This window comes from Agathobacter sp., from assembly GCF_977054825.1.
In genome coordinates this window covers 115,343-443,623 of the sequence record NZ_CDRTEH010000001.1, presented here as the reverse complement: position 1 = coordinate 443,623, position 328,281 = coordinate 115,343, and the positions used below count along the sequence as shown (strand labels likewise).

At 40.3% G+C, this 328,281-nt stretch carries 316 protein-coding genes, 1 tRNA gene, 1 pseudogene, 2 riboswitches and 1 other annotated feature (1 of these 321 running past the window's edge); of the genes and pseudogenes, 37 read left to right on the top strand and 281 right to left on the bottom strand.

Translation table 11 applies throughout. The features are described from left to right. The 33 genes from ACW6PM_RS02105 to pdxR form a co-directional block, all read right to left on the bottom strand. Window positions 1-2,186: InlB B-repeat-containing protein (locus ACW6PM_RS02105; RefSeq protein WP_456056071.1), on the bottom strand; the 2,186-nt coding region annotated here is incomplete at its 3' end. Between the two features lie 24 nt (window positions 2,187-2,210). Continuing rightward, window positions 2,211-3,122 (bottom strand): aldo/keto reductase, encoded by a 912-nt coding sequence (locus ACW6PM_RS02100; protein WP_177254242.1) that lies wholly within the window; start codon window positions 3,120-3,122, stop codon window positions 2,211-2,213. Window positions 3,123-3,135: 13 nt separating this feature from the next. Continuing rightward, entirely contained in the window at window positions 3,136-4,659 is a 1,524-nt protein-coding gene (locus ACW6PM_RS02095) for an oligosaccharide flippase family protein (protein WP_456056070.1), read from the bottom strand. 30 nt (window positions 4,660-4,689) lie between these two features. Beyond that, the gene (locus ACW6PM_RS02090) at window positions 4,690-7,269 is read right to left on the bottom strand and encodes an NACHT domain-containing protein (protein WP_456056069.1); all 2,580 of its coding nucleotides are present in this window, start codon (window positions 7,267-7,269) and stop codon (window positions 4,690-4,692) included. Window positions 7,270-7,316: 47 nt separating this feature from the next. Beyond that, complete coding sequence (locus ACW6PM_RS02085; protein ID WP_456056068.1) at window positions 7,317-8,333, bottom strand: hypothetical protein; 1,017 nt, start codon at window positions 8,331-8,333, stop codon at window positions 7,317-7,319. A gap of 4 nt (window positions 8,334-8,337) precedes the next feature. After that, window positions 8,338-9,288, bottom strand: coding sequence for a transketolase family protein (locus tag ACW6PM_RS02080; RefSeq protein ID WP_456056067.1), 951 nt, complete (start codon window positions 9,286-9,288; stop codon window positions 8,338-8,340). Continuing rightward, the gene (locus ACW6PM_RS02075) at window positions 9,276-10,112 is read right to left on the bottom strand and encodes a transketolase (RefSeq protein ID WP_117719613.1); all 837 of its coding nucleotides are present in this window, start codon (window positions 10,110-10,112) and stop codon (window positions 9,276-9,278) included. Before ACW6PM_RS02075 ends, ACW6PM_RS02080 begins: the two co-directional genes overlap by 13 nt. Window positions 10,113-10,136: 24 nt before the next feature. Next, on the bottom strand, window positions 10,137-11,318 hold the full coding sequence (locus ACW6PM_RS02070) for a ribose-phosphate pyrophosphokinase (RefSeq protein WP_456056066.1): 1,182 nt from the start codon (window positions 11,316-11,318) through the stop codon (window positions 10,137-10,139). Window positions 11,319-11,345: 27 nt separating this feature from the next. Then, window positions 11,346-12,533: a polysaccharide pyruvyl transferase family protein gene (locus ACW6PM_RS02065; protein WP_456056065.1), complete on the bottom strand. Its 1,188-nt coding sequence runs from the start codon at window positions 12,531-12,533 to the stop codon at window positions 11,346-11,348. Window positions 12,534-12,553: 20 nt separating this feature from the next. Further along, window positions 12,554-13,495: a glycosyltransferase family 2 protein gene (locus ACW6PM_RS02060; protein WP_456056064.1), complete on the bottom strand. Its 942-nt coding sequence runs from the start codon at window positions 13,493-13,495 to the stop codon at window positions 12,554-12,556. 13 nt (window positions 13,496-13,508) lie between these two features. Further along, window positions 13,509-14,837, bottom strand: coding sequence for an O-antigen polymerase (locus ACW6PM_RS02055; protein ID WP_456056063.1), 1,329 nt, complete (start codon window positions 14,835-14,837; stop codon window positions 13,509-13,511). Between the two features lie 14 nt (window positions 14,838-14,851). Continuing rightward, window positions 14,852-16,804, bottom strand: a complete 1,953-nt coding sequence (locus ACW6PM_RS02050) for a hypothetical protein (RefSeq protein ID WP_456056062.1) — start codon at window positions 16,802-16,804, stop codon at window positions 14,852-14,854. Between the two features lie 21 nt (window positions 16,805-16,825). Beyond that, on the bottom strand, window positions 16,826-17,893 hold the full coding sequence (locus ACW6PM_RS02045; protein WP_456056061.1) for a glycosyltransferase family 2 protein: 1,068 nt from the start codon (window positions 17,891-17,893) through the stop codon (window positions 16,826-16,828). A gap of 27 nt (window positions 17,894-17,920) precedes the next feature. Next, on the bottom strand, window positions 17,921-19,036 hold the full coding sequence (gene glf / locus ACW6PM_RS02040) for a UDP-galactopyranose mutase (protein WP_456056060.1): 1,116 nt from the start codon (window positions 19,034-19,036) through the stop codon (window positions 17,921-17,923). Next, a complete protein-coding gene (locus ACW6PM_RS02035; RefSeq protein WP_456056059.1) occupies window positions 19,036-20,484 on the bottom strand; it encodes a sugar transferase in 1,449 nt (482 codons plus the stop codon). The genes glf and ACW6PM_RS02035 overlap by 1 nt, the downstream gene beginning before the upstream one ends. 292 nt (window positions 20,485-20,776) lie before the next feature. Further along, the gene (hemZ, locus tag ACW6PM_RS02030) at window positions 20,777-22,372 is read right to left on the bottom strand and encodes a coproporphyrinogen dehydrogenase HemZ (protein WP_456056058.1); all 1,596 of its coding nucleotides are present in this window, start codon (window positions 22,370-22,372) and stop codon (window positions 20,777-20,779) included. Further along, window positions 22,369-22,998 carry an MBL fold metallo-hydrolase gene (locus ACW6PM_RS02025; RefSeq protein WP_308500161.1) on the bottom strand — a complete coding sequence of 210 codons (630 nt, stop codon included), beginning with the start codon at window positions 22,996-22,998 and terminating at the stop codon, window positions 22,369-22,371. Before ACW6PM_RS02025 ends, hemZ begins: the two co-directional genes overlap by 4 nt. A 50-nt stretch (window positions 22,999-23,048) precedes the next feature. Beyond that, complete coding sequence (locus ACW6PM_RS02020; protein ID WP_456056057.1) at window positions 23,049-25,400, bottom strand: RelA/SpoT family protein; 2,352 nt, start codon at window positions 25,398-25,400, stop codon at window positions 23,049-23,051. Between the two features lie 75 nt (window positions 25,401-25,475). Further along, window positions 25,476-26,420 (bottom strand): ROK family glucokinase, encoded by a 945-nt coding sequence (locus ACW6PM_RS02015; protein WP_456056056.1) that lies wholly within the window; start codon window positions 26,418-26,420, stop codon window positions 25,476-25,478. Between the two features lie 59 nt (window positions 26,421-26,479). Then, complete coding sequence (locus ACW6PM_RS02010) at window positions 26,480-27,814, bottom strand: glycosyltransferase family 2 protein (protein ID WP_456056055.1); 1,335 nt, start codon at window positions 27,812-27,814, stop codon at window positions 26,480-26,482. Between the two features lie 102 nt (window positions 27,815-27,916). After that, window positions 27,917-28,957 (bottom strand): GNAT family N-acetyltransferase, encoded by a 1,041-nt coding sequence (locus tag ACW6PM_RS02005; RefSeq protein WP_456056054.1) that lies wholly within the window; start codon window positions 28,955-28,957, stop codon window positions 27,917-27,919. Continuing rightward, window positions 28,957-29,478 (bottom strand): peptidylprolyl isomerase, encoded by a 522-nt coding sequence (locus ACW6PM_RS02000; protein ID WP_012743691.1) that lies wholly within the window; start codon window positions 29,476-29,478, stop codon window positions 28,957-28,959. The genes ACW6PM_RS02005 and ACW6PM_RS02000 overlap by 1 nt, the downstream gene beginning before the upstream one ends. A gap of 107 nt (window positions 29,479-29,585) precedes the next feature. Beyond that, complete coding sequence (locus tag ACW6PM_RS01995) at window positions 29,586-30,980, bottom strand: UDP-N-acetylmuramoyl-tripeptide--D-alanyl-D-alanine ligase (RefSeq protein ID WP_456056053.1); 1,395 nt, start codon at window positions 30,978-30,980, stop codon at window positions 29,586-29,588. A gap of 1 nt (window position 30,981) precedes the next feature. Continuing rightward, a complete protein-coding gene (locus tag ACW6PM_RS01990) occupies window positions 30,982-32,037 on the bottom strand; it encodes a D-alanine--D-alanine ligase family protein (RefSeq protein ID WP_117715060.1) in 1,056 nt (351 codons plus the stop codon). Window positions 32,038-32,209: 172 nt separating this feature from the next. Next, a complete protein-coding gene (locus tag ACW6PM_RS01985; RefSeq protein WP_331478497.1) occupies window positions 32,210-32,467 on the bottom strand; it encodes a hypothetical protein in 258 nt (85 codons plus the stop codon). A 634-nt stretch (window positions 32,468-33,101) separates the two neighbouring features. Next, window positions 33,102-33,629: a ribosome hibernation-promoting factor, HPF/YfiA family gene (gene hpf / locus ACW6PM_RS01980; protein ID WP_308650393.1), complete on the bottom strand. Its 528-nt coding sequence runs from the start codon at window positions 33,627-33,629 to the stop codon at window positions 33,102-33,104. Between the two features lie 207 nt (window positions 33,630-33,836). Further along, window positions 33,837-35,894 carry an ABC-F family ATP-binding cassette domain-containing protein gene (locus ACW6PM_RS01975; RefSeq protein ID WP_456056052.1) on the bottom strand — a complete coding sequence of 686 codons (2,058 nt, stop codon included), beginning with the start codon at window positions 35,892-35,894 and terminating at the stop codon, window positions 33,837-33,839. A gap of 30 nt (window positions 35,895-35,924) precedes the next feature. After that, window positions 35,925-37,229: an ATP-binding protein gene (locus ACW6PM_RS01970; RefSeq protein WP_118084505.1), complete on the bottom strand. Its 1,305-nt coding sequence runs from the start codon at window positions 37,227-37,229 to the stop codon at window positions 35,925-35,927. A gap of 118 nt (window positions 37,230-37,347) precedes the next feature. Next, window positions 37,348-38,670, bottom strand: a complete 1,323-nt coding sequence (locus ACW6PM_RS01965) for an ATP-binding protein (protein WP_456056051.1) — start codon at window positions 38,668-38,670, stop codon at window positions 37,348-37,350. Between the two features lie 46 nt (window positions 38,671-38,716). Continuing rightward, window positions 38,717-39,385 (bottom strand): response regulator transcription factor, encoded by a 669-nt coding sequence (locus ACW6PM_RS01960; RefSeq protein WP_456056050.1) that lies wholly within the window; start codon window positions 39,383-39,385, stop codon window positions 38,717-38,719. A gap of 174 nt (window positions 39,386-39,559) precedes the next feature. Continuing rightward, a complete protein-coding gene (gene phoU, locus ACW6PM_RS01955) occupies window positions 39,560-40,210 on the bottom strand; it encodes a phosphate signaling complex protein PhoU (RefSeq protein ID WP_456056049.1) in 651 nt (216 codons plus the stop codon). Further along, the gene (gene pstB / locus ACW6PM_RS01950; RefSeq protein ID WP_306780502.1) at window positions 40,210-40,971 is read right to left on the bottom strand and encodes a phosphate ABC transporter ATP-binding protein PstB; all 762 of its coding nucleotides are present in this window, start codon (window positions 40,969-40,971) and stop codon (window positions 40,210-40,212) included. Before pstB ends, phoU begins: the two co-directional genes overlap by 1 nt. 137 nt (window positions 40,972-41,108) lie before the next feature. After that, window positions 41,109-42,506 (bottom strand): MocR-like pyridoxine biosynthesis transcription factor PdxR, encoded by a 1,398-nt coding sequence (pdxR, locus tag ACW6PM_RS01945; protein ID WP_456056048.1) that lies wholly within the window; start codon window positions 42,504-42,506, stop codon window positions 41,109-41,111. Window positions 42,507-42,949: 443 nt separating this feature from the next. Between pdxR and pdxS the strand changes: the two genes are divergently transcribed. From pdxS to ACW6PM_RS01925, 4 genes are all read left to right on the top strand, one after another. Further along, on the top strand, window positions 42,950-43,834 hold the full coding sequence (gene pdxS / locus ACW6PM_RS01940; protein WP_456056047.1) for a pyridoxal 5'-phosphate synthase lyase subunit PdxS: 885 nt from the start codon (window positions 42,950-42,952) through the stop codon (window positions 43,832-43,834). A 1-nt stretch (window position 43,835) separates the two neighbouring features. Beyond that, window positions 43,836-44,426: a pyridoxal 5'-phosphate synthase glutaminase subunit PdxT gene (gene pdxT / locus ACW6PM_RS01935; RefSeq protein WP_456056046.1), complete on the top strand. Its 591-nt coding sequence runs from the start codon at window positions 43,836-43,838 to the stop codon at window positions 44,424-44,426. A gap of 159 nt (window positions 44,427-44,585) precedes the next feature. Beyond that, on the top strand, window positions 44,586-44,927 hold the full coding sequence (locus ACW6PM_RS01930; RefSeq protein ID WP_015568438.1) for a nucleotidyltransferase domain-containing protein: 342 nt from the start codon (window positions 44,586-44,588) through the stop codon (window positions 44,925-44,927). Beyond that, window positions 44,914-45,330 carry a HEPN domain-containing protein gene (locus ACW6PM_RS01925; RefSeq protein ID WP_456056045.1) on the top strand — a complete coding sequence of 139 codons (417 nt, stop codon included), beginning with the start codon at window positions 44,914-44,916 and terminating at the stop codon, window positions 45,328-45,330. The genes ACW6PM_RS01930 and ACW6PM_RS01925 overlap by 14 nt, the downstream gene beginning before the upstream one ends. A 105-nt stretch (window positions 45,331-45,435) precedes the next feature. On the opposite strand, the gene ACW6PM_RS01920 is transcribed toward ACW6PM_RS01925, so the two are convergent. The 7 genes from ACW6PM_RS01920 to ACW6PM_RS01890 form a co-directional block, all read right to left on the bottom strand. Then, window positions 45,436-47,859: a sensor histidine kinase gene (locus ACW6PM_RS01920; protein WP_456056044.1), complete on the bottom strand. Its 2,424-nt coding sequence runs from the start codon at window positions 47,857-47,859 to the stop codon at window positions 45,436-45,438. A 57-nt stretch (window positions 47,860-47,916) separates the two neighbouring features. Next, complete coding sequence (locus tag ACW6PM_RS01915; protein WP_456056043.1) at window positions 47,917-48,606, bottom strand: response regulator transcription factor; 690 nt, start codon at window positions 48,604-48,606, stop codon at window positions 47,917-47,919. Between the two features lie 177 nt (window positions 48,607-48,783). Beyond that, a complete protein-coding gene (pstA, locus tag ACW6PM_RS01910) occupies window positions 48,784-49,647 on the bottom strand; it encodes a phosphate ABC transporter permease PstA (RefSeq protein WP_308650405.1) in 864 nt (287 codons plus the stop codon). Beyond that, window positions 49,640-50,542: a phosphate ABC transporter permease subunit PstC gene (gene pstC, locus ACW6PM_RS01905; RefSeq protein WP_456056042.1), complete on the bottom strand. Its 903-nt coding sequence runs from the start codon at window positions 50,540-50,542 to the stop codon at window positions 49,640-49,642. The genes pstA and pstC overlap by 8 nt, the downstream gene beginning before the upstream one ends. Window positions 50,543-50,636: 94 nt before the next feature. Then, window positions 50,637-51,530, bottom strand: a complete 894-nt coding sequence (locus ACW6PM_RS01900; protein WP_456056041.1) for a phosphate ABC transporter substrate-binding protein — start codon at window positions 51,528-51,530, stop codon at window positions 50,637-50,639. Window positions 51,531-51,667: 137 nt separating this feature from the next. Then, window positions 51,668-53,557 carry an EAL domain-containing protein gene (locus ACW6PM_RS01895; RefSeq protein WP_456056040.1) on the bottom strand — a complete coding sequence of 630 codons (1,890 nt, stop codon included), beginning with the start codon at window positions 53,555-53,557 and terminating at the stop codon, window positions 51,668-51,670. Between the two features lie 190 nt (window positions 53,558-53,747). Continuing rightward, window positions 53,748-53,821 (bottom strand) — tRNA-Pro (locus ACW6PM_RS01890). A gap of 112 nt (window positions 53,822-53,933) precedes the next feature. Here ACW6PM_RS01890 and ymfI point away from each other — a divergent pair. After that, on the top strand, window positions 53,934-54,686 hold the full coding sequence (gene ymfI, locus ACW6PM_RS01885) for an elongation factor P 5-aminopentanone reductase (RefSeq protein WP_456056039.1): 753 nt from the start codon (window positions 53,934-53,936) through the stop codon (window positions 54,684-54,686). A 556-nt stretch (window positions 54,687-55,242) separates the two neighbouring features. Here ymfI and glgX read toward each other — a convergent pair. The 24 genes from glgX to ACW6PM_RS01765 all read right to left on the bottom strand — a co-directional run bounded on the left by glgX (window position 55,243) and on the right by ACW6PM_RS01765 (window position 80,543). Continuing rightward, window positions 55,243-57,375: a glycogen debranching protein GlgX gene (gene glgX / locus ACW6PM_RS01880; RefSeq protein ID WP_456056038.1), complete on the bottom strand. Its 2,133-nt coding sequence runs from the start codon at window positions 57,373-57,375 to the stop codon at window positions 55,243-55,245. 91 nt (window positions 57,376-57,466) lie between these two features. Then, on the bottom strand, window positions 57,467-58,666 hold the full coding sequence (locus tag ACW6PM_RS01875) for a CapA family protein (RefSeq protein WP_456056037.1): 1,200 nt from the start codon (window positions 58,664-58,666) through the stop codon (window positions 57,467-57,469). A 79-nt stretch (window positions 58,667-58,745) separates the two neighbouring features. After that, window positions 58,746-59,642, bottom strand: a complete 897-nt coding sequence (locus tag ACW6PM_RS01870; protein WP_456056036.1) for a class I SAM-dependent methyltransferase — start codon at window positions 59,640-59,642, stop codon at window positions 58,746-58,748. A gap of 17 nt (window positions 59,643-59,659) precedes the next feature. Next, window positions 59,660-60,028 (bottom strand): ArsR/SmtB family transcription factor, encoded by a 369-nt coding sequence (locus ACW6PM_RS01865; RefSeq protein WP_012743722.1) that lies wholly within the window; start codon window positions 60,026-60,028, stop codon window positions 59,660-59,662. A 366-nt stretch (window positions 60,029-60,394) separates the two neighbouring features. Further along, window positions 60,395-62,278, bottom strand: a complete 1,884-nt coding sequence (locus tag ACW6PM_RS01860) for a heavy metal translocating P-type ATPase (protein ID WP_456056035.1) — start codon at window positions 62,276-62,278, stop codon at window positions 60,395-60,397. Window positions 62,279-62,388: 110 nt separating this feature from the next. Further along, on the bottom strand, window positions 62,389-62,607 hold the full coding sequence (locus ACW6PM_RS01855; protein WP_012743724.1) for a cation transporter: 219 nt from the start codon (window positions 62,605-62,607) through the stop codon (window positions 62,389-62,391). 200 nt (window positions 62,608-62,807) lie between these two features. After that, a complete protein-coding gene (locus ACW6PM_RS01850) occupies window positions 62,808-62,993 on the bottom strand; it encodes a hypothetical protein (protein ID WP_456056034.1) in 186 nt (61 codons plus the stop codon). A gap of 346 nt (window positions 62,994-63,339) precedes the next feature. After that, on the bottom strand, window positions 63,340-63,939 hold the full coding sequence (gene thrH / locus ACW6PM_RS01845) for a bifunctional phosphoserine phosphatase/homoserine phosphotransferase ThrH (protein WP_012743726.1): 600 nt from the start codon (window positions 63,937-63,939) through the stop codon (window positions 63,340-63,342). 199 nt (window positions 63,940-64,138) lie between these two features. After that, the gene (locus ACW6PM_RS01840) at window positions 64,139-64,807 is read right to left on the bottom strand and encodes an HD domain-containing protein (RefSeq protein WP_456056033.1); all 669 of its coding nucleotides are present in this window, start codon (window positions 64,805-64,807) and stop codon (window positions 64,139-64,141) included. Window positions 64,808-64,905: 98 nt separating this feature from the next. Then, window positions 64,906-65,673, bottom strand: coding sequence for a tryptophan synthase subunit alpha (gene trpA, locus ACW6PM_RS01835; RefSeq protein WP_330022225.1), 768 nt, complete (start codon window positions 65,671-65,673; stop codon window positions 64,906-64,908). Further along, complete coding sequence (gene trpB, locus ACW6PM_RS01830) at window positions 65,666-66,856, bottom strand: tryptophan synthase subunit beta (protein ID WP_118004059.1); 1,191 nt, start codon at window positions 66,854-66,856, stop codon at window positions 65,666-65,668. The genes trpA and trpB overlap by 8 nt, the downstream gene beginning before the upstream one ends. Window positions 66,857-66,925: 69 nt before the next feature. Next, a complete protein-coding gene (gene trpC / locus ACW6PM_RS01825; protein ID WP_456056032.1) occupies window positions 66,926-67,714 on the bottom strand; it encodes an indole-3-glycerol phosphate synthase TrpC in 789 nt (262 codons plus the stop codon). Then, entirely contained in the window at window positions 67,711-68,724 is a 1,014-nt protein-coding gene (gene trpD, locus ACW6PM_RS01820) for an anthranilate phosphoribosyltransferase (protein WP_456056031.1), read from the bottom strand. The genes trpC and trpD overlap by 4 nt, the downstream gene beginning before the upstream one ends. Window positions 68,725-68,796: 72 nt before the next feature. Further along, a complete protein-coding gene (locus ACW6PM_RS01815; protein ID WP_456056030.1) occupies window positions 68,797-69,363 on the bottom strand; it encodes an anthranilate synthase component II in 567 nt (188 codons plus the stop codon). Next, window positions 69,360-70,826 (bottom strand): anthranilate synthase component I, encoded by a 1,467-nt coding sequence (gene trpE / locus ACW6PM_RS01810; RefSeq protein WP_456056029.1) that lies wholly within the window; start codon window positions 70,824-70,826, stop codon window positions 69,360-69,362. Before trpE ends, ACW6PM_RS01815 begins: the two co-directional genes overlap by 4 nt. Before the next feature lie 686 nt (window positions 70,827-71,512). Further along, window positions 71,513-72,274 (bottom strand): ABC transporter ATP-binding protein, encoded by a 762-nt coding sequence (locus ACW6PM_RS01805; RefSeq protein ID WP_456056028.1) that lies wholly within the window; start codon window positions 72,272-72,274, stop codon window positions 71,513-71,515. Between the two features lie 13 nt (window positions 72,275-72,287). Next, entirely contained in the window at window positions 72,288-74,663 is a 2,376-nt protein-coding gene (locus ACW6PM_RS01800) for an ABC transporter permease (protein ID WP_456056027.1), read from the bottom strand. Window positions 74,664-74,743: 80 nt separating this feature from the next. After that, window positions 74,744-75,832: an ATP-binding protein gene (locus ACW6PM_RS01795; RefSeq protein WP_456056026.1), complete on the bottom strand. Its 1,089-nt coding sequence runs from the start codon at window positions 75,830-75,832 to the stop codon at window positions 74,744-74,746. Continuing rightward, window positions 75,825-76,487: a response regulator transcription factor gene (locus ACW6PM_RS01790; RefSeq protein ID WP_456056025.1), complete on the bottom strand. Its 663-nt coding sequence runs from the start codon at window positions 76,485-76,487 to the stop codon at window positions 75,825-75,827. Before ACW6PM_RS01790 ends, ACW6PM_RS01795 begins: the two co-directional genes overlap by 8 nt. A 15-nt stretch (window positions 76,488-76,502) precedes the next feature. Continuing rightward, window positions 76,503-76,973, bottom strand: coding sequence for an N-acetyltransferase family protein (locus ACW6PM_RS01785; protein WP_456056024.1), 471 nt, complete (start codon window positions 76,971-76,973; stop codon window positions 76,503-76,505). Window positions 76,974-77,020: 47 nt separating this feature from the next. Next, complete coding sequence (locus ACW6PM_RS01780) at window positions 77,021-77,986, bottom strand: hypothetical protein (RefSeq protein WP_456056023.1); 966 nt, start codon at window positions 77,984-77,986, stop codon at window positions 77,021-77,023. 143 nt (window positions 77,987-78,129) lie between these two features. Further along, window positions 78,130-79,056, bottom strand: a complete 927-nt coding sequence (locus tag ACW6PM_RS01775; protein ID WP_012743742.1) for a SufB/SufD family protein — start codon at window positions 79,054-79,056, stop codon at window positions 78,130-78,132. 1 nt (window position 79,057) lies between these two features. Then, a complete protein-coding gene (locus ACW6PM_RS01770; protein ID WP_041254674.1) occupies window positions 79,058-79,792 on the bottom strand; it encodes an ABC transporter ATP-binding protein in 735 nt (244 codons plus the stop codon). A 193-nt stretch (window positions 79,793-79,985) separates the two neighbouring features. Beyond that, window positions 79,986-80,543, bottom strand: a complete 558-nt coding sequence (locus ACW6PM_RS01765) for a GNAT family N-acetyltransferase (RefSeq protein WP_456056022.1) — start codon at window positions 80,541-80,543, stop codon at window positions 79,986-79,988. 242 nt (window positions 80,544-80,785) lie between these two features. On the opposite strand from ACW6PM_RS01765, the gene ACW6PM_RS01760 reads away from it, so the two are divergent. After that, on the top strand, window positions 80,786-81,250 hold the full coding sequence (locus ACW6PM_RS01760; protein ID WP_117715039.1) for a DUF2798 domain-containing protein: 465 nt from the start codon (window positions 80,786-80,788) through the stop codon (window positions 81,248-81,250). A gap of 59 nt (window positions 81,251-81,309) precedes the next feature. On the opposite strand, the gene trxA is transcribed toward ACW6PM_RS01760, so the two are convergent. The 4 genes from trxA to ACW6PM_RS01740 all read right to left on the bottom strand — a co-directional run bounded on the left by trxA (window position 81,310) and on the right by ACW6PM_RS01740 (window position 84,834). Further along, a complete protein-coding gene (gene trxA, locus ACW6PM_RS01755; RefSeq protein WP_456056021.1) occupies window positions 81,310-81,618 on the bottom strand; it encodes a thioredoxin in 309 nt (102 codons plus the stop codon). Window positions 81,619-81,769: 151 nt separating this feature from the next. Then, window positions 81,770-83,023, bottom strand: coding sequence for an aminopeptidase P N-terminal domain-containing protein (locus ACW6PM_RS01750; RefSeq protein ID WP_456056020.1), 1,254 nt, complete (start codon window positions 83,021-83,023; stop codon window positions 81,770-81,772). A 101-nt stretch (window positions 83,024-83,124) separates the two neighbouring features. After that, complete coding sequence (locus tag ACW6PM_RS01745) at window positions 83,125-84,498, bottom strand: TrpB-like pyridoxal phosphate-dependent enzyme (RefSeq protein ID WP_448754185.1); 1,374 nt, start codon at window positions 84,496-84,498, stop codon at window positions 83,125-83,127. A gap of 183 nt (window positions 84,499-84,681) precedes the next feature. After that, window positions 84,682-84,834, bottom strand: a complete 153-nt coding sequence (locus ACW6PM_RS01740; protein ID WP_456056081.1) for a M15 family metallopeptidase — start codon at window positions 84,832-84,834, stop codon at window positions 84,682-84,684. 147 nt (window positions 84,835-84,981) lie between these two features. On the opposite strand from ACW6PM_RS01740, the gene ACW6PM_RS01735 reads away from it, so the two are divergent. After that, on the top strand, window positions 84,982-86,319 hold the full coding sequence (locus tag ACW6PM_RS01735) for an SseB family protein (protein WP_456056019.1): 1,338 nt from the start codon (window positions 84,982-84,984) through the stop codon (window positions 86,317-86,319). 107 nt (window positions 86,320-86,426) lie between these two features. Here the strand turns inward: ACW6PM_RS01735 and ACW6PM_RS01730 are convergent, their stop codons facing one another. The 16 genes from ACW6PM_RS01730 to ACW6PM_RS01655 form a co-directional block, all read right to left on the bottom strand. After that, on the bottom strand, window positions 86,427-87,965 hold the full coding sequence (locus ACW6PM_RS01730) for a VanZ family protein (RefSeq protein WP_456056018.1): 1,539 nt from the start codon (window positions 87,963-87,965) through the stop codon (window positions 86,427-86,429). A gap of 122 nt (window positions 87,966-88,087) precedes the next feature. Continuing rightward, window positions 88,088-88,315: a hypothetical protein gene (locus tag ACW6PM_RS01725; protein ID WP_456056017.1), complete on the bottom strand. Its 228-nt coding sequence runs from the start codon at window positions 88,313-88,315 to the stop codon at window positions 88,088-88,090. Continuing rightward, window positions 88,305-88,535, bottom strand: a complete 231-nt coding sequence (locus tag ACW6PM_RS01720) for a hypothetical protein (RefSeq protein ID WP_022292871.1) — start codon at window positions 88,533-88,535, stop codon at window positions 88,305-88,307. Before ACW6PM_RS01720 ends, ACW6PM_RS01725 begins: the two co-directional genes overlap by 11 nt. Before the next feature lie 161 nt (window positions 88,536-88,696). Continuing rightward, window positions 88,697-89,089, bottom strand: coding sequence for a 30S ribosomal protein S9 (gene rpsI, locus ACW6PM_RS01715; RefSeq protein ID WP_012743748.1), 393 nt, complete (start codon window positions 89,087-89,089; stop codon window positions 88,697-88,699). A 16-nt stretch (window positions 89,090-89,105) separates the two neighbouring features. Continuing rightward, window positions 89,106-89,534 (bottom strand): 50S ribosomal protein L13, encoded by a 429-nt coding sequence (gene rplM / locus ACW6PM_RS01710; protein WP_012743749.1) that lies wholly within the window; start codon window positions 89,532-89,534, stop codon window positions 89,106-89,108. A gap of 310 nt (window positions 89,535-89,844) precedes the next feature. Further along, entirely contained in the window at window positions 89,845-91,419 is a 1,575-nt protein-coding gene (locus ACW6PM_RS01705) for an MBOAT family O-acyltransferase (protein WP_456056016.1), read from the bottom strand. A 16-nt stretch (window positions 91,420-91,435) separates the two neighbouring features. Then, on the bottom strand, window positions 91,436-92,671 hold the full coding sequence (locus tag ACW6PM_RS01700) for a hypothetical protein (protein WP_456056015.1): 1,236 nt from the start codon (window positions 92,669-92,671) through the stop codon (window positions 91,436-91,438). Between the two features lie 118 nt (window positions 92,672-92,789). Next, entirely contained in the window at window positions 92,790-93,533 is a 744-nt protein-coding gene (gene truA, locus ACW6PM_RS01695) for a tRNA pseudouridine(38-40) synthase TruA (RefSeq protein WP_456056014.1), read from the bottom strand. A 35-nt stretch (window positions 93,534-93,568) separates the two neighbouring features. Continuing rightward, on the bottom strand, window positions 93,569-94,402 hold the full coding sequence (locus ACW6PM_RS01690) for an energy-coupling factor transporter transmembrane component T family protein (protein ID WP_118083558.1): 834 nt from the start codon (window positions 94,400-94,402) through the stop codon (window positions 93,569-93,571). Between the two features lie 49 nt (window positions 94,403-94,451). Next, window positions 94,452-95,297, bottom strand: coding sequence for an energy-coupling factor transporter ATPase (locus ACW6PM_RS01685; protein WP_308669534.1), 846 nt, complete (start codon window positions 95,295-95,297; stop codon window positions 94,452-94,454). A gap of 12 nt (window positions 95,298-95,309) precedes the next feature. Next, window positions 95,310-96,167 carry an energy-coupling factor transporter ATPase gene (locus ACW6PM_RS01680; RefSeq protein ID WP_308651169.1) on the bottom strand — a complete coding sequence of 286 codons (858 nt, stop codon included), beginning with the start codon at window positions 96,165-96,167 and terminating at the stop codon, window positions 95,310-95,312. An 89-nt stretch (window positions 96,168-96,256) separates the two neighbouring features. Further along, window positions 96,257-96,760 carry a tRNA (cytidine(34)-2'-O)-methyltransferase gene (locus tag ACW6PM_RS01675; protein ID WP_456056013.1) on the bottom strand — a complete coding sequence of 168 codons (504 nt, stop codon included), beginning with the start codon at window positions 96,758-96,760 and terminating at the stop codon, window positions 96,257-96,259. Between the two features lie 21 nt (window positions 96,761-96,781). Next, a complete protein-coding gene (locus ACW6PM_RS01670) occupies window positions 96,782-97,960 on the bottom strand; it encodes an aminotransferase class I/II-fold pyridoxal phosphate-dependent enzyme (protein ID WP_456056012.1) in 1,179 nt (392 codons plus the stop codon). Further along, the gene (locus ACW6PM_RS01665; protein ID WP_012743759.1) at window positions 97,960-98,442 is read right to left on the bottom strand and encodes an Lrp/AsnC family transcriptional regulator; all 483 of its coding nucleotides are present in this window, start codon (window positions 98,440-98,442) and stop codon (window positions 97,960-97,962) included. The genes ACW6PM_RS01670 and ACW6PM_RS01665 overlap by 1 nt, the downstream gene beginning before the upstream one ends. 27 nt (window positions 98,443-98,469) lie before the next feature. Then, a complete protein-coding gene (locus tag ACW6PM_RS01660) occupies window positions 98,470-99,471 on the bottom strand; it encodes an AIR synthase related protein (RefSeq protein WP_456056011.1) in 1,002 nt (333 codons plus the stop codon). A 91-nt stretch (window positions 99,472-99,562) separates the two neighbouring features. Beyond that, the gene (locus ACW6PM_RS01655) at window positions 99,563-101,200 is read right to left on the bottom strand and encodes a VanW family protein (protein WP_456056010.1); all 1,638 of its coding nucleotides are present in this window, start codon (window positions 101,198-101,200) and stop codon (window positions 99,563-99,565) included. A 288-nt stretch (window positions 101,201-101,488) separates the two neighbouring features. On the opposite strand from ACW6PM_RS01655, the gene ACW6PM_RS01650 reads away from it, so the two are divergent. After that, window positions 101,489-102,082, top strand: a complete 594-nt coding sequence (locus ACW6PM_RS01650) for a hypothetical protein (protein ID WP_456056009.1) — start codon at window positions 101,489-101,491, stop codon at window positions 102,080-102,082. Here the strand turns inward: ACW6PM_RS01650 and ACW6PM_RS01645 are convergent, their stop codons facing one another. From ACW6PM_RS01645 to ACW6PM_RS01625, 5 genes are all read right to left on the bottom strand, one after another. Next, window positions 102,083-102,796, bottom strand: a complete 714-nt coding sequence (locus ACW6PM_RS01645; protein WP_456056008.1) for a 3'-5' exonuclease — start codon at window positions 102,794-102,796, stop codon at window positions 102,083-102,085. A gap of 5 nt (window positions 102,797-102,801) precedes the next feature. Beyond that, window positions 102,802-104,622, bottom strand: coding sequence for a B12-binding domain-containing radical SAM protein (locus ACW6PM_RS01640; protein WP_456056007.1), 1,821 nt, complete (start codon window positions 104,620-104,622; stop codon window positions 102,802-102,804). A gap of 87 nt (window positions 104,623-104,709) precedes the next feature. After that, window positions 104,710-105,012: a helix-turn-helix domain-containing protein gene (locus ACW6PM_RS01635; protein WP_012743765.1), complete on the bottom strand. Its 303-nt coding sequence runs from the start codon at window positions 105,010-105,012 to the stop codon at window positions 104,710-104,712. Then, window positions 105,002-105,352 carry a type II toxin-antitoxin system RelE/ParE family toxin gene (locus tag ACW6PM_RS01630; protein WP_456056006.1) on the bottom strand — a complete coding sequence of 117 codons (351 nt, stop codon included), beginning with the start codon at window positions 105,350-105,352 and terminating at the stop codon, window positions 105,002-105,004. The genes ACW6PM_RS01635 and ACW6PM_RS01630 overlap by 11 nt, the downstream gene beginning before the upstream one ends. Window positions 105,353-105,423: 71 nt before the next feature. Beyond that, a complete protein-coding gene (locus tag ACW6PM_RS01625) occupies window positions 105,424-106,539 on the bottom strand; it encodes a CPBP family glutamic-type intramembrane protease (RefSeq protein WP_456056005.1) in 1,116 nt (371 codons plus the stop codon). 160 nt (window positions 106,540-106,699) lie between these two features. Between ACW6PM_RS01625 and ACW6PM_RS01620 the strand changes: the two genes are divergently transcribed. Continuing rightward, window positions 106,700-107,161, top strand: a complete 462-nt coding sequence (locus tag ACW6PM_RS01620) for an NUDIX hydrolase (RefSeq protein WP_456056004.1) — start codon at window positions 106,700-106,702, stop codon at window positions 107,159-107,161. A 106-nt stretch (window positions 107,162-107,267) separates the two neighbouring features. Here ACW6PM_RS01620 and ACW6PM_RS01615 read toward each other — a convergent pair whose 3' ends face one another. From ACW6PM_RS01615 to ACW6PM_RS01545, 15 genes are all read right to left on the bottom strand, one after another. Beyond that, complete coding sequence (locus tag ACW6PM_RS01615) at window positions 107,268-107,849, bottom strand: manganese efflux pump (protein WP_456056003.1); 582 nt, start codon at window positions 107,847-107,849, stop codon at window positions 107,268-107,270. Between the two features lie 37 nt (window positions 107,850-107,886). Further along, a complete protein-coding gene (locus ACW6PM_RS01610) occupies window positions 107,887-110,592 on the bottom strand; it encodes a hypothetical protein (RefSeq protein WP_456056002.1) in 2,706 nt (901 codons plus the stop codon). A 64-nt stretch (window positions 110,593-110,656) separates the two neighbouring features. After that, on the bottom strand, window positions 110,657-112,741 hold the full coding sequence (locus ACW6PM_RS01605) for an efflux RND transporter permease subunit (protein ID WP_456056001.1): 2,085 nt from the start codon (window positions 112,739-112,741) through the stop codon (window positions 110,657-110,659). Between the two features lie 152 nt (window positions 112,742-112,893). Continuing rightward, window positions 112,894-113,463, bottom strand: coding sequence for a TetR/AcrR family transcriptional regulator C-terminal domain-containing protein (locus ACW6PM_RS01600; protein ID WP_456056000.1), 570 nt, complete (start codon window positions 113,461-113,463; stop codon window positions 112,894-112,896). Continuing rightward, window positions 113,463-113,693, bottom strand: coding sequence for a hypothetical protein (locus ACW6PM_RS01595; RefSeq protein WP_022292855.1), 231 nt, complete (start codon window positions 113,691-113,693; stop codon window positions 113,463-113,465). Before ACW6PM_RS01595 ends, ACW6PM_RS01600 begins: the two co-directional genes overlap by 1 nt. 22 nt (window positions 113,694-113,715) lie before the next feature. Beyond that, window positions 113,716-114,306 (bottom strand): HdeD family acid-resistance protein, encoded by a 591-nt coding sequence (locus ACW6PM_RS01590; protein WP_456055999.1) that lies wholly within the window; start codon window positions 114,304-114,306, stop codon window positions 113,716-113,718. A gap of 39 nt (window positions 114,307-114,345) precedes the next feature. Then, window positions 114,346-115,299 carry an SseB family protein gene (locus tag ACW6PM_RS01585; RefSeq protein WP_456055998.1) on the bottom strand — a complete coding sequence of 318 codons (954 nt, stop codon included), beginning with the start codon at window positions 115,297-115,299 and terminating at the stop codon, window positions 114,346-114,348. A 52-nt stretch (window positions 115,300-115,351) separates the two neighbouring features. Further along, on the bottom strand, window positions 115,352-115,846 hold the full coding sequence (locus ACW6PM_RS01580) for an NUDIX hydrolase (RefSeq protein WP_456055997.1): 495 nt from the start codon (window positions 115,844-115,846) through the stop codon (window positions 115,352-115,354). Between the two features lie 609 nt (window positions 115,847-116,455). After that, window positions 116,456-116,830, bottom strand: coding sequence for a hypothetical protein (locus ACW6PM_RS01575; RefSeq protein WP_456055996.1), 375 nt, complete (start codon window positions 116,828-116,830; stop codon window positions 116,456-116,458). A 131-nt stretch (window positions 116,831-116,961) separates the two neighbouring features. Next, the gene (locus ACW6PM_RS01570) at window positions 116,962-117,252 is read right to left on the bottom strand and encodes a hypothetical protein (protein ID WP_456055995.1); all 291 of its coding nucleotides are present in this window, start codon (window positions 117,250-117,252) and stop codon (window positions 116,962-116,964) included. A 5-nt stretch (window positions 117,253-117,257) separates the two neighbouring features. Next, complete coding sequence (locus ACW6PM_RS01565) at window positions 117,258-118,292, bottom strand: (deoxy)nucleoside triphosphate pyrophosphohydrolase (RefSeq protein ID WP_456055994.1); 1,035 nt, start codon at window positions 118,290-118,292, stop codon at window positions 117,258-117,260. Window positions 118,293-118,342: 50 nt separating this feature from the next. Further along, on the bottom strand, window positions 118,343-119,050 hold the full coding sequence (locus ACW6PM_RS01560) for a hypothetical protein (protein WP_456055993.1): 708 nt from the start codon (window positions 119,048-119,050) through the stop codon (window positions 118,343-118,345). A 68-nt stretch (window positions 119,051-119,118) separates the two neighbouring features. After that, window positions 119,119-119,250 carry a DUF4314 domain-containing protein gene (locus ACW6PM_RS01555; RefSeq protein WP_456055992.1) on the bottom strand — a complete coding sequence of 44 codons (132 nt, stop codon included), beginning with the start codon at window positions 119,248-119,250 and terminating at the stop codon, window positions 119,119-119,121. After that, window positions 119,250-119,813 (bottom strand): virulence protein, encoded by a 564-nt coding sequence (locus ACW6PM_RS01550; protein WP_456055991.1) that lies wholly within the window; start codon window positions 119,811-119,813, stop codon window positions 119,250-119,252. Before ACW6PM_RS01550 ends, ACW6PM_RS01555 begins: the two co-directional genes overlap by 1 nt. Window positions 119,814-120,450: 637 nt before the next feature. Further along, the gene (locus tag ACW6PM_RS01545; protein ID WP_456055990.1) at window positions 120,451-121,833 is read right to left on the bottom strand and encodes an IS1380 family transposase; all 1,383 of its coding nucleotides are present in this window, start codon (window positions 121,831-121,833) and stop codon (window positions 120,451-120,453) included. Window positions 121,834-122,072: 239 nt separating this feature from the next. Between ACW6PM_RS01545 and ACW6PM_RS01540 the strand changes: the two genes are divergently transcribed. Continuing rightward, entirely contained in the window at window positions 122,073-123,311 is a 1,239-nt protein-coding gene (locus ACW6PM_RS01540; RefSeq protein WP_456055989.1) for a hypothetical protein, read from the top strand. A gap of 22 nt (window positions 123,312-123,333) precedes the next feature. On the opposite strand, the gene ACW6PM_RS01535 is transcribed toward ACW6PM_RS01540, so the two are convergent. The 7 genes from ACW6PM_RS01535 to ACW6PM_RS01505 form a co-directional block, all read right to left on the bottom strand. Continuing rightward, window positions 123,334-125,565 carry a hypothetical protein gene (locus ACW6PM_RS01535; protein WP_456055988.1) on the bottom strand — a complete coding sequence of 744 codons (2,232 nt, stop codon included), beginning with the start codon at window positions 125,563-125,565 and terminating at the stop codon, window positions 123,334-123,336. After that, window positions 125,546-128,239 carry an Eco57I restriction-modification methylase domain-containing protein gene (locus tag ACW6PM_RS01530; RefSeq protein WP_456055987.1) on the bottom strand — a complete coding sequence of 898 codons (2,694 nt, stop codon included), beginning with the start codon at window positions 128,237-128,239 and terminating at the stop codon, window positions 125,546-125,548. The genes ACW6PM_RS01535 and ACW6PM_RS01530 overlap by 20 nt, the downstream gene beginning before the upstream one ends. A gap of 256 nt (window positions 128,240-128,495) precedes the next feature. Beyond that, window positions 128,496-129,758, bottom strand: a complete 1,263-nt coding sequence (gene rlmD / locus ACW6PM_RS01525) for a 23S rRNA (uracil(1939)-C(5))-methyltransferase RlmD (RefSeq protein WP_456055986.1) — start codon at window positions 129,756-129,758, stop codon at window positions 128,496-128,498. Between the two features lie 29 nt (window positions 129,759-129,787). Beyond that, the gene (locus ACW6PM_RS01520; RefSeq protein ID WP_456055985.1) at window positions 129,788-130,891 is read right to left on the bottom strand and encodes a D-alanyl-D-alanine carboxypeptidase family protein; all 1,104 of its coding nucleotides are present in this window, start codon (window positions 130,889-130,891) and stop codon (window positions 129,788-129,790) included. Between the two features lie 76 nt (window positions 130,892-130,967). Next, entirely contained in the window at window positions 130,968-131,912 is a 945-nt protein-coding gene (locus ACW6PM_RS01515) for a DMT family transporter (protein WP_456055984.1), read from the bottom strand. 259 nt (window positions 131,913-132,171) lie between these two features. Then, entirely contained in the window at window positions 132,172-134,097 is a 1,926-nt protein-coding gene (locus tag ACW6PM_RS01510; protein WP_456055983.1) for a beta-propeller domain-containing protein, read from the bottom strand. Beyond that, a complete protein-coding gene (locus tag ACW6PM_RS01505; protein ID WP_456055982.1) occupies window positions 134,094-134,648 on the bottom strand; it encodes an RNA polymerase sigma factor in 555 nt (184 codons plus the stop codon). The genes ACW6PM_RS01510 and ACW6PM_RS01505 overlap by 4 nt, the downstream gene beginning before the upstream one ends. Before the next feature lie 222 nt (window positions 134,649-134,870). Between ACW6PM_RS01505 and ACW6PM_RS01500 the strand changes: the two genes are divergently transcribed. Both ACW6PM_RS01500 and ACW6PM_RS01495 read left to right on the top strand, forming a co-directional pair. Continuing rightward, window positions 134,871-135,074, top strand: coding sequence for a helix-turn-helix transcriptional regulator (locus tag ACW6PM_RS01500; protein WP_456055981.1), 204 nt, complete (start codon window positions 134,871-134,873; stop codon window positions 135,072-135,074). Between the two features lie 27 nt (window positions 135,075-135,101). Further along, the gene (locus tag ACW6PM_RS01495) at window positions 135,102-135,587 is read left to right on the top strand and encodes a hypothetical protein (RefSeq protein WP_456055980.1); all 486 of its coding nucleotides are present in this window, start codon (window positions 135,102-135,104) and stop codon (window positions 135,585-135,587) included. A gap of 316 nt (window positions 135,588-135,903) precedes the next feature. On the opposite strand, the gene ACW6PM_RS01490 is transcribed toward ACW6PM_RS01495, so the two are convergent. The 11 genes from ACW6PM_RS01490 to ACW6PM_RS01440 form a co-directional block, all read right to left on the bottom strand. Continuing rightward, window positions 135,904-137,256: a GH1 family beta-glucosidase gene (locus ACW6PM_RS01490; protein WP_456055979.1), complete on the bottom strand. Its 1,353-nt coding sequence runs from the start codon at window positions 137,254-137,256 to the stop codon at window positions 135,904-135,906. Between the two features lie 37 nt (window positions 137,257-137,293). Continuing rightward, window positions 137,294-138,451 carry an iron-containing alcohol dehydrogenase gene (locus tag ACW6PM_RS01485; protein ID WP_456055978.1) on the bottom strand — a complete coding sequence of 386 codons (1,158 nt, stop codon included), beginning with the start codon at window positions 138,449-138,451 and terminating at the stop codon, window positions 137,294-137,296. 15 nt (window positions 138,452-138,466) lie between these two features. After that, window positions 138,467-138,967: a flavodoxin family protein BilS gene (bilS, locus tag ACW6PM_RS01480; protein WP_456055977.1), complete on the bottom strand. Its 501-nt coding sequence runs from the start codon at window positions 138,965-138,967 to the stop codon at window positions 138,467-138,469. 120 nt (window positions 138,968-139,087) lie between these two features. Then, the gene (locus tag ACW6PM_RS01475; RefSeq protein ID WP_456055976.1) at window positions 139,088-140,776 is read right to left on the bottom strand and encodes an AAA family ATPase; all 1,689 of its coding nucleotides are present in this window, start codon (window positions 140,774-140,776) and stop codon (window positions 139,088-139,090) included. Between the two features lie 169 nt (window positions 140,777-140,945). Beyond that, window positions 140,946-141,554 (bottom strand): hypothetical protein, encoded by a 609-nt coding sequence (locus ACW6PM_RS01470; RefSeq protein ID WP_456055975.1) that lies wholly within the window; start codon window positions 141,552-141,554, stop codon window positions 140,946-140,948. A 191-nt stretch (window positions 141,555-141,745) separates the two neighbouring features. Continuing rightward, the gene (locus tag ACW6PM_RS01465; RefSeq protein WP_117481958.1) at window positions 141,746-143,077 is read right to left on the bottom strand and encodes an SLC13 family permease; all 1,332 of its coding nucleotides are present in this window, start codon (window positions 143,075-143,077) and stop codon (window positions 141,746-141,748) included. A 26-nt stretch (window positions 143,078-143,103) separates the two neighbouring features. Then, a complete protein-coding gene (locus ACW6PM_RS01460; protein ID WP_456055974.1) occupies window positions 143,104-144,093 on the bottom strand; it encodes a hydroxyacid dehydrogenase in 990 nt (329 codons plus the stop codon). A gap of 21 nt (window positions 144,094-144,114) precedes the next feature. Then, window positions 144,115-145,023, bottom strand: a complete 909-nt coding sequence (dapA, locus tag ACW6PM_RS01455) for a 4-hydroxy-tetrahydrodipicolinate synthase (RefSeq protein WP_012742066.1) — start codon at window positions 145,021-145,023, stop codon at window positions 144,115-144,117. Between the two features lie 33 nt (window positions 145,024-145,056). After that, window positions 145,057-146,310, bottom strand: a complete 1,254-nt coding sequence (locus ACW6PM_RS01450; protein WP_456055973.1) for a four-carbon acid sugar kinase family protein — start codon at window positions 146,308-146,310, stop codon at window positions 145,057-145,059. Between the two features lie 14 nt (window positions 146,311-146,324). Next, complete coding sequence (pdxA, locus tag ACW6PM_RS01445; protein WP_119224464.1) at window positions 146,325-147,365, bottom strand: 4-hydroxythreonine-4-phosphate dehydrogenase PdxA; 1,041 nt, start codon at window positions 147,363-147,365, stop codon at window positions 146,325-146,327. Between the two features lie 11 nt (window positions 147,366-147,376). Further along, on the bottom strand, window positions 147,377-148,531 hold the full coding sequence (locus ACW6PM_RS01440; RefSeq protein WP_456055972.1) for an iron-containing alcohol dehydrogenase: 1,155 nt from the start codon (window positions 148,529-148,531) through the stop codon (window positions 147,377-147,379). 282 nt (window positions 148,532-148,813) lie between these two features. Between ACW6PM_RS01440 and ACW6PM_RS01435 the strand changes: the two genes are divergently transcribed. Further along, window positions 148,814-150,595 carry a PrpR N-terminal domain-containing protein gene (locus ACW6PM_RS01435; RefSeq protein ID WP_456055971.1) on the top strand — a complete coding sequence of 594 codons (1,782 nt, stop codon included), beginning with the start codon at window positions 148,814-148,816 and terminating at the stop codon, window positions 150,593-150,595. A 3-nt stretch (window positions 150,596-150,598) separates the two neighbouring features. Here the strand turns inward: ACW6PM_RS01435 and ACW6PM_RS01430 are convergent, their stop codons facing one another. Continuing rightward, on the bottom strand, window positions 150,599-151,000 hold the full coding sequence (locus ACW6PM_RS01430) for a DUF5300 domain-containing protein (RefSeq protein WP_456055970.1): 402 nt from the start codon (window positions 150,998-151,000) through the stop codon (window positions 150,599-150,601). Window positions 151,001-151,266: 266 nt separating this feature from the next. Between ACW6PM_RS01430 and ACW6PM_RS01425 the strand changes: the two genes are divergently transcribed. Further along, complete coding sequence (locus tag ACW6PM_RS01425) at window positions 151,267-151,845, top strand: hypothetical protein (RefSeq protein ID WP_456055969.1); 579 nt, start codon at window positions 151,267-151,269, stop codon at window positions 151,843-151,845. Between the two features lie 118 nt (window positions 151,846-151,963). On the opposite strand, the gene ACW6PM_RS01420 is transcribed toward ACW6PM_RS01425, so the two are convergent. The 9 genes from ACW6PM_RS01420 to ACW6PM_RS01380 form a co-directional block, all read right to left on the bottom strand. Then, entirely contained in the window at window positions 151,964-152,425 is a 462-nt protein-coding gene (locus tag ACW6PM_RS01420; RefSeq protein ID WP_119224460.1) for a CRISPR-associated endonuclease Cas1, read from the bottom strand. A gap of 144 nt (window positions 152,426-152,569) precedes the next feature. Then, on the bottom strand, window positions 152,570-153,220 hold the full coding sequence (locus ACW6PM_RS01415; RefSeq protein ID WP_456055968.1) for a CPBP family intramembrane glutamic endopeptidase: 651 nt from the start codon (window positions 153,218-153,220) through the stop codon (window positions 152,570-152,572). 89 nt (window positions 153,221-153,309) lie between these two features. Beyond that, window positions 153,310-153,642 carry a hypothetical protein gene (locus ACW6PM_RS01410; RefSeq protein ID WP_012743816.1) on the bottom strand — a complete coding sequence of 111 codons (333 nt, stop codon included), beginning with the start codon at window positions 153,640-153,642 and terminating at the stop codon, window positions 153,310-153,312. 103 nt (window positions 153,643-153,745) lie between these two features. Next, window positions 153,746-155,977, bottom strand: a complete 2,232-nt coding sequence (locus ACW6PM_RS01405; RefSeq protein ID WP_456055967.1) for a peptidase domain-containing ABC transporter — start codon at window positions 155,975-155,977, stop codon at window positions 153,746-153,748. Between the two features lie 39 nt (window positions 155,978-156,016). Next, window positions 156,017-156,619, bottom strand: coding sequence for a hypothetical protein (locus ACW6PM_RS01400; RefSeq protein ID WP_456055966.1), 603 nt, complete (start codon window positions 156,617-156,619; stop codon window positions 156,017-156,019). A gap of 63 nt (window positions 156,620-156,682) precedes the next feature. After that, a complete protein-coding gene (locus tag ACW6PM_RS01395; RefSeq protein WP_456056080.1) occupies window positions 156,683-157,078 on the bottom strand; it encodes a hypothetical protein in 396 nt (131 codons plus the stop codon). A gap of 95 nt (window positions 157,079-157,173) precedes the next feature. Then, a complete protein-coding gene (locus ACW6PM_RS01390; RefSeq protein WP_456055965.1) occupies window positions 157,174-158,436 on the bottom strand; it encodes an Ig-like domain-containing protein in 1,263 nt (420 codons plus the stop codon). Between the two features lie 14 nt (window positions 158,437-158,450). Beyond that, window positions 158,451-159,581 (bottom strand): HlyD family secretion protein, encoded by a 1,131-nt coding sequence (locus ACW6PM_RS01385; protein ID WP_456055964.1) that lies wholly within the window; start codon window positions 159,579-159,581, stop codon window positions 158,451-158,453. Between the two features lie 7 nt (window positions 159,582-159,588). After that, complete coding sequence (locus tag ACW6PM_RS01380; protein ID WP_456055963.1) at window positions 159,589-160,065, bottom strand: hypothetical protein; 477 nt, start codon at window positions 160,063-160,065, stop codon at window positions 159,589-159,591. 518 nt (window positions 160,066-160,583) lie between these two features. On the opposite strand from ACW6PM_RS01380, the gene ACW6PM_RS01375 reads away from it, so the two are divergent. Together ACW6PM_RS01375 and ACW6PM_RS01370 are read left to right on the top strand one after the other, a co-directional pair. Further along, window positions 160,584-161,321 carry a LytR/AlgR family response regulator transcription factor gene (locus tag ACW6PM_RS01375; RefSeq protein ID WP_117686721.1) on the top strand — a complete coding sequence of 246 codons (738 nt, stop codon included), beginning with the start codon at window positions 160,584-160,586 and terminating at the stop codon, window positions 161,319-161,321. After that, the gene (locus tag ACW6PM_RS01370; protein WP_456055962.1) at window positions 161,309-162,565 is read left to right on the top strand and encodes a sensor histidine kinase; all 1,257 of its coding nucleotides are present in this window, start codon (window positions 161,309-161,311) and stop codon (window positions 162,563-162,565) included. Before ACW6PM_RS01375 ends, ACW6PM_RS01370 begins: the two co-directional genes overlap by 13 nt. Window positions 162,566-162,887: 322 nt before the next feature. Here the strand turns inward: ACW6PM_RS01370 and ACW6PM_RS01365 are convergent, their stop codons facing one another. The 4 genes from ACW6PM_RS01365 to ACW6PM_RS01350 all read right to left on the bottom strand — a co-directional run bounded on the left by ACW6PM_RS01365 (window position 162,888) and on the right by ACW6PM_RS01350 (window position 166,049). Continuing rightward, on the bottom strand, window positions 162,888-163,076 hold the full coding sequence (locus ACW6PM_RS01365; RefSeq protein ID WP_055062346.1) for a hypothetical protein: 189 nt from the start codon (window positions 163,074-163,076) through the stop codon (window positions 162,888-162,890). A gap of 426 nt (window positions 163,077-163,502) precedes the next feature. Next, window positions 163,503-163,742 (bottom strand): ribonuclease HII, encoded by a 240-nt coding sequence (locus tag ACW6PM_RS01360; RefSeq protein WP_456055961.1) that lies wholly within the window; start codon window positions 163,740-163,742, stop codon window positions 163,503-163,505. Window positions 163,743-163,830: 88 nt separating this feature from the next. Further along, window positions 163,831-164,742 (bottom strand): helix-turn-helix domain-containing protein, encoded by a 912-nt coding sequence (locus ACW6PM_RS01355; protein WP_456055960.1) that lies wholly within the window; start codon window positions 164,740-164,742, stop codon window positions 163,831-163,833. Between the two features lie 17 nt (window positions 164,743-164,759). Beyond that, window positions 164,760-166,049, bottom strand: coding sequence for a class I SAM-dependent rRNA methyltransferase (locus ACW6PM_RS01350; protein ID WP_456055959.1), 1,290 nt, complete (start codon window positions 166,047-166,049; stop codon window positions 164,760-164,762). Between the two features lie 392 nt (window positions 166,050-166,441). Here ACW6PM_RS01350 and ACW6PM_RS01345 point away from each other — a divergent pair, with 392 nt between their 5' ends. Both ACW6PM_RS01345 and ACW6PM_RS01340 read left to right on the top strand, forming a co-directional pair. Further along, window positions 166,442-167,533: a glycosyltransferase gene (locus ACW6PM_RS01345; protein ID WP_456055958.1), complete on the top strand. Its 1,092-nt coding sequence runs from the start codon at window positions 166,442-166,444 to the stop codon at window positions 167,531-167,533. 179 nt (window positions 167,534-167,712) lie between these two features. Then, window positions 167,713-169,053, top strand: a complete 1,341-nt coding sequence (locus tag ACW6PM_RS01340) for a butyryl-CoA:acetate CoA-transferase (RefSeq protein WP_456055957.1) — start codon at window positions 167,713-167,715, stop codon at window positions 169,051-169,053. A 134-nt stretch (window positions 169,054-169,187) separates the two neighbouring features. On the opposite strand, the gene ACW6PM_RS01335 is transcribed toward ACW6PM_RS01340, so the two are convergent. The 4 genes from ACW6PM_RS01335 to garR all read right to left on the bottom strand — a co-directional run bounded on the left by ACW6PM_RS01335 (window position 169,188) and on the right by garR (window position 173,218). After that, entirely contained in the window at window positions 169,188-169,430 is a 243-nt protein-coding gene (locus ACW6PM_RS01335) for an HPr family phosphocarrier protein (protein WP_456055956.1), read from the bottom strand. A 27-nt stretch (window positions 169,431-169,457) separates the two neighbouring features. Continuing rightward, window positions 169,458-170,891, bottom strand: a complete 1,434-nt coding sequence (locus ACW6PM_RS01330; protein ID WP_456055955.1) for a four-carbon acid sugar kinase family protein — start codon at window positions 170,889-170,891, stop codon at window positions 169,458-169,460. A 73-nt stretch (window positions 170,892-170,964) separates the two neighbouring features. Then, the gene (locus tag ACW6PM_RS01325; protein ID WP_456055954.1) at window positions 170,965-172,311 is read right to left on the bottom strand and encodes a GntP family permease; all 1,347 of its coding nucleotides are present in this window, start codon (window positions 172,309-172,311) and stop codon (window positions 170,965-170,967) included. A 13-nt stretch (window positions 172,312-172,324) separates the two neighbouring features. Next, window positions 172,325-173,218 (bottom strand): 2-hydroxy-3-oxopropionate reductase, encoded by an 894-nt coding sequence (garR, locus tag ACW6PM_RS01320; RefSeq protein WP_456055953.1) that lies wholly within the window; start codon window positions 173,216-173,218, stop codon window positions 172,325-172,327. A 332-nt stretch (window positions 173,219-173,550) separates the two neighbouring features. Here garR and ACW6PM_RS01315 point away from each other — a divergent pair, with 332 nt between their 5' ends. Continuing rightward, window positions 173,551-174,210 carry a GntR family transcriptional regulator gene (locus ACW6PM_RS01315; RefSeq protein ID WP_456055952.1) on the top strand — a complete coding sequence of 220 codons (660 nt, stop codon included), beginning with the start codon at window positions 173,551-173,553 and terminating at the stop codon, window positions 174,208-174,210. A 70-nt stretch (window positions 174,211-174,280) separates the two neighbouring features. Here ACW6PM_RS01315 and ACW6PM_RS01310 read toward each other — a convergent pair whose 3' ends face one another. The 3 genes from ACW6PM_RS01310 to ACW6PM_RS01300 form a co-directional block, all read right to left on the bottom strand. Beyond that, on the bottom strand, window positions 174,281-175,492 hold the full coding sequence (locus ACW6PM_RS01310; RefSeq protein WP_456055951.1) for an alanyl-tRNA editing protein: 1,212 nt from the start codon (window positions 175,490-175,492) through the stop codon (window positions 174,281-174,283). An 81-nt stretch (window positions 175,493-175,573) separates the two neighbouring features. Next, window positions 175,574-177,613 carry an FtsX-like permease family protein gene (locus ACW6PM_RS01305; RefSeq protein WP_456055950.1) on the bottom strand — a complete coding sequence of 680 codons (2,040 nt, stop codon included), beginning with the start codon at window positions 177,611-177,613 and terminating at the stop codon, window positions 175,574-175,576. Further along, a complete protein-coding gene (locus ACW6PM_RS01300) occupies window positions 177,606-178,373 on the bottom strand; it encodes an ABC transporter ATP-binding protein (protein WP_456055949.1) in 768 nt (255 codons plus the stop codon). Before ACW6PM_RS01300 ends, ACW6PM_RS01305 begins: the two co-directional genes overlap by 8 nt. Window positions 178,374-178,647: 274 nt before the next feature. Here ACW6PM_RS01300 and ACW6PM_RS01295 point away from each other — a divergent pair, with 274 nt between their 5' ends. Genes ACW6PM_RS01295 through ACW6PM_RS01285 form a run of 3 tightly spaced genes read left to right on the top strand, consistent with a single transcriptional unit; the run spans window position 178,648 to window position 180,514 of the window. Continuing rightward, complete coding sequence (locus tag ACW6PM_RS01295; RefSeq protein ID WP_456055948.1) at window positions 178,648-179,025, top strand: GntR family transcriptional regulator; 378 nt, start codon at window positions 178,648-178,650, stop codon at window positions 179,023-179,025. A 5-nt stretch (window positions 179,026-179,030) separates the two neighbouring features. Continuing rightward, window positions 179,031-179,732, top strand: coding sequence for an ABC transporter ATP-binding protein (locus ACW6PM_RS01290; protein ID WP_456055947.1), 702 nt, complete (start codon window positions 179,031-179,033; stop codon window positions 179,730-179,732). Beyond that, complete coding sequence (locus tag ACW6PM_RS01285) at window positions 179,723-180,514, top strand: hypothetical protein (protein WP_456055946.1); 792 nt, start codon at window positions 179,723-179,725, stop codon at window positions 180,512-180,514. The genes ACW6PM_RS01290 and ACW6PM_RS01285 overlap by 10 nt, the downstream gene beginning before the upstream one ends. A 78-nt stretch (window positions 180,515-180,592) precedes the next feature. Here the strand turns inward: ACW6PM_RS01285 and ACW6PM_RS01280 are convergent, their stop codons facing one another. The 15 genes from ACW6PM_RS01280 to ACW6PM_RS01210 all read right to left on the bottom strand — a co-directional run bounded on the left by ACW6PM_RS01280 (window position 180,593) and on the right by ACW6PM_RS01210 (window position 193,620). After that, on the bottom strand, window positions 180,593-181,741 hold the full coding sequence (locus tag ACW6PM_RS01280; RefSeq protein WP_456055945.1) for a sensor histidine kinase: 1,149 nt from the start codon (window positions 181,739-181,741) through the stop codon (window positions 180,593-180,595). Window positions 181,742-181,747: 6 nt separating this feature from the next. Further along, window positions 181,748-182,419: a response regulator transcription factor gene (locus tag ACW6PM_RS01275; protein ID WP_307769662.1), complete on the bottom strand. Its 672-nt coding sequence runs from the start codon at window positions 182,417-182,419 to the stop codon at window positions 181,748-181,750. Then, window positions 182,419-183,378, bottom strand: a complete 960-nt coding sequence (gene tig, locus ACW6PM_RS01270; protein WP_456055944.1) for a trigger factor — start codon at window positions 183,376-183,378, stop codon at window positions 182,419-182,421. Before tig ends, ACW6PM_RS01275 begins: the two co-directional genes overlap by 1 nt. 112 nt (window positions 183,379-183,490) lie before the next feature. Further along, window positions 183,491-183,670 (bottom strand): hypothetical protein, encoded by a 180-nt coding sequence (locus tag ACW6PM_RS01265; protein ID WP_456055943.1) that lies wholly within the window; start codon window positions 183,668-183,670, stop codon window positions 183,491-183,493. Window positions 183,671-183,694: 24 nt separating this feature from the next. After that, on the bottom strand, window positions 183,695-184,345 hold the full coding sequence (locus ACW6PM_RS01260) for an ATP-binding cassette domain-containing protein (protein ID WP_456055942.1): 651 nt from the start codon (window positions 184,343-184,345) through the stop codon (window positions 183,695-183,697). Then, entirely contained in the window at window positions 184,345-184,716 is a 372-nt protein-coding gene (locus ACW6PM_RS01255) for a GntR family transcriptional regulator (RefSeq protein WP_012743847.1), read from the bottom strand. Before ACW6PM_RS01255 ends, ACW6PM_RS01260 begins: the two co-directional genes overlap by 1 nt. Before the next feature lie 8 nt (window positions 184,717-184,724). After that, entirely contained in the window at window positions 184,725-185,402 is a 678-nt protein-coding gene (locus ACW6PM_RS01250; RefSeq protein ID WP_308669472.1) for a hypothetical protein, read from the bottom strand. After that, window positions 185,368-186,255, bottom strand: coding sequence for an ABC transporter ATP-binding protein (locus ACW6PM_RS01245; RefSeq protein ID WP_456055941.1), 888 nt, complete (start codon window positions 186,253-186,255; stop codon window positions 185,368-185,370). Before ACW6PM_RS01245 ends, ACW6PM_RS01250 begins: the two co-directional genes overlap by 35 nt. 122 nt (window positions 186,256-186,377) lie before the next feature. Then, complete coding sequence (gene mgtE, locus ACW6PM_RS01240) at window positions 186,378-187,742, bottom strand: magnesium transporter (RefSeq protein WP_456055940.1); 1,365 nt, start codon at window positions 187,740-187,742, stop codon at window positions 186,378-186,380. 247 nt (window positions 187,743-187,989) lie between these two features. Next, window positions 187,990-188,127 carry a hypothetical protein gene (locus ACW6PM_RS01235; protein ID WP_456055939.1) on the bottom strand — a complete coding sequence of 46 codons (138 nt, stop codon included), beginning with the start codon at window positions 188,125-188,127 and terminating at the stop codon, window positions 187,990-187,992. A gap of 533 nt (window positions 188,128-188,660) precedes the next feature. After that, the gene (locus ACW6PM_RS01230; protein ID WP_456055938.1) at window positions 188,661-190,793 is read right to left on the bottom strand and encodes an LTA synthase family protein; all 2,133 of its coding nucleotides are present in this window, start codon (window positions 190,791-190,793) and stop codon (window positions 188,661-188,663) included. Window positions 190,794-191,133: 340 nt separating this feature from the next. After that, window positions 191,134-191,982 carry a P-loop NTPase gene (locus ACW6PM_RS01225; protein ID WP_456055937.1) on the bottom strand — a complete coding sequence of 283 codons (849 nt, stop codon included), beginning with the start codon at window positions 191,980-191,982 and terminating at the stop codon, window positions 191,134-191,136. Between the two features lie 270 nt (window positions 191,983-192,252). Continuing rightward, window positions 192,253-192,609 carry a DUF6897 domain-containing protein gene (locus tag ACW6PM_RS01220; RefSeq protein ID WP_456055936.1) on the bottom strand — a complete coding sequence of 119 codons (357 nt, stop codon included), beginning with the start codon at window positions 192,607-192,609 and terminating at the stop codon, window positions 192,253-192,255. 29 nt (window positions 192,610-192,638) lie between these two features. Beyond that, complete coding sequence (locus tag ACW6PM_RS01215; RefSeq protein ID WP_456055935.1) at window positions 192,639-193,418, bottom strand: DUF3169 family protein; 780 nt, start codon at window positions 193,416-193,418, stop codon at window positions 192,639-192,641. Continuing rightward, on the bottom strand, window positions 193,399-193,620 hold the full coding sequence (locus ACW6PM_RS01210) for a helix-turn-helix transcriptional regulator (RefSeq protein WP_055062359.1): 222 nt from the start codon (window positions 193,618-193,620) through the stop codon (window positions 193,399-193,401). Before ACW6PM_RS01210 ends, ACW6PM_RS01215 begins: the two co-directional genes overlap by 20 nt. 187 nt (window positions 193,621-193,807) lie before the next feature. Between ACW6PM_RS01210 and ACW6PM_RS01205 the strand changes: the two genes are divergently transcribed. Together ACW6PM_RS01205 and ACW6PM_RS01200 are read left to right on the top strand one after the other, a co-directional pair. Then, a complete protein-coding gene (locus ACW6PM_RS01205) occupies window positions 193,808-194,125 on the top strand; it encodes a DUF4258 domain-containing protein (protein ID WP_456055934.1) in 318 nt (105 codons plus the stop codon). A 4-nt stretch (window positions 194,126-194,129) separates the two neighbouring features. Further along, a complete protein-coding gene (locus tag ACW6PM_RS01200; protein ID WP_012743857.1) occupies window positions 194,130-194,357 on the top strand; it encodes a type II toxin-antitoxin system MqsA family antitoxin in 228 nt (75 codons plus the stop codon). 91 nt (window positions 194,358-194,448) lie between these two features. On the opposite strand, the gene ACW6PM_RS01195 is transcribed toward ACW6PM_RS01200, so the two are convergent. The 17 genes from ACW6PM_RS01195 to ACW6PM_RS01115 all read right to left on the bottom strand — a co-directional run bounded on the left by ACW6PM_RS01195 (window position 194,449) and on the right by ACW6PM_RS01115 (window position 208,262). After that, window positions 194,449-195,765 (bottom strand): Na+/H+ antiporter NhaC family protein, encoded by a 1,317-nt coding sequence (locus tag ACW6PM_RS01195; protein ID WP_456055933.1) that lies wholly within the window; start codon window positions 195,763-195,765, stop codon window positions 194,449-194,451. Window positions 195,766-195,813: 48 nt separating this feature from the next. Next, a complete protein-coding gene (locus tag ACW6PM_RS01190; protein ID WP_456055932.1) occupies window positions 195,814-196,635 on the bottom strand; it encodes a hypothetical protein in 822 nt (273 codons plus the stop codon). Beyond that, entirely contained in the window at window positions 196,604-197,410 is an 807-nt protein-coding gene (locus ACW6PM_RS01185) for a hypothetical protein (protein ID WP_456055931.1), read from the bottom strand. Before ACW6PM_RS01185 ends, ACW6PM_RS01190 begins: the two co-directional genes overlap by 32 nt. Window positions 197,411-197,738: 328 nt before the next feature. Next, window positions 197,739-198,089, bottom strand: coding sequence for a hypothetical protein (locus ACW6PM_RS01180; RefSeq protein WP_456055930.1), 351 nt, complete (start codon window positions 198,087-198,089; stop codon window positions 197,739-197,741). 49 nt (window positions 198,090-198,138) lie between these two features. Next, window positions 198,139-199,071 carry a hypothetical protein gene (locus ACW6PM_RS01175; protein WP_456055929.1) on the bottom strand — a complete coding sequence of 311 codons (933 nt, stop codon included), beginning with the start codon at window positions 199,069-199,071 and terminating at the stop codon, window positions 198,139-198,141. A 129-nt stretch (window positions 199,072-199,200) separates the two neighbouring features. Next, entirely contained in the window at window positions 199,201-200,220 is a 1,020-nt protein-coding gene (locus ACW6PM_RS01170; protein WP_456055928.1) for a transglutaminase-like domain-containing protein, read from the bottom strand. A gap of 537 nt (window positions 200,221-200,757) precedes the next feature. Beyond that, on the bottom strand, window positions 200,758-201,162 hold the full coding sequence (locus ACW6PM_RS01165; RefSeq protein WP_448754173.1) for a hypothetical protein: 405 nt from the start codon (window positions 201,160-201,162) through the stop codon (window positions 200,758-200,760). Between the two features lie 72 nt (window positions 201,163-201,234). Further along, a complete protein-coding gene (locus ACW6PM_RS01160) occupies window positions 201,235-201,702 on the bottom strand; it encodes a COG2426 family protein (RefSeq protein ID WP_308657782.1) in 468 nt (155 codons plus the stop codon). A gap of 338 nt (window positions 201,703-202,040) precedes the next feature. Beyond that, window positions 202,041-202,772 (bottom strand): CPBP family intramembrane glutamic endopeptidase, encoded by a 732-nt coding sequence (locus tag ACW6PM_RS01155; RefSeq protein ID WP_456055927.1) that lies wholly within the window; start codon window positions 202,770-202,772, stop codon window positions 202,041-202,043. A gap of 50 nt (window positions 202,773-202,822) precedes the next feature. Then, the gene (locus ACW6PM_RS01150; RefSeq protein ID WP_177254926.1) at window positions 202,823-203,254 is read right to left on the bottom strand and encodes a hypothetical protein; all 432 of its coding nucleotides are present in this window, start codon (window positions 203,252-203,254) and stop codon (window positions 202,823-202,825) included. A 203-nt stretch (window positions 203,255-203,457) separates the two neighbouring features. Then, window positions 203,458-204,138: a CPBP family intramembrane glutamic endopeptidase gene (locus ACW6PM_RS01145; RefSeq protein WP_456055926.1), complete on the bottom strand. Its 681-nt coding sequence runs from the start codon at window positions 204,136-204,138 to the stop codon at window positions 203,458-203,460. A 9-nt stretch (window positions 204,139-204,147) separates the two neighbouring features. Then, entirely contained in the window at window positions 204,148-204,921 is a 774-nt protein-coding gene (locus tag ACW6PM_RS01140; RefSeq protein ID WP_456055925.1) for a CPBP family intramembrane glutamic endopeptidase, read from the bottom strand. Window positions 204,922-205,363: 442 nt separating this feature from the next. After that, on the bottom strand, window positions 205,364-206,242 hold the full coding sequence (locus ACW6PM_RS01135) for a CPBP family intramembrane glutamic endopeptidase (RefSeq protein ID WP_456055924.1): 879 nt from the start codon (window positions 206,240-206,242) through the stop codon (window positions 205,364-205,366). Between the two features lie 155 nt (window positions 206,243-206,397). Next, complete coding sequence (locus ACW6PM_RS01130) at window positions 206,398-207,102, bottom strand: CPBP family intramembrane glutamic endopeptidase (RefSeq protein ID WP_456055923.1); 705 nt, start codon at window positions 207,100-207,102, stop codon at window positions 206,398-206,400. 24 nt (window positions 207,103-207,126) lie between these two features. Further along, a complete protein-coding gene (locus ACW6PM_RS01125; protein WP_456055922.1) occupies window positions 207,127-207,333 on the bottom strand; it encodes a hypothetical protein in 207 nt (68 codons plus the stop codon). Window positions 207,334-207,344: 11 nt separating this feature from the next. Then, the gene (locus tag ACW6PM_RS01120) at window positions 207,345-207,515 is read right to left on the bottom strand and encodes a hypothetical protein (RefSeq protein ID WP_456055921.1); all 171 of its coding nucleotides are present in this window, start codon (window positions 207,513-207,515) and stop codon (window positions 207,345-207,347) included. A 615-nt stretch (window positions 207,516-208,130) separates the two neighbouring features. Continuing rightward, complete coding sequence (locus tag ACW6PM_RS01115; RefSeq protein WP_456055920.1) at window positions 208,131-208,262, bottom strand: hypothetical protein; 132 nt, start codon at window positions 208,260-208,262, stop codon at window positions 208,131-208,133. 607 nt (window positions 208,263-208,869) lie between these two features. On the opposite strand from ACW6PM_RS01115, the gene ACW6PM_RS01110 reads away from it, so the two are divergent. Further along, window positions 208,870-210,144: a sensor histidine kinase gene (locus ACW6PM_RS01110; protein ID WP_456055919.1), complete on the top strand. Its 1,275-nt coding sequence runs from the start codon at window positions 208,870-208,872 to the stop codon at window positions 210,142-210,144. Window positions 210,145-210,213: 69 nt separating this feature from the next. Further along, window positions 210,214-211,473 carry a sensor histidine kinase gene (locus ACW6PM_RS01105; protein ID WP_456055918.1) on the top strand — a complete coding sequence of 420 codons (1,260 nt, stop codon included), beginning with the start codon at window positions 210,214-210,216 and terminating at the stop codon, window positions 211,471-211,473. Here the strand turns inward: ACW6PM_RS01105 and ACW6PM_RS01100 are convergent. The 10 genes from ACW6PM_RS01100 to ACW6PM_RS01055 form a co-directional block, all read right to left on the bottom strand. Further along, window positions 211,460-212,233, bottom strand: coding sequence for a LytR/AlgR family response regulator transcription factor (locus ACW6PM_RS01100; protein ID WP_456055917.1), 774 nt, complete (start codon window positions 212,231-212,233; stop codon window positions 211,460-211,462). The genes ACW6PM_RS01105 and ACW6PM_RS01100 overlap by 14 nt on opposite strands. A gap of 131 nt (window positions 212,234-212,364) precedes the next feature. Next, window positions 212,365-212,622 carry a hypothetical protein gene (locus tag ACW6PM_RS01095; protein WP_456055916.1) on the bottom strand — a complete coding sequence of 86 codons (258 nt, stop codon included), beginning with the start codon at window positions 212,620-212,622 and terminating at the stop codon, window positions 212,365-212,367. 138 nt (window positions 212,623-212,760) lie between these two features. After that, complete coding sequence (locus tag ACW6PM_RS01090) at window positions 212,761-214,056, bottom strand: sensor histidine kinase (protein WP_456055915.1); 1,296 nt, start codon at window positions 214,054-214,056, stop codon at window positions 212,761-212,763. Continuing rightward, window positions 214,053-214,781 carry a LytR/AlgR family response regulator transcription factor gene (locus tag ACW6PM_RS01085; RefSeq protein WP_456055914.1) on the bottom strand — a complete coding sequence of 243 codons (729 nt, stop codon included), beginning with the start codon at window positions 214,779-214,781 and terminating at the stop codon, window positions 214,053-214,055. Before ACW6PM_RS01085 ends, ACW6PM_RS01090 begins: the two co-directional genes overlap by 4 nt. A gap of 84 nt (window positions 214,782-214,865) precedes the next feature. After that, window positions 214,866-216,014, bottom strand: a complete 1,149-nt coding sequence (locus ACW6PM_RS01080) for a cation diffusion facilitator family transporter (RefSeq protein WP_308651642.1) — start codon at window positions 216,012-216,014, stop codon at window positions 214,866-214,868. A gap of 18 nt (window positions 216,015-216,032) precedes the next feature. Next, window positions 216,033-216,653 (bottom strand): signal peptidase I, encoded by a 621-nt coding sequence (lepB, locus tag ACW6PM_RS01075; RefSeq protein WP_306771637.1) that lies wholly within the window; start codon window positions 216,651-216,653, stop codon window positions 216,033-216,035. A 63-nt stretch (window positions 216,654-216,716) separates the two neighbouring features. After that, window positions 216,717-218,615, bottom strand: a complete 1,899-nt coding sequence (locus ACW6PM_RS01070; protein ID WP_456055913.1) for an ATP-binding protein — start codon at window positions 218,613-218,615, stop codon at window positions 216,717-216,719. Next, entirely contained in the window at window positions 218,612-219,325 is a 714-nt protein-coding gene (locus tag ACW6PM_RS01065; RefSeq protein ID WP_308651640.1) for a CpsD/CapB family tyrosine-protein kinase, read from the bottom strand. The genes ACW6PM_RS01070 and ACW6PM_RS01065 overlap by 4 nt, the downstream gene beginning before the upstream one ends. A 26-nt stretch (window positions 219,326-219,351) precedes the next feature. Continuing rightward, on the bottom strand, window positions 219,352-220,125 hold the full coding sequence (locus ACW6PM_RS01060) for a YveK family protein (RefSeq protein WP_456055912.1): 774 nt from the start codon (window positions 220,123-220,125) through the stop codon (window positions 219,352-219,354). Between the two features lie 24 nt (window positions 220,126-220,149). Further along, entirely contained in the window at window positions 220,150-220,851 is a 702-nt protein-coding gene (locus tag ACW6PM_RS01055) for a CpsB/CapC family capsule biosynthesis tyrosine phosphatase (protein WP_306782092.1), read from the bottom strand. 247 nt (window positions 220,852-221,098) lie between these two features. Between ACW6PM_RS01055 and ACW6PM_RS01050 the strand changes: the two are divergent. Continuing rightward, a pseudogene (locus tag ACW6PM_RS01050) lies at window positions 221,099-221,287 on the top strand (tyrosine-type recombinase/integrase); the annotation flags it as partial. 163 nt (window positions 221,288-221,450) lie between these two features. Here the strand turns inward: ACW6PM_RS01050 and ACW6PM_RS01045 are convergent. The 7 genes from ACW6PM_RS01045 to ACW6PM_RS01015 form a co-directional block, all read right to left on the bottom strand. Further along, window positions 221,451-222,155 carry a M15 family metallopeptidase gene (locus tag ACW6PM_RS01045; protein ID WP_456055911.1) on the bottom strand — a complete coding sequence of 235 codons (705 nt, stop codon included), beginning with the start codon at window positions 222,153-222,155 and terminating at the stop codon, window positions 221,451-221,453. Next, entirely contained in the window at window positions 222,156-223,379 is a 1,224-nt protein-coding gene (locus ACW6PM_RS01040) for an ABC transporter permease (RefSeq protein ID WP_456055910.1), read from the bottom strand. Continuing rightward, entirely contained in the window at window positions 223,376-224,254 is an 879-nt protein-coding gene (locus tag ACW6PM_RS01035) for an ABC transporter ATP-binding protein (protein WP_456055909.1), read from the bottom strand. Before ACW6PM_RS01035 ends, ACW6PM_RS01040 begins: the two co-directional genes overlap by 4 nt. After that, the gene (locus tag ACW6PM_RS01030) at window positions 224,235-224,999 is read right to left on the bottom strand and encodes a hypothetical protein (RefSeq protein WP_456055908.1); all 765 of its coding nucleotides are present in this window, start codon (window positions 224,997-224,999) and stop codon (window positions 224,235-224,237) included. Before ACW6PM_RS01030 ends, ACW6PM_RS01035 begins: the two co-directional genes overlap by 20 nt. Beyond that, complete coding sequence (locus tag ACW6PM_RS01025) at window positions 224,974-225,528, bottom strand: RNA polymerase sigma factor (RefSeq protein WP_456055907.1); 555 nt, start codon at window positions 225,526-225,528, stop codon at window positions 224,974-224,976. Before ACW6PM_RS01025 ends, ACW6PM_RS01030 begins: the two co-directional genes overlap by 26 nt. Window positions 225,529-225,845: 317 nt before the next feature. After that, window positions 225,846-226,052 carry a CA_C0660 family putative sactipeptide bacteriocin gene (locus tag ACW6PM_RS01020; protein ID WP_456055906.1) on the bottom strand — a complete coding sequence of 69 codons (207 nt, stop codon included), beginning with the start codon at window positions 226,050-226,052 and terminating at the stop codon, window positions 225,846-225,848. After that, window positions 226,049-226,507, bottom strand: a complete 459-nt coding sequence (locus ACW6PM_RS01015; RefSeq protein ID WP_456055905.1) for a hypothetical protein — start codon at window positions 226,505-226,507, stop codon at window positions 226,049-226,051. The genes ACW6PM_RS01020 and ACW6PM_RS01015 overlap by 4 nt, the downstream gene beginning before the upstream one ends. A gap of 72 nt (window positions 226,508-226,579) precedes the next feature. Here ACW6PM_RS01015 and ACW6PM_RS01010 point away from each other — a divergent pair, with 72 nt between their 5' ends. Further along, window positions 226,580-227,182, top strand: a complete 603-nt coding sequence (locus ACW6PM_RS01010) for an accessory gene regulator ArgB-like protein (protein ID WP_456055904.1) — start codon at window positions 226,580-226,582, stop codon at window positions 227,180-227,182. 452 nt (window positions 227,183-227,634) lie between these two features. On the opposite strand, the gene ACW6PM_RS01005 is transcribed toward ACW6PM_RS01010, so the two are convergent. The 7 genes from ACW6PM_RS01005 to ACW6PM_RS00975 all read right to left on the bottom strand — a co-directional run bounded on the left by ACW6PM_RS01005 (window position 227,635) and on the right by ACW6PM_RS00975 (window position 234,075). Further along, window positions 227,635-228,627, bottom strand: coding sequence for a Fic family protein (locus ACW6PM_RS01005; protein WP_306773936.1), 993 nt, complete (start codon window positions 228,625-228,627; stop codon window positions 227,635-227,637). A gap of 377 nt (window positions 228,628-229,004) precedes the next feature. Next, entirely contained in the window at window positions 229,005-229,469 is a 465-nt protein-coding gene (gene ribH / locus ACW6PM_RS01000) for a 6,7-dimethyl-8-ribityllumazine synthase (protein WP_015515919.1), read from the bottom strand. A gap of 30 nt (window positions 229,470-229,499) precedes the next feature. After that, window positions 229,500-230,696, bottom strand: coding sequence for a bifunctional 3,4-dihydroxy-2-butanone-4-phosphate synthase/GTP cyclohydrolase II (locus ACW6PM_RS00995; RefSeq protein ID WP_138305592.1), 1,197 nt, complete (start codon window positions 230,694-230,696; stop codon window positions 229,500-229,502). A gap of 107 nt (window positions 230,697-230,803) precedes the next feature. Next, the gene (gene ribE / locus ACW6PM_RS00990; RefSeq protein WP_456055903.1) at window positions 230,804-231,517 is read right to left on the bottom strand and encodes a riboflavin synthase; all 714 of its coding nucleotides are present in this window, start codon (window positions 231,515-231,517) and stop codon (window positions 230,804-230,806) included. A 106-nt stretch (window positions 231,518-231,623) separates the two neighbouring features. After that, window positions 231,624-232,784, bottom strand: coding sequence for a bifunctional diaminohydroxyphosphoribosylaminopyrimidine deaminase/5-amino-6-(5-phosphoribosylamino)uracil reductase RibD (gene ribD / locus ACW6PM_RS00985; RefSeq protein ID WP_456055902.1), 1,161 nt, complete (start codon window positions 232,782-232,784; stop codon window positions 231,624-231,626). A 167-nt stretch (window positions 232,785-232,951) separates the two neighbouring features. After that, window positions 232,952-233,066: riboswitch (FMN riboswitch) on the bottom strand. A gap of 294 nt (window positions 233,067-233,360) precedes the next feature. Continuing rightward, window positions 233,361-233,525, bottom strand: a complete 165-nt coding sequence (locus ACW6PM_RS00980) for a hypothetical protein (protein WP_412620756.1) — start codon at window positions 233,523-233,525, stop codon at window positions 233,361-233,363. Between the two features lie 199 nt (window positions 233,526-233,724). Continuing rightward, complete coding sequence (locus ACW6PM_RS00975; protein ID WP_456055901.1) at window positions 233,725-234,075, bottom strand: hypothetical protein; 351 nt, start codon at window positions 234,073-234,075, stop codon at window positions 233,725-233,727. A gap of 345 nt (window positions 234,076-234,420) precedes the next feature. On the opposite strand from ACW6PM_RS00975, the gene ACW6PM_RS00970 reads away from it, so the two are divergent. The 3 genes from ACW6PM_RS00970 to ACW6PM_RS00960 all read left to right on the top strand — a co-directional run bounded on the left by ACW6PM_RS00970 (window position 234,421) and on the right by ACW6PM_RS00960 (window position 236,279). Further along, window positions 234,421-234,846: an RNA polymerase sigma factor gene (locus tag ACW6PM_RS00970; RefSeq protein ID WP_456055900.1), complete on the top strand. Its 426-nt coding sequence runs from the start codon at window positions 234,421-234,423 to the stop codon at window positions 234,844-234,846. Further along, a complete protein-coding gene (locus tag ACW6PM_RS00965; protein ID WP_456055899.1) occupies window positions 234,839-235,846 on the top strand; it encodes a zf-HC2 domain-containing protein in 1,008 nt (335 codons plus the stop codon). The genes ACW6PM_RS00970 and ACW6PM_RS00965 overlap by 8 nt, the downstream gene beginning before the upstream one ends. A gap of 244 nt (window positions 235,847-236,090) precedes the next feature. Next, window positions 236,091-236,279 carry a hypothetical protein gene (locus ACW6PM_RS00960; RefSeq protein WP_456055898.1) on the top strand — a complete coding sequence of 63 codons (189 nt, stop codon included), beginning with the start codon at window positions 236,091-236,093 and terminating at the stop codon, window positions 236,277-236,279. Between the two features lie 242 nt (window positions 236,280-236,521). Here the strand turns inward: ACW6PM_RS00960 and ACW6PM_RS00955 are convergent, their stop codons facing one another. The 60 genes from ACW6PM_RS00955 to ACW6PM_RS00660 form a co-directional block, all read right to left on the bottom strand. Continuing rightward, window positions 236,522-239,305 (bottom strand): NB-ARC domain-containing protein, encoded by a 2,784-nt coding sequence (locus ACW6PM_RS00955; RefSeq protein WP_456055897.1) that lies wholly within the window; start codon window positions 239,303-239,305, stop codon window positions 236,522-236,524. Between the two features lie 28 nt (window positions 239,306-239,333). Beyond that, the gene (locus ACW6PM_RS00950; RefSeq protein WP_456055896.1) at window positions 239,334-239,636 is read right to left on the bottom strand and encodes a type II toxin-antitoxin system RelE/ParE family toxin; all 303 of its coding nucleotides are present in this window, start codon (window positions 239,634-239,636) and stop codon (window positions 239,334-239,336) included. A gap of 3 nt (window positions 239,637-239,639) precedes the next feature. Then, window positions 239,640-239,888 carry a type II toxin-antitoxin system prevent-host-death family antitoxin gene (locus ACW6PM_RS00945; RefSeq protein WP_456056079.1) on the bottom strand — a complete coding sequence of 83 codons (249 nt, stop codon included), beginning with the start codon at window positions 239,886-239,888 and terminating at the stop codon, window positions 239,640-239,642. A 196-nt stretch (window positions 239,889-240,084) separates the two neighbouring features. Next, entirely contained in the window at window positions 240,085-240,411 is a 327-nt protein-coding gene (locus ACW6PM_RS00940; protein ID WP_138345387.1) for a winged helix-turn-helix domain-containing protein, read from the bottom strand. Window positions 240,412-240,584: 173 nt separating this feature from the next. Then, window positions 240,585-241,403 carry a helix-turn-helix domain-containing protein gene (locus tag ACW6PM_RS00935; protein WP_456055895.1) on the bottom strand — a complete coding sequence of 273 codons (819 nt, stop codon included), beginning with the start codon at window positions 241,401-241,403 and terminating at the stop codon, window positions 240,585-240,587. Between the two features lie 447 nt (window positions 241,404-241,850). Further along, a complete protein-coding gene (gene gdhA / locus ACW6PM_RS00930) occupies window positions 241,851-243,209 on the bottom strand; it encodes an NADP-specific glutamate dehydrogenase (RefSeq protein WP_308651020.1) in 1,359 nt (452 codons plus the stop codon). A gap of 109 nt (window positions 243,210-243,318) precedes the next feature. Further along, window positions 243,319-243,813 (bottom strand): MarR family winged helix-turn-helix transcriptional regulator, encoded by a 495-nt coding sequence (locus tag ACW6PM_RS00925; protein WP_117714753.1) that lies wholly within the window; start codon window positions 243,811-243,813, stop codon window positions 243,319-243,321. A 12-nt stretch (window positions 243,814-243,825) separates the two neighbouring features. After that, complete coding sequence (locus ACW6PM_RS00920) at window positions 243,826-244,794, bottom strand: beta-ketoacyl-ACP synthase III (protein ID WP_055161833.1); 969 nt, start codon at window positions 244,792-244,794, stop codon at window positions 243,826-243,828. 18 nt (window positions 244,795-244,812) lie between these two features. Then, window positions 244,813-246,582, bottom strand: coding sequence for an acetyl-CoA carboxylase carboxyltransferase subunit alpha (locus ACW6PM_RS00915; protein WP_456055894.1), 1,770 nt, complete (start codon window positions 246,580-246,582; stop codon window positions 244,813-244,815). Between the two features lie 14 nt (window positions 246,583-246,596). Beyond that, window positions 246,597-247,025, bottom strand: a complete 429-nt coding sequence (gene fabZ / locus ACW6PM_RS00910) for a 3-hydroxyacyl-ACP dehydratase FabZ (protein WP_015515908.1) — start codon at window positions 247,023-247,025, stop codon at window positions 246,597-246,599. Between the two features lie 37 nt (window positions 247,026-247,062). Further along, window positions 247,063-248,295 carry a beta-ketoacyl-ACP synthase II gene (fabF, locus tag ACW6PM_RS00905; RefSeq protein ID WP_118390172.1) on the bottom strand — a complete coding sequence of 411 codons (1,233 nt, stop codon included), beginning with the start codon at window positions 248,293-248,295 and terminating at the stop codon, window positions 247,063-247,065. Continuing rightward, a complete protein-coding gene (gene fabG, locus ACW6PM_RS00900; RefSeq protein ID WP_456055893.1) occupies window positions 248,292-249,032 on the bottom strand; it encodes a 3-oxoacyl-[acyl-carrier-protein] reductase in 741 nt (246 codons plus the stop codon). Before fabG ends, fabF begins: the two co-directional genes overlap by 4 nt. Next, a complete protein-coding gene (gene fabD / locus ACW6PM_RS00895) occupies window positions 249,019-249,945 on the bottom strand; it encodes an ACP S-malonyltransferase (protein ID WP_055062382.1) in 927 nt (308 codons plus the stop codon). The genes fabG and fabD overlap by 14 nt, the downstream gene beginning before the upstream one ends. 93 nt (window positions 249,946-250,038) lie before the next feature. Beyond that, window positions 250,039-250,947 carry an enoyl-[acyl-carrier-protein] reductase FabK gene (fabK, locus tag ACW6PM_RS00890; protein WP_456055892.1) on the bottom strand — a complete coding sequence of 303 codons (909 nt, stop codon included), beginning with the start codon at window positions 250,945-250,947 and terminating at the stop codon, window positions 250,039-250,041. Window positions 250,948-250,952: 5 nt separating this feature from the next. Further along, the gene (gene acpP / locus ACW6PM_RS00885; protein WP_012743902.1) at window positions 250,953-251,186 is read right to left on the bottom strand and encodes an acyl carrier protein; all 234 of its coding nucleotides are present in this window, start codon (window positions 251,184-251,186) and stop codon (window positions 250,953-250,955) included. A gap of 553 nt (window positions 251,187-251,739) precedes the next feature. Continuing rightward, window positions 251,740-252,615: a PD-(D/E)XK nuclease family transposase gene (locus ACW6PM_RS00880; protein ID WP_456055891.1), complete on the bottom strand. Its 876-nt coding sequence runs from the start codon at window positions 252,613-252,615 to the stop codon at window positions 251,740-251,742. 454 nt (window positions 252,616-253,069) lie between these two features. Further along, a complete protein-coding gene (gene thiT / locus ACW6PM_RS00875) occupies window positions 253,070-253,747 on the bottom strand; it encodes an energy-coupled thiamine transporter ThiT (RefSeq protein WP_456055890.1) in 678 nt (225 codons plus the stop codon). A 115-nt stretch (window positions 253,748-253,862) separates the two neighbouring features. Next, a complete protein-coding gene (locus tag ACW6PM_RS00870) occupies window positions 253,863-256,253 on the bottom strand; it encodes a transglycosylase domain-containing protein (RefSeq protein ID WP_456055889.1) in 2,391 nt (796 codons plus the stop codon). Between the two features lie 254 nt (window positions 256,254-256,507). Then, on the bottom strand, window positions 256,508-257,053 hold the full coding sequence (locus ACW6PM_RS00865) for a stage V sporulation T C-terminal domain-containing protein (RefSeq protein ID WP_456055888.1): 546 nt from the start codon (window positions 257,051-257,053) through the stop codon (window positions 256,508-256,510). A 130-nt stretch (window positions 257,054-257,183) separates the two neighbouring features. Further along, window positions 257,184-257,993 (bottom strand): nucleotidyltransferase family protein, encoded by an 810-nt coding sequence (locus ACW6PM_RS00860; RefSeq protein WP_456055887.1) that lies wholly within the window; start codon window positions 257,991-257,993, stop codon window positions 257,184-257,186. Continuing rightward, window positions 257,990-260,365, bottom strand: coding sequence for a xanthine dehydrogenase family protein molybdopterin-binding subunit (locus tag ACW6PM_RS00855; RefSeq protein ID WP_456055886.1), 2,376 nt, complete (start codon window positions 260,363-260,365; stop codon window positions 257,990-257,992). Before ACW6PM_RS00855 ends, ACW6PM_RS00860 begins: the two co-directional genes overlap by 4 nt. Beyond that, window positions 260,346-260,879, bottom strand: a complete 534-nt coding sequence (locus tag ACW6PM_RS00850; RefSeq protein WP_448755112.1) for a (2Fe-2S)-binding protein — start codon at window positions 260,877-260,879, stop codon at window positions 260,346-260,348. Before ACW6PM_RS00850 ends, ACW6PM_RS00855 begins: the two co-directional genes overlap by 20 nt. A 125-nt stretch (window positions 260,880-261,004) precedes the next feature. Then, window positions 261,005-261,856, bottom strand: a complete 852-nt coding sequence (locus ACW6PM_RS00845) for an FAD binding domain-containing protein (protein ID WP_456055885.1) — start codon at window positions 261,854-261,856, stop codon at window positions 261,005-261,007. Window positions 261,857-261,870: 14 nt separating this feature from the next. Then, entirely contained in the window at window positions 261,871-262,146 is a 276-nt protein-coding gene (locus ACW6PM_RS00840; RefSeq protein WP_456055884.1) for a DUF3343 domain-containing protein, read from the bottom strand. 21 nt (window positions 262,147-262,167) lie between these two features. Further along, window positions 262,168-262,785, bottom strand: a complete 618-nt coding sequence (yedF, locus tag ACW6PM_RS00835) for a sulfurtransferase-like selenium metabolism protein YedF (RefSeq protein WP_330022887.1) — start codon at window positions 262,783-262,785, stop codon at window positions 262,168-262,170. Window positions 262,786-262,906: 121 nt separating this feature from the next. Further along, window positions 262,907-263,935: a selenide, water dikinase SelD gene (selD, locus tag ACW6PM_RS00830; protein ID WP_456055883.1), complete on the bottom strand. Its 1,029-nt coding sequence runs from the start codon at window positions 263,933-263,935 to the stop codon at window positions 262,907-262,909. A 31-nt stretch (window positions 263,936-263,966) separates the two neighbouring features. Further along, window positions 263,967-265,127 (bottom strand): aminotransferase class V-fold PLP-dependent enzyme, encoded by a 1,161-nt coding sequence (locus ACW6PM_RS00825; RefSeq protein ID WP_456055882.1) that lies wholly within the window; start codon window positions 265,125-265,127, stop codon window positions 263,967-263,969. A gap of 20 nt (window positions 265,128-265,147) precedes the next feature. Further along, on the bottom strand, window positions 265,148-266,218 hold the full coding sequence (locus tag ACW6PM_RS00820) for a sulfate/molybdate ABC transporter ATP-binding protein (protein ID WP_456055881.1): 1,071 nt from the start codon (window positions 266,216-266,218) through the stop codon (window positions 265,148-265,150). Next, window positions 266,181-266,906, bottom strand: coding sequence for a molybdate ABC transporter permease subunit (modB, locus tag ACW6PM_RS00815; protein WP_448755119.1), 726 nt, complete (start codon window positions 266,904-266,906; stop codon window positions 266,181-266,183). The genes ACW6PM_RS00820 and modB overlap by 38 nt, the downstream gene beginning before the upstream one ends. After that, window positions 266,906-267,823, bottom strand: a complete 918-nt coding sequence (gene modA / locus ACW6PM_RS00810) for a molybdate ABC transporter substrate-binding protein (RefSeq protein ID WP_448755120.1) — start codon at window positions 267,821-267,823, stop codon at window positions 266,906-266,908. Before modA ends, modB begins: the two co-directional genes overlap by 1 nt. Window positions 267,824-267,908: 85 nt before the next feature. Further along, window positions 267,909-269,336: an XdhC family protein gene (locus tag ACW6PM_RS00805; protein ID WP_456055880.1), complete on the bottom strand. Its 1,428-nt coding sequence runs from the start codon at window positions 269,334-269,336 to the stop codon at window positions 267,909-267,911. A gap of 9 nt (window positions 269,337-269,345) precedes the next feature. After that, the gene (locus ACW6PM_RS00800; RefSeq protein WP_456055879.1) at window positions 269,346-270,476 is read right to left on the bottom strand and encodes a GTP 3',8-cyclase MoaA; all 1,131 of its coding nucleotides are present in this window, start codon (window positions 270,474-270,476) and stop codon (window positions 269,346-269,348) included. Window position 270,477: 1 nt separating this feature from the next. After that, window positions 270,478-271,521, bottom strand: coding sequence for a molybdopterin-binding protein (locus ACW6PM_RS00795; RefSeq protein WP_456055878.1), 1,044 nt, complete (start codon window positions 271,519-271,521; stop codon window positions 270,478-270,480). Window positions 271,522-271,587: 66 nt separating this feature from the next. After that, window positions 271,588-272,076 carry a MogA/MoaB family molybdenum cofactor biosynthesis protein gene (locus ACW6PM_RS00790; RefSeq protein ID WP_456055877.1) on the bottom strand — a complete coding sequence of 163 codons (489 nt, stop codon included), beginning with the start codon at window positions 272,074-272,076 and terminating at the stop codon, window positions 271,588-271,590. Between the two features lie 83 nt (window positions 272,077-272,159). Then, window positions 272,160-272,600, bottom strand: a complete 441-nt coding sequence (moaC, locus tag ACW6PM_RS00785; protein WP_456056078.1) for a cyclic pyranopterin monophosphate synthase MoaC — start codon at window positions 272,598-272,600, stop codon at window positions 272,160-272,162. Window positions 272,601-272,746: 146 nt separating this feature from the next. Beyond that, window positions 272,747-273,745 (bottom strand): selenium-dependent molybdenum cofactor biosynthesis protein YqeB, encoded by a 999-nt coding sequence (gene yqeB / locus ACW6PM_RS00780; protein WP_456055876.1) that lies wholly within the window; start codon window positions 273,743-273,745, stop codon window positions 272,747-272,749. 42 nt (window positions 273,746-273,787) lie between these two features. Beyond that, window positions 273,788-274,408: a selenium cofactor biosynthesis protein YqeC gene (yqeC, locus tag ACW6PM_RS00775; protein ID WP_456055875.1), complete on the bottom strand. Its 621-nt coding sequence runs from the start codon at window positions 274,406-274,408 to the stop codon at window positions 273,788-273,790. A gap of 76 nt (window positions 274,409-274,484) precedes the next feature. Further along, window positions 274,485-275,957: a uracil-xanthine permease family protein gene (locus ACW6PM_RS00770; protein WP_330023218.1), complete on the bottom strand. Its 1,473-nt coding sequence runs from the start codon at window positions 275,955-275,957 to the stop codon at window positions 274,485-274,487. 196 nt (window positions 275,958-276,153) lie between these two features. Next, on the bottom strand, window positions 276,154-276,708 hold the full coding sequence (locus ACW6PM_RS00765; protein ID WP_456055874.1) for a histidine phosphatase family protein: 555 nt from the start codon (window positions 276,706-276,708) through the stop codon (window positions 276,154-276,156). Between the two features lie 2 nt (window positions 276,709-276,710). Continuing rightward, a complete protein-coding gene (locus tag ACW6PM_RS00760) occupies window positions 276,711-278,138 on the bottom strand; it encodes an alanine/glycine:cation symporter family protein (RefSeq protein ID WP_456055873.1) in 1,428 nt (475 codons plus the stop codon). A gap of 206 nt (window positions 278,139-278,344) precedes the next feature. Next, window positions 278,345-278,470: riboswitch (glycine riboswitch) on the bottom strand. Window positions 278,471-278,657: 187 nt separating this feature from the next. Further along, complete coding sequence (pyk, locus tag ACW6PM_RS00755) at window positions 278,658-280,070, bottom strand: pyruvate kinase (protein WP_308651049.1); 1,413 nt, start codon at window positions 280,068-280,070, stop codon at window positions 278,658-278,660. A gap of 122 nt (window positions 280,071-280,192) precedes the next feature. After that, on the bottom strand, window positions 280,193-281,101 hold the full coding sequence (sdaAA, locus tag ACW6PM_RS00750; protein WP_456055872.1) for an L-serine ammonia-lyase, iron-sulfur-dependent, subunit alpha: 909 nt from the start codon (window positions 281,099-281,101) through the stop codon (window positions 280,193-280,195). Window positions 281,102-281,113: 12 nt separating this feature from the next. Then, window positions 281,114-281,776: an L-serine ammonia-lyase, iron-sulfur-dependent subunit beta gene (gene sdaAB, locus ACW6PM_RS00745; RefSeq protein ID WP_456055871.1), complete on the bottom strand. Its 663-nt coding sequence runs from the start codon at window positions 281,774-281,776 to the stop codon at window positions 281,114-281,116. A gap of 37 nt (window positions 281,777-281,813) precedes the next feature. Next, a complete protein-coding gene (locus ACW6PM_RS00740; RefSeq protein WP_456055870.1) occupies window positions 281,814-283,442 on the bottom strand; it encodes an ASKHA domain-containing protein in 1,629 nt (542 codons plus the stop codon). Window positions 283,443-283,655: 213 nt separating this feature from the next. Further along, on the bottom strand, window positions 283,656-284,813 hold the full coding sequence (locus ACW6PM_RS00735) for an FprA family A-type flavoprotein (protein WP_456055869.1): 1,158 nt from the start codon (window positions 284,811-284,813) through the stop codon (window positions 283,656-283,658). A 220-nt stretch (window positions 284,814-285,033) separates the two neighbouring features. Next, the gene (locus ACW6PM_RS00730) at window positions 285,034-285,588 is read right to left on the bottom strand and encodes a GNAT family N-acetyltransferase (RefSeq protein ID WP_456055868.1); all 555 of its coding nucleotides are present in this window, start codon (window positions 285,586-285,588) and stop codon (window positions 285,034-285,036) included. Window positions 285,589-285,754: 166 nt separating this feature from the next. Beyond that, a complete protein-coding gene (locus ACW6PM_RS00725; RefSeq protein WP_456055867.1) occupies window positions 285,755-286,711 on the bottom strand; it encodes a transposase in 957 nt (318 codons plus the stop codon). 500 nt (window positions 286,712-287,211) lie between these two features. Then, window positions 287,212-287,997 (bottom strand): HD domain-containing protein, encoded by a 786-nt coding sequence (locus ACW6PM_RS00720; protein ID WP_456055866.1) that lies wholly within the window; start codon window positions 287,995-287,997, stop codon window positions 287,212-287,214. Next, the gene (locus ACW6PM_RS00715; RefSeq protein WP_456055865.1) at window positions 287,984-288,862 is read right to left on the bottom strand and encodes a hypothetical protein; all 879 of its coding nucleotides are present in this window, start codon (window positions 288,860-288,862) and stop codon (window positions 287,984-287,986) included. Before ACW6PM_RS00715 ends, ACW6PM_RS00720 begins: the two co-directional genes overlap by 14 nt. Before the next feature lie 52 nt (window positions 288,863-288,914). Then, a complete protein-coding gene (locus ACW6PM_RS00710; protein WP_456055864.1) occupies window positions 288,915-290,330 on the bottom strand; it encodes an alanine/glycine:cation symporter family protein in 1,416 nt (471 codons plus the stop codon). Between the two features lie 171 nt (window positions 290,331-290,501). Beyond that, window positions 290,502-290,708, bottom strand: coding sequence for a hypothetical protein (locus ACW6PM_RS00705; protein WP_015515874.1), 207 nt, complete (start codon window positions 290,706-290,708; stop codon window positions 290,502-290,504). Between the two features lie 92 nt (window positions 290,709-290,800). Next, the gene (locus ACW6PM_RS00700) at window positions 290,801-291,355 is read right to left on the bottom strand and encodes an NUDIX hydrolase (RefSeq protein ID WP_456055863.1); all 555 of its coding nucleotides are present in this window, start codon (window positions 291,353-291,355) and stop codon (window positions 290,801-290,803) included. 28 nt (window positions 291,356-291,383) lie between these two features. Beyond that, window positions 291,384-293,396 (bottom strand): methionine--tRNA ligase, encoded by a 2,013-nt coding sequence (gene metG, locus ACW6PM_RS00695; protein WP_456056077.1) that lies wholly within the window; start codon window positions 293,394-293,396, stop codon window positions 291,384-291,386. 244 nt (window positions 293,397-293,640) lie between these two features. Further along, window positions 293,641-293,885, bottom strand: a binding site (T-box leader). A gap of 105 nt (window positions 293,886-293,990) precedes the next feature. Beyond that, a complete protein-coding gene (locus ACW6PM_RS00690) occupies window positions 293,991-294,584 on the bottom strand; it encodes a DUF5028 domain-containing protein (RefSeq protein WP_456055862.1) in 594 nt (197 codons plus the stop codon). Beyond that, window positions 294,575-295,219 carry an ABC transporter ATP-binding protein gene (locus ACW6PM_RS00685; protein WP_448754868.1) on the bottom strand — a complete coding sequence of 215 codons (645 nt, stop codon included), beginning with the start codon at window positions 295,217-295,219 and terminating at the stop codon, window positions 294,575-294,577. Before ACW6PM_RS00685 ends, ACW6PM_RS00690 begins: the two co-directional genes overlap by 10 nt. A 1-nt stretch (window position 295,220) precedes the next feature. Then, window positions 295,221-295,589 carry a hypothetical protein gene (locus ACW6PM_RS00680; protein WP_456055861.1) on the bottom strand — a complete coding sequence of 123 codons (369 nt, stop codon included), beginning with the start codon at window positions 295,587-295,589 and terminating at the stop codon, window positions 295,221-295,223. Between the two features lie 487 nt (window positions 295,590-296,076). After that, window positions 296,077-296,925 carry a hypothetical protein gene (locus tag ACW6PM_RS00675; RefSeq protein WP_456055860.1) on the bottom strand — a complete coding sequence of 283 codons (849 nt, stop codon included), beginning with the start codon at window positions 296,923-296,925 and terminating at the stop codon, window positions 296,077-296,079. 3 nt (window positions 296,926-296,928) lie between these two features. Next, the gene (locus ACW6PM_RS00670; RefSeq protein ID WP_456055859.1) at window positions 296,929-297,630 is read right to left on the bottom strand and encodes a DUF5027 family lipoprotein; all 702 of its coding nucleotides are present in this window, start codon (window positions 297,628-297,630) and stop codon (window positions 296,929-296,931) included. A 163-nt stretch (window positions 297,631-297,793) separates the two neighbouring features. Continuing rightward, window positions 297,794-298,210 carry a DUF2712 domain-containing protein gene (locus ACW6PM_RS00665; RefSeq protein ID WP_012743961.1) on the bottom strand — a complete coding sequence of 139 codons (417 nt, stop codon included), beginning with the start codon at window positions 298,208-298,210 and terminating at the stop codon, window positions 297,794-297,796. 18 nt (window positions 298,211-298,228) lie between these two features. Further along, window positions 298,229-298,396, bottom strand: a complete 168-nt coding sequence (locus ACW6PM_RS00660; protein ID WP_012743962.1) for a cyclic lactone autoinducer peptide — start codon at window positions 298,394-298,396, stop codon at window positions 298,229-298,231. Between the two features lie 223 nt (window positions 298,397-298,619). On the opposite strand from ACW6PM_RS00660, the gene ACW6PM_RS00655 reads away from it, so the two are divergent. The 3 genes from ACW6PM_RS00655 to ACW6PM_RS00645 all read left to right on the top strand — a co-directional run bounded on the left by ACW6PM_RS00655 (window position 298,620) and on the right by ACW6PM_RS00645 (window position 301,245). Continuing rightward, complete coding sequence (locus ACW6PM_RS00655) at window positions 298,620-299,204, top strand: accessory gene regulator B family protein (protein ID WP_448754864.1); 585 nt, start codon at window positions 298,620-298,622, stop codon at window positions 299,202-299,204. Continuing rightward, a complete protein-coding gene (locus ACW6PM_RS00650; protein WP_012743964.1) occupies window positions 299,194-299,919 on the top strand; it encodes a LytR/AlgR family response regulator transcription factor in 726 nt (241 codons plus the stop codon). Before ACW6PM_RS00655 ends, ACW6PM_RS00650 begins: the two co-directional genes overlap by 11 nt. Window positions 299,920-300,540: 621 nt before the next feature. Continuing rightward, the gene (locus tag ACW6PM_RS00645; protein ID WP_306748384.1) at window positions 300,541-301,245 is read left to right on the top strand and encodes a sensor histidine kinase; all 705 of its coding nucleotides are present in this window, start codon (window positions 300,541-300,543) and stop codon (window positions 301,243-301,245) included. Between the two features lie 61 nt (window positions 301,246-301,306). Here ACW6PM_RS00645 and ACW6PM_RS00640 read toward each other — a convergent pair whose 3' ends face one another. From ACW6PM_RS00640 to ACW6PM_RS00630, 3 genes are all read right to left on the bottom strand, one after another. Then, window positions 301,307-301,963, bottom strand: coding sequence for an HD domain-containing protein (locus tag ACW6PM_RS00640; protein WP_456055858.1), 657 nt, complete (start codon window positions 301,961-301,963; stop codon window positions 301,307-301,309). A gap of 135 nt (window positions 301,964-302,098) precedes the next feature. Then, window positions 302,099-303,067, bottom strand: coding sequence for a calcium/sodium antiporter (locus ACW6PM_RS00635; protein ID WP_456055857.1), 969 nt, complete (start codon window positions 303,065-303,067; stop codon window positions 302,099-302,101). 25 nt (window positions 303,068-303,092) lie between these two features. Continuing rightward, window positions 303,093-303,680, bottom strand: coding sequence for a manganese efflux pump MntP (locus ACW6PM_RS00630; protein WP_456055856.1), 588 nt, complete (start codon window positions 303,678-303,680; stop codon window positions 303,093-303,095). Between the two features lie 699 nt (window positions 303,681-304,379). Here ACW6PM_RS00630 and ACW6PM_RS00625 point away from each other — a divergent pair. The 3 genes from ACW6PM_RS00625 (at window position 304,380) to ACW6PM_RS00615 (ending at window position 306,584) form a co-directional block, all read left to right on the top strand. Next, window positions 304,380-304,712, top strand: coding sequence for a PadR family transcriptional regulator (locus ACW6PM_RS00625; RefSeq protein ID WP_456055855.1), 333 nt, complete (start codon window positions 304,380-304,382; stop codon window positions 304,710-304,712). A 12-nt stretch (window positions 304,713-304,724) separates the two neighbouring features. Beyond that, on the top strand, window positions 304,725-305,732 hold the full coding sequence (locus tag ACW6PM_RS00620; protein WP_456055854.1) for a permease prefix domain 1-containing protein: 1,008 nt from the start codon (window positions 304,725-304,727) through the stop codon (window positions 305,730-305,732). Window positions 305,733-305,825: 93 nt separating this feature from the next. Beyond that, window positions 305,826-306,584, top strand: a complete 759-nt coding sequence (locus ACW6PM_RS00615) for a DUF4097 family beta strand repeat-containing protein (RefSeq protein ID WP_456055853.1) — start codon at window positions 305,826-305,828, stop codon at window positions 306,582-306,584. A 359-nt stretch (window positions 306,585-306,943) separates the two neighbouring features. Here ACW6PM_RS00615 and ACW6PM_RS00610 read toward each other — a convergent pair whose 3' ends face one another. The 19 genes from ACW6PM_RS00610 to fliD all read right to left on the bottom strand — a co-directional run. After that, window positions 306,944-308,608, bottom strand: a complete 1,665-nt coding sequence (locus ACW6PM_RS00610) for a motility associated factor glycosyltransferase family protein (RefSeq protein WP_456055852.1) — start codon at window positions 308,606-308,608, stop codon at window positions 306,944-306,946. Between the two features lies 1 nt (window position 308,609). Beyond that, entirely contained in the window at window positions 308,610-309,734 is a 1,125-nt protein-coding gene (gene pseC, locus ACW6PM_RS00605; protein ID WP_456055851.1) for a UDP-4-amino-4,6-dideoxy-N-acetyl-beta-L-altrosamine transaminase, read from the bottom strand. Window positions 309,735-309,922: 188 nt separating this feature from the next. Beyond that, window positions 309,923-310,798 carry an NPCBM/NEW2 domain-containing protein gene (locus tag ACW6PM_RS00600; protein ID WP_456055850.1) on the bottom strand — a complete coding sequence of 292 codons (876 nt, stop codon included), beginning with the start codon at window positions 310,796-310,798 and terminating at the stop codon, window positions 309,923-309,925. 32 nt (window positions 310,799-310,830) lie between these two features. Continuing rightward, a complete protein-coding gene (locus ACW6PM_RS00595; protein ID WP_456055849.1) occupies window positions 310,831-311,991 on the bottom strand; it encodes an adenylyl-sulfate kinase in 1,161 nt (386 codons plus the stop codon). 26 nt (window positions 311,992-312,017) lie between these two features. Continuing rightward, on the bottom strand, window positions 312,018-314,036 hold the full coding sequence (locus ACW6PM_RS00590; RefSeq protein WP_456055848.1) for a sulfatase-like hydrolase/transferase: 2,019 nt from the start codon (window positions 314,034-314,036) through the stop codon (window positions 312,018-312,020). 16 nt (window positions 314,037-314,052) lie between these two features. Next, on the bottom strand, window positions 314,053-315,060 hold the full coding sequence (gene pseG / locus ACW6PM_RS00585) for a UDP-2,4-diacetamido-2,4,6-trideoxy-beta-L-altropyranose hydrolase (protein ID WP_456055847.1): 1,008 nt from the start codon (window positions 315,058-315,060) through the stop codon (window positions 314,053-314,055). A gap of 1 nt (window position 315,061) precedes the next feature. After that, window positions 315,062-315,664, bottom strand: a complete 603-nt coding sequence (locus tag ACW6PM_RS00580) for a formyltransferase family protein (protein WP_456055846.1) — start codon at window positions 315,662-315,664, stop codon at window positions 315,062-315,064. Continuing rightward, window positions 315,661-316,710 carry a pseudaminic acid synthase gene (pseI, locus tag ACW6PM_RS00575; protein WP_456055845.1) on the bottom strand — a complete coding sequence of 350 codons (1,050 nt, stop codon included), beginning with the start codon at window positions 316,708-316,710 and terminating at the stop codon, window positions 315,661-315,663. The genes ACW6PM_RS00580 and pseI overlap by 4 nt, the downstream gene beginning before the upstream one ends. 3 nt (window positions 316,711-316,713) lie before the next feature. Continuing rightward, window positions 316,714-317,409, bottom strand: a complete 696-nt coding sequence (gene pseF / locus ACW6PM_RS00570; protein ID WP_456055844.1) for a pseudaminic acid cytidylyltransferase — start codon at window positions 317,407-317,409, stop codon at window positions 316,714-316,716. Between the two features lie 6 nt (window positions 317,410-317,415). Then, window positions 317,416-318,414, bottom strand: a complete 999-nt coding sequence (gene pseB, locus ACW6PM_RS00565) for a UDP-N-acetylglucosamine 4,6-dehydratase (inverting) (protein WP_456055843.1) — start codon at window positions 318,412-318,414, stop codon at window positions 317,416-317,418. Window positions 318,415-318,605: 191 nt separating this feature from the next. Continuing rightward, on the bottom strand, window positions 318,606-320,468 hold the full coding sequence (locus ACW6PM_RS00560) for a motility associated factor glycosyltransferase family protein (RefSeq protein WP_456055842.1): 1,863 nt from the start codon (window positions 320,466-320,468) through the stop codon (window positions 318,606-318,608). Beyond that, window positions 320,458-320,778, bottom strand: coding sequence for a hypothetical protein (locus ACW6PM_RS00555; RefSeq protein WP_456055841.1), 321 nt, complete (start codon window positions 320,776-320,778; stop codon window positions 320,458-320,460). Before ACW6PM_RS00555 ends, ACW6PM_RS00560 begins: the two co-directional genes overlap by 11 nt. Before the next feature lie 78 nt (window positions 320,779-320,856). Further along, entirely contained in the window at window positions 320,857-321,669 is an 813-nt protein-coding gene (locus ACW6PM_RS00550; protein ID WP_456055840.1) for a flagellin N-terminal helical domain-containing protein, read from the bottom strand. A gap of 174 nt (window positions 321,670-321,843) precedes the next feature. Further along, the gene (locus tag ACW6PM_RS00545; RefSeq protein WP_456055839.1) at window positions 321,844-323,679 is read right to left on the bottom strand and encodes an aminotransferase class I/II-fold pyridoxal phosphate-dependent enzyme; all 1,836 of its coding nucleotides are present in this window, start codon (window positions 323,677-323,679) and stop codon (window positions 321,844-321,846) included. Between the two features lie 17 nt (window positions 323,680-323,696). Continuing rightward, on the bottom strand, window positions 323,697-325,736 hold the full coding sequence (locus ACW6PM_RS00540; protein WP_456055838.1) for a sulfatase-like hydrolase/transferase: 2,040 nt from the start codon (window positions 325,734-325,736) through the stop codon (window positions 323,697-323,699). 206 nt (window positions 325,737-325,942) lie between these two features. After that, window positions 325,943-326,077 carry a hypothetical protein gene (locus ACW6PM_RS00535; protein WP_456055837.1) on the bottom strand — a complete coding sequence of 45 codons (135 nt, stop codon included), beginning with the start codon at window positions 326,075-326,077 and terminating at the stop codon, window positions 325,943-325,945. Window positions 326,078-326,087: 10 nt separating this feature from the next. Further along, window positions 326,088-326,564 (bottom strand): flagellar protein FliT, encoded by a 477-nt coding sequence (locus ACW6PM_RS00530; protein WP_456055836.1) that lies wholly within the window; start codon window positions 326,562-326,564, stop codon window positions 326,088-326,090. 83 nt (window positions 326,565-326,647) lie between these two features. Then, window positions 326,648-327,043, bottom strand: coding sequence for a flagellar export chaperone FliS (gene fliS, locus ACW6PM_RS00525; RefSeq protein WP_456055835.1), 396 nt, complete (start codon window positions 327,041-327,043; stop codon window positions 326,648-326,650). A gap of 89 nt (window positions 327,044-327,132) precedes the next feature. Continuing rightward, a protein-coding gene (gene fliD / locus ACW6PM_RS00520) for a flagellar filament capping protein FliD (RefSeq protein ID WP_456055834.1) crosses the window boundary here: on the bottom strand, window positions 327,133-328,281 show its final stretch. Its footprint extends 1,554 nt past the window's final position; only the last 1,149 of its 2,703 coding nucleotides appear in the window; its start codon lies beyond the right edge, outside the window; its stop codon occupies window positions 327,133-327,135.

The following is a 328,281-nucleotide window of genomic DNA, read 5'->3' as shown; positions in this document are numbered from 1 at the left end:
ACAGCTACTGCACTGCTTCGCACTACTTTGCCGGTACTGTCTTTTACTTCCACAAAGAATTCTCTGTTTCCGGTGCTTCCTGCTGTCCATGTGTAGCTTGATTCCTTAACAAACTGTGGTGTAAGTCGTGACCAGCTGTCTGTATCCTTATTATGCAGGAGATAACTATATGTATATGGCGCTGTTCCCCCTGTTGCAGTTCCGCTTACTGTTACTTTCTGTCCTACATTTACCTTGTTTTTATCTGCACTTACACTGATACTTAAATTTTGCTTCCAATGAGCCCAAAGAGCCTGACTTCCTGTTAACACATCTCCTTCTTTAACTTTAGTACCACCATCCTTTTCTGTATACCACCCCTCAAATGTATAACCATCTCTATATATTGTCGGACTTCCCTGAAATTTAGGGTTTTCATATTGTGCATACAATACTACACTATCATTTTTGCTGTATGTATCTCCCGCAAAATAAGTGATACCACTACCATATTTATCGGTGTTCCAACTCAAAAATGAGCAACTGAAGTACTGACCTCTCCGAGAAATAGTACCACCATTAGGATTGTAATATACAATATATGACTTATCTGGCTTATTAGAGCTAATTAATATATCTTTTCCATAATGTTTTTGTTCTGATTCGGGTGCATTCTGGCCACCATTTGCATCATATTCAATTGTATAAATATCATATACATCTAATGTTTTCTCTATGGCTATATCCTTCCCATTTATAGTTATAGTAGTTTTACATTTATATTTTCCAATGCTAGAAGCAGTAAATTCCAGACTTCCAGAATCTTCCTTATTGTAACTTTTTTCTTTAATTTTTTCACCACTCGGTGAATACACTTCCTGTTTTACTGTATATTCTCTATTTCTATATTGATTAAATGCTAGATTGCTATTAGCATCAAACATTTTGTACCAGTAAATAACTTTTTGATTTTTTTCTACACTATCAACTTGACTGGAGAATGCATCATTAAGTGACACACCATCTTCTATCTGATCTTTCCTTTCAATAAAATTTACCGTTCTCTCACTATTTCCATTCCAATCACCTGTAACCTCTACTTTTCCTTTGTATGTTCCTCCTGTCCTTGCATTTCCAATTTTAATCCAATTATTATCATTATTATAGGTATACGAGAATGCTTCTGTTCCATCTGGATTATATATGGTTTCTTTAACAGAATAATTACTACTCATAAGTTGATCTAAATACTTACCTGAATTTTTGTCAAAAATTTTATAACATAAATAAACATCATCTTGTGTATTACATTCCTTAATCTCATTTCCCATAGGCGTATCAGAAAACCACGTTTCCATTTGTATATGATAACTAGGAGGAATTGTTCCACACATATATTCGGCATTTCCAGAAAGTGCAACCCAGCCTTGTCCACTACTCAATTTAGCCCATGTATACCCACCATTATCTATTTTTTCGCAAATATAGATTTCAGTACCATTAGATAGTGTTCCAACAATAGAATTTGATGTTGAAGGTCCAGATCTAATATTCAAAACAGATGAAACAGATACCTTCCATCGTTCTGTTCCTTTGTGATCATCACAATTATGTACCGGAATATCTGGATAATAATCATAATATCTGTACACAGAAACTCCTGCATTTTTAGATTTAAATGTACTAAAACTTTGTGTGTAATGCTTTACAGTTCCACGTCCATCCGAATTTGCGTCAAATATCTCAATTGTATTAGCACTTCCATCTACATTAACACAAATCATTGAATGTGGATTTCCTGAAGAATTTCTTCTTACCTGGATATAATCTCCGGGTGCAGCTTTTTCTAATAAGTTTTCCAACTGTCCTGCTGAATATCCAGGTCCTAAAGTTCCAATTGTCTTTATGTCACTTGCTACATTATTTAATTTGTAATTTGTTGGATTACTTGAAAGCGCACCGTTACCAACTTGTTTTGATCCTCTATTAAATACATTATCAAATATCATATGTGCGAATCCATAACATTGGCTACCGCCTGCATAACTCCACGTTCCTGTTCGTCCAACATACTGTTTCATTAAACTTTCAAGCTTTTGTGATACATCATTTCTTGTAATAGCGTATGCCTTAATAGACGGAGTCAACGTAACCATTAAACACATTACAATACAACAAACTACAAGTTTCTTAAACTTTTTTTTCATATGAATACCTCCCTGTGTTATATATTATAATTGCTTAAAATCGCAATTGTCCGGATCGTATCTTAATCTACTATTAATATTAATCCCCATAATCTGTTCAATCTCACTTTCTGTCAATGAAAAATCATTAATATCTAAATTAGCTATCATATGCTCTATATTTGACGAATTAACAATAGGGATGTTGCCAATCTGTTGATGCCATCTTAATATAATTTGCGCTAGTGTTTTATTATACTTTTGTGCTATGGGCAGCAAACATGTCTTTCTTAACCTCTCATCCATTCTAGCTGTTGATGTATATGCCATTATCTGGATCCCACAATTATTACAATATTCTCTCAATTCATTTTGTGTAAACAACGGATGACATTCTACCTCATTTACCATAGGCATAATCGTAGCATATGATTTTAACTCTTCTAAATGATGTATATTAAAATTACAAACACCTATCGCCTTACATTTACCTTCACTATATAATTTTTCCATTTCTTTCCAACTATCTATAAAATGTCCTTCAACAGGCCAATGCATTAAATACAAATCAACATAATCTGTTTTCAATGCTTTGAGACTGTTTTCAAGCCCTTCTCTTACACTTCCATTATATTGATCTGTATTACATAATTTAGTAACTAAAAAATAAGACTCTCGTGGATATTTATTTAAAGTATTTCCTAATACCAATTCGCTTGCACCGTAAGCTCTAGATGTATCGAAGCACTTGCAGCCATGCTGCATCGAAATATCAACAATCTTCGATAAATTAATATTCATTAATGCATTCTTTTTATCCTTATTCAAAATTACTTTGATTTTATTTTTAGCTATTTTTGCTTTTCTCTTAATGCCTGTTGAATATATATTTGTAATTCCCGTTCCAAAACATAAATCCGGCATTATAACATCATTACATAAAACAATATCTTTCATTTATCCTAACCTCTTATCTTTTCTTTAACATTCTAAATAATATACCTTTTGCTTGTATATACTCATCCTTTTTCCGAAAAACTAAATTTTGCACAAAAAACGGAACCAAAAGGCAAACTACCAACTTTAATATTAATTCTAATATCCCTCCAATATTAATATTTAAACAAACAAAATAAACTATTAAAGATGTTATCAACGTAATCAATACATATTTTGAAATATCTAATATATAGGAATACAATGGCTTTTTATACACTAATGAGAACAGGTTATGTATCAACCATGGCATTGAAATAAAAATATAGCTTAAAACCGTTGATAATATAATTCCATATAATCCACAATACTGCACTAAAACTATATTCAATATCAAATTAACACTGGCACCAACTAATGGACGAAATCTATCAGAATGCCATAATCCTGCCGCATCTTTAATTGAAGCCCATAACATAGCAAGTTCCAAGCAGTAAAATAATACACAAAATAGAATCACAAATCTATAATCAAGAATATATTTGTTTCCAACCCACAATCTTATAAAAGGCTGATATAATCCAATAAAACAACAACAACAGATACACAAAATATAACATATTATAAATGAAAACACTTTAAAATCCTTATAATTTTTTTCAATTGTCTCTGTTACTAAGCTATTACCAATTCCAGCCGTTATAGAACTAAATAAAACAGTAATGAATCCGCAAACCGCATTCATAATAAAATAATAATTTTGATAAACCGCTAATGTTGTCAACCCCAGAAAAGCTGATATAACGATTGTATCAGCTGAGTTTGTAATAGTACCTCCCAACTTTGCTGTGAACAAATCTCTTATTCTACGATTTATAGTTTTTATTTCTGAACTTTCTAACTTGCCATTCGGTCTATAATCCGGAAACATCTTAGTAACAACCATTGCAATAACAATATTTGTCATTGCCTGTGTAAATAGCGCCACTATCACATATGCATAATAGTTTTTGAACAAAACTAATACTAAAATCTGCAATGCGTATTGAACCGTATTTGTAACTAATGTTACCTTACTTGTAACATCTGTCCTTTGATGTGCATCCAGCAAACAATTTTTATATGCAAATAGCCAATATGATAATACCGTAACCGCTAAATTTAAAATATATAATATATAAATATTAATATCAGGTGGTACATCGCTCTTTATAAGTTTAGGTATAAACGGCGTCAAAAATGCACCAATGATTGCAATTACTAATCCTATCACTCTATAATACGTACGATATAGCTTCATCAATGCACAGATTCTTGTTTCGTCATCTATTGCAATAGGCTTGTACATACTATACACCATTGCACTTCCAACACCAAGTTCTGCTAAGTTAAGCACCTGTAATATTGAGGTAAACAAACTATTCAATCCCAGATACTGTACTCCCATTAAGTAAATCATTACTGTACGCATAACAAATGGAATTACTATCTGATAAGCTTTTAGCATAACTCCAAAAACAATATTTCTGCCTGCGTTTTTTGTTCTCTCTATTTTCATCTGTAACGTCCTTTAGTGTTTAATAATGTATTATATAATCTTCACTATACGCGGATTTGTTAACATAATTTTTTGTAGATTACTTTGTCTTTCTTTATCTAGCAATAGATACTCAGACAATAACCTTTGATATTTTTCTCTTCTTCTTTTTGTAAGCTTACATTGAATCATCAAGTTTTCAAATTTTTCTTCTGAAATCTTATCCAAAATACTGCTATAATCTGTATTTTCCAAAAAGAGTTGAACATAAAAGTTCTCGAGAGTACGTACATAAAATCTACCGGAGAAAAATTCTATACCTGGTTCCTCTTTTATCTCCTGATACTTTCTTTGACCTAAATATGTATCAAACTCTTGATACATATTTAAAAATGAAATAATAACATGCGTTGTCGAATACGGATTATAGATTTTATTCACCTTATAGACATATTCTTTATTTTCATTAATTAAACTGTATATAATGTAATCACTGGAAATATACTTAATGTTCCTTACAATTTGCTCACTGTTTTTCAATATATAATCAATATAACGTTGTATGTAGATATTATCATCGATTACTTGCATTCCTAATGTTAATATATTAAACGCAACAAACTTTGTTCGCGATATAGATGCTTCTTTATCTGCTTCATCAAAAAGATATTCAACCAATTCTTGATATCTCATCTCGTCTTTTTGCTTCATCATAGCAAGAGTTAATTCAAATACCTCTGAATCAACATCAAATTTCTTCAAAAGTTCATATACCTTTTCAACATTTGATACTCTGACAAAAATATATTGAGCATAAAAGAATTCAAAAAAGGATCTATGGAAAAATTTAAATCTATCTTCTCCGGCAGCCGGAACAAATAACTCCGTTCTATCAGAACAAAAAAACAAAAAATTTTCTGCTGCTCTTTCAGTCTCTACCATTGATGTATACTTCCCCTTATAAGTATCACACAACATTTCAACTATTTCTTTTTTCCCTATATCACAATTATTTGGAAAACACATTCTCGCCAATTCCATAAATGTATTTTCTTTCATCATATATGATATCAAGTTCCAATCAAATTTAGCCTTTGTTTTTTCTTTCTCTCTTTTATAGGCAATATATTCAAAACACTTCTGGTATAATTCCATTTTGTTTTCCGGAAGTTCTCTTTCAGCCTTATATATATTTATCAATAAAGATAAAATCAAGAAACTATTCAAAAATCCTTTATTTACCAATACTTCAGCTTGTTCCAAGAATATTTTCTTGTCTTTTTCATCAAATTTTCCAAGCTTTATGATGTTATCCACATAAGACTCAATCTGCTCTCTATCCAAAGGCAATATATCAAAAACCTCCACATCTTTTTCTGGTATAAAACCTCTACTTCTTGATGTAATACATATTTTATTGTTCGGATTTTGATTTTTAAAATACGCAATAATTCTCTTATGTAAATCTTCTCTTTTTTGCTTTTCCACCTCATCCAGCGCATCAAAAAGTATCAAGCATCGCCCTAATTTCAAGTAATACTCTATCATTTCAATTTGGAAAAATTTTCTATCCATTAATGTCTCTTTGACCATGCTATCCTGCAAAAATGTCACCATTGATAATGGCTTATCTCCTTCAGAATAAAAGGCTTTTAAGTCTCCATAAATAACTAGATACTCAGTACTATTAAAAATATTTATTTTTTCAAAATCGTTTATTATCTTTTTTAAAAACAGCGACTTACCATAACCCGGTCCACCTGTAACATAAACGATGCCTGAATTATCAAAAATGTATCTCCAATCATCATAGCTTTCTTCACCAACTTTACGCTCTTTATCATGATAATAAGATACTCTATATCTATAATAATCTCTTCTCACAAAGTGTACATGATTTGAAATTTCTTGTTCTGTAGATGTACATCTTAAAATAGGAGGAACATAAAATTTCTCGAATTCAAATTGATCTAATAGATATATATGAGCTTTTGAGTGATTTGTTTTTAAAATTTTGTGATATTGTTTAACATATTCAGAATATCTATCTTCAATCGGAACGATATCGCATTTCATAACACGATTTATATTATCTATAATATCATTAAGTCTTAACATAATGCTCTCATATATAACATCCATTCTGCTATTAAGCATATAAACAGCAATTCCATCTTTGTCCTTAATATTTGAGGCGAAATAATTTGCTGCTACCTTAAAAAAATCTTCAAAGAAATGGCGAATCATCGTCTTTGAGGGCACATTTACTGTTACATAATAATAATCATCAAGTAAATGAGATGTAAGAAATTCTATCACATCTTTCTCTACTATCATTTTATTATTTTTCTTTAATTTACGTAAATTTCCTGAATAATTTCCTGAAATCTTATATATTATATAGTTCTCAATAGTATCTTTAAAAAATGGAGCTTGTATAAAGTCATTAAACTGTCCTGACATATATAACATTTCATATTTAGTGCTAAAATTTTCCTGAACACACTTTTCAATTTCCTTCAGAGAATCTTTATCCAGCTTAACATAAAATTTATCAAAACACACTTTTCCAATATCATAAATTATAGATGCTAAAATACTGCAACCAACATTTGATACAACAAGATCCATCTACTTTTCCTCCATGTGATTTAGCCTAAAAATTCACCACATTTTTTCTATTGTTTATTTTTCTTTTTCCAACCACTTATCATATTACCAATCATATTAATAACGCTAAACAATATAATTAATATGGCATAATATACCAAAGATAGAGATAAAGAAAAAATGCTACCTACTATCTGTTCCGACATATTAGATATTGTATCCGATACATCCAATGGTGTTCGATCAGTTAATTTTAATAATATAATAGAAAATATAACCGTAAGTGTTGGTGCTAATAAAAGCTTACAACTTTCATAAGCAGGTTTTCTAAACTTTTCACAAATACTATATCGCTTACTTTCATGTATATTAATCAAGTTATATTTACCATATCTACAATACTCTAAAAATGCTAATGTCAATGCAACTGCACCGCACCACGGAATAAAATCCGCACTAGTGTTGAAAATTGCCAATCCCACAAATAATACGGCACCATATACAATTGATCCTATCCATAAAATAAAATCCAGTATATCATTCCTATTTATATTTCTAAATTTTTTAACTATAAAGTTTTGTATTTTGCTTATGCTTATCTTACAGTAATCGTCTATACCAGAAAAATTTTCAATATAAATACCACTCAATATTTTATACTGCTCATATGATATATCTTTGAGAACTCTTATTTCGAATGGCTCTAATTCGTTGTATGAGTTTTTTAATAATATGTTTAAAATACATCTTATTATTATCAAAATAACAATAAGACCAACCACACATGGCTTTATTGCAACATCTAACTTACTAGATAAGAAATTTGATAGCAATCCTAACATAAAAACAACCAGTAAATCCGTTCCTCTAGTCATTTCGCTCATTAGTACATTTAACAAAAATTTACTCAAAGATTTTTTAGAAGATTTTTCATTCCTTATCAGATACTTCTTTGCTAGCTCAAAACCACCTTCATTATCTGTAAGGTTCATCTCTTCTATTGTTTTTCGTATTCTATTAGCTGCATAAACATCTTGCTTTATGTACAACAGTCTATTTTCTTGCTTAAAATATATAAACTTCATAATATTAATCTCTATTATAGACGAACTTCTTTACTTTGTTGTAGATGCCCTCTGCATCCAGTCCATACTTGTGGATAAGCTCCACTGCCGGTCCTGACTCGCCGAAACGGTCCTCTACACCGATACGCAGAAGCTTTGCAGGCTGCTCCTCACAGAGCACCTCTGCCACAGCACTGCCGAGACCTCCATTGATAGAGTGCTCTTCTACTGTGACTGCCTTGCCTGTCTTTGATACAGATTTAACAATCAGCTCTCTGTCGATTGGCTTGATTGTATGGATATTGATAACCTCAGCATCTATGCCGTCTGCTGCGAGCATTTTTGCTGCCTCAAGTGTCTCAGATACCTCAAGTCCTGTTGCAAATATAGATACATCCTTGCCTTCTTTGAGTACGATACCCTTTCCGATTTCGAACTTGTAGTCCGGTGTATCGTTGATCACAGGTACTGCAAGTCTGCCGAATCTAAGGTATACAGGGCCTACATGGTCATAGGCTGCCTTTACTGCGGCTCTTGCCTCCACATCGTCTGATGGGTTTATTACAACCATGCCCGGGATTTCTCTCATGAGTGAAAGATCCTCGAGACACTGGTGTGTGGCTCCGTCCTCACCTACAGAGATTCCTGCGTGTGTGGCTCCTATCTTGACATTGAGATGAGGATATCCGATTGAGTTTCTTACCTGGTCATAGTTTCTGCCTGCTGCGAACATGGCAAATGAGCTGATAAAAGGTACCTTGCCGCATGTGGCAAGTCCTGCTGCGATTCCTGTCATATTGCACTCTGCGATTCCGCAGTCCCAGTGGCGCTCAGGAAACTCCTTCTGGAAGATACAGGTCTTTGTGGCACCTGCCAGGTCAGCATCGAGTACAATAAGGTCATCGTGTGCTTTTCCAAGCTCCACGAGTGCGTTTCCGTAGCTATCTCTTGTAGCGATTTTCTTTACTTCTGACATAATGCTTCACCTGCCTTTTCTAAGTCTGCCATTGCGATCTCATACTCCTCATCGTTTGGAGCCTTTCCATGCCATCCTGCGGCATTTTCCATGAAGGATACGCCCTTGCCCTTTACAGTCTTTGCGATAATGGCTGTAGGCATGCCCTTTGTCTCGCGGGCTTCCTTGAAGGCTGCCCTGATCTGGTCAAAATCATTGCCGTCGATATTGATTACGTGGAAATTGAATGCCTCAAACTTCTTGTCGATCGGGTATGGTGAGCATACGTCCTCAACAGAGCCGTCTATCTGGAGGTTGTTGTTGTCAACGATAACTACAAGGTTGTCGAGCTTGCGGTGGCCTGCCCACATGGCAGCCTCCCAGATCTGTCCCTCCTGAATCTCGCCGTCTCCTGTGAGTGTGTATACACGGTAATCCTTCTTGTCATATTTTCCTGCTGCAGCCATTCCTACTGCGACAGATACACCCTGTCCGAGAGAGCCGCTTGACATATCAACGCCAGGGATGTGCTTCATATCAGGATGTCCCTGCAGATATGAGCCTGTATGACGGAGTGTCTTTAAATCCTCCTTTGGAAAATATCCTTTCTCTGCGAGTGTAGAGTAAAGTCCCGGTGCTACGTGTCCCTTTGAGAGCACGAAACGGTCCCTGTCCTCCCATTTAGGATTGGCAGGGTCTACATTCATCTCCTCAAAATACAGATATGTAAAAATATCTGCTGATGAAAGTGATCCACCCGGATGTCCGGATTTGGCACTGTGAACTGCTGTCACAATGTCCTTGCGAATTTCATTCGCCATCTTCTCAAGTTCAAGATTGTTCATGATTGCTTCCTCCATATTATTAATTCAAAAATCTTCATTTTCATTATATAGCTGTACAACATTCTTGATTCTGTCATATGGTGAGAGAAGATCACTGATAGAACAGTCATGGTTTAATGTATCAATGAGGTATGCGATGTATTTACTCATGTCACAGCTGATATAATACTCCTTAGAGAGAAGCTCAGGTGACTGGTAAATGAGGTTTGTTGTAACTACTCTGTAGATGAGACCTTCCTCGTAAGCCTTGTCAAATGAATCAAAGCCGTTTGTGAAGAGACCGAATGTAGAAACAACAAAGATTCTGTTAGCTTTACGCTTCTTGAGCTCTCTTGCTGTATCAATCATACTCTCGCCTGAAGAAATCATATCATCGATGATAAGAACATCCTTACCCTCTACATTTGTTCCGAGGAACTCATGAGCTACGATAGGGTTACGTCCGTCAACGATACGGCTGTAATCACGACGCTTGTAGAACATACCCATGTCCACTCCGAGTACGTTTGCAAGGTAGATAGCACGGTTTGTAGCACCCTCATCAGGAGAGATAATCATGAGATGATCAGCGTCAATAGTGATATCCTTTACGTTCTTTAAGATGCCCTTGATGAACTGGTAAGAAGGCATTACATTCTCAAAGCCGTTAAGAGGAATAGCATTTACCACACGAGGGTCATGAGCATCGAAGGTGATGATATTGTCTACACCCATGTTGATAAGCTCCTGAAGAGCCAATGGACAGTCAAGAGACTCACGGCCTGTACGTCTGTGCTGACGGCTCTCATAAAGGAAAGGCATGATAACTGTGATTCTTCTTGCTTTTCCACCGGCTGCAGCGATAACACGCTTTAAGTCTGCATAGTGGTCATCAGGTGACATGTGGTTTGTCTGACCGCATACTGTATAGGTAAGACTGTAGTTTGTTACATCTACCATGATGTACAGATCATAACCACGAACTGACTGGTTGATAACACATTTAGCCTCGCCAGAACCGAATCTAGGCGTAGAAGGCTTGATAATATAGCTGTTTTTGTAGTAGTCCTTGAAAGCACTCTCGTTAGCATGCTGGTGCTCTCTGTGCTCTCTCCAGCCCTGTAAGTATGCATCTACCTTCTGGGCAAGACCTATACAACTGTCAGTTGCAACAAGTCCAAGTGTACCGGTTGGCATAGTCTCCAAAATTCTCTCATCGTTTGGCATTGTTATTTTTCCTCTCCCTAATATAAACTAATTCGTTTGTTTGTGAATACTATTTACTATAAACTCTATAGAATCTTTTCTTTGTTCATTTAAATGTTTATTAACATCATCATAATTTATTTTTTTATACATATTTTTATTCTCTACATCTTCTCGAGTTTTAATATATCTTTCTTGCATACCATAAATCTCTAATAAATCACTCAACCTAGAGTTCATAGATGATATACCACTATCATCCAATCTTGGAACAACCCAAAATTCTTTGTTAAAGATTATAGAAAAAACCGCCGCATGAAACGAATCAGTTATTATGATCTTTGCATTAGCAATATAATTTATAAAATCATCCGGAGAATATTCTACAATTTTATAATCTCCATAATCTTTATCCTCATCTCTGAAATAATTTATTGCATGAGCAAAATTAACAATAGACAAATTATTTCTTTTGGCTGTCTTCTCTGCAATAATTCTGTTTTCCTTATCTTTTCCCAGAAAATAAGTAAACACATATGGGCTTTTACATTCCAATTTTTCTTTATTTACAAATTTATTCCACTCATCTTTTTCTAACAAAAGTGTTGGGTCTAAAGTAACTGTAGATTCAATTTTTCTGTTTTTCAAAAATGCATTTGCAGTTTTTTCCCTAACAGATATTGCGTCAAATTTTTTTAAATAATCTAAATCATTTATAAACCACTCTTTAAAATTATTATGTTTTCCAATACTGGCTGCGTATGACATTTTAAGAATTGCATTTGGCACAAATGAAAGCATATTAATCTTCATATAATCTTGTGATATATAATCATCATTCCAAATTTGATCGCTACCAACTATGTATCCATTATATAATCGCAAGCTCTCACTAATGTTATATATATCGTACACCTCATTACTATGAGGAATCTTATCCATGAACTGCTCCATTAATTTTTCACGTACTAATAATTCATCCTGTATAAGTTTTCTTCTCTTTTTTAAGTTACTATTATTTATAGTAACTTTTGCCTCTTTAATTGGGTTTTTTATAATGTGACATATTTTTCTACTTACTTTATTCTTGAAAGTTATATACTCTCTCTTATAATGCCAAACTCTAACTTGTTCTGACTCAATGTTTAAATTAGAAAGTACTTTTTGTAATGCATATGCTTGCAATAACCCTCCAATATTGTAATTCTTATAATATAAAGTAATTATACCTATCATAGTTTCATTTTCCTTACACATCAAACAGTTATTAATTTTCTCATCGCAATTAAAATTTCCGGGTTTAAAACGTATATTCTCAAATATATATTATACTTTTTTCTAAGCATATTTTTATTTTTACATAAATAGTTAAGTATGTCTTCTTCTACATGCACTTTCAATTTTACACCAGATATAAGCTTTTTCATATATAAATCAGCCATTAGTACATCATATCCAGTGTTTTTTACCAAACTTTCTCCCAATAACAATTCGATACTTCGTGCTGCCTCAATCCATAATTTCATTGTTTTATTACTTATTTTGTGACTAATACTCTCATTATTCGTACAATTATAATGATACAGCACATTATTTACATATCCTATATTACATATGTTTATAACATACTGGCAGCAAAAATGCATATCCTCCCACATAATGTATTTGCTTTGAAATTTTATATTATATTTTTCAATTATGTCTTTGCGAAAAAGTTTATTCCATAAATATCCATAACATAATTTTTTTTCTCCGTCTGAAGCAAACATTCTCCGAAAAGTGGTAATCTGGTCTATATTTTCTATTATTAAATTATCACTATTATTCAGTCGCACCAACTTTTTATCATAGCTACAAATAGATAAATCATTATCTATAATTCCATTGACAAGTCCCTCTATATAGTTAGACTCAACCATATCATCAGCATCAACAAAACATATATAATCACCATTTGCATGACTTAGCCCAATGTTTCTAGCCTCACCTGCTCCATTATTTCTTGTATGAAATACTTTAATATTATTATTCTTCTTTGCAAAACAATCACAAATTTTCGAAGTTTCGTCCGTTGAACCATCATCAATTACTATAATTTCATAATTGCTATAAGATTGTTTTATTAAACATTTTAAACATAAATCAATATATTCACTTGCATTATATGCTGGAACTATTATACTTACACTTTTATTCATTCTTAAAACCTACTTACCTTATTCTAATCACAAACCCACGCTCTTTAACTTGCAATCTAAAGAACAATATATCAAAGAATAATATTCCAACAATATTATAAATCATTGCCCTTGCAAAAATTAACTCAAAAAATTTATTTGAGAAAAAACAAAATACTATTGCAAAAGCAATATACGAATATAGTATCAAATGATAATCAATTCTATTATTATCAGCTTGCATTTTTACTTTGTTATAAATTTTCTGGCAAAAAAAGCCTAAAATAAACATAACAAAAAAAACACCTCCAATGCCATAATCATAATATAATGGCATAAACTGTGTATATACATTACCAAGAATTTTTCCATTATTCCATCTATATTTGTACAAATTAGGAAGGTCAAATATTTGTTTTCCTGTTAATTCATTCAGCCATGTGTACGTATTCATAAAAGTTGCACTTCCAGCTGGTTTTCCATTATTTGTAATATTATCCTTAATAAATAACTCAAGATTTTTTATTGGAGCTCCTAAATAATTAGCAATCAAATCAACCATGGTAAGATCGCTAATTGTTCTTCCTTGTAGTGAAAAAAGCGAGGAGAAAACAACTATTGCCAAATAAAATACTATGAAAAACTTAATAATATTTTTTAAATTGATATTTATTTTTTTCTTTGTCACTCGCTGCTTCTGTATAATAAACATAACAGAAAAAGAGATAGCATACATAAACAGTGTTGTACGTGTACCACCAAGTAGCGAACTGACAATCGAAACTCCAACGTTAAGTATTAACAAAACAGCTACTTTTCTTCTATGAGCAATTTTTCTAGCCAAAACATATAAAAGTATATAATTAGCAGGCATTATCAAAATTCCTGCTATATTTAATATTTGTGATTTATATTCCAATGTGCCCGAACTATTCATACTATAATAATATCCTATTGCATAAGCTAATGAACCGCCTCTGGAATTTCTATATAAATCATAAATTTGAAATAAAACAAATACTAATTGTATTCCAAGATAAATTGTTAATTTTATATTAGAAATATCTACTTCATCAACAGTCGATATTTTCACGTTTGTAATTTCACATGATTTCGTTTTTCTTTTCTTAACAAAAACATACGCTAACCAACAAGCTAAAATAAAGCCTGATAATCCGGAAATAATAACCCAAAACAAACGATATTCACTAAAATTCCATTCATCTGCATATATACAACAGCACAAAAGAGAAATAACAAAGCCTAACGTAATTAAAACCGCAGGTGCAGTGAAATCCCTCTTAAATACAATTGCAGAAAGCACAAATAATCCAAAAACACATATACATAATAAATATATCATTTTTATTCACCCAACTAATCTTCAGTCCCATTTGCAATTCTATGCAATAGTGTATATATTTTCAAATATGGTAATCTAACTTTTAAAGTTCTTTTAAGATAGCCTATCTTCCACTGAGCGGCTGACAAATCTTTCAAGAACTGCTTAGGATGTATAATATAATACCCCATTCCTTTTGTTTTTGACAAATATGCCTCCGATCCATTATTAAAAAACAAGAAATCACCATACATTTCTAAATCTTTTTTACTCGGATTAGTCCCAGTAGAATAAATATAATCAAAATACAGTTCTCTATTATCTCCAATATAATCAGACAATTTACTCAAGCTATACTTTCTCGCAAACTGTAAGGCTCCTTCTTGTATATCTCTTACTCTTAATGCTTCCGGTAGAAGACTTCTATCAATCTCATATTCATAAGGATAGCGTTTTGCAACTACTGCATTATCCTTATGTTCATATTTCATTATTGAGCCACTCTGTTCAAGAAACAGCGTCTCGAATAGTGGTCTAAAGGAAATTTCAATATCATGATCACTATCACTATTTAAACAATCAAATAAATAGCCTTTAGCTTTATATCCTTTTTTACCTAGCTTATTTTTTGACTCCTTTGCTAATCCAAAATAATATCCTATAATATCATTTTCCATATGATTCTCATCTAACGTTTGTACTAAATTACTTTGAATTGAGCCTCCCCATCCTATATCAACTATTGCTATTTTTTTCGAAAAATCAAATTGTTTCAAATACTCCAACAACAAATCATTTTCTGCGATTGCATTTTCGAAGATATCATCTTTTATTTCATTAAATATAGCAACAAACTTTTTTTCATTTACTAAGTTATCTCTTTTCAATACACTATCAAGATTAAATCCATATTTATTGATTATTTTCTTATATTTTAATGGATTCAAACCAAAACTATCTAAAATCTGCTCCATATTAGTAACAGACAGTAACGGTGTTTCACCCATAATTTCTTCCAATGAATTAAATTTAGCATACCTTGGAACTCGTAAGCTTCTTCTTGATACTTCAAAGTATCTGTCTGGAATATTTTTATTATACCCTAATTGGTCGTATACTTTTTTTATAATATATCCATCACGTGCCATAAAGAATACTTCATCTATTTTTTCCTTTTCCATATCCTCATACAACCATTTAGTAAATCCATATAATACAGGACCAAATCTTTCAAATCCAAAATTATAGTAATCACCATTCTCCAAGCTGTGGTAATTGCTTAAAAAAGCGTTAAGATATTCAGAATTATTCACTTTTAAATATTTTCTATCTAATCTATATGTATTTGTTCTTATTTTTAATGCATCGAATTTCTGTTTTTTAGCCATTAAATAGTCAGATACAAAATCATTCCCAATATGTAACGGATTTTTAAATTCATATTTTTCTCTGATGTAATTATATAAATCACCACTATGCTTATTAATATTTAACTCATTAGATATAATCAATTGTTCATAGCCGACTATTCCTGCATTATTAAGTATTTCTTCTATAACATCCCTAGATAAATACATATCAGATACTAAAAAAACCCTTTTATTTTCACACGCATATTTAAAAATAGGTAATATATCCATATTAGCCACACACATAGACAATTCATACTCTATTTCTGCCGTTTTTATTGTTTCTCTATTTAAATTTGTAAACTCGTACTCATCATAAATTTCATCCAGCGTAACCTCTTTTTTTTTCTCTCTAGCTTTTATTTCAGCTTCGACTCTTTTTTTTCTAAAATCATTTTCGCCTAATGTACTCTCAATAACGGAAAAAACATCTTTGGGGTTAGGAACATTTCTTTTTATTAATGTATCAAATATATCAAATGTAATTTCTTGGTGCTTGTCTATTTGCTCAATAACTTTTTCATCTTCTTTGCATATCTGCATGTTATCTAAAAAATACTTTATTTTTGACTTAATCATAATATCTGTCCATTTAAAATTCTATACTTTATTTGCCTTATTTACTGATTTTGATTTCATTCTATAAAATACAGACGACATATTTGTTTTTACAAAGCCAATTAATTTTCCCATTGTAATACATCCAAGTGTCCATCTCATTTTCATTGGGAGCGAAGCAATACTCAATAATTTAGAATTTATTCTTCCATATTTTAAAGCTTCACTACTTAAATCATCATCTAATATTTCCTTAACTAATTTTTTCTTTGTATTGTCATCTTTATTACAGCAAGAAATCTCTTGAACACATTGAACTAATCGTGCTGAATAATATCCATATATTTCGTTCATGATATTTTCATCAGTAACATTCCAATGTTTATATACTCTCAATATATGTTCAAACTGTTCTTTTCTCTTTTGATAAAGCATTCCATCAAAAACAGTTGTCGTTTCCGATCCCTCTCTGGACCTAAAAAAATGATATCCCGAGCTTTTACTTATCGCTACACTCTCTATGTCCATTATAACATCCATGTTAAAATGTAAATCATCCCATTTAAGATTTGGAAATAAAAGTTCTCTATCTCTTATATAATCTGCCTTATATAATTTGTTCCATGGAACAGCCATCATCATATTATCAAAATACTTATGTAGGTTTTTTCTTAATTCATCTTTTGACAGATAATATTTTTCATTTGGTGCAACCGAATATGCCTGACTTTTATTATTCTCATAATATTCCATAGTATAACCAGATACAACTAACTGTGCATTTGTTTTCTTTGCAACATTATAGAGCTCTTGCAAATATGTTTGTTCTATCCAATCATCAGAATCGGGAAAATAAAAATATTCACCACTTGCCTGTGCAATTCCAGCGTTTCTTGCACTAGGTGCTCCTCCATTTTCTTTATGAATAACTTTTACTCTTTTATCCTTTTTTGCGTATTCATCAGCTATTTTACCACACGAATCTGGTGAGCCATCATCTACTATAAACAATTCAAAGTCTTTAAATGTTTGATTTAATATACTATCTATACATTTTTCTAAATAATTCTCCACCTTATAAACAGGTGTAATCACAGATATTTTACACATATTATCATTCCTTCTTTATATTAACTTTTATAACTCAATACTACATAATTCAAGTACTGATGCAATCGTAGTATCCATATCGTAGTACTTGTACTCACCAAGTCTACCACCGAAAATGACATTTGACTGCTTGTCAGCAAGTTCCTTATACTTCGCATATAAAGCACCGTTTTTCTCATCATTTACAGGGTAATACGGTTCGTCACCCGCTTTCCATTCTGATGAATACTCACGGCTAATGATTGTCTTTGGTATATCATTACCATTCTCATCTTTGCCAAATTCAAACCATTTATGCTCAATAATACGTGTCCACGGAGTCTCACGATCTGTGTAATTTACAGCCGCATTTCCTTGAAAGTTTGGAATATCAAGTGTTTCATTCTCGAAACGCACCGAACGATATTCAAGTGTTCCAAGCTTGTATCCAAAATATGCATCAATCGGTCCGGTATATACTATCTTTTCAGCCAAAGAATCAAGTTCTTCTTTATTTTCAAGATAATCTGTATTAAGCTTAACCTCAATGCCATCAAGGATTTTATCAACCATCTTTGTGTATCCTCCAATCGGGATTCCTTGATATAATGCATTGAAGTAATTGTTATCAAATGTTAATCTTACCGGGAGACGTTTAATAATAAATGCCGGAAGTTCTTTGCAGTCTCGTCCCCACTGTTTTTCTGTATATCCTTTAACAAGCTTTTCGTATATATCTCGTCCCACAAGCGAGATGGCTTGTTCTTCAAGATTTTTAGGTTCTCCAGTGATTTCTCTTTTCTGTTCCTCTATCTTTGCCGCAGCTTCTTCTGGCGTTACAACACCCCACATTTTATTAAACGTATACATATTAAAAGGCATTGAATATAACTCACCTTTATAATTTGCCACAGGACTATTTGTAAATCTGTTAAATTCAGCAAACTGTGTGATGTAGCTCCACACTTTTTTATTGTTTGTATGGAAAATATGTGCTCCATATTTATGCACATTTATCCCTTCTTGTTTTTCTGTATAAACATTTCCCGCAATAGTTGATCTCTTATCTATTACAAGAACTTTCCTTCCTTTTTCTTTTGCTTCATGTGCAAAAATTGCCCCATATAATCCTGAGCCAACTATTAAATAATCATATTTCTTCATCACACTGCTCCATCATTTTTTAATACACCTACTGCAGTCTTAAAAATAATTTTAATATCATTCTTAACACTCCATTCCGCAATATACTGAGTATCCAACTTCACCACTTCCTCAAAGTCCGTGATATTACTCCTGCCACTCACCTGCCAAAGCCCTGTCAGCCCCGGTCTGAATGACATTCTGGCTCTGTGATGTGGTTCATACTTTTCCCACTCATCGAGTGTTGGTGGTCTGGTACCTACCAGGCTCATATCCCCTACTAGTATATTGAAGAATTGTGGGAACTCATCCAGGCTTGTTTTCCTGATAAACTGCCCAATTCCGGTTTTCTTCTTTCCGTTTGGCAGCACCTTATTGCCTATGATTCTCGGGTCAAAGTCCATCTTAAACATCATTCCGTCACCCACTTTATTCTGTGCCATAAGCTCCTTCTTTCGCTCCTCGGCATCCATATACATGCTGCGGAATTTATACATCTTGAACTTTCTGCCGTTTCTGCCGACTCTCTCCTGTGAGAAGAATATCGGTCCCGGCGATGCTATGTATATCGCCGGTCCCACAAATATCATGATGATAAGTGTAAACAGGCATCCTACCAATCCTCCGACTATATCCATGCCCCTCTTTACCAGAAGTGCACTGGTGTTGGCATAGTTCACGCTTGATGTGACTACTGTATAGTCGCCTATCTTTTCTATCTGCTTGTAGCCACCCTGGGCTGTGCCGTTTTTGGCTATTCCTGTATGTACTGCAATTCCCATCTCAAGGAATATATCCGCCATCCTCTCCGGATATTCATCCTCGCTACACGGCGGGATAAGCACCTCATCCACCCACTCATCGCACGCATAGTCCACTATGCCATCGTGGTTTGCAACTATCGGTATGCCGCATATAGTCTTACCCTTCAGATCTGTATCCAGCGATGCCGCTACTATCTTTGTATAGCCTATACAGCTTTTTTCCACTGTGCGCAGTGTATCACGAAGCATAGCATCAGGTGCTATGACAAACAGCGATTTTTTTGATGCTCCAAAGCCCTTTTTCTTAAGGATGCTCTTGAGTGCCACCCTTGCTATATATGTCATTGTCACATAGATTGGAAACATGATATAAAATGATAATCTCGAGTATATATCAGCCATCTGCGTGGTGAACAAAAATAATGCTGTCACCAGAAATACAAGCACTGCATGCTTGCAGGTCGATATAAATTCATCCAGATATCCGCGTTTTAGGACATTCTTGAATGAGTCTGCCATTATCTCCACAAAGAAATCTATCAGAAGAAATGCTACCCCCAGTATACGGTAGTCCTTGTCCATGTATGGGTTATTAAAGCCGAAGCGTATCACATATGAAATAAAAAATGCTATAACAATGCATGCGATATCTATAAGCATAAAGTCTATATGCTTTGTCCATCCTCTGCCTTTCTTTCTGTACATTCTTTCTAAATTCTCCTTGTGGTATCTATTATTTCCCTCTATACCTACTCGAGGGAGGTACCTTGGTACCCCCCCCGAATTATTTTTGTCTGTTATATTTTCTGTTTGTTTTATTCGGTTATTTGTATCTTTTTCTGTATCTAATCAGGGTTTTTCAATAATATATTTTCACCCATTTTTAATTCTTTGTCAATGAATATTAGGTTTTCTTTATAATTTTTGACACATTCGCTAATCGCAATGGTATTACAACACCAATAATTATACATTATTTTAAAGCATATAGCTCTTTTTACTCCTCAAACAGCCTCTGCTTCCTCTCTATCATCTCATCAATCCTTGCAATATACTGCCCTACATCCTTGACATTCTCGCATCTATCGATGCGGTGTGTACCGTCCGAATTTGGTACGGGCCAGACACGCTTGGTGCTTGCTCCTGCGCCGCACGCCACGATAGTCTGTTTTTCCTCCATTATCAATATGTTGTATACACCAGCCTTGCCCCTTGCTGCATAGCCCACGTTCTCCATATTGCCTGCCATGCCCTTCTGCCTGTAGAGGTAGTATGGCTCAAGCCCCATCTGCTTACAGTAGGCTGCGCAGAGGTCCATATGCTCCTGGGTGTTGACCATCTGCATATCGCTGTAGCGGTCCTTGAAGATGGTGAGTCTTGCAGCTCGCTTTACTGCGAGCGAGTGGATGGTGACGTTGTCAGGTGCCAGCTCCTTCACGAGCTCCATTGTGTGCCTTACATCATCGAGTGTCTCCTCGGGAAGTCCCATGATGAGGTCCATGTTTATGTTGTCGAAGCCAAGTTCACGCGCAAGCTTGAAGCTGTTTATCGTATCATCTACAGTGTGGTGTCTTCCTATTATATCAAGTGTCTGCTGCTTCATGGTCTGCGGATTGACTGATATACGGCTGATGCCGTTTTTCTTTAGTGCCAGGAGTTTTTCTCTCGTGATAGAGTCCGGTCTGCCCGCCTCCACAGTAAATTCCAGACAATCCTTTAAATCAAAGCTGCATTTAATTTTTCTGATAAGCCTGTCAAGCTGTGCAGGGCTTAGGGTGGTCGGTGTACCGCCTCCTATATAGATGGAGTTTAGCTTTTTGTGGTAGAACTTCTGCGCTGTGTAATCTATCTCCTTCTCGAGTGCGTCGAGATAATCATCTACGCGGTTTTTCCACACGCCGAGCGGATATGATGTAAACGAGCAGTATGCACAGGTGCTCGGGCAGAATGGTATGCCTATGTACAGGCTGTAGCCGTTGTCATAATCCACCCTATCGAGCAGTGCCTTCTCGCGCTTTGCTATGCCTATTGAGAGGTCGATTTTCCCATCGCTTGCGAGATAGGTTTCCTTCAGATAGTCGTAGGTTTCTTTATCGCTCATGCCGTCCTCTATGCATTTCATGGCTATCTTGGTTGGTCTGATGCCTGAGAGTGTGCCCCACGGAAGGCTCTTTCCTGTGCCCTTTTCTATCATTGAATAGAGGACAAGCTTGAGGCGGTTTTTGGTCTCCTTGCGGTCTGTGCCATTCACAGATATTTTTGTGCAGATACTTTCTCCGGCTGTATTAATGCCACTTTCGTCGGCTTGCTGCATATCATCTGTCATGAAATTACTTCCGCTAACCTTATTTACAGTCCACTCCACCGCAATCTCTTCACCCACATAGTCTATCTTAAATACCTGTGAGGCATCCGCAAATTCCTTTACACCATCATCTGTCATCTCGTGGTGTGTGCAGGCCAGGTTCTTCCCTTCCACCTCATCAGGTGAGCAGCTATAGTACATCTGCACATCCTCCTGTGGGAAGAACTCCTTGAGCAATGAGTGCACATCGTATTCAAAATCCGGTTTATTAAATACTACTACTATCATAAGTAAGGGTTATACATCCTCTCGTTTTCTATGGTTGTTGTGTCGTTGTGGCCCGGGTATACCTCTGTATGCTCAGGCAGTGTCATGATCTTTTCCTTCACTGTGCGCACGAGGTCTGACATGCTGCCGCCCTTGAAATCCGTACGTCCGATTGAGCCGCAAAACAGCGAATCTCCTGTAAAGATCACGTCCTCATACGGGAAATAATAGCAACAGCCGCCCGGTGTATGACCCGGTGTGTGAAGCACTACTATGTGAAAGCCTGCGATGTCAAGCTCCTGCTTGTCCTTCAAAAATACATCTGCATAGAAGGTCTTTGACTGGCCCATCATGTAGCTGACATTAAGCTGCGGGTCGTCGAGTGTGGCTCTGTCTGCCTCATGGATATATATTTTGATGCCGTAGCGGTCTGCAAGCGGCTTTGCATCCGTGGCATGGTCAAAGTGTCCGTGTGTGAGCAGTATTGCTACAGGCTTTGCGCCTGATTCATCCACTTTTTTTGCGAGCTGTTCTGCACACGCGCCCGGGTCTATTATTATCATTTCCTTTGTCTTTATGTTGGTGACAAAGTAGCAGTTGGTCTGCACCGGTCCCACTACGAAGTGGTCTATCTTCATATTTACCATATGGGTATACTCCTTATATTTTATATGCTTCACGCAAGAACCACCGGGATTTAGCCGGTGGTCCTCTCTACGTCTATTACACTTTCTATCTGTCTGAGCTTCTCCACGAGAACCTTTATCTGGTCCCTGCCTCTGATATTGAAAAATACCTCGATTGTAGCGATGCCCTGCTTGCTGGTCTTGGACTGGATTCCACTGATATTGATTTCCTTCTCGGTAAATATCTTGGTGATATCTACGAGCAGTCCCGGCCTGTCATGACAGAATATCTTCAGGTCTGCCTGATACTCGGCACCGTTGTCCATGAGGGCTGTATCCTGCCACTCTGCTTCTATAAGCCTGTCCTTTTCTATCTTGGACAGGTTGATGATATTCACGCAGTCTGTCCTGTGGATGGAGATACCGCGGCCTCTTGTGACAAAGCCCACGATCTCGTCTCCCGGAACAGGATTGCAACACTTCGAGAAATGCACTGCCACGTCATAGAGCCCGTGTACCACAATACCGCTCTTTGACTTGTGCTCCGGCTGTGTGCCTGCTGCCGCCTGCTGCTTTTCCGCAATGCTGCCAAGCACATCTGCATCTGTCACAGGCACCACATGGTCCTTCTTGTACTCGTCGTACATCCTGTTGACTATCTGGCTCTCCTTGAGTCCGCCGTGGCCGACGGTTGCAAGGCATGAGTTCCAGTCGTGGAAGCCGTATTTGCGGCGTATTTTCTCCTGATACTCAGGCTTGTTTACCTCTGCAAAGTTGATGCCCTTTGCCTTGGCATAGGCTGCTATCAGATCCTTGCCGTGCTGTATATTCTCCTCCTTGAGCTCACTTCTGAACCACTGGTTGATCTTGTTCTTGGCCTGTGTGCTCTTTACGACCTTGAGCCAGTCACGGCTTGGTCCCTTGGAGTTCTGTGAGGTGATTATCTCTATCTGGTCACCGTTTTTGATGACATAGTCTATCGGCACCAGCTTGCCGTTTACCTTGGCACCGACCATCTTGTTGCCGACCGCAGAGTGTATGCTGTAGGCAAAGTCTATAGGTGTGGAGCCCTTTGGCAGGTTCTTTACATCGCCGGACGGTGTGAATGCAAATACATTGTCGGAGAATAAATTTAAATCACTCTTTAATAAAGTCATAAACTCCTTATTATCCGACATGTCCTGCTGCCACTCGAGTATCTGGCGCAGCCAGCTGAGCTTCTCCTCCTCTGTGACAGTGGTGGTAGTGGCATTGCCGTTGTTTGTTTCCTTGTACTTCCAATGTGCCGCGATACCGTACTCAGCAGTACGATGCATCTCGTAGGTACGAATCTGTATCTCAAACGGCTGTCCACTCGGGCCTATGAGCGTCGTGTGAAGCGACTGGTACATGTTCTGCTTCGGCATGGCGATATAGTCCTTGAAACGGCCCGGTATAGGCTTATACTTCTCATGTATGATGCCAAGCACTGCGTAGCAGTCCGGTATGGTATCCACCAGAATCCTGATGGCAAAGAGATCATATATTTGGTCTATCGTCTTGTCCTGATTGACCATCTTCTTATATATACTGAAGAAATGCTTTGCCCTGCCGTATATCTCAGCCTTGATGCCGGCATCTGAAACATACTTCTTGACATCGTTTACCAGGCCCTGGATGTAGGTGTCGCGCTCTGTCTTTCTGAGGGCTACCTTCTCTACCAGATCGTAGTAGGCATCCGGATAGAGGTACTTCATACAAAGGTCCTCGAGCTCTATCTTTATCTTGCTGATACCAAGTCGCTGTGCGATAGGGCAGTAGATATCCTGTGTCTCTCTGGCGATACGCTGCTGTGCCTCCTTTGACTGGTACTTGAGCGTACGCATATTGTGCAGTCTGTCTGCCAGCTTTATGAGGATGACTCTGATATCCTTTGCCATGGCGAGAAACATCTTGCGCAGATTCTCAGCCTGCATCTCAAGCCTGTCCGCATTCTTGTCCTTCGGATCCTTGGTGCTGTCTGTCAGATGCAGGTGTTTTAACTTCGTGACGCCATCCACCAGATGTGCGACATCGTCTCCAAACTCCGCGCGCATCTCATCCATGGTCATGATGGTATCCTCCAGCACATCATGGAGCAGTCCTGCTGCAATGGTTTCCTTATCCAGCTCGAGCTCGGCGAGTATTATGGCAACACACAGCGGATGTATGATATAAGGCTCTCCTGACTTACGCGCCTGCCCCTTATGGGCATCATAAGCTACCCTGTAGGCTTTGTCCACAAGGCTCGTGTCATCCGACGGATGGTACTTTTTGATTTCCTTTTTAAGCTCATCGTAAAGCTCCTCTGGGCTCGTAAAATCCTTTGTTCCCCTTATACCGCTGGTATCTGAGCGAAATTTGTCCGCTATTTTTTCTAATTCTTCTGTTGAGTAATCTGCCAATAGTCTCACCTCGATTGTAGTGTATCTTTAGTAGCCATTATATTTTATTTCTTTAAAAATTGCAATCTTATGTTGTTAGCCGATAACCATCTTTACTCCGCCATACATGCCTGCTGAGTTGCCGAGTGTGGCAAGCTTGATCTCTGTCTCACGGCTTGCATGGAAGGCATACTCTTTATAGTACTTTGCTGCTGTGTCGATGATGATACTGCCTGCCTTTGAGAGGCCTCCGCCTACAACAAATACCTCAGGGTCCATGACGCATGCTACTGCTGCCATTGCCTTGCCGAGAAGCTTCATAGACTGCTCTACAGCCGCAATGCCCGCTGCATCTCCTGCCTTTGCCGCATCGCATACATCCTTGGCTGTGAAGCCTGCATTTAAATCAAGCTTTGTTTCCACATCCCTGTGTGCTGCAATGTATCTCTCTGCTACTCTTACAAGTCCGTTTGCTGATGCATACTGCTCTAAGCAGCCCTTCTTGCCGCAGCCACAGCACTCTGACTCATCATCTACCATAGGCATATGTCCTATCTCTCCGCCTGCTCCGTTTACTCCGGCTATGATTTTGCCCTCGCGGATGATTCCTCCGCCTACTCCTGTGCCGAGTGTGATCATGACTACGTCCTGATGGCCCTTTCCGCCACCCTGCCACATCTCACCAAGTGCAGCTACGTTGGCATCGTTTCCGGCCTTTACCTTGATGCCGCCGCACAGCACTGAGAGTGACTGTGCCACGTTGAACACGCCCCAGCCGAGGTTGACACACTTCAATACTGTTCCGTCATCCTTTATCGGTCCCGGCACCCCCATGCCTATACCCTCGATGTCACCCATCTCGATGCCGTGCTTCTCGTTATTCTCCTTGATGGATGCTGCGATATCAGGCAGAATGAGCTCGCCGGAATTCTCTGTGCGTGTAGGAATCTCCCATGTATCGACAAGCTTTCCTGTGGTCTCGAAAAAGCCTATCTTTACAGTTGTTCCACCTATATCTACTCCGTATGCATATTGTTTCATTTTTTCGTCCTCCAAATCGTTAAACTATGTTTATATTTTATTGCCTAATTGCATATTTTTCAATGTTTTTCATTGTTTTTTTTAAATCCGTAATTTTGCCTCGAAAGCCTCATAAAAAGTGGCTTCATAGAAAAGATAAAACTTCTGCGGCTGAAATTATAGTTTATGACCATGAGCACGTCATCCTCATCGACCAGTACATTTCCATCCAGGTCCATCACATATGTGGAAAGGCTGAGGTCTTCCTGCCTGAAAATACTCTCACAGATGGTGATTGTGGCATCCAGTTGAAAATGTGCTGTACCATATGCTTCGTCAGTATCCTGCAAACCAACAATGTAAACCCTTTTATCAGGCCACATGACTTTTATTTTTTCCTTGAGTGCATCTGCATATAACGGAAATTCACCTGCTATTATAGCTATATCCGACTTATCGCCTATCGCCCTCTCAAGCCCATCATAAGTCAATTCCAGATTAAATATCCTGTCCTCCTTCGCTTTTCCCATAACTTTGTGAAGTGCATCATCTAATGCCGCCATAACTGTTTTTGAGCGGTTTTCTTCCCCGCGATATAGACCTGTGTAGTTTATCTCAAATATCGAGCCAAGAAATGTCTCTGCCATATCTGAAAGTCTTTCCTCATCAATATGGTCTAAAAAGAACTTGATCCAGTTCCGCCATGCATAGTAGGTTGGAAATGTATTAATATCCTCCTTTTTTGCCCCCATCGCATGACTTGCCGCTGCTGCACCTACAGATGCAACCTCGTAACCTGCCTCCCTGCACCTGACACACCACTCGGTGTCATCCCAATAGAGGAAATTCTCCTCAGGCATGACGCCAATATTTTCTGCAACCATACGTCTTATCATGAGCGCGCACGCCGGGACTGCATCAGAATATACCACATCAGGCATTGAACCATCCTCTATATGATTTAGATACGTCGAGTCCACGCTGTAATTATCATAATCTATGAACGAGCCATACTGCTGCACATAGTTTTCCTGCCCGGTATGATAAATCTTTGCCGCCGCTATGCCTACCTTCTCATGTGAATCAAGGAAATCCGAAAGTGTTCCTATACAGTTTTCGTCAAGCAGTGCGTCATTGTCTACGCACATCAGATACATGTGTCCCTCTGCCATCGCCACGCGAAGCCCTGTATTGAAGCCACCAGAGCCTCCGAGATTTTCACTGTTTTCGATAAGTGTGAGCCTGTCGCAGCTTCCGTAACACTCTCTTATCAACCTCACCGACTCGTCTGTTGATGCGTTATCCACAACATAGATGTGATAATCCTCATATTTTGATTCAAGAACTGACTGTATACAGTCAATAACATCATTTTGTTTATTATAGTTACATATAACAATTCCTATTTTCGCCATATTTATGCACATTCCTTTCTATCAGGCAACTATTCATTTCTTCTATCTGAATGAATCCTGCCGAGCTACTCCTGCTGCACATATAAAATATATAATGAACTGTCAGATTGAAAGGACATACCTATCTAATCCACCGGTATTTCTCTCATTCCCGATTTGTCCGTTTCTGACAAATCCAAGCCTTTTTGCAAGGCGCACCGATGCCGTATTTTTCTCGTCTATCCGGCAGTAAAGCTCTTCAAAGTCTGTGTTTTCGCGCGCGTAGTCTATGATGAAGCGGCACACCTCCGTGGCATAGCCTTGGTTCCATAATTCCGGCGCTATCATATAGCCCATTTCATCGTGCTCAAGCCCTGCCCTGCCTATCAGCTTACCTGTTTCCTTGGAAAATACAAGCCACATGCCATACTCGTAAAAGCCATACATATTCTCTATATATGCCTTCTGGTATTCAAGCTCTGTCTCGTAGTCGTAAAGCGGTTCCACAAAGTCTGTCATGCCGGGCTTGTCATAGAGCTCATAGAGCGCAGGAAGGTCTGACAGGGACAGCTCACGTATCAGACACCTGTCTGTCTCGCCGATGTCCCATGGGATATGATTATACCGCCTGCGCACCCGCTCCAGATACTCAATATCAAGCTCTGCAAGGCTCTCGACTGCATAGCGCGTGCCGCACTGCGGTTCTCCTACTGATGCTATGCCGAGTGAATCGGCTATTTGCTTCTGCTGCCTGCTTGATACTATCCAGATGCAGTCGGTTAATGTTTCCGGGATTTCTATGTTTTCGATATTTGTTTTCTCTGCGTTATCTGCATATTCTGTGACATTTGTTGTTTCTATAACGTTGATTGATTCAGCAACTGATGTCTTGTTGTCGTACATTTTATGCGTGAAGCTATATCCTGAATTATTTTTTATTTCATACACACACAAATTATTCTGCTGCTCATCTGACAGTTTCTTCTGCAACTCATCCAGTAATTTTTCCAGTAATACACCATACAGTTTTTCCTGCAATTCATCTTGCATTTCACCGGACACCGATGCCATGTCTGATGCATTTCTCCACTCCGGATTGAATATCTCGCCATGATAGTAAAAAGAGGCAAGTTTTGCGCTTGCCTCATCGATAATTATTATCATTAAACTGTCTCCGGCTCCGGATAGTCCACCCCGAAGGTCTCAACTGTAACTGTCTTCATGACCTGAGCCTCAAGTGGTTTGTCCATGTAGTCTGTGCGCACCTCTGCGATTTTGTTTACCACATCCATGCCCTCGATTACCTTGCCGAATGCCGCATACTCGCCGTCGAGATGTGGAGCATCCTGATGCATGATGAAGAACTGGCTTCCTGCTGAGTCAGGTATCATGGTACGTGCCATTGAAAGTACACCGGCTGTGTGCTTTAAATCATTTTTGAAGCCGTTGTGTGTGAACTCACCCTTGATTTCATAACCCGGACCGCCTGTGCCGTTTCCGTCCGGATCTCCGCCCTGGAGCATGAAGCCCTTGATTACACGGTGGAAGCATACTCCGTCATAGAAATTGTGATTGATTAAGCTGATAAAGTTGTTTACTGTGTTTGGTGCGATTTCCGGATAAAGCTCCGCCTTGATTACATCGCCGTTTTCCATTGTGATTGTTACGATTGGATTCTGTGCCATTGTTTTTCTCTCTTTCTTATATAGTATTATGAGGCTTGGAAAATATCCATTCCTCGCAATAATTAAATACCGAATTAATTTTTATCCTGTTAATTTTCAACTGATTTTTACTCACTCAGAGCCTCGACTACCTTTGGAAACTCCATGAAGTGTGAAGCCTTCACCAGTATGGTATCGCCCTCCTTCACATATGAAAGAAGCTCCTGTGTCATGGTCTCTCTATCCTTAAAGTAGTGGATGTCTACATCGGATGATTTCTCCGCTGCTCCGGCTGCATATTCCTTTGCCAGCTCTCCTGCGGCAAAAAGTGTATGGATATGGTTCTCTCCAACTGCCTCGCCTACCTCATGGTGCAGCTTTTTCTCATCGCTTCCCAGCTCGCCCATGTCTCCAAGCACTGCTATTGTCCTGCCCTTTGCATGTGAAAGCACCTCGATAGAGGATTTCATGGATACAGGGTTTGCATTGTAGCAGTCATCTATCACTGTCATGCCATGGGTTTTGATAAAATTGGTACGACCTGCGATTGTCTCTGCTTTCTCTATTCCTGCCTTTATCTCAGCTATTGTGAGACCAAGCTGCAATCCGACAGCCGTTGCTGCCATGGCATTGTATACATTGTGCTCTCCCGGGATGTGGATGTGTGCATCAAACTCTCCCTCCGGTGTAACAAAATGAGCCTTCATGCCGTCGAAGCCCAGGTTTTCAATATTTGTGGTATATACTGATTTGTGAACGTCCGAAGCTGCTTCCTTACCATAGTATATGGCAGGCTTTCCATTTACATTCTGCACTGTGGCCAGCTTGTCGTCATCTGCATTGAGCACTGCGACTGCGTCAGGCATCATATGCTCAAAACACTCTGTCTTGGCTTTAAGTACGCCATCCCTGTCGCCCAAAAACTCCAGATGGCAGTAGCCGATATTGGTGATGACCATGACATCCGGGCAAGACATGGTAGAAAGCCTGTGCATCTCGCCAAAATCAGATATGCCCATCTCAAGTACTGCTACCTGATGGCTTTCCCTGATTCCGAAAATGGTGAGCGGCAGGCCTATCTCGTTGTTGAAATTGCCTGCGGTCTTGTGAACGCTGTATTTCTGCTCAAGAACTGATGATATCATCTCCTTGGTGCTGGTCTTTCCAACACTTCCGGTGATACCCACTACCTTGATATCAAGACTTTTTCTGTAAAATGCCGCGAGCTTTTTCATGGCTTCTGTGGTTGATTCAACAAGCACATATGGCCCCGCCGGATCCGTAAGCTCATGCTCAGAGAGCACGATTGCCGCTCCCTGCTCAAACACAGCATTGATGAATTTGTGTCCGTCCACCCTTTCTCCCTTTATCGGAATAAAAAGATAGCCCTCCTTCACCTGTCTGCTGTCTATGACTGCGCCGGTGATTGTCGTATCAAGCAGTGTCTCATCGCCTATGTATCTGCCCTCGCAGGCCTTTGCGATATTTGCAAACGTAAGATTTTTCATGTACTTATCAGACATGCTACACCTCATATTTTTTCAAAGATATGTCAATCAGATGCTCACAGAGCTGATTAAAGCTCATACCGATAACTGCTGCCTCCTGTGGCAGAAGACTGGTCGGAGTCATGCCCGGCAGTGTGTTTGCCTCAAGGCAGAACATCTCATTTTTGTCGTTGAGCAAAAAGTCTGAGCGTGAATATGTGTCAAGCCCGATAACACGCGCAACCTCCTCTGCGTAGTGCTGCATATCCTTTGTCACCTGCTCAGGAAGCTCGGCCGGACATGTCTCAACTGTGCTGCCCGCCTTGTATTTATTCTTGTAATCGTAGAAGCCCTCCTTCGGTGCAATCTCTATAATAGGAAGAGCCTTGCCCTCGATAACGCCGACAGAGAACTCCCTGCCCTGTACAAATTCCTCGATAACCAGCTCATTTTCCCACTTGAAGGCATCGTCAAGTGCCGCCTTGAACTCTGCCGCATCCCTGACGATAGTGACACCGATGCTTGAACCGCCGCAGCATGGCTTTACTACACATGGAAGTGTCAGATCAAGCTTTGTGATGTCATCCTGTCTGGTCTCCCTGGTCATGGAAATGCCCTTTGGAGTAGGGATACCGTTTGCAAGGAAGAACTGCTTTGAGGTTTCCTTGTTCATGGCGATGGCTGAGCTTAAATAATCGCTGCCTGTATATTTGACACCGAAGAGGTCAAATGCTGCCTGAATCTTTCCGTTCTCTCCGTTTTCTCCGTGGAGTGCCATGAAAACAATGTCCGCCATCTGACACATTTTGATGACATTCGGTCCGAAGAAGCAAGGTGACTGATCCTTTCTGGAAGCCTTTACCTTTGCAAGGTCAGGTGCCTCTGTCGGAATATCACTGACCTGCACGCTTATCTCGTCCGCGCGGTCAAATATGCCTGTCAGATCCTCCTCCCTGTCACTATATCCCATAAATACATCCAATAATATAACTTTGTGGCCGTTTTCTTTGAGTGCCTTAGCTACCATGCTTCCTGTCTTGAAGGAAACATCTCTCTCTGTGCTGAGCCCTCCGGCAAGTACTACGATGTTCATTTTTGTCCTCTTTTCTTTGATTGAATTATCATGCTTTGGCTTAATTAAGCCCAATGCAATGCTTCTTTTTTAAAGCTATGAGTAATCAACATAATTTCTTCAAAATTATAACACTATTTATGCAAAAAAGAAAGACCGGTTGCCCGGTCAAAAAAGAAATTCCCATTTTATTTTAAACTGTGTTAGCTTCCAGCAGCTGTATCATTCTTATAAATACCATCCGCCCGTGCAAATCATCCTGTGAAAGTGATTCTCCGTACTTCAATACTAATAATCGGCACTGATAAAAATTCAGCTCCGGATTGCCAAAAAGCAAAATCCGCAAGGCTGCATTTTCCAAGTAATTGTGTATATTTCCCACCTCGATAAATATATCTACTATATCATCGAGGTTAATAAGTCCTTTCTGTTCATAATAGATTCTTCCCAAATATTTTATCCCTCCATTGACTAGATTTTTCGTAGAACTTCTTTTTTTGTCTTTCTTTTGAAATTTTGTCGCTTTTGCGAAATTTCCCTCTTTGTTTTTGTTGGTGGATTCATTTTTCCATATAATATATCAATATTCTAGGCGCGTTACGCGCTTGTATTTTGAAGATTTCCATTAAAAGCTTTAATATTGATGGGTGATTAGCAGTTTTCGACAAAATACGACATAGGTTTGTGTTTAATTCAGTCGGTTTTTGGTTTATAGTGCGCTTTTTGAGTGTAAAAATTTGGAATGATAAATTTGTACTATATTTTGGTATTTTTACTCTATTTATTTCATTTTTTTTAATATTTGAAATTTATTTAAAAATAATTTTGACATGATTAGAAATGAATGTTAGAATATAGATAACAAAAAGGTGCTACCTATAACAACGGTTCGCCTGATCATTTACTTAGTTAAAATAACCGTTCAGTTTCCAGGCTAGGGCGGTTATTTTTTTGTGGTCTTACTGCCATTGGAACCAATCGCATATCCAAGACCAAATGAGGTTAAACAGACAAAAAAAACCGGCAGCCATTGGCTGCCGGTTTTCGATGAAAGAAAGGTTAAATTATGATGAAAAACAAGAGTTCTAACATTCCGGTTCGATAAGTCCGTATGTATGTCCTTTTCTCTTGTAGACTACATTTACTTCGTCATTCTCTGCATTTCTGAATACGAAGAAGTCGTGGCCTGAGAGCTCCATCTGGATGCATGCATCCTCAGGATACATAGGCTTCATACCAAATCTCTTGGTACGGACAATCTTGATTTCCTCGTCCTCTGCATCGTCTGCCTCCACGAACTCATCCTGGAATATTGCCGGTGCATATTTCTTTGCGGAAATCTTGGTTCTGTATTTGCGAAGCTGTCTCTCGATTACTTCCTCTACGAGGTCAATTGATACATACATATCGTTGCTGACCTGCTCTGAACGGATAACATGTCCCTTTGCCGGGATAGTAACCTCGATTTTCTGTCTATCCTTTTCTACGCTGAGTGTAACATATACGTCTGTGTCCGGTTTAAAAAACTTCTCCAGCTTTGACAGCTTCTCCTCTACTGCCTGCTTAAGCCCCTCTGTTAATTCGATGTTTCTTCCTGAAATTGTTATTCTCATGATGTCCAACCCCTTTGTCGTTTATTTGATACGTTGTCTGTATCATGTAAATATTATACCATAAATTTCGTTTTCATCAATCATTTTTATGCAATTTATATAAAAAATCAAGAGTTTATTTATGATTTGTCGCGAAATCGCTTGATTTCGCTATGATTAGGGATTTAAATGTAACAAAAAACATCAAGTCGGATGATTTTTTATACACTACCCCAGTGCCTCAAGCTGAGAGGAAAGCTCCTCCCATGCCTCCATATCAATAAGGATTTCTTCTTCGAGAGCGTCTATCTCGTTTTGGATTTCCGTGAGCTTTGAGTAGCTTGACTGATACTCAGGCTTCATGAGCTCGGCCTTGAGCTCATCGAGCTTTGCTTCCTTGACCGCCAGGTCCTCCTCGGCCTTTTTGACCTTTTTCTGTATCTTTGAACGCTCCTTGCCCGGGTTGTAGTATGCCTTGCCGGTTGATGAGACAGCCATGCCGCCTGCTGCGCTGTTTGCATTGGTGCCTTCGTCAGGATTTCCTGCTGCGGTGGTTTGTGACGTACCTTGGTTTGCCGCATTGCCTGTCTGGCTGCCGCTGGTCTGACTGCTGCCGTTCTGGCTTATCGCACCTCCAAATATCGCGTTGCCTCTGTATACGTTTTTGCTCTCCGAAGCCTCACGGTCGAGCTTTTCCTGATACTGCTCATAGCCAAACTGATAGAGATTGGTCGTGCCATCCTCGAACACCAGAAGCTGTGTAGCTACCTTTTTCACAAAATATCTGTCGTGTGATACAAAAATCAGCGTACCCTTGTAGTCCTTGAGCATGCTCTCAAGCGTTTCCTTGCCTACAATATCCATATGGTTGGTAGGCTCATCGAGCACGAGCACGTTCGGTCTGGTCTTTAAAATCTTGCAAAGCGCCAGTCTGACCTTTTCTCCTCCGGAGAGCATATTTACGTTCTTGAACACGTCCTCACCTGAAAAAAGGAAGGCTCCGAGTGCATTTCTGGCCTCGGTTTCCGTGAGATTCGGATACTCATCCCAGAAATCATCGAGCACGGTCTTGTTGCTTGTATACATGGCCATCTGCTGGTCGAAATACCCTATCTGCACGTTGGTTCCGAAGCGATAGTCGCCCGAAAGTGCCGGGATTTTACCAACGATAGTCTTTAAAAATGTAGATTTTCCAAGTCCGTTTCCGCCGAGTATGCCAAGCTTTTCGCCTCTTTTCAAATCGAGCGACACTACAGAAAGCGGATGGTCATAGCCGATTGCAAGCTCTGATGTATAAAGTACATCGTTTCCGGTCTCCTTTTCGGGCTGGAAATTGGCATGGAAGGTCTTGTTGTCGTACTTGTCCGGTGCCTCGATAATCACCATGCGCTCAATTGCCTTCTGCTTTGACTGCGCCATGGCTGTCTTGGTCGGCTTGCCCTTGAAGCGCGTAACCATACGCTGCAAGCGCTCTATCTCCTTCTGCTGGGCGATGTGATCCTTCATCTGCTTGTCGTAGTTTTCCTTTTTGCGGGCGATAAAATTGGTATAATTGCCCGGATAGCGCCTTGCTGTGCCATACTCTATCTCGTAGACCACATCGACCACATTGTCGAGAAACATACGGTCATGGGATACGACAACCACTGCCTTCGGGTACGACTTCAGATAGCCCTCAAGCCACTCGATAGTCGTGACATCGAGGTGGTTGGTCGGCTCGTCAAGTAGCAGTATGTCAGGCTTTGACAAAAGCAGCTTTATGAATGCTATCTTGGTCTGCTGTCCTCCGGAAAAGTCACGGATTGGCTTTTTGCGCTCGTCATCAGAGAAGCCGAACTTGCAGATCATGACCTCATATTCCTTCTCATAATAGTAGCCGCCATCGTCCTTGAAGGCCTCCTCCATCGCGGTATATCTGGCTACCTTTTCATCGGAATAATCATGCTCGAGCTCTGCCGCCGCGCGCGCAAGCTCTGCCTTTCGCTCGTCCATTTTCACGAAGCATTTGCGCACCTCCTGCTCGAGTGTCACATCAGGATCATCAAACGCGATCTGCTTCAAATAGCCTATCTCCGGGTTTCCTGCCTTTGCGATAAAGGCACTCTCATCGCTGTCGAGCTTTTCCATATCGACCTCGCCTGAAATGAGCTTTAAAAGTGTTGTCTTGCCACAGCCGTTTCTGCCGACTATCGCTATTTTTTCTGTGTTTCTGATTTCAAAATCTATACTATGCAAAATGACGTCGTCGCCAAATGCGACAGCGCCATTACTTATCTGGTAGAGCATATACTATCCTTTCATGCTTATGCCTGCTGCTTAATTGTTAGCCATAATGTAGTTGACAAACTGTGTTGCAGTACGTCCCGAAATGCCACCGTGGCTGAGCTCCCACTTGTTTGCCTCCCTGCACAGCTCCTCGTCTGAAAGTGTGCAGCCGCTCTTTCTCGCAAGCTCTGTTACGATGTTGAAGAACTCCTTCTGCGACGGCTTTGAGTAGCTGATCGTCACACCAAAACGGTTTACAAGTGACAGCTTCTCCTCAACTGTATCTGAGTGGTGCTTGTCATTGCTGTTGTCCTGGTCATTGCGGTCATTCCAGGTCTCCTTGATCAGGTGACGGCGGTTAGAGGTTGCATAAATCAGTATGTTGTCAGGCTTTGTCTCCACGCCACCCTCGATGACTGCCTTTAGGAACTTGTACTCAATCTCATGCTCTTCGAAGGAGAGATCATCCATATATATGATAAATCTGTAGTTTCTGTTTTTGATTGCTGCGATAATTTTTGACAGATATTTGAACTGATGCTTGTATATCTCAATCATGCGCAGTCCGTCATCATAGTACTGATTGACGATTGCCTTGATGCTTGTTGATTTTCCGGTTCCGCTGTCTCCGAAAAGCAGCACATTGTTGGCCTTTTTACCCTGTACAAATGCCTCTGTATTGTCTGTGAGCTTTTTCTTCTGGATTTCATAGCCGATCAGGTCATCGAGCATGACTGCATCCATATTGTTGATTGGCATGAACGAAAAGCCTCCGTCCAGATGCTCCTCAATCCTGAAGGCCTTGTTGAGACCAAACATGCCGACTCCGTATGCCTTGTAAAAGCCTGTTACCACATCAAAGAACTCCTGCTCGTCCTTAGCTGCCTCAAGCTTTTTGCTAAGTGCCCTTACCTTCTCGCTGACATTGTGATTGTACATAAGGTCTTTTTTCACAATGGCCCTGTAATTGCTGATCTGTGTGAAGCAGTCGATTCCGAGCGCTGACTCGATTGGCTTGAAATCATAATCGAAAAGCTTCTTAAAAATCCTGAAATCGTTTGCCACAAGCCCGTTTACACTGCCATCGCTGGCTCCGACCTTCTCACAGGTGATGGAAAACGGATTCTCACTCATCATAAGGAAGAAAGTGAGATAGTTGTGCCACAGATTGTCGTCAAAGCCATAGTCTGTTGCTACCTTTAGGATTCTCTTGACCTGTGTATTGATGTCGCGCACAAGCTCTGTCTTGTTGTACTCGCCCACCTCAAACTGCTCAAAGAGCTGGCCCAATTTATAAAGTATCTCGTCCTGAGATAAATCTCCGTACATAAGTAATTTTGATATTTCCTGATACATGGCTGTTCCTCCTGGTTTTGCCTTGTTTTCGCTGCTAACAAATTATTATAAACACTGCGCCACGATTTTGCAAGAGCTTGTGTGCCCGGCATGGCGCAGGAGACGCAAAAAGGCGGAGCTAAAACTCCACCTTTATCGTTGTGCCACGCCCTACCTCACTGTCGAGCGTAAGCCCTGCATCATGCAGCTCCACTATATGCTTTACTATCGCAAGCCCAAGGCCTGTGCCGCCGGTCTCCTTCGAGCGGCTCTTATCCACTCTGTAGAAGCGCTCAAAGACGCGCTCCTGCTGGTCCTTTGGTATGCCGATGCCGTTGTCCTCGACCGTGAGGACTGTCTTGCCGCCGAGCTTGTGTACCGTCACATTTACAGTGCCACCCTCGTTGTTGTAGCGGATAGCATTCTGGCATAGATTCTCGACAAGCTCGGTGAGAAGCTGCCTGTTGCCGCGCACCATACAGTCAGTACCGTCAAAATTGAGTGCTACGTTTCTCTGCTCGGCATTCACCTGTAGATTTTCCATGCAGTCCTTGACCAGACCGTATAGATTAAGCTGCTCAAAGCCCTGCTGAGCCTCGCTTGAATCAAGCTCTGAGAGCTTTATAATATCATTTATCAAGGAAAGCAGACGCTGTGCATTTCTTCTTATTTCAGCCGCAAAATGAATCTGCTGCTCCTTTTCGACCATGCCGTTTTCTATGAGCTCCGCGTAGCCGGAGATGGCTGTGAGCGGAGTCTTTAGCTCATGTGACACATTTGCTGTAAAGTCCTGTCTGCTCTTTGCCGCAGCAAGCACGCCCTCATGCTGTATCCTGATCGCGTTCATGAAAGGAACCAGTTCCTTGTACTCGGTCTTTTTCTGGATGACAGAGGCCTGCTCCAGATTGCCTGCCAGTGTCTCGATTGGCTTCATGAGCTTTCGGGTCAGGCTCTTTGCAAGTACCACACATATTCCGACTATGATAACCGTCACTATAAGCATGGCAGGTATACTGCTTGCAAACATGTTCCAGATACTTCTCGCCGCAATAGAGACACGCAGTACTGTTCCATCGTCGAGCCTTATGGCATGATAGAAGGTATTGCTGTTCATGGTGGCTGAGGTTCTCACGCAGTCTCCCGTACCTTTATCAAATGCTGATTCAACTTCCGGTCTATCGCCATGATTTTCCAGTTTTTTCACATCATTTTGATTGTCATACAGCACTGTGCCGTCCTTGTCAATCCAGGTGACGCGAATCCCCTCCACGTCAATCTGCGGGATTTCATCTATATCCTGTTTTAGTATTCCGGTGCTTTCTATTGTCTCTGCCATGACCTGCAGATCTTCCTTTACCTGCTTCTGGAACAGATAATAGTTGATTACTGTCATGGAAATCATGGTGGCAATTGCAACAAAAAGTGCTGTAGCTGCCAGATAGTAATTAATCTTCTTTTTCATGCTGTACGCTCCGCTTATGTATATCAGAAATCATAATAAACATCTGCTATTCTATAACATAGCCCACATTTCTGACTGTCTTTATCCTGCTGCCATAGTCACCCAGCTTGTGGCGGAGTGTCTTTATGTGCATATCCACTGTACGTGTCTCGCCCTCAAAGTCTGTATCCCAGACGCTTCTCATGATGACCTCTCTGGTCATGACTATGCCCTGACTGCCCATCAGAAGCCTCAAAAGCTCATACTCCTTGTAGGTCAAATCAACCGGCTCATTGTTCACTGTAACCGCATGGCGCTCATGGTCAATCACCAGATCATCAAGCTTTAAGAGCTTCGGCTCATCCTTCGCTGTTCTTCTGAGCAGTGCCTTCACTCTGGTGATAAGCTCCATGATCGAGAAAGGCTTTTTGATGTAATCATCTGCGCCTCCGTCGAGCCCTTTTATCATATCCATCTCTGTGGTCTTGGCTGTGACCATTATAATAGGAATATCCTGTGTGGCCGGACGTTTTCTGAGCTTTCTCACGATATCGTAGCCGCTCTCATCCGGAAGCATCACATCAAGCAGTATGAGGTCCGGTACGAGCTCATCCAGCTTCTTGTAAAATTCCTTTGCGTTTTCAAATGCACTGGCGATGTAATTACTGTTTTTCAGAGCAATTGTCTCTATCTCACGTATGCTCTCGTCGTCCTCTACAATATAAATAAGTGCCATAGCTTTCTCCATTTCAAAATCTTATGTAAAATTTTTACCTGTTCTTTACTTTCGATTATACATTACTAATGTAAAACAGACGATGGTTTTATGTAAAATTTATGTAAAATCCATCGTCTGTATTAATTTCATCTTTGTATTATTACGATTTAATTTTCCGATATAATAATTAAATCATGACTTACGAACCTTGTCATCAAGTGCAAATTCAACCCACTCAGCAATATTTGTTGCATGGTCTCCGATACGCTCGAAGTATTTTGCAACCATGAGAAGGTCCTCTGCCTGCTCACCATCCTCAGGATGCTCCCTGATGAAATCAATAAGCTCTGCCTTTACCTTATCAAAAAGCTCATCCACCACATCGTCCTGCTTCATTACTACGTGAGCCTTGTCATTGTTCTTCTCAACATATGCCTCGATTGCCCTGATAAGCATAAGCATCGTCTCTGAAGCCATGCTCTTGACATGCTCTATATTGACCCTGTATGGCTTGTCACTGCTCATCAAAATGGTCATCTCGCTGATATCGGCTGCGTGGTCTCCTATACGCTCCATATCAGTAACCATCTTCATCGCTGCAGAAATTGTTCTAAGGTCTCTTGCTACAGGCTGCTGCTGCATGAGCAGATTAAAGCACAGGCTTTCTATCTTTTTCTGCTCTCTGTCTATCTCTGAATCGCCCTCCATGATTGCCCTGGCGCTATCGGCATCCTGATGTATAAATGCTTCGATTGCCTTCTGGATTGACTCCTCAATCATGCTTCCCATGTGCATCATTTCTTCATTCAAATTCTTAAGCTGCTCGTCGAATTTCGATCTCATTAACCAAACCTCCCTGTGATGTAATCCTCTGTTCTCTTGTCCTGTGGATATGAGAAAATCGTCTTTGTGTCGCCAAACTCAACCATATCTCCTACAAGGAAGAAGGCTGTATCGTCCGATACACGCACTGCCTGCTGCATGTTATGTGTTACAACTACAACTGTGTACTTTTTCTTTAAATCCTCCATGAGCTCCTCTATCTTTGAAGTAGAGATAGGGTCGAGCGCTGAGGTTGGCTCATCCATCAAAAGCACCTCCGGCTGTACGGCAAGCGCTCTCGCAATACAAAGTCTCTGCTGCTGTCCGCCTGAAAGTCCCATGGCAGATTTCTTTAATCTATCTTTAACTTCATCAAAAATTGCTGCACCCTGAAGGCTTTCCTCAACTATCTGGTCAAGCGTCTTTTTATCCTTGATGCCATGCACTCTCGGGCCATATGCGATATTGTCATATATGCTCATCGGGAAAGGATTCGGCTGCTGGAAAACCATTCCGACCTTTTTGCGAAGGACTGTTGTATCGACTGATGGTGCATATATATTCTCACCATCTATCTCGATGCTTCCCTCGATTCTGACGTTGTCAACCAGATCATTCATTCTGTTGATACACTTTAAAAATGTAGACTTACCACATCCTGACGGTCCGATCAGCGCTGTCACGCTGTTTTCTTTTATGTCCATATTGACACCATGCAGTGCATGATTCTGGCCATAATACAGATTCAGGTCGCGAACCTGAATTTTGATTTTTTTCTCCATTTGTATCTCCTGCAACATGTAATAAATTTCTTGTCTTCGAGAATACATTATATGGATGCTTTGTAAAATGCTCTATCAGATGTATGTAAAATCTGTGTCAAATTTTTTATAGTCGGCTTTATTAAAGTACTGTCTGGTTAAAGTATTGTATCTTTAATAATTAGAAGCTTGTCCATTATCCTGTCTGCATCAATATTGGAGTAATTGATAATAAACTGATGCCTGTCCTCCTTTGGCTTACTCAGATTGAAATGGGTAATCGCCTGAAGCTTTATGCCTTTTTTCAAAAGCAGTTCTTCAACTGTTTTGTCAGGAAGGTTCGTGTCAAACTGTATGATAAAATGCAGTCCGGAGTCATTTTCTATTACACTGCATTCCTTTTCGGGGAAACAGCTTTTTATGGATGAAAGCACGCTCTGGCGCTTTCTGCCGTAGTGCAGTCTCATCCTGTTTATGTGTTTTTCAAAATAGCCCTCGCTGATAAAACGTGCCAGCGTGTACTGCTCGAAGGTGGATACCGTACATGAGTAAAATGAAAGCCTCCTGTAAAATTCATTTGCCAGATGCTCCGGCAGCACCATGTAACTGATTCGGATGGTGGACGTGAGTGATTTTGAAAATGTATTTATATAGATGACCTTTTCGCACGCATCTATCGAGAGGATTGGCGGTATCGGGTGTCCGTTCATGCGAAACTCACTGTCGTAATCATCCTCTATGATGTATCTGTCGTTGCTCTCATTGGCCCATGCCAAAAGCTCATAGCGGCGGTTCACAGGCATCGTGATTCCAGTCGGGAAATGATGTGTCGGGCTGATATGTGCTATCTGTGCATTCGCTTTCTTTATGAGCTCCACGCTAATGCCCTGCTCATCCATCTGCACCGGCAGGCATTTTGCATTGTTGCACTCATATATCTGGCTGATTTTTTTATAGCCCGGATCCTCCACGCAGTATACCTTGTCCGTGCCAAGAAGCTTCACAAGCAGTCCGTACAGATACTCTGTTCCCGCTCCGACTATTATCTGGTCCGGATCCACATTCATGCCGCGAAACGATGACAAATGGCTCGCTATAGCTTCCCGAAGCTCCCTCACTCCACCACACGGTGACACCGACAAAAGCTCCTTTTCCCTAAGGGATATCGTCTCTCGCATGAGCTTTGCCCATATGGAAAACGGAAAATTGTCTGAATCTGTCCGGTTTGACGAAAAATCAAATATGCTTTCGTCCTGCTCCGGCGGCAGCTTTATGCTAAGCTCCTTCTGTACCGGTGCCTTGATTACCCTGATATCTGACACATCGGCTATGAAATAGCCCCGCTTTGGTCTTGCAAACATATAGCCCTCGCCTATCAACTGGTCATACGCATTTTCAACCGTAATGGTACTAACTCCCAGATTCTTGGCGAGAGTACGCTTTGATGGCATTTTCTCTCCGGAGCTTAATTTTCCCTGTGATATATCGTTTTTGATGCACTCATACAGGCATTTGTAGAGTGGGCCGTCTGTTTTTGTGAGGTCGTAGGTCAGCATTTGATTCACCGCTTTCTGGCATTTTTATTTTCCTTATTTTGAATATTTTAATATTACCAGATGTAGCGTAATATTGCAACCATGATATACGGCTGGTGTGAGCAAATGAAGCTCGGTGGCGCAGGTGGCGGGTACACTCTCGTGTTCGCTACGCTTTGCAGCCAAGATACTGTAAGAATTATGCCTTGACGGTTTTCTATGGCAGACGAAACCGTCGCTACTCGCCTTCCATGGCTCGATAGCTCCTTGCCCCGGCTTCCATGCCGGTGCATTTCTGGTTTTCTTGGGCATAATTCAACAGTATCTAAGCAGCTCCGCTATGCGCTCCCACGAGAGTGTACTCGCCGCCTGCGTCGCCTAAATATATTTGCTCACACCTTGCTACTCCCGTCACACCAATGACGCAAAAATCGAACATTAAAAACCAAAAGGAGATTTAACAAATGGAAAACAATAAGAATACTCAATACGAACTCAATAAAGGACTTGCACAAATGCTCAAGGGCGGTGTCATCATGGATGTCACTACTCCGGAGCAGGCTAAGATTGCCGAGGCCGCAGGTGCATGTGCAGTTATGGCTCTTGAGAGAATCCCTGCTGATATCAGAGCCGCAGGCGGTGTTTCAAGAATGAGCGACCCTAAGATGATTAAGGGCATTCAGGAGGCTGTCAGCATCCCTGTCATGGCAAAGTGCCGTATCGGTCACTTCGTGGAGGCACAGATACTTGAGGCTATCGAGATTGACTACATTGACGAGTCTGAGGTGCTTTCACCTGCTGATGATGTGTATCATATCAACAAGAGAGATTTCAAGGTTCCTTTCGTATGCGGAGCAAGAGATCTCGGTGAGGCTCTCCGCCGTATCAACGAGGGAGCTTCCATGATCCGTACAAAGGGTGAGCCGGGTACCGGTGATATCGTGCAGGCTGTCAGACATATGAGAAAGATGAATTCTGAGATTGCAAAGCTTACTTCCATGCGTGAGGATGAACTTTTCGAGGCCGCTAAAAATCTTCAGGTGCCTTTCGAGCTGGTTAAATTCGTTCATGACAACGGCAAGCTTCCTGTTGTAAACTTTGCAGCCGGTGGTGTGGCTACGCCTGCCGATGCAGCTCTTATGATGCAGCTCGGTTCTGAGGGTGTATTCGTCGGCTCAGGTATCTTCAAGTCAGGCGATCCTGCCAAGAGAGCTGCCGCTATCGTAAAGGCTGTGACAAACTTTACAGATGCAAAGCTCATCGCAGAGCTTTCTGAGGATCTCGGTGAGGCTATGGTCGGAATCAACGAGAGCGAGATTAAAATCATCATGGAGGAAAGAGGCAAATAAAATGAAATCAGGACTTAAGATTGGTGTTTTAGCTGTTCAGGGAGCGTTTATTGAGCACAAGCGGATGCTTGAATCTTTAGGCTGTGAGTGTGTTGAGCTGCGCCAAAAATCAGATATCTGTGACATAGACGGACTCGTGCTGCCGGGCGGTGAGAGCACTGTCCAGGGCAAGCTGCTACGCGAGCTTGATATGTTTGACGAGCTTAAGGAAAGAATCGCAAACGGGCTTCCGGTGCTTGCAACCTGCGCCGGTCTTATACTTTTAGCTTCACATATCAGTAACGATGACAACGTATATTTCGGCACTTTGCCCGTCACTGTAAAGAGAAATGCCTACGGCAGGCAGCTCGGAAGCTTTGAGGCAACAGCAAGGTTTGGCAATAGCTTTGATTTTACCATGACATTTATCAGGGCGCCTTACGTGGAAGCTATTGATGACTCAGCCAAGAATGATGTGCATGTGCTTGCAGAGTATGACGGCAAAATCGTCGGTGTGCAGTACAAGAACCAGATTGGGCTGGCTTTCCATCCGGAGCTTGATGATGATACACGGATTCATGAGAGGTTTTTGGAGATGATATCAGGAAATTAAATCACGTCTATATTATTGAAATGTTTGCGTGTAAAGGCCGGGGCAGATGCCCCGGCTTTTTATAACGACTTTTTGTGGTAAAATATAAAATGCATTTTTTTTAATATATGGTATAATAAAATAGTAGAGTGAAAATTATTTTTTAAGGAGGGGTAGCATATGCCAAAAGCTATGTATAATCTTATTGGACAATACATTGAAGAAATCAAAAAAATTTATGGTTCACATGTCAGACAGATTATTTTATATGGTTCGTATGCCAGAGGCGATTTCAGACCCGACTCAGATATAGATATTATGATTTTGGTTGATATGTCAGATATTGAACTTAAATCTTATGGTGAGAAGCTTTCCTATATGACATATGATTTTAATCTGGATCATGACATTGACATAAAACCAATTGCCAAAAGTGAAGAGATTTTTAATAAATGGGTAGTAAATTATCCATTTTATTCAAATATTCATAAAGAGGGGGTTATACTATATGGAGCAGCATGATGTAGAAATTGGTACAAGAAGAGATCTTGTTCTATATAGAATTGAAACCTCAAAGAATGACTTAAAATCCGCAAAGGTGCTATTGTCTATTGATGATTATAAAGGGGCTAATAACAGAGCCTATTATGCAATTTTTCATGCTATAAATGCAGTGCATGCTATCAGTGGAAAAGCATATAAGAGGCACAAGGATGCAATAGCTAATTTTAATAAAGACTATGTTAAAACAGAAATTTTTCCCAGAGAGATAGGAAGAAAAATTGGAATGGCAGAGGAAATTCGTCATGCAAGCGATTATGATGATTTTTATATTGCAAGCAGAGAAGAAGCAGAGCGGCAAATTACAGTTGCAGAAGAATTTATAAATCTTGTCGAAAAATATTGTGAGAAACAGCTCGATTAAAGGCCGGGGCAGATGCCCCGGCTTTTGTTGTTTCTTATGTCTTATAAGTTCAATATATAATATGATTAGACGGTCAATAGGTATCATAATATTGTTTTAAAAAGCCTAAAACTCCAAAGTCACCTTAAAAAGATCACCATCCACAGTCAGCTCCATAGTACCATTCATGAGCTTCATAAGGCTTTCTGCAATGGAAAGCCCCAGTCCGCTGCCCTCTGTATTTCGTGAGCTGTCTCCTCTGACAAAACGCTCCTTGAGCTCATCGCTTGAAATATTAAGCGGTGTAGCTGATACATTCTTGAAGGTTATGATAGCTCCGCTGTCCTTCGGAATGATGTCAATGTACACTCTCGTGCCCGGCTGGGCGTATTTGTTGATGTTGTTCATCAGGTTATCAAACACTCTCCACAGATGTCGTCCGTCTGCCTGAATCATGACAGGCGTAACGTCATTTTTAATAATTAAATCAAGATTATTTTTCTCGAATTTTTCTTCATATTCTCCGGCTACCTGTGATAGCATGACAGCCGCATCCAGTTCCTCCAGCTCTACATTTATGCTCCCCGTCGACGCCTTTGAGGCTTCGAGTAAATCCTGAATTAATTTTTTCAGACGTGATGACTGTCTGTCGAGAACATCAAGATATTCGCGTACTTTCTCGTTATCTATGTCCTCCTTCTGCAACAGGTCCACATAATTGATAATCGAGGTGAGCGGTGTCTTGATATCATGCGACACATTTGTGATGAGCTCCGTCCTGAAGCGCTCGCTCTTCATTTTTTCAGAGACCGCAGCCTCTATTCCATTGCTCACATTGTTCAAATTCTCACCATGCTTTCTGAAAAACAGCATGAGCCTTGATGTATCAACGGGCTGTGAAAAGTCACCATTTGCTATAGCCTTTGCGGCGCATCTTATCCTGTCATACTGCATGATGAATGTGATAAGCAGCGCAAGCTCTATAAGCTTTATAATAAATACAAATCCAATAAGCTCCATGCCAAAGCCTATAAGCTCAAGCAGGCATAAAAAGCCGAATGCCAGCATACTTATCAGAAACAGCGGTACATTTCTTTCTATCCATGAAAAGCCGTATCTGATTGGAGCAAATACCATCCTGTACAGCTTTTTAACAGGCTTCAAGAAAAATCTCACAACATAGTAGCACAGCGTGTGCTTCCAGAACTCATGCGCCCTGATTCTTACATATGTTGTAAGGATTGCTTCAAGCGAAACCATGGTTGCAGCCAGACAAATCAGTGCTACCACCGGAAGCTGCTTTATAAGTAAAAAGCCTGCCGGAAACACCATAAAATCTGCGAGCATTGTCACACCAAGCATTACCTCATATGGTAGCCTGTCATATAATCGTAATTTAATTTCTTCAGACTCTGCGCGTTTTCCGGCAACTACCAGCAGATATCCCGCTGTAATCACAAAACCAAGTATAAATACGACAAACAATACACTCAAATGAGCCTCTGTAAATTCCATGACGTCAAGTAAGCTGTCTGCCTGATTGAAGTAATCACCCTTTGCCTGAAGCTGCTGCGGCAGCTTTGCATACACATAATAGTACCCAGGCTTATCTTCCGTTTGGGTGTATGGATAGTACACAATTCCGGTATCCGATATATTAAAGGTATCCGGTAAAAGCTCATAGCTCTCATTCACCTGCTCCACCACTTTGATAATTTCGTAGCGGTCATAATAAATATCCTCTTTATAATCGTAGTAAGAGCCGTCACTATCAAAGCCTGAATCGCCGTCATCACTCAGATTCATGCCACACTTTATATGATTTCCTTTTTCATCGTAGCACTTTACATTTTTCCACTCGGCAAAGCCTGTAATATCGAGTGACTGGCCTGAAAACAGTTCCTCGTAGGCAAAGTATTTATTTCCATTCTCATCGGTTTTCTCAACTGCCTTATATAAGCCAAGCGAGCTGTTATCGTTAGAGCCTGTCATCACCTTCACCTTTGGAACAACATAAGCTGTGCCATCATTCAGGCACAGATAAAAGAGCCCATTTGTCTTGGAATACATGATTGAGTTGATTCTCTGACTGTCCATATCGCTTGAAGCAGTATCTGACTTCTCATAGCTGCCGCTCATTGCATCCCACACATTTGACAATCTGTTCCACTTTAAGTTCTTTGCCTTGTAGCTAAAAATATAATCCGGATTTGATATTTCATCCACACTTGAATATACCTTTGCTGCATCAGATTTTACATCTACTTTGTCCTCTGATGTTTCATTGCTCTTTACCACTGCGGCCTGCAGGTTGGTATCGTCCATCATCTGCGAAAACGCATTGTCATCACCGGATTCATAGTTGTATACCATCTGTCTGCTATAGGCGGCTGCAATATTCGCATGAATTTCCTCCCTTAGCTGTGCTGTGCTTTGATAATTGTTTGTGTACACTGCAACTATCGTTGTCACAACAAGCCCTGCCGCCATGACCGAGCAGACTATAAATGCCGCAAGCTTAAGCCACGGATTCCTTGATATTTTTTTCATATCATTCACCTTTCATTTTATAGTGCTTCACCTGACAAAGCTGTATCAAGCCTGCACCTATTCAGCGTCAATTTTGTATCCGCGGCCCCAGATGACCTTTAGGTATCTTGGCTCAGCCGGATTTATCTCAACCTTTTCTCTGAGATGACGGATATGTACCGCCACCGTGTTTTCTGTCCCGTATGGCTCATCCTTCCAGACCTTTGAATATATCTGATTCGGCGAATATACCTCGCCCGGATGCTCCATGAGAAGCTTCAAAATATCGTACTCTGTACGTGTGAGATTTGCTGCCTCGCCATCAACTGTCACCGTCTTTGATTTGTCATCCAGCTCGATGCCGCCGATTACCAGCTTTCCTACGCTTGTATTGCCTGCGCCGAGAAGCATGTATCTCCTGATCTGCGACTTTACCCTCGCCTGCAGCTCTACCGGGTTAAACGGCTTCGTCACATAGTCATCTGCTCCGACCGTGAGCCCGAGTACCTTGTCAGTGTCCTCACTTTTGGCAGTGAGCAGTATGACCGGCACATTGGAGATTTTTCTGATTTCCACCATCGCCTCTATGCCGTCCATGACAGGCATCATGATATCCATCAGGACTAGCTGCACATCATTGTGCTTTACTATGTCGAGCGCCTCAAGTCCGTTTCGCGCCGGGATTACCTCGTAGCCATCGCTGGTTAGATAAATGCTGATTGCCGATACAATGTCTTTTTCATCATCACATACTAATACTTTATACATAATTGCCTCCGGAAGTTTTATGTTGATCTTATTGTAACTATTTTAACATTAAAAACCAATTATGTAACGCATTAAGATTTGTTTAAGAAAAAATCTTAATGAAACTAAAAAAGAAGCTCCGATTTACTGATATCAAATCGAAGCTTCTTAATTAGTTAGTTTATTATATTAGTTGGTTTACTTTGCCTGGAATTTCTTTGCCAGCACCTTTGTCAGGATATTGATAAGGAATACGATTACGAGAAGCACAACCGCAATTCCAAATGCCTGGTCGAATTTTCCTTCACTTGTCGCTGCAAGGTAGAGCTTGATGGTAAGTGTTCCACCTGACTGCATTATCTTTGAGAAATATCCGCTGGCAACCTTTGGAAGCATTCCTGCACTTCCTGCTGTAAAGAGGAGTGCTGCTGACTCACCGACTATTCGGCCGATTGCAAGGATAACACCTGTGATGATTCCCGGCATGGCAGATGGCAGCAGGATAGTGCGGATGGTGTGCCATTTTCCGGCTCCGAGTCCGACCGCTCCGTGTCTGTAGCTGTCCGGTACAGTTTTCAGCGCCTCCTGTGTATTTCTGGTGATGAGAGGCAGCACCATGAGTGTCAGTGTCAGTGAACCTGTCAGGATACTGTAGCCAAAGCCAATTGTCTGTCCGAAAAACATCATTCCGAAGAGACCGAAGATGATTGACGGTATTCCCGCAAGTGTTTCTGTGGCAAACTCGATTGTGGATACGAGCTTACCGGGCTTTGCATACTCATTCAGGTACACGGCTGCTCCCACTCCGACAGGAGTTGCTATGAGCATGGTGATTATTATGATGTAAAGTGTATTGAGCAGGTTGCCCGCTATTCCTACGGTGCCTCTTAAGACAGATGTCTCGCTGGTCAGAAACTCCCAGTTTACCTGGCCGATTCCCCTGACAAATACATATACGATGATTCCCGCAAGCAGCACTACCGATAATGCTGCACACAGATATATGAAAAAGTATACTACATCATCGCCTATTCTTCGGCGTTTTCCATTTATACTAGTCATTTTCCACAGCTCCTTTCTTTTTGAGTTTCATAAGGGTGAGGTTGATTATCATGATAAACACAAAAAGCACAAGGCCTACTGAGAAAAGCACCTGTCTGTGAAGTCCGCTGGCGTATCCCATCTCGCTGACGAGCTGTGTGGTAAGGAAACGCACTGAGTTGAACGGAAGTGGAAAGCTTACCGTTCCACCGGCTACCATGTTGATTGCCATGGCTTCTCCGAGTGCACGACCTATTCCGAGCACAATTCCTGTCATGATTCCTGACTTTGCTGCCGGAACCGTCACTTTAAATATTGTCTGTATCTTTGTTGCTCCAAGAGCGAGGGATGCCGCTCTCATCTGCTGCGGTACCGCCTGTATTGATGATACACTCATGTTGATTACCGTAGGAAGAATCATGATTGCAAGCACTATGATTGCTGCAAGCAGGTTTGATCCGCCGGTAAACTGATGTGTTGCTGAGTTTGCAAAAATATGCTTCTCGAGCTTATATAATACCGGATTAAGTATCATAAGTCCTAAAAGTCCATAGATTACTGATGGAATGGCTGCAAGCAGCTCTACTGCCGGCTGCACTACTGCTGAGAGCTTTTTGTTTGACACCTCAGTGAGAAATACTGCCGTAAGAAGAGCAATCGGTACTCCTATGAGGATAGATACCGCTGTTCCTATGATGGATGTGAGGATTATGTACAATATTCCGTAGCTTGGGTCTGCCGCTGTCGGTGCCCATTTTGTTCCAAATAAGAGGTTTAGCACTCCGACCTTGAAAAATGCCGGTGCACCCTTAAGGAACATATAAATTGTTATTGATAATACCGCGAATATTGCCACAACCGCACATACCGTAAATATTATTTTGGCAACATTCTCTACTATGGATTTCTGTTTCATTTGATACTCCTTGTTTCAAAAAGTTCCCCAGGAAACCTGCCATTTCCTGAGGAAACCCTTGTATCTTATCAATATGTATTAATACCAACAATTTCTACTGTGGGAGGATAAGGCCTACCTTCTTGATTACTGCCTGTCCTTCATCTGAATTTACATAGTCGAACCAAGCCTTAACAATGTCGTTCTGCTCGTCAATCTTGCCCTTTGTAGCCATTACAAATGGACGAGAAAGGAGATATTTGCCTGCTACGATGTTTTCCTCTGTTGCCTCTACTCCGTCAATCTTCATTGCTGTTACTGTGTCATCAAGTACGTCAAGTGAAACATATCCGATTGCTCCGGGTGTTGAGCCTACCTTTGCAAGTACTGCTCCTGTTGAGTCAAGCTCCTGTGCATATTTGCACTGATCCTTTACATCAAGAAGCTCCTCGAAGGCTCCTCTTGTTCCTGAAGCTGCCTCACGGCCGATTGCTACGATTGCCTCGTCTTTTCCGCCAAGGTCTTTCCAGTTTGAAATCTCGCCTGTGTAGATTTTCTTTAAATCGTCTGATGTAAGCTCTGTTACTGAGTTGTCCTTGTCTGTGATAACTGCGATTCCGTCGATTGCTACGATGTTTTCCTCAACGCCGTTTGCTTTCTCATCATCTGTAAGTGCTCTTGATGAATCTCCGATATCTACGCTTCCTGCTGTCACTGACTCGATTCCTGAACCTGAGCCTGTATACTCAACTGTTACTGTTACACCAGGGTTCTGCTCCATGAATGACTCCTTGAGCGCCTCACAAAGCTTCTCCATTGAAGTACTTCCTGCAAGTGAAAGTGAACCGCTTAAGTTCTCATTTGATGTGCCTTCATCTGCGCTCTTATTTGCGCTTGTATCTGCATTGTTGTCTGCTCCGTCTGAGCTTGAGCCACATCCTGTAAATGCTGCTGTCATCATTGTTGCAGCAGCTGCTAAAACTAAAAGTTTTTTCATACGATTTTTCATTTTAATTTCCTCTTTCATTTCTTTCTTGAATTTGTTTCTTTGTTTGTTACAACTGATATAGTAACGGGGAAATGTAAAATGCAAAATCATTAGTGTGTAAAATGCATGTAAAAAAATATTTTTATTTTTTTATTTGCCTATGCATTATTGCTTTGTATGAATGAAATAAACTCAGCAGCATTTCTCGGTTTTGAGAAATAATAGCCCTGGATGTAATCTATTCCAAGCTCATCAAGCTTCGCAAACTGCTCCTTCTCCTCGATTCCCTCAGAAACAATCTCAAGCTCTAGCTTTTGTATCATGCCCATTGCGGCATCCATAACAGGCTTGCCCTTTCCGTTGTCGAAATACGCATTTGTCATGCCTCTGTCAAACTTGACAATGTCAATCGGCATATCAACAATATAGCTTAAATTTGACTGGCCTGTGCCGAAATCATCCAGTGCAAACCTCACTCCCACCTTGCGAAGGGCATTCATATTATCAAGCAGTATCTCTTTTTCAATGATAGATGCAGACTCTGTAATCTCGAGCACAATATCATTTGCATCCACATGATATTTCTCCATAATTGCAATAAAATCCTGTGCTAAATGGTCATAGGCACACTGCACCACCGACAGATTGCATTCAATATATTCAAGTCCCATCGCATGTATATCATGCTGTACAATAAATCTGCACACCATCTCAAACACACGCTCTCCAAGCCGTAAAATGAGTCCACGCTTCTCGGCCACAGCGATAAATCTGCCGGGAGGTATTATATTTCCCTCGCGCGACCTTATCCTGACAAGCGCCTCCGCAGAGGTGAATTTATGCGTTTTAGTGTTATAAATAGGCTGGTAAAATACCTCAACACGGTTATCGCGCAACGCCCCTATTATCTCATTCTCAACTGAATTTTCATCATATATGTGCTCAATGACCTCATTATTTATGAGCATCACGCCGCGCCCCGTAAACTCAGCTCTGTTACGCTTGGCATATTGAAAAAGCCCCAGTATATCCGATGGTCTCCGCACAAGCTCAGTGGAGCTTAGATAATATATCTCCCCAAAAAGCATCGTCATATTGTCCTTACCCCAAGGCTTGTCAAACCTGCGTTCCAATATTCCGATTGTTTTTTCTGCACAACCAGTATTCTCAAAAACCAGCAGATACTCATTTGCCGAGCTTCTAAAAACATAATTATCAGGCAGACTTTCTATAAAAGAAACCACCTCAAAAAAAATACTTTTTTCCATCTCGCTGGAGAAAAAATCATTTCCACTGCCTCCATAGCGAATACACACTATCGATACGTCTTTATCCTGTCCGTATGCCTCCTTCATATATTCAAAAAAGGCATTGAGGTTGAAAAATCCTGTATCCCTGTCAATATTTGCCATCGGATTTTCAAGCATAATAAAAATGATAAGCACACCTATCACACTCGCAAAGCTGACAATCAATATTTTTTTATCTATAAACTGAATAACCGCCGATAAAAACATAAGAGCCACCCAGACCTGCATGCTCTTTCTTCTTCTCGGATTTATAACCTGACTGTATTTTTTGGTCAGCAGAAGAATAAACACCAACAGAATTACAGTTACCGCATATGTTATAATAACTGCCGGACCATATGTATAGACTATATTATCCGAATCATAAATTTTAATCGGCACAGCCATTATCAGAATATCAGTTACGATTCCAAATATCCACAGCCTCCTTCTCCACTTGCGCTCAAGCTCTTTTTCCCTGAAAATATCCACACAAATATACCAGAAGGCCACCATGGCAACCCATGTAACCGTCCAGAGATTTAATTTGCAGATAATATTAATAGCCGTAAGAGAATATCCGCTTCTTTTTTCAATTGCAACAAGCGAAAAAATATCAAAGAAAAGTGACAGCATGCCTGCGAACCATACCTCAACAAAAGCCTGAGATGTATGTAATATAATCTTTTTCTGCGAAATATAAAAATACATTATTACGAACATCACCGCTACGGCACACATTTGTGAAACAATATTCATATCCCCTATTTCCTGTCCCTTTCTTAAAGCAAGCCAATACACTAGTACTATTTTACCGCTATTCTATCCATAAAGCAATATATTACTTTGATTTCCAAAGAACTAAATAAACAGTAACAAAAAAACACGCTATGCGCGTGTTCCAAAATAAAATAGATAGTGACTGTCCAATCAAGTATCAATAAATAAATCGGCGTGACAAGATTCGAACTTGCGACCTCTACGTCCCGAACGTAGCGCTCTACCAAACTGAGCCACACGCCGTCTGCAATTCGTTTTGCAACTATTAAATAATATCACAATGTATAAATTTTGTCTACCCCATAATATATATTTATGATATGATTTATGCTGTAAAAATCATAAGGAGAATGTCATGACAAATCAGATAAATCACATAAATAAAACTGCTATAATAACCGGAGCTTCACGCGGTATCGGTGCCGCAATTGCCAAAAGGCTGGCTTCCTGTGGCTATAACCTATCACTTTGCTGCCGCAATTCATCCGACAGGCTTAAGGCGTTTGCTGAGGAGCTTCACTGTGCATACGGAATCGAGGTGCTCTGCCACACCGGAAATGTAGGGGACTTTTACTTTGCCAAGGATATGGTTACAAAAACCATTTCGCATTTCGGTCATATAGATGTGCTTGTCAACAATGCAGGCATATCACATATCGGGCTGCTGAGTGACATGACACCGGAGGAATGGAACAATATTGTGTCGATAAATCTGACCGGTGTTTTCAACTTTACAAAGCTCGTAATCCCTTATATGGTTGCCGATAAATGCGGCCGTATACTGCAGATTTCCTCTGTCTGGGGCAATGTCGGAGCATCCTGCGAGGTGGCATACTCAGCCTGCAAGGGCGGTATAAATGCATTTACCAAGGCACTCGGCAAGGAGCTTGCGCCATCGCATATTCCGGTAAATGCCATAGCCTGCGGTGTCATAGATACTGATATGAACCGCTGCTTTGACGAGGCAGAACGCGCTGAGCTTGCCGATGAAATCCCTGCCGGACGCTTTGCCACAGCTGATGAAGTCGCAGATATGGCTTATTCCATCATCTCTGCACCTGATTACCTGACAGGACAAATAATCACCTTTGATGGTGGCTGGATTTAAAACTTTAATTTTAATTTTTCCTTTTTTTTCGTATTTTTCAGATATTTGTTGCCTTTTACGATTATTGTGTTACAATTTGTTTATGAGTAGAACAAATAACTTTCTATTAGAAAAGCAACTTGCAACCATTAGTACAACTGTGCCTGACAGGCTTGATTACCTGATGAAGCTCAATAGTTTGACCAACGTGGCTCTTTCTGAAATCATGTGCTGTGCAGAATCAACGATTTCAGGCTACAGAACAGGCCGTAGAGTGCCTGACATTTTTGTCATTTGCCATTTAAGTACAATTTTTGGTGTCACACCCAATTATTTTCTTGGATTCACAGACGAAATTTGTCCAACTCACAACTGATTATGTGATATATACAAGGCCTTCCGGTATCACTTCGCAAAATCACCGGCTGCCGCAACTGTCACATAAAATATATTGAAAAATGAAAGGGGGAAATGTTACTGTCTAAGCCAAAACAGTAACGAAAAACAGCCCGGCACACTTATCGCTATGTGATATGTGTACCGGGCTATTTTTAATTAAAACGATATCAATTTATTGCTACTCTGCCACAAGTATTATCGTGGTTCTCGCAGGAACTCTTATGGTGTTGACACCCAAAAGCTCTGTCTTTGCCATGAAGTCCTCTCCGTCAAAATACTCTGCATTGGTGTTGGTGTCCACATGCCAGTGTTTTCCGTTCGGAAGCACCGGAAGCTGCATCACAAGCGGCTCCCAATATGCATTCATACAATAGAATACAATATCATCCTCCGTGTCCTCCTCATTTCTTCCGGCATACATGATGCCGATGAGCTTTGTCTTGTAATCCGTTGAGGCATTGAACGGTGTACCATTGTGCACACTGATTTCCGGGAACTGACAGGATGAAGGCTTTGTCATCCTTCTGAGTATAGGATGCTCCTTCCTGAACTGAATCATATGACGCACGAAATCATGGATTTCCTTGAATTCCTCAAGCCTGCTCCAGTCGAGCCATGAGATGATATTGTCCTGACAATACGCGTTGTTGTTTCCAAACTGGGTGTTACAGAACTCATCTCCCGCAAAAAACATCGCCGGACCACGGCTGCACAAAAGCGCTGCAAATGCATTCTTTATAAGGCGTCTTCTCAGTCCGTTTACATTTGGGTCGTCTGTCTCGCCCTCTGCGCCACAGTTCCAGCTATGGCCGTTGTTGTCACCGTCTGTATTGTTCCAGCCATTTTTCTCATTGTGCTTTTCATTGTATGAGTAAAGGTCATACAGTGTAAAGCCATCATGACAGGTCAGGAAATTGACCGATGCCTTATGTCCTCTGCTCTCCGGGCTGTAAAGGTCGCGTGAGCCTGTGATACGTGTGATGGCATTTCCCGCCATACCGTCATCGCCCTTTAAAAAGCTTCTCATGTCATCTCTGTATCTGCCGTTCCACTCTGCCCATCTGTTCCATGATGGGAAGCTTCCCACCTGGTAAAGTCCGCCTGCATCCCATGCCTCTGCGATGAGCTTCATCTTGCCAAGCACCGGGTCGAATGCCAGCGACTCAAGAATCGGCGGATTAGCCATAGGTGCACCGTTTTGGTCTCTTCCGAGAATGGAAGCCAGGTCAAATCTGAAGCCATCCACTCTGTACTCAATGGCCCAGTGTCTCAGACAGTCTATGATAAAGCTGCGCACAACAGGATGATTACAGTTCATAACGTTTCCACAGCCACTGAAATTGTAGTAGTGTGCATCCGGTGTAAGCATATAGTACACGTTATTGTCTATTCCCTTGAAGGAAAAGCACGGTCCCATCTCATTTCCCTCAGCGGTATGATTGAACACCACATCGAGAATGACCTCTATGCCGTTTTCCTTTAAAGCCTTTATCAGCGATTTCAGCTCGTCTCCCTCGTGGTTGTGCTCCTCGTTGAAGGCATAGCTGGTATTCGGTGCAAAAAACGATACTGTGTTGTAGCCCCAGTAATTGTAGAGCTGCACATCATCGACCACCCTTGCGCTCTCCATCTCATCGAACTCAAAAATCGGCATGAGCTCCACTGCATTTATTCCAAGGTTCTTAAGATACGGAATCTTATCTTTCAATCCGGCAAATGTGCCCGGTGCGCTGACACCTGAGGACTTATCCTTTGTATAGCCCCTCACATGTGTCTCATAAATCACAAGGTCCTCAAAGGGCTGCTCAAGCTGCTTTATATTGCCCCAGTCAAAGTTGCTTTTTACAACTCTGGCCCTGTACTCAAAATCCTTGCCGCCCTCCGGCTTTTCTCCCCATTTTCGCTGTCCTGTGACCGCTCTGGAATATGGGTCTAAAAGGACATTTTCCTCGTTAAACAAAAGTCCCTTTGCCGGCTCATAAGGTCCGTCAAACGAAAATGCATACTCAAATTCATCCGGCTTTATATCAAAAACAAGCATGGAGTAGGTATCTCCTATCCTGTAGGAATCAGGAAACGGAATCCTCGCATACGGCTTTGGTGCCTGTGGCTTGAACAATAAAAGAGTACACCTTGTTGCCCCATGGGAATTGATGGTAAAGCTCACTCCGTTCGATGCCACGCACGCTCCGTACATTCTGAAAAAGCCCGGACGTATCTTAAATCCCTCTACCACATCAAGCGGCTGCAGGCCTGTATTTACCACATCCTCATGCTTTTCTTCTTTATTGCGCTCTCTCCACATATACATATTGCTCTTTGCTCCCTTACTATATTTGTATGATGGTACATGCCTTTTGTTGCATGACTGCCTTTTTATCTTAATTCGTAAAAAACTGATATTAATTTACATGCAGTTTTCCAAGCTCATCAATTTCTATTTTACTATAATTTTGTGAATATGTGTTCATTAAATTGCATATCTCCTGAGCTTTTTCGCCGGAAGCCACTGTCGGTCTGAAATCATTGTATGAGCTTGCGCTGCTTAAGGTGCATGGAATAATCTGTGCATCTATGCCCGGCTGCAATTCTCCGTTTATCAGAGTAAAGGTCTGCTGATAAATCGCCGTGTTCTTGTCTGACGGATTTTTATTGCCTCCGAAGCAGAAATTTCCAAGACTGTAGCATATCATTTTGCCGTTATAGACCTCCATTCCCTGCAGCACATGAGGGTGGTTTCCGACTACCAGGTCTGCTCCCCAGTCAATGATGCGGTGTGCTGCTGCCCGCTGATAATCATTAGGGTAATGGTCGCCCTCTATGCCCCAGTGACAGCAGGCTATGACGATTGCCGCGCCCTGCTCACGAAGTTTAGCTATACCGTTTTGGATATATGCCTCGCGGTCGCCGTTTTGTGATAAAAGGCTGGCTGACACTATTCCAATCCTTGTCCCATCAGCAGTCTCGTAAATGCCTGTCTGATCATTAAAGCCATACACTATCCCGGCATTTTCAAGCACGCTTCTCGTATCGTCAAGTCCCTGCTGTCCATAGTCGTATGTGTGATTGTTTCCAAGACTGCAGGCCTCGATGGAGCTGCCCGTCATAATGCCAATGTAGCCCGGCTTTCCCTTAAGGTTCCAGCGCTTTTCGACGCGCTCCGTCGCATCCGATAGCACACACTCCAGATTGATGAGTGTCATATCGTCGGCCTCAAAAATATCTCTCACTCCTCCGAAAAAGTAGTCCTGTCCCTTTGAATCATAATAAGAATTAAAACTGCCGTCATAGCTTTGCTCCTGATTGTTGCCAAGTGTACAGTCTCCTGTAGCCGTAATCACTATGGTTGACATCTGTGGCTGCTGTGTATCCGCTTCGGCTGCATCAGACTGTGTACTCTCTGTGCCTTGTGCTGTACTGTCAACTGCGTTATCGTCTTCTTTTCCGGTATCCGATGTGTCTTTAACTACATCCACACCATTCTGATTATCGGCTTCCTTTATATTATCTGCAATATATTCTTTTCCTATGAGTGCTCCCGCCATAATAATGCATAAAACCAAAAGCACAGATAATAGAATTTTTAATCCCTTGTTTTTCATATTTCTCCTCATATGTTATATTATACTTTTATGTTGTTATTCAGGCATAAGCCATCATAATAACAGACTTTATTCAAAACTACCACACTCTTAGAATATCAACCGTGTGCGCACTTGCTCCCATCAGGTCTGCTCTCTCACATGTGGAAAGATGATACTGTACAAACATATCAAACTCCTCCTCGTCAAGAGCATTCAGAAACGGTCTGATATAATTTGCCGCGCCATCGGCTGCTATTATCTTTTCGCGAGTAAGCTCTGCCTGTGCATTTAATGCCTCTATATCTTCTAATCGGACAAAACTGTACAAATCATTAGCTTTTTCTGTACAATGGAAGCTCTCATCGAGCATTCCGCCCTCTATTCCCTCTTTTATATGCTTCTCCTTTATGGCATAGGTTATCACGCTGTACTCATTCATAATGTATGCCACAAGTATGTAACCACCCGGTTTTGTCACCCTTTTTGCCTCATTCAATGCGGCAAGCTTTTCCTCCGCCGACTTCAGATGATACATCGGTCCGAATACGAGTGTGAGGTCAAATTCATCGTTTCCAAACTTTTTAAGCTTTGTGGCATTGCCCTGGTATGCCTTTACTTTATCACTCTTTTGCTTCAGTCTGCCTAAGTTATGCTTAACTAACTCGAGTGCTGTCACATCATAGCCTTCCTCGGCAAGCGGCACTGAATATCTGCCTGTACCCGCACCGACATCCAGGATTTTAATCTGTGAGCGAAGTGCATTTATATCCCTTAGCATTTTTTCATCAGAAGCCAGATTTACTACTTTATTATCTGCTTCCGCTACTTCTGCATCAGACGGATAATCCTCATCATCAAGCTGCTTCTCATTCATCAAGCTGCCAAGACAATCGTGTATATACTTCATGGAGGTGATAAACTCTACCCTGCCGTGGCGGCTGTTTAGGCGCTTTTCCTCGTTGAATTTGTTATAGTATTCTTCTAATTCTGTCACGTATATTCCTCCCTGTATTATTCCTCGATATGCTCGCGTCCCTGCGCAATGATTGTGCGCACATGTCCGTCGGCAAGCGAATAAAACACTGATTTGCCCTCACGTCTGCTGTTTACGAGCTTGTTTGCCTTTAGTATCCTAAGCTGGTGTGATATGGCGGACTGTGTCATGTTGAGCACCTTTGCAAGGTCGCAGACGCATACCTCCGCTTCAAACAACACAAAGAGGATTCTGATTCTGGTGGAGTCGCCAAATACCTTAAAAAGCTCTGCAAGGTCGTAGAGTTCGGTTTCCTCAGGCATTGTATCATTTACTATTTTCAGAAGGTCTTCGTGGATTTCGTTGCAGTCGCAGCATTCTATCTGTTCATTTATGTTTTCGCTCATGGTGGTGTCCTTTCTGCATTATTTTACTTTATTGGCTATGGTGCGGGTGCTTGCAGAAGTTGCATGTGCCCTCGCTCAGTATTTCGATATTAAGACTCTGTAGGAATTATGATTTATGTTTTGTTTATAGGACGCAACCGGCTTTTAGCGCCGTCCATGGCGCTAACGCCTTGTCCGTGCGTCCATGCACGGACATTGCTGTGTTGTGACATAATTCCAACAGACTCTAAATATCTCCATATTCGCGATGTCACATGCAATTTATGCAAGCACCCTTTGGTTTTGGCTCATTTAAGGGTGTGAACAGTAACTTCTTTTATACGCGAAAGACAGAGTGCACCTCTTGGGTGCATTCTGTCTGGTATTTTAAAGCTTATGAACGAATAATGCGCGGATTGCATTTAGTACTGCTATCACCATTACTCCTACGTCTGCAAATATTGCGAGCCACATATTGGCTATTCCGACCGCTCCGAGCACGAGGCAGATCAGCTTGATGCCTATTGCGAAGTAGGTGTTTTCATATACTATTCGCAGGCATTTGCGCGATATTTTTATTGCTTTTGCTATCTTTAGCGGGTCATCATCCATGAGGACGATGTCGGCGGCTTCGATTGCGGCATCTGAGCCCATGGCGCCCATGGCGATTCCGATATCTGCTCTTGAGAGCACCGGTGCATCGTTGATTCCGTCTCCGACGAAGGCGAGCTTTTCTTTACTGCCCTTTTTCGCAAGCAGTTCCTCTACCTTTGCTACCTTATCGCCCGGTAAAAGCTCACTGTATACTTCATCGATTCCAAGCTCTGCCGCTACTGAGTCGGCTACTGTCCTTGAATCGCCTGTAAGCATTATTGTACCTTTTATTCCGGCTTTTTTCAATGCCTTTATTGCTACCGCTGAGGTTGGTTTTATCTTATCTGAAATAAGGATATAGCCCTCATAGCTGCCGTCTATTGCGATATGGACTATGGTTCCGACCTTGTCTGTTTCACTGTAGCTTAAGCCCAGCTTTTTCATGAGCTTGTAGTTTCCTGCCGCTACAGATACACCATCTACCTTTGCTGTGATTCCGTGGCCGCTGATTTCCTCAACATCTGTCACGCGGGTTCTGTCGATTTCCTTTCCATATGCCTTCTGTAAGCTCCTGCTGATTGGGTGCGATGAGCTGCTCTCTGCAAGTGCTGCATACTCGAGCACCTTTTCTCTATCGAGCGTATTGTCGTAGACTCCTGCTACCTCGAAAACGCCCTCTGTCATGGTGCCGGTCTTGTCAAATACAACGTATCTGGTCTGTGATAGGGTCTCAAGATAGTTGGAGCCCTTCACAAGAACACCCTCGCGGCTGGCGCCTCCGATCCCTGCAAAAAAGCTGAGCGGAATACTGATGACCAGTGCGCACGGACAGCTTATTACGAGGAAGGTAAGTGCCCTGTATATCCAGCTGCCCCACTGTGGTGCGGCTGACATGAAAAGTATTCTGACAAGCGGTGGCAGTATCGCAAGTGCAAGTGCACTGTAGCAGACTGCCGGAGTGTAATACTTGGCAAATTTTGATATGAAGTTTTCTGATTTTGATTTCTTTGAGCTTGAATTTTCAACGAGATCAAGTATCTTTGAAACCGTTGATTCTCCAAACTCTTTGGTGGTTTTAATCTTTAAAACACCGGACATATTGATGCATCCGCTGATTATCTCATCACCGCATTTTGCATCCCTCGGCACACTCTCACCTGTAAGCGCGCTGGTGTTTAATGTAGATGAGCCCTCAACTATCACGCCATCAATAGGAACCTTTTCTCCCGGCTGTACCACTATTACTGAGCCGATAGCAACCTCATCAGGGTCAACCCGTGTGAGCTTTCCGTCCACCTCAATATTGGCATAGTCGGGTCTGATGTCCATGAGCTCGCTGATATTCTTACGGCTCTTTCCGACTGCATAGCTCTGAAACAGCTCTCCTATCTGGTAGAAAAGCATAACGGCTATGGCCTCTGTGTAGTCACCATTCTCATAAAGCGCAACCGCTATCGCACCTACAGTGGCAACCGCCATCAGGAAGTTTTCATCAAATACCTGCTTGTTTTTGATTCCCTTAAATGCCTTTTTCAGGATATCGTATCCTATAACCAGATAAGGCACCATGTAAAGCAGGAACCTGATAATTCCCTTAACCGGTATGAAATGTAATATAATCATGAGTACTGCTGCGATTATGATACGCGTAAGTACTTTTTTCTGCTTTTTATTCATACGCCAAAGCTCCATTCGTTATAATCTCTTGATAATCACTCTCGATAATCACCATCACTATAGCGCAGGCATTGAAATAATATCATTTGTCATTCCTGCGCCCCTGCAATTTATAAGAAAATCTCGCAGTCGTCCTCTACCTTTTTACAGTTCTTAAGAACCTCCTGCATAACCGCCTTTGCATCCTGTCCTTCCTCAAACTCAACGCTCATCTTGAGTGTCATGAAATTGACTGTAGCATCCTTTACACCTGCTGTATTTTTTGCGGCATCCTCCATCTTGTTGGCGCAGTTAGCGCAATCTACATCGATTTTGTAAGTCTTCTTCATAGTAGTGTTCTCCTTATTTTCATGAATTATTTGTTTTATTGTACGTTTTGCATTGAACATATGAATGATTGTTCATATGTTAATTTTATTATAGCACCTTTTACACTGTTGTCAATACACAATATGCATCTAAACACAAAATCTATTCACATACTCTAATCACATAATTTAATCACATAGTTTATGATTCAAACTTCATTTTAAATATTTTCATTCCAAATGCTTCCCTCTTCTATCCCGTTTGCCGTAAGCCATTCGTCCTCAACCTCTACATGACGCTGTCTGCCGTCTTCGCCCTCGAGATAAACAATGCATTTTTCTTTTGCGCCGTCCGCTCTTTCCTCACAGCCGAAATCAGCCTCATATATGTGTGTTACTTTATACACCACTACTCTCCACCTTCTTTCATATATTTTGCATGACATAAATATATAGAAACTTCCCACATGTACAGGTGGATGATTCCACTCTTAAATATCATGTGGGAAGCTGTTTATCAACTATATTTATGATTAAAGGGTCAAAAGGTATCATCGATGCATGCTTGCATGCAATTCGATGTATACCTTAGTGACCCGCACTACACCGAGAAAGTAGCAATTTGCTGCGGGGACGCAGGAAATTAGCGTATTTCGAGGTGTAGTCAGATTACGGGAATGCGTAGCATGTAGTAATCTGATTAATCATAAATGAGGGGCAAAATACCTTTTGCCCCTCATATCATATTTACAATTATAATGCCGCTTTAATCGCTGCAAGCAGCTCATCATATGTCTCATATGCAGGAAGCTCAGGGTAGTCCTTCTTGATGGCATCTGTGCTTCTGAAAAGGAAGCCTGCCTTGCTGGCCTGTATCATGCCTAAATCGTTGTGGCTGTCACCGCTTGCGATGGTATCGTATCCGATAGACTGCAGTGCCTTTACAGTTGTAAGCTTTGACTGCTCACATCTCATTCTAAAGCCTGTAATCTCGCCATCTTCCGCAACCTCAAGCTCGTTACAAAAGATTGTTGGCCAGCCGAGCTTCTTCATGAGCGGGCCTGCAAACTGTGAAAATGTATCACTGATGATGATTACCTGTGTGATTGAACGAAGCTCATCTAAGAACTCCTTTGCGCCCGGCATTGGATCTATTTTTGCGATTGTCTCCTGGATTTCTTTTAATCCAAGTCCGTGCTCCTTTAAAATATTTATTCTATAGTTCATGAGCTTATCATAATCCGGCTCATCTCTTGTTGTCTTTTCAAGCTCAGGAATGCCTGTCTCCTTTGCAAATGCAATCCAGATTTCAGGTACCAATACTCCCTCAAGGTCTAAGCATACAATATTCATTTTGATTCCTCCGTGTGTTTTATTTTATGGATTTCGATGAAGCTCAATATACTTGTCATGTAACTATTTAAGCAGCCTTGAACAGTTACATTTTAACAGTTACATTTTATTTATAGTTCACCGATTTAATCCAGTAAAGTATATCATACAAGACGACTGTCTACAATAGAATTATATGGGATTTTTCAGTAAATCATTATTACCGTCCATTACTCTCGTCGGCTTTTGCACACGCACCGGCTTCCGTAGAGAAGACACCCTCATCATCTATGATATTTCCGCTATCAACATGCTTTTTCAGTATATTATTAAACGCATAATCCCAGATTTTCTCTGAGCCAAGTGCTGTGCACTTATTTCTGCCTAGTATCTGCGACAGCTTCACGCTGTGCTCACGCCATGAGAGCCCGCCCGACGCATCGTTTAGCAGCATCGGCTGGATATTGTCCATGGTGTGTGCAAATTTGGCTTCCGGTGTCTGCTGCGCCTCAAATTCCTCCCACAGTTCTAAAAGCGGCTCGCCCTGTTCCTTTGGTAAAAGTCCGTATATGCGCTCCGCCGCCTTCTGCTCACGCTCATGCTGTGTGGCCTTGCCTGCCTCATCATAGGCATATGTGTCTCCTGCGTCAATCTCTACTATGTCGTGTATCAAAAGCATTCCTACTGTCTTTAGCACGTCTATCTTCTCATTGGCATACTCGCTCAAGAGCATGGTCATGATAGCCATATGCCAGGCATGCTCCGCATCATTTTCCTTGCGGCTTGCATCAGCCAAATACGTCTGGCGGAATATCTCCTTTTCCTTGTCGATTTCTCTGATGAAATCAAGCTGTTTTTCTAATCTGTCGTTTTTCTCATTTTCCTGCATTATTGTATCTCCATGTTAATTCTTACCATATTTGCAAATCTGCATCCTTTTACTTTATTATGAATTAACCAATAGCTTTGTCAAGCTTTCAATACAAATTACAGCGCATCCTTCATAGATTTAACATACTCACCGACATGCTTTGGTGAAGCCTCACCATATTCATCGATTATCTTGATGATAGCCGAGCCCACAATGGCACCATCCGAGATGTCTGCCATCTTCTTTGCCTGCTCAGGTGTGGAAATGCCAAAGCCGATAGCACATGGCACATCAGTGTTTTCTCTGATTACCTTGACGATGGAAGCCAGATCTGTCTTAATCTCGCTTCTTGTACCTGTGACTCCGAGGCTTGAAATCACATAGATAAAGCCGGTTGCCTCCTTTGCAATCATTGCGATGCGATCCTTTGATGTAGGTGCGATAAATGAAATGAGGTCCACAGCATATTTCTCGCAGAGTGGTAAAAACTCTTCCTTTTCCTCATATGGGATATCAGGCAGGATAAGTCCGTCAATGCCTATTTCCTTACATGTACTGATAAACTTTTCTGCGCCGTAGGAATAAACCACATTTGCATATGTCATGAAAACCATTGGGATTGTGACATCTTTTCTCAAATCTCTCACAAGGTCAAAAACCTTGTCTGTTGTGACTCCGGCTGCAAGCGCCTTTATGTTGGCGCCCTGGATTACCGGTCCCTCTGCCGTAGGATCAGAGAACGGAATACCAAGCTCTATAAGGTCTGCTCCGTTTGCAACAGCTTCTCTTACGATTTTCGCAGTTGTCTCTAAATTTGGATCACCGCAGGTGATAAATGGTATAAATGCCTTGCCGTTTTCAAACGCACTTCTTATCTTACTCATAAATATTCTCCCCTCTGTATCTTGCTATTGCCGCGCAGTCCTTGTCGCCTCTGCCTGAAACAGTAACAACGATTATCTTGTCCTTGTCCATTGTAGGAGCCAGCTTCATGGCATATGCCACTGCATGTGAGGACTCGATTGCAGGGATGATTCCCTCTGTCTTTGCGAGGTATTCAAAAGCATTTACTGCCTCATCATCTGTTACCGGTACATATTTTGCTCTTCCGATATCGTGCAGATATGCGTGCTCCGGTCCAACTCCCGGATAATCAAGTCCTGCAGAAATAGAATAAACCGGAGCAATCTGTCCGTATTTGTCCTGACAGAAGTATGACTTCATGCCGTGGAAAATACCAAGACGGCCTGTATTTACTGTGGCTGCAGTCTCAAAGGTATCGATTCCTCTTCCTGCTGCCTCGCAGCCGATGAGTTCAACTCCCTCATCCTCTATGAAGTTGTAAAAGCTTCCGATGGCATTTGAGCCACCGCCCACACATGCGATGACCGCATCCGGCAGTCTGTGCTCCTTTTCAAGCATCTGCTCCTTGATTTCCTTTGAGATGACCGCCTGGAAATCTCTTACGATGGTAGGGAACGGATGTGGTCCCATAACTGAGCCAAGGCAGTAATGTGTGTCTGAAATTCTCTTGGTCCACTCTCTCATTGCCTCCGATACGGCATCCTTTAATGTGGCTGTGCCTGATGTGACAGGGATAACCTCTGCTCCGAGCAGACGCATGCGGTATACATTGAGTGCCTGACGCTTTGTGTCCTCCTCGCCCATAAATACGACACATTCCATGCCCATGAGAGCTGCTGCCGTTGCTGTTGCCACGCCGTGCTGACCGGCTCCGGTCTCAGCTATCAGGCGGGTTTTGCCCATTTTCTTTGCCAGAAGCGCCTGCCCTAACACGTTGTTGATCTTGTGCGCTCCTGTATGGTTTAAATCCTCTCTCTTAAGGTATATTTTTGCTCCACCGAGATCCTTTGTCATCTTTTCAGCGTAGTACAGTCTCGATGGTCTTCCTGCATAATCGTTGAGAAGCTCTGTGAGCTCTCTGTTAAATTCAGGATCGTTTTTGTAATGATTGTATGCTTCTTCTAATTCTTTAACGGCATTCATGAGGGTTTCAGGAATGTACTGGCCTCCGTGAATACCGAATCTTCCGTTTGGATTTGTCATGTTGTTTTCCCTTCTGATGTGTATTTGTAAATGTTCTTAAATCTATGAAGATGCTTATATATAGCTCTATCAGCTTAATCGCAATTCATCGAGTTTTTTCTTTTTGTCCTCCGCTCTCATCAGCGTCTCTCCGATAAGCACTGCGTCAGCTCCGATTTCACGTATTGCCCTGATATCGTCAGTGCTCTTTACACCGCTTTCCGATACAAATATGATATCCTCCGGAATCAGGTCGCGCAGCTTTCTGCTGTTAGCTGTATCAACTGTAAAGTCCTTCAGATTACGGTTGTTGACACCTATTATTCTGGCACCGGCTCTTACCGCCATCCCTGCCTCTTTTTCATTGTGTATCTCCACAAGGGCGCTTATGCCGAGGCTGTCACAGATTTTTATATATTCACCAAGCTGCTCCTCTGACAGTATGGAGCAGATTAAAAGCACAGCAGCTGCACCGAGTGTCTTTGCCTGATATATCTGATATTCATCAACCGTAAAATCCTTTCGTATGCACGGAATCGAAACTGTTTTTGAAATCTCCTTAAGATACTCATCCGAGCCTAAAAACCACTTTGGCTCTGTCAGTACCGAGATGCAATCTGCACCTGCCTTCTCGTATTCCCTTGCGATTTCAAGATATCTGAAATCCGGCTCTATAAGCCCCTTTGACGGCGAAGCCTTCTTGCACTCGCATATGAAGCTCAAGCCATCCTTTTTGAGTGCTTTTTCAAATGCAAAATCACAAAGCTTTTCGTTTTTCGTCTGAATCGCGATATTTTTCATTTCCTCAAGGCTTATTTTTTTCTTGTCCTCTGCCACTCGAAGCCTTGAATATTCGGCAAGCTGATCTAAAATATTCATCGGCTTACCTCGATAAGCTTATCGAGTGTCTCAAGTGCTTTTCCTGAATCAATGATTTCTGCGGCAAGCTCGATACCTGCTTTCATGCTGTCGGCCTTTCCACCGATATAAAGTGATGCGCCTGCGTTCATGAGTACTGCATTTCTCTTATGCCCCTTCTGTCCTCCTAAGATATCACGCACGATTTTTGCATTTTCCTCAGGTGTACCGCCTTTTAAATCCTCCTTTGTACAGCGCTCAAAGCCGAAATCCTCCGGTGTGATTACTGTGGTTCTGAACCATCCGTCCTTTATCTCGCATACCTCGGTCGGTGCGCTCATGGAAATCTCATCGAGCTTATCCATGCCGTAGACTACCATTCCGCGCTTTACTCCGAGGCTTACAAGCACCTGTGCAAGCGGCTCTACGAGGTACTCATCGTACACTCCGAGAAGCTGCATGGCCGGTGAACCAGGGTTTGTGAGTGGTCCTAAAATATTGAATACGGTTCTAAAGCCAAGCTCTTTTCTGATAGGTCCGACATATTTCATTGATGTGTGATATTTCTGTGCAAAGAAGAAGCACATGCCGACTTTATTTAAAAGCTCTACACATTTCTCAGGGCTTTGGTCTATGTTGACACCGAGTGCCTCAAGGCAGTCTGCTGTACCGCATAATGAAGAGGCTGCCCTGTTTCCGTGCTTTGCCACCTTCATGCCGCCTGCTGCCGCTACAAGTGCTGAGGTTGTTGAAATGTTGAAGCTCTGTGCATTGTCTCCGCCTGTTCCCACGATTTCGAACACATCCATACCTGTTTTCACCTGTACCGCATGCTCTCTCATGGCTGCCGCACAGCCTGCGATTTCGTCTGTTGTCTCAGCCTTTGCACTCTTTGTGGAAAGAGCTGCAAGAAAAGCTGCATTCTGGGTTGGTGTTGTCTCACCGCCCATGATTTCATTCATCACTGCATATGCCTCGTCATATGTGAGGTCTTCTTTGTTTACGATTTTTACTATGGCTTCTTTTATCATGATTATGTCCTCCTGTATTCCGATGATTTTGTTCTGCTATTTGTTTTCAATTCAACAACCAATATATAAATTTTATGCTTTGATAAAATTACTAAGCATCTGCTTTCCGTCCGGTGTCATGATTGACTCCGGGTGAAACTGCACTCCGTAAATCGGATACTCCTTATGCTGCACTGCCATAATCTCACCATCATCTGTAGTGGCTGTAATCTTTAGGCAATCCGGCATCGTATCTGCATCTGCCGCAAGCGAATGATATCTGGCAACCTTTGCATGCTCCGGGCAACCCTTGAATAAAAGGCTTTTTGTGTCAAACGATACATCCGACTGCTTTCCGTGCATGAGCTGCTTTGCATATGTGACTGTTGCACCGTATGCTGCGCATATCGCCTGATGACCGAGACACACGCCAAGGATTGGGATTTTCTTTCCAAGCTCCTTTGCCACAGCTATTATCACGCCCGCATCCTCAGGTCTTCCCGGTCCCGGTGATAAAATGATGCGGTCAGGCTTTAAAGCCTTAATCTCTTCAACTGTCATCTCATCATTTCTGATTACTCTGATATCAGGCTCTATCTCGCCGATTAGCTGATACAGATTGTAAGAAAAGCTGTCGTAGTTATCAATCAGTAAAATCATTCTTCCACCTCCTGTGAGACTTCCAGTGCCTTAAGAGAAGCCTTTGCCTTGTTTATGCACTCCTGAAATTCCTTCTCAGGGTCTGAATCCGCAACGATTCCCGCTCCGCTTCTCACGAAAACCTTGCCGTTTTTCTTGTAGGCAATACGGATTGCAATACATGTATCCATATTTCCGGTAAAATCTATATATCCAATCGCGCCACCGTATATGCCTCGCTTGTTGTCCTCAAGCTCTCCAATGAGCTGGCACGCTCTGATCTTTGGTGCTCCTGAAAGTGTTCCTGCCGGAAGCACTGCCTCAATGGCATCGAGTGCGTCATATTCATCCCTGATTTCGCCTCTTACTGTTGAACCGATATGCATTACATGTGAATATCTCTCGATGGAATGAAGCTTTTCTACCTTTACACTTCCGAATTTACTTACTTTTCCGAGGTCATTTCTTCCAAGGTCCACAAGCATGTTGTGCTCTGCGAGCTCCTTTTCGTCTGCAAGAAGTCCTGCCTCAAGCTCTTTATCCTCTTCCTCTGTCGCGCCTCTCGGTCTCGTGCCTGCCAGTGGGAATGTGTGAAGCACTCCGTTTTCAAGCTTTACAAGAGTCTCCGGAGATGCTCCCGCAACCTCCACATCCGTTCCCGAAAAATAAAACATGTACGGCGAAGGATTTATCGTACGAAGCACGCGGTAGGTATCAAAAAGGCTTCCCTCAAACGGTGCACTCAATCTGTTGGATAAAACTATCTGGAAAATATCGCCCTCCTTGATATGATGCTTTGCCTTCTCGACCATCTCACAATACTGCTCCTTGTCAAAAAGCGGTGTGACCTCCCCCAGCAGCTTTCCACCCATATTCTGTTTTTTCTCTCCGTGCATCAGAAGCTCCCTAAGCTGCTTTAGCTCAACAATCGCCTTGTTGTAGCCTGTTTCCGGAGCATCAAGTAACATATTTGCGATTAGTATTATCTTCTGGCACAGATTGTCAAAGGCGATGACCTTGTCAAAAAGCATCAGATCAACATCCTTAAAATCCTCTGTGTCCCTTGCCTTTCCTCTGATGCTTTTCTCCTTGTAGCCCAGATAATCATACGAAAAATAACCTACAAGTCCACCTGTAAAAGATGGCAGATAATCGAATTTCGGACTCTTGTACTCTGAAAGAATCTGTCTGATGTACTCTGAAGGATTGTCCGTCTCCACCGAAAGCTTTCCAAGCTTCATATGACCATCTATGCAGTTAATCTCAAGCTTTGGATCATATCCCAAAAATGTATATCTTCCCCAGGCTTCATTGGCCTGTGCTGATTCAAGCAGATAACAATGTGTTGAAACATTCTGCAGAATCCTCATAGCCTCTATAGGTGTGATAAAGTCTGATAATATCTCACAGCTTACAGGGAGAATGTCATACTTCCCGGTTTTTGCTATTTCTTTAACTTCGGTCAGTGTAGGGAAAAATTTCATATGCTTACCTCCAAATTTTATGTTTGTGTGAACAAATGCCCAACATGCAGCTTTGATTTTCTGCTGTGAACAAACGTCCAACATACAGCTCGAATTCGCCTCTTCGAGGCTTCTGTGCAGCTTGCGCTGCTACAATTCTCGCTTTATGTTGTACAACCCAATGTTCACTTGAAATCTCGCATGCGAGCATGCAGACTTGCAAACTCCATTGTACCTCTTTGTTCACTAAAAAAAAGTCCCTGACAGAATATTACTTCTGTCAAGGACGAATAATCTTAACTATCCGCGGTGCCACCTTGAATTCACGATAAAGTTCGTGCGCTTGGCAGGATACCAACATATCCCGGGCAAATGACGTATGCCCACACGTCGCAGAATACTCTGGATGAATGATAAATCCATTTGACTGCGCCCTCAGCGGTCCATTTGACAACTTGTTTCACACCTGATTCTCAGCACCACAGGCTCTCTGTAAAGGCATCATTGCCGTTATCTCCGCTTCAACGGTTTACAATTTATTTAATTGTGCAAACTTTTTATACTGTTTGAATTTCTTTAACGATTTAATACTTTATCTCGCTAAATTTATTTAAAGTTTATCACTCCTTTTTGTGTTTGTCAACATATTTTTGCATTGACAGATTTCGGCTTTTGAGAAATGTATCTCATCCTATTTATCATGCTTTCTACCATCCCTGATCCATCAGCCAGTTATTCAATCCTCTCTCCCGTCGGTTTTGATCTGCCTCATTTGAAAGCTCTGTGTACTCGCCTTTTATATTTCCATCCACGATAAAAAGTACCCTGCTGCACCGCGAAGCCACCTTTGCGTCATGTGTCACCATAACGATCGTTGTTCCCTCTTTATTAAGTTTTACAAGTTCATCCATAACTTCATTTGAGGAAGTGCGGTTTAATGCTCCGGTAGGTTCATCCGCAAAGAGAAGCTTCGGAGAGTTCATCATACTGCGGCAGATGCAGGCTCGCTGAAGCTGTCCGCCGGAAACCTCGTTTATATCGTTGTCCGCCACCTCTATGATGCCAAGTTTTCGCATAAGTGCCTCTCCACGCATCTGCTTTTCCTTGTTGCTCTCCTTTGTCTTTTTGCTCTCTGCCGCAGGAAGTATGATGTTGTCAAGTATCGTGAGATTTTTCATCATATACATCTGCTGAAAAATAAATCCCATCTCATCAAGACGCAGTTTGGCAAGCTCTTTTTCTCTAAGTTCGGTTATATCTTTTCCATCAAAAATGACCTGTCCGCTCGTCACACGATCCATACCGGATATCGCATACAAAAGTGTTGATTTGCCTGATCCTGACGGTCCCATAATGGCGATCATCTCGCCCTCGTTTACCTCTAAATTTACATTTTTAAGTACGTTATTCTGTCTTTTATCTATCACATAAGTTTTGCAAAGATCCTTTGCGCTAAGTAATGCTGCCATGCTTTCTTTCCTCCTACTCGATATTCGATATATCGCTGCTCTTTATTCCTCTGATATTAAGTGCCGTAAGTCCCGATGCCGCAAGCGTCATCAAAAAGACGATGCCCGGATAGATCAGAAATATTTTCCATGGATCTATTACATATGATATTTTCGAGACTCCAAGCATACTATAGATTGGGTCATCAACCAGATGTGTTACCGGAACTGAGCATATCGCTGCAAGCAGCACCGCTATAAGCGTTACAAACCCGAATCGTGCGGTGTGCCACCTGATTATCCGATTGTCTGAAAAGCCTGTCGCTTTTAGTGTTGCGATCTGACTCTTTTCATCGCTGATAAACGATCTTTCCATCAGAACACAGATGAGAACTACCACGATCAGAGTTATCCCGAGGAACAAATACTGCACTGCCTCCATTGCAGATGCGCAATTCATGCTATCGTCACAGTATTCTGCGGCATTCATCACATCCTCATTGTCAAATAACTTCTTTATCTTTTCTTTTCGATTTTCAATTTCAGACGCAGACGGATCATCACTAAAATTGATCTGATATGCCGCCATGTTTGAAATATGCGCAAAGTCCGTAGGTGCGTCCTCATGTAGCCTTATTACTGCGCCAAGCTGGTTCATGCTCTGGAAATATGCCACAACAATACATTCCCTCTTCTCGGTTCCGTAATCGATAGTTACCGTATCTCCTATCTTTGCTCCGGTCATTTTAGCGATCGTCGGCGTTATCGCGATCTCATTTGCATTTTGCGGAACAAGCCCTTCGGTGTACTCATAATCCGAGGCTTTTGTATGAATGCCCTGTAAGCATACGATTGAGTAATCTTTTCCACCGGCACTCACACGATATTTATACTGCACCTCTGAGATTACCTTTGCAGGCATATCATTTTCTGCCAGAAGTTTTTCCGTGTCACTTAAATAGTTTTCCACACACTGCCGTCCATCCGCTGTCATGCTGCCCATCATCTCAGTCAGATCCGTATAATAAAGGTCGCTGCGCGAGGCTAATGTCGTGACAAGTGTGTCGCTTCTCATCGTAGATGTTGTGTTCACAAGCAAAAGCACCAGTACTGTGCATATAAAAAACGTAATGATTATCGTTGCATAGCGTCTTGGTGCGCTAAGTACATCATTTATGGCTAAAAATCTGCTTGTGCTACCACGGCTTTTTTCCAGACGAAGCGGTGATTTTCTGTTATATCGCTCTCCTGTCTGTCCGGAGCGTATAGCATCGATAGGTGATAATTTTTTTACAAGCTTTGTACATCTGAATGCAAAAAGCAGTATCGCTGCCACAACGATAAATGCGCCTGCCAGTTCCAAAGCATAATAGCTGTTTCCGCCTCCGAGCACCATATTACGGCTTACCGACTCTAGCATCATATTTGAAAACGGTATACTGCATATAAATCCCCCTATCGCCCCTGCTATCGCAAGAAGCAGATATTTTGCCATATAAAGTCCTCGTATATTTGTGCTTTTTATTCCTATCGCTTTTAGCACTCCGATTTCACGGAACTCCCCTGATATCGTAAATGTGATGGAAAATTTAAGCACGACAAACGAAACAAGCATCATGCATACGCTTAAGACCAGCATCAGAAATGCGACTATCATATCGATCAGATAGCACATTTTTATCATGGAATGAGTACCGGAAAATGTCACACCCTCTTCTCCCGATACCGCCGATGCAAGTTTTGATTCATCCGCACCACTTTTCAGATCTATATAATATATTTTTCCCTGCTGTACACCTTCTGCCGTATCCTCTGCCAGCTTTCCTTCGTCCTGCTTACTGAGTAAAAACCGGTTATTTCCCATCATACTTGAACCAAGCAGTGCATCCTTTGCCTCCCCATCAAGTATTACGGAAAGCTTTACATTGCCATATGTGATTGTAATCTTGTCCCCAGGATGTAGACCATTTTTTTGCATGAAATCTCCTGTCGCATATGCGTGTCCCGGCTCGATTGATGTTATCTTTTCATTTTTGCTGTCGAAGAATTTGAGCTTACTGTCCTCTATAGCCTGATACACAGTCGCATTTCTTGCTTCCAGTGCTTTTCCCTTCGTGTCAGTCAGATCCGATTTATTTCCGAACACTACGTTTTCTTTCCGATACTCTTTTACGTCCTCCTGCTCCTTTAACACATCCTTTATCGGATCATCCGTGTCCGTTCCCATCATGATAACGACATAATCCCCGACTCCTGCTTTTTTTAGAAAATAATCTGTGCCGTTCATGACTGCTGCCACATTGCTAAGACCGCTCGACACAAACATCGTTGCCAGAAGTATAAAGGCAAACAGGATTATGTTCATTGTCTTTTTTCTTTTCAGATCTTTTTTCAATATTCGAAAAAACATATTTTCTCCTCTCTGTAATATGTATTGTTACGTTGTATTCATATTACATGGGAAATTATTAAATAATCCTTAAATGCATTTTATACTTTATGGATTACTACTGTAGCAAAAAATTCATTCTCCTTTATTTCTGCAAATACCTCTCCGTCCATCATGTGCATAAGCTGTCTGCATATGTAAAGTCCAAGCCCTGAGCCTTTCGCATTTCCCACGTTGCTTCCGCGGTAAAATGAGTCAAAAAGATGAGGAAGTTCATCTTCCTTTAATGTGCAGCCGGTGTTTTTTACTGTGATAAGACAGCAGTCCTCCTCCGTGGAAAATGAAATCGTGATATATTTTCCGTCACCGTATTTTAAGGCATTTTCCATAATATTCTGCAACACCTCGATTAGCCTGTTGCTGTCTCCACACAGCAGACAGTCCAAGTAGCTTTCCACCTCAAATGCAGTATGCAGATTGGAAAGTTTGTCCGTATAATACGCATTTATATATTCCATCACAGATGACAGATAGACCTCGCCCATTTCTACCGTAAGGTTTAAAAATTTCTCCCTCGATGCAGCCATGATCTCGGTTACATATCCCTCCATCTCTGTTACGTTTTTGTCAATCCCTGCATATACCTGTGCTCTTTTTTCCGGTGTATCATAGAGATTTTCAGATAATGCTTTGTTGTACAGCCTTATAGCTGAAAGCGGAGTTTTAAGGTCATGTGCCAGTGAAAGTATAATCGTCTTTTTCTCTTTTTGAAGCTCCAGCTCCTTTTCCCTGCTGCTCTCTAAATTATCGCGCAGCATATCCATTCCCCATAGAAATCTGCCAAAGAATTTGCTCTTTTCTGCCTTGATAGGGACAGATAGATTTCCCTTTGCCAGTTCCTCCGTAAGCGACATCATCCTATGGAAAGGTTTTAATATCTTTTTTCCTATGTACATCACTAAAAAAACAGACAGCAAAAACATGATTCCCATGCCAACATTCATAAGGATCAATGTTTTGTGGTCTGTCTGTGTATAGATTACCTTGTATATTGTGCCTGTTGCTTCCTGAGTTCTACTTATTTCCGGCTCATTGATATGTGCCATGATAAAAAAGAGCACATTTGATATTGCGATCAGTATCAGCTCTATACCAAGGAATATCCCGGCAAATTTTCTGTATTTATTCATATCTGTATCCTGTTCCCCACACTGTTATGATGTGCTCCGGTTTCTTTGGTTCTTTTTCCGTTTTCTCGCGCAGCCACTTTATATGTACTGTCAGAGTCTGCGGCTCGGATTCGCTGTCGCTTCCCCATACACTGTTAAACAGATAATCTTTTTTGAGGGTAATGCCCTTATTCTCCACCAGAAGCCTCAGTAACTGAAATTCCTTTTCCGTGACGCTTACCGCTTTTCCGTCAACGGTCAGTGTCTGCGTTACCGTATTTAATTTGAGGTTATTGCATATGATCTCCTCGCGGGCATATTTGCGCTTGAATATACCGTTTATCTTTGCAATCAGTATATCCACATCAAACGGTTTGCTGATGTAATCATCCGCTCCTATCTGCAAGCCTTTAAGCGTGCTTTCCTTATCGGTTTTGGCACTTGCGATAAGGATATGTGTGTTAGAGGTCTCTCGTATCCTCGAGCAGACCGAAAAACCATCAAGTCCGGGCAAACCGATATCAAGCACCAAAAGCTTTGCTCCGTACTGCTCAAATATCGATAACGCCTTTTCCCCTGTATCTGCAAGGCTTACTGTGTAGTTTTCTCTTCTTAAGAAATCACACAGCAACGTTCCTATTTCTTTGTTATCCTCTACTATGATAATGTCTGGCATTGTTCCGCCTTTCTCCTATAAAATATACTCCATCTGGCGTTCCTTTGTCTTAAGCCCCATCTTCTCATAAAATTTCTCAGCAGATGTGTTTCCACTCCATACATTGAGGGTGACCTCGTAGCAGCCGAGACGCTTTGCCTCAATCTTTACATGTTCAAAAAGCTGCTCTCCGATATGCGCTCCTCTGGTCTTTGCATCTACACACAGATCATCTATGAAAAGTGATGTAAACGGCACCATGTTGTTGGAAAACGGCTGCTGTCTTATCTGACAGAATGCGTATCCCATGCAGATATCATCATCACCTGCCGCAACATATATCGGCTTTGTATCGTCCTTTATCATCTCTGCAAGCTCTTCATTTGTATATTTTGTCGTTCCCGGGATAAAAATATCCGGTCTGATATCGGCATGGATCTGAAGCACCTGCTCTAATAATTCAATAAGTCTTGGTATGTCTTTTTCCTGTGCCCTTCTAATATTCATTTTGAGAATCATCCTTCCTGTTGTGGTTAATGTATAGTTTTTATATTTCAAAATAAATCCAGCATATTATCGAGATAAATGTGCTCTCTGACATGTATCTGATACTGTGGCTTCGTCATATAATAAAGCAGAAATTCAAGTATCATGGCACTTCCTAGGCCTCTGCCCTCTATTTTAAAATTGCTAAAGCCCATCGGCAGATAAGTATTTTTTATATCGTCTACTCCTATAAATCCCGGATTTTCCATTGCCTTCGAAAATAGATATCCCTCGCCCGCATCAGGTGCCACGCAGTAATGCTCCGGGCAATCCTCGCCCAGATTTTTGCGGCTAACCGTCTCGTAGCATTTCTTCCTGTCCGTGCAGCCAAACCAACAGCACTCATTGCACAAAAATTCTACTTTATCCTTTTGATGTTGTGATAATGCTTTCAGTTTATCAAATGATTTGTTCAGCCTGAAATCCGGTACTACATAGCGGAAATCCTCTCTGTTTAGCTCATTTTCAAATTCACCAAAATCCGTCAGAACCTTTGTGGTTGAGGATATAAAATAAAAGCCGGGATAGTTTTCTTTTATATAATCAAGCAGAATATCTGAATAGATGATTATGCCGTTTCTACATTCCTTTACTTTTATGCGCTTGTTTATCCCGCTTATATCATTATCGTTTCCAAAGCCCCTGCTTCGCTCATTATCTCTGCCTATATCAAATATCCTGCACAGCTCGTTACATTTTTTGTCAGAAAGATGCTCCCTAGTAAGCAATGAATTGCTAAAGGTAAGTCTCGCGGATATCCCATATTCCTGCATCAGCTTAAGCACTTCCTCCGGATCATGCTCACCAAAACCGACACGGCCTCCGCCCCATACGCAGTCTGCCGGTGCTCCGTATATTGAACCTATTTCGCACCAGTCATAAAAATATTCACGGTGCTTGCGGTACAGTGGGAAAAATTCTTTGTATAATTCATAAAATTCAAACAATCCCGGTAGATGATAATACGCTTTCATTTTGACTCCTTATTTTAATCCGTACCAGACTATCAACAGACTCTAGTTTGCTTCTCCTAAATGTAAGTGTAAAATCCCGGAGCGTATTGTAGGCTTTGATAGCATATCAATATCACGCTCCGGGGGTTCTATTTACACCTGATTTAGTTTAAGAAATTCTGTATGATAACTTCCTCTGCCTCTTCCTCTGTAAGTCCGAGTGTGCGGAGCTTGAGAAGCTGCTCGTCGTTTATCCTGCCGATTGCAGCCTCATGGATGATAGCTGCATCAATATTTTTTGCCCTGATTTCAGGGATTGAACCGACCTCTGCATGATCCATGATGATAGAATCACACTGGATATGAGCCTGGCATTTGCTGTTGCCGATGGCGTTTGGATGGAAGGTCTGGACTGAGTTTCCTTTTCCTACTGATCTGGAAACAATCTGCGCAGAGCTGTCCTCTCCGTTTAACTGCACCTCGATGTTCGACTCCGCCTTCTGCTCTCCATCTGTCATGAGACGCTCTGTGACATAGAGCTTTGCGTCCTTTCCAAGCTCCACATTGGTCTCACGGACTGTCGAATCAACACCCTTTATCTGTGCTGTATCGAGTGTGAAAACAGAATTCTCTCCCACAAATATATTTGTTACAGGGTTGAGTACTCTCGCACCTGTTCCGTTTCCCTCGCCATAGTGCTTTTCCTCATAACGGACATTCGCATTTTTACCCACATGGAAGGTGTGGATACCATCGTGTCTGCTCTCGTTGCAGCCACTGTTGTGGATTCCGCAGCCTGCCACAATCCTTACATCTGCACCATCCTCCACATAGAAATCATTGTATACAAGGTCTGTCATGCCTGATTTGCTGAGCACTACCGGGATATAGACAGCCTCTCCGTCCGTTTTTCCATCAATATAAATATCAATGCCCGGCTTGTCTGTCTTTTTCTTAATCTTGATGTGCTCGCTGTCTCCGTGGCAGATTGATGTTCCGTTTTCACGCAGGTTAAAGGCACCGGTCTGACTGAATTTATTATCATTTATGACGTCCAATACGCCCTCTGTTACGTTGTCAAGCTTTACCATATTATGCTCTTCCCTCCAGTCTCTCTACACATTTGTGACATTTCTGTACACCATTGAGATAAGGCAGCACCTCGTCCTTTGTGCCGATTTTCTTGATTTCTCCGCCATCAATTATCATGATGCGGTCTGCCATATTGATGATTTTCTCCTGATGTGAAATCACTATGAGGCTCTGCTTTTTCTCAGTATGGATTTCCTCGAATTTCTGTATGAGCATTGAAAAGCTCCACAGATCGATTCCTGCCTCCGGCTCATCAAATATGCAAAGCGAATGCTCCTTGGCAAGCACTGATGCAATCTCAATACGCTTCATCTCTCCACCTGAGAGTGTGCCGTCAATCTGGCGGTAAATGTAATCCTTTGCGCAAAGTCCTACCGCGGTAAGAAGGTCGCAGCACTCCTTGTCTGAAAGCTCATCCTTTGCGGCGAGCTTGAGCAGCTTCATGACTGTCATTCCCTTAAATCTCGGTGGCTGCTGGAATGCAAAGCCTATTCCCGCATTTGCCCTGTGATTGATGTCGAGCTCTGTGATATCCTGTCCGTCAAGTATGATCTTTCCGCTGTCCGGTGTCTGGATACCTATCAAGGTCTTTGCCAGAGTAGATTTTCCACCTCCGTTTGGTCCGGTGATGACAAGCATTTCTCCGTCCTCTACCTGAAATGATATATTGTTCAGAAGGCATTTCTTTCCGCCCTCATCATCTACGTTTAAAGTTAAATTTTCTGCTTTAAGCACGATTTTCACCTCATTTTTATTTATGATACAGCATAAAATCCTTCTCCTGCTGTTCTAATTACTTTTTCCGTTTACCGTTCATACATCAGTATGCCCGGCAACGATTACAGTATAACATAATAGTAAAGGTTTACAAGGGATAAACTCTCTGGTACTCGCTAAAATACATATTGGGCACGCATAAACGGTTTGCTTATCTATTAATTTCCCTTATCATTGAATACTCATTGCACAAGGTGCCATCCTTTTGTCTGATAGAATTGAATTTTATGCCAGTTATCCTAAATCCCATTTTCTCATAAAGTGCTCTCGCCCTGCTATTGCCCTCGATAAAATCCAGTTCCATCTGCATTATCTTTGGATTGTTTTCTACTATTTTTATCATTTCCCGGAACATTTTCGTTCCGATTCCCTGATTCCAGAATTCGCTCAGCAAGCCGATTGCCACACTTGCCCTATGCCCGGTTTTCACGCGGTTATTCCACCAGACCATGCAATTTCCGGCAATTTTTCCACCTGCTTCACAAACCAGCAGTGCCTGTGTACCTGACGAATTGCAGCTATTTATGAATTCAATCTCCTGCTCGATGGTCTGTGTCTCACATTCTTCCGGTGTCCTCAGTAAGAAATCCGTTTCGCTTGTTGATTTTTTCATGTACTCTATAAGAGCTTTGGCATCCTTTTCATTTGCACTTCGCAAAATGGCAGTTCTGCCATCTTTCAATTTAAATTCGATATCTTTTATTGTCATATTATTTAGTACCAACTTCCTATTGATTTTTATATTCTATCTGTGATAAACTATCGACAATTAATGGTAGTTGCAGCTTAGACAGAGCGAGACGAAAGTTTCCCTCTGTCTATTTTTTTGTGCTTTTACACGCATGAAGGCTTGTATACACTTCATGCCTTTTTCTATCGCAGCTATCAAGAGCCTATTGTAACGACTCGTTACAGCTATATTTATTTACATAACAGGAGGATTTAAGAAAAATGCCAAAAAACAGATTACAGGAAACAATTTTTACCATCATGATGGTGCTTGTCATGGTTTATGCCATGATATGCTACAATATTGCCCTTGAAACAGGCGGTATGAAGAACTTTGTTTTTAAGGCCGCATTAGGCGAATTTCCTATCATGATTGTTGCCGGTTTTATCCTTGATACGTTCATTGCCGGACCACTTGCCAAAAAATGCGCTTTCAAAATCGTCACACCAGGAAAGGACAGACCTATTGCTATAATCCTTGCAATTTCTGTCTTCTCAATCTGGTTCATGTGCCCTATGATGAGCTTTATCGCTACCATCCTTTTCAATGGTGGTTTTAATTCACAGATATTTGCGACATTCTGTGAGCTCGTCGTAAGAAACTTTCCAATGGCCTTCTTCTGGCAGCTCTTTGTTGCCGGACCACTTGTTAGATTCATCTTTGGAAAAATTTTCCGAGAGAACTAATCTAAAATGTAAAACCGGGCACAATAGCCTGCCCGGTTTACACTATAGAATACTCCCTCTTAGAATACTCCCTCTATAAAGCCTTTCATATCGTCCTTAGACACAAGGCCTATCTGCTGACCTGCAACCTGACCTTCCCTGATTGCAATAACAGCCGGAATATTCATTATACGATACTCTCTTGCCAAATCAGGATTCTCGTCCACATCAATATTGTAAAACTCCACATCTGTGATTTCATCAGAAAGCTGCTCCATCACCGGCGCAAGCATCTTGCATGGGCCGCACCACTCTGCCGAAAAATCAACAATGATAGCCTTATTATTTTTAACCTGTTCAAATTCACTGCCATTAATCTTCTTTACCATAGTTGTTCTCCTTTCATCTGTCGAACGAATTATTTTCGTTGCACCTATACAGCAATTAATAATAACTGCTGTACTAGCACTACTATAATACATAAATCAGATTATGTCACATAAAAATATTATAAACCGCAAAATTTATCATTTACCACGATTAATTCTTTTTGTACTCTGCCATGTAGGCCTCTATATCCTCAGTGGTTCTGATGATATCCTCCGACAGACACACTGCACCGTCCTCGGTGATAAGCACATCATCCTCAATCCTGATACCAATTTCCCATTCATCTATATACAGCCCCGGCTCGTCACTGATGATTGCTCCCGGACGAAGCCTGCTGTTTGAGTCAACTGTCACGTCATGCACATCAATTCCCAGATGGTGTGACACGCCATGCATGTAATACTGTGAAATCTCTACAGAGTTCTTTATAAGTCCAAGCTTCATAAGCCCGTCTGCAAGCACATCCTTACATACTTCGTTTAATTCCTTAGTAGTCATTCCCGGCTTTGCAACCTCGACAATCTTTCGGTTTGCAGCAAGCACAATATCATATACCTGTTTCTGGCGCTCGGTGAACCTGCCATTTACCGGATATGTTCTCGTAATATCCGAATTGTAGCCATCTATTCTGGCTCCAAGGTCAAGAAGCACCAGTGTTCCATCCTCCATCGTCTCACGATTTGTGTCATAGTGAAGCATTGTTCCATTCATTCCGCTTCCGGCGATTGTAGGAAAAGCTGTCCACTCTGCCCCACCGCGTCTTATGATATATTCAAAGTCTGCCTGTGCCTGATATTCCTTCATGCCCGGCTTTAAATTGGCCATCACATTGCAGAGTCCGTCCTTTGTGAGAGCGATTGCCTTTTTGGTCAGCTCAATCTCATCCTTATCCTTCTGCATACGCTCCTCTGCCACAAGTGGGAAAAGATTCTTCACAGCAACTCCCGGATAGTCTGTCCGAAATTCATTGGCTTTTACCACATTGTAATCCGGCAAATCCGCTTTCTGGTGACGATACGTGTCAAAATATGCAGTATATACATCCTCACGCGTCATTATCCTGTCCAGCGTGCTCTCAAGCTCATAAATGTATTCTATCTCATCAATTCCTGATATTTCCTCGGCTTCCTCCACAGTCACTTTCCTGCCGTACCAGCGCTCCATCGTAGGGTCTGCCTCCTCTATGAAGAGCATCGTCTTAGCAGGCTCTACACATTTATCCAGGACAAGGACCATGTTGTCACGTCTAAGTCCGGTCAGATAGAAGAAATTGCGGTTAGCCTGTGCTGTAAATAAATCATACTCATCTGCGCTCACATGGTGCTCGATGCCTGAGTACAGTATTGCTATAGAATTGTCCTCCATCTTGTCTAAAATTCTTTGTCTTCTGCTTTCAAAATCCATTATTATCGCCTCTTATTTCTTTTATATAGATACCATTATATATAGATATCAATCACTCATTCCCTTATTCTTGCTTCAAACTCCATCCTATGATCCGTCAATCAATCTACAACTGGAAGCTTCGCTAAACTCTTTGCGATTTCCTCATCTGTCGGAATATAATCTGACATCTCCCCATCATTGTACTTCTGATAAGCATACATGTCAAAGTATCCCGTTCCGGTAAGACCAAATACGATATTTTTCTCTTCTCCTGTCTCTTTACATTTAAGTGCCTCATCGATAGCAACTTTTATCGCATGGCTGCTCTCCGGTGCCGGAAGTATTCCCTCGACTCTTGCAAAGGTTTCTGCCGCCTTAAATACCTCTGTCTGCTCTACACTTCTTGCTTTTACATATCCGTCATCATAAAGCTGTGATACTATAGAGCTCATACCATGATAACGAAGCCCTCCTGCATGGTTTGCAGATGGAATAAATCCGCTGCCAAGTGTATACATTTTAGCGAGTGGACAGATTTTTCCTGTGTCACAATAATCATATGCATAGCGGCCGCGTGTAAGGCTAGGACATGATGCCGGTTCAACCGCAATGATCTCATAATCAGCCTCCCCACGGAGCATTTCTCCTGCAAATGGCGAGATAAGTCCACCAAGATTTGAACCGCCTCCTGCACAACCGATGATCATGTCTGCTTTTACTCCATATTTATCAAGTGCAGCCTTTGTCTCAAGTCCGATCACAGTCTGATGGATAAGTACCTGGGAAAGCACTGATCCGAGTACATATCTGTAACCCTCCTGTGTTGTGGCAGCTTCTACCGCCTCTGATATGGCACAGCCAAGGCTTCCTGTTGTTCCCGGGAACTCTGCGTTTATCTTTCTTCCTATCTCAGTATTCATTGATGGGGATGGTGTGACCTGTGCTCCGTATGTTCTCATAACTTCACGTCTGAACGGCTTCTGCTCATATGAAACCTTTACCATATATACCTGACAGTCCAGATCAAAGTATGAACACGCCATAGAAAGTGCTGTTCCCCACTGACCTGCTCCGGTTTCTGTGGTAACACCTTTAAGTCCCTGCTTCTTTGCATAATAAGCCTGTGCTATAGCAGAGTTTAATTTGTGGCTTCCGGATGTATTATTTCCCTCAAATTTATAATAAATATGTGCCGGTGTTCCGAGCTTTTTCTCAAGACAGTATGCACGCACAAGTGGTGATGGACGGTACATTCTGTAAAAATCCCTGATTTCCTGTGGTATGTCAAAATACGGCGTTGTCTCGTCAATCTCCTGTTTTGCAAGCTCCTTGCAGAAAATCGGTGAAAGCTCATCAACAGTTATCGGTTTTAATGTGGCGGGATTTAATATCGGTGCCGGTTTGTTTTTCATATCGGCACGGACATTGTACCACTGCTTTGGCATTTCACTCTCTTCAAGATATATTTTGTATGGTATTTCTTTGCTCATTATGATTCCCTCTCTTTTCCTTTAATGGATATAATTTTATCCTATGATACATCTACGTTATCATAACCAAGCTGTTTTTACAATCATATATTTGCGCTCATATATTATTGTCCACGATTACTTTGTAAGTTTCTTTTTGCAGTATTTATATGCACCACAATAATGGCATTTTAATTTACGTTTTCTTCAGATAATCTTCTTCTTATAATCTTTTGAGTTTACCCAATCGCCTCCCCAGGTGAAACCATGAACTTTAAATAGCTTGTAACACAAATCATTATGATCTATTTTGTGTGGGAAATTCAGACTTCTGTCAACATATGGCGCATAGCTTGACAGCGCAGTGTCAAGCTTGCGTGTGAACAGTAATGCGTTTTTCGATGGAATAATATTTTTTTCAGAAAGACCTTGATAAACCTGTTCTCATCATAGATAATATTTTATAAAGATACAACATAAATTTTTATTTAAGGAGTTATAAAGATTATGTTTTTTAAAAAGGAAAAATCTAAACAGCAGGAAAAAAGCGACTTCTATCTTGGCGTGCAGAAAATTTTTCGTATAGAAAATTCTGCCGATTTATTAGCTGCCGGAAAAGTAAACGGAACTATTTATAAAGGTGCTGCCATCTACATCACAAATCCCGGAGAAGATAGTGAACTGACTGAACTTACAACTGTCACTGAAATTATTATCAATAATAATTCCGTTGATATTGCGGCAGACACTTTTGTCATTGTAAAGCTTGAAGCAGGAAGTAAACTCCAGCTTAAACCCGGCTCTGTATTATTAACACGAAATGTATCAGTAAAAAATGTTCATGATGCATATATCTATGCACTTGGCGAATCCTATATCAGTACAAAAAAGATGGAACTTACTGATATCGACTATGACAATATGAGTCTTACTGATCTGGCCGAATTAAGAAGATTATTCTGCTGGCTGATCGAACAAAAGAAGACTCAGGAAACAGAAGAAATCAAAGCCTTTAATAAAAAAACACTGGATTCCATCTCACATCATATGTGCAGCCGCATTTTATCATCTCAGGAAATCTATACTGTAATCCACAAAAAAACCGGGGAACCTTTTATGATGGCACAGGTCATAAAACAACCGGATCAATATTTAACTACACCACCTGATATCATGCTCATACCAAAAGCATATATTGATATTATTAAAAATCAATATAATCCTGATGTTTTTGACATTGTAAAAATAGAAAATGGTTCAGACAAAAAAGGCATATACAATTTCCTTGGAAGTACATTTTATCTGAATGGTGCCTGTGGCGTGAAAGTTATCTATGATAATTTTTCTATTGACGCATGTATGCTTGTTGAAAAACCTGATTACAGTAATCTTCCACCCATCCAAAGACCGGTAACTAACCCCGATGTTGAACGTTGGCTCCTGTTACTAGGACAAATGAATGAGCCAAAAACAGATGACGAAAAACTCATATACAACATATTTTATGGTCACCTGTTCCGCGAACTTGCCAGTGCAAATTTCATCATTCCGATGAAAATGAATGCCAAAATGGCTCCGCCTGATGAAAATGGTAAAACCGTAATAACAGAAGGCTCCACAATGGAATTACCAACCAAAAATGGTAAAAATGGAAGAGATGCTGTCTGTATGTTTACGGACTGGAAACGCCTTCGCATGAATTACAAAGAATCTGATGGATGGGATGGTTTGATCCAGCCTATCAGCGGTATGATAGAAAAATTTGACTGCGCCATAAATGCTACTGAATATTTATCTGCCGGCTGCTATATAGACAAAGATTTCTATGATGCCAATATAAAATAAAGATACCCCAAAAAACAAAACTTTCTCAACCAATATTTGGTTGAGAAAGTTTTGTTTTTTACCAGACCTAATACAGCTGTCAGTTAATTTTTGTAAGTTATTCCTCCCTAAATTTCCATAGCATCTACCATTATACTTATTTCTCTCTTGCCTGTATCCTGATTTGCATTTGCCACAAACTCATAAACCGGACGATAATATCCCTTCGAATCCGGTGTGTAACTTATCTTCACTGATTTTACAACTAAATCAGATAATTGTTCATCCTTATCATAATCCGGGAAATAAAATTTTCCTGCACATAGCCTGTCATAAGCCTCTTTTTCTGAAATAACATCTACCTTTTTATAAGGCGTATATTTTATCATGGAGTCTCTGAAATTTTCAATTTTACCTGACGAATTAATACAACATTCTATCGTTCCCTTATAATACAAGCCATCGTCAAGAATTTCTCCATCGTTTGTAAACCTATAGTTTCCTGCATCATATTCCTCGATTGGTGCAAAAACTGCGTTTTCGGGAATAACCACTCCTAGATTTTCCAGCTTTTCTCTGACAAATTCCTCTGAAAGTCCAGCGTCAGCATACGAATTTTCATCATCTATATTTGAAAAATCCGTGAAACTTACTGTTGGTCCTTCGTAATCGCACCAGATACTCAGGTTACTACCCTCATCATCAAGGCTGGTACTGTAAAAAATAATAGTATCATCATATATGTCTGTTTTTGAGTCATCTATTAAAACACCATACTTTGAAAAGTACCCGTCGGCAAGCTCCCTCGCCTCATCTTCTGTAGCCCTGTGAATTGTGTATACATCAAGCGGATCTGCCTCATCTGCCAGACTCACACCATCTGCCATCGAGACATCCACATTTTGATTTGAAAGATTATCGATTGAAAGATTACCATATTCCATACTATTGTATACAATAAAAACAGCTGCAAAAGCTATAATTGTAAACGCAAGCGGAAGCTGTGCCACCAGACATTTTCTTATGGAAATGTTCTGTCTTTCACAAACATTTTCATCATGTGCCACTCCACTGACCTCATTTGTATTATCTTGGACTTTCTTCCTTGAACAGACTGCCACAAATATCAGTCTTGCAACCGAAAATAATCCATATCCGATCATTGCACCTATCGTATTATTTATGATATCGTCAGTTTCAAATACACCTCGTCCCGTGATAAGCTGCACAACCTCTATAAACAGTGCAAACCCAAACCCGCACAAATATATTTTCCACGCTCTTTTAATCTTTCCAAAACAAATTGGTAGTAAAAATCCAAACGGCACGAACATACATATATTAAGTATCAGATTTCTCCATTCCTGTGCACTAAAATTGTACCAGGCCTCTTTGTATGAAGAAAATGGTTTAAAGTTAGCCCGGTACTCAAATCCCCCAAAACCAATACCTCCTCTTAGCAATGTCACATAAAGGACAACAACAATGTATACTGCAAGTACACACACCAGTCCTATTCTGCCAATTGAAATCTGTTTTTTCCCATGCAATATTTTTTTATAAATCATTTTGTAGCCTAAAAGCCAGATTATTGCCAAAAAAGCCACTACAATAGTGGCAAAAATAATGGCAGACTTTCCTAATCTCATAATATCTGATATTCTCATTACATTCTCCTCATACACTGCATTTTATTCATCTATATACAAATTTTAAAGCTGCGTGTCTCCGTTAAAAGTTTATTATTCTACGTCTTTAACCACTTGCTGCCTGATGAATATATACGTTTCTAAAAAATCTTTATAAAATTGGTACCATATACATTGGAATATAATAAATTCCGTTTTCTCATCCGATCAACCAAAACAGCCGCTTCCATATTATTCATTCCCGTAGTCGCAACAACATCATCAGCATTAGTATATTTACCAACTTTATCAAAAAAGGCTGTTATTGTACTTTTCCCCGAACCATTAGGTCCCGCTAATACAAGAATCATCGGTTTTTTATTCTGCATATTTTCTTTCCCCATTTGCATACTCTACATAAGCCTGTTTCTTTTCATTGTCATAACCAGCTATAGGTTTTTTACATATTTTCGCTTTATTTATTGCTGCCTTAACAGCTTCAACTGCCCTTTCGTCCATTTCATTATCCGATTCTGTCAATGTACTCTTCTCTTCTTCTCTAGATACAACTTTTATAATTCTACCACTTTTGGTGCTCACAGTTGTCATATAATCACTCCCTCTGTTTTGATTAATATTAAAATATATTCTCTCTTATACTTGTTTACTTTTTATTATAATATTTATTTTATCATAGTTCACACAAAAAAACACCCCAGAACCGAAGTTCTGAGGTGTAATATACTTTTGATATTCTCTTTTCCGAAAGACTATCTCTTTGAGAACTGAGGAGCTCTACGAGCTGCTTTGAGACCGTATTTCTTACGCTCTTTCATACGTGGATCACGTGTTAAGAATCCAGCAGACTTAAGAACTGGTCTGTACTCTGAATCTACCTGAAGGAGTGCACGAGCGATTCCGTGACGGATTGCTCCGGCCTGTCCTGTGTATCCACCACCACGAACGTTAACTAAAACGTCGAACTTATCAACTGTCTCAGTTGCAACTAATGGCTGGCGAACAACTACCTTTAATGTCTCAAGACCAAGGTACTCATCGATATCTCTTTTATTGATTGTAATCTTTCCTGTTCCAGGTACTAAATATACTCTAGCAACAGATGATTTTCTTCTTCCTGTTCCGTAATACTTTGTAGTAGCCAATTTACTTTACCTCCTATTAAAACTCTAATGTCTCAGGCTTCTGAGCTGCATGTTTGTGATCTGGTCCAGCGTATACGAATAACTTTGTATACATCTGACGTCCAAGAGGTCCCTTTGGAAGCATTCCCTTTACAGCGTACTCGATAACGCGCTCTGGATGCTTGTTCATCATCTCTCTTAATGTTGTCTCTTTCATACCACCGATATAATCTGAGTGATGATAGTAAATCTTCTGGTCTAATTTCTTACCAGTAACCTTAACCTTGTCAGCATTGACAACGATTACATAATCACCTGTGTCAATGTGTGGTGTAAAGATTGCTTTATTCTTTCCTCTTAATACTTTAGCAACTTCTGATGCTAAACGTCCTAATGTCTTACCTTCAGCGTCTACTACGTACCATTTTCTGTCGATTGTAGCAGGACTAGCCATAAATGTTTTCATCGGTTTTCCTCCTTAAATGATTCGATTACTTTTAATGCCGATGCCTCTTGAAATCGCGTATGTCCGGACGCCACTTCCTGTTTGACATCTTATAGTCCTCTGTTCCATCTCAGATGACTATCATTATCTATACTAAATGGTTGCCGGGGCTTTGGCTTCCATTTATCTACTTTTACAGACCTAGATATTATACTTGCGTAACCGGCTGTTGTCAAGTGCTTTTTACTCTTATTTCCAGCTTTTTATTTAAACTTTTTATTATGCTTTTTCTTGAAACTTTTTCTTCAAACTTTATCTTTAAACTTTTTCTTTAAAACTGCATATATACAAAATCCGCCGGATTTACGCCCGGTCCGTAGTAACCGAATATTATTACTATAAAGATGCCAAGATATATTATCGCCCAGCGAAGCGGCAGCTTTCTTGAAAGTATGAAATCGCGCATGTCGAGCTTTTTATTTTCCTCAACGAAGCTGATGAAGAACCACAGCAGCGTACATATTATAAGTAAAATTATATCGTATTCGTCCAGTCCGCATGAACCGAGATTCAAAATGATGTTGTTTATTCCAAGCTCGCTGATATGAAAATCCGTGACTGATTTAAAAAGCATATGAAATGCTGTCGACGCATTTGCCGCTATGTCAAAATAGTAGCCTACCAGTATGAGCATAAAGGTCCAGAGCACTGATACAATCGTTGCAAATATGCCCTTTTCCCTGAGGCCGGTCAGCTTAAAAAAGCCGCCTGCCACCTTTTTGTTTACCGGAGCAAAAAGCTCTGCAAGCATGATGACAATGCCGTTCCAAAGTCCGAAATACAGGTATTTCATATTGGCACCGTGCCACACTCCGATGACGATAAATGTGATGACACTAGCGATGCAGCCCGGAAGCACCTTGCTGATATGCGCACCAAATCTTGGCTTTAGCCATTTGCCAAAATTCAGGAAACGCTTTGAGATTGAAAGCGGGTAGAAAATATAGTTTCTGCACCAGTCTCCCAAAGTCATATGCCAGCGGTGCCAGTACTCAGTGAGCGAGCGCGAAAAATACGGATGGTTGAAGTTTGTTGACATTGTTATGCCAAACATCTCTGCAATACCGCGCACTATATCGATTCCTCCCGAGAAATCCGCATATAGCTGCAGCGCATACACTACTGCCGCAAAAAATACATAGGTGCCCGAAAAATCCATCGGCTTATCCATTACAAAATTGATGATATTTACCGCACGGTCTGCTATCACAAGCTTTTTCATGACTCCCCAGAGCACCAGAAGCGCACCCTTTTGCAGATTTAGAAGGCGCAGGGAATGTCCCTCGTAGAGCTGGTTTGCAAGCTTATCATATATCGCAATCGGTCCCTGTATGATCTGAGGGAAAAATGATACAAAAAGTGCTACCTTAAGGAAATTCTTTTCAGGCTCGACAATTTCCCTGTATACGTCCATCACATAGCCCATGGACTGGAAGGTGTAGAAGGATATGCCAAGCGGAAGCAAAAGTCCAAGCTCGCCCGCATATGGTATATATTTAAGGAATGCCAGAATGCCAAAATTGCAAAGCAGCGCAAAAAGCATGACTGCCACTCTCTTTTTTCTGCCCTTTTCCTTGTATTCCTTTCTGGTCTGCCTGTCCCAGTCCTCCTTGTGGCTTTTTACGATGGCATTCTGCTTCTTTAGCAGCTTGTCAATCCATATTGTTGAGCCATAGGTGGTGCATATTGTAAAAATGATAAACAGCACATACCACTTACATATAATCACATAGTATGCCATGCTTCCCGCCAGAAGCACATACCAGCGGTATTTCTTCGGAAAGCAATAATATAGTACAAGCAGGGCGATTACAAATATCGCATATTTTAATGAAATCAGTTCCATTTTATTTACTCCAAATCTATTTTTTAACCGGGTTATTTATCGCCTTGACAGGCTTTGCGTCGTTGTTCGTATCTGCTACCTTATTGGTCGCAAGGCTTGACGAAAAATTATAAGGCAGATAAACGGACATCTCAAAATAATGATTGCCAAGACTCAGGTCCGTATCCTTTGCACAGGCACTTATCACCTTGTCAGCGCGCCTTGCGCACTCGCCCCATGCACTCTGAAGCTTTGGGGAGTGCTCTGCAGGCAGCCTGTAATTATCAGACAGATATTTTCCCATAAATGCAGTGAATTTGCGGCTTCCATTTATATTCAGGTGCTCTGAATTGTAGAAATCATTCCTCTCATTGATTCCTATAAATTCCTTATCACCTTCGAAGCTTTTAAAATCATAGCCATAGGACTCCACAAGCTCCTTTACATCACAAAGCACCTGCGGATTCTTTACCTCCTTCTCATGAGGGAACCTCGCAAAAAGCACCTTTTCCACGCCCTGTGCTTTACAATACTCAAGCAGATCCGTCATATACGCTCTGCTCTTTTCGGTAAAATAGAGCTTTTTCTGCTTGCCCGAAGGACAGTCGGAATATTTTGCAATAGATGAAAAGCCCTTCATACATGATGATTTTGCAAAATACATTCCAACTCTTGTGGCAAAGGTGTGTGCACACTTGTCTATATCCTTCCAGTTGCTGTGATACAGCTTAAAAGGATTTGTAAAGTTGTCCTGCTCATCCCTTGGCACAATCTCTTTTATTGTATCAAGCCGGTTTTCCTCATTGTGGATATTGTCTATCCAGCTATGCAGCTTTACCGACCTGTCATAATAGCTGTCCTTTTGTAAAAAGCCATTCACCTCAAACACCACAACCCTCGGATGCTGTCTGGTGAGAGCTTCCCTGAGCATTGATTTGTACAGGCTGCCGGGCGCTCCGGATACCCCCAGCGAGTATGATGTGTATCCGTAATTCTTCCAGGCCTCGGTTGCACTGTAATCGGCGTATACCTCGCTGGCTCCTATCATCATCACATCAATTGTGTTCTTCGGCTCCTTATAAAAGCCCTCTATGGTCGCAATATTGACAGCATCTGTCATCTTAAAAAATGTCGAGACAAACGAAAACAGCACAACAAATACCAGGGCAAACGCTCCTATACGGATTACTCCGCGGTGTCTGCCTTTTCCTTTGTCTGTGCTGTTTATAGCTTTATTTTTTATAATTTTCTCTTTTACTTTTGTAAATCTCATAACCGTCTTCATCTCCAAGCTTCTTTTTACCGTACTGTGTCTTATCAGTAACGACATTATAGCCTATTATTGAAGCTAAAAACGGATATTCCAAAAATCTTAATACAATATTAAAAATCTAAAGCGGTTTCTCGTACCCCAGTCCTATCATTGTAAGCCCATGTGCCGGGGCTGTAGGACCGGCTGCTGACCTGTCTGTCGCAGCTATTATACGCTTCATCTCATCGGCAGGCATATCACTTCCGCCTATCTTCACAAGCGTTCCTGCAATTATGCGCACCATATTGTACAAAAAGCCGTTTCCTGTCACGCGTATTGTGATGATGTCACCGGTCTTTGACACCGTACAGTCATATATCGTGCGGACTGTGGTCTGTGCCTGCGAGTTTGCCGAGCAGAAGCTTGCAAAATCATGCTCTCCGATGAGATATTTTGCGGCCTCACTCATCTTTGCTGTGTCAAGCGGATAATGATAGAAATATGTGTCAAGCCTACGTGTCGGATTTCTGAACCTTGCATTTAGTATGCGGTATTCATAGGTTTTGCGGCTCTTTGAGAAGCGTGGATGAAAATCAGCGCTCACCTCACAGGAATCAACCACCACTATGTCCTCCGGCAGCTTCTGGTTCAGCGCATACGATATCTTTTCCGCCGGCATGCGGGTATTGGTGTCAAACATGCACACATTTCCCAGCGAGTGCACTCCCGCATCGGTGCGGCTTGCTCCTGTCACCTTTATATCCTCCTTTAACAGGCGGCTCAGGTGCTCGTTTAATACCTGCTCAATTGTGATGCCGTTTGGCTGTATCTGCCAGCCGCAGTAATTTGTGCCATCGTAGGCTACAATCATTTTTACACGCATATATCTCTCCTGTTTTGTCTGCACTATCTATTTCACTATCTGAAAATAAGATTGCCCAGATTCACCGGCAGAAAAATTCTAAGCACTATCACAACCGCTAAGAATGCAAATATGAAAAGATATGCGATTTTATCATCCTTTTCATATACGAGTGGCTTCATCTTTGTCCTGCCCTCTCCACCATTGTAGCATCTGGCCTCCATGGCCATTGCGAGGTCATCCGCACGCCTGAATGCCGATACGAAAAGAGGCACTAAAAGAGGCACCATGCTCTTAGCTCTTTTTATGATATTTCCATGCTCAAAATCAGCTCCTCTTGCCATCTGTGCTTTCATTATTTTATCCGTCTCCTCAATAAGGATTGGAATAAAACGAAGCGCTATCGACATCATCATGGCTATCGCATGCACCGGAACATGTATTTTGTTTAAAAAGCCCAGTGATTTCTCAAGACCGTCCGTGAGCTGGTTTGGTGTGGTGGTGAGCGTCATGAGCGAGGTTCCTATGATGAGCAGCACAAGTCGTATCATCATGGTTGCTGCATTTATCAGTCCGGTGTCCGAAATGTGCAGTATACCGTACTCCCAGATTGTGTACTCTCCCTGTGTGAAAAATACGCTGAAGCAGGCTGTAAAAAGGAGCAGTATTATAATGGATTTGAGTCCCTTTACCATGAACTTAAAGGGTACCTTCGAAATCTTTATAACTGCTGCCAGTGCGGCAACTATAAACAGCACACCGGCTATTCCCTTGTAGGAAAACAGCGCAATTATATATATAAGTGTTGCGAAAAGCTTTACTCTTGGGTCCAGTTTATGTATTGGCGACTGCGCCGGATAATACTGGCCTATGGTAATATCACGAATCATTTTTGTATTCCTTCCTCATGTTTTGTATCAAAATGGCAGCATTGGTGAGCTATTTAAAGGCTTTTAGTATTGAATCCCTCGCCTCCGCAACTGTCGTCGCCGAAAGGTCAACCGGTATGCCCTTTTTCGCCAGATCATGCATCAGATATGTGACCTGCGGTGCTGCAAGTCCGACTGCCTCAAGCTCCTTGTAGTGTGAGAATACCTCCTTCGGCACTCCGTCAAACATCACCTCTCCTGAATTCATGACAATGATACGGTCCACATACTCCGCAACATCCTCCATGCTGTGTGATACGAGTATGATTGTGATACCCAGATCCTTTTTCATCTGTAAAAGCAGCCCCAGTATCTCATCTCTGCCCGCAGGATCAAGTCCCGCTGTCGGCTCGTCGAGTATGAGTACGTCAGGGTGCATTGCAAGTACTCCTGCTATGGCTACACGCCTCTTCTGTCCTCCGGACAAATCAAACGGCGGCTGATAGTAGAGGTCCTCCGGAAAATGTACATTCTGCAGTGCCTCATAGGCTCTCAGCTCCACTGTTTTTCTATCGAAGCCCTGATTTTTCGGTCCAAAGCATACATCCTCAAAGTTGGTTGTCTCAAAAAGCTGATGCTCCGGATACTGGAACACCATTCCAACCTTGTGACGCAGCTTGCTTAAATCATAATCATTGTCATATATATCCTGTCCATTGTAGTATATATGACCGCTTGTCGCCTTCAAAAGGCCGTTCATATGCTGGATAAGTGTGGATTTTCCGGAACCGGTGTGACCGATTATTCCGATAAACTCTCCATCATTTATCTCAAGGCTTACATCCTTAAGTGCCTGCACCTTGTAGGCTGAGTCGGCACTGTAGCAATAGTTTATGTGATCTAGAATTATTGACATATTTTCTCCCGCCTATCTGTTTTTCAGCGCAACAAGCGCATTTACAAGCTCTTCTCTCGTCAGGATTCCATCAGGGATATCAAGACCTGCCTTTTTGAGCTCATCGGCTACCAGTGTCACCTGCGGCACATCAAGCCTATGCTCCTTCAGCTCGTCCACCCTTGAAAAAATCTCACGCGGTGTGCCATCCATGACCACCTTGCCCTTTTCCATGACATAGACATGATCTGCATTGACCACCTCCTCCATGTAATGGGTGATGAGAATAATGGTCACGCCCTTTTTCTTATTGAGCTCATGGGCTGTGGCTATGACCTCCTTGCGGCCGTTTGGATCAAGCATGGCTGTTGGCTCGTCAAATACTATGCATTTTGGCTCCATTGCCACGACTCCCGCGATTGCCACACGCTGCTTCTGTCCTCCGGAAAGCTTGTTAGGCGAATGTGTGCGGTACTTTGTCATACCGACAGCCTTGAGAGCATAGTCCACGCGCTGCCAGATTTCATCTGTCGGCACACCTATATTCTCAGGGCCAAAGCCCACATCCTCCTCCACGACATTGGCGATAATCTGATTGTCGGGATTCTGGAAAACCATGCCTGCACTTTTCCTGACAGGTATGACATTCTCTTCCTTTGACACATCCATGCCATCCACCCATATGGTGCCGTCGCTCGGCGCCAGAAGTGCGTTGATATGCTTTGCAAGAGTTGATTTTCCCGAGCCATTGTGGCCGAGGATTGCAATAAACTGCCCCTCTTTTATGTCGAGGTTTACGTTGTCGAGTGCTGTAGTGATTGACTCTACATTGCCCTCCTCGTCTCTTCGTATAAATTCATGTACCAGTTTGCTTGTTTTAATTATGCCCATTTCTTTTTCCTAAAAATCTACCGTATTTACAATAATCGTAACCCTTCAAGTCCAAAAAGCCACACACTATATGCGCTTTACCGCTTGATTTAGTCATCCCAGCTTAAGTGGTGAAGCTCTCCCTCAAGCCTCATATGATCAAAATTGTTCTGTCTCAATGCCTCGTAGAGCACGATAGCTACTGAATTGGACAGATTAAGCGATCTTGTCTCACCTATCATCGGTATCCTGATGCACTCATCCGGATGCGCCTTTAGTATCTCCTCCGGAATGCCTGCGCTTTCCTTGCCAAACATAATATAGCAGTCAGGCTCAAAATGAGCATCAGAGTACACATGTCTGCCCTTTGTTGTCGCATAATATATCTTTGCGCCCGGGTTTCTCTCAAGGAAATCCTCCCAGTCCACATATGTGGTGACGTCCAGATCCTTCCAGTAATCCATGCCGGCTCTCTTAAGTGCCTTCTCTGAAAGAGAGAATCCAAGCGGCTCTATAAGATGAAGCCTCGTGCCTGTTGCGACACAGGTTCTTCCGATATTTCCTGTATTTGCCGGAATTTCCGGCTCATGTAACACTATGTTCAGCTTTGCCATTTTGTCTCCTGTCAATTTAAACTATTTATTATCCAGCTCAGCGCGAAGCTCTGTAACAAACTCCTCGATGCGGCCGAGTGCCTCCTTTAAATCATCAAGCGAATATGCATATGATATACGTAAAAAGCCCTCACCGCACTCTCCGAATGCAGTTCCCGGAACCACGGCGATCTTCTTGCTGTTTAGAAGCTTTGTGGCAAACTCGTCGGAGGTCATGCCAAACTCCTTGATGCTTGGGAACGCATAAAAAGCTCCGAAAGGCTCAAAGCACTTAAGCCCCATCTCCTTAAAGCGGTGAAGCACATAGCGTCTGCGGCCGTTGTACTCCTCCCTCATCTGTGCAACATCCTCATCACCGTTTTTCATAGCCTCTACTGCCGCATACTGGCTCGTGGTCGGCGCGCACATGATTGCAAACTGATGAATCTTTAGCATCTGCTTTAAAATTGCCTCCGGTGCACATGCATATCCAAGCCTCCAGCCTGTCATGGCATATGCCTTGGAAAAACCGTTTATGAGCACTGTGCGCTCCTTCATTCCCGGAAACGACGCTATAGATACATGCTTATCCACATATGTAAGCTCAGAATAAATCTCGTCACTTATCACAAACAGATCATGCTCCTTAACCACCTGAACGATTGCTTCAAGGTCTGCTTTTTCCATGATAGCGCCTGTTGGGTTATTAGGGAAAGGCATGATCAGTATCTTTGTCTTTGGAGTGATAGCAGCCTCAAGCGCCTCGGCTGTCAGCCTGAAATCATTTTCCTCCTTAAGCTCCACAATCACAGGTGTGCCACCTGCCAGAACGGTACACGGTACATATGAAACATAGCTTGGCTGCGGGATAATCACCTCATCTCCCGGATCGAGCATGGCGCGCAGTGCGATGTCTATTGCCTCGCTGCCACCGACAGTTACCATTATCTCTTTATTGTAATCATATGTCATGCCGTATCTTCTGTCGAGGTATCTTGCAATCTCAAGCTTTAGCTCCTTGAGTCCGGCATTTGAGGTGTAGAAGGTACGTCCCTTTTCAAGGGAATATATGCCCTCGTCCCTGATATGCCACGGTGTGTCAAAATCAGGCTCTCCTACTCCGAGCGATATAGCGTCCTTCATCTCGCTCACTATATCAAAAAACTTACGGATGCCTGACGGCTGGATGGACTTTATTGTACTGGATAAAGGGTCTCTCATTATGACATAATTCCCCTTTCATCGGATTTGACAGGTGCCGCCATGATAGTTCCATGATCCTTGTATTTCTTCAGAATAAAGTTTGTCTTTGTTGAAAGCACCTGATCCAGTGTAGAAAGCTTATCTGTCACAAACTGTGATACCTCTCGCAGAGTCTTGCCCTCGAGTGTGACCATGAGGTCGAAGCCGCCTGAGATAAGGTATACCGACTTCACCTCAGGATAGTTGTATATACGCTCAGCAATCTTGTCGAAGCCCATGCCGCGCTGTGGTGTCACTCTGACCTCTATCATGGCTGTGACCTTCTCAAGCCCTGCTTTGTCCCAGTCAATAAGTGTGTGATATCCGCAGATGACGTTTTCCTGCTCCATCGCAGCAATCTCGTTTGCCACACTCGCCTCATCCACGCCAAGCATGATTGCAAGCTCCTTCAGGTTTATCCTGCTGTTTTTCTCTATAAATGTTAATATCTTTTCTCTCATGATATATATTCTCCTGATTCAAATATATTAGCCTAAAACCTTGTATATCTCGTCAGTCTGGGCAGTCTCCAAAAACCGTCTCTCCTCGCCGGAAATCAGCACTCTGTCGTTTGAATCGGTTGTGGCACCGACTATAACAGCGTTTTGGCCTGTTTTCTCAAGCTCCCTGACCACGCGGCTGCCATCTGTAGCTGCGATTATCAGACTTCCTCCTGACAAAAGCTTATACGGGTTTATGTCAAAAAATTCACTTATTTCAATCGTATCCTGCCTGATAGGGAGCTTCTTTAAATCGATGTCAAGACCAATTCCCGAAGCCTCTGCCATATCCCAGAGTGCTCCAAAGATGCCTCCCTGCGAAGCGTCATGGATTGCCGCCACACCGGCGCCAATCGCGGATGCAGCCTCCCTTGCAGTGGAAATATGGTCTATATATGCTGCTGATTTGTCTATAAATGCCTTGGAAAATCTCGTTTCAAGCTCGGCTCTTTTCTCATTTGCAAGAATTGCGGTGCCCTCAAGCCCCACATAGCCTGTCACGATTATGTCCATGCCCGGTGCTGCTGCCGATGATGGTGTGAGCGCCTTTTCATTGGCCTCACCTATTGCAGTGACTGTCACCACGATATTTTTCACTGCGCGGCTCACCTGTGTATGCCCACCAAGCACCACAATGCCTGCTTCCTCACATACAGCATCAATCGCTCTCACGGTCTCACGAAGCCTTGCCTCGTTTTCTGTGGTAGGTACAAGCAGTGCCAGCTCTATCCCAACAGGGCTTGCTCCCACGGCATAAATATTGTTCAATGCATCATAAACCGCACAGCTGGCACACACATGCCGGTCTGAGACATCCAGTGTGAACGTCTGGGTAGCAGTAACTAACCCGGTTTTTCCGCCCTCTTGCATGGAAATCACCGCACAGTCCTCACCTACTGCCGGTTTAAGAAGTACTCTGTCGCTTTTGGTATGAAGTTGTTTTAAGACAGAGCGTTTTAAAACCGACTCTGATATTTTACCGTTTTTCATGTGTTTTCCTGTTCCTTATAATAATATGATATTAGGGTCAAAAGGTATTTTGCCCCTAATTATAATTAATCAGATTACTACCTGCGGGCATTTACTGCGTCTGTGCTCCCTGTGTCTGTCCTGCCGCATTCTGGTCTGTCGGCTGTGTCTGAGCACCTTGTGTCTGCCCTGCCGCATTAGGATCTGTAGTCTGTGTCTGCACGCCCTGTGTCTGAGCTGCAGCGTTTGGATCCTGTGTCTGGGTTGCCTGAGCCTGGGCTGCCTGAGCCGCTGCTGCCGCAGACGCAGCAATAGATTTAACCGAGCCCTCATCATTAGCCGCTGCCGCCGCCTGAAGCTGTGCAACAACCTCCGCTGATGCGCCTGCTGTACCGACCGTCACGATTTTCGGTGATGACTTGTACTTGCTGTTGTTGAATACCTCATCGCTCTGCACTGTTCCATCGACTGTGACCGTCTTCCAGAGCCTTGCGGTCACTCCCTTGTGCGCAGACTGCTCGGTGTTGAAATAACCGACCGGCTGACCTGCATCAAATTTAAACTGCGTAACCGGATCCTCCTCGGAAAGTGTCTCACTCCTGAAGGAAATTTCCCTGTTTGCGGGTCTCGTCTCCACTCCGTACACATTGAAGGTAATGATTCCTCCACTGCAATAGCCCTCTATATACACCGGATTGTCCAGATTATTTTTAAACTTAAGATCCTTGTAGGTTCCTGCAATTGCCGCATCGTCAGATGGCTTTACGTAGCTTACTATCATGGAATGGTTGTAGCGCTGCACTATGTCGAGCTCAGCCCTTATAACCGCATTGTAGAGAGTGGTAGCAACCTGGCACACACCTCCGCCTACCGAGTCAACTACCTGACCGTTCTCGTATGCACCTGCTATCTGGTAGCCGTTGTCAGTTGTGATAGGGCTGATAGCCTCGTAAACCGAGAACTGCTCCCCCGGATATATGACACTGCCGTTTATCAGGCTGCATGCGTTCTTTACATTGGCTGCACGCCCTGCTGCCGAGCTGCTGAAATCTGTAGAAAAGCCTCCCAGATTATCCTTAATCTTTGAAAGCTCTTCCTTTGAGCCCCTCGGCTGAACCGTATTTGTGACCAGCTCTATCTCATTCGCCGAACCATCCCAGCTGTTCTGCAAGAAGTCATTTATGGCATAGACGGATTTTACCACATCCACCTCTTTGCCTTCCTGTCCCGGAACAAAATCGAAGCTGTTGCCGTTTCTCTGCAGCGAATTATCAACTGCCTTTATATTGAGCTCGTCGCTCTTATCATAAATCATCTTTGCGGTCTTTTGTTTATCAACCGACAGATACATATTGACGGCAACATTGCCCTTTTTAAGCTCCTCCGACTCCACAAATCTGTCAATCAGGCTGCCCTCATGGCACACTGAAAGGGCCTCGTCCACCGCCGCATCAGTGTCCGCCGAAACAGACATTTCCTGTGCGGTTGCATCAAATGAGCCATTGGCGCCCTTTAATGAAAAGGAGATGTCCTTTATGCTGTCAACATAGGAATCAACTGCTTTTTTTGCCTCTTCCTTTGTCATACCGCCTACATCCACACTGCCAATGCACACACCCTCTGTAATTGTCTGTACCTTCGCCTTCTTTGTGCCTGACGAACCGCTTGCATATGCATTTACCACACCTGATGCCGCCACAAGCACAAATGCCATTGTACCAAGTAATAATGCTTTTTTATTAATCTTCATTTCCGCTTCCTTTTCCCTGGGCTGTTAAAAGTGCCCCTGTCATGCATTTTATATCATATTATGATACCTTTTGACCCTTTAATCATATTATCATATTTTTTCCATATTTCAAGAAAAGCTATACAAGACTTGACACAAATGTTGTCACAAGCATCGCTGCTATAACCACTATTATCACTATAGCAACCACCTTCTGATTTCTTTTTTTATTAAAATCGTACATACTATTCACCTCTGTCCAAAAATGAGTTATACTATTTTCATATATGAGAAAGGATTTTCCAACATATGATTCCAATTTGTCTAATTTTGTTCATTTTATTTATAGCAGTGATTACTTTTGCCATAAAGAGAGCTGATTCTGCTCAGGCAAAGGTCACCGAGGAGTTCTGGGAGAAGGAGCGTAAGGCCAACTCAACCCTCCGCGGAGATACCACTGACCTGTGTTATATTACCATACCGGAAAGGTTTTTTCCATTAAATAATGATAAAATAAATGATTTAAGGGATAAAACCCTTGTCAATCTCACCGGAATGACAAACACTGATTTAAAGCTTAAATATGGCATTCTCAATTTTAAAAAGCTGTCTGAATATGATGATAATTTCACGAAATTTGTTTCAATGCTGCCGGACTATTACAATAGGCTTAAGGAAGAAGGCTATGAATCGCTGGCCAATGAGCTGCTTGAATTTGCAGTGGAGCAGGGTGCCGATTCAAAGAACGTATACAGCCTGTTAGCCAACGCCTATATCAGCATGTCAAAAGCCGACCGGCTTGCAGAGCTTATTGAGAAAGCAAAGCAGCTCAATTCTCTTTCAAGGGATGGAATCGTTTCTATGCTTGAGAACTTACAGGCTGATGCCGCCTCGGGCCGGTAATTAAATATATTTACTGCGGTATTCATCGTACAGCCTTGAGGCCTGACTTCGGGTCAGGTTGTCCCATGATATGACATCTGCTATCCCATACTCAGCCATCAGCTCCTTTAGCTGTCTGACCTGATGGGCCGTGGCAGGTGTCTGTTTTTTTGCCTTGTATACAAGTGGCTTATACTCCACCGGCTCACCCTTTTCGTCCATCAGTGCAAGCAGCTTTTCAAATATCTGCTTTGTCTCTATCGCATCATCGAGCGCCCTGTGCGCATTTTCCCTGCTCACACCAAAATACTCACACAAATCCTCCAGCTTCTTCGACTGCTCAGCCGGCAGACATTTTCTGGCTATTTTCAGCGTATCATATGCATTCAGTGAGAGTGTGCGCTTGTGATTTACCGCCCATTGCTTTAAAAAGCTGTAATCAAAGGTCACATTCTGCCCAAGTATGATATCATCCCCGATAAAGTTAAGCAGGTTATCCACAGCCTCGTCCATATCTGCTGCGTTTTCCACATCACTGTCAGTAATTCCTGTTAATTCCTGCACACGCTGTGGAATATGCTGCTTAGGATTTACCAGTGTGGATATCGTATCCACTATCTCGCCGCCACGCACGCGTGCCGCACCTATCTCTATTATCTTGTCATTTTTGGCGGAAAGACCTGTCATTTCAAGGTCAATCACCGTGTAATTTTTTATATCGTCTATGTTGCTCATTTTTCTTAGTCCGTAAACCTTCCCGGCATTTTACTGTTATCTACATACTCCACCATAGCCTGGTGATCAAGCGGGTCTCTCATGTCGTAGTGGAAAAGCGCCCACACCGGCTCCTTATGATACTTTGGCAGCTCATCCAGCTTGCGCGTGTGCTTGTCCGGAAAAATATAGTGGAACGGCTCCACATGCGACAGCTTTCCATTCTTACAGTAGGCATGTGTCATGTGCTTGAATTTGCCTATATCTGCGGCCCACCTTGGGCGGCTCTTGCAATTCTCACGATAGTACAAATCAAAGATGAGTGACTCCTGAATCATGTTGTAAAGCTGCGCATTTTCATCGAAATCAGTATTATCGCTATCTCCGGCATTTTCGGATAATCCCTCAGAAGTCGTATCATCGATGTCACAGCCATGCAGATATAAAGCCAGAAATTCAAGCAGTATCTCGCACCTTCTGATGCGCGAATGGCTCATTCCAAAATAGCCGTTGGCCTCATAAAAATCTCCAAGCTCCTGAAAGAACTCAAATGCACTGTCAAAGATACACTCCATGAGCTTCATCGTAATCTCAAACTGTCCGCTGTTGTAATACACCTCAAGCATCTCCTCGACGCGCTTAATCTTTATCACATCATCAAACGAAAGCCACTTCGTGGACATGACCTCATACGGTGGCTTGTCGTGGTACACAATACCATATTCCGCGGCATGCTCAAACATGTACGAGCCCTTGAGCACCTTTAAAAATCCAAGCTGGAGCTGGTTTGGCTTAAGCTCGTAAATCTCATCAAAGGAACGCCCAAAGCTGTCATAATTCTCATACGGAAGCCCTGCAATCAGATCCAGATGCTCATGGATATTGTTGCCGCTTTGAATGAGCCTCACAACCTCCTTAAGCCTCTCAAGCTTCATAGTCCTGTGAATCTCCTTAATCGTGACCTCATTTGTGGACTGCACACCGATTTCAAGCTGTATAAGCCCCGGCCTCATATCAGAAATCAGCTCAAGCTCCTCCTGATTCAGCAGATCCGCCGATATCTCAAAGTGAAAGTTTGTCACACCATTGTCATTCGCCTTTATAAAGCGCCACAGCTCCATGGCATGAGCATGATTGCAGTTGAAGGTTCTGTCCACAAACTTGATCTGCGGCACCTTCTGGTCTATGAAAAACTTAAGCTCTCTTTTTACAATCTCAGTATCCCTGAAACGCAGCGTCTTATCCACCGATGAAAGGCAGTAGCTGCACGAAAACGGACATCCCCTGCTGCTCTCGTAGTAGATGATGCGGTTTGAAAAATCATCAAGCGTATCATAGCAGAATGGGATTTCACTCATGTTTTTGATGGGGCGTGGGCTTGTGAAAACTATTTCATCTGCTTTGCCATCAGTGCTGTTTTTTCTGAAAGCAACGCCTGCAATATCACTAAGCTTTCTTTTATGCGCATAGTAACCGCACAGCTCTCTAAAAGTATCCTCTCCCTCTCCTATCATCACGCCGTCTATGTATGGATTTTCCCCAAGAAATGTCTCCACCTCGTAAGACACCTCAGGACCTCCAACCCATATCGGCACTGACGCACAAAGCTTTTTATACTCGCGTGCAATATCAGTCACATAATCAATATTCCATATATAGCACGAAAAACAAAGTACGTCGGGCTTTCTCTTGTAAAGCTCCTCAAGAATGTAATCCTTCTGATTGTTTATCGTGTATTCCGCAAGCTCCACAGCATCCCTGTACTCCCCGGCACAGGCGCGCAGTGAGTAAACTGCGAGGTTTGAATGTATGTATTTTGCATTGATTGCTGTCAGTAAAATGTTCATGGTTTCTCCTTAAAAAATGACCTTTGAATGTAGACTTTATGCCACATTCAAAGGTCTGCTTCGTATTATTGCAGCATCCGTTCAATTTTATTTTTTTAACGGCTGCATTGGTACAAATTCAATTTTCAACTGCATCCCCATTCCATGCGCAAGCCTCTTTAAAAGTTTCAAAGATGGATTTCTCGTACCATTCTCAAGCTTACTAATATCCGCCTGATCAATGCCTGTACGTGCTGCAAGCTCCTTTTGAGTCAAATTATTCTTAATGCGCGCATCTATCATAGCCCTTATGACATCCATCTCAGGTTGGAGATCGTCCCACTCTTTTTTTACGTCAGGATTTTTAAGCTGCTCCTGTAAATAATCGTCATATCTCATATTATTTACCATGCCTTTCTATATAATCTCTTCTATATTTCTTAGCCTTTTCAATTTCACCAACCGGTGTCCTCTGAGTTTTTTTAATGAATCCATGTGTTAATACTATTCTTCCTTCATAATAGAAAAAATATAATACTCTCGAAATATCTGTTCCTACCTTAGCTCGCAATTCAAAAATCCCATCACCTAGCGGCTTGCTGTATGGTTCTCTCAGCAATGTGCCTTTTTCTTCCAACAGTTTAATTTCCATCAATAGCTTTGCTCGCATCTTAACATTTAAACTATCTAAAAAATCTTTTACCGGAATTTTGTCCCCATTCTCATAAAATTCAGCAATAAATCCACCCATAACTCTTCTCCATTGTTCTTACAAAATATTATATGGTATTTTTACCATATTGTCAAATCAGTTACTTTAATTTACATCGTCATATTAACAAGTCTGTCGTACATGCCGCTTGCAAACAGCACCATCATACCAATCGTGCAGATGAGCGACAGCACAAATCCTATTATCGATGTAATCATACCGGCAGTTGCTATTGCATTGTTATACTGCTTTGCCCTTTTTGACATTTTGGAAGCAAGCATGCCGACAATTCCAAGCCCCATCAGATAGCCAAAAAACGAGAAAATAATACTGCAAATGCCAAGCACCAGTGAAACCACTGCCAGCTTAGCACCTTCCCTCTCGTCATCTATGATAGTCTCATTATTGTAGAGCATCTCAAGACGGATACGCCTTGACTTACGAAGCATAACAAGCATAGGAATACCGAGCACGACAAATGCGACACAGTTCATTGCTGAAAACTCATTAATCCTGTCGGCCACTCCGCCTCCCTCAAATATTCCTGATGATAAAAGTCCGCCCATATCTACAACAGTATGGAAAATTGCAAGCATCCAGAAATTGCGTGTAGAAGCGTATATCATACAAAACAGCACGCCCATGAGTCCTGCTGAAATAACCTGTATCAGACAACTGCTGAACTTAACCCCTGCACCCATATTGGAAAAATGCATCAAGCCAAACAGTATGCCTCCCAAAACTACTGCTCCTGTGATTCCACCTTTCGTCTTTGGAAAAGCTCTTAGCAGCAGATTGAACACTACTCCTCTGAACACCAGCTCCTCAACGAGTCCTACAAGACAGACCGCAATAAAGAAAAAGATGATGTTGTAAAATGCCTTCACATCACCATGCTCGCTCAAAAAGCACAAATATATGCCTGAAACAACAGCGTAAAGACAATACACTATGAAAAAACCACCTGTGTATAAGCTTCTGGTCCATCCTGCTGCATTTTCCTTAAAGATATCCCACAGCCCAAATAAATATGTGATTCCCAGAAAAATAACTAAAACAATGGTCTCCACAATAGCCTGCAGCAGATAGTCATCCGCCTTTTCCATGCCAGGAATCAATCCCAGAACTTTTCCGCTCCACTGTAAGGGTGCAATGAAAAGAAAGACTGCAAGAATGGCAAATATTATATTTGCCGGTGCCGAAAGGTTTCTCAATTTCTGTTTCATAACTTTAAATCTCCTCATTTGTGTTTAATTTGATATAAAAATATTCTATAGCATTTACTTTGACATTGCAAGCTAGCATATAAACCTCATTTACAGTTCCTCTAGCTTTCCTATCTTTCCCTCCACATTTTATGTTATAATCATCTGACGGAGGTACATCATGAAAATAACAACTTTATGCTACATAGAACACGATGGACAATATCTCATGCTTCATCGTATTAAAAAAGAAAATGATATAAATGAAGGTAAATGGATTGGTGTTGGCGGTCACGCCGAGAATGGTGAATCACCCGAAGAATGCCTGCTCCGCGAAGTCAAGGAGGAAACAGGGCTTACGCTCACATCTTACCGTTTCCGCGCACTTATAACTTTTATAAGTGATAAGCAGGAGCCGGAATTGATGTGTCTTTTCACTGCTGATGAATTTTCCGGCAAGCTTATCACATGCAACGAAGGCGACCTCAAATGGGTTGATAAAACTATCGTGCCCACACTTCCTACTTGGGAAGGCGACGCTATCTTCTTAAAGCTCCTGCTTGAAAATGAAGAAAATTTCTTCACACTTAAGCTTGTATATGAAGGTGAATCACTGGTTAATCAGAAGCTTGAGATTTATTAGTATTTTGCGGCAGTAAAACGATATTACTGCCGCAAAAATATTGACAAAAGCATTTGAAATTGCAGACAGCAAAAAAGCCCTGTCCTTACGAACAGAGCCCTATGCATTATTTTGCACTTACAAGCCTTACTATCACATCAATTCCAGCCGCCCAAAAGAGTATCGCCCCCACGATATATACCTTTGTCTTCTGCTCAAAACCGAAATGATATCCTGTGTAAATGCCTGCCACTATACAGATGACAGTGAGCAGCGCCACCATTATCATAATGGTGAAAAGTCCGGTACCAAGGAAGCCGAATGCTATTCCTGCAAGAACCGTATAAAATGCAGTGATTCCTGCTATCCTTAGCACTCCTTTCATGTCAAGCTGCGCCTGACAGTGCTCCTCAATCCTTTCGTTTCTTATAGCCTTTCCTATAAGCCTGATCCCCAGTCCTATCAGTATTCCGATAGAAATTATCTCTCCTAAAAGTGCTTCATCCTTCACCGAGTATTTCCCGTTAAGGAAGCTTGACAGGAAATACCCGATGTACATTGCTAACAACTGGCAAACTGCAACTATGAAGCAAATGGCTGTAAGCTGTTTCTTATTTACTTTCTGGATCAGGGAACCCTGACATTCCATCATCGCGAAAATCTCCAGTGAGCTTCCCGCCACGATTAACAGATATTCTATCCAGCCCATTTTTGCCTCCCATAATCTTTAAACATCCTTTAATTAATTATTTGTCGCTATCTGCCTTAGCATCTATTGAAGCTAATTTATATATGAACTTAACGCTGCCCGTCTGTCCATCAGCGATTGCTGAGTATGTCTGATATTCCTCGCCTGCGTCAATTACTGCCTGAAGTTTGTCGGTGAATGGCTTTAAGTCGCCGTTGTATGCATCGAGAATCTTGTTGATTCCTTCCTCATTGAACTGTACCATACCGTCTGCAAGTGTGTGTGCACCCTCTGCAAGTGTCTTAGAGCCTGTTGTGAGCTGGTCAACACCTGAAACTATCTGATTTGTTCCATCTGCAAGCTGTGATGCTCCGCTGTTGAGCTGTGCATTGTTTGCTACAAGTGTGTTTGAACCGTCTACAAGCTGCTTGATACCGCTTGTGAGAGTTGGTACTGAGTTCATGAGTGACTGTGTTCCGGCTGAAAGCTGGCTTGCTCCGGCATTGAGTGCTGTTGCTCCGGCATTTAATGTATCGTTGTTTGCAACTAATGTATTTGAGCCGTCCACAAGCTGCTTGATTCCTGATGTAAGGGTAGGCATACTTGCAATAAGTCCATTCTCTCCATTTACACCTTCATTAAGCTCTGCTACACCACTGACAAGGCCTTGAGCATTTATCTTTTCATGAATAGAATTCATTGTCTCAGAAGCTCCTGATACCGCTGCAGTTGCTGCCACTGTCTCTGAAACCTGCTCACATGCACCGCTGAGCTTTTCTGCCAATGTATTTAAAGCACTTTCTACACCAGCATTTATCTGCTTTTTATTATCATCAGATGATAAAACATTTTCCAACTGTGTTTGAGTCATATTTAACAGGGTATCTGATGCTTCATTTTTACTATAAAGGAATTCTGCTAACTGACTAGCTGACATATTTTGTATAGCGTTATAGTCAACAAAAGCCTTTTTGCAATCATCATTTTCTAATATTTTCTTTGTCAAAGCATCTATAGTTCCAGTTTGTGTTGCTGCATTAATAGCATTAGCATAATCATCACTTGTTTGTTTATACACCTGCTTTATGCTTGAAGCTAATGTATCACTATCTACTTCACCTGCTTTTACATTTGCAGCACTTGAAAGGATACTATTGACAACAACTTTATATGTAGAATCAAGATTTTTTTCAAAATTCTGACTAGCTGTACCGTTATATAAACTAGTATAAAGTTCTCCATCAACTACATTTCCATTTTTATCAGTTCCATATCGTAGTCCATTATATATTGTAGTTTTTACTGTATTACCAATCTCTCCAGCAAATGAATCCCTCACATTCTTGGCTGCGGTAGACTGAATTTCTGTTTTCTGGTCATTAGTCGGTCCTGCCTGCAATGTCTTGTCAAGCTCTTGAACTCCAGCATTAAGAGCACTTGTACCTTTTGAAAGTTTTGATACACCACTAACTAATGTGCCTGATTTACTTCCCAGCTCATTGATTCCTGCATTGAGCTGACTAGCTCCGTCTGTATATGTCTTCAAGCCATCCTTAAGTGTTGCACTTCCGCTTGCAAGCTGGCCTGCTCCACTATTGAGCTTATCTGCTCCTGACACAAGGGCTCCAGTGCTGTTTCCAAGTGTATTCAATCCACCGCTTAATGTACTAACACCATCTGTATATGTCTTAAGTCCACTCTGCAGTGTGCCAACTCCTGATGCGAATGTACCGAGCTTGCTCTGCAATGTTGAAAGTCCGTCAGCAAGTGTGTCAGTACCCTCTGCCAGTGTTTTTGAACCATCCTGAAGCTGTGTTGAGGCATCCTTTAAGTCATTTATCATGTCATCGAGGTCTGATGTGTCAATTCCGTCTGTGCTTACATAATCAGATGCGTTTACCACGAAGGTCATGGCTGCAGGCATTGAGAAATTCTCCACATCTGCTGTCATTTCCATGTATTCAGGGATATTTACATCGCCATCGAGGTCTCCATCCTTGATTCCGAGGCTGTCCTTTAAGCCCGGAAGTGCATAGCCGAGCACTACGCTTGATGAATCGCTTACCTCAGCCTTGCCGTTTGTCACTTCGATATTCTCGAAGCCATCACCGAGTACAAGTCCTGTTATTGCTGCAAATGGTACGGAAACTGTCTGCTTCTCGCCGTTTACTGTCTCTGTATATGATGTGGTATTTGTGTAGTCAAAACGGATTTTGACCTTTCCTGATTTTCCAGCAAGGTCCTCAGGTGAGATTTCTTTTCCATCGAGGTAGTATGTAACCTTCTGTGTTACAGGTGGCTCTGCTGTGGCTGTGCCCTGATAGTAAATGTCCTTGCCGCCGGCCTGCCAGGTGAGCTTATCACCGCTTTGTGTGAATTTTTCCTTGCCCTTTACGTTCTCGATATCCGAAAGGTTTGAAGCGTCCTCCAAGGTATCCTTTTTGTCTTTATTTTTAAGGTGATCTACTACGATTGTTTTGTTTACGTTGCCGTTTGCATCTGAGATGAGATATACGCTCTCGTCCTTGTCTGCATCGTTATCCTTTAATGATACGCTGTCCATGAGCTTATCTGCTATGTCATCAGCATCCTTGCTGCTGCCTGTTGTGCTGTCTGCCTCGGCTGTGACTGCTGTGCTGTCCTTCTCGGCAAAAACTGCTGTTGCTCCGATTCCTGTACCTACAAGTGCTATTGTGAGGACTCCGGCTACAACACGGACAATATATTTACTTTTTAACTTTTCTTTCAATTCTGGTAATTTCATGTCTTATTCCTCCTGATTTTAGTTTTGAGGTTATATGTTTATATATTTCGAACACCGACAATTACTAAGCTGTCAGGTTCTTGTTTTTAAAGCCTGCGCTTGTGGCACATATTACTCTGTCAAAAATCATAAACATTGACGGAAGTATAAATACTACTACAAACATACTGATGATTGCGCCTCGTGCAAGCAGTATACAGATAGAACTGATCATATCAATGTTTGAATAAAGTCCTACACCAAAGGTTGCGGCAAAGAAGCAGAGCGCACTGACGATAACTGAGTTTGTCGAATCTGCAAGCGCCTTTGTGATTGCCGGCTTTTTGTCCATTCCGGTGTATCTGTTCTTTCTGTACTTTGTGGTCATAAGTATCGCATAGTCAACCGTTGCACCAAGCTGTATGGTTCCGATTACGATGCTCGCGATAAACGGAAGCTTCGTTCCTGTAAATCCCGGAATTCCCATATTTACAAAGATTGCAAACTCGATGACCGCTACAAGTATGATTGGAAGCGATACCGATTTGAATACAATCAGGATGATAAGGAATATCAATACGATTGATACTGCACTTACACGCTTAAAGTCTGTATCCGTGATAGTGATAAGATCCTTTGTACAAGGTGCCTCACCGATAAGCATTGCGTCCTCGCTGTAATTCTTTACTATCTTATTAATCTCTGTTATCTGGTTGTTTACCTCGTCTGATGCTGTCGCATATTTTGATGACACAAGCATCATCTGGTAATCACCGTTTTTGAATATCTCTTTTGCCTCATCCGGCACCATATCATCCGGTATTGTAGGTCCAAGTATTGAGTCAAGCGATACTGCAAGCTTTACTCCATCGACCTTCTTGATATCATCTATCATGCTTATGCTGTCTGCCTTTGACATATCGCTCGGTGCGATGATGATATGTGTGGCACCCATAGCATACTCCTTGTCGAGTCTGTCGTTGGCCTGCTTACTGTATGCACTGTCAGGCATGGTTCCTGCAAGGTCATAGTAGACCTGATCATGAGTGTATCCGTATATTGCCGGGATGAGCACTACGATGAAAATCACTGCAAGTATCTTGTAATGATTTGTTACCCAGCTCGCAATCCTTGAAACATCCGGCATGAGAATCCTGTGCTTTGTCTTCTCGATTGCCTTGTCACATGCAAGAATCAGTGCAGGAAGGATTGTTACACATCCGATAACTCCGAATACAACACCCTTTGCCATTACGATTCCCAGGTCAAGTCCAAGTGTAAAGCTCATGAAGCAGAGGGCTACGAAGCCTGCGATTGTTGTGATTGAGCTTCCTGTTACTGAGACAATAGTGTGGGAAATGGCATGTGCCATGGCTCGCTTCTTGTCTCCGTCATATCTGTCTATCTGCTCCTGATAGCTGTGCCACAGGAAAATCGAGTAATCCATTGTTACGGCGAGCTGCAATACTGCTGTCAGTGCCAGTGTCAGGTATGAAATCTGTCCCTGTATGAAGTTTGTTCCCAGGTTATAGATGATAGCCATTCCTATACTTAAGAGGAATAACATCGGAACAATTATTGAATCCATTGTAATTCCCATGACAAGCATTGAAAGCAATGCTGCTATGATGACATATATAGGAGCCTGCTGCATAACAAGTGTCTTTGTATCTGCGTTGACCGCTGCCATTCCTGCTACGAAGCAGTGGTTTTTCACCATCTTATCCATCTTGTTGACGGCTTCCATTGTCTCATCCGAACCCATTGTGTCACTGTAGGTGACGAGCATGAGCTGGCTGTTTGCATCCTTGTTGTTGAATGCGTCGTACACCTCATCCGGAATTGCCTCTCTAGGCAATGTAGAATCAGCGATTGTTCCGTACCAGATGACATCCTTTACACCCTCAAGGTCCTCAATGTCATCAGCCAGAGTCTCTATGTCCTGATCCTTCATATCCTCTAAGATCACAAATGACAACGCTCCGGTTCCAAACTCATCTACCATGATATCCTGACCCTTCATAGTCTCAATCTGGCTTGGCAGATAAGAAAGGATATCAAAGTTGATTCTCGTGTTGATAAAGCTGATGCCTGACGGTATAAGCAGTGCAAATGCAACTATCAGTATCAGCACACGATATTTTACGACTCCTTTTCCAAATTTAATCATTAGATTCACCACTCTTTCTTTTATTCGTATTGAAGTATAAAAAAAAAGACCGAATAAATAAATATTCAATCTCTTCGATTTGTCATGTGAGATATACAAATCCATCAATTTGTATATCCGATATGACACATATATTATATTGTATTTGATTTCTACAGCTCACTTAGTATATCATCCATCGAGCGCGTAATCAGATACATGTATGCCTCCGCCATCTCCTTCGGCTCAATATCATCCATGCCCTGGGCTATCCAGCCCTCCGTGATAAAGCACAGTGACTGCGCATAATATGTAGAAATCACCTCCGGTGTGAGCCAGCGGTATTTGGATTTCTTTCCTGTGCTCTTTTCGCTTATGATATTCATAAACATCTCATAGACGCACTTCATGGCAATCTGATTGAACGTCACAGCGCCCTCCAGCTTTAGTGCTTTCTTGTAAAAAACACTGTTTGCCGAGATATTATTGAGCATCAGCACAATCGCTTCAAAAATCATTCCGGCATTGAGCAGCGGCTTGATAGGCTCAAGCAGCTCGGTTTTGATAATCCACTCTATCAGCTCGTACTTGTCCTGAAAATGATTGTAAAACGTGGGGCGGATGACTCCGGCCTTGTCCGTTATCTCTTTAATTGTAATCTTATCGATCGGTTTTTTCGCTGAAAGCTCTATAAGGCTCTCAGCGAGCACCATATCTATTGCATTCTTACCTTGCTGTGTCATTACTCATCAAACTCCATCGTAACAAAGTAGCCCTTCTCAGTCTCCCTCACATCCACGACATCGCCCTCGCGGCTTTTGAGCCTCTCGCTGACCACGTAGTTTCCCGACATGGCAATTGCATGCTCTATCGTGTAATAATATGAAGTCGGAAGCTTGCTCTCTGTTACCTTCAGATGGTCACCGACCTTGGTAAGTCCGGGTCTCTCCATCTTGAACTCCATCCGACGCATTCTGCTGCCTTTCTGTTACTGCTTATTTTTCCTCTTTTCTATCCTCGACAAACGTTGCCTCAAACTCCTTTTGTTTGTTGTAGGCGCTCTCCGCCTTTGTGGCACGGCTTGTAATCCAGATATTGGACACTCCGTTGAAAATCAGTATGATTCCGACAACAACAGTGGCTGTCTTCATTACATCAAATGCATTTGTCACGCAGATTATTCCAAAAATCAGACTGATAATTGAAAAAATAAGTCCGATATTCCACGCACCGTAACCATATTTCTTAGCATCCACCGCCTCAATAATGCTCCTGATGCTGTGAAAAATGAGCACCAGACCGATGACTATAGGTATCAGGCTCACCACAACCTTTGGCTGTACCAGAAACCATATACCCACTGCCAAAACCACAAGCCCCAGCATCGCTGAAAAGCCATTCGTGACTATACTCAAAAAATAGCTGCACATATAGACCACTCCGATGATGATAAGCACTACTGCAAGCACATTGGCCACAATCGTGAGCACCGAAGCTCTCCATATGATAAACACCAGTCCCAGCGCTATGCAAAGCACTGATGACAGTAGAAAATCAGCCTTTATTCTGCCTAAAAACTCCTTCATACACGACCTCCTTTATATATCCTGCCCTGCTTTACTTTTCTAATTCAGTTCCTCTGCATTTTTCTTAACCAAATCAAGAACAGTCTGAAGCTCAGCACCCTCAACCGGTGCAGCTCCATATCCAAGACGCTTGTAATCCTCTGTAACCTCAACCAGCTCAGTGGTTTTATCGTCCTTCACATCAATTGCAAAGTATCTGCCCTTTGACGCAGCCTCATCCCACACGAGATAAGCACGGATTGCGCAGTTTGGAGCCATATCCCTGGTCGGAAAATCAACTCTGGTGACATTGAGCGTATCGGAAATCTGCATAGACATAACAGAGAAATCCTCCTCCATATACGGATACATACGCTTCTGCTGATATGCCTCCTCGTACAGCTCGTCTATTAGCTTTTCCTTTTCATCGGCGAGTCTGTCCATGAACTCTTTTCCGCCCTCAAACATCTTTGTCGGCAGGAAAATATGCTCATACTGCATACGCTCGAAGATGACGTACTGCTCTGCTGTCATCTGTACAGTCTTGCCCTTTGTAGGTGATGTAGGATGGCCCTCTCTTCTGGCCTTTTCCACTGCCTCAATCTTTTCTACAAGAGACTTTTTGAAAATCAGATTGTGAGTGAACGGGTTGAATGCGATACCATCAATCTTTGACTCTTTATTTGCCACCATATTGTTGACTGCAAGAAACGGCATATTTACAATGCATGGTGACGGATGATCCTTAGAAAGCTGTGCCTTTGAAGTATAAATCGGCATGAAAGCCTCTCCCTCACCGTTTTTAATAAACAGCGGAATCGGCTTGTTGTTCTCCCCGACATTTGCAGGCACCAGAAATCTGCTCTTTGTGCATTTCTCAATAAGCTTATTAAGTGTCTCCGCCTTTTTGTCGCTCGAATACTGTGCCATCAGCTCCTCAACCTCAGGGTTTTGCACCTCAAGAGTGAAGGCCGGATCGTCCTTTAATTTATTTTTGATTTTATTTTTATCCATTTATACTGCTTCTCCTTATATTAAATGCCCGGATTTACATCCAGGCATTATTTTAACACATTTCTTTTATCAACTCAACAATCTTAGTGTCTCTTGCTATCCATTCTTTATCAAGAAAGGCGCTGTTGGCCTTTATTATCTCATCCGGCGTGGCCCATGACAGGTGATACTCAAGCCTTATCTCACTGTCTGTCATCTGTGCGGCTACATGCTCGTCCCTCACATCGCAGAAATACACATAGGTGTGACAATAATATATCTTGTCATCCTCAAATATATCGCGTCTCTTTTCTATGACCTTGCCACACTCCCTGATGCTTTCCGGCACGACTAGAAGCCCTGCCTCCTCGCGCACCTCCCTTGCCAGCGCCACCTCGTTGGTCTCTCCTGCATCTATGCCGCCGCCCAGTATCTTGTAGTAGCCCTCACGGGCCTGCTGCATGGCAAGCTTGCCGTCTCTGATAATAACAGCGCGCACTGCGAAGCGCTCAAATACCTCCATATCATCGGAATAGTTGTGTTTGTCAAATGTATATAGCGTTCTCATGTTTGTCCTCCGTGTATTGGTATTATTCTACACCATTTGCACGTAAGATGGAATATGTTTTTCTTCATAATATCGTTGATTTTACGCTTACACTCGCGACAGCAAACAAACCGTTTCAATGTGGCTTGAGAAAATGGTATAGATAACAACATCGCCAGGCAAATACCCCTTATTCGTAATCGGAAACACATCTACTTCCTTTCCCCGTTCTCGAGAACATATCAAAGGTTTTTTCGACCTTTGTGCGTTTTGGGAACATATCGACTATAAAGCAAGCTATACTCAAAAGAAGCATCCATTTTCCCACCTATGTATAATTTTCTCTTTATTTCTTAACTTCCTCATATGTCGCCTTGCTCTCAGCCTCAGCAATATCCATTTCATACATATCCAGTTTCATGCTCACTTGATGCTTTGCTTCATGAAGTTTGGACAAAAGGCACACCGTCTCTGCATGCGGTATGTTTCTACAGAGCTACAACATATCGCTAACCCCACATAAAATCTGGCTTTTACACCTTTACCGGCTAATAATGTTAAAAATGCTGCTGCCGGTAAAAGCATTATTCTTGTCTGCGTATTTCTTTAAGGCATAAATCGAAATAGGTTTTACACCTTTTTAAATCGCTCTTTGTCTAACGCAGAATATTTTTGATCAAATTCTAGTGTATAGTTTAGAATCATCAAATCTTCTACACTAATCTTAACATTTCCACGCTTTTTATAAAATCCAAAAATATCCAATTCATCCACACCAGTAACTACATCTGCATTCTTCATCCTAAAGTCAAGGTAATCCCAGAACTCATCGATGGTCTTACATTCATTTGTTACTATTTCAAAATCATAAATATTTACAACATAAGGAATAATCTTTGTTTTCTCATCTATGGTAACATATTTATTAATTTCAGATGGAATAATTCCAAAGTTTTCTGCAGTGACACATATAATATAATTTTTCTTGGCCGGCGAAATACGCACTTCTGTACCATTGTCTAAAAAAGATTTACCATCCTTAGCCCAATTGATAGTTTTTATCGCCTGTTCATACGCATAGCCAATCGTCTTATATACATCATCGTGTAAACTTTCAGTTATTCCTTTTAAGGAATTTAATGTAAGTATTCATCTGATGCCTCCTGTAACATAAGCGCATCCTTTATTATTTTTTCAGTATCTTCAATAAAGGCACTTTTACATATCTCTTCCAATTCAAGATAGTCAGACCATAGAAATGGCTTAGTCCAAATAGCAACAGCATTTGTAGCAAGATACTCTGATCCAGCAATCAGTGCATCTTCCCCCCTGCCATACAAAAGCATTTGCATTTCTATTACTCCTGACAAGATATCCTCTAATGAGTACTGTTCCAAAAATCTCTCCACATTCTCATCGTATAACAATTTTTCTATTCCCTTCTTCCCTCAACTAACTCTCTTTGTAACTTTTCATTTCTATCCGAAATGATTTTCAATGCGTGTAGAATATATTTTTCATATTCAGTATTTTGGATATTAGACAATGACAACACATCTATTCCTTCATATTCGCCGTTTATAATATACTCATTACCTAAAACATAATTATTATCGCTTTGTGAAAAGAACCATATGGCATGAGCTTTGATTTTTTCATCATTGAAATAAATATCAGGACAATCATAGCAGCCAAACTGCCCTCTATGTACATTTGCACCAGGCCACACAGGTATTACATTTCCAATCGTCTCGTATTTATCAATCAATTTCTGAAGCATTACATTATCATTTAAATCTCCACATCTATCAACACAAGACAACAAGAATTCACCACTATATGCCATTGCTCTGTTTGAATTTCTACTTGCTGGTCTTAGTGTCATACCACATACCTCTACCAATTCAGGATAATATGCTTTAATACCTAACAAGTACATACTTTTAAATGAATAGAGAACATCCGTATAACACCATTTAATTTCATTGTCTTCTGAATCATGAACGACTTTGCCCCATAATTCATTAGATATTTCTTTATTCTTTTCCTCAACACTTACTTTACGATTAAGCATCTCTCTTACACGCATATTATTCTTGATTTTAGATATCAACGTAATATCCGCCGGAAGCCACTCAACACTATCTAATTGTTCTCTGGTTAGCCATTTTGAAGCAGCTGCTTCCTTCAATTCCAAATTGTCAGATGCTACTTTTGCCCAGAAGCAATCCATTAATAAATGAAAAGTAGGGTAATCGTACTCAATAGAATCAATTAGTTCTCCAACCTCAATATCAGTATCAACTTCTTCTTTTATCGCTTTAATCAATGCTTGTTTAGGCGTTTCATCTTCTAAAATTATTCCTCCTGGAAACTTCCATTTGCCTTTATAGTTACCATTGTCTTTGACTATCGCAAAAATCTTATCATCTTTTCGAATTACGGCTGACACTACCCTAATTGTCATCACTCTTTCTTACTCCTTCTTTTAAAATCAGCAAACAGTATAGTGATTCCTTATAAAGCCACATTAACACTTCCGCAAACGAAATATGATTGTGTAATTAGAATCTTTTCGTCTTCAATGTTTTCATTATAGTGTGATCCCATCCATACTACCTCGTTTTGAAACACGTATAACAGCTCATCAAATGAAGAACTTAACATATGATTTAATACCGCAGCATTGGGATCAACTATTATAGCTTTTACTATTTTCTTCTTTTTTTGTATTGCAGTTGTTACCCTATGATTTCCATCAACAACAAGCTCCTTATATGTTTCTCCTATGGTAAACGGAAAAATTATAATTGGATCTTCTCTATCAATAAAGTCTTCTGTACCTGTCCAATTTATACTCTTTTTATCTATAAACTCATTTATTGAAATATCTATTGCATCAGATTCTGTTATTCCACTCATATGAAGCATTTGAATAATTCTAGATACACGAAAATGAATAAACATTTCATTTTCCTTCATCTTCACAATAGTCCGAAATATTTCTGGCGCTTCCATCTTTTCCTTCATTATCATACTTTGATTTTTAGGATCAGTATATGAATCCACCGAATTCTTATCGGCTTCCATTAATTCGGCTACCCATTTATCAACATACATTTTTTGAAGCTCTTTATCATGAAAAATCTCCATTTCCATCAATTCTCTTCTCATATTAGAGTAGTTTATTATATACGGTTTACCCGTCATTATATTGATCGGCATATTTCTTTCTCCTTATAATTTTTATGCTAACATGCTAGAAATAGGCATCATGCACTATTCCTCTTATTTTATAAATCTGTCTTCTTTGTGCCACTTGGAATATCTCTGTATGAGTCGTTCATGGAAATAAGTTCCACTCTTGAACCTGCCGGGTACTGTTCCTTTACCTTATTTACAACATCTCTTGGTGGGAAAAACATTACTGCTCGCCCACTTTCTTCGCTCCTGCCTTAAATGCAGCCGAGCCATCCAGTTTTGAAAGAAGGATTCTTCTGTCTGCCTTAAATTCATCCCCGATGAACTCAAGCCTTAAAAGGGAACATCTGAATGCGTATTTCTCATTCTCATTTTCCTTTGGCTTTGCGGTCACTCTCTTCTGCTTTTTACTCATCTCGCAAATGGCTGATATAAATTTAGTGTAGGCAAGTGCCTCTTCTGGCTTTACCTCTTCAAACCAAGGGAAGGAAATATTTTCTTCGTCTGTAGTAAATCTTAGGTTGGGAATACCAAGTGCCTTTTTTATCAAATCTCCTTTTGCATCCAGAATGCTTGCAAGGTTGCCTACTTCTACCTTTTCAAGCGGTATGGAAACCGTAAGTCCAAGGCTTTCGCCCGTTTCTGCCCCTTTATTCGGCTCACTGTCAGGTTCTTCTGCCCCCATTTTATTGTTATTCCATTCTGCCGAGCTAACCCCTGTTGCCAAAACGCAAGCATCAGCAATCGGTGCAACCTCATCAAGGTCATCAAAATCTCCAAATTCCAAGTCGCCATTCTTTCCTACCGTAAAGTTCCCAATTTCCTAGGCGCAGGAAGGAACTCTAAGGTATTTTGCCTTGCGCCCGATTTCCTTCTCAATTACCTGAACCATAGCTTTTCGTTTGTCCTTTGTTACATTGAAATGTAGTACCATGTTTTGTACCTCCTTATGATTTTTGGGTATGTACATATATCACTCTGAATGCGCATGATTTGACGTTTACTTTGCGAAACTTACGCAGCCAGTAATAGTATGACTTTTCTTTGATGTCATTGTGTTTCAGCCATTGCCGGATGGTTACGTTTGCAAGTCGTTCCTGACATTGATTTATGATGTTTAACCAATTGGCACACCTGACATTGTGTGTGAGTTGATCCATGATAGTTTACCTCCTCTAAAAAACTATTTGTTTTTTAGAGTGTCTCACAAAAATGCTAATTATCCAAGGCGAGTGGTTTGACGTTTACATAATCCTGAATCCGTGAAGTTCATCCTTTACGCGAACCAACCTGCCAAGGGCAAGTTGGTTTCACGATAAAAACATACTTCAATGTCTATTTTCGACACCAATGTCGTGTCTCTAAGCTCTCATTGGGCAAAAAAGGGTACACGGAATAAGCCTGCTATAAAATTGTTTTGTTACTTATGCATTTGTGACAGCATATTTCTGGCAGATATCAGAAAATATATGCCGCCAGACGTTGCTTTTTCCAAGGCCGATTATCAACTGGCGTGCATGCATGGTTACATGCCCTGCCATCATAATCAGGTTGCTGATAACTGTGCGTAAACGACGGCGTTTAACATCCCTTTTCTGACGGGGTGTCCGTCCTCCAATTGTGCCCTGACCGATCATACGGAGAATGTTATATGCGATTATCCCCAATTCGAGTATCAGTGCATTGGTCGCGAACTTTCCGGATGGAAGCCGCTCCAGATCCATGTCTGTTTTTACCTCACTATGAAACTGCTCACATTCCCCATGGGCATGATACAGACTGATGATTTCATCATCCGGGTCACCAAGGTTTGTCCACCAGGTTTCAACTTCAATATCGGGAACAAGGTTGAACTGAACATACTTATCAATTGTTCGTTCTGTAATCTCGTATCCGGCACGGAGTGTATACTCTGTATTAAACTGCTTACTGGCAACGGTTTTCCAGTCACTGCCTATATAGACGGTTTTTCCGTCTCTGGGACTGGTTACATTCTGGCAGTACTGCTTTGCCATTTCAAACCAGTCATCCGTGCTTTCCCGGCGAAGGTTTCGCTTGATAATGAAAAAGCAGCCTGCATCCATCAGAACAGCAACATTGTCGATGGAGTCATTTCCAGAATCAAGGCGGATCAACAGTGGCTTATCTGTCAGTTTGTGGCAAAGATTTATTGTTTCCTGCAGGAATTCAACTGTCCCCTTTTGGCAGTGCTGTTTTCCTTCACGGAGTTCGAAATTGATGGCATACCCCTCGGTACCGATATATGCCATCATAGGCGCATAGCCGTCAAAACCTTTGTAGGTGCGTGAAACACCTTCCTTTTTGGATTTCGAATTATCCATAGATGTTACATCAATATCTACCGGAACAAGACCATTCGCAAGAGCAGTCGGTTGTATTTTATTTGCAAGGAGCATCTCAACATTCTGCTCAAGAATAGTCTGACGAAGGGAATCACCGATATCATCCATACGCTGACGCAGCGTCTCTTCGGAAGGAATGCTCCAGGTGATGCCAAGAGCGGCTTTGTAAAAGTCCTTGTCATCGTCCATTTCATGGACAGCTTCAAAGTAAGGTTTGCCCATGCAAAGCATTCCAAGATAAGTGAGTACAATATCACCGTTCTTAATCTGATGCTGAGACCAGTTGGATGTCACATCCATGCGATTGAGTTTTTTGATGAAATCGCTTTTCCCAAGGAGTGCGCCCACAACAGCCAGACCGCTGGCTGGGATAATGCGTTCATTTGTAAACTCAACAATAATGTTCTTATTGGTGTTCAGTGTGATTCGGTGGTTGTTATTCATGGTAAAAGACTCCAATCCATAGGTTTTGTTACGTCTATTTTACCACAGATTGCTTTCACCTGGTGAGTGAACAACAATATTGGACAAAAAATATTGCAAAAGCATGAAACTATAGGGTTTAAGGAGTATGTGAGGAAATCAACTTCACGGATTCAGGATAATATCAAGAAAAAAATATATAAAATTTAATTACTGTGTGATATAATTTTTATAGTTGTGTTTTTAAGGAGGAAGATATTATGTCTATTATCAATCAACCATTCCAAGGTCAACTCGGTGACATTCTAATTTCGGAGTTAAAAAACGGTTATACAAATTTTACTATTTTCTCTGCATTTGCAAAGAATAGCGGAGTTTTAAGATTAAAAGAATCTATTGAGAACTTCAAGTCAAGTGGGGGATACGTCAAAGCATTTATCGGTATAGATCTAGATGGAACTTCGTATGAAGCATTGCTTAATCTATTTTCACTATGCAATGAACTGTACGTTATTCATTCAGAAAACTTTTCAACAACATACCATAGCAAGATTTATTTATTGGAAGACTCGTCTACCGCTTGGTGTGCTATTGGTTCAAACAACCTGACTGGTGGCGGTCTTTGGACCAACTTTGAAAGTTGTTCAATCCAATCATATGATTCATCAACTGGAAAAAATGAGTTAGAAAACATTTATTCAATAATAGAAAAATATTCTGATACAGACTATTATTGCTCTACCAAAATAAATTCCATTGACGACATTAACACATTATTAGAGGCAAATTATATCTCCAAAGAAGTATCTCAGAAAATTGAGAATATCAGCAAAAGAGTATCCCAGAAGAAAAGGCAAAAGAGAAACAGCTTATTCGGATCTGAGAAGGTTACTATTCCAACTATAATAACCACTCAGAAACCTCATAAGTCGCTTACTAAATCATCTACTCCTGATATCGACTACATAATTACTCCCACCGCTGAAAATGTACCTGCTTTTACCAATGAACAATTTTGGTTTGAAACAAAAGCAGTAACAGGTGGGTCAGCTAATATTCTTGATTTATCTAAACTAGGGAAAATAGAATATGGTTCTGTCAAAGGTACTCCATATGAATATTCAGATTCAACTCTAATGTATGGCGGTGTAAAGTTCTTTGATGTTGATCCTGAAGATACTACAATAGAAAAAAATATCACTATCAACTATCTTGGAAAAGATTATTTTCCATCAAAAATTGAATATACTTCTGGTAACGGAAGCTGGAGAATTCACTTAGCTGGAGAGCCTAATGACGATTCTGATAAATTATCAAAGTATGGAAATCGTGGAGATTTTGCTCATAAAATACTTGTATTCGAAAAAATTAACACCGATTATTATTCCCTTTCTGTTTTACCTGAATCTGAACTTAATCATGTAAAATCTATCAGCCGCGTATGGGCACGTAATGGGAAAAAGAGTAATGCAAATGCAAGAGCATATGGCATGCTCTAAGTTATCAGAAGGAAGTTGATGCCTAAAAATAAGCTTCAACTTCCTTTTCTGAATAGTACTTACTAAAAGTATGAAGTATGTTCTCAAATGTTTCTTCATTTAATCCATACAAAAATGCTACTAATCTATCTATTTCTGCTATTATTTGTTTTCTAGAAATTTTTCTCTTTATCGGATAGATACTCACATCCGCAAAAAAGTTATCCAGTCTTTGGTCGCTTGCGTATAACATTCTTATTCGAGAATTAATATGCTTTTCAATTGTTGCTTTTTCTCCCATATAGACCAACTCTTTTTCAAATGATTTTGTATCCGGAATAGGAATCTGTTTAATAATTGTCTGCGTCAAATCAAGCCCTGCCATTTTTAATCTTACAATATAATCAAATACTACTGAATTAAATAGTGCTAGTATGTGTAGCATTTCCTTCTTAGGCAATTGCAAAATTTGAATAGACTGACATGTTGGAATCAACGGAAGAACAGTTGCAAGCATTGTTCTTCTATTGGTAGCTGATGTCAAACTTCTCCAAGCAATCACACCTTCATCATTAAAATTTCTAGATAAATTATTCCAAACTTCTTCTTTTATAAAATAACGAGATTCTGGATACTCTTTGCCATCTATGTCACAAATCATTTTAGCTGAAGCTTTGTTTTTATACTTATTGCTTTCATTCATACCTGAAAATGTAGCATATTTAGCCGTATATAACTCAATAAACTTTCCCTCATATATAGGAATATAGCCATTATCATTCTGTTTAATTATACTCTCCGAATGATTTGTCAAATGAACCAGTCTACCAAATTTACATTCTGGATAACGCATTCCGAATGTATCATATTTTTCATAAATGCTAACTAGAAATTCTAATTCTTCGTTATGACGTATATTAGGAATCATTCCCGTTTCAGGATTTAGTTTATTCAATAAATCATATGACAATTCTATTTTTTCTCTATCAACAAATTTTTCATATCGTTCAATATTTAATGCTATGCTAAGATTTTTTGTATTGTTCTTTTTCAAGAAAATTACTGAAAATTCTTCACGAGAATCAATATTGAAAATCTTATTCCGATTTGTAAACATGTATACTTCATACAAATCTTTATTTTTTGTCATTTCCCTAAAAAAAGCACTGTACACGGGCATCTTGAGAAGTGACGATTTAACTATCAATCCAATAATACCGCTGTTGCAAACCACATTTCGACATAATTCTGTAAAAATCGCATATGTATTTAACTCACCACAGCTTGATTTGCAAAAGCATTCCTCTTTTTTTATTAATCGCTTTGCCTTTTCGTAATCATCAATAAAACAATTATAAAAATACTTATTAGTTTCTGAAATGTTCTGAATATATTTTTCTCGCCCTGCCTTTGATCCAATTTCTTGATTTTCTACATAATGCATTAAAAACTTCTTTTCTTCAAATCTAATCTTTTCCCAAGGTGGATTTCCAATGGCAATCATTACATTGTCGTGTGATACAACCCCCATTTCCAATGAATAAAATCTTCCTACCTCTGCCATCTTAAATTTTTCTAATGGCTCTATATCATTTTTTGTAATCAATAATGGATTTCCTAATAAAATTTTACATCCCGAACTTTCTTCAAAACGCAATCTGTGTCTAGTTATCATTATTGCAATCGGATCTACATCATATCCGTAAATATCTGCACCTATCCCTTTTTGTCTGCATATTCGACATGCTGCAACCAAAAATGCTCCACCACCACAAGAATAATCAGCAATCTTTAACTCATTTACTTCTTCTCTAATATTATTTTCAAGATATTCCTCAATTGCTTTTTGAGTAATCTCATATGCAAATTCTTCTTGAGTATAGTATGAACCCAATATATCTCTATTGTTCTTTCCACCCTCGAATTTCACTTCACCATCCATCATAGAAAAATCTGTTGCTATATAACTTTGGTATAAACAGTTTATATCAAATTCGTCATAATCATTGATAATAGATAATACCTCAGAAATAAATTCATACGAACCCGGTATTTTCAAGACATAGCACAATATTGATTCTTCAATAATATCATTCATTCCGATAATATTTTCTATTTCATTTGCAGCACAATCAGATTTAATCTCATGTGCACAAAGAGTCATAAATGCTAAATATGAATATTCAAAATATTTTTTTCTAATATCTTCCCATTCTTCTATATCAATTGTTTTATTCAAATATTTAGCAACCAAATTATGCAACTTTGCTGTCATACTTATGAATCACCCCATTTTCATATTGTAGATAAGGAACACCTTTAAATATCTCACTGTGTACTTTATTAAACGATTCCTGTATCCATTTACTATAATCAAAGTCTTTCCCAAACCTTTCCATCAAATCAGATACCAACTCAGTTATTGCACATTCAGAAATTAGCACACCATTATCTGTGTTATAACCCAGTTTATATAAAACCATATTATGCAAAATCATATCCATATATTTATTTAATACTCTTTTCATTTCAAACGGCTTTTCCTGTATTTTTTTTACAACCGCCTCTGGATTAACTCCTAAATCTTTAGCAACATATTCAAGAACTCCATCGCTTCCTAATGAATTTTTTGATGCTCTTGTTCTCTTTAAGCAGCAAGCCGCATCTATTAGTTTTTCTAGGTATTTATCAAGTTTATCGATATCTATTTCCTGCGTTCTATCAATCAAATATGCACACTCACCAACACTATCTTGAAGATGCTTTTCTTCCTCTTCAGAAAGCCCATACTCCTTAAAAATGAATTGGTCTATTTTACTTTCAACTTCTAATTTTAGAAGTTCATTTATCAGATCATCATTAAACATTCGCCAAGCATCATTAAGCATATTACCACTAATATTTTGTATATATGTGGACTCATACTCTATATTATTAGGTCTTGTCGATAACATTTTCCTTTTTAGCTCAATACATAACCGTGCTTCTTTTTCAAGAACAACTGAAGAATAAATATTATCATTAACAGGAATTTGTCCAATATATCCGGCTGCTATTGTAAGTTTTGGAGACATCATTCTCACATAATATGCCGCTATTCTTGAATTCAAGAAAGCTAAATGTGCATATTCATTTCCTTCAACAACTCTAATTCCTGGACCAGACGCAATAAAAATCTGATTATCCAGCAAAACTCTAACATTTAACCCTGCTGTTCCTGTATCACTAAATACCATTTGAGTATCACCAAAATATTTTACATTTCTTAACGCAGACCCCTTTTGAGACTTAATGTACTCGCCTTCCTTTCCCCATTTGACAACACTATCATTTAATCCCTGCCATCTGCAGTAACCGCCTCCATTACTTACAGCAACCCAATCCGTTTCACCAAAATGTTCCCAAAAATAACCCACAAGTTCTTTAGCATTACCTGTCGATGTTCCTTGCATTGGAACTGCAACATTCCGATACGGTTGCTTATTTGCTCCCATTACATTTAAGGTTCCTTTACCAGAAAAATCGTAACCATTCGGTCCATCTAACATATCTTGCCCAATATACAATCTACCTTCATTACTAATTAGCTTATCAATTTTTTCTTTTAATGAAAATGAAGATAAATTGAGTATTTCAACTTTATTATCTGACCTGTATTTATTCGAAAATACAACAAGAGAAACATTTGACTTTTCTCCACTAAGGTCAAAAAAAGCACCAGACCCTAGATTCGCTATTTTTTGAATATTGTATTGCGTTGAGAAATAATTTCTTATTTCTTTAAATGACTTCAAATGCATCCATGCATTTTGAGATACTATTCCACATACACCGGTTGGTTTCAACAGATTGTGTATTGCTACCATAAACGAAACGCATGTATCACAGTTTGCATCAGGATAATTTTTTTTCAAAAATTCTTTTTCTTCTTGACGCATTCCCTTTATGGTTGCAAATGGCGGATTAGTTATTATTGCATCTGCATTTGAAAGTGCATCATCCATCCCCAACTCATTTCCATTTACAAGATTAACCACAACACGATTATCTTTTGCTAGAGAACCACAAATCGTATCTTCATTTTTTGTAACAAAGATATTAGGACAAATCTGCTCCCATAATTCATTTGCAACATCGATATTAGCTCGTTTCATTATAGATATTGCTCTTAATCTAATATTCACAATTGCTATTCTTGCAATTGACTTATCAATATCATATCCGTACAATCTACTTGTATTTAAAATAATTTCATCAACATTTATTTTTTCACCTAAACAGTCACACAAATAATCTAAACATTCCACTAAGAAATTTCCACCACCTGCACATGGGTCAACAATCTTTTTAGTTCTATCATAATCAACAACATTTCCAACCAGGTAATCTATCATGTATTTTTCAGTAAAAAATTGAGTCTGACTATATATATTCCCATCAATAATTTTATTAGTATATTGATACGCCCAAGATAAAATATTATTAATATCTGGAGCATCACAGAATTTCTCTATAAACTCAGTTACAATTTCCTTTAATGAAAAATCTAAAGAAATTTCTTTCTCTTTCCCAGAAATATCTTTATAAATTATTTTATACATTTCATCTGTTTCTTTATCACCCAAATAAAATTCGTACAATGAATAAGCTATTGTAGCCAAAACCACACTCTTTTTGTCATCCTCATTTATATAAAGTCTCTCCGTAATGTTGTACAATTTCTTAAGTACTTTTTTTAATTCCCGGCGTACTTCAGACACACTCTCTGTATTAGGCTTTATTGGTGATTTTGTTCTAGCATCATTCGGTCTTTTTGCATCTGCAGGAATTACCCACATATTACCAATCATCTTTGCTCCTTCTATTCGTCCTTCTTTACACAAAATCTGTATTCTTCTCTTACTTATATTCCATTTATTAGAAAACTCTTGTACTGGTAAATAGTCCATAATTGATTCTCCCTTCATTTATTTTATTTTAATCTCATTCACGAATATTATCAAGTATTTTCTCATCATTTTATCATCCATTTTATATTCTCACCCCCACCAATTATCCATAGTTGTTCTTCAAAGCACCCCGCCAACATGAACATCTTTGAACAGATATGTTCGGGGCAAGGCAAAAGAAAAAGACCAACAGCAGCACTTCAAATTACTACTATTGGTCTTAAAACCTTTAATTTCTAGGCATTTCTGCCTTTGCCTATTTTACCCTTGACATCAATACGACACTCTCCACATGGCTTGTAAATGGAAAGCAATCATATGGTGTGGCACGTTTCACTGCATACCCATGCTTTGTGAGATACTTTAAATCCCTCGCCAGTGTTTCCGGGCCACATGACACATACACCACCCTCTCCGGCGCCAGCTTGACAACCGATGATAAAAATGCCTCGTCGCTGCCGGTTCTTGGAGGATCCATTATGACAACATCTGCTTTCTCACCCTTTTGTGCCATCTCGACCATGAATTTTCCGGCATCATCATTGTAGAAGCGGATATTTCGGATGTCGTTTCGCTTTGCATTGGTGACTGCATCGCGGATTGCATCACGGTTCAGCTCGACTCCGATGACTTCACCTGCATTTTTTGCTGCTATGATGCCTATGGTTCCGGTGCCGCAATATGCATCGATTACACGCTCCTTGCCGGTGAGGTGTGCCTCATGAATGGCTTTCTCGTATAAAAGCTCCGTCTGTACCGGATTCACCTGATAGAATGAGCTTGGTGAGATGCGGAAGGTGCAGCCGCACAGCTTATCCTCTATGAAGCCCTTGCCATAAAGCGTGATGTTTCTGTCTCCGAGCACCATGCTCGTCTTTTTGTCATTCACATTGAGCACCACTGTCGTGATATTGGGATGCTTTTTCCTGAGTGCTTTTACGAAATTATTCTTTGACGGAAGTATCGGCGATGCCAGTACAAGAACTACCATTATCTGCCCTGTTGCATAGCCCTTTCTCACAAGCACATGTCTGAGAAGCCCATAGCCGTTGTCCTCATCATAGGTCTTTATCCTGAATGAGCGGAGCATATCCTTTATGTCTCTGATTATCTCATCCGACTCCTGCTCCTCTATCATACAGCTTTCTATATCCACCACATCATGTGTGTTCTTCCTGTAAGCTCCCGCCACAATCTGACCGCGTCTCGTGCAGTCAAAGGCTGCATGGACCTTGTGACGATAATAGAGCGGATTTTTCATGCCGACAATCGGCTCCACGAAGCAAAAAGGCTTTAGCAGCTTTTTCATGTAGGCCTGCTTGGTTTTTAGCTGTTCCTTATACTCTACGCCCTGATAATCGCAGCCGCCACATTTCTTAGCATACGGACATACGTTATCGCTTTTTGCCCGGCTGCTTTTTTCCCTTACCCTCTCCTGTCCTGTGGGGTTTTTGTATTTTTTCTCATTGTGCATGTTATGCGTGATCGTTTTTCTGGAATTGCCTTGATTTTCCGCCATATCTGTCTCCTTAAAATCAGCTATGCTGATTACTTGCCGTATGTATTATATAAATACACATGATTATCTATACAGTGCCATCCGCTTGAAGCGCCTGCTGTCACACATATATATGTCTTTCCGCTGGCTGCCTTCTCATAGCTGACCGCACAGTTGCCGGACTGATTTACAAAGCCTGTCTTTGCACCGATTACCTCGCCACTTGTCATCCTGTCCTCTATTCGGCGCAGGAACAGATTCGATATGTTCAGGTTCTCCGGATGCTGCGGTGTTGCAGCCGTGCTGTATGTATGATTTGAAAGTACTGTTTTACAAATATCGTCCTGCATCGCTGCCTGCATGATGACCGCCATATCATAGGCTGTGCTGTAATTGTTCTCATCATATATACCAACAGGATTTGCAAAATGAGTGGTCTGACCTATACCAAGCTCTGCTGCCTTCTGGTTCATCATATCGACAAAGGCCTCCATTGAGCCTGCTGTGTAAACCGCAAGCTGATATGCCGATTCTCCACCTGATGGCAGGATGGTTCCGTTAAACACATCGCGAAGCGGCACCTGCTCACCGTCTAAAAAGCCTGTTGTGCTGCAATCATGCACATATGAATAATCTGTGGCTTCTCTTGTGATGGTCACAATCTCGTTGAGCTTGTTTTCTATCACAGCCTGCCTGTCTATTTCGGTATTTTCTGTCTTCGCTGCGGCTATCGCATTTTTCTCAGCCTGCTCTGCTGCAACAAGCACTGTCATAACCTTTGTCATGGAAGCCGGGTACATTTTCTCATGAGCATTCTTTCCCGCAACAACTGTACCGTCCTGCTCATCAATCACTACGGCATAAGAGCTCTCCAGCTCATCTCCGATTGCCGCTGTGGTCTCTGACTCCTTTGGTGTAAAGAGCTCCTTTACTTCCTCTGTCTCACTCTCCTGCTCTGTCACACCGGTGACATTTTCTGTAGCAGCTCCTGTGTCTTTTACCTTATTACTGTCTTTTTTCGCTTTATTAAAGCATGATATAACTATTATGATTGCTATGACGACTATCACAGCCACTATTCCTACAAGCTTAATCTGTGAAGCTCCTGTATTTCGTCTGCGTCGTCTGTAATTTTTTCTGCTATTATTTCTCATATCCAATCCCTGTCTTGTTGTAACTATTCATCCCATGTACATTCGCAAAATCACACTTGAATAATCACATTTCATTTTATACTGTAACCTGTTTAGTATACTCCCTATCCGGAAGCTGTGCAATAATTATCGCAATAAACATGAGCACACATCCAAAAATTTCTCTGCCACCTAGCATCTGTCCCAGCAGAATCCATCCTGCAATCACAGAAACCACCGACTCAAGGCTCATCGCCACCGATGCCACCGCCGGGTTTAAGCCCTTTTGTCCGACAATCTGCAGCGTATAGCCCACTCCGCTTGAGAAAATGCCGGCATAGAGAATCGGAATCCATGCATCCCATGTGCAAAGCGACTGTGCCCACTGCGCTATACCGCCGGTAGACGGTCCCATATCTGTAAAAATCATCACTATACATGAGCCAAGTCCGGTGACAAAAAACTCAATGCATGAAAGTCTGACCGCATCTACCTGTGATACGAAATGGTCAATCACAAGTATCTGTATCGCAAAGCACAATGCCCCTGCCAACAGGAGCAAATCCGAGCCGCTAAGTGAAAATGCCCCATTCATGCACAGAAAATACATGCCTATCAGTGCAATAAATACACCTATCCATATTTTGGCTCCGCATTTTCTTTTGAGGAAAATCCCAAGTATCGGCACCATAAGTATATATGTGGCTGTAAGAAAGCCAGCCTTGCCGGATTCTGCGCCCATGCTGATTCCAAGCTGCTGCAGGTTGCTTGCAAAAAAGAGCGCTATTCCACAGCAGGTTCCGGCTATCCAAAGCTCTTTCTTTTGCTTTTTGCTTTCAGGCTTGTTTACCGTCAGCTCCTTCATATCCAGTATTTTTATGACCGGCAGAAGGCAGAGCGCACCAATAAGGAAGCGGATGCCGTTGAATGAAAATGCTCCAACTGCGTCCCCTCCCTTTGACTGCGCTACAAAGGCTATTCCCCAGACTATATCTGCCAAAAACAAAATAAAGACATGTCTTGTCTTTGAGGCTGTATTCATTTTAATTATTCCTCCGTGTTATCAAAATCTATTTATGGTTACCGTTCGCCAGTGCCCGGTAACCTTAGTAATCCGTCTTATTTGACAAAATCAGAGATATTATATCACCGACTGCCTTGAATTGCATACTTAAATATTCTCTTATATATCATTTGTATATGAAATTATACAAAAAACAGGAGGCAAACACCCTCTTTGGGCATTCACCGCCTGTTTTATATCTTATTACATTGCGCTATTCTTTACACTATTTTTTACACTATTCTGCCAGCTTGAAATGCTTTATCTCTCCGTTTCCTGCCACATAGAAATCATTATCCTTGTAAATGCCTCTGTAGCCGTCTGTATTTTTATAGGTCAGCGCCTGCTGCTCCAAAAGACTAAAGCCGTTTTCACTGTCATACGAAAACAGATAGTAGTCATTCGCAGCAAATCCTATCAGATTTTTCTCCGGGTCGGCAAGAATAGCCTTGTAGTTGTATACAAACTCATTGCTCCAGCTCTCAGAACTATCGATAAGCTTCTGGCTCACCTCAACCGGCTTTGTCGGATTACTCACGTCAAACATCGTAAGCTTTATCTTACTCTGCTGCGAGTCGCCATAGCCTATTCCAAGCACGTGCGTGTCATCCCACATATGCAGATACTCAGAAAATCCACTCACCTCGAGCTCTCCGAGAAGCTTTGGTGATGTCGGATCGGATATATCTGCCACAAAAAGCGGATCCGTCTGCCTGTAGGTGATGAAATATACGTATTTTCCGACGAAGCGGGCCGCGTAGATACTCTCCCCGCGTGCAATCTCGTTTATCACACCAACCTCCTTCATATCCTTATCCAGCACATGAAGCGAATTGACAGGCTGGCTGCCGGTATTTGAGGTTGGAAGCACATACAGATACCCTCCCTGCTCATTTATTGCAAATTTATCGTTAAGATAACCATTCACTGAGGTTGTCTCCCCGGTCTTCATCACTCCGTCCTCAAACGAAATTTTGCTGATTTTGGTAAGCTCACGGCTTGCACTCCAATCGGAATGATACAGATACATGGCATTGCTAGAAACGTATACCTCGCCGCTATTATTCATAATGCATTTTGCATCTATCGTCTTATCAGGTTTATCCACATCAAAGCTCGAAATAACTGTGCCTGAGTATGTATCCTCTCCTATATAGAAGCAGTCATAGCTTATCACTTTGCCATTTACCTGAGGCACCCATTTCTCCAGATTATCCTCCTGCAGCGCCACATTTTTCTTCATATCGGAGGTCTTTATATATGTGTCTGAAAAAACATATACCGTATTGCCAATTTTGCGCGATGTATTGTAAAATCCATCCTGACGCGCTTTACCTATAAGCACCGGTTTCGTCGGGTCAGCTATATCATAGCTATAGCATATAGTCTCATCCTTATCGCCCGCATGGTTTGATATGATAAGCATTTTTCCGTCACTGATATAAAGCTCCTCTACAGTATCTGACGGTACCTCAAAATCAGGACGAAACAGCGTCTCTTCTCCCGGCTCACCCTTTGAAATATCCGTGATGGATATCTGACCATCCTCGACCATGTAAATGTATTTTCCGTCCGTCTTTACCACATCACTCTCATCAACGCCCTCTGTCATCACGTTGGTTGTTGAATACTCTGTATTGGCTGCCGACTCCTGTTTAGACTCCTGTTTATTTGTAGACGATAAATCAGACACAATGCCTGTTGCGTCTGCACTCTCCAACAACTCTCCAAATGCGGTATCCCTTATGGAAGCCTCTGCTTTTTTTACCACATCATACAATTTTCCATAATCAGAGGCAGCTTCATAATCCCCAAGCTTTGCACCACTCTTTATGCCCGCATAGACATTATTCTGCGCATTATTCTGTGAAATCACATTTGCAGTTTTGGTTTCCAGCTCGTCTATACGGTTATTAAGCCTCACAACCTCCGTGCCTAAGACTGCAACAACAAGAACTGCCGCCACTGTGGCAAGCGCTTTTGCTGCCCGTGCAAATTTCTTGTGCTTTTTCCTGCTTTTGTCTTCTTTTCCGCCGTGATGAGTTTCATGATTTTTTACATAAATTTCATCACTGTACCCGGCCGATTCTCCGGTCGGCTGCGCTTCTTCAATTATTTGGTCATCGATGTAATTTAAACCATCAAATAAATCCTTTTTCGTCATAGATATACGCCCTCCTCATCCAGATATTTTTTAAGCTCTGCCCTTATCCGAAACAGTGTGGTCTTTACGTTGCTTTTGCTTTTGCCGCTCATAGCTGCCAGCTCATCAATCGTCATGCCATACCAGTAGCGTCTCACGAAAAGCACTCTCTTTTCCGTCTCCAGTCCGTTCAGAAAATCCGATAAACACCTGCCAATTTCCGACAGCTCGCCCTCGTATTTTGCATTGCTGTCTGCAAGGCACTCCTCAAGCTCATCAAGCATACAGTTCATGTTGGAATTTCTCTTTGAAGCATTGTTCCAGTCAATCCTGTCGCAGACGATATTGCGGCATACCCTGTAGAGCCAGGAAAGAAAACGCATAGGGCGCTCCGGCGGTATCTTGTTCCATGCTGCTATGTATGTGTCATTTACGCATTCCAGCGCATCCTCATGTGCTATCATAGTGTCTGCAAACCGGGTAAGCTTCGCTCCGTACATCTGCGAGGTCGCACTGACAGCCTGCTGGTTGCGATCAAAATACATGTCAAGTATCTGTTCCTGTGTGTACATTTTCAATAAACCTCCCTTCTATCTATTATGTAGGATTTTGTTTGGTGGGGGTTACATCTATCCATAAATTCTTTAAAACTTCCATTATGCAATCCGTAAGGCAAGCTTTATATTTCAATTTCATTGTAACATTTCATTTCTTTTTTGCAAAGTATACTTGACATTTCAAATCACATATATTATTCTGTTTTTGCAAAGTTAACTATGCAAAAGGTGATCACCATGAAAAATAAAATAAAAGAATTGCGCAAGGCAAACAAGCTGTCTCAAAGCGATCTTGCAGATATTGTAGGTACAACACGTCAGACAATTACATCAATCGAAGTGGGGAAATACACGGCATCGCTCGGGCTGGCTTATAAAATTGCGCATCATTTTGGTCTGACCATCGAGGAGGTCTTTGATTTCAGCGATATGGAGGACTAATAAATATTTAATGTAAGGAGTTCAAGAATGGATAAAATGGATAATAAACAAATTGATAAAATGAAAACTGAGATAAAACAGCAGAATAATTTCTATATGGCAGTAACAGCATTATGTCTGATTGCACTTGGAACCAACCTGTCAGGTGTACTAACCTCTGCCTACAGCAATCCTCATGCAGCAAGCTTTGTTCATGGATTTATATTAGGATTGTTTATTGTAGTGGAAGCATTTGTCATCATGAAATTTGTCAAAAATCAGAAAGCCCTTAAAGATGAGACTATGCTCAGGCGTCTCTACAATGAACACCACGACGAGCGTTCCCAGCAGATTGAAGCACTGGCCGGTCAGAAAGGTCTCGAGGCCACCATCCTGATTACTGTTGCACTGGGGCTGATTGTATGCTATTTCAGTCTTGAAGCATTTCTTGGTATGCTTGCAGTAGTATTTGTAGCCGGTGCCACACGAAAATTCTATAAAATGTATTATAATAAAACTTATAGTGCAGAATAATTGAATTGTATTAGATGAATGTTACAAGCGGCAGACTACATGTTGGTAATCTGCCGCTTGCATATTATATTTTTTTACTGCGCTGTAAATGTTATCGCATCCGAATCCGCTATTGTATCATAGCTCTCAGCATTGTATATGTGGAATTTAAGCTCCACCTGATCGACCGACGTGATTCTGCACACAATAACCAGGAATTGTGAAGGTACTGAACAGTTACGATTTTTTTTATCATAGCACATAAAAATAAGCCATGTTCTCACCGCTGTGGTGGTAACATGGCTTATTAAATTTTTTTAGTTAGTTTTTGTTAATATCAAATCTCATTCCTTGCAATAACATCATGATACCACCCTGCGGAATCCTTCGGAATGCGCTCTCCTGTCGCGTAATCAACATACACCAGCCCAAACCTCTGTGAGTATCCTTCTGTCCACTCAAAATTGTCCATAAGTGACCAGTAAAAATATCCACGGATATCAGCTCCATCTGCTATTGCTTTCTGCAGTTGAGTCAGGTATCTTTTCTCAAAATCAATACGCCCCGGATCGTGTACCTTTCCGTCAAGTGAAATCACGTCATTGCATGAAATACCATTTTCTGTGATATATATCGGCTTGTGGTAGCGCTCATACAAGAACCTTGGTCCCCAGTACAGGCATTCCGGTGTGATAGGCCATCCTGTTGCTGTCACAGGATATCCGATGCTTCTCGGCACTGATTCAGGCTGTCCATTATCTCCCATCCTGACCATCCAGCCGTTGTATATATTCTGACCATACATATCTATCGGCTGTGATATGAGCTTCATGTCCTCTGATGTAATATCAGGGAGTATATCATGAAACCTCCTAAGTCCTTCCTCCGGATAATGTCCTAAAAGCACCGGGTCTGACCACCATGATACGTTCCAGGTCCAGTTATCATCCGGTGGAATCTCAAACATTGCCTGCCTTGCAGCCTCAATGTCCTCTTTTTTATCGGTTGCCGGATATGGCATCCCACATGTAGGGGCAAATCCTATCTGCACATCAGGTGCAGCCTCTCTGATTCGCTGCACAGCACGGCCATGAGCCTTTAGTACATTATGTGACATCCTTATCGTTTCTGCCACTGAGCATTTATAGCCGGGTGCATGTATGCCCTGAAGATAACCAAGTCCTATAAAACATTGTGGCTCATTAAAGGTAAATATATTTTTCACTCTGCCACCAAAGGTCCTTGCAATCAATGCCGCATAATCCCCAAACCACTCCACAATCTCATCATTCAGCCAGCCGCCCTTTTGATGAAGCGCAAGTGGCAGCTCCCAGTGGTAAAGTGTCAGATACGGCTCTATTTTGTTTTCAAGCAGACTGTCTATCAAATCTGAATAAAACTGAAGCCCTTTCTGATTAACCTTTCCTGTTCCATCCGGCAATACCCTGCTCCAGTCAATTGAAAACCTATAGGCGTGCACACCTATTTTTTTCATTATGTCAATGTCCTCTTTATACCTGTTGTAGTGGTCGCAGGCTATATCAGGATTGTGATTTTCACGTATTCTGTCTGTATTATGCGAATACGCATCCCATATATTTTTCCCTTTTCCATCCCCGGCAGGCGAACCTTCTATCTGGATAGAGCTTGTCGCCGTGCCCCATACAAAATCATTTGGAAACTGCATCATTGTACCTCCTGAATTATAGTTTTTTAGCTAAAACCAATTAGAAAGCCGCTCTGTAAATCTCCACAATATCGTCCTTGCTAAGCGGTACAAACGATCCCTTTGAACCCTCGCAGGCCTTCTTTGCCATCACCTCAAAGTTCCTGTCGTCTGTGATTCCCACAGCTCTAAGATTTGCAGGAATGCCCATTGTCTCGAAGAAGAATTTCTTCAGCGCATCAATGCCAGCGTGTGCAAGTGCATAGTCATCATCACCGGAAAGTCCCCAGACATTTTTTGCAAACTCCACAAACATCGGAAGTGTGTCATCATTTAGTATGTGCTCCATCCACGCCGGTGTGAGTATTGCAAGTCCCTCTCCGTGGGTAATATCATAGAAAGCGCTCAGTTCATGCTCCATAGGATGTACGCACCATGCCGGTGAACAGCCATCGCCCACAACACCGTTGATTGCATGGGTGCCTGCCCACATCAGGTTGGCTCTGGCCTCGTAGTTGTCAGGCTGTGCGAGGGCAACCGGTCCATTTTTAATCATTGTACGCAGCAATCCCTCTGCCATAAATTTCTGGCAGTCAGCATTCTCCATAGAGAAATAATTCTCCATTGTATGGCTCATCATGTCTGCGGTTCCTGCTGCGGTCTGTTTTTTTGATACCGAAAAAGTATATTCAGGATTTAATATTGACATAGTTGGCACCATATACGGCGATCCTGTTCCCCACTTTTCATTTTTAGACATATCAGAGATAACAGCAAAAGGATCCATCTCTGTACCGGTTGCGGAAAGAGTAAGCACATCAAATATCGGAAGTGCCGACTTGACCTTTGCGCCATCAAGCACCAGATCCCACGCATCACCATCATACTTTGCACCTGCTGCAACAACCTTTGAGCAATCGATTGTACTGCCGCCTCCTATTGCAAGCACCATGTCGATACCCTCATTTTTACAGATTTCAACACCTTTTCTGACTGTCTCAATCTTTGGGTTTGGCTCCACTCTGCTAAGTTCAAACACGATCAGCCCCGCATCCTTAAGGATTTTCATTGCGGTATCGTAGAGACCGTTTTTCTTTATAGAGCCGCCTCCGTACACTAAAAGCACCTTGCTGCCATATGCCTTGAGCTCTGATAAACTCGAAATGGTATCCTTTCCGAAATGAATCCTTGTTGGAATGTTGAATGTAAAATTGTACATATATAATACCTCCTGCTAAATAATAGTATTTTTTAGTCGCTCTATATCATCTGCATCCGGGTGTGACAAAGCCCTGTCAAAATTTTCAATCAGCACATCAATATTATCCGGATGCTCCGGGTTTTCTTTCATTTTCACATAGCGCTCCCGCACAGACTGTGGCATTTTGCCCTGACACATATACGCTCCTACAATAGTGTTGCTTGAATCAATGGACATTTTAACATTGCCAAGAATCCTTTGAAAATATGCATCACTTCCTCCAAAACCGGCTGTTCCGAACAGAAATATCTTTTTATTTTTCAATTTAGATAAGAAATCCAATGTATCGCTATCTGCGTTTCCCTTGTCCGTCCAAAATCCAATGTATAGCAATTCGGATTCTATCCCACGGGCATCAGCCGCGCCAAAATAATCACAGCTCTCCTTTGGTAAGATTTCATGAATTTTATCAGCCAGCTTACGTGTGTTGCCGGTCATACTACTGAATATTATTGAATAATTTTCGTTGTACATGTAATATCCTCCTTCAAATTTATCTAATATTTAGGCATTTGCACTTTAAATTCATCAACTCATTATAGGCAAAGCAAGTATTGGCAATCATATTTTCAATTTATCGTATCATAATTTCTCTCAGCATCCGATCAACACTTTTTTTCCGCAAAATGCAAATCTGTAATGCTTGATATTATTCTCAGATATTCCCCTGTCCAGCAATTGAGTATCATAGTTTTTCTCATCAATTTGTCTGAGCGCTGCCGCAACCGTATCTTCGAGTCCACTTTCTTCACTATCATCAAACACCTTAAACTCCATAACAAATGCGTCACGTCCCTTCTCCCTCGGAACCAGAACTACATCATATCTTCCAAAGCCACTTTCACGATTTGAAAGGACTTCATAATTATCACGTATATCAACCAAAAGTCCAAGCACAAAGCCATGATAAAAACGCTCCGGCTGACTACGGTCTGATGGATGATTGCCTGTATCAAAACTACTAAAAGTAGACATCGCCACATCATTCATATACACGTTCATTGCTTTTACATCCCCACTAAATAAAGCCTTCACAAATTCATTATAGTTGGATGATACATCCGCAAACCATCCTTTGAACAGATTAGAAAACATACTTATAGTCTCAAGATTCGTTATACTAAGTCTATACCAGGGCTCAAGAGTCATTCCCTTATGGACAATGCTATCAACCTTCAGATACCCACTCGCCAGAAGAAGGCTCCATATAGCGCTCTCATCTTTTTCGAGCCGGTTGAATACTATCTGTTCATCAAAATTAACCTCAATACTCTTTCCGTTAACCAGACTTTCCATGAGGCTCTTTATCTCTGCAGATGATTCCTGTATAAGTCTGCTTATAAGAGCATTGGAGCTGGTAGCAGCCCAATAAGGCTTTAACTTTTTTTCTTTCAGGAAATTAGTGATAGACCATGGATTATATATATCTTTGAGCGAACCAAAGGTAAATCCATCATACCACTGCTTAACAACAGCTTTTTTATCACTCATGCCATACTTTTCAATCGACTCAAAAACCTCTTTCTCAGTAAAACCAAAGCAATCAGCATATTGCTCTGATGTAGTCGTAACAACTACCAGGTTATTCAGATCTGAAAAAACAGACTCTTTTGAGACTCTCGTAATTCCTGTCATTATTGCACGTTCCATATATGGGTTGGTCTTAAAAGTAGAGTTCAGCAATCCTCTCATAAAATTAACGAATTCATCCCAATATCCATGAATGTAAGCTTCCTGCATAGGTGTATCATATTCATCAAGTAGAATAATAACCTTCTTCTTGTAGTACTCGCTTAAAAAATATGACAGATCTTTAAGGGAATCCTGAGCTGTTACATCATCAATCCTATCTGTCATGTCTGACAGCTTACGCCTGTCAGCTACTGTGAAATCAGGATAATCCATCAGATAACGATACTGCCTGTATACATCCGCAATTATCTTCTTAACCTTCTGTACCGCATCCTTATAATTTCCCTGCTTTACATCAGCAAAGCTTATAAATATAACAGGATATGCTCCCTGTAGCTTGCGGTATTTTACGCTGTTCCATATAGAAAGTTTCTCAAAAATCTCACTTTTTTCCGAATAATGATTTGAGAAAAAATAATTAAGCATACTCATATTCAGAGTTTTTCCAAAGCGGCGTGGTCTGGTAATAAGCGTGATGTCATCCGCACTCTCCCACCATTGCCTGATAAAATCAGTCTTATCTATATAAAAATAATTGTTTTCACGAAGGTATAGAAAATCCTGTTTTCCGATGCTTATAGTCTGTGCCATACTTTCTTCTCCTAAAATCATATATGCCTATTATATAATTCTTTTGAAACGATTACAAGCAAAGAAAGATACCGCTTACCCCCATAACAACAGCTTACGCGAGAAATAAAATACAAATGGTAATGGCAGCATAGAAATAAAAAATATTATAATATAGGTTAAATATACATTACAGGTTCTTTATCACTTCAACTCTGGTTACCACCCCTTCGCGCATACTATCCACTCTAAGTGCACAATCCTTATAATACACACAGGCACCTATTGCAACCGTCTTTCCCTCTTCACCTAGCTTGTCGCTTATGACATTGCGAAGAATTCTTGTCTTTTCCTCCGGAATTTTGGCTCCGGTTATGAGATTCGCGTGTGCCACTGTCTGGCTGCCCCGGCATATCATGTGATCTGCCTCATCAAAACTGCAGAACAGGAATTTTCTGATTGCAAACAGCGCTGCTATCGCGCCAATTCCAACAAGAGTCTCATATACATTGAGGTGCTCGACTATCATCTGTCTGGCTGTTGCAAAAAGCAGAACCTCTATTATCGTGCCCGGCTGATGCGTACAGAGCATCTTTACAAACTCCACGCCTATAGCAAGCGACATGGCAAATTCCATGTAATACTCCAGTTCAAGCTTGTCATGCCATATATCAAAAAAACATTGACCTACAAGCTTTATAATAAGTATCGCTATCACAAATACGAGAAATGCAGACAATACCAGTTCCACGTAGGTCGCTATGTTTTTCATGGTTTTCCTAAAAAATTGTTTCATCATTCGATCTTCCTCTCAGTTATTGTATTATTGAATGAATTGCTCCCGGGATGCTCATATCCACAAACAGAGCTATCATAAATGATAGCTCTGCCTGTATTGTTAGTATCTGTTTTATTATGTACACAAACTTTCCATACTGATTTATTATTCGGTGTACCGGCAAATATTTGCCGCTTCAGGACATTCAATTCTTAGAACAGGAATGCCACACTGCATATGGAAACAACTGCAATAAGTATAATAAGTAACGGTCCACCGATTTTTACGAAATCCGAAAACTTGTATCCTGCCGGAAGTATCTGCATATTTACGGCTGTTCCGAAAGATGTTGCTATTGCAAGGTTTGAGCAGGCACCGATTACGATTACCCATGGAATAGGACTGATTCCAAGCGATAATGCAATTGCTATACAGATTGGTGTAAGCATTGCTGCTGTGGCATTGTTTGACATGATGTTTGTCAGTACACTTGTAAGCACTGCGATAACTACTGTAAGAAGCACAACCGATGCGTTCTTTCCTCCGAAGAGGTTGAGTACAGCGTTTGCGATTAATGCTCCACCACCTGATACATCAAGACCTGTTCCGATTCCTGATATTGTTCCGATACATACAAAAACATCCCAAGGAAGATCCGAATATGCTTTTTTAATCGAGATACAGCCTGTTCCAAGTACTATTGCAGCACCTATAAGACCGATTGTACCGATGTTAAAATAGCTCTTGAATGGCTGGAAACCGCTTAATACAAATAATACTATGCATAAAATCATGGTTCCGAGTGCCACATAGCCCTTCCATGCCGGAGCATCTGACTCCTGTTCCTTCTCGAGCTTATGTATCTCTGCAACTGAATACATATTTCCCTTGTCGAAGTCAGGACTATTCGGTTTTAATACCTTGTCGAGGAGCTTGTAGCCGATGGTTCCCCAGAAAATAATCTGTACAACTGCTGCCGGAAACATGATCTTTGTCATGTCAAACATTCCCATGCCTTCCTCATAACCGGCATATCCCTGTAATACTGAGTTTGCTGCAAGCTGTGAGGTTGAGCCGATCAGTGAACATGCACCGCCGATAACGGCTGCTGTTCCGGCTGGGAAAATAACCATTTTTGAGCGGATTTTTCCACATGAGTTTGCTGCTACGATTGCGATAATAGGCATCCAGATAGCAACAGTTCCGTTGTTACTCATAAATGCTGACATCAATGAACATACAGCACTTACCGTCACTATAAACCGCCTCTCCGTCTTGGCAAGAAAAGAATTTCCGATTTTTTCTCCTATCTTTCTTGCTATTCCGGTTTCAAAAAGTGCGGCACTTACAACACACATTCCGACTACCATCGGCCAGCCTGTTGCGCTGAATCCGCTGTATACTGCGGATAGCTCCATTTCCGGAATAAACATTGCCATTGCTACCGAACCCAGGATAGCAACCACGCTTATCGGCAGTCTGTTCCAGACAAACAAGCCCATTGTAATTAATACAATTATAATTGAAATAATACTAGAATCCATATTATATCCCCCGATATATTTTTATTTTAAACCTCTGCCCAGTCAGCACCCTTCCATTTCTCGTGCTCATATACTGACTTGTCGGCTACATATGGCCACTTTTTACCTTCTGCTACTGCCAGACAGCCCTTGACACACATCTGTGCCATCTTGATTACTGCCTCTCTTGTCTGGGCTGCTGAATGCGGACTTACGATAAGATTTCTGCAGTTTAATAACGGATCATCTGTTTTTGGCGGCTCGCTGCAGAATACGTCTGTTCCCGCGCCGGCGATAACTCCGTTATTTAATGCTTCTACGAGATCTGCTTCGTTGATGATTCCTCCACGGCTGCAGTTTATTATAAGCGCCGTCGGTTTCATAACAGAAAGCTCCTTCTTTGAGATCATGTTCCTGGTCTGATCTGTGAGCGGTACATGGATTGATACCACATCGCTGTCCTTTAACAGGTCCACATAATCCTCATAATATTTAGCACCATAGCCTTCTACCTGCTCTTTTGTCATAAAAGGATCGTACGCTGCAATGCTCATTCCACAGCCTTTGCAGATTTTGGCTGTTTCTCTTCCAATTGCTCCAAGGCCAAGGATTCCGACTGTCTTTCCCTCAAGCTCGAAAGCCTTCTTTGCTCCACGGATTTCCCAGTTTCCTTTGCACATCTCATTCTGTGCCTCGATAAGATTCTTTGACAATGCAAAAATCATTGCTACCGCATGCTCAGCAACACTTCTGTTGTTGGCTCCCGGTGTTATAACCACCGGGATACCAAGCTCTGTTGCTTTTTTTACATCAACCGAATCGTATCCTACGCCTGTACGTCCGATTACCTTGAGCTTCGGGCTGTTTTCTATAGCATTTGCATCACATTTTGCAATTCTTACAATAAGAGCATCTGCATCCTTCATCTCGTCAAGATAATTGTTCGGATCCTGATTGTCAGCTACATATACATCAGCTATTCCATCTAAAAGCTGCATTCCTTCAGGGCATACAGCCTGTGTCATTACAAACTTCATATTAGTTCATCCTCCCCAGAGTTAGTTCATACCTTTGTCAGCATTCTCTTTTAATACCTTTGCAAGCGCTTCCACACCCTCATCACACAGATAGTTGAATGGACGTCTGCAATCGCCAACAGGATATCCGAGCATTGCAACCGCTTTTTTAACAACTGTGTTAGGATTGCCGTATTTGAATACAGCTCTGAAGCTTGCGATAGAATCCTGTGCTGCCTCTGCCTCCTCAAGCTTGCCCTCTTTGAAAAGGTTGTAGATTGATGAAAGCACATGTGGATAAACATTTGAGCATCCTGCGATTCCTCCGACTCCTCCTTCTTTTAATGCAGGAAGAATGAGCGAATCATTTCCTGATAAAACATAGAACTTCTTGTCAAGTTCACGTGTCTCTGTGATATATGCCTTTAAGTTATCCCAGTCACCGCTTGAATCCTTTGCACCGATGATAAGGTCAACATCCTTTGCAAGCTTCTTTACTGTCTCAGGAAGCAGCTTGTTTCCTGTACGGGCAGGAATATTGTAAAGAACGATTGGAGTATCTACATGCTTGGCAACCTCTACATAGTGATCGTATAACTCCTTCTGTGATGCAACCGCAAAGCTTGGAGTGATTATTGAAAGGACGTCAGCTCCGAGCTTTTCTGCCTCCTTGCTCATTCTGATAGTATCCTGTGTTGAAATGCAACCTGAGCCGGCATATACAGGTACTCTTCCTTTTACCTGATCAATTGCAGCTTCAAGGACTTCGCATTTTTCTTTTTCATTTAAGATATATCCCTCACCGTTTGTTCCAAATGGGAAAATTCCGTGCACACCGCCATCGATAAGTCTGTCAATCTGTGTTCTGAGCTCGTCAGTGTTGATGCTCTCATCTGCGTTCATTGGTGTTAAAATTGGTGTAATAATTCCTTTTAATTCTGTCTGTTTCATGTTTTTCTTCTCCTTTTAAACTTGTTTATTTTTTTATTTTTGATTTAATATTTTGTCTGCAATCTTTACCAGTACATCTTTGGTTCCGAACCCACCTGATTTGGATATTATCTGCTGCACAAATCCGTGATTTTTCAGATTGGAAACAACCACACCCTGTTCTATCTCACATACCGGTGTAATCTGGGTACAGCCTATCAGCTTCATATACCCCATCAAAGTGTCGCCGCCTGTCATAAGTATTGTCGTATCCTGCTTATTTGCTGCCAGATAGTCGGCTATGTGTCCATGTGCCGTTGGAATCAGGGCTCTTACATCATTCATAGTCAGCTTATTTGCTTCCATAAAGCCCTTTTTGTCTTCTTCCCGGTCTATGGAATCAATGATGAGACATCTGTCTTTTTCACATTCTTCCTGCATTTTGTGCAAAAACTCCAAGCCCGCCTGCGTGCTGTAATAATCCTTCTGCAATTTTTGTTCTACGGTCATATGGATTCTTGAAAATCCGTGTTCTTCGGCATAGTCAAGCTGATTTTGCGTAATCATATTCAAACTGCCACATTCCACAAGAAAATTTTCACTCTTCCTATAGCTTTGCGGCTTCGCTGCATCAAATCTGAGCTTGTCGGCAAGTGCTTCCGCAAGTGCGGCACATCCGGCAATAATGCAAAGCTCATCTTTTTCCTGCAATTCATCAAGCCTTTCTTCTATGTCTTTGTGTTTTTCCACATCGCAGATTACGATACGTTCATCGCTTTTTATATCATTCAAAGCTTCATTGTGCTTAACACAGGCACATTTCAAAGCTGTCTGCTGTGCGATAATATCAGGTATGTACGATAGCTTTACCGGTTCAAACGGATCCTGCCCGAATACACTTTTTTCAAGAAGCTGCCCCTGTATGTAGTGAGTTCCGTTTACCGTACAGCGGTCTATCTTCGGATACCCTGGCAGGAAATAAACTTTGTCGTGTCCGCTTCCGTCCAAAACTGCCTGAAGCTCACTTCCTATATTTCCGCGGAGCGCTGAGTCCGTTTTTTTGAAAATAACAGGAATCTTAATTGCTTTTGCCCATTCTGTAATATTTTTTACAGTATCATATGCCTTAGCTGCCGGCATTGGTCTGGTCTCAGAATCTATAACCAGAACCTCTGTCATCTCATCTATATCCCCGATAGCTTCCGGCATTTTTGTAAATACCTGGGTGGCAATTCCTTTATTCACAAACTGGATTCCGGTATCCAATGCACCGGTAAAGTCATCTGCTATGATCAACAGCTTTACCATCGCATTTCCTCCCGCTATTTTTTGTTTACTGCAAGCTTTGTCGCATAGTCAATTGAATTTACAAGGCTTAACTCATTCGATTCGCCTTTTCCTGCGAGGTCAAAGCCTGTACCATGGTCTACCGATACCCTTATTACAGGGATTCCGAGTGTTACATTTACGCCTGCTACCGCATCCCATTTCTTTAATTCTTTGTTGTATACAAAGCCTTTAACCTTCAGAGGAATATGTCCCTGATCATGGTACATTGCTACAACTATATCATACCAGCCTCCGATTGCTTTAGAGAATATGCTGTCAGGCGGTGTCGGTTTTTTCTCAGGAATATTGATTCCTTCTGCCATTGCCTCATCTATTGCCGGCTGGATTTCCTCAATTTCCTCTGTTCCAAACAGTCCGTTTTCTCCGCAGTGTGGGTTAAGACCTGCCACACCAATCTTTGGATTCTCAATGCCTATCGCCTTGCAGGCATCATTTGCAATTCTTATAACTTCAAGGACTCTGTCCTTCTTTACCTTGTCACATGCCTGCCTGAGAGAAACATGCGTCGATACGTGTACAACCCTCAAATCCTCGTGCGCAAGCATCATTGTGTACTTGTCTGTATGGGTGTACTCTGCATAAATCTCTGTATGTCCCGAATAATGATGTCCTGCCATATTTATTGCCTCTTTATTTAAGGCATTTGTGACAGTTGCGTCAATCTCGCCGCTCTGCGCAAGCTCTATTACCTTTACGACATACTGAAAAGCAGCCTCTCCACACATCTTTGATACTTTTCCGAATATGTGTCTGTCCATGTTCACAAGGTTCATGTCGTACACATCAATCGTTCCGTACTCAAACTTTGCTTCTTTAATATCGTGAATCGCATGAATCTTTATCTTTCCTTCTTTTCCTGCGATTTTTACTGCCTCTTCCATACATGCGGCATCACCGATAATCACCGGACGACACTGCTCATATATTTCAGGTCTTGATAACGCTTTTACTGAAATCTCAGAACCGTTTCCCGCAGGATCTCCCATTGTAATTCCGATAATTGGCTTTTTCATAGGTTCCTCCTTTATTTTAATACCTTAAGATATATGCTTCTGATATCGTCAAGGCTTAATTCTTTCATATTATTTACAAGAAGTCTCTGCTGTTTGCTTCCGGCATCAACAAGGAAATCCAGGTCCTCCGGCTTAACACCGAATTCCTTTAAATCTGTTGGAATGTTTGTAACCTTTACAATGTCAGCAATCTGATCGATCATGTACTGTGCTTTCTCATCCTCAGATTTTCCTGCATGCTCAGGGTAAACAGCATCGCAAAGTATTGCAAGTCTCCTGCTGCATGCGTCCTTGTTAAATTCCATAACATGTGCAAAAAGTATGGCATTTGATACACCGTGAGCAATGTGATATTTGCCTCCCAGTGGATATGAAAGTGCATGAACTGCTGTTGTTCCGCTTCCTGTGATTGCGACTCCGCCATAGAAGGCTCCGGTCATCATATTGCTTTTTGCTTCCATATTGTCAGGATTGTTATAAGCTTCCCTGATATTGTGGAAAATAAGCTTGGCTCCGGCTACTGCGTAGGTATCGGAAAACGGTGTTGCTTTCTTTGAGGTGAAGCACTCAACCACATGGGCCAATGCATCTACACCTGTTGCTGCCACAATTGATTTTGGAAGCTTTCTGATCATATTTGAATCCAATACCACATAGTCCGGAATCATACTGTCATTTACAATTCCTTTCTTTGACTGTTCCTCCGGAACCGCAACGATTGCATTGCAGGTTGCCTCAGATCCTGTTCCGCAGGTTGTCGGAATCATAACCGTCTTAATCTGTTTCTTTGCAAGCGTCGGATCATTGAGCAGATCTTTTATAGTGTAGTCTGCATCTTTTAATACGCAGCAAAGCTTTGCTGCATCCATAACACTTCCCCCACCGATTGCTATGATAAGATCTCCTGATGCGCTCTCCACTTCCTTCATAACCTTTTCAACATCCTGATATGATGGTTCACAGGCAAGATCATCAAATACCTGATACTCTGTCTTGTTTTCCTCAAGAATCTCTGTCAGCAGATCTAAAAGTCCTGTTGCACGAATGCCTTTATCAGTAAAAACTATTACTTTTTTTGCATTCTCTTTTTCTATTACCGCTTTCACATTCTCAATGCTTCCTGCTCCGCCAAAGATACATGACGGAATTTTAATCTGATAACTCATATATTACCTCTCCTTTGTTATATTGTTATTCTTGTGTTTTATTTTTGAACATCTCTTTGAACTAATCATATAATATCTGTTTTTTGTGACTCGTTCAACGCGTTGTTTTGTTATTTTTGTTCTATTTTGAAACATACGTCGCATTTATTTGTTGCATTTTGAAACATACTGTAATACAATATGGTTAAATAGTAACAAAGCATCACTAGTGCTATCTTTACGTTTCATTTTTAAACATTAAAATAACCACTTAACATTTACAAATCCTAAAAGGAGAAATATATGCAGAAAACCAAGATTCTTGCAGTCGCCCCTTACGAGGGCATGGCTGACATACTTACCGATATAGCACAGTCGCGCGATGACATTGCTCTCACTGTCCAGACCGGCGATCTGTTCACCGGCCGTGATATAGCAATGCAGCTTGCACATAAAAATTACGACGTTATCATTTCGCGAGGCGGTACCGCAGAGCTTATACAATCTGCTGTTGAGCTTCCCGTCATAGATATATCCATCTCTGTTTACGATATACTTCTGAGCATCAAGCTTGCCGAGAGCTACAACGGAAAATTTGTAATTGCCGGTTTTCCCGGAATCACTGCAAATGCACATCTGCTGTGCGACCTGCTTCAATATGATATTGACATAATCACTTTCAAGGACTCGGCAGATGCAGTCAATCGCCTTAAAGAAGCAAAAGAAAACGGCTGCACGCTTGTCCTATGTGACGTGACCGGTGCCAGAGCCGCAAAGGATATCGGATTAAATTATAATCTTGTAACCTCCGGCAGGGAAAGCATAGAAAACGCCGTTGCCGAGGCTGTAAAGCTTGTGCACTCTTCCAATTATGTCCACAAGCAGAAGGATCTGTTCCAGTCGCTTCTGACCGAGGATGACCGCGAATTCTTAATTTACTCGCCTGCAGGTACTCTGTGGTTTTCAAGTATCGCAATAGATGAAATGAATACATCGTTGATGAATTTTGTACAGACCTACATTAAGTCATTTTTGAAAGTTCCGAACCAGACCGTTTCGCATCAGATACGCGATAACATCTATACTCTGTACAACCGCCACCTGATTTACGATGACCAGAAGTACACTGCAATTACTATATGTAAGAGTCCTGCATTAACCGCCGAGGATGACCCTGGCTTTCAGATTTACAATATTGACAACACCTCCTCCAACGACTTTGCTGACGCTTACAACGGAACCGGTAAAGCAGGCAAAATAGCGCAGATAATAGAAGAATACGCTAAAAGCCATCTGCCTGTGCTTATTCTCGGAGAAAACGGAACCGGCAAAGGCAAGGCTGCATCACTTATTTACAAGCAAAGCAACTATAAGCACGCTCCATTTTACAGTATCGACTGTTCTCTGATAAAAGAGCGTAAGTGGCACAGCCTGCTAAACAATGAGAATTCTCCTCTCAACGAAGTGGACAGCACAGTATTTTTTGAAAAAGCCGACGCTCTTAGTCTGGAACAGATTGGTGATTTGTTTCAATATATAGACCAGACGAAGCTTTGCACGAGAATGAGACTCATAGTCTCGCTTTCCATCAACAACTCCAATCAGCCTGCATTTGCCACAATACGCACCTTTATGGAGAATCATCTTTCCTGCCTTACCATGAATCTCCCACCGCTTCGAGAGCGCATTGACGATTTTTCCGGTATAACCGCGCTCTATCTACACCGGTTCAATGTCTCCCTTGGAAAACAGATAATAGGCTTTGACGTTAACGCAATGGAAAAAATGCACTCGTACAACTGGCCTAACAATCTCGACCAACTGCAGCATGTCCTCAAAGAGCTTGTCACAATAACAAAGACACCGTATATCTCCTGTGACACTGTAGAAGCCATCCTGAAACAGGAGCCCGACTACGGACGCGTCTTTGATGATTCAGTAAAATTTGATGGAACTCTAGATGAGATAAATTATCAGATCATTCTTCAGGTGTTACACGAAGAACATGACAATAAAGAAAAAACCGCCAGGCGGCTCGGCATAAGCCGAAGCACACTCTGGCGGATCTTAAAGAACAATAATTAATGCTTAATCAATTTCTCCCTGTGGGATAAAAACCTGAACATCAGCATTCTCGTCAAGCTCTATAAATACTCTTGTATCTTTGCCGACCAGTCCCTTAAAATGTCCGGTGAATTTCTCTCCGGACTGGGTTGTTCCGGTAACATCCATTTTGTATACGCTTCCCACATCTGATGAGAAATCAATTGAATCATGGCTGCCAAGGTTGTTGACAGTCTGCTCTTTGCCATCATTCCAGGTTACCTCGATATTCTTAACATTAAAATAAGTCTGGTTTATAAGCCGGATATTTGTTGTCTCTTTTCCGTCCTGCGCTGCATAAATACAATTAGTACCTATTAACACTCCTGCCATGATAGTAACTAATGCAAACGTAGCAAGAACTTGTTTGTTTATTATTTTATTCATTTCTGAATACCTCCTTATAATGGCACTCCATTATCTTCGCGGATATTTTATCACAAGATATATTAATTAAACAATTGTCAATTAGCTCAAAACTTTTTTATTATTTTATGTTTTTATTGACACTTTTTCAAAGTATTTGACATTATTTTTGGGTTTGTTTTGTACCTAAATTTTCCACCTAAATTTTATATGAGCGTATTTAGATAAAAAATGGACGAAGCATGGTATAAATGATATAATTAAAATGAATGATGGAATAATAAGAAATGGTAGAAACTGTTATGGGATTGTTATATGCAATATTTTCAATTTTTATCACGCTATTTTTCCCAAAGCAAATTACGGATGTGATTTGTTATGGAAGACATCGTGATAGAGAAAATATAAAGAGTAAAAAAATATATTGTCTTATATATGTTTTTGGGACATTATTTTTTGGTTTGTTTTGTCTTATGATGGGTTCGGCATCAGGTGTAAATAATACATTTGATAGAGTTTTGGATTATTATGGATTGAATTTTGGCGAATATGATTATTTTGAGGCGGCGTCCATATATGACGAGCATGATTATAAACATGAAGGTGATTTCACTCTTGTATACTATATCAGAAAAAATGAAGATAATTTAGATGATTTAATTAAACAAATTGTTCAAGAAAATAATTCTATATACAAAAGATATCAGCTCAGTGAAATTGACGTGGTATATGAAACGAATGGTATTTATTACATATGTGAAAAGGGGGAGGTGATTGCAAAGGTAGTAGTAGAAAACGATGGATTGTTAAAAAAAGTAAGTTATCAATGGAGTAGAGAAAAATTAGAACAAAATCTAGGAGGGTAACAGTATTGTTATGAAAATCCGCGGTATATTACTCCTGCAAAAGACCACATTAAATAATAGGCTCACTAATTATATCCTGGCAAGCCTATTATTTTCTTTCAAACCTATCTGTCAATAGTTAGCTGATTCTCAAATGTTCGCTAACTGATTCATAAAACTTAAACAATGGAATGTCTTTATAGTCTATCCCTTCATCCAAGTCTTCTGAATATAACAAAAGGGTGCTTTTAGAAGTGTTTTTCATGTCTATATGTAAACACAATACATTTATAAAAAAATAATCGAAATAATGAATTTCACACTTTATTACATCTTGATATTCATATTTATTCCCATTAATATAGAAGAAATCTTCATATATCTCATACTCAAATTCCTTTATGAATAATTTCCTTGTTGCTTTTTGATAAATATATGCTATTCCTACAATCATAAATGCATTCATAAAAATAAATGGAAATCCATTTATATTCAAGCACAACCTATCAATTGAATATTCCTCAGCAAATACTGCCACAATTAACACCAAGAAAAATATAGAAAATCTACCAAATAAGTGCTGTATTTTTATCGTTTCCATATAATACCTCATACTTTTCAATCAACCAAACACTATTCCGTTATTTTTATGAGAATCTCTTCTGTCAATAAAATTGCCAATGCACAGTCTGTTGCATCATGCTGCTTTATAAATGTGTATCGCATTGTATTCCTTCCTTTTACATCATCTATGTGCAATGTCAATTATTATCCCACCAACTATAGACACATTCCAAAACATATGCAGTACGATTGCTGATACGATATTATTAGTGCGTAAATATACATATGCACATCCCATTCCAAGTATGAAATATATTAATAAATTGCTTATTTCCTGCATAAATCCACTCTGGTTTAAGCTATTTATGTGAAACATTGCAAATATAACTGCACTTATTAACATATAAACAACATTATCTGCCTTTAATATAGTTTTTAGAATAGTAATAACTGCACATCGATTAAATAATTCTTCTACTACTGGTGAAAATATTATAATTTTAATTATAATACCAGCCGATAACGCCTTCTCTTCTCCTTCTCCCAGCAAAACTTGAATTAATACTGACAAAAATGCTATTATTAAAAATACTGTACTAATTTCATTTAAAATCTCTTTATCAAAGGTTTTAAATCCTTCCCTCAAAAATGGGTAAAATATACCTATTGATAAAAAAAAGATTAAAGCATACATTATATAGTCGCTATATTCTATATAATGGTTTAATACAATATTCATGTATTTAAACCCACCAAGATATCCTATTATAAATATTATGGCATATACCATTATCGTAACTTTATATATTTTTTTCATTGTTGTTTTGTACAAAAGTAGTCTCATATAAAATAATTTATTGAGACTACTTTTCATTTTCTGTCTATCCTTAAATATTTATTGCCTTATAAACATACAATATTTTAAAATAAATCGTATGATCCTAATGCATACAGAGTTGCTGCTGTGCATACTCCTATAGCCACCTTTACCTGCCATGGAACCGCTTTGATAAATCTCAATAAAGTTCCACCTGCTTTACTCAACATTCTTCCATATGATAATCCCTTATTTTTTTCAACAAAATGTCTAAATGCAGCCCCTGCATAACCTAATGAAAATACTGCAAGAATTCCACATACATTCTTAAGCACTTGACGTCCACTCCACCCTCCTTCCGTATAGCACATTTCCTCTTCATCCATTACAGCATAACTGCTTGGGAGCACCAGTGCTCCATCGTAACACATATCCATATATGTGTACCTCCTTTTCTATTTGTTTTAATGTTTCTGTCATTCCTGTTTGCAACCAGGCACGACTTTATGTAAATGATCATTACATACAAAATTATAATCGCTAAGTGTAGCTCATCACTTCGCCATCATCCGGCTCTGTTTCATTCTCCTTATCCACGCTTTCGTCCTGCCTGATAACAAAATTTCCCTGCTGCATCTCCCACAGTCTGTAATACTGCCCTTTCTTTTCCAGCAGTTCCTTATGTGTTCCCTGTTCTATTATCTTTCCTTTGTCCATAACTATTATTTTGTCACAGTTTTTTACCGTTGCCAGCCTGTGTGCTATTATAAGCATGGTCTTCTTCCTGAATTTATTGTATATCATATCAAAAATGATATTTTCTGTTGCAAAATCCAGATTGCTGGTAGATTCATCCATGATATAAAACTGGTTTTCCTTAAGAAATGCCCTTGCAAGCGCAATTCGCTGTTTTTCACCACCGCTTAGTCCATTTCCGGCTTCTTCGAGATATGTGTAATACTGCATTGGAAGTCTCTTGATAAATTCATGTGCATCGGCCGCTTTTGCTGCCTCCCTGACCTCATCAAGAGTCGCACTCTGTCTTGTAACCCTTATATTATCATATATGCTTTTTGAAAAAAGCTCTATGTTCTGCGGTACATAGGATACAGCACGCCGGATATCGTCATTTCTGTATTCCGAGATATCCATGCCATCTATTGTTATGTCACCTGACTGCGGCTCATAATATTTAAGGAGCAGCTTAGCTATCGTAGACTTTCCGCTTCCGCTTGCGCCTACAAGTGCAACTTTCTGCCCTTTTTCTATCGTAAAACTCACATCATCCAGAGCAGGTTTTCGGTTTCCATAGCCGAATGTGACATGATTAAGCTTTATATCTCCATCAATCTGTGTTATTTCCTGATACTGTCTTTCACTCTGCTGCTCTCTTTCATAATCCATGATCTCAGACAGTCTCTTCATGGAAATGTTTGCCTCCTGTATTGAAAGCTGCAGACTTACAAGATTGCCGATTGGATCCATGAAATATCCCGCCAGAGTCATAAACGCCATATAACTTCCAAGTGTCAGGCTGTTGTTTATCACCTGCATAATGCCGACATACAGCATTACGAGATTTCCTGCTCCTGATATGACACTTGATATGGTTCCCTGCACATTTGAAAGCATTCCCTCTTTGTAACTTATCCTAAGTGACTTTATGTATTCGCGTTCTATACTTTCCAGTTCGATGTCCTCGTTCGCATTTCCTTTTATTGTCTCAACCGCGCGCAATCCTTCTATTATCTCTGAATTGAGTATTGATGACTGCTGCATCTGCTCCTCATTTATCTTCTTATAAGGCTGTTTAAATATAAATACCAGCACTATACTTATGATTGTCATCATTACAATTATCGCAAAAAGCTTTGGGTTCATCTGAAACAGTATCACACCTGTGATAAGAGCCATTGATATATCCATGATAAGCGATAATGCTATATTTGTAAAAATATCCTTTATGGTAAATGCATCTGAGAAACGTGTCGTAATGTCACCTGTTTTACGGCTTGCAAAGAATTTCATCGGCAGCTTGTATATGTGTTCAAAATATCCCAGCATAAGCGGAATATCTATCTTTATTGACAGGTGCATAAGTATCCACTGTCTTACAAAGCTGACAAATGTCGAGGTCAGTGAAATTCCTAAGAATACTGCAAGCATGATCTTTAAAACATCCTTCTGCCGGTAAGGCAGTATCTCATCATATATTATGTTGTTGAAAAGTGATGATAAAATCCCAAGAAGAGTTACAATAAGTGATGCCACAAGTGCATATATAAAAAGCTTTTTCTGTGGAAGAAGCAGCTTTATGTACCTGTCAAACAGCTTTGTTCCCTTAATCTTCTCACGTTCAAATTCGCTGTTTGGTTTTAACAGCAGTATCACACCTGTAAATTTCTTATAGAAATCATCTATTGAAATTCTCTCTATATCCTTCGCCGGATCTCCCACTATCACATACTTTTTCGTTATCCTGAAAACAACAACAAAATGCGACATTCCCTCTTTAGTAATAACATTTGCAATCGCCGGAAGTGTATATCTGCTAAGGAATCCTTCCCTGTCAACCTTAACCGCCTGGCAGTTAAATCCAAGCTGCTCTGCACATTTTGACAGACCTATGAAATTTGTCCCTTTCAGGTCAGTTCCCATAAGATCCCTTAATTTTGTTATAGTGGTTTCTTTTCTGTAATGCAGACAGACCATACCCATGCATGCCGCTGCACAGTCTGTTGCATCATGCTGCTTTATAAATGTGTATCGCATTGTTTCCCTTTCGTATGCTATATATTAAAAGCTTATTTTCTAATTTCTTCTGTCTAACAAAGCCTCATTTTTAGAAGCAAATCTTATAAAAAAACTGTTTGGCAACTCTGTATTTTTAAAAATCACAATATAAAATATTATAAGAATCAATTTTGTTACGTTTGATACATTTTCTACATTAACCAACAAAATATCATCCCACTTATAACCAAGAACACTGCCTATAGAACTCGCCAATACATTAAATGCAATAAAAATAAGTAAAAATTGTCTACTCCATATATTTTTTGACCAAAAAGATTTTATATATTTACGTAATAGTATCAGCACAATAGCAGAAAATACTATAAGAACAATGCAAACTAATGGTTTCTTATAAAGTTCAAATATATACTGCAAGCTAAACATGTTTATTAAAATTCCCATGCCACGTCCGCCAAATATTCCCGATTCATTCAATTCACATTCAATTTTCTTGATTTCTGATATCATAGAAATATAATACACTGCATAAAACATCAAACATCCGATTAATAATACGCTAATATTCTGAAACTCATCTCCGGTCGTTGTCTTGTCTAATATATAGTAACTAATTACACCTAATCCCCATATAATAAAATGTACGATATATTTTTTCACTCTTCACCCCTACATTTAGTTTGTGATATCTCTTATGAGATATCACAAACTAATAATTTTCTTTTAAAATCTAAATTTAGAATCCAGCTTACCATCAATGGTATCTAAACACAATCCTACAATTCCACCAAAACTCAAACAAGAAATTACCATTCCTGCAACTCTATTTAATTTGCCAATTCTGACTCCAATTGCCGAACATACAGTCGTTCCTAATATAGTTGCTGCTTTACCACTTATAGATTTCCAAGTCCGCTTTATAAGAGCTATTACTCCACGGCCTAATAATTCTCCGCATGCACTTGCATATATACCACATAAGGCACATCCTATATCTATTGCCCATGCAATATAGTCTGTACTTACACACCCACCCCCTTCCGTATAACACATTTCCTCTTCATCCATTACAGCATAACTGCTTGGGAGCACCAGTGCTCCATCGTAACATAATTCCATTTTGTTTTCCTCCTGTTCTCTTCTAAACATTATTTTTCTGCCATGTCTGTTTGCAACCGGACATGACTTTATGTAAATCATGATTACATACACCTTTACCAGAACCAGTATCTTCTCTTTACCGCCACATACACAGCTATTCCTGCAATTATGCCGATTCCACCTGCAATCAGTATATATCTGACCGCTGCGTTGCCCTCTCTGATGGGCTTTGCCGTGATCATATACTTTCCTGGTGTGCTTAAATTAAGCCCGCTCATGTCCTCTGTACTCACAAGTTCGTATTTATGCTTTACGTTATTATATAGATACAGATACTTCCCTTTTACATCATCTATGTGCAGTGTCACTTCTCCGCACAGATACTCTCCATCATTGAGATTGAATTTTATGCAGTCTCCTGCCCTTTCGAGTTCTATATCCGTATTAAATTCATTTTTATAATTTACTATCTTCTTTCCGTCTATTATGATGCTGTAGCCGTCTCCGGTCACTTTCATTGCTCTGCCTGCTGTGTACAGTTCATATAGCATCTGTTCACTTATTACAGGTATTTCGGATACATCCGTATTTTCATCAAATATCTGTTCACTTGTATTTTCTGCGTCTGTACTATCTGCTGCCGCAGGTTCAGCCGCAGAACTTTCCGTATCTCTGTTTACGATTACCGAAACAGCGCCCGACAAATCCCCATTTGAAACTATTATCGTAGATGAACCTGTCTGTTTTGCTGTTACCACACCACTGCCCGATACTGCTGCAACTGATGTGTTGGTTGCTTTGTATGAAACCGCCTGCTCTGCCTCTGCCGGAAACACAGATACGCTCAGTTTAAATACCGTTCCCGGCTTCATTACGAGATATTCTTTATTTATATTTATTCCGGTGGTTTTTACTTTTACTGTCAGATTTACCTCTTTTATTATACTTCCGGCAGATACATATATTGTAACATATCCTTTTGAGATACCCTTTACTTCACCTGTTGAAGTCACAGTTGCTATATTTATATCAGATGAACGGAAGGTTATCGTGCTTTCCGTGGCATTCGCCGGAAGTGCTGTAGCTGTAAGGTTTATTGTCTTTCCTACTTCCACTTCTTCCTCATGATCTGATATCTCGATATCCGTTACCGGTATATTCTGTTCCATATCCTGTACGTCTGTTTTGTCTTCCTTGTCCGGTTCCGATGCATTGTCCGGTTCCGGGGTTTCATCCATATCCGGTTCTGCATCATTTGCCATATTGCTTTCTTCCGCTGTCACTTTTGCAGCATATACCGCCATCGGTAAGTACTCCATACCCAAAGCCAGTATAAATATAACAGCAAATATTCTGATTCTGTTTCTTAACTTCATAACCTTATCCCATGTCATTTTCCGGTTTTTATTCCGAGTTTCTCAAGCACATAGTTAAAATATGTGACTTTATCATACTGTATCCTTGCAACCGCCGTCATGCCGTTAGTCACGTTTACCTTGTCTCCCTCACGGCTCAGCACATAATCCTGGTCTAGCACTATCATCACTTTAAACGCCAGGCTTGTTGCTCCATCCTGTCCTTCCTGTGTAGTGACATTGTTGTCTATCCGTGATACGCTTCCGCTTATCGTCCCATAGACATTCTGTGACAGACCGTCCATAACCACCTGCACTCTGTCTCCCTCATGCATTCTGGCCATATCAGATGTGGAAACATATGCTTCGAGATATCTCTGCGAATTTTCCGGTGTGATCGTTGCCACAGTTGTCGTTGTCTGTACAACCATTCCGCTCTTATAATTGCCCAGCATGTGAAGCACGCCTGATGCTGTTGCCTTTACTTCATAGGAATCCTGTCCTCCCGATACTGCCACAAGCTGCGCATCAATTGATTTAATCTGCTGGTTCGCCTCTGCGATCTTGGCTTCTGCCGACTGTATTGCAGAATAATAGACTTCGTCTATTTTCCCCTGATTTGTCTCAAGCTGTGCCTGAATCTGCTCATCAGTATATCCATATGCCTGATACGTTGACACATCAACCTTATTCTGTTCCACCTGTGATTTGTAGGTTTCAAAAAGGCTCCAGTACAGACCGTCATCCGCTTTTGTTTCGTCAAAATAATTGGTATCGTCTTTTATTGATTTTATAAGAAGACTATACTGTGATATCTGTTCTTCATATGATTTTCTGTTGTCTTCAAGCTGTGTCTGCTGCAGATCATAATCAGTGCTTTTAATTGTAAAAAGCACATCCCCGGCTTCCACAAGTGCGCCCTCTTCCATGTTGCTGTCAAGAATCTCACCCGTATAGCTGCACATGACGTAATTTGACTCATCATTCGTCACAGTTCCCTGTGCCTGTATGGTATACACCTTTGGTGTTTTTATACTCCATACTACTGCCACAATAAGGAAAACGGCTACAACTGTTATAAGTATGTAGCCGAATGCCGGTGGATTCTTATCAAACAGTATTCTCGATTCCCTTATTTCATCTAAACTCTTAACTCTTCTGCTCATAACGCTTTTATCCCTTTACAGGCATGAATACATCTGCAACCATTGTCTCTTCTTCTTCGTTTCTGTCCACGTAGATTGTATAATTGCAGCCATCCAGCTCAATATCATTCTCAAATGCATACACCCCAAGCTTATCGTAAGCGAACTTCAGCTTATCATCCGGTCCGTTATATCTGGCATACAGACAGTTTTTTACACGCAGCAGAGACTCCATCCTATATGGCTGCTCTACGTTGTGGATAAAGTTGTTCGCCTGGAGCATAAACTGCATATTGATATCAGGCTCATTATTTTCATCCAGCTCAACCTTTGAATATTGAATTAACGGTCCGATCTGGTTTGCTCCATGCGTCTGTATGTATGTACTTATTTTGTTAATTTCAGAATCAAAAAGATTTTGATCATCTGATTCAAGGTCAAGCCTGCGGACTATGACGTTTTGGAGTTTCAGTGTTTTGTTTTCATAAATATTTATGCTATTCATATAACCTCTACCATTGCATTTTAATAAATTTGTGCAGATGATTTTAATGTCACCTACATAAACATGAATAATGAAGTTTATTTTTGTGTTATCCCTGTATTTAATATTCCAACCAGCCACAATAAACCAATAACTGCGGTAATAAATATCAAACCAATGTTCCGTCATAGCACATATCCATAACGTTTACCTCACTTTCTTTTTTAATCTGTTTGTAGTATTGCTATCAGAAATATTTGCAACCATTCCTGACTCTATGTATAAGCTGTTACCTACAAAATCACTACCTACTATACTAAATATTCTTTCCCATTTAAATTATAATTACCCATTTCTTATCTCTTATTAAAAAATTTCCATATCCACTGTACCAGATTTTCCAATCCATACGTAACCATTATGTTTCGCCTCCTTTGTAACAATCTTATTATTCACCAAGGGATTGTCTACAAGCAACAGATATGTTATTATCGGTTTGAAATTGTTATTAACGGTCATAATTATAAAAGAGGAACACTATGAGCCCTACAAAATATGCTATTGCCATTTGTGATGATGAAAAATACTGGCAGAATCAAATTCTTAATTGTTGTAAACTTTTGGAGAACGATATAAATTTTAATTTTGAATACCATATATTTTCATCTGGCGAAGATGTACTTAAATACCAGAGCAATATTGATATTTTGTTACTAGACGAAGAATTGCCAGGCACTTCCGGACAGTCAGTTAAAGAACAGTTTGAAGCTTCAAACAAAAATACCATTATTATTTTTATTACCAGTCATAACGAAATAGTCTACGATTCTTTTGGTAAAAATGTATACGGATTTATCACAAAACCTATCAATCAAACGAATTTCAACAAGACTCTAAAGAAAACTATAAATAAAACAATAGCTGCAAAATATCTGACTCTTCCGGACTCAATTAATGATAATATCACTCTTTCATATCGTGATATTACCTATATGAAGGCAAATGGCAGCTATACCACAATTTATATGAGTGACTCAACCAGTCATCTTATCAGAAAAGGACTGAATGATCTGGAAAAAATCATTACAAACGATACCCTTATAAGAGTACATAAATCATATATCGTAAACTCATATTACATAAAAAAGTTAAATTCTGATGAACTTATTCTTACTACCGATACTACTGTTCCACTTGCGCGAAGACGTAAGAAACAGGTTCAGACTAAGATCGCACAAAATATTTATGAAAAGGCAGAGAGCATATGGAACAATTGAACACCGTAATTTTCGATATCGTAATAGAATTTTTACTTATTTTTTTATTGTACTCAGATACAATAAAAACCTCATTATATAAATTTTATACATGTGCTGTTATTTTCTTTTTCTCGGTTGTATTACTATACGTTCTACCAAATATGGCTTCTCCACTTATTGATTTTTTTCTTGAAATGCTGTTAGTATTTATCTTATTAACAGACAAATGGTACAATAAAATCGTTTCATTTGTCCTTGTATATATTTTGGATTCATTACTCTATCAGGCTCTTTCTCTTATTTGCGATTTAATCTTAGGTTTTCCAATATTTGTTGGCATGAATACGGTTAAAGAAAAAAATATAATAAAAACCATAGTAATCCTGATACTGGCAATTGCTCTTTTTATAAAAATCAGGAAAAAATACCACTTTTCCTTATCTTTAAAAAATAAAATTTTTATATGCGGATATACAGGTACTATATGTATTATATTATCAATTTCACAGCTATACCAGAATCTGATTAATAGTTACTTTTTGTATTCATTTGCCTTACTGTGCATTGTATCATCAGTAATTATACTAGCTTACATTATCTCTTTATCCGAAAGAAATATAAATTATGAAAATCTACAGAAACAAACTCAGTATGTAAATATTTTAAAGCATTATTATAACGAAACCAAAGAGAAAAACTTAGAAATTCGCAAACTAAAACACGATATCAAAAATCAAGTTAATGTTTTATCCCAGTTACTGGAATCCGAAAACTATAAAGAAGCATTAAACTATATCGATTCTCTTAAAAAACACACTTTAAATAAAACGCCTTCCATAATTGATACTGGAAATGTTCTTGTAAATGCTATTATTATGCAAAAGCAGGCAGAATATCCTGACATAAAAATCATATCTAAGGGGGCTATAAGAAACAATCTCACCGTTAACGACTATGATTTATGCAGTATATTGAACAATCTTCTGGATAACGCTCTTGAATACAGTGCCAAGAATAATTTTAGTACCATCTGGTTAAACATATATCTGGAAGCTTCTGTTTTGCTTATAGACGTTGTTAATAATATATCCGCACCTATAGATATCAGTAAATTTTCTTCAACCACAAAAGCTGATAATATAAATCACGGATTTGGATTAGCAATTGTTAAAGAAACGGTTCATTATTACAATGGTTCACTTAAATATGAACTCTCTGAATCACACATAACTGCTAAAGTTCGGTTGTTTACTGTGGCATAAATCCCCATTATGGCTGAGGCAGAGGTATAGACCACAGCATAAAAGAGGAATAACTCCAACATACAACTAAAGGCGACAAATTGCCAACAACTTGTTGACGATTTGCCGCCTCTTATTTTCTTACCACTTTATAACACTGTGATACGATATTTTGCGATTCTTTACGAGGTTTCTTCCGGGCGGGTCTTTATATTCTCTTTTTTCAGCAAAGCCTCTATTTCAAACCTGCAGCTATTTCGCCAGGTAATCCCCAGTACTTAGTGGCAAGCCGCCACTAACCGGGCAATGGTTGCACCCTTGTAGCCCACATATAAACCAATAATCATACTCTTGATCCTTCAACCTGCTTCTTGGATACTCTGTATTTCTTATTTAATTCTGAAATTGCATCTGTAGCAGAAACTTTTTTGGTTAAGACATTTCTTACTCTTTGACGACATTCTGCATCAAATGGCATGCTTTCCATTTTGAAGCTGGATTCAATACTGCTTACTCTTCTATCAACTGTCATACGCGTATCCTTTCCCCTTTCACAGAAAGGTATTTGTTCTTCTATAGTATATCACAAAACGCTACATCTATTATACTACAAATTTCCGTATTATGAAAAGCGAACACATAACCTTCTCTGGTGTCATTGTCATTCCAATTTACCACCCATTACATTTCAGGTGCTTGCCACTCAGACTTACCATTTTTCTTACCACTTTATAACACTGTGATACGGTATTTTGCGATGCTTTACGAGGTTTCTTCCGGGCGGGTCTTTGTATTCTCTTTTTTCGGCAAAGCAGGTATTGGTAATCCATGAAAAATCTATAAACAGTATAACACAAAATAAAAGTGATATGGTGAACTGATTGAATAATAAGGAGATTTCAAAAAGGGCTGGAAGATAAAACATCCAGCCCTTTATAATGAAATATTTACAGACAAATCAGCAATCCCCGGCATAATACGAAACAATGTTCATATAATCCGTTGGATTCGGGATTTCTAAAATAATCCTCAGACACTTTTTGTTTTGGAAATACTGCCGCCACAAACTGTCCTGTATCTTTTCTTCCCCATTAATGTTTTGTTTTTTACCGTTCTGGCAGAGCATATATACTTTGCCAGCACAGGCATTGACAGTATCTAAAAAATTTTCCATGTTCAAAATATTCAGTTTTACCATCTTGTGCTCACCTCCTGTAAATTACTTATTTTCTTTACAGGTATCATTATAATGCAAAAAACATAGAAAAAATATTTTTTTTCTGCCATTACATATCACTATTCTGCCATTTTTTTCTATATTCTATAGGTGAACAATGTGCGTATTCCCGAAAAACCTTTCCAAAATAACTGCTGCTCCCTAAACCGCACTCATGGCTGATAACAGTAACAGCTTCCTGCCCCTTTGCCAACATCTGACAGGCAACTTGCAGACGGTAAGTTGTTATATACTCTACGGGTGTCATGTGCAGACAGTCATGGAACACTCTATAACACTCCCTTTCGCTTAAATATGCTGCCGCAGCAAGTTCCGGAATAGATATTTTTTCTCTGTAATGTTCATGAATGTATATCATCAGCAGCTTTATTTTATCGTTGCTTTTGTTATATTCCCCTTTTTTTTCACGCATAGGACGGGATATTTCAAAAAGCATGAGCCATATTTCCGTTAGGACTTCCCGCAGTTTTATTTCATATCCAAATTCATCACTGGATAAACGAAATGAGGCAGCAAGCAGTTTCAAAATTCTTTCATCTTCTACATTGCCCGGGAAAAGTGGGATTACCTCAATCTGCGGGGCTGTTATGACAGGCGCAATATATTTTTGTTCAATCCTACTCCCCGGTTCTCCGGCAAGTAGAGAAAAATCGAAAATATGAAGCAGCTGTACATTCTTTTCACTCTGCGATATTGCTTTTGTCATATGAAGTACATTGGAATTTATCATGCCACCGCTTCCAGCCGGAAACAATATTTTTCCTCCCGGCGTATCATATTCAATGCTGCCGCTTTCCATATAAAAAAGCTCCACTGTCCTGTGCCAGTGCCACGGTACATAGCCCCCTATATACTTGTCAAGTTCTGCCCTCGAGGCGATATAGGGAAAATCTTTTTCAAAACCGGGAAGCAATTCTTCCTTGCTTCCAGTATAAAATTCAATGCTATGGATATTTTTCATGTCTATTCACTGCTTTTCTACTTTTCATCGACGACCTGGAAGATGAAGAATTTAAGATAATACGACTCCGGTACATTAGCTGAATTGGCCCACAATATCGGATGATCCGGTCCCTGCGTGCGGAACTCCACCTGACGCAGCCTCTTGTGAGTGGCCTTTGCTGCTTCCTTGACCGTTTTGGCAAGAAGCTCCTGTGTCATGAAATGAGAGCATGAACAGGTCGCCAGAAATCCACCATCCTTAACAAGCTTAAGTCCCTTCATGTTAATCTCGCGGTAGCCCTTTATGGCATTTTTGGTGGCCTCACGCGACTTTGTAAATGCCGGAGGGTCCAGAATGACTACATCATATTTCTCACCCTCGGCAGCGAGCCGTGGCAGCTCATCCAGCACATTTGCCACGCGAAACTTCACTGTGTCTGAGAGATTATTTCTCTTCGCATTTTCTGTGGCCTGCTTAACCGCATACTCTGATATATCAAGTCCTGTGACCTCACTTGCCCCCGCAATTCCCGCATTGAGGGCAAATGTGCCCATGTGCGTGAAGCAGTCGAGCACTCTTTTTCCCTTGCAGATGCGCTGCATAGCAAGCCTGTTATACTTCTGGTCTAAGAAAAAGCCTGTTTTCTGTCCATTTTCCACATCGACCATATAGTGAACTGCGTTTTCTACGATTTCCACATTTGTGTCAAACTCTGCGCCTATAAAGCCTTTTACCTTAGGAAGACCTTCTTTTTTGCGCTCATTTGCATCACTGCGCTCGTATACTCCACGGATATTTATTCCGTCCGCCGCCAGTACTTCCTTTAACAGTTCAACTATTTTCACCTTAAACTGCTCCATACCAAGTGCAAGACACTCCACCACAAGCACATCAGCGTACTTGTCCACTGTAATACCCGGCAGGAAATCAGCCTCGCCAAATATCACACGACAGCAGTTTAAATCAGGCCTGTCGGTTGTACCAATGCCTGCCGCACAAGCCTCATCTGCTGCAGCCACATTATCATTGCCACCCACCATCACCTGCTTGCGGTAATCCCAGGCATTTTGCACTCTCATCCTGAGAAAATTGTCATCAATCAGCTGGTCTGCTTTTCTCGTCATCATTCTGATACGGATTTTTGAATTCTGGTTTATGAAGCCGCGCCCCATCGGATATCCGTCAAAATCGTGCACCACAACAATATCTCCGTTTGTAAAGGTGCCTGTGATTGTGTCTATTTCATTATCAAAAATCCATGCGCCGCCTGCTTTTATAGTGCGTCCTTCGCCTTTTTTCAGTGTTACAATTGTATGATTTTCCATGTTTGTTCCTCTTCTAATTTACTTCGTTATTCCTTGCTAAAATCTGATTATATAGTTTATCTCCCGACATTTCATTTCAATTATATGAAATCCCGGCAATATTTACAATACACAAATATTTCTGCAAAACATGCCGATATATATTATAATATAATCATAACTATTCAGAACCACTGAGAACAAAAAAAGCTGATGCGTCATGCTTGCATGTAAGCAGCAGATTTTCTTGTTCTCAAGGTGGCTCGAATAGAGCCACCCCCACACATATGAGCAAAATTAGTTGCGTAGCAACGAGAAAGCACGAGTATCGTGCGTTTTTGCGAATGTGTGTGGGATGATTCTGAATAGTTACAAAAACAATTATAACATCCGACCGGTAAATGGAGATAAATATGATTACAATTAGCTTATGTATGATAGTAAAAAATGAAGAAGAGGTGCTCGAACGATGCCTGAACAGTCTCAAAGGGCTGATGGATGAAATCATCATAGTGGACACCGGCTCGACGGACAGCACAAAGGAGATAGCTGCTCGGTATACGGACAAAATCTATGATTTCTCATGGTGCGACGATTTTGCTGCTGCCAGGAATTTTTCGTTTTCCAAGGCTACGCAGGAATACATATATGCACCTGATGCCGACGAGGTGCTCGACGATACCAACCGCAGGCGTTTCATGATGCTTAAGGCTGCGCTGCTGCCGGAGATTGAGATTGTCCAGATGAAATACATCACTCCGAGCAAATTCAACACAGTACAAAATTCATCCTCAGAGTACCGCCCGAAGCTGTTCAAGAGGCTTCGCACGTTTACATGGATTAATCCGGTGCACGAGACTGTGCGCTTAGAGCCTGTGGTCTATGACAGCGATATCTGTATACAGCATCTGCCGCAGGGCACTCACGGCAAGCGTGATTTCACCATATTTAAGCGTTCCTTTGAAAAAAACGGCACCCTTCCAAAAAGTATAGCGACTATGTATGCCAAGGAGCTTTTAAAATGCGGAAGCTCCGAGGATTTTACCAATGCGCTGCCATATTTCCAGGGCGAGTACCGCAACAGCCCCGACATCGAATCGACCTGCGTGCTATCCCGCTACTATCGCATGAATGGAGACTATGACAAGTTCTTTTCTGTTGCTCTCAAGAATGTGGCAGTTGATGGCTGCAGTGAGGTGTGCTGTGAGCTCGGTGCATACTATTTCGACAAGGCAGACTATGAGGAGGCAAGCCTGTGGTATTACAACGCTGCCTTCGAGACAAAGCCTGTACTTGATGTGGAGTGCGGCGGTGGCAAGGCGCTTCATGCCCTGTCTGAGTGCTACTCAAAATGGGCGGATGAGAAGCAGAAAAAGCTTGATTCGCTTCCTCCTAAATCAAGGAATGTATTTAAAGGCGATAAGGAGCTGATTGATTCACTGCGCAGCCAGGCCGCCGATTACCAGAAGCAGGCTGAGGAATGGATGCTTCCGGAGGGTGACTAGCACAAGCTTTCCCAGCTAAAAATATCTACCGGCATTTACCAACTGTCATTAAAAGTCGCTACCAGCATTTACCAACTTGTAAAATCCTCTCTAAAGTGATAATATAGAGATTATAGAGTTTGTTATTTTTTTAACGTAGCAGTTTGCTACTATCATTTTAGGTATCTAAGGAGGATTTTATGAGCTTTTTAGAAGAGTACAAGCAGAAACTTGTCTCAGCAGATGAGGCAGTAAAGATTGTCAAATCAGGCGACTGGGTTGACTACGGCTGGTGCACAGGCACACCTGATGCCCTCGACAAGGCACTTGCCAGAAGAACTGATGAACTTAAGGATGTCAATGTACGTGGTGGTATTTTGCTTAAGCCACTTGCCATTTTCGAGCGTGAGGATGCCGGCGAGCATTTCACATGGAACTCATGGCATATGGGCGGTTATGAAAGAAAGCTTATCAAGAGAGGCTGTTCTTTCTACTCACCAATCCGTTACTCAGAGCTTCCTCGTTATTATAGAGATTCAACAACACCTGACGATGTCGCTATGTTCCAGGTTGCACCGATGGATTCACACGGTTACTTCAACTTTGGTCCTAACGCATCTCACCTCGGTGCTGTATGTGAGACTTCAAAGAAAATCATCGTTGAGGTCAATGAAAACATGCCTCGCTGTCACGGCGGTTCAGAGGCCAATGTACATATTTCACAGGTTTCTTACATTGTTGAGGGTGACAACCCTGCAATCGGAGAGCTTGGTGCCGGTGGTCCTGCAACAGATGTAGACAAGAAAGTTGCAGAGCTTATCGTTGACCAGATTCCAAACGGTGCCTGTCTCCAGCTCGGTATAGGCGGAATGCCAAACGCAGTAGGCTCGCTCATCGCTGAGTCAGACCTCAAGGATCTCGGTGTCCACACAGAGATGTACGTTGACGCATTTGTTGACATCGCAAAGGCCGGAAAAATCACAGGAGCAAAGAAAAACATCGACCGTTATCGTCAGGCTTACGGCTTCGGTGCCGGAACCAAGAAGATGTACGACTACCTCGATGAGAATCCTGAGCTTATGAGCGCCCCGGTAAGCTACACAAATGACATCAAGAACATTGCCGCACTCGACAATTTCATCTCAATCAATAACTGCGTAGACCTTGACCTCTTCGGACAGATCAGCTCAGAGACCTCAGGCACAAAGCATATCAGCGGTGCCGGCGGACAGCTTGATTTCGTTCTCGGTGCTTATATGTCAAATGGTGGAAAGAGCTTTATCTGCTGCTCTTCAACCTTCACCGACAAGCAGGGCGTAGTTCACTCACGTATCCGTCCTACTCTCGTAGAGGGTTCTGTCGTTACTGACACAAGAGCCAACACACACTATATCGTTACAGAGTATGGTATGGTAAATGTAAAGGGTCTTTCTACATGGCAGAAGGCAGAGGCAATCATCTCAATTGCTCATCCTGATTTCCGTGATGAGCTCATCAAAGAAGCAGAGAAGATGAACATTTGGAGAAGATCCAACAGATAATTAACTTTGAATATAATTTTCATAATAAAAGCGGTTTCAGGACGAAATGTCCTGAAACCGCTTTTGTGATTTATATCTGATTCCCACACAAATGAATTTGCATATAATTTTCACTTTGTTTTATAATCTACCTGTTATTCTATCGAATAATCACTGATATAGTCTTTGATAGGCTCTATTTCAGCTTCATTATCTGTGTGTACTGTAATGTTTATCGGTTCTAGAAGGCTTAGGCTGAACATACCCATTATAGACTTTCCATCAATAACATAACGTCCCTGCTGCAGATCCACGTCACATTCCAGTTCGTTCATTGCCCTGTTAAAGCATTTTATAGCCTCCATATCATTGCACAGTTTGACTTGTCCTGTAATCATGCGTTTTCTCCTTAAATCATTCGTTAATTATTTCGCATTAAGCACTTCCACAGCTTCCCTTAATGTGGTCACCTCGCCCACATTTCCCGGGAAAATGACATATGGAGTCTGTGGAAATCTGCTCTCGCTGCCGGTCTGCCATACCGGAATGCCCGGTTTAATCTGTCCCATAACGTTTGCACATTTTACCTTGAGTGCCTTTGTTCCGACATCACTTGAGGTGATGCCTCCCTTTGCGATGACAAATGCCGGTGTAATGCTAAGATCTCCAACCAATCTCTGTACTCCGTCACTGATCTTCACACTTCTTATAAGAGCACTTTCCTTTGTATCATTTTCCACTGTAAGCAGCTTTCTCTCGGTAAAACATACTGCAGTCTTTCCGCTTGCAATGATTTTTTCTTCTTCTGCAACACATCTTTTTACCTCATTGTAAAATGCTTCATCTCCATCGAGCACAAGACTTGACTTGAACTCAACCGGAACAACATTCTCAAGCTTTAATAATTCCTCAAGCTGTGCTGTGGTCTTGGCTGTATGGCTTCCTACCACAACTATTCCACCGTTATCAGTCTCTTTTACTACCATTTCTTTTCTGGTAAGAAGAGGGATATCCGTAACACCGCCTACAACCTTTACGAAGCCTGCTGCTGTTCTGAACATAAAGCTCTTGCCTGCTGCCATGGCTCTGTAAAGAGCTACGCAGAATGCCTTGACATCACAATAATCTATAGCATTTACGCATACCTTGTTAAAGTCCTTCACATTTGTAAGCTGCTCTGTGATTTTGTCAATATTTAATGCACGAAGGTCTTCAAGTGCTATGCAGGTTACATTTTCTGCCTTATAATCTCCCTTTGTCTTTTCCTCGACATACTCAGGAATAGATGAATGTGTGTATCCAAATGTCTTATCCTTAGCAAACTCTGTCTGCGCTGCCGGAACAAGCTCATCACCGTATTTTACATAATGTGTGTTATCGATGGTAAATCTGCCGCCCTCTTTGAAAAACGGGAATAATACCTCGCCATCCACGGTCTTGCCGCTCTTCTCCACGCCTTCTTTTAAAAGCTCTGTCTCAAGAGGATAGTGACCTCTTAGTGTAGAGTCACTTCTTGAGATAAACTGATAATTTTTACCTGTCTCTGCGGCTGCCTGAGCTACAGCGTCGATTATCTCATGGTGAATCTTTGTTGTCTCAGCCTCTGTCATACCGCGACTGTTTGTAAGGATGTAGAATACCTTATTATCATCCATGAATCCTTTTTTCATTGATTCTACTGTCCAGTCCGTGTATACACTTATATCGTGTACTGTCTGGACTCCTGTCGGATCATCATCAAGTACAACAAACTTTGTATCATTGTTCTCTATCTCTTTTTTAAGAAGCTCATCGAGCTTTGTCTCATCCGGTTTATTATATTTCTCAAATACATCTATAGAAATTGTCTTCTCAGCCATAATTGTTCTCCTTTGTCTATTCGCAAAATATCAAGTTATTTATATTGCCTGCCTCATAGAGGCATTTTTTAATTTACAGGAATGGCAGTGGAACTACACCATTTATCACCGAAAGAAGCATAACTACCGCAAATACCACGCAGCTTGCTATCGTTCCACCTATTGTCCAGCTCTTTATCGTGTCTGATACAGAAATTCCTGCAAATCTCGAGATTACCCAGAATCCTGAATCGTTTGGAAGTGAAAATCCTATTCCACCTGCGCAGATTGCAAGGCCTACAAGGATAGGTGATGCACCTGATGCTGCGATTGCACTTCCGAGGATTGACGATGTAGTTACAAGAGCTACTGTTGTAGAGCCCTGTGATACACGAAGCAGTGCGCTCAGTACAAATCCTAATACGATAGGTGAAATGTTCATGCTTCCCATAGCGTTTACGAGATAATCGCCTATTCCGCTTGTGCTGAGTACATTACCAAATGCTCCACCGGCTCCTGTGATAAGGAGAATAAGTCCTGCCGAATCAGCCGCCTCAGTTACAACAGTATTGAAATCTTTTTCAATGTAATTGTGTAAAAATGCATATGCAAATACACATCCGAGGAATAAAGCGATATCTTTTTCACCGATAAATGAAACAATATTGTATGCTAATGTTCCTTCTGCAACTATTGATGTTACTACGTTTGCAAGTAAAATCAGTACGATTGGGAAGAGAAGTACAAGCATTGAGCGTCCGAAGGTAGGGATTTTCTTTACCGTACTGATGTTTTCAAGATCTTCCTCTGTTGTCTGATATACAGGATATCTGTTAAATCTCTTTCCATAGAGCCATCCACCGGCGATGATTGCTGCAAGTCCTGCTATAATCGAATAGAAAAGGAAACCTGCTATATCAGCATCCACATTTGCAGCTACTGCGAGTGGTCCCGGTGTAGGAATTACGATGGCATGTCCTACTATCGTTCCAACTCCAAGCGCACAGACAAATACCATAATGCTCTTTTTGGTTGCTCTTGCAACATATTTTACTATTGGCATCATTATAATAAATGCTGCATCTAAGAATACCGGAATAGAGATCAGAAAGCCTGCTGTTGTGACTGCAAGTGCTGCATTTTTATTTCCTGTTTTCTTTAACAAGCCTTTCGCTATAGCCTCCGTTGCCCCTGCCTCAGAAAGAATATTTCCAAAAATGATACCAAGTCCTATAACGATACCAATGCTCTTTAGTGTATTGCCAAATCCTGCACATATTGTGTTGGCAATGTCATTAATTGGCATCTTTACGAGAAATCCAGTCACAATACTGGTAAAAAGCATTGCTATAAATGGATTTACCTTAAATTTGATGATAGATACCAGCAAGATGACTACACTTATTATAAATGCTATTAATAATGGATAACCTGTCAGCATATCTGCACCTCTCTTATTCTGTGATGTCTGATTTTACCTCAACTCCTGCAAGCTGTTCAAAGTACTGGACAATTCCTGCGTGATCATCGTTCATATGTCCGCTTACCTTGAGTGCCTGCATGATCTCAAAAAGCTCTGCTGTGAGTGGAAGAGGTACATCAAGATCATGTGCTGTATTTACAACATTTTTAATGTCTTTATGGTTTATACTGATTTTTCCACCCGGTACAAAATTTCTGGCACACATCATAGGTGCTTTTGCGTCGAGCACTGCGCTTCCTGCCAGACCACCTCTGATAGCCTTGTAAACCTTCATCGGATCAGCTCCCGCCTTTGTAGCCAGAACAAGCGCTTCTGAGACTGTTGCAATTCCAAGATTTACAATAATCTGATTTGCAAGCTTGGTTACACTTCCGCTTCCGCTTGGTCCGATAAGTAAACTACTGTTTCCGAGAATACCGAAGATTTCCTGTAAAGCATCAAAATCTTTTTCATCACCACCGCACATAATTGCAAGGCTTCCTGCTATCGCTCCAGGCTCTCCACCACTCACCGGAGCATCAACAAATCCGACTCCAAGCTCTTTTAATTTACTATAACATGTTTTGCTCTCTGTAGGTGTAACACTCGACATATCACATACGAGCTTTCCTGCTGTAAGTGTCTTGCTGACTCCGCTCTCACCGAAAAGTACATCCTGTACAATCTTTCCATTTGGAAGAATGGTAAGAATGATATCACACTTTTGACCAATCTGCTCATAAGTACCTGCCTCTGCACCAAGAGAAACCAGCTCGTTCACCGCCTCTGTATTCAAATCTGAAACAACAAGCTCTACTCCTGCATTAAGTAAATTCTTTGCCATTGGGCGTCCCATAATTCCTAATCCTATAAATCCTACTTTCATTTTGAAACCATCCTTTCTTACTGTCTGTCATACCGGTCTGACATATGTTTGATATTTGTATTCGTTTTTGTGTAATGCAGCTCATTAGCCATGTGAACTGCTCTCGTTCTTTGTAATTACATTGTACGGCATACCGGTATGCCAGTCAATACGCTATTTTATTTTTGTAAATAAAATATATTTTATGCCACATATTTTTGTGAATAAATACTAATTGATTTTTCCAGAACCATTGACATACCGGTATACCCGTGTTAAAATTTTATCAAACTTAGGAAGGTAACTTTGCTATAAATATAGTTATTTGAAATATTTTTTTAGGGGAAAATAATATGATAGCTTCAAATAATCTTAAAGAAACAGCTTATGAACATGTAAAAAAAATGATATTAAATAATGAGCTGGAAGAAGGCTGTGTATATTCAGAAAGAAAAATATGCTCTGATATAGGTGTATCGCGTACACCTTTTCACTCTGCGCTTCAGCAGCTTGAATCCGAAGGATATATAGATATTCTGCCTAGCCGTGGCTTTGCCTTGCATCAGATGAGCGAACAGGATATTGAGGAGACCTTCGAGATACGTTCTGCAATCGAGTTTTTCTGCATATACACCCTGACAGAGGATTATAAGAATAACGTTCAAAAAAGCAGGGAAATCATTGATGAGCTTGAGTTTTTATTAGAGAAGCAGAAAAAAATTTTTGATACTACTGCGGATATAAAGGAATTTGTGAAATATGATTTCAAATTTCATGAGACTATCGTCGCCTACAATAAAAATGCAACCTTTAATGCAATATATAAAACTCATACTTATAAAATCCAGAATCTTGCTTGCAAATCCTTAGCCCACGAAGGTCGAATGAAAAATACCATTGAAGAGCATCAGGCTATATTATCTGCTGTTATGCGTGACGACAGTGCCGATTTGTGCGAGATAACAATGCGTCACTTCAATACACCAAAATACATTAATCTGCAGGATATATAATTAACCTTGGGTATAATTTTTACAATAAAAGCGGTTTCAAGACTAAATGTCTTGAAACCGCTTTTAAAAGTTAAAGCACCTCTTTTAGCACTTCCTCAATCTCGCTCTTTGCTGCCTTTACAGAGCCCTGCACCATAACCGGCTTACCGCCGCCTCTGGCGCCCAGCTTATTCCTCAGCGCTGCAGCAACTGTATTGCAGTCTGCATTCTTGCTTCCGATAATAAAGCTGTAGCCCTCTTCATCATTTCCCATAAAAAATGCACTAAAGCCACTGTATTTCTCCACAAGGCCATTGACACAATTTCTTGCTGTATTCGTATCAATGCCGCATTCAAACAATACTGCATTGTCCGTATCAGCTGGAAGCTCTGCTACCTTGTAACCCAAAAGCGCTGACTTTGCTGTACCAAGCTCTGACTTAAGTGACTGGTTTACTGACTTAAGCTTTGTGACGTTATCCACAATAGCCACCTGATTTGTGGTAAATATCCCCATGAGCTCTGAAATGATGTCGCACTTTTGTCTGAAAGCCTCTAATGCCCTGAAGCCACAGAGGATGCTGACTCTGACGCCACCCTTATAGTTCTGATAATTCATAACCTTAAGCATGCCTATCTCGCCGGTACGCTTCACATGCGGCGCACAGCATGCACACACATCATACCCCGGCACTGTCACTATTCTGACCTGTCCTTCAATCTCGATTTTACTTCTGTACTCCAGCTGCGCAAGCTCATCCCTTGACGGATATGTAACCTCTATCGGAATATTTTTTGAGATGGCCACATTTACCTCATGCTCCACCTCTGCTATATCCTCCGGTGAAATCACTCCACTGAAATCCATTGTCACTACAGAATCACTCAGATGAAATCCCACATTCTCAAATCCAAATCTGCTATGGACAATTCCCGAAAAAATGTGCTCTCCACTGTGCTGCTGCATATTGTAAAAACGATGCTGCCAGTCTATTTTGCCCTGTACATGGACTCCTGCTGCAAGCTCAGCTTCCTTTTCTACCTCGCAGCAATCGCCTGCTAAGGTCTCCACAGTATGTGTAATGACGCCATTCTTAATCTGCACATCAACAACCCTGTAGCCACCAAGTATTCCCATGTCCGGGCTCTGTCCGCCCTCCTCCGGGAAAAATAAAGTCTGATTTAATATTATATCAAAGTGCTTATCATCTGCCTTGTTCGGCTCGCAGGATAAAATATCTGCCTCAAACTCTGTGGCATATGCATCACTGTCGTAAAGTTTAATTGTTTCTGTCATGCTCATACTGCTTGTTCCTCTCGTTTCATATTCTTACGCATCATAGCTATGTTTTATTATAGCGCATTAATAATTCATATGAAACCCCTAAATCTGGTTTCCCACAATCCTGTAGTATGCCCTCGAAGTAATCTTGAAAACAATATAGTATATGACCATAAACACAAAAAGCGTAGCAGTCATGCAGATTACAATTAACTTAACATCCGTAAGATTGCACATGACAAGCAGTCTGCGAAGCAGAGGAAATGCTGCTGCAAGATGACACGCAGCAAGTATAATCGGCAGGAAAAATACCATACGCACCTGTGAAGTAATGGATTTCTTCACCTCGTCATTGCTCATGCCTACCTTCTCCATAATCTCATAGCGTGCTTTGTCATCATAGCCCTCTGAAATCTGCTTATAGAAAATAATCATCACAGTAACCATAAGAAACATCGTTCCAAGGAATATTCCGATAAAGAACAGGCCACCATAAAATACATAAATCTGTTCTCTGTTTGCATCACGGCTTTCCACATAGAAGCCTGACACATCTGATTTTACACTATTTTCCTCAAAATGCTTATCCAGGGCCTTTGCCACAGCAAGCTTATCCTCACTGCTGCCATACAGATTATAATCAATTTCATTGTTGAGCATAGTCGGCACACTACCCTCTCCCAGCGAGCTGTTCAGGTTAAATATCTCTGCAAGTGTTGCCTTGCTGTCTACCACTACATAGTACACACCACTATACATAGAGGACATATAGCTGTCTTTACTTACAGCAGTTTTTTCTGACGCAGCCACTTTAAATTCTTTGCCCAACAGATTAATTATATCGCCATTAAACTTTTCTGTTCCATAAACAGTCACTGAACCGGTATCAAGCTGTGGGATTTTTTTATTCAGCCTCTCTTTAAAGCCGGTCTCCATCTTATCAATTTCATCTCCTGTGACAAAATACAACAAGGAAATATCGTTATCGAAACTTAACACCGGCTTAAACTCTGTCCCCTCTCTAAACACTGTCCAGCTAAAATAAGTGTAGCTTTTGCTGTCTTTAACATTACAAGCAGAGTCAGCTATTATTTTATTCGAATCTGCAGCAGCTTCTTTAAGTGCATCATCCAGATTCACATCATCCGGCACTTCCTTATACCAGCTATATACACTGATATCCGAAGGATATCTCTGCTTAAGTTCTCCCTCCATGCCCGCATACATGCTCACGGTTGTGGAAACAACAACCAGCACCATTGTGGAAAGCACGCATATACTCGCTAGTCCGCCCGCATTCTGCTTCATTCTGTAAATCATTCCTGAAACCGCCGCAAAATGCTTTTTATTATAGTAAAACTTCTTGTTTTTCCTGAGTGCCTTAAGTATTACAATGCTTCCTGAAATAAATAAAAGATACGTTCCGACGATGACAAGCAGTACTGCTACAAAGAACAGGGAAAGCACCTGCAGTGGGTTCTTTGTGGTAATTGCAATATAATATCCCCCTGCCAGACAAAGCAGACCGATAATAGCAATAAACCATTTGCTCTTTGGCTCCTTCTCACCGACATTGCCCCCGCGAAGCAGCTCTATCGGATTAGCAAGCTTCACCTGCATCAGGTTATAGATGAGAGTAAGAAAATATAGCACTCCAAAAATAAGTATTGTATTTACGACAGCGCTAGTAGATACATTAAAATTAATTTGTGCTTTAATATTTATAATCCTATAGAGAAACATAATCATCAGCTTGGAAAATAAAATCCCGGCTATGATTCCAGATGCTATTGCTGCGAGTGCCACAGTAAGTGTCTCAATTGACAAAACTCTCGCAATATGACGCTTTTCCATGCCAAGAATATTGTATATTCCTACCTCTTTCTTGCGCCTTTTGATGATAAAGCTGTTTGTATAAAACAGAAATATATATGAAAAAACCGCTATTGTTCCGCATCCAAGCCCCATTATCGACGCCAGTGCATCCGCGCCCGGCACCTTGCCAAGTCCCTTTGAGTTGTTTAGAAACATCATCACATAAAACATGGCTATCATGACCATTCCCGATATAATGTAAGGCATATAGAGAGTCTTATTATTCTTTATATTTGTAAATGCCAGCCTGCTATATATTTTATTCATGCTTCTCACCACCTGTCGTAATCAGCATAAGTGCATCCTGAATCTTCACATAAAGCTCGTCATTTGTATGATTGCCACGATAAATCTGATGAAACACCTGACCGTCCTTTATGAAAAGCACCCTGTTGGCATGACTTGCAGCCTTCGTGCTGTGTGTCACCATGAGAATTGTCTGTCCGTCCTCGTTTATCCTGTTGAACAGCCTAAGCAGACTGTCTGTTGCCTTTGAATCCAGTGCTCCTGTCGGCTCATCGGCTAAAATTAATTCAGGATTTGTTATTATTGCGCGTGCCACTGCTGCCCTTTGCTTCTGTCCTCCTGACACCTCGTATGGATATTTATCAAGCAGCTTTTCAATTCCAAGCAGTGAAGCTATAGGTGCAAGCCTTTTTTCCATATCCCTATAGTCCACACCTGACAGCACAAGTGGTAAAAAGATATTGTCCTTCAATGAAAAATTGTCAAGCAGATTAAAGTCCTGAAATACGAAGCCCAGATGCTCACGTCTGAAGGCTGATATCTCCTTTTCCTTCAATGAGACAAGGTTCTTTCCGTTTAAGAGTACCTCTCCCGCTGTCGGCTTATCAAGTGCCGCGAGAATATTTAATAGTGTCGTCTTTCCTGAGCCGGACTCTCCCATGATTGCCACATACTCACCTTCCTCTACAGAGAAATTGATGTTTTTCAATGCCTGTACCTGGTTGCCACCAAATCTGGTGGTATATATTTTTTTGAGGTTACTTACTTCCAAGATTGCCATTTCAATGCTCCTTCGCGATTATTTCTACAATGTTATTTAAACTTTTATTTTGTTAGCTTTATTTTAAATATGACGTCATAATCGGCTTCACAACTTACATTGTTGCCGCTTCATGTAATTATAATAACAAAAGACCGGAATGTATGCTATCGAATCAGCTTACATTTCGACCTCGTATCTTACATTTTTGTAAGAAATTAATTTGTAGTTGACAAATAACCTTATATGTATTATTGTATTAATCAAATAATACAATAGTACAAAGGCAGGTGAAATGATGGAATGGAATTTTAACAACGAAACGCCCATATACCTACAGATCATAGACCGGTTCAAGATGGATATTGCAAACGGCAGCCTAAAGCCAGGCAACAAAGTGCCATCCGTAAGAGAGCTGGCATTGTCAGCCGGTGTAAATCCAAACACCATGCAAAAGGCTCTATCCGAGCTTGAGCGTGACGGGTATCTGGAGTCGAGACGTACCTCAGGCAGATTTGTCGCAGACATTGGAAATCAGGCTGACTCACTAAAAAATGATCTGGCACATAAGCTGTGCAGTGAGTTTTGTGAAGGGATGGAAAAGGTAGGTTTTACACCGGAACAGTCCCTTACTGTATATGAAAATTATCTTAAAAGTTTAAAAAAGGAGTGATGTAAATGGCAGAACGTATTGAAATCAAAGGTCTAAGCAAAAACTATAAGAGCCATAAAGTTATCGAAAATATGAATGTGACTTTTCCGGGTGGAAAGATTATCGGCATCCTCGGTCCTAACGGCAGTGGTAAAAGTACACTGATAAAGATGCTTGCCGGAGTATTACAGCCAAACACGGGGCAGATACTGATAGACGGTGAGCCTGTTGGAGCAAAGAGCAAGGCTATGGTATCATATCTTCCTGAGCGGACATATCTTAATCCGTCAAAAAGGGTGAGTGATATCATTGCATTTTTCAAGGATTTCTATGCTGATTTCTCACTTGAGCGTGCAAATGCCATGCTCGAGAAATTCGGAGTTGATCCACAGGCAAAGATCAAAAGCCTCTCAAAGGGTATGCGTGAAAAAGTACAGATCGTACTTGTAATGAGCAGGGATGCAAAGCTTTATCTGCTCGATGAACCTATGGGCGGTGTCGATCCTGCCGCAAGAGACTATATTTTACGCACAATAATCGAAAACTATAATGAAGATTCAACAATTCTTATCACAACTCATCTTATAAGTGATATAGAAAAAGTGCTCGATGATGTGGTATTTATCAGAGATGGCGGTATTTTCCTAAACGATTCCGTAGACAATATCCGCACTAATTACAAGAAAAGTGTTGATGAGCTTTTCAGGGAGGTGTTCGCATGCTGTTAAAATTAATTAAATATGATTTCAGGGAACAATTCAAGGAACATATCGGACTTTATGCACTGGTGTTTGTGTCAGCCCTGATAGAAATAATTTCGGAAAGCTTTAAATTGGATCTTGTATCCGTATTCTTTTGGATACTGCATAGCCTGTCAATGATCGCCATGCTGATCTGCAGCTTTGTGATCATAGTTCTTTACTTCAGACGCAATCTGTTAAAAGACGAAGGCTACCTCATGAATACGCTGCCTGTGGAGCCATGGATGCTGTATGTGTCAAAATTCCTGACAGCCTTTGTACTTTTTATACTCGACCTGATAGTTGCTATTTTATCATTTTCTATAATAAACCGGGGCTTTGCATGGATTGGAGATATTATAAGAGGCATGTCTGATGAATTTGCCAATGCCGGATTTACAGCGAGTCCTGTTGTAATGTTTGGCAGTATTGCAGTAATATCTCTGCTCTACACGATCTCGATGCTGTTTTTCAGCCTTACTACCGGTTATAGGGCAAATGGAAGCAAAGATGCTTACTCTGTGCTTACTTTCATTGTACTTTATGTGATCGGTCAGGTCGCAAATATTATAGTGATGATTTTTACATATTTTATTCCGCTGTCATCAAAGGGATCTATCACCTATATTTTAACGGTATTAAACTCACAGGAGATTACAGGTCTTATGAACAGAGTGGTCATCGGTGCACTTGCCGTATCGCTGATCCTCACTGTGGTGTATGTCGCAGGCTCGATATACAATATGACAAGAAAACTTAATCTGGAGTAGAAAAAAGAGGATTGGCACAGATGTGCTGATCCTCTTTTATTCCTCTCGCTTTTTAATTATTTATTTTCCAAATAAATCCTAATCCCTCGTATCCGCATAATCCAGATCAAACCCAATCCACACCTTAGTTCCTTTTCCAAGCTCTGACTCCATGCGGATTGTATGCCCCAGCTTGTCTGCCATCTGCCTGCACAGATAAAGTCCAATTCCCGTAGCCTTCTTATCGGCATGACCATTGTAGCCTGTGTAGCCCTTTTCAAAAACACGCGGCAGATCCTCTGCTTTGATTCCTATTCCGGTATCCTTTATTGTGATAAAAAACCGGTCTTTTTCCTCTGCAGTTTCTATTGTAACAAACCCCTGCGGTGTATATTTTATGGCATTTGAAAGTATCTGCTCCAGTATAAATGCAAGCCATTTTTCATCGGTATATACCTGTTTTTTTGTACCTGAATAATTTATCCCAATATGCCTTCTGATCATAATTTTTGCATATTTTTTAATGGTATCACGTATGACACCATCCAGACTGACTTTTTCAAGCACAAAATCATTTTCGGTGCTGCTCACACGCTGATACTGCAGCGCCATGCTGACATATTCCTCTATGCGGAACAATTCATCCTCAAACGAGTCCAGGTTATCCGACAGCTCCTTAAATGCAGCCTGCTGTTTCGCGGCATCATTTAATCCGGCAGCACTGATATTCCCACCGGTCATATCCGCTGTCTGGCACTGACTCTGTTCCTCATCACATATCAGCTGCCCAAGCTCCTCCCGCTCTGCCTCAAGCAGTAGTTTCATAGCCGATATCGGGGTCTTTATCTGGTGCACCCACATAGAATAGTAGTCTCTCATCCGGGATTGCCTGACTGCAGCACTGCTTTCTGACTCACTTCTTGCAATGCTTTGATTTTCCAGCAGCCGGTGATAAAGTATCTCCACATCATCTGTTGCTTCCGGAAGCTGTGCCTGCTCCTCAACCGGACGCTTTAAGGCATTGCTTAGAGCCTTTACCTTGCTGCTATATCTGAAAAATCCAACCAAAACTGTTATCAGAAGAAGTATTGCATCAAGCACTGCCGCATATACCATATCCTGTTTGCGCGCACCAATCAGGTACATGTAAAGCAAATGGATGCATGACATTGTGACTATCATCAGAATCCATATATAGTTTTGTTTTATAAAGTTTGTCAGATGCGGTTTGTTTTGTGTTTTTGTCATGACCTCTCACCCCAGCCTGTACCCAAGCCCCTTTTTTGTGACAATAAAGCTCTCAAGCCCTATAGAATCCAGCTTTTTACGCAGCCTGTTGACATTCACCGAAAGTGTATTCTCGTCCACATACGCATCACTCTCCCACAGCTTCTCCATTAGAAGGCTGCGTGATACAATCCTTTCTTTGTTGTCAAAAAGTGTCTGCAATATTTTGAGTTCATTCTTTGTAAGCTCGAGCTTTTTGTCGCCATAGGTTATGGTGGCATCAGATATGTTGAGCATAGCGCCATTATGCTCCAAAACACTGTTGTTTGCGCCAAAATCATAGCAGCGCCTGATGATAGCCTGTATCTTGACCGTCAGCACCTCGAGGTCAAACGGCTTTGCTATAAAATCGTCTGCGCCCATGCTGACAGCCATCACTATATTCATATTATCAGCTGCGGATGACAGGAAAACCACAGGAACCTTTGATACCCTTCTGATTTCCGTACACCAGTGATACCCATTGTAAAACGGCAGACCGATATCCATAAGCACAAGCTGCGGATCAAATGCTGCAAACTCTGACATTACAGCATCAAATTTCTGTACCACATGCACATCATAATCCCATTTTTCCAAATGTCTTCTGACAAGCTTTGCTATGGTCTCGTCATCCTCAACCAAAAATATTCTATACATTATTTTGCGCTTTCTTCCATGATAATCTCAGCCGCATCGATGATGAGCTGTGATGCCTTCATACGAAGTAAATCCGGCTTGAGCTGTGCCTTTGGAAGCACCTGCTTTACGACGTCAACAGGCTGACCATACTTCTGTGAAATAAGCTCATACTGCTCATCCATCTCCTCGTCGGATACAGTGATATTTTCCACTCTGATGATTTCATCGAGAACAGCCTCAAGCTTTGCCTGCTTCTGTGCTACCGGCTTGAGCTCATCCTTTAAGCTGTCCATAGTCTTGCCTGTCATCTGAAGATACTGCTCCATAGCCACACCCTGCTGTGCAAATGATGCCGCCATCTGCTGCAGCTGCATATTTACCGCTGTCTCTACTGCCTGTGGTGGAACAAGGCATGAGCTGCTTTCAAGAATCTGGTCATAGAGCTTTTCTCTTGCCGCATCAGCCTTTCTTGCCTCTACCTGGTACTCAAGATACTCATTGATATATTTTTTTAAATCCTCCACTGACTGCACCTCAGGGAAATTGAGAGATGCTGCAAACTCATCGTTCAGCTCTGCTTCCTTCTCATTGTAAATCTCGTGCAGCTTAACCTTGAAAACAACCGCTTTGCCTGCAAGCTCCGGCGCATGATACTGCTCAGGGAATGAGAGATTGATGTCTCTGTCTTCACCGATTTCCATGCCTACTAGCTGCTCCTCAAAGCCCGGAATAAAAGAGCCTGAACCGATTCCGAGAGGGTATTTCTCAGCCTTTCCGCCCTCAAACGCAACTCCATCCTTAAAGCCCTCGTAGTCGATTACTGCCGTGTCGCCCATCGCAAGTGGGCCTGTTTTCTGCTCCCTGACAGGATTTCCTGCGAGAAGTGTAGCTATCTGTGAATTAACATCATCCTCTGTATATGCAATATAAGGGATGTTTGCCTTTAAGCCTTTGTAATTTCCTAATACGATGTCCATGTTTATACCTTTCTTTTATGCGTATTTATATCTGCTTAACAAAGCTGTTATATGCAAATAGTATACACTAGTTACCAAATAAAGCCAATAAAAACTCTTTTTATTTGCAGGCTTAATTTCTTACTGCCTTAAAGCACAGCCATCTATGCTCAGCTTCCTTAAAAATCAAAAAACCAATTCCCACCATAACCGGTGTATACAGTCCCAAATCGAGCCAGCTTTTTACATGCCATCCATAATCTGCCCCTCTCATAAGAATTGCTGAAAGCTGTCCAAGTATGACCGGTATCATAATATTTTTTCCAACTACTATAAGCTACTCTAGCATCTCACGCATTGAATATTCTCCGTTCTTTATATCTATAACATAGTCTGCCACCCTCGACAAATCCTCGTCCAGATGCGTGGCAAAGAGTATTGTCATCTCATACTCTGCCACAAATTCCTGCAGTAATTTTAAGAAGTCATCCCTGAACACCGGGTCGAGATTGGCAGTCGGCTCATCCATCAGAAGCACTTTTGGTCTGTATGCTGCCGCAAATGCAAATTGATACTTTATCATTTCTCCTGTAGAAAACGAGCACAATCTGCGTCTTGGGGAAAGCTCCAAATGTGCAAGCATCCTGTGATACTCCTCACTATCCCAGTTCTTATAAAATGGACTGTATATTTTTTCGTTTCCATTGGCATCCTGCGACAGGTAGAATTTCCTGTCCTGCGACACTATTCCTACAAGCTCTTTTACCTTGGTCTTATTTTTTACAACATCAAGACCGTCTATGTATATTTTGCCCTTCATTTTGTCATACATTCCAAGCATCATATGAAGCAGTGTGGTCTTTCCCGCACCGTTTTCTCCCTGTATGCCTACAATGTAGCCCTTTGGTATTTCTAAATTTGCAGGCTTAATCACAAATTTTTTTAATTTTAAAGCGGCATTTTCTATTTTTATAATTGTCTCATCCATTATTTTTCTCCCAATACACGAACCATATCTATTATATCCTTCAAGGTCATTCCGGCATTCTCACAATCTGCAAGCAGCTCTGACATCCTGTTCTCAAGATTCATCATCTGTTTTTCACGCAAAAGATCATTTTTCTGCTCGCACACGTAAAATCCACGCCCCGGCACCGACTCTATTACGCCTTCCTTTTCCAACTCCTCATAAGCACGCTTTGTCGTAATCACACTGACTGCCAGCTCCTTTGCCAGCACTCTGATCGACGGCATGCCATCGCCTGCCTTAAGCTCACCGCTTACCACTGCATCGCGTATCTGATTTATAATCTGCTCATATATTGGCATACTCACTGTTGTTGAAATGACTATTTTCATACACACCTCTACGCAATTTTTTTGTCTTTTTTTGATTCCGCAAACTCGTAATCTGCCATACAGCGAACAATATCGTCATAATATTTTTTCCTGTAGGATACAATCATCGATATAAAAAACACACCTATCACTAAAGAAATTAATATCTGAACCAAATCCAGCGAGCTGTCATTCTGGTCATAGCTTGCGGCAACAACCGCCGCAGACATAAACATGATTACATCAAATGTCGTTAATCTGCCCGGATTCACGCTGCCCAGATAATTGTCAAATGAAGTACAATACAAAATACCTGCCATTACAAGCATCTCACACATATAATAGACTATTCCCGATACTGTCAGAGTCTTATCAGGGCTGATCATTGCTGTGATTAATATAAGTAAAAGCAGCACTATATACGACACACGGAATCTGTATTTGAACATTTTTTGTATGTAATGCTGTCTTTGTTCTCTTGAATACGGAGCCAGATACATATACTGTGGCAATTCGAACGCGCTTCTATTATGATTGCTGAAAATGGAAAAAATACTGATCATCAAATTGTATATATACATTACCTGATTCAGGCCTCCAAATGAGCCTTCTGTAATTCCAAGCCAGAATAATGGTATCATAACTATGGCCAAAACAAGATCACGCCTGCTGCTATCCAAAATATTTTTCCACAATATTTTCGGCATTTTCCTTTCCCCCTTTCACCAGATAATGTATCAGCTCCCTGATATCCGGAGTATGCTCCTGAAGCTCTCTGTCTACCAGAATACATTTATCCCTTATAACCATGGCAGTGGAGCTGTATGTTCCTTCTTCCATGTAAACCACTGCTTCCTTTGGTATCAGCTTACATTTATATACAGGTCCTGTAACTATCCGAAAATGCTCACACGCAGCATCCTTAGGCTTAAAAAACAGCAGCCTCCCGGCCTGCATATATGCAATATAGTCTGCTATTCTGTCCAGATCCTCCGTAATATGAGAAGAAATGATAATGCTTTTTCCACCATCCGACACAAGCTCTGTACACAGCCTTAAAAAATCCTCCCTAAAGTGCTTGTCAAGCCCTGCAGTAGGCTCATCGAACAAAAAAAGCTTTGCTCCATACGATAGTGCAAATGCAAGCTGCGCTTTGATTTTCATACCTTTTGACAGTTTTTTGTATTTCTGCTTTCTATCAAGGTTAAATCTTTCCAGACATCCCAGGTACTTTTCCATATCAAACCGCACATACATCTGCCCATAGTATTTTCCGAGCTTTTCGAGATTTATATTCTCATCAAAAAATCCCTCATCACATACTACCGCTATTTCTCCTCTGGCGGCTGCCTCATCGCTGTTTAAATCGTGTCCATCTATCACTATGTCTCCTGTTGACCTATACAGTCCCATCAGGCAGCGCAAAAGCGTTGTCTTGCCTGCTCCGTTTTCTCCTACAAGGCCGCATATGTAGCCCTTTGGCAAATGAAACGATATATTTTCCAGATGAAACCTGTCCTCCCCGGACATTTCCTTATCCAATTCATGAACCCTTAGCATAACTCTCTCCTTTGCTTTCCCACAATCAAAATAGGTGTGCATATACTGTATATATAAATATATACAGTATATGCACACCCTTGTCAAGATATATTCTAAATGTTTGTGTAATACGACAAATTTTACAATTCAATCAGGAACAGAAATGCCAGTCCATAATAAGTCACAACTGCCACCAGATCATTCACTGTCGTAATAAGCGGGCCTGACGCAACTGCCGGGTCAATCTTTATCTTGTGGAAAAACATCGGAATCACGGTGCCCACAAGGCTTGAAATTGCCATTGCCACAAGCAGTGAAACTCCTACGCAGCCTGATACCGCAAATGCTCCGAGCCATGTGTAGCCCTTGAACAGATGCACATATATTCCCAGAAATACAAGTGCCATTATTCCGAGCAAGCCACCATTTACAAGGCCTATTCTTACCTCTTTTACTACGAGAAAAAGCTTCTGCTTACCGCTTAAATTCTCATCCATGAGTACTCTGATTGTGACAGCAAGTGACTGTGTTCCTACGTTTCCTGCCATGTCAAGCACCAGCGACTGGAAGCAGATGACTATCGGCAAAGCCGCTACCACATTCTCAAATATTCCAACTACGGAAGACACTATCATTCCAAGGAAAAGCAGGATGATAAGCCACGGCATTCTCTTTTTCATGCTCTGCAGCGTGGTTTCCTTCAGATCCTCCTCTGCGGTCAGTCCGGCGAGCTTTGCATAGTCCTCACCCATCTCATTGTCTACCATCTCTACAATATCATCAGATGTAATGACACCGAGTATATGCTTATCTTTTGAGAGCACCGGAATTGAATCCTCAGCGTAGTCCTTGATTGTGTCAATACAATCATCGATTTTCTCATGGTCGAGCACATACGGATATGAATGGGCTATAATGCTTTCCAGATTCATGCCCTCCCTGGCTGTGATTAAATCCTTTAAATCAATAGCTCCCGCAAAGCATTCATCTGAATCAACCACATATATAGTCATGATATTGTCGTTTTCGCCCGCCTGCCTCACAAGCTGACTCATCGCCTGCTTCACTGTCAGACCGCTCGGAATACAGATGTAGTTGGTTGTCATATAGCTGCCGATTTCATCATCGTCATATGACAGAAGCATCCTGACATCCTTTTCTGCTTCCTCATCCAGATGCTCTACAATCTCCTTCTTGTCCTCATCCTCCAGATTTTCAAGCAAATCGACAGCATCATCCGAATCCATAAACGATACTACCCTTGCAGCCTGCTCCACAGACAGCTCATCAAAATATGCCTGTGGCTCATCAAGATATGCAAAAATCTCCGCAGTCCGCTGTGTGCCAAGGAGCCTGTACAGACGTTTTCGCTCCTTCTCGTTCATTCCTGCAAGCATATCAGCAATATCATTCTCATGATAATCTGACAAAACCTCCAGAATTTCCTTATCCGTTTTGTGGCTTCTCAAAAGAACAAGAAGCTCTTCGTATTTCTTTGTATTCATGTCTATTTCTCTCCTTTCTCATTTCCGATAGCATTTTCCACATAAAAACTATATGCGGTTCTCCAAAATCCCGAGATTTTGAAGCATAAAAATTACTCCATGATAGAAAGGACGAAACCCGTGCACTCCATAAATCTGCGCACGAAAAAAGCACCTAACGGTGCCCTGATATATAAACAAGTATGCATTTGTACACAGCAAAACACAGCACAGTGTAAGCTGATATTCCTAAATATTCCTAAATATCCTACACTGTACCTCTAAAAACTGTCCGGTGATGAAGCCTTCCACGGACAGAATCCACTATGCCTGCCAATACAATACTCACTTGTATATCAGCACCGATGTTGTTCTTACTTCGCCCAAGACCATCACTACTGTCCATGAAATTCACCTCCATACTTAGATTCTTAATTTCTAAAGTTAAAGTAATAGATTCGATATACTTCACCGGCCTGCAGATATCTGTCACGTCAGTAAATCCTACCAAACTCTTAACCGTAGAAATTGTATCATCAATATACACAATTTTCAACCCATTAATTATATCTTAAGAAGCATCATACCTATATTTTACACACGCTACAATTTTGCCACAATGTAAGGGGCGTAGGTCCCGGGTCTCGGTGTGGAGTGGCGGCATGTGCTCTCGCGTGAGCGCATAGCGAAGCTGCCTAGATACTGTAGAAATTATGCCCATGAAACGCAGAAATGCCCCGCCAAGGACGGCGGGGCAAGGATTATATGCGCCATGGACGGCGCATATAATCCGGTTTCGTCAAGCATAGAAACCCTAAAAGCATAATTTCGTACAGAATCTTGGCTGTGAAGCGTAGCGAACGCGAGAGTACATGTCGCCACTCCTCACTGGGACCCGGGACCTGCGCCCAGTCCTCCCAAGAAAATGTTCATTAAAATCTACTGGTTCTCTGTCGGTTCATCTGTCTCAGACTCACTGTCGTGCTCCACGGCAGGATCCACATATGTATACGCATTCTCAGACTTTCTGAAAATAGTATCACTTGATCCAACCTGGCACACGGTTATCTCATCACCATCACTGATGTCTTCCTTATTGATAGCAAGCACACCTGCTGAGAGATAAGTTGTAGCCACCTTGGAGTTGTTGATGTAAACCTTACTCCAGTTGGTAAAGTTGTGACCGTAAATATATACTGTATCACCGGTCGATGAATCAGACACATTTGTAATGTCCACCTTGTCAATTCCCATGACAAGATCTGAAGCCGGATATAAATCTACGCCGTTGTAGCAGTAGCGCTTTCCATAAAGAATATCGTACTGTAACAGGTCAAGACCATCCTGATATGATGCCTCATCTGTACTGTTCATCTGAGTCTGATGATAGTTCATGATAGTTCCCTCATGGATACCAACAGTGTCTGTAGTCTGGGCAAGAAGCTGGTAAGCATAAAGATCAGCATCCTCCTTTGCCAGTCCCATGTTGTTCCATGTGATGTACTTTGTCTTGTAGATATCACCTGACTTCATATCAGAATTCTGAAGTCCCATTGTAGGGAGGTGATCGCCAAACATAACAACGATGGTGTCCTCATCTCTCTTAGAAAGCTCATCTGTGAGCTCCTTGATGAAGCGGTCAGCCTCGTTGAGCTGGTTTACATAATATGTCCATGCATTTTTCATGCCCTCATCCTCAACACCTGATACGGTGTATGTAGGATTCTCGATAACAGGCTCCTTTGGATAATCTCCGTGAGTGCCAACTGTGATGATATAAGTAAAATCAGACTGATCCGGTGTAGCATCAAAGGTCTTCATTGTCTCGCTGACAAGGATATCATCTGTAGGCCAGCTTCCATTTGGAGTATACTCTGTGATATTCATGAGCTCCTTGCTGGTAAAGGTATCAAAGCCCATCTGTGAAAATGCATTGGTACGGCTGTAGAAATTACCACCGTTGTTGTGCACTACGTGTGTTGCATATCCAATCTTAGATAAATCTGAGGCAATGCTCTCGCAATCTGTCTGCTTTAATATAGTCTTGTATGGATACTCTCCTGTACCGAAATACTGCATGCTGAGACCTGTAAGCATCTCAAACTCTGTGTTTGCAGTTCCTGCTCCGACTACAGGTACAGTCAGATATCCGCTTGAATAGTTTTTCTCAAGCTCATGGAATGTAGGAATAGGATCCTCATTCACCTGAAGGAAATTAATCTCATCCGGGTCACAGAATGACTCTAAAAGCACACAGATGATGTTTGGACCGGTCTTTCCGTCCACTGTGGTGGTCTGCTTCTGTGAATTGACCTTCTGCTCCACATCTTCCACATTCTGCTTATTGTAGTCCTCAGGCTTTTTCATTCCACGGTCCACTACGGTAGATGAGAATGAGTATACAAAGCCATAATCATCATAGCCCTGAGCGATATTTGAATAGTAGCTGGCAACTACATTGGTATTCTGTGCCACATTGGTTGTGACAGGGATTGCTACGAAAAGCAGTGCTAAAAATGCCACTGAAACGCCTGCATAACGGATTTTGCCTGTATATTTAGGTCCCTTGATAAAAAGTGCCACAAGAAACAGTGCAAATGCGCCAAGTCCAAATACAACTATTGTAGCCTGCTGCGCTGTAAAATAGCTGGTATTGTTCATGGCTAAAAGCTCCGGAATACACTTTAAATCAGTATAGCCAAACGGTGTGACACGGTTTGAAAGCACACAGCCGTTGATGATTCCGAGAATAGTCCAAAAGCCTGTGATTATTACCCTTGCAAAAGCCCTGCGCCTGAACAGATACACAAGTGAAAATGATACAAACACTAAAAATGAGTTGTACATGAACGCAAGTGTATGTGCATCTACGAACTTACATGCAGAGATAAAGCTCCTGCGCGAGATAATCTCTACTATAAATACGATAGCCATAGCTATGATTGCATGGAATAAAAGCGAATATTTATTTAAAAAATCAATTCTGCGATAATATTTTTCTGAATGAATCTTGTCTTTCTTTACAAAGAGCTTTTGTTTAACGACATTCAATACATCAAATATTTTCTTCATCTTTTCCTCCTATTTGCCTTTCTTTTACCTTCTCTTTACTACATGATAATATAGTCAAAAATATGCACAAAAACAAGAGCATTTTTTTATAAAAATTGACGTCAAAAATATTGTTTTTGGGTAAATATTGATAATAAAATTAACTCTTTTTACCTTTTTTGGTTGTTTTCGTAAATTTTCAGTATGAAAACTATTGTTTAATCCGTGGGTAATATGATTATGAAGCCAATGGAACGAAATGTAAATAGGGAAATTGCATATTTAAAGAAAGTTTAATATTTAAGAGTACAGGCATATATACCGCCCCCGGCGGATATATGCCTGCTTCATTACGAAATATTTAAATGCGCTCAAGTACTTCTGTTGCTTTTGCAAGGTGGTCGTTTTCTATGCTGTAGAAATCTCCCTTATCGGCGATAGCTGCATATGATGTATCAAGCGGCAGCTTGCCAAGTACCGGTACTGAAAGCTCTTTGGCGATCTCGTCTATATGACTCTCTCCGAAAAGCTTTATCTCCTTGCCGCAGTCAGGGCATTTGAGATAGCTGAAGTTTTCTACCACACCAAGCACTGTGATGTGCATTGCCTCTGCCATATTGTATGCCTTTTTGACAATCATATTGACAAGCTCCTGCGGTGATGTGACGATTACGATTCCATCTACCGGGAGTGACTGGAATACGGTAAGAGGTACATCGCCTGTTCCCGGTGGCATATCAACGAATAGATAGTCTATATCGCCCCATGCTGTCTCATTCCAGAACTGTTTTACTACTCCGGCAATGACAGGGCCTCTCCAGATAACCGGATCCTCCTCGTTGTCCATGAGCAGGTTTACTGAGATGAGCTTGATGCCCTCTTTTGTCTCATACGGATTCATCAGGCCGTTTTCGTCTCCGAGTATCTGGTCATGTGCACCAAACATCTTTGGTATTGACGGTCCTGTGATATCGGCATCAAGGATACCTACCTTATAGCCCTTCTTTGCCATGTTTACCGCAAGTGAGGATGTGACGAATGATTTTCCTACTCCGCCCTTTCCGCTGACAACTCCTATTACATGCTTGATGTTTGAAAATTTATTCTGCTCTACGAGGAAGCTCTGTGGTCCGCCATTGTGTGATGGACAGCCCTCGCAGCTTGATTTTGTGCAGCTTCCCGCGCTGCTACAGCTACTGTTTTCCGGCATTTTTATCTCCTTTTCCTATGAGAGAGCAATTGTTGTATTTCACAAAATATATTTGTGATTGCGATTTCTTCTCATATCCTGTGTTTATTTATGTGTTTATCGTTCATATTTCATACGACATCTATATAATGTAGTATAACACGTATGCAGCATTTTTTATGCTTTTTTTCAAAAACACCCCTATTCCCACCTGTTTAATCGTATTTATTTTGCAACCATTTGCTTTGAACTATTTGCCCGGAAATTCAGCCACCTTTTCATGTTTTGTCACTACATATCCATAATCGTGCCACGTTTTCCCTTTTTATTATGCGGATATTCACGCAGCTTCACAACATAATCGAGATTCACTACCTGCACTCCATTTTTATTTTCCAACACAATTCCATTATCTGTAACTTCCTTTATTACTCCATCAGCTCTTCCATCCAATAAATTGATATAGACATCTTTTCCTATAAAACGTTCTGCTAATTCTCTCATAATTTTTCCTGCACTCCTTTGACTATTGTTTATTTTGCCTTTTTTCATAATTCTTTTTGCTGCATATCGTTTCCGTCTTTTCCACGGAAGATATAATATTATAAGCATCAAAAGCAAATAATAAATGAACCATGTGTTATCCATAGCCTACCTCCCTACTGCATCAGGTCACCTTAAAGTACTTTAGAGCACTTTGCCGCAGCCCTGCAATATACGCACTGGTTGATAAGCCAGATCAGACAGACGACAAATGATGGTAAAAATCCTATATCAAACATCAAAGCACTTATTGCCAGAATAACGGATAATGCCCCGCATACTGAATTGGTCACCTTGAATGCCTCAAAGGCACATCTGCCTATCATTATTTTTTCTGCTTCATCGCAGCTGTCTACCCATTTCTTTTGAAATTTCAGATCATATACCGAAGCAGTTTTCTCCGGATACATTATTTTGGTAATATCAACTACCTTTTGCTGGATGATTACCCCCTCAGCCAGTATTATCAGAAATGTCACAATTCCCAGCACATACATATTCAAATGTTTTTCAATCATTGCAAATCCCCCTGAATATGTTGCGCTGATAAGGAAAAATGCACATATCAATGCAATGCCGCTTATCATGAGTACCGTATTAAGCTTCTTCTCTGCGATGTCGCATATGGATTCATCCTCTCCATCCCATGCCAAAAGCAGCCTTTTTGTCTTTTTATAAACAGGTATGACCACTATCGGTGTGATGACGGCTATAGCAAGCAATATCCAGCTCGAAACATATTTGCCGAAAAATGTTCCCGCGCTTTTCATGCTGCCTGCCAACTGATCAACATCATATTTTGAGCAATAAAATCCAACAATACCACCCACAATTGCTCCCACGAGTGCAAGAAGCAGAAATCCCGGCATAGCCTTACGGTTTGCTTCTTTAATCTCATTTCTCTCCATCTTCATCTTCCTCCTGCAAATAAAATACATCTTCAACTGTAACACCGCACACCTTTGCTATCGTCAGTGCCAGGGTAACTGATGGTGAATAGTCGCCTCTTTCTATAAGGCTGATTGTCTGTCTCGACACACCACACAGCCTGCCCATCTCCTGTTGATTGACATTCAGCGCGGCCCTGCGTTCCTTTAAACGATTCTTCAGTGTCATATAGCGCCTCCGTGTGACAATTATTTTTGTCTGTTTGACAACTTTGTTTGTCATAATGTATTATATTCTTGTCATAAATGATTGTCAAGGAGTTAATTAAGGTAAATTAGTGAATTTTTAGAATAGCATTGCTAATCTCTCCAAATACTACTATAATTATAATTAATTCATATGAGGAGAATAACAGATGTGTCTTACAATTGATGAACTTAGAGGTTTGTGTACTCCCGACAATATTTATTTAACGCTGCATGCGTCAAAAAGACTTGAGCAACGTGGTATCCTTATTGACGATGTAATAGCATGTATCATGACCGGTGAAATAATTGAGGAATACCCTAATGACTATCCATATCCTAGTTGCTTAACACTTGGAAATCTAAATACAAAATGTCCATTACATGTTGTAGTTGGTTCCAATCACGAACAGCTCTGGATTATCACCGCATACTACCCGTCTTCAGACAAATGGGAGTCCGATTTAAAAACAAGAAAGGAGAATTGATATTATGAAATGCTTCCTGTGCAAAGGTGATACTGTCAAAAGTACCACAACTTATATGACTGCATATAAAAACTGTTATATTATTATAAAAAATGTTCCATGCCAAAAATGTTCACAGTGTGGTGAAGAATTTATTAATGGCTCCACAATGCAAAAAATCGAGTCCATTATATCAAAACTAAAATCCATGCTACCAGAAATAACTGTAATTGACTTTCAAAATGCAGCATAAATTTCACATAATAAATGCCGGATGAAATATCATATTTCTATCCGGCATTTTCATTTATAACCTCATTATTATTTCGCTTTAAGCTTCATTTTCAATTAAATTTTCTCCCATTTTCAACAACCAAAACCGCCACCAGCGAGCTTACCAGCAGAAACATCGGATAAAACAGATACGGCAATATATTAAAGGCTGACACCTCATGCCCCAGCTCATGCACTGCCGATATGGCCACGAGCATCTGCGCTCCATATGGTATCACTCCCTGAAAAATGCACGAAAATGTATCCAGTATAGACGCTGTTTTACGCGGAGTGATGTCGTATTTCTGAGCCATTTCCTTTGCTATCGGATTTGCCATAACTATAGCAACTGTGTTGTTGGCAGTGGCAATGTCGATAAGTCCTACCAGAAGTCCCATACCGAGCAGTCCACCTCTTTTGCCCTTGAATGTCCTGTAAATTCCAGAAAGCAGGGCAGCAAAGCCGCCATATTCACGTATCAGCGCACACATAGCTGCCACAAGCACTGCTACCATACAGGTTTCAAACATGCCTGACGCTCCACTTCCCATATTGGTAAGCAGATCGTATGGTGCTGTATTTCCTGTTGCAAGCATTATGACCGTTCCCGATATGATTCCTATTATAAGCACTACAAATACATTTATTCCGGCAATTCCACCAAATAGCACGAGAATATACGGTACTATCTGCAACAGATGATATTCCTGCGATACAGCGCCCGCGATATCTGTCCTAAATGACAGAATTGCTATACCAACCAGCGTCATTACTGCCGCCGGAAGTGCAATAAAAAAATTCTCCCTGAATTTGTCCTTCATCTGACAGCCCTGTCCATTACATGCGGCAATGGTCGTATCTGATATAAAGGAAAGGTTGTCTCCGAACATCGCGCCACCCATTACGGAGCCTATACAAAGCGGCAGCCCAAAGCCCGATGCATCCGATACTGCTGCCGCTATCGGCACAATCAGTGTTATGGTTCCAACTGACGTACCCATCGCAATAGACACAAAGCATGCCACAACAAAAAGCACCATCACCGCGAACCTTGCCGGTATCAGTGACAGCATGAAATATGCCACGCTCTCCGCACTGCTTCGTCCTACTACACCCACGAACGCTCCCGCGGTAAGGAAAATGAGCAGCATTGTTATGATATTTTTGTCAGCCAGTCCCTGCGCCATTATCTCAAGCTTTTGGTCGAATTTCACACTACGGTTCTGCAGACACGCCACCAGTATTGCCACGAGAAATGCTATTATGATGGGCACATTATAAAATCCCATCGGGATTTTCATTACATATTCAAAAAGTATCCCCAATCCCAGATACAGTACGAGAAATACTGCTATTGGTAACAGGGCTATTGGATTTTGTTTTTTCACGTTAATATGTTTCCTTTACATTTTTTTAGTATATTTCCATTAAACATTTTACCATTTATGCCTCAGTATCTCACATTTGTCATACAGATTTCCTCTTACTGACTCCTTAATCGGTAATATATGCTTCTTTTTAACCATATAAGAAATATTTTGTCTGCTACATTCCAGAGTATTGCATACTTCCGTTGTATCCAACATATTTTTTGTGGTAAATTTCCTGAAATCCTCAAGTGTAAGTGGCAGTGTTTCTTTCGCCCCATATAATGCCCATGCCGGAATGTCGATGGAATTGTTGAATGTAACATAATATCCACCAACCCCTATCTGTCCTGACTCATATAAACCTTTATGTCTGATTACCTTTGCGATATCGTCTGCATCAACATTGTCAAGTGTTGCAATATCTACTTTTTTTACACAGCCCTCATTAAAAAAGCATAGAAGCCGACCATTTCCTACTATTACACATTCTTTCAGATTTCTCCGTTGTCTTTCCTCAACAAACATTGGTACTTCATCTGTTTTCCTGATGTAAAGGCTATCCTGTGAGCACCGTCCATCCGAAATCTCAAGAAACTGCATTTCGTCATATGATTTAAGATGATGTGTATTCAGTATATCACCTATATTCTGTCTTCCGCTGGGAATCACGCGCTCCTTTATCCAACAAAAGCTCATCTCCCGTGGAATAGTATAAATCTTTTTCTTTATATATCCCGTAAAAAGCAATGGTGCATTCCACTCATCAAGATATTCAGGTAATTCTATAATAGCAGTACGTGATTTTTCATAATATAATAGAACCCCTGCCAGAAGATCATTTTCCTCATCAATTATCTTAAAGATTTTCATATATTTTGTACCTTTCATATATCATGTTCCAAGCTTTTTCAATAAATTTATCCGAAACAATATCCTGAAGTCCATCAAAAATAAATGTCTTATCTTTCTCCTGCAGTTTTCCTGTAAAAAGCTCCTTTTTTCCTCTTACAATCTGCAAATTATCATAACACGAATATCCTCCGATAAAGTTCTGACATCTTTTATCTTCCATAATGTCGAATTTGTCTATATCCTGATCTGACATGCATGAATACATAAGCGATAATCCATGATCAAATAATGGAGCAATTCGAAGCGAATGTTCTCTGGTATTTCTCAAAATCTCTATATTAGCACCGTGTCTGTCTCTATTCAAAATCAGATAATCAATGACTATCATTTGGTCAATATATCTTTCCCAGCCACATCGCACACAAAAGTCATAATGCGATTCTCCTTTCTGCGCGTTAGCTCTATAATAATCATCCAATGCGATCTTGCTCTCTCCACGCTTTTTGAAATCCTCGGAAGCACATAAAAAAGTATTATATATTCTCCCCTCCATCTCTATATCTGCATGAATCAGCTCATAATTCAAATGCTCAACACCAAGTGTTGTCAGCAATCTGTCCACAATTATTTCATTTATGCACTCATGCCCTATAACTCCATTCACCGGATCAAAATTTGAGAGCTTATAATATATTTTCTTATCTTCCATTATTGATTCTGACTTTAAAAAAGTGCCTGCTGTCCCGCTTGAACTTCTGATATGTGACCATTTTAAATAGGTTAAATCCTGTGTCTGTTTAATTATATCCATTTTTCCCCCATATAATTTATATCATCATATTGCTCTCATTAAATAGTTTACAGTTATTATATATTTTTATTTTACTCTCGTCAAATATATTATATACATAAAAAAGGTTCATCTTGTTTATCAAGATGAACCAAACATCACGGATCTTTCTACATTTTCCAATTCTACCACTTTTCACGAAAATGCAAAATGTTTATGCCTACTTTTTAACGAAAAACAGAAATGTTTATGCCTGCTTTTTAACGAAAAACAGAAATGTTTATATCAAGTTTTTAACGAAAACACAAAATGTTTGTTGTTTCATTTCTTAAATGCTTTATTTTCTGGTTTATTCGCTCAGAAATTCAGCCACCTTTTCTATCTGCGCACTATTGTACTCCATGTATTCCAGATAATACTTTTTCACGGTCTCATTCTGCACTTCTTTTTTATAGAGCCACTGTCTTGTTTTAGCCTCCGGTGCAAACAGCACTGCCTGATATTGTGGAGAAAATATCTCCTCAAGGCTGCAGGCTGATTTGTCCAGCACACAATTGTAGTCCAAATTTTTTTCCGCAAAATACCGGTTCAATGCTTCCGCAAACTTTTTTGCTTTTCTCACATGGACAGCATATTCCACCGGATTATACGGCTCTCCTTCTATTACCGGCACCTGCCATGCTAAAATACATGTTTTCATCTCTTTGTACTCCTTTCATTTTTGCCAAATTTATATATAGATATCTTTCTTATCTTGATACTCTCTTTTCCAGCTCATGTATGTATGATAACAAATGCTCTTTTCTCTGTGAAACCGTGTCTAGACCAAATAACTCTGATAACCTTACTGCCACGCTCAAGTCCGAATTAATAAAAATATTCCATCCTATTTTCAGCCCGCAAAGAATAAACACCACACCTATAACTTTTATTTCCCAATAATAAAAATTTATGCAGAACCATACTCCTGTCAGTTCAAACAAAACTATCCAAAATATCTTCTTTCTGTTCTGAATCTGTATTTTCTCCAGTTCCTTATACTTTCGAAGATTATACTCTAAAGTATACGCCAAATCATAATCAGGCAGATTTATATGTGCAATCCTTCCCTCTTCCGTAATAATAGTGGCCCGATTCACTCTATAATCGTGTAACAGGACAGCCACACTTACACACAACATAATTCCACCAAGCCAAAGCATATTTTGATACTTTTTGCAATCTACTTCCTGTATACATATGCCCTTTTTCAAGCTGCTAAGTGAAAAATCCGGCACCTGTTCATACCATTCCATAGAAACATCTTTTTCTGGCAACACTTTACCAATTAAATCAACCTTTCCCTCTAACTGTTCTTCCAGATTCTTATCGTATACCTTTACTCTCACATAAGTATTATCCATGTATGGAATATTGTATACATAGTAATCTCCGAAAAATGTCACCTCTACCTCACACTGTCCTGAAGAAACGTCTGAATTGTATTCATCAAGCGGTTTGGACAGATAATCCTTTAATTGGAACTTGACATACTCGCCCAGACGCAAAGCTGACTTTTCATAATCCGTGGCATTATCATATTTGAATAATGAAATTCCATTTATCGCAAGTATTATAATACTTATGATTACAAAAATCCCTGCACACATTGTCCGATAAGATATTGATATGTTTCTTTTCATTGAACATTCCCATAGAATCCTTACTATAAATTTCCATAATGTGAATTAATTATATGATTATGTAATTTTCCCTCACATGCCACCTTAGCACTGGCTTTACTTATTAAAAATGGCCAGTACGTTGCTTGCCTAATACTCAAATGAATCCTCAAGCTGATACTGTCTGTCTCCAATGCGTTCCATTTCATTTTTCATTTTCAGATTGTCCATTTCGCCGGTTTGACACACGTATGTAGGATCTATATAATATGTTGAATCATCTACTCTCATAGCAACCCATCCATGTGGTATGAGTGTACCATCTGATTTAATTGTACCAAAAACAGGATAAGCTGTTATTCCCACTCTGTTACATAGTTCTGATAATATTATTGAGATTCCACCGCATATACCTCTTTTATCCAAAATACATCCTTTGTTTGAGACATCAGCATATACTTCATTTTCATACAATTTGTCATAATATGGTTCAATACTTGATTCATAGACAGAATAATCATATTCCATGTTGTCTTTTATCCAATTTAAGAAATATTGTACAGCCTCTTTTTCATTCATATTCTTGGGCATTTCTCTTATAATCTCATCATAGCAAGCATCTATTTCTTTTGATTTTTCCTGATAATATTCTGTTGAAAAATCAGCGCTTTTACATATTTTTTCAAGCTCATCTATATTGGTAATTATATTCTCATCATTTAAAACAAGCTTAAAATTCTTCAACTCCTTGCGCTTTTTTGAATCATTAACCAGAACATATAACTTCATAATATTACAATCATCATTAATTGTGTTTCGATCAATTAGTTTATTATTTTCTCCAACCGGAAAAATTAATGAAATCGCCCAGTTCTGATATTCCGGATCAAATGATAATGTTCTTACTATCCTCAGATACCGGTATGTACTTATCGGAGCTGTTAGATCAATTTTTCCACCATTTCCCTGTGCAACTAATGCTGTAATATCGTTACACACCCTTTTTTCGGTTTCGTCAAGCTGGTCATAATAAAATGAATTTGTTTTATTTGAAAAACTCACCTTATTCTGACCACCCCCTATTTCAGACTCTTCTTTACCATTTAAAAAAACACATAAAATACCGACTAATATTAATATAAACAGAAGGATTATTTTCTTTTTATTCATAAATTATGTCTCCCTTTAGAAATTAAACTTATCATCATACATTTTCAATACTCCTTTCATTTTTGCCAAATTTATATAGATATCTTTTACACTCTTTATAACCTCATCTGTCTCTTATTATACATATAAAAACCGCAATAACAAGCATCACTATCAGAACAGGAATCTGCAATGCAAGCGCATTGTACGAACCTCCATATCTGTAACGTTCCACTATCATCATGTGATTCATAAAATCCGCGAAATCCCATAAATCCCGACACCTTTCAAGTATCCTTTTACACCACCCCTGCCTGTCTTTACCTTAAAAATAAACATAAGAGCTACAATTGTCATTATATCAATGCAATTTCTTATCGTTTCCGCGATAATATAGTGTTCCTGCATGATCGGTATACAATTCATTATCACAGAAAAGACCAAGGTCCTGTATACAATGAATAATATTACCAGACCAAGTGGTAATATTATCACTTTATTCAATATTGATTTATCAGATTTCATCCTTTTATTGTTCCTCTGTTTCTGCCTTTTTTACTAATTATTGTAAAAATATTTTTCGTATATTTTAGGTACATATATATATAATTTATCTTTGCTAATTTTCAATATAATATCATTAGTTAGCCATCTATCATACTTGTTCTTTTTACAATACTTTTTTTCAGTGACATTATCAATTATTATCTCTCGCTTCATCTTTTGGGTTATAATTTGTTCAATTTGCTTAATTTTACCGGATTCATTTTCCAACTCTATACAAACTAATTCCGCTTCTTTACTTCCAATAAATGACATTGGAAGGACATACAATATCATAGCTGTAATATATGTGAAAAAAGGAACAAATATTGATACTCCATCTACCAGACACAATCCTGTAAATATAAGCATAATTAAAGTAACAATCCATGTAAAATGTATAAAATACTTTTTATTCATAATTCCACTCCATTTCCTTACTTTTATATTTGGCATGATTTCGGTGCTATTTGACACAAACTACTGTTATGGTTAATTTATATCTAATAGATTTAAAACTCCCATACTAGATATTGCCATAATGACACCAGCAAGCATTATACCGCATAAACATGCCATAATACTCTTCTTAAAATCCATTCTCAATATACTGGCTGCAAGTATTCCAGTCCACGCACCTGTTCCGGGAATCGGAATACCTATAAAGAGTACAAGCGCAATAAACAATCCCCTTCCTGCGGTATCTTGCAATTTTCGTCCGGCACTCTTGCCTTTTTCTATACAAAATCTAAAAAATTTTCCTATTACTTTCTTATTTTTTCCCCATTCAAGCAGTCTATGCGAAAAAAGGTAAACAAACGGCATTGGAAGTAAATTTCCCAATATGCATATGGCATAAGCCGGTAAAACCGACACTCCCATAGCAATTCCTGTTGGTATCGCAACTCTTAGTTCTGCCAATGGTATCATTGAAATCAAAAAAATTATTATATAATTCATATTCTATTCCTATATTTCTTTTATTCTTCCACCCAATTACCAATTAACCAAAAATTCTGTAAATATCGGTACCTACTCCATATCCTATATTGTATAGCATAAGTCCAATTATACCTATAATTAATATATTTCCATAAGTTTTATGTTCCATATACCAGCTAATGATTTCTTGCATATAATTCACCTCTCAGATTCTCATTAATTTTTTATGCAATACTAATTACTCATTTTTCTTAAAATGGGAATAAACTAAAACTACAATACCCCCACATATACCACCAACAATACACGATAACAGCATGCAAATCACCACCTTTCAATATTCCGGTCTGTTCATATTATTTTGTTAACATTATTTTTGTTAATAACATTACAGAGCCAATCAGATTCCAAGTGCCGTGTATCGAAACATTTATCCAAATATTTTTGTATTTTTTATAAATAAATCCAAAAAGTATCCCTGACAAAAAATAGTCTAACCATTGACACAAAAATAGTAGTATATTTGTGTTTCCAAATGAAGAAAGCATATGCATTGTTCCAAACAAAAATCCTGTCGACAATACCGCACATAGTTCTCCATATTTGCTGAAAAATCGAAACAATATACCTCTATAAATCATCTCTTCTGTAAAAGGTCCCATAATTACACTCATGATAACAGACAAAATAGGATAATACACAAAATATCCACTAACGTTTGACTGATTTGCCGGAACCGATATATTTGAACACACTGTCATTTCAATAATTCCAGCGATGCAGGTTAACAAGAATGCCATTCCCACACCTGCCAAAACTCTTTTTATATTTACAGAAATTCTGTCAGCTTTGAATTTTTTAAATGAAGTGATCAAATATTGCTTCATTGCCACTCCAATCATGATAATCAAAGTCAACTGACAAATCATATTTATCAGCACTCCATAAAATATATTTTTTTCTTTTAAGCCAGATAAAATGCCACTAGCCGCTATGAGCATAAAACAAACATGAGTTATTACAACTCCAACCATTAGCTTTTTATGCCTCATTTCAATATATATATAATTACTCTTTCGTTTATTCATTTGTATTATTCTCCTGATAAATAACTTGATTATTTTTAATGTATTAATTATTAATGTTCTTTCCAAAGTGACCTCGCTTCCTCAAAAGGAGTAGATAACACCATCATCATGCCTGATAAAATCATTACACTAGAATAAATCTCATTCAAATTGAAGTACACCATGCCCAAAGCTAAAACGACAAAAACAGAACAAATTCCCAGCTGTAAATTCTTTATTATACCTTTTTTATCTTTCTTTAACTTAATCATTATAAAACCTATATCCAATAATATATAGAGAACTAAATCTAATATAAATAAAATAATACTTAAATCTTTTTTAAAGTAAATTGCTAAAATAATATTATATAATCCTAAAATCACCGAATATACTCGGGTTAATTTAGCATCCCAAATCACATGTGGTCTCTTCCATTTATATGTAGACCAAACAAGTAAAAAACAACCCGAAAACAATATCATTATTCTATTTAATTCCATAATCCACTCCTTCTGTTTATTTCACATATAAACCACCAGTATGAAAACAAACACTATACTGAATCAAAATGAAATCATGATTCCGACTATAGTGCCTACAACACCTCCAATTACTTCACCTGGCACAGATCCTGCTGCACCACAGTCAGTGATGTCGCGTTATTTTATACAATAATATTTCATGACACTTCCTCAATTAATTTTCAACTTGTTGCAATTAGATTTATAACAATGTGTGTAACTATGGAGCAACTAATATTTGACGTTTTTTCCTGCACATATGCTATTCCAACACCCAAAAAAAACAATGGTATTATTGCCAATATTTGTTCAACATTAAATACTAGAAGAGATTTGATGTCGCAATGATAAATCGCAAACATCAATGAGGTTATAAAGTTTGCAACAATAATTCTCGCAAGATTTCCTTTTTTTCCACGTAATAAGTAATATATTATACCTCTAAAAACAATCTCTTCAACAAGGGGTCCTAGAATGATTACTACTAACAATGTTATAATACCATAATCACTTATATAATTATTTATTGCTTCTTGATTTGCACTTTCTCCAATTCCATTATATGACAATATAATGGCGGAAGCGACCATTGTAATGATAATAAATATAAGTGCAATACCTATATATTTGAAATCTGTAATTTTTATTTTTTTTATGCTTGCTGCGATTTTATTTTTATAAAACAACAAACATGCAACCGCAAAAATACCATAATATATTATTTCAAAATATGTATCCCAAAATTTTGTATTCCCATGAATATTCAATAATACATTTTCTGACAACCTCGTTTGAAAAAATATTGCACCAGAAAAATATATTATCACAAATAAATAGTCAAAATTTGATTTTATTCTACTCATTTCATTTCCTTATATTTGTGTTAATATAATTACAGCGACAATCAGATTCCAAGTACCGTGTATCGAAACATTTATCCAAATATTTTTGTATTTTTTATAAATAAATCCTAAAAGTATTCCTGACAAAAAATAGTCTAACCATTGACACAAAAATAGTAGTATATTTGTGTTTCCAAATGAAAAAAGCATATGCATTGTTCCAAACAAAAATCCTGTCGACAATACCGCACATAGTTCTCCATATTTGCTGAAAAACCGAAACAATATACCTCTATAAATTATCTCTTCTGTAAAAGGTCCCATAATTACACTCATGATAACAGCCAAAATAGGATAATCCACAAAATATCCATTAACGTTTGACTGATTTGCCGAAACCGATATATTTGAACACATTGTCATTTCAATAATTCTAACTATGTAGCTTAACAAGAATGCAATTCCCACACCTGCCAAAACTCTTTTTATATTTACAGAAATTCTGTCAGCTTTGAATTTTTTAAATGAAGTGATCAAATATTGCTTCATTGCCACTCCAATCATGATAATCAAAGTCAACTGATAAATCATATTTATCAGCACCCCATAAAATATATTTTTTTCTTTTAAACCAGATAAAATGCCACTAGCCCCTATGAGCATAAAACAAACATGAATTATTACGACTCCAAATATTAGCTTTTTATGATTCATATCAGTTAATATATAATTGTTTTCTTTTTTCATCTCTTTGTTCTCCTCATTTTTATATTTCCTCTCTTGTTTGCCAATTATATTAATCATTTTTTCTCTTAAAATGTCGTGAATATATGATATCTATAATAATTACTCCTAATAAATACAGACACAATGAGAATCCATTATTTAAATAATTAACATGGTCAATCCTATTAACTGCTATTCCGATATCACAATATGCTATACTATATAATAATATTATGTAGTATACTTTTTTGTAAATTGTTTTTTTAATTTCTACATTATATAATGTAATAAACAGTAGCAATACACTTAGTATTCCTACTGGGTTTGGTATAATTACAATCGATGCAATAAAAGAAAATAATGATATGACATATAATAAATATTTCATTCAATTCTCACTTCCTATAATTTTTCTTTACACTAATCCCAAAAAGTAATGTACTCAGCCTAGGTACTTTTCTTAAAAGTGCTTACTTGTTTGGAGCTCTAATGGTTTTCGCGATTTATATCTGATTTAATTTTAATATGCTATCGCATCCACACAACTAATAATCCAATAAACCATAAACATAATAAAACCAATTCCACAAAATTCCTTTTTGAAGTTGAATTTATTAACATTGGCTTCATCTTTAATAATAAACACTGTTTTGGCTTTAAGTATCACTATTATGGCAGCACTTATTACAAATATAATTTCTGTTAAAATTGTATATCTCCCGCTCGGTATATAACCCGATATTATCGCTCCAAATAAATTAAATACCATATGCAGATAAATCGCATACCTTACTTTACCTGTAATAAGTACAATATTCGCACACACTATTCCCATAAAAATGGTATATAAAAACTGTTCCAGATTTGCATGAGACATACCAAAAAGCATACTGCTTATTAAAATTGCTGTAACCTTGCCATATGAAAGTAATTCTTCCAACAGCACCTTTCTGAATAATAGTTCTTCAAATACAGGCGAGATCATTACAACACATACAAGAAGTATCCATGCCGGTACATTTCCTATATAATTTTCAACAACACCCACATTTTCTGCATGAACCAGATATCGCTTAATAAACTCAAGTATAATATCCGTAATTCCTGACAATATTGTTGTGCCACCCAATAAAACGAGCAGATATCCAATGCCATCCCAAACCGAGAATTTTTTATTTAACGATATTTCATTTATATTGATTTTCTCGATTTCTTTAGTAAAAATCCCAAAAAAATAAAAATATCCCACGCTGGCGATGCTACCACAGATAACCTTAATTGATTGCATATCCAGTGGTAAATTTAAAGTTCCCATAATAACTAATACTACACCGCTCAATATGCTTGAAAACAACATAGATATAAGCAAAGCTCCACTTATTCGGCTAATTTTTTTCATTCTTATATTATCTCCTTTTCATAAGGTAACCTAAAATAAATACTATTTTAGGTTACCTTCCATAATATTATCCGTATATATGTGATACACCCTCACAATAATAATGAATAATTCGTCCTACATAATATCCCATTAAATCTATTAAAATGCGGCATTCATTGATTAACCAAATACATTAAATTATGTATCAAATTGATGCTCATATGAGCTGCTATCCCAAAAACAACATTTCCTCTTTTTATATAAACCAGACAAAACGCAATCCCTGCTAATACATATTGTATTGATTGCAGACAAAGCTCATTTAAACTTATTGCCCCTATAGATGGTATAAAATGCATTAATCCAAATAGCACTGATGATACAATCACTTTAATTATCAGACTTTTATTGATAGAGCTGAATATAAACCATCTAAAAATCAGTTCTTCTAATATGGGTCCTATAAATGCAGAAAGAATCATAATAGCCCAATAATGTTCTTTCATTGTCATTCTGAGCGTAATTTCATTTATGCTTTGCTCATTATTTCCGGATGCCAAAATAAACTGCATAATACCGCCTAATATTGTAAACAATACTATTACAGCAAATGATTTGATATATCCTGAAGCTATTGATTTGATATCATACTGCCTTATCTGTTTTATATCTCTTAAAACACCTGTTCCATAAAGGCTGAATAAAATAACTATAGCTATAAAATTCCATAAATAGTTTGTTATCAGATATGCCTCCGAATAGCTCGTTTCTTCAAAAACTGATTGTATAACAGGCAATATGATATATTTTTTCCCTATCAAGTACCAGGCCGGAAAGAATATCCAGCCAATATACCATTTATTGTTTTCTTTTTTCATTACCATTTCTGCTTTGATTGGCTTTTATTCTGCAATGTTTCTTTTTTGAAATACAGAAAGAGCTATCAATGAACATGTAAGAATAACTATTGCTGAAGCAGGCATTGTTTGCATTTCCATGCACCATCCTGCTATAATAAGTGCAATTTTATTATTCTGCCCTACTATTAATATACTCAAGAAAATAATTACAAATAATGGTACTAAAATCAAATCAAATATTTTCTTCATTTTTATATTTCCTACTCTTCATCTTTTTTATTAAATTTTGAATATATCAACATTCCTAATGACAACCCAAGTGATACACCAATTGGTAACATTGCAATATTCTTTGTAACAACACTCATGCAAGTTCCCAGTGCTGCTCCTATTGCTACTAAGCCTATATGAATTGCTGTACTCTTTTTCATATTATAATATCCTTTCATTTTTTGCCAAATTTATATAGATATCTTTATTAAATTTTGAAGCTTTAACAGTGATATCAGTATCTCTGTTTGCATATTCACTATACTCTTTTATGCACAAAAAATGCAATCACTATGGCATGAACGACACTTTTTAGGTATGAACGACATAGTGATTACTTTTTTATATAACTTTTTTCCTGCTCAAAACTCAATCCATACTGAAATACCGATGAATCCATTGAAGCTCCATTAATAGATTGATTCAAAATAGAAACTATGATCAGCACAATATATTGCACCATTTCTGTGAATATTATATACACTGGGATATTTAACTTGTCAATTAATCGGCTCAATCTGTTCATCCTGTTTTCCTCAGCTTAAAAGTAACCAGTTTCTATTTTATATATTACTAATTCCTGTTTGTTTTCTTTAATATATATATTCCAAATAAAATTAGCCCTATTCCTAATCCCAGAAAAGAAACTCCATTTACTTTATTATACGAAAAATCTACTCCATACAGCATCAAAGCTTGACTTATTATTATCCCTATTGACGAAATAATTATCAATAAAATTGAACTTTTTTTTAGAAATCTCACCTTAGTTCTCCTCATATAATTCCTATTTTCTCTTTCTGCGCATTGTTGAGAATATATATAACTAATGATTCTATTACGAAACCGCTATCAACCTGCATAAGTATAGTGTTATTCATTGTTTCTAATTTTTCTTTTGTTTTCATAATCAGATTTCTCCTAAAATATTAAAGTTCCTTTAACATCTTGACAAATTTTGTAAAATTCAATGTAAGGATTGATGAAACTTTACCTGTAACATTTCCTCCATTGCATTGGTTCAGTTCTTTTCTATTTAGCTCTTTAAACATTTTCTCTCTCTCCTTTCATCAAGCAACATACTATTTCATCGACAACATATCAATAATTATGTGCTATTTGGTAGAATTTCCGTGTTATTTGGTAAAATAATATACAAATTTTTTATTTTGGTAGTATAATATGATTTAAGGTTCAAAAGATATTCTGTTAAAGATACCTTATAACCATAAATTTGCACCTTGAAACTTCACATAAATGAGGATTTTATCAGCTAAAATTGGTATTATATAAGTATTAGAAAGCAAGGAAACCACTTATGTCTCAGATCTTGTTGTTTATCTTCACAAACAAAATGAAGATGACAAGCTGCGCCTGAAAACCAAAAAAGATGGTGGCATGAATTCTTCCATACTTTAAAATCGTTTATGTGAGATTTTCAATGTACAAACTGTTTTTTAAGAGGTGGTTTTGCCCCTCAAATCATAATATAGAGAGAAAATTACGGAGATTCTAATGCAAACCATTTACAAAATATATTTTGAATTACTTTTTGATATTCCTTTGGCACTTCTTCTTTTTCGTATTTCAGAAAACAGACAAGATAAGCCTGTATCCTGCTACACAAAATTAATGTATTGTCTAATTTTATTTTGTATATCTTATTTTCTTAATGCATCACTTTTTTCAGTTATTTTATGTTTTATTACATTACCACTAATATATTCTTTATATGTTTTCCCTAAAAATTACCGGATTGCATTGAGGAATTTTTTTGAATTTGTAATTTTTTATTTTATGATATATATTATTATTGTAATCGTTTATACGCTCATCTTTAATGATCAGGATATTACAATTATTTCACAACAATATAATACCTACAAATCCGCTATAATAAATTTATTAACATATATAATCTATGCATTAACTTCAAATCTTCTACAAATAAATATTACTAAAAGTATATACATCTTATTTTTTAATGCGATAGTAATTTCCATCAGTGTCATTCTTGGTTACACAACCCTTTCTTTAAATCTATGGGATTCGGGTTCAACTGTACTTCCGATTATCTTTGCTACTATTTTTGTCTTAATTATTATTTGCATCTCTTTATATAATAAATTCTTATCTATTATTGAAGAAAACACTAATTATCGGTTCAAACTGGAACTTGACAAAATGGAACAGGTATATTCTGCCCAGCTCGACGATAAATTAAATCAGCTCCATTCTTTAAGACATGATATGAAAAACCATCTGATAGTAATTGATGGTTATGCTTCACAGCACAATGATAGGAAAATTCATGAATATATTCATAATATTTCTGAAGACCTTTCTCTGACAAATGCTGTAGATTCAGGCTCTCATATCGTCTCAGCTCTTATAGCTGAAAAAGAGAACAAAGCAAAGTCACAAAATATCAGATGCGAAATTAATATAAGTACACCCGGTATTAATATTGACGATTTTTCAATTACGACCATAATAGGTAATCTGTTTGATAATGCGATAAAAGCAGCCTCTGAGTGTGAACATGGCTGGATCAGATTCTCCCTCACCCAAACCGGCTCATATATGAATATAGTTATTGAAAATTCCTGCTCCGGAAATATTATAGAAAACAATGGTGAATTTACATCTACCAAAAATGACAAGGTCTTACCTCATGGAATAGGCATAAAAAATGTCCGTAAAGTCGTTTCCAACCTTAACGGACAAATTGATTTCTCTTATGCCAGCGGATATTTTAGCGTAAAGGCTGAACTCCCTAATTATAGTTAAGTTCCTGCTCCTTTATAGTTTAATTTATCGTTTTTTTAAGTTATAATATTAAACATAAGGAGACACGATATGAATAATTACATTAATATTTTTTTAGAATTTTTATATCTTCTTTGTAATGCATTCTTGCTATTCAGAATATGTGAAGAAAATATGCACAATAAAATCAGCATTCCGATGAAGTTATTTTATATTATAGTATTTGTAGTTTCTCCAGCCACAATACATGCTATCGGGATATTATCATATTTTGCTCCTATCCTATTCATGCTTATAATTTCTAGAAAATTAAACAAACTACTGTTAAAATGTTTATTCAATTATATAGCTATATTATTTCTATTTATACCAATTGCCACTATACAAACTTTACTATTAAATGATGCACAGTTTGCACTGAGTTCTCAGGAATATTTAGAGTATAAAACCACAACCATTTTTATAGTTGTTTATAATATTTACATACTTTATACCAACATTATAAAAAGAAAATCCAGTGCATATTTTTATTCATATGCATTTACAATTATTATATTGGGATTAAGTATGTTGCTTGGCTACATTACGCTTTCAATATGCATTGAAAGTCCAAACTCTTATAATTTGATTGTTATTTTTTCAATTATATTTTTATTTCTTATCATATGTATTTCACTATATGATAAATTTCTGGCAGTCATTGAAGAAAACACTAATTATCGGTTCAAACTGGAACTTGACAAAATGGAACAGGTATATTCTGCCCAGCTCGACGATAAATTAAATCAGCTCCATTCTTTAAGACATGATATGAAAAATCATCTGATAGTAATTGATGGTTATGCTTCACAGCACAATGATAGGAAAATTCATGAATATATTCATAATATTTCTGAGGATCTTTCTCTGACAAATACTGTAGATTCAGGCTCTCACATCGTCTCAGCTCTTATAGCTGAAAAAGAGAACAAAGCAAAGTCACAAAATATCAGATACGAAATTAATATAAGTACACCCGGTATTAATATTGACGATTTTTCAATTACAACCATAATAGGTAATCTGTTTGATAATGCGATAAAAGCAGCCTCTGAGTGTGAACATGGCTGGATCAGATTCTCCCTCACCCAGACCGGCTCATATATGAATATAGTTGTTGAAAATTCCTACTTTGGAAATATTATAGAAAACAATGGTGAATTTACATCTACCAAAAATGACAAGGTCTTACCTCATGGAATAGGCATAAAAAATGTCCGTAAAGTCGTTTCCAACCTTAACGGACACATTGATTTTTCTTATGCCAGCGGATATTTTAGCGTAAAGGCAGAACTCCCTAATTATAGTTAAGTTCCTGCTCCTTATATGCTCTCCTTATCTTGTCCAGATGAAGTTCCTTTATCTGTTCATGATATTTCCTGCTCAAAGGGACCTCCATGCCTCGTCCAAAGCATACCACATCCTTTTTTACTTCTTTAATGTAATTAAAATTGGCTATGTAACCCTGATGAATATACATAAATGCATCATGATCCAATCTCTCATATATCTTTTTTAAAGGCTCATAACAGCATATTTCCTCATCAATTTTATGGAATACACACTGGTTCCTGCGTTTTTCTATATATAATACATTTTGAAGGTCTATGAGAACATCTTCATATCCGGATTTAATTTTTAGATATCTTTTTTCCGCTTTTTGTGCATTTTTACGATAATCAATCTGAATTTTTGCTTTTTCGATAATGTGCTTTACCTGTGTATATTTTATCGGTTTCATGACATAATCAAGTGCATCAAGTCTGAATGCCTGTATCGCAAATGCATCATAACTCGTCACAAATGAGATACATACCCATGGGTCGATTTTTCTTAATGCATCAGCCATCTCAATACCTGTCATACCGGGCATTTCCACATCAAGAAACAATAAATCATATTCCTTACTCTTAGAAAGTATATTATTCATGAGTTCTTTTGCATTATCATAGAGATCGATGCTCATATTAACATCCATCTCATTTCCGTATTCACTCACAAATTTTTTAAGTTCATTCCGAAAAAATTCTTCATCATCGCATATTGCTGCTCTAATAGTTTCGTATTGCATACAAGCCTCCCAAAAATATAATCCGCTGTACTATAAGCATAGTATAGCGGATTCAACGCTCAATTACAATTTATTATCCGGGTATTGATCATAAAACATACTGTATTGATTGCAGACCTGTTTAAAAATTCTTATGCCCTATCCTTTAATTTTTTGCAATACCCTATCAGGATATTTGTAGCTAATACAATTCCCAAAATAACGGCTATTGCCATTAGGATAAATGGTGCTAATTGAAATGCAAATATAATTGTCTCTGAAACAATATATCTTCTGATAGCCTTTTCCAATATAAATGTCACTATTGAAAGTAACAATATCCACAATATCCACTTACCAAAATTTTTGCACCATACCGGCAATAAATCCTTTAATACTATGTTTTCCATATGCCGCTCCTTCTTTTGTACTTCCACAATTAATATATCTTTTTATAGTATAAAAAAGCAATCACTATGGCATGAACGACACTTTTTAGGTATGAACGACATAGTGATTGCTTATTTCTATAACTATTTTCCTATTTTTTATATATTTATTGTTACAATAAATCTTTCATTTTCCTGAGATATTCTCATATCTCCATCATATTTTTTTACAGTCCTCCTTACATTTTCTAACCCAATACCATGATTCAGCTTATCCTCTTTTGTAGTAATAAACTTTTGTTTTTGATTTATAATACTTTCCATATCATAACTATTACGAACCGAGATAAATATTTGTGAATTATAACCGGCTATCTCAAACTCAATTATTCTTTTGTCCTCTTGTATTTTTTCACATGCCTCTATGGCATTATTTAAGAGATTTGATATTATTGTGCACATATCAAACATATCAATTGCTACATTATCCGATACGCGCCCCTTAAACTGAACCTTTATATTTTTACTTTCCGCTTCCAGGACAAATGGGGCTATTACCGCATCCAATTCCCTGTTTCCGGTGTACTCTACCGGTTTTTTAGATGAAACCTCATTAGTTAGCTGCGATAAATATTTTTTTATTTGTGAATTATCTTCGCTGGTACACATACTATTTAACGCAAGCATATGATTTTTTACATCATGACGGAATTTCCGCAGTTCTTCATATTGCAGAAGCATATGCTCATAGTACTGCTTTTGTAAAGCCATATGCTCCTTATACATGTCATTTGACTTTTTTATATGTGCATTCTGGCTTAAAACAACAATCTGCATAAGTGTTACTACAACAAGTGTACAGCAAGCCATTACTGCAAACACCCCATAAATTTGCAAATCTTCATACTCTTCCAATTCTGAAAAAGTCTGAATTGATCCTACTAATATCAATGAACTGATGGTAACTAAATACAAAATGATGTAATGTTTTAGATCTAAAACTACTTCTTCCTGATCATTTTTTCTTCGTTTTATTACATATATTAGTGCCCAGACACCTATACTCAATATTTGACATAAAATCGTTAAAGCCGGAGATTCCTTAACGTAGTATTCAGAAACTCCAATTTTTATAGATATAATAAATGAAAACAACATTCCAAATATAGAGCTTGCTATAACCACAAACGGATACAAAATCAAATTTTGAATTTTAAATGGCTCTATTATAAAAACAGGCAATATGACCATTATAAATATGGATGCTCCCATTGCATACTGTAGATTATTATTTACATATACAATACTACCTGTAATTACCACCGCAATGATATATACCATCCATTTGACAGCTTTATTGGTAATTCCTCTGCTTAGTACAGTACGATATGCTAATGAATAAAGTACCGTCTCTGTTATAAAATATACTATCAAATACAATATATCCCTTATCACATTCTTCGCCTCGCCATTCTTTCACCATACTCGTGATATAACCTTTTTACGGTTTCTTTATAGCTTCTACCAATCGGAATTTCAATATCCATATCTCTTATAGATAATTTTCCATTTCTAAGTGTGGCATATTCAAGATTAACCATATATGATTTATGAACACGTATCACAGAACTGTCCTCAAGCCGTTTCTCAATCTCAGATATATTTATTCCTACAAAGTTCTGCCCATTGGTATAAATATACGCATATTTTCCCTGTGCTTCTATATATCTTATATCCTCAGCATAGATTATTATGTTTTGGCCGGTTTCAGACAAATACGAAATGCCTACATTCTCACATTTCTCTATCAATACCTTTTCCAGCACTGCTTTCACATCCATATATCCGGCCGGCTTCCTGATAAAATCTATAGTCTTGATTCCAAAGGAATCTATCATCTTCTCATCATGACTCGACACAAATGCTATCCGCCAGATTTTGTCCAGTTTCAGTACTCGATCCTTTAGTTTTATTCCGCTGAGACCATCCATCTCTATATCCAGAAAAAGTATATCTATTTTTTGGTTTTCCTCATCATCACAATATTCGAGAACCTCTTCTGCGTTTTTATACATTTTATATTCAAATGCATCCGTATTGTTTTCATAATATTTCTGACATAATTGCAGCATATGCTGCCTTGCTTCAGCTGAGTCATCACATATTCCTATTTGTAACATATACTTTATCCTCTTTTATCTTATTGTGCACCGTTTCTTTATCCCAACAGCCACCGGCGAAGCTCGTATATATCCCTTACAATATCATATATTTATGTAATTGTCGCGGTCTACCTCTATCACGGTATAGTAATTCTTTCCAAGCTTTTTCCTGACATTTTCCTGTATTGCATTGCATATATCGTCATCTGAGGTGATATAGCCGAATGGAACTGCAATGTCAAAAACCAGATTCGTATGTGTATCACCTCTGATAATACGGAAATCGTGCATATTTATGTGCGAATCAAGCCCTTTTATCACAGAGAGCACCTCTGCCTTCAGTCCGGCTACCTCCTCGTCCTCTATCGCTACCGGGTCCATGTGGATGGTCACTATACAGCCCAGCTCCCTTCGTATCCTGCGCTCCAGATTATCGATTATATCGTGCAGCTCGACCATATCTCCGTCCTCCGGCACCTCTGCATGAAACGATACTATCCTGTGTCCCGGTCCATAATCATGCACCATAAGGTCATGCATACCGAGTATGTTTTTGTCAAAGTCTAGTACCATCTCCTTGAGTCTATCGACAAACTCCGGCTCCGGCTTTGCTCCAAGCAGCGGGTCTATCGCCTCTCTGGCTGATGATATCCCTGAATAGAATATAAACAATGACACAAATACACCGCCTATTCCATCCAGATTGAGTCCCAAAAAGTGCGCTATGAGTGTGGCTGCAAGTACTACAGATGTAGCGATACAGTCTGACAGACTGTCCCTGCCTGTTGCTTCGAGTGTTGATGAATCAAGCTTTTTTGAAAAATAGAAATTGTATACCGCCATGACGCATTTTACGGCTATTGATGCCAGTAGTATCGCTACAATAAGCCATGAAAACTCTATGTCCTGCGGCTTAATGATTTTGCCAAAGGAATCCCTGAACAGCTCAAAGCCCATGATGAGTATGATTGCTGCAACTGCCAGTGTAGCCACATACTCCATCCTCGCATGTCCGTATGGATGCTCCTCGTCGGCTCTCTGTGCCGCCATCTTGAAGCCCGCTATCGTAATGATTGATGAGCCTGCATCTGACAGGTTGTTGAATGCATCCGCAGTGATTGAGATTGCACCGCTAAGCATTCCTGCAAAGAGCTTGCCGGCAAAGAGTATGAGGTTTAAAAATATGCCGACTATACCGCACAGCATGCCGTATTTATTTCGTTTTTCAATATCTGTTTCTGTCTCTGGCATTTACTTTACCTCTATTTTTTATTTCACCGCTCCGAATCTGTCGAACGGGTAATATCTGAATATCGCTTTTGCAAGTATATCGTCCTTAGACACATATGTGTGCTCCCAGACTCTTGCGTCTGATGAGCCATTTCTGTTGTCACCGAGCAGCAGATATGAGTCCTGTGGCACCTTAAACTCGTAAGGTCCGGCATTTACTGTCCACGGATCCTCACCGCTCTGGTTTGACTTGAGATAATCCTCCTCAAGTGCCTCACCGTCTATATACACCTTGCCGTCCTCTATGGTAACTGTCTCTCCCGGCAGACCTATTACACGCTTGATGTACTTCTCAGAAGGCGAATCCGGGGCATTGAATATGACTATATCCCCTCTCTTTGGGTCAGAAAATGTATATGCAAGCCTGAAGCCAAATATGTCATCTCCAATCTGTATGGTGTTCTCCATCGAGCCTGACGGAATATTTGCATTTATAATGACATAGTTCTTTATGAGTATTGCCGCTACAATGGCGAATGCGATTGTTAACACCCAGCTTAAGATTTCCTTGACTGGTGATGTTTTTTCCTCCGGCTTTTTTGGCTCCATCTCATCGGTTGTTTTTGTGTCTTCTTCGTTGTTTAAGTCTAATATCTCCATTTTCATGTTCTCCTTATTCATGCTTCAATAAGTGTTTGATAATATATGTCTGTGCGGTACAGCCTATGGTGCCATCCACCACTTTATAAAGTCCTTCCTTGTAAAATAAAGACTTGTAAGCCCGTAATCTGCGATTTCCCTGTCTGTAAAGGTCTTTGCTATATACGCATTGATTTCATCCGGGAAGTCTCTCTCGAGGCACCACTGTGCCTGCAGGCTCATTGGCTTTTCCAGCTCATATTGGTGCACGAGCTCGCCTCCAAAATCTATGATACTGTTCCATCTGGATGCATTGCCCAGTATCCTCTGCTTGATATTTTCTATGATCACAGCTCTTGCAATCCTTACCTTTTTGTACTTTTCGGCGCGCTGCAAAAGCATTGCATTGCGGTTGTGGGTATTTATCACCAGCTCCATCGGGTCTGTCAGCTCATTTGACACCAGACAAAATACAGGGTCCAGATCATAATACTCCGGTCTTAGCACGTAGTCGTTTCTGTACGATGCTGCTGTCTTTGCCACGGTTAGGTCTGCCGATACATCCGTGTATATGATGCCCGGCATGTCACCCATAACATACTCCATAGATGTGATGTATGGTGTCATAAACTGCCAGAAGGCTCTGATATTCTGCTCAAATACTATGATATCGTATTTGTCAATAAACTGACCATAATCATAAGGGTAGTTCTCCCTGTAGTGTGCAAAAAGCGCTCTCTGCATGAATGCTATCTTTATTTTGCGCCCGATAAAGCCGTTTATCACTGTCCTCACCGGCACCTCTACCTCGCGCTCCTTTATATATACAAGCACCTGTATAGCTCTGCTTACCAGCTCGTTTTCTGCCTCGTATTCACCTACCAGCCTTTTTCTGCCGTCTGACAGGTACTGTCCAAGTGTGAGTGGACTCTGACCAAAAAAATCAATAATAATCTGTCCGATGTACTGGCGGAGCTCTATGTGCTTTTCATCGAAGGCTGCTCCGTCTCTCGATATGCTTATGTTTAAAAACCTTTTTTTGATATTGAGCTGATATGAGAAATTGTCTATCCACGATGGTGCAAGCCCCAGTATGTCTGTAGCATCTGACACAAGGACTCCCTGCTGGTACAGCGTGGACTTAGGAAAATACCCCTTGTGCTTTGGATGATATATGGCAACATAGCCCTCAAGCAGGCTATTATCCACTCGTATGATATTCATGCCAACAAGCTCATTCATCGGATAGTTCCACTTTGCCTTTGGCTGTGACAGGCATACCTCCCTCGTATCACACCTGATATTTACAGGTATAGGCAGTGTAAGCATATAGTGCTTTATGGTGTCCACTATAAAATCCATATCTATATACGGCGCATATGATGGCTTTACAGGGATAGAGATGCGTGTGCCCGGTGTCTTTTTCTGCGATATGACATACTCTATCTGGCCACTATCTCCAAACCACTTTGCCATGACCGGTGCCGTATCCTGCGGATTGCTTATGTTCCAGGCAGTGTTTATGACCTTATCCTTTTTCGACTCGATGAGCACAGCCTTTGAGACTGTAAAGCACGAGCATAGCCCGATGCCATAGTGGGAATACGGCTCATACTTCAGCTGCTGATTGAAGAAATCTGCGCTTGTATAATAGCTTGCCCCTATCTGTGCGATAAAGTGCTCCAGGTCATATTCATTTATGCCTATTCCGTTATCCTCTATCGTAAACAGTCTTGTATCACTGCTGTACGTGATGTCTATGCGCGGCTCATATATGGCTCTGACATCGCGCATCTGGCTTGCCTGCTCCAGCTCGAGGAACTCCGTACCCCAGCTCCACTCAAGTGCCTGCCGCACATTGCAGGCATCCATGGCATTGAGCAAAAGCTCCCTGATAAAGACCTTCCACGAAGCATAAAACTGCTGGCTTGCAATAAGCGGCAGCATATTTGATTTTCCTAACTCTACATCGATGCTTTTCATGCTTTATCCGACCGCCCGTAATAGCTGCCGTAGTAATTGCCATAGTACCCACTGACATGGCTGTTTTTCTTGTTGTTTACCTTGTTGAGCACAGCGCCCAGTATCCTCACTCCCGATGCCTCGAGCTGTTTTTTCACACTCTGTATCATTCTGGCGCTCGCCATGCCCTGTCCTATCACTATTATAGCTCCGTCACAATACTTTGCTACAACTGCCGCATCTATGGCAGCTCCTATCGGTGCACAGTCTATAATTATGTAGTTAAAGTGCTCCTTGCCGAAATTAAGAAGCTCCTGAAAGTATTTTTTCTCAAGAATCTCTGTCGGATTCGGCACAGACGGCCCTGCAAATATCATAAAAAGGCCCGGTATTTCCGTGCCATACATCACTTCCTCGAGACGTCTCTGACCGGAAAGATAGTGCGACAATCCGCATATCTCCCCTCCACTTGCCGCTGTGGCACGCAGACGCCCTGCAAGGACTGATTTACGCATATCAGTATCTATGAAAAGCACTCTCTTTCCTGACTCTGTAAGCGACCGCGCCAGATCAAGTGCCACGGTGCTTTTGCCTTCATTTGGAACAGAGCTTGTCACAAGAAGCGTGCGTATATCATCCCCGCAAAACTGTATATTTGTCTTCAAAGCTCGAAGCGATTCCTTCATTGTATAGCTTTGTTCTTTTAGCTTGCCAAACTTTACTAATTCCATCTGCCCATCTCCTGATACAGGCTTCCTTATGCTGAAGCCGATTTCTTTTTTCTTGTCTTTCTGTGGCTGCCCTTGCTATGCTTTCTACCCTTTCCATGCTCTCCGTCATCCTCCGCTTCATCGAGCGGAAGTGTACCAAGCACGTTCATGCCAAGCTTCTTCTCCACATCCTCTGTATCTATGATTGTATCATTGAACAGATAAGAAACCACTATAACCGCAATCGACAGAAATGCTCCCGCAAAGGCTCCTATCACTGTGTTTTTGCCGATATTAGGGCTTACCGCGCCTCCATCATCATATCCGCTCTGGATGATGGTCGGCGGATCCTGCTTCATCTTTTCCGCTATATATGCCGATGCGACCTTTGCTATCTCATCTGCTATGGTCTTTGCCATCTGCGGATCCGGGTCCGTTACTGTGATATTGAGTACTCGCGAGTTGGACGGATTGTCGAGCGTCACCCTGCCGCCAAGTGTCTTATAGCTCTCATTCAGATTGAGATTCTCTATGACCTGATCCAGCACCGGACGTCCCTTTACTACAACTATGTAATCATTTGTCAGGCTGGTGCCTGTCTGGATATCCGCAAGGCTTGTGATGGATGTGCTCTTTGAAAGTACATAGAGCTCAGATGTAGATTCATACATAGGCGTAATCATAAATCTGCTTATCGCAAATGCCACTGCACCTGTCGCTATCGTAACAAGAATTATCCACTGCCAATATGAAATTATCTCAAGAAACAGATCCTTTAAGTCTATCTCTATCTCGTTGTCAAAATCCTGTTCTCTCTCCATTATTTATCCCCGCATTTACACTGATTATCTTCCGTTTATTATATTTTCCGGTGTGGTCTGCATGATTTCCTGCGCGTAGTCATCACCGAACTTCTTTGCCACGTACTCATAGCATTTTTTCATATTGCAGACGCGCTCCTTTGTGCCGTGGCTGTCGCTTGCTATTACATCAACAAGCCCTGCCTTCAATAGCTTCTTTGTATATCTCTTGAAATGTCTGCCATCTATGCCGAGCACTGAGTCTGCATTGATCTGTATGAGCGCTCCCAGCTCCTGCAAATCCTCTATACGGCTTATATCACTGAGACACTCATATCTCTCTACATGTGCTATCACCGGTATATATCCTGCAAATATAGCTTCGCGCGTCATCTTGTATACAAATGAGTATTCGCTGGAATGTGAATACTCTGTGAGTATATACTGTGTATCTGCCAGTGTATGACACAGCCCACCATGAAAGGCATCTATCATATCGGTTGCCACATGATACTCTGTGCCGAGCTTTAATTCTATTCCAAGCTTCTTTGCATATGGCATCAGCTTTTTATAGTGTCGCTCTATCTTTTCAAGCGGATGCTTAAACATTCCATGGCGCAGGTGCGGTGTGAGGATTATGCCTGTGATGCCCTGCTTTTTGGCTATCTTGAGCATCTCTACCGATTCCTCGAGCGACTTTGAGCCGTCGTCCACTCCGTATAATAAATGGCAATGTATATCTATCAAAATTCATGGTCCTCCGTTTTGTTTTCCTGAACTATTATTATACTATATACAGTTTTTTCGTGCAATTCTTTAGATATTAAATTTTTCTTCTTTTTTGTGGGAGGGCGTGGCGTAAGCGCCGGGCACCCGTGCAGCGCACACGAACTCCCGCGCCTGCTACGCTACGCTGCTAAGAGAGCTATACGAATTATGCCTTGAGGTGGTTCTATGCTTGACAAAACCGGCTTTTATGCGCCGTCCATGGCGCATAACGCCTCATATGTTTCGCCACACCTTTGCAACAAGTCTTTTAGAAGCTGACGTTGATATTCGTTATATTCAGGAAATGCTAGGACATAGCTCCATTAATATTACAGAAATTTATACACATGTTACAGTATCTAAGCAAAGAGACATCCTTGCCACAAAACACCCTCGGAAAAATTTTCACATATAGGTTTTATGGGCAATCCAATAATCTTACGGATTGCCCACCATACACAGTGAGTAATCCTTTTTCTTACATTGAAACGCTTAAAAACTATTAACGATTTCCTAAGATACGTTCATAATAAAAGTCCTCAGCATTTTCATATTACAAGTCTACCTATATTTCTATGCTATCTAAGATTTTCCACATATTCTTCCAAGCACAATCCACTCTGATGAATCTCCTCTGCTGCTTCTTTTCCCACATAGCGATAATGCCACGGTTCATTAGCAACTCCTGTAATGCTTGTCTTTCCGGACGGATATCTTTGAATAAATCCGTATTTGTATGAATTATCTAGTAACCAGTTATAAACATCATCACGAGAACATTTAGAAGTATCTGCATTGATATCTACCGCAAGTCCAAGCTGATGTTCACTTGTCCCCGGCAATGCAACCCATTCCATTGCTGTTTCCTCTGCCATGTGTTTTGTATAACCTTCACTGCGATATGCGTCTATCTTGTCATCTAAAATCTGTTGTTGCTCCTCTGCGGTTCTGTAACCATCTCTAACAAACGGATATACCCCCGCATTTCTCGCATCATCAAACATTTCCTGCAAATATGGATAGATTCTGGACTCTATTTTCTGACCATTACTCAATTCCATGAGATCAATTTCATAATCATCTGGAATATAGTTGTCTCGGTTTACTATCATCAACTTCCATCCATACTTATCACTTGCAATGTGATGTTCTTCCTGTTTTATAAAACCAAAACCTTGTAGCTTGACCGCATCATTGGTTGCGAATGTATGTCCTACATAAATAATCAAGAAAAGAACGAACAACAGAGTTATCTTTTTCGGAAAACTCTTTTTCCTTTTCATCTACTTAATCTCCGTTTTATGATAGACATGATACATAAGCGGAACCATCAAAACACTTAGGATTGGATAAATGACCAGCATGATTGGTATCGAGCCAACAATCTTACCACCAATATGATATAAATCAAATGTATTGATAATCTCATTGATCTGCAGCAAGCGGTCTGGGAACACACCCAATATTCCCGATAAGAAATCGAAATTTGATACAAACTGTGGTAAAAACAGGATTGCAAAAGGTATTGTAACCGCAACAACTGCTGTATGCGTCTTTGCTGACACAATCATAGACAGAAACAGGCAAAATACTGTTCCAATATATCCGGCAATTACCGTGAGCAAATACAACTGCATATAGGTAATATTGTAAAAAGATTTCCAATGCCAGAAACCTGTCTGTATCATGACATTTCCACCTTGCGATCCAAGACATCCCAATACCACAAGTGAATACAGCGATATTACAATAAAGTAGATAGCTGATACCACGATAAATCCTGCCATGATCTTTGCTCTCGTTCCCCTATCCCTTCCGTATTTTGTTGAGAAAAATATGGATTCTGATTTCCAACTAAATTCATTGGAAAAGATACCAGACACCAAGAATGCTGACACAAGCATAATGAGCATAATAATCGTCTGAGCGTAACTCAGTGCTGATTTCCAGCCATCATAGTCCTCATAGTATAAAGGTACTTTCATCTCACTGTACTGCTCTATCAAAAATGCTTTCTCATTTTCATCGAATAAACCATCGGTGTCTTCGGAATTCAACCATTTTTCCAAACTCTTTCCACGGTTCTCATAGATCTGTCCCACTTCTTCTTTCGATAAAGAATCAATCCGATAATAGTTGAAATCTCTAAATTCGCAAAATCCCATATTGATCATGTCCTTTATTTCTGAAAACCCTTGTACCTTGGAATCATGCAATAAGTTAGCAGAATCATCTCCTGGGCGAATTGGATATTCTTCACTGATTTTTTTATATTCATCCATAACCGCTTGTAATGCTGCTTCATCTAAAACACCTTCCCACTTCTGCTTTTCTTCCCGCAGACTCTTTGCTGCTGCGATTCCTGTATGAGATTTGCCCTGCTCATCCAAAAAACTGACATTCGTGATTGCGAAATAGCATGATATCAAAAGTGAAAATAACAACACGACCAATGATACTTTACTGATGCTCTTAGAAAAGATTTTCTTAATTTCATATCTGATCATTCCATCTCACCACCCTTTTCACCAAAATAATATAAGAACACATCCTCCAATGTCGGCTCCACCACAAATGCTCCAGCAATCGGTGGCTCACTGGCAATAATACGAAGGTTCACCATTCCCCTTTCCGCTTTCATATTAGACACCTTAAATTCTTTCATCATCTTTGTTGCATCTGCCTGTGATACTTCACACGCATATACCTTTTCCCGCATAGAAGCAATTGTCTGATCCAGATTTCCCTGCTGCATAATCTGTCCATCCTTCATCAGCCAGATTTCATTGGCAATATACTCCACATCTGAAACAATATGCGTCGATAAAATAACGATCCGGTCCTCTGACAGCTCACTGATCAGATTCCTAAAACGCACCCTTTCCGTTGGATCAAGTCCAGCCGTAGGCTCATCCAGAATAAGAATTTTTGGATTGTTTAGCATTGCCTGGGCAATTCCTGCTCTACGTTTCATTCCGCCGGACAGCTTCTTCATCTTCTTATTTGCTGACTTTGTAAGTCCAACCTGCGCAATCAAGTCCTTTACCCGTTTACCAGCAACCATCGGTCGAATACCCTTTAAGCTGGCAATATACAGTAAATAGTCTTTTACTGTGAAATCCGGATAGAATCCGAACTCCTGAGGTAAGTATCCAAGCAAATTTCGATATTCTCCATCCATTTTGAAAATATCCTTTCCATCGCACAGAATCTGTCCACTTGTCGGTGTCAAAAGGGTACAGATCATTCGCATAAGCGTTGTCTTTCCTGCACCATTCACACCTAAAAGTCCATATACTCCATTCTCTATCGTCAGGTTTAGGTTCTCTACTGCCCGAAAGTCACCAAACTTTCTTGTAACATTAACCATTTGTAGTTTCATATTGATTTCCCTCCATTGTCCAACATAAGCGATTGCAGTCATGTATTGCCTTATACACTGCACCAATCAGGAAACAGCTTGCTAATCCAAATAAGATACTCCATACAAGACATGTAATCTTAGCATAAATAAAATCATTCATTGTAACCATCCACCAGATCACACTCCACAAAAAGCAACCGAGCATGGATGCTACCTCATTCAAAGCGCTGCTGTTTAACATGGCAAAGCAGATTCCAGCAGCAACGACCATTGGGAACAAAAACTGCACCAAAATATCCATAAACTGCATTCTCATACCCACACAGCAAACGAACATAAATAGCGTTATCATAAATACATCCGCCACTCCTATCAAAAATACTCGTGCGGAATAGATCTGTCTGAGGGAATACAGGCACGCTGCCTCAATCTGTAAGGAATCACTTTCTTTGTTTCTCCAAAATTCCGGAATGATCATAACGATAAAAAGGACAGAGGAGGTTCCCAGTGTTCTCATCAAATATTCGCTATCATCCAGATAATTCATGAGAAAAAATGTCACTATCAGTAATGCTGCCTGCAACATCCACCATCTCTTTCGGATCAGCCGAAATTGAGAAAATAAAAACTCTCCATAGCTCATCGTATGTTCAGACTGAACTTCCATCATAACTTCCTTCGATTTTTGAATCGTTTCCAGAATCTTTTCTTCTCTTGGAATAACTTTTGTTTCCGTTTTATAGTTTTGCATCATCTTTTTCAAATTCATCAGAATCCTCCTCTCCCAAAAGTTTTATTAATTCTTCTTTTGCCCCTTTGTGACGGTACTTAACCAGTGGCAAACCAATCTGTAAAATATCTGCTACCTCTTTTAGTTTACAGTCTCCAAAATAGATCAGCAGTATCACTTCTCTTAACTCCGGAGCCAGCCTTCCAAGAGCCAGTTCCACATCCATTCGTTTTTCTTTTCTTTGAATACCACCATCCGAAACCAGCTCTCTTTCCAATATTCCCTGCTCTACACTCTCTACCTTCCATTTCTTTGCATAGTCCTTACAAAGATTCCTAGCTATTACATACAGATAATTCTTTGCCTTTCCAATGTGCTGATAAGATGCAATATTTTCTATAAATCGAAGGAAGGTTTCCTGTGTTAGATCTTCTGCTTCTGTCTGATCCAGACAATGATTTCTACAATACAACAAAATTTCTGCATAATATTTTCGTACAAATTTATCAAAAGCATTCTCATTGCCCTGTTTCATTTGTAGAATTAAAAGATAATCATTCAAGTTGCCCTCCTTTCCCATTTTCGGTAATGTATAAACGTTTATTCCATTCTAATATGTATAACGACTGACTGCAAAAAAAAGATAGTCATTTTTCATTAAATTTTTGTATGTGTTTTTGTCTTTTACTTAAAACTACACTCCTCCTCTTCTAATTTCCAATTTATTTTGTTACAATTATAAAAAGGATTACTGAAGCACACAATATGCTTTTACTTCAGTAATCCTACAATATCTTTCATAGTATATTGTTGGTATGCTACGCAAGATTATAATAAACGGGCAGCCCAAAAGTCATTTTCTGTTACAAAATATCTGCACTAGTGTGCTGCATTGTATGCCAACTGGTAGTTACCATTTTCATTTGTTGTACCGCCACCACAACTGCACTGACAGTTTGGTACAACTGGCAGCCATGCCGCTGCATACGATACATTACGTCCGCTAGTACATACACAATGGCATCCGCCGTTAACCATAGTTTCAGAACTCATAGGTGTTTTGTTTAAAGGATTTACAACTCTCATAATAATACCTCCTCACAATAACCAGCTTTCATCTGCACATTAATGCCATTCTGATCATAGCAGTCTGCATAGCATATATCACATAATCGAAGTGCCCAGCAATTTGAACAATTCCTTATTGATTTTTCTTCATATTCGTGTAAGTAATATTTTTTTATTGCTTCCGTATCAACCCCATTGTCTACATTGCCAATACTAGGGGAATCTCCAACACGCTCACATACCTTATATGTTCCATCCGTACATACATATAATCTTCTTTGTCCAGGGATACAACAACCATTACAATAACTAATATTGATTGGAGCATTTACATCATACCCTTTTTCTTGTAACTCCAAATAGTAGCTTTCCGGAACAGTTCCTTTACTTGGATATTCTGCTGGTCCATCCATGCTGAGAACAATGCTAAGATTTGGAACTTGTCCCAAATAATCAGCAATTTCCTCTGTCATTAATGTCAGATTCGTGGTGAACGAAAAACTTAAGTTACACTCTGTCAGATTAGCTAGGGCATAATATATACATTGTTTCATAACTTATTAAATATCAAAGGACTATACTATGGAATATATCTCAAAAAACTAACGGACTATATTTTAAAGAAAGGAATGATTACCGGGGAATTAACTGAAGTATATGAATATGGATTTCAATGCTTTTTAGAATTTTCTCTGAGTACTCTGTGTAGTATTATCATTGCAATTTTTCTAAATATGTTACCCGAATGCCTTTTCTTCTTCCTGATTTTCATTCCAATGCGATCATTCGGCGGTGGCGTACATATGAAAACATACCTTGCCTGCTTTATTGGCTCCTGTCTGTTATTGACATCAACCATGCTTGCAGTAAAATATTTATCTGTTCCAATCTATTTTTCTTTGGGATTGTATATAATTTCTGCTATCTTAGTTATGATAATCGGACCTGTGAATCATCCGAATCGAGAAGTGGATTGCCAAGAGAACCATACCTTCATGCGGAAGACATACCTCACACTGCTACTCAGCCTTATATGTGCTGTATTTTTTATTTACATTAAATCTACAAGATATATGTTTCTTCAAGCACTCGTGTTTTTTATTATATTTGTGACATCGTTAATCGGTCGGTTACTGTATAAGGACTAATCTCTCGCCTGCATAACCTTCTGAATCTTTTGTTATAATTCCTGTAGCCTCTGGAAATATTGTTTCTTCAGAGCTGCAGGGACATCATTATCAAGCGTTCTTATATCATCATAATCTTTCTCTTTCACAGACCTACGATTCTCATAGAACCACTGCCAACACCAATTACGCAATAAACTTTCTGCCAGCCTCTCCGGGTCAGAAAAGACCTCATCTATCATAACTGACTTTACATGTCCACTTTTTGGTAGTGTCAAAAGCGTTACCGGATCAATACTCGGACGTCCCATGCCATCCGAATAAGTATCACGAACAATGTCATAAATAAATGACCAGTCGATTGCTTTATCGATAATTCAAAGAAGATGATCCTGTGGAACAAGATCAACGCTTGTGACAATATTCCTGTCTGTTGCCATTTTGGAAAATCCCGATTCATTGAGATTTCAAGTTTAACGCTTTATATACCTTTGATTCTTGCTATTAGGCTTATCTGGAATAGTACGTTCCACCGCCCCAATATTTAATGCAGGATCCATATAATTCTTTCTAAATGTCTCACGTGATTTAAGCCCTAGCTGTTTCATTAAAGAAACGGCTGTATATGGCACATCGAATTCCATTACCTCAAGCAAACGTTTTACATATTCTGATTCATCATTAATGGATTTACGAACTTGTTCATTCACTTCATCAAGAATATCATCTATACGCTCCAACATAAATTCAATAAAAACATTCGAGTTTCCATTTACATGGCACTCTGAAATTGCATTGTAATAATCATTTTGAAATTTTTCTATCTGGCTTTCTAATGGTATATAGGCAAATACTGGATTCCATTCATTTAATAACATGGTATGCCATAGTCTTGCAGTTCTTCCATTGCCATCTGAAAATGGATGAATAAATACAAATTCATAATGAAAAATCGCTCCCATTATCAATGGATGTACCTCTTTTCTATTTGTACTCATCCAACCGAATAAATCTTGCATTAGTGAAGGTACAAACTGCGGTGGCGGAGCCATAAAAATACAGGTATCACCATTAAAAACACCTTCATCACCATCGCGAAACCTTCCTGCGTCATCTTTTAATAGGTATTCCATAATTCCTTGAACTTTTTTCAGATCATCTAAACTATATGGATTGACCTTTCCAATCATTTCATACGCTTTGTACGCATTTTTAACCTCTTGAATCTCCTGCTCTGGTCCAAGAACCATACGACCATTTATGACATCTTTTGTTTGTCCTATAGTCAACGAATTGGCTTCAATTTTCAATGATGAATGCACCGATTTAATTCGATTATTTCTCCTTAAATGTGGCTTATTATCCAAATTGTGGTATATCTCTATTCTCCCTAGCTTAGTCGAAATAGATGAAACCAGATTAAGCATTTTTTCAGTTATAGTATATGGTGGTTTATATTCTTCCATCAAATCGCCTCATCTTACTTATTATCTTGCTTATTATCTTACCATAATTATATATCTTTATACAATATCCATCTACAAATATCCACAATTTTAATACCTTCATACTGATAATTTTCATTTTTCGGTAACAGATTTTCTATTCGTATTCTACCATACCATAGTTGTTATGCCATTATTCTATTACCATTTTTTTAAAATAATTCTTTTTTTGGTAATAGATTCATTTTTCGATGATACACTTCACACAAGCGTTTCATTTTATTGAAGTATATTTACCATTGTCGTTATATTCCACTTATATTTTCCCAAAGAATCCTAAAAAGGTGGACTGCCACACATAGCAATCCACCCTCTGCCTTATTACAATTAATTTGTAACTATCCGATTTGTCTGACGAGATTTATCATTTCGATTGCACCGAGTGCACAGTCATATCCTTTGTTTCCGGCTTTTGTTCCGGCTCTTTCTATTGCCTGCTCGATGTTTTCGGTGGTCACTACTCCAAACATTACTGGGATTTCTGACTCGAGTGATACTGATGCGATTCCCTTTGATACCTCGTTGCACACATAGTCATAGTGGCTTGTTGCACCTCTGATTACTGCTCCGAGGCAGATGATTGCATCGTATTTTCCACTTTTTGCCATTTTCTTTGCGATGAGTGGTATCTCGAATGCTCCCGGCACCCATGCTACGTCTATGTTTTCCTCCGGCACGTCGTGTCTTACGAGTCCGTCCTTTGCTCCTCCTAAGAGCTTTGATGTGATAAATTCATTGAATCTTGCTACTACGATTCCTACCTTGATTCCATCCTGTGTCATTTTTCCTTCGATTACGTTCATTTTTCGTTCTCCTTATGTTTTTTATTTTTACTAGTATGAGAGTATATGTCCCATGCGGTTCTGCTTTGTTTTCAGATAAAACAAGTCATGTGCTGTGGCGCTCATCTGGATTGGCACTCGCTCGCTGATTTCCATGCCAAACTCTGAGAGCTGGTATACCTTGTCTGGGTTATTTGTGAGAAGGCGCAGGCTGTGTACGCCGAGCTCTCTTAATATCTGGGCTCCAATATAGTACTCGCGCTCATCTCCGGCAAAACCAAGTGCCAGGTTTGCTTCGAGTGTGTCCATGCCCTGCTCCTGAAGCTCATAGGCCTTCAGCTTATTTATCAGGCCGATGCCTCTGCCCTCCTGACGCATGTAGAGCAGTATTCCTCTGCCCTCCTCGTCTATCTGTCTCATTGCCGCCTCAAGCTGCTGGCCACAGTCGCAGCGCTGTGAGCCGAATACATCTCCTGTGAGACACTCTGAATGTACTCGACAGAGCACATCCTTTCCATCTGCGATTTCGCCCTTTACAAGTGCTACGTGATGCTCTCCGTTTAATCTGTTGACGAAGCCATATGCCTTGAATTCGCCGTATTTGGTCGGCAGCTTTACCTCTGTGACACGGTCAACGAGCTTTTCATGTATCTTTCTGTATTCCTGAAGTGCCGCTATTGTGATGAACTTGATGTCCCACTTTTTTGCAAGCTCCATAAGCTCTGTTGTGCGCATCATGGTTCCGTCCTCACGCATTATCTCACAGCACAGTCCACATTCCTTTAGTCCTGCGAGCCTGCACAGATCAACTGTTGCCTCTGTGTGTCCGTTTCTCTCCAGTACGCCGTTTTTCTTTGCAAGAAGTGGAAACATGTGGCCCGGACGTCTGAAGTCCTCTGGCTTTGCGTCATCAGAGACACATTTCATTGCGGTGATTGATCGCTCTGCTGCGGAAATACCTGTGGTTGTTGAGACATGGTCTATTGATACTGTAAATGCTGTCTCATGATTGTCTGTATTTTCCTGCACCATCTGCGGAAAACGCAGCTTCTTTACATATTCCTGCGACATCGGCATGCATATCAGACCCTTGCCGTGCATCGCCATAAAGTTGATGTTTTCTGTTGTGGCAAATTCTGCCGCACAGATGAAATCGCCCTCATTCTCTCTGTCCTCATCATCTGTGACAAGTATTATTTTTCCTGCACGAAGCTCATCAAGTGCTTCTTCTACTGTGTTGAATTTCATATTTTATGTCCTTTCTCTTATAATTTTGAAGCTGTTCAATTACATAATTTTTTAACCCTTCAGCCCACGCACATTCGCAAACCCACACGATACCCGTGCATTTTATGTTAAAATCCGTATTTTGCCAGAAAATCTCTTGTTATTCCATTCTGCTGTTTTTCGCCGGATTTATGTGGTGCATTTTCCTTAATTGTCTGTGCTCCTGTCATTTCTTCTGTAATTCCTTCCGGCTGCCCTTTAAATAACAGCTTCTCAACATATTTTCCTATGATATCTGTTTCCAGATTTACGACAGCTCCCACTTTTCTGTCCTTTAGCACAGTCTGGCTTACCGTGTGCGGTATCGCTGATATCGAGAAATTATCCTCTGCCACTTTTGCGACTGTGAGGCTTATTCCATCGATTGTGACGGAGCCCTTCTCGACTATATAGCGCATGAGCGGTGGCGTGGCCTGTATTGTATACCAGATGGCATTGTCATCCTTTTTGACCTCCACAATCCTGCCTGTTCCGTCAACATGTCCCGACACTATGTGCCCGCCAAATCTGCCATCTGCCGCCATCGCACGCTCCAGATTGACGTGTGCTCCTCTCATCGCATTTGCAAGCGATGAACGGTTTAGCGTTTCGTGCATGACATCCGCTGTAAACGCATGTGGCATGAGCCTTGTGACTGTGAGGCAGATACCGTTTACCGCTATGCTGTCTCCGACCTTTGTTCCATCGAGCACTTTTTCAGCTCTGATTGTAAGTACTGCTGAGTTTGCTCCACGCGAAATTGTATCTATTGTTCCAACTTCTTCAACTATTCCTGTGAACATTGTGTATCGCCTTTCTTTTTCAATATTTTCCTCACACTCATTTGCATAATTTACATGGTAAATTGTTTACAATTTTTCCAGTCTCACCAAGGCGAAACAGTAACAATTACACAACATCACACTCGATAAGAAAATCATCACCAAGCTTTGTCACCTTACTGTTTCCAAGCATCACTGCATGTGCCGGTGAGTCGGTTCCCATTCCCTCTATCGGTGTTTTTGCATCCGCTCCGCCGAAAAGCTTTGGTGCAATGTAAGCGTATACTTTATTCACAATCCCGCTCTCCAGGGCTGACCAGTTGAGTATGCCGCCTCCTTCAAGCAGAATGCTGTCTATGCTTCTTTCGCCGAGCTTTTGCATGAGGTCATTTAAATCAATATGACCGTTTTTTTCAGCTACATACAGAATTTCTATTCCGTTTTCTTCGAGCCGTGTTATTTTTCTGCTTTTTTGATAATTATTGTTTTCTTCTATACTATCTTTTTCAGTATCAGGCAAGGCTTCTGACTGTGCGGTTTCACGATATCTCTCACTGACTGCAACAATCGTCGGCACTTCCCTTGCGGTCTTTACTATCTGCGATTCCAGTGGAAGCTTAAGGTGCGTATCGCATATTATGCGGATTGGATTTACTCCGCCCTCGATTCTGCATGTAAGCAGCGGATCGTCTGCAAGCACTGTTCCTATTCCTGCCATTATGGCTTTATACCTGTGGCGCAGGTTTTGCACATGTTCTCTCGCTTTTTCTCCTGTTATCCACTTTGAAAGTCCTGAATATGTGGCTATCTTTCCATCCATCGTCATGGCATATTTCATAGCGACATATGGACGTCTGGTCTGTATATAGTAAAAGAATACCTCGTTCAGACTGTCGCACTCCTCTTTAAGCACCTGCGTGACAACCTCTATCCCATGCTCTTTAAGGATTTTGATACCGCCTCCGGCGACAAGCGGATTTGGGTCATCCGAGCCCACATATACTCTTTTTATACCGGCTTCTATCACTGCCTCCACACATGGCGGCTGCTTGCCATGATGACAGCAGGGCTCGAGAGTCACATACATATCTGCTCCCTGTGGCGATTCCTTGCAATGCTTTAACGCATTTCTTTCCGCGTGCAGCTCTCCGTATCTCTCATGCCATCCCTCTCCGATTATCCTGCCGTCCTTTACAATCACAGCTCCGACCATCGGGTTTGGCGAGGTATATCCCATGCCGCGCTTTGCAAGCTCAATCGCCCTTCTCATATATTGTTCATCAGTCATTTTAGTTCCTTTCCGCAAAAAAAAGCCCTGAACTATTATCGTTCAGGGCCTAATGATTTCAAATATCATAATCTCAGATAAACATGCACTAGCTACATTTCATCATAAATGAATTTTGAGATAAAAAAATCCGGAATGTATCAAACACTCCAGAGTCACTATCATATCAACATCTTCTTTCATCCAGACTTTACTGTCGGCCTCGGAATCTCACCGAATCATGCCTTACGGCTCGTGGGCTATACCACCGGTAGGGAATTGCACCCTGCCCTGAAGAATAATTATTTAATTAGCTTACGCTAACTATAGTAAACCTTTGCGGTTTGGATGTCAAGATTATTTTTATATTCATATGCTTTTTAAAACTCCCTTTTTACAAAAGTATGTCTGATGCATAAGTCCTTATAATTATTCGATTTTGATACTTTTATACATTTATATACATTTTTCCATAATGGGGAGTCCGTTTTCACTAAATTGTCGTGCAATTTATTAGAATGGAATTTTTGAAAGAGCCAGCACCTTGAATGGGCTGGCTCTTTCAATGTCACCTGTAATTGACAAACTGGAATTTTCTCAATTCTTCATCTCTGTTTTTTTTCTTTTCCAATTAATTAATAGACCAATCGTTGAAATAACAAAAATTAATGCTGATGTTAGAGAAAAAATACCATCAGTAACCACAAATATGATAAACGTGGCTAATGGAATATAATTAAGAATACTTTTCAAAATTTTCATGTCCAATCCTCCTTTTTAAAATCTCATTAATCTTATAAAATATTTTGTTCTAAAAATTCCGAGTTTCTGTTCCTTACAAACTTCGATTTACTGTTTTACGGTAAATAGTCTTTACATTTCTATATTCAATTTATATCGTACTGAACCGCTTATCATCCCTGCAACTTGAATTTGATAAGCTCCTCTAAGAGATTATGTTTCAATTTTCTTCTATGTATTTCACTACTCTATCTATATTTCCGCTTTCATATTCATCATGTGTTAATTTGAAACACTCATCCTTACTAACACTGCTGTAGTCTATATACCTAGCAACATCTTCTGGAATTAAAAACAAGTTTACTCCTTCTCGTTTCAGCGATTGTAAATCTCCGTGATTGACATCAACAATTACTTCCGCTTCCCAATTTTTTGCTTTAATTACAGACTGTAAATTTTCTTTTAATACAGCACTTCTCTTTTTTTTTAAAATATTAAAATGTCCATCATGTCCAACCTGTGAATTTCTCCCATTAGTTACATAGGGTACAATGGCTATTTTTTTTATCATTAACTTGTCCTCCTTTTCCACTTCTTATAACTTCCGATTGTTTTAATTCTTCTCAGTTCCACCTTCTTGCCCTTCGGACAAGAAGTATCCCTCGTTCAAAGAGCTCGGTCAATTCCGATTTGTATAACACTAGTCTAACACATGTTGATAAAAAATACTATATACAAACTAACGTCTGTGATTTTTGATAAAATTTATGCTATAATCAAAAATCGATCAAAAAAATTTAAAATTTTTTGTAACAAAACAATCCTTTCTACGTCTAATCTATGAACAAAGGAGGTGACAGTTCTGGATTATGAGAAATTGTACAATTCCTATTACTTGCAAGTATACTCATATGTAATGACAATTGTAAAAAATCAACATCAGGCTGAGGAAATTACCCAGAATACTTTTTATAAGGCCATGACCGCAAAGAAGGCATATGCCGGCAAATCAAGCGAACAGACCTGGCTTTGCAGCATAGCAAGAAATCTGGCGATGGACGAATGCCGCAAAAACACAAAATTTACAGAGCTTGACGAAGAGCAGCTCGAACAACCCGATAATATGGTAAAAAGCCTAGAAAATAAAGATACCGCTCTTCAGATTCATCTTATACTGCACGAGCTTGATGAGCCCTACAAGGAGGTCTTTCAGCTTCGAATATTTGGTGAATTGCCATTCTCCCAAATAGGCATAATATTTGGAAAAACAGAGAACTGGGCACGGGTAACTTACCATAGAGCCAGACTGAAAATCAAAGAAAGGATGGATAGAAATGAATAATCCAATTACACAATCAACCGATGAGACCTGCAATATAGTTCAGGATTTACTCCCACTATACTATGACGATGTATGCAGTCCCTCAAGCAAAAGGCTTGTTGAAAAACACCTTAAGACTTGTGAAAAATGTCAAAATACATACAATGAGCTAAAAAACGATTCTATTGATTCAATGATAAAAAAAGAGGCCGACAGTGTATTAAAGCAGCATGAGAAAAAGGAAAAAACTGCTGCCTACAAGGCCGGAGTCATAATAGCCGGATTACTGCTTATCCCAATACTCATTACATTCATAGTGTGCCTGTCAAATGGCGGTGGTTTAAATACCTTTGCGGTGGTAACAGCATCTATGCTTCTTGTAGCTGCAATGACAGTTGTTCCACTTATGGCACAGCAGAAAAAACTGACCAAATGCATAATCTGCGGTGTTTTTGCTCTGCTCTTGATATTCTTTTTTGTTGACAAAATGTATAGTTCAAATGAATTTATGCTTTGGTCTGTTCCAACTATATTTGGATTATCAATTGTCCTTTTTCCGTTTGTCATCAGAGGAATTGAGCTTCCACCTGTTTTATCAGACAAAAAAGCTCTTATCACTATGCTGTGGGATACCTTATGGCTTTTCCTCACAATCATTGAGGTGTGTGGTCATACAAACGATGTTGCCGGAATGAAGGCCGGCTGTATTATAGCATTTGTCTTTGTACTTGCAGCCTGGCTCATATTCTTTGATGCACGATATTTAAACGCAAACGGATTTATAAAATCCGCAATTATAGTTTTAATAGCTTCGGTTTGGACAGCTTTTGCCAATGACGTATGCGAGTTTTTAATCTTTGGCACCAGACAAATCACTATAAAGTCCGTGAATTTTTCTGACTGGTCTTCCAATATCTGCGTGAATGCCAATGTTTACGCTATTGTGCTTGTGTCCGGGGTTATTATCGCTTCTATACTTTTTGTAGCAGGCGGTATCAGAGCATTTGCTAATAAAAAATAAATTAGTTTTCTCTTTAAAATATTATTACAAAACCCCTCCCACAGACTTCAATCTGTGGGAGGGGTTTTATTTTTCATTATTCGATAAATGAATGCTTACTGATTAGCAAACACCCTGTGCAAGCATTGCGGCTTCTTAGGTATCCGCAGATTTACCTGAGTTTTGAGGTAGTTTGTATATCACGTGTATAGAATTATTGTTAGACAATTTTAATTAGCATCTATTTGTGAAAGAGCTGCAAATTATGAATGATATTATTATTGAAAATGGGAATAACTCTGTTTTAGGCTCTGATGGAACGCATTATCCCAATCTAAAATATGATATCATCAGGCCTCATTACGGAAAATATGGTCTGCTCCTGAAACTATTTCTCCACAAGTATCATAATGGATATCACGCTACATCCCATGCTTTGAGGGAAGATGATTGAGCACCTAAATCAATTTAAAACTACAACCAATATCCGCATAGTCTTTTTTATACCAACTACAAAAGATGCAGCATTCTGATGAATCTCTCAAGGCTCGTGATCAGATGTCTTGTATCCTTCAGATGAATTATATTTATAATACAGAGGAAGATATCATTCTAAATGAAATAATATACATATTTTCTCTTACAAACAATGTAATCCCCCGCACATGCTAATAAACACTGGCTGCTTATTAGTATCTAGCTTTCTATCGACACAAAACACACATTTTGTGCATGTCTTTTTCCATTTTCTTCTACACCTACAAAAGTAACATCCTTTCCCAATATATCGTCCGATAATTGAACATACTCTTTAAAAGCGTTTAAGAAAGTCAAATACGTAAGTCCTGGACTACTTGCACTTTCTATAATAACAAATTTCTTTTCCACATTATATCTAATTATTTTTCCATTTTTACGATTTTGTTCCTTAGCAAGTTTTTCGCATACTCGTTTATACCTATCTGTTATAACTCCCTTGCTGATTCTCCTAATATTACGTTCTTCCTTTGCTAGATATTGTCTAGCTTTATCATATTTACCAATAGCACAATATATGTTTGCCATTAATAAAACTCCTCTATCATGATATTCTATTTCACGATATCTACTAAAAGGAAGTTGAACCAATTCCTTTAGAATACCCAATGCTCTTTCATAATCTTTCTGTTTATCATACACCGTACCATATGTATACAATATGTCCATATGCAACTCTTTGGCTTTATTATCATGTCTATCTATTTTTAATACTTTTTGAATTGCAACTAATGCCTCCTGTATTCTTTGAGTTGCTTGTGCATAATCCCGGTCTTCAACTAATATTTCTGCCCACTTTTTTAAATTTTCTGCAATAGAAGTATAATTAATTATTAAATGTTTATTATGCGGAATCCCTTCGACCAATTCAAGTGCTTCCCTATACAATTTATCTGCTCGCTGAAAGTCTCCCAATCTACTAATTGCTTGAGCATATGAATTCAAAACAACATTATCCTTAGGAGACAATTTATATGCCTTTTCATAATAATTGTATGCTTCTTTTATTTTATCACTTTTACGCTTAATATTACCCCAAACCAACCAAATTTGAGTATCATCTTTATTCAATTTCGATGCTTTTTCCATTAATGCATCAGCCTCCGCCCAATGAGACTCCATAGACTCAATAATTGCCCAATTTCTATATATTGATGCAAAACGTGGCGCAATATTAACTGCTTTTTTAAAAGTATCCACTGCATCAAGATAACTTCCTGCTTGATATTTTTGATATGCGGTTTGTGCTAACATCGAGGCAATCTTTTCTTCTTCTGTAGTTGCACCGAAATTAGACAGGCTAAATCTGTATTGCACTTTAGCGCGTTCAGCTTCCTCCAGAGTTGTTTCTACCGTTACCATTCTGTCTTGTAATTGACCTTTAATATCTCTATTTTTATCTAATTCAACCTTAACATACCCTCTCGTCAATGGTAACAAAGAATAGTAACTGTTAATTTCACCATTATGTTTATTTACTTTCTGTTCCGGCAGTATTAAAGATACAATAAGTAAATCGCGAATACAGTCCTCAAAAGAAATATCATCCAAATTTGATATATATTTTAGAACTCCTTTTGGAACCGCCTCATTGTCTAAACATAAAGCATATAATATACTTTTAGCTTCTAATGAAAGTTCTGAAAAAACTTGTTCAAAACAGAATTTTGATATATCGCTCGACTGCTCATTTATGCCATCAACTACAGACATAATATTTTTCCCAAGAGCCGCTTGTCCCAAAACCCATTTTATAGCTAATGGATAGCAGTATACCTTCTTAACATAACTACGAATCAATGCTTCTTCTGCACTCTGTAATTCTTTTAATCCTTTTTCTTTACATATAATCCTAAATAGATGTATAGCATCCTTCTCTCTTAATTCTTTCAGGTCATATCGGCGCTCTACTTGTCCTAATCCTCTTCTACTTGTAATTATAAAATTAACATGAGGATGAGAATCCAAAATAAAATTGATAATTCTTTCATCTGTAATAGTTTCCAAATTATCTATTATCAAAAGTACCCTATTACATGCATCAAATAAATCGTTAATGTCGCTTTCTTTCTTATCATTATCTTCACCATAACTATCTGCATCAAAACCAACAACATTTAAAATGGTATCTAATAATTCATCATAATTTTTTAATGTGGGTTCCAAATCTTCGATTCCCAAATATGAAAGTTTATTTTCCTTTGCACTTACCCATACAACAAAATCATATTCAATAATATTATCTCGAATAATATCATTGACAATCTTCAATGTAAGAGCAGATTTACCTACACCGCCTGCTCCTGCAATAGTAATAACTCTATGCGTGTTGGATTTTAACATTTTTATTATTTTTTCTTCATCATCTGTTCTTCCAACAAATCCACCTTCATATTCATAATCCGCAATAGGTAAATTATTAATTATATTTGCTGTATACTCGTCTTCATAAAATTCAATTGGAACTTTTGTTACCAATTCTTGCGGTACCTCTAATAAATTCTCTATAAATTCATCTAATGCCTCATCAGGCTCAATCATGCCATGATTTATTTTCTTCGATTCATCTATAAGATTAGTCAAATCTGTATTAGTAAAATAACTTCTTATATGTGCAATTTTAATTCTTAAATCATATAGACTTTGCATTAATTCTTCAAAATCACTTTTGGACAACTTGGATATATCCATCACATACGAGTAATTATCCTTATACAATAAAATTTCCTTTATATGTATAAAATCAATGTTTTCCATTAATGCTTCTAAATTCACCATCTCGCTTCCACGTTTCTGAGCGGCGATCAAGACACCTTTAGGAACAATTGCCTCCAACTCATCTTTAATTATTCCTAATTTTTCAACACATTTTTCTCTCAATATTTTTTCTAATCTTGCTATAACTGTATATCCATAATCTCGTGCCTCAAATTTAAATTTCATTTTCTTCCGTACCTTCTCTCTTATATACTTAATCAACAAATGTGTTTGTAATATCCTGATATCGATTTACCACTCGATAAATCTCCACATACTCTTTTCCAATCTTATACAGCACAACATAATTCCCGCAAATCACATACTTATAATCCGTCCGGAAGCTGACCCTCTTGGCAAGATCAGCTCCCATATACGGAAATTGCTGTATAGTCTCAAATCTGGCATATATTTCCTGAATTGTTTTTACTGCCATTTCTTCATTGTCTTCGGCAATAAACTCTTTAATTTTCTTTAAGTCCTCTGCCACAATAGGGTTAATCCGTAATTTCATCATAAGCTATACCCCTACAGATTTCTTGAGTTCATCCATGCTCATCCAGGCACTCTCATCCTTAACTGCTTCTTCTGCTTCCTGCAACTTCATGAGCAGTTTTTTTTCTGCCATTTCACGTTCATAATCCTCCATATCCATAACCACAAACTTGCCTCTGCCATTTTTGGTCAAAAACACTGGTTCTCCGACTTGGCAATTTTTTAATACTTCATTATAATTTCTTAAATCTGATACAGGTAATATATTCGGCATAAAATCAATTCCTTTCTTAGATATAATTTCTTTATTTACATATATATTATACAAAAAGAAGCTGTGTAATTCAACGAAGAATTTTACAGCTTTCTTTGTTTTTTCATACAACCTCATCGTAATATGACCGTAAAGCGCTATTGCACATTAACAACCATATAAAAAGCAAATATTACAAATGCTCTACAATACCTGCTCATTTTAGTTTGTTATTAAATTTATAGCCGACTCCCCATACCGTCTGTATGTAAATTGGCTTGCTGGGATTATCCTCTATCTTTTCCCGTATGTTACGGATATGGCTCATGACAATGTTGTAATCACCGAAATATGGTTCTTTCCAAACACTATTATATATCTGCTCTTTACTAAACACTCTGCCCGGATTTCCTGCTAATAAATGCAAAATTTCAAATTCAGTAAAGGTCAAATCTATTTCCTGTTTCTGCTTTCTTACCAAACGTTTTGCAACATCTATTTCCAATCCATCGAATCTTAATTCTGTTCTTGCATTTTCTACCACCTAAAATGCCTTCGTTCCTGTACTGACATAAGAAACTATATGGTTTAGTATTCCTTCCTCGCTGTCTTCAAATGTCAGTATTAACATTTTCCCATATATGTACCTCACACTAACATTTTTTAAATAACGTTTAACTTCTGAACCTTGAATTTTCAAGCGACTCAGAAAATAGCCTATCTTACAAAACCTTTTTTTCGTGCATAATCTCCAATTATAAAAGCAACTGATACTATCAACAGGATAAATACGGATAATATATCCCAAACATCAATCACAGGTTCTCCAATTAATTTTGATAATGTAATATTTATCAAAAGTGTGAACGGAATTGCAAACAAAAATGTAATTCCTGTTGCCAACAGTTTTCGTTCCTTGAGTCGATAATACAGAATATAAATTATCCACAAAAAAACTAGTGTATAAATGGACATAATCGCACCAATGTTGAATACTTCATTGACTCTTATCAAAATACTTAATATGTACATAAATGGTAAAATGAGAATACTAATGGCAACCATCGCTACCAAAACACCTTTTTTCCCTAACAATATAACAGGAAAAGATGCTATCCATGTAATCAAAATAGAACTAAGTGTAATAAGTGACCATGTAAGGGTGCCCGAAATAGCAACATCACATATACAACATACTAGAATACCAATAACCATGGTAATTGTATATATTATTGATATTATAGTATTCTTGTTCATATTATTCTCATCTTTTCGTTTTAATTCAATGAGATTTTCGCTGACTTTTTCTTCGTAATTATTCATTTCTATCCTCTCCCCACTTAATAGTTCATTGACCGTAACATCTAAGATATTGCAAAGTTCCAACATGATAGATGAATCGGGCATACATTTTCCTGTCTCCCATTTGGAAACAGCTCTGTCAGTGATGTTTAACTTTTCTGCTAATTGTGCTTGTGTCAGACCTTTTTCTTTTCTGCAACTAGCAATAAACTTTCCTGTATCAATTTGATTCATTACAATATGCCTCCTTTCACGCTACACTTTACAATTTTTATCAGTTTTTGTACACAAACTGTAAGTGGAATTATCAAACTCAACCATAGGTTGGGAGAGGTATTCTATTTGATAAATGCCGTTTTCTTCAACAACACCATTTTACCACACGCGCACACACAATTCTATTAAAACCGTTTTCTTCGCTTTAACCGATACTTGAATCATCTTGAAAAACCCCGGATGAAATGCTTCAAAAAATCATCCAAAATCAGTAAAAACGAGTGTATACCACCTGTATATCACCTGTGTATCACGTGTATATAACGACCTCAAAACAACGTAAATTATCTTCTATTTATGAATATTCTGACAATTCTTTTGTCATTTCAATACATAAAGAAAAGCCCCAGAAATTCAACATTTCCAGGACTTCTCAATATCTTATATTATCTTAGAAATTCTTAATTAGCATACACCCTGTGCGAGCATAGCATCTACTACCTTCTCAAATCCGGCAATATTCGCACCAGCTACATAGTCAGTCTTTCCACCAACTGTTGCATCGTATCTCTTAGCAGCATCGCTGATGTTAGCGTAGATTGTCTCCATGATGCCCTTGAGCTTTCCGTCAACCTCTTCGAATGTCCATGAAAGTCTCTCAGAGTTCTGGCTCATCTCAAGTGCTGATGTAGCAACACCACCTGCATTGGCAGCTTTACCACCTACGAAGAGTACTCCGTTCTCCTGAAGGTATTTTGTAGCCTCAAGAGTTGTAGGCATGTTAGCACCCTCTGTAACAGATGTAACACCGTTTGCTACGAGCATCTTTGCATCGTCAAGATCTAACTCGTTCTGTGTAGCACATGGAAGAGCAAGGTCTACCTTGTACTGCCATACGCCGTGCTCACCATTCTCTTTTGCATGGTACTCAGCGCTTGACTTAGCTGCAGCGTACTCTGTAAGACGTGCACGCTTAACCTCTTTAACCTCTTTAAGGAGTGCAACATCGATTCCTTCAGGATCATAAATCCAGCCTGTAGAATCAGAACATGTAACAACCTTAACACCGAGCTCCTGTGCTTTCTCGATAGCGTAGATAGCAACGTTTCCTGAACCTGAAACTGCTGCTGTCTTTCCGTTTAAGTCAAGTCCGTTGTCCTTCCATAATGCGTTTGTAAGGTATAACAGACCGTATCCTGTAGCCTGTGTACGGGCAAGTGATCCACCGTATGTAAGTCCCTTACCTGTGAGAACTCCCTCGAATGATCCGCGGATTCTCTTGTACTGACCGAACATGAAGCCGATCTCTCTTGCGCCTGTTCCGATATCTCCGGCAGGAACATCAATATCTGCTCCGATATATTTAGAAAGCTCTGTCATGAAGCTCTGGCAGAATGCCATAATCTCTCTGTCTGATTTGCCCTTAGGATCAAAATCAGAACCACCTTTACCACCACCGATTGGAAGTGTTGTAAGAGAGTTCTTGAAGATCTGCTCAAATCCTAAGAATTTGATGATTCCAAGGTTTACTGAAGGGTGAAGTCTGAGTCCTCCCTTGTATGGTCCGATTGCGTTATTGAACTGTACACGGAAACCTCTGTTTACCTGTACCTGACCATTGTCATCTACCCATGGTACTCTGAACATGATCTGACGATCCGGCTCTGTGATTCTCTCGAGGATAGCATTCTTTTTGTAAAGCTCCTCATTTGCCTCGATTACAGGTCTTAAAGAATCAAGTACCTCTGTTACTGCCTGTAAAAACTCAGGCTGGTCAGCGTTTTTCTTCTGTACTACTGCGAGTACTTCATCAACATAGCTCATTTTTATATCTCCTTTACAAAATTATTTTTCACATCAACAAGTTTATTTTATATAAATTTATTGCTATAATCAAGTAATTTTTGAAGGTTTTATATAAAAAAAATTCATTTTATTTATTATCTTCATTTATATTATCCCAATTCTGGTACTGATTCTCCTCATCATCGGAATATACCACCTTGAAATAATCCGAGAGTTTTGCAAGTGAAGTTATAAGAACTTTCATTTCGTCATCCGAAAGACCATCCTTTATATGCTCTATCATATGACGGTGAAACTGCTCATGATGATAGTATGCACTCTTTCCCTTGTCAGTGAGTGAGAGCTTTACCACACGCTTATCCTCCTCACTGCGGATACGGTTCACGTATCCCTTGCGGGTGAGACCATCTATTGCCTTTGTCAGTGTGCCCAGTGTGATAGACATAAGCTTGGCTACGGTGCCGGAGCGCTTTGGCTCATCGACTCCTATTGCCTCTATTATATGCATATCGTTGATAGAAATATCAGAAAATTCGTCTGTTATCAGACATCTGCCCTCTATCTCTGTCAAATCCTTGAACAGACACACCAATAATTCATTTAAAGTTTCATCTGCCGTCATAAATACCTCTTTCTATTGCCACTCTATGGCGCAGGCTCCCCATGTAAGTCCTGCTCCAAAGCCTGATAAAATTATTTTTTCCTCATGCTTTATCATACCATCTTTGCGGACTTTATCAAGCAAAATCGGCACACTTGCCGCAGAAATATTTCCACACTGCTGTAAATTGGTCGGAAATTTGTCCATAGGCTGCTTAAGTCTCTTGGCAACCGACTCAATAATACGGATATTGGCCTGATGCAGCACATAGACATCCACATCATCTGCGCTCCAGCCGATTTCATCAAGCAGCTCATTTATAGCCTTTGGCACTGTCTTTACCGCAAACTTGTATACAGCAGGACCGTCCATGGTGACATAGCCACCGAGTGCAGACTGCTTTCCATTGTCAGTAAACGGATTGACTACAGGACGGTTGTCTCCGTCAAGCGCCTCACCGCCTTTTCCGTCCGAGCCCTGTACAAAGCCCTTAAAAGCATCGCCCTCGTCTGTCACAACCGCTGCTCCTGCTCCGTCTCCGAAGAGCACACAGGTGCTTCTGTCATTCCAGTCCATTATTTTTGAAAGTACCTCAGCTCCCACTACGACTGCCTTGTGAAACCTGCCGGTCTTAAAATACGCATCCGCTGTGGCAAGCCCGAATAAAAAGCCTGAGCATGCGGCATTTATGTCAAATGCCACTGCACTGCCAGCACCTATCTCAGCCTGAATCTGACATGCCAGCGACGGAACGATTTTGTCCGTGGATACACTTGCTGCTATTATCAAGTCTATCTCACTTCCGTCAATCCCCGCATCCTGCAGCGCACTTTTTACTGCATCACATGCAAGTGATGTGGTTGTCTCAGTCGTTGCAATGTGTCTGTTTCTTATTCCTGTACGCGAGCTGATCCACTCGTCAGATGTGTCCATTATGGCTGCCAGGTCATCGTTTGAGACCACTCTCTGTGGCAGGCAGCTTCCTGTTCCAACTATCTTCATAGAATTTCCTTTCCGGGACTAGAACTTGCGGAAACGCTTGTATCTTTCCTCCAAGAGCTGGTCCTTTGTCAATTTGCTTTCTTTTTCCAAGAATTTCTTCATGTTGCCCTTCATGTAGTTTCCGATTGATGAAAGGGCATCCTCGTCGGCTCCGCCAAACTCAGGTATTATATCATCCACAACATCAAGCTCCTTTAAGTCGTGTGCTGTAATCTTCATTACCTCTGCGGCTTCCTTTGCACGCTTTCCGTCCTTCCAGAGGATAGATGCAAAGCCCTCAGGCGAGAGGATTGAGTATGTGGCATTTTCCATCATCCACACTTCATTTCCTACAGAAAGAGCTAAAGCTCCGCCGCTTCCGCCTTCTCCTATCATGAGACAAAGGATTGGCACCCTGATTCCGCTCATCTCATAAAGGTTTCTTGCGATTGCCTCACCCTGTCCGTTTTCCTCTGCCTCCATTCCCGGATAAGCTCCTGATGTATTGACAAAGGTTATGATTGGACGGTTGAATTTCTCTGCCTGCTTCATGAGTCGCAGAGCCTTGCGGTAGCCCTCTGGTGATGGCATACCATAGTTTCTCTTTGCACAGTCCTCAAGGTCTTTTCCCTTGTGGACACCGATAACTGTGACCGGCTGGCCGTCTAAGTATGCGATTCCGCCTACTATAGCCGGGTCATCACGGAAATATCTGTCTCCGTGCAGCTCCATAAACTCATCAAAGATATAGTCCATATAGTCAACCGATGCAAGTCTCTTAATCTGTCTTGCGGCGCTGACCTTGTCCCATACCTTAAATGGCTTAGCCTTTGCCTCGCGCTCCTTCATAAGCTCAGTCGGCTCGTAATTGTCATCTGAGTGAAGCGGGTCAAAATTGGCATAGCCTGTGGTAGGTCTGTGAGCGCGTAAAAGCTTGTAAAGAGTCTTCTTTAAATCCTCACGCTCAACTATCATATCCACAAAGCCGTGCTCAAGCTGGAACTCTGCTCTCTGGAAGCCCTCAGGAAGCTTCTGTCCGATGGTCTGCTCGATAACACGAGGGCCTGCAAAGCCGATAAGTGCCTTTGGCTCTGCAAGAATGATATCTCCAAGCATTGCAAAGCTGGCTGTCACACCGCCTGTTGTAGGGTCTGTGAGTACAGGCACATATAAAAGTCCTGCCTCTGAGTGGCGCTTTGCTGCGGCTGAGGTCTTTGCCATCTGCATCAGCGAAATGATACCCTCCTGCATTCTGGCTCCACCTGAACAGCAGAATAATATAACCGGAAGTCTTTCCTCTGTGGCACGCTCAAATGCGCTTGTGATTTTCTCACCAACCACATGTCCCATGCTTCCCATCATAAATCTGGAATCAATTACACCAAGCACTGTCTCCTCACCGTAAATCTTTGTCTTACCGATGACAATGCCCTCAGAAAGTCCTGTTTTCTCCTGAGTCTTTGCGATTTTCTCCTCATACTCAGGGAAATTAAGAGGATTTCCTGTAGTAAGCTCTGTAAACCATGGCTCAAAGGCTTCCTTGTCAGAAACCATTCTGATTCTGTTTTTAGCACGCACACGGAAGTAATAATTACACTCATAACAGACGTATTTGTGCTGTTTTACAACTGATTTGAGCACAGTCTTGCCACACTTTGGACAAACGATTGTCTCAGGTACATCCTCTTTTGCTTCCTGTGCTGCACCGGCATTTTTGCCATCTACGGCTGTTTTTGTGCTCTCAGCGTTCTTTGCTAAAGCCTCTTCAGCCTCTATATTTTTATCTTTCTTCTTGAATAACTTCATCATGTCTCCTTATGCAATTAACCTATTGCAAATGTAAGCTCCGCCATACAGGCAACCTTGCCGTTTACCCTGGCAACAGCCTTGCCCACACCGATAGGACCCTTAACCTTTATAATCTCAGTGGTCAGCTCCAGAGTATCACCCGGAACCACCTTCTGCTTGAACTTGGCATTATTGATGCCTGCAAAATATGCAGTCTTGCCCTTCCACTCATCCTGACAAAGAATGGCAACTGCACCGGTCTGCGCCAAAGCCTCAATAATAAGCACTCCCGGCATCACCGGATTCCCCGGAAAATGTCCCATAAAATGCGGCTCATTCATAGTCACATTCTTCTTAGCCACACACTTTACACCCGGCTCCAATTCCTCAACCGTATCAATGAGGAGAAACGGACTGCGGTGCGGCAGAATATCCATAATCTGCTGTGTATTCATAATTGACATATACATCTATCCTTTCTCAATTCGCGAAGCCCCTAAATTATTTATATGCCTTGAGCAGAATACTTGCATTATGTCCACCAAATCCCAGTGAATTGCTCAGTGCATACTCAACAGGCTCCTCATAGCTGTCCTTACAGTAATTGAGGTCAATCTCCTCATCAGGAGTCTCATAGCCAACAGTTTTATGTATAAATCCGTCCTGGATTTCCTTTACACATGTGATAAACTCAACAGCTCCTGCTGCTCCGAGCAGATGTCCTATCATAGACTTTGTTGAATTGATTTTAAGATTTGCAGCCTCATCACCGAACGCAAGCTTGATTGCTCTTGTCTCGAAAAGATCATTGTGATGTGTGCCTGTTCCGTGCGCATTGATGTATTTTACATCTGCCGGTGTGACACCTGCATCGCTCATGGCATTGGTCATGGCTCTTGCTGCACCTGCGCCATCCTCCTGTGGAGATGTGATGTGGTATGCATCAGATGAGCAGCCGTATCCGACTACCTCTGCATAAATCTTTGCACCTCTTGCCTTTGCATGCTCAAGCTCCTCAAGGATAACTACTCCTGCGCCCTCGCCCATTACAAAGCCGCTTCTGTTCTTGTCGAACGGAAGTGAGCACTTTGCCGGGTCATCTACTGTTGAAAGCGCTGTGAGTGCTGTAAATCCTGCGATTCCGATAGGACATACACTGCCCTCTGTACCACCGGCTACCATCACGTCAGCCTCACCGTACTGGATGCTTCTGTATGCCTCACCGATTGTGTTTGTTCCTGTAGCGCAGGCTGTTACATCATTGATGCTCTTTCCCTTGAGACCGAACTGGATAGAAACATTTCCTGCTGCCATGTTACAGATCATGAGCGGAACAAGCAGAGGATTGACTCTGTTTGGTCCCTTTTCATAAAGCTTTTGTGTCTCACGCTCCATAGCCTGAAGGCTTCCGATACCTGAACCGATAGCGCATCCAACCATGTATGGATCTTCCTTTTCAATGTCAAGTCCGCTGTCATCAATAGCCTGCTTTGCTGCAGCTACAGCATACTGTGAGAATGGCTCCATTCTCTTTGCAGCCTTTCTGTCCATAAAATCCTGTGGATTAAAATCCTTAAGCTCTGCTGCAATGTGACATTTATAATCTGTTGTGTCAAATTTTGTGATGTGGTCAAATCCGATTTTTCCGGCCTTTACCGATGCCCAGAAATCGTCCACATTATTTCCGATTGGTGTTACTGCTCCAAGTCCTGTTACAACTACTCTTCTACTCATATTGCCATTCCTCCGTCAACAGACAGCACCTGGCCTGTGATGTAGCCTGCTGCATCTGATGCTAAAAATAATACTGCGTTTGCGATATCCTTTGTGTTTCCCGGCCTGCCAAGCGGAATCTGTGATAAAAGATTCTCCTTTGCCGCATCGGCAAGCACATCTGTCATCTCTGTCTCTACAAAGCCCGGTGCCACTGCATTTACTGTGATTCCCCTGCTGGCAAGCTCTCTGGCTACAGCCTTTGTGAGTCCTATAACTCCTGCCTTGCTGGCGCTGTAGTTGGCCTGTCCTGCATTTCCGAGTATTCCGGAAACTGATGATATATTGATAATTCTTCCTGATTTCTGCTTCAAGAAATAGCGTGACATGTGACGGATTGTGTTGAACGCACCCTTAAGGTTTGTGTCAAGCACTGCGTCATAGTCTGCCTCGCTCATCTTCATGATGAGACCGTCTCTTGTGATTCCTGCGTTGTTTACAAGGATATCTATGTGCTTGTACTCCTTGATGAGCGCTGTTATCATATTCTGGCACTCGTCAAAATCAGATACATTGCACTGATAAGAAACCGCATCACCGCCTGCTGCCTTTATCTCTTCAACAACGGCATCTGCCTTTTCCTTTGAACCATTATAATTTACTATTACAAAGGCATGTGCTGCGGCAAGTGTAAGAGCTATCTGTCTTCCAATTCCGCGGCTTGCGCCTGTAACCAGGGCATTTTTACCTGTTAACATACTTTTCAAAATCCTCCAGTTTATCTATGTTTACGACTTTTACGTCTCTATTTATCTTTCTCATAAATCCGCTGAGTGAGCGTCCCGGTCCGATTTCCACGAACTCATCTGCACCGTCTGCGATAAGACGCTCGATGGTCTGCTGCCAGCGTACTGACGATGAAACCTGCTTTGTCAGATAATCCTTGACGTCGGCCGGTGACTTCACATAGTCTGCTGTGACGTTTGTGATATATGGCACCTTGATATCGTGGATTTCTACACTCTCAAGTGCATCTGCGAGCTTCTCGCCTGCTCCCTTAAGCATTGCTGAGTGGAAAGGTCCGCTGACCTTGAGCGGTACGCATCTCTTGGCGCCTGCCTCGCTGCATGCTGCTGCGGCGGCATCTACTGCTGCCTTTTCTCCTGTGATAACAATCTGTCCCGGGCAATTATAGTTGGCTACCGATACCACTGAATTTGTCTCATCTGCTGTCTTTTTGCAGATATCCTCAATAACCTGCGGATCAAGTCCTAAAACCGCTGTCATGGCTCCCCCTGTAGGAACTGCCTCCTGCATGTAGATTCCTCTTTTTCTGACAACTGCGAATGCATCTGCCATAGTCATGGCTCCTGATGCGATGAGAGCACCATATTCCCCAAGGCTTAAGCCTGCTGTGACATCAGGTGTGATACCCTTGTCGATGATTGCCTGATATATAGCTGCTTCAACTGCAAGCATACATATCTGTGTGTACTCTGTAATGTTGAGCTTGTCATTTTCCTCAAAGCAAAGCGCCGGAATATCCAAGCCTGTCTGTTCACTGGCAAGGTCGATCACTGCCTTTGCATTTGGCATTGTATCGTAAAATTCCTTACCCATTCCTATGTACTGTGAGCCCTGTCCGGGAAACATAAATACTCTCTTACCCATTTTCGGTTTCTCCTTATTTCTGACAGGATACCGTAAGCCGCTCTTTTCAGACAGCCCGGTACCCTTAAATTTGCATGTAAAAGTGAATACTGTCTATTTGTTCAGTCCCACTACATCCTCAATTATCTCTTTGCAGGTTTGCTCTTTCTTTACGAGGCCTGCGCTCTGACCTGCCATGACGCTGCCATATACGGTATCTCCGTCTACAACGGCTTTTCTGAGTGCGCCAAGTGTCATTTTTTCGAGCTCTTCAAATGGAGCTCCTTCCTTTTCCAGCTTGAGATATTGTCTGGTCATCTTGTTTCTGAGCACTCTGATTGGATGGCCTGTGCTCATTCCTGTAACCTCGGAATCTATATCCTTGGCCTTTATAACCTTCTGCTTATAGTTTTCATGGACTATAGATTCTTTTGCTGTGACAAAGCGTGTGCCCATCTGGACCGCCTCTGCACCGAGTGCAAATGCCGCATTAAAGCCTCTGTTGTCTGCAATTCCGCCTGCTGCGATAACGGGGATATTCACTGCATCAACAACCTGTGGCACAAGTGTCATGGTTGTCTGCGCTCCGATATGTCCGCCTGACTCCATTCCCTCTGCGATCACTGCGCCTGCCCCGCCTCTCTCCATGAGCTTTGCGAGTGCTACGCTTGCAACTACAGGGATTACGATGACGCCTGCTTCTTTCCACATGTCCATATACTTTGCAGGATTTCCTGCGCCGGTGGTGACTACCTTTACCTTTTCCTCGGCGATGATTTTTGCTATCTCATCTGCCTCCGGATTCATAAGCATGAGGTTGACTCCGAACGGCTTATCTGTCTCCTTCTTTGCAGCGACTATCTGCTCCTTTACCCATGAAGCCGGGGCTCCGCCTGCTCCGATAATGCCAAGTCCGCCTGCATTGGACACAGCGCTGGCAAGCTCATGGGTTGCTACCCATGCCATGCCACCCTGAATGACCGGATATTTGATTCCAAGAAGCTTTGTTATTCTTGTCTCCATGTCTTTTAAGCCTCTACACCTTTGTTCTTAAGATACTCAATGATGTCGTTTACTGTTGCGATTTTCTCTAAATCCTCTGAAGGGATTTCTACTCCGTACTCCTCCTCGAGTGCCATTACAAGCTCGAAAAGATCTAATGAATCTGCCTCAAGATCCTCCTTGAAGTTTGACTCTAATTTGATATCATCCTCGTCGATTCCTAACTGATCTGCTACGATTTCCTTGATTTTCTCCAACATATTTCTGTTCTCCTTTTTCTGTGTTTATTTTCGGTTTTGTGTGCTGGTATATTTGCACTAGTTTGCGTGTCAAATATTTTCCTTATCAAATCATTTGACAGTGAAAGTATATCACATTTTAAATAGTTGTCAAGTCAAAGTATTTTTTATTTTTCATTTTTTATATGGTACGGGACTTGTGGGGCGGGTGAGGGACAGTGGCACAGCTTACAATGGTTTACGCTGCGCTGCTAAGATACTGTACGAATTATGCTTATAGTTTTTTGTAGCCGGACGAAACCGGCTTTTATGCGCCATCCATGGCACATAACGCCTTGCCCCACCGTCCATGGTGGGGCATTTCTGTATTTCAAAGCATAATTCTACATTATCTAAGCAACTCCGCTATTCAACCGTTGTAAGCTGTGCCACTGTCCCTCACCCGCCCCGCAAGTCCCTCACACTGTGACAATAATATACAATAAAAAAGCAGACTGTAATTTTGAGTGGTCAGCTCAATTTTACAGTCTGCTCTATATTTTGTTTATATGGTTATGGATTTACCAATGATGCATTATACCGGCTCCGGAAGCTTATATCCGGCTTCGCTCATTGATTTTTTGAACTCTTCAAGCGATAATCCAGCTTTTTCAGCACCTCTTTGTACAGAGTAGTCTCTATCCTGTACAGATAAATATATCTCTGTACGACGCCCTGTCTGAATGCCTTCCTGTTTTTGTTCCTCACCATATTCTTTTGCATATTCCATTGCATACTTTCTTACAGCTTCACTCATAGCACCACGTCCTTCCTTTTCTTTATAATAAGCCACTGCTTTTGACAATATCTCACTTTTTATCTGCTCCGGCCTGCACTGATGAAAATCTCTCATCATACGGCCTATATCATCATTACCTTCATACCTTCCATTTACATAGATGATATGTGAACCGTCCTCAAAGACTTCGCCTGTTTCATCAACACGTCTTTGAATGTGATAAAATGGCAGTCCTTTTCTGAACTTATCGTGATCATAAATAAAAATCACATAGGAATCCTTAATCTCCTTAAACTCCTGTCCTTCCTTCAGCATCCTCGCATCCATCATACTGCTGTGATATCTGGCTCTTCTGACATGCGAGCCCTCCGCATTAATCTGCACCTCGATATCAATATGCCTGCCATCGACATCTATTGCATGCACATCCAAGGTAATACACCGTCCGCCAATCATTGGGTTTTTTAATTCATCCTGCCCCCTGACGTCTATAACCTTAATATCACGCTCCATTATTACGCGAAGCAGCAGCTCCGTTGTCTCGATATTCTGCCCGAATACAAGACTCATCAGATTGTCATCAAACAGCGTCATTTTGTCAATCAATCCGTTGATGATTACATCGTTCTGGTCATAATTACTGCCCAAAACCTCTTTTGTCTCTCCCGACATTATTCTCCTCCTGTTCAGTTGTGTGAGCAGGGAGAATATAATATCGCATGATGCGAAATCGCTTATCAATATAAAGCATCCGCAACCCCAGTCCGCTTCATTCACATAAGGTTTTCTCAATCGACATATCCATTTTCCCTGCTATTGATAGGTAACTTAAAGCATTGAAAATTTCCATGTCTTTGTCGAAAAATACTAAGTGGTTCTACCCTCTTCAAAGTGATACGCACCGATGAAAATGTGTACTGTGGTGTCGCTCAACAGAAATATAATGCTTTGGCTTGATTGTAGCATAGTGAACCGTATTTGTCATTATATTTTCGTCTGTAAGATTGCAATTTTATGTTTTTCGAGTATTTTGTTTTACTTTTTTCGAATAACAAAAAGAGCAGGACAAGTATTTCTACCTATTCTGCTCCTTTTTACATAATTTAATTGTTTAGATATAGATTATCTACCGGCTGTTCGCCATCTGCTTCACGTAGTCGAGTGCCTTCTTAACCGGTGGGATTGATATCACTATGATTGTGATAATTCCCTCTGCAGCAAGGTATGAACCATTGTAGGTCACTGAATATATGAGCGCATCTATCGTCTTGTTTCCTATCGTGACAGGTGCATATGCTGCAAAGAACACAACTCCCGACAGCACTGCAAAGAAAAATCTACCTATGACTGCCACTATGTACCCCTTGATAAGTCCATATTTCTTATTGGTAAACATGCCCGCCATTCCGAGCGCTCCAAATGCAAATATATAATCTACAAGCATCTGCGGAAGGCTAACTATGTATGGATTGGTCACGAGCTGAAGTATGCCGTAGGCTACAGCCGCCGTAAGTCCGGGTCCCACTCCGTACCAGTATCCTATTAATACGATAAAAAGCATGGAAAGCAGTGTCACAGAGCCTCCCATCGGAAGGCTGAAAAGCTTGATAAATGATGTGACTGTCGCAAGTGCTATGGCCATCGCCGAAAATACAAGCTGCCTTGCCCCTATTCTTTTGTTCTTTCCAAATACGGCACAGCCGGCTAACAGTATCGCAATCATGATGATTACGAGTGCTGTAAAACCTGCCAGCGTAAGGTTATATACTCCGTCTGTTTTACTGTAAGTTACAAATAATGACATTTTTATCTTCTTTCTATTTAAAGTACGTCTGCATGTGCAAATTTGTCAATTTAATATGCATAATATGACTTTTGAAGTATTAAAATTATTTTGTTGCACTAAGGTCCGGAAAAATCTACTGGGCTGCTCCGCCTCCGGTGGTACCACCGGTAGCTCCACCTGTGCTGTCCCCGGTGTTTCCACCTGTATTACCACCGGTGTTATCTCCGGTATTTCCACCTGTCGTTCCTCCGGTATTTCCTCCTGTGGTACCACCGGTGTTTTCTCCGGTTGTTCCACCTGTGTTGCCGCCGTTATTTTCTCCGGTTGTTCCACCTGTGTTGCCACCGTTATTTTCTCCGGTTGTTCCACCTGTGTTACCGCCGGCAGCATCTGTCTTATTCGGGTCTGTCGTAGTCTGATCCGGTGTTGTAGTTCCTGCATCAGGTGTGGTCACTGTCTGGTCTGTAGGATTATCCTGCGTCTGGTCATCGGCAGGTGTATCCTGACTATCCTGATAATCACCCGATATTTGGGCATATGGCAGGAAATCTATTGGTGTGAGATCGGCATGTATCTGATCCATGTAGGTCTTCCATATTTCTGCCGGATAAGAGCTTCCTGTCAGCTTTTTGACTGTCTCAGGCATATCGCAGCCTACCCATACACAGGTGGTGTAGTATCTGGTAAAGCCGCAGAACCAGCCGTCCTTCTTATCGTTTGTAGTTCCGGTTTTTCCGGCACAAGGCATGCCATTGTCCAGATTTGCACTGCGTCCAGTTCCGGATTTCATAACATCTGTCATGACATTAGTCATCATACGCGACGCTGTCTCTGTATATATGACGGTATCCTTCTGCGATGATGTATATATGATATTGTTGTCAGAATCCACAATCGACTTAATGCATGTCGGATTCCTGTACATTCCATCGTTCTCAAGTGTAGAATATGCAGATGCCATCTCCAGTGTGGATACACCTGTTGTAAAACCTCCAAGTGCTGTTGCTGTGACATAGTCATCCTTTACAATATTGGTAAAATTCATATCCTTGAGATACTGTAAGCCTACCTTTGGCGTGAGCTCATCATATAGCTGCCATGCTACAGTATTCAGTGACTTTTGAACGGCAAACCTGATAGTCACATCACCGTAATATGAATCACCCGAGTTAGACGGTCCTCCGTCAAACTTGTGGTCATTTACGATGGTATCCGGTGTCTTTCCACGCTCAAATGATGGTGTATACACAATGAGCGGCTTGATTGAGCTTCCCGGCTGACGATGGCTTTGGAAAGCACGGTTTAGTGTATGACTGACCGCATCCTGGCTTCGTCCACCAACTATTGCAACCACCTCGCCTGTGTCGTTGTCTATACAGGTTGCTGCACTCTGCAGCTTAAATGTGCCATCATCGGTCGTGTCTGTAAAGTCCAAAAGCGTCAGGTCAATTGAATCCTGAAGCTGCTGCTGCATGGTCAGATCAATTGATGTATAAATCTTGTAACCGTCTGAGTAAAGCTTTTTCTGACAATATGAATACATCTCATCATATGAAGCATCATACTCCTTTTCTTCCTCGTCGGAATCAAAGTAATACTTGAACTTGAAGCCCTCATTCTCCATGAGCGCCCTCGTAGCGCAGTAATATGCATAGGTATCCACATAATTGTACTTGACCGTGTCATCCTTCTCAGGCATGTTGAGGGTAATCTCCTCGTTTATGGCGGACTCATACTCCTGCTGTGTGATTTTGCCGTCTTCCTTTAGATTTTTCAATATGAGATTGCGACGTGTCAGTGTGTGATCCTTGTTGTTTATCGGGTCATAGTATGTCGGGCTGTTCGGAATCGCACACAAAAAGGCAGTCTGCGACAAATCAAGATCCGCCAGCTCACAGTTGAAATAGCCGTGGCACGCTGCCTGAATACCATAATATCCGTTCATGAAATAGACATTATTCAGGTAGAACTCCATAATATCGTTCTTCGAATATTTCCTTTCAAGCTCCATCGCTATGAACATTTCCTTGACTTTTCGCTGCCAGTTCTTGTTCGTATCCAGATAAATATTTCGGGCGAGCTGCATCGTGATGGTACTGCCACCCTGGGTAATTCTCTTGTTCTTTATGATGGACTTTGCGGCACGCACGATTGCCTTTAGATCCACACCATTGTGCTTGTAGAACTTCTTGTCCTCGATGCTGACCATACAGTTTACGAAGTTCTGCGGTATATCCTCATACTTCACATAGTCAGCCTTTTTAGTGGTGGCTGTCTCGGATATCTCGTCACCGTTTGTATCGTAGAGTGTACTCGTCCGCGCCGGTAAAAATGTGTTTTTGTCAGATTTCTGCACGAGCTCTACCGCCTCTGAGTGAAGCTTCGCAACCTTGTCTGCATATCCTCCAAAGTAGTAAAAGCATAATCCACCGAGAATCAGTACCATCAGAAAAATCTGAAGCTTTATAAAAAACCAGAAAACGCGATGCTGCTTTTTCTTCTTTTTCTTTTTCTGTTTTGCCATTTCTAAACGTTACCTCCAAACTATCGGTATACCATTGTATATCGGCATACTTTATAGATAATTGACAACTATATCCAATATGTACTGTCTATTATACTACAATGCCTCTACATCAGATAATTAATAATTGCTTAATTTTCTATTATACCTTTATAGCACAAAAGGAAGCCATCTGCTCCCTTTATCTCGCTATTTTACATCTTTATTACTGTTGTAGTCAAGTAAATAGTTTTTTACAATGCTTTTCGCTATCTCTAGCCAAGCTGGTCAGCCAGAAATTCTGCTGCTGCACCCGCCAGCTTTTCGGCAATCTCAGACTTATCGGCTTTTTCATCGTAAGCACACAGTATAACGGCTCCCGCACTATCACCATCATGCACTATTACTGCAATTGCCTGCGCTTCACAGTCAGCTTTATCGTCATTTACCACAGGTATCAGGGTATCGTCTTTTTTACTGTACAATGCACTTTTTCTCTTATCCATAATATTCTCGAGCTCTTTTGACAAAGCCTTGCCTATATAATTTTTGTGGTTTTTGCCGGCTGCCGCTATTATCTCATCCCGGTCCGCCACACATACCGTGGCTCCGGTTACCTTTGACAGGCTCTGTGCATATGCCTGTGATATATTCTTCAGGCTTCCAACCTGCGAATATTTCTTTAGCACTATCGTCTCGTCCGCATCCATATATATTTCCAGTGGGCTTCCCTCTTTTATATGCAGCATCCTGCGAAGCTCCTTTGGTATGACTATTCTGCCGAGGGAATCTACTCTTCTGGTCAATCCTGTGATTTTCACTTTATTGTCCTCCGGTTACTTTTTTGCATTTGCATTCATGCTTTGGAGGTAGTATATGGGAATTTGAATAAAATATACATTCGGTATGCACTGATACAGTGCTCTTTCATAATAGCTTTCATAATAGCTTTTATAATGTCACGGTATGTTTTGAATTTGATAAGATATCTATATCCATCAGCTCACGTTCATCTGCGATATCCACATATACACAGTCATACTTCTTTGCCACACTTCTGCCACCCTTATCACCCTCCAGTGATAAAAGCTGCGGGATAAGCGATGAATGAAATACACATGGGTTGCCCACAGCATCTCCACAGTAAAGTGAAAATACTAATTGCTCACCTCCTGTATTTTCAAGTACTTTATCTATTAATTTAATCACGCTTTGACTTTTTAAATATGGCTGGTCGGCTACTGCAAACATGTAGTATTCCTCTGTTTCGGCTGAATTTTGCGACACGCCACTGCTTTTTTCCTGCTTTTTCTGCCGCACACCATTTTTCTTTTTCTGCTCCTGCACTGCCATAATTCCTGCCTTTATGGTGAAGGATATGCCTTTTTCGCTGTCCGGACTTAAGACTGCATGGCAATCGGGGATAGATGAGCAGTAGTCCAATATTTCCCGGTAGCGGGTAACAACTGTGATATCTACGAGCGTGCTACTCGATTCTGTATTTTTTGTCTTTTTTTCAGCCTTTTTTGATAAATCGATGTCTGTGCCAATATAAGTATCAATAACAGTATCAGCATCCATTTCATAGCTGTCTAAAGGCTTGTTAGTTCCGGCATTTTCCAAATTATTATATCTGTCTTTAATTTCTATCAAACGATCAAGTAGATGCCTGTACATAGGCTTTCCATCCAGCTCATAAAACAGCTTGTTACTTCCAAAACGGCGGCTGTTTCCAGCCGCCATGTATATGATATGAATCATTTCACTCTAAGGTCCTTTTCGTGCCAGCTTGGGTCTGCCATTCCCATAAGTATTTTCTCAGGTGTGAACGGAACTGTCCTGTGCCATACACCTGTTGCACGATAAATGGCATGTGCCAGCGCAGGAGCCGGTGTATTGATAACTATCTCGCCGATTGACTTAACTCCGAATGGGCCTGACGGCTCATAGCTGGTCTCAAATTCGACATTGATATTGCCCACGTCCTGACGTGTCGGTATCTTGTACTGCATGAGGTCATTTTCTGCGATTTTTCCACCGGCATTGTAGGTGACATTCTCATAAAGTGCCATGCCGATTCCCTGTCCTATGCCGCCCTCAGCCTGCACTCGTGCAAGGTTTGGATTGACCGGGATTCCACAGTCCACAACCGCCTGATAATCAAGTATTTTAACTGCTCCTGTCTCCTTATCAAGCTCTATCTCGACCATTCCCACCATGTATGGAGGAGGTGAGACAGGTGACGAATATGTGGCGGTGACATCTACAGGGATTGTGTTGTTGACCTGTGATTTTGTTGCTATATCGGAAAGACTTACGGAAACAGCCCCATTGTCTGCACCGTCAGGATTTATGATATACACCTCTTTGCCGTCAAAATCCACCGCTGAAGCATCACAGCCCAGCATCTGTGCACCGATTTTCTTTATATTTTCACGAAGCTCAAGTGCCGCATTCTGTGTGGCCATTCCTGTGATGTAGGTGGTTGATGAGGCGTATGAACCTGAGTCATAAGGAGAAGCATCAGTATCCGCTCCAAATACTGCTATATCATCCGGCTCGCAGTCGAGCACCTCAGCCGCCATCTGCGCAAGTATCGTATCACAGCCGGTTCCCATGTCTGCCGCGCCAATCATCATGTTGTAGGTGCCACAGTCTGAAAGCTTTAAGGTACACGAGCCGACATCTACATTGGATATGCAGGAGCCCTGCATTCCAAGCGCCATGCCTGCCGCACGCACCTTGCCATTTCCCATATCGCGGACAGGATACTTTTCTGCCCAGTGGAAATTGTCTGCGCAGTGCATAATACATCTGTCGAGTGCACATGCATTGGCCGTCTCGCCAAAATATGCCGGCATAAACATGCCCTCGCGGACGATATTTTTAAGCCGAAGCTCGACCGGATCCATATGAAGCTTCTCAGCAAGCTCATTGACCGCAGACTCTAGCGCAAAAATACCCTGTGTGGCGCCATAGCCTCTGTACGCTCCTGCCGCCTGCACGTTTGTATACACAACATCACACGAAAATCTGGTTGCCTCACAGCCACCCGTATATAATGGAAGTGACTTGTGTCCGGATAAGCCGACTGTTGTGGTGCCGTGCTCTCCGTACGCACCGGTGTTGGAAAGTGTATACAGATCAATCGCTCTGATATGACCGTCCTTCATAGCGCCAAGACGCACTGTAACCTCCATCTCATGACGCGGTGATGCTATAGTCTGACACTCTCTTCTTGTGTAAATCAGCTTGCTGGCACGCTTTGTCTTCCAGGTGACAAATGCCGGATAAACCTCACAAACCGCGGTCTGCTTGGCACCGAAGCCACCTCCGATACGCGGCTTTTCAGCACGCACCATGGACTTTGGAATATCGAGCGCATTGGCCAGTATTCGGCGCAGGTGGAAAACAATCTGCGTCGAGCTGATGCAGTGAAGCCTGCCGTATCTGTCTATCTCACAGTATGCCCTGCAGGTCTCCATATATGCCTGCTGTGCTGCTTTCATGCGCCATTTATGCTCTATTATCTCATCACAATCTGCCAGAACAGCCTTCACATCACCATGCTCATCCTCCTCATGGTGCAGCAGATTTCTCTTCACATCACCTGTATTTATGCTTGATGACCAGTCATCCTCCGGGTGCACGACCACATCATTGTCAATTGCATTTCTAAAATCCAACAATGGCTCAAGCACCGTGTATTTTACCTTTATCATGTTGAGTGCCTTGTCAACTGCCTTCTCAGTCTCTCCGACCACAATGGCTACGGGGTCATCGACACATCTGACATGGCGGTCAAGAATCAGCCTGTCATACGGTGACGGCTCCGGATATGTCTGTCCCGCTATGGCAAAACGCTTCTTCGGAACATCCTCCCAGGTGTATACAGCGACCATTCCCGGCACCTTAAGAGCAATATCTGTCTTTACATCCTCGACAATTGCATTTGCATATGGGCTTCTAAGAAGCTTTATGACAAGCGCATCACGCGGTGTGATATCATCGGTAAATACCGGCTTTCCGAGTAAAAGCTGGCTTGAATCCTTCTTCGGTATACATTTTCCGACTGCGTGATAATCCTTTCTCGCGCGCTCAAAGCCGTTATCGTTAGTTTGATTTGTGCTCATTCTTCCACTCCCTTCCGATATCCTCTCCGTAAACAGGAGCCTCGAGGTTCAATGGTGCTCCCTCCTTCTTGCTGTTTAAAAAGTTTCTGAGCGCACGAAGCTGGCTCTGATACCCGGTACAACGGCACAGGTTTCCTGAAAGATATTCAAGAATTTCCTCATCAGTCGGGTCAGGATTTTCTCTCAGAAGTGCCACAATATTTACTATATAACCCGGATTACAAAAGCCGCACTGATCCGCTCCCTGTGCAGCAAAAAATCCTGTAAACTGCTTAGCTTCCTCCTCAAGTCCCTCAAGGGTATAGACCTCTCTGCCGTCTGCCCTGCCTATCGGCGTGCTGCATGACAGCACAGGCTTTCCATCTAAAAGTACTGTACAAAGACCGCAGTTGCCTGACTCACAGCCTCTCTTCACAGAAAAGCAGTTGTGCTTGCGGCAGAAGTCTAAAAGCACCATATCCTGGTCAACCGAGTCGGTTATTAACTTTCCATTTAACTTTATTTTAACATCCATATATATGAATTCCTTCCTACATAATGCTCGTGCTTAATGCTTTTACTTAGTGCTCGTGCATTGACGCCATCACACTAATAGAGCTTCCAAGGTTCTGTGCATAACTTCCATGCATCCGGTGGCGATTACATTATATCATCGCATATTTCAAGCGATTGTTTGACAGCGCGGCGTGTAAGCACCTTGCATATCATCTCTCTGTACTCGGCTCCTGCCCTTATATTGCTGCCAAAACGGATATTCTCTGCAACATATCCGGCAAATTTTTCTATCTTTTCATTGTTTTCGGAGTTTTCTGTCAAAGCTTTATTACCGTCTGTCTCTGCACCTGTTATGCCATCGAGTATGCCATCCTCATCCCACACAGGCTCTGCCATATATGGCGATGCTCCGATAACTGCCACATACCTGCCGCTTCTATTTGCAACTGCACATGTGAGCACCGGAAAGTCCGTTGACTGGTTTCTCTGGCTTAGGTATACTATGCCCTTTGCATTTTTCGGCACTATTACCGACACAAGCACATCACGCGTGGTTCTTGGAAGTGCCGCAAACTCGTCCAAATCCATGATTCCTGCCTTGTGAAGCTGCACCTTTGCTCCCAGTGCCCTGAAAATCGTCATGACATCTGAAAAGCCGAATCTGCCCCAGATGCTTCCTCCGACAGTCGCCACATTTCTAAACTGCACCCCGACGATATGTCTGACCGACTCTGCAATCGCACCGTGTGTATATGCATTCAGGACCTCATGTGTCTCTATCTGCCTGAGGGTTGCATATGCACCGATTCTAAACTCGTTTTCATCCTCATCAATTTGGTCAAGCCCGAGGTCGCACAGGTCAATTGCCGTGCCAAGTGTCTTATTTTTCATTTTGAGCCAGAGCATGCCGCCCAGCACAAAATTCGGTTTTTTCTGATAAAGCTCATAGGCTTCATCAAGGCTTTGCGCCCTTACATACTGATTGTAATAAAACATATTTTTCTCCTATATCAATACATTTCAAGCTCATACATAGCTTCCCACCGTATGTCCTGCTCCTTCATAAAGGCTATAAGGCTCTCCCTGTCAGAAAGCTCTGCACGCCAAGCCAGCCCGCAGCCTGCTGATATGACAGACGGAAGCGGAATCGTGCGCCCCGGAATACCACATGCCTTGCCCTTGATGTCCAGCTTTAACGGCGCTGTGGTATTCTCGAAGGTGATGATGAGCCTTTTTTTCTTTTCTCTTGCCAAATTCTTATCCATCACATCACACTTTTTTAACATTACATCACTCTTTTTATAACTCTAAGGACTTACAATAAGAGATGCTCCTGCCATTTTCTCGGCGATATCATACATGTTCGTCACCTCTCCGACTGCAAGCTTGTCTGACAGCTCATAGTAATTCAGACATGTGCCACAGGTAAGGATTTTCACGCCTCGATTCTTAAGCTCCTTTAAATCCTCAAGTGACTCTGAGCCCTCACAGGTCAGCTTCGCTCCTCCATTGTAGAAAAGCATGGTTTCAGGCGGATTTTCCTGCTGCGAAAGCGCATAGATAAAGCCCTTTATAAGCACTCCTCCGAGCTCCTCGCTGCCCTCTCCCATATATGAAGAGCGGATTACAACAACTCTGTTATCTGCAGCCGGCGTGCATGTATACTGTGAAGCATCATCTGTATCCGAAGGCGCTTCGGTGTTAAGAGCCTCAATTGTCAGCTTTACACTGTAGCTTCCGTCGTCGAGCTTACTGCTTTCGCAGCTATAGCCCTTCTGTGCAGCCATTTTCTTTAAATTTTCCACTGCAATTTCATTGTCCACAAGTGTCTCCACTGTGTCCGGCTGTGTGAGAGCCTCTATCGCCTTCTTTGTCTTTACAACCGGAATTGGACATGTATCTCCTATTGCATTTACTGTTATCATATTTATCGTCCTCCATATATTATTTTAACTATATTATTTAACTATATTATTTTAACTCGTCAGCCCTCAAAAAACGGGCATGTTGCCTGTCAGCGAATTTGCTTAAGCTATATAACCAAAATCAGTTCACATATATCGGCACATCGCGCCGCTCAACAAATCGTCCCACCTTTGCGGCCGGAAGCCCTGCTGCTTTAAGCTCGTGCAAAAAAGCATCTGCCTCAGAGGCTTTTACTGCAAACAATAGGCCTCCGGAGGTCTGCGGATCAAAAAGCACCTCCTGCATTGAGAAAGGTATATTTTTTGCAAAGCACACCTTATCACCCACATGGTTTCTGTTGCGCTGCGCTGCTGCCGTGAGGAAAAACTCATCTGCGCATCGCAGTGCTCCGGTAATGACCGGTATGGAAATCGAGTCGATAAGTGCTGTTATATCATCATTTAACATCTCACTCAGATGTCCTAAAAAGCTAAAGCCTGTGACATCTGTGCATGCGTGTACATCGAAGCTGTGACTGATTTCGGATGCTGCCTTATTCAGTGTGGTCATGGAGCTTACTGCATCCTCAATTGCACCTAACGGAGCTTCCCCGACACGGTTTGCATTGCATACAAGCCCCCCTCCGAGCTTCTTGGTCAGTATAAGCACATCTGACGGCTGCCCCGTATTGTTGCTGTAGATATGCTCCGGATGAACCGTACCCATGACTGAAAGTCCGTATTTCACATCGCTGTCTGCTATAGAATGACCGCCTGCAAGAGTGCCGCCCGCCTCTATCACCTTGTCGGCGCCGCCCTGCATTATTTTACCGAGTATATTCAAATCCATTTTCTCAGGGAAGCAGACTATGTTCAGCGCAGTCTTAACTGTGCCTCCCATCGCATAGATATCACTGAGCGCATTTGCGGCCGCTATCTGCCCAAACGTATATGGATCATCAACCATCGGCGGAAAAAAATCAAGAGTCTGGACTATCGCCGTGTCATCTGAGATTCTGTACACTGCCGCATCATCGCAGCTATCATATCCGACAAGCAGATTGCTGTCTTTTTCAGCTCGTGGCAGCTTTGCTAAAACATGACTTAACAAATCCGGGCCAAGCTTTGCGGTACAGCCACCGCCTTTGCAAAACACTATTTCCTGTGGCATTTTTGCTCCTTTCAATTGTTTAATATATTTATCAAAGTGCTGCAATCTGCATAAGCGCTGCAGCGGCCTCATTTACCTCATCAATTGTATTATAATATGAAAATGAAAATCTCACCATACCCTGTTTTTGTGTTCCAAAAAATTTATGCATCAGTGGCGCGCAGTGTATGCCGCTTCTTGTTGCAATGCCATACTCATTCATAAGTATATCCGATACCTCCGCAGAGTCCATATCAGCTATATTTACCGAAACAATCGCACAGTGCAGATTCTTATCGGAGAGCATATCGAAATCTCCGTATATCCTGATTCCGGGGATAGTCTTTATTTTCTCAAGAAAAGCCCTCATCAGCATATGCTCCTTGGCATATATGTTATCCAAACCAATTTCTTCTATAGCCTTTACACCTGCCAAAAGCCCCGCAATTCCCGGACCATTTAAGGTACCGGCCTCAAGTCTTGTCGGAAGCTCCATAGGCTGGTTCTCAAGAAAGCTGAGCACGCCGGTGCCACCGCTTTTAAACGGCTTTATATCTGCTCTTTCTCCCACATAAAGTCCTCCGGTTCCCTGCGGACCCATCAGCCCCTTGTGTCCTGTAAAGCAGAGCACATCAATATTCATGTCTCTTATATTTATCGTAAGCACACCGGCTGTCTGCGATGCATCAACTATAAATAGAAGGTCATGCTTTCGTGCGATTTGCCCTATCGACTTAATATCCACCACATTGCCTGTGAGGTTTGAAGCATGTGTGCAGACTATGGCTTTTGTGCCCGGACAAATTGCAGCTTCTATATCCTGTGGAGAAATTATCCCTCTTTTTATTCCTTCATCACTGCATGGCACAATATCCACACACACTCCCCTCTCCCTTTGCATATAAAGAGGTCTGAGCACCGAATTGTGCTCGAGCTGTGTAGTAATCACATGCTCACCCGGCTCAAGCAGTCCGTGGATTGCAATATTTAGTGCCTCTGTGGCATTTGACGTAAAAACAAGTCTGTCAGCATCCTCCCCGCCGAAAAATTCCGTAAGGCACATTCTGGCCTCATATATTTTCCTCGACGCATCAAGCGAAGCATCTGATGTTCCGCGCCCTGAATTGCCGCAGTGCTTCATTGCATCAAGCACAGCATCATATACCGCATCCGGCTTTTTAATTGTTGTGGCAGCGTTGTCCAGGTAAATCATAGTATATCCTCATTTACTTCTTATCCCAACAGATAAAAATTCTTTATATAAAGCTCATCATTTATATTTTTGCTAAGCATATTTGCTTCTGTATGCTTCGGAAGGCTTGCATAAATTATTGAATCGTTATTTAATTTACACGATACTTCCCAGTTTTTCAATCCTTCAATCATTTTATAATCTTTAATCCTGATTATATTTTTATCATTATGTGCAAGTGCTGTTTTTGCTTTGCCTGCAGATATTATTATATCCTGTGGGAAAACACCTATGTGTGATATGTCGTCAATATCCATTGCAGTCTGTTCAAGCTGCTCATCAGTGACCTCAAATACGCTGTCCCATTCCACTGCAAGCACATGATGCTTATCCTGCCATTTCAGTTCTGATATATTGTTGCAGCCCACAAGCAGTGCCTGCTCCACAGACATAGGCCGCATGAAAAAATCTTTTTTGTCGCGGACTGTACTCAGCACACCGCTCTCCATGCTGCCGATACGCTCGGCAAGGCGATACACCTCATCGCGGTTGTGTGACACAAAAATAACAGGATTGTGAAAATCGGTGAGCATCTCCATAAGCTCTGATTCCATGCTTCTTTTCACATGCTCATCCAGCGCTGAAAACGGCTCATCGAGCAGTATGCACTCAGGCTTAGCCGCAAGCATGCGAAGCATTGCCACGCGCTGCCTCTGGCCTCCTGAGAGATGGTCAGGATATGTGTCAGCCATGCCATCAAGCCCATACCGCTTCAGCCAGACCTTCACCTTTTGTTCATCGCGATGCCCCATTGCTATGCATATATTTTCCATCACGGTCATTGTCGGAAAAAGTGCATAGTCCTGAAACAGATAGCCTACCCTGCGCTTACCGGGGTGCAGATTTATGCGATTTTTTGAATCGTACAGCACTCGGCCGTTTAATGATATAAAGCCGCAATCAGGTGTCTCAATCCCTGCTATGCACTTTAATGTCATGCTCTTTCCTGAGCCCGACATACCGATTACGGACACAATCTCGTCCGTAAGCTCCATATCAACCGAAAGCATGAAATTATCCAACTGTTTTTTTATTTTTACTATGAGCGACATTATTTTTTCTCTTTCTCTTTATGCCCTTGCTTTTGCCGCATATCATATTTATCGATACAAGGCACGCAAACGAAATCGCTATGATTACTATGCACCAGAAGCCCGCTGTGGCATAGTCACCGCTTTGGATGACCATTGCAATCTGCTGTGATATGGTCGAGGTTTTTCCTGCTATATTTCCGGCAAGCATCGATGTGGCACCGTACTCACCGATAGCTCTGGCAAAGGCCAGCGTGACACCCGATATGATGCCGGGCTTTGCCATCGGCAGGCGTATCTTCCAGAAAATCTTCCACTCATTTATTCCGAGAGTGCGCGCCGCATATATGACATTTTCGTCTATCTGCTCAAATGCCGCTCTCGCATTTCTGTACATGAGAGGGAGTGCAATGATGGTCGCTGCCACCACACAGCCAAGCCACGTGTGTACTACCTGTATACCCATGCTATGGCTTAAAAAGCTTCCAAAGGGACGCCTTGTGCTAAAAATCCTAAGCAGAATATATCCAGCCACCGTAGGCGGCAGCACCATCGGAAGTGTCAGCAGTCCATCCCAGAATGCCCTCACTCTGCCCTTAGTGTTTATGACAAGCTCAGCAAAGGCTATTCCTATAAAGAATGAAAAAACCGACGCTACTATTCCTGTTTTTAGTGTTATCCAAAGCGGTGCAAAATCAATCGTTCCCATTATTCATTTACCGAAAAATGATATTTCTCAAATACTGACATCGCCTCATCTGTCTGAAGGTATGCGATAAATTCCTTTGCGGCTTCAAGCTCGTCTGCTGTGGTGCTGTCTCCCTTTAATGCCGCTATCGGATAGATAACATCGCCTGTTAAGCTGTTTGGAAGCTTTTCTATAATATCAAGCTGGTTCTCATATCCGAATGTATCTGAGTAGTAAACTGTTCCTATCTCGTTTGCGCCCTCAGCTACGGCAGATGCAACTGCACCTACATTGGCACAGCTATTGATTTCCAGGCCTCCAAGAGCCTTTGAGATATCAGAATCTGTAATATCCTGCGGCTTTGAGGCATCTCCTTCAACCATTTTTGAATTTACCAGCGCTACTCTGGTGTACTGTCCTACAGGAACCGTTCCGTCAGCAAGCGCCATATTTTTCGCCTTTGAGATGTCAGCAAGGCTTGTTACTGCTGTGCCACTATTCTTATATGTAACAAGGCACACCTGATTATTTAAAAGGTCAACACGAGTACCGTCCACTACGCTTCCTCCGTCGTAGCCATTTTGAAGCTCATCCATCTGTGCCACTCCTGCCGAGAAAAAGATGTTGCACTTCGCACCCTCTTTAATCTGTGCCATCAGAGTTCCTGAGCTGTCGTAATTGTTCTGGAAGTTTACATTTGGATGCTCCTTGGTGTAGGCTGCACAAATTTCGTCCATAACACCATTTAAGCTTTTCGCCGCAAAAATTGATAAATCCACCTCTGCATCTGCTGTATCCTTTTTTCCACAGCCTGCAAAAAGTCCTGCTGTAAGAATAAGTCCAAACGCAAGTCCTGCATATGCTGCAAATTTTCTCTTTAAGCCCTTGCGCTCCTTTACTGATCCGTCAGTGCCGGATTTTGTTCTTCTTAAACTCATACGATTAACCTCTCTTTTCGTTTATTTAAATTAAATATGCATTTGATCTTACTATACCTGCGCTTTGTCTACACTCCGCTGCTACTCAGCCGATCTGCTCCAGCAGCACCGAAATACTGCCTCCGCACACCATGCCCTCTTTCTCTGCATCGTCAGTGTTCATGCTGACATCAATCGCAGAGCATTTGAATCCCTGCTCACGAAAGAGCCTCCTGCAACGGCTTATAACCTCAGCCTCCGCGCAGCCGCCGCCTATTGTTCCGACAATACGGTTGTCTGAGCTCACAAGCATCTGTGTGCCGACTCCTCGCGGTGCACTGCCGTTCTTTTTTATGATGGTACACAGCATGTACTTCTCATTTTGTTCCTGCTTAGCCGCCTCAATAAGTGCATCAAGCACTTCGTTATCCACCTGAGTGCAGCTTGTGCGCTCATTTTTACACTTCACTATCTCACTTATCACCGAAAGAGCAATTTCCTCCGGTGTCTGTCCACCTATTGCAAGGCCTATCGGAGAATGTAATCCTAATATAATTTCCTGTGAAAATCCAGATTCTTCAAGGTCTTTTTTCACTATCACAGCTCTTTTCTTTGAGCCCATCATACCCACGTAGGCATATGGCTTTCTGAATATCTCTGTAAGACACTCCATATCAAAGCGATGGCCTCTTGTCATGCATACATAGTAATCATCAGGCTGCGGCACAAGCTCTGAGAGAGTTTTTTTATAATCGCCGCAAATCACATGGTCTGCTCCCGCGCGCTTTGCATTGTCGGCAAACAACGGTCGGTCCTCTATCACCCATATGTCAAACGCCAAAAGTGACGCCATGCGTACAAGTGCCGCCGACACATGCCCTCCTCCGCAGATTATGAGGCGTGGTCTGCTGCCTATCTGCTGTTTAAACATCACAAGGGAATTATCATTGTCATTTATTTCATCTGCCCACACACTGCCACATGCCACTCTTATTCTGCCATCTATATAGAGTGCCTTTTCACCGGCATATGCTCCTTCTATGACTGTCAAAAGCTCACAGCGGCTGTCCGCCGGTCTGTCCTTTATCGAAGCATATATGTTGGCCGGAATCAGCTCCACCTCGTCACCCGCATGAATCTGACCACCTCTTATGACTACTGCAAACACGCCCTCCTTTGGCATAATGCACTCGCCCATCCTCTTGTATATGGCACAATGTGAGTGGCACTGCTTGCCTATCTGTGTCATCTCAAGAATGGCATCTCCTATGCAAAAGCGTGTTCCAAGCGGCAGATTCTTAAAATCAAATCCTGATATAATTAAATTTTCACCAAAGGCACCGTTGTCTATCTGTGCCCCTCTTGCCCTGAAGGCATCTATTTTCTCCGCGGAAAGCAGGCTGACCTGTCTATGCCACTTTCCGGCATGTGCATCTCCCATGATACCATAGTCTGCAACAAGCTCCGCCTGTGGCACCTCTCTCTTTTCAGTTCCTCTCTCTTTGCTTATATTGATTGCAAGAAGCTTTCCCATGATTTTCTATCAGCCTCCTATCCGGCTCATATTTCTTGCTGCATTTACATCCGCAGCTTTTATTTCGGTAGTCTTTATCTCTGTCGTTTTCTTATATGTAACTGCATTTTCTGATTCATTATTTTTGTTTGTATTATACATCACTGACTCCGGCTGCAGCACCTCTTCATCACTAAAATTATGACATTTTGGCTTTGCCTTTATGGCAGCCTTTAGTGCCTGAGCTATCACAGAATCTTTTTCCAGATCATCTGTTAAATCATCTGTTAAATCACATGAGTCAGGCAGCAAATCCATCGTCACACTGCTTCCCAGGCATGGCATAAGCCTGCCGTCAGCCGTAACACGTATGCGATTGCAGCTGTCGCAGAACTTCCCATGGATTGCCTGAATCAGCCCTACTCTGATACCAAGTCCCGGGAAAATGTAATACTCTGCAGGACCGTTATCCGGATTCTTGTGTTCTAATTTAATTTCTTTTCTATTTTCAGTATTAACACAGCAAGGCTCTCCATACACTTCTGAAAGTGTGCCAATCACCTTCTCATACGGCTCGACTCCGTTGGTATGTCCTTCGCCTACCGGCATCATCTCTATAAAGCGGATATCTGTGCCTTTTTTTGCGGCATATCGTGTGAGAGCCACCACATCAGTCTGCGGTGTGAGCACCGCATTGATTTTCACTCCTATTCCACACTCTATGGCGGCTTCGATTCCATCCTCCACTTCCTTAAGCAGCGGTTTTTGTGTGATGCATTCATATTCTGACGCATCTATCGTGTCCAGACTCACATTTATGCTGTCTATGCCGGCTTCCTTAAGCCGCTTTGTGCGCTGCGCAAGCAGTACTGCGTTTGTAGTGAGCGATACGCTGCTGACACCAGGCAGCTTTTTGATTTGTGAGACCATTTCATCAAGCTGCGGATGCAAAAGTGGCTCGCCTCCCGTCAGACGAAAATGCGTGATTCCAACCCTTGTGGCTGCGCGGACTATGCAAAGCACCTTTTTTACGCTAAGCATATTTACCGCATGACAGTGCTCATTATTGTTACAAGGATTACAGTAATAGCAGTTTAAATTACAGCTATCTATCACCGATATGCGCATATAGTCAATCTCTCTGCCAAATCCATCGCGCATATTAAAAGCCCTTTCCAAAACCGCAGTTAGGAAACGTGCAGACATCACAATTCAGGCAGAGTCCGCCTTCTCCAAGTCCGGCAAGCTCATCTGCTAAAATCATATCACGTGCCATAAGCCTAGGCAACACAATATCAAATATTGTCCGCTTATTGTACATGGCGCAGCCCGGCAGTCCGCATATCGGCACAAGCCTGTCGCCTGCATCATAGTACGACAGCAAAAACATAGCTCCCGGCAGCACCGGAGAGCCGTATGACACAATCCGTGCGCCTGTATTTTTGATGGCAAGCGGTGTTTTGTCATCAGGATCCACGCTCATTCCTCCTGTGCAGAAGACAATTTCCGCTCCGGCTTCTATTGCGCGTAAGCATCCGTCTGTGATTTTTTTGTCATCATCATCAAACACCTCATGAAACATCATCTGTGCACCAAACTCTGCTATTTTTTTCTCGATAACAGGAGTAAACGCATCCTGTATCCTGCCATGGTACACTTCGTTTCCGGTTGTGATTATTGCTGCTTTTCTGACCACAAACGGCTTTATGTCAAGAATCGGTCCGTCATCGCATATGTGCGAGGCCGCCTCTAGCTTATCCTTTTTTATAACAAGCGGTATGATTCTTGTTCCGGCGAGCTTATCACCCTTTTTCACAGTGGTATTGCCGTGCCTCGTTGCTATCATCATTTCACCAAAGGAGTTGACCTTTTTCAGCTTTTCGCTGTCCACCTTAAGCAGTCCGTCACAGTCTGCGATTACCTCAATCTTGCCTTCCTTTACAGAGGACGGATGCATTTTACTTGCGGTGCCGCATGCGCACATGCTATAAAGCACCTGCGCTGCCTCATTCTCGTGCATCATGGTCTCATCATTTTCCCATATATATATGGTGTCTTTTCCAACGCTAAGCAGCACCGGTATGTCCTCTTTTGTTATGATATGCCCCTTGCGAAAAACCGCATCCTTTTTCACGCCGGGAATAATCTGTGTGATATCGTGGCAGAGCACCTGTCCGACTGCCTCAGTTGTCTTCATAAGCTTCATATAATCCCACACTCCAATTTTTTATAAATAGTAACTATTCCTAAACCACACCACGTGCATTTTTCGTCACCGGCCGCACTCACTGTCGTACTGCAGTAAAATATCAAGCCCATGCTCTATATTTCCCATCAGAAAATCCATACTCTCCGATACTGCCTTCACACTGCCGGGCAGATTGACTATTAAAGTGTTTTTCCTGATGACGGAAACGCCTCTGCCAAGCATGGCACGCGGTGTAAGACTCATGCTGTACGCTCTCAGTGCCTCGGCGATCCCCGGTGCATTGCGCTCTGCAACATCCATTGTAGCTTCCGGTGTGATATCTCTCGGTGAAAAACCGGTGCCGCCGGTTGTAAGCACCAGATTGCATTTCACATTATCACACAGCCTTACAAGCTCGTCTGCTATCTGTGCTCTCTCATCCGGTATGATTTTATATGAAACCACCTCATACTTATCTTTGGGAAGTAGCTGTCTTATTTTCGGGCCGCTTTTATCCTCGCGCCGGCCTGCTGCGCCTTTATCGCTTATCGTTATAATCCCTACAGTATACATTACATCACCCTGTTACCCTTGATCAATTGTGTATTTACCTATTCAGCATTTTAAATGGGCTGTAATCGCCTCCGGTCACACTGTTAGGTGTGATCAGTAACGTAATGCCCGCTCTTGCCGCCGGATTTTTCAAGCAGATGTATCTGCCCGATCTCCATGCCACGGTCCAGTGCCTTACACATATCATATATGGTAAGGAGCGCCACACTGACGCCTGTCATGGCCTCCATCTCTACACCTGTTTTGCCCACACAGGCTGTCGTGCAAAGTGCCGTGATACTGCTTGTTTTTTCATCCAGCTCAAACTCAACATCACACTTTGTCATGGCAATGGGATGGCAGAGCGGAATAAGCATGGAATTGTTCTTTGCTCCCATGATTCCTGCAATTCTCGCCACTCCAAGCACATCACCCTTTTTAGCTGTGCCCGTAGATACTGCCCTGTATACAGCGTCATTTACCTTTATCGTGCCGCAGGCCTTCGCCACGCGGTAGGTGTCCTCCTTTGCGTGCACATCCACCATGTGAGCCTCCCCGGCCTCATTAAAGTGTGTGAGCTTTTCTGTATTTTGTTCCTGATTATTGATTTCTAATTCGTTTACCTGCGTCAATCTAGATTTCCTCACTGTAACTATCTGAAAACACCTTAATAATTACCCTCATTTATTATTTAATAAAGCTTCACGCCGTGCTCAAATGCTGATACCGCCTCAAGCACACTGCCTGCTATACTCCTTGCCTTGTCAGATATTGTAAAGCAGTTTGTTAGCTCGCTCTCGCGCGGGTCGATATCTGCTATTTTGAAGCCTTCCTTAAAATAATACCCCTCACGGATAAGACCTCGTATGATACCTGTAATTGTAGCATTTACCGGGACATATTCAGACAATTCATTGTCAAAGCTTCCTTTATCCGGATATATCCTCGCTATCTCATCACCCTTTTGCACAATGTCTCCGATTTTTCTGACATCATGAATATAGCCTGCTGCCGGAGCGTGAATCACACGCTCACTTGTGAAGCCGGCGATATTTCCCGGAACACCTGTGTTTGGCTGTGCCATGCCATCGGTGATGATGCGCGCCAGATTGTGCCCACGCATGGACTCAATCACCAGATGCACGTCATGCCCTGCCGTAAAGCCCGGGCCTACTCCTATCACAAGCGGTGCCATATCGATTGTGGTACCCAGATTTTTCTTTGCTATTATGGCATCTACCACAACATCCGGCTTTAAATGTGCAATTGACTCTCCTTCGGGGTCTATAAGAAGCGGAACCTCTCCGGCCTCAAGCACAGCTTCGATATCCGAGCGGCTCCACTTTTCTGATGCAATATGAGCTGCCGATGTGTCATTTATCCCTGAATATGTCTCTGTATCAATCTCTGCATCAATTTCTGCATCTATCTCTGTATAAGTCTCTACATCAGTCAAGGCAGGAACAAGTCTGGCTGTCACACCCTCTACAGCTGCGCTCCCATCATACACCGCCTCACAAAAGGACACCTGGCGCCGTATGGCAGCCGGATAGTCTGTCTCAAGCGCTATCACCCGATGCCCTGCACGGTGCAGTCTGTGGATGATGCCGGTCGCAAGGTCTCCCGCACCTCGGCATATGATTAACAAATTATTCTTTATTATCTGATTATTGCTCTGATTCACGCTCATATAATTAATTACCCTGTCACCTTATTCTTTCCATGCTTGTAACTATTCAAAATCACCACGCACATTCGAAAAAACGCACGATACTCGTCCTTCAAACCCGCTATCGCGAAGCTTTCTGACATAGACCTGACGCAGCGTGTCTATAACCGAATCATCAACCACTGCATCCTCCGCCGTTCCAAGCTCCTTTTGCATAAGCTCATATCTGAACACAACATCCTTACACAGCCTGCCCTTTTCCCATGTGCCAAGCACTATGATAACATCTGTGGTACCCGGATATATGACAGGCTCATCCGCTGCCGGATATTTGAGGGAATGGTGCTTTGCCCCATCTGCTTCGATTATAACATAATCCAGCTCCTGTGGCATGTCTTTAATCAGTTTATCAAGCAAATCATACGGCAATCCACACATCTTTGGCTTTGACTGTTCTGATATGTTCTGCCCTGATATTTTCTGCCCCGCCATGCAATATCCATCTTTTATTATTTTATCCCTTAACGCAAAAAAATCGCAGGATAGGTCAGTGTCAGCTTCGACATACATGTGCGTTGTCGTTGTGACAAGCACACCTTTTCCTCTCCTGTGATATTCCCTTGCAAGCTTATGGACGAGTGTGGTCTTGCCACCTGCGCCCACTATTGAAATCACTTTTTCCATATATTTCCATACTTTTCCACAAGCAATAAAGCCGCCGGTGTACTTAATGCACCGGACGGCTTCAAAATCCTACGTGTTAGTCATCCACACGCTTCACATCATCTTTCTCTTCCATATCCCACATATATGGTGCGCTCTTTGATTTCTTCGGCAAAATAATATTGAGAAGAATAGCGCAAAGCGAGCAAGGTACGATACCTGAACCGCCGAATATAAGCTGTACATAGTATGGCAGATGCGATGTAGCACCGGTTGTAGCGCCAAGTCCGTAGCCTAAACCGATTGCAACTGAGATAATTGTAATCTCACGGCTGCCGATTGGCTCCTTTGTGATGAGCTCAATTCCCGAAATCAGGATAGAGGCAAACATCATAACCGCAGCTCCGCCGAGCACCGACTGAGGCATTATTGACATGAGAGCTCCAATCTTTGGGCAGAAGCCACAAATAATAAGGAATATAGCTCCCATTGAAATAGCAAATCTATTGACAACCTTTGTCATTGAAACAAGACCTACATTCTGTGAGAATGAGGTATTTGGCAGTACTCCGAAAAGCGCTGCAAAGGATGAACCAAGACCATCACAGATAACACCGCCTGAAAGCTCTGAATCTGTAGCCTCTCTGTCCATTCCACCCTCCACGCAGGCTGAGATATCGCCAACAGTCTCGATTGCAGTAACGATAAACATGATACCGATTGGGATGATTGCATTGGCATGGAAGGAGATTCCCACATCTGAAAGCTTTCCAAAGCCTATAAAGCTTGGAACTGCTATCCATGCAGCATTTTTAACCTCGTCAAAGTTTACAACCCATGAGTATGTGTACTTGACACCGTCAGCGGTCACACCAGTGTGCGACATGGTAAGTGTCATAATGATTGCTACAACATATCCTGCCAGAATACCAAAAAGGATGGCAGATGATGAAAAAATACTGCGTGATGGTGCAAAATGCTTGAGAAGCACGATTACTATAAGTACAACCATTCCAAGGAAAAGGTTTGGCAGTGAGCCGTAATCATTTTTCCCTGTTCCACCGCAGAAATAGTTGATTCCCACTCCAAGGAGTGAAAGTCCGATTGCTATAACAACCGAGCCTGTAACGATTGCCGGGAAAAACTTACGTAAAGGCTTTAAGAAGGCTCCGAGTATACCCTCGAAGATACCTCCCACAAGGCAGGCTCCCATAATAGCTCCATATGCTATAACTCCGCCGCCACACGCTGCAACTGTATTATTTAATACTCCAAGAAAGCCCGAAGAGGTTCCCATAACGATAGGTACCTTTCCGCCGACCGGTCCGATGGAAAACATCTGTACTAACGTAACAATACCTGCGATAATCATTGCATTCTGTAAGAGAGCTGTTCTAAGCTCCGCAAAGCCTGCGTCCGCTGTGAGTCCGCACGCTCCCATAACAATGATAAGAGGTGTAAGGTTTCCGATGAACATAGCCATAACATGCTGCAGTCCAAGCGGAATAGCCTGAGACAGAGGTATTCTGCCCTCAAACTGGTAAGGTGAAGAGTTTGTTGTCTTTTTCATTGGTTCCTCCAAATATTTATACTCTTATTTAATAAAAATTTTACAAAATTATTTTACGAGCATAAAGCTATACGGTCAATTTAGTATTACTTATAATATAATATTCATTTACTTATAAATAAATGTTATTAAAATTAGTTTCTGACAGCAACAGGGCACACCACAACCGGTATGCCCCATTTATTATAATCTAAATTTATTCAACCCTAAGCAGCTCGCAGTTCCCCTGCATATCCTTCCAGAAATCCTTTATAGGTGTGCCGCGAAACTGATTGACTATGCTGCAGTTCATGGCCCCGTGTCCCACGACAAGCACATTTTTTCCTGCCGCAAGCTGTGGCCTTAGCACCTGCTCAATAAATTCTCCTGTTCTGTGATACAGCTCCTCAAAGCTCTCTGCGCCGTCCTTTGCCACATATTTTTCCGGCTCCTCAAAGAGCAGGTAGACAGGGCATTCGGGCTTTTGCCTGATGTTCTTTACTCCCTCATAATCACCGAAGCTCATCTCGTGAAGCCTGTTGTCAGTGATAATCTCTACTGCCGGGTTTCTGTCTGCAAGAAAAATCCTTGCCGTCTCCTGAGCTCTCTTAAGAGGGGAGCAGTAGCATATGTCAAAGTCTATATCCTTATATTTTTCTGCGGCATCGTAAGCCATCTGCCTGCCGGTTTCATTGAGTGGGATATCCACCTCACCCTGCAGTCTGTGCTCCTCATTCCAATCTGTTCTTCCATGTCGCAAAATATAAAACATAATTAATCCTCGATTTCTCCATTTTTGTGTCGCTCGAAGAAATGCTTTGTCTCCTTAACAACAACACTGCTAAGAGCAAACAGCGCTATCATATTTGGCAGAGCCATGAGACCGTTGAAGATATCAGCGATGGTCCACACCGCACTTACCGTCATATAAGGTCCGATGAAAACAGCAAGGATATATATCCAACGATAAACCTTTACATATTTCATCCTGCCGCCGCTCAAATATTCTAAGCACCGCTCACTATAATAATCCCAACCGAGTATAGTTGTAAAGGCAAAAAATACAAGACACAGCATAAGTACAAATGCTGATAGTTCTTTCGGGAAAGGAAGACCATTCTGGAATGCATATGTAGTAACCTGCACGCCCTCGAGTCCGTCAACCTGCCATGCGCCTGTGAGCACGATGGAAAGTCCTGTAAGTGTACATATAACTATTGTATCAATGAAGGTTCCTGTCATGCTGACAAGTCCCTGACGTACAGGCTCCTTTGTCTGGGCTGCTGCCGCTGCAATCGGGGCACTACCAAGTCCTGCCTCGTTTGAAAAGATTCCTCTGGCAACACCCTTTTGCATTGCAACAAGAAAGCTTCCCACGGCACCGCCTGTTATGGCCTTCGGTGAAAACGCTGCCTTTACTATTGTAGCAAACGCTGCCGGAACCGCTGTGATATTGCATACCACAAGCACGAGCACAAATACTATATAAATAACAGCCATAAAAGGAACTATTACCTGGCTGACACTTGCAATACGCTTTACTCCGCCGATAAGCACTGCTGCCACGCAGAATGCCAGTACAAGTGAAGCAATGATAACTGACCATGAATACTCACCCAGGAATGGTAAAACCTTTACTGTATGCTGGTTGTTTGGATCAAAGAAATTGTTTACTGCGCTTGATATTCCGTTTACCTGACTGAAGGTTCCTATTCCAAAAAGGCCAACGCATACGCCGAAAAATGCAAATATCTTTGCAAGCCATTTCCATTTTATACCCATTCCCTGCTCTATGTAATAGAACGGTCCGCCAAGACTGTGTCCGTCCTTACCAATGACACGGTATTTTACAGCCAAAAGTCCCTCTGAATACTTTGTTGCCATGCCAAAAAAGGCTGCAAGCACCATCCAGAAAAGCGCTCCCGGTCCTCCTGCACCGACCGCTGTTGCCACACCGACTATATTACCGGTTCCGATTGTTGCGCTAAGCGCAGTACAAAGTGCGCCAAAGCTCGTAATCTCGCCATCGCCGCCCTCTTCATTTTTGACCATCCACTTAAGTGCCAGAGGAAGCTTTCTTATCTGAAGAAGCCCCAGACGCACTGTGAGCAGTATACCTCCTGCCATGATGAGCACCATGAGCGGCACTCCCCAGACGAAATTGTCCACTGCACTAAGGAAATTGTTGATTGTGTTCCACATTGAAATACTCCTGCCTCTCTTTTTTATCTAAACACAAGGTCTTTGTGTTTTGAGCAAATACTAATGATATAAATAATTCATCCGGAAACAATTGAAAAAGCAGGCTTTGTAGCAATTACGTGAATTGAAATAAAAAACCCCATATACGCTGCATATATACAGTCTGATACATGGGATTAAGAAGATTATCTTAAGAATATCTGTCCAATATCTTCTCCGTCCTGTTGCCTGAGAGATTCGTACGAGAAGCAGCATGTGCCATAATATACTGCTTCCTATTCGTACGTTGCACCTTCGGCCCCCGCCAAGCGGGTGTCTCCAGAGAGTCGATCCATTTACAGTTGCACCGCCTGCTGCGGCACCTGAGAGTTTTACTCCTTCGGTAGGCTTTGATAATGTAAAATCGCTGCCGTTTTCCTGCAAACTTCATCTCGAAATTGTTTATGTTAAATTTATTATTTTTATTAACCGTTAAGGATTATATGACAAAAATATCATTTAATCAATAGTACAAATGCACTAAACTGTCTCAACCTTGATCACATTTGTGTTGCCTGTCTTACCGTTGATAAGACCTCCTGTGAGCACTATATGATCACCCTTTTTGAGCTTCATGACACTCTTTGCCTCGTTCATCGCATTGTAGAACATAACCTCCATTGAGTTGTATTCCTCGCACAGAACCGGCTTTACACCCCAGCTCAGGTTCAGCTTGCGCCATGCCTTTTCAGAGGTTGTCATACCTATTATATCAACAGGGCAGCGGAAACGGCTGACCATGCGCACTGTGCGGCCTGTCAGAGAGCTGACAACGATACATTTTGCATCTACATCTATCGCCATAGCGCATGTAGCGTGTGAAATGGCGTCAACTATGCTTTTTGTCTGGAATTCGGCATTGGCAAATCTCTTGCCGTAGTTTATCTGCTTTTCTGTATACTCTGCTGTCTCTGCCATATTTTTGACAGCCTCTACAGGGTATTTACCTGCTGCAGACTCTCCCGAAAGCATGATAGCCGATGAGCCGTCGTATACCGCATTGGCTACATCCGAAAGCTCTGCTCTTGTAGGACGCGGATTGTGAATCATGGACTCAAGCATCTCTGTCGCTGTGATTACGCGTGTACCAAGCATACGGCACTTGTTGATAAGGTACTTCTGTATTGCCGGTACCTCAACTCCCGGAATCTCAACACCGAGATCACCTCTGGCTATCATGATTCCGTTTGCTATCTCGCAGATTTCCTCCACATGATCTACACCTGAGCGGTTCTCAATCTTTGCGATGATTTCGATGTCCTCCCCACCGTTTTCATCCAAAAAGCTTCTAAGATCCGCTACATCCTGCTTTGTAGAAACAAATGATGCGGCAACATAATCCACCTCGTTTTTTATACCAAAAAGCAGATCATCCTTGTCCTGCTCACTTAAATATGCATGCTTCATGACCTTGTTCGGGAAGTTCATGCTCTTTCTGTCAGAAAGTGTACCACCTGCGATAACATCACAGATTGCATTGTTTCCTTTAAGCTCTCTGACCTGCAGAATGATAATACCGTTCGCAACAAGCACGCGGTCACCAACCTTTAAATCCTTGATCAGATTCTCGTAGTTTACTGATACTCGCTCCTGATTTCCTACGATATCATCAGTGGTAAGTGTGAAGGTATCTCCATCCTTGAGCTCTATTTTGCCATTCTCAAAGGTCTTGATACGATACTCAGGTCCCTTTGTGTCAAGCATGATTGCTATTGGCAGATGAAGCTTCTGTCTTACCTTCTTGATTAAATCTATTTTGCCCTGATGCTCCTCATGTGAGCCATGAGAAAAGTTCAATCTGGCAACATCCATACCTGCCTTTATCATCCTGGTGAGGACATCCTCATGTTCACTGGCCGGTCCAATAGTACAGATAATTTTTGTTTTACGCATTGATATTCCTCCTGATGCTGATCACCCTATCAGCTTTTCTTTATAAAATATAATCTCACCCGAAGTCATTATATGACAATTTTCTTCAACAATAAAGTAAAAATATATATTTTTCAATTATTTTACAGCTTCAGGCGGCATGCTGTCGGTGTGACGGCCAGTCCACCCTTTCCGGTTTCCTTGAGCTCCCTGCTCATGAGCTCTCCAATTTCCCTCATCGCATCAAATACCTCATCCGCGGATATGAAGCTCTTTATGCCTGCAAGAGCCATATCTGCCGCACAGAGCGCATTCATGGCTCCGGATGCATTTCTCTTGACACAGGGCACCTCGACAAGCCCTGCAACCGGGTCACATGCAAGGCCAAGCATATTTTTAAGTGCAAGCGCCGCGGCATCTGAAATATATTCATCACCGCCGCGCAGATATGCCAAAGCTCCGGCCGCCATAGCACTCGATGTGCCTATCTCCGCCTGACAGCCTCCGGCTGCACCTGAAATACTGGCTCTTTGCGCTATGACATTGCCTATGCCTGCTGCAACTAAGAGTGCTTCTGTCATGCGCTTTTCAGTTCTTTTTCCACCATTATCAGATATAAAATCATCTGTTTTTTCGTAAAAGTTCTCATAGTTAATGAGCACTGCCGGAACCACGCCGCATGAGCCTGCCGTAGGAGAAGCTACTATCCTCTTCATGCAGGCATTGCTCTCCGCCATCTTGATCGCCGTTGCCATGACATGTGAACCAAACTCACCGCACAGTGCCCCATTTTTCCGGTCAAGGCTAAAATCATCGGCATATTTTTGCATTTTGGCTCCATTGCCGCCGGAGAGGCCACTGTGCGACTTAAGCTTCTCGTCATAGTCACTGTCAGCCGCCTTCATCACTCTGTACATCGACGTCATTTTATCAAAGATACTCTGCTCATCAGTCAGCGAATCCCTCGCCTCCTCGTGCAGTATTGCCTCGTAAAAATGGCAATTGTGCTCACTCATATATTTTTCTATATCTGCCATTGAAGAAAATGCCATTGCGTGTCCTCCTTAATCGCCACAGTCACAATACGTAACCTTTATGATGCCATGAGCCTGTTCAAGCCCCGTAAGTGCAGCCTTCGGAATCTTCTGGTCACACTCTATGACCGTAACCGCCATCCCTCCGGGGCACTCCCTGTAAAGCTGCATGGTTGCAATATTCACCTTCTGCTCACGAAGGATTTCCGTCATCATCGCAATATGCCCCGGTTCATCCACGTTGTGAACCACGAGTGTAGGATAATCTCCTGAAAAGTTGGCATCAAGACCGTCTATTTTTCTGATTTTAATCCTGCCTCCGCCTATCGACTCTGCAACAATCTCCAGCTCTCTGCCACTTTCTCCTGTCATATTTAAAACTGCCGTGTTGGGGTTTGCCCCGGTGAGCTTCGCCTCGTAAAATTCAAACTGCATTCCCTTTTTGGCGGCAATCTCAAAGCTTTTTGGGATTCTGCCATCATCCGGCTTCATACCCAAAAGCCCTGCAACCAGCGCCCTGTCAGTGCCATGCCCCTTTCCTGTCGCCAGAAACGAGCCGTACAGCCCGATTTTCACGCTCCTTACAGGCTCATCCATCAGCTTGCAGCATATATATCCAATCCTTACAGCTCCCGCAGTGTGAGAGCTTGACGGACCGACCATCACCGGTCCTATTATGTCAAATATACTCATAGAAGCTCCTTTCCTTTTTGAATAGCTACACTATTATTTAAAAATTCATATGCTCCACATATATTTCATCGAAATGCGGATACGATGCCAGCTCGATATATCTCATTTTCCCGCTGATATCAAGCGCACTTTCCCAGGCTTCCTGCGATAATGCTGCCGAAACAGCTCCGTTTCCTGCCGCATTTCCCACTTCTTTAGCTCTGTCCAAAAGCTCCGGTGGAAACAGTCCGATTGCTGCCGCACTTGCCTTGTCAATATAGTTTCCAAAGCCTCCTGCAAATGTAAGTATATCCAAATCACAGGGCTTACAGCCATATTCCTTAAAAAGAATATCAATTCCTGCCGCTATCGCGCCCTTCGCAAGCTGCAGCTTCCTGATATCCTCCTGCGTAATGTAGACTCCCGGTGCAATATGAACAGCAAGAGAGGACTCTGTGCTCTGTGCGGCATCCTCCGCTTCCACCTCAAACACATACGACCTAAACAGTATAGGAAGCTCCTGTCCGCTTAAAATCGTGCCGTTTTCATCTATGATTCCGGCTTTCAGAAGAATGGCAAGCGCATCGATGAGCCCTGAACCGCACAGTCCAACAGGTCTGTCATTTCCGATAACCGAATACCTAATTCTACGTCCTTCCAGCCATACCTTATCCACTGCTCCCCTTGACGCCGGCATGCCCATCTCAATCTGCGCACCCTCAAAAGCAGGTCCTGCCGCTGTGGCACAGCACACATATCTGTCGCCTTTTCCAAGCGCCATCTCGCCGTTTGTTCCGATATCCAGATAAAGTGTCAGCTTTCTGCAGTTGACTGTTTCCATCATGCCTGCTGTTATATCTCCGCCTACAAAGCCTGATACCGCAGGAAATATAATCATGGTTTGACAATTCTCAAGTCCTATATCCAAAGGATTAAATGCTCTGCCAAAATATTCATCCGGCATAAACGGTGCCCTGCCAAGCTTTTCCGGTGAAATTCCCATAAGCAGATGACACATAACCGTATTTCCGGCAACTGAAAACAGGCAGACCTCAGTTCTGCCACATTCCATGAGCATATCTGATATGAAGCCGTTCAGCAGGGACACTATCTGTGTCTGCATCATCTGCAGGCCGCCATTCGCTTTATCGTTATCATCCGCCCTCGCTGCCGCATCAATTCTGGAAAGCACATCTGCTCCAAAGCTGCGCTGTGGATTGGCACCGCTTCTGGTTGAGATAATCTGTCCGGTCTCTTTATCAATCAGATAGCAGACTACTGTTGTGGTTCCGATATCACAGGCCGCCAGAGTGCCGGCATTTGATTCGACTTTTTCGGGTTCATTTGCAGTTTCTTCCTTTAAGACAGCATTCCTTTTCACATGCTCATTAAATTTTTCAGATATGCTTCCTTCATTTGTCAGAACAACCATGCTGTCTTCTTTGGTTCCGGTGCTTTCTTTTCTCCCAACAATAATTTCCATGCCGTCACAAATCTTTGTTTGACATGCCAACACTTCCTTATAGTATGGTTTTGTCACCGTCACCTTGCACTTGCCGCAGGTGCCTTTTCCTCCGCACGGAGCTTCTATTTCCGTGACACCGTGACTGCGGCAGTATTCAAGAATGGTGGTGTTGCCGGCTGTTTTGCTATCTGTGTTAAGATTTATGGTAATTCGCTGCTGCATATATTTTACCTCATTTGACATTTTACTATTATGGCTTTTTCTTTGATTGTATGATAGCACATTTATATATACTTTTATACAATTACATTAACATAAAAACCCGGACAAACGCCCGGGTCTTCATTGATCCATATATACTATGCCGTATTAAACTATGTCGTCTAAGCTATGCCATCTAATTCATGTTATCTAATCCATGCCACCTGAATTATTCTATCTAGTAAGTGCTGCAACAAGCTCCTCCATCTGCTTTTCAGATGCATCATTGAGAGTAGATTTAATTGTAACAACCGGCTCAACACACTCAATATTCTTGAAGCCCTCAACAATAGCCTTCATCTGACGTGCTGCTGTAGGAGCCCATGAACCGTTTTCCACGAAAGCAATCTTACGATTCTGATAAGTCTTTGCCTTGAGATGATGTAAGAAATCCTCCATTGGTGGGAAAATGCCTCCATCATAGGTGCATGCACAGAGCACAAGTCTGTCGTATCTGAATGCATCCTCAACAGCCTCTGCCATATCATCCCTGCAAAGGTCTGTAAATGCAACCTTTACGCCTGTAGCCTTGAGCTTTTCTGCTAAAAGCTCTGCTGCCTTCTTTGTATTGCCGTGAATAGAAGCACATGCCACAAGGATTCCCTCATCCTCTGGCTGATAGCTGCTCCATGTATTGTATTTGTCAATGTAGAAGCCAAGGTTCTCTGTGAGAATCGGTCCGTGAAGAGGACAAATTTTTTCAATGTCAAGCCCTGCTGCCTTTTTGAGAACTGCCTGCACCTGAGCACCATACTTTCCAACAATATTAAAGTAATAGCGTCTTGCCTCACATGTCCAGTCCTCATCAGTGTCGAGTGCACCAAACTTGCCAAAGCCATCTGCCGAGAAAAGTACCTTGTCTGTTGACTCGTACTCCATCATAACCTCCGGCCAGTGAACCATAGGAGCCATAACGAATGTAAGCTCATGCTTTCCAAGAGAAAGCTTATCTCCCTCTGCGACAACAACCTTTCTGTCAGTTAAATCTATATCGAAAAACTGTCCCATCATGTTAAAGGTCTTTGCATTACCGACAATCTGCATATCAGGATATGCCTCTGCTGCCTTCTGGATATTAGAAGCATGATCCGGCTCCAAATGGGAAACAACGAGATAATCCGGCTTTCTGTCACCGAGCGCCTCTCTCAAATTGGCAAACCATTTATCCGTAACTCTTGCATCTGCTGTATCCATGATTGCAATTTTGTCATCCATAATCACATATGAGTTGTATGAAACACCGTTTGGAACAACATACTGGCTCTCAAATAAATCAATGTCCTTGTCGTCCACACCGATGTAAATAATGCTGTCTGTAATCTTCTTGTCCATGATAGGTACCTCCTGCTAATAATCTCTACATAAATTAGTAATTATTACTATTTTTGATTAGATTATATGACAAAAGTATCATTCGGTCAACCGGATAAATTGTATTTTTTTGTATTTTTTGTGTAAAAATCAATCCAAGCTATCTATGTTGCATACCTTGTTACATGCCTTACACATATTTAGCACCTTTTCCTTTTTATCCTTAATGTCAGTTCCTGTCTCAATATAACCTATCACCTGCAATAATTGCCCATAAAGCAGTATCGATATACTCACCATTTTTATAATATTTTTGTCTGGCAATGCCTTCTAACACCATGCCGCATTTCTTTAATACCGCAGAGGAAGCATCATTTCCATAGAATACTTCTGCCTGAACTCTGTTAAATCCAACTCTATCAAAGGCATAATCTAAGACAGCCTCCAATACTTCTGTCATAATGCCTTTATTCCAAAATCCGGGAGACAGCATATAGCATGTATCACACATATGACATGTTTCTTCCACATTTCCCAAATTAATTGTTCCTATCAATTCTCCCGTTTCTTTCCACTCAACTACCCAATGAAAATATGAACCCGACTCATAATTAGATATCCAATGTTTTACCTTGTCCCTATATATTTCTATATCATCAACAGGATTAAATGGATAGTATCTGCAAACTTCATCATACTTAGCCCAATTTTCATACATCATAGTATAATCGGATAGTTTGATTCTTCGTAAAATGCATCGTTTTGTTTCAAAATTCTGTGTACCTATATAATTCATCAATTATTCCTTTTTATATTCAAAATAAATTTCTGCAAATATCTATTAAGCATCTGCATGGCAAAATATGCAGATACAATATACATCTACTTTCCCTGTCATATAAAAATCATGCCCCAACACACATCTGCTGGGGCAATTTCTGTTATACTTTTAATCTATTATACTACACCAATTCGGGAATTTTATAACCTGCTTTTTTCATTGCGTCTGCGAAGTCATCTAATGACATACTCACTCTCCTTGCGCCCACCTCTGGGTCTAATATACCATCTTGAACAAGCGAATATACTTCAAGACATCTTCCTTGCTTCATACCCTCCTGAATGCCAAGCTTTTTATGATCATCCCATGCCTTACACATATTTACCACCTCTTCCTTTTCATCATACTTAATGTCAGTTCCTACAAATAAATTGATAGCCGCAATTGTCTCAACGTCAACCCTTGTAAAGGTTTCGTCTTTTGTAATTAAATCATTCAGCTTCCCCTCATCTGAAGCATTTTTTAGCACTTCAAACAGTGGTCTCAGTCCTGTTTTGAACTTGGAAAAATCCGTAATCTCCAGTGGATTCAACAGATTAATCCTGTAATCGTTGATAAATGGTCGAAATCTCTCGTCCATATGAGGCATCATCTCAACAAGACTTCTTGGACCATCCCAGTTTTTTGTTCCAAGATATAATGTAATTGTAATCACCGGTGTCAGCCTATCCTCAAGTGTAAACCCTGATAAAAACTCATCTGATGATTTATAATCTTTGTTTTTCTGATGATGCTTCTTCGCCTCGTTGACCTGTTCTCCATAATTCATGGCATCATAAATCATAGTCTTAACCGGCATCGAATAATGAACATCTGTCTGTGCCTCTATCCCCATCAGTACGATGTATACTGATTCTGTATATTTTACAGACACCCCCTTTAGCAAATCTCTCCATTTCTGCTTAACAATCTGCTTCTTATCAATACCGAAAACAGATAACACCTCTGTGGTGTCACATTCCTTTAAATTCTCCGGTTTGATAACCTTCTCTCCGTCAAACAATACATAATTACAGATTTCACTAAACCTCGTATTGTCCGACAAATACTCCTTTGCCTTCGAATCCTTTGTACCCAAATTAACCTCCTCTTCTTGTGTGAGCAGGAAATTTGAAGTCGAATAAAAATACTGTATACTTATGCTTTCCACGTATATGATGTGTACAATAATCACTTATATAAAAGCCGGCAAAATCCCCGCACCCCGCTTTTCTTGCAATGTTTTCACATCTGACATTTCAATTTTCCTGCTATTAACTGGTAACATAAAGCATTGAAAATTTCCATGTCTTTGTCGAAAAATGCGAAGTGGTCTGCCCTCTTCAAAGTGATACGCACCGGAAAAATATGCTGTGGTGTCGTATTTACAGAAATATAATGCTTTGAGTTGATTGTAGCACAGAGAAGTAAGCTTGTCATTATATTTTTATATTTCAGCTACCTGCTATTCCAAAAACAACTCAAACCCATAACAGCTTTTCTCAAATCCATACCTCTCATAAAATGCATGTGCAGCTTTTCTAGGCATACCCGAATCCAATATGATTGCCTTGCAGCCACGCGCTCCTACATTAGTCACTATAATGGTCTGACTGACTCAACGTATTCGTTTAGCTTCGCTCTTATCTCTTCAAACTGCTTTCCTGTAACCTCATTATCCGACTCAAATGCCATCATTTTGTCAAGATATCCTCGCTCCTTTGCTATCTGAAGGCTGATAGGATAAACCAGCTCAAATGTCAGTGCAATGTGCCCTGCCACATGGTCTACCACGGTCTTTTTACAGGAACGAAGTACCGCATGTCTCTCATCAAAGGCTGCCATAACCTCAGGACTTACCTGCGAATTTCTCAGTTCCTCCGTCGTCACATTATATATATCCTCTGCCGGAGTATCTACATTTACCCTGAAAATATCTACCTTATCAGCATCCCTTAGTATATTGCAAAACATAACCGTATAATCATCGAGCCTCTCATCTATCCTGAAAGCGCTGTGATTTCTTATTGCATTTTCAACAATTGTGCCGTATTTATCATCATGAAATCCATCCACATATGTGTCGATAAGTCCTTCCTTAAACAACAGGTCTGCTCCAAAATTTGCATGATCAACAGACTGTGCATCGTTAAATGTGTTATAACGCTTAATCTGTTCAAATCTTCCGACATCATGCAGCATCCCTGTGAGCCATGCCACATCTGTCTCATATTCATCAAGCTTTAAATCACTTGCTATCAGCTCGCAAAGCTCCGCTACCCTATAGGTATGGTCTATTTTGAGCTTAATCTTTGGGTCTGTGGCGTTGTACCCTGATGTGTATTCTGCGAATGTGTTTTTTACTCGTTCTCTATCTATTATCATGTTTGTTATCCTTCCCGCCTCTCATCGCTACAGCTCCCGGCGATGATATTGCACTTCCCAATACAAGCTTCACCAGCCAGATAAAAAATACTATCACAAGTACAGGAATAAGACACGTTGTAACTATAAGCACTGCCAGTCCATCAATGAACTTGTTGACCATGTTCTTTACACTATTTGCCGTAACTGACAATGTATTTTTCACACTGTTTACTGCATCCTTCGCCTTATCTATAAAGCTGCTTTCAGTATCCTTACTCTTCTTGCTATCCTTATCATCATCCTTTGATGCTTCTGATTCATCTGCTAAATCATTTGCTTCATCAATCGTCGCATTAATTGACTCCTGGTATGTACTGTAAATCATTTTTGAAACATGCACACTTACCGGAATAACCGCATATATTGCCAGTCCAAAAATGAATATTTTGACACCTATTTTCCAAAAGAACTCCTTTTTACTTCCAAAATATACTGCCAATGCCAGCATTGATACCGGAATAAGCCATTTGAAGGTAAGCGCGCCCAAAATAGTCAGCAGATATTTTTCAAGATATATTGCTGATACAACAATCAAAAAATATCCTGCCAGATCCATTAATTTATTTGCAACAGGAGTTCCGTCGTCTCCCGGTGCTAATGTAATAAGTGTTGAAACTGCTGTAGCACTTGCGCTCAGCTCCAGCGCAGTTGTTTTCTTTTCATCGAGATACTTTATAGTTTCTTTGTTTATTTTTGACTCAGGCGATGAATAGCTTTTTGCAAGTCCAAAAAATGAAATACCAGCAATAATTATACACACTATAATTGCAACTACTCTGAATAGCAGGCTTCTTTCAAACGATGAATCAATTTTATTTTCCATAATGACTTATACCCTCATATTCTATAAAAATGTTCTTTTCACCTTTTCCCGGCTATTCTTTATTCTTCACGGTAGATGAAGCTCCCTCGCCGGCAAAATATTCCTTCACCAGCTTTACAACTACACCCGAAAGCAAAAATACCGCAATAAGGTTTGGTATGACCATAAGACCATTAAAGGTCTCCGCTATGCTCCACATCAATCCAAGGTTCATTGTCGCACCGACTATCGCAACAAGCGAATATACTACCATGAACGGCTTATTTGCCTTGGTTCCGAATAAGAACTCTATGCATCTGGTTCCATAAAGTCCCCAGCCTATGATGGTAGAAAATGCAAAACAGCACATGGCAACCGCTGTAAAGATTGATACCCAGCCGCCGTAGGTGGATGTAAATCCGCTGATGGTAAGCTCTGCGCCTGCTGCTTCTCCATAGCCCACAGAAACTCCGCTGCAGAGTATGACAAGTGCTGTGAGTGTACATATCACGATAGTATCCACAAACACCTCAAATATACCAAAGAAGCCCTGCTTTACAGGCTTTTTTGTGTCTGCACAAGCATGCGCGATAGAGCCTGTTCCAAGACCTGCTTCGTTGGAAAAAATTCCCCTGGAAACTCCCTTTTTCATGCTCATAAAGAAGCTTCCGACCGCTCCGCCTGTCACTGCTGACGGATTGAAAGCGCCCTCTATTATGGCTCCAAATACACCCGGTATAGCTTTAAAGTTGACGATTACTACTCCAAGTGCCAGCAGAATATACATGACTGCCATAAACGGCACAAGCTTTTCAGTAACCTGGCCTATGCGCTTGATTCCCCCAAGCAGAATAAGCGCTATAAGTGTGGCAAGCACTATTCCTATTATGAGATTGAGCGTTGATGCCGACTCGCTTGAAATTACATCGTAATTATATAAAGCTGAATCAATCGCTGTGGTTATGGTGTTTACCTGTGTAGCGTTTCCGGTACCGAACACGGTGAGCACTCCAAACGCTGAGAACAGATAGGCAAGCCAGTGCCAGTGCTTTTTAAGACCGTTTTTAATATAGTACATAGGACCGCCTACCAGGTCGCCGTTTGCATTTCTCTCATGAAAATGTACAGCGAGTGTGACCTCCGAGAACTTGGTGCACATGCCAAGAAGTGCTGAAATCCACATCCAGAATACCGCTCCCGGCCCACCTATCGCGATGGCTCCCGCTACTCCTGCCACATTTCCTGTGCCGACAGTCGCCGCAAGTGCCGTACACACTGCCTGAAACGGTGTGAGCGCTCCGTCGGATGCTTCACGTTTTTTGAGCATCCTGCCAAGTGTAACCTTCATCGCATACGGAAACTTTATAATCTGAATAAATCCCGTTCTGAAGCTCAAAAGCAGCCCGACGCCTATGATACATATCATCGCAGGCACGCCCCAGATAAAATTGTTGACTACGTCATTGACTTTTTCTATTACTGATAACATCTTTTTCTCCTAGTTAAATTTAGTGTAACGTATAGAGTATAACACGGTTTGTACAATTTTTAATATATTAAATTTCATTTTCCGGTAATTTTTCTTTATAAAAACACCCGGATACGGCAATTTAGCTATATCCGGGTGTTTATTTTTGTATAATATGTACAGGATAATCCTCTACAATCCCTGTGTCATCTTGTAATCTATAAGTGTCATGAGTGATTCTGACTCGATGGCGAGCTGCTCACACTCCTCGATCCACTTGTCATAGGCTTCACTCGCCTCATCCTCAGGCTCCTTTGCTTCGAGTGCCTCCATCATGGCGTTGACCTCGGCAAATTCTGCCTTGATATCCTCTAAGAGAGAGTCTTTTGTTGATTTCATGGTTTCCTCCCAATTCTTTGTTACAGCTCATTTCCGTGAATCCGGTAACCGGCATATTCATATAATTTAGAGTGCTGTTTATCCTCTGTTTATTATATGTTCGCGTCAAAGTGCGGCTCAAGCATCTCAAGCTCCGCCACATCTATGCAGTTTGGAATCGCGCCGTCTATTACATCCTGCTTGCACTCTGCGTAGTCAAACCACTTTACAGAGTCGATTTCCTCCTTCTGCACGGTGATATCCGCTTCGTCCACGTCAAGCCACAGCAGAAACACCTTGCTTATCTGATTGTCCAGGAATCTTTCTCCGTGAAACACCTCGTCTGCATGGTGTCTGTGCAGTCCACAGTCGATAAGCTGTGCCGGATCTATTGTAAGGCCCAGCTCCTCCTTAAGCTCCCTGAGCGCAGACGGTATATAGTCCACACCGGCCGGTATGTGTCCCGCGCTTGATATGTCGTAGCAGCCCGGAAAGGAGTCTTTTTCCATGCACCTTTTCTGTAAAAGTATCTGTATGGAGTTTCCACAGCGTCTGACTATCCAGACATGCGCAGTCCTATGAAGTATATTGTTTCTGTGCGCCTGCTTGCGCTCTACGGTCTGTCCTGTTGGATTTCCCTGCTCGTCCACTATATCAAAATATTCCATATGAGACTCCTTTCTTGTCGCTTACGTCCTATTCGATAGGTGCTCCTGCCGGCATTGGTTTCTCCGGTGTCAGGAGTGCGAGATTGCCCTCTGCATCCTCTGCACAGAGCAGCATTCCCTCTGATAAAACACCTGCGAGCTTAGCAGGCTTTAAGTTTACGAGAACCATTACCTTCTTGCCTACCATCTCCTCAGGAGAATAGTACTTTCTGATTCCTGATACTATCTGCTTTGTCTGGTTTCCAATCTTTACCTGTGAGCAGAGAAGCTTCTTTGACTTCGCAACTGCCTCACATTTTACGATTTCGCCAACCTGGAACTGGAGCTTTTCAAAGTCATCAAATGTGATTTCTTCCTTTGCTTCAATATCCATAGGCTCAAGATCTGTGGCATTTTCACCTGCGCCACATCCACACGCTGCCTTGCCCTCAACTGCTGCAAGCTTAGCCTGCTCCGCCTCAAACTCTGCTTTCTGTGCTGCCTGGATTTTCTCTACCTCAGGCATCACATCCTCTGCCTTTAATCTGCCAAAGAGGATTTCAGGCTTGTCTGTAACCTTTGTGCCGCTCTCATAGAGACCGAATTGGTCAAGGTCATCGAAATCGCGGAGTGTTGTGTTAAGCTGTGCTACAATCTTTTCTGCTGTCTCAGGCAGGAATGAATGAAGCAGGCTTGCTCCGATTGCGATAGACTCTGTGAGGTTGTAAAGCACCTCAGCAAGACGATCCTGCTGTGCCTCGTCCTTTGCAAGCACCCAAGGAGTTGTCTCGTCGATGTATTTGTTGCAGCGGCGGAAAAGTGCGAATACCTCTGTGATGGCATCTGCCACACGAAGTCCCTCCATCTTCTTTGCCACTTTTTCTCTTGTTCCTGTGACTACAGCCTTAAGATCTGCGTCAATGGCAGTCTGGTCTGCATCGCCTGTTGCACCTGTGCTCTTTACGATGCCGTCAAAATATTTATTGCTCATGGAAACTGTTCTGTTTACAAGGTTTCCAAGTATGTTTGCAAGGTCTGAGTTGAATCTCTCGATTACAAGATCCCATGTGATGATTCCGTCGTTCTCGAATGGCATCTCATGGAGCACAAAGTAACGTGTGGCATCTACGCCGAAAAGTCTGACCATATCGTCTGCGTAGATAACGTTTCCTTTTGACTTACTCATCTTATCACCGCCCTGAAGCAGCCATGGGTGTCCGAATACCTGCTTTGGAAGCGGAAGGTCAAGTGCCATAAGGAAAATAGGCCAGTAAATAGTGTGGAAACGCACGATATCTTTTCCGATAAGGTGCAAATCTGCAGGCCAGTTTTTCTTGAAAAGCTCTGATGATCCGTCAGGATCGTAGCCGATTTTGGTGATATAGTTTGTGAGGGCATCAAGCCATACATACACTACATGCTTTGGATCGAAGTCTACCGGGATTCCCCAGCTGAATGATGTTCTCGATACGCAAAGATCCTGAAGTCCCGGAAGCAGGAAGTTGTTCATCATCTCATTTTTCCTTGAAACCGGCTGGATGAAATCAGGGTGTGTATTGATGTAGTCGATGAGTCTGTCTGCATATTTGCTCATCTTGAAGAAGTATGCCTCTTCCTTTGCAGGCTGTACCTCACGTCCGCAGTCCGGGCATTTTCCGTCCACGAGCTGTGACTCTGTCCAGAAGGACTCACATGGTGTACAGTAAAGTCCCTCGTATGAGCCTTTGTAGATGTCTCCCTGATCGTAAAGCTTCTTGAAGATTTTCTTTACACATTTCTCATGGTCATCATCTGTTGTGCGGACAAAATTGTCATATGATGAATTTACCATATCCCAGATTCTCTTTACCTCACCTGAAATCTGATCTACATACTCCTTCGGTGAAATTCCGGCTGCCTCAGCCTTTTCCTGGATCTTCTGTCCGTGCTCATCTGTTCCTGTCTGGAAATATACGTCGTATCCCTCTGCTCTCTTGTATCTGGCGATTGCGTCTGCAAGGATGATCTCATATGTGTTTCCGATATGAGGCTTGCCTGATGTGTACGCAATGGCTGTTGTCATGTAATATTTACCTTTGTTTGCCAATTTAGTTTCCTCCTGGTTTTCTTAAAATGCGTATAAATACATAACTCCACCCTCAAATTCGCCTTTTCAAGGCTTCTCCGCTGCTTCGCAGCTACAATTTTCGGTCTCCGTTATGCCGTCTGATTTCGCATAAAGCACTTATGCAAACAAGTTTGCGCGTTCTTTATGCTCATCATACTTCTTTTATACGCTAAAAAACGCCTCCTCAGGAGAAAACTCCCAAGAAGACGATTATATCGTGGTACCACTTCTCTTCACGCAGCTATCAAAATCATCCGGCGTCTTTTGCCGGCACTGCTACGCCTCTTTCCGCTATAACAGGCGGTTCCTGTCAGTATCTAGCCAATGGTTCGATACTGCTGCTCCAAAGCCATGTTCCTCCTACTTTAGGTCATCCCCTCTCAGCCTGTGTGGGATTTCTCTGTAAATCTGCCATAAAAGTACTCTCTTTTTCGTCGCTTTTATCTCATACATTTCTAGAGTAGCATGTGGCTTTTAAATTGTCAACTGTTGTAAGTCAACAAGAATAAGTTTTTACAAAATTTACTATTTGCTTGTTTTTGCTTCTTTTCACCCTGCTTTCAATAGCTTTCTATTTGGAAACTCAGAGATTTCCAGCATTGGTGCTTTTTTCTGCATATCCTCTTTTGTACAGCCCTCAGTCCTTGTAATAGGATAAGGCAGCTCAAATTCCATGCTCGTTCCCTTTCGGAGTGAAAATGCTATTCCCGGCATATCAGGGTACATTGTGCAAAAAACATTCTCACTTACAAGTGCCATATAATTATCCCCTGTGAGACTATAACGATCCAGCATCAGCCCACCTTCCTCTCCAAGGTCGCAGTCTTTATTATAGATACGAACCTTTAACAGACAATAAAAAGGAGTATTTTTTACTGTTGCTTCATCTGCCTGTCCCATATTATAACGCTCATAAAGTTCTTTTGTATCTACTACCTCATAGCCCAGAACCTGTACAGCATATCCGTCGATGCACTCTTCAACAGTATCCACATAATCATTTCCAAAATCTACAGTTTCTCCCACATCATATATGTATGTCGGTACTTTATCAGCATTTTTATTAACCACAATGACACGGACTGTAAATAAAACGAGAAAGATCAATCCACAAACAAGAAGCACTCTATTTCTCACCCACATATCCTGCCCTCCTTAAGTTTTACGATTTCATCAGATAATTCCTCCAATGTCTGCATATCATGGCATGAAATGATCACAAGTGCTCCCCGCTCTTTCTGTTTTCTCACAACTGATTTAACCATTTCCTTTCCATCATCATCCAGGGCATTTGTCGGCTCGTCTAATACTACGATATCGGGATTTCCAAGAACTGCTGCCGCAATCCCCAGTCTCTGTTTCATCCCAAGTGAATACTTTTTATATTTTTTCTTTCCCGCCAGTCCGAGTCCTACGTCATCAATTAATCCACAGATTTCATCCTCCATGCTCTTTTTATCCACATTACTATCCACTTTTGCAAGAAACTTTAAATTATCCGGTCCTGAATACATATCCAGAAACGCAGGATTTTCCAGTAAAAATCCAATGCTCTCCGGAAAATCTATATCTTTTCCAAGTTCTTTGCCATCAATACACACTTTGCCGCTCGTTGGACGTATCAATCCAATAAGTGCTCTCATAAGCATAGTCTTTCCCGAGCCGTTTATTCCCTGAAAGCCATATACTTTTCCTGATGACATATCCAGATTTATGTCTTCAAGCACTACGCTTTTATTGATTGTTTTACAAAGTTTTTCTACCTCTATATGTGCCATTCTAGTTTTCCTCCTGAATAATGTTATACTTTTTAAACCTTATCACACCCACTATAACTGTTATAAATATTATTAAACACATAACAGGGATTCCAACTTTGCAGTCTATACCATCCTCATTTATCCACGAATGCCTTATCAGCATTGCATAATTTCCAATAACAAACACGCTTTGAAAATATGCTGATAGCAGCAAAACCATGCTCATTACCATAAAACTGTATATCGGCTTAAGCCAAAGTCCCAGTGCCATTTGTATCTGACATATTGCTACAGATAACATAAAAACCATTACTATATCTCCAACCGGCATTATTGCATGCGGCTTAAGTGATGTATCTGCCCCCAGATCAAAAAGAACTATCTGCATATCTGTATTTACCTGCAATCCGGACTTTATGCCGCTTATACTGCAAAAACACAAAATTAATATAAAAATTATTCCGAAGAAAATAATATTGCAGAACAGATTCCATATACATTTTGACAACCACCATTTCACACGGCTTTTTCCCTTTACCAGAATCTTATTTCCAAAACCGCATAAATTGTTCATGGGATAACTCAGAGTCACAAAAAGTATCATTACAAAAAGCAGCATCCATATAACGGGGAATTGAAATACATTTTCCACAGACAATTCATATTTTTCCATGCCTCCGAAATTGTATAAAAGAACATCTCCCATATGCTTTTGTGTACTTATACCATACTGCGCATACGAATTCATTTTCTGCCACAGCATAAACAGTACAGCCGTTTCAAATAAAATCGGAAACAATAATAATTTCAGGTTTTTTATGCAGCCATTTTTTATGTCATAACATAACATTTTCCACATTTTCATATATGCATCCTCACATTACATCTTTTTTATGTATCAAAACCACATTAACTATTATTGTTATAACAGCCATTAACATAGCCATTAAAACTATGATCCAAAGTTTTGCCGGATATCCGGTCTGTACACACTTGGTAAAATAAAATGGTGAAAATTGATAATTTTCTGCACCAGGAGTATTTGAAAATAACATATTATTAAGTACATTTAATACCATGCAGACAGCAAACGGAAAAATACAATTAACCCATTTATATTTAATAAACTGTGCCGACAGCATCGTAATACATGCCAAAGCTCCGCAAAACATAAAATCAACCAGCATATATACCGCTACATAAGCAAATGGCTGCGTATAATATAGGCTTGAAAATAGAGAATTGCCAAAAACACCATACATAGTGTCATATGTAGGAACAGGTGTTATCGCCGGAATAAAAAGCGCAGTCAGCATAAAATTGATGATTAGCGGCACTACCATTGCAAGACCACCGGCAATAAATGTTGCCAGAAATTTGGCTGTCAGATAGCTTTTCTCTCCTGCTCTTACCAGGATTTGACGCATATATCCGCTGTTTTTTTCTCCACAAAATGACCAGCCGTACGGCAATGCTATAAGCAGCGGAAACACAAAAAAGTATAGTGATGACCCTAACGAAAAGCCTTCACCACCAATCCAATGATTAAATAGCGTAAATCCCTCATAACAAGGATTGATACCATCATATATCTGACTGTTGTATACAAGATTTACATTATAAACCAGCCCTACTATGCCAATCATAGTTCCTATGATTATGGATATGACAAAATATCTAGTCTTAATCGCCTTGTTAAGCTCAATTTGTAATACATTTTTCATATGCTACTCCAATCCGGGATCTATAAACTGCCTGTACTCTTCATCACCATTAAAATTCACCGCCAGATAAAGTTTGCTTAAGTCCATATTATCAATCTGCAGCAATGCCGGATCTACACAAAATCCTATCTGAGCGTCAAGCGACTGTCCCTGCACCAGTGTATAATCATATATCCCATGCTCATTGTCCTTTGCATTTGAAAAATAAACCGGATAGCCTAAAAGCTGACAGACACCATTAATATCATATACCAGGGAAATATCCCCTACAGTGCATATTTCATCCTCGATATTTTTTACAGATATATCGCAAAGCAGAAGCTTTCCACAGGCCACCTCATCCTTTTTCAGTATCGCAGGCTTTTCGGGATCAGCTCCCATATAATAATCGGTTTCTAGAAGTTTATCCTGCACACCATCAATTTCAGCCGCAGTATCATATATTTTTACACTATTTACAATATAACTTTTGGCAACGTATTCTCTATTTGTGCCGTAATCCACGGTTTTCACCTGAATTTCATCTCCAATATTATAAATATCACTTTCATTATCTATCACTATATCCTCAACCTCAGGTCTATCGCTTTCATCACCTTTACCCAGGTTGCCGTAGCTTTGTTTTTGATTTGACGAGCAACCTGAAAATGTGGTTATAAGCATTGAAATTGCCATGATTGCAGTGAATATTTTTCTCTTATCCATAAATTTTCTCCTACCACTTATAATTCAATAAAATGATTGAAAAATCCAAAAGTATCCTTGATGCTTGCATTTTTAAGTATATCTTTTGGCCCTTATATCACAAAGTACGTTTTATCATACTATAATATATTTATGATAAAACGTACTTCATAATTTTTATTTTCTAATTAGCAGCCTGATATGTCCCTGCACAATCAGGACTCCATTTTCCACTTACTCTTCCGCTAACCCCAGACTTTGCCGATGTGATTCCAAGTTTACACTGTAAATATCCAGATTCTTTTATTGTATTCCTTATTCTTCTTTGCGTTCCACTAGGAATAATTGCACGTCCATTAACTGTTTTGTTGATATCTCCAGATGTTAAAGACTGCACCCATAAATCAAATCCCGATTGATTATATATATAGTGTGACGATGCATCAGTCTTATCTCTTAGCTCTGTATATGCAGACGTACTATAGCTAAATGAAACAACTTTACTAGGCAAGTAGGTATCACGACAATTATTCGCAAGTACAGGAATTCCCGTTGTCATTATTATTCCAGACATGAATAAAGCCATTATTGTTTTTTTCATAATAAACTAACCTCCAATCTAAATATCATTTCTTTTACTTGCTGCTACAAATTCTCTCATCTTGTCAGGCTCCTTAGGCTGATAATAAAGCCCCCAGCAAAATTCTAATGCCTGCGGTGCAACGATTTCTGCTAACCGGCATAACAAATTCTTTTCTTTGGTCTGACTTTTCTTATGTTCTTTCAAATTTTAATGCCTCCTCCTTCGTATTATGCTTGTCAATTGACACTTTCATATTACCTCATTTTCTCTCATATAACTGTATTTCTTCTTAATAGTCAAAAATGAGGAGTGAGCGGTCTTATCAACCACTCACTCCTCGTTTTCATCCACTTATCCATAAATTACAATTTCTTTATAAAAAAATATATAATAGATTTATTCATGATTTTATGCGAGGAGACAAACTATGAAATCTATTGGAAAATGCTTATCCGAAAAATATGTTTTAAATGGAATTATTGAATCTCATTTTAGTGATGCATATGCTTATATTTTTGACTACATGTTTAATTTCATATTATACAATTTATCACTATTAACTTTAGGTTTTTTATTTCACCATCCGATAGCCGTTACAATATATATTATCATTACAGGATCTTTACGTGCTGTAACCGGTGGGTATCATTGCAAAACACGTATTTCATGCTATATACTATCATATACTGTATTTTCTATATATCTTTTAACTATTGCCACTATACCTATGATTTCTGCATATGTCTTGATACCCATATATATTATTTGCTGGATTTTAATATTAGTGGTTTCACCTGTTGACACACCTAACAAAGTATTTAGTAAGTCAGCTAAAAAGACAGCCCGGAAAAAAACCTATATTATTTTTTTCTTCAATTCCATATTTACAATTCTGTCACTTTTGTTACACTGGAATAAAGGTTTAATTTTTATTGATTTAAGTCTCATAATATGCGCAACAGGTCTTTATACCGGATATATTTCAAATATAAGGAGGCATCATGAATCTTAATATAGCAATATGCGACGATGATACAAACGATATCGCAATAATGAAAAAGAATATTTTACAATACACAATAGAAACTGATAACAACATTGTCGTATCATCTTATTTTTCAGCGAGTGATATACTTTCAGACTACAAGAATCACCTCTATCAGATAGTACTTCTGGATATAGAAATGCCAGACATAAATGGTATGGAACTTGCCAGACAACTCCGGGATATGGATGATGATCTGCTCATTATATTTACAACATCCTATCCGGAATATATGCACGAAAGCTTTGAAGTCCAGCCATTTCAATTCATAACAAAACCGGTCGACTATACAGCTATATACAAGCTTTTTAACAATATTATCAAAAAATTATATCGAAACTCAAAAAGTATCGTTATAATTGATACTGATGGTGAAAAAAATTTTGTACCTTTAAGCGATCTTCTTTATATTTCATCAATGAAAGAAAATAAGTTACATCTCAGATATCAACTTACTGACAGAGCATTGATATCCAAAGGCACTTTATCCGAAGCAGAAAAACGACTTTCTTCTCACGGATTTGTTTCACCTTCAAGAGGATTTCTGGTAAATTTACACCAGATCAGATCAATTACTTCCACGCGGCTTTTACTGAATAACGGCTTTGAACTTCCAATCAGCCGGAGAAGATCCAAGGAATTACAAAATATCTACTCTCAGCACATTATTAATATATTATAAATTTAAGGAGACAAGTTTATGAAAATAGTATTGTTGAATTTATTGGACAGCATGATGTCCGGTGCAGCAGCCTTTATATTTTTTCAGACAATTCTTGGAAAGAAGAAATCCCAACTGCCATATTATATAATACTTCTCATATTTGTATGCAGCTTTACTATTTATGCAGCCATTACATCTATTTTAATTGGCAATACATCGACACTGGCAGTTTATTTACGTTTAACCTTATCATCTTTACTTTGTTTCTGCCTAAGTTTTCTTTATTCAGCCAATTTGCGAACTAAAATACTTATATCCATCAGTACTACTATATTATGCTCTATCTTTGAAGCTTTTTCGTATTACATTATTACAAGCATTTACTCATATCGCGTCGAAAAAGATACTATGGATTTTTTAGTATTCTCCAATATATCGCTTATGGCGAATATGTTTTTCCTTATTTTTTCAATACTGATTCATTTTATCTGGAAAAAGGAGGCTTTTGTTCATTCTTTAAGTTATACAATAATTTTATTGGTTATTCCGGTACTTTCTATGTGCCTGTTACTATCAAAACCAATTTTATATCTAAATACAAATATTCCGTCTGCCTTTTTCATTTTAGCAGCCTTTGTATTGTTTATAAATATTATGAACTATATATTGTTTTACAACGTCCTCGAAAACGAAGAGCTCCGCTTTCAGCTTACCATCCAAAAAGAACAGATTGAATTTCAGCGCAACAAATACGAGCAACTGGGTGCTGCCTACAAAAATATACGTAGCTTTATGCACGACACCAAAAAGCATCTGTTTTATATTGAAAATTGTGTTACTGAGAAAAAATATGACGATATAATCCCTTATTCTAAAGAGATTATGCACGACCTCGAATCACGCTATTGTACTATTAATACAGGAAATCTCGTTATAGATGCCTTTGTAAGCAACCTGCTGCTTCAGACAAAAGCCCAAGGTATCACTCTGCACACCAATCTGAAATTTGACAAAGCCACTATTCCTGTCAATGATTATCACCTGACTATCATTCTCGGAAATCTGCTTGATAATGCGCTTAATGCCTGCCGTGGACAAATCGGAGCAAATATCAAGGTTGCGGTAAGAACTGTAGACGGCACCTTTACCATACACGTTGCAAACACATATGTGATTGCAGATCCTGACAAGGCACCTGATGATTTTGAAAAAATAGATTTTATTCACGGATATGGTCTGAAAAATGTAAAGGACTCAGCCGAGGCATGCGGTGGTTTCTGCGTGATCAATCACGAAAATGATATATATTCCGCCACCGTTATAATACCTGTTCTGAATCCTTGAATCAATTCATCCACAAAAAGGATGAACTATCCCTCTGAAATCCGACAAACGACACGATTTTCTATAACACCTTCGAACCATTTGCCGTAAGCTTAAAAGTTGCACCTAGCACCTCTGCTGCGCCACGGCACATCATCATTCGACCCAGGAAAATTTCAAAATACTCATACATAGAGCAGATTTTCGTATCAATCTGCAGATTAAGCGCTATGACTTTTTTATCCATATTTATTTTAAGAGCTGCATCTGTTACTGCATAATTTACCCTGTCGTGTATATCAAAATTTTCTTTTGCCTTGTTCCTTACACGGTTTCTACGCACATCGGTTTTATCTGCTATGATGAGTGCTGCTGAAATAGGATCCGTTGCCCCTCCGGTTGACTCATCATGATGTCCTATCGCAGACACAACCGTTATCCTATCCTTCAGACTCATATCTGTTTCTTTGAGTATCTCGTTTGCCAGTATTGCACCATATTCCGCATGACGGCTTCTGTTTACCACATTTCCGATATCATGCATAAATCCCGCGATTTTTACCATTTTAATATCAGATTCGCTGTAACCGAATTTCTTTAATATATATGCTGCTCTTTTGGCTACCATTGTGCAATGAGCTGCCGAATGGTCTGTAAAGCCCAATACTCCAAGGTTTTCATTCCCTTTCTTTAAACATTCACAGACCTCCTTATTCTTTTTTATCTCATCGTATGTCAAATTATTGCCTCCTGTTTTGTTGCATATTTTCCTCCTTTATGCATATATTTGACTAAAAAATATGCAGATACTCAATAAGTATCTGCACATTTTCTAAGTAATATTATGCATTAAAGGTTCAAAAGGTATTTTACCCTATCGTATAATAATATACGCTGTATATGCCGCATACATTAGCAGCATGATGATGCCCTCGCCTCTTTTTATCTCACGCTTTGTCCATGCCATAATCCACACGATGAGTGAAAATACCACAAGCACGATAATATCTATGATATTTTCCTGTATGAATGCTATCGGGCTGATGGCTGATGCAATTCCGAGCACCATGAGTATGTTGAAAATACATGAGCCGACTGCATTTCCGAGTGCCATATCGACCTCGTTTTTTCTGGCTGCGACTATTGATGTCACAAGCTCCGGAAGCGATGTTCCGATAGATACGATGGTCAGTCCGACGAGTGTCTGGCTCATTCCAAGGTCAATCGCTATGCGGCTTGCACTGTCTACTACGACATCTCCGCCTACTGCGATGCCGACAGCTCCGATCAGGATGAAAATCACTGCTTTTGGCATTGATATAAGTGGTATCTCATCGACCTCATCATCTGATGACTGCCTGTTCTGCTTTAATGTGTGTCTGATAAGGTAGAAAATGTATCCTGCAAAGCAGCCGAGCAGTATTATTCCGTCCACCCTGCCGAGTGTCATGCCGATTGTTCCCATGACAAGAAGTAAAATGGCACATATCATCGAAAATGGGAAATCCCTTTTTAAGGATGCTCCGTCCACCACTACCGGTGTCATCAAAGCGCACACGCCGATTACTACCATGAGGTTAAATATGTTTGAGCCTGTCACGTTGCTGACTGCAAGCGTATTGTTGTGTGCTATGGATGCAGCCACACTGACTGCTGTTTCAGGAAGCGAGGTTCCCATCGCAACAATTGTCAGTCCAATGATAAGCGACGGCACCTTGAAGCGCTTTGCCACGCTTGAGCTGCCCTCCACGAACAGGTCTGCTCCCTTTACCAGAAACACAAAGCCCACTATGAGGCAGAGCAGCACCACTATAAACGGTGCATTATTGATGAAATTTTCCATGTTGATTCCTCCATTTTTTATTTTATTAAAAGCTTATTATTCCCAGGTGCTCAAGCAATATCTTCACTCCAATGAGTATGAGAATGATTCCTCCGGCTATCTCTGATTTCTTTTTATATTTATTGCCGAAAAAGTTTCCGACTACGACTCCGATGATTGAAAGCACGAAGGTTGTAAGTCCGATGATTGCAATAGCCCAGTAGATGTTTAAGCTGTCATAGGTAAATGCAAACATGATTCCGACTGCAAGCGCATCGATGCTTGTCGCAATTGCAAGCAGAAGCATCTCTCCCTGATTGAGCGCCAGGTCTTTTTCCACGACCGCGTCATCATCCTTTTCCTTTACTGCCTCATAAACCATCTTGCCACCGATAAATCCTAACAGAATAAATGCTATCCAGTGGTCAATGCTTGTGATGTACTTCTCAAAGCGGATACCAAGCATATATCCGATAAAGGGCATGAGTGCCTGAAAGCCTCCGAAATACAAGCCGATTGTCAGCGCCTGCTTTCTGTTTACCTTTGTCATTCCAAGTCCCTTGCAGATGGATACTGCGAAGGCGTCCATTGACAAACCTACTCCTATAAGCAGGATTTCAATAAATAGTACCATATTTTTCTCCCTTTTGCCTAGTGTGCGACGATTAATTTTCGTTTGTACCGGGCTGCCTCTGATTTTGCAATTACTTCTGCAATATGCATATTAAAAAATGAGACCCTCGCATGCAGACACGAGACTTTATAAAGCTATAATTATATGACTTTTATAGCTTTATTGTGTGCTGCATACTTGAGTCTCATTCTTTAATGTTTGCCAGGTCTGTTGACCGGTCTGTTGACAAACCACGTATATTTAAGAATACGCGAACTACTCCCTCAGAGGTAGTGTGTATTTAATTAATCGCCTTTGTTTTTAAAGACTATAGCAAAAGATATGGTGTATGTCAACGTATTTCATCGCTAATTTTTGTACGGAGTGGCTAACTCATTAAATAATCATAACGCCCCGGAACAATTTTTTACAGAATAAATTTTTCAGAACAAATTATGCAGAATAAATTATTTTAGAATCATGGTTGACATAAAAAACAACATGTGATATGTTTACTACGACAGACATAGTATGACACTCGTAGTACGTTACACGTAGTATTGATTAACTTTAACACACCCGATGTACAAGCTTTCATCTGTGTATCCGGTGTGCCCGGTGAGTTTCCGGATTCACGATCAATTAAGTCATACTCCGGTCTTAAATTAATAAAATATAAACATCATGATGAAATTAAACACTTGAAACAGGAGGTGAATAATGCTCAATATAAGCAGCGATGTCATCCGAGGATACAACGATACCATCATCCTTTATCTGCTTCTCGACAAACCGTCCTACGGCTACGAGATTTCAAAGCAGATAAAGCAGATATCCGAGGGAAAATACGTCATCAAAGAAACAACCCTGTACTCTGCCTTTACCCGTCTGGAGAAAAACGGTTATATCACATCATTCTCTTCGAGCGACAATGCAAGCGGAAAGCGCCGGACCTACTATCAGATTACCGATGCCGGCAGAGAATATTACAGGATGAAATGTGAGGAATGGAAGCTGACGCTTGATGTAGTAAGCAAATTCATACGATTTTAAAGGAGACATTTTATGGAAACTATAAAGAATTATCTGGAAAATATGTTTTCGCACCTGCCGAATACTCCCGAGGTGCTAAAAGCCAAATATGAGCTCTATCAAATGATGGAGGATAAATACAACGAACTGATATCCGAGGGCAAATCCGATAACGAGGCCATAGGAATCGTCATATCCGAGTTTGGAAACCTTGACGAGCTCGCCGACTCACTCGGTATCAAGAGCTTCGTGAATCCCAGTCAGGCAATGCCTGCTGCCAAAACACTCTCCCGCGAGACTGCTGCCGCATTCCTCAGGGATTCAGCAAAACAGGCATATCTCACAGCATTTGGAGTGCTGCTTTGCATAATCGCAAGTCTTGGACCGATATTCAGCGAATGCATTCCGCGTTCACTCGCTTCACCGGACGCATCTGATGCAATCGGCATTACCTTCCTGTTCGTTTGTATCGCTGTGGCAGTCGGCTTCTTCATTTTTTCAGGTTCTCTCTCATCTAAATGGAGCTACCTGAAAAGAGAACCTTACTGCATAGACTTTGAAACAGCGAACTGGATTAATGAGCGCAAGGAAAGCTACCGCTCCACACATGCGATACTTTTAACGGTGGGTATCATGCTCTGTATACTCTGCGCAGTACCTGCAATCATCATCAGCTCACTGAACACCAAAAGCACCTTTGCAGATTCACTTTCAGGTGGACTCGTGCTCGTGTTTATAGCAATCGGAGTATTCATGATAGTATTTACGAACATGAAGAAATCCGGCTTTGAAAAGCTTCTTTCACTAAACGGTGCCAAAACTGTGGGCGGTAATTTTGCCAATTCACACGATGGCAAGGTGCACTATGAAAACCCTGTTGTGGCTGCAATCATGTCAGTCTACTGGTCAACAGTCACCTGTATTTATCTGTGCTGGAGCTTTATTACCTTTGACTGGGGTATCACATGGATTATCTGGCCAATAGCCGCAATCATCAATTCGCTGGTGGAAAACCTGCTCGGCGATAAACATGGAAATTAATGGAAACCAACACAGTCAAAAATGTGTGTAGCATATTTTGAATAATCATAAAACAAATTATGCAACAAGATAATTCAGAAATGGAGATAAGTCATGAAAAAGAATATATATCTGATAATAATTACAATAATTACCGTGGTCTGCATCATCGCCGGGAGCCTCTACCATATCGGTGGCTTTGCCCTTAGTCTGTTTGACAATCTGATTCCTCACTCAGACAAGTCTCCCGGAAATGTATGCACAAAGGAGCTTTCAGTCGATGAATTTTCAAACCTAATATTTGATACAGCCGTACTGAATATCAACGTAACAACCGGTGACAGCTACATGGTCTCATACAAATGTAACGAGCGGCTTGTTCCAAAAATCAAGAGCTCCGGCGATACCCTCACGATATCACAGAGCGGAAGAACCAACTACAAAAGGAACACAACGAGTGAAATCACTGTTACCATTCCTTTTGGCGCAGCATTGAACAAGCTCTCCTTTGATACCGGCGTAGGCGAAGTGACCCTCGATGCTCTGACTGCAGCTGATGCTGAATTTGACACAGGCGTAGGCGATTTATATATCACCGACTGCAGCTTCGCCACATGTGATGTGGATGGCGGAACCGGCAACCTTAGCTTTGAAAACTGTGCCTTTGACGAGATGGATATCGATGGCGGTACAGGTGACATCACTGTGACCTCCTCACAGTCACTTGACGGCTACATGATGGACCTGGACTCAGGTATAGGCGATATCACAATCAACGGCAATGACTATGATGATGAGTATGAGGTAAATGAGCATGCCAAAAAGCACCTGATTATTGACTCGGGGCTTGGGGATATTGAGGTGAAATACTAGCGGTTATCTGGAGGCAAGATTATTTACAAGCTTCTGCATATCTGCCTCAATTGCGATTGCCTGTTCTACCTCGTCAGGGTTTATACTTCAAAACACCACTTTACAACTTTTCTCATAAAATTTTTTAGCATATTTTGAAACTTTTTCGTTACTGGTCACACTGTTAGGTGTGACCAGTAACACTTTTTCTGTTCCTACGGCAGAAACATTGTTTTTACTGGTACTTTCAAGCATATTGAGAATGCCATTATTCTTGATGGTGACCAGATTATATATAATCCGAAAATTCTGTCAAAAGAATTCGAGATAGTCGCAAACTAAAAATTTAATTCTAAAGTAAGAATCACTACCTTTTTCCATCACAATCTCAATCTCATAAAATCCGCCACCCAAACAGTTCCCTTAATCTCAGCTCCATCTCCTGTGTTATAAACTTCTGTATACCTAACTCCTTCAAGCCTTCGCTCTATCCATTTCCTGTAAATGTCCAAATTTTTGCTAGTATACACCATACCACCTGTATTGCTTCTGACCTGACGCAATCCATCTGTATTCTCTACCTTACGTCCTTCGCCCAAAGCATGAGAATAACCGCCAGTATAGGCTAAATCAACACCCACGAAGATAATTTTCCCTGCTCCAAAACGCAGCGCAATGTCCAATGCCGTGGTAGTCACAGAACCACCTGTCTCAAAAAGTGTTGAACCAATTTTCCCAGCTTTTATCTCCGCAGGAGCATATCCACTTTGGTATGCCACATAGATTGGACCATTATAATACTCAACTATTGATGATGAAGCCGTTGAAAGTAAAATCATAGGAATATCCTTCATGTTCACTCCATCAATTTGTTTATACATAAGAGGCTGTGGATCTGTTATGATAACTGCATCAGGCGTAATTCCTTCATTAACCAACTTTCTTGTAATATGTCCTGTTGCAAAAACAGTTATTTTATCGCGATATTTTCTCAACCTATCCAATTGAGAATCCACAGAAGGACCTGCTCCCACTATAACCACCTCTTTATCTTTGAATATATCCTTCAATTCACCACACTCCGGTAAATTCAATTTGGAAATCACCTCAAAATTGGAATCAAGCAAGCTTCCCTGTTCTCTCATGCTGCTCGTTGTAACAAAGAAATCTTCAAGCAACTGTCTGGTTTGTGCGTCTTCAATCATTTTGATAGCAGGATAATGTACTAATAACTGTGCATTCTTCATTTCTGCAAATTGCCTGCTAAGCTCACTTACAAGCGGCTTCGGGTCATCGTTATAAACCACTCGTATCCTGCCGTTTGCAATATACGTTGTCCAATCAATATATGTAAATGCCATATGAAGCATATAGATATTACTTTCAAATACACACACTCTTGCCGACTGATGTATGTTCAAAAGCTCCAGCACATGATATCCAAGCTCCATTCCAAAAACCATATAATCCTCTGCCTGCTTTAAACTATCTGCCAAAAGCCTTGCTTCCCTCTCAGGATTAACAGAGCTGTGGAGATAAAACGACTGTCCATTTGCAAAAGCCTGAGCGGTAGGCTGTCCGTTAATTGCCAGACTTAATGTAAGCTTATCAGACAACAAAGAGTTCTTTCCCTCAATCAAATTTTCGTTATTCAACAGCTTATACAAACCAAAGTCATATTCTTTCAGAGAGTTTATATTTTGCTTAAAAAAATCAGGAACCTGAACCAAGTCACGTTCCTGAAAAGCAATCTGAAGCTTCTGTAATAAAGGCAGCAAATCGCCTTCTATAATATCCGCCTGTAAAACATAATCACAATTATCCTGTGCGTCAAGTAATGCCGGTAAAATAAGCTGTAGCTCATCTGCCAATGACTTATAATCTTCTTGTGAAAATATATATCCGGCAACAGTATCTAAATACCCAAGCAGTTTTGTCAGCTTGCTTGTTGCAATGTAGAAATTCTGTTTTCTGAAGCTCTCGGCTATATCATAGGAAAGCTTAATACTCTGCTGGTTATTAAAGAATAACTTTATATCCATCATTCTACTCCCCGCACAAACTCTTCAATGTATCAATAACATAATCCTGCTGCTCAGATGTCAGTCCCGGATACAAAGGCAGACTAATAATATGAGAATAAATCTCCTCCGCATTAGCACAATGCACATTCTCATATCCATGTTCCTGATAATACGGATGCATATAAACAGGAATATAATGTACATTCACTCCAATTCCCTTTTCACGCATAGCCTCAAAAACCTGTCTCCTATCACAGTTTTTCACCTGAACTATGTACAGATGCCAACCACTTTCCGTATCCGAAAGCTGATAAGGTGTGATAATATTGTCACATTCCGCAAATGCCTCATTATAACGTGCAACAATTTCCTTTCGGCGTGCTAAAAATCTGTCCAGCTTCTTCATCTGACTACAGCCTAAGGCACACTGTATATCAGTTATCCTGTAATTGTATCCCAAATCAAACTGCTGATAAAACCACGGTCCGTCATTCCTTGTCATCATAGAAGCATCTCTTGTAATGCCATGACTGCGGAAAAGTGCCATCTTTTTATAAAATTCCTCATTGTCAGTAACAATCATGCCACCCTCGCCCGTGGTAATCGGCTTAACCGGATGGAAGCTGAATGTAGTCATATCAGACAGTCTACCTATCTTCTTGCCCTTGTAAACAGAGCCAAGCGCATGCGCTCCGTCCTCGATTACAATAAGCCCATGCTCACGCGCAATGCTGTGTATAGCATCCATATCACAAGGCTGACCAGCTAAATGAACAGCTATGATTGCCTTTGTCCTGTCAGTAATCTTTCTTCGAATATCCTCCGGGTCTATATTATAAGTCTTCGGGTCAACATCAGCAAATACAGGCGTACCGCCACAATACAGTACACAGTTTGCAGATGCTGCAAACGTAAGCGGTGTGGTAATAGCCTCATCTCCCGGTCCAATCCCTGCCGCAAAGCAAGCTGCATGAAGAGCAGATGTGCCGTTTGAAATGGCAACTGCATATTTAGCCCCAACATAATCAGCCACCGTCTGCTCAAATTCTGCAATTTTGGGTCCTGTTGTAAGGAAATCTGATTTGAGGACATCTATAACTGCCTGAATGTCATCTTGTTCTATTGTTTGTTTTCCGTATGGTATCATAATTTCACTCTTTTCTTTATTTACTCTGCAATTTATTAAATATGATTATAGCTACATATAATACTAATTTATAGTTACATCGCAAACCATTTTAAGTTAGACAAATCTTTTTATGTTTGTTTAATGCGGTTTAGTATTTTCAACTTTTTTTATATTTGCTAAAAGTCTCATATGTTAACATACCATAATCAGTAATATAAAATCATGTTAACAAAACCATACTTAACTCTAGTTCCTCCACTTATTTCTAATTTCATGCTATTAGCATAATTTAATGTAACTTCAAAATGCTTAGGTGGAGTTTCTGCATCCAATTGATATATCTCTCTACATTCACCATCTAAATATACTTTTAATTCTACATTTTCCTTTTCATACTCATTTGTTCTACCTACATCAAATTCTAGTTTAGAATACTTTCCTTGCAAATCAAATAATGCATATCCATTGCCTCCTCCAAAGAGAGATTCGTCATCCCAAACAACCAATCCTTCCGTGTATGACTGACTTCCCATTAATATCTCTTTTCCGTCAGAGGATTTTACAACATCGTATCCTATACCTTCATATATAACATTTGTTGATAATGCATTAATCTTGGTTACCTTATTAATCATCTGGTCTTCTTCGTTGTAAAATAAACTATTTTGGCTAATATCATAAGAAAATTTTCCTTCAACCAAGCTATTCAGTAAATTTTCTGAATAGTAATTGGAATTATTAACTATTGCAATGGATTTATTCCAATTTTGGCTCGATTTCATCCCATCAACAATAATACTTGGTGATTTCACTTCAGCCGTTATAGAATCAGATATATCAGATTGCAGATTATCATTTTCTTCTTTTAAATTTTTATTTTGTTCTGCTAATTTAGAATTGCTTTCCATAGCATTTTCATATTTTTTTATCAAATCATCCACATTGTTTACATCACTTGTAGCGGATTTGATGTTGTTATTTATAGTAATATGTTCTTTTTTTCCCCCTACAAATGCACTGGCAACACTAGTTGATGCTGTAATTATAACACAAATCAATTTTATTCTATTTTTCTCTTTCATTATAAATTCCCTTTTTCCCGAATATAAAATAATTATCCTATATACTTTGCTACAATCCTTATCAAGGTCGGATCTGATTTTTTTGTCTTTGACAATGTATTTCCTTCAACTTCAAAAACTATTTCATACCCCAATTTTTTTAATTTACTTATAAATATTTTTTTATCCATGAACCTACGATAATGATCATTATATATGTATTCATTCTCTGAAATCTTTTCGCCCACACCATACAAATCATCATGAATACTTCTTGCTTCTATAAACAATAACCCATCCTTTTTTATAGAACTTGATATATTACGTAATAGTTCATCTTCTTGCCTTTCAGATATCGCATGCATCGTCCATCTACTATAAAAATAATCATATTGTGCTTGATATAAAGCTTTACATGTTACAAAATCATCACATACAAACATAGGCATATTTTCATGCTGAACAGAATTTAATCTGTCAATGGCTATCTTTGAGGCATCTACTCCCACAACCTTAAGTCCCATTTTAGCAAATAACAAACTATCTCTTCCATTTCCACAACCAATATCCATTATCTTCTTTCCAGACTTTATATACTCCTTTACAAAAAGTGCAAAGTAACTTGGCCTTTGTAACTCTGTTAAGTCATTACTGTAATATGAATTCCAATATTCTGTATCCCTATCAAATGAATCTCTTATCTTTGGAGAATAATTCACAATTTTTCTTACTATTTCCACTACTGGAATTAATCCGTCATTTTCAATAATAATATCCGGATTTTTTGGAAACTCAACATCTTGATCAATTCCAACAATATTGTTCACTTTTCCTAATGCCTGAGCTGAGTATAATCCTTTTCTGTCTCTTTTTATCAGTGTTTCTTTTTTTACTTTCAAAAAAACTTCAATATATTTTTCTATATTATTACGGTTCCACTCACGTACCTCATCATACATTGCAATAGTACATATTACAACTGAAATTCCTTGATCAGTCAATGTTTTACACAAATTAGAATAATAATAAGCTCTCTTCTTACGATCCTCCTTTGTGTATCCCAAAGAATCTCCAACCAACTTCTTCAAAATATCTCCATCCAAAATTACAATATTGTCCTTTGTTTCACGTAATTCATAATAAAGAGCATTTCCTATTGTTGTTTTACCCGCCCCCGATAATCCTGTAATCCAATATAAAATTCCTTTTTCCAAAATGCACTCCCTTTTTGTTTCTTCTACTAATTATTAAAGATCCTACACGAGCTTATATGCTCTAGACACCACTTTGTATAACGTTTTATCCTATCATTATCATTAATTTCATTCCCATCTGAACCTAATAATCTCGTCTCAAACTCATCTAATGGGATCCTACACTCTGACGTAACATTTTCTTTTCCTTTTAAATAAAATTTAAAGTCTTTTCCATTCAATAAAATCTCATATGGATCACCTACATGTATACTTTCAGTCACGCAAAATTCTCTCTCTTTTGAACCACCAAACGTAACAGGTAAAAATGCATCTGTCTTAGAATAATCATAATCTATTCCTGCCAACTTACACATAATTCCCGAATAATCGCAAGAAGAAATAATTTCCTTTGACTTTCCATTTACGTTTCCGCCCCTAAACATAAATGCTATATTACTTCTCTCATCGCATAAGAAGTCCTCTTCCGGCTTAACCAAATATCCCTGTCCATGATCTGCAAATAGGCTTACCACAACATCTTCATCTTTATAATTATCCTCTATATACTGATATAAACTTGCCAATCGTCTATCAATATACTCTATCTGCTTTTTATAATACTTTATCTTTGTTTCATCATATTTTTGCTTTACCGAATTTACTTTACCACTATACTCTTCGTTTTCCCACACCATTAATTCCGATTGCAATGGTGCCATATTAATTTCATCTGCAATAAGATGTAATTCACCAATCTCCATCCATATAAACTGATCTGTATCAACCATACTATGTATTTGCTCTTCAACATCTGCAACAACCTGCTCAACCGAATATCCTGCGTACATATGTTGATATTTTACTCGATTCATTCCCCTTGCATATCCATAATTAGGTGCAATTCTCCAATTTCCACCAATTTTTGTTGTATTGTATCCTGCATTTTTAAAATATTCAAACAAAATAGGTGTTTCCTCATCTATCTTCCTTAATATTTTGGAATGTAACATTTTGTGTCTTGCCAACGTTTGCCCCGTTGTAATTGAAGCAATAGATGGAAATGTCCAATCTCCTGCTGTATGCACATTAGTACATTCAATTCCATTTCTAAAAAATTTATAGGTATGAGGCATTAGTTTTTCAAAATCTTTTTCTAATACCGTTTGCGACAATCCATCTACAAAGATGTTAAGTACCAATTTTTTTCTATTTTTTCCATGATTTATTGGAACTAACTCTCCTATTCTAAATTCATTATCTGATGATATTATAAATTTTCCTTTAGGCACTCTATAGTTAATATAATGGTATGGTGAACTATAAATAACTTCTTTCTTTTCATCATTCATATTAAAAATGAGTTTTCCCTTATTAGACATTATTATTGGAATAAAACTATCTGTATTACATTCAACACATATACGGTTTCTTAATTCGTCAACCCTTTGTAATTCAGCCTTCTCGTTAATTGTATCCGTTTTTAAATATCCACAATGCAAATTAAACACGCTTCTTAATCCTGTAACTCCAATGTACATTCTATTTAAAAACGGATAATCATAATATTCAGAACCAATTATATCACTTCCTGAATGAAATTCAGGGCATCTAATTCCGAACTTATATTTATTTTTATTTACAATATATTGTAACCAATAATGATTTTGAATGTCATTTACAAAATCATTGTTCTCAACGTTTTCTAATATTCTTTTTAATACTGTTTGAGCATTTTCAAGTACAACTTCCAATTCAACACTACTTTTATTACCTGCTGATATTATTTCAGATGTTATTCTGTATTGCTCATATGCCTCATACAAATATCCATTTAATTCATAAGCGTATCCACAATTATAATGCACGTCCGCTATATATGGCTGCATAACAACTGCTTTTTTTGCATAAATTAATCCCCTCTGATATTGTCCAATAGCATAATAATACATAAACTTATATGTATTAATGTCAGCATCATTACAAACATTTTCATATACTTGTATTTGTTCTAACAAATTATCATATTCACCTTTTTCAATCAAATTCTCTATTTTAGTATTCATATTCTATATTTACTTTCTAAATATCAATCAGTGCTTTCGCCAATCTTTCGGCTCCTCTTCCATCAATTTTCATTCTCATGAGCTTAGAAATATCATATCTTTTTTGTGCATCATCCATAATTTTATGGATGTACTTTTTCATATTCTTAACAATATCTGTCGTTCGTATATCGCCTACATATTTTATAATTCCCTCTTCATCAAATTGTATTGCATTATCAATTTGATTATCAACAAAAGTATATGATAATGTAGGTGTTCCACATGCACATAGCTCATATAACGTTGTTCCACCTGCTGAAATTGCCAAATCCGTCTCCATCATATATTTTTCTAAATCATTAACATTTCTATGGAATTTTATATTTTTTTCGTTTCCATATATTTGAATTAATTCATCATAATAGACATTATATTTTCCACATATAACATCTATTTTTTGGTAGTATCTTCTATCTAAAGCCTCCAATATTTTTTGAGAAATATTATATGGATCACTTCCCCCTGTCAATATCAAAAGTTTTTTCGCATTTTCAGATATCACTTTAGGTTTTGTATTCCAAAACTCTTTCCTCAAAGGTACATATTGTATTCCCAGTAAATATCTGGGTTTCAAACTACTATGACTATATCCCAGTTTTTCCCAATAATTTGCATAACAAACCACTGTATTCACCGGATAATCAAATGCGCCCAAATCATCAATATATATCGTATGGACCCATTTACTTAATTCCTCTAAATACTTATAAGTAACCTGATAACTATCTATCAACATTTTAGTTATATTATATTCTCGGATAACACTTATAAGTGTGGAAAGCTCCGCTTCCATTTTATTCCATTCAGTATGTAATATTATATACTTTAAGTTATTTTTGTTTAAAATATCAATTGCATGATTATCCGCAATTATAAATATAACATTTTCACCTTGCATCCGAATCGCTTCTGCAATTGCAATGCATCTCATAACATGTCCCGTTGCAATTATATTATTCATATCTACTCTAATTGCTATCATACTAGTTTTTTCCTACACAATTATTATATCGCTTTTTATATTGATCTATATTATCAGTCCACACAAATGGACATTTTTTCTTTATCTCTTTCAAGTCATTAACTTTATGGTAACTTCCACCCCCTAACTGCTCTTTAAGTATATATGATTGATTTATTATATTCTCCCAGTTTTCTTTAAAAAGATTTATTATCTCTCTTTGCAAAGTATTATATGTACTCATAAACGTTTCTTTAGTTTCATCAAAAAAACATTTTTTTTGAAATAGTATTTTACCTGTATCCAAACCATAATCTACCTGATGAATTGTGACCCCTTTCGGTGTATCATCAATAAAACTCCAAAAATTCGGTGAAGCTCCTCTATTCCATGGCAGATATGAAATATGTAGATTATATATTTTTCCGTCCATATAATCTATTATATCTTTTGTAATTATGAAACCATAATTGTAGCTTATTATAAAATCTGGTTTTTCAACCTTAACCATCTCAAGTGTTAATCTGTCTCTTATATCTATAACTGTTCCATATTTTTTAAGCCACTCTGCCAACTCTAACGAATTAAAATTATTTGTTAAATAAATAATTTTTAAATTATTCAATACAGGCTTCCTCCTACAACTTCAAAGCTTAATGGTGTTCCCCTTTCCAAATCACAAAGTGCAATATTACCTAATACCTGCCTATAATATTTCGGTTCGAGGCCAAACCCTGGTCGTATTACCCTTATGTTATTTTCTGTTAAGAGTTCACCTTTTTTTATATCTTTAACGACAAATATAGATTTTCTGAATATCCGACTTGACTTTTCCTGTTCTGAAATTCCATATTTTACAATTCCAATTGCCTTTTCTGCTTGCCTTATATCACATACCATCTGTTTAAATTCTTGTGGATTCATTGAAAAGGAAGAATCAGGATTTTCTATTGACCTATCGAGGCAAAAATGTTTTTCTATAACACTTGCGCCTAAAGCAACTGCCGTAACAGCTCCAACAGCCCCCAATGAATGATCTGACAGTCCATATGGCACTCCAAAAGTTTCTCCCATATTTTTCATTGTTTTCAAATTCATTTGATCTGTTATTGCCGGATATGCACTAGCACATCTTAGCAATATAAGATTATTATTACCATATTTTCTTATGGTGGTAACTGCCTCATCTATTTCGGTCAGTGTTGCCATTCCAGTCGACATTATTATAGGCTTATCCTTTGATGCTACATATTCAATTAAAGGGATATCCACAATCTCAAATGACGCAATCTTGTAAAAACCCACGCCAAGCTTTTCTAAAAAATCTACCGCTGTTTTATCAAAAGGAGTCGAGAAGAAATCTATTCCGCACTTTTTTGCTTCATTAAATAATTCCTGTTGCCATTCCCATGGAGTATACGCTTTTTCATATAGCTTATACAAATTTTCTCCATTCCATGTCCCATCAGAAATATGAAAATATTTATTATCACAATCTATCGTTAAAGTATCCGGTGTATATGTTTGAATCTTAATACAATCTGCTCCTGCCTCTTTTGCAGCATGTATAATTTCCTTTGCTCTATTAATATCTCCTGCATGATTTGCCGACATTTCTGCAATAACATATGTCGATGCACCATTTCCGACTTCGTGTGTTCCTATTCTCATATACTATATTCTGCCTTTCTCCCTAAGCATCTTATATTTAAGTTCTGCCATTTCCCAGTCCATCTCATTATCAATGTCTTGAACTTCCATTTCTGAAACTATGATACCACCTGTGTTATCTGTCACCAGCTTGCCACTTTTCAAAAATTTATCAACATTTAACACATAAAACTGTCCACAATCATGATAAATCGTCTCTAAATCCTGTGATCTCTTCATTGCATGTTCCGGCCACTTATACCGTAATTTATTATTTTTCAATTCCATTCCTCTTAATGGCGGAAAAGAAAATGCTGTTACAGGCATCACGCTATCAAAATCAGATTCCTGTAATAAGAGAACCGCTTTTTTTAACTTCTCACCATTCACAAATGGAGCAGTAGGATATATACAACAAACATTATCAAAATTAGTTCCCATTCCCTTATATGTTTCCAGCACTTCCTTTATTACATCTGCTGTTGTTGCATAGTCATTTGAAGTTTCCATGCTTCTCATAAAAGGTACTTCTGCGCCTGCATTTGTTGAAATTTCTGCAATCATTTTGTCATCCGTTGAAACCATCACAATGTCGAAAATACCTGCCTCTTTTGCTGCCTCTATTGAATATTCAATTATTGGTCTTCCACAAAAATTCTTTATGTTTTTATGCGGTATACGTTTACTTCCACCACGTGCAGTAATAATTGCTATGTTCATAAAACTTTAATGTTCCCCTACTTTCTTAAGTAATTCCTGAATTTGCTCTACAGTTAACCATTGAGTGTTTGTGCCTGAACTATACTCAAATCCTTGCTCCACCTTTTTTCCACCGGCCTGTATCTTATCTTTATCCCACCAGTCAAAATGTGGATAAACTATAAAATGCTTGTCATATTCATATGTAAGCATAGAATCCTCTTTTGTAACCATTATTTCATGAAGTTTTTCTCCTTCACGAATACCGACCTCCGGCATCTCACATCCCGGCAGTATAGCCTGTGCCAAATCTGTTATCTTAAATGAAGGAATCTTCGAGATAAAAGTCTCTCCGCCTTTAGCTTCTGATAATGCCTTAATCACAAGCTCTACCCCCTGCTCAAGGCTTATCCAGAATCTTGTCATCCTATAGTCTGTTATCGGAAGAGAAGTACCACCATTAGCAACTATATTTCTGAAAAATGGAATAACTGAGCCTCTGCTTCCTGCTACATTACCATATCTGACGATTGAAAAATTGACGTCCTTTTCCCCCGCATAGGCATTAGCAGCAATAAACAGTTTATCTGAAACCAGCTTAGTGCCTCCATAAAGATTAATTGGATTTACTGCCTTATCTGTAGAAAGAGCAACAACACGCTTCACTCCACAATCCAATGCTGCATCAACTATATTCATTGCACCATTGATATTTGTCTTTACAGCCTCCATAGGATTATACTCACATGATGGAACCTGCTTTAATGCTGCAGCATGTACCACATAATCCACACCATCAAACGCTCTGTAAAGTCTCTCCTTATCCCTTACATCTCCAATAAAAAATCGCAACTTATCAGCCTGTGGATGTTTCTTATATTCATTCTGCATCACAAACTGCTTATACTCATCTCTAGAGTATATAATTATTTTCTTAGGCTCATAATGCTCCAATACATAACTAACAAACTGATGACCAAACGAACCGGTTCCCCCTGTTACCAAAATCGACTTTCCATTTAGCATGAAATATTTCCTCCTGATATTTTCTATCAGTGCTTGGAATACCTTCATAAATAAAAAGCCACTCGAACGCACATAGTCCGAGTGGCATAATAATTCATCCGATATAAACTTATGCCTCCATGCACCTTAACGATTCTTCATGAATCTCTATGATGTATATCGGCCTATTTCTAAATATCTTTATATTTTAATTAAAACATTTTCATATCTTTTATTTTTTCGTCAATATCTTTACAGGATTTATTTAATGCCTCCTTATAGCCTTTATTTAATATATCACAGAGCTTTAATAAATTCTTTATGTCATCCCTTTTATTTTTTTCAATATTATATGCTGCCATAGAAACCGCATATCCACTATTAGGTGTATAAAGATTCAGCAACTTAACCTCCAGACTTTCATCTAACATATTATTTATTTCAATTATATTCTTCATATTCTCTATAAGTCCATCATAATTATTCTTAGTCAGACATTGGTTAGCCTCCTTTATATATGAAGCAGATTCATCTAATAATTCTGATATTTTCTTCATATTCTTAGGTAAGGAGCAAAGTCTCTTTTTACTTATTTGTTTTTGTTCTTCATTCATCAATGGTTTACAGGAATTGATAATATCCATCCACTTTTGTGGTCTCATGCCATCACAGCATTCTTCTATTGCCATTTTTAGTGTACAGATTTCTGTTCCATATATCTTTGCTCCACCCTCTGTAGCATCAATATAGTGAATATCTGGTTTTCTAGATATACAGGCTTCAAACCATTTTCTATACGCATTCATGTTTCCTTCTGTAAATACCTTACCACCATTAATATCCTCCACTTCAAAATACTTCTTGCTGGAATAGTCTATTTCTTTCTCATCATCATATGATGCTGACGAATGTCCCTTTTTATCAGGATATGCTAAATCCTGTCCAACTAAAATAATTGTTTTAAATCCACAAAAAACCGCAAGAGAAAACAAATTACAGGCTACCGAACCTCCACTTTCAATCAATCCAAGATTTATATTCATCTCTCCTAGAAAGTCTTTTATAAATGGTTCTCCGCTCCATGCATAAAAGCGTTTGCCTTTATGAATATTTGCAATTTGTGAATTATAATTAATATCTACAAGCATTGGGATTTTTTCAACACCTTCATATTCAAATAGTGATAATGGCTTATGAGGATCTACTGATGCAACAATATCTGGAACTATACCGTGTTTCAACAATGGCTTTATGGCTGTATCCACTGCCATTATTATACCTCGCCCTTTAATATTTTTTAACTCCTCTATATTTTTATCCAAAGACGGACCTGCTGATACTATAAATGCAGGGTATGCCTTTTCTTGCTTATTCTTAAGTAACTCAATCAAATCTCCCACACTATATTGATTAATCAAATCAGTAATGTTTTCCCAAAAATTAATAATATGTTCATCGTTAAATATAATATCGGTATTTTTTTGCATGATAATCTGTTCACAGCGGGCATAGAATAATTTTAAAAAATCGAGGTATTCATTCTCCCACAATATCTCATATTGTGGCATACAAATAATGTCCGTTACACTAAAATTACTCTGATCTATCATTTCATGTAACAATTCTATCATTGCCCCACGGTTTTCTTGCCCTACTGTAAGTATCACATGGTCATCTGACAAAAAGTCTATATTTTCATAACTATCAATTACTGTTTTAAAAACTTTTATATCCGGTTCATGTATATAAATATAGTTTTCTGGAAATCGTCTTCTCACTTCATGAATAATCATTGCATTTCCCATTCCAAAAATAATAATAGGCGAAAATGGATTTTCTAATGCCTTTATATTACTTAGCAATATATCAATTTCATTAATGCAATTATATCTGCTATTCAGATAGTACAAATGTCCATTTTTTTCTTGTGCAAAAATCATTTCATCATTTGCAGATTTGCCAACTAGCAGTTCAAGCTCGTTACCTTTTTCTAATATTTTATCAATAGCTGGTTTTATATATGGATAATTTTGTAATATTAAATAACACTTTTTAACTAATTCTTTATTCTCCATATTTAATTACCAGCTTTCTATATAAATTTAATGTATCTTCTATCTCATATCTTAATGTATCAATCAATAATACCTGGTCTTTATATTCAATTGCATTCATTAGATTATTTAACTGATTTATTATCACATCTGTAGATATATTTTCTCCTAATGAATTATATTTGTCTATTTTATTCAAAAAAGCTTCTATATAAATTTGTATTATATTCACTATATCATTTATCCTATACATTCCATTATTAAAGTTTGTATATAAAAGCTTTGAATAATCATCTATTGTCATAATTGCTTCTAAAATTTCATTTTCCATAATTGATAAATCCCTTATACTAAATAGAGCCACTCTTTACGAGTGGCTCTATCAATGATAGTCCTATTACACTCCAAACTACTGAAGAAGTGAAAGTACACCCTGTGTCTGGCTGTTTGCCTGGGCAAGCATAGACTGACCTGCCTGCTGGATGATAGAAGTAGCTGAGTACTGTACCATCTCTGAAGCCATATCTGTATCACGAATACGTGACTCTGCTGTCTGAGTATTCTCAGAAACATTATCAAGATTGTTTACTGTATGCTCAAGACGATTCTGAAGAGCACCAAGATTAGATCTCTGTGTTGACACTTTTGATATAGCTTTCTGCACAGCAGTCATTGCTGAGCCTGCCTTTGTGAATGTTGAAACGCATAAAGCATTAACACTGAGTGCTGTAGCATTCATAGTTCCTATTGAAATAGAAATTGACTGGTTTGCTAAAGCTCCAACCTGAAGATTCTTTCCTGAGAAAGTACCATCAAGAAGATTCTTTGTATTAAACTGAGTTGTAGATGCAATTCTATCCAATTCCTTTGTTAATGCATTAACCTCACTCTGAACTGCTGTTCTATCTGCTGATGTATTTGTGTCGTTTGCAGCCTGTGTTGCAAGCTCGTTCATTCTCTGAAGAATTGAATGAGCCTCATTTAAAGCACCCTCTGCTGTCTGGATAGCTGAGATACCATCCTGAGCATTTGAAGAAGCTTTGTTAAGTCCTCTGATCTGGCTTCTCATCTTCTCTGAAATTGAGAGACCTGCTGCATCATCTGCTGCACGGTTGATTCTGTATCCAGAAGATAACTTTTCTGTTGATTTGCTGAGTGTACCTGTTGTTACTCCTAACTGTCTGTTAGCGTTCATTGCTGACATATTGTGCTGTACTACCATAATTGTTTCCTCCTTGAATTAAGTGAAGCGTCCATGCTTCAATCTGTTTTGTCATTGTAGTTTGCCGCTCGACCGTACGCTTCGTTTGGCTTGCTACTAATAAGTAATATCTTGCTTACTTATTATCTATATCGGACTTGTTTTCCGATACTTTATACCTAAAATAAAATTTTTTTAAAAATTTTGCAAATCATTATAAACCTTTTTAAGATATCCAATCAATATATTGTTTTCTTTCTCTGTACGAACCGCTATTCTAATATAACTCCTTCCATTGGATATCTTGTCGGAAACATCTTTTATTAATATGCCTTCTTCAAACAATCTAATGCACAACTGTTCGCTATCTATGCCAACTACCTCGCACATTACATAATTTGCCTGAGTTGGCAATACCTTTAGATAAGCTATCTCCTGCAAGTCCCTCAAGAACCTTCGTCTTGTATTTCTAAATTTTTCCATGCTTTCTATATAGTTCTTTTTATATTTGTTAAATATCTGCATAAAGAACTCTCCGAAAGAATTTATATTCCAAATCGGCAGTGTGCTTCTTATCAACCCCATTTCTTTCTTATCTGCTGAGGCCAAGACCCCTAGTCTAACCCCCGGCACACCATACGATTTGGAAATACTTTTTATGATATATAAATTTGTATGTTTTTCCAATATATCGTCTTTTATCAACGTAACATCTTCAATAATCTCGTTCTCCTGCAAATCGACGAAATCGACAAAGCTCTCATCTAAAATAAACTTTATTTGTTTCTTTTCAGCCCATTGTATAAGCTTTAGTACATCATGTATCGGTATATAATTACCTGTTGGATTATCAGGATTTATCAAAACCAAAGAGCCTATACTTTTATCATCAAAATAATTTATCACATCATCTGCGTTATATCCTTTTTCATTTATATACGGATGATATATTTCCACGTTCCCAGAATATCTGTTCTTATATTCATTAAATGATGGCTCTATAATGCCCATTGTCCTAGTTTGTATATCAAGTAAAGCCTTTATTAATTCGGCCGCACCATTACCTAATATAATATACTCATCTTTCACTCCAAATATATTTGAAGATATCGTTGAATCAACCTTCTGTCCAGAAGGATATTGCGTGAGCAATGTCTTAAAATTTGACTCCACCTCATCTATTAGCCTTTTCGGTGGAAAATATGGATTTACCAGATAACAATAGTCTGTCATATGAGGATATCGCCAAAATCCCCCATATCTACTCATTATTTTACGATATCTTTCTGCCGGATCATCTGTAAACAGTGATTCCGCTATATCCAAATCCTGAATATCATCAATTTCATACCATTTCTGATCATTTATACGTTTAACTCGTATTTCATTAGTCTCCAGCATAGCAATTAGCTTAATCACAGACTCGTAATACTCATTTTCACCCATCGCCTTTTCATAGGCTGCCAGGAAAGGTACATATATGTTACTTGAAAAATCTTTCGATAGCTTATATATGTTTACCGTCTTATAATATTTCTCTTTATCATTAAAATTAAAATATTTACCCGGCACAAAATCTACTATTCTGTCATCATCATCTATAATCATACAACTGCCATCCATCCAGCTTTCAAACTTATCAACAACAGCTAGCGATTTTCTCTCATCTGTCAATACCCCATCTATAATAGCCTCATCAAATACAAGATCTGATTCAAGTAAAATTGTATCATCTTCACATAAATGTTCTTTAGCTAATGACAAAGAGTAAATATTATTAGTTTTTTCATAGTCATTATTCCATATGTATGTAATCGGTGTAGCTACATTTAATGATTCAATATAATTTACAAGCTTTTTTCCTTCATAGCCCACAACAATTACGATTTTATTTAACGCTTTCCTATCCAGTATTCTCAATGTTCTCTCTATTATAGATATGCCATTAACCTTCACCATGCATTTAGTATTATTTTCTGTTAAATGTTTTAATCGCTTTCCCATTCCGGCAGCAAGAATTATTGCCTGCATAAATATTCCTCCTTTATCTAGTCATATATCACATGCTCTGCTATTCTTTCCAGAAAAATCTTCTCATATTTATCCAATAAAGCCTTATCTTCGATATTTGTACCATCTTTATAGCACCCATACACCTTGTAATCTTTTAATTCAAATCTTCCCTCTTCGTCAGTTAAAGCCTGATTATCAAAGTATATTTCATAGTCATTGGCATTTGCTACCGCACAATATTTATCACCTGGATGAATGCTTTCTGTTATAGCATATTCTCTCTCTTTTTCACCTCCGAAACTAAGTGGAAGCCTACCATTTATTTTCTCATAATCAACCGGTATATCACACAATTTACACATTATAGGCAAATAATCAGCCGTTGAAATAATTTCATCTGACATTTTTTCATCCACATTGCTTCCACGAAACATAAAAGCTACCTTGGTTCTCTCCTTTGACAAAAAATGTTTATTATTTGGAACCAAATATCCCTGTCCATGATCTGCAAAAAGGCTTATAACAATTTCATCATCTTTATAATTCTTCTCTATGTAGTTATATAAAAAACCAAACAACATATCAAAGTACTGAATAGTTTTTTTATATCTCTGACTTTTTCCCCAGCTATAGTTTTGTTTAACAGATGTCTTTCCAACATCTTCATATTCCAGTTCATCAAGCGTTAGATTTTTTTGTACTGCAAGTGACAAATCAAAACCATCTGCAATATCATGTAAATCTCCAACCGTCATCCATAAATACTGATCCGTATCTTTAAATGTTTCTATATGCTCGATAGCATTTACGATCTCATGCTCTGCCCTTGCTCCCATTGATTGAATTTGATATACATACTGATCACACCCTCTTGCAAATCCGTATGAATATATACATCTCCAATCACCATCTAATTTACTTGTAAAATAGCCTTTTTCTTTAATATATTCAGTCAATGTTGGAACACTTTGCGGTAATTCACCATCTATTGTATTATGAAACATCATATGTCCAAGTGTATCTAATCCACTTTCATATGTTGCCAAACTTGGAAATGTCCATTCCGAACAGCTAAAAGTATTTGTACATACTGTACCTTTTTTGAAAAAAGCGTATGTATTCGGCATAAGCCTTCTAAAATCTTCTCCATTAATAACTTCCTGTGCTAATCCATCAACAAAAAAGCTCAAGACAAGTTTTTTTCGTTTTGCATCATGTTTTAGTGGAATCGGAAAACCATAATATGCTTTATGCTTTGAGATTATATATGTTCCATTTTTTACCCTATAATAGTTAAAATGCTTAGCATCTCTTTGTACAATTATATTTTTATTTTCTTCATTTTTGAACGCATACACATTATTATTCTCAGTGCTTGCAATAGGAATTAAATATTCATTGTCATTTCCAATAACATTTGTTTCTATACCTTTATTAGTATACTTCAAGAATTCAGCTTGTGTTCTAATCAGATTCATGTTTTCGTTTCCAATAAAATCCTGTAATGGGCTCCTATATATTCCTATAAATCTCAAATCGTTGTCTGTAACCCAATATTCAGTCCCTACTATTAGTTTACTACTATCTCTAGGCGCCTTTTCATTTTTTCCCCAAAAACAATTCATTCTCTTTAAAAATGAATCTGCCTTTAATAGATTATTTGCATCATTCCGATTTATATATTCATTCACTAATTCAATATATTGCTCCTCCAAGATTGAAATTTGATTACATATGTCCTCATACATATCCAAATCAACAATTTTTAAATAATTATATAAATAATCTGCTATTTTGTACGCTTTTAATGCTTCCATTACCATTCCTGCTGCCTGATATGAGCAGCCATTATAATAGTAAGCTTCATAACTTGTAGGAAATTTTCTTACACACTCTTCAGATATTTCTATCGCCTTCTCTATGTCTCCAATTTGCAACATACAAACGCATTTATAAAACTTTAAATCTCTATCTTTAGGATTTTCCTGTTCATATACATTTAAAATATCAATACTTTTTTGTAAATTTCCATTCTGCAAATTACTTTCGATTTCTTCTTTTATTTTATTCTTCATTTTTAATCCTCATATAAATAATAATGCCATTCGAACTTTTAAAATTCGAATGGCACAATATATTTTATAATTATATAATATCCATTTGCATCCATGCACCATCTAAATTCATCTTGAATTTCTATATTATATATCGGTCAGTTTCTATTATAGTTTAGGCTGTTCAATGATTATCATAGAACCTTTTTCTATTCCTCATTCCTCTCTCACGGCTTCAAAGTCGTTATCGGCACCACATACACTCCATCCGGTCTCTTATATGCCATATTACTCATACCGCATATCACACATAGCACCTTTGGCGGATTATCCCCTTCTCTCTGCTTCATTTCCTTTTTCATTCACCCATTTTCACTTTTTATTGTCCATGAACTGCGGATCTACATATCCGGTCTTTGTCATTGACTGATAATATTTGCTTGCCACATTTGCACCCTTTCGCACTTCTCTGGCCTGCTTTTTTATTCCGTTGAATTTGTTTGTCATAAGGGCTTTGTTTCTGGCTTCCTGACTTTGAATCTTTATGCTCTTGTCAGTGATATCCCTTATATGCTCCTGCATAATGCGGATTTCTTCTTTGTGTAACTCTTTGTTGCACTCAAGTTCATCTTTTACACGCTCAAAAAGCTTTTCAAAGCCACTGTCCAGATTATCAAGCTGCTCTATAAGCTTTGATTTCTGCTCTACAACATCATCAAAGTCGTCCGGTGTGAGGTTTGGATCCTCGAGCTGATTTTTTTGTACCGTGTCAAGCTCTATTATTTTGTCAAGCACCTGTTCCTTTTTCTCCAGGCTTTGTATCATTATTGCGATGTATGTCTGTTCCATGGTGTTCTCCTTTCAAAAAGGCTATTGCCCAGCTCCATAACTTTGCAATAGCCTTTCATCCTTTATCGTTCTTATTTTTTATTTTATGACACGCCAACCTTGCTTCCATTGCAGGTAACACGCATGACCTCTTTCCACGTATCCCTCATGGTACGTAGGTGCTCAAGCACTTCATCCAGTATCTTTGTGTCTTTCTTTATATTGGCCTCCACAAGTCTCTGCATGAGGTATTTGTATACATTGTCGAAATCCTTTGCCACAGGATATTTATGATTCAGCGTAGCCTGAAATTCTTCGATAATTGCCTCTACCTTTTTGATATTATCATGTGCCTTCTGTATGTCATTTTTCTCTATAGCCATCTCTGCTATGTTGCAGAACTTAATAGCAGCCTCGTATAGCATAAGTGTCAGTTCCGCAGGCGATGCTGTCTGAACCTTGCTGTTTGCGTATACTGCGTATCCTTTGCTTTGTAACATTTGTTACCTCCCTGATTTCGTACATTTACTGTTTGCTGAAATGTACATATTCAATATACATCACTCTTTTTGGCTCATATATGGCTATTTTATGAGAAATAGCTGCTGAGTGAGCTCTGTGTACTGTTGAGCTTAGCAAGTGAGCTCTCCATGGCGGAGAACTTATTGTAGTAGTATTCCTCTTTGTCTGATATCTTAGTCTCCCACTCCTTGATAAGCTTTGTGTAATCGCTGTACTCTGTGCTCATCTGCTTGTCGTTGTATATGGTAAATGCTGAGCTCAGTGTGGTTGATGACATCTTATCTCCGATTGCCTTGTAGAGGTTGTTGGAGATTTGCTGCATAAATGTCATGACACTGTCAGGGTCATTATTGATTGCCGCCATGAGCTTATCTGTATTGCCTGAGGTGTTGGTGTCATCCTCATCTCCGTCGATATGGTATGCGTTCTGCTCATTGTCTGCGGCATTGAGATAACCGAGCGTATGGATTCCGAAGCTTGAGAATGAGTATTTCTTTCCGTTTATCTCCACTGCTGATGACATGGCTGACTGCATGACTGTCATTACGCCGCTGAGAGTTGTATCGTTTTTGAGCAGGGAATCCTTGATTTTCTGCTCCCACTTCTCAATCTCTTTGTCAGACATTTTTTCCTTTTCATCATCTGTCAGTGGCTCATAGCTGCCTGCTGATGCTGCGTTGTAGAGCTTGGTCATTTCATTTATGACGTTGTTGTACTCTGTCAGGAAGTCCTTTATCTTGTCGTAAATGCCCTGTGTATCTGTGGCTGTGGTGATGCTGATTTCATCATTGCCGGAGGTCTTTGAGAGCGCTGTAATGTTTAGTCCGTTGATGTTGAAGCTGTTGCTGGCTCCGGTGTATTTCACACCATTGAGCTCAATTTCGGCATCTTTTCCGTCTATCTTGCTGGCCTCGGTATTGTACTGTGCGCTTGATGAAAGGTCATATGCTGCATCCACTTCATCTACCAGCTTTGAAAGGGCTGCTTTGTACTCCTCTGAGTTTGTGTCCTTTATTGCTGCAAGATCCTTTACGATGCTGTTTTTGTCTACTGTCTCCTGTGCCGTCTGCGCTGCTGTTGTGAGCGCTGATACTCTGCCTGCATAGCTATTGTCTGCTGCATCACTGCCTGCTGCATAGGCGCCGGTTCCTGATATAAGTGCCTGCACTCCGGCTTTTCCGCCGTTGTTTGCATATGCACTGTGAACAGCCTCTGT

What these genes read in the sequence shown, in the direction of transcription:
- ACW6PM_RS01260 (WP_456055942.1), bottom strand. Translation starts at nt 184,345, where the DNA reads ATGGATGAGACAATTATAAAAATAGAAAATGCCGCTTTAAAATTAAAA.
- ACW6PM_RS00760 (WP_456055873.1), bottom strand. Translation starts at nt 278,138, where the DNA reads ATGTGGAACACAATCAACAATTTCCTTAGTGCAGTGGACAATTTCGTC.
- ACW6PM_RS01610 (WP_456056002.1), bottom strand. Translation starts at nt 110,592, where the DNA reads ATGAAATTACCAGAATTGAAAGAAAAGTTAAAAAGTAAATATATTGTC.
- glgX (WP_456056038.1), bottom strand. Translation starts at nt 57,375, where the DNA reads ATGTATATGTGGAGAGAGCGCAATAAAGAAGAAAAGCATGAGGATGTG.
- gdhA (WP_308651020.1), bottom strand. Translation starts at nt 243,209, where the DNA reads ATGAGCTATGTTGATGAAGTACTCGCAGTAGTACAGAAGAAAAACGCT.
- ACW6PM_RS01495 (WP_456055980.1), top strand. Translation starts at nt 135,102, where the DNA reads ATGGATAAAATGGATAATAAACAAATTGATAAAATGAAAACTGAGATA.
- ACW6PM_RS01395 (WP_456056080.1), bottom strand. Translation starts at nt 157,078, where the DNA reads ATGGAATTATGTTACGATGGAGCACTGGTGCTCCCAAGCAGTTATGCT.
- ACW6PM_RS01440 (WP_456055972.1), bottom strand. Translation starts at nt 148,531, where the DNA reads ATGAGTTATCAGATTAAAATTCCGTCATGTATCTTTGGCGGAGCAGGA.
- ACW6PM_RS02100 (WP_177254242.1), bottom strand. Translation starts at nt 3,122, where the DNA reads ATGAAAGATATTGTTTTATGTAATGATGTTATAATGCCGGATTTATGT.
- ACW6PM_RS00955 (WP_456055897.1), bottom strand. Translation starts at nt 239,305, where the DNA reads ATGAAATTTAAATTTGAGGCACGAGATTATGGATATACAGTTATAGCA.
- ACW6PM_RS01125 (WP_456055922.1), bottom strand. Translation starts at nt 207,333, where the DNA reads ATGAAGAAAATATTTGATTTGATTTTAGTACCATTATTTGTAATTATT.
- ACW6PM_RS00650 (WP_012743964.1), top strand. Translation starts at nt 299,194, where the DNA reads ATGAATCTTAATATAGCAATATGCGACGATGATACAAACGATATCGCA.
- ACW6PM_RS01660 (WP_456056011.1), bottom strand. Translation starts at nt 99,471, where the DNA reads ATGAAAAACGGTAAAATATCAGAGTCGGTTTTAAAACGCTCTGTCTTA.
- ACW6PM_RS00545 (WP_456055839.1), bottom strand. Translation starts at nt 323,679, where the DNA reads ATGCAGGCAATAATTCTTGCTGCCGGAATGGGAAAGCGATTAAAACAT.
- ACW6PM_RS00855 (WP_456055886.1), bottom strand. Translation starts at nt 260,365, where the DNA reads ATGAGCACAAATCAAACTAACGATAACGGCTTTGAGCGCGCGAGAAAG.
- ACW6PM_RS01145 (WP_456055926.1), bottom strand. Translation starts at nt 204,138, where the DNA reads ATGAGTAGAATAAAATCAAATTTTGACTATTTATTTGTGATAATATAT.
- rplM (WP_012743749.1), bottom strand. Translation starts at nt 89,534, where the DNA reads ATGAAAACATTTATGGCTAGTCCTGCTACAATCGACAGAAAATGGTAC.
- ACW6PM_RS01155 (WP_456055927.1), bottom strand. Translation starts at nt 202,772, where the DNA reads ATGAATAAACGAAAGAGTAATTATATATATATTGAAATGAGGCATAAA.
- ACW6PM_RS01680 (WP_308651169.1), bottom strand. Translation starts at nt 96,167, where the DNA reads ATGGGCATAATTAAAACAAGCAAACTGGTACATGAATTTATACGAAGA.
- ACW6PM_RS00560 (WP_456055842.1), bottom strand. Translation starts at nt 320,468, where the DNA reads ATGGAGAATAAAGAATTAGTTAAAAAGTGTTATTTAATATTACAAAAT.
- ACW6PM_RS00610 (WP_456055852.1), bottom strand. Translation starts at nt 308,608, where the DNA reads ATGATGGATATAAAGTTATTCTTTAATAACCAGCAGAGTATTAAGCTT.
- ACW6PM_RS00840 (WP_456055884.1), bottom strand. Translation starts at nt 262,146, where the DNA reads ATGTTAAAAAAGTGTGATGTGATGGATAAGAATTTGGCAAGAGAAAAG.
- yedF (WP_330022887.1), bottom strand. Translation starts at nt 262,785, where the DNA reads ATGATAACAGTAAATGCAATAGGAGATACATGTCCAATTCCGGTTGTA.
- ACW6PM_RS01720 (WP_022292871.1), bottom strand. Translation starts at nt 88,535, where the DNA reads ATGACAACTGTGAGCACCAAAAGTGGTAGAATTATAAAAGTTGTATCT.
- ACW6PM_RS01530 (WP_456055987.1), bottom strand. Translation starts at nt 128,239, where the DNA reads ATGGACTATTTACCAGTACAAGAGTTTTCTAATAAATGGAATATAAGT.
- ACW6PM_RS01370 (WP_456055962.1), top strand. Translation starts at nt 161,309, where the DNA reads ATGGAACAATTGAACACCGTAATTTTCGATATCGTAATAGAATTTTTA.
- pdxS (WP_456056047.1), top strand. Translation starts at nt 42,950, where the DNA reads ATGGAAAACAATAAGAATACTCAATACGAACTCAATAAAGGACTTGCA.
- ACW6PM_RS01675 (WP_456056013.1), bottom strand. Translation starts at nt 96,760, where the DNA reads ATGGCAAAGCTGAACATAGTGTTACATGAGCCGGAAATTCCGGCAAAT.
- ACW6PM_RS00615 (WP_456055853.1), top strand. Translation starts at nt 305,826, where the DNA reads ATGAAAAAGAATATATATCTGATAATAATTACAATAATTACCGTGGTC.
- ACW6PM_RS01110 (WP_456055919.1), top strand. Translation starts at nt 208,870, where the DNA reads ATGCAAACCATTTACAAAATATATTTTGAATTACTTTTTGATATTCCT.
- ACW6PM_RS01045 (WP_456055911.1), bottom strand. Translation starts at nt 222,155, where the DNA reads ATGAAAAGGAAAAAGAGTTTTCCGAAAAAGATAACTCTGTTGTTCGTT.
- ACW6PM_RS01760 (WP_117715039.1), top strand. Translation starts at nt 80,786, where the DNA reads ATGCCAAAAAACAGATTACAGGAAACAATTTTTACCATCATGATGGTG.
- pstC (WP_456056042.1), bottom strand. Translation starts at nt 50,542, where the DNA reads ATGAAACAGAAATCCATAGTAGAGAATGTTGCCAAAATAATATTTACG.
- pseB (WP_456055843.1), bottom strand. Translation starts at nt 318,414, where the DNA reads ATGCTAAATGGAAAGTCGATTTTGGTAACAGGGGGAACCGGTTCGTTT.
- ACW6PM_RS01375 (WP_117686721.1), top strand. Translation starts at nt 160,584, where the DNA reads ATGAGCCCTACAAAATATGCTATTGCCATTTGTGATGATGAAAAATAC.
- yqeB (WP_456055876.1), bottom strand. Translation starts at nt 273,745, where the DNA reads ATGAGCGTGAATCAGAGCAATAATCAGATAATAAAGAATAATTTGTTA.
- ACW6PM_RS01255 (WP_012743847.1), bottom strand. Translation starts at nt 184,716, where the DNA reads ATGAAAATAGTCATTTCAACAACAGTGAGTATGCCAATATATGAGCAG.
- ACW6PM_RS01235 (WP_456055939.1), bottom strand. Translation starts at nt 188,127, where the DNA reads ATGGACAGTAGTGATGGTCTTGGGCGAAGTAAGAACAACATCGGTGCT.
- ACW6PM_RS01840 (WP_456056033.1), bottom strand. Translation starts at nt 64,807, where the DNA reads ATGCAGGAAAATGAGAAAAACGACAGATTAGAAAAACAGCTTGATTTC.
- ACW6PM_RS01285 (WP_456055946.1), top strand. Translation starts at nt 179,723, where the DNA reads ATGCTGTTAAAATTAATTAAATATGATTTCAGGGAACAATTCAAGGAA.
- moaC (WP_456056078.1), bottom strand. Translation starts at nt 272,600, where the DNA reads ATGGTGGATGTGCACGCAAAGGAGGACACCTACCGCGTGGCGAAGGCC.
- ACW6PM_RS01605 (WP_456056001.1), bottom strand. Translation starts at nt 112,741, where the DNA reads ATGATTAAATTTGGAAAAGGAGTCGTAAAATATCGTGTGCTGATACTG.
- ACW6PM_RS01095 (WP_456055916.1), bottom strand. Translation starts at nt 212,622, where the DNA reads ATGGAAAACATAGTATTAAAGGATTTATTGCCGGTATGGTGCAAAAAT.
- ACW6PM_RS00550 (WP_456055840.1), bottom strand. Translation starts at nt 321,669, where the DNA reads ATGGTAGTACAGCACAATATGTCAGCAATGAACGCTAACAGACAGTTA.
- ACW6PM_RS01330 (WP_456055955.1), bottom strand. Translation starts at nt 170,891, where the DNA reads ATGGCTGAGAAGACAATTTCTATAGATGTATTTGAGAAATATAATAAA.
- ACW6PM_RS01300 (WP_456055949.1), bottom strand. Translation starts at nt 178,373, where the DNA reads ATGGCAATCTTGGAAGTAAGTAACCTCAAAAAAATATATACCACCAGA.
- ACW6PM_RS01685 (WP_308669534.1), bottom strand. Translation starts at nt 95,297, where the DNA reads ATGTCAATAATTCTAGATCACATAAACTATTGCTACAGTGCCGACTCA.
- ACW6PM_RS02055 (WP_456056063.1), bottom strand. Translation starts at nt 14,837, where the DNA reads ATGATATATTTATTATGTATATGTGTTTTTGGATTATTTGTGCTTTCT.
- ACW6PM_RS00765 (WP_456055874.1), bottom strand. Translation starts at nt 276,708, where the DNA reads ATGTTTTATATTTTGCGACATGGAAGAACAGATTGGAATGAGGAGCAC.
- ACW6PM_RS01765 (WP_456056022.1), bottom strand. Translation starts at nt 80,543, where the DNA reads ATGACAATAAAAGATATCGAATTTAAATTGAAAGATGGCAGAACTGCC.
- ACW6PM_RS00935 (WP_456055895.1), bottom strand. Translation starts at nt 241,403, where the DNA reads ATGAATCAAATTGATACAGGAAAGTTTATTGCTAGTTGCAGAAAAGAA.
- ACW6PM_RS01535 (WP_456055988.1), bottom strand. Translation starts at nt 125,565, where the DNA reads ATGACAGCAAAGTTGCATAATTTGGTTGCTAAATATTTGAATAAAACA.
- ACW6PM_RS00980 (WP_412620756.1), bottom strand. Translation starts at nt 233,525, where the DNA reads ATGAAAATTTTGAAAAGTATTCTTAATTATATTCCATTAGCCACGTTT.
- ACW6PM_RS01245 (WP_456055941.1), bottom strand. Translation starts at nt 186,255, where the DNA reads ATGCTAAGGGTTCATGAATTGGATAAGGAAATGTCCGGGGAGGACAGG.
- ACW6PM_RS00770 (WP_330023218.1), bottom strand. Translation starts at nt 275,957, where the DNA reads ATGAAAAAGACAACAAACTCTTCACCTTACCAGTTTGAGGGCAGAATA.
- lepB (WP_306771637.1), bottom strand. Translation starts at nt 216,653, where the DNA reads ATGGAGATATTAGACTTAAACAACGAAGAAGACACAAAAACAACCGAT.
- ACW6PM_RS01470 (WP_456055975.1), bottom strand. Translation starts at nt 141,554, where the DNA reads ATGATGAAACAATTTTTTAGGAAAACCATGAAAAACATAGCGACCTAC.
- ACW6PM_RS01855 (WP_012743724.1), bottom strand. Translation starts at nt 62,607, where the DNA reads ATGAAGAAGACTTACAAAATCGATGTAGATTGCGCTAACTGCGCCAAC.
- ACW6PM_RS01705 (WP_456056016.1), bottom strand. Translation starts at nt 91,419, where the DNA reads ATGGAACTGATTTCATTAAAATATGCGATATTTGTAATCGCCCTGCTT.
- ACW6PM_RS02035 (WP_456056059.1), bottom strand. Translation starts at nt 20,484, where the DNA reads ATGTACAGAAAGAAAGGCAGAGGATGGACAAAGCATATAGACTTTATG.
- tig (WP_456055944.1), bottom strand. Translation starts at nt 183,378, where the DNA reads ATGGACATCGTATTAGGAAATTACAAAGGCTTAAAGGCAAACATCCCT.
- ACW6PM_RS00735 (WP_456055869.1), bottom strand. Translation starts at nt 284,813, where the DNA reads ATGGACAAGAAGATTACAGACAGCATTATTTACATCGGTGTGGACGAC.
- ACW6PM_RS01670 (WP_456056012.1), bottom strand. Translation starts at nt 97,960, where the DNA reads ATGAGAGACCCTTTATCCAGTACAATAAAGTCCATCCAGCCGTCAGGC.
- ACW6PM_RS00665 (WP_012743961.1), bottom strand. Translation starts at nt 298,210, where the DNA reads ATGAAAAAAACAATAATGGCTTTATTCATGTCTGGAATAATAATGACA.
- ACW6PM_RS00620 (WP_456055854.1), top strand. Translation starts at nt 304,725, where the DNA reads ATGGAAACTATAAAGAATTATCTGGAAAATATGTTTTCGCACCTGCCG.
- ACW6PM_RS02070 (WP_456056066.1), bottom strand. Translation starts at nt 11,318, where the DNA reads ATGCCAAACGATGAGAGAATTTTGGAGACTATGCCAACCGGTACACTT.
- ribD (WP_456055902.1), bottom strand. Translation starts at nt 232,784, where the DNA reads ATGACTGATGAACAATATATGAGAAGGGCGATTGAGCTTGCAAAGCGC.
- ACW6PM_RS01865 (WP_012743722.1), bottom strand. Translation starts at nt 60,028, where the DNA reads ATGAGCGAAAACATAAATGAACAGATAGAATGCTGCGACTGCAACGAA.
- pyk (WP_308651049.1), bottom strand. Translation starts at nt 280,070, where the DNA reads ATGCGTAAAACAAAAATTATCTGTACTATTGGACCGGCCAGTGAACAT.
- ACW6PM_RS01750 (WP_456056020.1), bottom strand. Translation starts at nt 83,023, where the DNA reads ATGGATTTTGAAAGCAGAAGACAAAGAATTTTAGACAAGATGGAGGAC.
- ACW6PM_RS01785 (WP_456056024.1), bottom strand. Translation starts at nt 76,973, where the DNA reads ATGAATATTAGAAGGGCACAGGAAAAAGACATACCAAGACTTATTGAA.
- fabF (WP_118390172.1), bottom strand. Translation starts at nt 248,295, where the DNA reads ATGAGTAGAAGAGTAGTTGTAACAGGACTTGGAGCAGTAACACCAATC.
- ACW6PM_RS01485 (WP_456055978.1), bottom strand. Translation starts at nt 138,451, where the DNA reads ATGTACAATTTTACATTCAACATTCCAACAAGGATTCATTTCGGAAAG.
- ACW6PM_RS01140 (WP_456055925.1), bottom strand. Translation starts at nt 204,921, where the DNA reads ATGATTAATATAATTGGCAAACAAGAGAGGAAATATAAAAATGAGGAG.
- ACW6PM_RS00720 (WP_456055866.1), bottom strand. Translation starts at nt 287,997, where the DNA reads ATGATAATAGATAGAGAACGAGTAAAAAACACATTCGCAGAATACACA.
- fabK (WP_456055892.1), bottom strand. Translation starts at nt 250,947, where the DNA reads ATGGAGACAAGAATAACAAAGCTTCTTGGAATCAAATATCCGGTCATT.
- ACW6PM_RS01390 (WP_456055965.1), bottom strand. Translation starts at nt 158,436, where the DNA reads ATGAAGTTAAGAAACAGAATCAGAATATTTGCTGTTATATTTATACTG.
- trxA (WP_456056021.1), bottom strand. Translation starts at nt 81,618, where the DNA reads ATGGTAAAGAAGATTAATGGCAGTGAATTTGAACAGGTTAAAAATAAT.
- ACW6PM_RS01915 (WP_456056043.1), bottom strand. Translation starts at nt 48,606, where the DNA reads ATGTATAAAGTATTAGTATGTGATGATGAAAAAGACATTGTATCGGCA.
- ACW6PM_RS00915 (WP_456055894.1), bottom strand. Translation starts at nt 246,582, where the DNA reads ATGATGAAGTTATTCAAGAAGAAAGATAAAAATATAGAGGCTGAAGAG.
- ACW6PM_RS00680 (WP_456055861.1), bottom strand. Translation starts at nt 295,589, where the DNA reads ATGCAGATAGTTCTTTTTGATCTGGGGGCAGATACATCACTTAAGCCG.
- ACW6PM_RS01315 (WP_456055952.1), top strand. Translation starts at nt 173,551, where the DNA reads ATGATAGCTTCAAATAATCTTAAAGAAACAGCTTATGAACATGTAAAA.
- glf (WP_456056060.1), bottom strand. Translation starts at nt 19,036, where the DNA reads ATGAAGAAATATGATTATTTAATAGTTGGCTCAGGATTATATGGGGCA.
- ACW6PM_RS02000 (WP_012743691.1), bottom strand. Translation starts at nt 29,478, where the DNA reads ATGGCACAGAATCCAATCGTAACAATCACAATGGAAAACGGCGATGTA.
- ACW6PM_RS01365 (WP_055062346.1), bottom strand. Translation starts at nt 163,076, where the DNA reads ATGACAGTTGATAGAAGAGTAAGCAGTATTGAATCCAGCTTCAAAATG.
- ACW6PM_RS00805 (WP_456055880.1), bottom strand. Translation starts at nt 269,336, where the DNA reads ATGGGAAAGCTTCTTGCAATCAATATAAGCAAAGAGAGAGGAACTGAA.
- pseC (WP_456055851.1), bottom strand. Translation starts at nt 309,734, where the DNA reads ATGATACCATACGGAAAACAAACAATAGAACAAGATGACATTCAGGCA.
- ACW6PM_RS01490 (WP_456055979.1), bottom strand. Translation starts at nt 137,256, where the DNA reads ATGATGCAGTTTCCAAATGATTTTGTATGGGGCACGGCGACAAGCTCT.
- fabZ (WP_015515908.1), bottom strand. Translation starts at nt 247,025, where the DNA reads ATGTCAATTATGAATACACAGCAGATTATGGATATTCTGCCGCACCGC.
- ACW6PM_RS01325 (WP_456055954.1), bottom strand. Translation starts at nt 172,311, where the DNA reads ATGCTGACAGGTTATCCATTATTAATAGCATTTATAATAAGTGTAGTC.
- ACW6PM_RS01565 (WP_456055994.1), bottom strand. Translation starts at nt 118,292, where the DNA reads ATGACAATTAGGGTAGTGTCAGCCGTAATTCGAAAAGATGATAAGATT.
- ACW6PM_RS01545 (WP_456055990.1), bottom strand. Translation starts at nt 121,833, where the DNA reads ATGAATAACAACCACCGAATCACACTGAACACCAATAAGAACATTATT.
- ACW6PM_RS00820 (WP_456055881.1), bottom strand. Translation starts at nt 266,218, where the DNA reads ATGTCGCTCATAGTAAAAATAAAAAAACAGTTGGATAATTTCATGCTT.
- ACW6PM_RS01040 (WP_456055910.1), bottom strand. Translation starts at nt 223,379, where the DNA reads ATGATCAGATATGAAATTAAGAAAATCTTTTCTAAGAGCATCAGTAAA.
- ACW6PM_RS01965 (WP_456056051.1), bottom strand. Translation starts at nt 38,670, where the DNA reads ATGAAAAAGAAGATTAATTACTATCTGGCAGCTACAGCACTTTTTGTT.
- dapA (WP_012742066.1), bottom strand. Translation starts at nt 145,023, where the DNA reads ATGAAACAGACAGAATTAAAAGGAATTATTACACCAATTTTAACACCA.
- ACW6PM_RS00635 (WP_456055857.1), bottom strand. Translation starts at nt 303,067, where the DNA reads ATGGAAAATTTCATCAATAATGCACCGTTTATAGTGGTGCTGCTCTGC.
- ACW6PM_RS00675 (WP_456055860.1), bottom strand. Translation starts at nt 296,925, where the DNA reads ATGAAAAATGTATTACAAATTGAGCTTAACAAGGCGATTAAGACTAGA.
- ACW6PM_RS01520 (WP_456055985.1), bottom strand. Translation starts at nt 130,891, where the DNA reads ATGAGAAATAATAGCAGAAAAAATTACAGACGACGCAGACGAAATACA.
- ACW6PM_RS01350 (WP_456055959.1), bottom strand. Translation starts at nt 166,049, where the DNA reads ATGGAAAATCATACAATTGTAACACTGAAAAAAGGCGAAGGACGCACT.
- pdxA (WP_119224464.1), bottom strand. Translation starts at nt 147,365, where the DNA reads ATGAAAAAGCCAATTATCGGAATTACAATGGGAGATCCTGCGGGAAAC.
- ACW6PM_RS01405 (WP_456055967.1), bottom strand. Translation starts at nt 155,977, where the DNA reads ATGCGATACACATTTATAAAGCAGCATGATGCAACAGACTGTGCAGCG.
- ACW6PM_RS00690 (WP_456055862.1), bottom strand. Translation starts at nt 294,584, where the DNA reads ATGTGGGTGAGAAATAGAGTGCTTCTTGTTTGTGGATTGATCTTTCTC.
- pstA (WP_308650405.1), bottom strand. Translation starts at nt 49,647, where the DNA reads ATGACTAGTATAAATGGAAAACGCCGAAGAATAGGCGATGATGTAGTA.
- ACW6PM_RS01215 (WP_456055935.1), bottom strand. Translation starts at nt 193,418, where the DNA reads ATGAAGATGGAGAGAAATGAGATTAAAGAAGCAAACCGTAAGGCTATG.
- pdxR (WP_456056048.1), bottom strand. Translation starts at nt 42,506, where the DNA reads ATGCTGACCTACGACCTCACAAAAACAGACGGCCCACTCTACAAATGC.
- ACW6PM_RS01380 (WP_456055963.1), bottom strand. Translation starts at nt 160,065, where the DNA reads ATGAATAGCATAAATATTTATGAAAACAAAACACTGAAACTCCAAAAC.
- yqeC (WP_456055875.1), bottom strand. Translation starts at nt 274,408, where the DNA reads ATGGAAAAAGTGATTTCAATAGTGGGCGCAGGTGGCAAGACCACACTC.
- pseI (WP_456055845.1), bottom strand. Translation starts at nt 316,710, where the DNA reads ATGAGAATAGGAACACACGAAGTCGGAAATGGTGCATCGACATATGTT.
- ACW6PM_RS00625 (WP_456055855.1), top strand. Translation starts at nt 304,380, where the DNA reads ATGCTCAATATAAGCAGCGATGTCATCCGAGGATACAACGATACCATC.
- ACW6PM_RS00540 (WP_456055838.1), bottom strand. Translation starts at nt 325,736, where the DNA reads ATGAAGAATAAAATAAAAGAAGAAATCGAAAGTAATTTGCAGAATGGA.
- ACW6PM_RS01930 (WP_015568438.1), top strand. Translation starts at nt 44,586, where the DNA reads ATGCCAAAAGCTATGTATAATCTTATTGGACAATACATTGAAGAAATC.
- ACW6PM_RS01645 (WP_456056008.1), bottom strand. Translation starts at nt 102,796, where the DNA reads ATGAGCAACATAGACGATATAAAAAATTACACGGTGATTGACCTTGAA.
- ACW6PM_RS01775 (WP_012743742.1), bottom strand. Translation starts at nt 79,056, where the DNA reads ATGGTAAAGCTTGACAACGTAACAGAGGGCGTATTGGACGTCATAAAT.
- ACW6PM_RS01425 (WP_456055969.1), top strand. Translation starts at nt 151,267, where the DNA reads ATGGTAGAAACTGTTATGGGATTGTTATATGCAATATTTTCAATTTTT.
- ACW6PM_RS01635 (WP_012743765.1), bottom strand. Translation starts at nt 105,012, where the DNA reads ATGGTAAATAATATGAGATATGACGATTATTTACAGGAGCAGCTTAAA.
- ACW6PM_RS02015 (WP_456056056.1), bottom strand. Translation starts at nt 26,420, where the DNA reads ATGAAACAATATGCATACGGAGTAGATATAGGTGGAACAACTGTAAAG.
- ACW6PM_RS01305 (WP_456055950.1), bottom strand. Translation starts at nt 177,613, where the DNA reads ATGAATAAAATATATAGCAGGCTGGCATTTACAAATATAAAGAATAAT.
- ACW6PM_RS01615 (WP_456056003.1), bottom strand. Translation starts at nt 107,849, where the DNA reads ATGGGCTGGATAGAATATCTGTTAATCGTGGCGGGAAGCTCACTGGAG.
- ACW6PM_RS00730 (WP_456055868.1), bottom strand. Translation starts at nt 285,588, where the DNA reads ATGAATTATATAGGTACACAGAATTTTGAAACAAAACGATGCATTTTA.
- ACW6PM_RS00685 (WP_448754868.1), bottom strand. Translation starts at nt 295,219, where the DNA reads ATGGCACATATAGAGGTAGAAAAACTTTGTAAAACAATCAATAAAAGC.
- ACW6PM_RS01790 (WP_456056025.1), bottom strand. Translation starts at nt 76,487, where the DNA reads ATGCCAGACATTATCATAGTAGAGGATAACAAAGAAATAGGAACGTTG.
- sdaAA (WP_456055872.1), bottom strand. Translation starts at nt 281,101, where the DNA reads ATGGCATTTTCTTCAATGGCAGATATAGAAAAATATATGAGTGAGCAC.
- ACW6PM_RS01105 (WP_456055918.1), top strand. Translation starts at nt 210,214, where the DNA reads ATGAATAATTACATTAATATTTTTTTAGAATTTTTATATCTTCTTTGT.
- ACW6PM_RS00950 (WP_456055896.1), bottom strand. Translation starts at nt 239,636, where the DNA reads ATGATGAAATTACGGATTAACCCTATTGTGGCAGAGGACTTAAAGAAA.
- ACW6PM_RS01115 (WP_456055920.1), bottom strand. Translation starts at nt 208,262, where the DNA reads ATGAAAACAAAAGAAAAATTAGAAACAATGAATAACACTATACTTATG.
- ACW6PM_RS01730 (WP_456056018.1), bottom strand. Translation starts at nt 87,965, where the DNA reads ATGAGAATATCAGATATTATGAGATTAGGAAAGTCTGCCATTATTTTT.
- ACW6PM_RS01815 (WP_456056030.1), bottom strand. Translation starts at nt 69,363, where the DNA reads ATGATTTTACTGATTGATAACTACGACAGCTTTTCTTACAATCTGTAT.
- ACW6PM_RS01465 (WP_117481958.1), bottom strand. Translation starts at nt 143,077, where the DNA reads ATGGATTCTAGTATTATTTCAATTATAATTGTATTAATTACAATGGGC.
- ACW6PM_RS00600 (WP_456055850.1), bottom strand. Translation starts at nt 310,798, where the DNA reads ATGAAAGAGAAAAATAGAATAAAATTGATTTGTGTTATAATTACAGCA.
- ACW6PM_RS01475 (WP_456055976.1), bottom strand. Translation starts at nt 140,776, where the DNA reads ATGGCACAGACTATAAGCATCGGAAAACAGGATTTTCTATACCTTCGT.
- ACW6PM_RS00925 (WP_117714753.1), bottom strand. Translation starts at nt 243,813, where the DNA reads ATGACGGCAGATGAAACTTTAAATGAATTATTGGTGTGTCTGTTCAAG.
- trpD (WP_456056031.1), bottom strand. Translation starts at nt 68,724, where the DNA reads ATGATAAAAGAAGCCATAGTAAAAATCGTAAACAAAGAAGACCTCACA.
- ACW6PM_RS01150 (WP_177254926.1), bottom strand. Translation starts at nt 203,254, where the DNA reads ATGGAATTAAATAGAATAATGATATTGTTTTCGGGTTGTTTTTTACTT.
- ACW6PM_RS00845 (WP_456055885.1), bottom strand. Translation starts at nt 261,856, where the DNA reads ATGTTTTATTACAATCAGTATGTAAGGGCGCAAAGCCTTGATGAAGCC.
- ACW6PM_RS01335 (WP_456055956.1), bottom strand. Translation starts at nt 169,430, where the DNA reads ATGATTACAGGACAAGTCAAACTGTGCAATGATATGGAGGCTATAAAA.
- ACW6PM_RS02005 (WP_456056054.1), bottom strand. Translation starts at nt 28,957, where the DNA reads ATGATAATAATTATCGATGAGGCAAGCGCAAAACTTGCCTCTTTTTAC.
- ACW6PM_RS00795 (WP_456055878.1), bottom strand. Translation starts at nt 271,521, where the DNA reads ATGAAGCTTATGAAGACAACTGAGGCAGTCGGACAGGTGCTCTGCCAC.
- ACW6PM_RS01310 (WP_456055951.1), bottom strand. Translation starts at nt 175,492, where the DNA reads ATGAGCATGACAGAAACAATTAAACTTTACGACAGTGATGCATATGCC.
- ACW6PM_RS01555 (WP_456055992.1), bottom strand. Translation starts at nt 119,250, where the DNA reads ATGTTTTTCCCACCAAGAGATGTTGTAAATAAGGTAAAGGAACAGTAC.
- ACW6PM_RS00715 (WP_456055865.1), bottom strand. Translation starts at nt 288,862, where the DNA reads ATGGAAAATAAAATTGATTCATCGTTTGAAAGAAGCCTGCTATTCAGA.
- ACW6PM_RS01655 (WP_456056010.1), bottom strand. Translation starts at nt 101,200, where the DNA reads ATGAAGATTAATAAAAAAGCATTATTACTTGGTACAATGGCATTTGTG.
- ACW6PM_RS01280 (WP_456055945.1), bottom strand. Translation starts at nt 181,741, where the DNA reads ATGACAAAAACACAAAACAAACCGCATCTGACAAACTTTATAAAACAA.
- ACW6PM_RS02065 (WP_456056065.1), bottom strand. Translation starts at nt 12,533, where the DNA reads ATGATAGGTATAATTACTTTATATTATAAGAATTACAATATTGGAGGG.
- ACW6PM_RS00880 (WP_456055891.1), bottom strand. Translation starts at nt 252,615, where the DNA reads ATGTCGGGAGAGACAAAAGAGGTTTTGGGCAGTAATTATGACCAGAAC.
- ACW6PM_RS00870 (WP_456055889.1), bottom strand. Translation starts at nt 256,253, where the DNA reads ATGGCAAAACAGAAAAAGAAAAAGAAGAAAAAGCAGCATCGCGTTTTC.
- ACW6PM_RS01725 (WP_456056017.1), bottom strand. Translation starts at nt 88,315, where the DNA reads ATGCAGAATAAAAAACCGATGATTCTTGTATTAGCGGGACCTAATGGT.
- ACW6PM_RS01410 (WP_012743816.1), bottom strand. Translation starts at nt 153,642, where the DNA reads ATGGATATGTGTTACGATGGAGCACTGGTGCTCCCAAGCAGTTATGCT.
- ACW6PM_RS01080 (WP_308651642.1), bottom strand. Translation starts at nt 216,014, where the DNA reads ATGCCAGAGACAGAAACAGATATTGAAAAACGAAATAAATACGGCATG.
- ACW6PM_RS01360 (WP_456055961.1), bottom strand. Translation starts at nt 163,742, where the DNA reads ATGGTAAAACTGAATATTTTGAACATGGAAAATTTTTTAGATACTGTC.
- ACW6PM_RS01735 (WP_456056019.1), top strand. Translation starts at nt 84,982, where the DNA reads ATGTTTTTTAAAAAGGAAAAATCTAAACAGCAGGAAAAAAGCGACTTC.
- ACW6PM_RS01130 (WP_456055923.1), bottom strand. Translation starts at nt 207,102, where the DNA reads ATGAAAAAAGAAAACAATAAATGGTATATTGGCTGGATATTCTTTCCG.
- ACW6PM_RS01875 (WP_456056037.1), bottom strand. Translation starts at nt 58,666, where the DNA reads ATGAAAAACAAGGGATTAAAAATTCTATTATCTGTGCTTTTGGTTTTA.
- phoU (WP_456056049.1), bottom strand. Translation starts at nt 40,210, where the DNA reads ATGAGATCGAAATTCGACGAGCAGCTTAAGAATTTGAATGAAGAAATG.
- ACW6PM_RS01435 (WP_456055971.1), top strand. Translation starts at nt 148,814, where the DNA reads ATGCAGAAAACCAAGATTCTTGCAGTCGCCCCTTACGAGGGCATGGCT.
- ACW6PM_RS00790 (WP_456055877.1), bottom strand. Translation starts at nt 272,076, where the DNA reads ATGTATACTGTAGGGATTATAACGATAAGCGATAAAGGCGCAGCAGGC.
- ACW6PM_RS01225 (WP_456055937.1), bottom strand. Translation starts at nt 191,982, where the DNA reads ATGCCGGAAAACAGTAGCTGTAGCAGCGCGGGAAGCTGCACAAAATCA.
- ACW6PM_RS01135 (WP_456055924.1), bottom strand. Translation starts at nt 206,242, where the DNA reads ATGAAAAAAATTAGCCGAATAAGTGGAGCTTTGCTTATATCTATGTTG.
- ACW6PM_RS02010 (WP_456056055.1), bottom strand. Translation starts at nt 27,814, where the DNA reads ATGGCGAAAATAGGAATTGTTATATGTAACTATAATAAACAAAATGAT.
- ACW6PM_RS01065 (WP_308651640.1), bottom strand. Translation starts at nt 219,325, where the DNA reads ATGGAATTAGTAAAGTTTGGCAAGCTAAAAGAACAAAGCTATACAATG.
- ACW6PM_RS01165 (WP_448754173.1), bottom strand. Translation starts at nt 201,162, where the DNA reads ATGAATAAAAAGTATTTTATACATTTTACATGGATTGTTACTTTAATT.
- ACW6PM_RS00670 (WP_456055859.1), bottom strand. Translation starts at nt 297,630, where the DNA reads ATGGATAAGAGAAAAATATTCACTGCAATCATGGCAATTTCAATGCTT.
- fabD (WP_055062382.1), bottom strand. Translation starts at nt 249,945, where the DNA reads ATGGGTAAGAGAGTATTTATGTTTCCCGGACAGGGCTCACAGTACATA.
- ACW6PM_RS02060 (WP_456056064.1), bottom strand. Translation starts at nt 13,495, where the DNA reads ATGAATAAAAGTGTAAGTATAATAGTTCCAGCATATAATGCAAGTGAA.
- ACW6PM_RS01070 (WP_456055913.1), bottom strand. Translation starts at nt 218,615, where the DNA reads ATGAAAAGCATCGATGTAGAGTTAGGAAAATCAAATATGCTGCCGCTT.
- ACW6PM_RS01035 (WP_456055909.1), bottom strand. Translation starts at nt 224,254, where the DNA reads ATGAAACTACAAATGGTTAATGTTACAAGAAAGTTTGGTGACTTTCGG.
- ACW6PM_RS00850 (WP_448755112.1), bottom strand. Translation starts at nt 260,879, where the DNA reads ATGGATGTTAAAATAAAGTTAAATGGAAAGTTAATAACCGACTCGGTT.
- ACW6PM_RS01120 (WP_456055921.1), bottom strand. Translation starts at nt 207,515, where the DNA reads ATGAAAAAGAGTACAGCAATTCATATAGGCTTAGTAGCAATAGGAGCA.
- ACW6PM_RS00995 (WP_138305592.1), bottom strand. Translation starts at nt 230,696, where the DNA reads ATGAAATTCAACACAGTAGAAGAAGCACTTGATGAGCTTCGTGCAGGA.
- ACW6PM_RS01560 (WP_456055993.1), bottom strand. Translation starts at nt 119,050, where the DNA reads ATGCCGATCAATATAATGACGGGTAAACCGTATATAATAAACTACTCT.
- ACW6PM_RS01185 (WP_456055931.1), bottom strand. Translation starts at nt 197,410, where the DNA reads ATGGATATAATTAAACAGACACAGGATTTAACCTATTTAAAATGGTCA.
- ACW6PM_RS00655 (WP_448754864.1), top strand. Translation starts at nt 298,620, where the DNA reads ATGAAATCTATTGGAAAATGCTTATCCGAAAAATATGTTTTAAATGGA.
- ACW6PM_RS00965 (WP_456055899.1), top strand. Translation starts at nt 234,839, where the DNA reads ATGAATAATCCAATTACACAATCAACCGATGAGACCTGCAATATAGTT.
- ACW6PM_RS01460 (WP_456055974.1), bottom strand. Translation starts at nt 144,093, where the DNA reads ATGAAGTTTGTAATGACACAGGCTGTATGCCCTGAAGGAATGCAGCTT.
- pseG (WP_456055847.1), bottom strand. Translation starts at nt 315,060, where the DNA reads ATGATAGCAATTAGAGTAGATATGAATAATATAATTGCAACGGGACAT.
- ACW6PM_RS01430 (WP_456055970.1), bottom strand. Translation starts at nt 151,000, where the DNA reads ATGAATAAAATAATAAACAAACAAGTTCTTGCTACGTTTGCATTAGTT.
- ACW6PM_RS01665 (WP_012743759.1), bottom strand. Translation starts at nt 98,442, where the DNA reads ATGAGAGAAAAGATATTAACATTTATAGAGAAAAACAGCAGGATAAAC.
- pseF (WP_456055844.1), bottom strand. Translation starts at nt 317,409, where the DNA reads ATGAACATAGCAATTATTACTGCACGTGGTGGAAGTAAACGTATACCG.
- ACW6PM_RS01340 (WP_456055957.1), top strand. Translation starts at nt 167,713, where the DNA reads ATGAGCTTTTTAGAAGAGTACAAGCAGAAACTTGTCTCAGCAGATGAG.
- ACW6PM_RS01795 (WP_456056026.1), bottom strand. Translation starts at nt 75,832, where the DNA reads ATGAATAAATACAGAAAATTTGCCGGGATATTCCTTGGTATAGAGCTG.
- trpB (WP_118004059.1), bottom strand. Translation starts at nt 66,856, where the DNA reads ATGACAAATCCAAACGGAAGATTCGGTATTCACGGAGGCCAGTACATT.
- ACW6PM_RS01060 (WP_456055912.1), bottom strand. Translation starts at nt 220,125, where the DNA reads ATGGAGAGAGAACAGGATTTTGACAACGAGATAGAGATAGACTTAAAG.
- modB (WP_448755119.1), bottom strand. Translation starts at nt 266,906, where the DNA reads ATGGGAACGATTGATTTTGCACCGCTTTGGATAACACTAAAAACAGGA.
- ACW6PM_RS01220 (WP_456055936.1), bottom strand. Translation starts at nt 192,609, where the DNA reads ATGGATAACACATGGTTCATTTATTATTTGCTTTTGATGCTTATAATA.
- ACW6PM_RS01515 (WP_456055984.1), bottom strand. Translation starts at nt 131,912, where the DNA reads ATGAATACAGCCTCAAAGACAAGACATGTCTTTATTTTGTTTTTGGCA.
- ACW6PM_RS02095 (WP_456056070.1), bottom strand. Translation starts at nt 4,659, where the DNA reads ATGAAAATAGAGAGAACAAAAAACGCAGGCAGAAATATTGTTTTTGGA.
- ACW6PM_RS01230 (WP_456055938.1), bottom strand. Translation starts at nt 190,793, where the DNA reads ATGAAGAAAATATTTGATGTATTGAATGTCGTTAAACAAAAGCTCTTT.
- rlmD (WP_456055986.1), bottom strand. Translation starts at nt 129,758, where the DNA reads ATGGCGGAAAATCAAGGCAATTCCAGAAAAACGATCACGCATAACATG.
- ACW6PM_RS01510 (WP_456055983.1), bottom strand. Translation starts at nt 134,097, where the DNA reads ATGACGAAAAAGGATTTATTTGATGGTTTAAATTACATCGATGACCAA.
- ACW6PM_RS01290 (WP_456055947.1), top strand. Translation starts at nt 179,031, where the DNA reads ATGGCAGAACGTATTGAAATCAAAGGTCTAAGCAAAAACTATAAGAGC.
- pstB (WP_306780502.1), bottom strand. Translation starts at nt 40,971, where the DNA reads ATGGAGAAAAAAATCAAAATTCAGGTTCGCGACCTGAATCTGTATTAT.
- mgtE (WP_456055940.1), bottom strand. Translation starts at nt 187,742, where the DNA reads ATGAATACAAAGAAATACGAAGAGCTTCTTGTTCTTTTGAGAAGCCAC.
- ACW6PM_RS01595 (WP_022292855.1), bottom strand. Translation starts at nt 113,693, where the DNA reads ATGCGTCGGATGGAGTTCAAGATGGAGAGACCCGGACTTACCAAGGTC.
- ACW6PM_RS01295 (WP_456055948.1), top strand. Translation starts at nt 178,648, where the DNA reads ATGATGGAATGGAATTTTAACAACGAAACGCCCATATACCTACAGATC.
- ACW6PM_RS00920 (WP_055161833.1), bottom strand. Translation starts at nt 244,794, where the DNA reads ATGAAGATAGTTGGAACAGGAAGCTGCCTGCCACAGAGAGTGGTCTCA.
- ACW6PM_RS01975 (WP_456056052.1), bottom strand. Translation starts at nt 35,894, where the DNA reads ATGCTCTACCAGATAAGTAATGGCGCTGTCGCATTTGGCGACGACGTC.
- sdaAB (WP_456055871.1), bottom strand. Translation starts at nt 281,776, where the DNA reads ATGAGTATATTTGACATAATAGGACCGGTGATGGTCGGTCCGTCAAGC.
- ACW6PM_RS01970 (WP_118084505.1), bottom strand. Translation starts at nt 37,229, where the DNA reads ATGTATCAGGAAATATCAAAATTACTTATGTACGGAGATTTATCTCAG.
- ACW6PM_RS00975 (WP_456055901.1), bottom strand. Translation starts at nt 234,075, where the DNA reads ATGATAAAAAAAATAGCCATTGTACCCTATGTAACTAATGGGAGAAAT.
- ACW6PM_RS02075 (WP_117719613.1), bottom strand. Translation starts at nt 10,112, where the DNA reads ATGAACAATCTTGAACTTGAGAAGATGGCGAATGAAATTCGCAAGGAC.
- ACW6PM_RS01345 (WP_456055958.1), top strand. Translation starts at nt 166,442, where the DNA reads ATGATTACAATTAGCTTATGTATGATAGTAAAAAATGAAGAAGAGGTG.
- hpf (WP_308650393.1), bottom strand. Translation starts at nt 33,629, where the DNA reads ATGAGAATAACAATTTCAGGAAGAAACATCGAATTAACAGAGGGGCTT.
- thiT (WP_456055890.1), bottom strand. Translation starts at nt 253,747, where the DNA reads ATGTCATTATTTGTAACTTACAGTAAAACAGACGGAGTATATAACCTT.
- ACW6PM_RS01420 (WP_119224460.1), bottom strand. Translation starts at nt 152,425, where the DNA reads ATGGAAACGATAAAAATACAGCACTTATTTGGTAGATTTTCTATATTT.
- ACW6PM_RS01265 (WP_456055943.1), bottom strand. Translation starts at nt 183,670, where the DNA reads ATGATACCGGTCATACTTGGACAGCTTTCAGCAATTCTTATGAGAGGG.
- ACW6PM_RS01920 (WP_456056044.1), bottom strand. Translation starts at nt 47,859, where the DNA reads ATGAAAAAAATATCAAGGAATCCGTGGCTTAAGCTTGCGGCATTTATA.
- ACW6PM_RS01620 (WP_456056004.1), top strand. Translation starts at nt 106,700, where the DNA reads ATGAAAATAACAACTTTATGCTACATAGAACACGATGGACAATATCTC.
- ACW6PM_RS02085 (WP_456056068.1), bottom strand. Translation starts at nt 8,333, where the DNA reads ATGAAGTTTATATATTTTAAGCAAGAAAATAGACTGTTGTACATAAAG.
- ACW6PM_RS00590 (WP_456055848.1), bottom strand. Translation starts at nt 314,036, where the DNA reads ATGAATACTAAAATAGAGAATTTGATTGAAAAAGGTGAATATGATAAT.
- ACW6PM_RS01600 (WP_456056000.1), bottom strand. Translation starts at nt 113,463, where the DNA reads ATGACACAGCAAGGTAAGAATGCAATAGATATGGTGCTCGCTGAGAGC.
- ACW6PM_RS01450 (WP_456055973.1), bottom strand. Translation starts at nt 146,310, where the DNA reads ATGGTAAAGCTGTTGATCATAGCAGATGACTTTACCGGTGCATTGGAT.
- ACW6PM_RS01625 (WP_456056005.1), bottom strand. Translation starts at nt 106,539, where the DNA reads ATGAAACAGAAATTGAGAAACCTTTCGGCACCGGCAAATATAATATTT.
- ACW6PM_RS00530 (WP_456055836.1), bottom strand. Translation starts at nt 326,564, where the DNA reads ATGGAACAGACATACATCGCAATAATGATACAAAGCCTGGAGAAAAAG.
- ACW6PM_RS01690 (WP_118083558.1), bottom strand. Translation starts at nt 94,402, where the DNA reads ATGATTCGTGATATTACCATAGGCCAGTATTATCCGGCGCAGTCGCCA.
- ACW6PM_RS01630 (WP_456056006.1), bottom strand. Translation starts at nt 105,352, where the DNA reads ATGGGTGGATTTATTGCTGAATTTTATGAGAATGGGGACAAAATTCCG.
- ACW6PM_RS00970 (WP_456055900.1), top strand. Translation starts at nt 234,421, where the DNA reads ATGACAATTGTAAAAAATCAACATCAGGCTGAGGAAATTACCCAGAAT.
- ACW6PM_RS01925 (WP_456056045.1), top strand. Translation starts at nt 44,914, where the DNA reads ATGGAGCAGCATGATGTAGAAATTGGTACAAGAAGAGATCTTGTTCTA.
- ACW6PM_RS01800 (WP_456056027.1), bottom strand. Translation starts at nt 74,663, where the DNA reads ATGTTTTTTCGAATATTGAAAAAAGATCTGAAAAGAAAAAAGACAATG.
- ACW6PM_RS01085 (WP_456055914.1), bottom strand. Translation starts at nt 214,781, where the DNA reads ATGTTACAAATAGGAATATGTGATGACTCAGCTGAAGCAAGGCAGCAT.
- ACW6PM_RS01210 (WP_055062359.1), bottom strand. Translation starts at nt 193,620, where the DNA reads ATGACACTGAAGAATCGTTTAAAGGAACGCAGGGCCGCGCTGAATGTC.
- ACW6PM_RS00800 (WP_456055879.1), bottom strand. Translation starts at nt 270,476, where the DNA reads ATGCGCGATGGATTTGGCAGAGAGATTGACTATATGCGCATATCGGTG.
- ACW6PM_RS01175 (WP_456055929.1), bottom strand. Translation starts at nt 199,071, where the DNA reads ATGAAAAGAAACATATCAATATCTTATCGGACAATGTGTGCAGGGATT.
- fabG (WP_456055893.1), bottom strand. Translation starts at nt 249,032, where the DNA reads ATGTTAACAGGTAAAAATGCCCTGGTTACAGGCGCAAGCCGCGGAATT.
- acpP (WP_012743902.1), bottom strand. Translation starts at nt 251,186, where the DNA reads ATGTTGGAGAAAATCAAGGAAATCGTAGCAGATCAGTTAGGAATCGAC.
- metG (WP_456056077.1), bottom strand. Translation starts at nt 293,396, where the DNA reads ATGACAACAGCCATTGCGTACACATCAGGCAAGCCTCATATCGGAAAC.
- ACW6PM_RS00555 (WP_456055841.1), bottom strand. Translation starts at nt 320,778, where the DNA reads ATGGAAAATGAAATTTTAGAAGCAATTATGACAATAGATGATTATTCA.
- garR (WP_456055953.1), bottom strand. Translation starts at nt 173,218, where the DNA reads ATGAAAGTAGGATTTATAGGATTAGGAATTATGGGACGCCCAATGGCA.
- ACW6PM_RS01200 (WP_012743857.1), top strand. Translation starts at nt 194,130, where the DNA reads ATGAAATGCTTCCTGTGCAAAGGTGATACTGTCAAAAGTACCACAACT.
- ACW6PM_RS00860 (WP_456055887.1), bottom strand. Translation starts at nt 257,993, where the DNA reads ATGATTCATATCATATACATGGCGGCTGGAAACAGCCGCCGTTTTGGA.
- modA (WP_448755120.1), bottom strand. Translation starts at nt 267,823, where the DNA reads ATGAGTTTAAGAAGAACAAAATCCGGCACTGACGGATCAGTAAAGGAG.
- ACW6PM_RS01250 (WP_308669472.1), bottom strand. Translation starts at nt 185,402, where the DNA reads ATGCCGAAAATATTGTGGAAAAATATTTTGGATAGCAGCAGGCGTGAT.
- ACW6PM_RS00630 (WP_456055856.1), bottom strand. Translation starts at nt 303,680, where the DNA reads ATGGTACTATTTATTGAAATCCTGCTTATAGGAGTAGGTTTGTCAATG.
- hemZ (WP_456056058.1), bottom strand. Translation starts at nt 22,372, where the DNA reads ATGATAGTAGTAGTATTTAATAAACCGGATTTTGAATACGATGTGCAC.
- ACW6PM_RS01385 (WP_456055964.1), bottom strand. Translation starts at nt 159,581, where the DNA reads ATGAGCAGAAGAGTTAAGAGTTTAGATGAAATAAGGGAATCGAGAATA.
- ACW6PM_RS02025 (WP_308500161.1), bottom strand. Translation starts at nt 22,998, where the DNA reads ATGGTAAATATGAAGATAGACCACTTCGTAGTGGGACCGGTGCAGACC.
- ACW6PM_RS01205 (WP_456055934.1), top strand. Translation starts at nt 193,808, where the DNA reads ATGTGTCTTACAATTGATGAACTTAGAGGTTTGTGTACTCCCGACAAT.
- ACW6PM_RS00700 (WP_456055863.1), bottom strand. Translation starts at nt 291,355, where the DNA reads ATGGAATATTTTGATATAGTGGACGAGCAGGGAAATCCAACAGGACAG.
- ACW6PM_RS01100 (WP_456055917.1), bottom strand. Translation starts at nt 212,233, where the DNA reads ATGCAATACGAAACTATTAGAGCAGCAATATGCGATGATGAAGAATTT.
- ACW6PM_RS01995 (WP_456056053.1), bottom strand. Translation starts at nt 30,980, where the DNA reads ATGTCTGATAAGTACATGAAAAATCTTACGTTTGCAAATATCGCAAAG.
- truA (WP_456056014.1), bottom strand. Translation starts at nt 93,533, where the DNA reads ATGCGTGTAAAAATGATTGTAGCCTACGATGGCACAAATTACTGCGGC.
- ACW6PM_RS01780 (WP_456056023.1), bottom strand. Translation starts at nt 77,986, where the DNA reads ATGAAAGCGTATTATCATCTACCGGGATTGTTTGAATTTTATGAATTA.
- trpE (WP_456056029.1), bottom strand. Translation starts at nt 70,826, where the DNA reads ATGAAATTTTTCCCTACACTGACCGAAGTTAAAGAAATAGCAAAAACC.
- selD (WP_456055883.1), bottom strand. Translation starts at nt 263,935, where the DNA reads ATGCCACAGGAAATAGTGTTTTGCAAAGGCGGTGGCTGTACCGCAAAG.
- ACW6PM_RS01160 (WP_308657782.1), bottom strand. Translation starts at nt 201,702, where the DNA reads ATGAATTATATAATAATTTTTTTGATTTCAATGATACCATTGGCAGAA.
- ACW6PM_RS00705 (WP_015515874.1), bottom strand. Translation starts at nt 290,708, where the DNA reads ATGAAATCAACAAAAGACTCTCTCTTAGAGGATATCAAGGCAGAATTT.
- ACW6PM_RS01020 (WP_456055906.1), bottom strand. Translation starts at nt 226,052, where the DNA reads ATGAGAGTTGTAAATCCTTTAAACAAAACACCTATGAGTTCTGAAACT.
- ACW6PM_RS01190 (WP_456055932.1), bottom strand. Translation starts at nt 196,635, where the DNA reads ATGAAAGGTACAAAATATATGAAAATCTTTAAGATAATTGATGAGGAA.
- ACW6PM_RS01640 (WP_456056007.1), bottom strand. Translation starts at nt 104,622, where the DNA reads ATGAACATTTTACTGACAGCAATCAATGCAAAATACATACATTCAAAC.
- ACW6PM_RS01860 (WP_456056035.1), bottom strand. Translation starts at nt 62,278, where the DNA reads ATGAATAAAAAGCAGAAAAAAGTACTTACGCGTATCATAATCGCAGCA.
- thrH (WP_012743726.1), bottom strand. Translation starts at nt 63,939, where the DNA reads ATGAATATTGTATGCTTAGACCTTGAGGGAGTATTGGTACCTGAAATC.
- ACW6PM_RS00740 (WP_456055870.1), bottom strand. Translation starts at nt 283,442, where the DNA reads ATGCAGCAGCGAATTACCATAAATCTTAACACAGATAGCAAAACAGCC.
- pdxT (WP_456056046.1), top strand. Translation starts at nt 43,836, where the DNA reads ATGAAATCAGGACTTAAGATTGGTGTTTTAGCTGTTCAGGGAGCGTTT.
- ACW6PM_RS02050 (WP_456056062.1), bottom strand. Translation starts at nt 16,804, where the DNA reads ATGATTAAGTCAAAAATAAAGTATTTTTTAGATAACATGCAGATATGC.
- ribE (WP_456055903.1), bottom strand. Translation starts at nt 231,517, where the DNA reads ATGTTCACAGGAATAGTTGAAGAAGTTGGAACAATAGATACAATTTCG.
- ACW6PM_RS01355 (WP_456055960.1), bottom strand. Translation starts at nt 164,742, where the DNA reads ATGAAAAATATCCATAGCATTGAATTTTATACTGGAAGCAAGGAAGAA.
- ACW6PM_RS02090 (WP_456056069.1), bottom strand. Translation starts at nt 7,269, where the DNA reads ATGGATCTTGTTGTATCAAATGTTGGTTGCAGTATTTTAGCATCTATA.
- ACW6PM_RS00535 (WP_456055837.1), bottom strand. Translation starts at nt 326,077, where the DNA reads ATGAAAAAGGAAATGAAGCAGAGAGAAGGGGATAATCCGCCAAAGGTG.
- ACW6PM_RS01275 (WP_307769662.1), bottom strand. Translation starts at nt 182,419, where the DNA reads ATGTATAGAATATTTTTGGTTGAGGATGACGAGACCATAGCAAAGCTT.
- ACW6PM_RS01005 (WP_306773936.1), bottom strand. Translation starts at nt 228,627, where the DNA reads ATGGAAGAATATAAACCACCATATACTATAACTGAAAAAATGCTTAAT.
- ACW6PM_RS01170 (WP_456055928.1), bottom strand. Translation starts at nt 200,220, where the DNA reads ATGAATAAAAAGAAAATAATCCTTCTGTTTATATTAATATTAGTCGGT.
- ACW6PM_RS01180 (WP_456055930.1), bottom strand. Translation starts at nt 198,089, where the DNA reads ATGAAAACATGTATTTTAGCATGGCAGGTGCCGGTAATAGAAGGAGAG.
- trpC (WP_456056032.1), bottom strand. Translation starts at nt 67,714, where the DNA reads ATGAATATTTTAGATCAGCTTGCCGAATATTCAAGGCTTCGAGTGGCA.
- bilS (WP_456055977.1), bottom strand. Translation starts at nt 138,967, where the DNA reads ATGTACAACGAAAATTATTCAATAATATTCAGTAGTATGACCGGCAAC.
- ACW6PM_RS01585 (WP_456055998.1), bottom strand. Translation starts at nt 115,299, where the DNA reads ATGGATAAAAATAAAATCAAAAATAAATTAAAGGACGATCCGGCCTTC.
- ACW6PM_RS00960 (WP_456055898.1), top strand. Translation starts at nt 236,091, where the DNA reads ATGAATGATATTATTATTGAAAATGGGAATAACTCTGTTTTAGGCTCT.
- ACW6PM_RS01805 (WP_456056028.1), bottom strand. Translation starts at nt 72,274, where the DNA reads ATGGCAGCATTACTTAGCGCAAAGGATCTTTGCAAAACTTATGTGATA.
- ACW6PM_RS01650 (WP_456056009.1), top strand. Translation starts at nt 101,489, where the DNA reads ATGATTCCAATTTGTCTAATTTTGTTCATTTTATTTATAGCAGTGATT.
- ACW6PM_RS01990 (WP_117715060.1), bottom strand. Translation starts at nt 32,037, where the DNA reads ATGAACATCGTAGTACTTGCCGGAGGGCTCAGCACAGAGAGAGATGTT.
- trpA (WP_330022225.1), bottom strand. Translation starts at nt 65,673, where the DNA reads ATGAGTAAGATAAGAAGTGCGTTTGAAAACGGCAAGGCATTTATACCA.
- ACW6PM_RS01505 (WP_456055982.1), bottom strand. Translation starts at nt 134,648, where the DNA reads ATGTACACACAGGAACAGATACTTGACATGTATTTTGATCGCAACCAG.
- ACW6PM_RS01500 (WP_456055981.1), top strand. Translation starts at nt 134,871, where the DNA reads ATGAAAAATAAAATAAAAGAATTGCGCAAGGCAAACAAGCTGTCTCAA.
- ACW6PM_RS01590 (WP_456055999.1), bottom strand. Translation starts at nt 114,306, where the DNA reads ATGAAGGAGTTTTTAGGCAGAATAAAGGCTGATTTTCTACTGTCATCA.
- ACW6PM_RS02080 (WP_456056067.1), bottom strand. Translation starts at nt 9,288, where the DNA reads ATGTCAGAAGTAAAGAAAATCGCTACAAGAGATAGCTACGGAAACGCA.
- ACW6PM_RS00825 (WP_456055882.1), bottom strand. Translation starts at nt 265,127, where the DNA reads ATGATTTACCTGGACAACGCTGCCACAACAATTAAAAAGCCGGATGCG.
- ACW6PM_RS01015 (WP_456055905.1), bottom strand. Translation starts at nt 226,507, where the DNA reads ATGACAGAGGAAATTGCTGATTATTTGGGACAAGTTCCAAATCTTAGC.
- ACW6PM_RS02045 (WP_456056061.1), bottom strand. Translation starts at nt 17,893, where the DNA reads ATGTGTAAAATATCTGTGATTACACCTGTTTATAAGGTGGAGAATTAT.
- ACW6PM_RS00710 (WP_456055864.1), bottom strand. Translation starts at nt 290,330, where the DNA reads ATGTTATCAGTAATAGAAAAAGTCAATGACGTAGTCAACAATTTTATC.
- ACW6PM_RS01960 (WP_456056050.1), bottom strand. Translation starts at nt 39,385, where the DNA reads ATGGCACTTATTTATATTGTAGAGGACGACGAGAGCATACGTGAGATA.
- ACW6PM_RS01895 (WP_456056040.1), bottom strand. Translation starts at nt 53,557, where the DNA reads ATGAATATTGTTTCACAAATGTGTGCCGTAGCGGTGATGTTCGTAATA.
- ACW6PM_RS01540 (WP_456055989.1), top strand. Translation starts at nt 122,073, where the DNA reads ATGTCTATTATCAATCAACCATTCCAAGGTCAACTCGGTGACATTCTA.
- ymfI (WP_456056039.1), top strand. Translation starts at nt 53,934, where the DNA reads ATGACAAATCAGATAAATCACATAAATAAAACTGCTATAATAACCGGA.
- ACW6PM_RS01900 (WP_456056041.1), bottom strand. Translation starts at nt 51,530, where the DNA reads ATGAAAAATCGTATGAAAAAACTTTTAGTTTTAGCAGCTGCTGCAACA.
- ACW6PM_RS00945 (WP_456056079.1), bottom strand. Translation starts at nt 239,888, where the DNA reads ATGCCGAATATATTACCTGTATCAGATTTAAGAAATTATAATGAAGTA.
- ACW6PM_RS01700 (WP_456056015.1), bottom strand. Translation starts at nt 92,671, where the DNA reads ATGAGATTTACAAAAGTAAAAGAGAAAATTATAAAAAATAAAGCTATA.
- ACW6PM_RS01580 (WP_456055997.1), bottom strand. Translation starts at nt 115,846, where the DNA reads ATGAGAACGCTATATACATTTGACAAACACAACTATTCCGATGATATG.
- fliS (WP_456055835.1), bottom strand. Translation starts at nt 327,043, where the DNA reads ATGTTACAAAGCAAAGGATACGCAGTATACGCAAACAGCAAGGTTCAG.
- ribH (WP_015515919.1), bottom strand. Translation starts at nt 229,469, where the DNA reads ATGAACGTAATCGAAGGAAAAATGACACAGGATGGAATCAAGGTAGGA.